The 455,435-nt window shown below is 67.1% G+C and carries 418 protein-coding genes, 4 tRNA genes, 1 rRNA gene, 1 other RNA gene, 1 pseudogene and 1 riboswitch (1 of these 426 cut by a window edge); of the genes and pseudogenes, 191 read left to right on the top strand and 234 right to left on the bottom strand.

Going from position 1 to position 455,435, the window contains the following annotated elements; genetic code table 11:
• From IBX22_RS32065 to IBX22_RS32050, 4 genes are all read right to left on the bottom strand, one after another.
• A 16S ribosomal RNA gene (locus IBX22_RS32065) occupies positions 1-388 on the bottom strand; the annotation flags it as partial.
• Positions 389-832: 444 nt separating this feature from the next.
• Positions 833-1,522, bottom strand: coding sequence for a dethiobiotin synthase (gene bioD, locus IBX22_RS32060; RefSeq protein WP_194819478.1), 690 nt, complete (start codon positions 1,520-1,522; stop codon positions 833-835).
• A complete protein-coding gene (locus IBX22_RS32055) occupies positions 1,519-2,673 on the bottom strand; it encodes an 8-amino-7-oxononanoate synthase (RefSeq protein WP_194819477.1) in 1,155 nt (384 codons plus the stop codon). Before IBX22_RS32055 ends, bioD begins: the two co-directional genes overlap by 4 nt.
• Positions 2,674-3,354: 681 nt before the next feature.
• Positions 3,355-4,632, bottom strand: a complete 1,278-nt coding sequence (locus tag IBX22_RS32050; RefSeq protein WP_194819476.1) for an adenosylmethionine--8-amino-7-oxononanoate transaminase — start codon at positions 4,630-4,632, stop codon at positions 3,355-3,357.
• 220 nt (positions 4,633-4,852) lie between these two features.
• Here IBX22_RS32050 and IBX22_RS32045 point away from each other — a divergent pair, with 220 nt between their 5' ends.
• The 3 genes from IBX22_RS32045 to treY all read left to right on the top strand — a co-directional run bounded on the left by IBX22_RS32045 (position 4,853) and on the right by treY (position 10,441).
• The gene (locus IBX22_RS32045; RefSeq protein WP_194819475.1) at positions 4,853-5,806 is read left to right on the top strand and encodes a helix-turn-helix domain-containing GNAT family N-acetyltransferase; all 954 of its coding nucleotides are present in this window, start codon (positions 4,853-4,855) and stop codon (positions 5,804-5,806) included.
• Positions 5,807-5,899: 93 nt separating this feature from the next.
• A complete protein-coding gene (gene glgX / locus IBX22_RS32040) occupies positions 5,900-8,020 on the top strand; it encodes a glycogen debranching protein GlgX (RefSeq protein ID WP_194819474.1) in 2,121 nt (706 codons plus the stop codon).
• A 6-nt stretch (positions 8,021-8,026) separates the two neighbouring features.
• Entirely contained in the window at positions 8,027-10,441 is a 2,415-nt protein-coding gene (treY, locus tag IBX22_RS32035; protein WP_194819473.1) for a malto-oligosyltrehalose synthase, read from the top strand.
• Here treY and IBX22_RS32030 read toward each other — a convergent pair.
• Complete coding sequence (locus IBX22_RS32030; protein WP_194819472.1) at positions 10,331-11,650, bottom strand: DUF2235 domain-containing protein; 1,320 nt, start codon at positions 11,648-11,650, stop codon at positions 10,331-10,333. The two genes, treY and IBX22_RS32030, sit on opposite strands and share 111 nt — an antisense overlap.
• Before the next feature lie 145 nt (positions 11,651-11,795).
• The gene (locus IBX22_RS32025; protein WP_228539803.1) at positions 11,796-12,350 is read right to left on the bottom strand and encodes an MspA family porin; all 555 of its coding nucleotides are present in this window, start codon (positions 12,348-12,350) and stop codon (positions 11,796-11,798) included.
• A 171-nt stretch (positions 12,351-12,521) separates the two neighbouring features.
• On the opposite strand from IBX22_RS32025, the gene IBX22_RS32020 reads away from it, so the two are divergent.
• The gene (locus IBX22_RS32020) at positions 12,522-15,230 is read left to right on the top strand and encodes an AAA family ATPase (RefSeq protein WP_194819470.1); all 2,709 of its coding nucleotides are present in this window, start codon (positions 12,522-12,524) and stop codon (positions 15,228-15,230) included.
• A 4-nt stretch (positions 15,231-15,234) separates the two neighbouring features.
• Here IBX22_RS32020 and IBX22_RS32015 read toward each other — a convergent pair whose 3' ends face one another.
• Positions 15,235-15,474, bottom strand: coding sequence for a hypothetical protein (locus IBX22_RS32015; RefSeq protein WP_194819469.1), 240 nt, complete (start codon positions 15,472-15,474; stop codon positions 15,235-15,237).
• A 107-nt stretch (positions 15,475-15,581) separates the two neighbouring features.
• On the opposite strand from IBX22_RS32015, the gene IBX22_RS32010 reads away from it, so the two are divergent.
• Complete coding sequence (locus tag IBX22_RS32010) at positions 15,582-16,016, top strand: nitroreductase family deazaflavin-dependent oxidoreductase (protein ID WP_194819468.1); 435 nt, start codon at positions 15,582-15,584, stop codon at positions 16,014-16,016.
• Between the two features lie 65 nt (positions 16,017-16,081).
• Positions 16,082-17,437, top strand: a complete 1,356-nt coding sequence (gene ilvA / locus IBX22_RS32005) for a threonine ammonia-lyase IlvA (RefSeq protein ID WP_194819467.1) — start codon at positions 16,082-16,084, stop codon at positions 17,435-17,437.
• 118 nt (positions 17,438-17,555) lie between these two features.
• Here the strand turns inward: ilvA and IBX22_RS32000 are convergent, their stop codons facing one another.
• A complete protein-coding gene (locus IBX22_RS32000; protein WP_194819466.1) occupies positions 17,556-18,806 on the bottom strand; it encodes a serine hydrolase domain-containing protein in 1,251 nt (416 codons plus the stop codon).
• 74 nt (positions 18,807-18,880) lie between these two features.
• The gene (gene treZ, locus IBX22_RS31995; RefSeq protein WP_194819465.1) at positions 18,881-20,611 is read right to left on the bottom strand and encodes a malto-oligosyltrehalose trehalohydrolase; all 1,731 of its coding nucleotides are present in this window, start codon (positions 20,609-20,611) and stop codon (positions 18,881-18,883) included.
• Positions 20,612-20,823: 212 nt separating this feature from the next.
• Between treZ and IBX22_RS31990 the strand changes: the two genes are divergently transcribed.
• Both IBX22_RS31990 and IBX22_RS31985 read left to right on the top strand, forming a co-directional pair.
• A complete protein-coding gene (locus tag IBX22_RS31990; RefSeq protein ID WP_194819464.1) occupies positions 20,824-21,441 on the top strand; it encodes a class I SAM-dependent methyltransferase in 618 nt (205 codons plus the stop codon).
• Positions 21,442-21,555: 114 nt separating this feature from the next.
• On the top strand, positions 21,556-22,566 hold the full coding sequence (locus IBX22_RS31985) for a tetratricopeptide repeat protein (protein WP_194819463.1): 1,011 nt from the start codon (positions 21,556-21,558) through the stop codon (positions 22,564-22,566).
• A 21-nt stretch (positions 22,567-22,587) separates the two neighbouring features.
• Here IBX22_RS31985 and dnaE read toward each other — a convergent pair whose 3' ends face one another.
• On the bottom strand, positions 22,588-26,139 hold the full coding sequence (gene dnaE, locus IBX22_RS31980) for a DNA polymerase III subunit alpha (protein WP_194819462.1): 3,552 nt from the start codon (positions 26,137-26,139) through the stop codon (positions 22,588-22,590).
• A 393-nt stretch (positions 26,140-26,532) separates the two neighbouring features.
• Between dnaE and IBX22_RS31975 the strand changes: the two genes are divergently transcribed.
• Entirely contained in the window at positions 26,533-27,732 is a 1,200-nt protein-coding gene (locus IBX22_RS31975; protein WP_194819461.1) for a sensor histidine kinase, read from the top strand.
• 12 nt (positions 27,733-27,744) lie between these two features.
• Here IBX22_RS31975 and IBX22_RS31970 read toward each other — a convergent pair whose 3' ends face one another.
• Positions 27,745-28,101, bottom strand: coding sequence for a hypothetical protein (locus tag IBX22_RS31970; RefSeq protein ID WP_194819460.1), 357 nt, complete (start codon positions 28,099-28,101; stop codon positions 27,745-27,747).
• 25 nt (positions 28,102-28,126) lie between these two features.
• Between IBX22_RS31970 and IBX22_RS31965 the strand changes: the two genes are divergently transcribed.
• The 6 genes from IBX22_RS31965 (at position 28,127) to acs (ending at position 35,486) form a co-directional block, all read left to right on the top strand.
• Complete coding sequence (locus IBX22_RS31965; protein ID WP_194819459.1) at positions 28,127-28,936, top strand: LytTR family DNA-binding domain-containing protein; 810 nt, start codon at positions 28,127-28,129, stop codon at positions 28,934-28,936.
• Positions 28,933-29,298 (top strand): hypothetical protein, encoded by a 366-nt coding sequence (locus IBX22_RS31960; RefSeq protein WP_194819458.1) that lies wholly within the window; start codon positions 28,933-28,935, stop codon positions 29,296-29,298. Before IBX22_RS31965 ends, IBX22_RS31960 begins: the two co-directional genes overlap by 4 nt.
• 261 nt (positions 29,299-29,559) lie before the next feature.
• Positions 29,560-31,308, top strand: a complete 1,749-nt coding sequence (locus IBX22_RS31955; RefSeq protein ID WP_194819457.1) for a cation acetate symporter — start codon at positions 29,560-29,562, stop codon at positions 31,306-31,308.
• Positions 31,309-31,452: 144 nt separating this feature from the next.
• Positions 31,453-31,812 carry a DUF485 domain-containing protein gene (locus IBX22_RS31950; protein ID WP_194819456.1) on the top strand — a complete coding sequence of 120 codons (360 nt, stop codon included), beginning with the start codon at positions 31,453-31,455 and terminating at the stop codon, positions 31,810-31,812.
• On the top strand, positions 31,809-33,452 hold the full coding sequence (locus IBX22_RS31945) for a cation acetate symporter (protein ID WP_194819455.1): 1,644 nt from the start codon (positions 31,809-31,811) through the stop codon (positions 33,450-33,452). Before IBX22_RS31950 ends, IBX22_RS31945 begins: the two co-directional genes overlap by 4 nt.
• Before the next feature lie 132 nt (positions 33,453-33,584).
• Positions 33,585-35,486 (top strand): acetate--CoA ligase, encoded by a 1,902-nt coding sequence (gene acs / locus IBX22_RS31940; protein ID WP_194819559.1) that lies wholly within the window; start codon positions 33,585-33,587, stop codon positions 35,484-35,486.
• 62 nt (positions 35,487-35,548) lie between these two features.
• On the opposite strand, the gene IBX22_RS31935 is transcribed toward acs, so the two are convergent.
• From IBX22_RS31935 to IBX22_RS31905, 7 genes are all read right to left on the bottom strand, one after another.
• A complete protein-coding gene (locus IBX22_RS31935; RefSeq protein ID WP_228539801.1) occupies positions 35,549-36,919 on the bottom strand; it encodes an amino acid permease in 1,371 nt (456 codons plus the stop codon).
• A gap of 106 nt (positions 36,920-37,025) precedes the next feature.
• On the bottom strand, positions 37,026-38,027 hold the full coding sequence (locus IBX22_RS31930; protein WP_194819453.1) for a proline racemase family protein: 1,002 nt from the start codon (positions 38,025-38,027) through the stop codon (positions 37,026-37,028).
• A complete protein-coding gene (locus IBX22_RS38175; RefSeq protein WP_194819452.1) occupies positions 38,027-39,457 on the bottom strand; it encodes an NAD(P)/FAD-dependent oxidoreductase in 1,431 nt (476 codons plus the stop codon). The genes IBX22_RS31930 and IBX22_RS38175 overlap by 1 nt, the downstream gene beginning before the upstream one ends.
• Entirely contained in the window at positions 39,454-39,768 is a 315-nt protein-coding gene (locus IBX22_RS31920; protein WP_194819451.1) for a (2Fe-2S)-binding protein, read from the bottom strand. Before IBX22_RS31920 ends, IBX22_RS38175 begins: the two co-directional genes overlap by 4 nt.
• 49 nt (positions 39,769-39,817) lie before the next feature.
• Complete coding sequence (locus IBX22_RS31915; protein ID WP_194819450.1) at positions 39,818-41,050, bottom strand: FAD-binding oxidoreductase; 1,233 nt, start codon at positions 41,048-41,050, stop codon at positions 39,818-39,820.
• Complete coding sequence (locus tag IBX22_RS31910; RefSeq protein WP_194819449.1) at positions 41,047-42,507, bottom strand: aldehyde dehydrogenase (NADP(+)); 1,461 nt, start codon at positions 42,505-42,507, stop codon at positions 41,047-41,049. Before IBX22_RS31910 ends, IBX22_RS31915 begins: the two co-directional genes overlap by 4 nt.
• A 32-nt stretch (positions 42,508-42,539) precedes the next feature.
• Positions 42,540-43,451 (bottom strand): dihydrodipicolinate synthase family protein, encoded by a 912-nt coding sequence (locus IBX22_RS31905; RefSeq protein WP_194819448.1) that lies wholly within the window; start codon positions 43,449-43,451, stop codon positions 42,540-42,542.
• Between the two features lie 183 nt (positions 43,452-43,634).
• On the opposite strand from IBX22_RS31905, the gene abaF reads away from it, so the two are divergent.
• Positions 43,635-45,002 (top strand): fosfomycin efflux MFS transporter AbaF, encoded by a 1,368-nt coding sequence (gene abaF, locus IBX22_RS31900; RefSeq protein WP_194819447.1) that lies wholly within the window; start codon positions 43,635-43,637, stop codon positions 45,000-45,002.
• An 80-nt stretch (positions 45,003-45,082) separates the two neighbouring features.
• Positions 45,083-45,745 carry a GntR family transcriptional regulator gene (locus IBX22_RS31895; RefSeq protein WP_309234870.1) on the top strand — a complete coding sequence of 221 codons (663 nt, stop codon included), beginning with the start codon at positions 45,083-45,085 and terminating at the stop codon, positions 45,743-45,745.
• A 5-nt stretch (positions 45,746-45,750) separates the two neighbouring features.
• On the opposite strand, the gene IBX22_RS31890 is transcribed toward IBX22_RS31895, so the two are convergent.
• Both IBX22_RS31890 and IBX22_RS31885 read right to left on the bottom strand, forming a co-directional pair.
• Positions 45,751-46,335, bottom strand: coding sequence for an NAD(P)H-dependent oxidoreductase (locus IBX22_RS31890; protein WP_309234869.1), 585 nt, complete (start codon positions 46,333-46,335; stop codon positions 45,751-45,753).
• Positions 46,332-47,246: an alpha/beta fold hydrolase gene (locus IBX22_RS31885; RefSeq protein WP_194819446.1), complete on the bottom strand. Its 915-nt coding sequence runs from the start codon at positions 47,244-47,246 to the stop codon at positions 46,332-46,334. The genes IBX22_RS31890 and IBX22_RS31885 overlap by 4 nt, the downstream gene beginning before the upstream one ends.
• A 127-nt stretch (positions 47,247-47,373) precedes the next feature.
• Here IBX22_RS31885 and IBX22_RS31880 point away from each other — a divergent pair, with 127 nt between their 5' ends.
• A complete protein-coding gene (locus IBX22_RS31880; protein ID WP_228539800.1) occupies positions 47,374-50,790 on the top strand; it encodes a BTAD domain-containing putative transcriptional regulator in 3,417 nt (1,138 codons plus the stop codon).
• On the opposite strand, the gene IBX22_RS31875 is transcribed toward IBX22_RS31880, so the two are convergent.
• Positions 50,735-52,210: an MFS transporter gene (locus IBX22_RS31875; protein WP_194819445.1), complete on the bottom strand. Its 1,476-nt coding sequence runs from the start codon at positions 52,208-52,210 to the stop codon at positions 50,735-50,737. The genes IBX22_RS31880 and IBX22_RS31875 overlap by 56 nt on opposite strands.
• Before the next feature lie 372 nt (positions 52,211-52,582).
• Between IBX22_RS31875 and IBX22_RS31870 the strand changes: the two genes are divergently transcribed.
• The 4 genes from IBX22_RS31870 to IBX22_RS31855 all read left to right on the top strand — a co-directional run bounded on the left by IBX22_RS31870 (position 52,583) and on the right by IBX22_RS31855 (position 55,974).
• Entirely contained in the window at positions 52,583-54,058 is a 1,476-nt protein-coding gene (locus tag IBX22_RS31870; RefSeq protein ID WP_194819444.1) for an MDR family MFS transporter, read from the top strand.
• A gap of 251 nt (positions 54,059-54,309) precedes the next feature.
• Positions 54,310-54,957, top strand: coding sequence for a hypothetical protein (locus IBX22_RS31865; protein ID WP_194819443.1), 648 nt, complete (start codon positions 54,310-54,312; stop codon positions 54,955-54,957).
• Entirely contained in the window at positions 54,947-55,522 is a 576-nt protein-coding gene (locus IBX22_RS31860; protein WP_194819556.1) for a DUF6529 family protein, read from the top strand. The genes IBX22_RS31865 and IBX22_RS31860 overlap by 11 nt, the downstream gene beginning before the upstream one ends.
• A gap of 14 nt (positions 55,523-55,536) precedes the next feature.
• Complete coding sequence (locus tag IBX22_RS31855) at positions 55,537-55,974, top strand: Rieske (2Fe-2S) protein (RefSeq protein ID WP_194819442.1); 438 nt, start codon at positions 55,537-55,539, stop codon at positions 55,972-55,974.
• Here IBX22_RS31855 and IBX22_RS31850 read toward each other — a convergent pair.
• From IBX22_RS31850 to IBX22_RS31840, 3 genes are all read right to left on the bottom strand, one after another.
• Positions 55,971-56,438 (bottom strand): VOC family protein, encoded by a 468-nt coding sequence (locus IBX22_RS31850; protein ID WP_194819441.1) that lies wholly within the window; start codon positions 56,436-56,438, stop codon positions 55,971-55,973. The genes IBX22_RS31855 and IBX22_RS31850 overlap by 4 nt on opposite strands.
• A 105-nt stretch (positions 56,439-56,543) precedes the next feature.
• On the bottom strand, positions 56,544-57,254 hold the full coding sequence (locus tag IBX22_RS31845; RefSeq protein WP_194819440.1) for a hypothetical protein: 711 nt from the start codon (positions 57,252-57,254) through the stop codon (positions 56,544-56,546).
• A complete protein-coding gene (locus IBX22_RS31840; protein ID WP_309234876.1) occupies positions 57,251-58,204 on the bottom strand; it encodes a hypothetical protein in 954 nt (317 codons plus the stop codon). Before IBX22_RS31840 ends, IBX22_RS31845 begins: the two co-directional genes overlap by 4 nt.
• Positions 58,205-58,321: 117 nt before the next feature.
• Here IBX22_RS31840 and lspA point away from each other — a divergent pair, with 117 nt between their 5' ends.
• Genes lspA through IBX22_RS31825 form a run of 3 tightly spaced genes read left to right on the top strand, consistent with a single transcriptional unit; the run spans position 58,322 to position 60,601 of the window.
• A complete protein-coding gene (lspA, locus tag IBX22_RS31835; RefSeq protein WP_228539942.1) occupies positions 58,322-58,978 on the top strand; it encodes a signal peptidase II in 657 nt (218 codons plus the stop codon).
• Positions 58,975-59,901 (top strand): RluA family pseudouridine synthase, encoded by a 927-nt coding sequence (locus tag IBX22_RS31830; RefSeq protein ID WP_194819438.1) that lies wholly within the window; start codon positions 58,975-58,977, stop codon positions 59,899-59,901. The genes lspA and IBX22_RS31830 overlap by 4 nt, the downstream gene beginning before the upstream one ends.
• A complete protein-coding gene (locus IBX22_RS31825; protein ID WP_228539799.1) occupies positions 59,894-60,601 on the top strand; it encodes a hypothetical protein in 708 nt (235 codons plus the stop codon). Before IBX22_RS31830 ends, IBX22_RS31825 begins: the two co-directional genes overlap by 8 nt.
• A gap of 599 nt (positions 60,602-61,200) precedes the next feature.
• Here IBX22_RS31825 and IBX22_RS31820 read toward each other — a convergent pair.
• Positions 61,201-63,261, bottom strand: a complete 2,061-nt coding sequence (locus IBX22_RS31820) for an MMPL family transporter (protein WP_194819437.1) — start codon at positions 63,259-63,261, stop codon at positions 61,201-61,203.
• Positions 63,262-63,394: 133 nt separating this feature from the next.
• On the opposite strand from IBX22_RS31820, the gene IBX22_RS31815 reads away from it, so the two are divergent.
• Together IBX22_RS31815 and IBX22_RS31810 are read left to right on the top strand one after the other, a co-directional pair.
• Complete coding sequence (locus IBX22_RS31815; RefSeq protein WP_194819436.1) at positions 63,395-64,648, top strand: sensor histidine kinase; 1,254 nt, start codon at positions 63,395-63,397, stop codon at positions 64,646-64,648.
• 168 nt (positions 64,649-64,816) lie between these two features.
• On the top strand, positions 64,817-65,473 hold the full coding sequence (locus tag IBX22_RS31810; protein ID WP_194819435.1) for a response regulator transcription factor: 657 nt from the start codon (positions 64,817-64,819) through the stop codon (positions 65,471-65,473).
• Positions 65,474-65,556: 83 nt separating this feature from the next.
• On the opposite strand, the gene IBX22_RS31805 is transcribed toward IBX22_RS31810, so the two are convergent.
• Together IBX22_RS31805 and IBX22_RS31800 are read right to left on the bottom strand one after the other, a co-directional pair.
• A complete protein-coding gene (locus IBX22_RS31805) occupies positions 65,557-66,375 on the bottom strand; it encodes a PhzF family phenazine biosynthesis protein (protein ID WP_194819434.1) in 819 nt (272 codons plus the stop codon).
• Between the two features lie 84 nt (positions 66,376-66,459).
• Positions 66,460-68,886: a cation-translocating P-type ATPase gene (locus IBX22_RS31800; protein ID WP_194819433.1), complete on the bottom strand. Its 2,427-nt coding sequence runs from the start codon at positions 68,884-68,886 to the stop codon at positions 66,460-66,462.
• 107 nt (positions 68,887-68,993) lie between these two features.
• On the opposite strand from IBX22_RS31800, the gene rarD reads away from it, so the two are divergent.
• From rarD to IBX22_RS31785, 3 genes are all read left to right on the top strand, one after another.
• Positions 68,994-69,902 carry an EamA family transporter RarD gene (rarD, locus tag IBX22_RS31795; protein WP_194819432.1) on the top strand — a complete coding sequence of 303 codons (909 nt, stop codon included), beginning with the start codon at positions 68,994-68,996 and terminating at the stop codon, positions 69,900-69,902.
• A gap of 290 nt (positions 69,903-70,192) precedes the next feature.
• Complete coding sequence (locus IBX22_RS31790; RefSeq protein WP_194819431.1) at positions 70,193-71,740, top strand: glycosyltransferase family 39 protein; 1,548 nt, start codon at positions 70,193-70,195, stop codon at positions 71,738-71,740.
• A gap of 173 nt (positions 71,741-71,913) precedes the next feature.
• Positions 71,914-72,750, top strand: a complete 837-nt coding sequence (locus tag IBX22_RS31785) for a HEAT repeat domain-containing protein (RefSeq protein WP_194819430.1) — start codon at positions 71,914-71,916, stop codon at positions 72,748-72,750.
• On the opposite strand, the gene IBX22_RS31780 is transcribed toward IBX22_RS31785, so the two are convergent.
• The 3 genes from IBX22_RS31780 to IBX22_RS31770 all read right to left on the bottom strand — a co-directional run bounded on the left by IBX22_RS31780 (position 72,740) and on the right by IBX22_RS31770 (position 78,239).
• On the bottom strand, positions 72,740-76,003 hold the full coding sequence (locus tag IBX22_RS31780) for an arabinosyltransferase domain-containing protein (protein ID WP_194819553.1): 3,264 nt from the start codon (positions 76,001-76,003) through the stop codon (positions 72,740-72,742). The genes IBX22_RS31785 and IBX22_RS31780 overlap by 11 nt on opposite strands.
• A 354-nt stretch (positions 76,004-76,357) precedes the next feature.
• The gene (locus tag IBX22_RS31775; RefSeq protein ID WP_194819429.1) at positions 76,358-76,864 is read right to left on the bottom strand and encodes a hypothetical protein; all 507 of its coding nucleotides are present in this window, start codon (positions 76,862-76,864) and stop codon (positions 76,358-76,360) included.
• Between the two features lie 64 nt (positions 76,865-76,928).
• On the bottom strand, positions 76,929-78,239 hold the full coding sequence (locus IBX22_RS31770) for a DNA polymerase IV (protein WP_194819552.1): 1,311 nt from the start codon (positions 78,237-78,239) through the stop codon (positions 76,929-76,931).
• 254 nt (positions 78,240-78,493) lie between these two features.
• Between IBX22_RS31770 and IBX22_RS31765 the strand changes: the two genes are divergently transcribed.
• A complete protein-coding gene (locus IBX22_RS31765; protein ID WP_194819428.1) occupies positions 78,494-79,378 on the top strand; it encodes a UTP--glucose-1-phosphate uridylyltransferase in 885 nt (294 codons plus the stop codon).
• 1 nt (position 79,379) lies between these two features.
• Here the strand turns inward: IBX22_RS31765 and IBX22_RS31760 are convergent, their stop codons facing one another.
• From IBX22_RS31760 to IBX22_RS31650, 23 genes are all read right to left on the bottom strand, one after another.
• Positions 79,380-79,829, bottom strand: a complete 450-nt coding sequence (locus tag IBX22_RS31760; RefSeq protein ID WP_194819551.1) for a C40 family peptidase — start codon at positions 79,827-79,829, stop codon at positions 79,380-79,382.
• A gap of 395 nt (positions 79,830-80,224) precedes the next feature.
• On the bottom strand, positions 80,225-83,356 hold the full coding sequence (ileS, locus tag IBX22_RS31755; protein ID WP_194819427.1) for an isoleucine--tRNA ligase: 3,132 nt from the start codon (positions 83,354-83,356) through the stop codon (positions 80,225-80,227).
• 333 nt (positions 83,357-83,689) lie between these two features.
• Entirely contained in the window at positions 83,690-83,890 is a 201-nt protein-coding gene (locus tag IBX22_RS31750) for a hypothetical protein (RefSeq protein ID WP_194819426.1), read from the bottom strand.
• 50 nt (positions 83,891-83,940) lie between these two features.
• On the bottom strand, positions 83,941-84,789 hold the full coding sequence (locus IBX22_RS31745) for a DivIVA domain-containing protein (protein WP_194819425.1): 849 nt from the start codon (positions 84,787-84,789) through the stop codon (positions 83,941-83,943).
• A gap of 111 nt (positions 84,790-84,900) precedes the next feature.
• Entirely contained in the window at positions 84,901-85,188 is a 288-nt protein-coding gene (locus IBX22_RS31740; protein ID WP_194819424.1) for a YggT family protein, read from the bottom strand.
• Between the two features lie 89 nt (positions 85,189-85,277).
• A complete protein-coding gene (sepF, locus tag IBX22_RS31735) occupies positions 85,278-86,105 on the bottom strand; it encodes a cell division protein SepF (protein WP_194819423.1) in 828 nt (275 codons plus the stop codon).
• Between the two features lie 129 nt (positions 86,106-86,234).
• Positions 86,235-86,990, bottom strand: a complete 756-nt coding sequence (locus tag IBX22_RS31730; protein WP_309234866.1) for a YggS family pyridoxal phosphate-dependent enzyme — start codon at positions 86,988-86,990, stop codon at positions 86,235-86,237.
• Complete coding sequence (pgeF, locus tag IBX22_RS31725; protein WP_375540300.1) at positions 86,987-87,715, bottom strand: peptidoglycan editing factor PgeF; 729 nt, start codon at positions 87,713-87,715, stop codon at positions 86,987-86,989. Before pgeF ends, IBX22_RS31730 begins: the two co-directional genes overlap by 4 nt.
• A 130-nt stretch (positions 87,716-87,845) precedes the next feature.
• Positions 87,846-89,084, bottom strand: coding sequence for a cell division protein FtsZ (gene ftsZ, locus IBX22_RS31720; protein WP_194819422.1), 1,239 nt, complete (start codon positions 89,082-89,084; stop codon positions 87,846-87,848).
• Between the two features lie 262 nt (positions 89,085-89,346).
• Positions 89,347-90,033, bottom strand: a complete 687-nt coding sequence (locus IBX22_RS31715; RefSeq protein ID WP_309234865.1) for an FtsQ-type POTRA domain-containing protein — start codon at positions 90,031-90,033, stop codon at positions 89,347-89,349.
• 4 nt (positions 90,034-90,037) lie between these two features.
• Positions 90,038-91,477, bottom strand: a complete 1,440-nt coding sequence (gene murC, locus IBX22_RS31710; protein WP_228539933.1) for a UDP-N-acetylmuramate--L-alanine ligase — start codon at positions 91,475-91,477, stop codon at positions 90,038-90,040.
• A 44-nt stretch (positions 91,478-91,521) separates the two neighbouring features.
• On the bottom strand, positions 91,522-92,643 hold the full coding sequence (gene murG, locus IBX22_RS31705; protein ID WP_309234864.1) for an undecaprenyldiphospho-muramoylpentapeptide beta-N-acetylglucosaminyltransferase: 1,122 nt from the start codon (positions 92,641-92,643) through the stop codon (positions 91,522-91,524).
• Positions 92,640-94,094 (bottom strand): putative lipid II flippase FtsW, encoded by a 1,455-nt coding sequence (ftsW, locus tag IBX22_RS31700; protein ID WP_228539798.1) that lies wholly within the window; start codon positions 94,092-94,094, stop codon positions 92,640-92,642. Before ftsW ends, murG begins: the two co-directional genes overlap by 4 nt.
• Positions 94,091-95,530 carry a UDP-N-acetylmuramoyl-L-alanine--D-glutamate ligase gene (murD, locus tag IBX22_RS31695; RefSeq protein WP_194819420.1) on the bottom strand — a complete coding sequence of 480 codons (1,440 nt, stop codon included), beginning with the start codon at positions 95,528-95,530 and terminating at the stop codon, positions 94,091-94,093. The genes ftsW and murD overlap by 4 nt, the downstream gene beginning before the upstream one ends.
• 49 nt (positions 95,531-95,579) lie before the next feature.
• Complete coding sequence (mraY, locus tag IBX22_RS31690; RefSeq protein WP_194819419.1) at positions 95,580-96,656, bottom strand: phospho-N-acetylmuramoyl-pentapeptide-transferase; 1,077 nt, start codon at positions 96,654-96,656, stop codon at positions 95,580-95,582.
• Entirely contained in the window at positions 96,653-98,170 is a 1,518-nt protein-coding gene (gene murF, locus IBX22_RS31685) for a UDP-N-acetylmuramoyl-tripeptide--D-alanyl-D-alanine ligase (protein ID WP_194819418.1), read from the bottom strand. Before murF ends, mraY begins: the two co-directional genes overlap by 4 nt.
• Complete coding sequence (locus IBX22_RS31680) at positions 98,167-99,789, bottom strand: UDP-N-acetylmuramoyl-L-alanyl-D-glutamate--2,6-diaminopimelate ligase (protein WP_194819417.1); 1,623 nt, start codon at positions 99,787-99,789, stop codon at positions 98,167-98,169. Before IBX22_RS31680 ends, murF begins: the two co-directional genes overlap by 4 nt.
• Before the next feature lie 81 nt (positions 99,790-99,870).
• Complete coding sequence (locus IBX22_RS31675) at positions 99,871-101,784, bottom strand: penicillin-binding protein 2 (protein ID WP_194819416.1); 1,914 nt, start codon at positions 101,782-101,784, stop codon at positions 99,871-99,873.
• Complete coding sequence (locus IBX22_RS31670; protein WP_228539797.1) at positions 101,781-102,584, bottom strand: hypothetical protein; 804 nt, start codon at positions 102,582-102,584, stop codon at positions 101,781-101,783. The genes IBX22_RS31675 and IBX22_RS31670 overlap by 4 nt, the downstream gene beginning before the upstream one ends.
• The gene (rsmH, locus tag IBX22_RS31665; RefSeq protein WP_194819415.1) at positions 102,581-103,564 is read right to left on the bottom strand and encodes a 16S rRNA (cytosine(1402)-N(4))-methyltransferase RsmH; all 984 of its coding nucleotides are present in this window, start codon (positions 103,562-103,564) and stop codon (positions 102,581-102,583) included. The genes IBX22_RS31670 and rsmH overlap by 4 nt, the downstream gene beginning before the upstream one ends.
• 183 nt (positions 103,565-103,747) lie before the next feature.
• Entirely contained in the window at positions 103,748-104,179 is a 432-nt protein-coding gene (gene mraZ / locus IBX22_RS31660; protein WP_194819414.1) for a division/cell wall cluster transcriptional repressor MraZ, read from the bottom strand.
• A 395-nt stretch (positions 104,180-104,574) separates the two neighbouring features.
• On the bottom strand, positions 104,575-104,988 hold the full coding sequence (locus IBX22_RS31655; RefSeq protein ID WP_194819413.1) for a DUF3040 domain-containing protein: 414 nt from the start codon (positions 104,986-104,988) through the stop codon (positions 104,575-104,577).
• A 147-nt stretch (positions 104,989-105,135) separates the two neighbouring features.
• On the bottom strand, positions 105,136-105,576 hold the full coding sequence (locus IBX22_RS31650; protein ID WP_228539795.1) for an SAV_6107 family HEPN domain-containing protein: 441 nt from the start codon (positions 105,574-105,576) through the stop codon (positions 105,136-105,138).
• Between the two features lie 137 nt (positions 105,577-105,713).
• On the opposite strand from IBX22_RS31650, the gene IBX22_RS31645 reads away from it, so the two are divergent.
• The 6 genes from IBX22_RS31645 to IBX22_RS31620 are packed head-to-tail and all read left to right on the top strand — an operon-like array spanning position 105,714 to position 111,466.
• Entirely contained in the window at positions 105,714-106,331 is a 618-nt protein-coding gene (locus tag IBX22_RS31645) for an N-acetyltransferase (protein WP_194819412.1), read from the top strand.
• Positions 106,328-107,893 (top strand): NAD(P)/FAD-dependent oxidoreductase, encoded by a 1,566-nt coding sequence (locus IBX22_RS31640; RefSeq protein ID WP_194819411.1) that lies wholly within the window; start codon positions 106,328-106,330, stop codon positions 107,891-107,893. Before IBX22_RS31645 ends, IBX22_RS31640 begins: the two co-directional genes overlap by 4 nt.
• A complete protein-coding gene (locus IBX22_RS31635) occupies positions 107,890-108,729 on the top strand; it encodes a hypothetical protein (protein ID WP_194819410.1) in 840 nt (279 codons plus the stop codon). The genes IBX22_RS31640 and IBX22_RS31635 overlap by 4 nt, the downstream gene beginning before the upstream one ends.
• Before the next feature lie 14 nt (positions 108,730-108,743).
• The gene (locus IBX22_RS31630; protein WP_194819409.1) at positions 108,744-109,559 is read left to right on the top strand and encodes a carotenoid biosynthesis protein; all 816 of its coding nucleotides are present in this window, start codon (positions 108,744-108,746) and stop codon (positions 109,557-109,559) included.
• An 18-nt stretch (positions 109,560-109,577) separates the two neighbouring features.
• On the top strand, positions 109,578-110,327 hold the full coding sequence (locus IBX22_RS31625) for an LppM family (lipo)protein (protein WP_375540299.1): 750 nt from the start codon (positions 109,578-109,580) through the stop codon (positions 110,325-110,327).
• Positions 110,297-111,466, top strand: a complete 1,170-nt coding sequence (locus IBX22_RS31620) for a glycosyltransferase (RefSeq protein ID WP_309234863.1) — start codon at positions 110,297-110,299, stop codon at positions 111,464-111,466. Before IBX22_RS31625 ends, IBX22_RS31620 begins: the two co-directional genes overlap by 31 nt.
• Before the next feature lie 1,228 nt (positions 111,467-112,694).
• Here IBX22_RS31620 and IBX22_RS31615 read toward each other — a convergent pair.
• The gene (locus tag IBX22_RS31615) at positions 112,695-113,705 is read right to left on the bottom strand and encodes a hypothetical protein (protein ID WP_194819407.1); all 1,011 of its coding nucleotides are present in this window, start codon (positions 113,703-113,705) and stop codon (positions 112,695-112,697) included.
• Between the two features lie 215 nt (positions 113,706-113,920).
• Positions 113,921-114,015, top strand: a riboswitch (SAM riboswitch).
• A 181-nt stretch (positions 114,016-114,196) separates the two neighbouring features.
• On the opposite strand from IBX22_RS31615, the gene IBX22_RS31610 reads away from it, so the two are divergent.
• The 12 genes from IBX22_RS31610 (at position 114,197) to IBX22_RS31555 (ending at position 127,971) form a co-directional block, all read left to right on the top strand.
• A complete protein-coding gene (locus IBX22_RS31610) occupies positions 114,197-114,775 on the top strand; it encodes a GNAT family N-acetyltransferase (protein ID WP_194819406.1) in 579 nt (192 codons plus the stop codon).
• The gene (locus IBX22_RS31605) at positions 114,772-115,857 is read left to right on the top strand and encodes an LLM class flavin-dependent oxidoreductase (RefSeq protein WP_194819405.1); all 1,086 of its coding nucleotides are present in this window, start codon (positions 114,772-114,774) and stop codon (positions 115,855-115,857) included. Before IBX22_RS31610 ends, IBX22_RS31605 begins: the two co-directional genes overlap by 4 nt.
• Positions 115,854-117,473, top strand: a complete 1,620-nt coding sequence (locus IBX22_RS31600; RefSeq protein WP_194819404.1) for an ABC transporter substrate-binding protein — start codon at positions 115,854-115,856, stop codon at positions 117,471-117,473. The genes IBX22_RS31605 and IBX22_RS31600 overlap by 4 nt, the downstream gene beginning before the upstream one ends.
• 2 nt (positions 117,474-117,475) lie before the next feature.
• Complete coding sequence (locus IBX22_RS31595; RefSeq protein ID WP_194819403.1) at positions 117,476-118,492, top strand: ABC transporter permease; 1,017 nt, start codon at positions 117,476-117,478, stop codon at positions 118,490-118,492.
• On the top strand, positions 118,485-118,697 hold the full coding sequence (locus IBX22_RS31590) for a hypothetical protein (protein WP_194819402.1): 213 nt from the start codon (positions 118,485-118,487) through the stop codon (positions 118,695-118,697). The genes IBX22_RS31595 and IBX22_RS31590 overlap by 8 nt, the downstream gene beginning before the upstream one ends.
• A complete protein-coding gene (locus IBX22_RS31585) occupies positions 118,690-119,559 on the top strand; it encodes an ABC transporter permease (protein WP_194819401.1) in 870 nt (289 codons plus the stop codon). Before IBX22_RS31590 ends, IBX22_RS31585 begins: the two co-directional genes overlap by 8 nt.
• A complete protein-coding gene (locus IBX22_RS31580; protein ID WP_194819400.1) occupies positions 119,556-121,307 on the top strand; it encodes an ABC transporter ATP-binding protein in 1,752 nt (583 codons plus the stop codon). The genes IBX22_RS31585 and IBX22_RS31580 overlap by 4 nt, the downstream gene beginning before the upstream one ends.
• The gene (locus IBX22_RS31575) at positions 121,300-122,430 is read left to right on the top strand and encodes an LLM class flavin-dependent oxidoreductase (RefSeq protein ID WP_194819399.1); all 1,131 of its coding nucleotides are present in this window, start codon (positions 121,300-121,302) and stop codon (positions 122,428-122,430) included. The genes IBX22_RS31580 and IBX22_RS31575 overlap by 8 nt, the downstream gene beginning before the upstream one ends.
• A gap of 8 nt (positions 122,431-122,438) precedes the next feature.
• Positions 122,439-123,809, top strand: a complete 1,371-nt coding sequence (locus tag IBX22_RS31570; protein ID WP_194819398.1) for an NtaA/DmoA family FMN-dependent monooxygenase — start codon at positions 122,439-122,441, stop codon at positions 123,807-123,809.
• Positions 123,806-124,618: a DUF1684 domain-containing protein gene (locus tag IBX22_RS31565; RefSeq protein WP_194819397.1), complete on the top strand. Its 813-nt coding sequence runs from the start codon at positions 123,806-123,808 to the stop codon at positions 124,616-124,618. The genes IBX22_RS31570 and IBX22_RS31565 overlap by 4 nt, the downstream gene beginning before the upstream one ends.
• Complete coding sequence (locus IBX22_RS31560) at positions 124,615-125,766, top strand: LLM class flavin-dependent oxidoreductase (RefSeq protein WP_194819396.1); 1,152 nt, start codon at positions 124,615-124,617, stop codon at positions 125,764-125,766. The genes IBX22_RS31565 and IBX22_RS31560 overlap by 4 nt, the downstream gene beginning before the upstream one ends.
• A gap of 177 nt (positions 125,767-125,943) precedes the next feature.
• Positions 125,944-127,971: a CocE/NonD family hydrolase gene (locus IBX22_RS31555; RefSeq protein WP_194819395.1), complete on the top strand. Its 2,028-nt coding sequence runs from the start codon at positions 125,944-125,946 to the stop codon at positions 127,969-127,971.
• Positions 127,972-128,016: 45 nt separating this feature from the next.
• Here the strand turns inward: IBX22_RS31555 and IBX22_RS31550 are convergent, their stop codons facing one another.
• On the bottom strand, positions 128,017-128,988 hold the full coding sequence (locus IBX22_RS31550) for a methylenetetrahydrofolate reductase (RefSeq protein WP_194819394.1): 972 nt from the start codon (positions 128,986-128,988) through the stop codon (positions 128,017-128,019).
• 210 nt (positions 128,989-129,198) lie between these two features.
• Here IBX22_RS31550 and IBX22_RS31545 point away from each other — a divergent pair, with 210 nt between their 5' ends.
• The 5 genes from IBX22_RS31545 to IBX22_RS31525 all read left to right on the top strand — a co-directional run bounded on the left by IBX22_RS31545 (position 129,199) and on the right by IBX22_RS31525 (position 134,892).
• Positions 129,199-130,377 (top strand): polyprenyl synthetase family protein, encoded by a 1,179-nt coding sequence (locus IBX22_RS31545; RefSeq protein ID WP_194819393.1) that lies wholly within the window; start codon positions 129,199-129,201, stop codon positions 130,375-130,377.
• The gene (locus tag IBX22_RS31540; protein WP_194819392.1) at positions 130,374-130,580 is read left to right on the top strand and encodes a hypothetical protein; all 207 of its coding nucleotides are present in this window, start codon (positions 130,374-130,376) and stop codon (positions 130,578-130,580) included. Before IBX22_RS31545 ends, IBX22_RS31540 begins: the two co-directional genes overlap by 4 nt.
• A gap of 70 nt (positions 130,581-130,650) precedes the next feature.
• A complete protein-coding gene (gene crtI / locus IBX22_RS31535; protein ID WP_194819391.1) occupies positions 130,651-132,222 on the top strand; it encodes a phytoene desaturase family protein in 1,572 nt (523 codons plus the stop codon).
• A gap of 79 nt (positions 132,223-132,301) precedes the next feature.
• Positions 132,302-133,990, top strand: coding sequence for an alpha-(1->6)-mannopyranosyltransferase A (locus IBX22_RS31530; protein WP_194819542.1), 1,689 nt, complete (start codon positions 132,302-132,304; stop codon positions 133,988-133,990).
• Positions 133,987-134,892 (top strand): phytoene/squalene synthase family protein, encoded by a 906-nt coding sequence (locus IBX22_RS31525; protein ID WP_194819390.1) that lies wholly within the window; start codon positions 133,987-133,989, stop codon positions 134,890-134,892. The genes IBX22_RS31530 and IBX22_RS31525 overlap by 4 nt, the downstream gene beginning before the upstream one ends.
• A 45-nt stretch (positions 134,893-134,937) precedes the next feature.
• On the opposite strand, the gene IBX22_RS31520 is transcribed toward IBX22_RS31525, so the two are convergent.
• Positions 134,938-135,306, bottom strand: a complete 369-nt coding sequence (locus tag IBX22_RS31520) for an Rv2175c family DNA-binding protein (protein WP_194819389.1) — start codon at positions 135,304-135,306, stop codon at positions 134,938-134,940.
• 150 nt (positions 135,307-135,456) lie between these two features.
• Here IBX22_RS31520 and pknB point away from each other — a divergent pair, with 150 nt between their 5' ends.
• Positions 135,457-137,466, top strand: a complete 2,010-nt coding sequence (pknB, locus tag IBX22_RS31515; RefSeq protein WP_228539793.1) for a Stk1 family PASTA domain-containing Ser/Thr kinase — start codon at positions 135,457-135,459, stop codon at positions 137,464-137,466.
• On the opposite strand, the gene IBX22_RS31510 is transcribed toward pknB, so the two are convergent.
• Positions 137,444-138,052, bottom strand: a complete 609-nt coding sequence (locus tag IBX22_RS31510) for a TetR/AcrR family transcriptional regulator (protein ID WP_194819387.1) — start codon at positions 138,050-138,052, stop codon at positions 137,444-137,446. The genes pknB and IBX22_RS31510 overlap by 23 nt on opposite strands.
• Before the next feature lie 70 nt (positions 138,053-138,122).
• On the opposite strand from IBX22_RS31510, the gene asnB (IBX22_RS31505) reads away from it, so the two are divergent.
• The gene (gene asnB / locus IBX22_RS31505) at positions 138,123-139,961 is read left to right on the top strand and encodes an asparagine synthase (glutamine-hydrolyzing) (protein WP_194819386.1); all 1,839 of its coding nucleotides are present in this window, start codon (positions 138,123-138,125) and stop codon (positions 139,959-139,961) included.
• Positions 139,962-140,019: 58 nt separating this feature from the next.
• On the opposite strand, the gene IBX22_RS31500 is transcribed toward asnB (IBX22_RS31505), so the two are convergent.
• Entirely contained in the window at positions 140,020-141,408 is a 1,389-nt protein-coding gene (locus IBX22_RS31500; protein ID WP_194819385.1) for a class II 3-deoxy-7-phosphoheptulonate synthase, read from the bottom strand.
• A gap of 171 nt (positions 141,409-141,579) precedes the next feature.
• On the opposite strand from IBX22_RS31500, the gene IBX22_RS31495 reads away from it, so the two are divergent.
• Positions 141,580-142,074, top strand: a complete 495-nt coding sequence (locus tag IBX22_RS31495; RefSeq protein WP_194819541.1) for a polyadenylate-specific 3'-exoribonuclease AS — start codon at positions 141,580-141,582, stop codon at positions 142,072-142,074.
• Positions 142,075-142,132: 58 nt separating this feature from the next.
• On the opposite strand, the gene IBX22_RS31490 is transcribed toward IBX22_RS31495, so the two are convergent.
• From IBX22_RS31490 to IBX22_RS31475, 4 genes are read right to left on the bottom strand one after another with little or no spacing between them, the layout of a single operon-like run.
• On the bottom strand, positions 142,133-143,752 hold the full coding sequence (locus IBX22_RS31490; protein WP_194819384.1) for a ubiquinol-cytochrome c reductase cytochrome b subunit: 1,620 nt from the start codon (positions 143,750-143,752) through the stop codon (positions 142,133-142,135).
• A complete protein-coding gene (locus IBX22_RS31485) occupies positions 143,749-144,924 on the bottom strand; it encodes a ubiquinol-cytochrome c reductase iron-sulfur subunit (RefSeq protein WP_194819383.1) in 1,176 nt (391 codons plus the stop codon). The genes IBX22_RS31490 and IBX22_RS31485 overlap by 4 nt, the downstream gene beginning before the upstream one ends.
• Before the next feature lie 20 nt (positions 144,925-144,944).
• On the bottom strand, positions 144,945-145,811 hold the full coding sequence (locus IBX22_RS31480) for a c-type cytochrome (protein WP_194819382.1): 867 nt from the start codon (positions 145,809-145,811) through the stop codon (positions 144,945-144,947).
• 55 nt (positions 145,812-145,866) lie between these two features.
• The gene (locus tag IBX22_RS31475; RefSeq protein WP_194819381.1) at positions 145,867-146,478 is read right to left on the bottom strand and encodes a heme-copper oxidase subunit III; all 612 of its coding nucleotides are present in this window, start codon (positions 146,476-146,478) and stop codon (positions 145,867-145,869) included.
• A gap of 191 nt (positions 146,479-146,669) precedes the next feature.
• Here IBX22_RS31475 and IBX22_RS31470 point away from each other — a divergent pair, with 191 nt between their 5' ends.
• Together IBX22_RS31470 and trpD are read left to right on the top strand one after the other, a co-directional pair.
• Positions 146,670-147,092 (top strand): hypothetical protein, encoded by a 423-nt coding sequence (locus tag IBX22_RS31470; protein ID WP_194819380.1) that lies wholly within the window; start codon positions 146,670-146,672, stop codon positions 147,090-147,092.
• A gap of 64 nt (positions 147,093-147,156) precedes the next feature.
• On the top strand, positions 147,157-148,212 hold the full coding sequence (gene trpD, locus IBX22_RS31465; RefSeq protein WP_194819379.1) for an anthranilate phosphoribosyltransferase: 1,056 nt from the start codon (positions 147,157-147,159) through the stop codon (positions 148,210-148,212).
• A 1-nt stretch (position 148,213) separates the two neighbouring features.
• Here trpD and IBX22_RS31460 read toward each other — a convergent pair whose 3' ends face one another.
• Genes IBX22_RS31460 through IBX22_RS31450 form a run of 3 tightly spaced genes read right to left on the bottom strand, consistent with a single transcriptional unit; the run spans position 148,214 to position 150,515 of the window.
• Positions 148,214-148,459 carry a hypothetical protein gene (locus IBX22_RS31460; RefSeq protein ID WP_228539792.1) on the bottom strand — a complete coding sequence of 82 codons (246 nt, stop codon included), beginning with the start codon at positions 148,457-148,459 and terminating at the stop codon, positions 148,214-148,216.
• Entirely contained in the window at positions 148,456-148,731 is a 276-nt protein-coding gene (locus IBX22_RS31455) for an Lrp/AsnC family transcriptional regulator (RefSeq protein ID WP_194819378.1), read from the bottom strand. Before IBX22_RS31455 ends, IBX22_RS31460 begins: the two co-directional genes overlap by 4 nt.
• Positions 148,732-148,736: 5 nt before the next feature.
• Positions 148,737-150,515, bottom strand: a complete 1,779-nt coding sequence (locus tag IBX22_RS31450) for a DEDD exonuclease domain-containing protein (RefSeq protein WP_309234861.1) — start codon at positions 150,513-150,515, stop codon at positions 148,737-148,739.
• 632 nt (positions 150,516-151,147) lie between these two features.
• Between IBX22_RS31450 and IBX22_RS31445 the strand changes: the two genes are divergently transcribed.
• The 11 genes from IBX22_RS31445 to IBX22_RS31395 all read left to right on the top strand — a co-directional run bounded on the left by IBX22_RS31445 (position 151,148) and on the right by IBX22_RS31395 (position 161,020).
• The gene (locus IBX22_RS31445; protein WP_194819377.1) at positions 151,148-151,726 is read left to right on the top strand and encodes a C40 family peptidase; all 579 of its coding nucleotides are present in this window, start codon (positions 151,148-151,150) and stop codon (positions 151,724-151,726) included.
• A gap of 241 nt (positions 151,727-151,967) precedes the next feature.
• A complete protein-coding gene (locus tag IBX22_RS31440) occupies positions 151,968-153,026 on the top strand; it encodes an NlpC/P60 family protein (RefSeq protein WP_309234860.1) in 1,059 nt (352 codons plus the stop codon).
• Between the two features lie 6 nt (positions 153,027-153,032).
• Positions 153,033-154,025, top strand: a complete 993-nt coding sequence (locus IBX22_RS31435) for a hypothetical protein (RefSeq protein WP_194819375.1) — start codon at positions 153,033-153,035, stop codon at positions 154,023-154,025.
• Between the two features lie 177 nt (positions 154,026-154,202).
• Positions 154,203-155,330: a glycosyltransferase family 4 protein gene (locus tag IBX22_RS31430; RefSeq protein WP_194819374.1), complete on the top strand. Its 1,128-nt coding sequence runs from the start codon at positions 154,203-154,205 to the stop codon at positions 155,328-155,330.
• A 34-nt stretch (positions 155,331-155,364) separates the two neighbouring features.
• A complete protein-coding gene (locus IBX22_RS31425) occupies positions 155,365-155,742 on the top strand; it encodes a polyketide cyclase / dehydrase and lipid transport (protein WP_194819373.1) in 378 nt (125 codons plus the stop codon).
• Complete coding sequence (locus tag IBX22_RS31420) at positions 155,742-156,179, top strand: SRPBCC family protein (protein WP_194819372.1); 438 nt, start codon at positions 155,742-155,744, stop codon at positions 156,177-156,179. The genes IBX22_RS31425 and IBX22_RS31420 overlap by 1 nt, the downstream gene beginning before the upstream one ends.
• Positions 156,180-156,184: 5 nt before the next feature.
• On the top strand, positions 156,185-157,426 hold the full coding sequence (locus IBX22_RS31415; protein ID WP_309234859.1) for an ArsA family ATPase: 1,242 nt from the start codon (positions 156,185-156,187) through the stop codon (positions 157,424-157,426).
• Entirely contained in the window at positions 157,423-157,878 is a 456-nt protein-coding gene (locus IBX22_RS31410; protein ID WP_228539789.1) for a hypothetical protein, read from the top strand. The genes IBX22_RS31415 and IBX22_RS31410 overlap by 4 nt, the downstream gene beginning before the upstream one ends.
• On the top strand, positions 157,875-158,876 hold the full coding sequence (locus tag IBX22_RS31405) for an ROK family protein (RefSeq protein WP_194819371.1): 1,002 nt from the start codon (positions 157,875-157,877) through the stop codon (positions 158,874-158,876). Before IBX22_RS31410 ends, IBX22_RS31405 begins: the two co-directional genes overlap by 4 nt.
• 56 nt (positions 158,877-158,932) lie before the next feature.
• Entirely contained in the window at positions 158,933-160,072 is a 1,140-nt protein-coding gene (locus tag IBX22_RS31400) for a Fic family protein (RefSeq protein ID WP_194819370.1), read from the top strand.
• Positions 160,073-160,294: 222 nt separating this feature from the next.
• On the top strand, positions 160,295-161,020 hold the full coding sequence (locus IBX22_RS31395; protein WP_194819369.1) for a 1-acyl-sn-glycerol-3-phosphate acyltransferase: 726 nt from the start codon (positions 160,295-160,297) through the stop codon (positions 161,018-161,020).
• Between the two features lie 71 nt (positions 161,021-161,091).
• Here IBX22_RS31395 and IBX22_RS31390 read toward each other — a convergent pair whose 3' ends face one another.
• Entirely contained in the window at positions 161,092-161,784 is a 693-nt protein-coding gene (locus tag IBX22_RS31390; RefSeq protein ID WP_194819368.1) for a DUF4189 domain-containing protein, read from the bottom strand.
• Between the two features lie 199 nt (positions 161,785-161,983).
• Between IBX22_RS31390 and IBX22_RS31385 the strand changes: the two genes are divergently transcribed.
• From IBX22_RS31385 to IBX22_RS31370, 4 genes are all read left to right on the top strand, one after another.
• Positions 161,984-162,754 (top strand): sporulation protein, encoded by a 771-nt coding sequence (locus IBX22_RS31385; RefSeq protein ID WP_194819367.1) that lies wholly within the window; start codon positions 161,984-161,986, stop codon positions 162,752-162,754.
• 165 nt (positions 162,755-162,919) lie between these two features.
• Positions 162,920-164,314: an AarF/ABC1/UbiB kinase family protein gene (locus tag IBX22_RS31380; protein WP_194819366.1), complete on the top strand. Its 1,395-nt coding sequence runs from the start codon at positions 162,920-162,922 to the stop codon at positions 164,312-164,314.
• Positions 164,315-164,742: 428 nt separating this feature from the next.
• The gene (locus IBX22_RS31375; protein ID WP_194819365.1) at positions 164,743-166,020 is read left to right on the top strand and encodes an FAD-binding oxidoreductase; all 1,278 of its coding nucleotides are present in this window, start codon (positions 164,743-164,745) and stop codon (positions 166,018-166,020) included.
• Between the two features lie 135 nt (positions 166,021-166,155).
• Positions 166,156-166,935, top strand: coding sequence for an SDR family NAD(P)-dependent oxidoreductase (locus IBX22_RS31370; RefSeq protein WP_194819364.1), 780 nt, complete (start codon positions 166,156-166,158; stop codon positions 166,933-166,935).
• 1 nt (position 166,936) lies between these two features.
• On the opposite strand, the gene IBX22_RS31365 is transcribed toward IBX22_RS31370, so the two are convergent.
• Positions 166,937-167,353, bottom strand: a complete 417-nt coding sequence (locus IBX22_RS31365) for a cytochrome c oxidase subunit 4 (RefSeq protein WP_194819363.1) — start codon at positions 167,351-167,353, stop codon at positions 166,937-166,939.
• A 13-nt stretch (positions 167,354-167,366) separates the two neighbouring features.
• Entirely contained in the window at positions 167,367-168,350 is a 984-nt protein-coding gene (locus IBX22_RS31360) for a cytochrome c oxidase subunit II (RefSeq protein WP_228539916.1), read from the bottom strand.
• 468 nt (positions 168,351-168,818) lie between these two features.
• Between IBX22_RS31360 and asnB (IBX22_RS31355) the strand changes: the two genes are divergently transcribed.
• A complete protein-coding gene (asnB, locus tag IBX22_RS31355; protein WP_194819361.1) occupies positions 168,819-170,762 on the top strand; it encodes an asparagine synthase (glutamine-hydrolyzing) in 1,944 nt (647 codons plus the stop codon).
• Between the two features lie 63 nt (positions 170,763-170,825).
• Here asnB (IBX22_RS31355) and IBX22_RS31350 read toward each other — a convergent pair whose 3' ends face one another.
• Positions 170,826-171,794, bottom strand: a complete 969-nt coding sequence (locus tag IBX22_RS31350; RefSeq protein WP_194819360.1) for a carbohydrate kinase family protein — start codon at positions 171,792-171,794, stop codon at positions 170,826-170,828.
• 83 nt (positions 171,795-171,877) lie between these two features.
• On the bottom strand, positions 171,878-172,228 hold the full coding sequence (locus tag IBX22_RS31345) for an iron-sulfur cluster assembly accessory protein (RefSeq protein ID WP_194819359.1): 351 nt from the start codon (positions 172,226-172,228) through the stop codon (positions 171,878-171,880).
• A 185-nt stretch (positions 172,229-172,413) separates the two neighbouring features.
• On the opposite strand from IBX22_RS31345, the gene IBX22_RS31340 reads away from it, so the two are divergent.
• Positions 172,414-173,082: a DUF3043 domain-containing protein gene (locus IBX22_RS31340; RefSeq protein ID WP_194819358.1), complete on the top strand. Its 669-nt coding sequence runs from the start codon at positions 172,414-172,416 to the stop codon at positions 173,080-173,082.
• An 83-nt stretch (positions 173,083-173,165) separates the two neighbouring features.
• Here IBX22_RS31340 and IBX22_RS31335 read toward each other — a convergent pair whose 3' ends face one another.
• Positions 173,166-173,327 (bottom strand): hypothetical protein, encoded by a 162-nt coding sequence (locus tag IBX22_RS31335; protein ID WP_194819357.1) that lies wholly within the window; start codon positions 173,325-173,327, stop codon positions 173,166-173,168.
• A complete protein-coding gene (locus IBX22_RS31330; RefSeq protein ID WP_194819356.1) occupies positions 173,324-173,485 on the bottom strand; it encodes a hypothetical protein in 162 nt (53 codons plus the stop codon). Before IBX22_RS31330 ends, IBX22_RS31335 begins: the two co-directional genes overlap by 4 nt.
• Positions 173,486-173,571: 86 nt before the next feature.
• On the opposite strand from IBX22_RS31330, the gene IBX22_RS31325 reads away from it, so the two are divergent.
• The 5 genes from IBX22_RS31325 to IBX22_RS31305 all read left to right on the top strand — a co-directional run bounded on the left by IBX22_RS31325 (position 173,572) and on the right by IBX22_RS31305 (position 179,364).
• Entirely contained in the window at positions 173,572-174,546 is a 975-nt protein-coding gene (locus IBX22_RS31325) for a helix-turn-helix domain-containing protein (protein WP_194819355.1), read from the top strand.
• A gap of 1,043 nt (positions 174,547-175,589) precedes the next feature.
• On the top strand, positions 175,590-176,141 hold the full coding sequence (locus tag IBX22_RS31320) for a bifunctional adenosylcobinamide kinase/adenosylcobinamide-phosphate guanylyltransferase (protein ID WP_309234858.1): 552 nt from the start codon (positions 175,590-175,592) through the stop codon (positions 176,139-176,141).
• 70 nt (positions 176,142-176,211) lie between these two features.
• Complete coding sequence (gene cobT / locus IBX22_RS31315; protein ID WP_309234857.1) at positions 176,212-177,303, top strand: nicotinate-nucleotide--dimethylbenzimidazole phosphoribosyltransferase; 1,092 nt, start codon at positions 176,212-176,214, stop codon at positions 177,301-177,303.
• Between the two features lie 361 nt (positions 177,304-177,664).
• Positions 177,665-178,414 (top strand): adenosylcobinamide-GDP ribazoletransferase, encoded by a 750-nt coding sequence (locus tag IBX22_RS31310; protein ID WP_194819353.1) that lies wholly within the window; start codon positions 177,665-177,667, stop codon positions 178,412-178,414.
• 236 nt (positions 178,415-178,650) lie between these two features.
• The gene (locus tag IBX22_RS31305; RefSeq protein ID WP_194819352.1) at positions 178,651-179,364 is read left to right on the top strand and encodes an MBL fold metallo-hydrolase; all 714 of its coding nucleotides are present in this window, start codon (positions 178,651-178,653) and stop codon (positions 179,362-179,364) included.
• 398 nt (positions 179,365-179,762) lie between these two features.
• Here IBX22_RS31305 and IBX22_RS31300 read toward each other — a convergent pair whose 3' ends face one another.
• Both IBX22_RS31300 and gcvT read right to left on the bottom strand, forming a co-directional pair.
• On the bottom strand, positions 179,763-180,878 hold the full coding sequence (locus IBX22_RS31300) for a branched-chain amino acid aminotransferase (protein ID WP_194819351.1): 1,116 nt from the start codon (positions 180,876-180,878) through the stop codon (positions 179,763-179,765).
• 193 nt (positions 180,879-181,071) lie between these two features.
• Positions 181,072-182,172: a glycine cleavage system aminomethyltransferase GcvT gene (gcvT, locus tag IBX22_RS31295; protein ID WP_194819350.1), complete on the bottom strand. Its 1,101-nt coding sequence runs from the start codon at positions 182,170-182,172 to the stop codon at positions 181,072-181,074.
• Positions 182,173-182,444: 272 nt separating this feature from the next.
• Between gcvT and IBX22_RS31290 the strand changes: the two genes are divergently transcribed.
• Together IBX22_RS31290 and IBX22_RS31285 are read left to right on the top strand one after the other, a co-directional pair.
• On the top strand, positions 182,445-183,959 hold the full coding sequence (locus IBX22_RS31290) for a leucyl aminopeptidase (protein WP_194819349.1): 1,515 nt from the start codon (positions 182,445-182,447) through the stop codon (positions 183,957-183,959).
• Positions 183,960-184,207: 248 nt separating this feature from the next.
• On the top strand, positions 184,208-185,284 hold the full coding sequence (locus tag IBX22_RS31285; RefSeq protein WP_194819348.1) for a CSLREA domain-containing protein: 1,077 nt from the start codon (positions 184,208-184,210) through the stop codon (positions 185,282-185,284).
• Between the two features lie 101 nt (positions 185,285-185,385).
• Here IBX22_RS31285 and IBX22_RS31280 read toward each other — a convergent pair whose 3' ends face one another.
• Positions 185,386-185,748, bottom strand: coding sequence for an oxidoreductase (locus IBX22_RS31280; protein ID WP_194819347.1), 363 nt, complete (start codon positions 185,746-185,748; stop codon positions 185,386-185,388).
• Between the two features lie 260 nt (positions 185,749-186,008).
• Here IBX22_RS31280 and sucB point away from each other — a divergent pair, with 260 nt between their 5' ends.
• Both sucB and IBX22_RS31270 read left to right on the top strand, forming a co-directional pair.
• Positions 186,009-187,772, top strand: a complete 1,764-nt coding sequence (gene sucB, locus IBX22_RS31275) for a 2-oxoglutarate dehydrogenase, E2 component, dihydrolipoamide succinyltransferase (RefSeq protein WP_194819346.1) — start codon at positions 186,009-186,011, stop codon at positions 187,770-187,772.
• 7 nt (positions 187,773-187,779) lie between these two features.
• Complete coding sequence (locus IBX22_RS31270) at positions 187,780-188,685, top strand: TIGR01777 family oxidoreductase (protein WP_194819345.1); 906 nt, start codon at positions 187,780-187,782, stop codon at positions 188,683-188,685.
• On the opposite strand, the gene IBX22_RS31265 is transcribed toward IBX22_RS31270, so the two are convergent.
• Positions 188,682-189,116: a VOC family protein gene (locus IBX22_RS31265; RefSeq protein ID WP_194819344.1), complete on the bottom strand. Its 435-nt coding sequence runs from the start codon at positions 189,114-189,116 to the stop codon at positions 188,682-188,684. The genes IBX22_RS31270 and IBX22_RS31265 overlap by 4 nt on opposite strands.
• An 887-nt stretch (positions 189,117-190,003) precedes the next feature.
• Here IBX22_RS31265 and IBX22_RS31260 point away from each other — a divergent pair.
• The 4 genes from IBX22_RS31260 to IBX22_RS31245 all read left to right on the top strand — a co-directional run bounded on the left by IBX22_RS31260 (position 190,004) and on the right by IBX22_RS31245 (position 192,865).
• A complete protein-coding gene (locus tag IBX22_RS31260) occupies positions 190,004-190,537 on the top strand; it encodes a GNAT family N-acetyltransferase (protein ID WP_194819343.1) in 534 nt (177 codons plus the stop codon).
• Between the two features lie 163 nt (positions 190,538-190,700).
• On the top strand, positions 190,701-191,453 hold the full coding sequence (gene lipB / locus IBX22_RS31255; RefSeq protein ID WP_194819342.1) for a lipoyl(octanoyl) transferase LipB: 753 nt from the start codon (positions 190,701-190,703) through the stop codon (positions 191,451-191,453).
• Between the two features lie 10 nt (positions 191,454-191,463).
• On the top strand, positions 191,464-192,480 hold the full coding sequence (gene lipA / locus IBX22_RS31250; RefSeq protein WP_194819341.1) for a lipoyl synthase: 1,017 nt from the start codon (positions 191,464-191,466) through the stop codon (positions 192,478-192,480).
• A gap of 49 nt (positions 192,481-192,529) precedes the next feature.
• Positions 192,530-192,865 (top strand): hypothetical protein, encoded by a 336-nt coding sequence (locus IBX22_RS31245; protein WP_194819340.1) that lies wholly within the window; start codon positions 192,530-192,532, stop codon positions 192,863-192,865.
• Here the strand turns inward: IBX22_RS31245 and IBX22_RS31240 are convergent.
• The 6 genes from IBX22_RS31240 to IBX22_RS31215 all read right to left on the bottom strand — a co-directional run bounded on the left by IBX22_RS31240 (position 192,862) and on the right by IBX22_RS31215 (position 197,665).
• The gene (locus IBX22_RS31240) at positions 192,862-193,236 is read right to left on the bottom strand and encodes an iron chaperone (RefSeq protein ID WP_194819339.1); all 375 of its coding nucleotides are present in this window, start codon (positions 193,234-193,236) and stop codon (positions 192,862-192,864) included. The two genes, IBX22_RS31245 and IBX22_RS31240, sit on opposite strands and share 4 nt — an antisense overlap.
• Positions 193,237-193,261: 25 nt before the next feature.
• The gene (locus IBX22_RS31235) at positions 193,262-193,561 is read right to left on the bottom strand and encodes an Rv3235 family protein (protein WP_194819338.1); all 300 of its coding nucleotides are present in this window, start codon (positions 193,559-193,561) and stop codon (positions 193,262-193,264) included.
• Between the two features lie 296 nt (positions 193,562-193,857).
• Positions 193,858-195,456 carry a TROVE domain-containing protein gene (locus IBX22_RS31230; protein WP_194819536.1) on the bottom strand — a complete coding sequence of 533 codons (1,599 nt, stop codon included), beginning with the start codon at positions 195,454-195,456 and terminating at the stop codon, positions 193,858-193,860.
• A 324-nt stretch (positions 195,457-195,780) separates the two neighbouring features.
• A tRNA-Ser gene (locus IBX22_RS31225) sits at positions 195,781-195,845 on the bottom strand.
• A gap of 101 nt (positions 195,846-195,946) precedes the next feature.
• The gene (locus IBX22_RS31220) at positions 195,947-196,693 is read right to left on the bottom strand and encodes a DJ-1/PfpI family protein (RefSeq protein WP_194819337.1); all 747 of its coding nucleotides are present in this window, start codon (positions 196,691-196,693) and stop codon (positions 195,947-195,949) included.
• A gap of 15 nt (positions 196,694-196,708) precedes the next feature.
• A complete protein-coding gene (locus tag IBX22_RS31215) occupies positions 196,709-197,665 on the bottom strand; it encodes a GlxA family transcriptional regulator (RefSeq protein ID WP_194819336.1) in 957 nt (318 codons plus the stop codon).
• 119 nt (positions 197,666-197,784) lie between these two features.
• On the opposite strand from IBX22_RS31215, the gene IBX22_RS31210 reads away from it, so the two are divergent.
• Both IBX22_RS31210 and IBX22_RS31205 read left to right on the top strand, forming a co-directional pair.
• Entirely contained in the window at positions 197,785-197,943 is a 159-nt protein-coding gene (locus IBX22_RS31210) for a hypothetical protein (protein WP_194819335.1), read from the top strand.
• A 93-nt stretch (positions 197,944-198,036) separates the two neighbouring features.
• A complete protein-coding gene (locus IBX22_RS31205) occupies positions 198,037-198,948 on the top strand; it encodes a hypothetical protein (protein ID WP_194819334.1) in 912 nt (303 codons plus the stop codon).
• Between the two features lie 289 nt (positions 198,949-199,237).
• Here IBX22_RS31205 and IBX22_RS31200 read toward each other — a convergent pair whose 3' ends face one another.
• The 3 genes from IBX22_RS31200 to IBX22_RS31190 form a co-directional block, all read right to left on the bottom strand.
• A complete protein-coding gene (locus tag IBX22_RS31200; RefSeq protein WP_194819333.1) occupies positions 199,238-199,786 on the bottom strand; it encodes an RNA polymerase sigma factor in 549 nt (182 codons plus the stop codon).
• A 153-nt stretch (positions 199,787-199,939) separates the two neighbouring features.
• Complete coding sequence (locus IBX22_RS31195) at positions 199,940-200,185, bottom strand: hypothetical protein (protein ID WP_194819332.1); 246 nt, start codon at positions 200,183-200,185, stop codon at positions 199,940-199,942.
• Between the two features lie 128 nt (positions 200,186-200,313).
• Positions 200,314-200,727: a potassium channel family protein gene (locus IBX22_RS31190; protein WP_194819331.1), complete on the bottom strand. Its 414-nt coding sequence runs from the start codon at positions 200,725-200,727 to the stop codon at positions 200,314-200,316.
• 409 nt (positions 200,728-201,136) lie between these two features.
• Here IBX22_RS31190 and IBX22_RS31185 point away from each other — a divergent pair, with 409 nt between their 5' ends.
• The 4 genes from IBX22_RS31185 (at position 201,137) to IBX22_RS31170 (ending at position 206,372) form a co-directional block, all read left to right on the top strand.
• Positions 201,137-202,213, top strand: a complete 1,077-nt coding sequence (locus tag IBX22_RS31185; RefSeq protein WP_194819330.1) for an alpha/beta hydrolase — start codon at positions 201,137-201,139, stop codon at positions 202,211-202,213.
• An 84-nt stretch (positions 202,214-202,297) separates the two neighbouring features.
• Positions 202,298-204,499, top strand: coding sequence for an elongation factor G-like protein EF-G2 (locus IBX22_RS31180; protein ID WP_194819329.1), 2,202 nt, complete (start codon positions 202,298-202,300; stop codon positions 204,497-204,499).
• A gap of 56 nt (positions 204,500-204,555) precedes the next feature.
• Positions 204,556-205,299: a DUF4191 domain-containing protein gene (locus tag IBX22_RS31175; RefSeq protein WP_194819328.1), complete on the top strand. Its 744-nt coding sequence runs from the start codon at positions 204,556-204,558 to the stop codon at positions 205,297-205,299.
• Positions 205,300-205,505: 206 nt separating this feature from the next.
• Entirely contained in the window at positions 205,506-206,372 is an 867-nt protein-coding gene (locus IBX22_RS31170; protein WP_194819327.1) for an alpha/beta fold hydrolase, read from the top strand.
• A 108-nt stretch (positions 206,373-206,480) separates the two neighbouring features.
• On the opposite strand, the gene IBX22_RS31165 is transcribed toward IBX22_RS31170, so the two are convergent.
• Positions 206,481-207,011 carry an RDD family protein gene (locus IBX22_RS31165; protein WP_194819326.1) on the bottom strand — a complete coding sequence of 177 codons (531 nt, stop codon included), beginning with the start codon at positions 207,009-207,011 and terminating at the stop codon, positions 206,481-206,483.
• Positions 207,012-207,240: 229 nt separating this feature from the next.
• Between IBX22_RS31165 and glnA the strand changes: the two genes are divergently transcribed.
• The gene (glnA, locus tag IBX22_RS31160) at positions 207,241-208,677 is read left to right on the top strand and encodes a type I glutamate--ammonia ligase (protein ID WP_194819325.1); all 1,437 of its coding nucleotides are present in this window, start codon (positions 207,241-207,243) and stop codon (positions 208,675-208,677) included.
• Positions 208,678-208,692: 15 nt separating this feature from the next.
• On the opposite strand, the gene IBX22_RS31155 is transcribed toward glnA, so the two are convergent.
• The 19 genes from IBX22_RS31155 to IBX22_RS31065 all read right to left on the bottom strand — a co-directional run bounded on the left by IBX22_RS31155 (position 208,693) and on the right by IBX22_RS31065 (position 223,304).
• Complete coding sequence (locus IBX22_RS31155) at positions 208,693-209,877, bottom strand: site-specific integrase (protein WP_194819324.1); 1,185 nt, start codon at positions 209,875-209,877, stop codon at positions 208,693-208,695.
• Positions 209,878-209,879: 2 nt separating this feature from the next.
• Positions 209,880-210,080 (bottom strand): AlpA family transcriptional regulator, encoded by a 201-nt coding sequence (locus IBX22_RS31150; protein WP_194819323.1) that lies wholly within the window; start codon positions 210,078-210,080, stop codon positions 209,880-209,882.
• Positions 210,077-210,994: a sigma-70 region 4 domain-containing protein gene (locus IBX22_RS37695; protein WP_228539784.1), complete on the bottom strand. Its 918-nt coding sequence runs from the start codon at positions 210,992-210,994 to the stop codon at positions 210,077-210,079. Before IBX22_RS37695 ends, IBX22_RS31150 begins: the two co-directional genes overlap by 4 nt.
• The gene (locus IBX22_RS31140) at positions 210,991-211,398 is read right to left on the bottom strand and encodes a hypothetical protein (protein WP_194819322.1); all 408 of its coding nucleotides are present in this window, start codon (positions 211,396-211,398) and stop codon (positions 210,991-210,993) included. The genes IBX22_RS37695 and IBX22_RS31140 overlap by 4 nt, the downstream gene beginning before the upstream one ends.
• Before the next feature lie 40 nt (positions 211,399-211,438).
• Positions 211,439-212,872, bottom strand: coding sequence for an SLOG family protein (locus IBX22_RS31135; protein WP_194819321.1), 1,434 nt, complete (start codon positions 212,870-212,872; stop codon positions 211,439-211,441).
• Positions 212,873-212,878: 6 nt separating this feature from the next.
• The gene (locus IBX22_RS31130; protein ID WP_228539782.1) at positions 212,879-213,223 is read right to left on the bottom strand and encodes a hypothetical protein; all 345 of its coding nucleotides are present in this window, start codon (positions 213,221-213,223) and stop codon (positions 212,879-212,881) included.
• A gap of 23 nt (positions 213,224-213,246) precedes the next feature.
• A complete protein-coding gene (locus IBX22_RS31125; RefSeq protein WP_194819319.1) occupies positions 213,247-213,495 on the bottom strand; it encodes a hypothetical protein in 249 nt (82 codons plus the stop codon).
• A gap of 1 nt (position 213,496) precedes the next feature.
• Positions 213,497-215,308 (bottom strand): hypothetical protein, encoded by a 1,812-nt coding sequence (locus tag IBX22_RS31120; RefSeq protein WP_194819318.1) that lies wholly within the window; start codon positions 215,306-215,308, stop codon positions 213,497-213,499.
• Between the two features lie 40 nt (positions 215,309-215,348).
• A complete protein-coding gene (locus IBX22_RS31115) occupies positions 215,349-215,786 on the bottom strand; it encodes a hypothetical protein (protein ID WP_194819317.1) in 438 nt (145 codons plus the stop codon).
• A 23-nt stretch (positions 215,787-215,809) separates the two neighbouring features.
• Positions 215,810-216,400 (bottom strand): hypothetical protein, encoded by a 591-nt coding sequence (locus IBX22_RS31110; protein WP_194819316.1) that lies wholly within the window; start codon positions 216,398-216,400, stop codon positions 215,810-215,812.
• 28 nt (positions 216,401-216,428) lie between these two features.
• Complete coding sequence (locus tag IBX22_RS31105) at positions 216,429-218,441, bottom strand: hypothetical protein (RefSeq protein WP_194819315.1); 2,013 nt, start codon at positions 218,439-218,441, stop codon at positions 216,429-216,431.
• Positions 218,438-219,499, bottom strand: a complete 1,062-nt coding sequence (locus IBX22_RS31100) for a hypothetical protein (protein WP_194819314.1) — start codon at positions 219,497-219,499, stop codon at positions 218,438-218,440. Before IBX22_RS31100 ends, IBX22_RS31105 begins: the two co-directional genes overlap by 4 nt.
• The gene (locus IBX22_RS31095) at positions 219,496-220,467 is read right to left on the bottom strand and encodes a hypothetical protein (RefSeq protein ID WP_194819313.1); all 972 of its coding nucleotides are present in this window, start codon (positions 220,465-220,467) and stop codon (positions 219,496-219,498) included. Before IBX22_RS31095 ends, IBX22_RS31100 begins: the two co-directional genes overlap by 4 nt.
• A complete protein-coding gene (locus tag IBX22_RS31090) occupies positions 220,464-220,841 on the bottom strand; it encodes a hypothetical protein (RefSeq protein WP_194819312.1) in 378 nt (125 codons plus the stop codon). The genes IBX22_RS31095 and IBX22_RS31090 overlap by 4 nt, the downstream gene beginning before the upstream one ends.
• Entirely contained in the window at positions 220,838-221,863 is a 1,026-nt protein-coding gene (locus IBX22_RS31085) for a DNA cytosine methyltransferase (protein ID WP_194819311.1), read from the bottom strand. The genes IBX22_RS31090 and IBX22_RS31085 overlap by 4 nt, the downstream gene beginning before the upstream one ends.
• Positions 221,860-222,198: a hypothetical protein gene (locus tag IBX22_RS31080; RefSeq protein ID WP_194819310.1), complete on the bottom strand. Its 339-nt coding sequence runs from the start codon at positions 222,196-222,198 to the stop codon at positions 221,860-221,862. The genes IBX22_RS31085 and IBX22_RS31080 overlap by 4 nt, the downstream gene beginning before the upstream one ends.
• Positions 222,195-222,539, bottom strand: coding sequence for a hypothetical protein (locus IBX22_RS31075; RefSeq protein WP_194819309.1), 345 nt, complete (start codon positions 222,537-222,539; stop codon positions 222,195-222,197). The genes IBX22_RS31080 and IBX22_RS31075 overlap by 4 nt, the downstream gene beginning before the upstream one ends.
• Positions 222,536-222,934, bottom strand: coding sequence for a hypothetical protein (locus IBX22_RS31070; RefSeq protein WP_194819308.1), 399 nt, complete (start codon positions 222,932-222,934; stop codon positions 222,536-222,538). The genes IBX22_RS31075 and IBX22_RS31070 overlap by 4 nt, the downstream gene beginning before the upstream one ends.
• A 145-nt stretch (positions 222,935-223,079) precedes the next feature.
• A complete protein-coding gene (locus tag IBX22_RS31065) occupies positions 223,080-223,304 on the bottom strand; it encodes a helix-turn-helix domain-containing protein (protein ID WP_194819307.1) in 225 nt (74 codons plus the stop codon).
• A gap of 531 nt (positions 223,305-223,835) precedes the next feature.
• Between IBX22_RS31065 and IBX22_RS31060 the strand changes: the two genes are divergently transcribed.
• Positions 223,836-224,741, top strand: coding sequence for a hypothetical protein (locus tag IBX22_RS31060; protein ID WP_228539780.1), 906 nt, complete (start codon positions 223,836-223,838; stop codon positions 224,739-224,741).
• Here IBX22_RS31060 and IBX22_RS31055 read toward each other — a convergent pair.
• The gene (locus IBX22_RS31055; RefSeq protein ID WP_194819305.1) at positions 224,738-225,394 is read right to left on the bottom strand and encodes an HAD family hydrolase; all 657 of its coding nucleotides are present in this window, start codon (positions 225,392-225,394) and stop codon (positions 224,738-224,740) included. The two genes, IBX22_RS31060 and IBX22_RS31055, sit on opposite strands and share 4 nt — an antisense overlap.
• Before the next feature lie 1,215 nt (positions 225,395-226,609).
• Here IBX22_RS31055 and IBX22_RS31050 point away from each other — a divergent pair.
• Entirely contained in the window at positions 226,610-227,161 is a 552-nt protein-coding gene (locus IBX22_RS31050) for a hypothetical protein (protein WP_194819304.1), read from the top strand.
• Positions 227,162-227,278: 117 nt separating this feature from the next.
• On the opposite strand, the gene IBX22_RS31045 is transcribed toward IBX22_RS31050, so the two are convergent.
• Positions 227,279-227,422, bottom strand: a complete 144-nt coding sequence (locus tag IBX22_RS31045; protein ID WP_194819303.1) for a hypothetical protein — start codon at positions 227,420-227,422, stop codon at positions 227,279-227,281.
• 393 nt (positions 227,423-227,815) lie between these two features.
• Here IBX22_RS31045 and IBX22_RS31040 point away from each other — a divergent pair, with 393 nt between their 5' ends.
• Positions 227,816-229,279 carry a PIN domain-containing protein gene (locus IBX22_RS31040; RefSeq protein WP_194819302.1) on the top strand — a complete coding sequence of 488 codons (1,464 nt, stop codon included), beginning with the start codon at positions 227,816-227,818 and terminating at the stop codon, positions 229,277-229,279.
• A 107-nt stretch (positions 229,280-229,386) separates the two neighbouring features.
• Here the strand turns inward: IBX22_RS31040 and IBX22_RS31035 are convergent, their stop codons facing one another.
• Complete coding sequence (locus IBX22_RS31035) at positions 229,387-230,064, bottom strand: hypothetical protein (RefSeq protein ID WP_194819301.1); 678 nt, start codon at positions 230,062-230,064, stop codon at positions 229,387-229,389.
• Positions 230,065-230,415: 351 nt separating this feature from the next.
• Between IBX22_RS31035 and IBX22_RS31030 the strand changes: the two genes are divergently transcribed.
• Complete coding sequence (locus IBX22_RS31030; RefSeq protein WP_194819300.1) at positions 230,416-231,711, top strand: hypothetical protein; 1,296 nt, start codon at positions 230,416-230,418, stop codon at positions 231,709-231,711.
• Positions 231,712-232,418: 707 nt separating this feature from the next.
• Positions 232,419-233,300 (top strand): tyrosine-protein phosphatase, encoded by an 882-nt coding sequence (locus IBX22_RS31025; protein WP_194819299.1) that lies wholly within the window; start codon positions 232,419-232,421, stop codon positions 233,298-233,300.
• Positions 233,301-233,363: 63 nt separating this feature from the next.
• Here IBX22_RS31025 and IBX22_RS31020 read toward each other — a convergent pair whose 3' ends face one another.
• Positions 233,364-235,823 carry a serine/threonine-protein kinase gene (locus tag IBX22_RS31020; RefSeq protein WP_194819298.1) on the bottom strand — a complete coding sequence of 820 codons (2,460 nt, stop codon included), beginning with the start codon at positions 235,821-235,823 and terminating at the stop codon, positions 233,364-233,366.
• Between the two features lie 57 nt (positions 235,824-235,880).
• Positions 235,881-236,318, bottom strand: coding sequence for a hypothetical protein (locus IBX22_RS31015; protein WP_194819297.1), 438 nt, complete (start codon positions 236,316-236,318; stop codon positions 235,881-235,883).
• A 474-nt stretch (positions 236,319-236,792) separates the two neighbouring features.
• Here IBX22_RS31015 and IBX22_RS31010 point away from each other — a divergent pair, with 474 nt between their 5' ends.
• From IBX22_RS31010 to IBX22_RS30985, 7 genes are all read left to right on the top strand, one after another.
• A complete protein-coding gene (locus tag IBX22_RS31010) occupies positions 236,793-237,323 on the top strand; it encodes a DUF6886 family protein (protein ID WP_194819296.1) in 531 nt (176 codons plus the stop codon).
• An 869-nt stretch (positions 237,324-238,192) separates the two neighbouring features.
• Positions 238,193-239,839 (top strand): CocE/NonD family hydrolase, encoded by a 1,647-nt coding sequence (locus IBX22_RS31005; protein ID WP_194819535.1) that lies wholly within the window; start codon positions 238,193-238,195, stop codon positions 239,837-239,839.
• Positions 239,840-240,337: 498 nt separating this feature from the next.
• The gene (locus tag IBX22_RS31000; RefSeq protein WP_228539776.1) at positions 240,338-242,296 is read left to right on the top strand and encodes a M20/M25/M40 family metallo-hydrolase; all 1,959 of its coding nucleotides are present in this window, start codon (positions 240,338-240,340) and stop codon (positions 242,294-242,296) included.
• A gap of 548 nt (positions 242,297-242,844) precedes the next feature.
• A complete protein-coding gene (locus IBX22_RS38045) occupies positions 242,845-242,979 on the top strand; it encodes a hypothetical protein (protein ID WP_255526519.1) in 135 nt (44 codons plus the stop codon).
• A gap of 249 nt (positions 242,980-243,228) precedes the next feature.
• Entirely contained in the window at positions 243,229-244,068 is an 840-nt protein-coding gene (locus tag IBX22_RS30995; protein WP_194819295.1) for an alpha/beta hydrolase, read from the top strand.
• A gap of 9 nt (positions 244,069-244,077) precedes the next feature.
• Positions 244,078-244,533 carry a 6,7-dimethyl-8-ribityllumazine synthase gene (locus IBX22_RS30990; protein ID WP_194819294.1) on the top strand — a complete coding sequence of 152 codons (456 nt, stop codon included), beginning with the start codon at positions 244,078-244,080 and terminating at the stop codon, positions 244,531-244,533.
• Positions 244,526-244,987 (top strand): hypothetical protein, encoded by a 462-nt coding sequence (locus IBX22_RS30985; protein WP_194819293.1) that lies wholly within the window; start codon positions 244,526-244,528, stop codon positions 244,985-244,987. The genes IBX22_RS30990 and IBX22_RS30985 overlap by 8 nt, the downstream gene beginning before the upstream one ends.
• Before the next feature lies 1 nt (position 244,988).
• On the opposite strand, the gene IBX22_RS30980 is transcribed toward IBX22_RS30985, so the two are convergent.
• The 7 genes from IBX22_RS30980 to IBX22_RS30950 form a co-directional block, all read right to left on the bottom strand.
• Positions 244,989-246,428, bottom strand: a complete 1,440-nt coding sequence (locus tag IBX22_RS30980; RefSeq protein ID WP_194819292.1) for a metallopeptidase — start codon at positions 246,426-246,428, stop codon at positions 244,989-244,991.
• Between the two features lie 184 nt (positions 246,429-246,612).
• On the bottom strand, positions 246,613-247,557 hold the full coding sequence (locus tag IBX22_RS30975) for an endonuclease/exonuclease/phosphatase family protein (RefSeq protein WP_194819291.1): 945 nt from the start codon (positions 247,555-247,557) through the stop codon (positions 246,613-246,615).
• A gap of 67 nt (positions 247,558-247,624) precedes the next feature.
• Complete coding sequence (locus tag IBX22_RS30970) at positions 247,625-248,233, bottom strand: uridine kinase (protein WP_194819290.1); 609 nt, start codon at positions 248,231-248,233, stop codon at positions 247,625-247,627.
• A 521-nt stretch (positions 248,234-248,754) separates the two neighbouring features.
• The gene (locus tag IBX22_RS30965; RefSeq protein WP_194819289.1) at positions 248,755-251,769 is read right to left on the bottom strand and encodes a bifunctional [glutamine synthetase] adenylyltransferase/[glutamine synthetase]-adenylyl-L-tyrosine phosphorylase; all 3,015 of its coding nucleotides are present in this window, start codon (positions 251,767-251,769) and stop codon (positions 248,755-248,757) included.
• Between the two features lie 250 nt (positions 251,770-252,019).
• The gene (locus IBX22_RS30960; protein ID WP_194819288.1) at positions 252,020-253,360 is read right to left on the bottom strand and encodes a glutamine synthetase family protein; all 1,341 of its coding nucleotides are present in this window, start codon (positions 253,358-253,360) and stop codon (positions 252,020-252,022) included.
• Positions 253,361-253,471: 111 nt separating this feature from the next.
• Positions 253,472-254,347 carry a PHB depolymerase family esterase gene (locus tag IBX22_RS30955; RefSeq protein ID WP_194819287.1) on the bottom strand — a complete coding sequence of 292 codons (876 nt, stop codon included), beginning with the start codon at positions 254,345-254,347 and terminating at the stop codon, positions 253,472-253,474.
• 201 nt (positions 254,348-254,548) lie between these two features.
• Entirely contained in the window at positions 254,549-256,084 is a 1,536-nt protein-coding gene (locus IBX22_RS30950) for an alpha/beta hydrolase (RefSeq protein ID WP_194819286.1), read from the bottom strand.
• A 186-nt stretch (positions 256,085-256,270) separates the two neighbouring features.
• On the opposite strand from IBX22_RS30950, the gene panB reads away from it, so the two are divergent.
• The 4 genes from panB (at position 256,271) to IBX22_RS30930 (ending at position 259,859) form a co-directional block, all read left to right on the top strand.
• Positions 256,271-257,125, top strand: coding sequence for a 3-methyl-2-oxobutanoate hydroxymethyltransferase (gene panB / locus IBX22_RS30945; protein ID WP_194819533.1), 855 nt, complete (start codon positions 256,271-256,273; stop codon positions 257,123-257,125).
• A gap of 134 nt (positions 257,126-257,259) precedes the next feature.
• Positions 257,260-257,700 (top strand): hypothetical protein, encoded by a 441-nt coding sequence (locus IBX22_RS30940; protein ID WP_194819285.1) that lies wholly within the window; start codon positions 257,260-257,262, stop codon positions 257,698-257,700.
• Positions 257,700-258,665: a prolyl aminopeptidase gene (gene pip / locus IBX22_RS30935; protein WP_194819284.1), complete on the top strand. Its 966-nt coding sequence runs from the start codon at positions 257,700-257,702 to the stop codon at positions 258,663-258,665. The genes IBX22_RS30940 and pip overlap by 1 nt, the downstream gene beginning before the upstream one ends.
• 9 nt (positions 258,666-258,674) lie before the next feature.
• Complete coding sequence (locus IBX22_RS30930; protein ID WP_194819283.1) at positions 258,675-259,859, top strand: CHAD domain-containing protein; 1,185 nt, start codon at positions 258,675-258,677, stop codon at positions 259,857-259,859.
• Positions 259,860-260,097: 238 nt separating this feature from the next.
• On the opposite strand, the gene IBX22_RS30925 is transcribed toward IBX22_RS30930, so the two are convergent.
• The gene (locus tag IBX22_RS30925) at positions 260,098-261,597 is read right to left on the bottom strand and encodes an RNB domain-containing ribonuclease (protein WP_194819282.1); all 1,500 of its coding nucleotides are present in this window, start codon (positions 261,595-261,597) and stop codon (positions 260,098-260,100) included.
• Positions 261,598-261,617: 20 nt separating this feature from the next.
• Positions 261,618-261,950, bottom strand: a complete 333-nt coding sequence (locus tag IBX22_RS30920) for a hypothetical protein (protein WP_194819281.1) — start codon at positions 261,948-261,950, stop codon at positions 261,618-261,620.
• Between the two features lie 425 nt (positions 261,951-262,375).
• Here IBX22_RS30920 and IBX22_RS30915 point away from each other — a divergent pair, with 425 nt between their 5' ends.
• On the top strand, positions 262,376-262,762 hold the full coding sequence (locus IBX22_RS30915) for a hypothetical protein (protein ID WP_194819280.1): 387 nt from the start codon (positions 262,376-262,378) through the stop codon (positions 262,760-262,762).
• 547 nt (positions 262,763-263,309) lie between these two features.
• Here the strand turns inward: IBX22_RS30915 and rnpB are convergent.
• Positions 263,310-263,733, bottom strand: an RNA gene (rnpB, locus tag IBX22_RS30910) — RNase P RNA component class A.
• 85 nt (positions 263,734-263,818) lie between these two features.
• Here rnpB and IBX22_RS30905 point away from each other — a divergent pair.
• Both IBX22_RS30905 and IBX22_RS30900 read left to right on the top strand, forming a co-directional pair.
• Positions 263,819-264,706, top strand: coding sequence for an alpha/beta hydrolase (locus IBX22_RS30905; protein ID WP_194819279.1), 888 nt, complete (start codon positions 263,819-263,821; stop codon positions 264,704-264,706).
• Between the two features lie 144 nt (positions 264,707-264,850).
• Positions 264,851-265,369, top strand: coding sequence for a TrmH family RNA methyltransferase (locus IBX22_RS30900; RefSeq protein WP_194819278.1), 519 nt, complete (start codon positions 264,851-264,853; stop codon positions 265,367-265,369).
• On the opposite strand, the gene IBX22_RS30895 is transcribed toward IBX22_RS30900, so the two are convergent.
• The 7 genes from IBX22_RS30895 to IBX22_RS30865 form a co-directional block, all read right to left on the bottom strand.
• A complete protein-coding gene (locus IBX22_RS30895) occupies positions 265,366-266,067 on the bottom strand; it encodes a hypothetical protein (protein ID WP_309234856.1) in 702 nt (233 codons plus the stop codon). The genes IBX22_RS30900 and IBX22_RS30895 overlap by 4 nt on opposite strands.
• Before the next feature lie 187 nt (positions 266,068-266,254).
• Complete coding sequence (locus IBX22_RS30890; protein WP_194819277.1) at positions 266,255-266,512, bottom strand: DUF4235 domain-containing protein; 258 nt, start codon at positions 266,510-266,512, stop codon at positions 266,255-266,257.
• The gene (locus tag IBX22_RS30885) at positions 266,512-266,796 is read right to left on the bottom strand and encodes a hypothetical protein (RefSeq protein ID WP_194819276.1); all 285 of its coding nucleotides are present in this window, start codon (positions 266,794-266,796) and stop codon (positions 266,512-266,514) included. Before IBX22_RS30885 ends, IBX22_RS30890 begins: the two co-directional genes overlap by 1 nt.
• The gene (locus IBX22_RS30880; RefSeq protein WP_194819275.1) at positions 266,753-267,835 is read right to left on the bottom strand and encodes a YihY/virulence factor BrkB family protein; all 1,083 of its coding nucleotides are present in this window, start codon (positions 267,833-267,835) and stop codon (positions 266,753-266,755) included. Before IBX22_RS30880 ends, IBX22_RS30885 begins: the two co-directional genes overlap by 44 nt.
• A 174-nt stretch (positions 267,836-268,009) precedes the next feature.
• The gene (locus IBX22_RS30875) at positions 268,010-268,714 is read right to left on the bottom strand and encodes a hypothetical protein (protein WP_309234855.1); all 705 of its coding nucleotides are present in this window, start codon (positions 268,712-268,714) and stop codon (positions 268,010-268,012) included.
• Between the two features lie 206 nt (positions 268,715-268,920).
• Complete coding sequence (locus tag IBX22_RS30870; RefSeq protein ID WP_309234854.1) at positions 268,921-270,228, bottom strand: bifunctional RNase H/acid phosphatase; 1,308 nt, start codon at positions 270,226-270,228, stop codon at positions 268,921-268,923.
• A gap of 719 nt (positions 270,229-270,947) precedes the next feature.
• Positions 270,948-271,685, bottom strand: coding sequence for a zinc ribbon domain-containing protein (locus IBX22_RS30865; RefSeq protein WP_194819530.1), 738 nt, complete (start codon positions 271,683-271,685; stop codon positions 270,948-270,950).
• Between the two features lie 384 nt (positions 271,686-272,069).
• Here IBX22_RS30865 and IBX22_RS30860 point away from each other — a divergent pair, with 384 nt between their 5' ends.
• Genes IBX22_RS30860 through IBX22_RS30845 form a run of 4 tightly spaced genes read left to right on the top strand, consistent with a single transcriptional unit; the run spans position 272,070 to position 275,195 of the window.
• On the top strand, positions 272,070-272,621 hold the full coding sequence (locus IBX22_RS30860) for a DUF3558 domain-containing protein (protein WP_194819273.1): 552 nt from the start codon (positions 272,070-272,072) through the stop codon (positions 272,619-272,621).
• 47 nt (positions 272,622-272,668) lie between these two features.
• Positions 272,669-273,049: a hypothetical protein gene (locus IBX22_RS30855; RefSeq protein WP_194819272.1), complete on the top strand. Its 381-nt coding sequence runs from the start codon at positions 272,669-272,671 to the stop codon at positions 273,047-273,049.
• The gene (locus IBX22_RS30850; protein WP_194819271.1) at positions 273,049-274,398 is read left to right on the top strand and encodes a hypothetical protein; all 1,350 of its coding nucleotides are present in this window, start codon (positions 273,049-273,051) and stop codon (positions 274,396-274,398) included. Before IBX22_RS30855 ends, IBX22_RS30850 begins: the two co-directional genes overlap by 1 nt.
• Positions 274,399-274,430: 32 nt before the next feature.
• A complete protein-coding gene (locus IBX22_RS30845) occupies positions 274,431-275,195 on the top strand; it encodes an ESX secretion-associated protein EspG (protein ID WP_194819270.1) in 765 nt (254 codons plus the stop codon).
• A gap of 42 nt (positions 275,196-275,237) precedes the next feature.
• Here the strand turns inward: IBX22_RS30845 and IBX22_RS30840 are convergent, their stop codons facing one another.
• A complete protein-coding gene (locus IBX22_RS30840) occupies positions 275,238-275,882 on the bottom strand; it encodes a hypothetical protein (protein WP_194819269.1) in 645 nt (214 codons plus the stop codon).
• 132 nt (positions 275,883-276,014) lie between these two features.
• Between IBX22_RS30840 and IBX22_RS30835 the strand changes: the two genes are divergently transcribed.
• Positions 276,015-276,905 carry an alpha/beta fold hydrolase gene (locus IBX22_RS30835; protein ID WP_194819268.1) on the top strand — a complete coding sequence of 297 codons (891 nt, stop codon included), beginning with the start codon at positions 276,015-276,017 and terminating at the stop codon, positions 276,903-276,905.
• Between the two features lie 149 nt (positions 276,906-277,054).
• On the top strand, positions 277,055-277,582 hold the full coding sequence (locus IBX22_RS30830) for a hypothetical protein (RefSeq protein WP_194819267.1): 528 nt from the start codon (positions 277,055-277,057) through the stop codon (positions 277,580-277,582).
• Here the strand turns inward: IBX22_RS30830 and IBX22_RS30825 are convergent, their stop codons facing one another.
• Together IBX22_RS30825 and cobC are read right to left on the bottom strand one after the other, a co-directional pair.
• Positions 277,583-278,704, bottom strand: coding sequence for a Nif3-like dinuclear metal center hexameric protein (locus tag IBX22_RS30825; RefSeq protein ID WP_194819266.1), 1,122 nt, complete (start codon positions 278,702-278,704; stop codon positions 277,583-277,585).
• An 85-nt stretch (positions 278,705-278,789) separates the two neighbouring features.
• Positions 278,790-279,827 (bottom strand): Rv2231c family pyridoxal phosphate-dependent protein CobC, encoded by a 1,038-nt coding sequence (gene cobC, locus IBX22_RS30820; RefSeq protein WP_309234853.1) that lies wholly within the window; start codon positions 279,825-279,827, stop codon positions 278,790-278,792.
• Positions 279,828-280,255: 428 nt separating this feature from the next.
• Here cobC and IBX22_RS30815 point away from each other — a divergent pair, with 428 nt between their 5' ends.
• The 3 genes from IBX22_RS30815 to IBX22_RS30805 all read left to right on the top strand — a co-directional run bounded on the left by IBX22_RS30815 (position 280,256) and on the right by IBX22_RS30805 (position 282,745).
• Positions 280,256-280,744 carry a low molecular weight protein-tyrosine-phosphatase gene (locus tag IBX22_RS30815; RefSeq protein WP_194819264.1) on the top strand — a complete coding sequence of 163 codons (489 nt, stop codon included), beginning with the start codon at positions 280,256-280,258 and terminating at the stop codon, positions 280,742-280,744.
• On the top strand, positions 280,744-281,619 hold the full coding sequence (locus IBX22_RS30810) for an SURF1 family protein (RefSeq protein ID WP_194819263.1): 876 nt from the start codon (positions 280,744-280,746) through the stop codon (positions 281,617-281,619). Before IBX22_RS30815 ends, IBX22_RS30810 begins: the two co-directional genes overlap by 1 nt.
• Positions 281,620-282,250: 631 nt before the next feature.
• Positions 282,251-282,745: an AAA family ATPase gene (locus tag IBX22_RS30805; protein ID WP_375540298.1), complete on the top strand. Its 495-nt coding sequence runs from the start codon at positions 282,251-282,253 to the stop codon at positions 282,743-282,745.
• Positions 282,746-282,864: 119 nt separating this feature from the next.
• Here IBX22_RS30805 and IBX22_RS30800 read toward each other — a convergent pair whose 3' ends face one another.
• On the bottom strand, positions 282,865-283,794 hold the full coding sequence (locus tag IBX22_RS30800) for a cobalamin biosynthesis protein (RefSeq protein WP_194819262.1): 930 nt from the start codon (positions 283,792-283,794) through the stop codon (positions 282,865-282,867).
• 256 nt (positions 283,795-284,050) lie between these two features.
• On the opposite strand from IBX22_RS30800, the gene IBX22_RS30795 reads away from it, so the two are divergent.
• The 3 genes from IBX22_RS30795 (at position 284,051) to IBX22_RS30785 (ending at position 286,226) form a co-directional block, all read left to right on the top strand.
• A complete protein-coding gene (locus IBX22_RS30795) occupies positions 284,051-284,437 on the top strand; it encodes a RidA family protein (protein ID WP_194819261.1) in 387 nt (128 codons plus the stop codon).
• A 96-nt stretch (positions 284,438-284,533) separates the two neighbouring features.
• Entirely contained in the window at positions 284,534-285,478 is a 945-nt protein-coding gene (sigJ, locus tag IBX22_RS30790) for an RNA polymerase sigma factor SigJ (protein WP_194819260.1), read from the top strand.
• Positions 285,479-285,617: 139 nt separating this feature from the next.
• Positions 285,618-286,226: a hypothetical protein gene (locus tag IBX22_RS30785; RefSeq protein WP_194819259.1), complete on the top strand. Its 609-nt coding sequence runs from the start codon at positions 285,618-285,620 to the stop codon at positions 286,224-286,226.
• Between the two features lie 2 nt (positions 286,227-286,228).
• On the opposite strand, the gene IBX22_RS30780 is transcribed toward IBX22_RS30785, so the two are convergent.
• Both IBX22_RS30780 and IBX22_RS30775 read right to left on the bottom strand, forming a co-directional pair.
• Complete coding sequence (locus IBX22_RS30780) at positions 286,229-287,155, bottom strand: saccharopine dehydrogenase NADP-binding domain-containing protein (RefSeq protein ID WP_194819258.1); 927 nt, start codon at positions 287,153-287,155, stop codon at positions 286,229-286,231.
• On the bottom strand, positions 287,155-288,549 hold the full coding sequence (locus IBX22_RS30775) for an MFS transporter (RefSeq protein WP_194819257.1): 1,395 nt from the start codon (positions 288,547-288,549) through the stop codon (positions 287,155-287,157). The genes IBX22_RS30780 and IBX22_RS30775 overlap by 1 nt, the downstream gene beginning before the upstream one ends.
• 77 nt (positions 288,550-288,626) lie before the next feature.
• On the opposite strand from IBX22_RS30775, the gene IBX22_RS30770 reads away from it, so the two are divergent.
• Positions 288,627-289,244 (top strand): TetR/AcrR family transcriptional regulator, encoded by a 618-nt coding sequence (locus IBX22_RS30770; protein ID WP_194819256.1) that lies wholly within the window; start codon positions 288,627-288,629, stop codon positions 289,242-289,244.
• A gap of 3 nt (positions 289,245-289,247) precedes the next feature.
• On the opposite strand, the gene IBX22_RS30765 is transcribed toward IBX22_RS30770, so the two are convergent.
• Positions 289,248-289,631 carry a hypothetical protein gene (locus IBX22_RS30765; protein ID WP_194819255.1) on the bottom strand — a complete coding sequence of 128 codons (384 nt, stop codon included), beginning with the start codon at positions 289,629-289,631 and terminating at the stop codon, positions 289,248-289,250.
• 87 nt (positions 289,632-289,718) lie between these two features.
• Entirely contained in the window at positions 289,719-290,486 is a 768-nt protein-coding gene (locus tag IBX22_RS30760; protein ID WP_194819254.1) for an MBL fold metallo-hydrolase, read from the bottom strand.
• Between the two features lie 71 nt (positions 290,487-290,557).
• Between IBX22_RS30760 and IBX22_RS30755 the strand changes: the two genes are divergently transcribed.
• The 4 genes from IBX22_RS30755 (at position 290,558) to IBX22_RS30740 (ending at position 293,167) form a co-directional block, all read left to right on the top strand.
• Positions 290,558-291,517 (top strand): GlxA family transcriptional regulator, encoded by a 960-nt coding sequence (locus IBX22_RS30755; RefSeq protein WP_194819253.1) that lies wholly within the window; start codon positions 290,558-290,560, stop codon positions 291,515-291,517.
• A 31-nt stretch (positions 291,518-291,548) separates the two neighbouring features.
• Positions 291,549-292,064, top strand: a complete 516-nt coding sequence (locus IBX22_RS30750) for a gamma carbonic anhydrase family protein (RefSeq protein WP_194819252.1) — start codon at positions 291,549-291,551, stop codon at positions 292,062-292,064.
• A 181-nt stretch (positions 292,065-292,245) separates the two neighbouring features.
• Positions 292,246-292,446, top strand: a complete 201-nt coding sequence (locus IBX22_RS30745; protein ID WP_228539773.1) for a hypothetical protein — start codon at positions 292,246-292,248, stop codon at positions 292,444-292,446.
• 100 nt (positions 292,447-292,546) lie between these two features.
• Entirely contained in the window at positions 292,547-293,167 is a 621-nt protein-coding gene (locus IBX22_RS30740) for a TetR/AcrR family transcriptional regulator (protein WP_194819250.1), read from the top strand.
• Here IBX22_RS30740 and IBX22_RS30735 read toward each other — a convergent pair.
• The 4 genes from IBX22_RS30735 to IBX22_RS30720 all read right to left on the bottom strand — a co-directional run bounded on the left by IBX22_RS30735 (position 293,157) and on the right by IBX22_RS30720 (position 300,944).
• On the bottom strand, positions 293,157-294,974 hold the full coding sequence (locus IBX22_RS30735; RefSeq protein ID WP_194819249.1) for an Eco57I restriction-modification methylase domain-containing protein: 1,818 nt from the start codon (positions 294,972-294,974) through the stop codon (positions 293,157-293,159). The genes IBX22_RS30740 and IBX22_RS30735 overlap by 11 nt on opposite strands.
• A gap of 98 nt (positions 294,975-295,072) precedes the next feature.
• Positions 295,073-295,339, bottom strand: a complete 267-nt coding sequence (locus IBX22_RS30730) for a hypothetical protein (protein WP_194819248.1) — start codon at positions 295,337-295,339, stop codon at positions 295,073-295,075.
• Between the two features lie 30 nt (positions 295,340-295,369).
• Positions 295,370-296,626: an LGFP repeat-containing protein gene (locus tag IBX22_RS30725; protein WP_194819247.1), complete on the bottom strand. Its 1,257-nt coding sequence runs from the start codon at positions 296,624-296,626 to the stop codon at positions 295,370-295,372.
• A 58-nt stretch (positions 296,627-296,684) separates the two neighbouring features.
• On the bottom strand, positions 296,685-300,944 hold the full coding sequence (locus tag IBX22_RS30720) for a hypothetical protein (RefSeq protein ID WP_194819246.1): 4,260 nt from the start codon (positions 300,942-300,944) through the stop codon (positions 296,685-296,687).
• 582 nt (positions 300,945-301,526) lie between these two features.
• Here IBX22_RS30720 and IBX22_RS30715 point away from each other — a divergent pair.
• A complete protein-coding gene (locus IBX22_RS30715; protein WP_194819528.1) occupies positions 301,527-302,219 on the top strand; it encodes a nitroreductase in 693 nt (230 codons plus the stop codon).
• Here the strand turns inward: IBX22_RS30715 and IBX22_RS30710 are convergent.
• The 7 genes from IBX22_RS30710 to aceE all read right to left on the bottom strand — a co-directional run bounded on the left by IBX22_RS30710 (position 302,216) and on the right by aceE (position 311,186).
• Complete coding sequence (locus tag IBX22_RS30710) at positions 302,216-302,674, bottom strand: helix-turn-helix domain-containing protein (RefSeq protein ID WP_194819245.1); 459 nt, start codon at positions 302,672-302,674, stop codon at positions 302,216-302,218. The two genes, IBX22_RS30715 and IBX22_RS30710, sit on opposite strands and share 4 nt — an antisense overlap.
• Before the next feature lie 89 nt (positions 302,675-302,763).
• The gene (locus IBX22_RS30705; RefSeq protein ID WP_194819244.1) at positions 302,764-304,197 is read right to left on the bottom strand and encodes an acyl-CoA carboxylase subunit beta; all 1,434 of its coding nucleotides are present in this window, start codon (positions 304,195-304,197) and stop codon (positions 302,764-302,766) included.
• Between the two features lie 125 nt (positions 304,198-304,322).
• Positions 304,323-305,573, bottom strand: coding sequence for a KasA/KasB family beta-ketoacyl-ACP synthase (locus IBX22_RS30700; RefSeq protein ID WP_194819243.1), 1,251 nt, complete (start codon positions 305,571-305,573; stop codon positions 304,323-304,325).
• 10 nt (positions 305,574-305,583) lie between these two features.
• Positions 305,584-305,883: a meromycolate extension acyl carrier protein AcpM gene (gene acpM / locus IBX22_RS30695; protein WP_194819242.1), complete on the bottom strand. Its 300-nt coding sequence runs from the start codon at positions 305,881-305,883 to the stop codon at positions 305,584-305,586.
• A gap of 115 nt (positions 305,884-305,998) precedes the next feature.
• Positions 305,999-306,913 (bottom strand): ACP S-malonyltransferase, encoded by a 915-nt coding sequence (locus IBX22_RS30690; protein WP_194819241.1) that lies wholly within the window; start codon positions 306,911-306,913, stop codon positions 305,999-306,001.
• Positions 306,914-307,041: 128 nt separating this feature from the next.
• Positions 307,042-308,343 carry a PucR family transcriptional regulator gene (locus IBX22_RS30685; protein ID WP_375540303.1) on the bottom strand — a complete coding sequence of 434 codons (1,302 nt, stop codon included), beginning with the start codon at positions 308,341-308,343 and terminating at the stop codon, positions 307,042-307,044.
• Positions 308,344-308,387: 44 nt separating this feature from the next.
• A complete protein-coding gene (gene aceE, locus IBX22_RS30680; RefSeq protein WP_309234874.1) occupies positions 308,388-311,186 on the bottom strand; it encodes a pyruvate dehydrogenase (acetyl-transferring), homodimeric type in 2,799 nt (932 codons plus the stop codon).
• Between the two features lie 361 nt (positions 311,187-311,547).
• Here aceE and IBX22_RS30675 point away from each other — a divergent pair, with 361 nt between their 5' ends.
• The 6 genes from IBX22_RS30675 to IBX22_RS30650 all read left to right on the top strand — a co-directional run bounded on the left by IBX22_RS30675 (position 311,548) and on the right by IBX22_RS30650 (position 317,477).
• Positions 311,548-312,108, top strand: coding sequence for a hypothetical protein (locus tag IBX22_RS30675; RefSeq protein ID WP_194819239.1), 561 nt, complete (start codon positions 311,548-311,550; stop codon positions 312,106-312,108).
• A 129-nt stretch (positions 312,109-312,237) separates the two neighbouring features.
• Positions 312,238-312,660, top strand: coding sequence for a DUF3052 domain-containing protein (locus IBX22_RS30670; RefSeq protein ID WP_194819238.1), 423 nt, complete (start codon positions 312,238-312,240; stop codon positions 312,658-312,660).
• An 89-nt stretch (positions 312,661-312,749) separates the two neighbouring features.
• Positions 312,750-313,226, top strand: coding sequence for a peroxiredoxin (locus IBX22_RS30665; RefSeq protein WP_194819237.1), 477 nt, complete (start codon positions 312,750-312,752; stop codon positions 313,224-313,226).
• 30 nt (positions 313,227-313,256) lie between these two features.
• A tRNA-Val gene (locus IBX22_RS30660) sits at positions 313,257-313,328 on the top strand.
• A gap of 91 nt (positions 313,329-313,419) precedes the next feature.
• Entirely contained in the window at positions 313,420-315,345 is a 1,926-nt protein-coding gene (locus IBX22_RS30655; RefSeq protein WP_194819236.1) for a DUF2075 domain-containing protein, read from the top strand.
• A gap of 119 nt (positions 315,346-315,464) precedes the next feature.
• Complete coding sequence (locus IBX22_RS30650; protein WP_194819235.1) at positions 315,465-317,477, top strand: hypothetical protein; 2,013 nt, start codon at positions 315,465-315,467, stop codon at positions 317,475-317,477.
• 32 nt (positions 317,478-317,509) lie between these two features.
• Here the strand turns inward: IBX22_RS30650 and IBX22_RS30645 are convergent, their stop codons facing one another.
• Positions 317,510-318,403: a hypothetical protein gene (locus tag IBX22_RS30645; RefSeq protein ID WP_194819234.1), complete on the bottom strand. Its 894-nt coding sequence runs from the start codon at positions 318,401-318,403 to the stop codon at positions 317,510-317,512.
• Between the two features lie 867 nt (positions 318,404-319,270).
• On the opposite strand from IBX22_RS30645, the gene gndA reads away from it, so the two are divergent.
• Positions 319,271-320,713 carry an NADP-dependent phosphogluconate dehydrogenase gene (gene gndA, locus IBX22_RS30640; RefSeq protein WP_194819233.1) on the top strand — a complete coding sequence of 481 codons (1,443 nt, stop codon included), beginning with the start codon at positions 319,271-319,273 and terminating at the stop codon, positions 320,711-320,713.
• A gap of 117 nt (positions 320,714-320,830) precedes the next feature.
• Positions 320,831-321,781 carry a LysR substrate-binding domain-containing protein gene (locus IBX22_RS30635; RefSeq protein ID WP_194819232.1) on the top strand — a complete coding sequence of 317 codons (951 nt, stop codon included), beginning with the start codon at positions 320,831-320,833 and terminating at the stop codon, positions 321,779-321,781.
• On the opposite strand, the gene IBX22_RS30630 is transcribed toward IBX22_RS30635, so the two are convergent.
• The 11 genes from IBX22_RS30630 to IBX22_RS30580 all read right to left on the bottom strand — a co-directional run bounded on the left by IBX22_RS30630 (position 321,716) and on the right by IBX22_RS30580 (position 332,811).
• A complete protein-coding gene (locus IBX22_RS30630) occupies positions 321,716-322,525 on the bottom strand; it encodes a carbohydrate ABC transporter permease (protein ID WP_194819231.1) in 810 nt (269 codons plus the stop codon). The two genes, IBX22_RS30635 and IBX22_RS30630, sit on opposite strands and share 66 nt — an antisense overlap.
• Entirely contained in the window at positions 322,518-323,468 is a 951-nt protein-coding gene (locus IBX22_RS30625; RefSeq protein ID WP_194819230.1) for a carbohydrate ABC transporter permease, read from the bottom strand. The genes IBX22_RS30630 and IBX22_RS30625 overlap by 8 nt, the downstream gene beginning before the upstream one ends.
• Before the next feature lie 265 nt (positions 323,469-323,733).
• Complete coding sequence (locus IBX22_RS30620) at positions 323,734-324,591, bottom strand: metallophosphoesterase (protein WP_194819229.1); 858 nt, start codon at positions 324,589-324,591, stop codon at positions 323,734-323,736.
• Between the two features lie 11 nt (positions 324,592-324,602).
• A complete protein-coding gene (locus tag IBX22_RS30615) occupies positions 324,603-325,970 on the bottom strand; it encodes an ABC transporter substrate-binding protein (RefSeq protein WP_194819228.1) in 1,368 nt (455 codons plus the stop codon).
• Positions 325,971-326,001: 31 nt separating this feature from the next.
• Positions 326,002-327,135, bottom strand: coding sequence for an ABC transporter ATP-binding protein (locus tag IBX22_RS30610; protein ID WP_194819227.1), 1,134 nt, complete (start codon positions 327,133-327,135; stop codon positions 326,002-326,004).
• A gap of 170 nt (positions 327,136-327,305) precedes the next feature.
• Positions 327,306-328,331: a branched-chain amino acid ABC transporter permease gene (locus IBX22_RS30605; protein ID WP_194819226.1), complete on the bottom strand. Its 1,026-nt coding sequence runs from the start codon at positions 328,329-328,331 to the stop codon at positions 327,306-327,308.
• Entirely contained in the window at positions 328,328-329,215 is an 888-nt protein-coding gene (locus tag IBX22_RS30600) for a branched-chain amino acid ABC transporter permease (RefSeq protein ID WP_309234852.1), read from the bottom strand. The genes IBX22_RS30605 and IBX22_RS30600 overlap by 4 nt, the downstream gene beginning before the upstream one ends.
• Positions 329,212-329,934: an ABC transporter ATP-binding protein gene (locus IBX22_RS30595; RefSeq protein WP_194819225.1), complete on the bottom strand. Its 723-nt coding sequence runs from the start codon at positions 329,932-329,934 to the stop codon at positions 329,212-329,214. The genes IBX22_RS30600 and IBX22_RS30595 overlap by 4 nt, the downstream gene beginning before the upstream one ends.
• Positions 329,931-330,689, bottom strand: a complete 759-nt coding sequence (locus tag IBX22_RS30590; RefSeq protein WP_194819224.1) for an ABC transporter ATP-binding protein — start codon at positions 330,687-330,689, stop codon at positions 329,931-329,933. Before IBX22_RS30590 ends, IBX22_RS30595 begins: the two co-directional genes overlap by 4 nt.
• Positions 330,690-330,896: 207 nt before the next feature.
• Positions 330,897-331,646, bottom strand: coding sequence for a 3-oxoacyl-ACP reductase FabG (gene fabG / locus IBX22_RS30585; RefSeq protein ID WP_194819223.1), 750 nt, complete (start codon positions 331,644-331,646; stop codon positions 330,897-330,899).
• Between the two features lie 13 nt (positions 331,647-331,659).
• Positions 331,660-332,811 (bottom strand): acyl-CoA dehydrogenase family protein, encoded by a 1,152-nt coding sequence (locus tag IBX22_RS30580; protein WP_194819222.1) that lies wholly within the window; start codon positions 332,809-332,811, stop codon positions 331,660-331,662.
• A 128-nt stretch (positions 332,812-332,939) separates the two neighbouring features.
• On the opposite strand from IBX22_RS30580, the gene IBX22_RS30575 reads away from it, so the two are divergent.
• Positions 332,940-333,590 carry a TetR family transcriptional regulator gene (locus IBX22_RS30575; RefSeq protein WP_194819221.1) on the top strand — a complete coding sequence of 217 codons (651 nt, stop codon included), beginning with the start codon at positions 332,940-332,942 and terminating at the stop codon, positions 333,588-333,590.
• Here IBX22_RS30575 and IBX22_RS30570 read toward each other — a convergent pair.
• Both IBX22_RS30570 and IBX22_RS30565 read right to left on the bottom strand, forming a co-directional pair.
• The gene (locus tag IBX22_RS30570) at positions 333,562-334,098 is read right to left on the bottom strand and encodes a DUF3145 domain-containing protein (protein ID WP_194819220.1); all 537 of its coding nucleotides are present in this window, start codon (positions 334,096-334,098) and stop codon (positions 333,562-333,564) included. The genes IBX22_RS30575 and IBX22_RS30570 overlap by 29 nt on opposite strands.
• A 187-nt stretch (positions 334,099-334,285) precedes the next feature.
• Entirely contained in the window at positions 334,286-335,110 is an 825-nt protein-coding gene (locus IBX22_RS30565; protein WP_194819219.1) for a serine hydrolase, read from the bottom strand.
• 95 nt (positions 335,111-335,205) lie between these two features.
• Between IBX22_RS30565 and IBX22_RS30560 the strand changes: the two genes are divergently transcribed.
• Positions 335,206-336,399, top strand: coding sequence for a serine hydrolase domain-containing protein (locus tag IBX22_RS30560; RefSeq protein WP_194819218.1), 1,194 nt, complete (start codon positions 335,206-335,208; stop codon positions 336,397-336,399).
• A gap of 72 nt (positions 336,400-336,471) precedes the next feature.
• Here the strand turns inward: IBX22_RS30560 and IBX22_RS30555 are convergent, their stop codons facing one another.
• The 11 genes from IBX22_RS30555 to IBX22_RS30505 form a co-directional block, all read right to left on the bottom strand.
• Positions 336,472-337,602, bottom strand: a complete 1,131-nt coding sequence (locus tag IBX22_RS30555; protein ID WP_194819217.1) for an NDMA-dependent alcohol dehydrogenase — start codon at positions 337,600-337,602, stop codon at positions 336,472-336,474.
• A 118-nt stretch (positions 337,603-337,720) separates the two neighbouring features.
• Complete coding sequence (locus IBX22_RS30550) at positions 337,721-338,293, bottom strand: DinB family protein (RefSeq protein ID WP_194819216.1); 573 nt, start codon at positions 338,291-338,293, stop codon at positions 337,721-337,723.
• Between the two features lie 65 nt (positions 338,294-338,358).
• Positions 338,359-340,083 (bottom strand): ABC transporter ATP-binding protein, encoded by a 1,725-nt coding sequence (locus IBX22_RS30545; protein WP_194819215.1) that lies wholly within the window; start codon positions 340,081-340,083, stop codon positions 338,359-338,361.
• Positions 340,083-341,852, bottom strand: a complete 1,770-nt coding sequence (locus IBX22_RS30540; RefSeq protein WP_194819214.1) for an ABC transporter ATP-binding protein — start codon at positions 341,850-341,852, stop codon at positions 340,083-340,085. The genes IBX22_RS30545 and IBX22_RS30540 overlap by 1 nt, the downstream gene beginning before the upstream one ends.
• An 89-nt stretch (positions 341,853-341,941) precedes the next feature.
• Positions 341,942-342,589, bottom strand: coding sequence for a TetR/AcrR family transcriptional regulator (locus IBX22_RS30535; protein ID WP_194819213.1), 648 nt, complete (start codon positions 342,587-342,589; stop codon positions 341,942-341,944).
• Positions 342,590-342,663: 74 nt separating this feature from the next.
• On the bottom strand, positions 342,664-342,801 hold the full coding sequence (locus tag IBX22_RS30530) for a hypothetical protein (RefSeq protein ID WP_194819212.1): 138 nt from the start codon (positions 342,799-342,801) through the stop codon (positions 342,664-342,666).
• An 80-nt stretch (positions 342,802-342,881) separates the two neighbouring features.
• Entirely contained in the window at positions 342,882-344,252 is a 1,371-nt protein-coding gene (locus IBX22_RS30525) for a serine hydrolase (RefSeq protein WP_228539769.1), read from the bottom strand.
• A 7-nt stretch (positions 344,253-344,259) separates the two neighbouring features.
• Positions 344,260-344,517 carry a hypothetical protein gene (locus tag IBX22_RS30520; RefSeq protein ID WP_194819211.1) on the bottom strand — a complete coding sequence of 86 codons (258 nt, stop codon included), beginning with the start codon at positions 344,515-344,517 and terminating at the stop codon, positions 344,260-344,262.
• An 11-nt stretch (positions 344,518-344,528) separates the two neighbouring features.
• The gene (locus tag IBX22_RS30515) at positions 344,529-345,002 is read right to left on the bottom strand and encodes a Clp protease N-terminal domain-containing protein (protein ID WP_194819210.1); all 474 of its coding nucleotides are present in this window, start codon (positions 345,000-345,002) and stop codon (positions 344,529-344,531) included.
• 3 nt (positions 345,003-345,005) lie between these two features.
• Positions 345,006-345,236, bottom strand: a complete 231-nt coding sequence (locus IBX22_RS30510; protein WP_194819209.1) for a hypothetical protein — start codon at positions 345,234-345,236, stop codon at positions 345,006-345,008.
• Between the two features lie 69 nt (positions 345,237-345,305).
• Entirely contained in the window at positions 345,306-346,361 is a 1,056-nt protein-coding gene (locus IBX22_RS30505) for a phosphotransferase family protein (RefSeq protein ID WP_375540297.1), read from the bottom strand.
• Between the two features lie 89 nt (positions 346,362-346,450).
• Here IBX22_RS30505 and pabB point away from each other — a divergent pair, with 89 nt between their 5' ends.
• Positions 346,451-349,144 carry an aminodeoxychorismate synthase component I gene (gene pabB / locus IBX22_RS37690; RefSeq protein ID WP_228539767.1) on the top strand — a complete coding sequence of 898 codons (2,694 nt, stop codon included), beginning with the start codon at positions 346,451-346,453 and terminating at the stop codon, positions 349,142-349,144.
• A 161-nt stretch (positions 349,145-349,305) separates the two neighbouring features.
• Here the strand turns inward: pabB and IBX22_RS30490 are convergent, their stop codons facing one another.
• Entirely contained in the window at positions 349,306-350,154 is an 849-nt protein-coding gene (locus tag IBX22_RS30490) for a lysophospholipid acyltransferase family protein (RefSeq protein ID WP_194819207.1), read from the bottom strand.
• Positions 350,155-350,696: 542 nt separating this feature from the next.
• Positions 350,697-351,197 carry a hypothetical protein gene (locus IBX22_RS30485; RefSeq protein ID WP_194819206.1) on the bottom strand — a complete coding sequence of 167 codons (501 nt, stop codon included), beginning with the start codon at positions 351,195-351,197 and terminating at the stop codon, positions 350,697-350,699.
• A 97-nt stretch (positions 351,198-351,294) separates the two neighbouring features.
• On the opposite strand from IBX22_RS30485, the gene IBX22_RS30480 reads away from it, so the two are divergent.
• Both IBX22_RS30480 and IBX22_RS30475 read left to right on the top strand, forming a co-directional pair.
• Positions 351,295-353,253 (top strand): TerD family protein, encoded by a 1,959-nt coding sequence (locus tag IBX22_RS30480; protein ID WP_194819205.1) that lies wholly within the window; start codon positions 351,295-351,297, stop codon positions 353,251-353,253.
• Between the two features lie 378 nt (positions 353,254-353,631).
• Complete coding sequence (locus tag IBX22_RS30475) at positions 353,632-354,387, top strand: SDR family oxidoreductase (protein ID WP_194819204.1); 756 nt, start codon at positions 353,632-353,634, stop codon at positions 354,385-354,387.
• 3 nt (positions 354,388-354,390) lie between these two features.
• Here IBX22_RS30475 and IBX22_RS30470 read toward each other — a convergent pair whose 3' ends face one another.
• The 3 genes from IBX22_RS30470 to IBX22_RS30460 form a co-directional block, all read right to left on the bottom strand.
• Positions 354,391-355,116 (bottom strand): TetR/AcrR family transcriptional regulator, encoded by a 726-nt coding sequence (locus IBX22_RS30470; RefSeq protein ID WP_194819203.1) that lies wholly within the window; start codon positions 355,114-355,116, stop codon positions 354,391-354,393.
• A gap of 46 nt (positions 355,117-355,162) precedes the next feature.
• Positions 355,163-356,395 carry a cytochrome P450 gene (locus tag IBX22_RS30465; protein WP_194819202.1) on the bottom strand — a complete coding sequence of 411 codons (1,233 nt, stop codon included), beginning with the start codon at positions 356,393-356,395 and terminating at the stop codon, positions 355,163-355,165.
• Between the two features lie 130 nt (positions 356,396-356,525).
• Positions 356,526-356,804 carry a hypothetical protein gene (locus tag IBX22_RS30460; RefSeq protein ID WP_194819201.1) on the bottom strand — a complete coding sequence of 93 codons (279 nt, stop codon included), beginning with the start codon at positions 356,802-356,804 and terminating at the stop codon, positions 356,526-356,528.
• A gap of 214 nt (positions 356,805-357,018) precedes the next feature.
• On the opposite strand from IBX22_RS30460, the gene IBX22_RS30455 reads away from it, so the two are divergent.
• On the top strand, positions 357,019-357,294 hold the full coding sequence (locus IBX22_RS30455) for a hypothetical protein (protein WP_194819200.1): 276 nt from the start codon (positions 357,019-357,021) through the stop codon (positions 357,292-357,294).
• On the opposite strand, the gene IBX22_RS30450 is transcribed toward IBX22_RS30455, so the two are convergent.
• From IBX22_RS30450 to IBX22_RS30440, 3 genes are all read right to left on the bottom strand, one after another.
• Positions 357,291-357,749 (bottom strand): SRPBCC family protein, encoded by a 459-nt coding sequence (locus IBX22_RS30450; protein ID WP_194819199.1) that lies wholly within the window; start codon positions 357,747-357,749, stop codon positions 357,291-357,293. The genes IBX22_RS30455 and IBX22_RS30450 overlap by 4 nt on opposite strands.
• Positions 357,750-357,827: 78 nt before the next feature.
• Positions 357,828-359,123 carry a carotenoid oxygenase family protein gene (locus IBX22_RS30445; RefSeq protein WP_194819198.1) on the bottom strand — a complete coding sequence of 432 codons (1,296 nt, stop codon included), beginning with the start codon at positions 359,121-359,123 and terminating at the stop codon, positions 357,828-357,830.
• Between the two features lie 19 nt (positions 359,124-359,142).
• Positions 359,143-359,697, bottom strand: a complete 555-nt coding sequence (locus tag IBX22_RS30440) for a hypothetical protein (protein ID WP_194819197.1) — start codon at positions 359,695-359,697, stop codon at positions 359,143-359,145.
• A 91-nt stretch (positions 359,698-359,788) separates the two neighbouring features.
• Here IBX22_RS30440 and IBX22_RS30435 point away from each other — a divergent pair, with 91 nt between their 5' ends.
• Together IBX22_RS30435 and IBX22_RS30430 are read left to right on the top strand one after the other, a co-directional pair.
• A complete protein-coding gene (locus tag IBX22_RS30435) occupies positions 359,789-360,313 on the top strand; it encodes a PadR family transcriptional regulator (RefSeq protein ID WP_194819196.1) in 525 nt (174 codons plus the stop codon).
• A gap of 88 nt (positions 360,314-360,401) precedes the next feature.
• The gene (locus IBX22_RS30430; RefSeq protein WP_194819195.1) at positions 360,402-360,599 is read left to right on the top strand and encodes a general stress protein; all 198 of its coding nucleotides are present in this window, start codon (positions 360,402-360,404) and stop codon (positions 360,597-360,599) included.
• 52 nt (positions 360,600-360,651) lie between these two features.
• On the opposite strand, the gene IBX22_RS30425 is transcribed toward IBX22_RS30430, so the two are convergent.
• The 3 genes from IBX22_RS30425 to IBX22_RS30415 form a co-directional block, all read right to left on the bottom strand.
• Positions 360,652-361,338: a hypothetical protein gene (locus IBX22_RS30425; RefSeq protein ID WP_228539765.1), complete on the bottom strand. Its 687-nt coding sequence runs from the start codon at positions 361,336-361,338 to the stop codon at positions 360,652-360,654.
• 119 nt (positions 361,339-361,457) lie between these two features.
• Positions 361,458-361,829: a DUF4189 domain-containing protein gene (locus tag IBX22_RS30420; RefSeq protein WP_194819194.1), complete on the bottom strand. Its 372-nt coding sequence runs from the start codon at positions 361,827-361,829 to the stop codon at positions 361,458-361,460.
• 144 nt (positions 361,830-361,973) lie between these two features.
• A tRNA-Ile gene (locus IBX22_RS30415) sits at positions 361,974-362,047 on the bottom strand.
• Between the two features lie 119 nt (positions 362,048-362,166).
• On the opposite strand from IBX22_RS30415, the gene IBX22_RS30410 reads away from it, so the two are divergent.
• Entirely contained in the window at positions 362,167-362,598 is a 432-nt protein-coding gene (locus tag IBX22_RS30410; RefSeq protein WP_194819193.1) for a nitroreductase family deazaflavin-dependent oxidoreductase, read from the top strand.
• 3 nt (positions 362,599-362,601) lie between these two features.
• On the opposite strand, the gene IBX22_RS30405 is transcribed toward IBX22_RS30410, so the two are convergent.
• Together IBX22_RS30405 and IBX22_RS30400 are read right to left on the bottom strand one after the other, a co-directional pair.
• On the bottom strand, positions 362,602-362,751 hold the full coding sequence (locus IBX22_RS30405; protein WP_194819192.1) for a hypothetical protein: 150 nt from the start codon (positions 362,749-362,751) through the stop codon (positions 362,602-362,604).
• 55 nt (positions 362,752-362,806) lie between these two features.
• A complete protein-coding gene (locus IBX22_RS30400; RefSeq protein ID WP_194819191.1) occupies positions 362,807-363,802 on the bottom strand; it encodes a zinc-binding dehydrogenase in 996 nt (331 codons plus the stop codon).
• Between the two features lie 280 nt (positions 363,803-364,082).
• Between IBX22_RS30400 and IBX22_RS30395 the strand changes: the two genes are divergently transcribed.
• On the top strand, positions 364,083-364,943 hold the full coding sequence (locus IBX22_RS30395; RefSeq protein WP_194819190.1) for a DUF5995 family protein: 861 nt from the start codon (positions 364,083-364,085) through the stop codon (positions 364,941-364,943).
• A gap of 500 nt (positions 364,944-365,443) precedes the next feature.
• A complete protein-coding gene (locus tag IBX22_RS30390; protein ID WP_375540296.1) occupies positions 365,444-365,971 on the top strand; it encodes a hypothetical protein in 528 nt (175 codons plus the stop codon).
• Here IBX22_RS30390 and IBX22_RS30385 read toward each other — a convergent pair.
• The 3 genes from IBX22_RS30385 to IBX22_RS30375 are packed head-to-tail and all read right to left on the bottom strand — an operon-like array spanning position 365,968 to position 369,772.
• The gene (locus tag IBX22_RS30385; protein WP_194819188.1) at positions 365,968-367,743 is read right to left on the bottom strand and encodes an SDR family oxidoreductase; all 1,776 of its coding nucleotides are present in this window, start codon (positions 367,741-367,743) and stop codon (positions 365,968-365,970) included. The genes IBX22_RS30390 and IBX22_RS30385 overlap by 4 nt on opposite strands.
• 23 nt (positions 367,744-367,766) lie before the next feature.
• Positions 367,767-368,873, bottom strand: coding sequence for a PDR/VanB family oxidoreductase (locus IBX22_RS30380; protein WP_194819187.1), 1,107 nt, complete (start codon positions 368,871-368,873; stop codon positions 367,767-367,769).
• Positions 368,870-369,772 carry a metal-dependent hydrolase gene (locus IBX22_RS30375; protein WP_194819186.1) on the bottom strand — a complete coding sequence of 301 codons (903 nt, stop codon included), beginning with the start codon at positions 369,770-369,772 and terminating at the stop codon, positions 368,870-368,872. Before IBX22_RS30375 ends, IBX22_RS30380 begins: the two co-directional genes overlap by 4 nt.
• Before the next feature lie 289 nt (positions 369,773-370,061).
• Here IBX22_RS30375 and IBX22_RS30370 point away from each other — a divergent pair, with 289 nt between their 5' ends.
• Positions 370,062-371,453: a wax ester/triacylglycerol synthase family O-acyltransferase gene (locus IBX22_RS30370; RefSeq protein ID WP_194819185.1), complete on the top strand. Its 1,392-nt coding sequence runs from the start codon at positions 370,062-370,064 to the stop codon at positions 371,451-371,453.
• Positions 371,454-371,492: 39 nt separating this feature from the next.
• Here the strand turns inward: IBX22_RS30370 and IBX22_RS30365 are convergent, their stop codons facing one another.
• Complete coding sequence (locus tag IBX22_RS30365) at positions 371,493-372,425, bottom strand: alpha/beta fold hydrolase (protein WP_194819184.1); 933 nt, start codon at positions 372,423-372,425, stop codon at positions 371,493-371,495.
• Positions 372,426-372,594: 169 nt separating this feature from the next.
• Between IBX22_RS30365 and IBX22_RS30360 the strand changes: the two genes are divergently transcribed.
• Positions 372,595-373,335: a glucose 1-dehydrogenase gene (locus IBX22_RS30360; protein ID WP_194819183.1), complete on the top strand. Its 741-nt coding sequence runs from the start codon at positions 372,595-372,597 to the stop codon at positions 373,333-373,335.
• Here IBX22_RS30360 and IBX22_RS30355 read toward each other — a convergent pair.
• Positions 373,332-374,339, bottom strand: coding sequence for a YdcF family protein (locus tag IBX22_RS30355; protein WP_194819182.1), 1,008 nt, complete (start codon positions 374,337-374,339; stop codon positions 373,332-373,334). The genes IBX22_RS30360 and IBX22_RS30355 overlap by 4 nt on opposite strands.
• A gap of 201 nt (positions 374,340-374,540) precedes the next feature.
• Complete coding sequence (locus IBX22_RS30350; protein WP_309234851.1) at positions 374,541-375,164, bottom strand: LysE/ArgO family amino acid transporter; 624 nt, start codon at positions 375,162-375,164, stop codon at positions 374,541-374,543.
• Positions 375,165-375,235: 71 nt separating this feature from the next.
• Here IBX22_RS30350 and IBX22_RS30345 point away from each other — a divergent pair, with 71 nt between their 5' ends.
• Complete coding sequence (locus tag IBX22_RS30345; protein WP_194819181.1) at positions 375,236-376,117, top strand: LysR family transcriptional regulator ArgP; 882 nt, start codon at positions 375,236-375,238, stop codon at positions 376,115-376,117.
• A gap of 17 nt (positions 376,118-376,134) precedes the next feature.
• Positions 376,135-376,659 carry an AAA family ATPase gene (locus IBX22_RS30340; RefSeq protein ID WP_194819180.1) on the top strand — a complete coding sequence of 175 codons (525 nt, stop codon included), beginning with the start codon at positions 376,135-376,137 and terminating at the stop codon, positions 376,657-376,659.
• 54 nt (positions 376,660-376,713) lie between these two features.
• On the opposite strand, the gene IBX22_RS30335 is transcribed toward IBX22_RS30340, so the two are convergent.
• Positions 376,714-376,896, bottom strand: a complete 183-nt coding sequence (locus tag IBX22_RS30335; protein WP_194819179.1) for a hypothetical protein — start codon at positions 376,894-376,896, stop codon at positions 376,714-376,716.
• Positions 376,897-377,195: 299 nt separating this feature from the next.
• Positions 377,196-377,684: an FBP domain-containing protein gene (locus IBX22_RS30330; protein ID WP_194819178.1), complete on the bottom strand. Its 489-nt coding sequence runs from the start codon at positions 377,682-377,684 to the stop codon at positions 377,196-377,198.
• 142 nt (positions 377,685-377,826) lie between these two features.
• Here IBX22_RS30330 and IBX22_RS30325 point away from each other — a divergent pair, with 142 nt between their 5' ends.
• A complete protein-coding gene (locus IBX22_RS30325) occupies positions 377,827-378,705 on the top strand; it encodes an ABC transporter ATP-binding protein (RefSeq protein WP_194819177.1) in 879 nt (292 codons plus the stop codon).
• Positions 378,702-379,883, top strand: coding sequence for an ABC transporter permease (locus tag IBX22_RS30320; protein ID WP_194819176.1), 1,182 nt, complete (start codon positions 378,702-378,704; stop codon positions 379,881-379,883). The genes IBX22_RS30325 and IBX22_RS30320 overlap by 4 nt, the downstream gene beginning before the upstream one ends.
• A gap of 78 nt (positions 379,884-379,961) precedes the next feature.
• On the opposite strand, the gene IBX22_RS30315 is transcribed toward IBX22_RS30320, so the two are convergent.
• Positions 379,962-380,471 carry a helix-turn-helix domain-containing protein gene (locus IBX22_RS30315; protein WP_194819175.1) on the bottom strand — a complete coding sequence of 170 codons (510 nt, stop codon included), beginning with the start codon at positions 380,469-380,471 and terminating at the stop codon, positions 379,962-379,964.
• Positions 380,472-380,940: 469 nt separating this feature from the next.
• On the opposite strand from IBX22_RS30315, the gene IBX22_RS30310 reads away from it, so the two are divergent.
• Positions 380,941-382,500, top strand: coding sequence for a lipase family protein (locus IBX22_RS30310; protein WP_194819174.1), 1,560 nt, complete (start codon positions 380,941-380,943; stop codon positions 382,498-382,500).
• Between the two features lie 5 nt (positions 382,501-382,505).
• Here the strand turns inward: IBX22_RS30310 and IBX22_RS30305 are convergent, their stop codons facing one another.
• Positions 382,506-383,744, bottom strand: coding sequence for a PucR family transcriptional regulator (locus tag IBX22_RS30305; protein WP_375540295.1), 1,239 nt, complete (start codon positions 383,742-383,744; stop codon positions 382,506-382,508).
• Positions 383,745-383,950: 206 nt separating this feature from the next.
• On the opposite strand from IBX22_RS30305, the gene IBX22_RS30300 reads away from it, so the two are divergent.
• A complete protein-coding gene (locus IBX22_RS30300) occupies positions 383,951-384,247 on the top strand; it encodes a hypothetical protein (protein ID WP_194819173.1) in 297 nt (98 codons plus the stop codon).
• A gap of 87 nt (positions 384,248-384,334) precedes the next feature.
• Positions 384,335-385,786 carry a molybdopterin-dependent oxidoreductase gene (locus IBX22_RS38395; protein WP_194819172.1) on the top strand — a complete coding sequence of 484 codons (1,452 nt, stop codon included), beginning with the start codon at positions 384,335-384,337 and terminating at the stop codon, positions 385,784-385,786.
• 401 nt (positions 385,787-386,187) lie between these two features.
• On the opposite strand, the gene IBX22_RS30290 is transcribed toward IBX22_RS38395, so the two are convergent.
• Positions 386,188-388,209: a TPM domain-containing protein gene (locus IBX22_RS30290; RefSeq protein WP_194819171.1), complete on the bottom strand. Its 2,022-nt coding sequence runs from the start codon at positions 388,207-388,209 to the stop codon at positions 386,188-386,190.
• 30 nt (positions 388,210-388,239) lie between these two features.
• Here IBX22_RS30290 and IBX22_RS30285 point away from each other — a divergent pair, with 30 nt between their 5' ends.
• From IBX22_RS30285 to dnaG, 5 genes are all read left to right on the top strand, one after another.
• The gene (locus IBX22_RS30285; protein WP_194819170.1) at positions 388,240-388,914 is read left to right on the top strand and encodes an MBL fold metallo-hydrolase; all 675 of its coding nucleotides are present in this window, start codon (positions 388,240-388,242) and stop codon (positions 388,912-388,914) included.
• Entirely contained in the window at positions 388,898-389,302 is a 405-nt protein-coding gene (locus IBX22_RS30280) for a hypothetical protein (RefSeq protein ID WP_194819169.1), read from the top strand. The genes IBX22_RS30285 and IBX22_RS30280 overlap by 17 nt, the downstream gene beginning before the upstream one ends.
• A gap of 265 nt (positions 389,303-389,567) precedes the next feature.
• Positions 389,568-390,146, top strand: a complete 579-nt coding sequence (locus tag IBX22_RS30275) for a YdcF family protein (protein WP_194819520.1) — start codon at positions 389,568-389,570, stop codon at positions 390,144-390,146.
• Between the two features lie 6 nt (positions 390,147-390,152).
• Positions 390,153-391,403: a deoxyguanosinetriphosphate triphosphohydrolase gene (locus IBX22_RS30270; protein WP_194819168.1), complete on the top strand. Its 1,251-nt coding sequence runs from the start codon at positions 390,153-390,155 to the stop codon at positions 391,401-391,403.
• 242 nt (positions 391,404-391,645) lie between these two features.
• On the top strand, positions 391,646-393,568 hold the full coding sequence (dnaG, locus tag IBX22_RS30265; protein WP_194819167.1) for a DNA primase: 1,923 nt from the start codon (positions 391,646-391,648) through the stop codon (positions 393,566-393,568).
• A gap of 507 nt (positions 393,569-394,075) precedes the next feature.
• On the opposite strand, the gene IBX22_RS30260 is transcribed toward dnaG, so the two are convergent.
• The gene (locus tag IBX22_RS30260) at positions 394,076-394,321 is read right to left on the bottom strand and encodes a hypothetical protein (protein WP_194819166.1); all 246 of its coding nucleotides are present in this window, start codon (positions 394,319-394,321) and stop codon (positions 394,076-394,078) included.
• A gap of 327 nt (positions 394,322-394,648) precedes the next feature.
• Between IBX22_RS30260 and IBX22_RS30255 the strand changes: the two genes are divergently transcribed.
• Together IBX22_RS30255 and IBX22_RS37680 are read left to right on the top strand one after the other, a co-directional pair.
• A tRNA-Asn gene (locus IBX22_RS30255) sits at positions 394,649-394,721 on the top strand.
• A 110-nt stretch (positions 394,722-394,831) separates the two neighbouring features.
• A pseudogene (locus tag IBX22_RS37680) lies at positions 394,832-395,032 on the top strand (DDE-type integrase/transposase/recombinase); the annotation flags it as partial.
• Positions 395,033-395,071: 39 nt separating this feature from the next.
• Here the strand turns inward: IBX22_RS37680 and IBX22_RS30250 are convergent.
• On the bottom strand, positions 395,072-395,746 hold the full coding sequence (locus IBX22_RS30250; protein ID WP_228539763.1) for an SgcJ/EcaC family oxidoreductase: 675 nt from the start codon (positions 395,744-395,746) through the stop codon (positions 395,072-395,074).
• 90 nt (positions 395,747-395,836) lie between these two features.
• Here IBX22_RS30250 and IBX22_RS38170 point away from each other — a divergent pair, with 90 nt between their 5' ends.
• Positions 395,837-396,361, top strand: a complete 525-nt coding sequence (locus IBX22_RS38170; RefSeq protein WP_194819165.1) for a MarR family winged helix-turn-helix transcriptional regulator — start codon at positions 395,837-395,839, stop codon at positions 396,359-396,361.
• Between the two features lie 227 nt (positions 396,362-396,588).
• Complete coding sequence (locus IBX22_RS30240; RefSeq protein ID WP_309234850.1) at positions 396,589-396,981, top strand: hypothetical protein; 393 nt, start codon at positions 396,589-396,591, stop codon at positions 396,979-396,981.
• A 39-nt stretch (positions 396,982-397,020) separates the two neighbouring features.
• On the opposite strand, the gene IBX22_RS30235 is transcribed toward IBX22_RS30240, so the two are convergent.
• Together IBX22_RS30235 and IBX22_RS30230 are read right to left on the bottom strand one after the other, a co-directional pair.
• Positions 397,021-397,902 carry a hypothetical protein gene (locus IBX22_RS30235; RefSeq protein WP_194819164.1) on the bottom strand — a complete coding sequence of 294 codons (882 nt, stop codon included), beginning with the start codon at positions 397,900-397,902 and terminating at the stop codon, positions 397,021-397,023.
• Between the two features lie 72 nt (positions 397,903-397,974).
• On the bottom strand, positions 397,975-399,204 hold the full coding sequence (locus IBX22_RS30230) for an acyltransferase (protein ID WP_309234873.1): 1,230 nt from the start codon (positions 399,202-399,204) through the stop codon (positions 397,975-397,977).
• An 86-nt stretch (positions 399,205-399,290) separates the two neighbouring features.
• On the opposite strand from IBX22_RS30230, the gene IBX22_RS30225 reads away from it, so the two are divergent.
• Genes IBX22_RS30225 through IBX22_RS30210 form a run of 4 tightly spaced genes read left to right on the top strand, consistent with a single transcriptional unit; the run spans position 399,291 to position 401,859 of the window.
• Positions 399,291-399,899 (top strand): TenA family protein, encoded by a 609-nt coding sequence (locus IBX22_RS30225; protein ID WP_194819163.1) that lies wholly within the window; start codon positions 399,291-399,293, stop codon positions 399,897-399,899.
• 51 nt (positions 399,900-399,950) lie between these two features.
• Positions 399,951-400,613: a DUF998 domain-containing protein gene (locus IBX22_RS30220; protein ID WP_194819162.1), complete on the top strand. Its 663-nt coding sequence runs from the start codon at positions 399,951-399,953 to the stop codon at positions 400,611-400,613.
• A gap of 60 nt (positions 400,614-400,673) precedes the next feature.
• Positions 400,674-401,399, top strand: coding sequence for a DUF899 domain-containing protein (locus tag IBX22_RS30215; RefSeq protein WP_194819161.1), 726 nt, complete (start codon positions 400,674-400,676; stop codon positions 401,397-401,399).
• 55 nt (positions 401,400-401,454) lie between these two features.
• A complete protein-coding gene (locus tag IBX22_RS30210; protein ID WP_309234849.1) occupies positions 401,455-401,859 on the top strand; it encodes a DUF1707 domain-containing protein in 405 nt (134 codons plus the stop codon).
• A 52-nt stretch (positions 401,860-401,911) separates the two neighbouring features.
• On the opposite strand, the gene IBX22_RS30205 is transcribed toward IBX22_RS30210, so the two are convergent.
• Complete coding sequence (locus IBX22_RS30205; RefSeq protein WP_194819516.1) at positions 401,912-403,312, bottom strand: glycine--tRNA ligase; 1,401 nt, start codon at positions 403,310-403,312, stop codon at positions 401,912-401,914.
• A 192-nt stretch (positions 403,313-403,504) separates the two neighbouring features.
• Between IBX22_RS30205 and IBX22_RS30200 the strand changes: the two genes are divergently transcribed.
• The 5 genes from IBX22_RS30200 to IBX22_RS30180 are packed head-to-tail and all read left to right on the top strand — an operon-like array spanning position 403,505 to position 406,405.
• On the top strand, positions 403,505-403,852 hold the full coding sequence (locus tag IBX22_RS30200) for a helix-turn-helix transcriptional regulator (RefSeq protein ID WP_194819159.1): 348 nt from the start codon (positions 403,505-403,507) through the stop codon (positions 403,850-403,852).
• A gap of 3 nt (positions 403,853-403,855) precedes the next feature.
• Positions 403,856-404,308 carry a Fur family transcriptional regulator gene (locus IBX22_RS30195; RefSeq protein ID WP_194819158.1) on the top strand — a complete coding sequence of 151 codons (453 nt, stop codon included), beginning with the start codon at positions 403,856-403,858 and terminating at the stop codon, positions 404,306-404,308.
• A gap of 48 nt (positions 404,309-404,356) precedes the next feature.
• Positions 404,357-405,100, top strand: a complete 744-nt coding sequence (recO, locus tag IBX22_RS30190) for a DNA repair protein RecO (RefSeq protein ID WP_194819157.1) — start codon at positions 404,357-404,359, stop codon at positions 405,098-405,100.
• A gap of 34 nt (positions 405,101-405,134) precedes the next feature.
• On the top strand, positions 405,135-405,956 hold the full coding sequence (locus tag IBX22_RS30185) for an isoprenyl transferase (protein WP_194819156.1): 822 nt from the start codon (positions 405,135-405,137) through the stop codon (positions 405,954-405,956).
• Between the two features lie 35 nt (positions 405,957-405,991).
• Positions 405,992-406,405: a YbjN domain-containing protein gene (locus IBX22_RS30180; protein ID WP_194819155.1), complete on the top strand. Its 414-nt coding sequence runs from the start codon at positions 405,992-405,994 to the stop codon at positions 406,403-406,405.
• A gap of 10 nt (positions 406,406-406,415) precedes the next feature.
• Here the strand turns inward: IBX22_RS30180 and IBX22_RS30175 are convergent, their stop codons facing one another.
• Positions 406,416-407,024, bottom strand: a complete 609-nt coding sequence (locus IBX22_RS30175) for a TetR/AcrR family transcriptional regulator (RefSeq protein ID WP_194819154.1) — start codon at positions 407,022-407,024, stop codon at positions 406,416-406,418.
• A gap of 102 nt (positions 407,025-407,126) precedes the next feature.
• Between IBX22_RS30175 and IBX22_RS30170 the strand changes: the two genes are divergently transcribed.
• The gene (locus tag IBX22_RS30170) at positions 407,127-408,110 is read left to right on the top strand and encodes a hypothetical protein (RefSeq protein WP_194819153.1); all 984 of its coding nucleotides are present in this window, start codon (positions 407,127-407,129) and stop codon (positions 408,108-408,110) included.
• 64 nt (positions 408,111-408,174) lie between these two features.
• Here IBX22_RS30170 and IBX22_RS30165 read toward each other — a convergent pair whose 3' ends face one another.
• From IBX22_RS30165 to IBX22_RS30155, 3 genes are all read right to left on the bottom strand, one after another.
• On the bottom strand, positions 408,175-408,372 hold the full coding sequence (locus IBX22_RS30165) for a hypothetical protein (RefSeq protein WP_194819152.1): 198 nt from the start codon (positions 408,370-408,372) through the stop codon (positions 408,175-408,177).
• A gap of 88 nt (positions 408,373-408,460) precedes the next feature.
• The gene (locus IBX22_RS30160) at positions 408,461-409,063 is read right to left on the bottom strand and encodes a TetR/AcrR family transcriptional regulator (RefSeq protein WP_194819151.1); all 603 of its coding nucleotides are present in this window, start codon (positions 409,061-409,063) and stop codon (positions 408,461-408,463) included.
• On the bottom strand, positions 409,050-409,916 hold the full coding sequence (locus IBX22_RS30155; RefSeq protein ID WP_194819150.1) for an alpha/beta fold hydrolase: 867 nt from the start codon (positions 409,914-409,916) through the stop codon (positions 409,050-409,052). The genes IBX22_RS30160 and IBX22_RS30155 overlap by 14 nt, the downstream gene beginning before the upstream one ends.
• A gap of 156 nt (positions 409,917-410,072) precedes the next feature.
• On the opposite strand from IBX22_RS30155, the gene IBX22_RS30150 reads away from it, so the two are divergent.
• On the top strand, positions 410,073-411,524 hold the full coding sequence (locus tag IBX22_RS30150) for an amidase (protein ID WP_194819149.1): 1,452 nt from the start codon (positions 410,073-410,075) through the stop codon (positions 411,522-411,524).
• Between the two features lie 8 nt (positions 411,525-411,532).
• On the opposite strand, the gene IBX22_RS30145 is transcribed toward IBX22_RS30150, so the two are convergent.
• From IBX22_RS30145 to IBX22_RS30060, 18 genes are all read right to left on the bottom strand, one after another.
• Positions 411,533-414,409, bottom strand: a complete 2,877-nt coding sequence (locus IBX22_RS30145) for an ABC transporter substrate-binding protein (protein WP_194819148.1) — start codon at positions 414,407-414,409, stop codon at positions 411,533-411,535.
• Between the two features lie 60 nt (positions 414,410-414,469).
• Positions 414,470-415,954, bottom strand: a complete 1,485-nt coding sequence (locus IBX22_RS30140) for a serine/threonine-protein kinase (protein ID WP_309234847.1) — start codon at positions 415,952-415,954, stop codon at positions 414,470-414,472.
• Positions 415,947-417,176: a hypothetical protein gene (locus IBX22_RS30135; protein WP_194819147.1), complete on the bottom strand. Its 1,230-nt coding sequence runs from the start codon at positions 417,174-417,176 to the stop codon at positions 415,947-415,949. The genes IBX22_RS30140 and IBX22_RS30135 overlap by 8 nt, the downstream gene beginning before the upstream one ends.
• A gap of 12 nt (positions 417,177-417,188) precedes the next feature.
• Complete coding sequence (locus tag IBX22_RS30130; RefSeq protein WP_194819146.1) at positions 417,189-418,649, bottom strand: serine/threonine-protein kinase; 1,461 nt, start codon at positions 418,647-418,649, stop codon at positions 417,189-417,191.
• Complete coding sequence (locus IBX22_RS30125; protein WP_194819145.1) at positions 418,636-420,153, bottom strand: serine/threonine-protein kinase; 1,518 nt, start codon at positions 420,151-420,153, stop codon at positions 418,636-418,638. The genes IBX22_RS30130 and IBX22_RS30125 overlap by 14 nt, the downstream gene beginning before the upstream one ends.
• A gap of 4 nt (positions 420,154-420,157) precedes the next feature.
• Positions 420,158-421,348: a hypothetical protein gene (locus IBX22_RS30120; protein ID WP_194819144.1), complete on the bottom strand. Its 1,191-nt coding sequence runs from the start codon at positions 421,346-421,348 to the stop codon at positions 420,158-420,160.
• A 20-nt stretch (positions 421,349-421,368) separates the two neighbouring features.
• Positions 421,369-422,832 (bottom strand): serine/threonine-protein kinase, encoded by a 1,464-nt coding sequence (locus IBX22_RS30115; RefSeq protein ID WP_309234846.1) that lies wholly within the window; start codon positions 422,830-422,832, stop codon positions 421,369-421,371.
• Between the two features lie 91 nt (positions 422,833-422,923).
• Positions 422,924-423,856, bottom strand: coding sequence for a GTPase Era (gene era, locus IBX22_RS30110; RefSeq protein WP_194819142.1), 933 nt, complete (start codon positions 423,854-423,856; stop codon positions 422,924-422,926).
• Positions 423,849-424,202 carry a cytidine deaminase gene (locus IBX22_RS30105; RefSeq protein ID WP_194819141.1) on the bottom strand — a complete coding sequence of 118 codons (354 nt, stop codon included), beginning with the start codon at positions 424,200-424,202 and terminating at the stop codon, positions 423,849-423,851. The genes era and IBX22_RS30105 overlap by 8 nt, the downstream gene beginning before the upstream one ends.
• Positions 424,195-425,517, bottom strand: a complete 1,323-nt coding sequence (locus IBX22_RS30100) for a hemolysin family protein (protein WP_194819140.1) — start codon at positions 425,515-425,517, stop codon at positions 424,195-424,197. The genes IBX22_RS30105 and IBX22_RS30100 overlap by 8 nt, the downstream gene beginning before the upstream one ends.
• Positions 425,514-426,068 (bottom strand): rRNA maturation RNase YbeY, encoded by a 555-nt coding sequence (gene ybeY, locus IBX22_RS30095; protein ID WP_194819139.1) that lies wholly within the window; start codon positions 426,066-426,068, stop codon positions 425,514-425,516. Before ybeY ends, IBX22_RS30100 begins: the two co-directional genes overlap by 4 nt.
• 68 nt (positions 426,069-426,136) lie before the next feature.
• Positions 426,137-427,198, bottom strand: a complete 1,062-nt coding sequence (locus tag IBX22_RS30090) for a PhoH family protein (protein ID WP_194819514.1) — start codon at positions 427,196-427,198, stop codon at positions 426,137-426,139.
• A gap of 303 nt (positions 427,199-427,501) precedes the next feature.
• Complete coding sequence (locus IBX22_RS30085) at positions 427,502-428,242, bottom strand: 16S rRNA (uracil(1498)-N(3))-methyltransferase (protein WP_194819138.1); 741 nt, start codon at positions 428,240-428,242, stop codon at positions 427,502-427,504.
• A gap of 4 nt (positions 428,243-428,246) precedes the next feature.
• Positions 428,247-429,398 carry a molecular chaperone DnaJ gene (dnaJ, locus tag IBX22_RS30080; RefSeq protein ID WP_194819137.1) on the bottom strand — a complete coding sequence of 384 codons (1,152 nt, stop codon included), beginning with the start codon at positions 429,396-429,398 and terminating at the stop codon, positions 428,247-428,249.
• 177 nt (positions 429,399-429,575) lie between these two features.
• Positions 429,576-430,607 carry a heat-inducible transcriptional repressor HrcA gene (gene hrcA, locus IBX22_RS30075; protein ID WP_194819136.1) on the bottom strand — a complete coding sequence of 344 codons (1,032 nt, stop codon included), beginning with the start codon at positions 430,605-430,607 and terminating at the stop codon, positions 429,576-429,578.
• Between the two features lie 142 nt (positions 430,608-430,749).
• Positions 430,750-430,965, bottom strand: coding sequence for a hypothetical protein (locus IBX22_RS30070; RefSeq protein ID WP_194819135.1), 216 nt, complete (start codon positions 430,963-430,965; stop codon positions 430,750-430,752).
• A gap of 283 nt (positions 430,966-431,248) precedes the next feature.
• Positions 431,249-432,451, bottom strand: coding sequence for a radical SAM family heme chaperone HemW (gene hemW / locus IBX22_RS30065; RefSeq protein ID WP_194819134.1), 1,203 nt, complete (start codon positions 432,449-432,451; stop codon positions 431,249-431,251).
• A 78-nt stretch (positions 432,452-432,529) separates the two neighbouring features.
• Positions 432,530-432,952, bottom strand: a complete 423-nt coding sequence (locus IBX22_RS30060) for an SgcJ/EcaC family oxidoreductase (protein ID WP_194819133.1) — start codon at positions 432,950-432,952, stop codon at positions 432,530-432,532.
• A 53-nt stretch (positions 432,953-433,005) separates the two neighbouring features.
• Between IBX22_RS30060 and IBX22_RS38605 the strand changes: the two genes are divergently transcribed.
• The 6 genes from IBX22_RS38605 to IBX22_RS30035 all read left to right on the top strand — a co-directional run bounded on the left by IBX22_RS38605 (position 433,006) and on the right by IBX22_RS30035 (position 438,757).
• The gene (locus IBX22_RS38605; RefSeq protein ID WP_375540294.1) at positions 433,006-433,206 is read left to right on the top strand and encodes an Ms4527A family Cys-rich leader peptide; all 201 of its coding nucleotides are present in this window, start codon (positions 433,006-433,008) and stop codon (positions 433,204-433,206) included.
• A 132-nt stretch (positions 433,207-433,338) separates the two neighbouring features.
• A complete protein-coding gene (locus tag IBX22_RS30055) occupies positions 433,339-435,063 on the top strand; it encodes a nitrite/sulfite reductase (RefSeq protein ID WP_194819132.1) in 1,725 nt (574 codons plus the stop codon).
• A 10-nt stretch (positions 435,064-435,073) separates the two neighbouring features.
• Positions 435,074-435,793, top strand: a complete 720-nt coding sequence (locus IBX22_RS30050) for a phosphoadenylyl-sulfate reductase (RefSeq protein WP_194819131.1) — start codon at positions 435,074-435,076, stop codon at positions 435,791-435,793.
• Positions 435,790-436,719: a sulfate adenylyltransferase subunit CysD gene (cysD, locus tag IBX22_RS30045; protein WP_375540293.1), complete on the top strand. Its 930-nt coding sequence runs from the start codon at positions 435,790-435,792 to the stop codon at positions 436,717-436,719. The genes IBX22_RS30050 and cysD overlap by 4 nt, the downstream gene beginning before the upstream one ends.
• Positions 436,719-438,005, top strand: a complete 1,287-nt coding sequence (locus IBX22_RS30040; protein ID WP_194819129.1) for a sulfate adenylyltransferase subunit 1 — start codon at positions 436,719-436,721, stop codon at positions 438,003-438,005. The genes cysD and IBX22_RS30040 overlap by 1 nt, the downstream gene beginning before the upstream one ends.
• Positions 438,005-438,757: a sirohydrochlorin chelatase gene (locus IBX22_RS30035; RefSeq protein WP_194819128.1), complete on the top strand. Its 753-nt coding sequence runs from the start codon at positions 438,005-438,007 to the stop codon at positions 438,755-438,757. The genes IBX22_RS30040 and IBX22_RS30035 overlap by 1 nt, the downstream gene beginning before the upstream one ends.
• Before the next feature lie 69 nt (positions 438,758-438,826).
• On the opposite strand, the gene IBX22_RS30030 is transcribed toward IBX22_RS30035, so the two are convergent.
• Together IBX22_RS30030 and IBX22_RS30025 are read right to left on the bottom strand one after the other, a co-directional pair.
• On the bottom strand, positions 438,827-439,204 hold the full coding sequence (locus IBX22_RS30030; RefSeq protein WP_194819127.1) for a hypothetical protein: 378 nt from the start codon (positions 439,202-439,204) through the stop codon (positions 438,827-438,829).
• A 30-nt stretch (positions 439,205-439,234) separates the two neighbouring features.
• On the bottom strand, positions 439,235-439,858 hold the full coding sequence (locus IBX22_RS30025; protein ID WP_194819126.1) for a TetR/AcrR family transcriptional regulator: 624 nt from the start codon (positions 439,856-439,858) through the stop codon (positions 439,235-439,237).
• Positions 439,859-439,962: 104 nt separating this feature from the next.
• On the opposite strand from IBX22_RS30025, the gene IBX22_RS30020 reads away from it, so the two are divergent.
• On the top strand, positions 439,963-441,387 hold the full coding sequence (locus IBX22_RS30020) for an MFS transporter (protein WP_194819125.1): 1,425 nt from the start codon (positions 439,963-439,965) through the stop codon (positions 441,385-441,387).
• Entirely contained in the window at positions 441,387-442,076 is a 690-nt protein-coding gene (locus IBX22_RS30015) for an SGNH/GDSL hydrolase family protein (RefSeq protein WP_194819124.1), read from the top strand. Before IBX22_RS30020 ends, IBX22_RS30015 begins: the two co-directional genes overlap by 1 nt.
• 143 nt (positions 442,077-442,219) lie before the next feature.
• Here IBX22_RS30015 and IBX22_RS30010 read toward each other — a convergent pair whose 3' ends face one another.
• Both IBX22_RS30010 and IBX22_RS30005 read right to left on the bottom strand, forming a co-directional pair.
• The gene (locus IBX22_RS30010) at positions 442,220-442,660 is read right to left on the bottom strand and encodes a hypothetical protein (protein ID WP_194819123.1); all 441 of its coding nucleotides are present in this window, start codon (positions 442,658-442,660) and stop codon (positions 442,220-442,222) included.
• A gap of 274 nt (positions 442,661-442,934) precedes the next feature.
• Positions 442,935-443,876, bottom strand: a complete 942-nt coding sequence (locus tag IBX22_RS30005) for a YafY family protein (protein ID WP_194819122.1) — start codon at positions 443,874-443,876, stop codon at positions 442,935-442,937.
• 96 nt (positions 443,877-443,972) lie between these two features.
• On the opposite strand from IBX22_RS30005, the gene IBX22_RS30000 reads away from it, so the two are divergent.
• Entirely contained in the window at positions 443,973-444,389 is a 417-nt protein-coding gene (locus IBX22_RS30000) for a VOC family protein (protein WP_194819121.1), read from the top strand.
• Here IBX22_RS30000 and IBX22_RS29995 read toward each other — a convergent pair.
• Entirely contained in the window at positions 444,386-445,186 is an 801-nt protein-coding gene (locus IBX22_RS29995; protein WP_309234845.1) for an HAD family hydrolase, read from the bottom strand. The two genes, IBX22_RS30000 and IBX22_RS29995, sit on opposite strands and share 4 nt — an antisense overlap.
• A 69-nt stretch (positions 445,187-445,255) precedes the next feature.
• Positions 445,256-447,166 carry an Hsp70 family protein gene (locus IBX22_RS29990; RefSeq protein WP_194819120.1) on the bottom strand — a complete coding sequence of 637 codons (1,911 nt, stop codon included), beginning with the start codon at positions 447,164-447,166 and terminating at the stop codon, positions 445,256-445,258.
• 547 nt (positions 447,167-447,713) lie between these two features.
• Here IBX22_RS29990 and IBX22_RS29985 point away from each other — a divergent pair.
• Positions 447,714-448,490, top strand: a complete 777-nt coding sequence (locus IBX22_RS29985; RefSeq protein ID WP_194819119.1) for an SDR family NAD(P)-dependent oxidoreductase — start codon at positions 447,714-447,716, stop codon at positions 448,488-448,490.
• A gap of 61 nt (positions 448,491-448,551) precedes the next feature.
• Here IBX22_RS29985 and IBX22_RS29980 read toward each other — a convergent pair whose 3' ends face one another.
• From IBX22_RS29980 to cysW, 6 genes are all read right to left on the bottom strand, one after another.
• Entirely contained in the window at positions 448,552-450,135 is a 1,584-nt protein-coding gene (locus IBX22_RS29980) for an FAD-dependent oxidoreductase (protein WP_194819118.1), read from the bottom strand.
• Between the two features lie 3 nt (positions 450,136-450,138).
• Positions 450,139-451,143 carry a diiron oxygenase gene (locus tag IBX22_RS29975; protein WP_228539757.1) on the bottom strand — a complete coding sequence of 335 codons (1,005 nt, stop codon included), beginning with the start codon at positions 451,141-451,143 and terminating at the stop codon, positions 450,139-450,141.
• A gap of 105 nt (positions 451,144-451,248) precedes the next feature.
• The gene (locus IBX22_RS29970) at positions 451,249-452,451 is read right to left on the bottom strand and encodes an Hsp70 family protein (protein WP_194819116.1); all 1,203 of its coding nucleotides are present in this window, start codon (positions 452,449-452,451) and stop codon (positions 451,249-451,251) included.
• A 362-nt stretch (positions 452,452-452,813) separates the two neighbouring features.
• The gene (locus tag IBX22_RS29965; RefSeq protein ID WP_194819115.1) at positions 452,814-453,494 is read right to left on the bottom strand and encodes a hypothetical protein; all 681 of its coding nucleotides are present in this window, start codon (positions 453,492-453,494) and stop codon (positions 452,814-452,816) included.
• 166 nt (positions 453,495-453,660) lie between these two features.
• Positions 453,661-454,656 (bottom strand): sulfate/molybdate ABC transporter ATP-binding protein, encoded by a 996-nt coding sequence (locus IBX22_RS29960; protein ID WP_194819114.1) that lies wholly within the window; start codon positions 454,654-454,656, stop codon positions 453,661-453,663.
• Positions 454,653-455,435, bottom strand: partial view of a sulfate ABC transporter permease subunit CysW gene (gene cysW, locus IBX22_RS29955; protein ID WP_194819113.1) — the 3' portion only. It continues 24 nt past the right edge of the window; only the last 783 of its 807 coding nucleotides appear in the window; its start codon lies off the right edge, out of view; the stop codon is at positions 454,653-454,655. The genes IBX22_RS29960 and cysW overlap by 4 nt, the downstream gene beginning before the upstream one ends.

Raw genomic sequence — 455,435 nt, 5'->3', positions numbered from 1 at the left:
CGCTGCATCAGGCTTTCGCCCATTGTGCAATATTCCCCACTGCTGCCTCCCGTAGGAGTCTGGGCCGTGTCTCAGTCCCAGTGTGGCCGGTCACCCTCTCAGGTCGGCTACCCGTCGTCGCCTTGGTGAGCCGTTACCTCACCAACAAGCTGATAGGCCGCGGGCCCATCTCGCACCGATAAATCTTTCCACCACCGACCATGCGATCGGAGGTCATATCCGGTATTAGACCCAGTTTCCCAGGCTTATCCCGAAGTGCAAGGCAGATCACCCACGTGTTACTCACCCGTTCGCCGCTCGTGTACCCCGAAAGGCCTTACCGCTCGACTTGCATGTGTTAAGCACGCCGCTAGCGTTCGTCCTGAGCCAGAATCAAACTCTCCGTTGAAGACTCTCAACCAACCCCCGAAAGGGCTAATCAGAAGTAAAAACTAGAGTCCGAAAACCTAGCAAAGCCAAACACCAGCAAAAGATTGCTGATATTTCAATGTCCAACCATTCCAACCGGGGGGTATGAAATGGCTGGCACCAATAAAATTATTGGCACTGACATTCATCGACACACTATTGAGTTCTCAAAGAACACACGCACACACATCCGCCACTCGATCTCTCGGGGGTTTCAGCGAGGCAACTTAAACAGCTTAGCCCAGCCAAGCACCCAGAACCTAATCCGGGGTCTCAGTCGAGCTAGTGTGATCAGCCAAGCGCTCCTCGTACTACCTCGTTTCCCAGGCCGTTAGGCTCCGGGTCGGTGTCCGTGTCGCTCTGACTCGATAAAAGTTACGTGCCGGTGGACGGGAAGTCAAATCCGCTGGTCAGGGGGCCTGACTCAGTGCGAAACGGCGAACGCCCGGTCCGCGAAGCCCGGCTGGAACCATCCCGGAGCCGTCGCAGTGAAACGCGGCCTGTCCCATTTGCCCGCTCCCGCCGGAATCGAGCCCACGAGATCGACACCGGTGAGCCGCGGCAGATCGGTCCGATTGCATTCGGCGGCCAGATCCGGCTCGTCGGGCCAGGACCCGATGACCAACCCCGCGCAGGAAACCCCCGCGGTCGCCAGCATCCGAGTGGTCAACTCACTGTGGTTCAACGTGCCGAGGCCGGCGGCCGCCACCAACAGCACCGGCGCATCGAGGGCGCGGGCCATATCGAGCAGCGTGAAGTCGCCGATCCGAACCAGCAGTCCCCCGGCGCCTTCGAGCAGGGTGAGGTCGGCATCGCCGAGCGTTTTCACGGCGGCGACCGTCTCCTCCAGCGTCAGCAGCGGCTGACCGCAGCGACGAGCGGCGGTGTCCGGCGCGAGCGGGTCGGGGTATCGAGCCAGCTCGAGCGAACGTGTCACACCACTGAGCCGTGCGATCTCGGCCAGATCGCCGGGTTCCCCTGGCGCGACGCCGGTCTGCGCTGGTTTGCAGACGGCGACGGACAGACCGGCGGCCGTCGCGGTAGCCGCGAGGGCCGCGGTCACGACCGTCTTGCCGACATCGGTCGAAGTTCCCGTGACCAGCAGAACCGTCATGCGGGCACCACCGCGAGACCGCGAGCTTCGGCCAGCGCCTCGCCTAGAACGGTGGCGATGGTGTCGAGCTCGGCCGCGGTGAGGTTGGCGCGAGCAGTGAGGCGCAACCGCGACGTGCCCTCGGGAACCGAAGGCGGACGGAAACATCCGACATCGAGCCCGCGAGCCCGACAGGCCTGCGCCGCATCGAACGCCACCTGCGCCTTACCGAGCACGACCGACACCACCGCCGACGGCGGCGCGGGCACGCCGGCGATCCGCGCGATATCGGCCGCGCGCTCCAGTACTCGCGCGGCCATCTCCGGTTCCCGGCGCAGCAGACCCAATGCCGCGCGCGCCGCACCGACCGCGGCGGGAGCCAGCCCGGTGTCGAAGATGAAGGTGCGCGCCGCGTCGATCAGATGTGCCCGAACTCGCTCGCTGGCCAGCACCACCCCACCTTGGGCGGCGAACGCCTTCGACAGCGTGGCGGTTACGACCAAGTCGGGCTCTCCGGCCAGACCCACTTCTTGCACGAGTCCGCGGCCACCGGCACCGCGCACACCGATGCCATGCGCTTCATCGACGATCAACACCGCGCCATTCGCCCGGGTGACGCGATGCAGCTCGGCCAGCGGCGCAAGATCACCGTCGGCACTGAACACCGAGTCGGTGAGGACGAGCGCGCGTTCCTCGGCACGAGTAGCCAACAGCCGATCAACCGCGTCGACGTCACAGTGCGCGGCGATTTCGACGCGAGCCCGAGACAGTCGGCACGCGTCCACCAGCGAGGCATGGCTGCCGGCATCGGAAACAACCAGCGCACCGCGCCCGGCCAGCGCGGTCACGACACCGAGATTCGCGGTGTACCCGGAGGAGAAGGCAAGACCAGCCTCAGCACCGACGAACTCAGCCAGTTCGGCTTCGAGCTGCTCATGCTCAGCCGTGGTGCCGGTAACCAACCGGGAACCGGTAGACCCCGTCCCCCAACGCCGCACCGACTCGATCGACCCCGCGATCACTTCGGGGTGCCGCACCAGACCCAGATAGTCATTGGAGGCCAGGTCAATCGACGCCGACTGCACCGCTCGGGGCCGCAGCGCCCGACGCAATCCCGCGCCGACCCGCGCCTCCGCCCGCTCGTCCAACCAACTCAAAGGATCGGTAGTCACAGGTACGCACCTTACTTGAACGCCGTTCAGGTTGGTATCCCCAAAAGCGCCCCATCCCCACCAGCCAACAAACCCCGTGTGCCCACCACCCACCCCGCCGACATCAAGATCACCAGGCCCTCACGGCGGGCGCGATTCGAACAATGCCGCCCTCAGAGCCTGGTGATCTTGAAGGCGACCACCTCGACCCTGGCGTCCAAGATCAGCCAGCCAAGACGCACGGCGAGACCCACACGGCATTGCCGCCCACAGAGCCTGGTGATCTTGAAGGCGACCCGCCTCGACCCTCGCGTCCAAAATCAGCAGGCACTCACGGCGGGACCCACACGGGCGATGCCGCCCACACAGCCTGGTGATCTTGAAGGCGACCACCTCAACCCTGGCGTCCAAGATCAGCCGGGGCTCACGGCCCCACACGGGCGATGCTGCCCACAGAGCCTGATGATCTTGAAGGTGCTCGCCTCAACCCTCGCGTCCAAGATCAGCAGGCACTCACGGCGGGACCCATACGGGCGATGCCGCCCGCAGAGCCTGGTGATCTTGATTGCGGCCCGCCTAGACCCTGGGGTCCAAGATCATTGGGACTCATGGAGACCCACACGGGTGATGCCGCCGAACTCGCCAGCGAGGGCGACGAAGCGCTGCGGGACATCGAAACCTTGCCGCTGATCCAACGCCCGGTTATGTCGGCTGGGCTTTGGTGGCGGCGAGCATTCCGGCGGTGATGGTGGCGATGTCCGCCGTGGTGCTGATGAAAGGGGGCATCGCGTAGATGTTGTTGCGGAAGGGACGGAGCCAGACGCCGGCGGTGACGGCCGCGGTGGTGGCGGTGCGCATGTCGACCGGGTGGTCGAGTTCGATTACGCCGATGGCGCCGAGGACACGGACTTCGCGGACGCCGGGGAGGTTGCGGGCGGGGGCGAGGCCGGTGCGGAGTTCGGATTCGATGCGGCGGACCTCGGTGCGCCAATCCCGTTGCAGGAGAAGTTCGATCGAGGCGATCGCGACGGCGCAGGCGAGGGGGTTGCCCATGAAGGTGGGGCCGTGCATGAGGCCGCCGTGGCCGGCGCTGATGGTTTCGGCGATGTGCGAGGTGCACAGGGCGGCGGCCAGGGTGAGGTAGCCGCCGGTGATCGCTTTGCCGACGCACATGACGTCCGGGCTGACGGCGACGTGGTCGGCGGCGAAGAATTCGCCGGTGCGGCCGAAGCCGGTGGCGATCTCGTCGAAGATCAGCAGGACGCCGTGGGCGTCGCAGAGCCGGCGCAGGTCGGTGAGGTAGCGCGGGTCGTGCCAGCGCATGCCGCCGGCGCCCTGCACCACCGGTTCGACGATCACGGCGGCGAGTTCGTCGGCGTGCTCGGCGAGCGCGCGTTCCAGTTCGGCGACGTAGGCGGGCTGGTAGTCGGTGGGGGGCATCGGCACGAAGACCTGTTCCACCAGGACGTCGGTCCACAGCGCGTGCATGCCGCCGTCGGGGTCGCAGACGCTCATCGGGCTGAAGGTGTCGCCGTGGTAGCCGCCGCGCCAGGTGAGCAGGCGGCGCTTGCCGGGTTTTCCGAGGGCGCGCCAATACTGCAGGCACATCTTGACGGCGACCTCGACCGAGACCGAACCCGAATCGCAGAGGAACACCTTGTCCAGACCGGCGGGCGAGAGTTCGACGAGGAGTTCGGACAGCCGCGCGGCCGGTTCGTGGGTGAGGCCGCCGAACATCACGTGACTCATCCGCTGCGACTGCTCGATGAGCGCCGCGTCGAGAACCGGGTGCCGGTAACCGTGCACGGCCGCCCACCAGGAGCTCATGCCGTCGACGAGCTCGCGGCCATCAGCCAGGGTGAGCCGGGTGCCGGAAGCGCTTGCGACCACCAAAGGTTCGGTCGTCGCAGGGAAACCGCCGTACGGATGCCAGACATGTTTGGCGTCGATAGCGGTGATCTCATCAGGGGTCAGTGCCACAGGAATCCTCGCGGTGCAGTGACCCGCCCCGGCCTCGCCGAGACGGCTTGAACGCCGTTCAAGTTACCACCGGAGCACCACCAATACGAGCGAGTCCGGAGGGCGGGCCGGCACCGCGTGGTGCAACCGCGAGGCGGATCTGTGGATTCCGCACTATCCCAGCGACGGCCGACCTATTCTTTGACTCAGTCAAACATCTCGGTCGACCATTGGAGCCGTCATGACCGCTGTCGTTACCGGGGCTTCCGCCGCCGAAATCGCTGCTGTCCGTGCGTTCAACCGCCGCTATACCGAAGTGATCGGTGTGCTGCGGGAGGGGCTCGTCGACACCGAGTACTCGCTGACCGAGGCGCGAATTCTGTTCGAGCTGGCCACTTCTGGATCCACCGAGGCGATTCGGTTGCGTAAGACGCTGGGGCTCGACCCGGGATATTTGAGCCGGATCCTGACCCGGTTCAAGAATCGGGGGTTGATCGAGAGCAGTCGCTCCAGCAGTGATGGGCGGCGGCAAGAGGTGCGGCTGACCGATCGTGGCCGGGCGGAGTTCGCGGTGCTGAATCAGCGCTCCGGGGTCGATGTTCGCAGGCTGCTGGAGCCGCACCACCCGGCGGAGCGGGCGAAATTGATTCGTGCCATGACGACCATTCAGCAGATCCTGGAGCGGCCCGAGGCGGCCGCCGACAGTCCACCGGTGACGATCCGGGCGCCGAAGCCGGGTGACTACGGGTGGGTGATCCAGCGCAATGCGGCTCTGTACGCGGCCGAGTACGGCTGGGATGCGAGCTACGAGGCGCTGGTCACGAAGATCGTCGCGGATTTCCTCGAATCCCATGACGACAGCCGGGAACGCGCGTGGATCGCCGAGGCCGGCGGGACTCCAGTGGGCGCTGTGTTCTGCGTGGCCGACAGTAAGACCACCGCGCGGCTGCGGTTGCTGCTGGTCGAGCCGTCGGCGCGCGGACTGGGCGTGGGCTCGGCGCTGGTCGGCCACTGTCTGCGGTTCGCGACCGATGCCGGATACACCGACATGGTGTTGTGGACCAACGATGTGCTGGCGGCAGCGCGGCACATCTATCAGCGCGCCGGATTCGAACTGGTGGAATCGGCTCCGCACCACAGCTTCGGGCACGACCTGATCGGGCAAACCTGGCGTCGCGCCCTCCGCCCGGAGTGACGGCCGCCACCCCGCGCAACGCAGGCTACCGATGACGCTGTGTTTACCCACCCCGTCGACTCCGTCGGCTCCCATCCGCCTAGGGTCGGAGACATGCCCCAGCCCGACCCAGCGCCCGGCGAGCTGACACCGCTCGGTGTCTGGCCGGGCACCGCGTACCCGCTGGGCGCCACCTATGACGGTGCGGGCACCAATTTCTCGGTGTTCTCCGAAGTCGCCGACGCGGTCGACCTGTGCTTGATCGCCAAGGACGGCACCGAGACCCGGGTGGCGCTGGACGAGGTCGATACTTACGTCTGGCATGCCTATCTGCCGACCATCGGTCCCGGTCAGCGGTATGGGTACCGGGTGCACGGGCCCTTCGATCCGGAGCGCGGATTGCGTTGCGATCCAAGCAAATTGCTGCTCGACCCGTACGGCAAGGCGTTCGACGGCGAATTCGGCAACGATCCGTCGCTGTACACCTTCGGCCTGGATTCCCTGGGGCACACCATGACCGGGGTGGTGATCAACCCGTTCTTCGACTGGGGCGCCGACCGTCCGCCGAATCGGCCATATCACGAGACGGTGATCTACGAGGCGCACGTCAAGGGCATGACGATGACGCACCCGAAGATCCCCGAGGAACTGCGCGGCACCTACGCGGGCATCGCGCATCCGGCGATCGTGGCGCACTTGAAAGCGCTGGGCGTCACCGCGATCGAGCTGATGCCGGTGCACCAGTTCCTGCACGACCGGATCCTGCTCGATCAGGGCCTGCGAAACTATTGGGGCTACAACAGTTTCGGTTACCTGGCGCCGCACAACGAGTACGCGGCCAGCCCGCGCGGCGGCGCGGCGGTCACCGAATTCAAGGCGATGGTGCGTGCGTTGCACGCCGAGGGCATCGAGGTGATCCTCGACGTGGTCTACAACCACACCGCCGAGGGCAACCATTTCGGGCCGACCATCGGTTTCCGCGGCATCGACAATGCCGCGTATTACCGGCTGGACGAACAGAATCCCGCACACTACGTCGACTACACCGGCACCGGAAACAGCCTCAACGTGCGGCATCCGCACACCTTGCAGCTGATCATGGATTCGCTGCGCTACTGGGTGCTGGACATGCATGTCGACGGATTCCGCTTCGACCTGGCCGCGACACTCGCCCGCGAGCTACACGACGTCGACCGCTTGTCGACCTTCTTCGATCTGGTGCAACAGGATCCGGTGGTCAGTCAGGTGAAGCTGATCGCCGAGCCGTGGGATGTCGGTGAGGGCGGCTACCAGGTCGGCAACTTCCCGGGCCAGTGGACCGAATGGAACGGCAAGTACCGCGACACCGTCCGCGACTATTGGCGCGGCGAACCGGCGACGTTGGGCGAGTTCGCCTCCCGCCTGACCGGCTCCTCGGATCTCTACGAGGCGACCGGCCGCCGCCCCAGCGCCAGCATCAACTTCATCACCGCGCACGACGGCTTCACCCTGCGGGACCTGGTGTCCTACAACGAGAAACACAACGAAGCCAACGGCGAGGACAACCGCGACGGCGAAAGCTACAACCGGTCCTGGAACTGCGGGGTCGAGGGCCCGGCCGATGATCCGGAGATTCTCGCGTTGCGCGCCAAGCAGTCCCGCAATCTGCTGGCCACGCTGGTCCTCAGCCAGGGCACGCCGATGCTGGCCCACGGCGACGAGATGGGCCGCACCCAGCACGGCAACAACAACGTCTACTGCCAGGACTCGGAACTGTCCTGGATGGATTGGTCGCTGGCGGAGACGAATTCGGAGCTGCTGGACTTCACCCGGCGCGTGATCGCCTTGCGGACAGCGCATCCGATATTCCGCCGGCGCCGCTTCCTGGCCGGCCGGCCGGTCCGCCACGCCGGTGATGTCCACGACATCGTCTGGCTCACCCCGACCGGCGTGGAGATGACCGACGCGGACTGGGACAGCGGGTTCGGCAAAGCCCTGGCCGTGTATCTCGACGGCCACGGCATTCCGGAGCCGGGCCCGCGCGGCGAACGGATCACCGACGACTCGTTCCTGCTGTGCTTCAACGCTCACGACCACGCCGTCGATTTCGTCATTCCGGGCATCGATTACGGTGCCGAATGGTCTGTCGCGCTGGATTGTTCGGTGCCCGGCGGACACGCCGAGGCCACCTATCCGGCGGCCGCCACGCTCGCTGTTCCTGCCCGTTGTCTGCTCGTCCTCCGCTGTGCCGAGTAACCGCCTATGACTCATGACACCGATCCACTGAAAAGGCCCCGCATCCGGGCCCGTTCGACTCCGGTCCGCAGCACCTACCGGTTGCAGCTCCGGCCGGACGCCCTGACCTTCGCCGATGCCCGCGCCATCGCGGAATACCTACAGCAGCTGGGTATTTCGCACCTATACCTATCCCCCATCCTGACCGCGGCGCCGGGCTCGACGCACGGCTACGACGTCACCGACCCCACCACCGTCTCGGCGGCACTCGGCGGTCCGCTCGGCTTCAAAGCGCTCGCCGACGAAGTCCGCAGCCGCGGTATGGGTTTGATCGTGGATCTGGTGCCCAACCATGTCGGCGTCGCCGATCCGCGACAGAACCCGTGGTGGTGGAACGTCTTACGCAACGGCCCCGAGTCGAAGTTCGCACACTTCTTCGACATCGACTGGAGCCCCGCCAACGGTGCGGGCGGACGGCTGGCGCTGCCGGTGCTGCAGAGCGAGAACGATCCGGCCAAGCTGACCGTGGACCGTTCCGGACCGGAACCCATGCTGGCCCTGCATGATCTGCGCTTCCCGATCGCCCCGGACACCGACGGCGACAACGCGCTGCGCATTCACGACAAGCAGCATTACCGCCTGGTGAGCTGGAAAGCGGGGTTGTGCACCTATCGCCGGTTCTTCGCGATCAGCAGCCTGGCCGCGCTCCGCCAGGAGGATCCGGAGGTCTTCGAGGCCACCCATCGGGAGCTGGCCGCCTGGTGCGACCACGGCCTCATCGACGGCGTGCGAGTCGACCATCCGGACGGATTGTCCTATCCCAGCGCGTATCTGGCGAAGCTGCGGCAGCTGATCGGCCCGCACCGGTTGCTGCTGGTGGAGAAGATCCTGGCCAACCGGGAGCCGCTGGATCCGACCCTGCCGGTCGACGGCACCACCGGCTACGACGCGCTGGCCGGGCTCGGCGGCGTACTCATCGACCCGGCGGGTGAGCAGGCGCTGACCGACCTGTCCCGCCGCGTCGCCGGCCACGGCAGCGACCGCGCCTGGTTCGGCGAAACCGAGCATCGCATCAAACGCGCGGTGGCGGAGACGATTCTCGCGCCGGAGATCCGCCGGCTCGTCGAGGCGATCAAACGCGATGCGGGAGTGCCGGATTCGGACACCCTGGCGCTGACCAACGCCACCATCGAGGTACTGGCTTTCATGCCGGTGTATCGCGTGGAGTACGCGCCGCTGGCAGGCATGACGGGGGCGATCATCGCCGAGGTGGAGCGGCGCAACACCGAACTCACCCCGCCCCTTTCGGTGCTGGTGGCAGCACTGGCCGCCGACGGCGAGGCGGCGGTGCGGTTCGGTCAGGTGTGCGGCGCGATGACCGCCAAGGCCGTCGAGGACACCATGTTCTACCGGGCCGCCCGGCTGGTGTCGCTGCAGGAGGTGGGCGGCAACCCGGCCCGATTCGGCCACTCGCTCAACGAGTTCCACCTTGCCAATATCGATCGCGCGCAGCGCTGGCCGGCCACCATGACCACGCTGTCCACGCACGACACCAAGCGCGGTGAGGATGTGCGGGCGCGGATCGGGGTGCTCTCGCAGGTGGCGAGCACCTGGTCGCGCTCGGTCGACTCCTGGCTGGAGCTGACGCCGGCGCCGGACGGTCCGACCGCACTGTTCCTGCTGCAGAACATGTTCGGGGTCTGGCCCGCCGACGGCCGCCCGGCCTCCTCGGTGCCGGGCCTGCGCGAGCGGCTGCATCTGTTCGCGGAGAAGGCCGTTCGCGAGGCGGGCACCCGATCCTGCTGGGAGGACCCGGATGCCGAGTTCGAGGCCGCGGTGCACGGCTGGATCGACGCGGTCATCGACGGCCCGGTCGGCGCCGAACTCAGCGACCTGACCCACGACCTGGCCCCGCACGCGTGGTCGGATTCGCTGGCGCAGAAGCTGCTACAGCTGTGCGGCCCTGGCATACCGGACCTCTACCAGGGCTGCGAACTGTGGGAGGACTCGCTCGTCGACCCGGACAACCGGCGCCCGGTGGACTTCTCCGCCCGCACCGGCATGCTGCAATCGCTGACCGGCACACCGGCATTGGATCCCAGCGGCGCGGCGAAGATGTGGATCGTCGCCTACGCGCTGTGGCTGCGCCGGGAACGGCCCGACTGCTTCGTCGGCGGCACCTATCAACCGCTGTTCGCCACCGGGGAGCAGGCGCGCCGGCTGGTGGCCTTTACCCGCGGGCGGGTGGGTGAGGCCGCGGAAGTGCTGGTGGCGGCCACCCGGCATTCGGTCGGGCTCGCCGAAAACGGCTGGACCGATACGACTTTGGAGCTACCGCAGGGCACCTGGACCGACCGGCTCACCGGTCACACGTTCTCCGGCCGAACTCGGCTGGAGAAAATGTTCGCCCGGCTGCCAGTCGCTCTGCTCGTGCGAGCCTGAGGAGTCACAGGTGTCCGGCGTGACCGTGGTCGCGTCGAGGGCCGGGATCTTCTCGATCAGTTCCGCCGGGAACGCGCCGCCGAGATCTTCCTGCCAGTGCCGCAGGTTGTAGGGCTCGTAGCCGGAGGTTTCGTCCACGGTCGAGGCCAGCAGGACGCCGTGATCGTTGTTCACGCGCAGCCGGCGCCAGGAGTTCCAGTAGAACCGGGCCGGAATCGGCCCGCGCGGACCGAGTTGGCTGATCGCGCCGCGCAAAGTGCGCAATGCGTTGAGCACTACGTAAACCGGGCCGAGCGAATTGTGCCGCAGCAGGTGCTTCTCCTTGCCCGCGCAACCCTCCGACAGGTTGTCGAGGCGTACGCGGTCGAAGGCCAGGCCCTCGGCTTCGGCCTCGCCGACCATCCAGCGCAGGGTGATGTCGGACAGACCGCATTCGGCGTATCCGCCACCGATGTCGCTGTGCACGCCCTCGAACCAGACCTGCTTGACCCGGTCGTTCCCGCGGCGCTTGATGCGGCGGTACTTGCGCTCCAGTTCGACCGGCACCTGCCACAGGCACGGCTCGAAATTGCGCCGCCGCTCATCGATGGCCAGCGCCTGGCGCGCGCACAGCACCCGCTCGGACAGATCGGTGTTGTGGAAGCGGTGCCGCCACGCGGTCAACCCGGGCACGCCGAGCGCGCCGACGGTGTCGAATACGCCGATGAAATCGATGTCGAAGCGCGGATAGCTGTGGTCGGCGCGGAATTTCTGCCAGTCCGTCTCGGTCGGCGGTTTGCGCCACGGCAGTTTCTTGCCGCGTCGCCGATACATCGTGAATGCCTTCGGATAGAAACCGCCGATCATCGATTCGGGGGTCATGATCCCGATTCGATCGATGAGCCCGATCAAGCTGCGGGCGGTGTAGGCGCCGCGGCTGAAGCCGAAGACGAAAATCTCGTCGCCCGGCTCCCAATTGACCGCGACCTGCCAGTACGCGGCCGACAAATTGGCTTCCAGACCCAGCCCGAACGCGCCACCGAACAAGCGGTCCGCGGTGAATCCCCTTGCGCCGGGACCGGATACGTAGATGACGTGCTGACGCACCGGCTGCCCATCCGGACCGGGCGCGTGCGGCCGGACCGATTGCGCGATCTTGATGATATTCGAGACCGTATCGCTGTTCTCGGCTTTCCAGGTGCCGTCACAGCAAACCACCAGGCGTTTCATAGGTAAATCGTCCCCTCTGATCCCCGTCGAAACCTGCGTACCCGACTACCCGAATCATCGGGATCGGCGCAGCGTTCGTTAGTTGCATACCGAAAAAGCCCCGGCTATGCCAGGGTTTTACGAATTCGGATCGAGTAGGGGTGCGCTACATCCAGGTGGGTTCGCCGAAAACGGCACCGGAATCGTCGGTGTCCTCGGATTCCAGCAACACGTAGGTGAACTGCCGCAGCGTCACGGGGCCGGTGCAGGAATTGACCACGATGTGAAAATCGCGCACACCCAGGTAGATGACCTTGCCCGCGACCATCTTCTTCTCCCGGATCACGACTTCCTTCACTTCCCCGGCGCTGAGGTTGATCGTGGCGACCGGATTGGGGTTGAAGGTTCCGAGTGGGCTTTCCGAAAAGGGGAGGTCGTCGGGGGTGACGCCGACGAGGGCGGAACCGAGGTCCACGGCGCATCCGACGTGGTATCCGACCTGAATCTTGCCGGTGCTCGCACCCTCGAGCCGGCCGTAGGCGACGCCACTGACCAGCACCTCGCGGGTGGTGCCGATCATGTTGAGCGGGGGGATCCGGTTGATCGTCTCGTCGCGGCTGCCCACCATGAAAGTGAGCCCGTTGGGCGCGAGATAGGACCGTTCGTGCGGGGGCATACTGACGGCTTCCCCGTCTGCCGACGGCGCCACGAGCGACGTCATGCCAACCATGACTAGTGACCCGGCAAACGCCAGGCACGCTCTGCTGAGATACGACGGCATGTGAAGTGACTGTAGTAGCAGATCGCTATGTGAAACGGGTGTGACACGGCTACAGCTCGGCCACGGACGGAACTGATGATCGCCTGTCCGGCCGCCGGATACGGTGTGGGCATGCTCCATGGACGAGAAGCCGAACAAGCGGAGATCGATCGGCTGCTCGCCCAGGCGCGCGAGGGCCGCAGCGGCGCGCTGATCCTGCGCGGTGAGCCCGGAATCGGCAAGACATCGTTGCTGGATTACGCCGCCGCCCAAGGCATTCCGACGGTGCGCAGCGCCGGTATCGAATCCGAGGCGGAGTTGCCGTTCGCGGCGCTGCATCTGCTGCTGCGCCCGGGCCTCGCCCTGACCGAAACCCTGCCCGCGCGGCAGCGCGCCGCCTTGCACGCCGCGTTCGGCCTGGGCGACGGCGAACCCGCCGACCGCATGCTGGTCGGGCTCGCGGTGCTGTCGCTGCTGGCCGAGGAGTCCACGGAAGGGCCGCTGCTGTGCCTGATCGATGACGCGCACTGGCTGGACCGGGCGTCCGCGGAAACGCTGCTGTTCGTCGCGCGCCGGCTCGAGGCCGAGGGGGTGGCGGTCATCTTCGCGACCCGCGCGGGTGCGCGCGATTTCCCCGCGCCGGGCCTGCCGGAGCTGACCCTGACCGGCCTGCGCCAGGAAGCGGCGGCGGCGCTGGTGGACAGCCGGGCTCCCGACCTCTCCCCCGCCGTGCGGTACCGCCTGCTGACCGAGGCCTATGGCAACCCGCTGGCGTTGCTGGAGCTGCCGGCCGTGCTGGCCACCGAGGCGCCGGGTTCGGGACCGAATCCGCTGCCGCTGACCCAGCGCCTCCAGGTCGCCTTTCACGGCCAGGTGAGCCGGATGCCGGCCGCGACCCGGACGCTGCTGGTAGCCGCCGCGGCGGCCGGAACCGATGACCTCGCGACGATCCTGCGGGCCGCGACGGCGCTCGGCGCCCAGCTGGCCGACCTGCAACCGGCACAGGATGCCGGGCTGGTGCACAGCGACGGGCGGTCGCTGGGATTCCGGCACCCGCTGCTGCGGTCGGCGGTCTACCAGGGCACACCGCTGGCGCAGCGCCTGGCCGCCCATGCCGCGCTGGCCGCGGCGCTCGTCGCGCCGGAGGAAGCCGATCTGCGCGCCTGGCACCTCGCCTCCGCCGCCACCGGTCCCGATGAAAACACCGCGGCCGCACTGGAAGACAGCGCGGAGCGGGCCCGGCGCCGCAGCGGGTACTCCGGCGCGGTCGCCGCCTACGAGCGGGCCGCCGGATTGAGCACCGACCCGGCCGCCCGGGTCCGCCGGCTGGTGGCGGCGGCCGAAACCGCGGGTGAGGCCGGGCAATTGGATCGCGCGGGCGACCTCGCCGAACGCGCGGCCGCCATGATCGGACCGGAACACGGCGACGACGAACCGGCAACGCTACTGCGCGCTCGACTCGACCTGGTGCGCGCGACATCGGAATTCGGTGCGGGCAAACCCTTTTCGGCGCACCACCGGCTGCTCACCGGCGCGGAGGCAGTGCGCACCCAGGATCCGGTGCGCGCGGCCCGCATGCTCGCCCAAGCGGTACACGCCGCCTGGTACCTCGGCGCCGGAGAACTCGCGCAGGTCGCCGCCCATCTGACCACCCTGGCCCTGCCGGACACCGAACCGCTGGCACACATCACCCGCTACACCGTGGCCGCGATCGAGGGCCGCTACACCGTCGACCTGCGCGCCGCCGCTGCCGGCGCCCGCCGCACCGGCGCGGACAGCCCACGCGATCTGGTGCAGATGTGTGGCGCGGGTTTGGTTGTGGGACAAGATGATCAGGTCACCGATCTGGCGCGTGAGCTGATCGCCGAATGCCGCGAGCAGGGTCGTCTCGCGCTGCTGCCCACCCTGCTGTTCTTCCGCGCCGAAGCCGAAACCTTTCTGGGTCGTCCCACCGAGGCGCGGCTCGCGGCGACCGAGGGATTGCGCATCGCCGCGGACATCGGGCAGTCGCATTGGGTCAGTCAGCAATCGGCGTGCCTGGGGTATCTGGCCGCGCTGGAAGGCCGCGAGCAGGACTGCCGCGACCTGGTCGGCCAGGCACTGGCCGCGCCTCTCGGCGGCGCCGACGCCCCGGGCGCCACCTGGGCACATGCGGCGCTCGGCCTGCTCGAGCTGGGCCAGGGCAAGGTCGACAGCGCACTGACCCGGTTCGAACTACTGGCGGAGGAGCCCGCCGCCCACCATGTGATCGGGTTGCGCACCCTGCCGGATCTGATCGAAGCCGCTGTCCGCCTGGGCAATTCGAAGCGCGCGGAGGAGGCGCTTCAGCGCCTCGAAGCATGGGCCGAACGATCGGGCCGGTCCTGGGTCGCCGCGCTCGCGCACCGCTGCCGGGCACTGGCCGGGCCGGATGCCGAGGCGGAGCACAACTTTCAGGCAGCGCTGGAGGTGGGCGGCAGACCTTTCGAGCAGGCTCGCACGCAGCTGCTCTACGGCGAATGGCTCCGGCGCACCCGGCGAAAGGTCGACGCCCGCAACCAATTACAACCGGCCCTGGAAACGTTCGACCGGCTCGACGCCACACCTTGGGCCGACCGCGCCCGCACCGAACTCGCCGCCCTCGGCGTCGGCGCCACGGCCCGCCCGGCCGCCGGGGTCCTGGCGGCCCTCACCCCGCAGGAACTCCAGATCGTCCGGCTGGCGGCGCAGGGCATGTCGAACCGGGACATCGCGGCGCAGCTGTTCCTGAGTCCGCGCACGGTGGGGCATCACCTGTACAAGGCGTATCCGAAGCTGGGGGTGGTGTCGCGGGGCGAACTCGCGGCGCTGCCGCTGGAGTGAGCGCTCAGTGCGCGGCGAGAACCTGATGGGTGCGGCGAGGCGGGCTCGAACGCCGCGCTCCGGCGGACCCGAGAGCCCAGCGCCCGGCGGCGACAGCCGCGCCGACCAGCACCGCTACCTGCAACGAGCCGATGACCAGGGCCAGGATGAGACCGGCCAGCAAGCCCGCGGCGAGCGCCTCGAGCTTGAACACCGGCCACGCGGAACCCGCGATATCGACCGTGTGGGGGTAGACCGTCTTCATATCGTCAGGATATACGGATAGCGAAGTTCGGTCTACCAAACTTTCGGCTGTGTGGGGAACCTGACAGCTCCGGGAACACGATCGGTCCGGCGGGCGTTTTCCTGGTTATGCCACTTACAGGAGAATACGCACCGAGCACCTCCGATTGGGCCCGTGAGCAGGCCGAAACGTATGAGAACTCCGGCGGCACCGAGGGCACGATCCTGCAGGGCAAACCGGTTGTCCTGCTGACCACCAAGGGCGCCAAGACCGGCCTGCTGCGCAAGACACCGCTGATGCGGGTCGAGCACGACGGCGAGTACGCCGTAGTCGCCTCGCTGGGTGGCGCGCCCAAGCACCCGGTCTGGTACCACAACATCAAGGCCAACCCGCAGGTCGAGCTGCGCGACGGCACCGTCACCAAGGACTACACCGCGCGCGAGGTCACCGGCGACGAGAAGGCGCTGTGGTGGGAGCGGGCCGTGGCGGTCTGGCCGGAATACGCCAATTATCAGACGAAGACCACCCGTGAAATTCCGGTTTTCGTGCTTTCACCCGTGTAACCGATAAACCGGTTCTCCCCCACCCGCCGCGTCTGCTCGACGCGGCGGGTGGCAGCATATTTCGGGTGTCCAATCCGCTTGATGTGATCGACGATCTGTCCAATACCCGTCCGGCGCTCAGCGCGGACGAGATCGACGCCGCCGCCAAGCGAATTTCCGACATTATCGAGCCGACTCCGCTGCAGTTCAGCCCCCGGTTATCCGCCCTGTCGGGCGCGCAGGTCTACCTCAAGCGAGAAGACCTGACCGCGGTGCGCTCCTACAAGCTGCGCGGCGCCTACAACCTGATCGTCCAGCTCACCGCCGACGAACGCGCCGCCGGTGTGGTGGCGGCCAGCGCCGGCAACCATGCGCAGGGTGTGGCATACGCCTGTAAGGCGATGGGGATCAAGGGCCGGATCTACGTGCCGACCACCACGCCGAAGCAGAAGCGCGACCGCATCCGGGTGCACGGCGGGGAGTTCGTCGAGCTCATCGCGATCGGCGAGACCTACGACGCCGCGGCCGCGGCGGCCGTCGACGATGTGGCCCGTACCGGCGCGACCATGGTGCCCCCGTTCGACGATCCGCGCACCGCAGCCGGGCAGGGCACCATCGCCGCCGAAGTGCTCGAACAGCTCGGTGTCGCACCGGATTTGATGGTGGTGCCGGTGGGTGGCGGTGGTTGCCTGGCCGGTATCGGCACCTATCTGCGCGAACGCGCGCCGCACACCGCGATTCTGGCCGCCGAGCCCGGTGGCGCGGCCTCGATGACCGCGGCGCTGGTCGCGGGCGGGCCGGTGACGCTGCCGGAGATCGATCCGTTCGTCGACGGTGCCGCGGTGCGCCGCATCGGCGAGCTGCCGTACGCGGCGGCCGCCAGTTTCGGCGGCCGGGCCCGCTCGCACGCGTCCCTACCGCTACTAACGTCGACCGAATCCCCCAGCGGCGCAGGCTCTTTCCGCGTAATGCAGGTCGACGAGGGCGCGATCTGCACCGCCATGCTGGAGCTGTATCAGAACGAGGGCATCATCGCCGAGCCGGCCGGTGCGCTGGCGGTCTCGGCGCTGGCCGAGGTCGAGGTGACGCCGGGTTCCACGGTCGTGTGCCTGGTGTCCGGCGGCAACAACGATGTGTCCCGCTACGGCGAGATCATCGAACGTTCGCTGGTGCACCGGGGCCTCAAGCACTACTTCCTGGTGGACTTCCCGCAGGAGCCGGGCGCGCTGCGGCGCTTCCTCAACGAGGTGCTCGGCCCGGACGACGACATCACCATGTTCGAGTACGTCAAGCGCAACAACCGGGAAACCGGTGCGGCGCTGGTCGGTATCGAACTCGGCGCGCCGGACGGGCTGGAGTCCCTGCTGGAGCGCATGCGGGAATCGCCGATCCAGTGTGAGCGGCTGGAACCGGGTTCCCCGGCTTACCGCTATCTGACGTAAGTACCGACTTCCGCCCGGTCCGCTGCCACTCGGACCGGGCGGGGTCGTAGCGACTGCTTGCAGGTCGCTCGAAAGGGCCTGCAGCGACTGCTTGCAGGTCGCTCGGAAAGGGTCGGTTCTACGCCGCGGCCTCGCGTGGCGGCTCGACGGCGACACGCTTGCTCGCGCGCAGGCAATTCATGGTCAACGGCAGCAGCCACATGGCCGACATCTGGTCCAAACCCATCTGCGGCAGGGTCAGCCGGTTGTGCACGAAGCCGACCGACAGGCCCAGGCGTGGTTCCACCCAGCCGAACGAGCCGCCGAGACCGATGTGGCCGAAGCCGCCGCGAGCGCCCGCGGTGGGCAGCGAGTGGTAGCCGAGGTGCCACATCATCGGGATGTAGAACAGGGTGCGGTCGACCTTGTAGCTGCGGATCCGGCGGATCGCCTTGACCGTGTGTGGCGAAAGGTATTGCTGCCCATCGGGAGTGCGGCCCTCGACCAGTGACCCGTAGAGGGTGGCCAGGCCGGACGCGGTGCAGACGCCGTTGCCCGCGGCGAGTTCGGTGGCCAGGATCGGCGGGAATTCGCCCTCCAGAATGCCTTCCATGCCGGGCATGAACAGGGCGCGTGCCGCGGCGCCCGCGGCGCCGGGGAAGCCGTAGGAGCGACCCAGGATGAGTGCGCCGAGCGGTCTGCCGAGCATTTTCAGCTGATTGCCGGCCAGCGGCGCGTAGGTCGTCGGGGCGGCGGCGGGCGGGCGGCCGAGATGGATGCCGTCGGTGCCGAGCGGTTCGGCGACTTCGGTGCGGAACAGGGTGGCCATGCTCTGCCCGGTGACCGCGCGGGCCAGACCGGCCAGCAGCCAGCCCAGGGTGAGCGCGTGATAAGCCGGAAAGCCCAGGAGGTGATCGGGTTTCGCGGCCGCGAGCCGCTGCTCCATCAGCTGGTGGTCGAGAACCTCGGTGGCTTGTGTGGCTAGGTTGCTGATCCCCGATAGGCCGGCGCTGTGCGTCAGCACCTGCGCCACGGTGATGGAACCCTTACCGTTGGCGGCGAATTCGGGCCAGTATTCGGCGACCGGGGCGTGGTAATCGATGAGCCCGCGGTCGGCCAGGCGGTGGATGACCGTCGCCGCGATGCCCTTGGTCGCGGAGAAGATGATCGCGCCGGTGTCCTCGGTCCAGGGCTTCCCGGCGGCCGAGCCGGTGGCGATGTCGACCAGGGTCTCGCCGTGGCGGCGCACCACCAATCCCGCGCCCGCGCCGCGGCGTTGCCCGAAGGTGCGGGCGAAGGCCTTGACCAGCGGTCCGAACTCGACTGCCGCGCTACCACCCACCCCCTCCGGAAGTGCGAGTAGGTCCCCGGACGAAGCCACGTTGCTCATTACTCCACGGTAATGGCGGAGATCACACCCGGCAATGTCCGTCTCGGACAGTTATTGCCTTGGGCGATAACGATTTACGCACGTGCCAGCTGGTCGGTTTCGCCGATGGTGAAGGAGTGAGCAGGGAGAACAGTGTGTCCGGAGCGTTGTTCCGTCGGCGCCCAGGACAGGAGTTCGGTTCCGGTCACCGGGATTTCGACCGGGTCGGCCGAGAGGTTGCAGAGCAGGCGCAGGGGGCCGCGGTGCACGACCAACCAGCGGGCGGCCTCGTCGTAATCGACCCGGACCTGCGCGAGCCAGGGGTCGGTGATCTCGGATCTGGTGCGGCGCAGGGCGATCAGGTCGCGGTAGCAGGCCAAGAGCCGGGAGTTCTCGGACTCCTTCCAGTCGAGTTTCGACCGCAGGAAGGTCTGCGGGTCCTGCGGATCCGGCACGTCGCCGGTGGACCAGCCGTGTTCGGCGAACTCGGCTTTGCGACCGGACGCCGTCGCCGCGCCGAGCACCGGATCGGTGTGGGAAGTGAAGAACTGGAACGGGGTTCGCGCACCCCACTCCTCCCCCATGAACAGCATCGGGGTGTACGGGGAGAACAACACCAGCGCCGCTTTGATGGCGAGCTGACCGTCGGTGAGGTAGGCGCTGGGGCGATCACCGAGCGCGCGGTTGCCGATCTGATCGTGGGTGCAGGTGTAGGCCAGTAAGGCGCTGGCGGGAATCAGGTTTCGGTCGATCGGGCGGCCATGGGTGCGGCCGCGGAAGCTGGAATGCGTTCCGGCGTGGAAGAACCCGTGGGTGTAGGTCTGCGCGAACGTCGCCAGGGAGCCGAAATCGGCGTAGTAGCCCTGCCTTTCGCCGGAGACAGCGGTGTGGATGGCATGGTGCAGGTCGTCGTTCCACTGGCCCGCCAGCCCGTAACCGCCCGCCGCACGCGGAGTGACCAAACGCGGATCGTTGAGGTCGCTTTCGGCGATCAAAGTGAGCGGCCGCCGCAGGTGTGCTGCGAGAGTTTCCGTCTCGGTGGCCAATTCGGCGAGCAGGTGGCTGGCGGTGCGGTCGACGAGGGCATGGACCGCGTCGAGACGGAGTGCGTCGATGTGGAAGTCACGGAACCAGCGCAGCGCGTTGTCGATGATGAAGCGGCGCACCGTATCCGAGCCCGGGCCGTCCAGGTTCAGGCTCTGGCCCCAGGTATTACGGCCGTCGGTCAGATACGGGCCGAAGCGGGGCAGGTAATTGCCGGACGGCCCGAGATGGTTGTGGACGACATCGAGCGCGACCGCCAGTCCCTTTGCGTGACAGGCATTCACGAATCGCTGCAAGCCGTCCGGACCGCCGTAGGGTTCGTGCACCGCATACCAGAGCACGCCGTCGTAACCCCAGTTGTGGATGCCGTCGAACGCGTTGACCGGCATGAGCTCGACCACGGTGACACCGAGGTCGACCAGGTGATCGAGACGCTCGATGGCCGCATCGAAGGTGCCGTCCGGGGTGAACGTTCCGATATGCAGCTCGTAGAAGACCGCACCCGGCAGCGGACGACCGGTCCAGTCGGCGTCGGTCCACGCCTCGGGATCGAGAGCGTGCACCGCCGAGCACTCGTGCACCCCGTCGGGCTGTCGAGCCGAGCGCGGATCCGGCAACACAGTGGGGTCGTCGTCGAGCAGGAAGCCGTATCGAGCGCCGGGCTCAGCGGACACTGCCGCCCGCCACCATCCGTCAGCGGATCGCAGCATCGGATGAACGGCGCCTGCCAGTTGCAGCCGCACCGACTCCGCCCGCGGAGCCCATACCTCGAACCCGGTCACCGCGCCAGCATCGCACGTAGGGCTGCGCCGCCGCCCTGCGACCTGGCAGTCTCGCGTTGCCGGCAGATCGGGCAGGCGCAGGCCGGGCAGGCGGCGCAAGCTGGGAAGACGCGCGCAGCGCAGGCCGGGTAGCAGCGCAGGCTTGGTAGCGGCTCGAGATTTCCGGGTGATCACCTATGGTGTGGGACCGGCCGGGGCGGCACAGTGGTGGGGTGGGAATCTACGGTGATCAGATCGTGCCGCGGCTTGTCGATGTCGCCTGCGGGATGGGGATCAATGATCCGCAACGCAAGCGGGCCTGCGCCGGGCTGCACGGACGCGTGGTGGAGATCGGGTTCGGATCGGGCCTGAACGTGCCCTTCTATCCGGACACTGTCACCTCGATCAGCGCGGTGGAACCCGCCGACCTCGGCTGGAAGCTCGCGGGAAAACGGCTGGCCAAAGCGACGGTGCCGATCGAGCGGGCCGGGCTGGACGGCCAGGCGCTGCCGTTCGCCGACAATAGCTTCGATTCCGCGCTGTCGACCTGGACGCTGTGCACCATCCCCGATGTTATGACCGCGCTGAGCGAAGTGCGCCGAGTCCTGGTGCCCGGCGGCACTTTCCATTTCGTCGAGCACGGCCTCGCGCCGCACCCGAGCGTGCAGAAATGGCAGCACCGCCTGAACCCGATTCAGAAGGCCTGCGCCGGTGGCTGCCACCTGAACCGCAACATCCGCGGACTGGTCGAGACAGCGGGCCTCGAGATCCGCGAGGTCGAGGAGTTCTATGGCGAGGGGCCGAAAGCTGTTGCCGCCCTGACTCTCGGGGTCGCGACCTCGCCGGATTAGACGCCGTCGAGTGCCCCGGCCGCGAACCGGGCCGTGTTACGGTGCCTGCCGGAAAGTGGTTGAGCAACTTGGGTTCTCGGCCTCGGGTTGCGCACAACACGGGAGGATCGGCCGATGCGGCGAAATGTGCACACCGTGTTCGCGGCACTCACGGCAGGCGCGGTCGCGAGTGGAATGGAGCCGCTGCGGGAGGTCGTCTCCGAGGAGTTCGAGGTGCTCCGGAACCTGCTCACCGCCCGCTACGTGGACATCTCCGAACTCCCGCCGGCGGAATCAGATCCGAGGATGGCTCATTGGGACTGGCCCGAGGAAATCTGGCAGTCCGAAATCGACTTCGACAAACAGGTGCTGATCGCCGCGAAGCAGCTGCTGGCGCTGGCGCGGTGTGCGCTTGTCGAGCATGCCGAAACCACTGGCGACACCGCGGTCATGATCCGCCTCGGCGCGGTCTCCGAAGAGCTGGGTGAGCTCACCCAGGCCGAGGAGTGGTACACCAAGGCCGCGGAACTCGGTGACCCCGAGGCGATCGATCCCCTTGTCGCTCTTTTGAAGCAATGGGATCGGGCCGACGAAGCCGAGGAGTGCCTGCGCCGTGCCACCGATGCGGGTAACACGGCTGCGATGATTTCCCTGGCGATGCTACTCAAAGAGCGGGACTCGATTTTCGAGGCCGATATGTGGATCCGCAATGCCGCCGAACTCGGTGACAGCAGCGCGCCGAACCTGCTGATGATGCTGCACCATGGAAAGAACGCGCTCCGCACTTCCAGTTGGTACCTGGAAAACTCCGAAGCCGGTGACCCGAGACCGATGCGCTTTCGCGGGGATGAACTCCGCGACCAGGGGGCGGTCGCCGCAGCCGAGGAGTGGTACCGCAAGGCGATCGACGCAGGTGACGCCATCGCGATGTTCAACCTGGCGCTACTCCACTTCGGCCAAGGCAAAGTGGACTCGGCCGAGGACTGGTGCCGCAAGTCCGCCGAAGCCGGCTACCCGGCGGCCATCACCGGTCTCGGGAATCTGCTGTGCGGACAAGGCCGCGGAGCTGAAGCCCGCGGTTGGTACCACGCGGCCGTCGCACTCGGCTGCCTGACCGCCGAGAAGCAGCTCGCCCACCTGGAGTAGTGCGCGAACTGCAACCCGCTCCTAGACCCCCAGGCAGTTCGGGCCGAGTAGCGCCTTCAGATCGCCCATCAGTGCCGAGGACGGCGAAACGCGCAGGTTGTCACCCAGTTTCATCAGGGTGGTCCGCTCGCGGGCGCCGACGTGGCGGACGTGGACGTCGGAGGTGCCGGGGTGCCTGGTGAGCACCCGCTTGAGTTCGCCGATCTTGTCGGGCGTGCACATGCGGGTGGTCAGGATGACCGAGAGCGGTTTGGCGACCCCGATCGAGGACAGGTCGGGGACGACGAGATCGTTGGCGATCAGCGAGATCCGGTCGTCGCGGACCGAGACCCTGGCCTTCACCAGCACGACCGCGTCCTCGACCACGTCCATGCCGAACACCGAGTACGACTGCGGGAAGAACAGCACCTCGACGCCACCGGTCAGATCTTCCAGCTGCGCCGAGGCCCAGGCCAGACCGTTCTTGTTGATCCGGCGGTTCACCGAGGCGAGGATGCCGCCGATGGTGACCTGGGCTCCGTCGGAGACATCGCCTTCCAGGATCGCCGGGATCTGGGTATCCACCTGCGCGGCCAGCACATGTTCGACACCGTTGAGCGGATGGCCGGAGACGTAGAGGCCGAGCATTTCCCGCTCCAGGGCGAGCTTGTGCTTGGTTTCCCATTCGTCGTCGGGGACGGCGACATTGAACACCGAGCTGATCGAGTCGTCGGCGTCCACGCCGCCGAACAGATCGAACTGGCCGATCGCCTCGGCCTTCTTGGTGGTCATCACCGCGTCGATGGCGTCGGAGTGGATCAGCAGCAGGCCCTTGCGGGGATGCCCGAGCGAATCGAAAGCGCCCGCCTTGATCAGGGATTCGGTGACCTTCTTCGTGCAGGCCACCGCGTCGATCTTGTTCAGATAGTCGGAGAAGTCGGTGAACTTCGACTTCTCCTTGCGCGCGGTGATGATCGAGGACACCACGTTGGCGCCGACATTGCGGACCGCGCCCAGGCCGAAGCGGATGTCGGTGCCGACCGAGGCGAAGTTCATCTCGGATTCGTTGACGTCGGGCGGGAGCACCGTGATGCCGAGGCGGCGGCAGTCCGACAGGTAGACCGCGGCCTTGTCCTTGTCGTCACCGACGGAGGTGAGCAGGCCGGCCATGTATTCGGCCGGATAGTTGGCCTTGAGATAGGCGGTCCAGAAGGAGACGAGACCGTAGCCGGCGGCGTGCGACTTGTTGAACGCGTACCCGGCGAACGGAAGGATGGTGTCCCACAGGGCCTTCACCGCGGCCTCGGAGAAGCCGTTGTTCATCATGCCCTCGCGGAAGCCCTTGTACTCGGCCTCCAGCACCTCGAGCTTCTTCTTACCCATGGCCTTACGCAGCGCGTCGGCCTTACCCATGGAGTAGGAGGCGACCTTCTGCGCGATGAACATGATCTGTTCCTGATAAACGATCAGACCATAGGTTTCGGCGAGGATGTCGGCGAGCGGCTCCTCCAGCTCCGGGTGGATCGGGGAGATGGGCTGGCGGCCGTTCTTGCGATCGGCGTAGTCGTTGTGCGCGTTCATGCCCATCGGGCCGGGGCGATACAGCGCGAGCACGGCGACGATGTCGTTGAAGCCGGTCGGCTGCATGCGGCGCAGCAGATCGCGCATGGGGCCGCCGTCGAGCTGGAAGACGCCCAGAGTGTCACCGCGGGACAGCAATTCGTAAGTCGCGGGATCATCCAGGGGCAGGTTGTCCATGTCGAGGTCGAGGCCTCGATTGTTCTTGATGTTCTCCAGGGCGTCACCGATGACGGTGAGGTTGCGCAGACCCAGGAAGTCCATCTTCAGCAGGCCGATGGCCTCGCACGACGGGTAATCCCAGCCGGTGATGATGGCGCCGTCCTGGGCGCGCTTCCAGATCGGGATCGTGTCCAGCAGCGGCTCGGAGGACATGATGACCGCGCAGGCGTGCACGCCCGCGTTGCGGATCAGGCCCTCCAGGCCACGCGCGGTCTCGTAGATCTTGGCGACATCGGGGTTGGAGCCGATGAGTTCACGGACCTCGGCGGCTTCCTTGTAGCGCTCGTGATCCGGATCGGTGATGCCGGCGACCGAGATGTCCTTGGCCATGATCGGCGGCGGCAGCGCCTTGGAGATCTGGTCGGCGATCGCGAAGCCGGGCTGGCCGAACAGGACTCGCGCGGAGTCCTTGATCGCGGCTTTGGTCTTGATGGTGCCGAAGGTGATCACCTGGGCGACGCGGTCGCTGCCCCACTTCTCGGTGGCGTAGCGGACCATCTCACCGCGGCGGCGATCGTCGAAGTCGATATCGATATCGGGGGCGGACGGGCGTTCCGGGTTCAGGAACCGTTCGAACAGCAGGCCGTGCGGGATCGGATCGATATTGGTGATGCCCAGCGCGTAGGCGACCAGCGAACCGGCGGCCGAACCACGGCCCGGTCCGACGCGGATGCCGACCTCTTTGGCGTGCTCGACGAGGTCGCCGACGACGAGGAAGTAGGCCGGGAAGCCCTTCTGCTTGATGACGTCGAGTTCGAAGTAGGCGCGGGAGTAGTACTCCTCGGGAACCGTGCCCCCGGCGAACCGGCGCGCCAGGCCGCGGTCGACTTCCTTGCGCAGCCAGGAATCCTGGTCCTCGCCCTCGGGGACGGGGAACACCGGCATGCGGTCCTTGAAGGCCCACACGTCGTCGTAGGGCTGGATGCGTTCGCCGATCAGCACCGTGTTGTCGCAGGCGTCGGGTACTTCGGCGTCCCAGATCGCCCGCATCTCCTCGGCGGACTTCAGGTAGTAGCCGTCGCCGTCGAATTTGAAGCGGGTGGGATCCGAAAGCGTCTTGCCGGTCTGAATACACAGCAGCGCTTCGTGGTTGGTGGACTGATCCTTGGTGACGTAGTGGCAGTCGTTGGTGGCCAGCGCCGGAATGCCCAGCTGCTTACCGACATTGATCAAGCCCTCGCGGACCCGGCGCTCGATGGACAGGCCGTGGTCCATCACCTCGAGGAAGAAGTTGTCCTTGCCGAAGATCTCCTGCCACTTCGCGGCGGCCTCGAGGGCTTCGCGGTCGTGGCCCAGGCGCAGGCGGGTCTGCACCTCGCCGGAGGGGCAGCCGGTGGTGGCGATGATGCCCTCGGCGTACTGGGCGATGATCTCCTCGTCCATACGGGCCCACTTGCCCAGTTGACCCTCGAGGGAGGCCAAGCTCGACAGTTTGAACAGGTTGCGCAAACCGGTCGCGTTCTCGGCGACCATGGTCATATGGGTGTAGGCGCCGGAGCCGGAGACGTCGTCGCCCTTCTGGCTCGGATCGCCCCACAGCACGCGCTTGGTGTCGAAGCGGGAGGCCGGCGCGATGTAGGCCTCGATGCCGATGATCGGGGTGATGCCGGCGCTCTTCGCGGAGTTGTAGAACTCCGAGGCGCCGTACATATTTCCGTGGTCGGTCATGCCGACCGCCGTCATCCCGAGCCGTTTCGCCTCCGCGAACAGTGGAGAAATCTTGGCGGCACCGTCGAGCATGGAGTACTCGGTGTGGTTGTGCAGGTGAACGAACGATCCGGACGAGGCAGCCAAGACGGTCCTTCCCTCCTTAGTCTCAACGGGGGTTGGCGGTTGGGGAACAATGGCGGGCGGTGGGTAACAAGGGCGGGCGGTTGGGGCTCCAACGGCCGGTAGCGACCGTTGGAGTCTATGCAAATTTCCGAGGGTCTGAAACGACCAGAGCGCCGGGCCTGGACGATCTTTGGCAAGCTTCCAGGCAAGGTGCCGCAAATCACCTGCGCACCACCCATACTCGACGAAAATCCGCCAGGCAGTGTCGTAAGACACACGTGTCGCAATAGCTGATGGCCGGGCGAGGCGAGCGCGCCGTGACACCCCGGGTTCGGTCTGCGCCCATAATCAGCGCATGGATTCGCTGTTGTATCGCCGCCCAGGTGAGCACCCGCCGAGCTCCTCTGGTCCGCGGTGACGACCGCGGTTGTGGCGGTGACGGTTTCGGCCGTGCTGCTGGCCCTGGCGCTGCTGGTGTGGTCGCGCACCCGGCGGGTGGTGACGACACCCGCCGAGCGTGCGGTGTATTCGGCGTTGCACACCGCCTCGCTGGCGGCGCGGCCGTTGCGCGGCGGGCTCACCGATCGGTCGGCGCAGGAGGCGGCGCCGCATCTGCGGGAACTCACCGGCGGTGAGGCGCTGGGGGTCGCCGACGCGGATGGCACGCTGCTGGCCTGGGACGGGGCGCACGCCGAGCTGGCCGAGTACTTCACCGATGCGGCCAAACGCGCCGTCGCCACCGAGCGGCCGGTGCTGGTGCCGGGTCCGGGGCGGGCCGAGCACACCGGGCGGACGTTGATCGCGCAGCCGCTGTTGATCGAGAATGCGGGCGTGGCGGGGGCTTTGGGGGTGGTGACGACCGGCCAGCCCGGTCCCGGGCGGCTCGGAGCGGTCGCGGAGGTAGCTCGATATGCCTGCGGGCAGCTGGAATTGGCGGAGCTGGACGCGTCGCGGGCGCGGCTGGACCGGGCGGAAGTACGAGCGCTGCGCGCACAGATCAGCCCGCACTTCATCTACAACGCGCTGAATACCATCGCCTCGTTCGTGCGCACCGACCCCGATCGGGCGCGCGAGCTGATCCTGGAATTCGCCGACTTCACCCGGTACTCCTTCCGCACGGCGGGCGAATTCACGGTGCTGGCCGACGAACTGCGCAATATCGAGCGGTATCTGGAGCTGGAACGCGCCCGGTTCGGGGACGCGCTGCAGGTGCGGTTGCAGATCGCGCCCGAGGTGCTGGGTGTGGTGCTGCCGTTCCTGGCGCTGCAACCGCTGGTCGAGAACGCGGTGCGGCACGGGCTGGGTGGGTCGGGTGGACGCGGGACCATCAGCATCGTCGCCGCCGACGCGGGCACCGACTGTGTGATCAGTGTGGAGGACGACGGTGCCGGAATGGATCCGGATCTGCTGCGGTCCGGGGCGCTGGATGCCGTCGAAACCGGTTCGGGGCCAGCGCGTTCCGGGGAATCAGCACATGTCGGCCTGGCGAATGTGGATGACCGGCTGCGGGCGGCATTCGGTAACGACTACGGGCTGGTGGTCGACACCGCGCCCGGCGCCGGCACCAAGGTCAGCATGCGGGTGCCGAAATTCCGTGCGGGTATCAGCGCCTGAATCGGCCTGGTCTCACTTCGGGAGCGGCGGGCCGGGGTCGAGGCCCATGGCTTGGCGGGCCTTCCGGATGAAGTACATGCCCCCGCGCGCGGTTTCCTTCGCGACCCGGACCTGACCGAGGGTTGTCGACGAGGCCAGTTGTTCGCGCGCGGTGTTCAGGCGATCGACCGCCTCGGCCATGGCCGCGAGTGCGGCGCCGTCGTCGGGATCGAGCCGGGCCAGTTCCCCGCTCATCCGATCCAGATCCCGATTGACCGCGGCTTTGGCGCCGGCGACACGTTCGACGTTTCCGGACCACTCGCGCGAGATCCACCACGCCACCAGTGCCAGCACGGCGAGGATCAGCAGCAGGAATACGAAACGGCCCACACTCTCAGCTTACGATAGAGCGATTGTGACACCGACCACGGAGAGTGCGGCGGGCACCTTGCGCGTGCTGGCCGTGGATGACGAGAAACCCGCTCTGGACGAGCTGGTCTACCTGCTGCGCGCGCAACCCGGCGTCGGCGAGATCCACGAGGCGGCCGACGCGACCTCGGCGCTGCGGGAACTGCGGGCCCATCCGGTCGACGCGGTGTTCCTCGATATCAATATGCCCGGACTGGACGGGATGGAGCTGGCCGGGATCCTCTCGGAGTTCGCCAACCCGCCCGCGGTGGTCTTCGTGACCGCGCACGACGACCGCGCCGTGGCCGCCTTCGACCTGGGTGCGACGGACTATCTGCTCAAGCCGTTGCGGGAGGCGCGGCTGGCGGAGGCGGTGCGCCGGATCGCCGGGACCCGCGGTATGACGGCCGAGTCGAGCACACCCCTCCCGGAACTGCCGCGGACCGACCCGAACGAGGTCATCCCGGTGGAGCTCGGCGGGGTGACCACGCTGGTACCGCGGTCCAGCGTCAGCTGGGTGGAAGCCGACGGCGATTACGCCCGGCTGCACACCAGTGACGGCTCGCACCTGGTGCGGATTCCGCTGTCGGCGCTCGAATCCCGCTGGGAGGACGCGGGTTTCCTGCGTGTCCACCGGTCCTATCTGGTGGCGCTGCGACTGGTGACAGGGCTGCGCACCGTCGGCACCGGCACAGTGGTGTGCCTGCGCGCCGAGGGAAATGCTGCCGCAGTGGAACTTCCGGTCAGCCGCCGCCAAGTACGTGAACTGAAGCAGCGACTGATCAACGGCCCCCGGCAGAACTGGACCAATCGGTGACGGGCCCGCAGCGGCCGGTACGCCAGCGCGTCGTCCTGGCCGAACGCCGCGGCGCCCGACGCATCCACACCCGCCTCGAAGTCGAGGAGCAGACGGAGATCGGCGAGGCACTGATCGGCGGCCTGATCCGCGCCCAGCTCGGTCTCGCCCTCCGCATGGCCTTGGTCACGGTGCTCGTATTGTGCTCCCTGCCTTTACTTTTCCGCGTTGAATCGATCGGCTCCCTGGTCGTACTCGGCATCCGCCTGCCATGGCTCCTGCTGGGCCTCTTGGTCTACCCCGCGCTGTACGCCGTCGGCTGGCTCTACCGCCACCTGGCCGAACGCAACGAACACGACTTCCTCGAACTGGCCGAGGACTGACCGTGCCCCCTCCCACCCAAGCTTCACAACCCTTGGCGATGCTTCACAGCCCCACCGACCTGCGGCAAGGGCTGCGAAGCATCAACCCGGTCTGTGAAGCATCCGAGGGAAGGGCACGGTGATGAGGGCCGCACCTGTGCGCACTGCGGCCTCCGCGCTGTCCGCGGGCTGCGCGTTAGTGGCAGTGGGGGTTGATGGCACGCGGATGGCGCGCATTACCTCCGACTTCCTCGTGGCCTCGCACAGGGTTGGGCGGCGGTGATGGGGACCGCGCCGGTGCTCACCGTTTGCGCGTTGCTGTTTGCGGCGCTCGCGACGGTGGCGATCGGGGCCTATGGCGTGCGGATGGCGCGGACCACGTCCGACTTCCTGGTGGCGTCGCGCAGTGTGGGGCCGCGATGGAATGCTGCCGCGATTTCCGGTGAATATCTCTCGGCCGCTTCGTTTCTCGGGGTCGCGGGGCTGATCGCGAAGTATGGGGCTGATGCGTTGTGGTACCCGGTCGGGTTTACGGCCGGGTATCTGGGGTTGCTGTTGTTCGTGGCCGCGCCGCTGCGGCGGTCGGGGGCCTACACGGTGCCGGATTTCGCGGAGTTCCGGTTGGGGTCGGTGCGGTTGCGCAGGCTGGCGGCTGTGGTTGTGGTGCTGGTGTGCGGGGTGTATCTGATTCCCCAATTCCAAGGTGCTGGACTGACTTTGCGGATTCTGCTCGGGGTGCCGAGTTGGGTGGGGGCGTTGGCGGTGGGGGCGATTGTGATCGCGAATGTGGCCGGGGGTGGGATGCGGTCGATCACGTTGGTGCAGGCGTTCCAGTACTGGTTGAAGTTGACGGCGGTGGCGTTGCCGGCGCTGGTGCTGCTCGGGCATTTTCTGAGTGAGGATCGGCCGCTGGGGTCGCCCGCTCCCCCGGTCGTCACCGTGCGGACGACGGTGGATGTGAGTACCGATGTGGTGGTGCAAGTGGCGGCGCCGCAGCGGGTTTCGATCGACGGGCGGCTCGACGGGCGGCCGCTGGATGCGACGGTGATACTGGCCGCCGGGGAGCACGAGTTGGGGGCCGGGACCAAGTTGGTGCTGGCGGCCGGGTCGGCGGTGCCGGTGGTGAGTGGGGCACCGGCCGATGGTGCGACGTGGTTGACGCCGGGGGGCGGGTTCGGCGGGCAGCACCCGACCTATCAGGTGTATTCGCTGATCATCGCGACGTTTCTGGGGACCATGGGGTTGCCGCACGTGCTGGTGCGGTTCTATACCAATCCGGATGGGCGGGCCGCGCGGGCGACGGCGCTGACGGTGATCGGGTTGGTGGGGGTGTTCTATTTGAGCCCGATTCTGCTGGGAGTGTTTGCGCGGCTTTATGTTCCGGAGCTGTTGATCACGGGAACTTCGGATGCGGCGGTGGTGCTGTTGCCGAGTTCGGTGCTGAGCGGATTACCCGGGCAACTGCTGGCCGCGCTGGCCGCCGCCGGTGCGATCGCGGCGTTCCTGTCCACCTCTTCGGGGCTGCTGGTCAGTATCGCGGGCGTGCTCAGTACCGACATGCTGCGCGGGCGGATCCGGGATTTCCGGATCGCGGCGCTGGCGGCGGGCCTTGTGCCGCTGGTGCTTTCGGTCACCGTCACCTCGCTGGACCTGTCCCGCACGGTGGCGCTGGCGTTCTCGGTGGCGGCTTCGACGCTGTGCCCGCTGCTGATCCTGGGGATCTGGTGGCGCGGGCTGACCGCGACCGGCGCGGCGGCCGGGTTGGTCGCGGGCGGACTGACCTCGGGCGGCGCCACCGTGGTTTCGGTGACGGGCGGGATTTCCGGCGCGGTAGCCGGAGGGTGGCCCGCCGCGATCCTCGGCTATCCGGCAGCAATCAGCGTGCCGTTGGCGTTCGTGACGATGGTCCTGGTCAGCAAGGTGACCCGGGGGCTCGCACCGCGCAGCGTCGGCCGCATCTTCGTCCGTATGCACGCACCGGAGCGGCTGGGCATGGGCGCTGATCGGGAGCGCCGGCTGCACAGCGGCTAGCCGCGACCGTTCGTCGCGGCGCGCCGACCGTTCGGCGCACAATCGCGCACCTTCGCGGAGTGAGCTGGGCCACATCATCGAATCCTCATGATGCTCCGGTTACCGTTCAGCGCAGTAAGCCACGTCACAGCGAGGACCAACCTGATGAGTATCGATCTCGACAAGGGCGGCTCGGAGCCGCCCCGCGTCCCGAGCGCCGAAGATTTCGCCGAGGTGCAATCGAGTCCGCAGTTCCAGGAACTGCGAAGCCGCCTGCGGCGCTTCGTGTTCCCGATGACCGCGTTGTTCCTGCTCTGGTACGTGAGCTACGTGCTGCTCGGCGCCTACGCGCACGACTTCATGGCGACCAAGGTGTTCGGCAACATCAACACCGGTCTGCTGCTCGGGCTCGGACAGTTCGTGTCCACCTTCGTGATCACCGGGCTCTACGTCCGGTTCGCCAACAAGGAACTGGATCCGCGCGCCGCCGCCATCCGCAACTACATGGAGGGCGATAAGGCATGAGTCTCGCCACTACGCAGTACCTGGCCGCCGAGACCGTCGGTGAGCCGCTGGCCAATATCGCCATCTTCGGCCTGTTCGTCGTGATCACCATGGTCGTGGTGATCCGGGCCAGCCGCAACACCCGCACCGCCGCCGACTACTTCACCGGTGGCCGCGGCTTCACCGGCCCGCAGAACGGCATCGCCATCGCGGGCGACTATCTCTCGGCCGCAAGCTTTCTCGGCATCGCCGGCGCCATCGCGGTATACGGCTACGACGGATTCCTGTACTCCATCGGCTTCCTGGTGGCGTGGCTGGTAGCGCTGCTGCTGGTCGCCGAAATGCTCCGGAACACCGGCAAATTCACCATGGCCGACGTACTGAGCTTCCGGCTCAAGCAAGGGCCGGTACGCACCGCGGCCGCGCTCACCACGCTGACGGTGTCGCTGTTCTACCTGCTCGCCCAGATGGCGGGCGCCGGTGGTCTGGTGGCGCTGCTGCTCGATATCTCCAGCAAGTCCGGTCAGGCCGTGGTGATCGCGGTCGTCGGCGTGCTGATGATCGTGTACGTGCTGGTCGGCGGCATGAAGGGCACCACCTGGGTGCAGATCATCAAGGCGGTGCTGCTGATCGCGGGCGCTGGGCTCATGACGATCATGGTGTTCGCCAAGTTCGGCTTCAACCTTTCCGAGATCCTCGGCTCGGCCCAGAACATGGTCTCGGATTCGACGAACAAGGCCGTCGCCTCCCGTGACGTGCTCGCCCCCGGCGCGCAGTACGGCGGCAGCTCGATGTCCAAGCTGAACTTCCTGTCGCTGGGTCTGGCGCTGGTGCTGGGCACCGCGGGTCTGCCGCACGTGCTGATGCGCTTCTACACGGTGCCGACCGCGAAAGAGGCACGGCGCTCGGTGGTTTGGGCGATCGCGCTGATCGGCGCCTTCTACCTGTTCACCCTGGTGCTGGGCTACGGTGCGGCCGCGATCGTCGGACCGGACCGGATCCTGGCCGCCGCGGGCGGACAGAACTCGGCGGCTCCGCTGCTGGCCTTCGAACTCGGCGGCGTGATCCTGCTCGGCGTGATCTCCGCGGTCGCCTTCGCCACCATCCTCGCGGTGGTCGCCGGTCTGACCATCACCGCGTCGGCGTCCTTCGCCCATGACATCTACGCCAGTGTCATCAAGAAGGGCGAAGTCGACGAGAACAAGCAGGTGCGGGTCTCCCGGATCACCGCGGTAGTGATCGGCGTCCTGGCCATCGGCCTGGGCATCCTGGCCAACGGTCAGAACATCGCGTTCCTGGTGGCGCTGGCCTTCGCGGTCGCGGCGGCGGCGAACCTGCCGACCATCCTGTACTCGCTGTTCTGGAAGCGGTTCAACACCACCGGCGCGCTGTTCAGCATGTACGGCGGCCTGATCTCCACCATCGTGCTGATCGTCTTCTCGCCCGCGGTGTCGGGCAACAAGACCGCGATGCTCAAGGACATGGACTTCGACTACTTCCCGCTGTCGAATCCCGGAATCGTCTCCATCCCATTGGCTTTCGCGCTCGGCGTGATCGGCACCTTTATCGGTGCCCGACGCCAGGAGAGCCAGGCCCTGGCCGCGGAGATGGAAGTTCGTTCGCTCACCGGTGTCGGTGCTGAAAAGGCGATCGCGCACTGATCGCCGGTAGCGAATAGCCGCAACGGCGCGGCGCTCAGTTGGGCCCCGGCGGAGGCCGGGGCCCAACTTCCGTGCCTCCCTTGATCTTTGATTGGAGTTTCCCCAGTGACCAGCGCAACCGACCACGCCACCATGGCCTTCGAGCCCGACGCGGAGTTCGCCGCGGCCGCCAATGCCGGTGTGGCCCTGTATGATTCGGCCACCGCCGACCGGCTCGAGTTCTGGGCCGAGCAGGCGCGGCGGTTGCACTGGGAGCAGCCGTGGTCGCAGGTGCTGGACTGGTCGGACGCGCCGGTCGCGAAGTGGTTCGTCGACGGCAAGCTCAACGTGGCCTACAACTGCGTCGATCGGCATGTGCTGGACGGGTACGGCGATCAGGTCGCCATCCACTGGGAGGGTGAGCCGGGTGATTCCCGGGACCTGACCTACAGCGAGCTGCTGGCCGAAGTATCCAGGGCCGCGAACTATTTCACCGAGCTCGGCCTGCGGGCCGGTGACCGGGTCGCGATTTATATGCCGATGGTGCCCGAAGCCATCATCTCGATGCTGGCCTGCGCGCGGCTCGGACTCACCCACTCGGTGGTGTTCGCCGGTTTCTCCCCCACCGCGCTGCGGCAGCGCTGCGACGATGCCGGTGCGCGCCTGGTCATCACGACCGACGGCCAGTGGCGGCGGGGTACCGCGGCGCCGCTGAAAGCCGCGGTCGACGAGGCGCTCGGCGGTACGCCTTCGTCGGTCGAGCATGTACTCGTGGTGCGCCGCACCGGAATCGACGTGCCGTGGACCGAGGGCCGCGACCTCTGGTGGCATGACACCGTCACCGACGCGTCCCCGGATCACCAGGCGCAGGCCTTCGACGCCGAGCACCCACTATTCATCCTCTACACCTCCGGCACCACCGGAAAACCCAAGGGCATCCTGCACACCACCGGCGGATACCTCACCCAGGCCTCCTACACCCACCACAACGTCTTCGATCACAAAGCCGGACAAGACGTCTACTGGTGCACCGCCGACATCGGCTGGGTCACCGGACACAGCTACATCGTGTACGGGCCGCTCTCCAACCGGACCACCCAGGTGGTCTACGAGGGCACCCCGAACTCCCCCGACGAGCACCGCCACTTCCAGATCATCGAAAAGTACGGCGTCACCATCTATTACACCGCGCCCACGCTGGTGCGGACATTCATGAAGTGGGGCAAGGAGATTCCCGCCGCCCACGATCTGTCCTCGCTGCGCCTGCTGGGTTCGGTCGGCGAGCCGATCAACCCGGAGGCTTGGCGCTGGTACCGGGAAGTCATCGGCGGCAACCGGACTCCGATCGTGGACACCTGGTGGCAGACCGAAACCGGCGCCATCATGATCTCCCCGCTGCCCGGCGTCACCGCTACCAAGCCGGGCGCCGCCATGGCCGCCCTGCCGGGCATCAGCGCCAAGGTCGTCGACGACGACGGCGCCGTGCTGGACAACGGTTCCGGCCTGCTGGTCCTCGACGAGCCGTGGCCGTCGATGCTGCGCGGCATCTGGGGCGACATGGACCGCTTCCGCGAAACCTACTGGGACCGTTTCGCTTCGCAAGGCTGGTACTTCGCCGGTGACGGCGCCAAGCTCGACGAGGACGGCGACCTGTGGGTCCTCGGTCGCGTCGACGACGTCATGAACGTCTCCGGCCACCGGATCTCCACCGCCGAAGTCGAATCCGCCCTCGTCGGCCACTCCGGTGTCGCCGAAGCCGCCGTCGTCGGCGCCACCGACGCCACCACCGGCCAGGCCATCGTCGCCTTCGTCATCCTCACCGCCGAGGCGACGAATACCGGCGAGCAACTCGTCGCGGAACTGAAAGCCGAAGTTTCCCGCGCGATCAGCCCGATCGCCCGCCCCCGCGAGATCCATGTCGTCCCGGAGCTCCCGAAAACCCGCAGCGGCAAGATCATGCGCCGCCTGCTCCGCGACGTGGCCGAAGGCCGCGAACTGGGCGACACCTCGACCCTGGTGGACCCCAAGGTTTTCGAGGCCATCGCCAAGAGCTGACACACGAGAAAGGACCCGGCCCGCATGAGGGGGGCCGGGTCCTTCGTGTCAGGGCTGGATTCTCAGCTCGCTGTCTCGTTCAATTTCGAATTCCGGTACCCGAAGCCGACGTACAGCGCCAACCCCAGCAGCAGCCACGCGATGAAGCGCAGCCAGGTGACCACGTCCAGGTGGCTGATCAGCCAGAGGGAGAAACCGATGCCGATCAGTGGGACGACCGGAACCCAGGGGGTGCGGAACGCGCGTTCGGCGTCCGGCCGGGTGCGGCGCAGCTGCATCACGCCCACCGCGACCACGATGAACGCCATCAGGATTCCGACGTTGGTGAGTTCGGCGGCTTCCCGGATAGGCAGGAAGCCGGCGATGACGGCGGACAGGATGCCGACCGGCCAGATCACGCGGGTGGGCACCTTGCGGCGTGCGCTGTTCTTGCCGAAGTAAGAGGGCAGCAGGCCGTCGCGGCTCATGGCGAAGCCCACGCGGGTGACGGCGAGCATGTTGGCGAAGGCCGAGGTGGTGACGCCGACGACCGCGCCGACCGCGATCACGAGGCCGAGGATGCCCATGCCGACCGTGTCGAAGGCGCTGGAAAACGGTGAGGCCACGGTGATTTCGGTGTAGTTGACCATGCCGACGATGACGAGACAGACCAGCAGGTACACCACCGAGGCGATGCCGAGGCTGATCAGGATCGCCTTCGGCAGCAGCTTCTTGCCGTCCTTGGATTCCTCGGCGGCCGCGCTCATGGCGTCGTAGCCGTAGACCGCGAAGAAGGCCAGGGCCGCACCGGAAACCGCGCTGCCGACGCCGAACGGGAAGAACGGGGTGTAGTTGCCCGCCTTGATGTGGAAGGCGCCCGCGATGACGACTACCGCGACGATCACCATCTTCAGTATGACGAGTCCGGTTTGCACCCGGGCGGATTCGCGTGTGCCCCGCGACAGCAGGAAGGCGAGCAGCAGGCAGAGCACCATCGCGAACAGGTCGACCTTGTGACCGGCACCGGTGCCTGGAGCGCCGAGAGCCCAAGTGGGCAAGTCGAATCCGATGTAGTGGGTGATGTAGTTCAGGTACCCGGAGACCGCGATCGCGACGACGGAGACGATCGCGGTGTACTCGAGCAGCAGATCCCACCCGATCATGAAGCCGATGATCTCGCCGAGCGCGACATAGGAATAGGTGTAGGCCGACCCGGCTTTCGGGACCATGCCGGCGAATTCGGCGTAGCACAGGCCCGCCGCACCGGAGGCGATGATGGCGATCAGGAACGAGATCAGCACGGCCGGTCCCGACACCTCGTTGGCCACGACGCCGGCGAGCGAGAAGACGCCGGCGCCGACCAGTCCGCCCAGGCTCAGCGCCACTAGTTGCCATAGGCCCATGCTCTTCTTGAAATCGCCGGTGTCCTCGGTGGTGACGGGCATGCGCCGCATCACCCCGCTTCTGGTCATGGGCAGGCGTGGGCGCCGAGTTACGACAGTCATTGTCGTGGCCTTTCAGGTGGTGATAGGTGAACAGTTGGGACGGGAGGAGGCCGCGCTAGAAGACGAAGCCCTCGGGGAACGGGTCCGACGGGTCGAGCAGATAGTTCGCCGTCCCGGTCAGCCAGGCTCGCCCGGCGATGGCGGGCACGATGGCGGGATGACCGCCGACCGTGCCGGTGTCGAGAGCGCGCGCGTAGAAGGTGGTGCCGATGAAGGAGTCGTTGCGCAGCACCTGGTCACCGGAGATCAGCCCGCGGGCGTGCTGGCGGGCCAGCAGCGCGGAAGTGCCGGTGCCGCAGGGGGAACGGTCGAACCAGCCGGGGTGGATGGCCATGGCGTTGCGGGTGTGCGCGGGCTCGGAAGCGGGATCCAGGAACAGGACGTGTTTACATCCGGAGATCCGCTGGTCTTCCAGGTGCACGGGGCGGCGGGACTCGTTGATGGACTCCATGATTCGCAATCCGGCGTCGAGAATCCGATCCTGGTGCCCGCGATCGAAAGGTAGACCGAGCTTGCCGAGATCGACGATGGCGTAGAAGTTCCCGCCGTAGGCCATGTCGTAGCGCACCGTCCCCAGACCGGGCACCTCGACATCGTTGTCCAGGCTGTCGCAGTAGGCGGGCACATTGCGCAGAGTGACCGAATCCGCATGCCCTGCACTGACATTCACCGTGGCCACGACTCGTCCGGCCGGTGTGTCGAGCCGAATCTCGGTGATCGGCTCGGTGACCGGAACCATGCCCGCCTCGACCAGGGCGGTCGCGACCCCGATGGTGCCGTGCCCGCACATCGGCAGCAGCCCACTGACTTCGATGAACAGCACCCCGTAGTGGCCGTCGGGGGTGGTGGCGGGCTGCAGAATCGCCCCGCTCATCGACGCGTGTCCGCGCGGCTCGTTGACGAGCAGTTTGCGTAGGCCATCGAGGTTTTCGAGGAAGTAGGTGCGCCGCTGCGCCATCGTGTCGCCGGGAATCGTGCCGATTCCGCCGGTGATCACCCGGGTGGGCATGCCCTCGGTGTGGGTATCGATGGCGGAGATGATCATGCTGCTGTGCATCAGGGCTGTCCTTCGGTATCGAGATCGGCGAGTTCGCGCAGTCGGATCGGGTCGGCGAGTGGGCGCCAAGCGGGGGTGGCGGCCGCGAGCCCGGGCACGGCCGCGGCGCCGTCCGGGCATTCCGCACCGCGCAGCGCGCCGATATTCGCGGCACAGATCCGGCCCTGGCACGGCCCGAGTCCGGCGCGGGTGGCGAGTTTGGCGGGCCGGTAGCCCGTGCCCGCGGCGCGGTGCCAGGCGTCGGCCAGTTCGCCGCGGGTGGTGCCCTCGCATCGGCAGACGACGGTGTCGGGCCGCGACCAGGTCAGCACGCCGGGCCGGATCGGATGCGCGGCCGCGAGCCGGGCCACGAATTGTTCGGCCGTGCGATGCCTGGCCCGCAGCGCACGGTCGGAGCCGGGATCTGCTCCGGCCGCGCTCATTCCGGCGACCCAGCCCTCCACGGCAGCGACCTGGGCGCCGCCGATTCCGGTGATTTCACCTGCCGCCCAGACGGATTCGGCGGTAGTCCGCTGCGTGTCGCCGACCTGCACGAAGCCGTCCGCGGTCAATCCCGCTCCGGCGGCAACCGCGAGTTCGTGCTGCGGGGTGAACCCGTGCGAGACCGCGACGGCATCCACCGGCACGGTGGTGTGGCTGCCGGGTATCGGCGTCCAGTTCTCGTCGAGGCGGGCGACGGTGGCTTCCTCGACCCGACCGGCACCGGCCACGGCGACGACGGCGCTCGCGGTGCGCAGTGGAATACGGTGCCGCACACCGGAACCGATGTACTCGGCCAACTCCGCGGCCTTGCCGAGACTGTGCCGCAGCTCCCATGGTCTGGCTGCCCACTGCCGCATGATCCGGCGGCCGGGATTGGCTTCGAGCACCGCGCGAACATCGGCGCCACCCTGCGCGAGGGACTGCGCGACAGGGAGCAGGAACGGGCCGGTGCCCGACAGCAAGACCTTCTGCCCGACCAGGACTCGTTGCGTCTTCGCGAGAGTCTGTGCGGCGCCGGCGGTGTAGACACCGGGCAGATCCCAGCCCGGGAACGGGCACACCCGGTCGTAGGCGCCGGTCGCGAGCACCAGCGCGTCACCCTGCACGACGCGATGCACCCGCTGGTCGCCTTCGACGCCGAGTAGCAATCGCACGGCGGGGCAGCCGCTTTCGGCGTGCCGTTCGATCTGATAGACCGAGGCCCAAGGCAGGTATTCGCAGCGCGGGTGCTCCCGCAACCACCGCGCACGCCGCTCGGACGCGCGGTAGCCGTGTCCGATGGCGAGCGGGCGGCGAACTCCGTAGGCAGCGGGGATCCGCCGGTTGTACTGCCCGCCGAGCGCCTCGTTCGAATCGATCAAGGTCACCGTCGCACCGTGCCGCAGCGCGGATTCCGCTGCGGCGGCACCGGCGGGTCCGCCGCCGACCACGACCACGTGCCTGCTCATCGCTCACCCCCGGGCACCCGGGACTGCGTGACGATCGCGTCGCCGTCGCGCGCGGGGCGCCGGCAGAGTCGAATATCGGGCACCCCGTTGACGGTGGCGACGCAGTCGAAGCAGATACCGATCCCGCAGAACACGCCGCGCCGTGCGCCATTCGGCGCGGTGCGCCAGTGCGAGCGGTCGGCGGCCAGCAGGACCGCGGCAAGGGTCTGACCGTGCACACCGGGTACCTCGGCACCATCGACCACGATTGTCAGCGGCCGATCCGCGCGGCCGATCGGATCTGACTTGGAGGGAATCAATCTGGGGCTCATACAGATACGTGCTCCATGCTTGCTGCGTGGGCGGTCGCGGCCTTGCTGATCACCGCGACGTCTCCGGGGTCGGTTCGAGCGATAGGGAGTCGATGACAGCCGGGCGGTCCACGGCGAAGGAGGCGATGTCGATCGCGCCAGGCACGCCGGCGAGCGCGGCGGCGAGCAGCTGCGCGGTGCCGACCGAGAGACCGATACCGGCGCCCTCGTGCCCGGTCGCATGCCAGAGTCCGGGCAGTCGCGGGTCGGGGCCAAGGACCGGCAGGTGGTCGTCGACGTAGGGGCGAAACCCGCCGTAGGCGCGCATGATCGCCACGTCGGAGAGCACCGGGTACAGGCGTAGCGCTTTGCGCGCGATGGCGGCCAGGCTGTCCGGCCGCAGCCGGTCGTCGAAACCGCATTGGCGGCGCGAGGATCCGAGCAGTAGTGGTCCGCCGCGCGTCGATTCGACCACGGCCGAGGATTGCAAGGCGGCGTCTGAACTGCCGACCGCGCCAACGTAATCCGCGTCGTAGACCTTGTGGAAAACGGTCGGCGGCAGCGGCGCGGTGATCAGTACGTCGCCGCGGCGGGGTTTGACCGCGATCGGAGCGCCGAGCAGTGCGGAGACCGGACCCGACCACGGTCCGGCCGCATTGATCACGACCTCCGCGTAGCGCGGCCCTCGGCTGGTCAGCACGCCGATGAGCCGACCAGCCGAGAGAATGGGACCGGTTACCGCACATCGTGTTTCGACTACGGCTCCGGCTGCGACGGCGGACCCGATCAGGGCCGCCGCCGCGCCGACGGGTTGCACCTGGGCGTCGTCGGGGTAGTAGACGCCCGCGGTCACCTCCCGGGTCAACGCGGGCTCGGCTGTCGCCAGCTGATCCGCGTCGAGGTTCTCGCACCGCACCCCGGCTGCCCGCTGGCTCCGGGCGAACTCGTCCAGCGCGACGGCTCCGGCCTCGGTGGTGGCAACGACGATGCCGCCCTTGGCTTCCCATTCGACGGCCGCGGCCTCCTCGGGTGCCCGTTCGGCAAGGCGGTCGAGGACGCCGGGCCACAGCTCACGGGAGTACTGCGCAAGCGCCAGTTCCGGGCCGGGACCCTTGTCCGAGACGAGCACATTGCCCTCACCGTGCGCGGTGGTCCCGGAAGCGAGACCGCCCGCTTCGCAGACCCGCACCGACGCACCGTCGAGGGCGAGCCGGTCCGCGAGCGCGCATCCGATCATGCCGCCGCCGATGATCAGCACGTCGGTCCCGGCTGGGGCCGCCGCGCCGGACGAGTCGAGAATCATTGCGGGCGTGCCCCGTTCACCGAGCGCGGTACATCGAGCGGGTTCGCGGTCCGCAATGGCGGCGGCAGCAGATCCTCTGGTACCGACTGGAAAGCCACCGGACGCAGGAATCGCGTCATCGCCGCGGTACCCACCGAGGTCGTCGCCGGGGCGGTGGTGGCCGGGTAGGGGCCGCCGTGCTGCTGGGCGTAGGTCACCGAAACCCCGGTGGGCCAGGCGTTCCAGAGCACCCGGCCGGCCACACCGGACGCGGCGGCGAGCAGCGCCCGGGTGGTGTCGTCGGCTTGCTCGGCGAATACCGAGACCGTCAACTCGCCGTGCAGCGACCGGGCCAGCTCCAGCAGCTCCGCGGTGTCCTGATAGGTCACCACTAATGTTGCGGGACCGAACATCTCGCGCATGAGTCCATCGCGATCACCCAGAACCGCCCGTGCGGTGGTCGTCAGCAGCAAGGCCTGCCCAGCGCTACCACCGGCGAGCACCCGCACATCCGGATGCGCCCGCATGTGCTCGACAGCTCCGGCGAACCCGGCGGCGATCTGTTCGTTGAGCAGCTCCCCGGTCGGCACCGGGGCGGCACCGATCAGCTCGGCCAGCACCGGAGCCCCCTCGGGCACCGCTACCAGCCCGGGCTTCGTACACAACTGCCCCGCACTGGAACTCACCGCTGTGAGCAGTCCCGAGGCGATGTCCCCCGCCCGCGAGCGCGCCGCGTCGGCCGTCACGAATACCGGATTGATCGACCCCAATTCGCCATAGAACGGAATCGGCACCGGTCGTGCACAAGCAAGATCGTACAGTGCACGCCCACCCGCAGTGGAACCGGTGAAGGCTACGGCGGCGACCCCCGGATGGGTAAGCGCCCGGACCCCGGCGGCACGACCGAAGATCAGACCGAAAGTGCCTTGCGGAGCATCGCATTCGGCAATCGCCTCCGCGACGAGTGCGCCCACTGCCCGCGACAGCGCCGGATGCCCCGGATTGGCCTTCACGATGACCGGGCACCCAGCAGCCAACGCCGAGGCCGTGTCGCCGCCGGCGACGGAGAACGCGAACGGAAAGTTGCTCGCCGCGAAGTTGAGCACCGGGCCGAGCGGAATGTTCATGCGCCGCAAGTCCGGTCGCGGCGCACCCATCGGCCACTCGGCATCCGCGCCATCGATGCGGACATCGAGAAAACCACCGTCGCGCACCTGTTGCGCGAACAACCGCAGCTGGAAGCTGGTGCGCTTCAGCTCACCCGTCAACCGCGGCTGCGGCAGGTGGGTCTCCCGCATGGCCAGCGGAACAAGCTCCCCGGCATGCGCGTCGAGCCGGTCGGCAATACCGTCCAGGACCCGAGCCCGGTCAGCCAATTCCCTTGCCGCCCAGGCTCCGGCAGCGCTTGCGGCGGCATCGACGGTGGCATCGACCTCGGCGGCCGTCGTATCGGCGAAGTCTTCGACCATGAAGGTCATCGCGTTCCCACTTCCTTTGTGCACGTGGAGATTTACCGGTAGCCCTTGGCCAGCACCTCGCGGGTGTCGGCGGTGATCTTCGCGGCCAGTTCGGGTGCGAGCGGCACCCGCGGCGGACGGCATGCGCCACCCGGCCGCCCGGCCAGATCCATCGACAACTTGATGGCGTGCACGAACTCGGTCTTCGAATCCCAGCGCAGCAGCTTGTGCAGATCGCGGTACATCGGCAGCGCCTTGTCCAGGTCGCGGTTCACCGAGGCGTTGTAGAGCTCCATCGTCGCCTGCGGAATCGCGTTCGGGTATCCCGCGACCCAGCCGACCGCACCCGCGATCCCCAGCTCCAGCACCACGTCGTCGGAGCCGATGAGCACATCGAGTTCCGGTGCCAGCTCCTTGATTTCGTAGAAGCGGCGCACGTCGCCGGTGAACTCCTTGACACCGACAATCAGGCCCTCGGCATGCAGCTCGGCCAGAATGCCGGGGGTCAGGTCGATGCGCGTATCGATCGGGTTGTTGTAGGCCACGATCGGCAGACCGACCTGCGCGACGGTGCGGTAGTGATCGAGGATCGAGTCCCGGCCGCCGCGATAGGTGTTGGGCGGCAACAGCATTACCGCCTGCGCGCCGGCCTCGGCAGCCTGTTCGGCCCAGCGGCGCGCCTGGAGCGCTCCGTAGGCGGCGATACCCGGCATCACCGTGAATCCCGCCGGTGCGGCGGCAATGGCCGTGGTCACCACCCGAGCCCGCTCGTCGTCGTCGAGGGTCTGGTATTCGCCGAGCGAGCCGTTCGGGCTCACGCCGTGGCAGCCGTTGGCCGCCAGCCACGCCACGTGTGCGGCGTAGGCGTCGTAGTCGACCGAGAGGTCCGCGGTGAACGGCAGGGTCGTCGCGACCAGTACCCCGTGCCAGGGCTTGTGCACAGTCGACGCGGTCGTTTCGGACATTGAGGGCCTCCATCGAATCGAGAGTCCGGGGAAGTGCGCCCGGCCGCCGCTGTCACCGCAGTGCCGTGTGACATTGCACTGAAGCTAGCCGGTGTGGCCGGTGTCACGCAACCACTTGCGTGAGCGCGGTCACTTCTCTACGGTGCAATGTCACACAGCACCAAGCGATGAGGGCGGAGCACCATGACGGCTGTCGACGACACCCCGGCGACCACACAGCAACTCGACGGACGGAAAGCCGGGGCACCCGCCGGACTACGCCGCATCGTGGCCGCGGCCATGGCCGGCGCCGTCGCCGAGTGGTACGAGTTCTTCCTCTACGGCACCGCTTCGGCGCTCGTCTTCGGTGAGGTGTTCTTCCGATCCAGCGGCAATGCCGTCGACGGCATCATCGCCGCGTTCGCGCTGTACGCGGTCGGTTTCCTGGCTCGGCCCTTCGGCGGCTTGCTGTTCGGCCACTTCGGCGACCGGATCGGGCGCAAGGCGCTGTTGCAGCTCAGCCTGGTGGTCGTCGGAATCACCACCTTTCTTATGGGCTGCCTGCCCGGATTCGACAGCATCGGATACTGGGCGCCGATCCTGTTGGTGACCCTGCGCTTGATCCAGGGTTTCGCCTTCGGCGGCGAATGGGGCGGCGCGGTGCTTCTCGTCAGCGAACACAGCCCGGACAACCGCCGCGGCTTCTGGGCCAGCTGGCCGCAGGCGGGTGTGCCGCTCGGCAACGTCCTCGCGACCGTCGTGATGCTGGTCCTGTCCGCGAATCTGTCCGACGACCAGTTCCTGTCCTGGGGCTGGCGGATCGGATTCTGGCTGTCGGCCATCGTCGTCCTAGTCGGGTACTGGGTGCGCTCCAGCGTCGACGACGCACCGATCTTCCTCGAGGCGCAGGCCAAAGCCGAAGCGGAGCAGCATCGTTCGCTCGGCATCGTCGAGGTGCTGCGCCACCATCGGCGCGAGGTCCTGATCGGTATCGGCGCACGCTTCGCCGAGAACATCCTCTACTACATCGTGGTGACCTTCTCGATCACCTATCTCAAGCTGGTGGTGCACGTGGACACCGCGCCGATCCTGGCCTTGATGCTCGTGGCCCATCTCCTGCACATCGGCATGATCCCGGCCGCGGGCCTGCTCTCGGATCTGATCGGTCGCCGGCCGGTCTATCTCACCGGTGCGGTGCTCACCGCGGGCTGGGGTTTCGCGGCGTTCCCGATGATGGACACCGGCAATTACGCGCTCATCATCATCGCCATCACGCTGGGCCTGGCCATCGAATCTCTCACCTACGCACCGTATTCCGCTCTGATGACGGAGATGTTCCCGACGCACGTCCGCTATACGGCGCTGTCGTTCTGCTATCAGGTCGCCCCGATTCTCGCGGGTTCACTGGCACCGCTGATCGCCATCAGCCTGCTCAACAGTTTCCACAGCTCGGTGCCGATCTCCCTGTATCTTGTTGCGGCGGCGTTGATCTCGGTGCTCGCGGTCGGCCTGGCGAAGGAGACCTCCGGGAAGTCACTGCGGGCCGTCGACGCGGAGGCCGCCGAGCGATGAGCGCCCTGTATGCAACGTGACATGGCATAGAATGCTGGCGACCGATCGAATCAGCGGATCACGGCAGGGGAAACGATCAGGTGAGTATCGAACACTTCGCGCAGATGGAGAAGACCAACCTCCGCGACAAGGTGTCGCGGGCGCTGCGCGCGGCGATCATCGCGGGGGAAATGGAGCCGGGCGCGGTGTATTCGGCTCCGGCGCTCGGCGCCCGGTTCGGCGTCTCCGCCACTCCGGTCCGGGAGGCGATGCAGGATCTGGCGCGCGAGAACCTCATCACGATCGTGCCCAACAAGGGTTTTCGCGTCATCGAGGTCGCCGAGAAGGATCTCGATGACATCACCCAGCTCCGGCTCCTGCTCGAACCGCCCACCGTCCGCGATGTCACCCCGCTGATCCCCGCCGAAGACCTCCCCCGCCTGCGTGAACTCGCGGCCCGGATCGTCACGGGAGCCGAGCAAGGCGACCTGGTCGAATACACCGCTGCCGATCAGGTCTTCCACCTGACGCTGCTCGGTTACGCCGGCAATCCGCGCCTGTCCGCGCTCGTCTCCGACCTGCGCGACCACACCCGCCTGTTCGGCCTGGCATCCCTGGCGAAGAAGGGCGCGCTGGTCGAGGTGGCGCGGGAGCATTTCACCATCGTCGACCTGATCGAATCCAGGGATCAGGAAGCCGTCGAGAAATTCCTGCGCGAGCACGTCAGCCAGGCTCGCGGCCGCTGGGCCAAACCCGAGGAGTAGCGGGGTCACAGCACGAACGGGGTCTTGCCGCGGGCTTCGCGCAAAGCGGTTGCCCACCAGGTCAGTTGGTCGAGCATGCCCCGGGCCGCGTCCTCGAGTTCGGGGTCGCGGCCGGGCCAGCTGCCGTCCGGGGCGAAACGCTGCCAGGCCCTGGCGATTCCGACGGTGCGGCGGATCGGGACGGCGTCCAGTTCGGCGAAGACCTGGCGCAGTTGGGCGGTGGCGTGGCTGCCGTCGGAGTCGCCGCCGTAGCTGATGACGGTGACAGGCTTGGCGGCCCATTCGCTGCCGAACCAGTCGATGGCGTTCTTCACCGCGGCCGGGAAGCTGCGGTTGTACTCCGGAGTGACCAGGACGAAAGCGTCGGCGGCGGCCAGCCGCGCCCCCAGCTCCCGCACCGCGGCGGGAGCCGGTTCGTCGTGGTCGGTGAGCTGGTCGGGTAGTCCGGCGGTGGCGAGATCGATACGGTCCAGGGTGATGGCGCGCCGGGCCACCCGGGTGGTGAACCAGTCGGCGACGGTCGGGCCGAAGCGCCCGGAGCGGGTGGAGCCGATGATCAGCGCCACCCGCAGTCGGTCCGATGTCGTCACTTCGCGTCCTTGATCGGGGCGTCGAGGAAGGCCGGGATCATCGGCAGCAGCAGTTCCGGGCGGTGCACCAGGGTGACGTGCGAGGTGCCGGGCAGGATGGCGAGTTGCGCGTTGGGCAGGCCCGCCGGGGTGTCACCCATGATGCCGCCGCCGAACAGGCGGAACATCTCCACGGCGTGTTCGGGCCGGACGATATCGGAGTCGCCGATCACCGTCAGCGTCGGCGACTTGATCTGACGCGCGGCCTCGGGCGCGACATCGGGCAGATCGTTCTGGTCGTACTCCTTGACCCGCCCGACCAGTCGCGGGAAGTCCTCGGGGCGGGGCGCGTTCTTCAGGTAGTCGCTGTGGAAGGGCGACCCGTGCAGCTGCTCCGGCTGCAGCTCCGCCAAGCCCTCCAGCAGTCCGGGGTGCATCGCGCCCGCGTTCAGTCCGCCGGCGGCCAGGATTTGCTTGCGTACCAGGTCCGGGTGCTTCAGCGTGATCTCCAGTGCCACACCGGCGCCCATGCTGTAGCCGAAGAGGTCCACCCGCTGGATTCCGATCTGGCGCAGTAGTGTGACGGTGTCCTCGGCCATCTGGGCGGTGCGCAGCGGGCGGTCGATATCGGCGGTACGGCCGTGCGCCTGCTGCTCGACCGCGATGACCTGGCGCGTCTTGGACAGTTCCGGAATCAGCTGGCCGAAATCGGTGCCGATGCCCGACAAAGCACCGTGCAGCAGGACCAGCGGCGGCTGGGCCGAGGGGGTGCCGTGCACCTCGTAGTACATGCGCAGTCCATTGACGTCGGCGGAAGCGCCGGGCGTCGCGGGGGCCGGTGCGTTGTCGTTCTGGGTTCCGCAACCGGTGAGCGCGGTCGCGGCGAATCCCGCGGCGATGACGACAGTGGCGAAAGTGGTCTTGAGCTTCATGTTCGTGGCTTCCTTCGGTAGTTGCTTCCGTGTTGACACCAACATTGGCGGGGCCACCTTCCGGTTTGTTTACGGTCCGATTCCGCCGCACCGGAATGCCGGCGTCACCGTTCACTAGGCTGCGGCCATGCGTTTCGGTGTGCTCGGTCCGTTGACGGTGTGGACGGACGCCGGCGCCGTCGTGCCGATTCCGGGCGCGAAAGTGCGTGCGCTGCTCGCGGATCTGCTGGTGCACGCCGGTCAGCCGGTCTCGGGTGACCGGCTGGTGGACGACATCTGGGCCGAGGATCCACCAGGCAATCCGGCAGGCACCCTCGCCGCGAAGGCGTCCCAGCTGCGCCGGGCGCTGGAGGACGCCGAACCGGGTGGCCGCGATCTGGTGGTTTCACCGCCGCCCGGCTACCGCCTGGGTAGCGACCAGGTCGACGCACTGCGCTTCCGCGGCCTGCTGGCAGCTGCCCGCGAAGCCACCGACAGTGGCGGCCGGGTCCGCGCGCTCACCGACGCACTCGGCCTGTGGCGGGGGCCCGCGTTCGCCGACTTCCGGGATACGTCGTTCGCGCAGCCCGCCATCGCCCAGTTGGAGGAGCAGCGGCTGGTCGCGGTCGAGGAATTGGCGGAGGCGCGACTCGCGCTGGGCGAATACCGCGAGGTGGCAGGCGATCTCGCGGGATTCGTCCGCGAACACCCACTGCGTGAGCGGCTTCGGGCCGCGCAGTTGCGCGCGCTCTACGGGGCGGGTCGGCAAGCCGAAGCCCTGGACAGTTACGAAGACCTGCGCCGGCACCTCGACGACGAACTCGGCCTGGATCCGAGCCCGGAACTCGTTGCGCTGCAACGCGCTATCCTCGGACAGGAACTCGAGCTGGTCGCGTCCCAGCGGAAGGACATCGCCGCGCCCACACCGATCCGTCGTCGCACCACCAACATTCCCGCCCAGCGCACCGCGCTGATCGGCCGCGACAGCGAACTCGACGAGCTGCGCCGCGCGGTCGGCGACGCCCGGCTGGTCACCCTCACCGGACCGGGTGGCGTCGGCAAGACCCGGCTCGCGGCGGCCGTCGCGGCCGAGCTGGCCGGTCCATTTCCGCACGGCGCCTGGATGATCGAGTTCGCGCCGCTGCCACCGGCCGAAGGGGCGACCGTGCTGGCCGACACAGTGGCACAGGCGCTCGGCCTCCGCGCCGCCGAGGGCACACCGGCCGATCCGGTGGAGCTGCTCTGCCGAACCCTGGCCGACCAGGAACTGCTGCTGGTGCTCGACAATTGCGAGCACGTGGTCGACGCCGCGGCCGAGCTGGCCGAAACCCTGCTCGGTGCGGCGCCGCGACTGCACATTCTCGCGACCAGCCAAGAACAGCTGCGCCTACCCGGTGAGGACATCGTCCCCGTGCGGCCGCTCACCGTTCCCGATCGGGAGGCGACGCTGTCGGAGCTCGAAAACTCGAGTGCGGCCCAGCTTTTCGTCGCTCGCGCGCGGGCGGGCGCGCGAGATTTCGTGTTGGACGCCGACACCGCCGCGCCCGTTGCCACGCTGTGCCGGCGCCTCGACGGCATTCCCCTGGCCTTGGAACTCGCGGCCACCCGCGTCCGCGCGCTCGGTGTGCACGAGATGGTGGCGCGGCTGGACGATCGATTCCGCCTGCTCGCCACCGGTCATCGTGGTGCGCCGCCTCGTCAGCAGACACTGACCGCGATGATCGACTGGAGCTGGAGCCTGCTCGACGACACCGAGCGCGCCGTACTGCGCCGCCTGTCCGTGCACGCCGGCGGCTGCACCCTGGATGCCGCCGAGACCGTTTGCAGCACAGCCGTTCTCGATGACGTTGTGGCGCAGTGCGTTGTGGCGCAGCACGATGTGGCACAGCACAATGCGGCACAGCACGATGCGGCACAGCACGATGCGGCGCAGCACGATGCGGCACAGCACAATGCGGCACAGCACAATGCGGCACAGCACAATGCGGCACAGCACGACGTGGCACAGGAAGATGTGGCGGATACGGTCGCGCGGCTGGTGGATCGCTCGCTGGTCCAGCTGATCGGACGACGGTACCGGTTGCTGGAGTCAGTGGCTGCCTTCAGCTCGGATCAGCTGCGCAAGGCCGATGAGTCCGATGCGGCACATGCGGCGCACCACCGCTACTACCTCCAACTGGCCGAGCGGGCCGCGCCGGAACTCTATGGCGCCGATCAACAACGATGGCTGGAGCGGCTCGACGCGGAGGCCGCGAATCTGCGGACCGCGCTGGACGGTTTCCTCCGGGAACGCGATGCGGAGCGCGCCCTGCGGATGACCCGCGCGCTGGCCTGGTACTGGCAGCTGCGCGGCCGGTTCGGCGAGGCGCGGCGCAACCTCGCCGCGGCGCTCGCGTTGGGTGGTCCGGCCCACTTGCGCGCACCCGCACTGGCGTGGGATCTCGGATTCGCTTGCCAGCAGGGCGAATCCGCCGACGCCGCGGTCAAGCGCGCCGAGGTGCTGGCCCTGTACGACACCGTCGACGATCCGGCGGGACGAGCTCGGGCGGAATTGCTGCTCGCCCTGTTCACGATGGACACCGGGGACCTGCGGGACCTGGAGGCGCTGGTCGGCCGGGCGCTACCGGCGTGCGAACAAGTCGGCGACCGCTGGGGTATGGCGGCGGCGCACGTGGCGCTGGCCAAAACCGCGCACAGCCGGGCCGAGGTAACCGCCCTGGAACAGCACGCCCGCAGCGCCGCACGGATTTTCACCGAGCTCGGTGACCGCTGGGGCCGCCTGCAAGCCGCCGAATGGCTCGGCGGTCTCGCCGAACTCACCGGCGACCTGACCGGCGCCGCCGAAATCCACCGTGAGGCACTGGAATTGGCGCAGGAGCTGCGGTGGTGGAGCCAGGCATGCAGTCACCTGTGCTGGCTGGGCTGGATCAGCATGCAGCACAGCGCGTTCGACCGAGCCACCGCACTCGCCGAGCAAGGACTGCGGTTGGCCACCGAACACGGATCGGCGCCGGGCCGTACCTTCGCCGCCATCGTGCTGGCCTTCACCGCCCGCCGCGACGGCCGGCCGGAGGAGGCCGAAAAACTTCTGCGCGAACTGATCGCACTGGCCGACGGCCCGGACACCCCGCTGTTCCTGCCCATGCTCCAGGTCGAACTCGGCTACCTGCACGAACAGCAGGGCGACCCGGCCACCGCACTGGCCCTGCACCTGACCGCCCTCGACGGCGCGCAGCGCATCGCCGCGCCCCGCGACACCGCCTTCGCCCTGGCCGGCCTGGCTTCGGCCAGCACCGCCCTGGGCGAATTCACCACGGCCGCACACCTCCTCGGCACTGCGGCCGCCCTGCGCGCCACCACCCACACTCCCCTGCTGCCGGCCGAAATCCCTGACATCGAACGCCCCACCGCGGCGCTCCGCACGGCGCTCGGCGAGCAGGCATTCGCCGCCGCGTACGACGCGGGCACCGGCCTGGATCTCGCCGGTGCCCGTGCGCTGGTAACCGCCGTCAGCCCGCGAGCACCGGCTCACCTTCAGCAGGAACCGGGACCGAGTTGGGCATGATGATCGCCATCAGGATGGCACCGGCCAGCAGGAAGCCGGCCGCCCACCAGAAGCTGACGATGTAGCTGTGGACTTGAGCTTCGGCGAAGGTCAGGGGGCCCGGATTCTTGCCGGCGATGTAGTTGGTGGCGGCGGTAGCGGCGAAGGTCGACAGCAGGGCGGTGCCGATGGAGCCGCCGACCTGCTGGGAGGTGTTCACCATGGCGGAGGCCACGCCCGCGTCGGTGTGGTGCACGTTGGAGGTGGCGCACGCGAAGGCCGCCGACATCGAGGCACCGAGGCCGAGACCCATCAGGAGCAGGCCGGGCAGGACGTGGCTGGCGTAGTTGCTGTGCAGGTCGATGCCGGTCAGCATGACCATGGCCAGCGCGCCGACGAGAAACCCGGCGACCGAGACGACCTTCGGCCCGAAGCGAGGTAGCAGCAGGGTCGGGCCGGTGGTGGAGGACAAGATCATGCCCACCACCATCGGCATGTAGGCGACGCCGGTGACGATCGGCGTGTACTCCAGGATCAGCTGCATGTAATAGGTGAGGAACAGGAACACCGCGAACATGCCGATACCGGCGACGAAGACCGAGAGGTAGGCGCCGCCGCGGTGGCGGTCCAGCACGATGCGCATCGGCAGCAGTGGTTGCGCGACGCGGGTCTCGATGATCACGAACAGCACCAGCAGGATCAGGCCGATGATCAGGCACCACACGGTGGTCGCACTGCTCCAGCCGTGGTCGGCCGCGTGCGAGAAGCCGTAGACGATGGCGAACAGACCGGCGGTCGCGGTGATCGTGCCCGGCAGGTCGAGCGAGGCCTTCCCGTGTGCGACGTGCCGGGCCAGCAGCAGCAGCGCGCCGACCAGGGCCACACCGGCGAAGGCGAGGTTCACGAACAGCGCCCAGCGCCAGGACGCCCACTCGGTCAGCGCGCCGCCGAGCAGCAGGCCGATCGCGGCGCCCGCGCCGGCGACGGCGCTGAAGATGCCGAACGCCTTGGCCTTCTCCTTGGGTTCGGTGAAGGTGACGGTCAGCAGGGCCAGGGCGGCGGGGGCCAGCATGGCGCCGAAGACACCCTGAGCGACGCGCGCCCCGACGAGCATGTGGAAGTTCGTCGCCGCCCCGCCGACCGCGGAGGCGACCGCGAAGCCGATCAGGCCGGTGATGAACATCAGCCGTCGTCCGACCAGGTCGCTGAGGCGGCCGCCGAGCAACAGCAGACTGCCGAAGGCGAGGGTGTAGCCGGTGATCACCCACTGCCGGCTGGAATCGGAGAAGCCGAGATCTTTTTGCGCGTCCGGCAGGGCGATGTTCACCACCGTCGCGTCGAGCACCACCATGAGCTGTGCGATAGCCAGCACCGCCAGCACCCACCACCGCTTGTCGTGCGCACGTTGCGCGGCGGTTGTTTCCTCGACAATGCTCGCCATGGCCACCTCACGGGTCGACGCCGGATGATGCGCGGAAAAGCGAAAGCCTGGGACAGTACCGTTCGGTATGTTATCTGCCTGATTGCCGCATCGAAAGACCGCGCCGGCTGTCAGGGGGACGTGACGGGGCTCACCATCCAGTCGGCAGGTTGGTGAAAACCACAGGTGAGCGGGCCGTCCGGCGTGCTTTTGCGGTGCTGAGCGGCGAAAATTCGGATGAACCTGTCGGTCCTCATCGGAATACTTACCCGCGACCGATGAGTTGTCCGATCTGTTCCCGTCTGATCTCGTGTGGCGTCCGGAACGTGGTTTGTCCAGCTCGGCATCGGCCCACCCCTCGTTTCCGCTCACGTACACCCCGGAGGTAGCCGCATGCGCGCCGACATATCCGCCCCGTCGACCGGGGGGAAAACGCCGACAGTCATCCGGCTGTTGGTGCTCGCGACTTTCGTGGTGATCCTCAACGAGACCATCATGATCAACGCGATCCCGAGTCTGATGCACGACTTGGAGGTCGACGAGCAGGCGGCGCAGTGGGTATCCACCGCGTTCATGCTGACCATGGCGGCGATCATTCCGATCACCGGCTGGTTCCTGCAGCGGGTCACCACTCGCAAGGCCTACGCGCTCGCCATGGGCATCTTCCTGGCCGGCACCGCGTTGTCCGCGGTCGCGCCGACCTTCGAAGTGCTGCTGCTCGGCCGGGTCATCCAGGCCGGCGGTACCGCGGTCATGATGCCGCTGCTGATGACCACGCTGATGACGGTGGTCCCCGAAGCGGATCGTGGCAAGGTGATGGGCAATGTCACCCTGGCCATCTCGGTGGCCCCGGCGATGGGCCCGGTCATCTCCGGCCTGGTGCTGAACTGGGCTTCGTGGCGATGGCTTTTCGTGCTGGTGCTGCCGATCGCCGGTGCGGTCACCTACCTGGGCTACCGCAAGCTCGAAGATATCGGCGAACCGCAGACCGGTGATATCGACTGGGCCAGTGTGGCACTCGCGGCGCTGGGCTTCGGCGGCCTCATCTACGGCCTGAGCAAGTTCTCGCCCGACAATGTCGCCTCGCCGGTGCTGCTGGTGGTCTCCGGTATCGCGCTGGTCGCGGTGTTCGCGGTCCGTCAGCTGAAGCTGCAGCGAGTCGGTGCGCCGCTGATGGATCTGCGAGTCCTGCTGGCCGGCACCTACACCAAGGGCCTGATCCTGATGTCGATCGCCTTCCTGGCGATGCTCGGCTCGATGATGCTGCTGCCGCTGTACCTGCAGAATCTGCGGCATCTGTCGGCCTTCGAGACGGGTCTGCTGGTCATGCCCGGTGGCCTGGCCATGGGTCTGCTCGGCCCGAGCGTCGGCAAGATCTTCGACCGCTTCGGCGGACGTGTCCTGGTGATCCCCGGTTCGATCGGCATCACCGCCGCACTGGCCGGTTTCACCCAGATCTCGATGTCCATGCCGTACTGGCAGCTGCTGGCGCTGCACATCGTGCTGATGATCTCGCTGGCCGCGGTGTTCACCCCGGTGTTCACGCTGGGGCTCGGCGCGCTGCCGCCGAATCTGTACTCGCACGGCAGCTCCATGCTGGGCACCCTGCAGCAGGTTTCCGCGGCCTTCGGCACGGCGCTGGTGATCACGGTCATGGCGACCCGTACCAAGTCGCTGGTCGAGGGCGGCACCGAACCGGTCGCGGCGCAGCTCGACGGGATGCGGCTGGCGTTCGGAATCTCCGCCGCGCTGTCGGTGGTCGTGATCGTCATGGCGGTGCTGCTCCCGGCACGTGCCGCCGACCACGGTCACGGCGCGCCGGTCGACGACGAGGACGAAGTGCCCACACCGGAATTGGTCAAAGACTGAGCCGCCGGTTGGTCCGATAACCGGGAAGCCCCGCACCCATTCGGTGCGGGGCTTCCCCGTTTTTCGAGCAGGTGTGCGACGCGCCCTCGGGAATGGCAACACGCCGGAGCAGCCCGGTCGCGAATGCCGGTTTGAACCACCGGCACCCACTGCCACGTACACAATGCGAAACAGGTGGATTCAGCGCGCTGACATCATGTCGCGGACGAGCGGGCCGAATGCAGCTGTCCGGCAACGACAGTGGAGCTCCTATGCGGAAACGTCTCGGCCCGTGGCTGACCTTGGCGGCGGTAGCCGTGCTCGGTCTGGTCCTGCTGGTCGTCAATCTGTCCAAGGACACCGAACCGACTACCGCACAACCGAATTCAGGTCCGTCGGCCAGCGAGACCGCCGCGCCCACCACCGAACCGAAGGCGACGCCGTTTCCCGCGAACGCCGACTATGTCGCCACGATTCCGCTGGATGCGGGCGGCACCATGACGCTGGAGATCACCGTCGAGGGGGACAAGGCCATCGCCTACGCCTGCGACGGCAAGACCATCGAGTCGTGGCTACAGGGCCCCGCGACCAACGGCGCCCTCAAGTTGACCGGCAAGAACGATGCCACCCTGACCGGCACGCACGACGGCACAGCGGTCAACGGCAATCTCTCGATCGGCGGAAAGCAGTGGGAATTCTCGGCTTCGCCGGTCACGCCGCCCGCCGGGCTCTACGTCTACAACGAGGGCGGGGTGCGGCAGAGCTGGATCGTCGACGAGAACGGCGGCGTCACCGGCGTGCAGCGTGCCGCGAACGGCGCCACCTCCCCGGCCGCGCCCTTGAACTCCGACGCGACGGCGGTCGTGAACGGCAAGAAGATAACCGCGACCAAGGTAAGTGGTGGTGACAGTGTCGGCTGATCCGAACGCACCCACAGTCCGGCGGGTGCAGCCCGCGCGTCCGGCGGCCATCGTGCTCCCATTGCTGGCGGGCGCGGCGGTCGCGGTGCTGCTCGGGGTGTACGCGAAAGTCCATGACCCGCGGTTCTTCTCGGTGAACGTGGCCGGGTTCTCCAGCCCGACCGCGGTGAAGACCTGGCTGGCCACGCTGGCGTTCGTGCTGGCGCTGTTCCAGCTGTTCTCGGCGGCGGCGCTGTACGGCAAGATCCGCCCGCTGGCCCAGGCCTCGTGGACCGGGCCCGCGCACGTCTGGTCGGGGCGGCTGGCGGTGCTGGCCACCGTCCCGGTCGCGGTGCACTGCCTGTACGCGCTGGGATACCAGGATTCGACGACCCGGGTCCTGCTGCATTCGCTGTTCGGTTGCTTCTTCTACGGCGCGTTCGTGGCGAAGATGCTGCTACTCACCCGCAAGGGCCTGCCCGGATGGGTCATCCCGATCGCGGGCGGGGTCGTGTTCAGCGGACTAACGTTCGTCTGGCTGACCTCAGCGCTCTGGTTCTTCCTCAACAACGGCCTGACCTTCTAACCGAAAGCTGAGCTATGACCATTCCTGATCTGAACCGCCGCACGGTCGTGGCCGGAGCGGGCGCCCTGGCCGCCGCCGCGACACTGACCGCCTGCTCCACCTACGGCAAGGACGACTCCCCCGACCCGGCGAAAACCGAACCGGCGCAACCGGGTACCACCGGAACGACCGGAACCGGCGGCCTCGCCAAGACCGCCGACATCCCGGTCGGTGGTGGCAAGATCGTCGGCAGCACCGTGGTGACGCAGCCGACCGCGGGCCAGTTCGTCGGGCTGGACAGCACCTGCACGCATGCCGGCTGCAAGGTCAACGAGATCGCCGGCGGCACCATCAACTGCCCGTGCCACGGCAGCAAATTCAACCTGGACGGTTCGGTGGCGACCGGCCCGGCCACCCGGCCACTGAAGTCGAAAAGCGTTCGGGTGGAGGGTGATTCGATCGTAGAGGGCTAGCCGTTGTCGAACATTTCGGCCATGCGCTTGTCCATCTCCGCCGGCGGCACGTCTTCGACGTGGGTGGCCACGGTCCACCGATGGCCCCACGGGTCTTCGAACGACCCGCTGCGGTCGCCGTAGAACTGGGTCGCCATGGGGGTGAGTTCCCGGGCCCCGGCCTGCAGGGCGGCGGTGAACGCGGCGTCGGAGTCCTCGACGTAGACATGGAGGTTGACGGGCGTGCCGCCGACAGTCTTCGGGTCGAGGAACTCCATCTCCGGCGCCGGGTCACCCAGCATGATCAGCGAATTGCCCAGCACCAGCTCGCAGTGCGCGATCTTGCCGTCGGGTCGGGGCATGCGCATCCGCTCCGATGCGCCGAACACATGTTTGTAGAAGTCGATCGCGGCGGCGGCGCCGTCGACCGCCAAACCCGGCGAGACCACCGGATACCCGTCGGGAATGGGCTTGACATCAGACATGAGAGACCTCCGGTCGAGTCAATTGTGGTAACAATCCGAGCCTATTCCCGGGTCCGGAGGAAAAGGCCTGTTCGACCGAATGATCTACATTTTGGCGGGTGTGGCCTAGGGGCCGGCGACGCCCTGCAGGCGGCGCACCTGGGCGGCGGTTACGGCGGTGAGCACGCCGGGGTCGACCGCGTCCGGGGCGGTCACCGCCACCTGGGTGAGGGTGTTGCCGACTTGAACGAGGGAGACCAGGGTGACCAGGGTGATGCCGTCGCTGGTGGTGCGTAGTTGGAACGCGGTGGCGGCGTCGCCGGCGGGCGGTTGCTCGAGACCGCCGAGACGGAAGTCGATGGCGGTTTCGTCCGCGTCGGCGCCGCTGTAGGTGGTGCAGCCGCGCAAGGTCTGCTGTATCGCGGTGAAAGCGGGGGCGAGCTGGTCGGACGGGTAGGTCGCGGCGTCGATGTCGATGCTGGAGAAGTTGGGGCCGCTGTAACCGATGAAGTTCCAGGCGCGGGCTTCCGGGCGCTGTTCGCCGATCGGGGTCATGACCTTCTCGCAGCCCGCCGGTTTCGTCGGCGGCGGGTCACCGAGCGGGAAGTCGGCGGAGCGGGACGCCCCGGAAGGCGTGAATCCGGAGGGTAGATCGGCGGGATCGAGCAGGCGGGCGAGCAGCACATCGGAGTCGGTGATCGGCGCGCCGCCGGCCGGCGCCGCGGTGGCGACCGGGCCGAACGCGGGCGGGGCGGGCTTGTCATCCGGACTGTCGGACGAGCAGGCGGTCAACGCCGCACCCATCCCGGCCAGAACCAGGCCGAGCCCCCTCGTCACTCGGTCCACGAGACCTGCGTGTTGATCGTCTGTTGCAGATTGCTCTGGCTGGTCGGATCACGGTAGGCCTGATGCCCGCCGACGGTGATCGTTCCCGACACCGGCAGCGGCAACCCGAGGTCGACGGTGATGGTGCCCTGGCCCTGCATCACATAGTCCTGGATATCGAGGGTGCCCGCGTTGTTGGGCAGCGACCACACCTTCGACTTGGGGATCTGGGTGACGTTCAGATCGATGGTGAGCCGGTTGCCTTCGCGGTGGGTGAGCGTCGCGGTGGTCACCTGGTCGAGGGTGACGCCACCGTCGACCTCCTGGTGCACCGTCCACACCGCGCCCTCCCCGACGGCTTCGTCGGGGAACATGATGGAGCGGTAGACCGCTTGATAGAAGGCCTGTTCCAGGGCGGCGCGCGCGGCATTGGAGGTGTCGGGCGACGGGGCCAGGCGCAGCGCGGTGATGGCGCCGTCGTCGCTGAATTCGAAACCGGCGTGCGAACCGCCCGCGGCGGTGAGCGCCTTGGCCAGCGCCGGATCGGTGCTGGTGACCGCGCCCAGAGTGAGGTCGCACCCGTCGGCGTTGGTCTGCGCCGTCATCGGGATGGTCAGCGGCGCGGTCGAGAAGTCGCGCACCGGTTGATCATTGATCTGCTGCTGGATCCGGTGCTCGGTGCGCAGCGTCACCTGCTGCGTGGTGCCCGCCGCATAGCTGGGACGCAGCACGGCATGCGGCTCCGCACCGGCGGAGACCAGCTGGGCCGCCGCTTCGGAGATCGGCACGGTGACTTCCTTACCGATACCGAGGGGTTCGGTGCCGTCGGAGACCGCGGCCGTGTCGGAGTCGTCGGCGCAACCGACACTGAACGCCGAAAGCCCGAGCGCGAGCACGACCAGCAGCACGCCGGAACGCACACCAGGACGCGCGATCCTGGGGGCGTGGGGGGAAGACAACACCGTCACAACCGACAGCGTACGACCGCTTCCTGAGTGGGGGCTTTGAGCAACGTGTTTCCGCAGCCGAACACGCCCGCGCGGAGGCGCGGTGCATAGGGTTCGCGGGACTAGGAGATGATGATCGTCGTGAGTGATGACCGCCCGCCCGAGGACAATCCGCCACCGACAGATTCTGACGGGCATTCCGCCGTGTCCCCGGAACCTCGGGACGCGGCTTCTGGTGTGGTCGAGACGGCGCCTGCTGTGCCCGACTCCGACCCGCCGCGGCGGTTGCGCACCCTCCTGCTCATCGCGGTGGTGCTACTGGGGCTGGATCTGCTCACCAAGATCATCGCGGTCGCGAACCTCACCCCCGGCGATCCGGTCTATCTGATCGGCGATTGGGCTCGATTCTCGCTGGTGCGCAACCCGGGCGCGGCGTTCTCCATGGCCACCGGCATGACCTGGCTGCTGACCCTGGTCGCGGCGGGCGTCGTGGTGGGGGTCATCCGGATCGGGCGCACGCTGCGCTCACTGTGGTGGGCGATCGGGCTGGGCATGGTGCTCGGCGGCGCACTCGGCAACCTGATCGACCGCCTGTTCCGGGCGCCGGGACCGCTACAGGGGCATGTCGTCGACTTCGTGGCGATCGGCTGGTGGCCGGTGTTCAACGTGGCCGACTCGGCGATCGTGTGCGGTGCGATTCTGCTGGTGGCGTTGACGGTGTTCGGTTTCGAACCGGATGGGACGCGGCACGGACACGACGACAATGAGAAGACTGAGGAGACGGTTTGAGGGAGACAAGGTCTATGCCCGTGCCGGACGGGCTCGACGGCATGCGAGTGGACGCGGGACTATCGCGGTTGCTGGGGTTGTCCCGCACCGCGGTGGTGGCGCTCACGACGGACGGCTCGGTACAGCTCGACGGCGTCGCCGCGGGTAAATCGGATCGCCTGGTCGGGGGTGCTTGGCTGGAGGTCGAATTCCCGGAACCCAAGCGGGAGTTGACGATCGAAGCCGCACCGGTGGAGGGGATGAAGATCCTCTACGCCGACGACGACATCGTGGCGGTGGACAAGCCGGTCGGCGTGGCCGCGCACACCGGTGTCGGCTGGACCGGGCCGACCGTGGTGGGCGGGCTGGTGGCGGCCGGATATCGGATCTCCACCTCCGGCGCCCACGAGCGCCAGGGGATCGTGCACCGGCTCGACGTCGGCACCTCCGGTGTGATGGTGGTCGCGCAATCCGAGCGCGCGTACACGGTGATGAAGCGGGCGTTCAAGGAGCGCACCGTGGAAAAGCGGTATCACGCCCTGGTGCAAGGACATCCAGATCCGTCCAGCGGCACCATCGACGCGCCGATCGGCCGGGCGCGCGGCAACGACTGGAAGTTCGCGGTCACCTCGGACGGGCGGCCGAGCGTCACCCACTACGACACCATCGAGGCGTTCCAGGCGGCGAGCTTGCTCGACATCCATCTGGAAACCGGTCGGACACACCAGATTCGAGTGCATTTCTCGGCGATCCGGCACCCATGCTGCGGTGATCTCACCTATGGTGCGGATCCGCGCCTGGCCGAACGGCTCGGGCTGGAACGGCAGTGGCTGCACGCGAAGACGCTGGGCTTCAATCATCCGGCCGACGGGCGTTGGCTGGAGATCGAGTCCGAGTACCCGGATGACCTGAAGAACGCGCTGGGTGTTTTGCGTAATGCCTGAAACACCCCGTACGGCAGGCCCTTCCGCTATCAAGCGGGGGCTGCTGTCCGGGGCGGTCGCCGTCGGGGTGGCGGCGCTGATGTTCACACTCGGCGCGTTGAATCCGCCGCGACCGCTCGGCGTCGGCACCGATCGGCTGGGCCCTGAGCAGGGCGAGACGGTCGCGGATTACCTTGCCCGGGCCCAGGATTCACTCAACGGTGCGGATTCCGACGAGCACTGGGCGCTGGTGTCGTTCACCACAGAACTCGCCCCAGCCGCCATCCCCGCCCACAGCGGCGGAATTCGCATCGGCCAAGTGCTGCACCGGGTCCCGATCCCCCGCGTGCAAACACCGATCGTCACGGTCGGAGTACCGGCAGGCGACGCCGTCGCCATCGCCTCGGCAACCAACGCGGCCTGGCAACTCCAAACCCAACTCGATCGCGACGAGGCCCTGGGCATCCTCGACGACCGCACCCTCCGCGCCACCTCCGTCACCATCTCCCGCCTCCGCGCCGGCTGCCCCTGCACCGTAGGCCTCGTCATCCGAGGCACCCTCCCCCAACTACGAACCCTCGCCGCCACCACCAACATCCGCGCCGTCGAAGCCCTCCCCGCCGACGCCGTCGACGGCCACTTCGCCGTCACCCCCCTCCTCCCCGAACACACCGACACCATCACCCCCACCCCCGACGACGGCCCCGTCCCCACCCAATAACAAGATCACCAGGCCCTCACGGCGCACGCTCTCGACGAACGCCGCCACCAAGTCCTGATGATCTTGCAATCCACGCACCTCGGGCAGATCCTTCCCGCGGCCCTACGTGAATGGTCAAGTGAGCCCCGGGGTTCAAGATCACCAGGCATTCATGGCGCAGGCTCTCGATAAACGCCGCCACCAAGTCCTGATGATCTTGTTGGCGACTGCCATGGTGGATCGCTGCTGGCGGGCGTCCAGTCCGATACGCGGCGCGTTCAAGATCACCAGGCACTGGTGGTGGTCGCTTCTTGCGCGATGCCGCCACCAGGTCCTGATGATCTTGAAATCTCTCGTGCATGGGTGGTTTTTCTCAGCTCGCTCGCGTTGGCGAATTCCACGCCAGTGCAAGCTTTCAAGATCACCAGGCGCTGGTGGCGGGGTCTCTCGGAGATTGCCGCCATCAAGTCCTGATGATCTTGTTGGCGACTGCGGTGGTGGGTCGCTGTTGGCGGGGGGGTCAAGCCCGATATGCGGCGCGTTCAAGATCACCAGGCGCTGGTGGTGGTCGCTTCTTGCGCGATGCCGCCGTGAGGGCCTGGTGATCTTGGTAGTTGTGGTTATAAGGGGAGTAGTTCCGGATCTCGGGTGGCTGGGTGGGGTTGGGTGGGTTCGGGCATTTGGGAGGGCCACCAGACTCGGGGGCCTGCGATGAGGGTGAGGGCGGGGACGAGGATCGAGCGGACCAGGAGGGTGTCGAGGAGGACGCCGAAGGCGACTGTGAAGCCGATTTGGGCGAGGGAGACCAGGGGGAGGGTGACCAGGACTGCGAAGGTGGCGGCGAGGACTATGCCCGCGGAGGTGATGACGCCGCCGGTGACCGAGAGGCTGCGGAGGATGCCGGCTCGGGTGCCGTGTCGTTGGGCTTCTTCGCGGGCTCGGCTGACCAGGAAGATGTTGTAGTCGACGCCGAGGGCGACCAGGAACAGGAACGCCAGCAGGATCAGGCCGGAGTCCAGGCCTTCGAAGCCGAAGAGGTGCTCGAAGAGGAAAACGCTTGCGCCCAAAGCAGATCCGAAGGACAGCACGACCGTGAGAACCAGGCCGATCGGGGCGGCGATGGAGCGCAGCAGCAGGCCCAGGACGATCGTGACCACCAGCAGCACCAAGGGGATGACGACCCAGCGGTCGCGTTCGGAGGAGGTGGCGATGTCGAGATTCGATGCGCTGGGGCCGCCGACCACCGTGCCCGGTGCGAGGTCGGGCAGTGCTGAACGGAGTCGTTCGATGGTCGCGTATTCGGCCGGGGAGTCCGCCGGATCCCTTGGGATCGCCGTGATTTCGGAGAATTCCGGCCCGGTACGCCCCGCTTCGGCCGCGCCGATGCCCGGGTCGGTTTCGGCGGCCCGCAGTACGGCGTCACGGGAACCGTTGGGGGTCATGATGAGTAGCGGCGTCCCGGCGCGGTCCGGGAAGTGGGCGGCGAGGGTCTTCGTGCCTTCCACCGATTCCGGTGTCTGTACGAACTGGTCCGCCCGTGACAGGGCGTCGGTGTTGCCCAGCAGTCCGAGGCTCAGCAGGCCGAGCACGGCGACCGAGGCGAGCGCCGAAACCACCGGCCTGCGCGCGATATTCGTGCCGATCCGGTCCCACAGCGTCGCCTTCGACTGGATGTTGTTCTGCACGTGCGGAATGCGCGGCCAGAAGATCCACCGTCCACACACCACCAGCAGCGCCGGGAACAGCGTCACCATCACCAGCAGGGTGCACACGATGCCGGCCGCGCCGACCGGGCCCATCCCGGCGGCACTGTTCATATCGGCGGCCAGCAGGCACAGCAGACCGAGACTGACGGTGGCCGCCGACGCGGCGATCGCGGGCACCGAGGTGCGCAGCGCGGACAGCATGGCGCCTGCAACATCCGAACGGTGGTGCAGCTCTTCGCGATACCGGGCGACGATGAGCAGCGCGTAGTCGGTGCCGACACCGAACACCAGAATCGTCAGCACCGCCGCGCTCTGATCGTTGACCGTGACGTCGAAGACCTTCGCCAGCCCGTACACGGCCGCCATCGAGGCAATGTTCGCTGCGGCCACCGAGATCAAGGGCACCAGCCACAGCAGTGGGCTGCGGTAGGTGAGCAACAGGATCACCGTCACCACCAAAGCCGTGACCAGCAGCAGACGTTCATCGATACCCTCGAACGCACCCTCGAAATCCGCGCCCAGCGCGCCAGGTCCGGTGACCTGCACGGTGAGGCCTTGCGGATGCTCGGCCACCATCGCGCGGAATTCCTCGATGTACTCCGCGGATTCACCGTGCGACTGGTCCACGATCACCGGATACATCAGGGCCTGACCATCATTAGCGGTCAGCGGCTGGGGCGGCCCACTCTCGGTCCCGTACTTCGCCCGCAATGCCGCGTAATGCGCTGTGGCCGTGGCGCGGTCGGCGTCGGTGACGCCGGTGTCCCGCTGATACACCACCAGCAGGACATTCGAGGTCCCGCCGGGCAGCGTCGCCTCCAGCTCGGCCGCCAGGGTGGACTGCGCGGCGGCGGGCAGATAGTCGGTTTCCTTGTCGGACTTGACATCGTCGAGGCTGCCGGCGAACGGCGTCAGCGCGGCCAGCACCGCGATCCACAAACCGATGAGCAGCCACGCTCGGGTCTTCATCCCCATCACTGTCTCCTTGCTACGGACATAGGAGCAGCGTCGCGGGAACGCGGCGGGAAAACGTCCGCCCGGGGAGGGCTGTTGCGAATACTCCGCGCGGAGTACGCGGCGAATGCCGTGCTGGCGGAGAATGTCTGAAATGGAGACCGAGCAGGGCACGGCGGAGGTGACGGTCCGGAGACCGGTCAGCCACTGGTGGACCGACGGCCTGCTCGCAGCCGCACTGCTGATCGCTGAACTGATCGCAGCGACGCTGATTCCGAGCTCGCGGCCGCTGGACGGATTCGGCGCGCTGCTGCTGATCCTGGCCACGGCGCCGCTGGCGGCCCGTACCTACGCACCGGTGCCCGTGTTGATCGCACACCTGGCGACGGCGATCCCCTACCACGCCAACGAGTTTCCGCACGAGGCGATCATCCCGGCGACCATCGTCGCGCTCTATACCGCCGCCCGGCACGGCAATCGGCGGCGCACCGCCGTCATGGTCGCCGCGGTCCTGACCTTCGGTCTCGGCGGCATCCTGATGTCGGGCGAGGACAGCGAGAACATCGCGTTGCAGGCCTTCGGCGCGATCGGCTGGATCGTGCTCGCCTGCGTAGCGGGCGAAGCGGTACGACTGCATCGCGCATATATCGCCGAGGTGCTGGACCGGGCCGAACGCGCGGAACGCTCCCGCGACGAGGAGGCCCGCCGCCAGGTAGCCGAGGAGCGACTCCGTATCGCCCGCGACCTGCACGATCTGCTGGCGCACACGATCACCGTCATCCAGGTCCAGGCCGGTGTCGCCGCGCATCTGCTCACCGAGCGCCAAGCCGAACCGGCGACGGTGCTCGGCGCCCTGGACACCATCTCCGGCGCCTGCGCCGACGCGCGCGCCGAACTCTCCGCAACCGTGGGCGTGCTGCGCACTCCCGGCAGCGAGGCGCGGGGTCCGCTTCCTGCCCTGGCACAGGTGCATTCACTGGCGGCACTGGCCGAAGCGGCCGGTGTCACCGTCGAATTCGAGACCACCGGTCCCGCCCGCCGACTGACGCCGACGGTGGAAATGGTCGGCTACCGGATTGTCCAAGAGGCACTGACCAATGTGGCCAAGCACGGCTGCGCGGACCACACCACCGTGCGCCTCGAGTACCACCCGGATCGACTGGTAATCCGGGTGTCCGACGACGGCCGCGGAAGTAGCAACGCGACACCAGGTTTCGGCATCCGCGGGATGATGGAACGCGCCGAGGCCATCGGCGGGACTGTGCTCGCGGAAGGCTCCGCAAAAGGTTTCACCGTCACCGCCGACCTCCCCGTAGCCGCTGACCCCACTGCCGGTCCGCCTGCCGAGGCATCGGGCTCCGATCTTCTCGACACTGACGGAGCCGAAATCACCAGCGGCACCAGGTGATCGAAGTCGGGGTAGCGCGGATCGGCAACCGACCATTATTTGCGTCGGGCCTTCGCCCGGGCTGCGGCCGCCGGCATCCCTCACGGGTACCAGGCCCGCACCGAAAACGGCCACCCGCCCGAACCTGTCGAGCGGCATCGATGGCCGCGAAATCCATGGAGGTATCTCATGATTCGGGTGGTGTTGGCGGACGACCAGGCGCTGGTTCGTGGCGCGTTCGCCATGTTGGTCGCCTCCGCGCCGGATATGGAGGTGGTGGGTGAGGCCGGGACTGGGCGTGAGGCAGTGGAATTGGCGCGCAGCGAGCGGGCTGATGTGGTGGTGATGGATATTCGGATGCCGGATCTCGACGGGATTGCCGCGACCACGCTCATCGCCGCCGATGAGAACCTGGCGGGCGTCAGGGTATTGGTGCTCACCACCTACGACACCGATGACAACGTGCTTGCCGCGTTGCGTGCCGGGGCCAGTGGTTTTCTCATCAAGGACACCAAGCCCGCGGCGCTGCTGGACGCCATTCGCACCGTTGCCGCCGGTGAGGCGCTGCTCTCCCCCAGCGCGACCGCCACGGTGATCGCCCGGGTTCGCTCGGTCCCCGATCCGGCTCCGCGCCCAAGCCTCGGTGCGCTCACCGAGCGCGAACTCGACGTGCTCGTGCTCATCGCCAAGGGGATGACGAACGCCGAGATCGCGGAAACCCTTGTCGTGAGCCCGCTTACCGTGAAGACGCACGTCAGTCGAATCCTCGCGAAGGCGCTTGCCCGCGACCGCGTCCAACTAGTAATCGCCGCCTATGAAGCAGGCCTGGTCACTCCGACGACCTGATTGCCCTGCAACCATCGCCCCAAAGGGCTTGTCGCACACCCGGTCGGTACAACGGCAGAACGACTAGGTGTGCGACAGCCGGGTCAGTCGGGCAAGGTGACGACGCCGTCGAGGTAGCGGCGGCAGCGGCCGTACAAGAAGACGCGGTCGCCGTCGAGTTCGCCGCGCAAGCTACCGCCGCGACGGGAGAGCTGGCGGGCGGTGATGCGGCTGCGGCCGAGTTCCCGGCACCACAGCGGGATCAGTTGGGCGTGAGCGGATCCGGTGACCGGATCCTCGGCGACTCCCAGCGCGGGACCGAAGACGCGGGAGACGATGTCGGAAGTGTCGCCGAGTGCGGTGATGACCGCGTCGAAACGCAAGGGCGGGAAAGCGGCGAAATCCGGCGTGGCGTCGCGGACTTCCTGTTCGGAGCCGAGGACGAGGATTTCGTCGAAGCCGGTGTAGGCGCGCACCGGGCGCACACCGAGGGCGGCGACCAGGGCCGGGTCCGGTTCGGTTTCGGTGGACGCCAGGGCGGGGAGGTCGAGAACGTATTCGTCGTCGTCGGTGCGGTCCACGCGCAGCCAGCCGCTACGGGTGTAAAAGTTCACCTGGTCGACACCGGGGTAGACGTCTTCCAGGATCTGGGCGGCGCTGGCCAGGGTCGCGTGCCCACACAGTTCGACCTCCACGGTGGGGGTGAACCAGCGCAGGTGGAAAGCCGGTCCGGCGCCCGGCGGCGGGCCCGCGTCCGGGGGTAATTGCGACGTGTAGAAGGCGGTTTCGGCCAGGTTGTTCTCCTGCGCCAAGTCCAGCAGCAACTGATCGGGCAACCAACCCGGCAGCGGCATGACCGCGGCCGGGTTGCCCGAGAACGGTGCGTCCGTGAACGCGTCGATCTGGTGCAGCAATACCTCCATAGTCGCTGAAGGTACTCCAACACCCAATCACCCTTGCGCACAAGGCTTCTCGTTGGCGCGCCGGGTCGAATGTCCAGTAGGGGGTCAGGCGGTCGACGGGATCGGATGTGTTTGCCCGCCGCGCAGTTTCGCGGTGATCCACCAGGCCGCCTCCACCAGCACGATGCCGACCGCACCGAGCACCAGCGCGGCCGTGGTGAGCCGCACGTTCGACGGGTCGAGTTTGAAGAACTCGCGGGTGAACGGCATCGAGAACAGGAAGATGTAGGCCGCCACCGACGCGCCGATCAACACGATCTTCCACCACACGTAGGGCCGCGCCACCAGGGCCAGCACCCACACCGCGATCATGATCAGGGTGATGAGCGCCGTCGTACTCGCCTGCACGCGTTCGGTTTCGGACGCATCGGGGCCTTCATAGGCGATCAGGTAGGCGATGAATGTCGACACGCCGATCACCGCACCGGACGGGATCGCCAGCCGCATCACCCGCGAAACGAACCCGGTGCGGGCGCGTTCGTTGTTCGGCGCCAGCGACAGGATGAACGCGGGGATACCGATGGTGAACCAGGCGGCGATCGTGACATGCCGTGGCAGGAACGGATATCCGAGCGGTTCGTACCCGAAGATCTGCGAACCGACACCGGCCACGCCGACCAGGAACGCCAGCAGCACCGAGTAAACGGTCTTGGTGAGGAACAGGTTCGAGACGCGCTCGATATTGCCGATCACGCGCCGGCCCTCGCCGACCACGTAGGGCAGGGTGGCGAACTTGTTGTCCAGCAACACGATCTGCGCCACCGCGCGGGTCGCCGGGCTGCCCGCGCCCATCGCCACGCCGATGTCGGCGTCCTTGAGCGCCAGTACGTCGTTCACGCCGTCGCCGGTCATCGCGACGGTGTGGCCGCGAGACTGCAAGGCGCCCACCATGGCTCGCTTCTGGTCCGGACGGACCCGGCCGAAGGTGGTGTGCTCCTCCAGCGCGTCGGCCAAGGGCTCCTGCTCGTCCGGCAATTTGCGGGCGTCGACGGCGTTGTCGCCGCCGGGCAGATCCAGTGAGGCCGCGACCGCGCCCACCGAGACGGCGTTGTCGCCGGAGATCACCTTCACCGTAACGTTCTGGGAGGCAAAGTATTCGAGGGTTTCGCGGGCGTCGGGGCGGACCTTCTGCTCCAGCACCACCAGCGCGGCGGGCTGCACGGTGCCCGGCGCGTCCGGGGCGTCGACCGGACGGTCGCTGCGGCCGAGCAGCAGGATGCGCAAGCCGGAGGAGCCGAGTTGCTCTGCGAGACGGGCATCTTCGGAGCCCGAGTCGAGCAGCACGTCGGGCGCGCCGAGCAGCCAGTCACCGTGCTCGCCGTAGGACTGGCCGCTCCACTTCTTCGCCGAGGAGAACGGGGCGACGGCGGTCTGGGTCCAGCCCGGACCCTCGGGCAGCGCTTCGGCGATCGCCTGCACGCTGGCATTCGGGCGCGGATCACCGGCGGCCATGGCGGCCAACGCGTTTCGCACCTCGGCCTCGTCGATCTTGCCGTCACCGTCGGCGTCGAGCACCTTGATGTCGGACAGGCGCATGCCGTTCTCGGTGAGCGTGCCGGTCTTGTCCGCGCACACCACGTCGACGCGGGCCAGGCCCTCGATCGCGGGCAATTCCTGCACCAGGCACTGCCGCCGGCCCAGCCGCACCACGCCGACGGCGAAGGCGATGGAGGTCATCAGCACCAAGCCCTCGGGCACCATCGGCACCAGCGCCGCGACCATGCCGGTGACCGCGGGCCGCCAGGACTCGCCACTCGAGAACAGCTGGTTGTAGATGATCAGCACACCGGCCGGGATCAGCAGGTAGGTGATGAACTTCAGGATCTTGTCGATACCGCTGCGCAGTTCGGAGTGCACGAGGGTGAACTTGCTGGCCTCCTCGGCGAGTTTGGCCGCGTAGGCGTCCTTGCCGACCTTGGTGGCGCGGTAGGCGCCGCTGCCGGAGACGACGTAGCTGCCCGACATGACCGAGGTGCCCAGCGGCTTGTCCACCGGGTCCGCCTCACCGGTGAGCAGCGACTCGTCGACCTCCAGCGCCGCTGACTCCTCGACCTCGCCGTCGACCACGATCTGATCGCCGGGGCCGAGCTCGATCAGGTCGTCCAGCACGACCTCACGCGGCGGGATCTCGGTGGCCTTCCCGTCGCGGCGCACCGTCGGCTTGGCCTGGCTGACGATCGCCAGCTGGTCCAGGGTGCGCTTGGCCCGCACCTCCTGAATGATGCCGACCGCGCTGTTGGCGACGATGAGCAGGCCGAACATGCCGTCGATCAGCGAACCGGTGGCCAGCACCAGCAGGAACAGCACACCGAGAATCGCGTTGATGCGGGTGAAGACATTCGCGCGCACGATCTCGCGCACCGAGCGACTGGCCCGGTCGGGCACGTCGTTGGTGCGCCCGTCGCGGCGACGTTCCTCCACCTCCGCCGCGGTGAGTCCGGTGGCGGCATCGGCCTGCACGGTGATCGACATGCACGCCAGCCTAAAGCGTGTCGGACTTCGACCCGGTTCGTGCCGCGCGGGGCAGTCGACGGATTATGGGATGACCGCGTGCCACCCGCACTAGTAGCGTGCATCGCGTGCGGCGAATCGGATCGGCTCCCGGTGTGGTGTTCGGGACAGGCGCGTACCTGATCTGGGGCCTGTTCCCGGCCTTCTTCGGTCTGCTCGCCTTCGCCGACTCGGTCGAGGTGGTGGCGCAACGCATCGTCTGGACGCTGGTGATGGTCCTGATCGTGCTGGCGTTCAGCGGGCGGCTACGTGAGCTGATCGGCATCGATGCCAAGACCTGGCGGCTGGCGGCGGTGGCGTCGTTCGCGCTGTCGCTGAACTGGGGTGTGTACGTCTATGGCGTGCTCAGCGGGCACGTGGTCGAGTGCGCGCTGGGGTACTTCATCAACCCGCTGGTCACCGTCGCGTTCGGTGTGGTGATCTTCCGGGAGAAGCTGGCCAAGGCGCAGTGGGTGGCGCTGGGGCTCGGCGCGCTCGCCGTGGCGGTGCTCACCGTCGACTACGGCAGACCGCCCTACATCGCGCTGGTCCTCGCCTGCTCGTTCGCCACCTATGGGCTCGTCAAGAAGGTCATCCGCCTGGACGCGTTGCGTGGAATCGCCGCCGAAGGCATCGTCGCCGCCCCTTTCGCCCTGGCCTTCATCGCCTACCTGGTGTTCTCCGGACGCACCGAGTTCGCCTCCAGCCCGGCCCATACCGGCCTGCTGCTCGCCACCGGCCCCGTCACCCTGGTCCCCCTGCTGCTGTTCGCTGTCGCCGCCCAGCGTGTCCCCCTCTCCACCATGGGACTGCTCCAATACCTCACCCCCGCACTGCAAATGGCGTGGGGCGTCGCCGTCATGCACGAACCCATGCCGGCCTCCCGCTGGGCCGGATTCGCCCTGATCTGGGCCGCCCTGGCGATCTTCACGACCGATGCCCTGCGCCGCGCCCGCGCCCGGCGCAACAGTCAGCCGGTCGTCGCGGAACCCACCTAGACCGCGAACCGTTCCTCGAACGCTGTGCGGTTCGGGGTGACCGGCTCCCGCCCCCACACCGCGAACACCACCCGTTCGAACGCCGCGCCGTGCGCTCGCAACGCCGCCGCCGGTCACCGCGATGCAGGCCGGACTGTGGGGACCACCAACCGCGGGGTGAGGTGGCTGTGAGATGGGTGGATGGGGAGGGGGAAGAGGGGATTGCTTGGCTAGCATCGCGTTTCGTCAGCTTGTGTGCGGTGGGGCGGGGCCCGGTCGCATCGTTCGAACCGTTGGTACGGAGGGCCGCGATGCGCGCCGCCGAGGACATCCAGACCACAGCGCCGACGGCGTTGCCGACCTTCGCGTGGCGCGAATTGTCGATCCTGAGCGGACTTCTCGCTGTTCTGCTGAGCGCGCGGGTGGGGCGATATCCGCTGTGGGGCGACGAGCTGTATCTCGTCCCGGTCGGGCGGCGACCGTCCTGGGGCTTCGCCGACCAGGGGCCGCTGGTTCCGTTGCAGGCCTATCTCTCGGACTTGATCGCACCGGGTTCCGCTGTGCTGCTTCGGCTTCCGGTCGTCGTCCTGACGGTGGCGACTGTCGGCCTGGCCGCGCTGATCGCCCGCGAGCTCGGTGGCGGGCGGGCCGCTCAGCTGGTCGCCGCGTTGAGCTACATTTGCACGCCGTTCGCCGTGCAGCAGTCCGCGGCACTCAGCACCTTCGCCTACGACGCGGCACTGATCTCGCTGGTGTGCTGGCTGCTGATCCGCTGGGTTCGCACCCGCCAGGACCTACTGCTGATCGCGGCGGGTGTGGTTGCGGCGGTGGACTTTCAAGTGAAATGGATGGTGCTGGGTATCTGGGGCGTGCTCGGGATCAGCGTGCTGCTGTGCGGGCCACGGGAGGTGTTCCGCCGCCCGGCGTTGTGGGCCGGTACCGCGATCCTGGCGCTGTCGACGATTCCGGCGCTGCTGTGGCAGGCCCGCCACGAATGGCCGCAGATCGCGATGGGCGCGGTGATCCGTTCGGAGCAGACCGCCATGTCCGACGGACAACTCGCCTCGGCGATCCGGGAACTGATCCTGACCACCGGCCCGAGCGGAATTCTGCTGCTGCTCGGGATCTGGGCGGTCGCCCGAGCACCGCGACTGCGCCCCTACCGTTTCCTGCTTCCGCTGGGTGTCATACCGCTGCTCGCGGTGTTTCTCGCCGGCCTACGCCCCTACTACCTGGGCGACGGGTTCGCGGTCTTCTACGCGACAGCCGCGGTCTACCTCGTCGGCGACGAGCTGCGCGACCGCACCAAGAAGCTGCTGACCGCCTATTTCGTCATCGGGGTGACGACCGTCGTGGCCGCAGTCTGCCTACTCCCCCTGCCACACTCCTGGCTGCACACACCCGCGATCCGCAACGGCGACATGGCAATCCGCGCCCAATTCTTCGGCCTGCACGGCTGGCCGCAACTCGTCGACACCGTCGAACGCGCCGTCGCGGCCCTGCCGGACACCGAACGATCCGACACCATCATCATGACCCAGAACTACTGGCAGGCCAGCGCACTCGACGTCCTGTCCACCAAGGACCTCCCCCCGATCTACAGCCCGAGCCGCGGCTACGGCTACTTCGGCCCACCACCCGACACCGCGACCCGCGTCCTCTACCTCGGCGGCGACAGCCTCGCCCCCACCCTCACCACCCAATTCACCTCCGTGACTCCACTAGCCCGCCTCGACAACCCCACCGGCTACCAAGGCGTGAACCACGGGATCCGCCTCTGGCACTGCACCACCCCGGTGCGCCCCTGGTCCCAAACCTGGCCCGAACTGATGACACTGCGCCTCGAACACGGAGACTGACCCGGCGAGCTCCGCCACGGCACCTCGCAGGCACCGAATCCGCCGGGTCCCGCCCGCCGACAACAAGCGGTGGTCTATCGTGTTGCGGCGCAACACGCCGTTGCGGTGTGGGGTGAGGGTGTTGGCAGGGGTGGCGCGGGGAGAATGCTGGGCATGACGTGGATGCGATGGCTATGAGTGATAGGGCCGGTAGCGACCTCGCGGGGGTGGGTTCTGCGGAGTTGCTGGAGCGGGCGTTGGTGGTGGGGGATCCGGAGGACGATCGGTGGTGGCGGACGGTGACGGAGTTACAGCACCGGACCGATCGGGGGACCTTCGATGCTGTTGCGGCACTGGTGGATTCGGCGGATGCGACGACCCGGTTGCTGGCCGTCGATGTGCTGAGTCAGTACGGGTACGCGCACGAGAAGCCATTCTTGGAGGAGGCGTTGCCGTTGTTCGCGGCGGCGTGCGGGGATTCGGATCCGCGGGTGGTCGCGTCGGCGATCGGCGGGTTCGGGCATCACTACGATCCGCGGGGGCTGCCGTTCGTGCTGCCGCACGCCGGCTCCGAAGACCGGGGTATCCGGTTCTCGGCCGCGGTCGCGCTGGCCACGATCGCCGGGGAGCCGCCCGCGGGCGAGGCGGTGGACGCGCTGGTCCGGTTGAGTACCGATCCTGAAGACATGGTGCGGGATTGGGCGGTGTTCGGGCTGGGCACCCAGCTCGACATCGATACGCCCGCGGTGCGGGACGCGCTCTCCGCCCGCCTGGACGACCACGATCCGGAAACCGCCGCCGAGGCCGCCATGGGCCTCGCGCGACGCGGTGACGTGCGCGCGGTGGCCGCGCTGCACACCATGCTCGCCGACGACCCGAGCACGCTGGCCATCGAGGCCGCGACCGTGCTCGGCTCGCCGGAATTCCTTCCGGCGCTGCGGGCGCTGCGCGACGACGCCGGCGCGGCCGAGTCGTGGTACATCGCCACGCTCGACGACGCCATCAGCGCCTGCACCCCCGCTACCAGCTGACGTTGATCGGGCCCGGCGTCCAGGTGCCCCAGCGGTGCACCGGTTCGACCTGAACCTGAGCGCGAACGGCGTTGGGGTCCAACGGGATGTACTGCTCGAGCGAACCCCAGTCACCGGGCCGATCCCAATCGTGGTTCAGATAGGCCGGGACGGTGCGGGTGGTGTACAGCAGCTGGGTCCAGCCGAGCGGTCCGCCGCCGACGTGGTCCTGCCACATGTTGGTGATGGAGGCGCCGGTGCGGTCCGGCAGGATCCGGTATTCGGGCAGCGCGGAGACGCCGACCCGGGTGGGCAGGTGGTTCTGGCAGGGAAAGTTCAGGCCGACAGCCCAGTCCATCAGCACCGGCGTCCGCGAACCGAGCAGGGCGTTCAAGGTTTTCGTCTGCGGGACCCGCGGCGGGGTGACCGCCAGCCACTGGTCCTTGCCGAGATCCTTGTCCTCGGCGACCAGGCGGACCACGTCGGCGTCGCCGGGCAGCTGATCGAGCGGGACGCGCACGTTGCGCCACAGCGGCGCGGGGCCGATGTCGATCGGCAGGATCCGCCCACCCGCGGCGACATTGCCGTCGGAACCCGTTGTGCCGTATTCGAGTTCGAGATGCTGCCCGGGATGCACGACACCATCGGAGTCGATAGAGCGGATCCGGCCCGCCACCGCGATGGCGATGATGTCACCGCGACTTCCGTCGACCGCACTGGGTAGTCGGAACCAGCCGGTGTTCAGCGCGGCCGGAGTCTGCGCGCCCTCGCGGTAGCTGCCGAGCACCGGGGTGGTGGCTGGATCCAGCCCGAAGGGCAGCGCGACGGTGCTGCCGCTCGTCGTATCCGATTCCGAGTCCGCCGATTCCGCGGCGTCCTGGAGTTCCTCCGGGTCGCTGGAGACCGTGTTCGCTCGACCGGTTTCGGATTCCACCTCGTCCGAGACCAGCACGGGGGCAACGCCGTTCGGGCCGAAGCCGCCGGATTCGGTCCCCGCAAGTGTGGTAGCCGTGTCCCCGGTCAGCGGCGCGAGCATGGACGCGTTCGGATTCGTTTCCACCAGAACGTCATCGGCGAGACCACAACCACCGGCGAACGCGGCGGAGACATTGGATTTCCCGAGCGAATACGCGGGGTATTGCGACACAGTGGCTTTGGCGAACGAGCCCACCAGGAACAGCACCATGAACGCGGCGACCAGCGCCAGCACCGGCACCCGGGTGACCTTCTCCGCCCACGGTCTCAGGCGAGTATCCGGGCGGATATGCCACCACCCCGCCACCACCAGCGCCAGCACCGACAGACCGGCCGCGACGGACGAGAGCCCCTTGCCCGCGATCTCGGGCGCCTTGTCCCACCACGGGATACCCCACGACGACACATACCAGTACCCGTTGGCCGCCACGAAAGTCATTGCGAGGGTGAAGAACACCGCCGCCGCGAACAACGCACGGTTACGCACCGAGCGCAGCACCCCGTGCCCGACCGCCACCGCGGTGAGCGCCGCGACGCACCCCGCCAGCCCCGCGAACACACCGAACTGGTGATTCCACTTGGTGGGCGAGAACATCATCAGCACCATCGCGGCGAACGTGATGCCCACCAGCCGCCGCGTCGGCCCGACAGCCGTCCCGGGCAGCTGCCCACCGCGGCGCAGCATGCTCACCACGCACACGATCAGTCCGAGCAGCAGCATGAACATGCCGAACCGCCGGGTCAGCCAGCCGTCACCACTCGGGGTGATCAGATACTGGTAGCGCAGATACTCGAAGAACCACGACTCCCCCGGCTTGATCAGGTCATGCACCCGCAGCATCTCGAGCACCGCGGCCAGCGTCCGGTCGGCGAAGACCACGGTCAGCACCAGCACACCGGCCGCGAACAGCGGAGTGAGCAACGACAGATACCCAGCCGTCTTCGCCCGCCGCACAACGACTTCCGTCATCCCCCGCGCACCGGCGGCCAGCGCCCCGATACAGATCAACCCCGACGGAGCAGCGGTCAGGGTGAACGCCGCAATGATGATCGCGCACGCATACGGCAGCAGCCGCCGAGTGGCCAGCGCCCGCTCCACCGACACCCAGGTGAGCAGCACTCCCGTCGCCACCACGAATTCGGCCCGCAGCCCGTTGTTGTAGGGCAGCCAGAACGCCAGGAACATCAACGCCGAGGTCCACACCGCGACCCCACCCCGCAACGCGGCCCCCAGCCGCGGCAACACCTCACGACTGATCACCCACCAGCAGATCACCGCGGAAGCCAAGGTAGGCAACCGAACCCACGGACTGACCGTGGAAATCTGCGCCAGCCAGCCGATCACATCGGTGTAGGGCGTGTAGAAGGGCCCCTCATCGACGCTGAACCACCGGTAGTAGTTCGACATGTACCCGGAGCTCTGCGCACCCCGCGCCATACCGAGGATGTAACCGTCATCAGAAGTGTTGGCACCTATGAAATGCCAGACACCGAGCGTCGCGAACACCACCCCGTCGACCGGCCGCAACCGCCACCATCGCGTCGGCAGGAACCGCCGCGTCGCCCGGCCGTCCAGACAGTCGAGTCGATGCAGAGCCACCAGCGCGACCAACGTCGCGAGCACACACAAGATGATCGCCGCGAGCTTCAACGCCGTCGGCGAGGTGGAGAACCGCGAATCGACCGCGATATCCACACCCAAACCCGCTGGCGGAGCGCCCTTTACCTCACTGAAAACCCCAACCACTTGCGGCCGTAGATCTTTGGCAGCGAGGTCACCAGAACTGATCGGCCCAGCACCACTGACAGCCACCGAGTTCTTCCCAGCAGCCAATTCAACTGCCACCGAACAGTTCTGCCCCCGCACCGCCTCCAACGGCGCCGACCACAGCAGCGTATTCCGCGAGACAACATCCACCCGCCCGGGTCTGTCAGCGGCATCAGCCACCACCTTGACAACGAACCCGTACCGCTCCATATCCGCCGACTGCCGCGGGATGGTCGACATGACCACCCCACCGGTCTCCGCGAGCGCCGTCATCGCGGTACACGGCACCTGCGCCGACAACCCGATCGGCGCATATGCGGTCAACGGCGCTTGAACACTGGTAACCGACCCGGCTTGCGGCCACGAGATAGTGGCGACATCCATCCGCACCGGCAGAAAGGGAATCGCGACCGCACACAGCGCACCGATCAACGCCGCGATCAACGCGACGGGACGAGCCCACCCGCGATACTTCTCCGAACGCGCGGTCTCAGTCCCGGATTCGTCGACGGACTGCCCCGCCCACACCATTGTGTCAGCCACGGAGCCTGATAATAGCGGCGATTCCGAAAACTGAAACCCGTTGCCACCCAGACAGTCCCACGCCACAACAGCATCCCCGCACGTCAAGGGACTATTCCAGGGCAGCCGCCAACCACCCACACCAACCCTGCACCAATGCTTTTCAGCACCTCAGGGCGAACGCCGAGCGAAGCGAGGCAAGCCCGAAGCAGTGCGGCACCGGGGAAGCGAAGCGCCCCCGGTGCCCCTCCGAACTCGTAGGCGGGACGAAAGCCGAGCGTCAGCGAGGCTTCGTCCCGACTACGCACTCAGTAGGCGGGACGAAAACCGGGCGGCAGCGAGGCGTCGCCCGACCCGCGAAAACTAGGCCGTGCAAGCAACCGATTGCACATTGGCCAACTGCAGCATCTGGCAGGCCCAGGTCTTCTGCACCTTCCACTTACCGTCTTCCGCAACAAACGGCACGTCAGCGATGTTCTCCTGGCCGTTGATCGTGATCTTCGCCTTGGCGTTGATGGTGTCACCGAACGCCGTAACCTCAGTAACCTCGGCCTTCGCACCCGACTGCTCGACGGCCTGCGCGAGACGCCCCGGCAGTTCCGGATCAGCCTGCGCACCCTGCACCATGTCCAGCTTGTCAGCATTCGGCACACTCGGGTCGAGCGCCTTCTGCAGCTGGGCGTTCAGCTCCGCCACGGTCGGGACCGGCGGCACGTTCGCCGCGCTGGTGGCCGTCGCCATGGCACTGGTCGTCGAACTCTTCGCCGTCGAAGTGTCCTTCTTGTCGTCGCTGCCACAGGCGGTCATGCTCAGTGCGGCGGCGAGTGCCAAGCCGGCGATCGCGATACGTCCAGTCTTACGAAGCTTCAACTGCTCGTCCTTTGCGTTCGAGTAGGTTCCGTGGATTCTGAAAATTTACAGCCGGTGCTTCAGGCTAGTGGAGGCTGTCGAGCGGATCCGCACGGGACAGACTGATGTCGTCGGCGCTGAAGGTACGCGCTGGGCCCGGCCCTGTCGAACTGGTCTCGAAACGTACTGTGACCACTCCCAATCCGGCCCCCTGCACCCAGCCGTGCCCGAATTCCGGGTGGGTGACATCCATTCCGGGATACCAGAAGGTTGCTCGGGGCTCTGGCGTGTCGTCCGCGGCGGCGGGGGCGGGCGTTTCGGGCACCCAGGCGGCCGCGCTGTCCTCGATCGGATCCTGATCCAGCTCCGGGAACAGCGACTCCTGCCGCACGGTGGACAGGCCACCGAAACCAACCCCCACCAACCGGATCGGGCCCAACTCGGCCGGATCGATCGCGGACCGCTGCGCGGCGGTGGACAGGGTTGCCAGATCCGTTGTCGCGTACGGCAAGGTGAACGAGCGGGTGACCACACTCATGTCGGACTTCTTCAGTTTCAGCACCACGGTGCGCGCCGCCCGGCCGTCCTTCTCCAGCCGGCGGTGCGCGGACGCGGCCATCACCTCGATCGCGGGCCGCAGCTGAGCGAGGGTGACGATGTCGGTCTCGTAGGTGTTCTCGGCGCTGATCTGTTTGGCCTCGGCGCGTTCGGCGACCGGGCGATCGTCGATGCCGCGGGCCAGCCGGTGCAGCGCGAGGCCCAGGCTGCCGCCGAGAATCGAAGCGGCCTCGGACTCGGGCAGCGCGGCGAACGCGCCGACGGTCTCGATACCCAGTGAGCGCAGCCTGCTTTCGGCGACGGGCCCGATCCCCCAGAGTTTGCGGACCGGCAGCGCGGCCAGTAGCCGCTGCTGTTCGGCGGGCGAAACCACCCGGATACCATCGGGTTTGGCCAAACCGGACGCGATCTTCGCCAACTGTTTGCCGGTCCCCGCGCCGACCGAGGCGACCAGACCGGTCCGCTCCCGGACCACCGCGCGCAGTTCGGTGCTGAACTCGTGCACCTGCGCCACCGTCGCACCGGCCAATTCCGCGGGCTCGCCGAAGGCCTCGTCGAACGACAGCGTCTCCAGCACCGGGATCCGGCTGCGCAGCGCCTCGAACACCCGGCCGCTCAGCTCGCCGTAGACCACACCGCGCGGCGGCACCACCACCGCCGTGACCCCGACCAGCCGCCGCGCCTGATGCATCGGCATCGCCGAGCGTGCGCCGTAGACCCGGGCCTCATAGCTCGCCCCGGCGACCACACCGCGCCCGCCGGTGCCGCCGACGAGCACCGGTCGCCCACGCAGGGTGGGACGGGTCAGTTGCTCGACGGATGCGAAGAAGGCATCCATGTCGATGTGCAGGACCCAGCGCCGGGCGGGGCGTTCCGCATCCTCCGGCGGGTATGGCGGCTGGGTACTCACCGCGCCCGCCGCGGGTTCAGGGTCCTCACGGCCAGGAATCTACGCGGCCGCACCGACAGATTCACCGACCGGCGGGCCGGCCGTTGACTGCGTGATAGCTGCCGCCCCTGAGTCCCGGTCTACCCGTCTTGACCTGCCCCGATCGGACTTGGCACCCCCGTGGGTGTGTGATGATCGGGGGTATGAAGATCCGCAAGGCCGTCATCCCGGCCGCTGGAATCGGCTCTCGGCTCCTCCCGCTCACCAAGGCCATCCCGAAGGAGATGCTGCCGGTCGGTGACAAGCCGGTCATCGAGCACACCGTGCGCGAGCTCGTCGCGTCCGGCATCACCGACATCACCATCGTCGTCAGCGGTGGAAAGTCGTTGATCCAGGATCACTTCCGCCCCAACCCCGCCCTGGTCGCGCAGCTGCGCTCGGACGGCAAGGACGCCTACGCCGACGCTGTCGCGGAGGTCGGCGAGCTGTCCCGGCTCGGCCACATCACCTACCTCGACCAGCACGGCCCCTACGGCAACGGCACGCCGGTCCTGAACGCGGCCCGCAACGCCGGTGACGAGCCGATGCTGGTGCTGTGGCCGGACGACGTGTTCGTCGCCGAGGTACCGCGCGCCCAGCAACTGGTCGACGCCTACGAGGCCACCGGCGCGCCCGTCCTCGCGCTGATGCCGATGGATCCGGCCGAATCGAGCCGGTACGGCGTACCGGTCGTCGCCGACGATCAGGGCAACGGCCTGCTGCGCATCACCGGACTGCGGGAGAAGCCCAAGCCCGCCGACGCCCCGTCGGCCTACGCCGCGATCGGGGGCTACGTGGTAACTCCAGGCATCATCGAGGAGCTGCAACGGCAGACCGACGCCTGGTACGAACATCGCAGCGGCGAGGTGTATCTCACCGATGCGATCAATGTGTTCGCGGCCGGCCACCCGGTCTACGGCCAGGTCATCCGGGGTCGCTGGTACGACACCGGCAACCCGGCCGATTACCTCGTCGCCCAATTCGCTTCCGCGCTGGCGCATCCCGAGTACGGCCCGCTGTTGCGCGGGCTGGTGACCGGGGAAAGCTAGCTCAGAAGAACCGGCGGATGGCGTAGATGTTGAATTCGCGCAGCGGGGTCAGCCCGACCGGGACGCCCCAGTCGTAGGCGTTGAGAATCTGGCCCATCCCGGCGTAGATGCCCACATGCGAGCCGTCTCGGTTCAGGACCACCACATCGCCCGGCGCCAAACCGATGAACGCCACCGGGATGCCCACCTTCGCCTGTTCCCAGGTGGTGCGCGGCAGCTTGATCCCCACCTGGCGATAGGCCCACTGGACCAGACCCGAGCAGTCCCAGGCGTGCGGCCCGTTGCCACCCCACTGGTAGGGCTTGCCCACCTGCGTGGTGGCGAGCGCGAGCGCGGCGAGCCCGCGGGGGCTGGCGATGGGCAGCGGGAATTCGGCGGAGCCGCTGCTGCTTCCGACCTCGTTGAGGGTTTCGGCCAGGTTCACACCGGCCGTGGCGAGAAACTCGGCCATACGCACGGTCTGTTCCAGGTAGGTGGTCTCCTGGGCGGTCTCGGCGGTGTTGCCGAGGGTGGCCGCGCCGGGGTCGGCCGCGGCGGTGCAGGGGGTCAGCAGAGCCGCGCAGACCGCGGGTGCGGCCAGTAGCAGGCCCAAACTAGTCCACTTACCGGGTCTTTCCGATGTCTTCGGCACGGCACGCATCTCCTCAGCTATCACGGAGGTATCTCTGTGTCCCAGTAGCAACACCGAATTCTGCGCCCGAGCGACTTGCGGAACAAGCTTCTAGCTAACTTTCAGCATTGCATCTCGGTCACGGTCGAGATGCGGGGGCGTAAAGAAAAACGGGGCCGGCTCCTGGGTAGGAGCTGGCCCCGGGTAGATCTTCGCCTCGCTCAGGAGGACAAGGCTCAGGCCTTGCCGAGCGAAACCTTGACGCCGCCCACGATCTCGGCCGCATTCGCGCCCGCGTCACCGAAAGTCAGTGCGGTGGCGAGGATTTCGCCCGCGATCAGATCGCGATGCGTCTCGGCCCAGCCCAGCCGCTCGGCGGGCACCTCCAGCACCACGGCGATCCGGTCCGAGACGTCCAGGCCCGCGGACTTGCGGCTTTCCTGCAGGTCACGGATGAGGTCGCGGGCCCAGCCCTCGGCCTCCAGTTCCTCGGTCACCACCGAATCGAGCACCACCAGCCCGGCATTGCCGGGCAGCGCGGCGGTGGACTCGGGCTCGGCGGCGACCAGGCGCTGGGTGTATTCCTCGGGCAGCAACTTGATGCCGGCCGCGGTGACGACACCGTCGGCGCTCTCGGACCAGTCACCGGCCTTGACCGCCTTGATCACCGTCTGCACGTCCTTGCCCAGACGCGGACCCGCGGCGCGCGCGTTCACGACCAGCTCGAAGCGGCCGTGCACGGCGACATCGGTGGTCAGGTCCACCTTCTTGACGTTCACCTCGTCGGCGATGATATCGGCGTAGGGCCGCATCCGCTCGGCGTCGGCGGCCGCGATGGTGACCTCGGCCAGCGGCAGCCGCACCCGCAGGTTCTGCGCCTTACGCAGGCTCAGCACCGTGGAGCAGACCATCCGCACCTCGTCCATGGCGGCGACCAGATCCGGATCCTGCGGGAGCTCACCCTCCTTGGGCCAATCGGCCAGGTGCACCGAGCGCTCGCCGGTGAGCCCGCGCCAGATCACCTCGGCGACCAGCGGCAGCAGCGGCGCGGCCAGCCGGGTGACCACCTCGAGCACCGTGTGCAGGGTGTCCACGGCGTCGCGGTCCTCGGACCAGAAGCGCGAACGCGACCGGCGCACATACCAATTGGTGAGCGCGTCGGCGAACTGGCGCAGCTCGTCGCAGGCGCCGGCGATGTCGTAGGTCTCCAGCGCCTCGGTCATCACGTCCCGCGTCGCGGCCAGCTTGGCCAGGATGTACCGGTCCAGGACGTGCGGCGAATCCGTGCGCCACACACCGGCTTCCGAGGTGTAGAGCTGCAGGAAGGTCCACGCGTTCCAGAGCGGGCGCAGCGCATGGCTGACCCCCTCGCGGATGCCGCGCTCGGTGACGATGAGGTTGCCGCCCCGCAGGATCGGCGAGCTCATCAGGAACCAGCGCATGGCGTCGGAGCCGTCCCGGTTGAACACCTCGTTCACATCCGGGTAGTTGCCCTTGGACTTGGACATCTTCAGGCCGTCGTCACCGAGCACGATGCCGTGTGCGGCAACGGTTTTGAACGCCGGGCTGTCGAAGAGCGCGGTGGACAGTACGTGCAGGGTGTAGAACCAGCCGCGGGTCTGCCCGTTGTACTCGACGATGAAATCACCCGGGAAGTGGCTGTCGAACCACTCCTTGTTCTCGAACGGGTAGTGCACCTGCGCGTAGGGCATGGAGCCCGACTCGAACCAGCAGTCCAGCACCTCGGGCACGCGCCGCATCATCGACTTGCCGGTCGGGTCATCGGGATTCGGCCGGACCAGGTCGTCGATCATCGGGCGGTGCAGATCGTCCGGGCGCACGCCGAAGTCGCGCTCCAGCTCGTCCAGCGAGCCGTACACGTCCAGGCGCGGGTAGGCCGGGTCGTCGGACACCCACACCGGGATCGGACTGCCCCAGTAGCGGTTACGGCTGATGTTCCAGTCCCGCGCGCCTTCGAGCCACTTGCCGAACTGACCGTCGCGGATATGCTCGGGCACCCAGCTGATCTGCTGGTTCAGCTCCACCATGCGATCGCGGAACTTGGTCACCGCGACGAACCAGGACGGCACCGCCATGTAGATCAGCGGCTGACCGGAACGCCAGCTGTGCGGGTAGGAGTGCTCGATCGTCTCGTGCCGCAACAGCTTTCCGGCGGCCTTGAGGTCCTTGATGATCGCCGGGTTGGCGTCGAAGACCATCAGGCCCTCGTACGGCGGCACCATCGAGGTGAACTTGCCGCCCGGATCCAGCGGCTGCACGATCTCGATCCCGTTGGCCGCGGCGACATCCATGTCCTCCTCACCGAATGCCGGTGCGAGGTGCACGATTCCGGTGCCGGAGTCGGTGGTCACGTAGTCGGCCGCGAGCACCCGGTGCGAGTTCGGGTGCCCGGCAAAGAAATCGAACGGCGGAGCGTAGCTCAGGCCCACCAGCGCCGCGCCCAGGTGCTCGGACAGCACCTCGGGCTCCTCGCCGAACTCCCGGACGTAATGCGAAACCCGCTCGGCGGCCAGCACATAGCGCTTGCCGTCGGCGGCGCGCAGGTGCACGTACCGCACCTCGGGGTGCACCGCGATCGCGAGGTTCGAGGGCAAGGTCCACGGCGTGGTGGTCCAGATGAGCGCGTTCGCGCCGTCCAGCTCGTGTAGCGGATGGTCGCTCGGCACGCTCAGCACCATGTCGACGGTGACCGCCGGATCCTGGCGCATCTTGTAGGCGTCGTCGAGGCGGGTTTCCTGATTGGACAGCGGCGTCTGCTCGTACCAGCTGTAGGGCAGCACCCGGAAGCCCTGATAGATCAGGCCCTTGTCGTACAACGACTTGAACGCCCACATCACCGACTCCATGAAGTCGAGATCCAGCGTCTTGTAGTCGTTGTCGAAGTCCACCCAGCGTGCCTGACGCGTCACATAGTCGCGCCATTCACCGGTATACCGCAGCACCGAGGATTTGCAGGCGGCATTGAATTCCGCCAAACCCATCGCATCGATCTGTGATTTGTCCGTGATACCGAGCTGCTTTTCCGCTTCGATTTCCGCGGGCAATCCGTGGCAGTCCCAGCCGAATCGCCGGTCGACCTTGTTGCCCCGCATCGTCTGAAACCTCGGAATGAGGTCCTTCACATATCCGGTGAGCAGATGTCCGTAGTGCGGCAAACCGTTGGCGAACGGCGGCCCGTCGTAGAAGACGAACTCGCCCGCGCCGGACCGGTTCTCGATGCTGGCCTGGAACGTGTCGTCGGCAGCCCACGCGTCGAGGACCTTGCGCTCCAGATCCGGGAAGGACCCGCCGCTACCGGCGCCGAGATCGACGCGAGGGTATGCGGCCTTGCCAGTCTGCTCCGCCATCGCGGGTACGTCTCCTCGTGCCACCGCGCCCGAGAGCGCGTATCTGTTAGGCACGGGGACGATGCCGGCGCCGGTGCGCCGTAACCGCGGTACCACCCCGTTTGTCCGTGCCGAACCGCACGGACCTCTCGTTGTGAGCTGTGACGGGCTCAACCCGCTCGGTTCTAGTAAGCGCTGGTCGCGCCGTTCTTCCGAAGGCTCCCCGGTGATGGCCGGATCGACGCCGTGTTTCTCTCGATTCTAACCAGTACTGTCCAGCAGGTTTCCGTAGCCCTGAGCTCGGGTACAAGCAAGTAGCTCATGATCACGAAGGTGCAAGGTGCTGACAGGTTCTCATCGTTTCGCGTGCCGCCCCGGCGGCGGCACTGCCTCGCCGTCCGGCTTGCGCATGGACAGCGCGCTGACCAGCAGCAGCACCGCACCGAGCACGCACACCAGGATGCAACCCCAGGCCCACAGCACCGACCCGGTGGTCAGTGCTGTCACGAGCAGGGCGAACCCGATCGCAGCGAGAACGAGCGTCAAGACGAGCATGGTGACCCCCTGGGGGGATGGCAGGACGCGCAGCCGACGGGGGGCAGGGTTTACTTAGAGCCCTTGGCGAACTGTGCGGGCGCGAGGTTGTTCCCGGCGCCGGCATCGGCGAAGGCTTCGCCGCCGTCCACCGGAACCGCCGACCCACGGTTCTCCAACTCCTCCAGCTGCGATTCCAGGTACGACTTGAGCCGCACGCGGTATTCGCGCTCGAAGGTCTTCAGCTGCTCGATCCGGCTCTCCAGCACGCTGCGCTGCTGGGTGATGGTCGCCATGATCTCGGTGTGCTTGCGCTCGGCGTCGGCCTGCAGGGCGTCGGCCTTTTCCTTGGCCTGGCGCAACTGGTTGTCCGAGCGGTTCTGCGCGTCGGTCAGCATGGCCTCGGACTTCTGCCGGGCGTCGCCGATCATCGCCTCGGAGCGTGTTCTGGCGTCGCCCACTAGGCGCTCGGAGTTGGCGCGCGCGTTCGAGAGCAAATTCTCAGCTTCGACCTTCGCGTCGCTCGTCAGCCGGTCCGCCATCTCCTGGGCGAGGCTGAGGACCTTGGCGGCCTGCAGATTGGCATCGGCGCCGGGGGCTTCCTTCGGCGCGGCCGCGACGGGCATCGGCGGCGGCGGAGCCTGCACCGGCGGCTTGATCGGCTCCGGCGGCGGGGGCGCCTGCTGCACAGGGGCTTTCACCGGTGCGGGCGCGGCCGGGCGGTTCTTCTTGGCATCGGCCAGTTCGGCATCGAGCTCGGCAACCCGCTGGCGCAGGTCGGCGTTCTCCTCGATCAGCCGTGAAAGTTCCTGCTCCACAAGGTCAAGGAAGGCATCGACTTCATCCTCGTTGTAGCCGCGCTTCCCGATCGGCGGTTTGCTGAACGCGACGTTGTGCACATCGGCTGGAGTCAGCGGCATGGAAGGATCCCTTCACGCGTCTTTTGGAGATGTAGCAGATCTAGCAAGGTATCTCGGACCATTCTGTCACACCGGAGCTACCGGTTGGCTGTGCCTGCGAACGATTGGTCGTCACGACACGCGCGCTTCGGCAAACGACATCGCGATAAACACCGCGAACAGCAGGACCATGATCGACAGATCGAGTCGAATTCCTCCCAATGACACCGTGGGTATCAAACGCCTCAGCAGTTTCACCGGCGGGTCGGTGATCGTGAAGATCACCTCCAGGAGGACAACAACGAACCCGGTCGGTCGCCAGTCACGGGCGAAGCTACGGATGAACTCGACAATCACCCGGCTGATCAACAACAGCCAGAAGATGAACAGCACGAGGTAGAGCACCGCGAACAAGGCCACGACCTCACTCTGCCGCAAAATCCGCGCCGCGCAAAATGACCACACCGCCCCCGGCGCAACGGATCTGCTGAAACCCCCTGATCACAACCCTATTTCTGGTTGTAGAAGCCGGTTTCGGCGATCCGGCGCCGCTCCTCGGCGGAGACGTCGACATCGGCCGGCGAGAGCAGGAACACCTTCGTGGCCACCTTGTCGAACGAACCCCGCAGCGCGAACGCGAGTCCGGCCGCGAAATCCACGAGCCGCTTGGCGTCGGCGTTGCTCAGGTCGACCAGGTCCATGATCACCGGGTTACCTTCGCGGAACCGCTCGCCGATGATCCGGGCCTCGCTGTAATCGCGCGGGCGCAGTGTCGTGATCTTGGACAAGGGACCTCCGTCCTCGAAGATCCCGGGCCGGCGCGCGGGGGCCGGTTCGGGGCGCACGCGCTCCTCCAGCCGGCGCTCCTCGGCGTCGGGATCGACAGCGAGCGCACCGCGGGTCGCTCCGCGCATCATCGGCGCGCCGCCACCAGCGGTGAAGCGACGGCCCGACGACGGAGCCGACTCGATCCGGGTGGGGCGCCGGGGCGCCTCGTAGCGATCGTCGCCGTAGGACTCCTCGGCATAGTCGTCGCGGCGCGCTACCGGGTATCCGGCCTTGTACGGCTTGTAGACCGGCGCGGGTTCGGCGTAGTCCGGCTCGTCGTCGAACCGGTCGGCCGGAGCGTAACGCTCGGCGCCGTAAGGGTCTTCGGCGTAGCGGTCGGCGGGGTAGCCGCCCGCGTAGGGGCTCCGACCACGCGCACCCCGCGGCTCGCTCCCACCGCGCGGGGCGGGTGCGGCGGTTCCGCGCAGATCGTCGGCGACGTAGTCGTCTTCGTAATCCTCGAGCGGAACCATGCCGAAGTAAGCCTTGAACTTGTGCAGCGTACTCATTACCGCACCTCGTGTTCGCTCATGTGGTCGACCTTCCTTCGGCCCCGGTGGCGGCCGGGTATTGAAGTTTTGCTCAGCCCTCTTCCGTCCCAAGCATATGTGTCGAATGTGACTGATGAGGTTTCTTTGCTACGCCGAGGTTATCGGTCGAGCGCCCATCAAGGCGGTACCGACACGCACGCAAGTCGAACCGTGTTCGACTGCGACTTCCAAATCCGAGGACATTCCGGCAGAAAGTTCGGTCGCACCGGGGTGTCGGGTCAGCAGCAGGGTGTGCAAGGTCGCAAGTCGTGCAAACGCGCTATCGGTGTCGGCTTGCAGTGGTGGAATCGCCATCAGGCCCCCTAGCTGCAGTCCTTCCGATTCCGCGATCAGGTCGGCGAGGGTCTCGAGTTCGGCCGGCGGGAGGCCGCCGCGGGACGGGTCTTCATCCAGGCTGACCTGCAGAAGTACCCGCACCGGCGTGTCTCGCTCCCCCGCCTCCAGCGCGTCGCGTGCCGCTTTGTCAAGAGCCATTGCCAGCCGTTCGCTGTCCACCGAGTGCACGGTGTGTGCCCAGCGCGCGACAACCCGCGTTTTGTTGCGCTGCAGCCGCCCGATCATGTGCCACTGCACGTCGCTGAGGTCTCGCTCACCCAAGAGCTCCGGCAGCGCCGCAACTTTTGCGGTTGCCTCCTGCTCCCGGGATTCACCGAACTCGCGACGGCCCAGCCGGTAGAGGATTTCCACATCCGAGGCCGGGAAGAATTTCGTCACGGGCAGCAGACGCACCGACCCGGCCGCCCGCCCGGCGGCCTGGCAGGCCGCATCGATGCGCGCCGTCAAGGTGGACAGGTTCGCCGACAGCTCCGCACTACGAGCGTCGAGCCGCGTTTCGGTGTTCACGCAGGAGTCTCCATCCAGATCACCCCGGCGATCCGTCCGGTCGGAGCCCCCCGCCGATGGCTGAACAAGGTCTTGTCCTCGATGGTGCAGCGCGGATCCATCGCAACCGCACCGATTCCGGCCTCGGTGAGCTGCCTGCGAATACCGGCGCGCAGATCCAGCGACGGCGTACCGCGCACGGTCGTCGCGGCACTGCCGGGCAGATGCTTCTCCACATCGGCGCGCATCGCGGCCGGAACCTCATACTGGCGGCCGGAAGCGGCCGGCCCGAGAAACGCACCGATCCGGTCCACCCGTGCACCCACGGACACCATCGCCTCGAGCACCTTCGGCACAATGCCGATCCGGGCACCGATCCGCCCGGCATGCACCGCCGCGATCACGCCGGCTTCGTCATCGGACAGCAGGATCGGCACACAGTCGGCGCTGAGGGTAACCAGCGCGAGATTCGGCACGGTAGTGACAATCGCGTCGGTGGCGGGCACCGCTTCGGCCCGCGGCCCGTCGACGATCTCGACATTGCGTCCGTGGATCTGCTCCATCCACACCATCCGATCCGGCGTCAGCCCAATACCTTCGGCCAGCCGCTCCCGATTACGCCGCACCGCACTAGGTTCATCACCGACATGATCCCCGAGATTGAACGTGTCGTACGGCGGCGCCGAAAACCCACCTGTCCTCGTCGTAGTCACCCGTCGGACAGTCATAGTCGGCGCAACAGTCATACCGCCGAGCGTAGTAGCCCAGCACAGGCCCCGACGAATGCCGCGCACCGCCCGAGACCACCATCACCCAGACACAAAACAGCGGACCATCCAAGAGCTTTGGATGGTCCGCTGTGTGACTGAGATCGAGTTATCGCCTCATGAAGGAAGGCACATCGACGTCGTCGTCATCGTCGTCGGCGTCGGGGGGCTGGATGTGTGCGCGCGGGTTGTGCGTCACCGTGGGTTCGGCGAGGCGCGCCCGCTCACTCTCCGCATAGCTCGGGACCGGGCCTCGCGTCGGCGTACTCGGCGTAGCCGCAGGGGATTCGGTCCGTGCAGTCACCGCGGGCTCGCTGCTGGTCCGCGACGAGCCGATCTCTCCGGCGCGCGCGGCGCCGATGGCGGTGCTGCGGGTGTTCTCGAAGCTGCGCCGGGCCGGGCCGCCGCCGTCGAAACCGGCGGCGATGACCGTGACACGGACCTCGTCGCCGAGGGAATCGTCGATCACCGTGCCGAAGATAATGTTGGCCTCGATGTGCGCGGCTTCCTGCACCAGCGAGGCGGCCTCGTTGATCTCGAACAGGCCTAGATCGGAGCCGCCCGCGATCGAGAGCAGCACGCCGTGCGCGCCGTCCATGGAGGCCTCGAGCAGTGGCGAATTTATCGCCGACTCGGCGGCCTTCACCGAACGGCCCTCGCCACGGGCGGAGCCGATGCCCATCAGAGCGCTGCCGGCGCCGGACATCACGGACTTCACGTCCGCGAAGTCGACGTTGATCAGGCCCGGGGTGGTGATCAGGTCGGTAATGCCCTGAACACCGTTGAGCAGCACCTCGTCCGCGGAGCGGAACGCGTCCATCAGGCTCACCGCCGCGTCGCCCAGCTGGAGCAGCCGGTCGTTCGGGATGACGATGAGCGTGTCGCAGGACTCGCGCAGCAGGTTGATGCCGACCTCGGCCTGGTTGCCGCGGCGCTTGCCCTCGAACGAGAACGGCCGGGTGACAACGCCGATGGTGAGCGCGCCCAGCTTGCGGGCGATGCTGGCCACCACGGGCGCGCCACCGGTACCGGTGCCACCGCCCTCACCGGCGGTGACGAAGACCATGTCGGCGCCCTTGAGCACCTCTTCGATCTCGTCTTTGTGGTCTTCGGCGGCCTTGCGGCCGACCTCGGGGTCGGCACCGGCGCCGAGGCCGCGGGTGAGCTCACGGCCGACGTCGAGCTTGACGTCGGCGTCACTCATCAGCAGCGCCTGCGCGTCGGTGTTGACCGCGATGAACTCGACTCCCTTGAGTCCCTGTTCGATCATCCGGTTGACGGCATTCACGCCGCCGCCGCCGATTCCGACGACCTTGATCACAGCAAGGTAGTTGTGCGGGGGCGTCATGGGCTCTCGCCTTCCTTCGATCTAAAGCCGTCGTTGCGGACGGGCAAACCCTGAACCTCAACCATAGGGTTGGCGTTATGTCAAGTATCCGACTGCTGCGGAACGCTATTCGCAGCCGCCGCGATACGCTCGCAGGCGCGCCGAGGTGAGTACCAGAATCTTGGTTGATCCCGCTCGCCTTGCCGCGCCACACGTCATATCGTGGACGATTGCCCCCTGAACCCGACCTTTCTGAAAGATCGCTGGGCGCAATAGGTGTCGCTCACTTTACCGTGACCAGATTAGGACTCGAAACGTCGAACACCGTGCCCTCGCGGGTCAGCAGTGGCAACACGACCTGCGCCTTACGTTCGGCGTCGTTCGCTCCGCCCCACACTACCGTGCGTCCATCGGTCAGGTTCAGGGAGATATCCGAAATCGACCGTGCGACAACCTCACCCACCTGAACGACCAGCGCCGGAGGCAGAACCCGCAGGACACCGACCGCGGCGACGGTCACCGGGTCGCTGCCGCCGGGACGCTCGGTGAGCAGTTTGGGCACACCGATCGGTGTGGGTTCGACGGCGAATTCGATGCCCTCGCCGTCCACCAGGTGCGCGCCGTCAGGGCCGTCGAAGTACAGCACCGGGACGCGTTCGGACACCGTGACTTTGATCGTGGACGGAAACATGCGCTGCACCCGGGCGGTGTGCACCTTCGGAATCCCCGCGACGCGCCGCGCCATGGCGGTGGTGTCCATGCGCAGCATGGAGCGTCCCTCCGGGATCTGCAGCTGCTCGCGCACCGCCTGCTCGGACACCGCGGTGAGCCCCTCGATCCGCACGGTCCGCACCGATAACGTGGGCGTGAACCAGGCCAGCACCATCACAGCGGCGAGAACGCACACGCCCAGCAAACTGAACAACCAGAGCCGGCGATCCAGCCGCCACCGCGCAAGACCGGGTCGCACCGGCTCACCGCCCGTACGGCGGACGCGCACGCAAGCCGTCGAGGATCTGGCTGCCGAGCATCGTCACATCGCCCGCGCCCATGGTGATCACCACGTCGCCGGGAAGTGCCAGCCCGGCGGCCTGCCGGCCCACCCGGGAGATATCCGGCTGGTAGTGCACCGGTTTGGTCACGGCCTGGGCGACCAGCGCGCCGTTCACTCCGGGGAGCGGCTCCTCACGCGCACCGAAGACATCGAGCACGACCACCTCGTCGGCCAGGCTCAGCGCGGCGCCGAACTCGGTCGCGAAGGTCGCGGTCCGGCTGTAGAGATGCGGCTGGAAGACCACGATGACCCGGCCCTGCCGCGAGCGGGCGCCATCACGGGCCTCCTGCTGCACCAGTTCGGCGGCGGCGCCGAGCACCGCACGCACCTCGGTGGGGTGATGGGCGTAGTCGTCGAAGACGCGGACACCGTTCTCCCGGCCCACGAACTGGAACCGGCGGTGCACACCCCCGAAACCCTCCAGCCCCTGGATGATCTCGTCGATATCCGCGCCGGTGGCCTTGGCGGCCAGCAGTGCGGCCAGCGCGTTGAGGGCCATGTGGCGACCGGGCACCGACAGGCGCAGGGTGCGCGGCGCGGCCTCGTCGGACAGCTGGAACTGGGCGACGCCGCCGACATCGCGCGGCTCCCAGTGGTGCAGGCGCACGCCGACGGGGACGGGCGCGTCCTCCAGTTCGCCGGAGCCGTAACCCAGTACCCGCACGCCTTTGGCGGCGAGCTTGTCGCTGACCCGGGCGGCCAGCTCCCGCGAACCGGGATCGTCCAGGCACACCACCAGCAGGCCGCCGTCGGCGATCCGGTCGCTGAAGTCGTCGAACACCTGGGCGTAGGCCTCGGGCGTGCCGAAGAAATCCAGGTGGTCGGCCTCGATATTGGTGACCACCGCGACATCCGGGGAGTACTGCAGCAGCGAGCCGTCGCTCTCGTCGGCCTCGGCGACGAAGCTGTCGCCGGTGCCGTGGTGGGCGTTGGTGCCGGCCTCGTTGAGTTCGCCGCCGACCGCGAAGGACGGGTCGAACCCGCAGTGCTGCAGCGCGACGATGAGCATCGAGGTGGTCGAGGTCTTGCCGTGCGTGCCCGAGACCAGCAGCGTGCGGTGCCCCTGCATGAGCGAGGCCAGCACGGCCGGGCGCAGCAGCACCGGGATGTCGCGCCGGTTGGCTTCCATCAGTTCGGGATTGGTCTTGGGGATGGCCGCGTAGGTGGTGACCACCACGGTGGGGCCGCCGGGCAGCAGATCCAGGGCGCTGGCGTCGTGGCCGATGCGCACCTGCGCGCCGCGGGCCCGCAGCGCGAGCACCCCGCGGCTCTCCTTGGCGTCCGAACCCGACACCTCACCGCCCCGGGACAGCAGGATCCGGGCGATGCCGGACATGCCGGCACCACCGATGCCGACCATATGCACCCGCTGCAGCGCGGGTGGGAGAGCCGATCGCTCGTTACTCACTGTGCGCGCCTCTCTCGTCCGATCGCCGCTACGATGCGCGCCACCTCGTCGGCGGCGTCGCGGTGTCCCGCGCCCGCCGCGGCGCGGCCCATCTCGGTCAGCCGCGCGGGATCGCGCAGCAGCGGTATCACCTCGTTGATCACATAGCCCGGGGTCAAGTCCTGGTCGGCGACAATTCTGCCACCACCCTGCGCCACCACCGGTCGTGCGTTGAGTTCCTGTTCACCGTTGCCGTGCGGCAGCGGCACGTAGACGGCGGGCAGTCCGACCGCGGACACCTCGGCGACGGTCATCGCGCCGGAGCGGCATACCACCGCGTCGGCGGCGGCGTAGGCCAGATCCATCCGGGACAGATACGGCACCGCGACATAGCGCGCGGCCGAACCGTTGCTGTCCGCGAGGGTCAGGGTGTTCTTCGGGCCGTGCGCGTGCAGGACCGAGATTCCGGCGGCGGTCAATTCCCGCGCCGCCCCGGACACGCCCTCGTTCAATGTGCGCGCGCCCTGCGAACCGCCGAACACGAGCAGCACCGGTCCCTCTGTGGGCAGGCCGAAATGCGCGCGTGCCTCGGCACGCAACGCGGTCCGGTCGAGGGTGGTTATGGCGGCGCGCACGGGGATTCCGACGACCTCGGCACCGGCCAGTCCCGAATCCGGGACGGCGGCAAGCACTCTGGTCGCGAACCGGGCGCCGACCTTGTTCGCGATACCCGCCTTGGCGTTGGCCTCGTGCACCACGACCGGCACTGCGCGCCTGCGCCCGAGCAGGCCGCCGCGAGCGGCCAGATACGCGGGCAGTGCGACGTAACCGCCGAAACCGACGATGACGTCGGCGTCGACCTTGTCGATCACGGCACGGGTCGCGTTGACGGACGCGCGTACCCGTCCGGGCAGACGCAGCAGGTCGGCGGAGAGCTTGCGCGGCAACGGCACCGGCGGGATTAGTTCGAGCGGATACCCGCGGGCGGGCACCAGGTCCTTCTCCAGGCCGCGCTCGGTACCGAGGGCGGTCACGCGGATCGACTCGTCGAGTCGCCGCAGCGCGTCGGCGACGGCGAGCGCCGGTTCGATATGTCCCGCGGTGCCACCGCCGGCCACGATCACCGAAATGGCGCTCACCTGTCTCTACCTCGTTCTCTCGCGTGGGGCATCGGATAGTTCGGTTCCCAGGCCCGGGTGGAGCGCAGGGAGCTGGTGCCGCGCCGGGGTGCGGCACCCGGTTGCGGACGGCGCGCCGGCGGCTGTTGCTGCCGGCCGCGCTGAGGTTGGGGCGGGGGGCGTTTGCGTTGCTGCGGCTGGCCTTTGGCTTTGGCGGCGTTGCGGGCCCGGGCCGAGGAGGCGGCCTTGGCGGGCGAGTACACCTCGGGCTTGGGCAGGCGCAGCAGCCGGCTGAACCGTCCGTCCGCACCGCCGTGCAGCGCGGCGACCGCCTCGGGTTCGTGCCGGGCCGCGTTGGCGATGATGCCGAACATGAACAGGGTGATCGCCAGCGACGAGCCACCCGCCGAGACCAGCGGCAGCTGCAGACCGGTCACCGGCAGCAACCCCACCACGTACCCGATATTGATCAGTGCCTGCGCGGTGATCCAGGTGGTCGCGGTGGCGGTGAGCAGCCGCAGGAACGGGTCGGCCGAGCGGGCGGCGATGCGCAGGCCGGTGTAGACGAACAGCGCGAACAGTCCGAGTACCAGTGCGCAGCCGAGGAAGCCGAGTTCCTCGCCGATGATGGCGAAGATGAAGTCGTTGTGCGAGTTCGGCAGATAACTCCACTTGGCGCGGCTCTGGCCCAGGCCGCGGCCCCAGATTCCGCCGTCTGCCAGCGAGTACTGCGCTTGGCGCGCCTGGTAGTTGGCGCCCAGCGGGTCGGCGCCCGGATTGAAGAACGACCGCACTCGGTCGGACCGGTAACCGGCCGATACCGCCAGCACGCCCGCCGCGATCACACCGGAGATGGCGATGGTGATGAACAACCGCACCGGCAGCCCGCCGAACCACAGCAGCGCGGCCAGCACCACGCCGAGCGCGATGGTGGTCGACAGGTTGGGCTGCAACACGACCAGCAGACAAACCAGCAGACCGGCCGGAACCAGCGGCACCAGAATGTCTTTCAGGCCCGCCCGCTCCGAGCGCCGCGAGGCGAGCAGATGCGCACCCCACACCACCAGCGTCACCTTGACGATCTCCGAGGGCTGTATCGAGATCGGGCCGAGCACGAACCAGCGCCGCGCGCCCTGCACCTCCGAGCCGATACCGGGGACCAGCACCAGCGCCAGCGCGAGCACCGACAGCGCGAACATCGGAAACGACCACTGCCGCAGGCGTTTCAGCGGCAGCCGCAGCGCCAGATAGAACAGTCCGCAGCCGATCGAGGCGAACATGGCCTGCTGGATGAACAGCCCATACGCGGACCGGTCGTTTGCGTAGGCCTCGACGGAGGAGGCCGAGAGGACCATGACCAGGCCCAGCACGGTGAGCAGGGTGGCGATGGTGACGACCAGGTGGAACGACGCGAGCGGACGCGCCAGCCAGGCACCGGCCCAGCGGACGCGCTTGGTCGCCATCGTCGTCATAGCTGCCGCCCGATATCCCCGTCCTCCAAAGTGTTCACGGCCTCCGCGAAACTCCGGCCGCGATGGGTGTAGTCGGCGAACATGTCCAGCGACGCGGCCGCGGGGGCGAGGAGCACGGTATCTCCGGGATTGGCCATACCGGCCGCCGCCCGAACCGCTTGCGCCATAACCGCGTCGGCCTTGTCCATCCGCACCGACTCGTCCATCAGTGCATCGTCTCCCGCCCACACCTCGATGACCGGGACATCGGGTGCGTGTCGCGCCAACGCGGAGGCGATCACCGGCGCGTCGGACCCGATCAGCACCGCACCGACCAACCGGTCGGCGACCTCCTCGATCAGATCCTCGACGTGCGCGCCCTTCAGCTGCCCGCCCGCGACCCAAACCACTTGGGGGTGCGCCAGAATCGAGGACCGCGCCGCATGCGGATTGGTGGCCTTGGAGTCGTCGATGAAGTTGACGCCCGCGACTTCGCGCACGAACGCGGCGCGGTGCGGTCCCACCTTGTGCTCGATCAGGCCCTCGCGCACGAACTGCGGGGCCACATCGATCGCGCGGGTCAGTGCGGCGGCGGCCAGCGCGTCGGCGACACCGGCGGGTCCGGGCGGGCTGATGTCGCCGACCTCGGCGAGGATCGCGGCCTTGGTGAAGGCGCGATCCAGCAGCTTGCCGTCGACCACGCCGAGTTCCCCGTCGGCGGGCACGCCGATGCGGAACCCGACGGTGCGGCGCGCCTTGGACTTGCGGGCCAGCGCGGCCGCGACCGCGTCGTCCAGGCCGACCACGCCGACCCGGCCGTACAGCGCGCGGGCCTTCGCGGCGGCGTAGGCGTCCAGGCCGCCGTGCCAATCCAGGTGATCCTCGGCCACATTCAGCACCACGCCGGCCTCGGGCCGGACCGACGGCGCCCAATGCAGCTGGAACGAGGACAGTTCCACCGCGAGCACCTGCGGGCCCGGGTTGCGGCGCAGCGCGTCCAGGATGGGCAGGCCGATATTGCCGCAGGCCACGCTGGCGATGCCGGCGGCGCGCAGGATGGAATGCGTCATCTGGGTGGTGGTGGTCTTGCCGTTGGTGCCGGTCACCACCAGCCACTTGCGGGCCGGACCGTAGATCCGGGCCTGGTCCACCCACCAGGCGAATTCCACGTCACCCCAGACCGGGATGCCCTCGGTGACCGCCGAGACCAGCACCGGCGAGTCCGGCCGCCAGCCGGGGCTGGTGATGACGAGTGCGAACCGGCTCAGATCCGTGTTTTCCAGATCTGCGCTGGGGGCGACTTCGAGCCCGAGTTCGGCGGCCTCGGCGAGCGCTTTCGCGCCGCCGTCGGTGACCACCGGGTGCGCGCCGATATCGCGCAGCGGTTCGATCAGCGAACGTCCGGAAACACCCCAGCCCGCGACGAGAACGTCACGGCCACGCAGGAATTCCAGCATAGGCCCCGGTGAACGCAGGGCCCGCGGAGAATGGTCGACCACGCTTGTTTCACCCGACCTTGGAGAGATATTCGCTGTAGAACAAGCCGAGCCCGACCGCCGAGGCCATAGCGGCCAGCAACCAGAACCGGATGATCACTGTTGTCTCGGCCCATTTACTGAGTTCGAAATGGTGATGGAAGGGCGCCATCTTGAACAATCGATTACGCGTGGTGCGGTACACCGCCACCTGCAACACCACCGAGAGCGCCTCGGCCACGAACAGCGCGCCGATGACGACCATCAGCAGCTCGGTGCGGGTGGTGATGGACAGACCGGCCAGCATGCCGCCGAGCGCGAGGGAGCCGGTGTCACCCATGAAGATCTTGGCGGGCGCGGCATTCCACCACAGGAAGCCGATACACGCGGCCGCGCCGGAAGCACAGACCAGCGCCAGGTCCAAGGGGTCGCGCACGTCGTAGCAGCCACGCTCCACCTCGAACGAGCAGGAGTGGTAGTACTGCCAGAAGGTGATGATCACGTAACCGCCCAGCACCAGGCTCATCGAGCCCGCCGCCAGGCCGTCCAGACCGTCGGTCAGGTTGACCGCGTTGGACCAGGCGATGACCAGGATCGACACCCACACCAGGAAGATGATCGCGCCCATCGAGACGGTCGCGATATCGCGCACATACGACAGGTGCCGGCTGGCCGGGGTGATGCCGTGGTCGTTGCGGAATTGCAGTGCGAGCACACCGAATACGACGGCGGCGGTGAGCTGGCCGATGTACTTGCCGGCCGCGGTCAGCCCGAGGTTGCGCTGCTTGCGGATCTTGATGAAATCGTCGACGAAGCCGACCGCACCGAGCGCGGTGGCCAAGCCCAGCACCAGCAGCGCCGAAGCGGACGGGCCGTCGGCGTTGTACATGATGCCGATCAGGTGCGAGCCGAGGTAACCGGCCCACATGCCGATCAGGATGGCGACACCGCCCATCGTGGGCGTGCCGCGCTTGGCCTGATGGCTGGCCGGGCCGTCGACCCGGATCTCCTGGCCGAAGCCCTGCTTGGCGAACATCTTGATCAGCAAGGGCGTCAACATGATCGACACCGCGAGCGCGATCGCCGCCGCGAATAGAATTTGCCTCAAGACTGTTTGGCCTCCGTGCTACCCCTGCGTGTGCTGGCACGTTCCGCGCTGATCAAGTGTTCGGCGACGGCCCAGAGACCGACCGACTTCGAAGCCTTGACCAACACCACATCGCCCGCTTCGACTTCTTCGTCGAGCAGCGCGATGGCCGCGCCGATGTCGGGCACGAGAATCGACTCCTCGCCCCATGAGCCTTCCATCACCGCTCCCTGATGCATCGCGCGGGACGGTCGTCCGGTGCCGACCACGATGAGCCGGTCCACATCCAGGCGCACCGCGAGCCGGCCGATGGCGTCGTGTTCGATCACCGATTCCGGGCCCAGTTCGCCCATTTCGCCGAGCACCGCCCAGCTGCGACGTGCGGTTTTCTCGGCCTTGGACATGGTGACCAGGGCCTTGAGCGCCGCCTTCACCGAATCCGGATTGGCGTTGTAGGAGTCGTTGACGACGGTGATGCCGTCCGCGGTGGTCTGTACGTCCATGCGGCGGGCCGAGGCGGCACGCGCGCCGGAGAGGGCGGCGGCGACAGTCTCCAGGTCGGCGCCGCAGTGCAAAGCGACGGCGGCGGCCGAAAGGGCGTTGCCCACCTGGTGTTCGCCGTGCACGGCCAGCTGGATGGCGATGCTGCCCTGGGGGGCGTGCAGGGTGAAACCCGCGCGCGCCTGGGCGTCCATGTGGATGTCGGTGGCGCGGATGCCGGCGCCGGTGGATTGGCCGACGGTCACCACCGGGGCGACGGTGCGCGCCGCCATCGCGGCGACGTTCGGGTCGTCGGCGTTCAGGATCGCGACGCCCGTGGCCGGAAGTGCTTCCACCAGTTCGCCTTTGGTCTGGGCGATGGCTTCGCGGCTGCCGAACTCACCCAGGTGCGCGGTACCGACATTGAGCACGACGCCGATGGTCGGCGGTGCGACGCGCGCGAGGGCGGCGATGTGGCCGGGACCGCGGGCGGACATTTCGAGCACCAGGAAGCGGGTGTTCTCGTCGGCGCGCAGGGCAGTCCACGGGTGGCCCAGTTCGTTGTTGAACGATCCGGGCGGTGCGACCACGGAGCCCAGCGGGGCCAGGACCGCCGCGATCAGATCCTTGGTCGAAGTCTTCCCGGACGAGCCGGTGACGCCGACGACGGTGAGTCCGCTGGTGGCGGTGAGCTTTTCGACGCTCGCCCGGGCGAGTGCGGCCAGCGCGTTCAGTACCGCCGCGCCCGAGCCGTCCGAATCCGCGGTCAGCGCAACCGACCTCGACCGCGCCGCATCGGAATCCGGGGTCACCACGATCGCGGGCACGCCGACCGGCCGGGCGGCGAGCACCGCGACAGCGCCCGACGCGACGGCGGCGGCCGCGAAATCGTGGCCGTCCGAACGCTCCCCCGGCAGGGCCAGGAACAGGTCACCGGAACCGATTGCGCGGGAATCGAACTCCACCGAACCCGTCACCCGCGCCTCGGGATCGGGCACATCGTGCAGCGTCCCGCCGACGATGTCAGCGATCTCCCGCAGTGTCATCTCGATCATCGAACCGTCAAGTCCTCCGCGTCTGTTCCGTTCTGCGGCCGGTGGCGCACCGCGTCGGCGAGCACCTCCCGGTCGTCGAACGGATGCTTCTGGCCGTTGATCTCCTGGCCGACCTCATGTCCCTTGCCCGCGACCAGCACCGCGTCGCCGGGACGGGCCCATTCGACCGCGGCCGCGATCGCCTTTGCGCGGTCCCCGATTTCGCACACCTCGCCACGTTCGTCCGCCGGAACCTCTTGTGCGCCACTGAGCATGGCCGCTCGGATGGCGGCGGGGTCCTCGCTGCGCGGGTTGTCGTCGGTGATGATCAGCAGATCTGCGCCGCGTGCCCCGGCCGCCCCCATCAGCGGGCGTTTCCCGGCGTCGCGATCGCCGCCCGCACCGACGACGACGGCCAAACGTCCTTTGGCACCGAGGGATTCGAGGTGACCGCGCAGGGTAGCGATGACCGACTCCACCGCGGCGGGCTTGTGCGCGTAGTCCACGACAGCCAGGAAATCCTGCCCCTCGTCCACGCGCTGCATCCGGCCCGGCACGTCGACGGTGCCGAGTGCGGCCGCGGCCACCGCGGGGTCGACACCGGCGGCCGCGCATACCGCAATGGCCAGCAGGCCGTTGGCCACGTTGTAACGACCTGGAAGCCGCAGGCGCACCGGGTAATTCCCGCGCCGGTTGGCGGCGGTGAACTCCTGCTCGCCGCCGCGGGCGACGATGTCACCGGCCAGTCCCCAGTCCGTGGAACCCATTTGGATGCCGCCCGTCGATACGGTGATCGGCGCGTCGAGCTCGGCGGACAGGCGCCGCCCCCACTCGTCGTCGATGCAGATCACCGGGATCTCCGCGGCCACCGGCGAATCCGGCTCGAACAGCCGGCGTTTCGCGGCGAAGTAGTCCTCGAAGTCGGCGTGGAAATCCAGGTGGTCCTGCGACAGGTTGGTGAACGCGCCCACCGCGAACCGGACGCCGTCGACCCGGCCCAGCGCCAGTGCGTGACTGGACACCTCCATCACCACCGCGTCCACGCCCTGCTCGACCATCAGCGCGAACATGGCGTGCAACTGCGGCGCCTCGGGCGTGGTCAGCGCGCTCGGCACCCGCTGCCCGCCGATGCGGGTCTCGATGGTGCCGATCAGCGCGGTGGACAGTCCGGCGGCCGCCAGGCCCGCCTCCACCAGATAGGACGTCGTGGTCTTGCCGGAGGTGCCGGTGATCCCGATGACGCGCAAACGCTGCGACGGATCGCCGTACAGGGCGGCCGACAACTCGCCGAGCACCGTGCGCGGTTGTTCGCGCACCAGCACCGGGACGTCGATCTCACCGATCAGTTCGGCACCCGCCGCATCGGTGAACACCGCGACCGCGCCGCGCTCGACCGCGTCATGGGCGAACCGCGCGCCGTGCGCCTGCGAGCCGGGTAACCCTGCGAACAGGTCCCCTGGGCGCACCGCGTTCGAGCGCTGCTCGATGCCGGTGACCACCAGATCCGCCGGCTCCGAGCCGGACAGCCGGGCCCCGGTCAGCTCCTGCACAACGGACAGCGGTGTCGACAGCGCGACGGCCGGCCGCAATACAGGCGGGAGGGACTGCGCGGGCACCTTGCTCCTCTCGGATTCGGACATCTCGGATCTTGCACGGATTGCGACGAGTCAGGTTACCGACGCGCGCACGCCACCGAACAACGCGCCTCGGTGTTGGGGCGGTCAGGCATCAGCGCGCAGGATGAAACGCTTCGCCGGTGCGGCCGAAGGTGGTACGCGGTCGCGCTGCAGCGCCCAGGAGGCGATGCTGTGGAACAGCGGCGCCGCGGACTGCCCGCCGCCGCCGTCGGAGCTGCGCACCGGGTTGTCGAGCATCATGCCGACCACATAGCGCGGGTTGTCGGCGGGGGCGATACCGGCGAAGGTGATCCAGTAGCTGGAGCTGGAATAGCAGCCGCAGCGCTGGTCGATCTTCTGCGCGGTACCGGTCTTGCCCGCGATCTGGTAGCCCTCGATGGCGGCCGGTGCGCCGGTGCCGTTCTGCTCGGCGCTCATCGGATCCTTCTGCACCACCGCTTGGAACATGGTGCGCAGGGTGGCCGCGGTCTGCGGGCTCACCACGCGCACGCCCTCGGGAGCGGGCTCCTCGGTGCGGGTTTCGTCCGGCGCCACCGTCGCCTTGACCATGCGCGGCGGGATCCGCAGGCCGTCATTGGCGATGGCCTGATACATGCCCGTCATCTGCAGCGTGGACATCGAAAGACCCTGCCCGATGGGCAGGTTGGCGAAGGTGCCGCCGGACCACTGGTCGCGCGAGGGCACCAGGCCGGCCGTCTCGCCGGGCAGGCCGACGCCGGTGCGCTGGCCCAGCCCGAACCGGTGCACCATGTCCGCGAAGCGGTCCTCGCCGACCCGCTGGGCCAGCATCAGCGTGCCCACGTTGGAGGACTTTCCGAAGATGCCGGTGGTGGTATAGGGCACGGTGCCGTGCTCCCAGGCGTCGCCGACGGTGACCCCGGCCATCCGGATCGAGCCCGGAACCTGCAGCACCTCATCGGGATCGGTGAGCCCGTACTCGATGGCGGCGGCCGCGGTGATGATCTTGTTCACCGAACCGGGTTCGAACGGGTCGCTCACCGAGGGGTTGCTCTTCTTGGCGGCGTCCCAGGTCTCCGGGCGCAGTGCGGGATTGAAGGTGCTGTCGTTGGCCATGGCCAGCACCTGACCGGTCTTGGCGTCCAGCACGACCGCGGAAGCGCCTTGCGCGCCGGACATCTCGCGGGCCTGCTGCACCTGCTGCTGCACGTAGTACTGCAGATCCTGGTCCAGGGTCAGCTCGACGCTGTTGCCGTTCACCGCGGGCTGCTTGTCGCGCCAGCTGCCGGGGATGACGGCGCCGTCGGAGCCGCGGTCATACGTCTGCGAGCCGTCGGTGCCGGCGAGTACCGCGTCCAGCGACGATTCCAGCCCGATCAGGCCGTGCCCGTCCCAGCCGGTCGCGCCGATGACATTGGCCGCCAGCGAGCCGCCGGGATACTCCCGCAGCGACTGCTGTTCGGCGCCCACCTCGGGGTATTGCGCGGTGATCTCGCTGGCGACGCGGGCGTCGACATTGCGCGCCAGATACACGAAGGTCTCTTCGCTACGCAGCTTTTCCAGCAGTGCGGCGACCGTGGGCGCCTGCTTGCCGAGCTTGTCGTGGATGGTCTTGGCGATCTCTTCCAGGCGCTTGCCCGGATCGGGGGCCGTGTCTTTCGACGACCCAGCGCTCTTGGCCTTCTTCGCTTCCAGCTCCTTGCGCACCTGCACGGGCTGGAAGGTCAGCGCCTTCGCGGTGATGGTGAAGGCCAGCTTGTTGCCGAAGCGGTCGGTGATGGTGCCGCGGGTGGCGTGGTCGATCTCGCGGGCGGTGCGCTGGCTTGCGGCCTGCGCGGACAGCCCGGGCGCGGCGATGCTCTGGACCCACAGCAGTTGCAGCGCCACGACAGCCAGCGCGATCAGCATGACGATCCGGCCGACCCCGATGCGCAGCCGCACCGGATTGTCCTTGCCCCCCGTGCTCGCCTTACGTGGCCTCGTGCCGCCGGGCGGCTGCGGCCCGCGGCGCTGACGCGGCGCGGGCCTGGTCTGAGTCACCGAGCGACCTCCTGCGGTGCTGCGAGGGGTACCGACTCAGGCTGCGGTACCGGCGATTCCGTGATCAGTCGCGGGGTTTCGACCGGCGCCGCGATCGGCGAGGGCACGGGGCTCGGCGTCGACTGCGGGCTCGGCGCGGCCTGCTGGGCCGCGGGAGCGGGGCTCGGCGTGGCGGTGTGCGCCGTGGCGCCTTGCGCCTGATCGGTATTCGCCTCGCCGGGCTTACGCGGCGGCTGCACCGGAATAGGCTGCTCACCGTGCGCTTGCGCGTGCGGTTGCGGGGCGGGCTGAGCGGGCGGGGTGTTCAACGGCGGCGCCGGCGCGCCCTGAGCGGGCGTCGGGTCACCGATCACCGAGATGGTGCCGTCCGGCTCGATGATCAGCCGGGCCGGATCCTTGGCCGGGATCATGCCGAGTTCACGTGCGCGCGCGGCGAGTTCGGGCGCCGAGTCGGCGGCCTCCACATCACGCCGCAGGCCGGCCAGTTCCTCGGACAGCTTGCGATTGTGCGAGCGCGCGTCACTGAGCTGGTAGCTGTCCTCGGCGGCGCGCGTGGTGAGCAGCAGGGTGAGCGCGAGACCACACCCGAGCAGCGCGATGATCGCCGCCACGAACGGAATCCGCGTGGCCATGACCGAGCTACGCCGCCGCGGCAGCTTCGGCGAAGCCTGCTCCTTTGTTTCGGCCCGCAGCTTGCGCTTGGCGTAAGCCTTCTCCGCCGCATCGGATTTCGCCCGTCCGGCGGCCTGCACTCGCCGGGCGACCCGACCCGGCTGTGCGACACGTTCTTTGATTGTCATGCTCTCCCCTCCGTCTCTTGGATCCGCTCGGCGGCCCGCATTCGTACCGGAGCCGCCCGCGGGTTCTCCTCGATCTCCTGCTCGGTCGCCTTCTCCGCGCCCCGGGTGAGCATCCGGAATTCCGGACCCATCCCGGGCAGTTCGACCGGCAGGTCGACCGGCGTGCGCGAGGTGATGCGCGGCGCCAGTTCCTGTTTCACGACCCGGTCTTCCAGCGACTGATACGACATGATCACGATGCGGCCACCCACCCGCAGCGAGTTCAGCGCGGCCGGCAACGCGGCGCGCAGCGAGTCGAGCTCGCTGTTCACCTCGATGCGCAAAGCCTGGAAGGTCCGCTTGGCGGGGTGTCCTCCGGTCCGCCGCGTCGCCGCGGGGATGGTCGCGTACAGCAGTTCGACCAGCTCGGCGCTTGTCTCGAACGGTTGCCGTTCGCGGCGCTTGAGGACCGCGGAGGCGATCTTGCCCGCGAACCGTTCCTCGCCATAGGTTTTCAGCACCCGCGCGATGTCGCCGTGGCTGTAGGTATTGAGTACGTCGGCGGCGGTGAGCCCGGCGGTCGGATCCATCCGCATGTCCAGCGGCGCGTCCACGGAGTAAGCGAAGCCGCGATCGGCCTCGTCCAGCTGCATCGAGGAGACACCGAGGTCCATCAGGATCGCGCTCACCGAGGCGGTCGCGTCCAGGCCGGCCTGCTTCAAGGCGTCGGCAATGCCGTCATACCGGGTGTGTACCAGCGTGATCCGGTCCTCGTACGGCTTCAGCCGGGCACCCGCGAGCTCCAGCGCGTTGGTGTCCCGGTCGAGTCCGACCAGGCGGGATTCGGGATAGGTGCGCAGGAAATGCTCTGCGTGCCCGCCCAATCCGAGCGTGGCATCGATATAGACGGCGCCGGGTTCGGCCAACGCTGGGCCGAGTAAGTCATCTGCGCGTCTGAGCAGGACCGGAACATGGCGGGGGCCGGGCTGTTCTGGGTTCACCTCGACCTCCCGGATCTGCCTCGCATCGTTGCGCACCGCCTACGGCTCGGCGGCGTGGGTTGAGAAAGCTGCTTTTCGAAAACGAATGCCGCGTGGTCTCTGACCGAACTGGCACCTGGCGTCGGGGAAGTACGTCAGGGTCCGTGTCCGGGCAGAGGCCGCGTGGCACTCGTTGTTTCGGGGCTAGAAGATTCCGCCCAGCGACTCGTCTCTCGCTTGCGCGTAATCCTCCTCGTTCTCGGCGAGGTAGGACTCCCACGCCTGCTTATCCCATATTTCGAGGAAGTCGACCGAGCCGATGACCACGCAATCCTTATCCAGGTTCGCGTAGCGACGATGCTCGGCTGACAACACGATCCGGCCCTGCGCATCCAGACGTTGTTCATCCGTTCCGGCGGCGAGTGCCCGGACGAACGCGCGAGCCTGCGGATTGCTTCGAGACGCCGCCGCGGCCCGGCGAGCGAGCGCGGTGAATTCATCTTTGGGATACACGGCAAGGCTATGGTCCTGACCTTTCGTGACCATCAACCCTCCCGCCAGATCGTCTCGAAACTTCGCAGGCAACGTGAGTCGCCCCTTGTCGTCCAACCGAGGTGTGTAGGTACCGAGAAACAACCCCGATACCTCCCTACTGGATCACCTCGCCTGGATGGCCTCTCCTGTAGTGCGCGCTCCACATTACCCCACTTTCCCCCACTTTCAATCGAATACCGGGGTGATCTCCCTCCCCGGTTTCGGGATTCCGCAGGTCATCACAGCTATCACGGTGGTACAGAGCTTTCGCGTGTTCCGCCGACACGCGGTGTGGCCGTGGCTGATCGCCCGGAAACACCCAGCAACCGCATCAGGCGTGGGTCGGAGTGGGGGAATCCGGTGGGGCGGTGTGGAGAAAGATGGGAGGGCCCGGGTCGGGCCGGGCGGGTGCAGACATGAGACGACGACGTCGCACCCGATCGGTGCGACGTCGCCGCTGCGGTAGAGATATTCAGGATGGGCCCGAAGGCGCATACCTACTCTTGTTCGAAGCGCCTCCGGAAGCGGTCCTCCATACGTTCGGAGAACCCACCGGACTTCTTACCTCGGCCGGATCCGCTCGCACCGCCGCCACCCGAGCCACCCGAGGACGTTTCGGCCGAGACCGCGCCACCCTTCGAGCTGCCGAGCAACAGCAGGACGCCGGCTCCGAACATGACGATGAAACCGATCAAGCTGATGATCGGGAAGCCGCCGAGCTTCGGCAAAGCGATGCCGGCGACAAGCAGAACCAGGCCGAGGACAAACAAAGCCGCGGCCTGGAGTCTGCGGCGACTCGAGGTCGAGCGAAGACGTCCGCCGCGGACGGACGAGGCGAACTTCGGATCCTCAGCATAGAGCGCGCTCTCGATCTGTTCGAGCATGCGCTGCTCGTGCTCGGAGAGTGGCACGGTACCTCCCCCGGCACTAGACGTGGGCTGCCGCTTCCGGGTAAGCGACAAACAGCCGACCTTGGCGGCTATCTAACCCCAATGATACGAGTTCGATCAGGGGCGTACCACCTACTCGCGCATAACTAACTGGTCATGGCGTGGCGTCTATGCGGTCAAGCCCCCGTTCAGTCCTGGTGCGGGCCGCAAACGCGAGGCTGTGGTCAGCATGTCTTCGACGTCGTGCAGGAATGCTCCTACCCGCGAATAGAACTCGTCGGCCTCGTGATCATCGACATCCCGGTCCAGCCCGGCCTCCAGGGCGGCCCGCAATTCCGAGCGGGCGCTGAAATAATCCGCCCACATGACGAACTCGGGCGCGGCGCGCTGCAACAGCACCCAGGCATTGCGGGATCGGGCCCTGGGGGCGGCGTCAGCCCCGGTAAACGCGAGCACCGCGCCGGCGCCGCGCAAGGCGGCCAAATAGGCGGTCCGGAAGCGTTCCCGCGGATCCTCCTCCCCCGCCGCTTCCATGAGCAGTCCGTCCGCCCTTTTCAGCAGCTTGCCTGCCCTGCCGGGCTGCCCCGGCTGCTCCATACGAGAAGACATTTCCCCAGTCCTCCGCTCCTCGACACCCGGAGTCCTGGAGTGCTCTTCACCCACCGCACGGACCGAACAGGCATTCGAACGTTTGAATTACGCTTGAATATAGGGACACCCACCGACAACTTTTTCGTCCGAGAGCCATGACTGCAGTCAAGCCCGCACACAAATCCGCCGCCGCACCCGTCGTCGTCGACCTCTCGGTCGCCGAGCTGCGCTACCGACTGCACGACGCGCTGTCGGTGTACGTCGCCGCGATGGGTTATCCGCACGGCACCGAGAACCATCGGGCCCCGATGTGGACCGAGCACACCACCCGCCCGGGCTGGCAGGCCGTGGCCGCGTTCCTGCCCGACGACGACGGGCGCATCGATCTGCGCAAGGCGCCGATGCTGGCCATCGCCTACGGGTACAGCGGCGCGTCGCACCAGTGGTGGCATCAGCAGGTACACAGCGGGATGCGGCGCAACGGGTGGCCGGAGCATTCGGCGCGTGAATTGCTGTCGGACTACTTCGAATTGACCGAGTTGCATGTGCATCCGGCAGCGCAGGGGCAGGGGCTGGGGAATATTCTGCTGACCCGGTTGCTGCGGAATCGTCCCGAGGGCGCGGTGCTTTTGTCCACGCCGGAGGTGGAAGGCGAGGACAATCGGGCTTGGCGGTTGTATCGACGCGAAGGGTTCAGCGACGTGGTCCGGAATTTCGTGTTCGCAGGTGACACTCGGCCGTTCGCGATTCTGGGACGGCGGCTCCCCCTATGACGACGCTGGTGCTCGGTTCGGGGCACAACGCGCTGGTCGCGGCCTGTTATCTGGCGCGGGCCGGGGAGCAGGTCGAGGTGCTCGAGCGCGACGAGGTGCTCGGCGGGGCGGTGTCGACCGTCGAGCGGTTTCCGGGGCATCAGGTCGATCGCGGGTCCTCGGCGCACATAATGGTGCGCCATACCGGAATCATCGAGGAGCTCCAGCTCGGGAAGTTCGGGCTGCGCTATATCGATTGCGATCCCTGGGGCTTCACCCCGGGGGTGGACGGTGCGCCGCCGATCGTCTTCCATCGCGCCCTGGATCGCACCTGCGCGTCCATCGCCGCGGCCTGCGGTGCGCACGACGCGATCGCGTATCGGCGCTTCGTCGATGTCTGGGGTGAGCGCAGCGATCGGGTGATGCGCGCGTTCGGCGGGCGATCCACGCCGGGGCGGCTACTGCGGTCGTTCTGGGGGCTCGATGCCAGTGACGGCGGGAGCGCGCTGTCGCGCGAGTTCCTGCAGCCCGGAGACGCGCTGCTGGACAGTTACTTTCGCGACGAACGACTCAAGGCGTCGCTGGCTTGGTTCGGTGCGCAATCCGGGCCGCCGATGTCGGAGCCCGGGACCGCGCCGATGGTCGGGTTCGCCGCGCTCATGCACAAGTTGCCGCCCGGGCGGGCGGTCGGCGGAAGTGGTGCGCTGACAAAGGCTTTGGTGGCGCGTCTGGAGTCCGACGGTGGGGTGGTCTCCGCGGGTGACGAGGTCACCTCGGTGCAGCGCGAGGGCGCGGGCTGGCGAGTGCTTACCGCCTCGGGCCGAAACCTCCAGGCCGACACCGTGATCGCGGGCACGCACGTTCTGACCACGCTGGATCTGTTGCGCGCTGGCGGTTTCGACAGCGAACTGCTCGACGACTGGCAGTCGCGCATCCGGGTGGGTCCCGGCATCGGCATGGTGGTCCGGCTGGCCACCAGTGCGCTGCCGCACTATCCGGGGGCCTCTCTCGCGGAGTCGTCGCACGGTTTGCAGTTCCTGGTGTCCGACCGCAGGCAGCTGCGGCGCGCGCACGGCGCTGCGCTGGCCGGTGATCTGCCCCCGCGGCCGGTGGTGCTGGCCATGAGCTTCAGTGCGCTGGACCCGAGTATCGCTCCGGACGGAGAGCACCAGCTGTCGCTGTGGGCGCAATGGCATCCGTATGAGCTGGCCGACGGCAGTGACTGGGCCACCCACGCCGAGCAGGAAGCCGACCGGATCATCGCCGAAGTCGACTCCTACGCACCAGGATTCGCTGGCACCATCCTGCAGCGCCATGTGCAGACGCCGGTGGATCTGGAACGCGAGATGGGGTTGCGGGGCGGCAACGTCATGCACGTCGAGATGTCGCTGGATCAGATGATGATGTGGCGGCCGATCCCGGAGTTGTCCCATCAGCGGGTGCCGGGTGCGCCGGGGCTGTACCTGACCGGGGCGTCAACGCATCCCGGTGGTGGAGTCTCGGGCGCGAGCGGCCGGAGCGCAGCCCAGCTGCTCCTGCGCGATTCTCGGCGAAACCGGTTTGCCTTGCCGCGCAAGCGATGACGGACGCACGCAGCCCGAGCCACGTCGACGAAACGAGTGCGCGGCGTAAGCAGGTCGACGAAACGGGCACGCAGCGCAAGCCACTCGACCAAACAGGCACGCAGCGTGTGCCGCTCGACGAAACAGGCCAACAGCGCAAGCCACTCGACCAAACAGGCACGCAGCGCAAGCCGCTCGACCAAACAGGCCAGCAACGCAAACCACTCGACCAAACAGGCCAGCAACGCAAGCCACTCGACCAAACAGGCACGCAGCGCAAGCCGCTCGACCAAACAGGCCAGCAACGCAAACCACTCGACCAAACAGGCCAGCAACGACCGGAGCCCGGCCGCGATGCTGGACACCTACCGTCCGGGTCGGCAGTTCGCCGCCGGTGTGGCGATCGTCGGAGCCCTGGTCGTAAGCAGGTCGATCAACCAGGCACGCAACGTAACCAGGTCGACCAAACAGGCGCGCGGCGAATACAGGGCGACGAGACGGGCGCGCAGCGCATGCAGCTCGACGAGACGGGCGCGCGGCGTACGCAGGGCGATGAGACGAGCGCGCGGTGTATGCAGGGCGATGAGACGAGCGCGCGGTGTATGCAGGGCGATGAGGCGGGCGCGCGGCGTATGCAGGGCGCGCAAAATCTGCTCGGGAATGGCGGGTACCGCCCTGAATCACCGAGAAGTGCACGATTTGCATACATCGACCGTTGGTTACGGGGCAGCGGAAGCTCGGTGGACGACGGCACGCGCGGCACGCCAAGGGTGGAGGCGCATGAGTCGCGGCCGCTGGCGTGGCGGGGCCGCGGGGATGTCGGCTGTGACGCGGCGGAGAAGTCGGTCGTGGGGTGAGCGTTAGGCGATGGTTGCCTGGCACTTCAGAACTCGTGCCGGTGGCGTTTGCGCTGTTGCTTGTTGTGGTGCAGATCAGTTATCCGCTCACCGAAGGAGTGGTCCGCGATCGGGTGACTGTGGCTGTGGTGCTGTTGTCGGCGGGGACGGCGTTGGCGCATGCGGTTGTGACGCGTGGGTGGCGGTATGCCGCTGGGTTTTTGGTGATCGTGTCGGGGTTGGGGCTGCTGGCCGAGGTGGTGGGGACGGCGACCGGGGTTCCGTTCGGGTGCTATGAGTACGCGGTTGATCGGATCGGGCCCGCGGTTGCCGGGGTGCCGTTGATCGTGCCGTTGGCGTGGACGGGTGGGTTGTATCCGGTGTGGGTGGTGGCCGGGTTGCTGGTGCGGGGGGCGGTGGCGCGGATCGGGCTGACAGCGGTCGGTGGGGTCGGGTGGGATTTGTTTTTGGATCCGCAGATGGTGGCCGATGGTCAGTGGCGCTGGTGTGACACCGAGTCCGGGTTGCCTGGGCTGGCGCAGATTCCGTTGACGAATTATGCGGGGTGGCTCGGGGTCGGGTTGGTGATGGCGAGCCTTCTCGTGATGTGGGAGCGGGTCAGCGGTCGGTGGGTTGATCCGGGGCGGCCTGCGGCGGTTGCGGTGCCGGTCGGGGTGTTTTTGTGGACTTGGCTGGGGTCGGCGCTGGCGCATGCGGTGTTTCTCGGATTGCCTGCGTCGGCGGGATACGGGGCGGTCGGTATGGGGCTGCTCGGAATCCCGTTGCTGGGGTTGCTCGTCCGCTCTGGCTTGTCGCGTGGCTATTGCGGGGCCGGGCCTGGCACGATGTGAGCCGTGCAACCTAGTCCGATGACCACGAAGCCCGATGCCCCGGTTCTGGCACCGCCGCGCCGCACCGGCGTGCGGATAGCAGGGGCGGTGCTGCTCGCGGCGCTGCTGGTGCCGATGCTCGCGGCCTGCCTGCGGGTCCAGGTGTCGATGGGTGTGTCGTCCAACGACCGGGTGTCGGGGCGGATCGTGGCCGCGGTGGTGCCGGCCGACGCCAACGACAAAGGGCCGCAGCTGAAGGCGCCCGACTCGCTGGCGGGAAAGGTGCGGGTGGAGCCCTACACCCAGGACGGGTACGTGGGCAGCAAGGTGTTCTTCGAGGACCTGTCCTTCGGTGAGGTGTCCCAGCTCGGCTCGCTGTCGGAGCAGAGCCAGGGCATGTTCCAGCTGAGCTTCCAGCGCACCGGTGATCTGGTCAGCCTCGAGGGGCGGGCCGATCTGAAGTCGGTGCCGCCACACGGCTCCGACGTGCAGTTCACAGTCGCGTTCCCTTCGCGAGTCGCCAAGACCAACGGCAACCGTGAGGACGACTCCACCGTCTCCTGGAAACTGTCGCCCGGTGAGGTGTCCACGATTCGAGCCGAGGTCAGTTACGCGGACCCGAACACTCGCTCGTTCGCGGGCTGGGCGGGCATCGTCGGCGGCATCACCCTGGCGGTCGCGGCGATCGTCGCCGCGATGGCCTACATGGATCGCAATCCCCCGGCTCCGGGTACCCCCGGGCGGTTCTCGCTCAGCGAGTGGTGGCGCATGGTGAAGGAACACCGCTGATCGGTCCGGCCGAGCGGATCGTGCGGGCCGGCACGGCGATCGCGGTTACCGGTTGTGTTGTCGCGCTGTACAACCGGTTGACGGTGCGGCGGTTGCCGTCCTCCGGCACGGTAGCGGAGCCGGTGACGGTGGGTATCCCGGCCCGCGACGAGGTCGACCGGCTGCCCGCATTGATCGCCGATCTGCGGGCCCAGACCGGGGTTCCGGATCTCCGGGTGCTGATCCTGGACGACGCCTCCTCCGATGGGACGGGTGCCGCGGCGGCGCAGGCGATCGGGTCCGACGAACGTTTTCTGGTGATCCGCTCCGAGGACGAACCCGCCCCCGGCTGGACCGGTAAAGCGGCTGCCTGCGCTCGCCTCGCCGAACTGGCGGACACCGCCGTTCTGGTATTCCTCGACGCCGATGTGCGACTCGCGCCAGGCGCGATCGCCGCCGCGGTATCCGAATTGCGCAGCCGCGACGTGGCATTGGTGTCGCCGTGGCCCGCGCAGCAGGTGGGTTCGGCGGCCGAGGCACTAGTGCAGCCACTGCTGTGCTGGTCGTGGGCGTCGACGCTGCCGATCACCGTCGGCAACCACAGTCATAGGCCGTCGATGGCGGTGGCGTGCGGACAGTTTCTGGTATTCGACACCGCCGCTTACCGGGCAATCGGCGGCCATCGCGCGGTATCCGCCAGCGCGACCGAGGATCTGGACATCGCACGAGCACTCCGCCGCAGTGGCAGACGCACAGCCCTGATCGCGGCAGGCAAGCAGGCCAGCACCCGAATGTACAGTGGCACAACCGAACTCGATGCGGGCTACACCCGGTGGCTGTGGTCGGCCTACGGTGCTTCACCTTTGGCCGCCGGGGCGGTGGGAGCCATTGCCGCACTGGGTTATTGGGTTCCCCCATTGGCCGCAATCGGCGGCCGAGACCGCCTACGCCGGACAGCGATCACCGGCTACCTCGCCGCCGTCACCGGCCGCCTACTCGCCCGGTCCACCGAAACTGCCGCGCCTCTGAACCGCACGGATATCCTTGCCGCCCTGGCACATCCGCTATCGGTCGGCGCCTACGCCACCCTCTCCGTCCGCTCACACCTTGCCCACCGCAGCGGTACACTGACCTGGAAGCACCGCCCGATGAGCAGTTAACTTTCAGATACCGCACTGCCGTTATCCGGTAGGGGTGTTAGTCCTCCAACTCTGAGCGACAACTCCACCCTGCACCGCCGATTGTCGCTCAAAGTTAGACGAAGAGGAGTACCCACCCTCGACGAAATCGCCCGTTCGCCAGCCACTCCTGAGATTCAGCACGATGCCAGCTACTTCTCGCCCACTCGCGGCAGCACACTGACATGGAAGCGCCACTCGGCGAATAGTTAAGTTTCAGATACCGCACTCTCGCTATCCGGCAGCAGTGTTGGTCCTCCAACTCTGAGCGACAACTCCAACCTGCATCGCCGATTGTCGCTCAAAGTTAGACGAAGAGGTGTATCCACCCCCGGCGAAATCGCCCTTTTGACAGCCGCTTCCGTAATGCAGCAATGCATTAGCTACTCCTCACACATCGCGCGCTGAGGTGAGGTGAGCGCGGGGGCCCGGAGGGCGAGGTGGGGGCGGTGGGGCGGGGGCGGAGGGTGCGGAGAGTGCGTGGAGGGCGACGTGCGTGCGCGAAGAGCGAGGAGAGACGACGTGTGTGCGGCGAGCGCGGTCAGCGAGGTCAGCAAGGCGAGCAAGGTGGGGGCGCGCTGAGGCGAGGTGAGTGCCGGGCGCGGAGGGTGCGGCGAAGCGGGTGCAGGGGCGGGGGTGGGGTGCGGAGTGCGTGGAGGGCGAGGTGCGCACGAAAGCGAGGAAAGGCAAGGGCGGGTGCGGTGAGGCGGGCGGGTGCAGGGGTGCGTTTCTGAGGCCGTATGTGCGCCGCGCCCAATGCGCTCGCAGAAGGGCCAGGGGACCGTGGCGATTCCGGCTGTCGGCAGGTAGAAGCAGGTTTCAGTGCCGTTGACCATCGTGCCGAAGACTGCGGCCAGTACTGTGGCCCGGCCGGTGTCTACCGGAACCGCGCGGATGCCACCGACCGGGACGACGGTGCGGAAGAAGTCGCGGGCGCGTCTGTGCCCGCACGTGCACCCAACGCGCTCGCGGCAGGGTCAGGGTCAGGGTCAGGGTCAGGGTCAGGGTCAGGGGACCGTGGTGATGCCGACTGTCGGCAGGTAGAAGCAGGTTTCGGTGCCGTTGACCATCGTGCCGAAGACTGCGGCCAGTACTGTGCCCCGGCCGATGTCGACCGGAACCGCACGGATGCCGCCGACCGGGACAACGGCGCGGACGAAGTCGCGGGCGCGTCTGCGGCCGTACGTGCGCCCAGTGCGCTCGCGGAGGGTCAGGGGACCGTGGTGATGCCGACTGTCGGCAGGTAGAAGCAGGTTTCGGTGCCGTTGACCATCGTGCCGAAGACTGCGGCCAGTACTGTGCCCCGGCCGGTGTCGACCGGGACCGCGCGGATGCCGCCTACTGGGATGGCGGTGCGGAAGAAGTCGCGGACGGCTTGTTCGGCGAGGGGGCGGAGGGCGGCGGGGACCTCGGGGGGCACCATGCGGCCGAAGACCTCGTTCAGCGGGCCCATGGCGGCGACTCCGCCGCGTCCGTTGTCGACGTTCAGCCAGGCGACGCGCATGCCCGAGCTGTCGGATCGGCTGGGGCCCGACGGCACGAAGGTGAACATGGTCTGGCCGGATTTCACGGCGGTCAGGTCGAGGCCGGGGATCGCGATGCTGTGCACGGGCCAAGGACCAGGGACCGCGCCCGCCACTGCGGGACTGGTGAGGGTGGCGCCCGCACCGGTACACAGCGCTGCCGTGGGGTACAGGAACGGCGTCACACCTAGGGCCTGCAAGGCAGCGAGAGCGGATTGCCCAGCACCTGGCGCCGCGGCGGTGTACGCATGGTCGGTGGGTGCCTCAGCGGTGGGCGCGGGATCGACGAAGCCCGCAGCAGCGGACGCATGATCGGCGGGTGCCACAGCAGCGGGGACGTGATCGACGGGTGCCCCAGCCACGGACGCATGATCGACGATGGCTGCGGACGCATGATCGACGAGGGCCGCAGCGGTGGAGGAGTGATTGACGGGGACCACAGCCACAGACGCGTGATCGACCGGGACCACAGCCACGGACGCATGATCGACCGGGACCACAGCCACGGACGCATGATCGGCAAGGACCGTTGCCGCGGGGACGTGATCGACGGCGGCTGGGGTTTCGGGCAGCGCGATGGCAGGGGCTGGGATGCCGAGGGCGAGGCTGCCCAGGGACAGGGTGGCCACGGTGGCGAGGCGTCGCGGGATGGACGCCCGGGTGCGCCGGGTGTCCGAGTCGAGGGGGCGGATATGCACTGGGAACCTCCTCATCGGCGGAACGATCGAGGTTCAACGGTAAGCCCGCAAACCCGGAAAGCCGGTGATTTGCGGGTCGGCGGGCGGGCGGCGCGGGACGAGCCGCAGTCAGGGGGCGCGACGATAATCCGCCATCTAGCCCCTGGTGACCAGGGCTGCGCTCACCGTGATTTCTACTCTTGTCGCCGAGTTCGCTTGTTCCCCATGATGTTCGAGCACCATCCAGAGCGATTGAGAGACCTGGCTCGCCGACGTCGCAGCAACCCCCCGGTACACCGGGTGCGGGTGCTTCCGCCAGGAACGATGGAGGACCCGATATGAGCACCACACACCGCACCACCTGCTGGGGACGCCGGCACATCGATCAGTGCCGCGGCACCTCGACGGCTTGTCGCCGCTGACGCTGCCAGACCCGCACCCGACGCTGGCCGGGTGGTGCGACCGACGCCGAAGGCTTGGTCGCGTTCATTCTTCTGCCGAGGACCATCGATATGAGTGCGTCGATCGCACCCGCAGCCGGGGCGCTGCCCGGAACACCGGGGAGTCCGGTGCCCCAACGCCTTACCGACCGCAGCCTGCGGGTGCACCGGGTCGCCCAGGACGACCCGCTGGCCACGCCGCTCCTGGCCGAACTCGCCGTCGAATACAGCAGCCGCTACGGCCGCTCCGCCGGTCAGATGCACCACGAACTCCGCAACTACCCGCCCACCCGTTTCGCGGCGCCGCACGGTGGCCTGCTCGTGGTGACCCAGGACTCCGAAGCGGTGGCGGGCGGTGCGTTCCAGCGCTACGACGACGACAGCGCCGAGCTCAAGCGGATCTGGACCTCGAAGGAACACCGCCGGCAAGGGCTGGGCCGCTTCGTGGTGCGGCAGCTGGAGCTCGAGGTCTCCCGGCGCGGCTACCGGCGCATCTACCTCACCACCGGCTGGCGCCAGCCCGAAGCGGTCGCGCTCTACCTGGCTGTGGGGTACACCGCGCTCTTCGACCCGGCGCTCCCGGCCGAGCAGATCGGCGCGCACGCGTTCGAAAAGGTCCTGCCCGCAGCCGATCTGGAGGCGACCGCATGAAGTTCCTGCTGTTCACGCTGGTCGCCCGGACACCCGATCCGCATACCGGCGTGCTGCCCGAGACGCACGAGCGGCTGCGCTCGGTGGTCGACCAGGCCCGGCTCGCCGAGGAACTCGGCTATGACGGTTTCGCGGTCGGCGAGCGGCACGAGGATCCGTTCCTGTCCGCCGCACCCCCGGTGCTGCTCAGTCATATCGCCGCGGTCACCTCGCGGATCACGCTGTTCACCGCCGTGACGACGCTGAGCCTGCTCGATCCGGTGCGGGCCTTCGAGGACTACTCGACACTGGACAACCTGTCCGGCGGACGCCTGGAACTGATCATCGGCAAGGGCAACGGCGCCGCGCAGGCGGAGCTGTTCCACGTCACCACCGACGATCAGTGGGACCGCAACCGGGAAGGGTACGAACTGTTCCGCGCGCTGTGGGCCAGCGACAAGGTGACCTGGACCGGCCGGTTCCGCCCGGAACTGGTTGCGGCCAAAGCCCTTCCGCGCCCCTACCAGCCGTTGCTCCGGATCTGGCACGGCAGCGCCACCAGCCGGGATTCGGTGGAACTGGCCGCGCGCCACGGTGATCCGCTGTTCTCGGCCAATGTCACCAACCCCATCGAGCCTTACGCCGAACTGGTGCGGCACTACCGCGAGCGGTGGGCGCATTACGGGCACGATCCGGCCGACGCGCTGGTCGGGGCGGGCACCGCGGGCTTCCACGTGGCGCCCACCTCGCAGGAGGCGCTCGAGGCGTATCGCCCGATCTTCCGGGCCCGGCTGGGGTTGTCGCGCACGCTCGGCCTGCCCATCGTGTTCGAGACCCTCGAAGACTTCGCCGCCCGCTCCTCGGCGCTGATCGGCAGCCCGGAGCAGGTGCTCGACAAGGTCGGTCGCCAGCACGAGCAGTTCGGCCACGAAGTGATCCATCTGTCCTCCGAACGCGACGGACGCACCGAAGCCCAGCACCGCGGCAGCCTCGAATTGTTCCAGCAGGCCGTGGCGCCCGAGCTGCGCCGCCGCATTCCCAGCCGTCCCCTGGCCGCCGGCCGAACCATCCCCCGGACCGAATTATCTGGAGTTACACCGTGATCCGCACCCGTCATCGCATCGCCACGCTCGCCGGCGCGCTCGCCGCGGCCAGTACCCTGGCCGCCTGCGGCAGCGACACCGGCGGCGCCGGTGGCGACGCCGGACCGCCACAGCCCGGGGGCACGCTGCGCTACGGCCTGTCGTCGGCGCCGACCTGCTCGGACCCGGCGCAGGCGAGCAGCAACCAGACGCTCTACGTCACCCGCCAGATCGTCGACTCGCTGACCGATCAGGATCCCGAGACCGGCGAGATCAGGCCGTGGCTGGCGCGCAGCTGGGAGGCCGGCCCGGACGCGAAGGTGTTCACCTTCCACCTGGCCGACAACGTCACCTTCTCCGACGGCTCGCCGCTCACCGCGGATTCGGTGCGCAAGACCTTCGATTCGATCACCAAACTCGGTGCGGCCAAGGCCCCCCTGGCCAACGGCTTTCTCATCAACTACGTCGGCACCACCGCGGTGGACAAGCTGACCGCGCGGGTCGAGTTCAGCAAGCCCAATGCGCAGTTCCTGCAGGCTTCGGCGAGTACTCAGCTCGGCATCCAGGGCGAGGCGACCACCGCCAAGCCCGCCGAGCAGCGGTGCGACGGCAGCAATGTCGGCTCCGGACCGTTCGTCTACACCGCCTACCGCCAGGACGTGTCGGCCACGCTGACCAAGCGCCCGGGATACGCCTGGGGCTCGGATGTCTTCGGCCACAAGGGCGAGGCCTACCTGGACCGCATCGACTTCACGGTGGTGCCCGAATCCGGGGTGCGCACCGGCAGCCTGACCTCCGGGCAACTGGACGCGGTCAGCGACGCCCTGCCCCAGGACCTGCCGCTGCTGGAGGCGGCGAACGCCCGCCTGCTGACCACGCCCAACCCCGGCGTGCCGTTCGGCTTCCAGCCCAACGTGACCCGCGGCCCGCTCCGCGACGCCGCGGTGCGTCAAGCACTGCTGCCCGCCATCGATCGCCGGCAGCTGGTCGACACCGTGCTCGGGCCGCAGTTCAAGCCCGCCAGCAGCACCCTGGCCAGCACCACCCCCGGTTACCAGGATCTCTCGACGAAGCTGGCTTATGACCCGGCCAAGGCGCGCACCCTGCTCGATCAGGCGGGCTGGGTACCCGGCGGTGACGGCATCCGGGTGAAGAACGGTGAGCGGCTGAGTTTCAACGTGGTGTTCAGCCAGGTGTTCGCGGGCAACAAGGCGATCATCGAGTTGGTGCAGCAGCAGTTGCGCAAGGTCGGCGTCGACCTGCGCCTGGACCTGGTGTCGGTGCCCGAGAGCACCGCCCGGCAGAACGCCAAGGACTACGACAGCTACTACTACAACACCACCCGCGCCGACGGCGACATCCTGCGCAACTCTTTCACCGTCGAGGGCCGTAATCTCAATGTCCGCGAACGCATTCCAGCGCTGGACGAGGTGCTGGAGAACCAGCTGAGCGCCGCCGACACCACCGCGCGGCTGGCTCTGATCCGGACCGCGCAGGAGCGCATTCTGGATAACGGGCTGTGGATCCCGACGGTCGAGCTGTCGCAGGCCATCGGCGCCGCGGGCACCGTGCAGGACCTGAAGTTCGAGGCCTCGGCCCGCCTGCAGTTCTTCGACGCCTGGCTGAGCGGGCGCTGATCATGGTCCGGTATCTGACACTGCGGGTAGCGCAGGCGATCTGGGTGCTGTGGGCGGCGTTCACCGTCTCCTTCGTAGTGCTCTATCTGTTGCCCGCCGATCCGGTCTCGATCGCGGCCGGGGGCGCCGAAACAGGCTCTCCGGCGGATCCGGCGGCGATCGCCGAGCTGCAGGCCAGGTATGGGCTGGATCAGCCGCTGTGGCAGCAGTATTGGACGGCGCTCGGGCACGCGCTGCGCGGTGACCTCGGATATTCCATCGTCACCGGGCAGACGGTGACGCAGGCGATCGGCGAGACGCTGCCCTCGACCCTCGGATTGGCCGCGCTCACCCTGCTTTTCGCAGCAGTGGGGGGTGTCGGGCTGGCCTTCGCCGCGACCGCTACCCGGCGGCCGTGGCTGCGCAACACCCTGGCGGCGCTGCCCTCGATCGGGGTCGCGGTGCCGACCTTCTTCACCGGACTCCTACTACTGCAGCTGTTTTCGTTCCACTGGCGGCTCGCGCCCGCTTTCGGCGGTCACGGCTTCAGCGGCACGGTGCTGCCCGCGCTCACCCTGGCGCTGCCGATCGGCGCAGTCATCGCGCAGGTACTGACCTCCGGACTGGAAAACACCTGGCGGCAACCGTTTGTGGATGTCGCACTGGCCAAGGGTGGTTCGCGCTGGTGGGTGCGGCGCAAACATGTGCTGCGCCCCGCCAGCATTCCGACCTTCACTATCGCCGGTGTGCTGGTGGGCCACATCCTCGCCGGAGCCGTGGTGGTGGAAGCCGTGTTCGCGCGACCCGGGGTCGGGCGGCTCACCCAGACCGCGGTGCTGGCCCAGGACATTCCGATCGTGCAGGGGATCGTGCTGCTCAGCGCGGTGATCTTCGTGACAGTGAATCTCGTGGTCGACCTGATTTACCCGCTGCTCGACCCACGCATCGCCGCCCGCCACCGGTCCGTCCGAACCGGCACCGAACAGGGCTCTCCCGCAAACACTCTCGACATCACTGAGGAGGTGGCACTCCGTGCGTGACAACGCGAAATCCCATGCTGAGCTCGGGCCAGGCGCCGCCCGCCCCCAGCCACTCACCGCCGGGTTCGGCTTCGCACCGTGGCTGCTGGCCGAACCTGTCCCCGCTTCAGGTCGCACCGGCGGCTGGCGGGAATGGTTGCGCGCCAATCTTTCCTCCCCGTGGGCATTCGCCGCCATTACCGAGGTGGCGCGAACCCATGGTTGATCTTCTGGAAGGCCGCAACCGCGCAGCGCTCCGGTGGCGGCGACCTGCCGTCAGCTGGACCTGGTTGCGCACCAACGCCTTTGCGCTGCTCGCCGGCGCGGTGGCTCTGCTCGCCCTCGGATGGGCGCTGTTCCCTTCGTTTTTCGCCAGTGGCGATCCGCTGATCGGTATACCCGCGCAGAAGTTCCAGGCACCGAGCGCCGAACACTGGTTCGGCACCGACAATCTCGGACGCGATCTGTACACCCGCATGGTGCACGGGGCGGGGTTGTCGTTGTCGGCAACGCTCACGGCCGTCGCCATCGCGCTGCTGGTCGGCTCGCTGCTCGGCTTGCTCTCAGGTGCGGTCGGCGGCATCGTGGACGCCGCCATCATGCGTGTGGTCGACGTGCTGCTCGCCATCCCCTCGCTGCTGCTGTCGCTGGCCTTGGTCACCGCGCTCGGCTTCGGCACCCGCAATGTGGCCATCGCCGTGGGTGTTTCGCTGATCGCCAACTTCGCCCGGGTGATGCGCTCGGAAGTGCTGCGGGTGCGCGGTGAGGTCTACGTCGAGGCGGCTCACGCCAGTGGCGTCCGCTGGTACGCCGTGCTGACCCGGCACATCCTGCCGAACTCCGCACAGCCAGTGCTCGCGCTCGCCGCGGTCGAATTCGGGATGGCGGTGTTGTCGGTCTCCGCGCTCAGTTTCCTTGGCTACGGCGCGAAACCACCTACGCCGGAATGGGGTTCGCTCATTTCAGAGGGCCGCAACTACCTCGCCATCGCGTGGTGGCTGACCACACTGCCGGGGCTGGTCATCATCGCGGTCGTGGTCGCCGCGCAGCACCTCGGCCGCGTCGCCGGGAAAGAGGGACACCGATGACCGCCGACACCTTTACCCGCGGCACGTCCGCCCGCGACACCTCCACCCGCGGCACGTCCGCATCGCTGGATGTGGTTGCGCCGCGAGGGGGCGCAACCACCGATCAGATCGCTGCGGATTCGAACGAGACTGCTTTGCTCCAGGTCGCGGACCTCAGAGTGCAGTACCGATCCGCACAGGGCGCTGTTGCCGCCCTAGCCGGAGTGTCCCTGACGCTGGCGCGTGGCGAAGTGGTGGCGCTCGTCGGTGAATCCGGTTCGGGGAAGTCGACTCTCGGGCATGCGGTGCTCGGGCTGCTCGGGTCGCCAGCGGAAATCACCGGCGGGACCATCACTTTCGACGGGCAGCAAGCCGGTGACGAGCGGGCGTGGCGGCGCCTGCGCGGAGCGCGGATCGGTTTCGTACCGCAGGACCCAGGCCTGTCGCTGAATCCGGTGCGGCGCGTGGGTGATCAGGTCGCCGAGACCCTGCTGGTGCACGGTCTGGCTGAACGCCGGGAAGCACGCGAGCGCGCGGTGCGCTTGCTCGCGGACGCCGGGCTGGATCGGCCGGAACTGCGGGCGTCGCAGTATCCGCACGAACTGTCCGGCGGCCAGCGGCAGCGGGTGTTGATCGCGGCGGCGCTGATCGCGGAACCGGATCTGGTGATCGCCGACGAACCGACCAGCGCGCTGGACGCGACCGTTGCGCGGCGGGTACTCGATCAGCTCACCGCGCAGACCACCGCCCGTGGCACGGCGGTACTGCTGATCACCCACGATCTGGCGGTGGCGGCCGAGCGGGCGGATCGTCTGATCGTCCTCAACGGCGGTGAGATCGTCGAGACCGGCGCTACCGCCGAGATCCTGGCACGCCCGCAGCACCCGTACACCCAGCGGCTGCTCGCGGCCTCGCCGAGTCTCGCGCCGTTCGAGGGCTTCCGGCCCGCACCCGCGCAGAGCGGTCCCCCGCTGCTCAGGGTGCGCGGGGTGCACAAGACGTTCCGGGCCCGGTCCGGCGGATCGATCGCGGCCGTCGCGGATGTCGGCTTCGAGTTGCGGCGCGGTGAAACCCTGTCGCTGGTAGGAGAATCCGGTTCCGGCAAGTCGACCACCGCGCGAATCGCGTTGCGGCTCACCGATGCCGACAGCGGCGCGGTCACCTTCGACGGACAGGATCTGATCCGGTTGCGCGGGTCGCGGCTACGCGCGCTGCGGCAGCGGTTCCAGGTCGTGTACCAGAACCCGTACGCCTCACTGGATCCGCGCTGGCGGGTGGCCCAAATCGTGGAAGAACCGTTGCGCGCCTACGGCATCGGCGACCGGGCCGCCCGTCGCGACCGGGTCCGGGAGCTGCTCGACCAGGTCGCGCTCCCGGAACGGTTTGCGCAGCGCCGCCCGGCCGAACTGTCCGGTGGGCAGCGGCAACGCGTCGCGATCGCCCGCGCGCTGGCGCTACATCCGGAACTGCTGGTGCTCGACGAGCCGGTTTCCGCGCTCGACGCCTCCATCCAGGCCCAGATTCTGGAGCTGCTGGGCCGGCTGCAGTCCGAGCTCGGGCTGAGCTACCTGTTCATCTCGCACGACCTCGCCGTGGTGCGCCGCATCAGCGACCGGGTCGCGGTCATGCGGCACGGCCGGATCGTCGAAACCGGCAGTACCGCCGAGATTTTCGGTCACCCGCAGCACGAGTACACCCGCGAGTTGCTGTCGGCGATACCGGCGGTCCGCACGGACAACCAACTGGAAAGGATTGCCGCACATGGCTGATTCGACACTCTTTGTCGCGGTCGAGCTCGCCGGCACCGGCGTGCACCCGGCCTCGTGGCGGCGGGCGGACTCCCGGGCCGAGGACCTGTTCACCGGCGGGTACTGGGTGGACGCGGTCACCACCGCCGAGCACGCCGGTGTGGACGCGGCCTTCCTGCCGGATTCGTTCGCGTTGCAGCCGGGCGGGCCGGGCGTCACCCGCGGCCGCCTCGACGCGGTGGCGGTCGCGGCCCGCGTGGCCGCGGCCACGCACGGGATCGGGCTGTTGCCGCAAGCAGCGGTAACCCACACCGAGCCGTTCCATCTGTCGAAGGCGATCGCCAGCCTGGACTTCGCCTCGCTGGGCCGGGCGGGCTGGGAGGTGACCGTCTCCGAATCCACTGCGGCGGCGAAGGCATTCGGGCGCAAGGATGTTCAGGACCCCGAGTCGCTGTGGCACGAGGCCGACGAGGCGATCGAGGTGGTGTCCCGGCTATGGGACAGCTGGGAGGACGACGCCGAGATCCGCGACGTACCCACCGGCCGCTTCATCGATCGGGACAAGCTGCACTACATCGACTTCGCCGGGGACAACTTCTCGGTGAAGGGCCCGTCGATCACCCCGCGCTCGCCGCAGGGGCAGCCGATCGTCGCGGTGCGGGCCACGGACCCGGCGAGTACGGCCGTGGCGGTGCGACGTGCCGACCTTATCCGGATCAGCGCGGCATCGCCCGCGGCAGCCCGCGCCCGGCGCGAGGACCTACGGACCGCGCTCCGAGCGGCCGATCGTGACCCCGACACCGTGCGGGTGCTGCTCGACCTCGACATTCATCTGGCCGATTCCGTCGCGGCCGCCGCCACCGAAGTGCTCGAGCTCGACCAATGGGCGGCGCCCGCGTCCGCACCGAGAGCCGGCACCGCGCCGCTGCGGCACCTCGGCACGACATCGGGCCTGTGGCGACTGCTCGACGAGATCGCGGCGGACCGCATCGCGGACGGGGTCGTCCTCCGCCCCCTCGCCGCTCAGCCCGCACTCGCCCGCCTCGCCGAACTGGGCCGCAATCCGTTGACCGCCAGCACCTTCCGCCATCGCCTCGGCCTCCCCCGCCCGCTCAGCCGGTACGCCACCGCGCCGTCGAACTGAGAGACCCCATGACCCCACGCAAGCAAGTCCACCTCGCCGCGCATTTCCCCGGCGTCAACAACACCACTGTCTGGGCTGACCCGGACTCCAAGAGCCAGATCGACTTCTCCTCGTTCGCGCATCTGGCCCGCACCGCCGAGCGCGGACTGTTCGACTTCTTCTTCCTGGCCGAGGGATTGCGGCTGCGTGAGCACCGCGACCGCATCCACGACCTCGACGTGGTGGGCCGCCCGGACACCTTCACCGTGCTGAACGCGCTCGCCGGGGTCACCGAGAAGCTGGGCCTGGCGGGCACCATCAACACCACGTTCAACGAACCCTTCGAACTGGCAAAGCAATTCGCCTCGCTCGATCACCTCTCGGGTGGGCGGGCCGCGTGGAACGCCGTCACTTCCTCCGACGCGTTCACCGGCGAGAACTTCCGCCGCGGCGGGTATCTGGAGCACAGTCAGCGCTACCAGCGCGCCGCCGAGGTCGTGCAGGCGACCCGGGCGCTGTGGGACAGCTGGCCCGACGACGCCCTGGTCGTGGACCGCGCAGCTGGCGTCTTCGCACACGACGTTCCCGAAACTCAGGTCCGCACTTCGCAATTCGACATCACCGGCCGATTCGTCCTGCCGCCGAGCCCACAGGGTTACCCGGTGCAGTTGCAGGCCGGTGATTCCGACGACGGCCGCGAATTCGGCGCCGCCACAGCCGATGCCATCTTCACCGGCCACGGCACCCTCGAAGCCGGCCAGCGCTTCTACGCCGACCTCAAGGGGCGGCTCGCGAAATACGGTCGCACGCCCGACGAACTGAAGATTCTGCCCGCCGCCACCTTCGTACTCGGCGACACCGAGGCCGACGCCCACGACCGGGCCCGCCACATCCGGCTGCAACAGGTGGGGCCGCAGACCGCCATCGCGTTCCTCGAACAGGTCTGGGGCCGTGACCTTTCCGGCTACGACCCGGACGGCCCGCTACCCGAGGTGGAACCGGCCGACAACGTCGACATCACCCGCGGCCGGGTCCGGCACGCCAAGGACCCGCGCGCGGTGGCCCAGGCCTGGCGCGCCAAAGCCGAGGCGGAGAATCTAACAATCCGCGAGCTGATCATCGAGGTGACCGCACGCCAGCAGTTCGTCGGCACACCCGCGCAGGTCGCCGCGCAGATCGACGAGCACGTCCAGGCCGATGCCGCCGACGGCTTCATCCTCGTCCCGCACCTCACCCCCGGCGGTCTCGACGAATTCGTCGACCGCGTCGTCCCGGAGCTGCAGGAACGCGGCAGCTTCCGCACCGAGTACACCGGCTCGACCCTGCGCGACCACCTCGGTCTGCGCCCGCCCCGCACCGCCCACCGCAGCACCGCCCACGAAGGAGCACGAGCGTCATGACCACAAGCACCGCAACCGAATTCGACACCACCTGGGCACTGTGGCACCACGCCCGGGAAGATCAGCTGCGCGATCCGCTCGGCTTCCTCAGCCTCACGGCGCTGCACTGGCTGACCGACCAGCCCGAGCGACTGGCGGACGTGCCGGGCACCTGGTGGGTCACCGAGGACAAGGTCTTCATCACCGCCCAGCCCGGTGACCGGCTCGAGTTCCAAGGCACCGGGATCGCCGGCGTCCAGATCCTCACCCCCGCCGAGGGCGCTCCGGGACTGGAAGTGCGGCACGGGGATCGGATCCTGGAGGTGATCCGCCGCACCGGCCGGTACGCGGTGCGCGTGCACGATCCGAAGTCCCCGGCCCTGCTCGCCTTCGAGGGCATCCCCGCTTACGCACCGGATCCGCGCTGGGTGGTGACCGGTCACTACCGGCCCTTCGACGTACCCCGCACCCTCACCACCGGCGCGGTCGTCGACGGCCTGGAACACCACCACACCGCCACGGGCACCATCGAATTCACGATCGGCGCGGTGACCGAGCAGGTCGTGGCCTTCGGCAACGGCGACGATCTGCGCGTGCTGTTCACCGATGCGACCAGCGGCGTGACCACCTATCCGGCGGCCCGCGCGGTCGCGGTCGGCGCACCCGATCCCGACGGCACGGTCCACCTCGATTTCAACCGGTCGGCGAATCTGCCGTGCGCCTTCACCGATTTCGCGACCTGCCCGATCGCGCCCGAGCAGAACCGCTTGCGCGTGGCCGTCGAAGCGGGCGAACAGCATCCGAAGCTGGGCCTGGGTGATCGGCTATGAGCGTGCCCCTGTCGATCCTCGACCTGTCCCCCATCAGTACCGGTTCCACCGCGCAGCAGGCGCTGCGCAACACCATCGATCTGGCCCAGCACGCCGAACAGTGGGGCTACCACCGGTATTGGCTCGCCGAACACCATTTCGTCGCGGTCGCGAGCTCGTCCTCGACGACTCTGATCGGGCTGGTCGCCGCGGCCACCTCCCGGATCCGGGTCGGGTCGGCGGCCGTGCAGGTCGGTCACCACACCTCGGCGTCGATCGTGGAGGCGTTCGGCACCATCGACGCGCTCTACCCGGGCCGGCTCGATCTCGGCCTCGGGCGTTCCGGTCACCGGAAGGCCCAATACGGTTCGGAGCCAACCCATCCCAAGCGGGCGCGTCCGGTGGTCGACACCGCCACCGGACGCACCGAAGTGCGCGACGGCGTGGTGATACCGCCGCCGTTCGATCCGGGCCGGGTCGCCGATCGCTCCAAATATCTCGCGGGACTGCATCTCCTGCATCAGGAGGGTGCGCAGCCGCAGGACTTCACCGAGCAGGTGGACGACATCCGCGCGCTGCTGGCGGGGACTTACACGACACCGGACGGCTTTGCGCTGCACGCGGTTCCGGGCGAGGGCGCGCAGGTCGAGGTATGGCTGTTCGGCAGTTCGGGCGGAGCGAGCGCGGAACTCGCCGGGCGCCTGGGTCTTCCGTTCGCGGCGGCCTATCACGTCGCGCCGGGCACCGCTCTGGACGCGGTCGATTCCTACCGGGCGGCCTTCCGCCCGTCGGCGCAATTGCCCGAACCGTACGTGGTGCTGTCCGCGGACGTCGTGGTAGCCGAAACCGACTCGACGGCAAAGCATCTGGCCGCCACCTACGGCCACTGGGTGCACGGCATCCGGAGCGGGGCGGGCGCGCCGGAATACCCCGATCCGGACACCAGCGGCCCGCTCACCGCCGATCAGGAACGATTGGTGGCGGACCGGACGTCCACCCAGTTCGTCGGCTCGCCTGCCACGGTGACCGAACGCCTCGCCGCCTTGCAGCGCGTGAGCGGCGCGGACGAACTGCTGATCACCAGCGTCACCCACGACCACGCCGACCGCCTGGAATCGCATCGGCTGCTCGCCGAGGCCTGGGGTACCCGCGCCGCCCGGGCGGCCTGACAGCTGAGCTCAATGCCCAGGCCCGCAGCACCGGGCCTGGGCATTTTGCATGCAGCTGGGCGTGCATATATCTGCCTGTCGACATGCACAAGCCACCTTGTGCATGGTGCCGATCCGGTAAAAAACATTCACATGTGCATGTAATGTTTCACGGGTTCGGACGACGGAGAGAGATCAATGACGACAACTCCCCCAAGCCGCGGCGCCCGCTGGTTGATCGCCGGGCTCACCGCGCTGGTCACCGCCGCCCTGGCCGGCGCGCCGCCCGCCCAGGCCACGCCGGCCGGTGAACCGCAATGGGCGGCGCTGCACGACGGGCCGCAGCAGTATCCGTCGATTCACATCGACTGGGATGTTCCGATCACTATGAGCGACGGCACCGTCCTGAAGGCGAACGTCTACCGCCCCGCCGACGCGAACGGGCCGGTCACCACGCCGCTGCCGACGATCGTCAACCTCACGCCGTACACCAAGCTGCTCTCGATGATCGCGCAGACAGCGCTGTCGGTCCCCGTGCTCTCGGACGCGGTGACCGGCGTCTTCCGCGACTTCAGCCTGAACGGCACCCCGCTGGAAGGCCTGACCGACCAGACCCGCACCCTCGGTGGCGGTTTCGGACGCGCCTTCGCCGCGGATCCGAACCTGATCCGCAGCGGTTACGTCCAGGTCGTCGCCGACGTGCGGGGAACTGGTTTCTCCCAAGGTATTTGGGAGCCGTGGGGCCCGAAGGACCAGGCCGACACCCCGGAGGTGATCGCCTGGGCCGCCGCACAACAGTGGTCCGACGGCAAGATCGGCATGACCGGAGCCTCCTACTCCGGCATCAACCAGGTGCAGGCCGCGGCGAAGCAACCGCCCGCGCTGAAAGCCATTGTCCCCCTGGTGCCCGGCAACGATCTGGTGCACGACATGATCGCCCCGGGCGGCGGCGCCATCGGCATCCTCGCGCCCTACCTGCTCGCGGTGAACCTGCTCAAACTCACCCCCGATATGGTGTCCATCGCCCTGGGTAAGTTCGACACCCAGTGGCTGGCCGACCGGCTGCGCAGCCCGATGTCGTTCCTGGACATCGCGATCGCGACCCTGACCACCACCTCCTTCGACGCCGTCCCACCGGAACTGGAGCTGGTGCTCGACCCCGCCAGCCCGATCCGGCAGGCCTGGCTCGGGCATCCAGACCGAATCACGGTGCCGACCATGGTGATCGGCGGCTGGCACGACAACTTCGCCAACGGCGAGCCCCGCATCTATCAGGACATCCCGCTACCGCCCGGGCAGAAGCAGCTGGTGATGGGCAACAGCTACCACGTGAGCGCCGGCTTCGACATGCGCGGCCGCGACGGCGAACCGCCGCGCATCGATGTGCTGACGCGGGCCTGGTTCGACAAGTGGCTCAAGGGCATCGACAACGGCATCGACCGCTACGGCCCGGTCACCATGTGGCAGCAAGGCACGGGCTGGACCACCGCGGCGGACTTCCCGCGCCCGGGCCACACGCACCAGCGGATGTACCTGTCGGCGGCGGCGAGCGGCACCACGAACACCAGCGTGCACGACGGAAGCCTCAGTGCCGGAGCGCCTTCGGACACCAGACGGCTCACGGTCGCGCCCGGCCTGGCGAGCCTGTGCTCCGCGGATGCCGCGCAAGGCACCGCGGGCATCCTGGTGTTCACCGGCTGCGGTAAGGACGCCAGAGTACAAGAGCTACAAGGGCTCACGTTCACCAGCGCGCCGGTCGCGGAACCGACCACGATCTCCGGACCGATCGCGGTACACCTCAACACGATCCACGACGCGACCGATGGATTCTGGACGGTGACCGTCAACGATGTCGCGCCCGACGGACGTTCGACCACGTTGAGCACCGGACAGCTGATGGCCTCGCTGCGCACCCTGGACGAAAACCGCAGCGCCCGTTCGGCGAACGGCGACTACTCCGACCCCTACCCGATAATGTCGCTGCCCGAGCGGTTGCCGATCGTGCCGGGTCAAGCCACCCAGCTCGATATCGGCCTGGCGCCTACCGACGCCATCCTGAAGCCAGGGCATCGGCTGCGGGTGGACATCTTCGCGAGCAACTACCCCAAGGGTCTGCCGATCCGGCCGTTCCTGGATGCGACGGAGTTGAAGCCGCAGCATCTGCAACTGGACCCGGCCGCACCGAGCTACGTCAACGTGCCGATCGCCGGAAACCCCGGCTGGTGAGCGCATAGAAAAGGGGCCGGATGTACCCGGCCCCTTTTCGTGCATTTATGCGCTGAGCGGCGTCGCCTTCACCCCGTAGCCGAGGTTGGTGAGCACCTCACTGGTCGCCTTCGCGAAGTTCAGCGTGATGAAGTGCAGACAGGGCGCGCCCTCGGCGATCAGACGCTGCCCCATCTCGGTGGCGATCTCGATACCGACCTCGCGCACCGCGGCCCGGTTCTCGTCCGCGCCGTCACCGGCGGCCTTGTGCAACCGCTCCAGTACGTGCGCGGGCAGCGACCGCCCGCACAGCTCCTCGGCGCGCGCGACCGTGCGCAACGAGGTGACCGGCATCAACTCCGGAATGATCGGCTTCTCCGCCTCGATCGGGTCGAACGCGGCGAGCCGATCCCGCAGCCGCAGATAGTGTTCGACGTCGAAGAACATCTGGGTGATCGAATACTCCGCGCCCGCTCGCAGTTTCGCGGCCAGGTGCTCGGTGTCGTGGTCCAGGCTCGGCGACCGATGGTGGCCCTGCGGGAACGAGGCGACACCGACGTGGAAGTCGCCGAGATCGCGCACGATGCGCACCAGTTCCTCGGCGTAGGCCACGCCCTGCGGGTGTTTTTCCCACTCGCCGAGCGGATCGCCCGGCGGGTCGCCGCGCAGCACCAGAATGTTCTTGATTCCGGAGTCGGCGTAAGCGCCGACCAGTGACCGCAATTCGGCAACGCTGTGCCCGACGGCGGTCAGGTGGGCCACCGGCAGCAGGATCGTCTCCTGCGCCAGCTGACCGGTGACTCGCACGGTGCGGTCGCGGGTGGAGCCGCCCGCGCCGTAGGTCATGGACACGAAGGCCGGGTGCATGCGCTCGAATTCGCGCACCGCGCGCCACAGCCGGGCCTCGGCGGCGGCGTCACGGGGCGGATTGAATTCCACCGAGAAGGGCACGGCGCGGCCGCCGTGCGATCGCAAGCTCTGTACAACCGAAGGTGTTCCAGAGACGTTCGGTGGCCGCCGCAAGTCATCGAAAGTCACCGGTCCAGTGTAGGGGGACCTGCACGTTCGACCTATTTCCTCCCAAATGGCGGGAAAAAGGGCTAGCCCGGGCGACGCCGGTCACAGGGGGCGCGCGTATGATTTTACTGGGCAGTACCCTCGCGGTGACCTGGTTGATATCCCGCCTAGGCCCCGAGCCCAAAACACAAACTTCCGCCGTGCTGGCCCCAGTGCGGCCCGTGATCCACCTTGGAGGATGCCCTGTCCGCCGGACCAGGTACCCCGACCCGAACCCTGTCGTCGGCGACCAACGGATCCGCCGAGGTGAACGGGGCGGCCTCCGCTACTCCCCGGCTGGGCGCACCCGGCTTCGTCACCGCGGTGGAGAAGGCGCTCACCGAATTCTTCGCCGCCAAGCGCACCACCGTCGAGCCGCTGGGCCTCCCGTTCGTCGAATCCGCCGAAGCGCTCGAACTGTTCGTGCTGCGCGGCGGCAAACGCACCCGCCCGGCCTTCGCCTGGACCGGTTGGCTGGGCGCGGGCGGCAACCCGGACGCCCCCGAAGCCGCCGCTGTGCTCAGCGCCTGCGCCGCACTGGAACTGGTGCAGGCCTGCGCGCTCATCCACGACGACATCATCGACTCCTCGCGCACCCGGCGCCGTTTCCCGACCGTGCACGTCGACTTCGAACAGCGCCATCGCGAGCGCGGCTGGACCGGCGACTCCGCGCACTTCGGCACCAGCGTCGCCATCCTCATCGGGGATCTGGCCCTGGCCTGGGCCGACGACATGGTCCATGCCTCCGGCCTGGACGACGCCGCAATCTCCCGCTTCGCCCCGGTCTGGGCGCTGATGCGCACCGAGGTGCTGGGCGGGCAGCTGCTCGACATCAACGGTGAAGCCGGCGGCGACGACTCGGTCGAGGCCGCGCTGCGCATCAACCGGTACAAGACCGCCGCCTACACCGTGGAGCGCCCGCTGCACCTGGGCGCCGCCATCGCCGACGCCGACGCCGGGCTGTTCGAGGCCTACCGCGAGTTCGGCACCGATATCGGCATCGCCTTCCAGCTGCGCGACGACCTGCTCGGTGTCTTCGGCGACCCGGCCGTCACGGGCAAACCCTCCGGCGACGATCTGCGCGAAGGCAAGCGCACCGTGCTGCTCGCCGAGGCCCTGCGCCGCGCCGACGCCACCGACGTCGCCGCCGCGAAACTGTTGCGCACCAGCATCGGCACCGATTTGAGCGCCGACGACGTGGAGCGCCTGCGCGCCGTGCTCACCGAGCTCGGCGCGGTCGACGATGTGGAAGTCCGCATCGCCGACCTCACCGAACGCGGCCTCGCCGCCATCGAAACCTCATCCGCCACCGAATCCGCGAAACAGTCATTGCGCGCGATGGCACTCGCCGCAACCAGGAGGACCGCATGAAAGCCATTGTGGGACCAGCCGATCGAGTAATCACCGTCGGTGCGGGTCCCGCCCCGCGTACGACCGCCAAGCGCCGTGGCAAGAGTTTCGTGCTCACCGAGCGCCGGATCATGATGGGTGCGGCGCTGCCCGCCCGCCGTGCTATCCGACTGCCGAGGTCCTGCGCCGCGACGGCAACCGCCGACGAGCAGACCGGCGAATAACACTCTGTAGTTCGACACCTCCGGCCATCCGTAGTGGTCGGAGGTATCGGCATGCGCTTAGGAGAGTTCCATGAAAACCGTTGCGGGACCGACTGATCGGGTTGTCGTAGTGGGCGCCGGTCTGTCCGGGCTCGCCGCGGCGCTCCATCTCACGGGCGCCGGGCGCACCGTGACCCTGCTGGAGCGCGCCGATCACGTCGGCGGACGGGTCGGCGTCTATCGCGGGCCCGACTACGAGATCGATTCCGGTGCAACGGTTTTGACCCTGCCCGAGCTGGTGACCGAGGCGCTGGCCGCGGTCGAGCGGACACCCGAGTCCTGCTCGCTGCGCATTCATCAGCTCGCACCGAGCTATCACGCGCGGTTCGCCGACGGCGCCGACATCCGGGTGTTCGCCGACGCCGACGCCATGGCCGCGGAGGTCGCCCGGGTCTGCGGGCCGGTCGAGGCGCGGCGCTATCGGCGGCTGCGGGACTGGCTGGCGCGGATCTACGCCGCCGAGTTCACCGAGTTCATGGACACCAACTTCGATTCGCCGCTGGACATGGTGCGGCTGCCGAAGAAGCGTGCCGCGCTGCTGGAACTGGTGCGGCTCGGCGGTTTCGGCAGGCTCGGCGCCCGGGTGCGACGCATCCTGCGGGACCAGCGGCTGGCGCGACTGTTCACCTTCCAGGCGCTCTACGCGGGCATGCCCCCGGCCGAGGCGCTCGCGGTGTACGGGGCGATTCCCCACATGGACACCTCGCTCGGCGTGTACTTCCCGGAAGGCGGCATGCGGGCGGTCGCCGCGGCCATGGCGGAGGCGTTCACCGGCGCGGGCGGCACCCTGGAACTGAACACCGAGGTGGTCGGGATCGACTATGCGGGTGGACGGGCCCGGCGGGTCTGCACCGCCGACGGCCGGGCCATCGACTGCGACGCCGTCGTGCTCACCGCCGACCTCGGTTCGATCGAACGTTTCGGCGTGCACCGCCGGCGGTGGCTGCGCGCCTCGCCCTCAGCGGTTGTCGCGCACGGCACCGTCCCGGCCGAGATCGCCGCGAGCTGGCCGGTGCAGGCGCACCACACCATCGACTTCGGCGCGGCCTGGGACTCCACCTTCGCCGAGCTCACCGCGCGCCGCGGCCGGCTGATGAGCGACCCGTCGCTACTGCTCACCCGTCCCGCGCTGACCGACCCCGGCCTCTACATCACTCGCCCGGACGGCAGGCACGAACCCTTCTCGCTGCTGGCGCCCTGCCCGAATCTGGATGCCGCGCCGCTGGATTGGGATCGGATCGGGCCGTCCTATCTGCGTGAACTCCTCGAAGTGCTGGAGCAGCGCGGGTACACCGGCATCGCCGCGCACTTCACCGTCGACCACCTCGACACCCCGCGGACCTGGCAGGCCCAGGGCATGCTGGCGGGCACCCCGTTCTCCGCCGCGCACGTCTTCCGGCAGACCGGTCCGTTCCGTTCGCGCAACTTGCCGAGCTCCAGCGACAATGTGGTTATCGCAGGTTGCGGCACCACACCGGGCGTAGGCGTACCCACGGTGCTGCTGTCCGGAAAACTGGCGGCAACCCGTATTACCGGCGACGTGTCGCCTGCTTCGGATGAAACCGCACCTACCATGGCGCTAGGGTTCCCAGCGAAGCATTAAACTGATCGCCGACCTATTCGCTCGCGGTTGCGACCGCTGACCTTGCCGGGGGGACCGACACCACATGGCATCCCCGGACATGCGCGTCACCCCCGGCAATCCGAGCACCGCCGGCGATCACTCGCCAGGCCGCTCGAACGGATCAGCCCCGAGCACCGGCGAGCCCGCGGCACCGCAACCCGCACGGTCCCGCCTGCAGACCTACGCCGATTTCATCCGCAGCCCCGAGGGGCACGCCGCCCTCATGGGTTTCGTCGGCGCCATCATGATCACCTTCGGCGGCTTCGGCGCGGGCAGCGTTCGCAAGACCGACCCGCTGCTGGAGTCCTGGCATCTCTCGTGGCTGCGGTTCGGGCACGGTCTGGTGCTGTCGAGCATGGTCGTCTGGATCGGCGTGCTGCTCATGATCACCGCGTGGGTCCGGCTGGGGCGGACCACCATCGGTACCGGCGACCGCGCCGGCGCCGAGGTCACCCTGAACGAGCTGCGCGCCATCGTCGGCATCTGGGTCCTGCCGCTGCTGTTCGCGGCGCCCATGTTCAGCCGCGACGCCTACTCCTATCTGGCCCAGGGCGCGCTGCTGCGCGACGGGTTCGACCCCTACGCGGTCGGCCCGGTCGCCAATCCCGGTGTGCTGCTGGACAATGTGAGCCCGGTCTGGACCACCACCACCGCGCCCTACGGGCCGATCTTCCTGCTGCTGGCCCGCGGCATCACCGCCATCACCGGCGACAACGTCGTCGCGGGCACCATCGGGCTGCGCCTGGTGATGCTGCCCGGGCTGGCGCTGATGATGTGGGCGGTGCCGTATCTGACCAAGCACCTCGGCGGCAAGCCGACGGTGGCGCTGTGGCTGGCGGTGCTCAACCCGCTGGTGCTGATCCACCTGATCGGCGGCGTGCACAACGAAATGCTGATGGTCGGCCTGATGTGTGCCGGCATCGCGCTGGTGCTGGAACGGCACCATGTGGCGGGCATCGTGGTAGTCGCCATCGGTGTCGCGATCAAGGCGACCGCCGGTATCGCACTGCCCTTCCTGGTGTGGATCTGGATGCTGCACGAGAAGGAGAAACGCGCCGCCGAGCGGCTGGGCAAGCCGACCGACGACCCCGCGGTCGTCGATACCGACGCGGCCCGGCCCTCACGTGACATGCCGCATCCGGCCTTCGTCTTCGCCAAGATCGCGGGTCTGGGCCTGCTCGTCTTCGCCGCCGTGTTCGCGGCCGCTTCGCTGATCGCGGGTGTCGGCATCGGCTGGTTGCAGGCGCTACAGGGCTCCAACAAGATCATCAACTGGCTCTCGCTGCCGACCATCCTCGCGGAACTGTCCGCCTTGGTCACCCCGCTGGGCCGGGATCCCGTGCTCGAAGTGACTCGCATGATGTGTGCGGTGGCGCTGGCACTGGCACTGGTGCTGACCTGGTGGCGGTTCCGGCACAGCGAACGCGAAGCCGTCCTCGGCATCATGATCGCGTTCGTCGCCATCGTCATCCTGTCCCCCGCCGCGCTGCCCTGGTACTACTCCTGGCCGCTGGCGCTGGCCGCGGGCTTCGCGCTTTCCACAACGACGCTGATGGTGCTGGTCGGCCTGTGTACCTGGCTGATGCTGGTGTTCCAGCCGGACGGCTCGATCGGGCTCTACAACTTCCCGCACGTGGCCGCTGCGATCTTCGCCGCCGTAGTGGCGGCGATGTCGCTGCGCAAGGTGGACCCGCTGCGGTTGCGCGCCACCCCGCCGCCCGCGGAAGTCCCCGCCGTCCGGCCGTGAGTTCCGCGCAGCTCGAAACCGCCTATCGGGAATGCAGGCGGATCGCCGCCGAACACGGGCGCACCTATTTCCTGGCGACCAGGTTGCTGGCCGCACCGCGACGACCGGCCGTGCACGCGCTGTACGCGTTCGCGCGGATGGTGGACGACATCGTCGACCACGCGCAGCACGCCCCGTCCGAACACGGACCCGCGGGCGACGTCGATCTGATCGAAAAGCAGCTGCGCACGGCGCTGGAACAGGGGCCGGACACGGTCGCCGACGCTCCCGTACTGCTCGCCCTGACCGACACCATCACGCGGTACGACATTGCGCCACAGCACTTCTGGACGTTCCTGGATTCCATGCGCATGGACATCCCGGGTACCGTCCATTACCGCGACCGCTACGCCACCATGGCCGAACTCCGCGACTACATGCGCGGCTCGGCCGCCGCCATCGGCCTGCAACTACTCCCGGTTCTCGGCACCGTCGTCCCCCGCGCGGAAGCCGAACCGGCCGCCGCGGCCCTCGGCGAAGCCTTCCAGCTCACCAACTTCCTGCGTGATGTCGGCGAAGACCTGGACCGCGGCCGGGTCTACCTACCGGCCGACGATCTCACCGCCTTCGGCGTCGACCACGACCTGCTGCTGCACTGCCGGCGCACCGGCCGGACCGACCAGCGAGTCCGCCGCGCGCTAGCCCACCTGATCGCCGTCAACCGCGACCTGTACCGCCGCGCCGACCCCGGCATCGACCTGCTCGACCCGCGCGTACGCCCCGCCATCCGCACCGCCAGCACCCTTTACGCGGCCATCCTGACCGAAATCGAGCACCGCGACTACGCCATCTTCGAATCGCGCGCGGCAGTCGGTGTGCCCAAGCGCCTGCGGGTCGCGGCGACCCACCTCGTCCTACGCTGAAGCCACGGTGGCGCCACGCAGGCACCACCGTGCGTCAGACGATGTTCAGAAGGGATCGGCGGCCGCGCGGCGGATCACTTCACGGGCCAGCGGGCCGTGTAGCGCCTCGATCGGCTTACCGGGCAGGGTGTCGTCGTCGGTGAAGATCCATTCCAGGATCTCCTTGTCGGTGTATTTTGCGTCCTTCATCACGGTGATCAACCCCGGCAGGTGCTTGGTCACGCCGCCGTGCGGGTCGAAGAAGATCTCGGGGACGCTGGCGACGCCGGCACGGCGCAGCGCGAGCAGTTGATGGTCGCGCAGCATCTGATGCACTCGGGTTACCGAGATCCCGAGCTTGTCGGCCACTTCTGGCAGTGGCAGCAGGGCTACCGACTCCGGAAGAACATCATCACTGCAGGGAAATGCACTCACCCCGATAACGGTAGACGGTGTCCCCGCGCAGGTCGCAAGGGACACCCGGCGGATCCTGGAAAACCGTCGCGGCAGGCCGGGATACCGGCTCGAACACAGTTACCATCGTGGGGGCCGCACGGAGCGGACGACTGTTTTGGAGGACATCACTTGATCGGGCAGATCCTGGAGGGGCGCTACCGGATAGACGCGCCAATCGCGCGGGGCGGGATGTCGATGGTCTTTCGCGGGGTGGATACCCGGCTGGACCGTCCGGTAGCGATCAAGGTGATGGATCCCAAATTCGCCGGTGATCCGCAGTTCCTGTCGCGTTTCGAGTTCGAAGCCCGCGCGGTGGCCAAGCTGAAGCATCCGTCGCTGGTCGGGGTGTACGACCAGGGCGTGGACGGCGATTACCCGTTCCTGATCATGGAACTGGTCGAGGGCGGCACGCTGCGCGAGCTGCTGCGCGAACGCGGCCCGATGCCGCCGCACGCCGTGCGCGCGGTCGCCGAGCCCGTGCTCGAAGCGATCGGTGTCGCGCACGCGGCGGGGCTGGTGCACCGCGACATCAAACCGGAGAACGTGCTGATCTCCGACAGCGGTGACGTGAAGATCGCCGACTTCGGGCTGGTCCGGGCGGTCGCGGCGGCCAACACCACCTCGGCCAGCGTGATCCTGGGTACCGCGGCGTATCTGTCGCCGGAACAGGTGACGTCCGGGTCCGCGGATTCGCGCAGTGACGTCTATTCGTTCGGTGTGCTGATCTTCGAGCTGCTGACCGGCCGGGTCCCCTTCACCGGGGACACCTCGATCTCGGTGGCATACCAGCGCATCGAGAACGACGTGCCGAGTCCGAGCGAGTTCATCGCGGGCGTGCCGCCGGAGTTCGATGATCTGGTCGCCCGGGCCACCGCCCGCGACCCCCTGCACCGGTTCGCCGACGCGGGCGAAATGGCGGCGGCGTTGAGCGCCATCGCCAACGATTTGGAATTGCCGCCGTACCGGGTGCCCGCGCCGCAGGAGTCGGCCGAACATCTCAGCGCCGGGTTCACCGCTGTCACCGACCTGAGTGGCCGCGACGCGACCCCGCAGCCGGTGGCCCAGCCGCAGTACACGCCGGAACCGCAGCACACCAAGGTGGTCACCGCCGCGCGTCCGCGCGTGCCCGATTACGGGCCGGACCCTTACGACAACCCCTACGACAACGGCTATGCCCCTGACAACAGCTACGGCGCCATCGAGGTGCACGAGTACGCGCCACAGCGCCGCCCGGCCCCGGCCCAGCCCTACGCCGATCCGGTGAAGTCGCGGCGCACGGCGCTGGTGTGGGCCGCGATCGTGGTGGCCATGACCCTGCTCGTCGGCATCGGCGGCTGGTGGCTCGGGGTCGGCCGCTATTCGCCGATCCCGCCCGTCGCCGGGATGAGCGCCGAGCAGGCGACTGCGGCGCTACAGGACGCCGGATTCACCAGCGAGACAAGGCAGAAGGCCTCCGACACCATTCCGGTCGGTGGCGTCGTCGGCACCGATCCGTCCGCCGGGTCCAAGGTGACCAAGGGCTCCACGGTCGCGGTGCTGATCTCCAGCGGCAAGCCGCGGGTGCCGGACGTGCAGCCGGGCGCCGAAGTCAAGAAGGTCAACCAGCTGATCCGCGACGCCGGACTGCAACCCATCGACGCGGGTGAGGTCGGCAGTCAGCTGCCCAAGGGCAGTCTCGCGCGGGTCGAGCCCGGCGTCGGCACGGTGCTGCCGATGGGCGCGCAGGTGAAGGTGTACCGCAGCAACGGCGCGCCGCCGGTGAAACTGCCCGATGTGCGCGGCAAGACCGTCGAAGAGGCGACCACGGTGCTGACCAAGGCCGGTATCAAGGTGAAGGGTCAGCAGACCGAGTTCGACAAGGCCATCGAGTCGGGTCAGGTGGTCGGCACCGATCCGGCGGCGGGAACGACTGTGAATTCCGGTGATTCGGTGACGCTGATTGTCTCCGACGCGGTGAAGATCCCGTTCGTGGTCGGGTCCAGCGTCGGCGAGGCACGTCAGAAAATGGTGGCGCTCGGCTTCAAGGTGCAGGTGCAGTCGCTCACCGATTCCGACAGCTCGGTGGTCATCGGCCAGGCTCCCGGTGCGGGCAGCCGGGTCGAGCCGGGCACCACGATCACGCTGACCGCACTCCCCTGAATCGGCGCGCCATCTCGCTGATCGCCTTGCGCACCGCCGGTTCCAGGGGTTCCTCGGCCGCGATGGCGGCGCGCATCGCCGCCATCCCGGCGCCGGCGAAGGCGCCCACCAGGATCGCGGCGTGCAGGTCGTCGAGTTCGCCGGGAAACGTCGCGCGCAGCCGCTCCGCCATCTGGTGCTGAACGTCGAACAGCCGGCGTAGCGAGGTGGCGTACAGGGATGGCACGGTGACGATCAAACGGGCCCGGTGCTTTTCGAGTCCGTCCGGATCGCTCTGGTGTTCGGCGGCGAGCATGCCCTCGAAGGCTCGCGCCACCAGGTCGGCGGGGGTGTCTTCCGGCTGACGCCGAGTCAGCTCGTCGATACCCGCTTGGGCGATGTGGGATCGATCGCCGAAGACGAGATCCTCTTTCGTGCCGAAGTAGTTGAAGAACGTGCCCGGCGAAACCTCTGCGGCGCGGGCGATCTCGGTGACCGTGGTCGCGTCATAGCCCTTCTCGTCGAAGAGTTCGTACGCCGCCAGTAGCAGGCTGCGGCGCGTGCGCTCTTTCTTGGTTTCCCGTAATCCGGCCTCCACCTTGCTCACTCGCTCAGGTTACTACATCGGCTACAAATTTGTAGTTGCTTTATTTTTGAAGTCACTTCATATTTGAGTCATGTGCGGAATCACCGGATGGGTGTCATACGAACAAGATCTGACCGGAGCACGCGATGTCGTGGCGGCGATGACCGCGACGATGGCCGCGCGCGGGCCGGACGCCGACGGCATGTGGGTCGAAGGCCACGCGGCTCTCGGGCACCGGCGACTCGCGATCATCGATATCGAAGGCGGAGCGCAACCGATGACGGCCGAGACTCCGGACGGCCCGGTGGCGCTGGTGTACTCGGGCGAGACCTACAACTTCACCGAACTGCGCGCCGAACTTCAGGCCCGCGGCCACCGCTTCCGCGGCCGCTCCGACACCGAGGTCGTGCTGCACGGCTATCTGGAATGGGGCGCGGCCGTCGCCGAGCGGCTGATCGGCATGTTCGCGTTCGCGATCTGGGACGCGCGGGTGCAGCGGCTGGTGTTGATCCGGGACCAGCTCGGCATCAAGCCGCTCTATCTGCTGCCGACCCGCGACGGCGTGCTGTTCGGCTCCGAACCGAAGGCGATACTGGCGAATCCGGGCGCGAACGCCATCGTCGGAATGGACGGTCTGCGTGAGCTGTTCACGCTGATCACCGATCCCGCCACCGCGGTCTGGCACGGCATGCGGCAAGTCGAGCCGGGCACCGTCGTCACCGTGGACCGGGACGGCTTGCGGGAGTCGCGCTATTGGACGCTGCGCACCGCCGAACACACCGACGACCTCGGCCGCACTATCGCGACGGTCCGGGATCTGCTGGACGACAGCGTCCGCCGCCAGCTCGTCGCGGACGTACCGCTGTGCACGCTGCTCTCCGGCGGCTTGGATTCCTCGGCGGTCACCGCGCTGGCCGCCCGGCAGCTGCGTTCGAGCGGCGCGTCCGTCCGCAGCTTCACCGTGGAATTCTCGGACCAGAAGGCGAACTTCGTAGCCGACGAATGGCGCGGCACCCTGGATTCGCCGTTCGCGGACGAGGCAGCCCGCCATGTCGGCGCGCGCCATCACACCATCGAGATCGACACCGCCGAGCTGGCCGCTCCCCCGGTCCGCGCGGCGGTGGTCGCCGCACGGGATCTGCCGCTCGGTCTCGGCGATTCGGATGCCTCGCTGTACCTGCTGTCCCGAGCCGTCCGGGAACGGTCGACGGTCGCGCTGTCCGGTGAGTCCGCGGACGAAGTCTTCGCCGGATACCGCTGGTTCCACGAACCCGCGCTGCGCGATGCCGACACCTTCCCCTGGATGGCCGCGATGCCGACAGCGATGACCCGGCGCACCGCGCTGCTGCGGCCGGACCTGGCGCGCGCCCTCGACCTGGACAACTACGTCCGGGACCAGTACCGAACCGCGCTGGCCCGCGTCGAGCCGCTGCCCGGCGAGGGACCGCTCGACGCGCGGATGCGACAGATCTCCTATCTGCACATCACCCGGTTCTTGCGCGCGATGCTCGACCGTAAGGACCGGATGAGCATGGCGGTAGGCCTCGAGGTGCGCGTACCGCTCTGCGACCACCGGCTCGTCGACTACCTGCACAACGTCCCGTGGGCGTTCAAAGCCCACGACGGCCGGGAGAAGAGCCTGCTGCGGTCCGCCACGGCCGAGCTGCTGCCCCGCTCCGTGGTCGACCGGAAGAAATCGCACTACCCGATCGCCCAGGACGCGCCCTATGTCGGCGCGCTGCAACGCCAGGCCGCCGAGCTGCTCGCGGCCGAACACCCGGTGCTGGAAATCATGGACGCGGCAGCGGTCCGGAAAGTCGCCCAGCGGGACGTCGGCGGCGTCGACCTGCCCGACCGGCTCGGGCTGGAACAGTTCCTCGATCTGGCCGTCTGGCTCGATCAGCACCGGCCACAGCTGCGGACCGCCTGAACCGGACGAAACGGGGCGCCGGGTCGAAACCCGGCGCCCCGTCTCGTGAATCTTGTTGTCAGCGCAGCATTTCGGCGACCAGGAACGCGAGCTCCAGCGACTGCTGGGTGTTCAGGCGCGGGTCGCACGCTGTCTCGTAGCGGTCGTTGAGATCCAGATCCGAGATGTCCTGCGCGCCACCGAGGCATTCGGTGACGTCCTCACCGGTCAGCTCGATGTGCAGGCCGCCCGGATGCGTACCCAGCGCGTGGTGCACCTCGAAGAAGCCCTGCACCTCGTCGACGATGCGGTCGAAGTGGCGGGTCTTGAAACCGGTGGACGCCTCGTGGGTGTTGCCGTGCATCGGGTCGCACTGCCAGATGACCTGATGGCCGGTCGCCTGCACCTTCTCGATGATCGGCGGCAGCGCGTCACGCACCTTGCCGTTGCCCATCCGCGAGACGATGGTCAACCGGCCCGGCTCGTTCTTCGGGTCCAGGCGCTCCACGTACTCCACCGCCTGCTCCGGGGTGGTGGTCGGGCCGATCTTCAGGCCGATCGGGTTCGCCAGCAGCTCCGCGAACGCGATGTGCGCGCCGTCGAGCTGACGGGTGCGCTCACCGATCCACAGGAAGTGCGCCGACAGGTCGTAGAGCGCGGGCTCCCCGGTGGCCGGGTTCTCGCCCAGGCGCAGCATGGCGCGCTCGTAGTCGAGCACCAGCGCCTCGTGGCTGGCGTAGATGCGCGCGGACTGCAAGCTGGGGTCGTTGACCCGGCAGGCGTTCATGAAAGCCAGGCCGCGGTCGATCTCCTCGGCCAGGGCCTCATAGCGCGCTCCGGCCGGCGACTGGGCGACGAAGTCGCGGTTCCAGTCGTGCACCTTGTGCAGGTCGGCCATGCCGGCGCTGGTCAGCGCGCGCACCAGGTTCATCGCGGCGCTGGCGTTGGCATAGGCGCGGACCAGACGGGACGGGTCGTGCACGCGCAGCTTCTCGTCGGCGACCAGCGAGTTGACCATGTCGCCGCGGTAGGAGGTGAGGCCCAGCGAATCGGTGTCCGAGGAACGCGGCTTGGCGTACTGACCGGCGATCCGGGCGACCTTCACCACGGGCAGGCTGGCGCCGTAGGTCAGCACCACCGCCATCTGGAGCAGCGTGCGGATATTGCCGCGGATGTGCGGCTCGGTGTTGTCGGCGAAGGTTTCCGCGCAGTCACCGCCCTGCATCAGGAACGCCTCACCGCGCGCCACCTCGGCGAGCCGCTCGCGCAGCTCCTCCACCTCGGCGGGCACACAGATCGGCGGCACGCTCTCCAGCACGGTGCGCATCTTCGCCGCCTGCTCCGGGTCCCACGAGGGCTGCTGCAGCGCGGGACGGGCCAGCGCCGCGTCCAGACGTCTGCGCAGCTCGGTGGGCAGCGGCGGCAGTTCCGGCAAGCGGTCGATGGGTACGTCGACGGTCCAGTTCACGAGATTCAGAATACGGTCACCGCCGAAGGGCAGATACCCAGAGGTAGTAGGAAACCATCGCAACCTTGGTGTCGGGAAAATCCACCTAGGTGGGGCTTGCGGCAAACGCCTCGCATCCCGGGCTTAGGGTTGACCCAACTGGCCCATGCCACCCGACGACCGAAAGAGGCGATCTCGTCGCGTTACTTTTATGATTGCGAGTTCATCGAGGACGGGTTGACGATCGACCTCGTATCGATCGGGGTCGTCTGCGAGGACGGCCGCGAATACTACGCGGTATCAACCGAATTCGATCCCGAGCGGGCCGGTCCCTGGGTGCGCAAATACGTGCTCCCGCAGCTGCCGCAGCCCGCCTCACCGCTGTGGCGCAGCCGCGAGCAGATCCGCGAAGACCTCTACAAATTCCTCGTCCCCCGCCCCACCGTGCAGCCGGAACTGTGGGCCTGGGTAGCCGCCTACGACCACGTGGCGCTGTGCCAGCTGTGGGGTTCGATGGTCGACCTCCCCAACACCCTCCCCCGCTACACCAACGAACTGCGCCAGCACTGGGAGGCACACGGCCGCCCCGACCTCCCCCCGGTCCCGCCGGACGCCCACGACGCCCTCGCCGACGCCCGCCACAACCTGGCCAAGTTCGAGGCCATCGAAGCCCACCGCCGCCGCTGACGGCGCAAAAGCAAAGGCCCCGAGTCGTTTCCGACTCGGGGCCTTGCGCTGTACCGGCCTAGTGGCCGGACTTGTCTTCAAGGGCCTTCTGCTGGGCCTTCGCGAGGGCGGCGAGCTGCTTGTGCTCTTCGGCCTCCTCGGCTTCGAAGTGGGCTTCGCTCTCCTGCCAGGGATCCGGGCGGAGGAACGAACCGGTGCCCGGCTTGCCGGCCAGGCCGAGCTTGTTCATCTTCTTGGGCACGTGCGCGCCCTGGTACTCCAGCGGGAGCGGGTGGCCGTGGTCGTCGACCGGGCCCAGCGGCTGGTGCACCTCGATGTACTCGCCGTGCGGCAGGCGCTTGATCACGCCGGTCTCGATGCCGTGCTCGAGCACCGCGCGGTCGCTGCGCTGCAGACCCAGGCAGAACCGGTAGGTGATGTAGTACGCCACCGGCGGCAGCACCAGCAGGCCGATGCGGCCGGCCCAGGTGGTCGCGTTCAGCGAGATGTCGAACTTCAACGCCAGGATGTCGTTGACGCAGGACAGGGTCAGCACCAGGTAGAACGCGATCGCCATGGCACCGATCGCGGTCCGCACCGGCACGTCACGCGGACGCTGCAGCAGGTTGTGCGGTGCGTCATCGCCGGTGAGGCGCTTCTCGATCCACGGGTAGGCGATCAGCAGCGTGAACACCAAGCCCATGATGAGCGCGACCCAGAACACGGCCGGAACCGTGTAGTTGCCGATGTAGATCTCCCACGGCGGCATCAAGCGCGCCATGCCGTCGGTCCACATCATGTAGAAGTCGGGCTGCGATCCCGCCGAGACCTGAGAGGGGTTGTACGGACCCAGGTTCCAGATCGGGTTGATCTGCAGCACGCCGCCCATGATGCCGATGATGCCGAGGGTGAAGGCGAAGAACGCGCCCTGGTCGGCGGCGAACACCGGGATGATGCGGGCGCCGACCACGTTGTTCTCGGTGCGGCCCGGTCCGGGGAACTGGGTGTGCTTCTGGTACCACACCAGCGCCACGTGCGCGGCGATCAGCGCGAGGATGATGCCGGGCAGCAGCAGCACGTGCGCGATGTAGAGGCGCGGGATGATGATGGTGCCGGGGAAGTCGCCACCGAAGATCAGCCAGTGCATCCAGGTGCCGGCGATCGGGATACCCATGGTGATACCGCCGAACGCGGCGCGCAGGCCGGTACCCGAGAGCAGATCGTCGGGCAGCGAGTAGCCGAAGAAGCCTTCGAACATCGCCAGGATCAGCAGCAGCGAGCCGATCACCCAGTTCGCCTCACGCGGCTTGCGGAACGCGCCGGTGAAGAAGATGCGGAACAGGTGCACGATGATCGACGCCGCGAACAGCAGTGCGGCCCAGTGGTGCACCTGGCGGACGAACAGACCACCGCGCACCTCGAAGGAGATCTCCAGCGAGGTCTCGTAGGCGCGCGACATGGTGACACCACGCAGCGGCTGGTAGGCGCCGTTGTACACGACCTCGCTCATCGACGGATCGAAGAACAGGGTCAGGTACACACCCGACAGCAGCAGGATGATGAAGCAGTACAGCGCGATCTCACCGAGCAGGAACGACCAGTGGGTCGGGAAGACCTTGTTGATCGACCGCTTCGCGAACGCAGCGGCGCGATACCGCTCGTCCATCGCATTGGCTTGGGCTCCAGCAGCAGGACTCATGAACGACGCTCCCAGAAGGCCGGTCCGAGCGGCTCGATGAAGTCGCCTGCGGCGACCAGGTAGCCCTCGGAGTTGACGGTGATCGGCAGCTGCGGCAGCGCGCGAGCGGCGGGACCGAAGACCGGCTTACCCCATTCGGTCGCCAGGAACTGCGACTGGTGGCAGGGGCACAGGATCCGGTTGGTCTGCTGCTCGAACAGCGAGGTGGGGCAGCCGAGGTGGGTGCAGATCTTCGAGTAGGCGAAGTAGTCGCCGTAGTTGAAGCTCTCCTGGCCCTTGCGCTTGATCGCCTTCTCCGCGTCCGCGGTGCGCAGGCGAATCAGCATGACCGAGTTGCGGATACCGCGCAGCGACTGCAGGGTGGCGTGCTCGTCACCACGCCACTTCTCCTTCCACGGGAACACCGTCTCCATGGAACCCGCGTCCAGATCCTCCGGGCGCACCAGGACGATGTCGTCGGGGCGGCCGGTGTCGCGGCGGATGTAGATGGTCTCGCCCTCGTGGTCCGGGGTCCAGCCCGAGACCCACAGCGGCGACTTGTCGCCCTTGGCCCACGGGTTCTTGACCAGGCCACCGGCGAACACCATCAGCGCGCCGAGACCGAAGACGCCGAGACCGGCGCCCGCGGTGCGGGTGATCATCTTGCGGCGGGCCAGGGTGGAGGTGTCGAGCGCGTCGCCGAGCTGAGCGGCCAGGGTACGGCGCTCGACCTCGGGCGAGGGACCGTCGTGGCGATCCTGGATCGACAGTTCGGCCGGGATGAACTTCTTGCGGATCAGCACGACCGCGACGCCGACGACCAGAATGGAGATGCCGAAGGTGAGACCGATCAGCGGGGTGAACAACGAGTAGGCCTGGTGGCCCTCCTCGTTCTTGCCCTTGAATTCCCAGGGCCAGAACAGGAACACGCCGATCAGGGCGGCCGCGGACAGCGCGGACACGGCGAACCAGAAGCTCACCTCACGCTCGGCGCGCTTCTCGGCCCGGGTGCCCGGGATCGGGAAACGCTCGCGGCGGTAGGCGACGTCGACGCCGTCGCGCATGGTGCCGAGCTTGACCAGCTCGTCCCGCGACATCGCGTCGAGTTCGGCCTCGGTGTAGTCGCGGTTGACGTCGACCTCGTGCGTCACTTTCGACAGCTCGCTGTCTTGGCCCTCATCCGGCCGACCCATGTCGTTTGGCTCCTTGTCCGTCATGACCTTGATCCGATCCACATCGCGGCACCGACGATCGCGACGATGCCGATCACCCAGGCGGCCAGACCCTCGGTCGCGGGGCCGAAACCACCCAGATCCCAGCCACCCGGCGCGGATTCCTCGTCGGCGTTGCGGACGTAGGCGACGATGTCGCGCTTCTCTTCCGGCGTCAGCTGCCGGTCGGAGAACTTAGGCATGTTCTCCGGGCCGGTGAGCATGGCGGCGTAGATCTGCTGTTCGTTCGCCTCGTTCAACGGCGGCGCGTACTTACCGGAGGACAGCGCGCCGCCCCGGCCGGTGAAGTTGTGGCAGGACGCGCAGTTCATCCGGAACAGCTCCGAACCGCGGGCGACGTCGGCGCCACGCAGCGATTCCTGCGCGATCTCACCGTTGGCGTCACGCACGACGGTGGGGCCGCCACCGTTTGCCTGGATGTAGGCCATCAGCGCGTCGGTCTGCGCGGCGTCGAACTTGACGGGCTTGCGCGCGGCCTGAGCCTGATTGGCGGCCAGCGGCATACGGCCCGTGGACACCTGGAAGTACACCGCCGCGTCGCCGACGCCGACAAGGCTCGGACCGCGGTCGGTGATGCCCTGCAGGTTGGCACCGTGGCAGGTGATGCAGGAGGTGTCGTAGAGCTGCTTACCCTCGCGGATCAGCGCGGTCTGGTCCTGGTTGGCCGTGGCGACCTGCGGCTCCGGGGTGAGGGCCGTGGCCAGGAAACCGGCTCCGACGAGACCAACCAGCAGCGCGAGTCCGCCAGCGATGCGCCTGCGCAGGCGGCGCTGCTTACGAACCTTGGTGGCCTGGCCATTCCCGACGCTGGCGGCGGGCTCTGGCGCTGACGGGGGAGATGAACTCATCTGTGTCCCTTTGGAGTAGACGGAACCGACTTGTACGTAGCTGGGTGTCGCCCGGTTAACGGACGAAGTAGATCGTGGCGAACAGCCCGATCCAGACGATGTCGACGAAGTGCCAGTAGTACGAGACCACGATCGCGGCGGTCGCCTGCGCGGGCGTGAACTTACTGACCTTGGTGCGGATCAGCAGGAACACGAACGCGATCAGGCCGCCGATCACGTGCAGGCCGTGGAAGCCGGTGGTCATGTAGAACACCGAGCCGTAGGCGCTGCTGGAGATCGAGGTGCCCTCGTGGACCAGGTGGTAGTACTCGTAGGCCTGACCGCCGACGAAGAACGCACCCATGGCCAGGGTGATGACATACCAGCGGCGCAGTCCGAACACATCGCCGCGCTCCGCCGCGAACACACCCATCTGGCAGGTGAACGAGGAGGCGACGAGCACGGCCGTGACCGGTACGGCGAGGGTGAGGTTCAGCTCGGTCGGTTCCGGCGGCCAGTTGCCGTGGGCCTGTGCGCGCGCGACGAAATACATGGCGAAGAGCCCGGCGAAGAACATCAACTCGCTCGACAGCCAGATGATGGTACCGACGCTGACCATGTTGGGCCGGTTCAGCGAATGCACACGCTGAGTAATGGCCGATCCTGGGGTGCCTACTGCGGTCGTCACGCCGGTAAGTATGACTCGTCGTAGTACGACACAAGTACCCGGGTGCGAAACTTGTCCGGCCGTGTCGGAAAACGCACGGACAGAGCGGGTCTCGCACCGGCGTCGGCGTGTCTGTGTTTGTGCAGGACGCGTGGGTATTTGCGCAGGATGACCGGGCCTAGCATGGCAGGCGGCGCTGAGGAATTGCTGAGATGGAGGTCTCTGTGAAGGGTTTGTTGCGACGCCTGTTCGGGCGTGGCGCACCGGCGCCGCTGGATCCCGACCGGTCGGATCTGGTCGTGGTCGCCGCGAGTTTCGAGGACGCGGAGGCCTGTTCGGCGGCACTCGCGCGCGCGACCACATGGGTTACCGACGCCCCCGCGGTGCTCCGCCATCATCTCCGGATTCCCGCTGCGCAGGTCGGGCGTGTCTGCGAGATCGCCGCGCAGGACGGATACGCCCCCGAGCCCGCCGAAGCGACTGCCGACGAGCTCCAAACCCTCGTCCTGCGACGAGTACAGGTGCTCGACGCCCTGCACTGCTCACAGGAACGGTCCCGGATGGCCGGGCTCGCGCAGCGCCACGACGGATTCGCCGACGGGTGGGACGCTCTGCAACCGAGTCCCGGGGAATAACGTCTGGCCCGATAGGCTGCATCGCGACAGACTGGTGGTGAACCAGTAATAGGGAGAAGGACACATGCGTAGCTGGCCACAGGTATTGGGGACTCTCGCCGATGGCGGCGACCTGGCGGCGGACGACACCACCTGGGCGATGAACGAGATCATGTCCGACAACGCGACCTCGGCGCAGATCGCCGCGTTCGGCGTCGCGATGAAGATCAAGGGCCCGACGCCCGCGGAACTCGGCGGCCTCGCCGCCGGCATGCTCTCCCACGCCCGCCTGGTGCACGTCGACGGTGACGCCGTCGACATCGTCGGCACCGGCGGCGACCGTTCCGGCTCGGTGAACATCTCCACCATGTCTTCGATCGTGGTCGCCTCGGCCGGAGTGCCCGTGGTCAAGCACGGCAACCGCGCCGCCTCGTCCAAGAGTGGCGGCGCCGACGTCCTCGAAGCGCTGGGCGTGAAGCTCAATCTCGGTCCGGACGCGGTCGCGCAGTGTGTCCGCGAAGCGGGGATCGGCTTCTGTTTCGCCCCCGTCTTCCATCCGGCGCTGCGCTTCGCGGGCGCGGCCCGTAAAGAAATAGGCATCCCCACCGTCTTCAACATCCTCGGCCCGCTCACGAATCCGGCCCAGCCCCGCGCGGGCTTGGTCGGCTGCGCCTTCACCGACCTGGTGCCGGTGGTCGCGGGCGTCTTCGCCGAACGCGGCGCCAGTGCCCTGGTGGTCCGCGGCAACGACGGCCTCGACGAGATCACCACCTCCGACACCACCGCCGCCTGGATCGTCTCCGGCGGCCGCCTCCGCGAAACCGTCATCGACCCGACCCGCCTCGGCATCCCCCGCGTCCACCTCGACGCCCTGCGCGGCGGCGACGCCGACACCAACGCGGGCATCGCCCGCGCGGTATTCGCCGGTGAATCGGGCCCGGTCCGCGACGCGGTACTGGTCAACTCGGCCGCCGCGATCGTCGCCTACGACTGGTCCCGCGGCGAAGGCGACCCCGACATCGACGTCCACGACGCCTTGGCCGCCGGCATCGAACGCGCCGCCGCCGCCATCGACAGCGGCAAATCCGCTGCGCTGCTGGACAACTGGGCCAAGCTCACCAACACCCTCGGCGAGAACTGACCTACTCCCAGCCGAGTTCGGCGTAGGTCTTGTGGTCGTACTCGGGTTGGGGCGTCGTGTAGATGCCCCAACCCTGATACCGGTAGTACTCGGTCATCGCCCCGAAGTGGCTGGCTGCCTCGAGCTTCCACACCAGCCGCGCGCCCGGTTCGAGTCGTGCGCGGGCGGCGTCGCCACGTGGGCCCGCAAGACAGAAGGTCCAGCAGCCCGCACCTTCGTCCCACAGCTCGTGCAGCACGCGGGTCACTCCCCCAGTGAGAATCCGGCCTCGACGTCGGCGCTCGAGTAGGACTTGAAGGCGATGTGGGTGGTGGTGCGCAGGACGCCCGGGACCTTGTCGATGCCCGCGGTGACCACTTCGGCGATCTTTTCGTGGTCGCGGACGCGGACGATCGCGATCAGGTCGACATCGCCGGCGCAGGAGTAGACCTCGGTGACGCCTGCGGTGTCGGCGACGGCCTGGGCGGTCTCCGGGATGCGGCCGTTTTCGGCGTGGATGAGCACGATCGCGTTAATCATGGTGGTCAGCCTAGTTGGCCGAGGTACTCCGCTCCCGCGAGTTCGGTGCGCGCGGCGGCCTCGGCCTGGTCGGCCCATGTCAGCCAGCGGGCGGCGCCGTAAAGCGGTTCCCAATAACCCGCGGTGCTGCGCACGATGCGGACGCCGGGGCGGGCGAGCCAGCGGACGACGAGGCCTATCTCTTCTGGGGAGCCGCCGAGCAAGGGTGGGCCCTCGATGGACGGCGGTGCGAGGTCAGCGGGTGGGGCGATTCCCTCAGGGAGAACGGTTTCAGCGGAGGCTACGAGGTGCTCGACGACCGGCATGGGTGCGACGCCGCGCCGGGCATTGCCTGCGCCCGCGAGGCGCCCGTATCTGATGACGGAGAATTCCCAGCCGCCCGCACCGTCGGGGTGGGCGGCGACGAGTTCGGGGATGCGGGCGATGGCGGCGAGGCGCTGGGTTCGGGCGATAGCCCGCACAACGGTGACCGCGCGATCGCGCAGGCGGGCGGCGGCTTCGAAATGTTCGGCGCGGGAGTGGGTTTCGAGCTGGGCGAGGATCGCCCGGACCGGGGTGTCGGAGCGGCCGGAGAAAAGGTCCCGGACCGCTGCGGCGATGGGCGCGTATTCCTTTGTATTCATAGGGATTTCGGAGAGACGAGCCGCGGGGCAGCCGCCGACTACCGCGGGCGGGCAATCGTGGACGCCGGTGCGCGGCAGCCGGGTGGTGCAGGTGCGCAGTCCGATGTGTTCGGCGACGGTCGCCGCGATGTCGGTGGCGTCGAGGCGAGAGTTGAAGGGGCCCAGCGCATCTCGAGTCGGGGTGCGCACCACCGCGAAGCGCGGGAAAGGCTCGTCGGTCAGCGTCAGCCACCACGCCTTCTTGGGAAATTTCGAGCGCCGGTTGTACGGCGGCGCGTGCGCGACGAGCAGGCGCAGTTCCCGTACACCGGCTTCCAGCGCGTGCGCGCACACCACGTGGTCGACGCGCGTTGCCAGCGAGACCATTTCCTTCATCCGCCCGCGAGTTTCCGAGCCGGTGAAGTAATTCCGGACACGGCGGCGCAGATTCACCGCGGTGCCTATATAGAGGACTTCGTCTGAGGGCCCGCGGAACAGGTACACCCCGGGACTGGCGGGCAGATCGGTGGCGAGCACCCGCTTGGCGCGCTGGCCGGTCGTCACATTGGGGAGGTAGTCCAGCAGCTCGGTAAGACTGTGCACCCCTTGGTTGCCCACCCGGGCGATGAGCGCGTGCAGCACGTCGACGGTGGCGCGGGCGTCGTCGAGGGCGCGGTGCGTCGGCTGGGTGCTCGCACCGAGGACGTGCGCCAGCACCCCGAGCCGTACCGAAGGCGCTTCGTCGCGCGTCAGTACCCGGCGTGCCAGCTTCACCGTGCACAGCACGGGCGGATTCGGCCAGGCGGTGTCACAGCGCGCCGCGGCGGCCTTCAGGAACGCGGTGTCGAAGCGCGCGTTGTGCGCGACCAGCACCGCGCCCTTGGCGAATTCGAGAAACCCGGGCAGCACCAGCTCGATTCGCGGCGCGTCGTAAACCATGGCGTGCGTGATTCCGGTGATGTGCACGACCTGCGGCGGGATCTCGCGGCCCGGGTTGACCAGGGTGGCGAACTCGCCGAGCACCTCGCCGCCGCGCACCTTCACCGCGCCGATCTCGGTGATCGCGTCGCCATCCGGGCTGGTCCCAGTCGTTTCCAGGTCCACGATGACGAAAGTTGTGTCGTACAGCGGGGTATCGAGCTCATCGAAGGCCAGCTGCTTTGCGGCGCGCGGGTCGGGCACGGCGTGCAGCGTAGAGGCAGGCACCGACAAGTTGGCCAGCGCGAGAAAGCCCAGGACAACAGGTTGAGCCGACAACAAAACTCACGAAGAAACTGTCGAATTCCGCGCGAGGTTTTCGTTTCGATCCCCGCAATTCGATCTAGTTAACCAAAATGTGATGCAGGTCACATTCAACACTGGTCTAAATAAACGGCCCGGGCGTGTCCGACTCTGCCGCGGTAGCAACCCGGCGTGTCACCCGAGTTTTGGACACTCGACCGATCCAGGGCCTCGCCGACGATCTTCAGCATCTCGACTACCTGGGCGAACATGCCCATATCGGCTCCCTATCGTAGCCGGTACAGGGCCTGCGACGCGCCGGGTGACCATCTGAGAAATCCCTGATAACGGTCGGTCTTTATTGTTTCGTGATCCGTGTGAGATATCTCGCAGATATGCATGCGCAAATTGGTGGTGCACCCCCAATTCCGACCGGTACGGCTTTACAAAGCCCCGTGATGTGTTCGTAACCTTTTCGAGACCTCACGGAGTCCGCCGCACCAGACCCGTTCACGGAGACGGTGCGGACGGCACGCAGTCCGCCGCACCAGACCGGGTGCAGCGTCGTGGGGCAGATTGGAAGAAACCGCATCATGGCGACTAACTCCGTCAAGCGAGGGGCGCGGCGTGCCGTTGCCGTCGGCGCCGTCGGCGCTGCCACCATCGGCGCGATCCTCCTGCCCGCGGCCCCCGCGTCGGCACAGCCGGTGACCATCCCCGGTGTGGGTACCTTCGAGGTGCCCAACGAGATCCCGATCCCGGCGGGCATTCCGGGCATCGAGGTGCCCAATCCGGCCCCCGGCCCGTTCGTTCCGCCCGCCCCGGTGAAGACCGCCGGCGAAATCGCCCTGGAGGCGGCCCAATCCAAGGTCGGCGCCCCGTACGTCTACGGCGCCGCCGGCCCGAACGCCTTCGACTGCTCGGGTCTGGTCCAGTGGGCCTACCGTCAGGCCGGCATGGAGCTCCCCCGCACCAGCGGCGCCCAGCTGTCCGCGGGCACCCCGGTCTCGGCCGACGCGCTGCAGCCCGGCGACGTGGTGTCGTTCTACGGCGGCGGCCACTCCGGCCTGTACGCGGGCGACGGCCAGGTCATCCACGCTTCCACCTCCGGTGTCCCGGTGAAGGTCGCCTCGATGTCCGAGATGCCGTTCGCGGGCGCGCGCCGCTACTGAACGCCGAACTCGGCTGGGCTCCAAGCGCTTTGATGCCGTCGGGTCGCCACGCGCGATCCGGCGGCATCGGCAACATACCCAGCCGGGGTGTGACCAGTTCGTTCCCTACTGGACACAGACCTACGCCGTTCCGTAACCTAATCGAGACCTACCCGGGTTGCGCCGTTGTCAAACCTCGACCGCGCCGCTCGGGACAACTGCAACGCATCGCTCAATGACAGAGAACGGGGCAAGGCAGGCCGTGGCCGCACACAGAACACTTCGCACCAATCGTGTTGTGGGAGGGGTACTTGCGGCGGGAATCCTGGCCGCGACCGTCTGCATCGGACCGGCCGGCGCCGACCCGGTAGCGATGCCCGCCACCGCCGGTGAAGCGGTGCAGAAGATGATCGAGCTATCCCGTGAGTCCGAGAAGCTCAACGAGGAAGCGCTCAACGCGCAGTCCGATCTCGACGCCAAGCTCGCCCTCCAGCGCGACGCCGACGCCACTCTCGCGACCAAGCGCGGCTCGCTCAACGCCGCTCGCGACGAGGTCCGTAAATTCCAGCCGGTCATCGACCGCACCGCGATCGCGACCTATCAGGGCGCGAAGACCAATCGCATGTTCGCGGTACTGACCAGTGACTCGCCGCAGCAGCTGCTCGACCAGATGTCGGTGCTGGACGTGATGACCGCGCAGACCACCGATCAGCTCAAGCAGTTCAAGAAGGCCACCGACGCCGCCTCGGCCGCCGAGTCCGCCGCCCGCGCCGCCTCCGACGCCGCGCACGACGCCGCCGCGAAGTCCGACAAGGTGCGCGCCGATCTGCAGAGCAAGCAGAACGAACTCGGCACCGCCACCGCCCAGGTCGTGGAGGCGTGGACCGCGCTGTCCACCAAAGACAAAGCCGCCTGGGCGGGTTCGCCGTTCCCGCCCGGATTCGACCGGGACACGCTGCTGAAGGGCCTGGTGCCCGGCAGCGGCACCAGCGCGCTCGCCGCGGGCCTGACCCGGGTCGGCGATCCGTATGTGTGGGGCGCGACCGGGCCGAACCAGTTCGACTGCTCGGGCCTGGTGCAGTGGGCGTTCAAGCAGGTCGGCAAGAACGTGCCGCGCACCAGTTCGCAGCAGGCCGCCTACGGCACGCCGGTGTCCAAGGACAATATGCAGCCGGGTGACGTGGTGTTCTTCTATCCCGAGATCTCCCATGTGGGCATCTACGCGGGCAACGGACTCATGTTGCACGCCTCCACCTTCGGCGTCCCGGTCGCGGTCGCACCCATCTCCTCGACGCCCTACCACTCCGCTCGGCGATACTAATTCGCTATGCAGGGATTGCGCCGGTTTCGGCGCTGGTGCGGTGCGCGCCGACGCGGTCAGTTCGCGCTCACCGTCGGCATGGTGACGATGCTGACCGGCACCTGCGGTGCGGTGCTCGTCGCGCCGAACTGGGCGATGCCGAAAATCCGCGCCGACCAGCTCGCTTCGGCGCAGCAGGTGGCCGCCGACGATCCGCGGCTGGCAGCCGTGCGCGGCATCATGGAGCCGTTCGGCCCGCTCACCGCGGTGCGGGTCGCGACCGGTGACGGGCAGGAATCCCTGGTCGTAGGCCATTCCGGCCAGCGCGTCGAAATGGATGTCCTGGCTGGCGAACTCGCGCCGGCCACCGCTTCGGTCAACGAGCTGTGGGGCACCGGGTGGGCACAGTCCGCGCTGGTCGTCGTCGCCTCGAATGCTTCGGAGTTCGCCGCGCTGCTGCGTTCGGGCAGCCTGCTCTCCCGGGAGGTCGCCGCCGCCTCGGTCGCCGACCCGTTCACGCACGGCACCCAACCCACCGGGCAGCGCGTGGTTTTCAGTCCCGATGCCGGGCGCCGCCTCTCCCCCGACGGCCTGCGCACCGTGCTGCGCCACGAACTCACCCATATCGCCACCCGCGGCGACACCGTCGACGGCGCACCGCAATGGATGCTCGAAGGGTTCGCCGAATACGCCGCGCACCGCGCGCAGAACCACCACTTCGCCGACATCGCCCCGACCCTGAGCACCCGTCTGCGCACCGGTGCGGCGCCCACCGACCTGCCCGCCGACAGCGCTTTCACCGGCCCGGACGCTGCCGCGGCCTACGAAGCGGCTTGGTCTGCCTGCGCTTTCGTCGCCGAAACCTATGACGAACCCCGGCTCGTCGAGCTCTACCGCGGCCTCGCGGCGAGCAAGCAAGTCGCCGCCACCGAGGACGCCCTCCTGCGCGAAGTCCTAGGCTCCAGCCGCGCGGACTTCACCACCGCCTGGCGCACCTGGCTCGAGACGAAAACCCCCTAGACCAGTCAGCCCTCAATCCTGACCCGCTGCCCTCCAAGATCAACAGGCGCTGGCGGCGCGGCTACTCGACCGATGCCGCCACCAGTGCCTGATGATCATGAAGACCCGTAGCGAGGGCCCACGATTCGATCAGTGGCGGGCGGCGGCGTGCGGATCGGACGCAGTAGGTTGTCATTCATGGCCCGAACTCTGCTGGTTACCAATGATTTCCCGCCTCGGCCGGGCGGTATCCAGTCGTATCTGCAGGCGCTGGCCGGTCAGTTGCCGCCCGATGACCTGGTCGTCTACGCCCCGCGCTGGAAAGGCGACAGCCATCTGAAGTTCGACGCCAAACAGAAGTTCCAGGTGGTCCGCCATCCCACCACGCTGATGCTGCCGACCCCGCTGGTGTTGCGCCGCGCCGCGCGCCTGTTGCGCAGCGAGAAGTGCGACACCGTCTGGTTCGGCGCGGCCGCGCCGCTGGCGATGCTGTCGCCGATGCTGCGCCGCGCGGGCGCGGAACGGATCCTGGCGAGCACGCACGGGCACGAGGTCGGCTGGTCGATGCTGCCGGGCGCGCGGCAGTCGCTGCGGACCATCGGCGAGCACACCGACGTGGTCACCTACGTCAGCCGCTACACCCGCCAGCGTTTCGCGTCGGCGTTCGGCCCGAACGCCGCGCTGGAGTATCTGCCGCCCGGTGTCGACACCGAGGTCTTCCGGCCGGATCCGGCCGCGCGCGCGGAACTGCGCGAGCGTTATGGGCTCGGTGACCGGCCGACGATCCTGTGCCTGTCGCGGCTGGTGCCGCGCAAAGGCCAGGACGCGCTGATCGTGGCCATGCGCGAGATCCGCGAAAAGGTCGACGGCGCAGTCTTGGTGATCGCCGGCGGCGGACCCTACGAGGACAAGCTGCGTGGCCTCGCGTCCGCGCTCGGGGTGGCGGAGGACGTGGTGTTCACCGGCCGTGTCGCCTCCGACGAGCTCGCCGCGCACCACACCCTCGCCGACGTCTTCGCCATGCCCTGCCGCACGCGCGGCGCGGGCCTGGACGTGGAGGGGCTCGGCATCGTCTTCCTGGAGGCCTCCGCCTCCGGAGTCCCGGTGGTGGCGGGCAATTCCGGCGGCGCGCCGGAGACCGTGATCGAGGGCAAGACCGGCCGCGTCGTCGACGGCCGCAAGACCGACTCCATCGCCAAAGCCATCATCGGCATCCTCGCCGACCGGGACGCGGCGGTCCGGATGGGCGCCGAGGGCCGGGCCTGGGTGGAACAGCAGTGGCGCTGGGACAGCCTGGGCGACCGGCTGAAGCACCTACTGCACTGAACCGGGCTGTGTCCTAATCCACTACTCTTCTTTTGTGAGCAGTATTCAGGTCGCGGATCAGACATTCGTCGCCGCTTCGGGCGCCGCGGTCGCCGAGATCCTCGGCGGGCCGACGAACTGGCGCAAGTGGTGGCCGGATCTCAGCCTCGAGGTGCGGGAAGACCGGGGCGACAAAGGCATTCGCTGGACCGTGAGCGGCGCGCTGGAGGGCACCATGGAGGTGTGGCTGCAGGACATGCTCGACGGCGTGATCCTGCATTACTTCCTGCACGCCGAACCGCGGGACGCGATCCCCGCCAAGCGGCTCCTCGCCGCCAACCGGGCCCGCCGGGTGGCAGGCCGGGAGATGGCGTTCGAGATCAAAGCGCGGCTGGAGGCGGGGCGCCCCGCGGGCGTGGCCCCGGCCTGCTGATGGCCGACCGGACAGAGAGGTCCATCCTCATCGAGGCGCCCGCGCAGCGGGTGATGGCTGTTATCGCCGATCTGGAGTCCTATCCCGAGTGGGTGTCGGCGGCGAAATCGGTGGAGGTGCTGGAGAAGGGGCCCGACGGCCGCGCTCGCACCGCCCGTTTCGTGCTCGACGCCGGTGTCGTCAAGGACACCTACGTGCTGACCTACAACTGGCGCTCCGACGACCGCGCGGTCAGCTGGCAGCTGATCAGCGGTGACCTGCAGAAGGCACAGGACGGCACCTACGAACTCCGCGATACCCCCGACGGCGGCACCGAGGTGATCTACCAGCTCACCGTCGACCTGAACATCCCGATGATCGGCATGTTCAAGCGCAAGGCCGAGAAGGTGATCACCGATACCGCGCTCAAGGAATTGAAGAAACGGGTGGAAGGCTGACCGCCGTGACCCGGGTGGAGCTGTTCGTCGGCAAGGGCGGGGTCGGTAAGACGACACTGGCGTGCGCTACCGCGATGTCGTACGCGCGGGCCGGACAGCGGGTGCTGATCGCGTCGCTGGATCAGGCGCATTCGCTCGGGGACGCGCTCGGGGTGCGTTTCCCGCACGACCCGGGCACCGTCACCGGAATCGCCCGGGTCGCACCGAACCTCGACGCCATCGAGGTCGATTCCCTTGCGCTGCTGGAGGATCGGTTCCGCGATGTACTGCGGATGCTGTCCACCGGCGGCAACCACCAGCACGGCATCGATCTGGCCGCACTGGATCCGGCCGAGCTGACCGGACTGCCGGGCGTGCAGGAACTGCTGATGCTGGTGGAGCTGGCCCAGTTCGCCGACGAGGACGACTGGGATGTGCTGGTCGTGGACTGCCCGCCCTCGGCGGACATGCTGCGCATCGTCACCGCGCCCGACACCCTGCTCGGCTATCTGGAGCGGGTCTGGCCGCCGCACGCGCGGGCCATGAGCGCCGGCGGTATCGACCTGCGGCGCGCGGTACTCGCCGCGACCGTGAACAAAATCGTCGCCGCCGTCACCGAGGTGCGTGACCTGCTGGCCGACCACGCCCGCACCGGCGCGAAACTGGTGACCGTCCCCGAACGCGTCGCGATCGCCGAGACCGAACGGGTCCGTTCCGCGGCCGCCCTGCTCGGTTTGCGCCTGGACGCGGTGCTGGTCAACAAAGTTCTCCCCGCGGTCCCGGCCGCGGACTCCGCGCATCCGGCGATCGACTGGTACCTGACCCGCCGCGCCGAGCAGCTCCAGGTCATCGAGCAGCTGCACCAGCGCCTCGACGGCGACCTCCCAGTGCTGATCGCCCAGCACAGCGGGCCCCAACCGGTGGGTCTCACCGCGCTGTCGATGCTCGCCGCTGTGGTGGACTCGAGACCTCCGTTGGGCGACAATCCGGCGGAGGTTCGCACAAGTTCCGGTGAACCGGTGGTTCGATGGGAGTCGGGCACCGGTCTGCATTCGGTCTACACGTTGCGGATGCACCTGCCCGTCGTCGATCCGGCGACGCTGCAACTGGGACGAGTGGAGGACGATGTGATCGTGGGAGCGGACGGGGTCCGGCGCCGGGTGCGCCTGGCGCCGGTGTTGCGGCGGTGCACAGTCGACGGCGCCGAACTCGACGGAAGTCACCTGGTGCTGCGTTTCGTCCCGGACCCGGAGCTCTGGCCGCGATGACCGAGAAGCAGGAGCCGGGCGCCGCGCACGACGCGCACGCCGACGGATTCGGGGAATTCGCCGAGGAATTGAAGTTGCTGGCCGAAGCCGTGCTGGAGCGGGTCGAGCCGGTGCTGCGCCGCACCGCCACCGACGGGCAGGCGCAATGGTCCAGTTGCAGCTGGTGCCCGGTGTGCGCGGCGGCGGCGCTGGTGCGCGGGGAACACCACGACGTGGTCGCCGCGATCGCCGAGCACGGCACCTCGATCGTGACCGTGCTGCGCGAGGCGCTGGCCGGGATCCCGGTGGAGCCGGTGCTGCCCGATCCCGAGGAGACCCAGCCGGAAGACGCTCCTCCGCAAGACGATTCGGCTGCCGAGGAGGCGAGCCCACCCCCGTCCGCCGAGGCGGATCCGCGTGCCGGTCGCAAACGTTCCCGGTACATCAAAATCCCCGTGACGTTCAAGGCATGACCCGCCAGATCGCCGGTGCCCACCCCCTGACCGTCGGAATCGACGTCGGCGGCACCAACATTCGCGCCTCCGTGGTCGACGCGGAAGGTCAGGTGCTCGACACCGTCGTGGCGCCGACGCCGCATTCGGCGCGCGCCCTGGAGGACGCGCTGGCCCGTTCGGTCCGCGAGCTGTGCGAGCGCCATCAGATCGGCGCGGTCGGTCTCGCGGTGGCCGGGTTCATCACCAGCGACCGCACCACCGTCCGCTTCGCGCCGCACCTGCCGTGGCAGGACACCCCCGTCGCGAAGCGGCTGACCGAACGCCTGGAGTTGCCGGTCATCCTGGAGCACGACGCCAACGCCGCCGCCTGGGCCGAGTACCGCTTCGGCGCGGCCGCGGGCGGCCACAATGTGGTGCTCGTCGCCATCGGCACCGGGATCGGCGCGGCGCTGCTGATCGAGGGCAAGCTGTATCGCGGAACGCACGGCGTCGCACCGGAACTCGGTCATCTGCAGGTGGTTCCCCAGGGCCGGGCCTGCCCGTGCGGCAAGCACGGCTGCTGGGAAAGGTATTGCAGCGGAACGGCCTTGGCCGACACCGCGATCGAACTGCTGGCCACCGACCCGGTCAGCTCCACCGTCCTGGCCCGCGAGGTCTACCGCGACCCCGGCTCCCTCACCGGCCGCCGCGTCGCCGGCGCCGCCCAGGACGGCGACCCGATCGCCGTCGCCGCGATGGCCGACTTCGCCCGCTGGCTCGGCCTCGGCCTGGCCTTCGTCAGCGACATCTTCGACCCGGACCTGGTAGTGATCGCGGGCGGCGTAAGCAGCTCCTCCGCCCTCTTCCTGGACGACGCCCGAGAGGAGTACGCCCGCGCCGTCACCGGCGCGGGCCATCGCCCCCTGGCCCGCATCCGCACCACCCAACTGGGTGAGGCGGCCGGCATGATCGGCGCCGCCGAACTGGCCCGAGCGGTCTTGGTCGACACCAACCACCGCCCTTCCCGCGTCAGCTGACAACAGATGGGCGAGCCTCTTTGACGTAATGATTACGTCATCATATTATTGGCCCTGTGTTGTTTCCGACGCCCGAACTGACCGCCGCCGATGCCCGCGTCCTCGCCGATGTGGATCGGATGCGCGCGGAATTGCGCCATGAGCTCCAGGCCAAACCCGGCAAATGGACAGGCGGGCTCCGCAAGTTCCTGACTGCGGACGCAGTCGCCGCGTCGAACTCCATCGAAGGCTTCAAAGTCTCCACCATCGACGTAGAAGATCTGATCGCAGGCGAACGGGATGTCGAGGTTTCAGAGGAGAACAAGGCCGAGACACTCGCCTACGAGCGAACGATGACCTACATCCAAACCCTGCACGACGTAGACGATTTCACGTACAGCAAGGGCTTCCTCAATGCACTGCATTGGCTGCTTCAAGGACATCGGCACACCGAACGTCGCCCAGCGGGGCAGTGGCGCCGCGGCCCGGTTTATGTGACCGATGCCCGCGACCCCAGTATCGCCGCCTACACAGCCCCGGACGCCGATCAAGTGTCGACACTGATGGAAGAGCTCGTGGATTGGCTGAACACCGACGATGGGCAGCACCCGCTTGTCCGTGCCGCGATGGCACACCTGCATCTCGTGTCGATCCACCCGTGGGCGGACGGCAACGGCCGCATGTCACGATCACTGCAAACATTGGTGATCGCCAGGGAAGGCGTGCTGGCGCCCGAGTTCTCGTCTGTCGAAGCATGGCTCGGCCGCCCGGGAAACACCTGGGAGTACTACCAGGTGCTAGGGCGGCGAGGTAGCACCTACCGGCCGGATCAAGACGTGTCCGAATGGCTTCGCTTCAGCTTGACGGCTTACCACCAGCAAGCCCAAACCGTCCATGCCCGTTGGGTGCGGTCCGGCACCGTATGGGCGAGGCTGGCCAAATATGTCGCGGGAATCCGATTGGATGACCGAGTCGTCAGCGCGTTGCATGATGCCGCCATGTCCGGAAGGGTCCGCCGTACGCGCTACGAACAAGCCGAGGGACTCAGTGTCCAACAGGCACAACGGGATCTACGTGACCTGGTCGCACTGGAGGTACTCGAGCCGGTCGGACGGACCCGTGCCCGTTTCTACAAGCCCGGGCCCGCTTTTCCGGAAGCGGCACTCGACGCTGCAAGCACCCCGACTGCCCTCGACGACCCTTACGCCGGGTTGTAGTCGCCTCGAGCCCCGGCCAGCACGGCATTCCCCTCCGCGTCGAATGGGAACATATGTTCGATTGAACTCCCGTCGACCCAGCAGAGTAATCCCCTGTTCACAACCACTCCTACGAATGTGGTGAGATACCTCGCTGCGCTTGGATGTGATCTGCGACCAGCGGTAAAGTCGGCACCTGACGCAGGTGCCCGCAAGTTATCCCGCCCGTGGGGGAAGGACGTCATGCTCTACTGGCTGCTGAAGTTCGTGTTTCCTGGACCTTTCATGCATGTCTTCAATAAACCCACGGTCGAGGGAGTCGAACACATTCCGGCGGACGGTCCGGCGATCATGGCGGGCAACCACCTCTCCTTCGCGGACTGGCTGTTCGGCCCGCTGATGAGCCCGCGGCGGATCACCTACCTGGCCAAGGCCGAATACTTCACCACCCCCGGCCTCAAGGGCCGCCTGCAGAAGTGGTTCTTCTCCGGCGCCGGTCAGTACCCGATCGACCGCACCGGCGCCGACGCCGCCGAGGACGCGCTCAACACCGCCAAGAAGCTGCTCGCCGAGGGCCGTCTCGTCGGCCTGTACCCGGAGGGCACCCGCTCCCCCGACGGCCGCCTGTACAAGGGCAAGACCGGCCTGGCCCGCCTCGCGCTCGACACCGGCGTCCCGGTCATCCCGGTCGCTGTCATCGGCACCGACAAGGTCAGCCCGCCCGGACCCTTCCGCTGGCGCTTCGCGAAGGTCACCGTCAAGTTCGGCAAGCCGATCGACTTCTCCCGCTACGAGGGCATGGGCGGCAACCGCTTCGTCGAGCGCGCCGTCACCGACGAGGTCATGTACGAGCTCATGCAGCTCACCGGCCAGGAGTACGTGGACGTCTACGCGCACAGCCTGAAGAAGGGCGTGCCGAGCGGCTCCCGCCCCGACGCCGCGCGCATCCCGGACACCGCAGCCAGCTAGCCGCACCGCACAGCAAACGAAAGGCCCCGAATCCCAACGGATTCGGGGCCTTTCGCGTCATCCTGCGCGCACTACTCGAAAGCGCACTTCGACCAGAGCTCGAACGGCCCGGACACGTTGTACACACCGGTCGCGGTCTTGATCGCCTTGGACTCGGCTTCCTCGGTAGTGGAGCCCCAGTCCGAACCCCAGCCACCGTTCTGCCCGAACGCCAGCGCGATGCAGCCGTTGCGGGACCAGATCGGATTCGGGCATCCCCCACCACAGTCGGTCTGCACCTGATTGGTGGCGGAGTCCTGGCTGATGGTGGAGCGCACCCAGACGACCTGGTTGGTGTCCTCCTTGTAGGTCGCCGCGATCCAGGTGACGGGCTTCGCCGAGGTGGTCGGCGTCGGCGACTCCGTGGTCGTGGTCTCCGACGTCGACGCGGCGCTGCTCGACGAGGAGGACGTCGAGGTGGTTGTCGCCGCGACGGTGTCGGGATCGTCCTTGTTGCTGCGGATCACCAGCACGCCGACCACGCCGACGATGGCGACCACACCGATCAGGATCGCCACGATGATCGCGGCCATCTTGCCGCCGCCACCGCCACCCGAGGGCCCGCCCGGGCCGTACGGCGGCGGCTGGTAGGGCGGCCCCGGCGGGTACTGGCCGTGCTGCTGGTACTGCGGACCCGACTGGTACGGATCACCCTGGTAGGGCTGGGTCGGCTGGTAGGGCTGACCCGGTTGCTCGCCGGGATACTGCCCGTGCGGGTATGACATTGCGGTCCCCGGTTCGTTTTTCGACATCAAGAGCGGCACTACACTATCTGTCGCTATATCGACTGGCGAGCGCGCGACGTATCACCAGTATCCAGCGCAACCCCGCCGCGGTGCACGCCCTTCGGGACCGCAAATGACCTCTGTCACATGCCAAGCGAACGGTAAGCCGGTTTTATGGTGTGGCGGCGAGGATTTGATCATGTTCAAGAAATTGCTGGCCGCGGCGGGAGTCGGCGGCGCCGAGGTCGAGACCGAACTGTTCACCCCCGGTGTGCAGCCCGGCGGCGTCGCCGAAGGTGTGATCCGGTTGCGGGGCGGCAAGATCGCCCAGGACATCGCCGAGGTCGAGGTGGAGTTCGTGACCCGGGTGGAGCACGAGCGCGACGACCATGAGGGCGTGCGGGACATGGGATTCGGGCGCACCTGGGTGCAGGGTCCGTTCCGGCTGGAGGCAGGCGCGTTCGCCGAGTTCCGTTTCGGCGCCCGGGCACCGATGGAAACCCCGATCACCTTCTACAACGGGCGCGTGCTGCCTGGTACCTGGGTGGCCCTGCGCACCATCGTCGACGTGCACGGCGCGGTCGACGCCACCGACACCGACCCGATCGGAATCGGCGCCCTGCCCGCCCAGCATGTGCTGCTGGAGGCCGTCGAACGCCTGGGCTTCGGATTGCGCAGCGCCGACGTGGAATACGGGCGCATCCGCAACAGCACCCAGACCCTGCCGTTCTATCAGGAGATCGAATTCGCCGGCTCGCCCCGGTATCCGCAGCTCACCCAGCTCGAGGTCACCTTCATGCCGAACGATCAGGGCATGAGCGTGGTGCTCGAGGCGGACAAGCGCGGCGGCCTGTGGTCGGAGAGCCGCGACGTACTCGACGCGCTCTGGGTCGATTACGCCACGCTGGGTCAACGGGATTGGGCCGCCGAACTGCACCACCGGCTCGCTGGGCTGGCCGCACGCCGCTGATAGCGCGGCGACGCCCTCCCCGTCATCCCGGCGAACGCCGGGATCCATCGCGTGGGCCCCGGCGTCCGCCGGGGTGACGGAGGGGTGGGTTGATAGCGTGGACCGAACGCCGGGCGGAATTCACGGTAGGGGTGGCTTCGGCGCCGGCGTGCGAGTGAGGTGAGCATGGTCCGCCGCGACACCGGTGGTCGAATAGTGCAGCTGCCCAAGCGGACCCCGGCAGACGGGGGCGGGGTCCCACCGGCGGGCAAGCTGGTGCGCAGCGCGAAGCTGGCGGGGGTGCCGGTGGCGTTCGCGGGCCGGCGGATGGCCGGGGTCGGCAAACGGGCAATGGGCCGATCGGTCGACGAGGTCGATCGCGAGATCCGGTTGCGCACCGCCCAGCACATGTTCGAGGTGCTCGGCGAGTTGAAGGGATGCATCGCCAAACTCGGCCAGCTGCTCGCGGTGTACGAGTTCGTACTGCCCGACGAGGTAGCCGCGCCGTATCGGGAAGCACTGGGCCGACTACAGGATTCGGCCCCGGCGATGCTCCCGGCGACGGTGCACGGTGTGCTCGCGACACATATCGGAGCCGGCTGGCGCTCCAGGTTCCAGGAATTCGACGACCGGCGACCCGCGGCCGCTTCGGTGGGCCAAGTACATCGCGCGGTCTGGCACGACGGACGACCGGTCGCGGTCAAGGTCATGTACCCCGGCGCCCGCCAAGCGATCTACGACGACCTGCAATCCCTACGCCGCATCGGCCCGCTCTTCTCGGCGCTGCTCCCCGGCGCCGACACCAAGGCCGTCATCGAAGCCCTGTGCTCCTACATCCGCGAGGAACTCGACTACTCCCTGGAAGCAACCCACCAACGAGCCTTCGCCGCCGCCTACGCCGACGACCCGGATTTCGTTGTCCCCCAGGTCATCGCCCAATACGGCGACGTCCTGATCACCGAATGGCTGGACGGCATCTCCCTATCCCGCCTCATCGCCCTCGGCTCGAGGCCCGACGGCCCCCTCCGTCCCGAACGCAACCGCATCGGCCTACTGATCCTACGTTTCCTCCTATCCGGCCCAGCCCGCGCCGGCCTCCTCTACGGCGACCCCCACCCCGGCAACTTCCGCGTCATGCCCGACGGCCGCCTAGGCGTAGTCGACTTCGGCGCCTGCGCCCCCTGGCCCCACGGCTACCTGGACATGGCCAAAGACTTCGCCCCCGCCCTATTCTCCTGCACCCCGGCCGAATTAGAGTCCGCAATCCGCCGCCACGGCTACATCGAACCCGGCCGCGACCTCGACATCGAAACCGTCATCGCCCGCCTAACCCCCATCCGCGACGCCGTCACCGCCCCCACCATCGCCCTAACCCCCAACTGGCTCCGCACCCACCTCCGCGCCGTCACCGACCTCCGCGTCACCAACGTAATCCGCCAACTAACCATGCCCTCCCAACACACCCCCGTCGCCCGCACCGCCCTAGCCGGCCTAGGCGTCCTAGGCCAACTCCGCGCCGAACTCCCCCTCCGCGCCGAATTCACCCGCTGGTTCCCCGAAATCGTCGACACCCTCGACTAGGACCACGACGTCGGTGACGTCACACGGGACGTGAGCTGAGCGGCGGATCTTTCAGCGGCAAGTGGACCATGACATTGGTGATGTCACACGGGACGTGCGCTAAGGGGCCAGGTCTGTCACCGACAGGATGAAAAGCCCCAGCCCCTTATCCGCGCAAATCCCCAGCACCCTCCCAAATCCCCGCACCATTTTCTGAGTCCCCCCACCATTCTGAATCCCTCACCGTCCTAAGCACAGCCGTCCCCCATCGCAATCCATCCAATGCATTACGCAGGGTGAACGCCGAGCGAAGCGAAGGCAAGCCCGAAGCAGTGCGGCACCGGGGAAGCGAAGCGCCCCCGGTGCCAACCCCACTCAGGTCGGCAGCGCGAAAGCCGAGCGAAGCGAGGTGTCGCGCTGACGACCCCCCTATGGTTAGCTTTCGATCCATGAGCACGCCGCGTCTTGTTTCCGCCGCCGAATTTCTACCTCGCGACACCGCGGATGTGGTTCGCACGGTGCGGGATTCACGAGATCGCGCCGAGCAACTCATGGTGCGCGGCGGCGAACAACTCGACGACGGCCTCTCCTTACCCGACCAAAGAACCGTTGTCTCCCTGCGCCGGATGAACTCGGTCCTCGACATCAACCTGGGCAGACGCACCGTGCGGGTCCAAGCCGGAGCCAAACTCTCCGATATCGATCGCCGCCTCGGGGCACACGGGCTGGGCCTGCCGATCGTCGGCGACCACCGCGACATCACCGCGGGCGGTTTCGCCTCGGTCGGCGGCGTGAGCAGCGCCTCGCACAAGTACGGCCTGTTCATCGACCAGATCGTGGATCTGGAGTACGTCGATCCGGACGGGCGCATCGGCACCTGCGGGCGCACTCATCACACCGAGCGTTTCCATCGGATCCTCGGTGCGGGCGGGCGTGCGGGCATCATCACCGCGCTCACCCTGGATGCCGTCGATATCGACAAGGACCACACCTGGCTCACCACCGACGCCGGCCGGTTCCTCGATTTCGATTCCTTCATCGAGCACGCCTACGCCGAGATCATCAAGCCCGGCAACGCCGCCTTGCAGGTGGGCCGCTGGGTCGACACCGCGCCGCTGAAGGTTTCGCGGCCGGTGGGCACCGGCCAGGTGCAGCTGGGTACCGTGCGCTTCGGCCAGTGGTCCAGCCTCTACCCCACCACTCCGACCCGGTCGCTGCGTGCTCGCCGCGAGGTCGGCACCCGCACCCGGAAGTCGTTGGGCGCCATCGCTTCTGCCGCCAGCGGCAAGGCCGGTATGCCGGTGCGCAACGCCGCGGCGGGCGCGCTCATGTTCGCCCCGAAGGTGCTGACCCTGCGCGACGCGGAGTATCTGGCGGACACCGTCATCAGTTCCTCCGAGCGCGGACCCGCCTACCGCGTCGGGATTTTCGCGCCGCTGGCCAACTACACCTCGGTGTTCTACCGGCTGCACGACCTGTTCGCCGGGCACCGCGAACGCACCGGCTGCTTCACCGTCATCTCGGCCATGACCTACGGGGTGCGTTCGAAATACCTGCAGGCCCAGGCCGCGACGCGGAACCTGCCCACCGACGACCACGCGCTGATCACCTTCACCTGCCGGTTGCGCCCCTCGGCGCTGCCATCGGAGTTGTTGCGCGACATCGTCTCCGGAATCGATGAGATCTGCACCTCCGAACACGCCCTGCGATACGAGTCGGCGGATTAGACTCCACTCACGCCGCGATTAGTCGCCGAGGGGTTGCTCCACCGCCCCTGATGGTCGCGAGCAAACTTCGGCACCGTCGGCGGGGTGTCGATGCGTTAGATCAGCGTTCCACCTGATGCGAAGGTTGCTGCTCCGATGCTCGAATTCCGCCCCGCCCCGGTTCCGTCGTTCCTTGAGCTACTCCGCAGGTCCGACCGCGACCAAGAGTGTCCCGCCGATTCCCTTGCGGGCCTGCGGATCCTGATCACCGACGCGTGTTCGGAGGTCGGGCGGGCCACCGCGGCCCGGCTCGCTGCTCGCGGCGCGCACCTGGTGCTGGTCGCCCCGCACGGGGATCAGCTCGTCTCCGTGTGCAGTGAGATCATCGGTACCGGCGGGTTCGCCCGCTGGTACCGATGTGACCTCTCCGCACTCGGGGACGTCGACCAGCTCGTGCGGTGGGTGCTCACCGAGTTCCGGACCATCGACGTGCTGGTCAACAATGCCGGCCGCCCGCCGCGCAGGCCGCTCGCCCAGTCCAGCAATCGGTTCCGTGACTATCAGCGCATGATGGCCGCCAACTACTTCGGCCCCCTGCGCCTGACCCTCGGCCTCTTACCGGCCATGTTGCAGTCCGGCTCCGGGCAGGTAATCAACGTGGGCCCCGGGAGCGCCGCGACACCGCATTTGGCCTCCTACGCCGCCGCCCAGGCCGCCTGGACCACCTTCGGTGAATGCACCGACACCGAACTCGCCCCGCACGGCATTCAGGTCAGCACCGTCCAGAGCCCGGCCGCCGAAGCAGCCCGGTCCATCGAAACCGCCATCCGCGCCCACCCGGACCGTATCGAACCCCGATTGGCCCGGACCTTGCGCGGCCGGATAAAGCGAAGCACCCCACCGGAATCCCGATGGGGTGCCTCCAAGAGCGTCTAGCTCAGTGCTTTTCCGGGCCGAGGTAGTACTCGAACACCAGGCCCGCCGCGGCGACCAGCACGGCCACCACACCGATCGCGATCAGCCAGTACTGCCAGAACGCCAGGCCCAGGGCCGCGGTCGAACCGGCGGCGGCCAGCGAGATGGGCCAGAAGCTGCCGGGCGAGAAGAAGCCCAGATCGCCCGCGCCGTCGACGATCTCGGCGTCCTCGTAGTCCTCGGGACGCAGGTCCAGACGACGGGCCACGAACCGGAAGTAGGTGCCGATGATCAACGACAGACCCGCGGTCAGCACGATCGCGGTGGTGCCCGCCCACTCGATGCCGGTGCGGGACTGCGCGGTGAAGAACCCGTAGATCACACCGGTGATCACGAAGAAAATCGTGAGGAGTTCGAAAATGCGCGCTTCGATCTTCATGTCAGCTCAATCCTCACTTGGCTTCGGAGGCGCTCTTGACCGTGCGGTCAGTATTGAACGGCTGCGTGGACGTCGCGACCGGCGACTCGCCGATGGACTCCAGCGCCTGGGCGTTGGTCATGCCCGCCTGGCGCCCCTCCATGTACTTGACGAACTTCTCCGGCGAGACCGCGCGGACCTCGAAGTTCATCATCGAGTGGAAGGTGCCGCACATTTCCGCACAGCGGCCGACGAAGGCGCCTTCCTTCTCGATCTTGGAGATCTGGAAGACGTTGTCCGACTGGTTTTCCTTCGGGTTCGGGATCACGTCGCGCTTGAACAGGAACTCCGGCACCCAGAAGGCGTGGATGACGTCCATGGCGGCGAGCTCGAACTCGATGACCCGATTGGTCGGCAGCACCAGGACCGGGATCTCCTGCGAGTTACCGATCGTCTCGATCTTGTTGTAGTGCAGGTAGGACAGGATGTCGTTGGCCGGCTTGCCGTGCACCGGGCCCGGCTGCGGGTGACCCTTGTCGTTCTTCAGCTCTTTGTAGCCCTCGAGCTGTTCCTGCGCCCTGGCCTGGCTCGCGGTGTCGACGCCGTCGTACTTGAAGCCGTCCTTGAAGTCCACCTCGCGGTAGCCGAACTTCCAGTTCCACTGGAACGCCGTCACATCGATGGTGACGTCGGGATCGGCCACCTTCTCGTGCACGTAGTTCTGCACCACGACGGTGAAGTAGAACAGCACCGCGATGATGACGAACGGGATCGCCGTGTAGGTGAGCTCCAGCGGCACGTTGTAGCCGGTCTGGCGCGGGAACTCCGGGGAGTCCTTCTTCTTACGGTGGAAGGCGACCGTCCAGAAGGTCAGGCCCCACACCAGCACACCCATCGCGAGCGCGGCCAGGACCGACCAGGTCCACAGCTCCCGCATCCGGGTGGCCTGCGGCGTGACACCCGAAGGCCAGCCGAACCGCAGCCAAACATTGTCGATCGAGCAGCCCGAGACGAGCATCGCGGTGATCCCGAGGGACACCGCCAGCCCGGCCCGTCGAAGGACGCGGCCCCGCCGACCCTCCGCGGGTCCGGCCCCGATCTCTTCGCTCGCCTTGTGCGCCACGCTCACGCCTTCCTGGTCGCCACACATTCCGACATCTGCGCCGACGGGGTGCGATCTCCCGGCGGCACTTCCTAAGCACGTTTCAGGGCCTCCGTGCGGACATGCACTGTCGAGCACACGCCAGCTGAGAAGGACCTGAGTACTACGCAGCGTAGACCAAACCGGCGCACAGTTTTGCGTCGGGTCGCGTTCGACACTCCGCCGATACTGAACCGGTAGCGCCGCACCGCCGGGCCTTGCGGCAAAAGCGCTGGACACAGGGTTGGGGTGACCCGTCAGCCGCAGGCGGACACAACATTTCGGTTCGCGGTACGGCATACTCGGTGCCAACAATCCCCCGTTACGAAAGAGGTTGCCGACGCCGTGTGTGGACTGCTCGGATATCTGAGTTCTGATGCGGCAACCGACGAAGTCGTGCAGCAGGTGTACGACGCCTTGCACTGCGTGCGCCATCGTGGGCCGGACGAACGCGGCACCTGGCACGACGACCACATCATCTTCGGGTTCAACCGCCTGTCGATCATCGACATCGAGCACTCGCACCAGCCGCTGCGCTGGGGCCCGCCGGAGAACCGGCAGCGGTACGCGCTCACCTTCAACGGCGAGATCTACAACTACATCGAGCTGCGCGCGGAACTGACCAAGGCGCACGGCGCGGAGTTCCCGGACGGTCAGATGTTCCTGACCGAGGGCGACAGCGAGACCATCGTCGCGGCCTTCCACTACTGGGGCCCCGAGGCGGTCCGGAAGCTGCGCGGCATGTTCGCGTTCGCGATCTGGGACACCGAGACTCAGGATCTGTTCGTCGCGCGCGACCCGTTCGGCATCAAGCCGCTGTTCCTGGCGACCGGGCCCGGCGGCACCGCGTTCGGCAGCGAGAAGAAGAGCCTGCTGCAGTTACTGCCTACGCTCGGGCTGAGCGACGCGCTGGATCCGCGGGCGCTCGAGCACTACACGGTGCTGCAGTACGTGCCCGAGCCCGAGACGCTGCACAAGGATATTCGCCGGCTGGAGTCCGGCAGCTATGCCACGATTCGGCCGGGTCAGGAGCCGAAGGTCAGCCGGTACTTCCATCCCGGCTTCAAGATCCGCCCCTTCGCGGCTGGTTCGGAGCAGGCCCGCTACCGCGAAATCGCGCAGGCGCTGGAGGATTCCGTCGCCAAGCACATGCGCGCGGATGTCACCGTCGGCTCGTTCCTGTCCGGCGGCATCGACTCCACCGCCATCGCGGCGCTGGCCATCCGGCACAACCCGAAACTCATCACCTTCACCGCGGCATTCGAACGCGAGGGCTACTCCGAGGCCGACGTGGCCGCCGAGAGCGCCGAGGCGATCGGCGCGCGTCATATCGTGCGGACCGTCTCCCCCGCCGAGTTCGCCGCCGCCATCCCCGAGATCGTCTGGTACCTGGACGATCCGGTGGCCGACCCGGCGCTGGTGCCGCTGTACTTCGTGGCCAAGGAGGCCCGCAAGCACGTCAAGGTGGTGCTTTCCGGCGAGGGCGCCGACGAGCTGTTCGGTGGCTACACCATCTACCGGGAGCCGTTGTCGCTCAAGCCGTTCGAGTACCTGCCGCGCGGTGTGCGTAAGCTCGCGGGCCGGCTCTCGGATCGGATCCCGGACGGCACCCGCGGCAAGAGCCTGCTGCACCGCGGTTCGCTGACGCTGGAAGAGCGCTACTACGGCAACGCGCGCAGCTTCAACGACGCGCAGCTGCGTGCCGTGCTGCGCGAGTTCCGGCCGGAATGGACCCACCAGGACGTCACCGCCCCGATCTACGCGCAGTCGCGCGGCTGGGACCCGGTGGTGCGGATGCAGCACCTGGACCTGTTCACCTGGCTGCGCGGCGACATCCTGGTCAAGGCCGACAAGATGACCATGGCGAACTCCCTGGAACTGCGCGTGCCGTTCCTGGATTCGGCGGTCTTCGAGGTCGCCGAGCAGCTGCCGTTCGAGCAGAAGATCACCAAGGACACCACCAAATACGCGCTGCGCCAAGCCCTCGAGGGCATCGTGCCCGGGCATGTGCTGCATCGCGCCAAGCTCGGTTTCCCGGTCCCGATGCGGCATTGGCTGCGCGGCACCGAACTCTATGACTGGGCCCAGCAGACCATCGCCGACTCGCAGACCGACCACCTGCTGGACAAGGCCGCGATCAAGGGCATGCTCGACGACCATCGCGCCGGGCGCTCGGACCACAGCCGCCGGTTGTGGACGCTGCTGGTGTTCATGGTGTGGCACGGCATCTTCGTCGAGGACCGGATCAAGCCCGATATCCAGGAGCCGGTGTACCCGGTTTCGCTCTGAGCTCTACGAACAGCGAAGCGCCCCTCAGCCTTTCGGGCCGAGGGGCGCTTCGCATTCGGTAGCTCAGAGCAGCGGCTTGAGGTCGGCCGCGGCTTCGGCGCCGTAGGCCTGGGTCAGGCGCTCCAGTGCGTCGTCCTTGTTCAGGGTCCATTCCTGGGTGCCCATGGTCTCCAGTACCAGCACCGCGATCAGCGAACCGAGCTGCGCGGAACGCTCCAAGCTCAAGCCCGCGGTGTGGCCGGTGAGGAACCCGGCGCGGAACGCGTCGCCGACACCGGTCGGCTCCACCCGCCCGCGATCCGGCACCACGCCGACGTGCACCTCGGTGCCGTCGCGATCCACGATCTTCACGCCCTCGGCGCCCAGGGTGGTCACGCGGATGCCGACCTTGGCCGCGACCTCTTCCTCGCTCAGCCCGGTCTTCTGCAGCAGCAGCGCCCACTCGTACTTGTTGGTGAAAAGGTATGCGGCGTCTTCGATCAGGCGCACCGCCTGATCACCGTCGAGGCGGGCCAGCTGCTGCGAGGGGTCGGCGGCGAACGGGATACCCGCCTCGCGGCTCTCCTCGGTGTGCTTGAGCATGGCCTCGGGATCGTTGGCGCCGACCAGCACCAGATCCAGCGAATGGTTTTCGGCCAGTTCGGTGATCGAGATGTCGCGGGCCTCGCTCATCGCACCCGGGTAGAACGAGGCGATCTGCGCCATGTCCTCATCGGTGGTGCAGACGAAACGCGCGGTGTGCGCCTTCTCCGAGACGAGCACGGTCGAGCAGTCGACGCCGTTGCTCTCCAGCCAGGCCCGGTATTCGGCGAAGTCCGCGCCGACCGCGCCCACCAGCAGCGGGCGCTGGTTCAGCAGGCCCATCGCGTAGGCGATGTTGCCCGCGACGCCACCGCGGCGCAGCTGCAGGTCATCGACTAGGAAGCTCAGCGAGACATGGTCGAGCTGATCGGCCAACAGCGCGTCGGCGAACCGCCCGGGAAAGCGCATGAGATGGTCGGTCGCGATGGACGCGGACACGGCGATAGACACGAGCTGAGGCCCTTCGAACGGTGGGTGGACGCGCGATGAGTGAGGACGGGGGCAGTCCCCGTCCTCACGGTATCAATCTCAGCTCAGTTGAAGGAGTCGCCGCAGGCGCACGAACCCGTGGCGTTGGGGTTGTCGATGGTGAAGCCCTGCTTCTCGATGGTGTCGACGAAGTCGATCGAGGCACCCTGGACGTACGGGGCGCTCATCCGGTCGATGGCCAGCTTGACGCCGTTGAAGTCGGCGACGAGGTCGCCGTCGAGCGAACGGTCGTCGAAGAAGAGCTGGTAGCGCAGGCCGGCGCAACCGCCCGGCTGCACAGCGATGCGCAGCGCCAGGTCGTCGCGGCCTTCCTGCTCCAGCAGCGCCTTCGCCTTGATGGCGGCGGCCTCGGTCAGGATCGCGCCGTGAGTTTCGGTCTCGTTCTGCACAGTCATGAACTCTCCTAAAGGGACAGCTGTGGTCAACCCGTGAACAGCGCACGGCTCGTGGTCCTCAACACCACTCAGCGGGCTGCTATTCCCTATCTTGCCACCACCGTACTCACACAGAACATCCGCTCCTGGACTTTCCGGGACCCGCGCGTTTCCGACTGCGCCCCGCATCGAATAGCCTGGTCGCTGTGAAATTGTTCCGTCGCGGCGAGTCCAGCACCACCGACGCGACCGCCGACACCACGGCGGACGCGAACGGTGGCGTGGCCTCCGACACCCGCAACTCATCCACTGTCACCCTCGGCAAAGGCCGTCCGACGCCGAAACGTCGTGACGCACAAGGGAAGCGGCGCGGCCCGGTCGCGCCCGCACCCCTCACCTCCAAGGAAGCGCGGGCCCGGCGCAAGGCCACCCGCGGCAACAAGGCGGACCGGAAAGCAGCCTCGGCCGAACGCCGTCTGGCCGCCCAGGACCGGCGCCAGCGCATGCTCGCCGGTGAGGACAAGTACCTGCTGCCGCGCGATCAGGGCCCGGTTCGCGCCTTCACACGTGACGTAGTCGACGCCCGGCGCAACCTGGTCGGACTGTTCATGCCGATGGCGCTGGTGCTGATCCTGACCACCTTCGTGCTGCCCGCCTACCAGGGCTACGTGACCTTGGTCATGCTCGGCATGATGCTCTTCATGATGGTCGAGGGCGTCATCCTCGGGCGCACGGTCAACAACCGGGTGCGGGAGCGGTTCCCCGAGACCACCGACGGCGGCGTCAAGCTGGGCTGGTACGCGTTCGTGCGGGCCTCGCAGATCCGCAAGATGCGCGCCCCGAAGCCGCGCGTCAGCCCCGGCGACGCGATCTAGACCTCCTCGAACAGCGAACAGGCCCTTCCGGATTCGGAAGGGCCTGTTTTCGTTTATGGGGGTTGCCGGCACCGGGCGGCGGCTCAGTGATGATCCGCCGCACGACCGAAGATCGCATTCAGTTCGCACTGCAGGCGCTGGGCGTCGCGGTCGTCCACGTTGGACGAACCGGTCAGCCCGCGACCGCGGATCGCGATGATCGCGAAAACCGCGATCAGTACCAGGGTGAGGATCAGCGCAATCATGACAGGAGGGCCCCTCCGGAATAGGCGCGCATCGCGGCCAGTTCGTTCTGGACACGCTGTGCGTCGCGATCGGCGGGCGCGGATCCGGTCCGGTCCCGGCCGGCGGTGACGACCCCGAGGGCGACGATGACGGTGGCGATAAAGAGGAAAGTAAGCATGGCAGTAATTTTGCGCTCGATTAATTACCGCCGAAAGTGGCGGTTCTGTCATTGTGCGCAAAGATTCAGCCAGGTAGTCTGAACGCATGTTGTCGAAGGTCGCCGTGGTGCTCGCCACGAGAGTCGCCATGTTCGAATTCGGTGTCATCTGCGAGGTTTTCGGTCTGGACCGCACCGCTGACGGCATTCCGCCCTTCGACTTCAAGGTGTGCGGTGTCGAACCCGGCGTCGGCCTGCCCTCCTCCACGCCCGGCGTCACCATCACCCCGGCCTTCGGCCTCGAAGAAGTCGCGACAGCCGATCTAGTCGCGCTCCCGGCCTTCCCCGCCTCCGCCATCGACAACATCGATCCGGCCATCCTCGACGCGATCCGCGCCGCCGACGCCGCGGGCGCGACCATCCTCACCGTCTGTTCCGGCGCCTTCCTGGCCGGCGCCGCCGGCCTGCTCGATGGCCGCAAATGCACCACCCACTGGCGCTATGTCGACGAACTGGCCGAACGCTTCCCGGAAGCCACCGTCGACCCCGACGTCCTGTTCGTCGACGCGGGCAACCTCATCACCAGCGCCGGCACCGCCGCCGGCATCGACGCCTGCCTGCACCTGGTCCGCCGCGAAATCGGCAGCGCCGCAGCCAACTCCATCGCCCGCCGCATGGTCGTCCCCCCGCAACGCGACGGCGGCCAGCGTCAATTCATCGAACGCCCCGTCCCCGCCTGCACCACCGACAGCCTCCGCAGCACCCTGCAATGGCTCAACGAAAACCTCGACCACCCCCACACCATCGATGACCTCGCCGCCCGCTCGATGATGTCCACCCGCACCTTCGCCCGCCGTTTCGCCGCCGAAACCGGCACCACCCCGGTCAAATGGCTGACCAACCAACGCGTCCTCTACGCCAAGCACCTCCTCGAGGAAACCGACCACAGCCTCGAATACATCGCCACCCGAGCCGGTTTCGGCTCCGGCGCCCTCCTCCGCCACCACTTCCAACGCCTCGTAGGCATCGCCCCCACCGAATACCGCCGCCGCTTCGGGCCTGTCACCTCCGTCCCGGACTAACCACCCTCCGCACCACCGCCCGCTCCAGTCCGCCCGCCACGCCTCATCAACCGGGACATGACCGAGGCAAACAGCGAGTGCGCCCCCCGCTGACGTCCCACTTATCGTCAGCTCCAACTGGTCTGGTCGGCGTTGGTCCAAGATCACCAGGACTTGGTGGCGGCATCGGCCGAGTATCTCCACCGCCAGGTCCTGTTGATCTTGCAGAAGCTGGTCACGCGCGGCCGGGGCGGGTTTGTTGGGACATGACCGAGGCAGACAGCGAGTGCGCTCCACGGTGGCGTCCCACTTATCGCCAGGATGCAGTGGGCCCCCGTACCGGCCAGGTCGCCGGCGCTCGGAGGTGGAAGTTGCCGCCCCATGGAACCGCGGGGCCCGCGTGAAATGCATCAACTTTCAAGATCATCAGGACCTGATGGCGCGCCCACTCGGCCAATGCCGCCACGAGGTCCTGTTGATCTTGAAGGCGGTGGAAATCTCGTCGAACTCGGAAGACGCCTTGATCCTGACGGCGGCATAGGGCGAGTAGCTTCCACCACCCGGTCCTGTTGATCTCGAGCGAGCTGGCAGGCAGGCCGGTCTCCGGGTGGGAGGAAACGCAGACAGGCCAGGGGGAGAATGCGCCTTGCATGCAACGGGACTGCCGCTGTCCCCGTTGGTCCAAGATCACCAGGACTTGTTGGCGCAGCCACTCGGCCGATGCCGCCATCAGGTCCTGTTGATCTTGACGGCGGTGGCGATCTCGCCGAACTCGGAAGGCACCTCGATCCTGACGGCGGCATCGGGCGAGTCGCTTCCACCAGTTGTTTTCGAGCGAGCTGGCCGACGTCCGGCAGGGAGCAATACGCAGGCGGACGGGGCGAATGTGCGTTGCACACAACGGGACTGCCGCTGTCACTGCCTGGTTGGTCCAAGATCATCAGGACCTGGTGGCGGCTTCGGTCGAGTGGATCCCGCCATGAGGGCCTGGTGATCTTGAAAGAGCTGGTAGGTCACGTGCGGCCGGGGCGGGTTTGTGCGGGGCTGGTTGATAGCGTGCAGGCGTGTCGAATCCTGCCGAAACTGCCCGTCCGCTGCGGACGCTCGTGCTCGGTGGGGCTCGGTCGGGGAAGTCGGCGTTTGCGGAGCGGCTCGCGGCTGATGCGGGGGCGGTGCGGTATTTGGCTACTTCGGTGCCGGATCCGGCGGATCTCGACTTCGCGGAGCGGATCGCGGGGCATCGGGAGCGGCGGCCGGGGAGCTGGGCGGTGGTCGAAAGTGCTGATCCGGCAAACGTTCTCATCGAGGCGCCGTTCGTGGGGGCGACACTTGTCGATGACATCGGGACCTGGTTGACCGCGCGGATCGATGCGCGCGGGGCGTGGGAGGAGCCGCGCGGCACCGTCACTCCGGACGCTGATGCGCTGGTCGAGGCGGTCGCGGCGTACCCGCAGCGGCTGGTGATCGTGACACCCGAGGTGGGGATGGGGGTTATCCCGGCCACGCGGGCGGGGCGGTTGTTCCGCGACGAGATCGGCACGCTCAATCAGCGGCTCGCCGCGGTCTGTGATGAAGCGTTTCTCGTCGTCGCGGGCCTCCCCCTCCGCCTCAAATAGTCAGCAGGCAAGATTGGGCGGCGAAGTCAGTGCGGCGACGGCCGCGCGCCCCGACCCGAGAGGCTCGACAGTGACACACGGATTCGGACCGGTTGCGCCCCCGGACGCACAGATTCGCGGGGCGGCCGAACAGCGGCAGACGCAGCTGACGAAACCCGGTGGGGCGCTGGGCCGGCTCGAGGAACTCGGCAACTGGGTCGCGGCCTGTCAGGGGGTGTGCCCGCCGAAGCAGTTCGAACAGGCGCGGGTCGTGGTGTTCGCCGGTGATCACGGGGTGTCGCGGCACGGGGTGTCGGCTTACCCGAGTGAGGTGACCGCGCAGATGGTCGCCAACTTCCTCGGCGGCGGCGCGGCGGTCAACGCGCTGGCGGCGGTGGCCGGGGCGACGGTGCGGGTCGTCGACATCTCCGTCGACGCCGACACCGATCCGTCGATCAGCAAGCACAAGGTGCGCCGCTCCAGCGGATCCATCGATCGCGAGGACGCACTCACCCTCGAAGAGGTCGCCGCCGCCCTGGCCGCGGGCAAGGCGATCGCCGACGAGGAAATCGACGCGGGCGCCGACCTGCTCATCGCCGGCGACATGGGCATCGGCAACACCACCCCCGCCACCGTCCTCATCGCCACCCTCACCGACAAGGAACCGGTCGCCGCCGTCGGCCGCGGCACCGGCGTCGACGACGAAGGCTGGGCCCGCAAGGTCGCCGCCATCCGCGACGGCATGCGCCGCGCCCGCCCCGTCGCCAAAGATCCGGTCGACCTGCTCCGCGTCGCCGGCGGCGCCGACTTCGCCGCCCTCACCGGCTTCCTCGCCCAGGCCGCCACCCGCCGCACCCCCGTCATCCTCGACGGCGTCGTCATCACCGCCGCCGCCCTGGTCGCCGAAGACCTCGCCGCCGGCGCCTCCGCCTGGTGGCTCGCCGGCCACCGCTCCACCGAACCCGCCCACACCCTCGCCCTGACCCACCTCCGCCTCGACCCCCTCATCGACATGGACATGCGCCTAGGCGAAGGCTCCGGCGCCCTCACCGCCCTCCCCCTCCTCCGCGCCGCCGTAGCCACCCTCGCCGAAATGTCCACCTTCACCGAAGCCGGCGTAAGCACCAACGAAACCCCCACCCCCACAGACCTTCCCGACGAAAAGCCGAACCTCCAGAAGTGACCCCCACCCGTCTCCCCACCGAGCGGCACACGGCTGCGGCAAACAGCGAGTGGACCCTCCGTGATGCGGCGCTAGCACGGAGTTCAGGGCTGTTCGGCCTCCCCCCTCTTCGCCGTCGCGTCATTGCTACGGAACCTCCTCGGCCGCAACTCCTTCCGCTGGATCGAGTTCTTCTGCCGACTCGGCAGTCTCTCGGTCGTGCCCAACGCCTCGTCACCCGACTCGGTCATTCCGTCGACGCTGAGTTGCACACGGCGACGGCCATTGCGCTTCGTGGGATGCCTCCGGCGCGGAGTTCGGGGCGGAACATGGCTGTCGAGGGCGGACGCCATGGTGCGCCGCTTGTGCTTGGGGGTGTGCGGTGACGGGTGTGCGGTTGGCGTTTTCGTGGCTGACAGTGTTGCCGGTGCGGGGGCCGGAGCAGGTTGATCGGGTGGCGGCGGGGTGGGCTATTGCGTTGGCGCCGTTGGTCGGAGTGACGCTCGGGGTGGGGGTGGCTGGGCTGTTGTGGGGGTTGGTGGCGGTGGGGGCGAGTGCGTTGCTGGCGGGGTTTGTGGTGGTGGCGGGGCTGGCGTTGGTTACGCGGGGGATGCATTTGGATGGGTTGGCCGATACGTTCGATGGGCTCGGGAGTTATGGGCCGCCGGAGCGGGCCAGACAGATCATGAAGAGTGGTGGGGCGGGGCCGTTCGGGGTGGCGGCGATGTTGTTTGCCGTTGCTGTGCAGGCGGTTTCGTTTGCGGCGCTGGCTGATGCCGGGCGGTGGGTCGCGGTGGTGCTGGCGGTGGCGGTCGGGCGGGCGGTTGTGGTGCTCGCTTGTCGGCGTGGGGTCGAGGCGGCGCCGGACACCGGGTTCGGGGCGTTGGTTGCGTCGACGCAGTCGTTGTGGACCGGGATTGCGTGGACAGGTTTCGCGGTGCTGGCCGCGGTGTTTGCTGTGCCGGGCGACGCGTGGCTCGGGCCGCTGGTGGTGGTGAGCGCGGTCGGGCTGTCGGCGCTGCTCGTGCGGCATACCGTGCGACGGTTCGGTGGATTGTCGGGAGATGTGCTCGGCGCCGCGCTGGAGGTATCCGTGGCGGTCACGGCTGCCGGATTCTCGCTGAGCGTTTGAGGTTCGGCGCGCGGCACCGGGTGGGGTGTCAGTAGCTCTCGTGCGGGCGGCCCGGAGCTCTCGTATGCGGGCGGCAGGAGCTCTCGTCGGCATGCTTGTCGAGGGGTCTCGCACGGTCCGCCGACGGTGCGGCGGTCGTCGTCTGGGGAAGAGGCGAGTCGGTGCACAGGCAGGTTTGCCAGCGATTTCCGCCGCTGCCGCGCTGACCGTCTGGGCCGGGACCTAAGGTGGTCACCATGTCTTCCGAGCGCCTCTATTTTCGACAGCTGCTGTCCGGGCGGGATTACGCCGTGGGCGACCCGATCGCGACGCAGATGCGCAATTTCGCCTATCTGATCGGCGACCGGGAGACCGGCGAATGCGTGGTGGTCGATCCCGCTTACGCCGCAGGGGATCTGGTCGATATCGCCGAGGGTGACGGCCTGCGTTTGACCGGAGTGCTTGCTACACACCACCATCCGGATCATGTCGGCGGGACCATGCTCGGATTCACCCTGCGCGGGGTCCGGGAGTTACTCGAAAAGACCAGCGTCCCAGTACATGTCAACAACCAGGAACTGGGTTGGGTTGCGAACGTCACCGGCATCGCACAGAGTGAACTGACCGGACACGAACACGGCGACAAGATCACCGTCGGCACTTTCGACATCGAGTTACTGCACACCCCCGGCCACACTCCGGGCAGCCAATGCTTCCTGTTCGACAACCGCCTCATCGCCGGCGACACCCTCTTCGTCGACGGCTGCGGCCGCACCGACTTCCCCGGCGGCGACTCCGACGAAATGTTCCGCAGCCTGCGCTACCTCGCAGACCTGAAGACCAACCCAGTCGTCTACCCCGGCCACTGGTACTCCCAAGAGCCCAGCGCCCCCCTGTCCCACATCAAGGACAACAACTACGTCATGCGCCCCCAAACCTTGGACCAGTGGCAGATGCTCATGCCAGGCTGACCCGACCACGCCTCATCAACCCCCAGCACCTCAATCGGTGCCGAGCGCCGGGGAGATCGGCTCTTCGCGTAGCAGCAGCGACCCCGCGGTCACCGCCCGTACCGAATCCCGGGGCAGCCACACCGAGCACGCCGACGCGAGGGCCGGTCCCGAGTCACGCGGAGAGCGAGCGCGCCAGCGCAAACCCGGCAGTCCCAGCGCGAACGGCCAACGCCCCGGCGCAAACAGGCAGCACCCCGGCAGCGCCCAGCGCGAACCGGCAGCGCGTCAATCGAACCGGCAGTACCTCAGGGCGAACGCCGAGCGCAGCGAGGCAAGCCCGAAGCAGTGCGGCACCGGGGAAGCGAAGCGCCCCCGGTGCCCATCCGGCCAACAATCGGCAGGACGAAAGCCGAGCGTCAGCGAGGTGTCGTCCTGCCGATTGGGTTCATCCACCCATGGATATCGGCGAAGGTGCCGCGCTGAATACCGGTCAACGTGTCGCGCAGCGCCATCGTGACCTCACCGGGCTGCCCGCCCCCGATGGTGAAGTCACCTTCGGCGGAATGCACCGACCCAACAGGCGTAATGACAGCAGCGGTACCGCAACCGAAAACCTCGGTGATCTCACCGGATTCAGCACCCTTGCGCCACTCCTCAACCGAGACCAGCCGCTCTTCGACCTTGAATCCGGAGTCGGCCGCGAGCGTAAGCAGCGAATCGCGAGTGATACCGGGCAGCAGCGACCCGGACAGTTCCGGGGTAACCAGCCGAGCCTGCGAACCGGATCCGTAGACGAAGAACAGGTTATTGGTCCCCATCTCCTCGACGTAGCGGCGCTCGCAAGCGTCCAGCCACACCACCTGGTCACAGCCCTTCTCCGAGGCCTGCGCCTGCGCGAGCAGCGACGCCGCGTAATTGCCCGCGACCTTCGCCTCGCCGGTACCGCCCGGAGCCGCGCGCACGAATTCACTCGACAGCCACACCTTGACCGGCTTGACCCCACCCTTGAAGTACGCGCCCGCCGGCGAACCGAGTAGCAGGTACTTGTAGGAGTCGGCGGGCTTCACACCCACCCCGACCTCGGTCGCGAACATGAACGGCCGCAGGTACAGCGAGTCCTCGCCGCCGGCCGCGGGCACCCAGCGCTCGTCGACCTCGAGCAGCTGCCGCACCGACTCGATGAACAGCTCCTCGGGCAGTTCGGCCATCGCCATGCGGCGGGCCGAACGCTGGAAGCGGGCGGCGTTGGCGTCGATGCGGAAACAGGACAGGCTGCCGTCGCCCTGCCGGTAGGCCTTCAGTCCTTCGAAGATGGCCTGGCCGTAGTGGAACACCATGGTTGCCGGGTCCATGAGCAGTGGACCGTACGGCTCGACCCGGGCGTCGCCCCACTGCCCGTCGGTGTAATCGATCGACACCATGTGGTCGGTGAAGTACCGGCCGAACCCGGGAGCCGCCAGTATCTCCTGTACCCGCTGCGCCGGGGCGGGCGCAGGATGAGGAATACGGGTGAACTGTGCGGCAACGGTCATGACGCTGATCCTAACTCTGTCCGATTTCCCACGGTGCGCCCTGCTGGGCCGTCCGCTCGAGCCGAGGTTGGCCTACTCGATGTGGCTCCCGCAACTCGCCCCCCGCGTCCTGGCATCCCGGCCAGCAACACCGCACCTCGCCCGGGTCCTACTGCACAAATAGCAATGCTCCGGCCGCTGATCGTGACCAGCCTTAGGCGGTACGCACCTCGACGAACGGCGGCTTGACGACCTCGCAGCGCAAACGGCGGCCGCGCACGTCCACTTCGACCTCGTCGCCGGGGTTCAGGTTGGCGTCGGTGTCGAGCAGGGCGAGGGCGATGCCGATCTTCAAGGACGGGGAGAAGGTACCGGAGGTCGTCTCGCCGACGGGCTCACCATCGCGCAGCACATTCTGGCCTTGCCGGAGCACCCCGCGGTCGAGCGCCTTGAGACCCATCAGCAGTCGACGGGGTCCGTCGGCCTTCTCCTGGGCCAGCGCATCCTTGCCCCAGAACTCCGGCTTCTTCCAGCCGACGGCCCAACCGGCGCGGGCCTGGACCGGCGAAATCTCCAGCGACAGTTCGTGTCCGTGCAGCGGGTAGCCCATCTCGGTGCGCAGGGTGTCGCGGGCGCCGAGTCCGGCGGGCTGGCCGCCGGCGGCCTCCACCTGCTCGGTCAGCGCGCGGAACAGGTCAGCGCCGTCGGCCCAGCGGGGCAGCAGTTCGTAGCCGTGTTCGCCGGTGTAGCCGGTACGGCACACCCGAACGGGACGCCCGTCCCATTCAGCGTCGGCGTAGGCCATGTACTCCAACTCGGTGGGCAGACCCAGGGCGGTCAGCACCTCCGCCGACTTCGGTCCCTGCACCGCGAAGACCGCGTACTCGCGGTGCTCGTCGGTCACGGTGATACCCGCCGGCGCCACCTTCTGCAGCTCGGCGACCACGGCCGCGGTGTTCGCGGCGTTGGGCACGAGGAAGATCTCGTCATCGCTGACGTAGTAGGCGATCAGGTCATCGATGACACCGCCGTCGGCCTGGCAGCACAGCGTGTACTGCGCCTTGCCCGGCCGAATCCGGCCCAAGTCGTTGGTGAGCGCCGAGTTCACGAAATCCTTCGCACCCGCGCCCCGCACGGTCGCCTTGCCCAGATGACTCACATCGAACAGCCCGACCGTGCTGCGCACCGCCTGATGCTCGGCGACCGTGCCCGCATACGAGACCGGCATCTCCCAACCACCGAACGGCGCGAAAGTAGCTCCGAGCTCGACGTGGACGGCGTGGATGGGGCCCTGCAGCAGCTTCGTATCGGTCACCCCGCGCAGCTTAGTCGCTCCACCCGGCCGTGCGGCGCTGCACTGAGCACCTCGGCGCCGCACCGTACGCACCTCCGGCAACCCCATCCGGAGGGAGTCTTACGACCGACCCGTTCGCGGCCGTCTCGCGTCCGAGTAGCCGAAGCGCATGCGCCGCAGGCGCGAGTCTCGGCTGCTCGGACACGAGACATCCCGGGCCGCGAACACGCGGCGCCCGCGCCGCCAACAACACAGTCGCGAACAAGATCGGAGCGGACAGTAACCTGAGCCGCATGACCGCTGTTGCAGATCGCTCACTCGGACCGGAACTGGCACGCACCCAGACCATCAACCCCGACACCGATGTCCTGGTGATCGGGTTGACGTCGTCGGAGAACGGCCCGTCGATCGTCCCCGAGGACTTGTTCGGCGATGTGCTGTCCGCGGACATCCGCGCGGAACTGCTGGATCAGCTCGGCGCTGTGGGCGCGAAAGGCAAGCCGGAGGAGCTGACTCGGGTCCCCGCGCCCGCCGGCCTCGACGATGTGACCAGCGTGCTCGCGGTCGGCCTGGGCCCGGCCGACAAGATCGACGAGGAGCAGGTGCGCAAGTCGGCCGGTGTGGCCGCGCGTTCGCTGTCGGGCACCGAACTGGTCGCGACCACGCTGGGCGGCGTCGATCTCGGTGCGGCCGCGGAAGGTTTCTACCTCGGCGCCTACACCTTCACCCCGTTCAAGTCGTCGAAGTCCGCGCCGAAGCCGGACGAGCAGCCGCTGGCCCGCGTCGAATTCCTGGTTCCCGAACCGGATTTCGGCGAGAACGCGCTGTTGCGCGCCCAGCTCACCGCCGAAGCAGTCGCCACCGCACGGGATTTCGTCAATACCCCGCCGAGCCACCTCTACCCCGCCGAGTTCGCCAACCGCGCCCAGCAGCTCGCGGAGGCGGCCGGTCTCGAGGTCGAGATCCTCGACGAACACGCTTTGGCCGCAGGCGGTTTCGGCGGCATCCTCGGCGTCGGCAAGGGTTCCTCGCGCCCGCCGCGGCTGGTCCGGCTCACCTACGCGGGCGGCCCGAAGAAGGTCGCGCTGGTCGGTAAGGGCATCACCTTCGACACCGGCGGCATCTCCATCAAGCCCGCGCAGAACATGGAGAACATGACCTCGGACATGGCCGGCGCCGCCGCGGTCGTGGCCACCACGCTGCTCGCCGCCCGCCTGGGCGTCCCGATCACGGTCACCGCGACCGTGCCGATGGCCGAGAACATGCCGTCTTCCACCGCCCAGCGTCCCGGCGACGTGCTCACCCAGTACGGCGGCACCACCGTCGAGGTGCTCAACACCGACGCCGAGGGCCGCCTCATCCTGGCCGACGCGATGGTCCGGGCCTTGGAGGACAACCCCGACTACCTCATCGACGTCGCCACCCTGACCGGCGCGCAGATGGTCGCCCTGGGCACCCGCACCCCGGGTGTCATGGGTACCGACGAGTTCCGCGACCGCGTCGCCTTCATCTCCCGCGCGGTCGGCGAAAATGGCTGGGCCATGCCGCTTCCCGCCGAGCTCCGCGCCGACCTGAACTCCAAGATCGCCGACCTCGCCAACGTCGCCCCGCACCGCTGGGGCGGCATGCTCTCGGCCGGCCTGTTCCTCAAGGAGTTCGTGCCCGAGGGCGTCGAGTGGGCCCACGTCGACATCGCCGGCCCGGCCTACAACACCGGCGGCCCGTTCGGCTACATCGGCAAGGGCGGCACCGGCGTCCCGGTCCGCACCCTGATCGCCGTCATCGAGGACATCGCCGCAGCGGAGTAATCCGGTTCGCCGGGAATGGCGAAGACACACGGCCCGACCGGAACCCGGTCGGGCCGTTCGCTATTCGCCACGGCCGAAAACCCGGCCAGCTGTCCAGCACCGGGACCGCACCCGTCTGCGGCGACTGACATTTCGAGCCAGTTCCTTGTTACCGACACCAATTCCTGTTCATAACAAGGCTTCTTTCTGGTAGACCGAGAGCACTCGCGTCAACGCACTGCGCGCCAACACCTTCCGGGAGCCCGCCGATGAGGACAACCATCATCGCTTCGGCCATCGTCCTGTTCTGTTGCACGGCAACGGGTTCCGGAATGGCCGACACCGGTTCCGCCGGATCGATGGCCCCGCAGACGATTACGGTCACCACCACCGCCGACGGCGCAGCGGCCCGCCCGCTCAGCGGCGAATGCCGTACAGCCGCAGGCGAATGCACACTGCGCGCGGCGATCCAGGCGGCGAACGTGCGACCCGGCAGCACCATCGTGGTGCCCGCTGGACGCTACCTGCTCACCATCCCGCCGAACCCGCTACACATCAACGCGCCGTTCGTCGACCCGACCAACGGCGATCTCGACATCACCGCGCACACCACCGTCCGGGGCGCCGGCCGGGACGAAACCATCATCGACGCCAACCGCATCGACCGCGTGCTGCTCACCACCGCGAACGTCTCGCTCGCGGATCTGACCCTCACCGGCGGCGCGACGGCGCAACGTGAGATCCCGTTCTACGACACCGGCGGCGGCGGAATCGCCAACGGCGGCAACCTGGTTCTCGACCGGGTCACCGTCACCGGCAACGCCGCGCACTACGGCGGCGGCATCTTCAACGTCCCGCAGGCGGACATGAAGATGACCGACAGCCTCGTCACCGGAAACTTCGCCGAGGAGGCGGGCGGGGTGCGCTGCGACAACACCTGCACCTTCACCAACTCCCAGATCGTCGGCAATCACGTGGTGAACCCCGGGAAGTGGTATCGCCCCGGCGGTTTCGCCGGACGCGGCGGCGGCCTCGACATCCGCGGCATCGGCCCGGTGACGCTGATCAGCACGGTGGTCGAGGGCAACAGCGCCAGCGACGGGGGCGGCGGCATCAATATCGCCCCGGCCTATCTCGACACCATCCCCGACCCGGTCACCGATCTCCTGGACCCGGGCGCCGGCATCCTGATCCTGACCGGCTCGCGAATCCAGAACAACCGCGTCGGCCCGGGCATTCAGAACTGCAAATCCGTTTTCGCGCAGATCGTTTCGACCGGCGGCAACGTCAGCGACGACACGTCCTGCGCGCTCACCGCCCGCGGCGACGAGATCCGCCCCAGCTAGGAGTCCACATGGGTTCGTTCAACATGGGCGGGTGGGCGACCACCTTCACCCAGATCTACACCTGGATCGTCTCGGTGCTCATCTCCGGATCGTCCGCCGGTTCATAGGTCCCGCAGTTCTTGCTCGAACGCGCGCTGGCGTTCGATCTTCTTGCGCGCGTCATAGTCGCGCATGCGCTGCGGGTAGCCCGTCTTGCCGACGTCGTACACGGGAATGTGCAAATCTCCGGCTAGCCGGGCCGCGCCCCGCTCGCCGACGATCCGCCGGGTCCATTCCCCGTCCGCGGCGATCAACACGACTGTGACATCGGTCACTGTGGTCTTGGGCTCCACGTAACCCTCCACGCCGACATGCGTGCGGACCCATTCGCGCAAGTAGCGCAGGTCCTCCTTGGCGGAGGTCCCCGCACGTGGCGCGGTACCCCCACCTCTACCGGTGCCCTTGAACCGATCAAGTAAACCCATCAGCGCCGACCTCCTAACGACCCCGGAGACGCCAACCCCCATCTTGCCAGCTCGTTAAGATTTCCCGGGTTTGTTAGCTGCCCTGTGCTACACACCACGCGGACGAGTGCAAGGATGGATCGCGGTACAAGGAACCACCCAGATCTCCGGTGCCACCAGAACGATCGGTGGCTTTCGGGCATTCGTCGCGACCTGCGGCGGCGGCCTGCCGAAGATCAACTGTTGCAAAATCCGTCGAGCAGTCAGAGGAGTCAACGGACATGGCCTTCTCCGTCCAGATGCCGGCTCTTGGTGAGAGCGTCACCGAGGGAACGGTGACCAGGTGGCTGAAGCAGGAAGGAGACACGGTCGAGGTCGACGAGCCACTGCTCGAGGTCTCCACCGACAAGGTCGACACCGAGATCCCGTCCCCCGTCGCAGGCGTGCTGTCGAAGATCGTCGCCAATGAGGACGATGTGGTCGAGGTCGGTGGCGAGCTGGGAGTCATCAGCGATGCCGGCGAATCGGCCGAATCCGCACCTGCACCCGCACCTGAAGCATCCGAGCCCGAGGCCGCAGCGCCCGAGCCGGAACCCGAACCTGAGCCTGAGCCTGAACCCGAGCCCCAGCCCGCCGCCCAGGAAGCCCCCGCGGCCTCCGGGAACGGCAACGGCAACGGCGGCTCCGGCACCCCGGTGAAGATGCCCGAGCTGGGCGAATCCGTCACCGAGGGCACCGTCACCCGCTGGCTCAAGGCCGTCGGTGACGAGATTGCCGTCGACGAGCCGCTGCTCGAGGTCTCCACCGACAAGGTTGACACCGAGATCCCGTCGCCCGTCGCGGGCACCCTGCTGGAGATCACCGCGCAGGAAGACGACGTCGTCGCTGTCGGCGGCCAGCTCGGTGTGGTCGGCAGTGGTCAGCCCGCCGCCAAGGCCCCGGAGCCCAAGCCCGAGCCGAAGCCGGAACCGAAGCCCGAGCCCAAGCCGGAACCCAAGCCCGAGCCCGCCCCCGCGGCGAAGGCCCCGGCTCCCGCTCCGAAGGCTCCTGCCCCGCAGCCGCCGGCTCAGGCCCCGGCCGCCTCCGCATCGTCCTCGGGTAATGGCGCGACCCCGTACGTCACTCCGCTGGTCCGCAAGCTGGCCGACGAGAACGGCGTCGACCTGTCCGCGCTCACCGGTTCCGGTGTCGGCGGCCGCATCCGCAAGCAGGATGTACTCGCCGCGGCCGAGGCCAAGAAGGCGCCGGCAGCCGCTACCGCGACCGCCGCCGCTCCCGCTGCCAAGGCGCCGTCCGCGGCCGCTAGCCCGCAGCTGGCGCATCTGCGTGGCACCACGCAGAAGGCCAACCGCATCCGCCAGATCACGGCCACCAAGACCCGGGAATCACTGCAGACCACCGCGCAGCTGACCCAGGTGCACGAGGCCGACGTCACCAAGATCGCGGCGCTGCGCGCACAGGCCAAGGCGTCGTTCAAGGAGCGCGAGGGCGTCAACCTGACGTTCCTGCCGTTCTTCGCCAAGGCCGTCATCGAGGCCCTGGGTGTGCACCCGAACGTCAACGCGTCCTACGACGAGTCGACCAAGGAGATCACCTACCACGCGGCCGTCCACCTGGGCATCGCCGTGGATACCGATCAGGGTCTGCTGTCCCCGGTCATCCACAACGCGAGCGATCTGTCGCTGGCCGGCCTGGCCCGCGCCATCGCCGATATCGCCAACCGGGCCCGCAACAAGGGCCTCAAGCCGGACGAGTTGTCCGGTGGCACCTTCACCATCACCAATATCGGTTCGCAGGGCGCGCTCTTCGACACCCCGATCCTGGTTCCGCCGCAGGCGGGCATGCTCGGCACCGGCGCGATCGTCAAGCGCCCGGTGGTGGTGACCGACGAGACCGGCAACGAGTCGATCGGCGTCCGGTCCATGTGCTACCTGCCGCTCACCTACGATCACCGTCTCATCGACGGCGCCGACGCGGGTCGCTTCCTGACCACGATCCGGCACCGGCTCGAGGAAGCGGCGTTCGAGGCCGATCTGGGTCTGTAAGTACGCGATGAAGGTTGTGATCGCCGGGTCCTCCGGGTTGATCGGGACAGCGCTCGTCGCGGCCCTGCGCCGCGACGGGCACGAGGTGGCCCGGCTCGTACGCCGAAATGCCGCCGCTCCCGACGAATTCACCTGGGACCCAGTCCGCGCCGAACTGGACGCACGCGCCCTGCGCGGCGCGGACGCGGTCGTCAACCTTTGTGGCGCTTCGATCGGCGGGCGGCGCTGGAACGGCAGCTACAAGCAGGAGCTGCGCGACAGCCGCCTCACGCCGACCGACGTACTGGCTTCGTCGGTGGTCGCCGCAGGGGTGCCGGTGCTGGTCAACGCCAGCGGCGTGCACTACTACGGCGGCGCGACCGGCGACCGGGTCGTCGACGAATCCTCCCCTGCCGGAACAGGTTTCCTGGCCACACTGTGCCGGGACTGGGAAGCCGCCACCGCCCCGGCCGCCGCGGCCGGCATCCGCACCGTCCTGCTCCGCAGCGCTCCCGTGTTCACCCGGCACGGCGGCATCCTCGGCCCACTGAAGCCGCTGTATTCACTCGGTTTGGGTGGCCGCCTCGGCAACGGCCGCCAGTACACGCCATGGATCTCGGAGGACGACGAGATCGGCGCGATCATCTTCGCGCTGACCCACGACACCATCTCCGGCCCGATCAACGTCGTCGGCCCCGCCCCCGTCACCAACGCCGAATTCAACCGCGCCCTGGGCAAGGCCCTGCACCGCCCCGCCCCCTTCGTGGTCCCCGCCTTCGCCCTGCGCGCCATGGTCGGCGAATTCGCCGACGAGGCCATCCTGCACGGCCCCCGCGCCATCCCCACCGCGCTGGAATCCGCCGGCTACCAGTTCCGCCACCCCACCATCGGCGCAGCCCTCGCCGCCACCGTCGGACGCGACGACGACCGCTAGAGACTCCCGAAGTCGGGAAGGGTCAGCGAACCATCCTCGGCGAGCGGGAATGTGGGGTTGTGCGCGACCTCCCAAGCATGGCCATCCGGATCCACGAACGCACCGGAGTAGAAACCGACGGCGTTGACAACCGCAGGCTTGGTGATGGTCCCCCCGGCCTCCGCTACAACTGCGAGCAGTGCGTCGACCTCCGCGTCGGACCGGACGTTGTGCGCCAGAGCGATGCCACCGAACCCACTCGATAACCCAGGCGCCACACCACAATCCTGCGCCAGCTTGTCACGATCCCACAGGACAAGTCCAAGCCCGCCCGCCTGGAAGAAAACCGTCTCCTCGACCTCTTGCCCTCGCCACCCCAGCGCCTCGTAGAACCTCTTGGCGCGAGCAAGATCGGAAACCCCCAGCGTGACCAAAGTGATGCGCTGCTCCATACAGCCACGCTACGCAAATCCCCTCCCCGCCCCCAGCCCGCCGCCCCCGCATCCGCGGAACCCCGAGCGCCTACAGCGACCCCCAGCACACCATTCAAGATCAACAGGCACTCATGGCGGAGGCTTCTCGACAAACGCCGCCACCAATGCCTGGTGACCTTGCAGGACCCGTCGGGCCAGGCCGACACGGGACTTACGCGCCTTTCCATGATCAACAGGCACTGGCGGCGGGGGCTTCCCGGCGAACGCCGCCACCAGTGCCCGGTGATCTTGCAGGACCTGTCGGGGTGGGCCGACACGGGATTTACGGGCCCCTTTGCGATCACCAGGACCTGAGGGCAAACGCGCCTCTCCCCGCCCGCCGCCCGGTGTCTGATGGTCTGATGGTCTGATGAGATTCGGACTGCCCGCGCTGCGCACAGCGTCAAGATCACCAGGCACTGGTGGCGGAGGCTTCTCGACAAACGCCGCCACCAATGCCTGGTGATCTTGCAAAACCCGTCGGGCCAGGCCGACACGGGACTTACGCGCCTTTCCACGATCACAGGCACTGGCGGCGGGGGCTTCCCGGCGAACGCCGCCACCAGTGCCCGGTGATCTTGCAGGACCCGTCGGGGCTGGACCGACACGGGACTTACGGGCCCAATCACGATCCTGAGGGCAGACGCGCCTCTCCCCCGCCCGCCGCCCGGAGTCTGTCGAGATTCGGACTGCCCGTCGGCCGGCGCCGCGCGCAGCGTCAAGATCACCAGGCACTAGTGGCGGAGGCTGCTCGACGAATGCCGCCACCAGTGCCTGGTGATCTTGGTCTGACGGGACGTGGTGACGAACCGCGCGCGGGTATCGGCGACAATCGTGTGGTCCAGCACCTACGACAGAGGCGATCGATGACCGACACCGAGCTACGTCCTGCCACCGTCATCCGGGATGCGCGGGAGGAGGACCTCTTGGCGATCCTGGACATTCACAACGCGAATATCGCTGCGTCCACCGCCATTTGGGACACCGATCTTGTCGGGTTGGACGAGCGGCAGCGTTGGTTCCGGGACCGGACGGCTGCGGGCATGCCGATTCTGGTCGCCGAGATCGACGGCGAAGTGGCCGGTTACGCCTCGTATGGACAGTGGCGGCCGAAGTCCGGTTACCGCTTCTCCGTGGAGAACTCGGTCTACATCGCCGATCGCTTCCACCGCCGCGGCCTGGCCACCGCGCTGCTCACCGAGCTGATCTCCCGCGCCGCCGACTCCGGGCGGGTACACGCGATGATCGCCGCCATCGAGTCCTCCAACGCCGCGTCCATCACGCTGCACGAACGCTTCGGCTTCGTAACTGTCGGCCAACTGCCCGAGGTCGGCCACAAGTTCGGCCGCTGGATGGATCTGACCCTCATGCAGCTGACGCTCCCGGTCGACCAGCTGTAGTCCGGGCATGTGCGATCACACGTGCGTCGTCACCGCCCGCGGTGCGCGGTTCACCCGATGCCACAGGTAGGCGCCATCCACGCCCGCAATCGCAGCAATCCAGTGGCTTGAAGCACACCGGCCCCCTGTACCCGACGCCAGATCTGGGCGTAGCGTCACAAAGGTGAACGACACGCGTACCACTTGGTCCGCCAGATTCGATACGACCCCGATCGTGGTCGAGGATCTCGGGCTCATCGACTATCACAGTGCTTGGGACCTGCAGCGCACCATCGCCGCGGAACGCGCTGAGGGCGCCGGCTCCGATCGCCTGCTGCTGCTGGAACACCCGTCGGTGTACACCGCGGGCAGACGCACCGAAGCCGAGGACATGCCCATCGACGGCAGCCCTGTGGTGCAGGTCGACCGCGGCGGCAAGATCACCTGGCACGGCCCCGGGCAGCTGGTCGGCTACCCGATCGTGCGCCTGGCCGAGCCGGTCGATGTCGTCCACTATGTACGCCGCCTGGAGGAGGCGCTGATCTCGGTCGTCGCCGGTTTCGGCCTCACCTGCGGCCGAATCGAGGGCCGCTCCGGCGTCTGGCTGCCCGCCACCGAGGTATTCACCGAGCGCAAGATCGCCGCCATCGGTGTGCGCGTGCAACGTGGGGTTGCGCTGCACGGCATTTCGCTCAACTGCACCGCCATGGACGGCTTCGGAGCCATCATCCCGTGCGGCATCCGCGACGCCGGCGTCACCACGCTGTCGCGTGAGCTGGGCCGCGAGGTCACCGTCGCGGAGCTGAAGCCCTTGGTCGCCGCCGCCATCGTGCGCGCGCTCGACGGCGAGTTGCCAGTTACCGAGCACGATATTCCCCGTGTCGGAAATGCCACAGCCGCCGACACAGCTCGTTCCGCCGTTTCGGCCCAGGCGTAAGGTCGATCACGTGACCTCAGCTCAAGCCCCGGCAGGACGCAAACTGCTGCGGATCGAAGCGCGCAACTCGGAGACCCCGATCGAGCGCAAGCCCAAGTGGATTCGTACCCGCGCCACCATGGGCCCCGAGTACTCCGAACTCAAGGGTCTGGTCAAACGCGAAGGCCTGCACACCGTCTGCGAAGAAGCCGGCTGTCCCAACATCTTCGAATGCTGGGAAGACCGCGAAGCTACCTTCCTGATCGGTGGCGAACAGTGCACCCGCCGCTGCGACTTCTGTCAGATCGACACCGGCAAACCCGCCGCACTCGACCGCGACGAGCCCCGCCGCGTCGCCGAGAGCGTCCAGGCCATGGGCCTGCGCTACTCCACGATCACCGGCGTCGCCCGCGACGACCTGGAAGACGGCGGCGCCTGGCTCTACGCCGAAACGGTCCGCGCCATCAAGGCCCTGAACCCGTCGACCGGCGTCGAACTGCTCATCCCCGACTTCAACGCCGAGCCTGCTCAGCTGGCCGAGGTCTTCTCCTCGCGCCCCGAGGTCTTGGCGCACAACCTGGAAACCGTGCCGCGCATCTTCAAGCGCATCCGCCCGGCCTTCCGCTACGAGCGCTCGCTGGCCGTGCTCACCGCGGCGCGCGAGGCGGGCTTGGTCACCAAGTCCAACCTGATCCTCGGCATGGGCGAAACCCCCGATGAGGTCACCCAGGCTATGCGCGACCTGCACGAGGCCGGCTGCGACATCCTCACCATCACCCAGTACCTCCGCCCGTCGCCCCGCCACCACCCGGTGGACCGCTGGGTGAAGCCGGAGGAGTTCGTCGAGCACTCGAAGATGGCCGAGGAAATCGGTTTCGCCGGTGTCATGGCCGGACCGCTGGTCCGCTCGTCCTACCGCGCGGGCCGCTTGTACGCCCAGGCGATGGCCCACCACGGCCGCGAAATCCCGTCCGACATGGCGCATTTGGCTCAGGAAGGCACTGCCTCCCAAGAAGCCAGCGCTGTTCTGGCGCGGTTCGGAAGCTAGGTTTCGAGGAGCCCCGCGCGATGGCGTGCGGGGTTTCCCGGTAATCCCGATGAGCAGAAACAGAATCAACAACCCCGTCGCGACCGGCCGCCTGCAATGGATCCCCGGCGCGCACCCCTTCGGCCTGCCGACCGCCCCGGTCTACACGCCGACCGCACTTCCCGGCCTCGGCGGCAACATCCGGCTACACGACGTTCTGCTCACCATCCTGATCGAACGCACCGGCCAGCTCTCGGATGAGGGCGAACTCGTGAAGATCGGCTTCGTCGTCCCGACCCTCGCCGACCCGCACCTCTACCCCGGCGCCCAGTGGACCATCCTGGAGCGATCCCGTCCGGTAGCGGAACTGTCGATCAAGGCAGTCCTGATCAAGACCTCCAACTAGACCGGCCCGCACACCTCGCCCGGCCCGGCGGCGGTAGCCACGATCAGCTCGCGCAGCAACTCGAAGTCGACATCGGCAGCCTTGCGAAACCGCAAACAGCTCTTCCCCATATCGAACCCGGCAAGCCGCTCGTCGAACGCCTTCCGCACATCACTGCGCACCACATACACCGAGATGTACTGCTTTTGACTGGCGAACCCGAACTCCGCCACCCCGTCCCGCACATACCCCGGCATGCCGAACTGCATGGCCTCGTCGAACCCCACCAGCTCCTGGCGGCACAACTCCCGAAGCCGGCTGAGCACCTCCCGCCGCTCCTCGGGAAGCTCAGCGAGATACTCGTCCACGGTCGCCGCCTTGCTTTGCACCATGCCCGCAGATCCTAGCTAGCAAGGCCTAGAACAGCCGGAACGCCGTCAAACGCCAGTCTTTCGATCGACCACACTCCATACGAGCCGCCAGCGCGAAGAGACGCGGACCGCGCTGGTAGCGGGCACACAGTTCGGCGGTGGCGGGGTCGAGCATGGTCACCTCGACACGCAGGAGCACCGCGACTCCCAGCGCGCGATGCGGCGCCGACCCCTCCGTGACGATCGTGCGGATTCGTTGCAGCACAGCGTCGTTCGCAGGCAAGTGGCGCAAGGGACGATGGTGGTCGACGATTTCCAAGGCAAGTCGCAAAGACTGCCGTGCCACAGTTTCTACTGTGCTGGAAGACGGGACGGACGGCTCCACGGCCCGCTTGACGCTCCGGGACACAGCCATCCGCGGGCGTCTGCCCCGACTCGACGTGGACGAACAGAAAGGCTGCTGCACCGGTGTGCACTTCGAAACATCAGACTCGAGCATGGCAAGTCCCTGCTTTCGGCCGTATCGACGGCGGTTGGCTCCGCCGCCTTCTGTACTTCCTCTGACGCGCGGACCCACCGATCGGTTCCACCTGACCCGGAACCGCGGTTGCCGGCCTCACTGAGGAGACCGGCAACCGACTCTCACACTCCGCGAGCGAAGTCCGACAGCAGAGCCGGGACCGCCGAGTCGAAGCCGGCGACGTCCAGCATGCCCGCGTCCGACGGATCCGCGATCGTGAAATTCGTTGCGGTCATGCCGACTACGACCAGCTTCGCGTCCGGGTTGATCTGCTCCCGGTACTGCCGCAGCGCCTGGTGCGGGTGGATTTCGCCCGCCCAGGTCTCGTTGTCGGTGTACACGGTGAACACATCCACCTCGAGCTTCCGCTCCAGCGCGTACCGCATCGGCAGCGAGCAGTCGGTGCCGCCGAACGGCAGGTTGCTGACGGCGTTGATCGCGTCGTCGAGCCGCTGCCGCAGGCCGATCGCCAACGGGATCAGCGCGCTTTCACGCCAGTTGCTGGACGAGGCCGAGGTGAAGCCGACAATCTCGTGCGCCGGTTCCGTGCTCGCGGTCACCAAAGCCAGTGCGGCAGAGGCTTCCCGCGCGGAAATCGGCAGCCCGGAGATACCCGCCGTCATCGAACCCGAGACGTCCAGCGCCAGCAGGTGCCGCTTGCCGGTGGGCTCGACCGCGCCGAACGCGGCGTAGAACGCCGAGTCGAGCGCGTCGACGATCGGACGCGACGGGTCCCAGGTGCTGTCGCCGCGCGCCGAACGCCCGGAGGCGTAGGTGCGCAGCGCGACGAGCACCGACACCGGATGCACCCGCGCCTTGCGCAACCGCGCCGGGTCGGCGAGCTGCTGCGCGATCGCGCCGGTCCGCGCACCGAGCGGCGACAGCAGCCCGAGCCGGGTCAGGCGCGGCAGCTGGCGCAGGAGCGCGGTTTGCGGAAGTCCGTTGTCCAGCAACGCTTCCCAAACAGCCGCCTCGGTGAGTGCCGCGTCGGGCAGCATCTCCCACGACAGCCGGTACTCACGGACCAACGCGGGAATCTGGGACACCGGTGCGGCCTGAGCGCGCTGGAATCCCTCGACGAACCGCAGCCCGTCCAGCGAGCCGCCCCGACCACAGATCCAGTCGAACAGCCGGACGCGCGCGTCCTCACCGGTCGCCGGGTGCGACAGCCGCAGCAGGTCGCGATGTGACCAGCCTTCACGCTGCCGGTACTTCACGACCTGATACGCCAGATCGTCGACCGACTTCGCGGTGTACCAGGCGCCGACCGCGCGCCGCAGTCCACGACCCCAGCCCCGGAACTGCTCGATGTAGCGGGCGAACAGGAACAGGTGGGTGCCCGTCCGGGCGACCAGCGGCAGCGCCTCGAGCGCGGTGCGCCTGCCGTCCTCGTCACCGAGGGCGGCTGCGGCCGCGAGCGCGAACAGTGCGGGGTTCTGCTTCGGCGCACGACCGGAGGTGGAGATCTCCACCACCTCACGCACCAGCTCGGCCGTCCGGTTACGCGCGAAATCCATTACGACAGCGGCGTTTTCCTTCGCCAGATCTTGCGACTGCACGTAATAGGTGCCGCCGTCGACACCGAGAACCAGGAATCTGCGCAGCCGGACCTCGGGCGTCACCTCGAAGGTGAATCCGCCCGCGTTGTTGCGGACCTGCCGCGGGTCTGCCTGGGTGTGCTGCGGGGTCGCGCGGGCGTTGATGCCTGCCAGTGCGTCCATGTCGTCCTCGATTCCGGCCCCTTCCAGGGGCATTGGGTTTCAAGGGAGGCAGGCATATTTGTGCCTACCGGGGCTTCTTCGACAGAGATAAACGACAGGCTCCGGCCCGCCTCCCCCGTGTAAAACGGTTGGGCGAGAAGGACGGTCGTGGTGTGCCGACCGGACAGGCACCGGTTTTCACCGGCACCAGCAGGATTCGAACCTGTAGATACCAGATAACCGATCAGCTCCGGCCCGTCCTTCTCGTCCGGGCAAACCGAGGGTGGGCGGGCATGTTAGCGCCGACCGACTGTACCGCTCTGCCAATTGAGCTACGACAGCTTGCGCCGCCGGCGGGACTCGAACCCGCAACCTGTCCATTAGAAGTGGATAACCGACCGATCTTCGGCCCGCCCACCTCGGTTTGCCGTACTCGAAAACTGTAGATCGTTCCGGCTCGGAGCGGCCACTGAATTAATTCCCCTGCCCGAAGGGCGGATTTCGGACGCTGTCAGCGTGCGGCGCTACGTGCCCGCTTCGCCGCCCGATCCCGAACCCGATTCAGCGTGAGACGCCAGAGCGCGGTAGCGACATCGAGCGGAACCCGCGGCGTCGCAGCACGTTTCGTCATCTCCAGCCGCGCCTTCCGCAACACCGCCGCGGGCGCCTTGTCCGGATGCCCACTGTCGAACGGCGGCTGCGGATCGTATTCGATCCCCAGCTGCACCATCTGCGCAGCCTCCTCCCCGGCGATCTCCCCCACTAACCACAAACCCAAATCGATCCCCGCGGAAACCCCTGCGGCAGTGACGATTTTGCCGCTGCGCACAATCCGATCGTGCGGCCGCGACTCCGCCCCGAATGCCGCCAACGCCGACTGCACCGACCAATGCGTGGTAGCCGGATGCCCACGCAGAATATCCGCCGCCGCCAGCACCAACGCTCCACTGCATACCGACGTCGTCCACTGCGTACTCGAATGCACGCGCCGCAGCCACTCGATCAGTTCCTTGTTGGCCATCGCCTCGGTCGTCGCAGCCTCGGACCCGGGCACCAGCACCAGATCCGGCGCCGGTGTCTCCTCGAACGTATGCGTCGCCCCGAGTACCAGCACCCCGCTATCGGACACAATCGGCCCGACTTCATTGGACACGAACCGTATTTCGCTCTCCGGCAGCCCTCGCAGCACCTCGTAGGGCCCGATCGCATCGAGCACTGTCAGCCCCGGATACAACACAATTGCGATCTGAAATGTCATGGCGCACTCCCTCTTTCAGCGATCAGCGAACCGAGCGCGATACTCACCCGGCGGTATTCCCAAGTGACGATGAAAAATCCGATACAGCGTGTCCGGACTACCGAGCCCCACAGTCGATGCCACCCGATCCATCGGCTGATCAGTGGTCTCCAGCAGCCGCCGCGCCGCCCCCACCCGAACTCGCTCGACGTAACGCGCAGGCGTAGTCCCGATCTCCGCCGCGAAAACTCGGGAGAAATGCCGGGTACTCATTCCCGCCTGATCCGCGAGCCCGGCCAGCGAAAGATCGCGCATCAAATTCTCCTCTATCCACACCTGAAGTGCCCGAAGCGAATTCCGCTGCGGCGGGTCGGCTGCGATAGGCGTACTGAACTGACTCTGCCCACCCGGCCGATGCAGATACACCACCAACCACCGCGCCACCTCCCGGGCAAGTCCGGCGCCATGATCATCAGCAACCATCGCCAGCGCCAAATCGATCCCCGCGGTCACCCCCGCCGACGTCCAGACCGGCCCGTCCCGCACATAGATCCGATCCGGCTCCGTCGTCACCGCAGGAAACCGGCTCGCCAACAACTCGCCACCCGCCCAATGCGTAGTCGCCCGGCGCCCGTCCAATAGTCCCGCCTGAGCCAACAGATAAGCCCCCGAACAAATCGAACCAACCCGCTCGGCATACCCTGCGCCCCGCCGCACGCTCTCCACCAGCGCCGCCTCCTCACTCGCCTCCCACGCGGTGAGCCCACCGGCAACCATCAGCGTGTGCACCGGCCCCGACCAGCTCCCCAGCTCATGCCGCGCCGTCACCTCGATGCCGGACGACGACCGCACCGGTCCCGCCTTCGTCGACGCGATCTCCACGCGATACCCGGGCCGCGCCCCTAGCAGCGCGGCCGAGCTGAAGACATCCGCGGGCCCAGCCAGGTCCAAGAGCTGAAACCCGTCGAACACCACGATCAGCACGACCCTCATGGATTCAGCCTGGAGGACAGGGGTGGTGGCGTCAACGACACAACTACCGCAGATCCGGCCATCACACTCACCAACGCCGCCATGCCGAGGTCGCACACGGGGGACGAGCCGGTCACCACGTGAGCGAACCACCGGACCTGCGGCGGCCGGGGGAATTATCGGGCTTCGAGCGGGAGCAGACCGAGCTGTGGGACCGGCAGGCGATGGTCGCGATTACCCTGGCGCGGGACTACGTCTGGGTGGGGTTGCTTTCCGCCTTCGGCGCGACACTCGCATAGGTTGAAGGCGTGAAATGGGTGAGGGTGGTAGTTGCCGTGTCGGCCTTGGCATTCGCGGCCAGCTGTGCGGGGGCTGAATCGGAGAGCTCTGCCGTGGACCGGGCGTATCGCGACCTGGTCCCGGACGCGCGGGAGCAACTCGAATACTTGGACACGATTCGCCCGCTCGATCCGTGCGGGTTCGTCGACGATGCCGCCGTGCAGCGCCTCGGCAAGCCTCGATACTTCGGTGCGGGCAGCGAATTGAACAGTTGCGAGATCGACTACGAGCCCGGTTCGAATCCGGTGACGCTTGTGGTCGTGGAGATGACGAGTCTGGCCCGGTCGAGTCTCGGCGTGCCCGCCGAAGTCAATGGCAAGACCATTACGACCAGCGAGCACAGCGATATCAGCGACCATTGCAATGCCTACGCCCCCTACGACGACAAATTGGCCGTCAACTACCGCGTGTATGGAACCGGCAATCGGTGTCCCGACGCGACCGCCTTGGCCACGGCCGCCATCCCGACTCTGGCAACTCGCCCGCTCCGCACCGAGTCTCGGCATTCCAATACCGCCACGAAGCTGAGCAAGATGGATCCGTGTCAGCCGCTGGGTGTGACCGGAAAGGGGCAACCCCGGGTGTCGGTCGGCAAGGCCTGGGATCCCTCGAAGTGCACATTCTATGTGGGCGACGTTTCCGGCAGTCCCCTCGATGAAGCCTCTGGTAAAGCACGCCACCACATCGAGTTCGATTTCCTCGACGAGATGTACGCGACGAAAGCCTATGAAGGCCAGTCGCGCAAAGATATCGGCGACGTGCCGGTCGTGGAAATGCCCGATGCCCTCGGCGCGGGCAGTTGCCGGCTGTGGGTCGGCGTCGGCCACGCGACACCGTTCGTCATCGTGCGGGATCGCGAAGAGAAACTGTTCGACACCATCGAGGTTGCGGTCGGCAGCGGCGGGTGCGGCGCCGCCCGCACCAGCGCCGAGGAACTCGTCCGCATCTATCAAGCCATCGAATAGCGGGCTCCTACTCACCTCCACTACGGCACAGCGTCTTCCGTGATTGTCAGCGAGCAGTGCCCGTCGGTACAGGATCGCTGGAGCCGCCCGCGCGAGAGCGTCTGAACGAGACCGATCGCCCAGCACATGGGGCAGCCGCGCAACGCCACGAGTCCGAGCGGTGCGAATAGCAGGCTCAGTGGCCCGGTTACGGGAAGCAGAGCGAATGACGCGATCAGCGCACCGAAGCCGAGGAATCCCCGGGCCAGGTGGCGCGGCACGGACGTGCTGGCGAAAGTGCCTTCCCCGGTCAGCATTTCGCATCCCACGACGGGTCGCGCAGCTCATTCTGGAGGGCGGTCCTGGCTCGGTGCAGGCGGGACTTCATCGCCGCGGTACTGAGCCCGAGCAGGTCGGCGACCATCCGGCCGCTGTAGCCCTGGATGTCGCGCATGATCAATACCTGGCGTTGATCAAGCGGAAGCGCTGCGATGGCTTCGGCGACCCGCTCGGCCTCGAGCCGACGCAGCATCTCCTCTTCGGCCGAGGCTACGTCCCGTTCCGGCAGCGGGTCGAAATGCCTTGTCCGTAAACGCAATTGGCGCAGGCATTCGTTGCGCACGATCCGGAACATCCACGACACCAGCGCACCTGAGGCACGCAGGGTCCCGATCTTCCGGTACAGGATGATCAGCGCTTCCTGAGCCGCGTCCTCGGCGTCCTCCGGCGTCGCGCACAGCGAGTACGCGAACCGCCGGACATGCGGATGGGAACCGGAGATCAGCGCGGCGACCGACTCCACGTGGCCCGACCGGGCCGCTAGCACTACGGCCTCATCGGGCCAGATCGACTCAGCCACGACGACCACTCCACCGGCGGAAAGCAACGACACTGCAGGTACAGACAAGCACAGCGCCGACGATGATCGCGGTGAGAACCATGACAACCTCCTGATCGCGTACCGGCGTGGTTGCCGGTACGCAGATTAGAGGGTCCTGCTGGGTGAAAGGATTCAGCAGTTGCTGGCGAGCAGTTGACGTTCCAGTCTGCGGATGCGGGTTTCGAGGACGGATCGCTGGCTCGTGTTGTTGGACTGGCTCAGTTCGCGTTCGGCGCGGTTGAGGGCGAGGCGGAGGTCGAGGCAGCTCTGCGACTGGGTCTGGGTGGGGGTCGGTGCGGCGGTGGCGGGAATTGCGATGGTGAGGGCGGTTGCGGCCGCGAAAGCTCCGGTGAGGATACGGATTGCGATGACAGACATGGGGTCTCCTGACATTTCGAGGGGGGTTACCTTCGATGATGTCGTTGGACCGGAGGCGCCACTACCCACCCTGGGGGTGCGGGAACGCCACCTGCCCTCGCGCCGAGGACCCTGCCTAACAACCGATCTCACTCGGACTTCGCGTCATGGGGCCTCTCCACTGTCGATGACCGCTCCTCCAAGATCGCGCGGATTGCCCGCAGCTGCGACTTGATCTCCTCCTGCTCCTCGTGTTTGAACGCATCGTTGTCCACGATGAGTTTGCTCGCGAAGTGGGCGGTGATCAGCGGGATGACGAGCAGCACCATGATGGAGATGAGACCGCCGGCCAGGAACCTGCCCGCCGCGGAATTGGGATACAGATCGCCGTAGCCGACGGTCGACGCGGTCACCACCGCCCACCAGATCGCGTCACCGAAGGATTTGTTTTCCTCGAACGACCAGAACAGCAGGGCGCTGACGAAGATCAGGGTCAGATAGGTGCCCAGCAATGCTTTGGGTGAGTTGGTGGCCGTAAGCAGGACCTGCTTCAACAATTTCATCGCTACATGGTGCCCTCAGTGAGATAAGAAAGAAATACGCGAGCCCGGCGAGCCCAATCCGCTGGTAGCGGCAGACCGAACGTGCTCGGTATCTACCCATGAGAATTCCTATGAAGCAGTTACGAACTGTCAATGTGGAATTCGCGGGATCGCCGCCGACGAGAGTCTTCTCGTCAGGCCCCACTACAGCCCCTGCGATTATCAAGGCCGCGAACAAACCCACGATCAGCCAGTTGAGCGCATCCCGCCCTGGAAGTACTGCAGGCCCGGCGATCGGTAGTAGACCGGGGGTTGCCCGCCGGGTACACCGGGAGCTCGGCAATCGCGATCCCATCGAATTCCCGCCCGCCCAGCCAGCTCAGGGAACTCCCGGATGCGCCACCCACCAAGATCGCACAGACTCGACTACATGCGACTCCTCCGATTCCTCGCTGCCGCAGCGATTCTCATCGCCGCACTCGCCGCCGCCGGCCCGGCTTCCGCCACCCCCCGGCAGCCGCTTCCCGCCCCCACCGGCCCGTTCGCCGTCGGCGTCCAGGAGTTCCACCTGATCGACGGCCGCCCAGACATCTGGGTCCCCGAACGCAACCGCGAGCTGATGGTTTCCGCCTGGTACCCCGCCCTCGCACCGGTCGGCAAGCGGGATCCATATGCGACCCCGCAAGAGTCCGCCCTGATCCTCGCCTCGCAGAAGGTCGACGGCCTCGTGCCCGAGGCGCTGAGCGAGGTGGCGACCCATGCATACGTCGACGCACCCCAGCTGGGCATCCCGCTGCCCACCGTCGTGCTCTCCCCCGGCTTCGGCATGCCTCGCTTCTCCCTCACCACGCTGGCCGAGGACCTGGCCAGCCGCGGCTATCTCGTCCTGGGCATCGATCACACCTACGAGGCCGCGGCGATCACCTTCCCGGACGGACGCATCACCGAATGCGTTGCCTGCCAAGGACGTCCGGACGCCGAGAAGTTTTCCGTGAACCGCGCGCAGGATGCGTCCTTCGTGCTGGATCAGCTGATCCCTCGCCTGCCCGTGGACCGGACCCGCATCGCCATAGGCGGCCACTCCGCGGGCGGTTTCGCCGCGCCGTACGCACTCGCGGAGGACGCCCGCATCCGCGCGGGGTTCAACCTGGACGGCGGCTTCCCCGCACTGCCCTACGGCCGGGCGGTCGGCCTGCCGTTCCTGATGATGGGCGCGCCGCACCACGCACCGACCGGGGAGTACGGCCCGAAGTGGGCTGGGGTCTACGACGCGTTCAACGGCTGGAAACGCTGGTTGATTGTCGACGGTTCCACGCACGGATCGTTCACCGACTACGGCCCGATCGCCGACTACCTGGGCATCGAGCTGCCGGGCAATACGTTGAACGGCACTCGCGGGATCGAACTGACCCGCAAGTATGTGGGCGCTTTCCTGGATCACCACCTGCGCGGCGTCCCGGCGCCGATCCTGGACACCGCCGGCGACCCCGAGGTCCGCATCGTCTGACGTCTCGTTTCCGACGAACCGTGGACGTGACCCAGGTCACGGTGGGAAGCTCGAAGGAACGTGTCGACGCAAGGAATCAAGACCATGGCGGACAAGACGGGTGGCTCTACGGGGGGCAACGGCAGAGTATTCAGTGTGGACCGGCCGGAACGGATCCGGAATGTGGTGCTGGTCGGGCACAGCGGTTCGGGGAAGACGACGTTGGTGGAGGCGATGGCGCTGACCGCGGGGGCGGTCAACCGGGCGGGGCGGGTGGAGGACGGGACGTCGCTGTCGGACTACGACGAGATCGAGCATCGGCAGCATCGATCGGTGCAGTTGTCGGTGGTGCCGATGGCCTGGGAAAACATGAAGGTCAACCTGGTGGACACACCGGGTTACGCGGACTTCGTCGGCGAACTCCGGGCGGGACTCAGGGCGGCGGATGCCGCCCTGTTTGTTTTGTCGGCGGCGGAGGGTCCGGAGGGGGTCAGCGGTACGACGCGCGCGTTGTGGGAGGAGTGCGCTGCGGTCGGGATGCCGCGGGCCATCGTCATCACCCATTTGGACACCGCGCGTGGAGATTTCGACGAGATGGTGGAGACCTGTCAGGCGGTGCTGGGTGCGGGGTCCTCGGAAAACATTCTGCCGCTGCATCTTCCGGTGTACGGCCCGAAGAGTCCGGACGGTCACCGCCCGGTGACGGGGCTGATCGAACTGCTGCCGAACTGCGTCGTCGACTATTCTTCCGGCGCGGGCGTGAAGAACGAACCGTCCACGGAGCAGCGGGAATTGCTGGAGGAAGCCAGGAACCGCCTGATCGAGGGCATCATCGCCGAAAGCGAAGACGAATCGCTGATGGACCGCTACCTCGGCGGCGAGGACATCGAACTGTCCACCCTGGTAATCGATTTGGAGCGTGCCGTGGCGCGCGGCAGTTTCCACCCGGTGCTGTTCGGCGCACCCGCGCCCGAGGGCGCCCGGCAAGGGCTGGGCACGGTGGAGCTGCTGGACTTGATCACCGGAGGCTTCCCGACCCCCGCCGAGCACGTCGTCTCCGCGGCAGCGCTGGGAACGGGCGCGAAAACCCGTCCGCTGCCCTGTGATCCGGAGGCCACGCTCGCCGCCGAAGTCATCCGGACCGCCTCCGACCCGTACGTCGGACGGGTCTCGCTGGTGCGGGTCTTCTCCGGAACCCTGCGCGCGGACGACACCGTGCACGTCTGCGGACACGGACTGGCCGAACGCGGCCGCCCCGACCACGACGCCGACGAACGAGTCGGCGGCGTGACCGCTCCGTTCGGCAAACAGCAACGCCCGCAAGGGCAAGTCATCGCGGGCGACATCGCCTACGTCACCAAACTGAGTCACGCGGAAACCGGCGACACACTCTCCGGCACCGACACTCCCCTGATCATCGATCCGTGGCCGATGCCGGACCCGTTGCTGCCCATCGCGGTTCGCGCCCACAGCAAAGCCGACGAAGACAAACTCTCCCAGGGCCTCAGCAGATTGGCCGCCGAGGATCCCGCCGTCCGGGTCGAGCACAACGCCCAAACCCATCAGCTGGTGTTGTGGTGCCTGGGCGAAGCCCACCGCGACGTCGCTCTGGAACGGCTGCGCACCCGATTCGGCGTGCAAGTCGACGTGATCGATCACAAGGTCGCCCTGCGAGAAACCTTCGCGGGCAAGGCGAAAGCGCGCGGCCGGCATGTGAAGCAGTCCGGCGGTCACGGCCAGTACGCGGTCTGCGAGATCGAGGTGGAACCGCTGCCCGGCGGTTCCGGAATCGAGTTCGTCGACAAGGTGGTGGGCGGTGTGGTGCCCCGGCAGTTCATCCCCTCCGTGGAGAAAGGCGTTCGCGCCCAATCGTTGAAAGGCGTGGCGGCCGGCTATCCCCTGGTCGACATCCGGGTCACGCTCTTCGACGGGAAGGCGCACTCCGTCGACTCCTCCGACGCCGCGTTCCAGACCGCCGGCGCGCTCGCCCTCCGCGAAGCCGCGAGCACCGCGGGCATCGATCTGCTGGAACCGATCGCCGATGTCTGGGTCGTGGTCACCGACGACTACGTCGGCCCGGTGCTGTCCGATCTGTCCAGCCGCCGCGGCCGCGTCCTCGGCACCGAACCGCACGGCATCGGCCGCACCCGCATCCACGCCGAGGTCCCGGAACTGGAACTGAGCCGCTACGCCATCGACCTGCGCTCGGTCTCGCACGGCACCGGCGACTTCAGCCGCACCTACACCCGGCACGAACCGATGCCCGCCCAGCTCGCGGCCACCGTCCGGGCCGGGGCGAAGGACTGAGACACGGATCTGATCCGCTGCCCAGTCGCAGTTACTCAGCCACTATCCTGAGACGCATGGCACCAGGTAAGGGCGGCACGCCGTCGAAGGAAGCGAAGGCCGCGGCGAAAGCGGCCCGCAAGCAGGCCTCGAAAGAGCGTCGCCAGCAGCTGTGGCAGGCGTTCCAGATGCAGCGCAAGGAAGACAAGTGGCTGCTGCCGCTGATGATCGGCGCGCTGCTCGGCCTGACCGCGATCGCCCTGGTGATCGGCCTGCTCACGGGCCTGCAGTGGTTCCTGCTGCCGCTGGGCATTCTGCTCGGCGTGCTGGCCGCGTTCATCATCTTCGGCCGCCGGGTGCAGAAGAACGTGTTCGCCAAGGCCGAGGGCCAGGCCGGCGCGGGCGCCTGGGTGCTGGACAACCTGCAGGGCAAGTGGCGGGTCAAGCAAGGTATCGCCGCCACGACTCAGCTGGACGCGGTGCATCGGGTGATCGGCCTGCCGGGCGTCATCCTGGTCGGTGAGGGCAACCCGCAGCGGTTGAAGAGCCTGATCGCGCAGGAGAAGAAGCGCACCGCCCGCCTCATCGGCGATACCCCGATCTATGACGTCACCATCGGCAACGACGAGGGTCAGATCGCGCTGAAGGATCTGCAGCGCTGGCTCACCAAGCTGCCCCGCAATATCGACACGAAGCGGATGGACAACATCGAGGGCCGGTTGGCCGCGCTCAGCGCGCGTACCGGTCCGGCGCTGCCGAAGGGCCCGATGCCCGCCGGCGCCAAGATGAAAGGCGTGCAGCGCACTATCCGTCGCCGCTGATCCTGTTCTGACGAAGGCCCGCGTCCCATTGATTGGGACGCGGGCCTTTGCGTATCTGCCATAGCCGCAGCACATTTCGCCAGCTCCGAGCCGTCGCGCTGACAGGCAGTGAAAATGTTTCCGCCACTCGGGAACACAACGCCAGTTTCTAACCTTTAAACACTGCATGAGCGGTTATTCGATCGCTCGACCAAGGAGTGGAGACTATGACCGCCGTGCAGCATCACACCGTCCAGATCCAGGGCCACACCGTCTTCTACCGCGAGGCGGGCGACCCGGCGAACCCGACCATCGTTCTGTTGCACGGCTTTCCGAGCAGCTCCGCGATGTTCCGCAACCTGCTGCGCGACCTGAGCGACAGCTACCACCTGATCGCGCCGGACCATCTCGGCTTCGGGCAGTCGGAAATGCCGCCGGTCAGCGAATTCGAGTACAGCTTCGACAAACTCACCGAGATCACCGCCGAACTCCTCGACACCCTCGGCATCGAGAAGTTCGCCCTCTACATTCAGGACTACGGCGCACCCATCGGCCTGCGCATCGCGAGCGAGAACCCGGAGAAGGTCACCGCGATCATCACCCAGAGCGGCAATGCCTACCTCGAGGGCTTCACCCCGTTCTGGGACCTCTTGTTCGCGCACGCCAAGGACCGCGCGGCGAACGAGGCCGAAGTTCGTAAGCTGCTCGACCTCGAGGCCACCATCTGGCAGTACCGGCACGGCGCCCCGGAGGACCGGCTCGCACTCATCAGTCCGGACACGTGGACCCTGGACCAGGCTTACCTGGATCAGCCGGGCAACAAAGAGATTCAGCTACAGCTGTTCTGGGACTACCAATTCAACCTCGATGGCTACCCCGTCTTCCAGAAGTACTTCGCCGAGCACCGCCCGCCGCTGCTGATCGCCTGGGGCGAGCACGACGAGATCTTCGGTGCCGACGGGGCTCGGGCCTACCTGCGCGATCTGCCCGACGCGGAACTGCACCTACTGGACGCCGGCCACTTCGCGCTGGAGACGCACGGCCCCGAAATCGCGGAGCTCATCCGAGACTTCCTCAGCCGCGTGCTGCGCTGAGCAAGGCGCGCGTCCGATAGCGGTCTTCATGTATGCGAATCGTGCAGAATTCAGCCGAAAGTGGCCGAAATCAACCGTGCAGGCCGAATTTTGCACGGTCTGCATACATCAACGAGCTCGCGCCAACCCCGTGCCTGTCGCGCGGTCGTGCATGCCGCGACCATCCCCGTCGGTGAACAGCGCGGGCACCACGAACACCAGCAGCACCTGCCGGAACAGCGCCCGCAGGAACCCGACCGCCACCGGCGCATCCACGCGAATCACCCGGATCTTCAAGAAGTACTGCCCCGGCGTGAACCCGAACAGCGTCACCGCGAGCACCCCGACCACGAACCACACGCCCCAGGTCGGGGTGCTCAGCGCGTTCATCACCGCTTCCAGCTCCGACGGCGGCGTCTTCCCGGCCGGAATGTTCATCTCCGACACGAGCTGCGCGCCGTTCGGCCGCAGGAGCACCGCGGCGATACCGATCGACAGGATCCAGTCCACGAACAGCGCCGCGATTCGCCGCCCCATCCCCACCAGCGACCCGACGCCCTCCTTCGGCAGACCCAGATGCTCTCCCGGATACTCCGGAGTAGCCGGGTCGCCCGGCTCGGGGGTCGGTCCGGACAGCCAAGAGCCGGTCATGCGTGCCATGCCCCCACAATAAGGGGCCGTCGAGCCCCCTCCGACGCCGGAGCCAACAGGGCAGATGGGAGAATTGTCCTGCTGGTCTAGCCCGGGTGGCGATCCTCACCCGTTCAGCCGCACGTGTAACACTGGCGAAACACAGCCTTGACTGCCGGGAAACTTCGCATCCATAGCGTCTGGCGCGACGAACCCATGCAATCGACACAGGCTGGGAACCGATCCGTAAGGAGAACAAGTGACGTTCAGCACGGCCGACGAGGTCATCAAGCACATCAAGGAAGAGGATGTCGAATACGTCGACATCCGCTTCACCGATCTTCCCGGTGTGCAGCAGCACTTCTCCATCCCGGCCAAGGCGTTCACCGCCGACCTCGCCGAGGAAGGGCTCGCGTTCGACGGTTCCTCCGTCCGTGGCTTCCAGTCCATCGACGAGTCGGACATGCTGCTGCTCCCCGACTTCAGCACCGCGCGCATCGACCCGTTCCGCGCCGCCAAGACGCTGAACCTGAACTTCTTCGTGCACGACCCGCTGACCCGCGAGGCCTACTCCCGCGACCCGCGCAACATCGCGCGTAAGGCGGAGGAGTACCTGCGGTCGACCGGCATCGCCGACACCTGCTACTTCGGTGCCGAGGCGGAGTTCTACATCTTCGACTCGATCCGCTACGACTCGGCCATGAACGGCGCCTTCTACGAGATCGATTCGGTCTCGGGCTCCTGGAACACCGGTGCCGATCGCAACCCGGACGGCTCCCCCAACCTGGGCTACAAGGTCCGCAACAAGGGTGGCTACTTCCCCGTCGCACCGTACGACCACTACGTCGACCTGCGCGACAAGATCTCGACCAACCTGCAGAACGCGGGCTTCGAGCTGGAGCGCGGCCATCACGAGGTCGGCACCGCCGGTCAGGCCGAGATCAACTACCGCTTCAACACCCTGCTGGGCGCCGCTGACGACCTGCAGCTGTTCAAGTACATCGTGAAGAACACCGCGTGGCAGGAAGGCAAGTCTGTCACCTTCATGCCGAAGCCGCTCTTCGGCGACAACGGCTCGGGCATGCACGCCCACCAGTCGCTGTGGAAGGACGGCAAGCCGCTGTTCCACGACGAGGCCGGCTACGGTGGCCTGTCGGATCTGGCGCGTCACTACATCGGCGGCATCCTGCACCACGCCCCGTCGCTGCTGGCGTTCACCAACCCGACCGTCAATTCGTACCACCGTCTGGTGCCGGGCTACGAGGCCCCCATCAACCTGGTGTACTCGCAGCGCAACCGTTCGGCTGCCGTGCGTATCCCGATCACGGGCTCCAACCCGAAGGCCAAGCGCATCGAGTTCCGCGCGCCGGACTCCTCGGGCAACCCGTACCTGGCCTTCGCCGCCATGATGATGGCCGGCATCGACGGCATCAAGAAGAAGATCGAGCCGCTGGCTCCGGTCGACAAGGACCTCTACGAGCTCCCGCCGGAGGAGGCCAAGAACATCCCGCAGGCCCCCACCTCGCTGGCGTCGGTCATCGACAAGCTCGAGGAAGACCACGACTACCTCACCGAGGGTGGCGTGTTCACCGAGGACCTGATCGAGACCTGGATCGACATCAAGCGCACCCAGGAGATCGCCCCGATCAACCTGCGTCCGCACCCGTACGAGTTCGAGCTCTACTACGACGTGTAAGCCTGACCTGCGCGTTTACGCCTGATTCGGGCGTTCGGTACGCAGTAGGTACGCAGTAGACGGCAGCGAGTCCATCCGCTTCGTGATCACATCAGCGATCACCTTGCGGGTGGACTCGTCTGTATCCGGCCACAGGTGGCCGTAGGTGTCCAGGGTGGTCTTCGCGTTCGCGTGCCGCATCCGCGCCTGGACCACTTTGATGTTCGCGCCGTTCGCGATGAGCAGGGACGCCAGGTAGTGCCGCAGATCCTGGAATGTGAATTCCTCCGGCAACCCGTCTATTTTCGGCCTGACCGCGCGGAGTGCGCGATCGATCTGCCATGGGGGCACTGGCTTTCCGAATTCATCGGTGACGACATTCTTCCCTGGCCAGGACTGCACCGCGGCCGACAACATCAATGCCAGCTCACGAGCGATGGGGACCGGTGCATCCGAACCCGGGGTCTTCAGGTCTCGCGCTGGCCACTGTTGTTTCGGATGAACGACCCCCCGAATGAAATCAACATCGGTCACACGCAGGCCGGCCGCCTCTGAGATCCGCAAGCCCGCAAATGCGCCCAAAAGGATCGCGGATTGGAGGTGTTTGGGCATCGCGTCGTGTAGGGCCCAAACCTGTTCGGTGGTCGCGCAATACACTTTTTGCTTGCCCATGGGCGGTGCGGTGCGCTTCGAACATGGATTGCGTGCCAGAATGCCGTCCAACACAGCGTCTTCCATGATTTGAGACAAACGGCCATGGAGCGCGTAGACGTAACTTTGCTCGTGCCCAGCGGTTTTCAGCTTGGCTGTCCATGCCTTGATCGCGGATGGACGGACCGCGGACAACTGCATGGCGCCGAATTCAGCGTTGATCTGCGCGATGTGAACCTTTGCTTGTCGAATCGTCGTGTCGCGATGGATTGCGTAGCCCTCGATCCATTCTTCGCACCATTGCTTCACCGTGCGCTTTGCGTCGCGGGGTGCAACGTGGGTGCCCTGGACCAGAGCCGCAACCTGATCATCCAACCATTTTTGTGCGTCGGTCTTGCGGGCGAAGCGTTTGGTGTGTTCGCCGTCGGCGTCGTCGACGTAGCGGGCGCGCCAGCGTTTGCCCTTGCCGTGCAGCTTGGACGGAACTCGGCGGACCGTACCTTCTTCGTCTCGGACTTCCTTGGTCCAGAGGTCTTCGACACCGGCCCGCCGGTTCCGTCTCGCTGTCATCGCTATGCCGCTCCTCCACGTCCGGTTTGGGCTTCTTGCTGTTCGATCCAGGCTTCGACGACGCTCTGCCGCCATACGCGCCGGCGCCCGAGCTTGAAACTGGGCGGCCCGGCACCGATGTGCGCCCAGTATCGCCATGTGGCCGCAGGGATGCCGGTGAGTTCTTCACAGTCTTGGGCCTGCATATAGCGATCGTGGTTCATGAGATTCCTCCTACTTCGGCGGTGTATTCCTGTGCGGCGGTAAGGGTTCGGGTGACGGTAGATGAGCTGAGTTCGACGCGTTCGGCGATGCGGGCGTGGGCCCAGCCTTCGTCGTGGCGAAGGTGCAGGATTTCGGCAACCTTGTCGGGGTTTCGGCGGCCTGCGGGATCCGCACTGCACAGTTGCTCAGCGATCGCGGCCCAGCGGTCGGTCGGTGCAGTGGCTTCGATTTCGATGCGTTGGCCCGGTTCCAGCTCGGGCGGGGTGAGGGATTCGATCCGGTTCGTTGCGGTCGAGCGGGTCTCGGTGTGGACCTCACGCACCGAGACGGTGCGTACCGTTTCCGGGGTGTGCACCGGGTCCGGGTCGGTGTGCATTGGTGGTGTGGAGTGGTGATCACCGACGATCATGTGCGCGAGGGCGGCGCCCATACCGAGAACCACAACAGGAAGACAGGCAACCAGGACGGTCACCGGCCATGGCGCGATGGTCACGCCAGCGGCTTGCATGAGGTGGTAGGCGACTTGCCCGGTGGCGCCGAGGGTGAGGCTGCCGATGGCGGAATATTTGGCGTAGCTGCGGGTTCGGTCGGATCGGATGCGTCCGGACAGCCACACATACAGCGCGTAAGAGGCGTAGGTTTCCATCCCGATCGGCAGGGTGATTGCGGTATTGATGGTGAAGTTGTCGGCGATCCCCGGCAGCGGGTGCACGGGCCCGAAACCGGTAAGTTCACCGAGGCCGACCCAGCCAGACCAGATCGCGACGAACGCCGGCAACGCGAGCAGCAGCACCGGCCACGGCCGCAAACGGCCCGCAGGCTGCTGCGCACCGTTGTGTGCATCGTCTGGTGCGTGGTGGTGCGCAGCATCATCGCTGCGCACCGTGTCCGCACCGGAGGGGTTTCCGGTCACGCTCCACCTGCTTTGCTGGGTGGGGTGTAGACCGCGGTGTAGAGCTTGGCGCGGTCGTCGGCGGGGTCGGGTCCGGCGTAGGTGACCGACAGGACCGCACCGACCTCGAACGCTCCAGCACCAGCCTTTTCCATCGCGGCGCCGATTGCCTGTTCCATGCGAAAGGTCGGGTAGAGGTTACGCAGGCCTGCCGGGGTGTCGACGGTGATGAACAGCTGCTGGACGACGTTGCCCTTGCGGTCCTTGTCGACTTCTCCGGGGGCGCCGCCGATTTTCAGTTTCGGCTGTTCGCCGATGTCGGTGACCTTGCCGTAGACGGTGGTGCCGGGTTGGGCGTTCTTGCCGAATGCACTCGGTGGTTTGGCGGCGGCCTGCTTGAAACGCTGGCTGAAATCGATGCTCATGATGAAGGTGTTCCTTTCGGGGCTATTTGTTGAAATCTGTTCAGCGGCTTCGTGTTCGGCCCGAGGACCGCTGAAATCGCTGGTGTTGGGAGTGGTAGTGGTGATCGAGGTAGGGGACGGGTTCGAGGTCTTCGATGAGGTGGCCGGCGGCGAAGTGGTCGGTGAGGTCTTTGCCGTCGCGGGCTTGCACGATCCGGATGTCGCCGACGGTGCGGTGCAGGGTGTCAGCGACCTTGGCGGCGTGGCGGTAGCCGGGGCGGTCCCGGTCAGCGACCACGACCACGCGGGAGGCTCCGCGTAGCCATTTCGCGTGTTCTTGGGTCCAGGACCCGGCGCCCATGGCATTGCAGGTGGCGGTCAACCCGGCCCGCTCGGCGGCCTGGACGTCCTTCTCGCCTTCGCAGATGAAGATGTCGTGGCCGTGCTCGCGGGCTTCCTGGATGCGGTCCAGCTGCCATGGGATCGGTGCGAATCTGCCTTTCTCCCAGTCGGTTCCGTTCCATCGGGCCTGCCAGAACGACTTCGCGTGGCCGTGCTCGTGTGGGGTTTCGACACGGGCGACCGCGCCTTCGGGTCGGCCGTCGGGCCAGCAGTAGACGTAGGTGTCGACGGTCTCTCCTGGCCCGGTGCGGACACCGAGGTCGGGTTTGGACAGGATCGGGAACCGCGCTGCAGCGATGGCCTGCTCCACTGGGGTCGGAGCCTTGTCGTCCTGGCGGTGTTGCTCCGGCCGGCGCGTAGCTTGCTGCTGTTGCGGTTGGTTGCGGGGTGGGAGCCGGTCGAACATGTCCCGTACTTCCAGTTGCCGCTCCTCGGTCGGATGCCGGAGGGCTGCAAGAACTTTCACGTCGTCGCAGGTGGCCCAGCAGCGCACGATGGTTTTGGCTTGCTCCGGGTCGTAGCGGATCCCGAGGCTGGGGGTGTGGTGGTTACCGTCGGCCTCGTGTACCGGGCACAGGTAGTTCGTCCACTTCAGCGGGTTCCCGCTGCCGCGCCCCGGCCCCATCTTCTGGTCCAGGGCAGTGGTGATGATCTTCCACGAGTTCTGCTGTGGTGCAGCAGTTTCCGTGCGGCCGGCGGCGCTGTGCGGGGTGGTGGGTCGTACCGGTGGGGTGTAGTCGTGGCTGACGGTGCGGATGCCGGCGGCGGTGCTGAGGTTGACGGTGTGGGTCGCGCCTGGGGAGTGGTCGCGGATGAAAGCCAGGCAGATATCGGCGCCGAATCGCACCATCTGTTCGTTGCGGCGATAGCCTGCGGCTTTGCCGTGGGCGTCCCAGTTGGCGGGGTGGGCTTCGACCTGCCCGCCCCACGTCGTCCAGATCTTCGCCGCGAGCCGGTCCGCGCCTGGGGCGTCACCGTGCACCAGGACCGCGCCGCGGGTCCGGTAGGGCTGCAACGCTTCCCGGATAGTGACCGCGTTGTCCCAGGAACGCGACCCTGTCACCAGGATCCGGAACTCGGGTGGAGTGCTCATCGCCGATCACCTGCCCCGCTCCGGCCGCGGCTGCTGGCGCTGCGGCTCGGTCAGATCGCGGGCCTGCGCCTGGCTGCGCAGCTGGATATCGGTGACTCCGGAGGCGTCACCGTTGTCGATACAGTCATAGACGACCCCGTGCAGGAATCGCTCCATCGTCTTCGGGGCCTGCTGCCAGTCGTGGTGAGCGTCGGAGAGGTATTCCCAATGCTGGGCATGCGGGCCGATCTTCCACCGCTGGGAGATCGCCGCCTGCTGGGCGAAGTATTGGTCCATCTCGGTGTCGCTTACGGTGGGCCGCAACGCCTGTCGCTGCAGCGCGACGTACTCGGTGAAATCGGTGCGCATCATTTCTTCGTGTTCGCTGTGCATGGCTATCGGGTCCGTTCGATTCGCTTGTGCCGCAGGCTGTTCACCGCGGCTGCCTGCTCGTTGAGTTGTCGGGTGCGGTCTGCGGCGAAGGCACCACTGACCGGGATCGGCGCACTGGCGCGGATGGATGCGGCATTGGGCCACAACCGTTCCCCGCGCTCGGTGAGCTGCACAGTTTCTTCGGCGGCGTTCCCGTACCGGTTTCGGTAGACGAGTTCGGCAGCCCGCTGCTGCTGGTGGTGGTCGCTCATGTCAACGGCTCCGCTCGCGGCCGTTGCGCTGCGGACGGTCCGGTGCGGGCTTGTCGTTAGTGGCTTCGTGCACGTCCTGAGACCGCCACGGCTGAGTGGTCTCCGGCTCACTGGCGTAGATCGGCTGCCCGGACTTTTCGCGTGCTTCGTGCTCAGCCCAGTATTTCTCGGCCCCACCGTTGGCCCACCAGCGAGCAACCTCGTCGGCGTGGTCACCGCCGTTGGTGAAGCGCTGCCAATCGACATCTCCGAGCTGACGTTTCGCGATCGGCGGCACATCGGCCACGTTGTCCAGGGCCTCGGCCATGTTCTGGCCGACCAGCTTGTTCCAGTCCCGCAGCGCCTCGCTCGGAGCCTCGGGCGACTTCTGCTGCGGAGTCCCTGGCTGCCCCGACCCGGTCGGGGCGCCGGCGCGGTTGCCGTAGCGCTGACGTTCGGGGGTCGCGCGGACCAGCTTGGCGACGGCTTCGTCACGTTCGCGCTTGTACCGATCACGCTCTGCGGCAACTTGATCCACGTTCGGGCGGTCTCGGAGTTCGCCGATCTCGTTGGCCATGCGCAGGTTCCGGTTCTTCAACTCATCGATGCGCCCGTTCGCCACCGCCAGCAGCCGCTTCATCTCGTCGCGGTCGGCGGTAACCGAATCCAGGCCACGCTGCAGCATCCCGACCCGGGACTCCAACTGGTCGCGGTCGGCGGTGATATCGGACAGGTGCCGCTCGATCTGCGCCAACCGGTCCTCACCGGAATCGACGGTGGGTTTCACCGATCGGGCCGGCACGCCTTGGGCGCCTTCCAGGTCGACGGCGCGGGAGTCCCTTCCGGGTCCGCGCTGCTGCGCGGCGGCGGACGGGTGTTCGCGGTCGGGACGGGCGATGGTGCCGCGATACCAGTCGCGGACCTCGTCGGCGGCCATGTTGGCAGGGCCGTCGACGCTGAGCACCGGGTCTTCGGCGCCACCGCGATCGAGGTCCTTGACGCGTACCCGCACCGTCGTGCCGGGGCTGGCCTGGATCTTCTCCAGCTGGCTCTGTGTCCAGGACGCGATATCGGATTCGGTGTCGTGCGCGCCGTAGAGGGTGCGGGCTCCTGGCTCTCCTTCCGGGAAGTAGCTGATGGAGCTGTGGAACCGGTCCCATACGAAGCCCCGCGCCGGTGGATCGGGCTGCGTGGTGTCGGGGGAATGCATTTCGAGTTCGCTGATCCGCCTGCGCAATTCGGTGTTCTCCGCGCGCAGGACCTCCGGGTTCGCGCGGCGTTCGGCGGCGACACGCTGCTCGGCGAGGACCCGGTCGTTGCGATCGCGCTGCAGGTGGATCCGGCGTTCGGAGTCGACCGCGGCCGCCCGCGCGGTGAGGGCGTCGTGGGCGTTGATCGGCGGGAACAGGTTGTCGACCTCGACGTGTGGGTGGCGTTCGAGGATGTTGAGGGCTTGGACCACCTGGCCGCGGTGTTCGAGTCGCAGCGCGGTGTTGTGGACGGTGGACTCGATGCCGTATCGGATGCCGGACAGGCGTTGCTGTTGGGCGGCGACCCATTCCGGATCGGCGCCGTGCCGCATTCGGGACTGCACGGCGTTGGCCTCGTGCTGGTAGTCGCTGACGCGTTTGGTGAACCAGGCCGCGGCGATGCGCTGCTCTCCGACCTGGATCCGCAACGCTTCGGCCAGGTCCCGCTTTTCGCGGCGGGTGAGCTTGCGGACGCCGGTGTAGTTGTTGCGGTGGCGGTGGGCTTGGATCCACCCGCGGGCAGTGGTGATGACCTCACGCAGGGTGCGGGAAGTGTCGCGGCCGATGTCGTCCATCTCAGACATTTCGGTGTGTTCCTTTCAGAGATAAGGGAATTGCGGGGGGCTATCGGGTGCGACGCCGGCCACGGCTGCGGTCGTCACGGGCCTGCTGCAGGTCGTTGTCGAAGAGCGGGAAATCGGGTTCGTGTTCGCCGCGCTCTTGCCGTTCGAGCTGCTGGTCGCGGTGCTCTGCTGCAGCGTCGGTGAGCTTCAACCGGCTGGCATGCTCGTGGGCGACGTCGACCGCGGATTGGACCCGGTAGAGCCGCTGCTCGGCAGCCTCGAGAGCCGACAGCACCGCGTCATTGGCGTCGATCGGAGTGATCGGCGCACCAAGGTTGTCGACAGCCAATGACTCTGGGGAGTGCGCGAGATCGGCGTATTCGCCGGTGAGTCGCCCTAGTTCATCGCGCATCTGATCGATGTGGTTGTAGAACTTCGCCATCCGCCGGTACAGGTCCGAAGGCGCTGGCAGGATCGGTTCGTTCTCGTTGGGGTTCATGGTGTTTCGGTTCCTCTCGTGGGTTATAGCGCCGGCGGGACGGGGCCGGTGCGGGTGGTTTCGTGGCGGTCCCGGGCGGTTTCGAGGTGGCCGATCCCGGCCCGGAATTTGTGGGTGATGGCGCTGCAGGCTGCGGCGATCCCGGCGGCGGTTGCGCCGGTGACGGCGATGACGGCTTGGGTCAGCGGCGGCCGCAGCGCGGCGTTCCAGCACAGGTAGGTGATCCAGCCGAGGCCGTAGACCGCGAGTGGGCCGCCCACGATCAGCGGTTCACCCCAGCCCGCGACCACCACCAGGGCGGTGATGAGGAGCGAGCCGCCGATCCCGGCCCGCAGCAGCTGCGGGCGCACACCTCGCCGGCGCGCGGCGGGCGCCGCGGGTTCGAGGGTCGCGGTATCGGGTTTGACCAGCCGCAGAGCCGGTTTCGCCGGTGCTGGTTCCGCCGGCGGGGGTGGTGCGTCCTGTCCGATGTGGAACGGTGCACTGCTCGCGGCGGCGGCGAGGAAGTCCGAGGCTTCGTTGGCCAGGATTTCGCCCATGAGCTGCGGGTCGGTGGGTCCGTCGAAGTCCTCGGGATCGTCGTCGTTGTGGTCGTTATTGCGGATGATGCGCATTGCTGTTGCCTTCCAATCGGATTCGGTTTCAGGCCGCGACAGGGCGAGTGGTCGCTGTGCGGGCAGCGTTGTCAGCGAGCCGGGTCCCGGGCAGCGGGGTGAGCTGGCTGGTGTGGACGGGCACGATCTGTCCGTATTGGGCGTGTCCGGCTTTGGCGTAGACGAATTGGCCGGTCTGGAATTTGCGGACCCGGTCCGGGTCGACCAGCCACTGCTCACCGACGGAAACTTGGCCTTCGTCGCCGTGGCGTTGGCCCTTGATCAGGTGTCGGGTGGGCAGCATGTGCCGGATCGAGCCGAAGTGCTTGCACAGCTCGCCGGCGTTCTCGATGTAGCCGAGCAGGATCCCGCCCGCGCACGCCTTCAAGAGCCGCGCCAACTTCCAGGCACTGAGCGCGACACCTTCGGGCGATTGAGCCGACAGCCCGATCGAAACACCTTGCGAGCGTCCACGTTCGAGCACATCCTCCAACGCGAGGGCGCCTTGGCTTGTGGTCAGTGCGCTGGTCTCATCGAGCAGCAGCGACACACTGCGACGCTGGGTCTTGGCGGTACGGCCCGCGGTTTGCATGATCATCCGCAGGATCGCCGAGACCTGGGCGCGGGCCGCGTCCTTGTCCAGTCCAGGGACGGTCACATACAGCATGTCCAGGTCGGCCAGGTCGCGGCCGCCGTCGAACACCATCTGCCCGTTCGGGTCCTGGAGCAGGTCGAACAGGTTGGAGCAGCGGATCAGCGCGTCATCGATCTGCGGAACCTTCTCGTCCTGCAGCGCGTCGACTTGCCGCACCACATCCGGGGCGCCACCCCAGAGGTCCTTGATCTTGTCCGGGTTCAGCCGGTCCAGGAACTCCGCCGAGGACCGCGGCGGTCCGCAAGGTGCACCGACGACCAGCGACACGATGCGCCGGCGCATCTCGTCGAAGTGCTGGCCTTCGCTGGTGGTGGCCTCTCCGACACCGAGCAGGTCGATTACGACGGCCTGCATTTCCCGGGCGGTCATGGTCTGCCACAGTTCCAGCCGGTCACCGAAGGGCACCAACGCGATCCGGTCGGCTTCGATACCCATCGCGAGCCCGTGCGCTCGCAGCTCGATACCGAGGTCGACGTCGTCTTGGCCGCCCTTGCAGGAGATCACCACCAGCAGCGGGCGCGGATGACGGCCCGACATTCCGGGCACGTCCTTCCACCGCTGCCAGGCCCGCCACTCGTAGTCCAACGTGCCCAGTGCGCAGCGCTTTTGCAGCTCGGTTTTGCCGCCACCGGTGGTTGCGAAGATGGCGTAGTGGCGGCGGGCTTCCTTGTGGGGCAGGGTCATCCACGACTGATGCCGCGCGGTCAGCTCGGTCCACAGCCCCAGCGGGTTTGCCGATTTCCGTTCCGCCAGCGGTCCCAGCACGATCGACTCGCCCACGCTGAACGGCGCCCCGTTGCTCGCGGCACGGACCGCGGCGGCGAAGCGACGCTCGGCGCTGCGGTTGCGGACCCGTTCGGTGCGATCGAGGGACTTCAACCCGACCGTGTTGGTCTTGTGGAGGAACTTCGCCCACGCGTAGGTGGCGGCGAACCCCGACAGCGGCAGCCCGAGGGCCAGCATCATCCGCACCCCGGACCACTCCCCATCCGTGAGACGGGAAGCCCCGGTCCAGAACAGCACCGCCGGCACCGACCAGGACCCGCCCGCGATCGCGGACGCTGCGGGCAGCAGCAGGGATCCGGTGGCGAAGTTCCGCAACCGATGCGGCGCCAACGGAACCCGGGAAGCGACGGCGACGATCATCACCAGCATCGCGACAATGACCACCCCGCATACCGTGGCTGTCATCGCCGCGTCGCCGACCGTGGACATGTCCGGCATATCCCAGCCGTCGACGTGTGGGATCGGTGGTGGCTTGGGCTGAATCACACCGGGTGGCAGCGGGTCCTGAATCTGTCCCGGAGGACCCGGCGCATGCTGTGGTGACGCCGGCGGGGCGGTCTTGGTGCCGAGCGGATCGCAATCGTTCCACGTGATCAGCGGTTTGCAGTTCGGGTTGGTCATGACGCGTCCTTGGCGATGTGGAGTCGGTTGCGGGTCAGGCGTTTCGTCGCGCGTTCGCGGTCGCGCCGGGAGAGGTAGGTCGACCATTCGTCGTCGAAATCCAGTGCCTTGAAAGCGATGTCGATGGCCTTGATCTCGGCCGGCAGCCGATTGACGGCGGCCCACACCCCGTCCTGGACGGTGGCGGTGCGGCACAGATACAGCAGGCCGACGAGCTGGTCGGCGGCACCGAGCTGCGCGGCGTCGCGGACCGCGCGGATCGCGCCCTGCAGCGCGATGTCCATGGCTTGGGGCATTTTTCGGGTCAGCTCGACCTCGACCGCCCACCACTGCAACTCCCGCCCGACCCGTTGCAGGAACCAGCCATCGTGGATGTGGAAGCGGCCTTGGCGCGGTTCCCGACCCGTGCTGAACAGCGCCGGCTGCCGTGACATCGCCGCGGCTTGCGTCGCCAGATGCCGCAGCCTGCGCTCGGACACCCACCGCTGCGGGTCGGAGCCGACCAGCATGGCGCGGGCCTGCGCGACCGCTCGGTAGTGGTTGGCGTGCGTCAGCGGAGGTGTCCAGTCCTTCGCCTGCCAACCCAGATAGCGGGACGCAGTCCGGGGAGTCGGATACACCCAGGCCCGCCCAGGCTGGACCCTCGTCAGGGGGTGCAGCTGACCCTGCTCGATCAGCAGCGTCGCGAACTCGTAGATGGTGCTCAGCTCTGCCCGCATGAGTTCGGCAAGAACGTCGACCTGAACCCCGTGCATGTCCGAGACCACCGATAGCAGCAGGTCCTGGCGGCCGGAAAGTCCGCGTCGGTGAGCGGCAGGCAGCAGTCTGCCCACCGATCCGTAAGGGATGCCCAGCTCGGCCGCGATCTCCTTCTTCGTCAGCCCCTGGCAGCGCAGCTCGGCTGCCTCACCAAGGCACTTCTCGACCTTGCTTAGGGAGATCCCCAGTGCCCGCGCGATCTCCCTATAGGCCATGCCGGTGGTGCGGAGCCCGTCGACAATCTGTGCCCGATGTGTGCGTTCCAATGCGGCGTAGCGGAGTTTGGCCTTGTGATTCATCGGGTTCGCTCCAGTCCTCGTGTGCGGGCTGGTGATCGGCGGCCGGCGATGTCGCGGCGAGCCTGCTCGATCACCGCCCGCGTACCGGTGGTGTCGGCTGGCCTCGACTGGCGCGGACTGCCCGCGTTGTCGCCGGCCTGCCGAAGTGCGGCGGCCCCGCCAAGTTCGGAGATGATGCGATCGACGACCGCGGGCGCCAGCTTGTGGCGGTCTGCGATCAGGTGACCGGTGGCGCCCTGACGGACCTCGGTGGCGATCAGTTCACGCCGCTCGACCTGACGGGCTTCGCGGTCCGTTTTCGGGGTCCGTTGCGCGCGAATAGGTTTGGCGTCGGGATGATCGATGCTTTCCTCGTCCCATTCGAACGGCAGCGCCCATCCGTGCTTCTTGCCGAGTTCGCGGGCCCCCTGCGACGGTCCAGGGGTCATCTGAAGTTGGTTGAACAACTTCTCGATCTGGCGATGCCGGCCCGCGGTGATCTCTTGCCCAGCCGACTTGTTGCCCGGGACGGGGCGGCCGGTCAACGCCCGCATGCTGGCGACCTGGATGCCCAGCTCACGGGACAGCTGAGCTTGCGGGTATCCGAACGCCACCAATGCTTGGATGCGGCGTACCGACCCGGTGATCGGCACCAGCGACTTGTCCGGTGCGATCTCGGCACAGTGTTCGGGGACCGGGATCGCCAGCAGTGCCTGTTCGGTGCGGCGGGTGATGAACGCGACCTCGGGAAGCCGCGACAGCACGGTGTGGTGGACCCCGGCTAGTCGTGCCACCTGGTTTTGGTTCAAACCGGCTGCCCGAAGTTGTTCGAGGTGCGCGCGGGCGGCGGCAGGGTCGAGACGGTCGGGATCCCAGGACCCGAGGATCTGTTGCTTGTAGCGGGTCGAGGTGTAGCAGTGCGAGCACATCCCGCGCGAGAAATCCCCGGGGGCGCCACATCCGCAGGTACGGAACTGGGGTGCGTTCATCGGGTTCGCTCCCGTCGCTGACGCCGCGGCTCCCGGCGGGCGGCGATATCGTGGCGGGCCTTCTTGATGAGCTCCCACATGTCCGTCGCGTCGACACCCCGCCGCTCTGCGGCGTCGGCCGAGCGGGTCCACCGCGCCAGCTGCAACGCCTCCCGTTGCGCCGGGGAGGCTTCCCGCTTCGCCCGCGTCTGGTGGGAGTCGTAGAGATACGCCTGACGACGGCCGGTTCCACGAACTTGTGCCTCGTACTCACTGACCGGGCGCTTGTTCTCCGCGTCCAGCTGTCGCCACGTCCGCAGATGCTGCGGTGCCATCCGCCAAGGCCACGTCGGGATCCCGTGCTGGCGGCCTTCCGGATCCAGGTACTTGCTCATGACGACGCCCCCAAAGATTGGGCGACGCGGTCACCGAGCCAGCGGGCGACGTTGACGCTGACGGCGTTGCCGATCTGGGTGCGGACCTCATCGATCGACCGGTTGCCGACCTTGACGGTCTTGCCGTGGAAGACGTAGTTGTCCGGGAAACCTTGTGCGCGTGCGCGTTCCCGGCGGGTCAGGAACCGATGCGTCGGACCGTCGCCGGTGAGGGTGGCGATCGCGTGGTGGTTCCCGCCGGCGGTCACGGTCGCCAGTGGGTGCCGGTCGGCGCGCATCGCTTTCGCGTGCTTGCGGTAGGTGACCAGATGCGGCACACCGTGCTCGGTGATCTGCTCGATCTGCGGAGTCACATACAACCGCCGCGTCACCAAAGGTCCGAGGTCCGGGTCCAGGATCGCGGTGGCCGGTGTCCGCTCGACCGGCGGCACGGTCAGGTCGACGTCACCACGGCGGGTGAACACGGCGTAGAAGCGTTTCCGGTTCTGCGACACCGGGTTCGGACCGATGTCGGCGGAGTTGAGGACAACGACCTGGTGCCTGTAGCCCAAAGCGGTCATCAGATCGAGCCATCCCCGGTAGAGCACCCAGCCCATGAACTCGGTGACGTTCTCCACGATCACCGCGTCGTAGGAGTGCACCTCGGTGGCGGCGATCACCGCGAACGCCGTGGCCCGGTCGATACTGCCGTCGTCGGCGCGCTGCCTCTCGACCTCGACGGTGGGCTTCTTGCGACCACCCGAGCGGGCAAACCACACACACGAGGGCGATGCCCACAGGACATCCGTGCGCAGGAACGACCGGAAATCGGTCTCCGACAGGTTCGCCTGCCGGTGATCGGTGTCGGGATGGTTGGCCTGATGCGTGGCGATGGCTGTGGCCCAATGGTTGGCCGCGGTCACAATCCGATAGCCGGCCTGCCGCAGCCCCTCGGAACTACCCCCACCACCACTGAACAGATCAGTAGCGGTCAGACCGCTCCCGGACCGCGCGCCCGCCACTTGCGCATAGGAGGTACTCATCGCGACCGCTCGATCCCGCGCCGCTTGGCAGGTCGCACGGCTTCGGTGATGCGCGCCGCGGTTCTCGCTCGAATCTCGTCGGCCTTCTGTTTGCCCCACTCCACATCGAGAGCCCGGTTACTGACGACCTTCCTCTCCGCCCACACCTCGATGTGGACCGAATCCCAGTGCGCGAGCTTCTCGTTCTCGCCAGCGCAGTTCTGGTAGTCCTTGGCTTGCCTGGAGTCGGTGGCAGCATCCAACATGTCTGAGAGCACCGAGTCGACAACATTGAGCCGCCGCTTCTCAGCTTCCAATGCCACCAACTCGGCCCGATCAGGTCTATGAGCGGTCATTGCCGCACCTCCGGCACCTGCGACGAGGGGACGCACGATCCCGGCCGCTCGGGCGGAACCCCCGCGGTCGCGGAGCGGCAGATGTTCGGTGATGGCGTGTAGTCCTGGTAATCGATCCACGCAGCAGTGCACCCGGCCATCCCAACCAGCAGCAGCAACGCGAAGGCTGCCAACCGCATACCGAGCGGCAGCACACCCAGCGGGGCGTAGACCGCGCCGACCCCGGTGAACTCCGGGCCCGCCATCGACTGCAGGGCGTGATGGCCGGTCCCTGGGCTCCGATCGAAGCGGGTGACCGTATACCCCTGCGGGGCAGGGTCTTTGCGCCACTGCCCGCTCATCGCGACCGCCGCCGATCCACTGCCATGGCCAGCTTGTGCTGCTCGCCGGCCGATGCCGTTCGACGGTTCGCCTGATCACACGCGACGTCGTGCACGATCTGGTGCGGGTTCAGCCCGATCTCATCGGCCCACTGCTCAATCCACTTCCACTCCTGGCCATAGCCGTTCGCGCGGACCGAGGCCGGTTGGTCCAGCGATGTACCCCCCGGGAACCGTTGTGACTCAACCTTGGACACCGTTTCCGCGATCACCATGGCCGTCGTCGCCTGATTCCGGGTCAACAATCGCGACGGCAGCCACGACACACCCCACTCATCCATCGCGGCGTACATGCGCACCGCCTGATGTGGTGTCGTCTCCGACCACATCCGGTTGCGGTTCACCTTGATACTCATCGCCGGACACCCCGCCTCCGACTCGAACGCCACAGCGCGAAAGCGCCAAGCAGCATCAGCGAAAAGCCAAGAACGTCAGGAGCTGTCAGGGCCAGGTAGCCGACCGAAATGGCCGCGATGGCAAGCAGGAAGGTTCGAGCGCGCATCACGCTTCACCGCCGCTCGGGACACCGGGGGCCGCAGGCCGGACGAGTGCGATTACTGCGTCACGTTCGACGCGCCACATGCGCCCGTTCAGCAGCCAGCCTTGGAGCTGGCCAGCCTTGATCCAGTTCTTGATGGTGTTGGAGTCGACCCCGAGCAGGGTTGCAGCGGTCTTGACGCTGATTAGGTCTTCGGGCGCAATGGTCGGCGGTGGATTCGTCGTCAACTGGATCACTCCTCAGTGGGCAAAAGTCGGAAACTTCGTTCACCTGAGGATCTCTCGGTAAATGTCCGCTAAAAAGGCCAGTTATGAGGACGCGAGTAGGACATATCTGCCGGGTCGGGTACGGCTACGTCCCTATGTGGGACTAGACTCTTACCCATGGCAACGTCAGGAAACGCTGCATTGCGGGCGGCGCGACAGGCACAGGGATACCGATCTCAGACGGCACTCGCAGAGGCCGTGACCGAGACGGCGCGACAGATTGGGCTACGGATCGAGGTCGCTGCACGGACCGTGCGCCGGTGGGAGTCGGCGGAGCCGCCCTGGCCGCACCCTGACCATGCTCGAGCGCTAGAGGTCCTGTTCAAGCGGCCAGTAACTGAACTTGGCTTCACGCCGCCTTGGTCGGAAGAGTCCAACAACCCAGCAGGTCCGGGACCCGGACGGCAGGCGGGACGCGATTCACGGTCAACGGTGAGTCATCGCCTCGTCGCCGGATCGACAATGCTCCCGCCTTCGGTTGCCAATGACTACATGTCGGTCACGGTGTCTCACCGGCACCTGTACTGGCTGCTTCCGGCCGCTCTCCTCCACCGCTCCGTCGCTGAGCATGCCCAGCTGGGCGTAGAGCTTCTTCCACAGGTCTCAGGGCCAGCGAAAGAGGTTCTTGCCAAGGCGGTTTCGGAGTCCAGCTTGCTAGCGGGCCGACTTGAGTTTTTTGATCTCCAGCAGCCCGAGCTGTCTCAGTCAAGTTTCGTTCTCGCCCTCCAGGCTGCCCATGAGGCAAACGATCTGCTGTTGGGGTCAGCGGTGCTCGCACATATGGCCTTTGCTCCGGCGTTCTCCGGGGATGCAACGCGCGCGGAAGAGGCACGCGATCGAATGCGGGCGGCGCGCGCGTTCGCCCGCCGCGGTGGGTCGAATGCGGAGATGACTGCCTGGCTTGATGCAGTGGAAGCGGAGGTAGAGACACGGTTCGGAGATACCCGGCGTGCGCTGAGTCTGATACACCACGCTGAGGATGCCTACCGGGAGCACGACGGTGAGGCCAATCCTTCACCGGCCTGGATGGATTGGTTCTCGCCAATTCGGTTGGCCGGCTTCAAGGGCAACACGCTCATGGTCGCGGGTCGCGGGCGGGAAGCGCGCGAAACCTTGGAGCAAGTGCTGCGGGATCTTCCCGAGGATGCGATCAAACAGCGCGCCGTGTACCTGGCCGACCTCGCCGCCGCGGCAGTGCTGGAAAGCAACCCCGATCAGGCGTGCCAACACCTGGAGGAGGCGCTCGATATCCTCGGCAAGAACTGGTACGCCACCGCGATGGATCGAATCAAGGTGGTGCGCCAGAGTCTGCGGCAGTGGGACTCACTGCCTGCGGTGCGGACGCTCGACGAGCGGCTCTACGACTGGCATACCATGGTGAATTCGCTCGTCGGCTAGACCAGATCGCCTTCGGCGCCAACGATTCCCGGAAGCTCGTTGAGGTCGCGGATCTGCCAATCGGACAGCTCCGCGACCTCCGGCGCATCCCGGAGGATCCAGCCCCACGGCCCCCGCTGGATATAGGCGGTTCGGAGTCCGGCCCGTTTCGCAGGTGCCACGTCATTGTCGATACGGTCACCGACGTAGATGATTTCCGAAGCCGGTACGCCTGCCGCCTCAACTACTTTGTCGAAGAATCCGAGATCGGGCTTCTGAACGCCCCAGTCGTCGGATGTGGCGATGAAGTCAGCGGGAAGGTTGAGATCACGCAGGATCCTGCCCGCTCGTAAGGTCTGGTTCCCCGCGATGCCGACCAAGACTCCCATCTCGCGGAGTTCGGTCAGCGCCGGCCGGACATCTGCGTAGAGGTCGTCCTCAGCGAACCATTCGGGCTTCCCTGCATCCGCGCGGGCCTGCCGCTCACGGTCGAGGTCGAACCCCGGCCGGAACACTTGGAACGTCTCCCGATAGTCGCGGCCTGTCGCGATAACCGCGCCGAAGACCGATACGAACGTGTGCCGGGGCACCCCGAGCCAGTCCGCCCACGTGCCATACTCGCGGGTCTCGTCGACCAGCGTCTCCCCTACGTCGAAGACCACCGCAGAAATCACGGCACCAACCGTACCCGGCCAGGCTGGGCCCTTTCCCTTGTGGTCAATCTGCAGGCTACTGACACCTCCTGGAGCGACTCCCGCCCTGAACGAGCTCTACGCGCGAACACGCCGCCCTGGCGGCGTAGCTCTAAACGGAACCTTTGCCACCTAGCCCAACCCCCGCACGCCCTCTGTTGTGGTCCCACTGTTGTGGTCCTAGTTGTGGTCTCCCCTTTCCCTCTGTTGTGGTTCTTCTTTCTTTCGCTTCCTTCATCTTGATCTTTGTTTCTTGTTGTTGCCCTGCCCGTCCCAAACTCTCTGTGAACAGCGAAGCCGCAGAGAGTTTGGGACGGGCAGGGCAACAACCGGCGGCGAAGCCGCCGGTCACGGCGTTGATTGATCGGATTTTGATCGGATTCTGAATCCGCATCAGGTCCGCATCGCGTCCGCATCAGGTCCGCATCAGCAATGGCGAAAACAACCTGCGGCAATCTTCGCCAACGCGGCGGAGTGGCTCGTCGCTGTGCGTGTTACCCCGAGGGCAGCGTTCGGCCTCTATATGGTGCCGCGCATATCTTGCCGACCGCTGTACACATGGGCGCTGTGGGCCGGCGAGGACCTCGGGCCGAATGGGCGTGGTCGGCAAGGTATGCGCGCTGCGAACCGCGCACCTACTGGCTAAGTCGGCCCCACTTGCAATGCGTGGACGCTGCTGCGGCAGTGGCTGGCCTCTGATGGTGCCACGCATATCTTGCCGACCTCCCGTCGGAGATCCAGAACCACGCATATCTTGCCGACCGTTCTATGCATGGGCGCTGTGGGCCGGCGAGGACCTCGTCCCGAATGGGCGTGGTCGGCAAGATATGCGCTGCAAACCGCCCGCACACCTGCTGGCCAGTTTGTCAGCAGCCCCGATCCGTGCACGCTGCTGAGGCGACAGTGGCTGCGGGATTCGGCACGCATATCTTGCCGACCCACCTATCGGAGCCCCCGAACCGGGCATACATGGCCGACCAAGAGAGGATCGGGACAATTCTCGATCGCCCCGCCATGGCCTCGGTGCGGCAAAAGTACCTCGACATCAAACCTGAGCAACCTCCGAGCCGTTGCCTATCCGTAGCTGAGTCCTCCCGATGCCAACCTATCACCCGTGCGAAGCTCTGACCTGTGACTTCCTGGCTTCCGCTGATCAGCGCTCTCGTCATTGCTGCCGTGACGTACAGGGGCATCCGGATGAGCATCGCCGCCTCGAATCGCTTGGAACACACCAAATGGCAGCGAGAGACCATCATGAGTCTGAGCCGTGAAGCACTGGAGATTGCTCACGCAGTGAACGCTGAGCTTGCTCGACTGTATGCGGGTCGAGAGATTACATCTCTGATGGACCTCCATAGTTCCGTATCCAGCATCCGGGCCCATGGCCGTCAACTTGCATTGAATGGCCAAATGATCGAGATGCTCGACGCCGAGACGGTCGCACTCGCATGCCGCGAACTGCAGGCCAGCGTCTTCGCAGACGGTCTAATTGGCGCAGCTACGCAACTCGGCGCCGTCGAGTACGACGATCACCCCGTCCACCGGGGGCGTAGGACACGGCCACCCAGCGAGAAAAGAGTCGAGATGTGGTCGAAGACATACGACGCTGGTCTAGAGAAGATCGGCGACAGCATGTCCAAACTGATTCTTGCCAGCAAGATCGAGCTGCGAAAAATCGACGGCGCGCGCCATTCTGACGGCACTTCGATGCGAGGACGTTTGTGGGACTGCATCCGGGCGCGGGCGTGAGCACCCTCCGCTAGTTGTTGCGTCGCACCTCCAGGCCGGGCGGACGGACATCGCGGATTGGTTCGTGTCGATAGTCCGGCCGCAGGGTGTATGGTCCCAGCCCACAACCGCCGCAGGTCATTGGTCGTCCCAGTTCATCAACCAGATGCCATGACAGATCAACAAATCTTGAATCCAGCGCTGTCCAGCCCAAACCTGGGGGTCGTCGGCATCCAAGCCGGCTTCGCGGAGGGCCTGGCGGTCGATCGGATCGTCATCCATATCGATTCCGACGAGACCTGCCGGCTGGGGGTTCCCGAGGCGATCCGAGTCGCCGCTGGTTGTCCTACTGGTTTGGCGGCAGCCCGCAGGTCCGACACGCCCTCAAGGTGGGCTCCGGCCACTGTGCACCCGGACTTCGTCTTCCGCTCGAAAGCCCCGCGCTTCTCAGTCATTGGGAGAGGTAGCCAGCCGGATGGGCCATGAGCGAGGCCGAGCGCGGGTGTGCTGCCGACCCGCCGACGCGACGTTCGTTTGGATCCGCGGTGCGCTTCGTCAGCGCCTGTATGACTGGACTTGGCAACGAGATCAAAAAGAGCTAGCGGCAGGGTGAGCCGAAGTGCCAGACTTAGCCATGACAGTGCGCAGCGTGAAACTGAAACAGGAGGCGGATCGTTGAAAGCGATTCTCCCTGAATGGTATGACCCGGACGAAGACGAAATTCGCGACTTTGTTGTGAATGCAACGATCGCATTGGATGCCAATGTCCTCCTCGCAATGTATCGCGTCAGCGATAGTCAGCGAAAGCAGATTCTTCATGTCTTGGATCAGGTATCGAACCGGCTCTGGATACCCTTTCAAGTAGCTCTTGAATATCAAAGAAACCGGTTAGGTGTTGCTGCGACCCAACATAATGCGTATGACGCGTTGCGGAGCATCGGCACCGAGAAGTATAAAGAGACTATACAAGCTGCGGTTGATTCATTGCGAGACCTTCGCAACCAGGCGATGAACGGATTGCGCGACAAACAGTTGCGTCGGACAATCGAGAATGGTTTCGATAAAACCATTCTCGAAATCGAAACGGTCGCTGAGCGTCGCCGGGAAGAAATGACCGAAGAGTTCGAGAATCTCCGTAAAGCCCATTCAATAGATTTCTCGACAGCGAGAACCAATGATCCCATCCGGGCGGCGCTTGATCGAATTCTGACTAAGGATCGCGTTGGCGTTCGGCCCGATCCGTCGATCGAAGAACAGCGCCGAATCGATGCGTGCGCGAGAATCGAGGCCAAGTTGCCACCCGGGTACAAGGACTCCGGCAAAGATGATCCCGTGGGTGATTGCATGATCTGGTTCGAACTCCTTGAGCATGCCGAAAGTTCTCAGCGTAAAATCCTTTTCATTACGAATGATGTCAAAGAAGATTACTATCGTCGGATCAATGGCCAGACCGTCGGTCCACGCGTGGAGATGCGCGCAGAGATGCTGGAAAGATCGGGGCAGTCCTTTCATCAAACAACCCTCGACCAATTCTTACGCTATGCGAATAACTTCTTGAAGGCCCAGATCTCAGAAGAGACTATCAACACGCTGGAGTCGAATCGGAAGACCGCGCAGACGAGGCGGGTCTATGGCGTAGAAAAAGCGATTGTCGATGATTTGCTAAGCATCAGATCGCGATTGGAATCTATCGACATTGAGCAAGATAGTATTGCGAGCAGGCGGTCTGTGGCAGCTCAAGACCTGTCCGATGCAGAGTCAGCCATCCATCGTCTGACCCTTGACATCTTGGACCAGGGGAGGATTCTCTCGACAACCAAGAGGGAACAGCTTAGATCTGAGCTGCATAGACTGGAGTGCAGAGGCCTCGAACTACGATCTTTGCTGGCGGATATTGAGCACCAAAACTCAGAACTGCTTCGTAGTCGAAAGTTCGCTGTTGCGGCTCTCCGCTTCCTCGAAGGTCTACATGCAGACACTCCTGTCGATATGTCGGATCTGCTGGATATTAAGCTCCTTTCCGCTGCGGAACATAAGATGCAGCAACGAATTATCAATCACTATCGTGCACGTGGTCGCCCATTCGATTATGTCTCGCTTAGGCCGCCCACGGATGAGCGCGACCGTGACGAGAGTTAGACGGTCACATTGCCTGCGCGGCCAGCGGCACCAACCTCATGAGATGGCGTACCAGATGGGGACCGACGTGTGCGGCGAGCAGGGTCGGTGCAGGCGCTGACGGGGGGTCAGAAGTCCGCGAGCACTGCGGCAATGAACTTCTCGTAGTAGCGCTCAGCAAACCGCGTGAATGTATTCGCAGCATACTCAGGCGTCACCAATACATTGCCGACTCTGAATGTTGTTCGGCCAGGCGCGGCCCCAACCATGGATGTGCTCCCGATGTGGCGGTGCACGACCTGGTGCCGCACCGCCTCAATCTCTGAGTAGTCGGGATCCGCGAGTACCCGTTTGACCCATGCATCCAGATTCGGCGGAAGCGCAATGGGACTCCTGCCGCGGCATTGAGCCTGTTCGAGGCTCCGCAAATCCAGCTCATGCCCCCTGTTTGGAGCCCCGACACACAGTCTGTACGTCGCAGCGGCACAGACGTCCAGGCAACTCATCGCAGCGGCCGCTGCATAGCTGATAGGAGCCAAGGACATGGTATCGAACTGCTGGTTGGCCAGGCGGGTCTGCATCTCTGCATGTCCCGTGGGTTCCGCACCCCATTCGGCCAATCCCACTGCGATCAAGGCAAAACCAACGTGATGGGCGCCCGTGGCGATCAATTCGGAAGCAGCCTGGCCTTGAGGGCAGGCTCGCACCGGTGGGTGGTTGGCCACCGTGTTGGACAGATCGAGGTACCTCGTGTTGATGGCGATTGCTACCTCCTCAGTCTCCTCGCGGAGAACCGCGAGCTGCACTCGGATCATTCTGCTGGCCAACCCAGCCGCAAGCGGTCGGCCGGCCCTCGCGGCCGAGTGTTTGGGACCAAGTTGGGACCACACGCGATGCACTCCGCTGACGATCCCAGTTCGTGCGATCGCAGCACGACCATGCCTACTGCGCACGACGTGCGGAAATGCCTGGGGGTGAGTCCTGGGGGACCAAGCAGACAGCACCTCGAAAACCCTCATGAGATAGCGCAGCTAGCGCATCCCGATGTCTGCTCTGCTGGTTTATTCGCCGGCGATTCTGGAACCGTACGACTAGGATTTACGCAACGTGGTGCTCAGTTCAGAGCTAGTATGGGATAGATTAATGAGGAGATCGGATTGACGGAGAACGACAAAACGAAAGCGATCACGGCGGATCCATTCATTGCGGAAATCGAGGGCCGTGGATTCGTCGCCGGTCCGTCCCATGATGAGATCCTCTTCGTTCGCCGCCAGGTGGATATCGACAGCAGAATACGACGCCGGTATATCGGACTACCAATTTCAGGAATTCCCGTTCTCCGCCGACAGTTGAGCTCGAACCCTACGCCTTTGAATGAATACTGCGGATACATCAATGCCGATGGTCTCGCAGAGATAGTCATTAGACCCCTGAGGAACACTCCGCCTTCAGTTCTGTTCTCGACTGAACATACCGAAGAGCCGTGGGATTGCATTCATGACGATTCTCCGCTGGAGGTATTTGCCACTGACGATGGCATGGTGCCCCACCCCATCCATGTCGGAGATCCAGAGTCCGGTATCTGCCTGGAAATCTCACCACCGTCTCCGTGTGGCATACTTTTCGGTATCGCTAGTGCGACCATCCCTCGAATAACACACTATTCCGGATTTGGGGTTACCCTGAAGATTGATGGCCTGGCAGAGGAGGAGTCTCAGCAGAGACAAGCACAGATCAGAGCGCTAGCGGATTCCTTCCTGTATGAATTGTCCGTGCGGAATGGGATATACCTAGAGCCCGTACCTGCACTCAAGCTTACAAGTACACGAAGACGTGAATTCGGTGGAACTGTCGGAGAAGTCCGATTTCCTAAGACTCGGATAGACCCACAAGTTGCTCAAATATATTCATCTGCAGAGAGGGCCGTAAGCAATCCTTCACTAGCATACTTGTCCTACTATCAAGTGCTCGAATTCTACTTCCCCTACGCTGTCCGCCGGCATGCTATTCGGAGCATCAGAAGAGAACTGAGGGATCCTCAATTCCAAGACTCAGATAAGGGAATCATGCGGATAATTTCGGCTGCGGAAGGTGGCTCGCGCGCCACCGAGGGCGAGCAAATATCAACGCTATTAGAAGACGCAGTGCGTGAGGGCAACCTAGTTGAATTCTTCCAACGCGAAGGATATGAGCACCATTTCAGCAAGCGAGGCCCTATAAGCGGCGTGGAGCACATTATTTTGAAAAATGCGAGTAAGCCTTTAGTGCGCCAAGTGGCAGATCGCGTCTATCAGCTACGCAACCGTATCGTCCACGCTAAGGACGATCCCAAGTATGACAACTTAAAATTTCTGCTGCCCAGAGGCCTTGAATCTGACTCGCTTGGCCCTGACCTTGATTTGGTGAGAACATTAGCAACTGAGGTTATTACTGATTCGCAGCTGCAATCATAGTTCGAGCTCCCAACCACCCGATGTTTCAACCCTTGAGGCGCCTCCCTGGTACCAAACAGGAGCACGATCCGATCTCATCGGCGTCTCAACATGGTAGGTCCGGACCAATCTAAGATCACACGTACTGAGCCGCACCGAACGCGGCCTGGTCGTCCACTCGCCGTAAGCCACTGAATATCGGGGGCGGCGTGTGGGAATGCCGCACCCGAGACCTGGGGTCAGGTTGGTCGGCAGTGCGCTCCCCGACGATGTGCCGCGGGCTTCCAGCGACGAGTACGCAGCGAGTACGCAGCAGTACCGATCCCGGCCGTGACTGGCACACCACCGCCAACACCGTTTCCGCCGGTAGATGCGTCGTGCCAACCTGGTCCACGCTGACAAACAGCCAGGTCGTAGTCCGAGCTCTACTACGACGTCTAAGTCGTAGGGCTGCTTCGCGGTTCGTCACCGGAGGCCCATCCGCATTGCGCGGGTGGGCCTTCGGGCGTTTTCGGGCCCGCAATCGTTGTGATTACTGCCGATCCGACATATTCCGATATGGTCTAATCAAGCCTGGAATTTCTGTCCAGTAGCCCAAACGCGCGAATCTCGTTGAGCGGCAACGGCATCCCGGTGACCGGCTGGTCGGTTCCGGTGAGCGGGGCTACGGCGGCGTAATAGTGAGAACCCCTGGCAGGCGAGTCTTTGGGCTCCTAACGTCCCGCGCCATGAAGATTTCTCTAATTTCTTTGCTAGCCGCTCCGCTCACCGCATTAGCGCTCTTGTCGGCGCCGACCGCCACCGCCGACGAGGAGGTGACGACGCTGGCCAAGATCGAACTGCAAGGTGCGGTCAATGTTCGTGACATCGGCGGGTATCGGACCTACGACGGTGCGCGAGTGAAGTCCAAGAAGGCTATTCGGGCGGACTCGCTGGAGAAGCTGACAGACTCCGACATCCAAGTGCTGGCCGGGTACAACCTGAAGCAGGTCACCGATTTCCGGACCCAAGGCGAGATCCAGTTCAGCGGACCGGACAAGTTGCCGAGCGGGGTGCCGCTGGTGGCGCGGCCGATCGACGACACCGGAATGTTCGTCACCATGCTGCAACTCATCCAGTCGCGGGACCCCGTGAAGCAGGAGGCGGCGCTCGGCGGCGGCAAGGCCGAGCAGATCATGGCGGGGATGTACAAGAGCTTCATCAACAGCGACACTTCGCGGGCCGCGTTCGGTCAGACCATCCGCGATCTGGCAAACACCGACCGTCCGACGCTCTACCACTGCACCGCGGGCAAGGACCGCACCGGCTGGCTCACCTACGTGCTGCTGCGCGCGGTCGGCGTCCCGGAACGCACTGCGCGCCAGGACTATCTGCTGTCCAACCAGTACCGTGCCGCCGCTGACGCCAAACTCCGCGAGCAGGTGAAACAGGCCGGATACATGCAGAACCCGGACCTGCTCATCCCGCTGCAGGAAGTCCGCGACGCCTACCTCGACACCGCCGTCCGCGAAATGGAAACCAAGTACGGCGATCTCGGCAAGTTCCTCACCCAAGGCCTGGGCCTGGACCCCGGCACCATCCTCAAGCTGCGCCGTAACCTCGTCAGCTGACAACTCCCGCAACCCAACTCGGCCCCTCCAACCCCTCGGGAGGGGCCGAGCCCTGTGTCCGGACTACCCGAAGATGACGATCAGTACGAGCAGAAGTGCGGCGAGCGCCATCAGGATGTAGCCCAGGCGCGCCTTGTCAGCCGTCACCGGGCGGCGATGCGACGACGGCCGCGGAGCCTCCGCATGTGGGATCTCTTCGGAGAGGAACACATTCGGCGCGATTTCCATCCAGGTGGCTCTGACGCCCACCGGTTTCCGCTCCTCCAGAAGCGACAACTTTGGTTCGAGGGGCGTAACTCCCGGCAGGCTGCTGTCGAGCTGAGCCGCAGGATTTGGGACCTCAGATTGCCCTTCCGGCGCTCCCTGGGATTCCAGCTCGTCCACAGATGCCAGATCATCTGCAGTTAGCGGAGACTCAGCTGTGGGTGACTGCGAACCGTCTACGGGACGCGACGCATCGAGCGACCGCCCCTGCCTATCCAGCAGGCCGAGAGAATCCGGCTCCTGGTCCTCGGAGGCAAAAGACTCCGCAGGGCACGTCAGGTACGCGGCGGGCGGGACTTTGTAGGCGGGCGACATCTCGGCGGGCGTCGGCCCGGCGGGCGACATCTCGGCGGGCGTCGGCCCGGCAGGCGACATCTCGGCGGGCGTCGGCCCGGCAGGCGACATCTCGGCAGGCGTCGGCCCGGCAGCCGACATCTCGGCAGGCGTCGGCCCGGCAGGCGTCGGCCCGGCGGAGAGAGACTCCGCCAGCAGAGGCGAATCTTCTGCAGGGTGCCTCAGGGCTTCCTGCTGCTCGGTCGGCGTCGGCGTGACCGAAGCCGGCGGACCGGAATCGTCGGCATCGAATGGATGCTCCGCGCTGGGCAAGTCGTCACCGATGTGAGAGTTTTGCAGTTGCTGGCCGTCGCCTGGCAGGCACGGTTCCGCAGCGGTCAGCTGTTCCTCATCGGACACCGGCGTAGACGCAGACTGTTCGACCGCGATCGGGATTCTCGTGGTAGGTGACTCGTCCCCCATATGCGAATCCACCACCGGGACTGAGTTTTCCGCTGAAGAATCCTCCTCGAACAGCAGCTCGGCTGGCTGGCTCGGCTCCGCTGTCGTCTGCTGTTCCGCAGTGGGCCGCAACGTCGTGTCGTCGGTCAGAAACGTGGCGCGAACTGAGGTTTCGGCGTCAGACGTCGGCTCCGCTGTAAGCACCTCCCCTATCGGGGAGTCTTCTGCTTGCTGTCCCATGGCCAAGTGCTGCTCGATCGGCATCGGGATGACTGCGAAAACCGGCTGGTTAGCGACAATCGGGATTCTTGTCGTGGGCGATTCGTCCCCGAAGCGCGGATCCGCTACTGAGACTGGAGCTTTCGCTGAACGAATCTCATCGACCGGCGGTGGCTCGTCCGGATGGCTCGACTTCGTCGTCTGCTGTGGCTCAGGTGGCGACTTCGCGGGACGGGTCAGATATGCGGCGAGGGCTGGGATTCTCGTCGTCGGCGACTCGTCATCGAATTGCGGGTCCTGCGCTGGGCCTGGCTCTTTCGCAGAGCCCCGGTTCTGCGGGCTGAGGGGCAGTTTCCCGAGGCGTGAATGCTGGCTGGGTGATTCGCCCCGGGCGGGGGAAGAGGCTGCGGGATCCGGGGTGCGGGGCCGGTGGTCGGGACGAGTTGTGCGCGAGGCGAATACGTGGGTCGTGGGGCCGGTGAAGGCTTGGCGGACGGCGTCGATGAATTCGGTGCAGGTGGGGTAGCGGTCGGCGGGGTCTTTGGCCAAGGCGCGGATCATGACCTTGTCCAAGGTGTTCGGGAGTTCGGGGCGGAGGGTGGCGACGGGTTGGGGTGGGTCGTGGAGGTGGCCTTTGATCATGGCGGCGGGGTTGGTGGCGGCGTGCGGGAGGGTGCCGGTGAGCATGCGGAAGAGGCTGCAGGCCAAGGAATATTGGTCCGAGCGGTGGTCGAGAGGGAGGCCGCGGAGTTGTTCGGGTGCGGCGTAGGCGAGGGTGGCGAGGATGGTTCCGGTGTGGGTGGGCTGGCCGGGTTCCTCGCGGAGGCGGGCGATGCCGAAGTCGGTGAGCAGGGCGGCTTCGCGGCGGGCGCGGGTGGGGCGAGCCAGGAGGATGTTTGCGGGTTTCACGTCGCGGTGCAGGACACCGGCGTTGTGGGCGTAGTCGAGGGCGTCGGCGGTGGTGCCGACCAAGGCGATGACGCGGTCCGGGGGCAGGCTGTGCGGGGAGACGACGGTGGCGTCGCGGCCGTCGACGTACTGCATCGCCATCCACAGTCTGGCGTCGTCGATACCGCTGTCATAGACCGCGACGATTCCCGGATGGTGCAGGTGCGCAACGACTTCCGCCTCATCTTCGAAACGGGCGCGGATTTCCGGATCGGCGGAGACGTCGGAGTTGAGCAGCTTGAGCGCGACGGGCCGGGGCATGCCTGAGCGTCGGGCGAGGTAGACGGCACCCATGCCGCCGCGCCCGAGTGTGCCTTCGATCCGGTAGCCGGCGAAGACATCTCCCCTGTCCAGCATCAGACCTCCCGATCGTCTGCCGAATGATAGCTACGATCGGCGAGGGTACGGGCCGGTTCAGTTGCTGTTGCGGCGGGCCATGGAACCGAGGACGGTGAGATCCAGATCACCGGAGGCTTCGGTCCAGCCCATGGCGCGCAGGTCGTCCGGGGTGTTGACGCCGAGCGCGTCGTGCAAGCCGAAGGCGACCGAGCGAGCGAATTCGACCAGCCCGTTCCAGGACAGCGGCCAGAACAGGATGCGCTGCCAGTTGTCGATCTCGCGGCGCTGGATGGGCTCCTGCCAGCCCATGTCGCGCAGCGTTTCGGCGGCGTCGAGCGAAATAGGCTGGGCCAGATACTGATTGCCCGCCAGCTCGGCGGAGAGTTTGATGTCGTACTGCACGAACTGGACGTAACGGTTGCCAGGCGCCGCGATGATCAACGTGGCTCGCGACGGCAGCTCGGAAAGACATTGCGCCAGTGCCTGCACGAATTCTTCCCAATCCGTGGTCACCGGCTCACTCATTCTTCCCCCGGGTATCCGCACTGGCCCGATCATACGCCGACGTGCCTGAGACACCAGTCCAATCTTGTTGGGAGACCGGTCCGTTCGCGACAGTTATACCGGTGGGCAATCACTCCTGGTGCACGACCTCCAGATGCTGGAGCACTTCCGGGTCGGCGGGCAGATCGATGGTGATATTGCGGCCGTACCGGACGGTGAAATCGAATACCACCCTGGGCGTTTCGTCGACCCGCGGTGAATATCTGGGCCACAGCTCGCAGGCCCGCAGCACTGTCCGCGCCCGACGCCACAGCCCGGTGCGCCCACTCGGAGGACCACTTCGGGGTCGAGCAGTTTCAGCAGTTCCTCGAACTCGCAGCGGAGGCCGAGAGGGAACTGCGGGCGGCATTTGCCGAACAGCCCGGGCATCAGTGCCTGATGACCTCGAGTCGACCCTCTTTCGCGCGCTGGTAGGACGAGGACATGTATCCAGAACCGGGCCAAGTGCTGCATTTCTCTGAGGATCCGTCGATCGAACGCTTTGTTCCGCAAAAGAATGCAGGTAGGCCCGGGCCATATGTCTGGGCCGTCGACGTGCGAAACGCACCGAGCTACTGGTTTCCGCGCAACTGCCCTCGGGCGATGGCCTGGAGTACGCCCACGACGGTGCCGGGTGATCGCGAGCGAATCCTGGGGCCAGGCGGCGGGGATCGGGTGCACGCGATCGAATACTCCGGGCTGGACGCACTCCAGTCGGTTGCGTTGTTCGCGTATCGCCTGCCCGCCCACGGCTTTCAGCCGATCGGCGAACCGGAGCCGTACGCCATGGTGTCGACCGATCCTGTCGATCCACTCGGACCACCCGAACCCGTCGGCGATCTAGTTCACCTGCACGAACAAGCAGGAATCCAACTCCGAGTTCTCCCCAACCTGTGGCCGTTCTGGGACGCCGTGACCGCAAGTTCCCTCGGTTTCAGCGGGATCCGTATGCGCCAAGCACGGCCCCGGCCGTAACCAGGCCGAGAGCTCCCAGGAGGCGAGGGCGTATCAGGCGCTAAGCCCCACGCTAACCCCTGATGAACCTCGGAACTTGCGCTCTTGGCCAGCGCTAGATCACGAACTGCGGCCCCGAAGATCATCAGGAGTTGTCGGCGGAATCGGCCAGGAAGTCGGCGCCAGCAGTGCCTGATGATCTTGAAGATCCGGTTCGGCCTCAGCGGGGCTCAGCTGCCGAGGTACTGCGCCCCGGAACGGCGGCCCAAGATCGACATGAGCTCAGGACGGCATCCGCCGAGCAGAGGCCGACGCGGCTCGGCCGGGTGCACAATCGCGGATCGTTCGCGTCCCGCTGCGCGACGGGTAACAGGCCTGTGTTTCCAACGCCCGACTGACCGCCGCCGATGCCCGCGTCCTAGCCGATGTGGATCGGATGCGCGCGGCATTGCGCCATGAACTCCAGGCCAGACCTGGCAAATGGACGGGCTCCCAACACCCCTGGTTGCAGAGGTTAGGCGCGTGCCGGGGTGATGTGGGCGGCGCATACTCACCAGTGCCCGGTGATCTCGAATGCTGGTGCGCGGGTTCACTGCGGAACGCACGTCCGTGTCCCAGACAAGGTTGGCGGAGTCTGCAAGGTCATCAGGAATTTGCGGTGACTTCCGGCGACAAGCCGCCGTGACCTGGCCGGCACTCTTGAAGGGCTGGCGGTCGGCGAGTGCCGGAACGGTTCATGACCGGGCGAAACCGCAGTCGGGATCGGCGTGTGCTGTGTGCCACCAGTCACGGGCGATCTTCGCGCTCCCTCATTCCGGGTGATCTTCGTATCCCCTGGTTCCGGGGGCTGTACCAGGTGGGGGTGTACAGGCGATAGTCCTGGGGTGAGCATGGTGGTTCGGGTTTTGGCCGGGGTGGCGTTGGTGTTGGGGGTGCTCGCGCCGGTGACGGTGGCGGAGCCGTTGGGGGTGGGGTATCAGTGGCGGCAGACCTATATCGATGCGCCGGATGGGACTCGGCTGCATGCGGATATTTTGCGGCCTGAGGGGATCGCAGATGATGTTCGGACGCCGGTGATTTTGACGGTCAGTCCGTATCGGTCGCATACCGCGTTCATCAGTGCGCCGCGGTTCGAAGGGGGGCCGTCGACCGATAATTTGCCGGTGGAGCTGGCGCTGCGGGCGGGCTACACGTATGTGATCGTGGATTTGCGCGGGTTCGGTGGGTCGAATGGGTGCCCGGATTACGGCGGGCCGGGGGAACGATCGGATGTGGTGACGGCGGTCGAGTGGGTGGCGAACCAGCCTTGGTCGACCGGCAAGGTCGGGATGGCCGGGGTTTCCTATGAGGCGTGGACCGGGCTGCTCGGGTTGACCGCGAAGCCGAAGGGGCTAGCGGCGGTGCTGGCGTTCGCGCCGGTGGTGGATCCCTATTCGTACCTGTACATGCAGGGTGTGTCGTGGAAGTTCTCCGGAAAACCGGTGACCGAGAGCGGGATTCGGCCCGCCGATCAGGTCGGCGAGGAGCATCTGCTGATCGCCTCCACGCCCGGGCGGCCGGACGACTCCCCCGAATACCAGGCCAATGCCGTCGCGATGACGGTGCCGTGCAGCGAGCAGTACCTGGCGCTGACCGGTGATCACAATGCCGCCAACCCGGACTGGCGGGCCCGCGACCTCGTGGAAGGCGTGCGGGGCAACACAATTCCGCTGTTCCTCGGGCAAGGGTTCCTCGACTACAACACCCGGGCCGACCGCGTCTTCGACCTGTGGAACGGGCTCGGATCCGGTGATCACCGCGCCTGGTTCGGGCAGTGGGGACACAGCGACTGCCATACCAAGTGCGGGACACCGCAATTCGATGCGGAAATGATCGCGTTCTTCGACAAGCATGTAGCCGGGCGGGACGTGCAGATTCCCGGGCCGCGAGTGACGGTCGGGCAATTCGACGGAGGATGGCGATCCGAAACAGCTTGGCCGCCAGTGGATTCCCGCAAGTTCGCGGTGAACCTACGCACCGGCAGTTACACCGATCGCGGGTTCATTCCCGGCGCTGATCGTGAAATCTGGTCCATCTCAGAACCTTTCACCCAGACGACACATCTGTCCGGCGTCGCCACCGCATCGCTGCGCCTGACCGGCCCCGCGTCGGCCACTGCCGCGGTCGAGCTCTTCGACATCGGGCCGGACAATCGCGCCACCGTCATCACCCGCGGAATCGCTCCGGTCGCCGAGACCACCGACATCCGTCTGCTCGGGCAGGACTGGCCGCTGCTGGCCGGACATCGCCTCGGCGTGCGGATCACCGACGTGGTGGACGACGTGTGGTCGCATGCGCCCTCGAACGCCCAGGTCACGGTGACAGCCGCCCGTCTCGACGTGCCGCTGTTGACCCAACCGCGGCAGCCGGATCTGACGGGTGGGGGAAGCGAAGCTCACGGGAAGTGGCGCAACGAAAAGGTCATCGGCCTCACGCCCGAGCAGGTGGGCCGAGCCACGATGCACATGAATCTGCCGAACGAAACTGCCGTGCGCTGAGCGACTTCCGCGACGCCGTGGTCTCCGCGACTACGGCGATCATGAGATCTCGCACTGGATGCCTGCCCACGGCCGTGTCAGCCTCGGGCCGTTATGACGAGGTGAAGATCTGGCTGCGCGGGTCGGCCCGCAGTCATCCGCCGCAGCGGACGGTGATCGCGGGCGCCGCGGCACCATTCGTGGTAACCGACTCGGGTTAATGCAGTCGTCCACAGCAATATCCCTATCGGAGGTTGGTGCCCGTTGGCGGCAGGACGGCCGATGTGCCGTTGGCGGCCATGCCTCAGGGTGGCCTGGGTCCACGGCCGACAGGGTGGCCACGACCCAGGCCAGACACAGTGCCCACCACCCACGGCACGCGGGGTGGCCTCGGCCTGAGACGCACAGGGCGGCCTCGGCCCGAGGCGGACAGGGTGATGTTCGGCGGAATGTGCTCGACGGGACTCGGGTGTTGAAGAATGCAGGGATGTCTGTGACGCTGCCAGGAATGGGTCCGCGATGATCAGCCGGCCCAGGATCGAGCCGGCGCTGGTCCACCCGGTGACGCCGGTCGACGACGTGGTCGCGGAGCGGCTCGCCGTCGCGATACGGTGCGTCACTATTTCCAGCGACGGGATTGGGTCCAGCTCCAATCTCACCGACGACATCGGCGCAGGTTGGAGTGGAAGCGGATTCAGCACCGCCCCGGCGGGAGCAGATTCGACGGACAATTCCAGCGCTGTCATCGGCCCCGGCTCGGGCGGCAGCATCGAACCGCGCGGGGTCGGCGAGGATGTAGCCGATCCGACATCGCTCGTCGCCGAAGCGGCCGAGGGGACCATCGCGGGCAGCAACGCCACTCTTGATGGCAGTGCGGACGAGGCCGCCCCGACATCGACCGTTGCCGCAGTGCCCGCCGATACCCGGGATCCCGGCGAGACTGGGGCGAGCAGCGAGACCAGCCAGACCGGGACGAGCAGCCAGACCAGCGAAACCGGGACGAGCAGCCAGACCAGCCAGACCGGCACAACCAGCCAGACCAGAGAAACCGGCACGAGCAGCCAGACCAGCCAGACCGGCACAACCAGCCAGACCAGCGAAACCGGCACAACCAGCCAGACCAGCCAGACCGGCGCGACCAGCCAGACCGGGGCGACCAGGGCCACCCTTGATATCGGTAGCGTCACCGGAACGTCCGACACCGCTGGATCCGACGCCGAATTCGTGAAGCTCGCTGAACATTTGGAGCGGTCGTTTCCGCGCGTGCACGCCGAGCTGGAGCTGGAGCGGTTCGGACGCAGCAGGCTCTATCGATGGGTGGGGGCGGAACCCGAGAAGGTCGCGGCGGTTCTGTTGGCGCATCAAGATGTGGTGCCGGTGGATGATGCGGAGCGGTGGACTCATCCCCCGTTCGCCGGTGTTGTCGACGACGAATTCGTTTGGGGCCGTGGGGCTATCGATGACAAGAGCCGGGTGATGGCGATCCTGGAGGGGGTGGAGGCGGCGCTGACCGCGGGCGTGCGGCCGAAGCACACCATCTACTTGGCTTTCGGGCATGACGAGGAAGTGTTCGGCGATCGCGGAGCGGTGCTGATGGCACAGCACTTGCGCGATCGGAAAGTTCGCGCCGCTCTGTTGCTCGACGAGGGCGGGGTGATCACCCAGGGTGTGGCCGATGGCGTGGACGTCCCCGTGGCGACGATCATGGTTGGCGAGAAAGGCTATGCCACCGTTCGGCTTTCGGTGCAGGAGATAGGTGGGCATTCCTCGATGCCGGGACGCCAGACCGCAGTGGGCCGCCTGGCCCGTGCGGTGGCCCGATTGCAGGATCATCCGATGCCGATGCGCCTGATCCCGGTGATCGCCGACATGCTGGATCGTTTGCGGCACACGATGGCAGAACCACGCCGCAGCCTGCTCAAACTGTCCGGGAAAAGTGTTGTCGCGCCGTTGATCACTCGGATCATGGCCGCCAGCCCCACGACCGAAGCACTGGTGCGCACCACCACCGCACCGACCGTCATCCGCGGCGGCGTCAAAGCGAATGTCCTGCCGCAGCGGGCCGAGGCGCTGGTGAATTTCCGCATCCTGCCAGGGGATTCGGTCGCCAAGGTACTGGAACATTGCCGGAAAGTAGTGCGCGACAAGGGCGTTCACATCGAGATAATCGGCACCGCCTCCGAACCCTCACCCAACCCTCACGTCGGCCCCGCCTTCGACCTCATCGCCCGAATCGCACAAACCGTCGTCCCAGGCATCGCGGTCACCACCGGCCTCGTCCCCGGCGCCACCGACTCCCGCCACTACGACGATCTCGCCGTCACCCGCTGCAACTTCGCCCCGATCATGCTCACCCAGGCGGATATCGAGTCAATCCACGGCACCGACGAGCGCATCTCCCGGCTGAACTACGCCCGCCTCATCGAGTTCAACCGCCTCCTCATCACCGAACTCGCCCGGGGCACCAGCGCGCCGTAAGACTTCGACCGAACGCGCTTCGCGATCATCCGGAACTGGCGGCGGCGGCCTCTCGATCGATATCGCCACCAGTTCCGGACAACTTTGTGCACTGGCCAGCCCTACCGGCATCGAGCGAAAGTGGTTGGCCCGAGCACGACCCGAGGAGCACCGCGGCCTACAAGATCACCAGGCATTCATGGCGATCCCACTCGGCCGATACCGCCAGCACCGCCTGATGATCTTGTGGAACCAGCCAATTCAACCAGCGGTGACCATGAATGCGGGTGGAAGTGGTTGGTGCGGGTGTGGCCCAGGGGCACAGCGACTTTCTAGATCACTAGGAGTTGGCGGCGGGGCGACCCGGCGATGCAGCCGGCAATTCCAGGTGATCTGGAGATCGCGGCACAGGTCGACCTCTGACGCGGATGTCACCTCGGCGGTTGACCCACGCGTCCTGAACAAGATCATCAGGCACTGAGGGCGGAGGCCTCTCGATCGATGCCGCCATAAACTCCTGATGATCTTGTGGAACCAGCCAGCTCGACCAGCGGTGACCATGAATGCGAATGGAAGTGGATGGTGCGGGTGTGGCCCAGGGGCACTGCGACTTTCTGGATCACTGGGCGTTCGCGGCGGGCGACCCGGCGATGCAGCCGGCAATTCCAGGTGATCTGGAGATCGCGGCACAGGTTGATCTCTGACGCGGATGTCACCTCGGCGGTGGACCCACGCGTTCTGAACAAGATCATCAGGCACCCAGGGCGGAGGCCTCTCGGCCGATGCCGCCACCAGGTCCTGTTGATCTTGTGGCGGCGGGTGCGGGGGGATGGGCGGGCGGGTAGGTTCCGTGTCGAGTGCCAGTTTTGCGGCAGCGACCTGGGCTGAGCCGCTAGTTTGGTGGGCAGGGTGCAGGGCAGGCACCCGTTGAGGACTTTCTGTAAGGAGCGCATGTGACCCGCACCGAGGATGGCAGTTTCGAGGGCGTTGGCAGTCGGATTGCTTGGCGCGCTTGGCTTCCGGATGGGGAGACGCGGGCGGTGGTCGTGCTGGTGCACGGGATCGCGGAGCATTCGGGGCGGTATGTCCATGTCGGGACGCGGCTGGCGGATGCCGGGTTCGCGGTGTATGCGCTGGACCATGTGGGGCATGGGAAGTCCGAGGGTGGGAAGGCGAATATCGGGTCGATGTCGGGGTCGGCCGACAATGTCGAGGGCATGCTCGAGCTCGCGAGCCGGGAACAGCCGGGGGTGCCGCGGTTTCTGCTCGGGCATTCGATGGGCAGCCTGATCGTGCTGTACCTGGCGACTCGCGCGCCGTTGAAGGTGGACGGGATCGTGGTGTCGGCGCCGCCGCTGGACATTCCGGTCGGCAACCCGCTGCAGAAGCTGGTCGCCCCGGTGTTGAGCAGGTTGACGCCGAATCTCGGTGTGCTGACGCTGGATTCGTCGATGATCAGCCGCGATCCGGCCGTGGTCGCGGCTTATGACGCCGACCCGCTGGTGTATCGCGGCAAGCTTCCGGCCCGCACGGCCACGGAAATTCTGCAGGCCACCGACATCGTCAAGGCCCGCCTGGACAAGCTGACCGTGCCGATGCTGGTGCTGCACGGCACCGCCGACGCTTTGGCCGCACCGTCGAGTTCGGACCTGATCGAGCGCGGCGCCGCCACCAAGGACCTGACGGTGCTGCGCTACGACGGCCTCTACCACGAGGTGTTCAACGAGCCCGAGCAGGACAAGGTGCTCGGCGATGTCGTGGAGTGGCTGCAGGCTCATGTTACTCAGCAGTAGACTCCGGTCATGAACAACAAGGTCGCCTTCATCCGCGCCATGTGGCACAGCTCCATCGTCGGCAAAGCTGTCGAGGGCTTCACCGCCGAATACCGCGATCTCGGCTTCGACCCGGCCACCATCGACGTGTTCGAGGTGCCGGGGGCCTTCGAGATCCCGCTGCATGCCAAGCGGCTGGCGCAGTCCGGCCGCTACTCGGCGATCGTGGCTTCGGCGCTGGTCGTCGACGGCGGCATCTACCGGCACGATTTCGTCGCGACCGCGGTGATCGATGGTCTGATGCGGGTGCAGCTCGACTCCGATGTGCCGGTGTTCTCGGTGGTGCTCACGCCGCACCACTTCCACGAGCACAGCGAGCACGTGAACTACTACACCGAGCATTTCGTGACGAAGGGCGCAGAAGCGGCTCGCGCACTGGCGACCACCCTGAACTCGTTGCGCAGCTTGCCCGCCGCGGTTGACTGACACCGAGCCCGATCGGAGTTCCGAACATCGGGCGAGGTCAGCACCACCGGACACCGGTTGGCGCAGGATCGCGGTCCTGACAGCGCTGGGGGTGTTCTGCGCCGGCATGTGGGCGGTCTGGCTCGGCTGGGACCAGGAGTATTACGAGGTCGACGGCGTCGCCCAGGGCCCATACCGCCCCGAGCAGGTAATCGGTTGCGGCGCTTGCATTGTCGTCGCCAGCATCGTGGCGTTCCTGTACTTGCGGCGCCCCACGACCATCCCGGTGGTGGCGGCGGTCGCGGTGGTCGGCTTCGCCGTGCCATGGGCAAGCGACGCATCACAAGACTCCACCGGGCTGTGGGCCGTCGGGCTGATGTTTCTGCTCATCGGCGGCGGGCTGGGCCTGGTTTCGGTATTGACGGTGGTCCACTTGCTTCGGACCCTGCTGCGGTCGGTACGAAACCGGCGGTAGCTTATTTGAACTTCGTCAGACAGGCCTGCTCCCCGTCGAGCACCCCGTGCCGGAAGGCCTCCAGCCGCTGGTAGCCACTCTTGACGATCTTGCCGTCCACATCGGCCGCCGCGAGCCCGTCGGCCAGCAGGCCCGACACCGCTTCGTCGAGATCCTTGGCCGACAGGCGCGGATTACTGTTCGGCGCACTGAGTTTCGTGGTGAATGCGCCGCTCAGACAGACGGTGCGGAGGCCGGCGGTTTCCGCACCGGCGAGGGTGAGCTTCCGATCCTGTTGCACGGCAAGCATGTAGCGCGAGATGAAGACGATGAAGGCGTTGTAGTCGCCGTCCACGTCTGCGGACAATACGTCCTCCTCGTACTCCGTCTCACCACGTTCGGCCAACGCGGTGACATTCGTTCCGATCTTGTTCGAACTCGGGCAGTACGAAACCGGCTCCGTGGCAGTGACATTCGCGCAGTCGCGTACCACGCCCTGGTAATCGAAGGTCGGCGCCTGCGCCACCGGGAAGGCCTTGGACAGGGCCTGCGCGACACTGGCCAGCGACTCCTTGTCGATCGGAAGTTGCCGCTGCTCTTCGTCTTCGCTCTCGAAGGTGGTGGGCAGGTTGCCGCGCCGCTTGTTCAGCTCGAACCGGTTGATCTGCTTGCACGCGCTCGCGCCGTCGGTGTAACCGAGCTGCACCGCGGTCACCCGCTCGAACGCGGACCCGTGCACGTTCTTCTTGTTGCTCGGATCGGTGTCGCGCACCGCGATGGTGGCGCCGAGCACGCCGTCGAGCCCGTCCGTCAGGTTCATCGTGAAATGCGGCGAATCCCCTTCGGCCACATGGCGCAGGAAGACACCGGCCAGGCAGTCGGCCTGCTGTTCCTGCACCAGGGCGTCGGTGAAGAAGCCCGCGATCTTGGCTTGCCCCTGAATGGCGTGCCCGTACTCGTGCGCCAGCACCATGACCACGGCCAACGAGTTGTACCGCTTCTCCAGCAGCGGGAACAGCACGCCGCGGTCCCAGCCGATGGTGTGGTCGAGGCTGCAGTAGGCCGCGTTCACCAACTGATAGGTGGAGGATTTACAGAAGCTGACCGAACTTTCCCTGCCGGTCCGGGCATCCCAGGAAATGTATTTGCTGACCGGTTCGAAGGCACCCGGAAATGTCTTGCTGTATTCGGTTTTCCAGAAAACCTCGATATCGGCGATGGCGTTGAGGGCGAGTTTGTCGACCGCTCCCCCGTCACCGTTCTCCGCTGTCAGCGGCGTGTCCGGCACACTCTTGCGCGGGCCGCTCGGACCCTCCGCCTTCGCCGCTCCGGCCAGCACCCACGGATTGTCCGGGTCTGTAACCGGCTTCCCCGCAGTACTATTCGCTATCTCCGCGCACCCGGACAGTGCGGCCCCCACCGCGAGCACCACCGCGACCACGCCGAAACGCCATCGTCTCATTCTGAAGTTCCTCCCCGGTTACACCGCAGAGCCATTTCCCGGGCCACCCGCCGAGCGTTCTCATCGTAATCGCCGGAACCTCAACGCGCGTATCACAATTCACCCCAGCCCGAATTCAAGATCAACAGGCCCTGAGGGCGGCATCGGCCGACAAGCCGCCGCCCTCAGGTCCTGTTGATCTTGGTTAGGAGTTCATGCGGAGGTGGGCCAGGAGGGCGCGGTGGTCGGAGCCCGGGATGGAGAGGGATTGGAGGTCTTCGGCGGTGCCGTCGGCGACCAGGATGTGGTCGATGCCCAGGACCGGGCCCCAGCTTCTGCTGTCCGGCCAGGTGAGCATCGGGCCCGCGCCGACCAGGTCGGCGGCCGAGTCGAACCGGCCGGCGATCAGGTCACGGAAGGCCGCGTGGTCGCGGGTGGCGTTGAAATCCGCGCCGACGATCGCGGGACCTGTTTGGGCGTCCAGGATTTCGCGGATGCGCGGCATCTCCCAGCTCCATGCGGCGAAGTTCAGGTTCGGCGGGATCGGGTGCAGGGCGAACACCGCGATGTCGCCGCGCTCCGGATGCTCCATGGTCGCGCCGAGATTGTTGATCTGGAATCCGTCGAACCTTTTGGTGTCCCGCAGCGGATACCGGCTGTAGATACCGGTGCCGCCCCCGCCGAGGCCGGGAATCAGGAACTGGTGCGGCAGTTCCGCGCTGATCCCCGCCGCCGCGAACCGATCGATCGACTCCTGGGTCAGCTCGTCGACGGTCAGCAAGTCCACGTTTTCTTCGCGGACGGTCCGCACCACCGCGCCCACATCTGCGCCACCGAACAGAATATTCGACTGCAGCACAGTCACTTTCGGTCCGGTGGCGGCATGCCCGTTCGGCACGAAGATCGGCAACTGCGTCCACAACGCCACCGCCACAACAACTCCCGCGAACGCCGCACTGCGCCACCCCCGCGCGATCAACACCAGCACCAGACCCACCAGCGCGCCGATCATCAGATACGACGCCCCCGAAGCACCGAGCACGAACAGCTCCCACTGCCACGTCCCCAAATGCAGCACGACCCCGGCGATCCCTGCGAGCACAGCGGCCCACCCCAACCCGAGCAGTGCCCGGTCCAACCATTTACGCATGTACTGACCCTATGCGGCCCGTATGGACCCGACGCGAGCCGCTTGTGAAGATTCGGTGTAGACGCTCTCAGGACGCGGTCGTCCGCGGGCCCGGCACCACGGAATAGCCTGAGGGCTGTTGCAGCACAAGCAGATCCGCGTGTGGACGCGAAGGATCCTCCGCGAAGTGCGCACGCTCCTCGGCCGTCCACTCATCCCAGAAGGACGACAGCGCGGCTCCATCCCGCTGACGCCCACGCTCCCAGGCTTCCTCGGCCTCGCACTCCATCCACAACAGCCGCGCAAGGTGCGGCCGCACTGTCCGCCGCCCCGCCCCGACCCCCTCGAGCAGCACCACCGGCTCCGCCAGCAACGCCCGCTCACCTCCGAACTCACAACGCTCCCAGTCATAAGCCCGGTAGAAAGCCGTGTGTCCCCACCTGAACGGCACCAGGATCTGCTCCCGCAGCCGGTCGGTCCACTGGAAGAACTCGCTGTGGGTAGCCAGGTCATCCAGCTTCAACACCGGCGCACCCCCGAGCGCCTCGGACAGCTGCCCGGCGAAAGTGCTCTTCCCCGAGCCCGCATGCCCGTCCACCCCAACCAATCTGACGCGCCCACACGACGGCGGCAGCGCCCGCAACGTCTGCGCGAGCTCACTCAGATCGGCATTTTCCTTGGGTAGGAGGGGATCCATACCGGCCACTCTAAGTGCGCCGATCCGAATGACGGAACCACGACGCGACCCAATCCCACCGAAACCGCCCGCACCCGGGAGCCCCTGCCGCACACCCCTGCGTGTCGCTGCGCACCCCACCAGCCTCCCGACCGAAGTGCGAACCACCAACCCGGGCTTGGGGCACCGCGCTGTCGGCCTGAGCCATGCATGAGGACCAAATCACCGGTGGAATCCGCCGCCATCGGCCGCCGCATCGCCGAAATCGAATACGACCTACCCGCCCCGCTGGACCGGGAATCCGCGGCCTGAGGTCACCCGCCATTCTCGTGCGACGCGGCCCCCGCCGACCCCGCTGAGTCAGCGGTCACCACCGCAGCCGAGACCGGCCATGTTCGTCTATCCATCGGTGTTCGCGCCGCCATCGGGTCGGCAAAGGCGAAGGTGGGCTGTGAAGCCGGGCACCGCACAGGCTCGGCCTCGCACATCGTTCAGGCGATTGCCTGGCGTCCACAACAGCCGCGTCGAAAGAGCAACGCCCGCTAGTTACCACCGAAGACGCGCTCCACCACCGCTTTCGCGCGGCGCGTGATGCGCATGTAGTTGTCGAGGAATTCGCTGCCGTCGTCATTGGGCCAGCCGGCAACGCGCGCGACAGCGGAGAGCAGGCGGCCCGGGCCCGGGAGTTGGTCGGTTGGCTTGCCGCGAACCAATACCAAGGCGTTGCGGGCCTTGGTGGCAGTCAGCCAGGCGTCGCGCAGCAGCGCCACATCCGTGGGCTCCAGAAGTTTGGCTTCCTCGATGACGTCGAGACATTCCAGCGTGGACGTGTTGTGCAGGCCCGGAATCTCGTGGGCATGCCGGAGTTGCAGCAGCTGCACGGTCCACTCGATGTCGGCGAGGCCGCCGCGGCCGAGTTTGGTGTGCGTGGCCGGGTTCGCGCCGCGCGGGAGTCGTTCGGAGTCGACCCGGGCCTTGATGCGGCGGATTTCGCGGACCGCTTCCGGGGAGACACCGCCCGCCGGGTAGCGGGTCTTGTCGATGGTGCGCAGGAACCGCACGCCGAGCGCTTCGTCACCGGCGACCTGATGGGCGCGCAGCAGGGCCTGCATCTCCCACGGCTGCGCCCACTGTTCGTAGTAGGCCGCGTAGGCGGCGAGAGTGCGAACCAGGGCGCCGTTTCGGCCTTCCGGGCGCAGGCCCGCGTCGACCTGCAGCGGCGGGTCGGTGCTCGGCGCGCCGAGCAGGCGCTGCACCTTCTCGGCCACCGAGATGGACCACTTCACCGCTTTGGTCTCGTCGATACCGGGACGCGGTTCGCAGACGAACAGCACGTCGGCGTCGGAGCCGTAGCCGAGTTCCATGCCGCCGAGGCGGCCCATGCCGATCACCGCGAGGTCGGCTGGTGCGGGTTCGCCGCGTTCGGCTTCGCTGGCCCGGACGACCGCCAGCAGTGCGGCTTCCAGCGTCGCGACCCACACCGCCGACAGTGCCCGGCACACCTGCTGCACGTCGAGCATGCCGAGCAGATCGGCCGAGGCGACGCGCGCCAGTTCATGCCGGCGCAGCGAACGGGCCGCTGCGACAGCGCGTTTCGCATCGTCGTAGCGGGCGGCGGCGGTCAGGATGCCGCGCGCGACGTCTTCGGGCTGCTGGCTCAGCAGCAGTGGTCCGCTCGGTCCGTCGGCGTACATGCGGATCGTGTCGGGCGCGTTGATCAGCAGGTCGGGCAGGTACTCCGAGGAACCGAGCACGATCATCAGCCGCTGCGCGATCGCACCTTCGTCACGCAGTTCGCGCAGGAACCAGATCTGGTCGTCCAGCCCTTCCGACACCCGGCGGTAGGCGAGCAGACCCGCGTCGGGATTCGGTGTCTCCCCAAGCCATTCGAGCAGCGTCGGCAACAGCAGCGCCTGGATGCGGCCTTTACGCGACACCCCGCCGGTGAGCGCTTTCAGATGTCCGAGAGCATGTTCCGGTGAGGTGTAGCCGAGCGCTTTGAGCTGACGGATAGCCGCGCTCGGACTCAACCGCAGGGCGTCCGATTCCAGTCGCACCACCGATTCCAGCAGCGGGCGGTAGAACAACTTGGCGTGTAATCGCCTGACCCGCACCGCGTTCCGGCGAATCTCGGCGCCGAGCACGCCGACCGCGTCCTGCCTGCCATCCGGCCGGATATGCGCGGAACGCGCCAGCCAGCGCATGCCTTCCTCGTCGTCGGCGGCGGGCAGCGTGTGCGTGCGCTTCAAGCGCTGCAACTGCAGCCGGTGCTCGAGCAGCCGCAAGAACTCATAGGAGGCAGTGAGATTCGCGGCATCGTCGCGGCCGACGTATCCACCGGCCGCCAGCGCCGTCAACGCCTCGACGGTCCCCTGCACGTGCAGCGTGTCGTCGACCCGCCCGTGCACCAATTGCAGGAGCTGAACCGCGAATTCGACGTCGCGCAGACTGCCGTGCCCGAGTTTGAGTTCCCGCTCCCGCAGATCCGCGGGCACCAGATCTTCCACCCGCCGGCGCATCGCCTGCACGTCGGCGACGAAATCCTCACGCTCGGAAGCGGTCCAGACCATCGGCATCAGCGCGTCGCGGTAGGCCTGCCCGAGCTCCAGGTCGCCGGTCATCGGCCGGTTCTTCAGCAGCGCCTGGAATTCCCAGGTCCGCGCCCAGCGCTTGTAATACGCGATATGCGATTCCAGCGTCCGAACCAGCGCGCCCGCTTTGCCTTCCGGCCGCAGCGCCGCGTCGACCTCGAAGAAGGCCTGACTGCCGACACTCATCATCTCCGCGGCCAGCCGGGTGGCGGTGGCGTCGGCGGGTTCGGCGACGAACACGACGTCGACATCGCTGACATAGTTGAGTTCGCAGGCGCCGCTCTTGCCCATGGCGATCACGGCCAGCCGCACCGGGCACGGCCCGTCCTTGCAGACTCGCGCCACCGCGACCGACAGCGCCGCGGTCAACGCCGCGTCGGCCAGCGCCGTGAGGTGTTTGCCCACCACCTGATACGGCAGCACCCGCTCGTTCTCCACGGTGGCCGCGAGGTCCAGCGCGGCGAGGAACATGAGCTGATCGCGATAGCGCCGGCGCAGCAGCGACACCGTCTCCGGCCCGGAAATCCCGGCCCGATACAGCATCGGGCTCGCGTTGGGGCCCGCTTCGGGCACCGCCTGCACCGCGTCGAGCAGATCCGCGATCAGCTCGGCCCGATCCGGCAAGTCCTTGCGCTGCAACAACTTCCACGCCAACGGCTCGGCCACCAGATGATCGGCGAACGCGCTCGACGACCCGATCAGCGCGAACAGCCTGCCACGCAACGACGCATCGGCCCGCAGCACCGAATCCAGTTCGCCCCAAGCCGCACCGAGGGCCTCCCGCAACCGGATCAGCGTGCTCAGCGCCAGATCCGCGTCGGGCGCCCGCGACAGCGCCCACAGCACCGGAATGCTGTCGACATTGTCCCAAGCCAGCTCGCGCAACGACTGGGCGGCGTTCGGCTCGAGCAACCCGAGCCGGCCGACACCGGGAACAGCTGAGCGCGCAGTTGGGGGCCGAACCATAGCTCCCAACTTAGTTGCCTGAACAACGCTTTCCCGCACAGGGCACGGAAAGACACGCAAACGGTACGTACCTAGGACCGAGCTTCCGGCGCACAACTCGGCCCCGACGGAGGGAGTCTTGCGACCGACCGTTCGCGGCCCGTCTCGCTTCCGAGCGGCCGAAGCGCATGCGCCGCAGGCGCGAGTCTCGGCCGTTCGGAAGCGAGACATAATGGGCCGCGAACACGCAGCGCCGCAGGCGCTGCCAAAATTACAGCCCGAGGTATTCCTGAAGCTCGTAGGGCGTGACCTGGCTGCGGTAGTCGGCCCATTCGCGGCGCTTGTTGCGCAGGAAGAAGTCGAACACGTGCTCGCCCAAGGTCTCCGCGACCAGCTCGGAGCGCTCCATCGCCTGCAGGGCTTCGTCCAGGGTGCCCGGCAGTTCCCGGAAGCCCATGGCGCGGCGCTCGGCGGTGGTCAGCGACCACACGTCGTCCTCGGCCTCCGGCGGCAGCGTGTAGCCCTTCTCGATGCCGCGCAGACCGGCCGCGAGCAGCACGGCGAAGGTCAGGTACGGGTTGCAGGCCGAATCAGGGCTGCGGATCTCGACGCGGCGCGAGGAGGACTTGTTCGGGGTGTACATCGGCACCCGCACCAGCGCGGAACGGTTCGAGCGGCCCCACGAGGCGGCGGTCGGGGCCTCGCCACCGTGGATCAGGCGCTTGTAGGAGTTCACCCACTGGTTGGTGATCGCCGAGATCTCCGGCGCGTGCTCCAGGATGCCCGCGATGAACGCGCGCGCCGTGCCGGAGAGGTTGTCCGGATCGTCGGGGTCGGCGAAGGCATTGGCCTCCCCTTCGAACAGGCTCATGTGCGTGTGCATGGCCGAGCCCGGGTACTCCGCGAAGGGCTTGGGCATGAACGTGGCGCGCACGCCCTCGTCGATCGCCACTTCCTTGATCAGGTAGCGGAAGGTCATGACGTTGTCGGCCATGGACAGCGCGTCGGCGTAGCGCAGGTCGATCTCCTGCTGGCCCGGGGCGCCCTCGTGGTGGCTGAACTCCACCGAGATGCCCATGGACTCCAGCGCGTCGATGGCGTGCCGGCGGAAGTTCGGCGCGGAATCGTGCACGGCCTGGTCGAAGAAGCCGCCGCTGTCGGCCGGGGTCGGCTTGGAGCCGTCCTGCGGGCCGTTCTTCAGCAGGAAGAATTCGATCTCCGGGTGCACGTAGCAGCTGAACCCGACATCGGCGGCCTTGTTCAGCTGCCGCCGCAGCACGTGGCGCGGGTCGGCCCAGGACGGCGAACCGTCGGGCATGGTGATATCGCAGAACATGCGCGCGGAATGCTGGTGACCCTTGGAGGTCGCCCAGGGCAGCACCTGGAACGTCGAGGGATCCGGCCGGGCGACCATGTCGGCCTCCGAGACGCGGGCGAAGCCCTCGATGGCCGAGCCGTCGAAGCCGATGCCCTCCTCGAACGCGCCCTCGAGCTCGGCGGGAGCGATCGCGACGGACTTCAGATAACCCAAGACGTCGGTGAACCAGAGCCGCACGAAGCGGATGTCCCGTTCTTCGAGCGTCCGCAGCACGAATTCCTTCTGGCGATCCATGTCCGCGAGCGTAGGCACCTGGCGTTAAATCCGTGTTACGTCGGGACTGAAGATTGGGTTCCGGGGCAAAAAGCGAGATCCTTCGCCGGCACGAAGGATCTCGCCGGGGCCTTACGGCAGCGGGCTGCCCTGGAACAACGCCCACATGCGGTTCATCACTTCGGTGCGGCGTGCGCCGGTGGGCCAGTCATGGTTGCCGCCGTGGTAGGTGCGCCACACGACCGAGGTCCCCGCGTCGCAACTCCAGCGCTTGGATTCGAAAGTGTTGGTCCCGCCGTCCGGCGTGTCGTTGTTGCAGGGGCGGTTCTCCCACATCCAGTACATGACGTGGCTGTAGGCCATCTCGTGCCACACCGTGCCGTCACCACGCTGGTGGAACACGCCCCACGAGATCGCGCGCGCCGGATTGCATCCCGTGGGCGGCGGGGCGGGTGCGTACACCGCGCCCGAGGCGAAGTAGGTCGAGGCCAGGCAGCCGGCGCGGGAGGCCATCTGCCCGCCGTTGGAGTGCCCGGTGAGATGGATGCGCTTGGGGTTCACGCACCATTTCGTCCGGACCTCGTTCACCACCGACTTGATGTAGTCGACGTCCGTGGAGGTGGCGTGCCACGCCCAGGTGCTGGGATTGCTGTCGCCTTCGTCCTTGTTCCCACGCGGCGCGACGAGGATGAACTTCTTGTCGTTGGCGAAGTCCTCCCAGCCAGACTGGTCGAGGTGCTGGCGCGGATTGCTGTAGCCGCCGTGCAGGGCCACGACCAGCGGAGCGTTGCCGGAGAGCCCGGCGGGCACCTTCACCAGGTACCTGCGTCCGTCGGGACCCCTTTCCTCGGTGCCGTTGGTCGGTGTTGTCGTGCAGGCGGCGGCGTTGACCTCCGGCTCCACTTCTTCGTCGGCGTAGACGGGTGCGGCCGCGGTGACCGCTAGTGACAGCGCCGCACAGGCCGCGCCGAACAGCGCCGCCAAGCGGGTGGTAAGTGAGGACGCCACAGAAACTCCTTGTGTGCGAACAGATTTGAGAATCCGCACGCTACCCAGCCGGTGGTACCACCCGGAAGGGACTTTCGATTTCGCTAGGCGACGGAACAGTTCCCCGAGCCCAACTCGGCGTCCTGCGCACCGGAGCTTGTGACTTCACAACGTATCTGCGAGCGCTCTGGTATGCCAGAGCATAATCCGCTATGCGGTAGTTCAGCTCGCCTGTCCGCAGGTGAGCTGCGAGCCCGGTTCCGTCAGATCCGTCAGGTAGGCGACCACGGCGCTGTCCAGGCATTCGTCCCCGGCCACCAGGGCGGCGGTGTGGCGCGTGCCCTGAAAGGTGATCAGCGACGCGCCCAGTTGCCGAGACAGGTCGACACCCGCCTGGTACGGGGTGGCGGGGTCCTCGGTGGTGGAGACGACGACCACCTTCGGCAGACCCTGGACCGAGATCTTGTGCGGCTCGGAGCTGTTCGGGACCGGCCAGAACGCGCACAGTTCCAACGCGGCCGTCCCGGTGCCCTTGCCGTCGTCGAGAAACGGTGCGGCCTTGCGGTATTCGGCGTCCTGGCGGGAGGCGATGGCGGGGTCGGTGATACGCGGGTCGTCGACGCAGCGAATGGCGTTGAAGGCGTCCTGCGTGTTCACGTAGGAGCCGTCGTCGTTGCGGCCGTCGTACATGTCGGCCAGTTGCAGGAGAGTGTCGCCGCGGCCCTGCTGCAGCTCGGCCAAGCCGGTGAACAGCACGCGCCACAGCGAGTCGGAATACAGCGCCTGCTGGACGCCGGTGATGGCGTCGCCGTAGGACAGGCCGCGAGCGTCGGTGGTGGCAGCAGGCTTGTCGCGCAACGGATTCACCAGGTCGCGGAACCGGGCGACGGACTGAGCGGGGTCGGATCCCAGGGCGCAGTCGGGCTGCTTGGCGCAGTCGGCGCTGAAAGCATCGAAGGCCTTCTGGAAACCGGCGGCCTGGCGCAGTGATTCGTCGACCGGATCCTGCGAGGAATCGATGGCCCCGTCCAGCACCAGCGCGCGCACCCGGTCCGGATACTTCTCGGCGTAAGCCGAACCCAGCTTGGTGCCGTAGGAGTAGCCGAGGTAGCTGAGTTTCGGGTCGCCGAGCACCGCGCGGATGACATCCATGTCCTGCACCACTTCCCGGGTGCCGACATGCGAAAGGATGTCCGCCCCGGTCCGTTCGACGCACTTGCCGACGTATTCCTTGTTCTCCGCCTCTTGCTCGGCGATCCCCTCGGGCGTGTTGTCCACGGGCCGCTCGGCGCGTTCGGCGTCCGCTTCTTGGGGATTCAGGCAGGTGATCGACGGTGTCGACGAACCGACACCGCGCGGATCGAACCCGACCCGATCGAACCGCTCGGCCAGCGGCGAACCCCCGGCCAGGCTCACGATCGACAAGCCGGACACCCCGGGACCGCCCGGATTCAGCAGCAGCGACCCGATCTTCTTGCCGGAAGCCGGAATCCGGGACAGCGCGAGCTGCGCGGTCGGCCCGTCCGGTTTCGCGTAGTCGACCGGCACGGTGACCTTGGCGCACTCCGCGGCGGGCGGCAGCCGATCGCTGGTGACGTTCTCGCAGGACCCCCACTGCACGGTCTGCGCGTAGAACTTGTCGAGCGACACCGGCGTGGCCGGCATCGGCGCGCTGGGCTTTTCGTCCTCCTGCGCCGCGCATCCGCCCGCGATCAACGCCAGCACCGCCACACCCAGCACGCCCCGTCGCAAGCCCATGGGCACGATCCTGCCAGTACCGCCGCACCCAGCCGCTCCCGGGCAAACCGACCGACACCGGCCGGTGTGACCGATCGCACCGGGGAGGGCCCTTATTCAGGGCCCGACGACGGTGGCAGACTGGAGGAGTCAGAAGACCCGGGGACCCGACAGGGCCTCGAGGCGACACTCAATGAAGGGACGATGATGTCCGGATCCGATTCAGAGACCACTGCCTACGGCGCTGCCCCGGCCGAACCGAAGAAGCGGCGCAAGACCCGCGTCACCCATCTGCAGCAGATGAAGGCCGACGGCGAGAAGTGGGCCATGCTCACCGCCTACGACTACTCCTCGGCTGTCCTCTTCGAAGAAGCCGGTATCCCCGTGCTGCTGGTCGGCGACTCGGCCGCCAACGTCGTGTACGGCTACGACACCACCGTGCCGATCACCGTCGACGAGCTGATTCCGCTGGTCCGCGGCGTGGTCCGGGGCGCACCGAATGCCCTGGTGGTGGCCGACCTGCCGTTCGGCACCTACGAATCCTCCCCCGAGCAGGCACTCGCCACCGCGACCCGGTTCATGAAGGAGGGCCAGGCGCACGCGGTGAAGCTGGAGGGTGGTGAGCGGGTCGCCGAACAGATCGCGCTGATCACCGCGGCCGGCATCCCCGTCATGGCGCACATCGGCTTCACCCCGCAGAGCGTCAACACGCTCGGCGGTTTCCGCGTGCAGGGCCGTGGCGACGCCGCCGAACAGCTGGTCCACGACGCCATGGCCGTCCAGGAGGCGGGCGCGTTCGCCGTGGTGATGGAGATGGTTCCGGCCGAAATCGCCGGTCAGGTCACGCACAAGCTGACCATTCCGACCGTCGGCATCGGCGCCGGCCCGGATTGCGACGCCCAGGTGCTGGTCTGGCAGGACATGGCCGGCTACACCAGCGGCAAAACCGCCAAGTTCGTCAAGCGTTTCGCCAGCATCGGCCTGGACCTGCGCACCGCCGCCGCCAACTACGCCGACGAAGTCCGCCGCGGCACCTTCCCCGGCCCGGAGCACAGCTTCTGAACTAGCCGATAAGTGGGACATGACCGCGGCGTCTACGCGACGTTCGCCCCGGTCATGTCCCACTTTTCATGGAGCCCACAGGGGAGGGTGGCAGACTCGGGGGCGATCAGCCGACACGAGTTACGAGGTATCGAATGCCGCAGAGCCGTTGGATTTCATGCAGCACCCTGGTGGTGGCGGGGGTGTGTACCGTTGCGGCGCTGGCCGCGTGTACTACTTCGAGCGATCCGCAACCGGCGGGGACCTCCGCGCCGAGCACCTCCTCGGCGCAGGGTTCGAAGACGACGGCCGCGCCGACCACCACGCTGGAGATCTCCGACGCGAGCGCCACGCAGCTGTGTGAGCTGATCAAGCCGGAACTGTCGAGCTGGCGGGTGCAGGGCCCGACGATCGGCAAGATCGGGCTGAACGCGCTGGTGCACCAGTGGGGTATTCAGCAGGGCGGCATCAACGGCCATATCCTGCACGACAAGTCGATCATCGACACGGTCACCACCAAGTCCTGTGCCGATGTGCGCCAGCAGGCCATCGAAGCCCTGGAGCTCCCGAATCTCGCTGCGGGGATTGCCTTCTGATGACTCGACGCACCCTCTACCCCGCCATCGAACCGTTCGACAGCGGCATGCTCGACGTCGGCGACGGCCAATCCATGTACTGGGAAGTCAGCGGTAACCCCGACGGGAAGCCGGTGGTGTTCCTGCACGGCGGGCCCGGCGGCGGCACCGATCCGGTGTACCGGCGCTTCTTCGACCCGGCCGCCTACCGCATCGTGCTGCTCGATCAGCGCGGATGTGGGCGCAGCACACCGCATATCGCCGACGGCGCCGGCCTGGAGACCAACACCACGCCGCACCTGATCGCCGATATCGAAGCGCTGCGCGCACATTTGGGCATCGAACGCTGGCAGGTGTTCGGCGGCTCGTGGGGCTCCACTCTCGCCCTGGCCTACGCGCAGCAGCATTCCGAGCGGGTCACCGAACTGGTGCTGCGCGGCATTTTCCTGTTGCGGCGCAAGGAAATCGACTGGTACTACAACGGGGCCGCGGGCAACATGTACCCGGACCTGTGGGAGAAGTTCCTCGCCCCGGTGCCGGTCGACGAGCGCGACAGCGACCTGGTCGAGGCCTATCACCGGCTGCTGCACTCCCCCGACCCGGAGGTCGCCGCCGCCGCGGCCATCGCCTGGACCACCTGGGAAGGTGCGACCGCCTCCCTGCTGCCGAACCCGGACCGGGTCGCCGAATTCGGCGACCCCCGCTTCGCACTCGCCTTCGCCCGCATCGAGAACCACTACTTCCGCCACGGTGGTTTCCTCGAGGAAGGGCAGCTGTTGCGCGACCTCGCTAAGATCACCCATATTCCCGCGGTGATCGTGCAGGGCCGCTACGACGTCGTCTGCCCGCCGGTCAGCGCATGGGACCTGCACCGCGCCTGGCCCGGATCGGTGCTGCACATCGTCGACGACGCAGGGCACGCCTCGAGCGAACCCGGCATCGTCGACCGATTGGTCGAAGCGACAGACAGCTTCGCCCGAAAGTGAGTTGATCCCATGGAGGTCAGCGCCGGTACGGCACTCATCGCAGCCCTGTCCAGCGATATCGACCGGCTGCTGGCCGCCGAACCCGAAGTCCGTTCCGACGCGGACGATTCGGTGCACCAGATGCGGGTCGCCACCCGCCGCCTGCGCAGCGTGCTGCGCTCCTACCGCATGCTGCTGCAACGAGACCGGGCCGCTGAGATCAGCGCGGAACTCAAGTGGCTCGCGGGCCTGCTCGGCGTCGCCCGCGACGCCGAGGTCCGCGCCGACCGGTTCGAGAAGCTGATGTCCAAGCACCTGGACGCCGCCACGGAGGTCGCCGAAATCGACACGGTCACAGGGAAACCCGTGGACGCGTCGGGCGATGCGCCGAGGGAGGCCAAGTCGGATGGCGCCGCAACCAGCGCTGCCGCTCCCCAAGATGCCGCGCCCAGCGATGCCAGGCCCGGCGATGCCGCGCCCAACGGTGGCACGGCCAATGGTGACGCAACCAGGGATGCCACGCCCGGCGATGCCGCAACCAGCGATGCCCTGCCCGGAGATTGCGCGCCTGGCGGTGGTGTCACCGCGGGCGAGACGCGCGTCAACGCCCCCATCGCCACCGCTGACGATGTCGACAAGACCACTGCGCGCTTGGTGACCGCCGAGCGCGCCCGTTATGACGGCGCGCACGCGCAGATCCTCGCCGCCCTCGACAGCGACCGCTATCTCGCGTTGCGAAATACCTTGTCCCGCTGGAAGTCCGAGCCCCCGTTGCGCCCCTCCCGCGCCGCCGTCCCAGCCCCCGATTTCTTCCGGGTGGTCCTGCAGCGCGACCACGAACGCATCGAAGCTTTCATCCGCGCTGAACCCAGCACCGCACCGGCCGACCGCATCGAAATGCTGCACGACATCCGCAAGAGCGCCAAGCGCCTGCGCTACTCCTGCGAGGCGGCCGCCGACATCCTGGGCGAGGAGGCCACCGACCTCGGTAAGCACGCCAAACACCTGCAATCAGTCCTCGGCGACCACCGCGACGCCATCGAGTCGCACGAAGCCATCGTTGCTCGCGCCGCCGAAGCCGAAGCCGCGGGCGAGAACCCGGCCCTCTACCACCTGCTGGCGTCCGCCGAAGACGAAGCGGCCCACGACGAGCTGGAGAATTACCCGGCCGCCGCAGAAGCCCTCACCACCCACGCACCCCAACCAGCCCCGTAGAACAGCGTCACGCCCGCACGCCAGCCGCCGCGACCAGTAGAGCCGTCGCACATCAAACGGGAGTGTCGCACCGGCAGAGCGCGCTGACACTCGCGGCCGTCGGGTTCACCGGCGCCGGCAAGTTCTCCCTCGACGCCGGTCGTCCGTGGGAACGCAAGGGTTTCGTTTGGGGCGCGGGCGCACTAGCACTGCTGCAAACCCCCTGCGCACAGCGAGTTTGTGCGCGGGACAGAGCCGGTCAGGCCGGGTATGTGAACACGATCTTGCGGGTAGTGGGATCGGCGGAGGTGAGTTGGACGCGGACGGTGCTGCCCTCTGGCGGTTCGCCGTTGCACGGGCCGAGCACCGGTGGGTCGGCGATGAAGATTTCAGCGGCGCGGTTGCCGTTGGCTTCGCGGATCACCACGGCGTCGAAGGCCTGGCCGACGCGTTCGGACAATAGCGTTGATTCGGTGAGGTCGATGCAGGCGCGTTCGATTTTGTTCGCCATGGCGTCGGTGCGGCGCAGGGTGCTGACGACTTCGGTGAGGCCATCGCGGACCCATTGCGGCACTTCGGTTTTCGCATGCCGAGCCAGGCAGATTTCGGTGGCGAAGCGGTCGCCCAGGCGGCGCAGCGGGGCCGTGACATGGGCATAGGGAGCACCGATTGCGCTGTGTTGCAGCAGGTTTGGTCGGCGTTCCGCAGCGGCAGACGTGTTCTCGGCGCTCTCCTGGCCGGTTGCTTCCGTGGCGGCATCCGGGTCCCCGTTCAGCACGGTGTACCCGGCCCCCCGCAGTAAGCCCGTCGCCTCGGACATCAGGACAAGTGCCGCAGGCGTATTCGGGTCCAGCAGAGCCAGCATCTGCCCGACGGGCTGGTCGGCGGGCCAGTCCACGCCCAGGGCGGCGGCGGTGCGGCGCATGGCGGCGATGGCGGATTCGGCGGGCGGGGGCATGGTGCGCAGCAGGGCGATGACATCGCCGGAGCTGTCGCCCTGCAACATGATTCGGGCGGCGACCATTCCGGTGAGCAGGGAGACCTGTTCGTTCCAGTCGTCGGCGGCGGTGCGGGGTTCCACTACGAGCTGCCAGTGCCCATCAGCGCCGTCGTCGCGGATGATGCTCTGCGACGGCAGCCGCAGTCCGATCGCCCCGCGCGCCAGCCCGGCCTCGATGCGCCGCTGACCGAATTCCGGCAGGGCTGCGATCGAGGGGTGCAGGCGGCCCGCGTCGGCGTCGGCTTGGACGCCCGCGTAGTCCAGCCGGGCGCGGGAGCGGACCAGGGCCCGCTCGACCGCGTATTCCAAAGGTTCTCCGGCGGAGTCACATTCGATGGTCCACAGCACGGCGGGCCGGGTCTGTTCCGGCAGCAGGCTGGCGGAATCCTCCGACAGCTCCGGCGGATGCAGCGGCACGGTGCCATCGGGTAAGTAGAAAGTTTGCCCCCGTGAACCCGATTCGCGCGCGAGCGCGCCGTCGGGGTTGATCACCGCGGCTACGTCGGCGATCGCGTAGTGCACGGTGAAACCGGTTTCCGTGCGTTCCAGATGAACCGCTTGATCGAGGTCCATGGCGCCCGGCGGGTCGATCGTCACGAACTCGAGGTCGGTGCGATCGATCCGAAAACCCGCGAACGCGTCGGACGCGTCGCGGGCTTCCGCGGTGGCCTCGGCGGGATACGCCGAGGCCAAACCGAATTCGGATCTGATGGCTCCGAAATCAACCGGAGCCGAGACAATCCGCTGGTGCAGTTCCACAGTGTGAGAGCCGCCCGCTACTACTGCAGCGCCAGCATGGTGCCGTTCAGCTCATTGAGCGGACCGAACACGGTGAAGGTCACCCGGCCGTTCGGCACCGCCGACGAAACCTCGGCCGCGGCGTCGAGCGCCTGACCGAAGGAAGCCGCCGACGGATGCGGCAGACCGGCAAGCGCCAGACCGATATTGGACTGACTGACCCACCGGGTATCGCCGGGGCTGAGGTCGACCTGCAACCCGCCCGGCAGCGGAGTCACCGCGACCGCGTTGGCGGACCCAGCACCCAGCACCGCGAAAACCGATGCGGCCCCGGCGATAAGCGCGCCGGCGACCAGTGAACGAACTACCCGCATATGTTTTGAGACCTGCTTCCTGCACTCGGAGATGAAAAGCACCCGTCAGACCGCCCCGCAAACGGGTCTTACCAACGGCGCCCACTCTATGACGTCGATCACTCCGAAGCCAGTTACCAGCGAAACGCCGTGCCGGGCCAGGCAAACCGCCCTCGGCTGTTAGGGTTCCCCGGCGATGCGGGCGGCCAGAATCCCGCATCGCTCGCAAAGTGTCCGTGTACGTCGACAATTGGGAGAAACGCAGTCATGTCAACGATCCTCTTCGATTACCTGATGCCGGTGCTCGGTCCGGACCAGGCCGCGTACTGGGCTTCGGTCTTCATGATCAACCCGACCTGACCTCACGGTTTCCGTCCACGCGGTGGTCGCCTTCCGTTAACCAGACGGGAGGCGACTTTCGCCGGTTGCCGCTAGCATCCCGCAGCGTGACCAGAACTACCGCCGCCATCGCGGCCAGCTCCACCGTCTTCGCCGCTCTGCTGCTCGCCGGCTGCGGCGGCGAGGACAAGGCGGCCGCGCCCGCCGCCTCGGCCTCCAGCGCCGCCGCGGCCTCCGCCGCTTCGATCATCGACAGTGCCCGCGCCGGCACCTTCGTGGTCAGCTACAAGTCCGCGTTCCCGAAGCTGGCCGCGGGCCGCACCGACGCCCAGATCGCCGGAATTCTCACCGAGACCTGCACGAACGTGAAGGGCGGCAAGTCCGAGGACGCGATCGTCACCGACATCATCAAACTGGCCAAGAACGGCACCGTCGAGGCCTCCAAGGAAGAGGCGCAGTCGGTCTACCAGATGGCCAAGATCATGTGCGCTTAGTCCTTGGGTGCGAGGAACCGGGGCAGGTACCGCAACAGGTAGGCGACTCCGATCATGACGAGGATCGCTACCAGCGGAATCAACATGGACATGGTTGCCTCACTTACCTTGGGGCTGCTGCGGTTCCGGCGCCTCGGCGGCGCCGGTGCACCGTTCCAGGAAGCGCGCGGCGAGGATTTCCCTGGCCGCTGCCTCCTACGCCCAGCTCCATCATGCACCCAGGAGGGTCGGTTGAGCTGGGAAATTTCGCTCCAGTAATCCCCGCGATTCGCTAACATCTGGCTACCATTTACCAGGCGCACCGGGCCCGTCCCGGAGCGAGCTCGTCCGCTAGGCCAGCAGTACTCGTCCAGATCACGGCGTTCCGCGAGGTTCGCCACAACTCGAAGGAGTTCAGATGAGCAGCATGTTGCCCGGAAGTTCGGAAGAGAAGAGCAGCGCCAACATCGTCGCCAACATCCTCACCTTCCTCGCGGGGCTGGCCGTCTAGTTCGAGCCTGAAACGCCGGTGCTGTATCTACAGCACCGGCGTTTCGTGGGTTCTGGGCGGACGAGTCGGCCTCTAAGCCGGATCCTGTCCCCGGCTCGCGCCGGGTGACGACCATCCATCTGGACACACCGTTGCCGGGTGCCTCGAGCGGCCCACCCGCAGGCTCGGGCGAGCAGCCCTCGAACGCCTGCGCAGCCGCACCGCGAGGTGCGACCTTCGACCTTGCTCCGGGCGGGGTTTACCTAGCCGCCCCGGTCACCCGGGGCGCTGGTGCGCTCTTACCGCACCGTTTCACCCTTACCGGCCCACACCCTCTTTCGAAGGCAATGCGCCGGCGGTCTGTTTTCTGTGGCACTGTCCCGCGGGTCACCCCGGGTTGCCGTTAGCAACCGCCCTGCTCTGTGGAGTCCGGACTTTCCTCGGCGACGGGCGGCGGCACAGCGGTGCCCGTTCCCTTCGCCGCGGTCGCCCGGCCAACTCGTCCGCGTGCCCAGCGTAGCTGGTGCTTAGCAGCCCACCCAACCACGCCGCGAAAGCGGGAGCCGAACACAGTACGGTAATGGCCCATGGAACGTCTCGAGGTCAGTTTCCCGTCGGGTAACGAGCATTGCGCCGGCTGGCTGTACCCTCCCGCAGGCGTCCCCAAGCCCCGCCCGCTCGTGGTGATGGGGCACGGCCTGGGGGGCACACGGGATATGGGTCTGGATCGCTACGCCCGGCGGTTCGCCGCCGCGGGGATGGCGGTGCTGATATTCGACTACCGGCATTTCGGCGCCAGCGCCGGTGCGCCCCGGCAGGTGATCAACATTTCCAAGCAGCGCGAGGACTGGCGCAATGCCATCGCCTACGCGCGCACCCTGCGCGGTATCGACAAGACGCGAATCGCGTTGTGGGGCACGTCCTTCGGGGGCGGGCACGTGCTGTCGGTGGCGCCCGAGGACGACTATCTGGCCGCGGTCGTGGCGCAGGTGCCGTTCACCAGCGGGCTGGCCTCGGGGCTGGCGAAGGGACCGATCAGCCTGACCAAGGTCGCCACCCTCGCCACCACCGACCTGCTGCTCGGGCCGATCCGCCGCAAGCCGATCCGGGTGAAACTGGCGGGGCGCAAACGATCGGCGGCGTTGATGTCGGCCTCGGACGTGCCCGAGGGTTACGGCAGACTGGCCGAGGAGAGCCTGACCTACGAGCCGAAAGTCGCAGCGCGCTTCGCGTTTTCGGCGCTGTTCGATTCACCGGGGCGGCGCGCCAAGGGTTTGAAGGTGCCGGTGTTCTACGCCGTGGCCGACAACGATTCGATCGCGCCCGTCAAGCCGACGCTGAAGGCGGCCGAGCGGACGAAACACGCAGTGGTGAAACGGTATCCGGTGGGGCACTTCGACGTGTACTTCGATGATGTCTTCGAGCAGGCGGTGTACGACCAGACCGAATTCCTGGTCTCGGTACTGCGCCCCTGATCATCGGCGCAGCGGCGTGCGGTATCGTGAATCGACGGTTTCTACCGGGTGATCGCTCACCCCTGTCGATGGCCCCGATGTGCCGCGAAGCATCGCTGATATGAATTCTGTTCTCTCCCTGGGGAAGGGCTTCCCCATTCCGCTGTGACGGCCGCGCGGATTCGCAGCCGCCCCGAACTGCGCCGCCAACGCCGCCAGCGCTCACACGGCTGCTGGAATCACATTCTCGCCGCGCCACTGTGGCCCAAACACGGGGTGAATCTCGGCACGCTGCTGCGTACCTGCGACGCGGTCGGCGCATGCCTGGTGGTGCCGCGCAAGCCATGGGTGCCCGATGCGCTCGACCACGGCAACACACTGCGCAAGCCGCAGTGCGTGCATTGGGTCGACGGACGGGTGGACCGCTGGCTGGCACGGCAGAAAGCGGGCGGCTCGGCGATTGTCGGTGTCGAGCTCACCGACGAATCCATCCGCCTCGCCGATCTGCCACCGGCCCGCAAACGCACGATCATGGTGCTCGGCCACGAAGCCGACGGGATTCCGCCGGAAGGGCTCGAACACCTCGATCTCGCAGTGGAAATCCCGATGGTCGGCACCGGCCACAGCCTCAATGTCGCAGTGGCCGGTTCGCTCGTGCTCTACAAACTCGCGGGGCTGTGCTAAATGGGCTGGAATCCGGCGCCGACGCCGCCCATCCGGTTGACCTCGCCCAGGATCAGATCGATGGAGGTGAAGTAGGCCGGCGAGTGGATGGGGTCATTGGGTGCGGAGCACGGGACGTCGAATCGGATACCCGCGATGCTGATGAACCGGCCTTGATTCATCCCGACCAGGCGATCATCGACGGTCACCGGGCCGCCGGAATCGCCTGGCAGGGAACAGGATTGGTTCAGGGTGTTGTAGTCGAGGTTGCCCCAGACGACGCCGCAGTCGGAACCGGTGGTGCGGCCGTTGGAGCACACGACAGCGCCGAAGCCAGGAGCTGGTGCGGTGCCGGCGATGGTGGTGGCGCCGACGGTGCGCAGCGGAATGACCTTGTCGGTGTCGAATTCGATCACCGCGAAATCCAAGCCCTGACCCTCGTCGGAGAAGGCGACTCTGCCGATCACCCCGGCGCCCGGCTGATGCTCGGCCTTGACCAGGGCTCCGGCGCCGGTGCAGTGACCGGCGGTCAAACCCACCAGGCGGCCTGCGCCGTCGTGTCCGATCGTCGTCACCGAGCACACCGCTTCGTCGTCCAGGATGATGCCCGAGCCGCCGCCCATCGCGACGGTTGGTTCTGCTTGCAGCTCACCCGCAAACAGTGTTCCGATACCGGCGAGGACCAGGATCGCCGCCGCCAAACGCCGAGATGCCAGCACAGTTACCTCTTCCAAAAGGGGAGAAAGGGACTTGTCGGACAATCTTCAGCAACATTAGTGGCAGAGTCGCCAACCTTGATCTCAACACGCACAACGCAATCCGCGTGGCGTTCGCCAGAGCTGTCGTCCCGGCATGCTTTTGGCCGGGACCCAGGTCAAACCGTGGGTCCCGGCCGAAGACGGAAAGTTAGTCGGGCCAGGTACCCGTCACCGATTGATAGCCGGTGGCACTAGCGCGGTTCAGCGCCGCCCGGACCAATCCGAAGATGGCCCCCTGCAATGCCGCCGCGGCCAGAATCTCTTGCCAGCCATGGTCTTTCGCGGTGGCGTCCGGCGCCTCGTCCTCGCCCGTCAGCAACCCCCACACCTTGCTGAACACCGCGCCCGCGAGCAGCCCGCCCAGCACGCTGATCAGCATTTCCAGCGGCTTGTACAAAGTACGCATCAGTTCCTCCGCAGTAGACGCCAAAGCACCGCGGCCGCAGCGACGACCGCGATCGTAAGTACCGGTACGGCTTTGCTCTTCTTCCCGGCCGGAGCGTTCGCTTCCGCGCGCTCGACCAGATCCCGGGCCTTGGTGCGCACCCGGTCCACCGCGTCGGTCGCCGTATACGCGGCCTGGGCCGTGCCATCGTCCGCGCGGTGCTTCATATCGGCCGCCTTTCCCTTGGCGGCTCCGGCGATCTCATGTAGCCGGTCGATTTCGGAGGTGGCTTTTCGTGGGTTCATGCACGTCTCCTTTCGTCATCGATTCTTTGGGGGCGTCTGCCGAACCTCTTGGCTCGGCCAAGGATTCTTTTGGGGCGCCGGAATCTTCATCCGCCTCCTGCCGTGGGGGCAGGAACGGCTCCTGCTCGGGTGGCATCCCTTCCTCGATCCGGCGCCCGCGCGCCAGTTCCGCGTCGAATTCCGCGCCCAGTAGCACGGCGATATTCGAAATCCACAGCCAGACAAGGAACACCGCGACACCGCCGAGGGATCCGTAGGTCTTGTTGTAGGACCCGAAATTGGCGACGTAGAAGGCGAATCCGGCCGAGGCAGCGACCCACAGCAGCACGGCGAGCGCGCTGCCCGGGCTGAGCCAGCGGACCCCTGGCTGTTTCGCGTTCGGCGCCACCCAATACAGCAGGGCGAACGCCAGGTTGATCAGGATCGCCAGGACCGGCCACTTGAGGATGTCCCAGGCCGTCACCCCGGCCGACCCGACACCGATCCATTGACCCACCCGGTCCGCGATGCCGCCGGTGGCGACCACCCCGACGGCGCACACCGCCAGCAACACCACCATGAGGGCGGTCAGGCCGACCCGCACCGGGATCGTCTTCCACATCGGGCGGCCCTCGTCGACGTCGTACACCGCGTTCGCGGCCCGCATGAACGCCCCGATGTATCCGGACGCCGTCCACAGCGCCGTCAGCAGGCCGATGATGGCCAGCGGGCCCGCGATCTGCTGGGACCCTTGCAATTCCTTGATCGCGTCGACCAGCAACGCGGTGCCGCTACCGGCCCCGATGTCCTCGACCGTCTGGATCAACGTCTGGGTCTGCGAGTCGCCCATCAACCCGAGCAGCGCGGTACACACGATGATCGCGGGGAAGATCGACAACATCGAGTAGTAGGTGAGGGCCGCTGCCCAGTCCATCAGGTTGTCGTCCTGGAATTCGGCGACCGTCCGCTTCAATACTCCCCACCAGGACCGCCATTTCAACTGTGTCGGGCCTACCGACCAATCCGTCTTGTGCTCATCCTTGTGCCCAACACCGCGCATCGCGTCACCTCCCGATCGAAGGCCGCAATACCCGCCCCTACCAGCCCCAAACTCTCAGGGAGATCACCCCTTTGGCCCGGCGGGACGACGCCGTCTTCGGGGTGCGGCGTGCGAAAACGACTTCACCGCCGCGCCTTTCGTGGCCACGGCGGTGAATCGCGATTCGTGCAGCGGTTAGACCGGGCGGAAACCCGCGCCCGCGCCGCCCATTTCGTCGAGGGCCATGAGGATCTCGTCGATCGGCGCGAAATACGCCGGCGAGTGGATCGGGTTGGCCGCGGTGGTGCACGGGATATCGAAGCCGATGCCCGCCAGGCCGGTGAGGCGGCCCAGGTTCATGCCGACCAGCCGGTCGCCCACGGTGACCGGGCCGCCGGAATCGCCCGGCTTGGAGCAGGCCTGGTTGAGCGTGGTGATCGGGTCGAGGTTGCCCCAGACCAGACCGCAGCCCGGGCCGCTGCTGCGGCCGTTGGAGCAGACGGTGCTACCGGGCGTCGGGCGCGCGCCGATGCCGTTGATGGTGGTGGCGCCGACGGTGCGCACCGGAGTGACACGCTCCTTGTCGAAGACGAGCACCCCGAAATCCAGCCCCTCCCCGTCGTCGGAGTAGGCGACGATGCCGACCGCGCCCGCGCGCAGCTGCGTCTCCGAGCCGACCAGCGAGCCGGTGGGCGCGCAGTGACCGGCGGTCAGGCCGACCAGTCGTCCCGCGTTGTCGTAGCCGATGGCGGCCAGCGAACACGCGTGATTGTTTTCGAAGACCAGCCCCGAGCTCCCGCCCAGCACAACACTCCCCGGATCGGCCTGCGCGGTACCTGCCAGGGCAGCACCCACACCCGCGATGACGGCAGCAATGGCCGCCACGCCTCTGAACTTCACGTAGAACTCTTTCTCTCGAAACATTGGCCGGCACCCGGTTTCCCGGGCCGCCGGCCACACCCACACATCATGGAGCACCACCCCGACAGGGTTCTCCCCCGCACTGTCTATCGATCGAATACGGGGTTAACACTCGGCTACTACTCCGCCTGTGGATCGGCTTTACACACCTGGTTGTTACTTCGGTGCGCGCGGATCCGTCGCTGTCAGGCGAGGTAGGAGGTGTCGTTGACGAGGCGGACGGAGGAGCCGCCGTCTGGGTAGAACTCGGCGATGGAGAGTGACGCGAGATCCAGGTGCAGGCGGTAGAGCAGGGACGGGCCGACACCGAGGGCCAGTTGGAGGAGAGTCTTGATCGGGGTGACGTGGCTGACGACCACGACGTTCTCCTCCGCGTACATCGCGACCAGATCCCGGCGCACAGCCTCGATGCGTTCCCGGACCGCGTCGAAGCTCTCGCCGCCCGGTGGGGTCACCGAGGTATCGCCGAGCCAGCGCGAGTGCAGCTCCGGATCCTGTTGCGACGCTTCGGAAAACGTCAGACCTTCCCAGTCACCGAAGTCGGTTTCGATGAGTCCGTCGAGCACGCGCACCGGGACATCCAGCGCACCGGCTACGGCCTCGGCGGTTTCGCGAGCACGTCCGAGGGGCGAGCTGACGACGGCGGCGATACCGCCTTTCGCCGCAAGCATTTTCGCGGCTCGCGCGGCCTGCTCCCGGCCCAGGGCGGTGAGCGGCGGATTACCCCGGCCCGAATACCTACGCTGCACAGAGAGTTCCGTCTGCCCGTGGCGCAACAGCAGCATGCGGGTCGGGCGGCCGACTGCCCCCGTCCAGCCCGGGCTGGATGTGGCCACCGACTCGCGCGCGGCTCCGGAGTTCGGCGTACTCCCCTCATCCGTTGCTGGGTCCGGCACCAAATCGAGATCATCCGGAACTGATGGGGGCGCGCTCTGGGGTGATGCCGCCGCGGATTCCGGCTCATCGATCCACGGCGGCGGACTCGCCTCGGCGGCACGGGCGCTCTCGGACGCACCGACTCGGTACTCGCCGACCGAATCACTATGTCCCGCAGCGCGTGCCGCACGCACCTCATCGATCAGCGGCGCGTCATCCATGGCCTCATTGGCCAAACGGTCCGCGTACGCGTTCTCGGCCCGCGGTATCCAGTCGAAACTCACCCGCTCGAAACCGGCCACCAGCCGACGGGCCCGATCAGCGAGCGGAATCATGGCCGCGTGCTTGATCTTCCACCGCCCCGACATCTGCTCGACAACCAGCTTGGAATCCATCCGCACCTCAACGGTGCGCGCCCCGAGCTCCGCCGCCGCCTCCAGCCCTGCGATCAACCCCCGATACTCCGCGACGTTATTCGTTGCGACGCCCACACTTTCGCGCCGCTCGGCAAGCACAGTCACATGATCGGCGGCAAAGACGACAGCCCCATACCCCGCAGGCCCAGGATTACCCCGCGACCCACCGTCAGCCTCCACGATCACATGCGCGTTCTTCACCAAGCCTCCTCGCCTGACCCAACCAATGCCGACCTCCGATAGAGCCAACCACATCCCGCCCCGACATCCTGGCACCACACATCGTCAGCCGAGCCAGCCATCCACTCGCCGAGCATCGCCTACAGATGGTGCTCACCAGCAAAGGCGTTGCACGCAGGGCAGCGATGACATCGGTTCGGTGCGGATGCGCACCGTGATCCGGGCCAGCGTCTCGGTCTCGGCCTCCCCACAGAGACGGTGCCGACCAGTTCGCAGATGCGAACGGCCGGTCCGGTACCCGGCATATGTCGGGCGGCTCGATGGCGGCCGGCGATCGGATCGGTGCGGAAACCCACCGCGATCCGGGGCAGCGTCGCAATATCGGCCTCGGCGTACAGACTGCCAGCCAGTCCTGCGACGGGTCGACACTGATCCCGGCATAGTTGAGCTGCTTCGATATCGGCCGGGCTTACGTCGAGTCGATAGAGGAACACACCATGACGAGTCAATGCCGCGATATCAGGCTGGCGTAGAAGCGGTGCCGGATCGCTCCTCCGGCGGACCGGTCCGGCACCCGGCGTATGTCGGGCGGCCTCGATGTCGGGCGAGAACACGTCGGATCGGTGCGGAAACACACCGTGGTCCCGGCATTTTCGGCCGGGACCACGGGGTTGTCTCGATTGCAGTTGTCATCGCGTGGATGCGACCGTCGTGGTCGCACCAGGGCGAAGGGGCCGTGGTTACAGGCCGGATTCCTTGGTGCGCACCATGATTGCGCCGCATTCCGGGCAGCGGACGACGGAATCGGGGGCGGCCTTGGCGATGCGGGCGATTTCGCCGCGGTCCAGTTCGATGCGGCAGGCGCCGCATCGGCGGGCCTGGAGCAGGGCTGCGCCTACGCCGTTCCGGGTGCGCTGCTTGTCGTAGATGGTGAGGAGTTCGGCTGGGAACAGTTCCACCAGTTTGGTGCGGTCCTGGTCGCAACGGCCTTGTGCCACATCTAGATCCGCGATCGCTTCGTCGCGCAGGCGCTGGGCGTCGGAGAGTTCCTCTTCGGTCTTGCTGAGGCGGGCGCCGGCATGATCGTGGTCGGAAGCCGAGGCTTCGCGGCGTTCCATCACCTCGAGCAGTTCGTCCTCCAGCACCGAGCGGCGGCGCTCCAGGCTGCCCAGCTCGTGCTGGATCTCCGAAAGCTGTTTGGCGGCAACGCTTCCCGAGGTCAGCATGCCGCGGTCCCGCTCTTCACGCTTGCGGACGGCGTCGACCTCGCCCTCCAGCTTGCGGATGTCCCGATCGAGATCGTCGATCTGGATCTCCACCGCCACCGCGGCGTCCTTGTGCTTGTTGCGCTCCGCCTCCAGCCGCGCCACCTCCTGCTGCTCGGGCAGCACGGTGCGCCGATGCGAGATCCGCGTCAGCTCGGCGTCGACAGCGGCGAGCTGGAGCAGCTTGGCCTGGACCGGTGGTTCGACATTCAACGCGGGGAAACTCCTGAACGCTATGGACGGATGGGTGGCAGCCGTGCCGCCGAAGGCGGCGAATGCCAAGGCTCCACGGTACCCCGGTGCGGAAGGGTTGACGGCCATTGCCCGCGCGCTACCCGGCCGTCCCCGCCCGCGACCGGGCGGCGGTCAGCTGCGGGAATACGTCCGTCGCCGGTCAGCGGCCGGATTTGGGTTTACGATCAGCGCTAGATCGAACTTCTAGGGGGTTACCGTGCCCGGCTTGGATTGCTCCGGCCGCACGACGTGGCGCAGCTGAGGGTTCTGCGCCCTGATCGGGGAAAAGGCTGGAACCGCGAGTGGGTCCGGTGCGTCATATAGTTACGGAGGGGAAAAATCAACGCCTACGCCAGGAGAGACATGCGTATCGCCTACGTTCTACGGACCGTGATGGCTGGAGCCGCTGTGGTGGGGCTGGCCGCTGGGTGCGGGACGGGGAAGTCTGTGGAGGGGACGGCCAAGCCGACTACCCGGAATCCTGACGCGATCCAAGTGTGGGATCCGTGCACACAGTTGGGCGACGAGGCGTTGCGGAAGACACGGGTCGACCCGGCGACGAAGGACGTCACCACCAATCCAGCACACGGCCCGGCGTCATGGCGGGTTTGCTCGTGGAATTCCACTGAGCTCCCTTACTTCCTGATGGTCCTATCGACTAGCCACACGCAGGACGAATCTCGGGCCAACACGAAGCTCACTGGCTTCAAAGACGTCACGATCGGTTCTCGAAAAGGCATGACCTACCAGGACAAATCGGACACCCGTGGTGATGTCTGCTACGTCAGCTTGCCTGCCGAGCAGGGCATGGTCGAGGTGGCGGTGAGCTGGCGGGCATCGAAACCTATTACAGCTGATCGATGTGAACGGGCCATCGCCCACGCGCAAGAACTCGAACCATACCTGCCGAAGTGAGACGCGCGTGTACTTCATTTCGAACTTGAACACTGGGAGGGAACCCGATGGCGGTCGAGGGCCAGAAGAACACCTGGCAGACATTTAAAACTCAAGCTCTCGCAGGCGAGCTGAAGATGGACACCGACATCGGTGAGGCGCTTCGCAAGCGCTGCGAGACCTTCATTGACGCACTCGACGTCATGAAGAAGGACGCCCAAGCTCTTGACCACCTGTCGGGTTACGGCACCCTTCCTTCCGCCCTGGCGTTGCAGAAGAAATTCGAGCAGAAGGCGTCCGGTGACGGCTCCGCGGCGAAAGTGATCGAACAGCACATCGAGGTCGTCAAGCTGATGCATGACACCTACGCCGCAGCGATCGGCAAAATCACACAAGCCGATCAGTCCGCCGCGTTGTCCACGAAGCAGCAGACCGAAGAGGTGAAGTAATGGTCGTCCCCCTCATTGCCGCCGGCGCTGCGCTCATAGGCATCAGCGGCGTCGGAATTGATGGCCACCAGAAATCTGATCAACAGAACAACGACGAGCGAGGTGAACGGTCCAAGGCCAACCAAGAATGGGGTGGCGACCGAAACATCATCAACAACGAGTACAGCGGTCTCACCGACAAGTACAACGTGCCGGACAACGTCAAAGTGCTTGTAGGTGACGCGAACGAGGCTTTCAAGACTTGGGATCATCAGAAGATCTGGGACGCGCTCAACAACGAAAAAGGCGTCACATCGGGCGATATCAACTCAGGTGCTGACGGCTGGCGCAACCTGGTCAGAAAGACCAACGAGGCGATCACTGCGTTCAGGGATGGCGTTACCAACGACATCAATGAAAAGTGGAAGGGCGCGGCGGCGAACGCCGCGGCGCAGGGGACACAGGCCTACATCACAGAGACCGAAAAGCTTTCGACTGCTTTCCAGCAGGTTGCCAACAGCATTGATCTCTTCCAGGGCTACATCGTCCAAGCCAAGGATTCGATCACTGAGCCGAAAGAAGTGTCCACCGTAGGCGAGATCGTCGGCCACATCCCCGGCAACGGCGTGCTGAAGCTCGAGAAGCACCGCGCCAACGAGGCCGCCGCGAACGCCCAGGACATCATGGAGTCCATCTACAAGCCGGGCGCGCAGAAGGTCGACGGGCAGACTCCGAAGCTTCCGGAGCCGTACAGCACTGTCACTCAGAGCACCAATCAAGGACCCTCCGCTGGTCCTACCGGTGGCCCGACCAGCGGACCCACGGGTGGCCCCACCGCAGGCCCGACCGGCGGACCCACCGGCTCTCCGGTCAGCAGCCCTACCGGCGCTCCCACCACCCCGGCCACCACCGACGCCCCGACGAGCGCCCAATCGACCGGCACTCCGGCGACCGGCGTTCCCACCACCGCTGTCCCGACATCCGGCGTCCCCACGACCCCGGCCACCACCAACGTGCCCAGCTCGAACGTCCCCACCACCGCGGTCCCCAAGACAGGCACCCCGGGCTCGGGCACCCCGAAGCTCGGCAGCGGTACTCCGGCGGCGAGCGCGACCCCGGGCACGCCCAAAACCGTTTCCGCCGTCCCCGGCACCAACACCGCCACTGGTACCGGCGCCAACAGCAAGGGCACCGGTTCCGGCGCCGGCCGCAATGGCATGCCGGGTATGGGTGGCATGGGAAGCCGCGGCGGTCAGGGACAGGATGACGACGAGCACAAGATCCCGGACTATCTGATCCAGGACCGCGAGACCGAGCTGCTCGGCATTCAGCCGCGCGTGCTCCCGCCCGGCGGGGTCATCGGCGGCTGAGTCAGATCACTTCGAAGGTTCGAGAACTACACATGAGTGAATTACGTTGGCAGCTGGACGGACTCGCGTTCGACGTGCTGCTGGAGGCGGTGGGTCGCGACCGCTGGCCGTACCCGTTGAGTTTCCTGCCGCCGTTCATGGAATGCCACGACGACTGGGAGTACGCGCGCAAGCTGGCGGCCGAGCGGGTGCAGGGCGTGTTCGACGAACGCCTGTATCGGGCGATGGTCGTGTTGCTGGAACCGCAGGTGCGCATCGAGATCCACGGGTTCCACGGTCCGCAGCTGTCGCAGGTGGTGCGTATCCATGCGGGCATCGTGGATCGGGATGCCGTGGTGGCCGTGCAGCAGCCGGGGCCCGATCCGCAGCACGGTCGTGATGTCGTGCTCACGATGGGCAGCGCGCGCCTGCTGCCTTCGGAGATCGTCGCGAAACTGCCGCGCTGCCAAGGAGGTTCGCATCCGCCGTTCGGCGCCCGCCGCTCTGATCTGGCGGAGACCGATTACACCGGCTATTCGATGCGGCCGTCTCCCGGGCAGCAGTTGAACCGGTTCTTCCGGCGGCCGCGCACCAGTCTGGGTGAGATCACCGTCTATCCGAGCATCGCCTACGACGCCCGGCCCACCAAGGACGGTCAGGCTTTTCACTGGCTGGACTACCCGGATGACGGCCGGTATCTGCTGGTCAACCACAACGACGACGACCTCAGTGTGACGCCGGGCGCGACGGATGAGCTGCTGCGGCAACTGCAGTACCGCATCGAAGCCTGTCAGCGGTCGCGCACCAATGCCTGGTAATCCCAGCGCTTTTGCGGAATCCGCCGTCGCCCGGGCGGGGGATCAGTCGGGTTTGCGGACCTTGATGGCGTCGCGGGAGATGTAGACGTCCCATTCACCCGGGACCGCGATGACCGCGTTTCCGTATGCCGAACGCACGAAAGGCTTTGTCCACCATTCGCCTTCGCGCATGTCGTCGTAGAAGTCCTTGTCGCTGCCGTTGAGGAAGATGTGGCGCTGGGTGGTCGGTTCGCCGTCGGTGCGCTGGCCGTACAGGCGGCTCACCTTGTATCCGGAGTGGAAGCCGAGAGCGTTCACCCAGGGTTCCAGTTCCACGATGTTGGCCTGCATCGCCCACTGGTCACCCTGGACCAGGTGCTTCTCCCGCCGGTCCGGTTCGCCGTCCTGGCCGAAGAGGGTGAGGTCGACTTCGAGCTGATGGTCTTGCCCGGGAACCTCGTTCACCACGACGTGCGCGGCTTTGATCTCGCCGCTCAGCCCGAGGTAGGTCTGCATGAGGGTGGCGAACCACAGCAGCACCACCGCGACCACGAGCAGCACCAAGCCTGCCGACCCGCGCCCGAGCAGGATCCGGATACCGCCGACTCGGCGCACCTTGATCAGCGCCGAGATCAGCAGTGCCAGCCCCAGCACGATGAGCAGGATCATCGCGATCTGCACGACCCCGAAGTCCACAGAGAAGTTCATGCGCTGGTTATACCCCCGATCGGCCCGTCAATTCGCACGATCGCGGCAACCTGAACTGCCTAGCGCCACTTGATACTTCATGTGGCTAACGGTCGAGGGTTTCGAAGCCGGTGAGCGGGACACTCGATGATCGTGTTCGACACTTTCACGTTGGAACAAGTCACGGTCGGCGAGGTCACGCTGCGGATTCGGCACGGCGGGCGGGGCTCGCCGCTGCTGCTTCTGCACGGGCATCCGCGCACGCACACGACCTGGCATCGCGTGGCCCCGCTGCTCGCGCGGCACCACACGGTAATCTGCCCGGATCTGCGCGGTTATGGCGAATCCACTGTCGTCCCAACCACACCCGACCACGCGCCCTACTCCAAACGGGCGATGGCGGCGGACATGCTCGCCCTCATGCGGCACCTCGGACACGAGCAGTTCGCCGTCGCGGGCCATGATCGCGGCAGCTACGTCGCGTTCCGCCTGGCCCTCGACCATCCGGACGCGGTAACCGCCCTGACCGTGATGGACTCCGTTCCGATCGGCGAAGCGCTGGCCCGCTGCGATGCCAGGTTCGCCGAGGCTTGGTATCACTGGTTCTTCTTCGCGCAGCCCGAAACCCCTGAACGCGTCATCAACGCCGACCCGGACGCCTGGTATGCCGCACCACACAACAGCCCGGAAGCGATGGGCGCCAGCAACTTCGCCGACTTCCACCACGCCATCCACAACCCGCGCACCGTCTACGCCATGCTCGAGGATTACCGCGCAGGCCTCTCCGTGGACCGCACCCACGATGACGCCGACCGTGCTACCGGCCGCCGCGTCGCCTGCCCCACCCAGGTGTTGTGGAGCACCAAGGACGATCTCGAATACCTCTACGGGGACGTCCTCGACGTGTGGCGTCCCTGGACCACCGCACTTCAGGGTGGTCCCATCCCCTCCGCCCACCACATGGCCGAAGAAGCGCCCACCGAAGTTGCCGACGCCCTCACCACCTTCCTGGCCTCGGTCGCGTCCACGCCGCGGAATCCATAACCAGCAAAGCCTCAGGCGGCGATGACTTTTCGCGCAGCCGCGCCATAAGCGACGTGACTCCGGCCATCCCGCCGCCGCGAGCTTCGCCATGGTTCGCGGCAAGAAAATTCGACTGGCCCGATCCGGCGACGCCGTGTCAATCTGACCGGATGGCTGAGCAGGCAGAACCGGGTAGACCTCTGGGCTCGGTCCAAGCGGCTCCAGTGTCCCAGCGCACGATGGAGTGCCTGCCGCGGGACCCGGCCTGGGCCACGGGGGTGGCGCTGGCACCGATCCTGTTCCTCTTCGTATCGTTGGCCGCGGAACGCGTCGTGGACAAAAGCACGATGATCGGCGAGGTGTTTGCCCTCTGGACTTTCATCGGTATCGCCGGGCAATTGATGTTCGGGCCGCTGACTGTGGTGCTGCTGATCGGCGCGTTCGCGTTGGGACGGCGCGAATTTCGTGTCGGGCGTTGGTTCGCGTCGGTCGGCTGTTCGGCCATGGTTCTTCTTTGCACCATCATCACCTTGGGCATTCTCGGCCAAGCGTTCGGACCTGACCCGCGGCGTGATCCGAGCGAGCGGAGCCCGCTGGAATCACTCGGCGGGGCGTCGCTCGTCGGCTTGCCGTTCCTAGCTCTCGGGGTGGCGAACGCGTACGTGGTCATGCGTCTCAGGAAACGACCCGCCAGCTAGTCAGTCGCCCGCGCTGACCGTCCACGGGTCGGTGCGCAGCGTGCTGACTCGGGTTTCCAAGCCGGGCAGTGCATTTCGAACGATCGCCTCCGCCTGACCGCACCACGGGAACTCGGTGGCCCAGTGTGCTGCGTCGACCAGGGCGGGGCCGCCCGCGCGCAGGTGTTCGTCGGCGGGGTGATGGCGCAGGTCGGAGGTGACGTAGGCGTCGACGCCGAGGGCCGAGACTTTGCCCAGGTAGGAGTCGCCCGCGCCGCCGCACACGGCGACCGTCTGGATCATCCGATCCGGGTCGCCGGCGGAACGGACGCCCCACACGGTCTGCGGCAGGGCCGCGCCGACACGAGCGGTGAAGTCGCGCAACGTTTCCGGCTCCGGAAGGGTGCCGACCCGGCCGATACCGAGCCCCGACGGCAGCGCGGCCCGTTCGGTGACGTGATACGCGGGCTCCTCGTACGGGTGCGCGGCGCGCAGGGCGGCCAATACGGAAGTGCGGGCCGAAGGCGGCGCGATGACTTCGACGCGGTCCTCCTCCACATGCTCCAGGTCACCGATCGAGCCGATCGCCGGGTTCGCCCCCGTCATCGGCCGGAACTGCCCCAGACTCGCGGTGCGCGAGGCGCATTCGTGGTACGCGCCCTGACCACCGGCACCCGCGGCGAACAGTGCCGTCAGGACCTGATCGGTGTGCGTGCGGGGCACCTGGATCACCCAGCTGTCGACAGCCGCAGTGGGTTTCGGATCGAGCGGTCCGGTCACGGTGAGGCCGATCGCCGCCGCGAGCGCGTCGGAAACGCCCGGATCGGCGGAGTCCGCGTTGGTATGCGCCGAGAACAACGCGCACCCCGATCGGATAAGCCGGTGCAGCAGCGCGCCTTTCGGGGTGTCCGCCGCCACCGAATCCACCCCGCGCAGCAACAGAGGATGGTGCACGACCAAAGCCTGTGCCCGCCAGTCGATGGCCTCGTCGACAACTCCGGCCGTGGCGTCCACCGCGAACAGGACCCGGGTCACCTCGTCCTCGGGATCCCCGCACACCAGCCCCACCGAATCCCACGACTCCGCCAGCTTCGGCGGGTACGCCGCGTCCAGCACTCCGATGAGTTCCGCCAGCGTCGTCACGATCCACCTTCCATCGATTTACTTACTTCCAACAACTCCGGACGATCACTGCGCTTCCGGCCGGACCATGCGAGCTCAGCGCATGTCACAAACCTGACGCACGGATCGCCGCAACCAGCCGATCGACCTCGGCAGCGCCGCGCACCGCCACTCGCAAGTGGTCCGGACCGAGGCCGGGGAAGGTGTCGGCGCGCCGGACGGCGATACCTTGGTCGGCCAGGTGCTTTCGGAGCAGTTCACCATCGGTGACGCGCAAGAGCAGAAAAGGCCCCTGGGCGGGGGTGTGGATCTGGACCCCGACTTCGGTCAGTCGCGCGATCATCGAATCACGGTCGGCGGCAATCACTTCTGCCCGGTGCTGCGCTTCGGCCACCGCGCGGGGTTCGGCGGTGGCGATGATCGCCTCCAATTGCAGTGTCCCCAGCGGCCAATGCGCGCGGCCGTGGTTCAACCGGGCCAAAACCTCAGGCGCACCGAGGAAATACCCGCAGCGCAGCCCCGCCAGGGCCCAGGTCTTGGTCAGGCTACGCAGCACCAGAATGTCGGGAGCGCGCAAGCTGGCCAGCGATTCCGGTTCTCCCGCAACCGCATCGGCGAATGCCTCGTCGACGACCACGATCCGGCCCGGACGGCGCAGTGCGTGAATCGCCGCCGTGGGATGCAGGACGGAGGTCGGGTTGGTGGGGTTGCCCAGCACCACGAGGTCGGCGTCGTCGGGAACGACCGCCGACTCCAGCCGGTACGGCGGCTCCAGCGGCACCCGATGCACCGGCACCCCGGCCTCGCGCAACGCCAGTTCCGGCTCGGTGAACGACGGATGCACCACCGCCGCCGAACGCGGCGCCAGTTTCGGCAGCATCGCGAATCCTTCGGCGGCCCCGGCCAGCAGCAGCACCTCGCCCGGATCCCGGCCGTGCCGAGCCGCCACCGCGGCCCGCGCGTCAGCGTCCTCGGCGGCGCTCGGATAGCGGCCCAGCGCGTCCAGCCGCGCGGCCAGCCGCGCCCGCAACCACTCCGGCGGCGCGCTGCCCTGCACGTTCACCGCGAAGTCGAGCATGCCCGGCACCGCATCCACATCACCGTGGTGACGTAGTTTCGCGTGGTCGACACTCTCCTCGGGCACCAGATCACCGTAGTAGGTCACTCCTCGGGGAGCGGAATCAATTCGAGGTGCTCGGGTGCGGTGATGCAGCCACGGCCGGCCATCAAGCTCACCGAATCGCCGCGTGCGATCAGCCATTCGCCGCACACACAGCGGAGGTAGCGAACGGAACGGTGCGAGGACACCTGCATCGGGGAGGGCCAGGAGCAGGCCGGGCACGCGGGGGACATGGGTGTCAAGACTGGGTAACCCCCGCTCCTAATGCAATCATCGCGGCGGCGTGGCGGAGCTCCGATCTGCCCGGACCCGCCCAATCGCTGCGACACGCGGTGACACACCGAAGAATCGGTGCGCCGGTCCGGCTCGATCGGCCCGAGGTCGCGTCCGGCGGTGGCGGGCGGCACAACTCGGCACCCCGGGGTAGGCGCGACGTACCCGGACCCGACACAATGGCTGTCGTGGGTGAGCTGCACATATCGTTCGTTTGCACGGGGAATATTTGTCGTTCGCCGATGGCGGAGAAGATGTTCGCGCACCATCTGCGCTTGGCCGGGCTCGACGACCGGGTGCGGGTGAGCAGCGCGGGCACCGGATCCTGGCATGTCGGGGACGACGCCGACCCGCGCACCACCGCCACGCTGCGCCGCCACGGCTACCCCGTCGGACATGCCGCCGCGGTGCTCGGTCCCGATCATCTGACGGCCGATCTGCTGGTCGCGCTCGACCGCACCCACGAGCGCGCACTCGCCCATCTCGGTGTCCCGTCCGAGCAGCGCGCACTCCTGCGCAGCTTCGACCCCGACGCCGACGGACCCGACGTGCCCGACCCCTATTACGGCGACACCTCCGATTTCGAACTGGTCCGCGACCAGATCGAAGCCGCCATCCCCGGCCTGCTCGACTGGGTGCGCGCCGAACTCCCCGACGGACCCCGCTGATGCGCAAACTCACCTTCCTCCTGCGTCCCAGCTGGGTGATCCTGGCCGTGGTCGTCGTGGCCTTCGCCTACATGTGCTTCACCGTGCTCGCCCCGTGGCAGCTCGGCAAGAACACCGCCACCGAACACCGCAACGAGTTGATCGCCGACTCGGTGCGCGCCGACCCGGTCGACGTCACCAGCCTGTTCGCCCAGGCGGACGGGCACACCGAATGGCGGCGAGTCACCGCGGAAGGCAGCTACGTCCCCGACTCCACCGTGCTGGTGCGCCTGCGCCACCTCGACGGCGCCCCCGCCTACGGCGTCCTCGCCGCCTTCAAACTGACCGACGGACACATCCTGCTCGTCGACCGCGGCATGATCGCCGGCCTCGACGGCACCTCCGCCCCGCCCCCGATCCCCGCCGCCCCGGCCGGTCAGCAGCGCCTCGAAGGCCGCGTCCGCACCTCCGAGGGCGTCACCCCCGGCAAGGACCCGCTCACCCAAGACGGCTACCGCCAGGTCTACTCGATCGACATCACCCAGGAAGCCACCGTCCTCGCCCAGCCCATCACCCCCCTCCCCACCGGCGAAGACCGCGGCGGCTACCTCCAACTCTCCGAAAACCAGCCCGGCGCCTTCACCCCCACCCCCCTCCCCCAACTCGACGCCGGCCCCTACCTCTCCTACGGCCTCCAATGGCTCGCCTTCGGCCTGATGGCCCCCCTCGGCCTCGGCTACTTCGTCTACGCCGAACTCCGCGAACGCCGCAGAGAACGCCGCCCCACCCCCGAACCCACCTCCGCCCCACCCGATCCCACGGAATCCGGCCCTCCCCCAACCGACTCCGCTCCCGCCACCGAAGCCCGCCTAGCCGACCGCTACGGCCGCGGCTGACCCCGCAGAACCCCCTGGCCGCACCAACATTCGAGTAGCCACTGATGCCCACCGGACGCCTGGCCCATGGCTGCGCCAACCAACCTGCTCACCGAGCCGCCACCCAGCCACACGCGACAACCTCCAGTCGGCAATCCCTCTGACGGCCAACGGGACATGGCTGCGGCAACGTCTTAGTGGCCCCTCCACCATGTGCCACTCACCGCACGCGGGGCGGGTTTTCGTCAGTCGAAGCGGATGCTTCAGTACGAGGCGTTGCAGCGCATGCGATGTACCGAATGGCTTCCGAGGATGCGACCGAGAGTCGGCCCCGCCGTGGATGTTTCGGCATGATCGGCGTGGACGTCTGCGCTGGCGCGTCCGTGCCCACCGCTCTCGTCACATTGATCCTCCACGACGACCTGTGCCACCCGCCGGCTCACCTGGCCAAGTGACAATCCACGACCACCGAACAGGGACCCATCACCTCCTCCATTAACGACGCCCTGCCGAGCTGGCGGCGATTGGGACATGGCTGCGGCAACGGTCGAGTAGGCCCTCCACCATGTCCCACTCGCCGGCCCGATGATGGATGCGGCCGTCTAGCCCCGGCGATGTCTTTGTCGCGTGCGGGCCGTTTACTATCCGCTGGGTGGCGGTGATTTTGGTGACGGGGATGTCGGGTACGGGGAAGTCGACGGCGTTGATTGCGTTGGCGCAGCGCGGTTATCGGGTGGTCGATACCGATTACGGGGGCTGGATAGCGGACTTGCCGCGTCCGGACGGCACCGGGTCGGAGCGGCAGTGGCGCGAAGATCGGATCGAGGAGTTGATCGCAGATCATGAACGGTCTGGTGAATCGGTGTTCATCGGAGGGACTGTGTGGAACCAGGTCGGGTTCTATCCACGGTTCGATGAGATCGTGCTGCTCAGTGCTCCGGTGCCGGTGATCTTGGACCGTATTGCGCAACGCGACACCAACCCGTTCGGGAAGGCCGCCGGAGAACGCGAACGAATCATGGCTGATATTGCCGAAATCGAGCCGCTGTTGCGCTCGGCGGCGAGTGTGGAGATCGACACCCGGAAACCGCTGGGCGAGGTGGTGGATCAGCTGGCAGCCCTCGCGGGACCTCGGATCTCGCAATAGCCCCTAAGTGACATGGGCGTCCCTGCCCACGAATCCCGGCCGTCCCGGACATATGGCGCCGCACGTCCCGGCCGTCCCCGGACATATGGCGTCGCCCTAGCCAGAGTCGTCGTCGGGCTTCAATCCTTTCGGCGATTGCCCAATAGGGCGAACGCCGCGGTGGTGAGTGCCGCTGCGAGTTGCACTGCCTCGGACAGGCGGACGGCGCGGCGCAGGTCCGGGACCTCCGGGGGTGGGCCTTCGCCGAGGGTGGGGCGGAGTTCGGTGCCGTAGCGGTATTGGGTGCGGCCGCCGAGTTGGATGCCGAGGGCGCCGGCCATGGTGGCTTCGGCGACGCCGGCGTTGGGGCTGGGGTGTTTGGCGGCGTCGCGGCGCCAAGCGCGGATGGCGTTTCGGGGGCGGCCGCCGACCACGGGGGCCAAGGCGGCGGTGAGGGTTCCGGCTACGCGGGCGGGCAGGAGGTTGGCGACGTCGTCGGTGCGGGCGGCGGCCCAGCCGAAGTTGCGGTAGCGGTCGTTGCGGTAGCCGATCATGGCGTCGAGGGTGTTGACGGCGCGGTAGCCGAGCAGGCCCGGGACGCCGGCGAGAGCGCCCCAGACCAAGGGGGCGACGGTCGCGTCGGAGGTGTTCTCGGCGATGGATTCCAGTGCGGCGCGGGCCAATCCGTCGGCGTCGAGCACCGAGGGGTCGCGGCCGCACAGGGAGGGCAGCAGAGCGCGTGCACCGTCGATGTCGCCGGATTCGAGCCGTTCGGCCATCTCCCGGCCGGCCCGGGCGAGGCTGCGTCCGCCCAGCACGGTCCAGGTCGCCAGCGCTGTCGCCGCCACCCCACCACGCCGCAACCCATACCCGAGCCCGACCACAGCGCCGACCGCGACAACCTCGTGCACCACACCGTTGACCCGCCGATCGGCATAGGTCACCGACTCCAACGCGCTTGCCGCCGAACCGAACCCGGCCACCGGATGCCACCGCCGCGGATCCCCCAGCGCACGATCCAACGCGAACCCGAGCACCAACCCCGCCGCAGTCGCAGTTCCCGAACGCATCCGCCGAGGGTAACGACCACCCCGCCCCCGCCCCTCCCCCAACCCCCGATGATCCCGGAGACCGGAACCATCCCACCCGCCCGCGCCGCTGTCGCCCCTCGCACGCCCCGAGCAGAACCCGCGAGCCTGTTCCGACCAGCGGCCACCACCGCGAAGTACACCGGCTGGGCGAGAGGCCTCGGGCGAAATGACCACGAGGCACTGATCGCAGGCGTAATCCGTTGACGGGCATACAGGTTCGCAGCATGATCGGCCGATGGAGACGGTCGCGCACAGTCCGAATGAAGGTATCTATCCCGCTGCTTCTGACTATTTGCATGCGCTAGAGGTCCGGGGGCACGAGCGGTTGTTGTTTGTGGCGGGGACGATGGGGTTGGATCCGGCGGGAGTGGCCGGGGCGTCGGTGGCGGAGCAGCTCGAGCTGGTTTGGCAGAACATCCGGGTGATACTCGCCTCGGCGGGGATGACGGTGGACAACATCGTGCGGCTCACCAGTTATTTGCGGGATCCGGCGTATGCGGGGGCGAATGCGGAGGCCAGGGTGGCGGCGCTCGGGGGGCGGGCGGTGCCGACGACGGCGATTGTGGTGCAGTTGCTGGAGACCGACTGGTTGGTTGAGATCGAGGTGGTTGCGGCGGCCTGACGAGCCGATGTCACACTTTTGGGCCGTGCGTCGTCGTTGAGATGACGCGAACAGACGGTCCCCGCGGGGCCGACCGAATGAAACGGCGAGGAACCAGTGAGCACCGAGGCATCGACTCCCGAACCGATCGACGCCGCGCAGTGGGCGCGGCAGTTCGAGGAGCACCGCCCGTACCTGCGGCGGCTGGCCTACAGCACGCTGGGCAGCCTCACCGACGCCGATGACGTGGTGCAGGAGGCGTGGCTGCGGCTGCACCGCCAGCACGAGTCGGGCAAGGCGGGCGAGATCGACAACCTGCGGGCCTGGCTGACCACCGTGACCGGGCGGCTCGCCCTCGACTATCTCGGGTCGGCCCGCGCGCGCCGCGAGCAGTACGTGGGTGAGTGGCTGCCGGAGCCGGAGGTCACCACGTGGGACGATCCCGCCGACCGGATCTCCCAGGACGAGCGCGTCACCACCGCGCTGCTGGTAGTCCTGGAAGCCCTGTCGCCCGCCGAGCGCACCGCCTTCGTGCTGCAGGACGTGTTCGGCATGACCGGCCCGGAGGTCGCCGAGGTGGTGGGCCGCACCCCGGCCGCGGTGCGGCAGTTGGCATCTCGCGCCCGCAAGCATGTGGAGAGCGGCACGCCCCGCTTCCCGGCCTCACCCGACGAACAGGAGAAGGTGGTGTCGGCGTTCGCGCTGGCGTGGCGCTCCGGCGATCTGAGTGCCCTGCTGGGAGTACTGGATTCGAAGGTCAGCCTCACCGCCGACGGTGGCGGCAAGGTGCCCGCCATCCGCAAGCCGGTGCACGGCGCGGAACTGGTCGCGAAGATGCTGCTCGGCTGGTACCACGCGCCGTCCGCACAGGGTGCCTGGGGCCGCGCAGTCCTGGTCAACGGCCACCCGGGCCTGGTCGTCTTCGACGGAACCCACACGGGCGTCTTCTCTTTCACCGTCGACGCGGGCCGCATCGTCGCCATCGACGTCGTCCGCAACCCCGACAAGCTGCACGACCTCCCCACCGAAGGCGACCCCACCTTCTTCTTGCACGGCGAGTAACTCGCCAAGATCATCAGGCACTGCTGGCGGCGTTCCCCGAGGAGCGCCCGCCGCCAGTGCCTGATGATCTTGTTGATTCGACAGGTAGCGGCGGTTTGTCTACCATCGCGGCGAATCATCAACCAAGGATCGGGGATTCATGCAACAGCAGCAGCCGGTGGAGCAGCAGAGTTGCCCGAAGCTGTCTGCGCCGCAATCCGATACCGGGCTGTTGATCGAGGCCAGCTACATCTGTGACAGCACAACTGCCGTTCGCCTCAGTCGCGCTGCCGCGCTGATCGCTTGGCGGCTGCCGATGCGCTGGGGCATCCTGCTCGCCCTCCCGGTTTTCCTGTTGACCCGCAACACCCTTCAGTCCCTGGCCGACGGCGGCGGCAGCGAACCCGCCGAAGTATGCGGCGCGGCCTGCGCGGTGCTGGCTGTCGAACTGGTCCTGGCAGGCATCCTCACCGCCGTCCGGATGACCCGCCCGACCGCGAACATCAAGGCCTACAGCTATTCCGGCGCCCGCATGTCCGCGACCTACACCCCGGAGGCGATGGAGCTGAGCCTGGTCACCCAGCCGCTCACCCACCCCTACCGCGAAATCCGGAAGGTCATCACCACCGACGACGCGGTGTACCTGCAGCCCGCCGACACCAACGGCTATGTCCTGCCGCGCGAACTCGTCCCCGACGCCGCGCTCACCCTGCTCCGGAGTGCTCAGGACTGGTCGCCGGTCGGCCCGATGCGACCGTCCGGCACCTGATTTCAGACCTGCCCGAGTTCGAAGTTCTCCTCGGTCGCCAAATCCGACAGTGCCATCAACTGGTGCAGCGGACGCACGCCCGCAGCACAGTCTCGTGCCCGCCGGACCGCCGCCGCCGCAAGCAGCGCGGTAGCCCACGACTGATTTCGCCCCCGCACCCAGCGAGCCGGACCGGATCGCGGACGCGCCAGCACCAGCCACTGATCGGTTCCTGGAAAGTGCAGTCCGCGTGGCATTTTGGCTGCTCCGGGCAACCAGGTCAACGCGGCCAGACCTGCCGTGGCGACGCGGGAGTCGACCGCGAAGTAGGTGCGCACCGGTATCCCCAATTCACGGGTCAGCGTGTGCTGATCGGAGAAGTCGGCGCGGTACATCCGCCGCCGCCGCCCGTATCCAGGTAGCTGAAATGTGGTGGGGCGACTGAAGTTCCGAACGCTCCCGTCCTCGGCGTCGAAGTTGCGTCCGAGCAGTCCGTAGGTCCACGCGGTAGCGGCGACCCCGTGCTCCTCACCCGCACCGAGCAGCACCGCCAGATCGATCGGGCCGCTCCCCTCCGAATGCACCGCCATAGCAAGCAAATTCGTCACACCCGGTGCCAGCCCGACATCGACGATCACCGGCCCCGACGGCTCTATATCCCGCAGTCGCGCAACATATTCCGCATTCGCGGTGATATCGACGAACGCAGCGCCCACCTCCCCGGCCAGCCGCGCCAACCGTGCGTCCTCGGATCCGGCGGCATTGACGACAACGTCCACCTCCGCCAGGGCGGCCCGGTAGGACCGCAGCTCGTCCTCGCCCAAATCCAGGACGAGATCGGCACGTTCGGGATCCCGCCCCGCCACCAGCACGGTGTCCCCGTCCGCGCGCAACCGCGCGACCAGATGCCGCCCGACCGCTCCGTACCCACCCAGCACCAGCACTCTCATCACAGCACCACCTTCTCGGCCCGCACGGCACTCGTCCGCAACAGGACAACGGTCAACACGGCGCCCAGCGCGGCCAGCGCACCCGCCACCCCGAAAGCGATATTCAATCCGCTCCGATACGAGCTCGGCGCCAGTTCGGCGAGCAACAGCAGCGCGGTCACCCCGAGCCCCGACCCGACCCGCTGTGCCGTGTTGACGATACCCGCCGCGATGCCGGCATCGGCCTGCGCGACGGAGGTCACCGCGGGCGCGGTGACACCGACAAACGCAGCGGGCAAACCGATTCCGAGCAGCACCGCACCCGGCAGCACATCGAGCAGGTAGCTGCTGTGCTCCGGCAACCGCGCGAACCAGCCCATGGCCAAGGCCTGCAAAACGAGCCCCGCCGCCAGCACCCGCCATGCGCCGAGCCGATCGAGCGCGAACGGAATCAGGCTGCGGGAGATGACAATATTCACCACGGCCACCGGCAACACCGCCAAACCAGACTCGGTGGCGGTGTAGTGCTGGGTGTTCTGCAGATACAGCGCCAGCAGCGCGAAGGTCGGCACATGCGCCGCACCGACCAGCGCATTCACCACCGCCGACCCGCTCACCTGCCGAATTCTGAACAGCCGCAACGGCATCAGTGGATGCGGGCTGCGCGTCTCGATGAACACGAAGCAGCCGAGCAACGCCAGCCCCAGACCGAGCAGTGCGGCTGCCACGCCCCGCATCGTCGCATCCCCCAGCGCCCCGATGGCATAGCCGATGAGCAGTAACCCGGCGGTGCCCGTGATCGCGCCGGGCACGTCGAGCCGCGCGTCCCCGCTCCGCGCCGAATCAGGCGGCAGCAGACGGACGAAGGCCAGCGCGAGCACTCCCACCGGAAGATTGATCAGGAAGATCGACGGCCAGCCCAGCAGATCGGTGAGCGGCCCGCCGACCGCCGTGCCGAGCGCCGCACCCGCCGCACCCATCGCACTCCACACCCCGAAAGCCCGGTTGCGGGCGCCGGATTCGGTGAACGACGCGGTGAGCAACGCCAGCTGCGCCGGAATCAGCACGGCCGCACCGATTCCCTGCAAGGCCCGCGCTCCGATCAGCACCGTCGCGGTATCGGCGAACCCGGCCAGCGCGGACGCGACCGTGAACAGCACCAGCCCACCGGCGAACATCCGCCGCGGTCCGAGCACATCGGCCGCCCGCCCGCCGAGCAGCATGAACCCGCCGAAGGCCAGCAGGTACGCGTTGGTGACCCAGCCCAGCCCCGACTCCCTGAGCCCGAGATCGGCCCCGATGTCGGGCAACGCCACGTTCAGCACCGTCGTGTCCAAGAAGACCACGAGTTCGACGACCGTGATCAGGAGCAGGATCAGCCGTTCCCGTGCTCCGAAATTTTCTCTGCCACTCATGGTCAAGCCTTTCACTAGAGCGGTACTTTAGTGAGAGTTTCACTGGAGTAGCGCTCTAGTCAAGTACTATCTGCGGTATGACCGAGAAAGGCGCCCGCGCTGCCCGGACGATGGCCAACCGCGCCAAGATGCTGGCGGCGGCACGGGAACTGTTCACCACCCGCGGCTACACGGCGACGACGATGAAGGCCATCGCCGAGGAAGCGGGCATGGCGGTGCAGACTCTCTACTTCACTTTCGCGACCAAGCGCGCGATCCTGTCCGAGCTACTGGACACCGAGATCGCCGGCGACACCGAACCGATCGCGACCATGGACCGAGCCTGGTTCGCCACCGCGCTGACGGCCCCGCCCGCCGATCAACTGCGATTCCAAGTCGACGCCGCCGCAACGATTTTCGGCCGCGTCAGCCCCCTGCTCGAGGTGATCCGGTCGGCGGCGGCCACCGACCCCGAACTCGCCGAGCTCTGGCAGACCAACCTCGCTCAACGCCACCTCGTCCAGCGCCGCCTGGCCGAAGCGCTCGCCGGAAAAACCCCCCTGCGCGCCGGGCTCGATACCGCCCGCGCGGCAGACATCGCCCTCGCCGTGCTCTCCCCCGAGACCTACCACCTACTCGTCCGCGAACGCGGCTGGACACCCGCGGAGTGGACGTCGTGGGCGGCCGACGCGCTGACCTGTCAGTTGCTGCCGTGACGCCTACCCGGCGTCGAGCACGCTCGCGGGAACGCCGTAAGGAAGGAAGCGCAAGCGCCGCCGGTCATCGGTGTTGTCCCGATGTGCGCGCAGGGCTTCGAGCTCACTCGGGAAGACCTGATCGACCCGCGCCGTGCCGTCGTCCTCGAGGGTGTAGATCGCCCACACTCCGCTGCCGGTCTCGCCGGTGGTCGGCCCCTCCGGTTTCGGCGCGCTCGGGCGCTCCTGCTGGACGAACTGACCGAGCACCGAGGCCAGGGTATTGAAGCTGGTGCGATCAATGTACTGACTGGCCTGTCCGAGCTTGTCCCGGAATTCCACGCCCACCTCACGCAGCACGCGCTCGAAGTCTTCCGGATCAATCCCGAACGGTCCATTGTTTGCCATGCCCTCAGTGTCCTCGCGCATCCGGGATTTCGCCACGTCGCCCGCTCCCGCTCCTCGGCGCGAGCAGCGGCAATGAACCGGAGGGGGTCAGACTCCGATCTCCTGCCCCAAGGGCGGAATCCGCAATTGCTGTGCGCGACCCGCGTATTCGAAGGTGCGCGCCAGGTGGTCGAGGGTTTCGGTGAAGTGCGCCCAGCCCTCGCCGTGCACCGGCACGATGACGGCGTCGCCCAGCTTCGCCGCGGCCTGTACGGCGGTGCGCGCGTTCAGGGTGACATCGGTATCGCCGAAGGCGCCCGGATTCGCCGCGCCCACAAACAGAATCGCGACATCGATCCGGCCGACGCGCTCGGCGATCTCCCCGACCAGGTCCACCGAGGCATTGTCCCCGGACACGTACACCGTCGGCTCCCCCGCGGCCTGCAGCACGAACCCGGTGACGACACCCGTGACCGGTTCGCAGCCTTCGGGCCCGTGCAGCGCGGGAACGGCGGTGACGGTCACCGCGCCGACCACCGCCGTCTCCCAATTCGCCATGCCGCGAACACCATTCAGGCGCTCGGCCGCATCCGGCGTGGACAACACGGTCTCGACCGAGTCCAGGAATTCCCGCCCGGAGTGGTCGAGGTTGTCGGCGTGCTGGTCGTGCGAGAGCAGCACCACATCCACCGCCCCGACCTGCGCCACCGGCACCGCGGGTCCGGTGAGCTTGTGCAGCGTGACCGGGCCCGGGTAATCCCCCGGCTCGTCGAAGGTGGGGTCGGTGAGCCAGGTCAGACCGCCGTAGCGGAACCGCAGCGTGGGTCCGCCGATGTGCAGGGCTTGCAGGCTGGTGCGTTCGATCGTCTCGGTCATGGAAAAGATCCTGCGCGCCGCCGCACCGCACGACCAGTGGCCCGCGAGTCACCTTCCGCTAAGATCGGGCCATGCACTCCGTGGCCGTTCTCGCCTTCGACGGCATCAGCCCCTTCCACCTGTCCGTGCCCACCCTGGTGTTCGGCCGGATCGGCGCCGACGGCGATCCGAGCACCCCGTACGAAGTCGTGGTGTGCGCCGAGCAGCCCGGAATCCTCAGCACCCCATCCGGTTTCGACATCCACGTCAAACACGGTCTGGATGTGTTCGACAACGCGGGCACCATCGTCATCCCCAGCTGGATCCGCGGCACCGGCATCTCCCCCCGGCTGCACGCCGCCCTCTACCGCGCCCACGCCAACGGCGCCCGCATCGTCGGCTTATGCCTGGGCGCCTGGGCAGTCGCGGCCAGCGGCCTGGCCGACGGACGCGAGATCACCACGCACTGGGCCTCCGCCGACGACCTGGCCCGCGCCTACCCGGCGGTCCGGGTCCGCGCCGACACGCTCTGGTCCGATCTGGGCGACATCATCACCTCCGCGGGCGTGGCCGCCGCCCTGGACTGCTGCCTGCACCTGGTTCGCCACGACCTCGGCAGCCGCGCCGCCACCGATCTCGCACGCGCCCTGGTCACCGCGCCGCACCGCAGCGGCTCTCAGGCCCAGTACATTCCGGTCGCCGTCCCCGACGCCGCCGACGACGACCCGATCGAGCACGCGATGCTCTGGGCCCGAGCACATCTCGGCGATGCGATCGATCTGGACCGCTGGGCCGCCGTCGCGCTGATGTCGCGTCGCACCTTCACCCGCCGCTTCCGCGACCGCACCGGCACCAGCCCGCAGCAGTGGCTGCTGCTACAGCGCACCGACCGCGCCCGCCTGCTGCTCGAAACCACCGACGACACCATGGACCGCATCGCCGCCGACACCGGCTTCGGCACCGCCGTCAGCCTGCGCCACCATTTCCACCGCATCCTCGGCACCAGCCCCGCCGCCCACCGCGCCATGTTCCGCCGAGCCTCGGTGGCCTAGCTGTGTTCCAGGGCACGATAGGTTGCCAAGCATGATGATCGAGATCGGCGGAGTAGCGCCGGAGATTGACGACACCGCGTGGCTGGCCCCGAACGCGACCGTGATCGGGCGCGTGCGGCTGGCCGCCGAGGTGAGCATTTGGTACAACGCGGTGCTGCGCGGCGACCTGGAGGACATCAGCGTCGGAGCCAAGACCAACATCCAGGACGGCTGCGTGCTGCACGCCGATCCCGGCATGCCGCTGACGGTCGGCGCCGGAGTTTCGGTGGGGCACAACGCGATTCTGCACGGCTGCACCATCGGCGACGACGTCCTGGTCGGCATGGGCGCGACCGTGCTCAACGGCGCGGTGATCGGCGCGGGCAGCCTGATCGCGGCCAATGCCCTGATCCCGGAGGGCGCGCAGATTCCGCCGGGCTCGCTGGTGGCCGGTGTCCCCGGCAAGGTTCGCCGCGAGTTGACCGAACCCGAGCTGGATCGCATCCGCCTCAACTGCGCGGTCTACCTGCACAACATGTCGACCCATCGGGACGCAAAGGTCTTGTGAAGATTGGTGTGAGACAGCCCACACTGATCAAGCGTCCAGTAAGAACGACTGATAACATTTTGCCTGCGTGCCCGGCGTCCCGGGGGCTCTTGCCGAGACGTTCGAACCGTCCGCCCCGGGGACACTTTTGGGGCAGGCGTGTATGGCAGGAGGTATCACGGTGGCGTACGGGGAACCGGTAATGCACCGATCGAAGGGGCGGACCACGGGGCTGGCGGTCGCCGGCGGGGTGGGCAAGTTGAGCGTGGCCGATATCGCGGCGCAGCCGGGCGGGATCGAAGCCCTCCAGCGTCGCGTCCACGAATTACGCTCCAGCGGTATAGATTTCGCGGCCAATGCGATCGAGCAAGAGATGGCCGCCTTCGATTTACCGCGTAGTTAGGGCCATAGCGGACGCAAGATCGACGGTGCCGGTGAAATAATGAACACCCCGCACCAGCACCGTCGCTGCGGCGCACTATCCGGCCACCGACTGGAGCCTCATGCCGAACGTTCCGACCATCCTGCAGCGCATCCTCGAGAAGCCCGTCAGTGACGGTGAGAAACTCCTCGAAAGCGCCCTGTCGGCATTCCTGGACTTCGGCATCAAACGCACCAGCATGGGCGAGGTCGCGCGCCGGGCCGGCATCAGCCCCGCCACCCTGTATCGGCGCTTCGAATCGAAGAACGACCTGGTCGAAGCGGTCAGCGTGCGCGAGGCGCAGCGCTTCGTCGCCGAGATCGACAAGCGTGTGCAAGCCGTCGAGGGCGGACCTGACGAGCAACTGGTCGAGATCTTCGTCGCGTTCATCGCCGCCATCGCGGGCAACAAACTGCTGCGCCGCCTGGTGACCACCGAACCCGACCTCATCCTGCCCCGCCTCACCACCGAGGCCGGACCCATCCTCGCGGTCGGCCGCACCTATCTGGCGACGAAGCTGCGCGAATCGCGGCCCGCGGACGCGGATTTCGATGCCGACCTGGTTGCCGAGGTGATGGCCCGGCTCGCGCATTCGCTGGCCCTCACCCCCGATGGCCTGATCCCCCTTGCCGATCCCGCCGCCGGGCGCGAGTTCGCCCGGCGCACATTGCTTCCCATGATCGGCGTGCACGTCACCGCGTGAAGGCGAGATCGACGCGCTCGTCGAGAGTTCGCTGGGCGTCGCCGTCGAGGGGGCGGCCGTCCACGAATTCGCCTACCAGATCGATGATTTCGGACGCCGCGCGTGTCCCGGGGTCGGGCACCGGTAGTCGCGAGACGTACTGGGTGATCCAGCGCCGCCTGCCGGAATACAGGCGGTTACCGCACACCGCGTCGTAGAACCGCAGCCCCAGCCCCGAATTCGCCACCCCCATCAGCAGATACGCGATCCGTTCCGCGCCGATATCTGCCAGCGAGATCCAATAGCAGTCCCCGTTGACCACCGCACCCGATCTATCGAAGGCGAATCTCGGCCGCACACTGATATCCGGGAACACCAGCTTGGGCACCTGCCACAGATGCGGCCGCTGCGGCACCCAGATCTCGAACCACTCCCGCCCACCGTCGATCACATACTTGCGGCCGGCCAGGACTGCCCGATGACTCTGCAAATACCCTGCGGCCCCGGGGAACTCACGCAGATCCACCGGAATCCGCCGCGGCTGCGTGGTGTCGTAGGGGTAGAGCACCCTTGTATCCCGCGCCCGCGCAATCCGCCAGGGCTCCAGGTCATGATGCGTAATCAAGTCGAACAACAACTCCGGCTCCGGGCAAGGATCCGCCTGCCGCCACCGATCCGATATGAACACCCGATCCGCAGTCGTCTTGATCCCCACTCGAATCCGCGCCACCTCCCCGAACGTCTTCCAGGTAGCCGCCCCGACCCCCGCCAGCCATTCATCCAACGCAGGCCGCGACATCCGCCAAGCCCCATCGTCCTGCCTGCCGGACTTCCGCTCCGGAACAACCATCACCTCTAATCCCGTGCCAGCAACTGAATCCCGGCGTTCGCCGGAATGCCCAAGAGTCATGATGGGAAGACCAGCAGGCACATCGGGAATGCTGGGAGGGCCCTCAGGAGGACTGGGCTGCTTCCACTCGAGGTGTTCCCGCCGAGGCGCGGGGTCGGATGCGGGTGGAACCTTGCCTGTCGACAGTGTTCCCACCTCGACGGCGAAAGTGCGGCCGTTGTGCGTGATCAGGCTGCCGTCGTCCTGGGTCAGCGCTTCGAAAAGGTCTTGCTCGCTCGGGATTTCGGTGACCTCGACCTCGTACGCCGATGCATACCGGCACTCGGTCACCGCTACATCGCGCCTGGCGATGGTGATCGCGGGTAGGACTGCCGCCTCGAATAGCTTGGTATCCCCCAAGTCGTAGAGTTCCACCGGGGCTAGGTCACGTTGCAGTACCGCGCGGATGTTGGCCCCGGCCCTGGTGGTGAGAAAGCGGTTGGCACAAAGTAATCCGAGAACGCCGCCGTATCTCAGCAGGCGTGGCGCGACCGCGACGAACGGGTGGGTGAGGTCGATCCGGCCCGTCAGGCCGAACTGTCTGCTGAGCAGCTGCGCGGCGGCCCCGCCTAGCTGCTGGGTGCGCACATATGGCGGGTTGGTGATGATCGCGTCGAACGCGCCCGCCGGAAGTTTCCCGGCAGCGATCAGGAAATCTCCACTGTGCCAGTCAATTTCGTTCCCCGCCCGGGACCGTGCCAGCGCCACCGCGGATCCGTCGAGGTCGTATCCGGTCAACTCCAGCCGCACCCCGGGCAGCCGCACAGCCGCCTCGCGCCGCACGGCTAGCAGCAGCTCCCCGTCCCCACAGGCCGGATCCAGCACTCGCAGCACATCCCCCGGCGGCGCATGCGCCAGCAAGCGGTCCGCCAGGAAGCGCGCCAGCACGGGCGGCGTGTAATGCCGCCCGTGCCGTTTGCGCTCGCGCGCCGCACTCATGGCTGGGATTGTGCCCCAGTGGCGCGGCGATTCCGATAGGAAACGAGCATCGGCGCGCCCGTGCGATGTCACGGGCGCGCCGATGCCGTCAATGGTGATCAGCGAGTGTGGGTACCGGTACCACGACCGCGGGTGATCATCGCACCGACCGCGGTCACGATCGCACCGACCACACCACCACCGGCGACCTGGCCGAGTACCTGACCGAAGTCCAGGCCGCTGCTGGTGGCCGCTTGGATGATGGCACCGGTGATGCCACCGCCGACGGCGCCGAGGGCGCTGTTGCCGGCCATACCGAGGTTGCTCTTGGCGCCGGCGAGGTTACCGCCGACCAGTCCAGCTAGAAGTCCCAGGATCCATTCCATTGCTGTTCCCTCCTAATCGGATTGGTGAATCTAGCGGGTCGGATCGGAATCGCTCTTGTCTTCCCGGCTGCGCTGGTTGGCGCCGACCGCGTTGTTCTCGTAGGTGACCGTCATGTCGTCGGTGTTCTTGTCGTCGACGAACGCATGACGCCCGGTCGTCATCGGCGGCACATCGTGCTCGCGTTCCACCATGCGCGGCGGGGTCGCCGGCTTGGGGGCTTCGTAGGCCGGGCGGGCCGTGGTCCACGGCTGGGTCTTGGGCACGTCCACCCGCGGAGCCTTGTACTCCGGCCGCGGCGGCGCGTTGTACTTCGGCGGCTCGGGCGCCCGGGTCGTGGCGGTCCGGGTCTGCACGGGCCTGGTCGCGACCGGGCGATCCATGCGGGTCGTGGTGGCCGGTCGACGACCCATCAGGCCGAGCAGGGCACCGGCGACCGCGGTGATGGCCAGGCCGATCGGGACGCCCCACCACCTGTTGATGCCCGAGGACGTATCCGTGTTCGCGGTCGGCGCGGACATGTCGGGGATGGGGTCGGGCGCGTTGGGCATATTGGGCGCCGGCGGCACGGCCGGCGCCTCCATATTCGGCGCCCCGGCCTTGAACCCGGGCAGGGTCGCGGCCAGATCAGCGGGGACGGTGACGGTGCCGTTGGCCTCCGACCACTGGATCTCGGTTCCGGCCGGGCCGGCGAACATGCCGGTCATCACGCCGTTGGCGTCGGTCATGTCGGCGGTCGGGTAGCCGAACGGGCCGGCCACACCACCGCTGGCCCGCCAGGCATCGAGGACCTTGCCCTCTACGACGTGCGCACCATTGGTCGGGCTCCAATAGACGGCCGCGCCACCTTCCTTGGCGAAGTTGTTGAAGCGGCCGACACCGTCGCCGGTGCCGCTCTCGTCATTGGTCGGGAAGCCCAGCGAACCCTCCGGGCCGCCCATCGCCTGGTACTTCGCCAGGATGTCGCCGTACATCACCTTCGCCCCGGTATCGGCCGAGTAGTAGACGCTGCAGCCCTGGTAGGCGCGCATGGCGCCACCGGCGACCGCGGTGGCCGCACCGGTGGGCTGACCACAGAAGGAGCCGGCGCCACCGAAATCGGAGTAGCGAGCATCGATCTGCTGGTTGGCCTCCGCCGACACCTCTTGGGCTGAGGCGAACGGGGCCGCGCCGAGCAGCGCACCGGAACCGAGCAGGGCCATGGCGCCGAGTGCGACACCACGCGCACGCCAATCCTTGCGTTCACCGAGAACCGTTGCTGCGGGATAGAACTGCGTGCAATCGGACATCACCAAACTCCTTTGTAAAGGGTTGCGGATGTGTCTTCTGTCGGCCGTGCAGGGATCGTCAGTGACGCTGGCGATGATCCCGATCGGCGTCGTCACGATCGCGTCCCTTCTGCTCGGAACGCGGATCCTGGACGAGTTCCTCACCCGGCAGGACATCGGACGCCTTGCCGAGGATGCCGTCGACGGGGTGCTTGCCGGTGCGACGCTCGATGAACTTCTCGTCGCGCGGTTCGCCACCTTCACGAACCACAGCCCGCACCTCCCGCGCCGAGCCCTTGTCCTCGTGCACAACGGTGGTGACGGTCTCCTGGCCGTGTTCCACGACCCGCTCGACCGGCTTCTCCACGTATTTGTGCACCAGCACCGGCTTTTCGACGACAACCTCAACGATCTTTTCGACCGGCTTCTCGACGATCTTCTCGACCTCGACGTAGACCGGCCGCTCGACGATCTTCTCGACGATGGTCTCGACCGGCTTCTCGACGATCCGCTCGGCCAGGACGTCGACCTGCTTCTCGACGACCTTCTCGACCAGACGCGGGACCTGGATGGTCTTCTCGAGCACCTTCTCGACCGGCTTCTCGATGGTCTTCTCCACGATCTTGGGCCGCTCGACGATCTTCTCGACGACCTTGTCGACCGGGCGATCGATCACCTTCTCGATGATGTTCGGCTTCTCGACCATCCGTTCCACCACCTTGTCGACCGGGCGATCGATGGTCTTCTCGATGATGTTCGGCTGTTCCACAACCTTTTCCACCACCTGATCGACCTGACGATTCACCGTCTTCTCGACCACGTTGGGGTTGGTGACGACCTTCTCCACCACCTGATCGACGTTGCGGTTGACCACCTTCTCGATCACATTCGGGTTGGTGACAACGGTTTCCACGACCTGGTCGACGTTGCGGTTGACCGTCTTCTCGATGATGTTCGGGTTGGTGACAACGGTTTCGACCACCTGGTCGACGTTGCGGTTGACCGTCTTCTCGATGATGTTCGGGTTGGTGACAACCTTCTCCACCACCTGATCGGCCTGCCGGTTCACCACCTTCTCGATCACGTTCGGGTGGGTGACGACCTTCTCCACGATCTGGTCGGCCCGCCGGTCCACGATCTTCTCGATGATGTTCGGGGTCTCCACGACCCGTTCGACGATCTTGTCCACCGGACGGTCGATCGTCTTCTCGATGATGTTCGGCTTCTCGACGACCCGCTCCACCACCTTGTCCACCGGACGATCGATCGTCTTCTCGATGATGTTCGGCTTCTCGACCACCCGCTCGACAATCTTGTCGACCGGACGATCGATGGTCCTCTCGATGATGTTGGGCTTCTCCATCACCCGCTCGACGATCTTGTCGACGGGGCGATCGATGGTCTTCTCGATGATGTTCGGCTTCTCGACAACGCGCTCGACGATCTTGTCGACCGGGCGATCGATGGTGCGCTCGATGATGTTCGGCTTCTCGACGACCCGCTCCACCACCTTGTCCACCGGACGATCGATGGTCTTCTCGATGATGTTCGGCGTCTCGACAACCCGCTCCACCACCTGATCGACGTTGCGGTTGACCACCTTCTCCACCACGTTCGGGCTGGTGACAACCTTCTCCACCACCTGATCGACCTGACGGTTCACCGTCTTCTCGACGATGTTGGGTGTGGTGACGACCTTCTCCACGACGTGATCGACCGGGCGATCGATGGTCTTCTCGATGATGTTGGGCTTCTCCACCACCCGCTCGATCACCTTGTCGACCGGACGATCGACAACCTTCTCGATGATGTTTGGCTTCTCCACCATGCGCTCGACGACCTTGTCGACGGGACGCTCGACAGTCTTCTCGATGATGTTCGGCCGCTCCACAACTCGTTCGACGATGCGGTCGACGACCTTGTCGATGGTGCGCTCGATGATGTTCGGCTTCTCCACCACCCGCTCGACCACCTTGTCCACGGGCCGGTCGACAACCTTCTCCACCACGTTGAGCTTCTCGACGACCTTCTGCACCATGCGCTCGACGGGCCGGTCGATCACCTTCTCGATGATGTTCGGCTTCTCCACCATCCGCTCGACGACACGGTCGACTGGCTTCTCGACGAGCTTCTCGATGATGTGCGGCTTCTCCACGGTCCGCTCGACGACCTTGTCCACCGGACGCTCGATCGTCTTCTCGATGATGTTCGGCTTCTCGACCACGCTCTCGACGACACGGTCGACGACCTTCTCGACCGGGCGCTGGACGATGTTCTCGACCACGATCTCGCGCGGCACCTCGACGGTCTTGATCACCGGCTTCTCGACCATCAGCTCGACGGTCCGGGTGACCGGCTTCTCCACCGTCTTGTAGACGATGCGCTCGACCGGAACCTCGATGATCTTCTCGACCACCTTCTCGACCGGCTTCTCCACGACCCGCTCGATGATCTTCTCGACCGGCTTCTCGACGACCCGCTCCACGAACTTCTGCACGGGTACCTCGACCACCTTGTCGACCACGTTGACGACGGGCTTCTCCACCCGGCGTTCGATGGTGACCGGCTTGGTGACGACGTTGTCCTTGATGTCGACCATCAACTTCTCGACGAGGCGCTGCACCTCGACCGGGCGGTTCTGCACGTTGTCGACGATGTTGACGACCAGCTTCTCGACGAGGCGCTGCACCTCGACGGGCTTGTTGGAGATCTTGTCGACGATGCTGACCACCGGCTGTTCGATGCGGCGCTCGAGCTCGACCGCCTTGTTGGTGACCTTGTCGGTCATCGTGACGGTCGGCTTCTCGATGTGGCGGGTGATGTTGACCGGCTTGTCCACAACCTGATCGGTCATGGTGACGACCGGCTTCTCGATCCGGCGACCCACCGTCATCGGCTTCTCGACCACCTGATCGGTCACCGTGACAACCGGCTTCTCGATCCGGCGACCCACCGTCATCGGCTTCTCGACCACCTGATCGGTCACCGTCACTACCGGCTTCTCGATCCGGCGCGACACCGAAACCGGCTTGTCCACAACCTGATCGGTCACCGTGACCACCGGCTTCTCGATCCGGCGGGTGGCGGTCATCGGCTTCTCGACGACCTGATCCTGCACGGAGACGCGCGGCTGCTCGGTCGTGCGAGTTGCCTTGTACGGCTTATCGATTACCTGATCGGTCACCGTGACCACCGGCTTCTCGATCCGGCGCGACACCGAAACCGGCTTGTCCACAACCTGATCCGTCACCGTGACCACCGGCTTCTCGATCCGGCGACCCACCGTCATCGGCTTGTCCACCACCTGATCGGTGACGGTGACGCGCGGCTTCTCGATCTTCCGGTTGACGTTGACCGGCATCTCGACGACCTGATCGGTCATCGTCACGACGGGCTTCTCGATCCGGCGGCTCACCGTCATCGGCTTGTCGACGACCTGATCGGTCACCGTCACGTTCGGCTTCTCGATCCGGCGGGTCACGGTGACCGGCTTGTCCACCACCTGATCGCGGACGGTCACGACCGGCTTCTCGATCCGGCGGCCCACCGTCATCGGCTTCTCGACGACCTGATCGGTCACCGTCACGACCGGCTTCTCGATTCGGCGCGTGGCCCGAATCGGTTTGTCCACCACCTGATCGGTGACGGTCACGCGGGGCTGCTCGGTGGTGCGCGTGACGTTGTACGGCTTCTCGACAACCTGATCGGTGATGGTCACCCGCGGCTGCTCGGTCGTGCGGGTCGCCTTGATCGGCTTCTCGATGACCTGGTCGGTGACGGTGACGCGGGGCTTCTCGGTCGTGCGAGTCACGTTCACCGGGCGGTCGATCACCTTGTCGGTCACCGTCACAACCGGCTTCTCGGTCGTGCGGGTCACGGTGACCGGCTTCTCGATCACCTTGTCCGCCACCTTCACAACCGGCTTCTCGGTCGTGCGGGTCACGGTGACCGGCTTCTCGATGACCTGATCGGTCATCTTCACCACGGGCTTCTCGACTCGCCGGGTTACCGAAACCGGCTTGTCCACAACCTGATCGGTGACGGTGACGCGCGGCTTCTCCACCACCCGGCTGATCTTGACCTGCTTCTCGCGGACGTCGTCGGTCACGGTGACCACCGGGCGCTCCACCATGCGGCTGACGCGGGCCGGCTTGTCCACCACCTGATCGACGGTGTCGACGACCAACCGCTCGATCACCCGTTCCATCTGCACCGGCTTGTCGACGACCCGCTCGACCGGCTGCTCGACCAGTCGCTCCACGGTGTAGGGACGGTCCACCACCTTGTCGACTGCACGCATCGGTTCACTGGGCGGCTTACGACGTTCGCTGTTGGCCATGATGCCTCCATTGATCAGTTTGTCCCGGCCTTTGCCCGCATCCCCCATCGCTGGGCATTTGAGAAATTACTGAAAATCTGATTGCGCACTCGGCCATTCAAACACAGATAAAGTCCGTGTCCAGGAAACGTTTTGGCCAACATTCCGCAACCTGACGTTGTGTTTCGCTTATAGGAAGCACATAAGAATGCATCGAAACCCGCTGCAATGCGACGGTTTCCGGCAACTGGGGCGTGCACCATGCAGTGTCTGAACAGTCATGAATGTTGTCCTGAGCGGCTAATTATCCGGATAATGCGATTCATTCGTGCACCTCTGAATGACATTATTGATATTTGAAAGCCGGGCAGTTTAGACCGTGCTCAAACATCTGTCGATGGAATTACATCGATGCAACTCTTTGCATTAGACGGACGATTTCGCACACCTCCAGCTAATGTCTTTCCCCCGAACTGCATCGCTCCGAAAAACGCAGCCGGACAGACGAACTGGGGGTTCCGGAACGAGACCGGGACTGCTACGGTCAGTCTCGAAATGGAACCAGATCCCGGCCTGGCCGGGAAGACGCAGAGGGGTGGGCCCATGGCCGGCCACGACCAGACCGGCGACTTCGCCACCTTGGCCCGGATTCTCGACGATCGCTGGACCTGCCGGCAGTTCCGGCCCGAACCGGTCCCCCGCGCCACCATCGAACAGCTGCTGCGGCTGGCCCAGCGCTCCCCGTCCTGGTGCAACACCCAGCCCTGGCAGGTCGTGGTGACCGAGGGCGCCGGCACCGACCGATTCCGCAAGGAACTGCTCGAACACATCCAGACCGCCGGCGCGGAACCGGATTTCCCGTTCCCGGCGCAGTACACGGGCGCGTACCGGGACCGCCGGAAAGCGTGCGGGCTACAGCTGTACGAGAGCGTCGGCGTCGTCAAGGGCGATCAGGCCGGGACGATGCGGCAGATGGTGCGCAACTTCGAACTCTTCGACGCACCACACGTCGCGATCGTCACGACCGAGGACGACCTCGGCGTCTACGGGGCGGTGGACTGCGGGCTCTACATCGGAAACTTCCTGCTCGGCGCGCAAGCCCTGGGGCTCGGGGCCACGCCGCAGGCCGCGCTGGCGACCTACGCGCCGTTCCTGCGCAGCCACTTCGAGATTCCGGCGCATCGCAAGGTCGTCGCGGGAATCTCGTTCGGCTACCCCGACGGCGAGCATCCGGTCAACGGTTTCCGCACCGCTCGCGCGGAACTGGACGAGGTCGTCACCTGGCGGAACGACTAGAGATCGCGCGCTCCGAGTCCGGGCCCCGGCTCCGGGGTCACCTCGCGGGCAGTGATTTCCTTTGCGCAGCAGTCACATTCGAGTCTGATGTGGGCTTCGCCGGTGCATTCGCGGTGCCGGTAGTGCACCGGCGGGCCCTCGGGCGCCATATAGGTATCGCCCCAATCCCGGATGGCCATCAAGATCGGGTAGATGTCGTGGCCCTTCGGAGTGAGCCGATACTCCTCGTAGGCGCCGACCGCGGCCTTCTGCTTCACCAGGATGCCGTGCTCGAGCAGCCGATCCAGGCGGTCCTGCAGCCGCCCGCGCGAGATGCCGAGCGCACTCTGGAAAGCGTTGAAGCGCCGGATACCGGCGAAGGCGTATTTCAGGATCAGCAGCGTCCACCGGTCGCCGAAGATCACCAGCGGCCGTGTGATCGAGCACGGCTCCTCGGCAAGTTCTTCGTAGCGCACGCAGACGATGCTACTCAGCCCGGCGGAGGCGTGGCGTCGCAAAAAGATGGGCCCCTGAGATTCCCAGGGGCCCATCAATTCTTGTGCCGCTACAGCGGAATGTTCTTGTGGTGACTCTTGCGCGCGGGCGCGGCGGCCAGCGCGGCGGCGATGACACTGCGGGTCTTGGCCGGGTCGATGACCTCGTCCACCACCCCGATCGCGACAGCACGGTCGACGCCACCGGCGATCTGCTCGTGCTCGGCGGTCAGGCGCTCGTGCAACGCTTCCCGCTCGTCCTCGGGCGCGGCGGCCAGGGCCCTCTTGTGCAGGATGCCGACCGCGGCCTTGGCGCCCATCACGGCGACCTCGGATCCGGGCCAGGCGTACACCGCGGTCGCGCCCAGCGAGCGGGCGTTCATCGCGATGTAGGCGCCGCCGTAGATCTTGCGGGTCACCAGGGTGACGCGCGGGACACGGGCCTCGGCGAAGGCGTGCAGCAGCTTGGCGCCGCGGCGCACCACACCCTCCCACTCCTGACCGACACCCGGCAGGTAGCCGGGGACGTCGGTGACGACGACGAGCGGGATCCCGAAGGCATCGCACAAGCGCACGAAACGTGCTGCCTTCTCGGCACTTTCGGAGTTCAGGCAGCCGCCGAGCCGGATCGGGTTGTTGGCCAGGACACCGACGGTGCGGCCGCCGAGACGACCCAGACCGGTGACCATGCTGCGTGCGTAACCGCCCTGCAGTTCCTCGAAAGAACTCTCGCCGTCGACGTTGTCGAGCAGCTCGTGAATGATCGGCTTCACGTCGTAGGCGCGCTTGGCCGACTCCGGCATCATCGCCTTGAGATCGATATCGCCGTGTGCGGCCGCGGTCAGATCGAATTCGCCCTGTTCGGCGAACATCGAGACCAGGCGGCGGGCGCGGTGCATGGCATCGGACTCGTCGCCGGCGACGATGTGGGTGACGCCGGACTTCTTGCCGTGCGTCTCCGGGCCGCCGAGGGTGACCATGTCGACGTTCTCACCGGTCACCGAGCGCACCACGTCGGGTCCGGTCACGAAGATCCGGCCTTCGGGCGCCATGATGACGATGTCGGTCAGCGCGGGACCGTAGGCGGCGCCACCGGCGGCGAAGCCGACGACGACGGAAATCTGGGGTACCAGGCCGGACGCGCGGACCATGGCCTCGAAGACCAGGCCGACCGCGTGCAGGGCCTCGACGCCCTCGGCCAGGCGGGCGCCACCGGAATGCCAGATGCCGACCACGGGGCTCGCGGAATCGATGGCGGTGTCGATGGCGTCGACGATGTGCTTGCAGCCCTCCACGCCCATCGCGCCACCCATGACGGTCGCGTCCGAGCAGTAGGCCACGGTGCGGACACCGTCGACCTCACCGATCGCGGCGAGCACGCCGGACTTGTCGCGCGGGTGCAGCGGAAGAACAGTGCCGGGATCGAAGAAACGCTGGAGCCGGCCCATCGGATCGCGCGGGTCGGTGGCGGTATCTGGTTGAAACGCGGGTGCCATGATCGTCATCGCGTTTTCTCCTAAGTGATGAATGCGCCGCGGCCGCGGCTGCTCATGTCGATCCCCGGCGGGGTCGAGCCTCTAGCTGTGCTCGACCCCATCCGGGGATCGTTGTATGCAGTCCTGCGACAGCGCTATGCGCGACCGAAGGCGAGCGCGACATTGTGCCCACCGAAACCGAAGGAGTTGTTGATCGCGTACTCGATTTCCTGGCGACGGGCTTCCCCGTGCACCACATCGAGATCGATCTCCGGATCCTGGTTTTCCAGGTTCAGGGTCGGCGGAACGATGCCGTCCCGAATCGCGAGCACGGTGAGCACGGACTCGAGGGCGCCGACAGCGCCGATCGAGTGGCCCAGTGCGGACTTCGGCGCGTAGACCGAGGCGTGATTGCCCACGGCCTTGTTGATCGCGTTCGCTTCGGCGGTATCGCCGATCGGCGTCGCGGTCGCATGCGCGTTGACGTGAGCGATGTCCTTCTTGGTCAGACCAGCGGTCTGCATCGCCCGAGTCATTGCGCGTGCTGCTCCGTCGCCCGACGGATCGGGAGCGACCAGATGGAAACCATCGGAGGTGATGCCCGCGCCGAGCAGGCGCGCGTGGATGGTGGCGCCACGAGCCTTGGCGCTCTCCTCGGTCTCGACGACCATGAGCGCGCCGGCCTCACCGAAGACGAACCCGTCGCGATCCCGATCGAACGGACGCGAGGCGCCCTTCGGGTCGTCGTTGCGAGTGCTCATGGCACGCATCATGGAGAACGCCGCGATCGGAATCGAGTCGATGTAGCCCTCGACGCCGCCGGTGACGACCATGTCCGCGTCGCCCATGACGATCATGCGCCATGCGTTGGCGATGGCCTCGGAGCCGGACGAGCATGCCGAGACCGGAGTGACCACTCCTGCCCGGGCCTTCAGTTCGAGACCGACCACGGCCGAGGGGCCGTTCGGCATGACCATCTGAACAGCCAGCGGCGAAATCTTGCGGTAGCCACCGGTCTTCAGCTTGTCGACCGAATCGATGAGGGCATCGCCGCCACCGAGTCCGGTACCGATTGCCACACCCAGCCGCTCCGGATCGACCTCCGGGGAGCCCGCGTTGCGCCAGACCTCACGGCCCAGCACCAGCGCGAGACGTTCGACATACGCCATGCGACGGATCTCGACCCGTTCGAGCAGGGTGTCCGGGTTGACCTTCAGGTGACCGCCGATGCGGACCGGAAGGCCGTATTCCTCGACGAAGGAATCCTCGAGAACGTCGATTCCGCTCTCGCCGTTGAGGAGTCCCTTCCACGTCGCATCGACGTCGCCCGCGATCGACGTGGTCGCCGCCATGCTGGTGACGACAACGTTGGGGAAATTCCCGTTCAAGGTGGAAGGAGTGGTCACTGTTTCGGCCCTACTCGGCGTCGAACTTGGCCTTGAGCTCCGCGGCGGCTTCGCTGTTCTCCGCCTCGAGCTTCTGGATGTAGTTGACGGCGTCGCCAACGGTCTTCAGGCTGGCCAGATCCTCGTCCGGGATCTTCACGCCGTACTTGTCTTCGGTCTGGACGGCGATCTCCACCATGGACAGCGAATCGATGTCCAGGTCATCGACGAAGGACTTCTCGACGGTCACCTCGGAGGGTTCGATACCCGTAACCTCTTCGATGATCTTGCCGAGTTCCTCGACGATTTGTTCCTGGGTCAGAGCGGCCACTTGGTGGCTCCCTTCTTGTTTTCTCTTGCAGGGTCTTGGAGTGTTTCGTATCGAGTGCGGCGGTAGTTAGCACCGACTCGGTCACAACTGTGTGTAAACACAGTCGCGGGAAAAGCTAACCGGAGGTGGTGAACCCGGCCAACGCGGGGAGGTCTTGCGGGGTCTTCAGGGCCAGCGTGGGCGTGCCCTTCAGTTCCCGCTTCGCGATGCCGACCAGCGTGCCCGCCGGCGGCAGTTCCCACACCGCGGAAACGCCTGCGGTGCGGACAGTGTTGGTGCACAGGTCCCACCGGACGGGCCGGGTGACCTGCGCGGCGAGCTTGTCGATCGCGTCCTGACCGGAGCTGACCGGCTTGCCGTCGAAGTTCGACAGCAGAACCCGAGTCGGCTTCCTGGGCACGATTTTCGAGATCGCTTCGGCCACCGCGTCCTGGGCCGGAGCCATGAACGCGGTGTGGAAAGCACCCGCGACGGGCAGGGCGCGCACGCGCGCCTTTTCCGGCGGGTTGGCGGCCAGTTCGGCCAGGGCCTCGAGCTTGCCCGCGGCCACGATCTGACCGGCCGCGTTGCGGTTGGCCGGAACCAGATCGAGTTCGGCGAGCCGCCCGAGCACGGTGGCCTCGTCGCCACCGAGCACCGCCGACATGCCGGTCGGCTCGAGTGCGCACGCCTTGGCCATTTCCGCACCACGGAGCGCGGCCAAGGCTACAGCGTCATCGGCGGAGATGACTCCGGCGACCGCCGCGGCGGCGAGCTCGCCGACCGAATGTCCGGCGACGATGGTATCGGCCGGAATCACTTCCGGGTCGATGCGGGAGAACGCCAGCAGTGCGGCGGCAACCACCAATGGCTGAGTGACGGCAGTGTCGGTGATCTCCTCGGCCGTCGCGGTGGTGCCGAGACGGACCAGATCCAGGCCGGAAGCCATGGACCAGAGGGCGAGGCGATCATTCGCGCCAGGAAGGTCGAGCCAAGGCGCGAGCATGCCGGGTGTCTGGGACCCCTGTCCAGGGGCGAACAAAGCGATCACGTCTCTAAGAGAACACTGTGTGGCGCGTCTCGAGAGATGTCGACGCGAATGAAGGTTTGGAAAGGCTTTTGTAGGGGTCCCACAAAAGCCCTAGTGGGTTGTCCGGATCGAGCCATTCGCCGATTCTGTTACAGGCCCTCGTGACCGGCGGAGACATGGGAGGCCTCTGAGGCGGAAGTTGACGGTTCGTTACGAGTTCGTGTCAAACGACCCACTGTTGCCGCGATCCGGAGCACATAGGCATCACGCGGATTCATCGGATCGCGACCCGTAACCTCACCGATCCGCTTGAGGCGGTATCGCACCGTATTTGGATGGACGTACAGCTGACGGGCACACGTCTCGACAGCGCCACCGCAATCCAGATAGGCATCGAGGGTGTCCGCGAGCGACGATCCTGCTGCGGCCAACGGGAGCACAAGATACTCGTTCAACGCGTCCACCGCAGCCCTATCGCCCAACAAAGCGCGTTCGGGCAACAATTCCGCCGCGTGCACCGGGCGCGGCGCCCCACGCCAGCCGACGACGGCCTCCATTCCGGCCAGCGCTTCGACGGCCGAGGCGTGCGCGGCGCCGAGCGTGCGCATTGTCGGGCCGATGACGACGGGACCGTCGGAGAACACCTCGGCAAGCAGATCGGCGAGGAACGGAGTGGCATAACCGTTCTCGCCGAGATGACCGCTCACCACCATCACCAGCCGCGCACCCTGCACCACCGCCAGCGCGGAGCGACCGTGCCGGGCGGCGATGGTGTGCACCGAACCGACCATGCCGACGCCCTGGTCCCCCGGCGGGGTACCGACCAGCACCGTGGCCAGCGCGGTGGCATCCCAGTTCAACGTCGCGGCCCGCGACAGCATGTCGGGACCGGTGTCGCCGCGCACCACGGCGTCGACGACGAGCGCCTCCAGCCGGGTATCCCAGGCGCCGCGCGACTCCGCGGCGCTGGCATACACCGAGGCGGCCGCGAATCCGAGCTCACGCCCGTATCGCAGCACCGCCTCGGTCAACGCCACCAGCTGGCGGTCGTTACGCGCCAGCGCGGGCAGCCACTGCTCGAAGAACTCCATGGCCACCCGGACCATGTCCACCGTCTGGCGCAGCGTCAGCCGCCGCGCCAGATCCTGCGGAATCACCTGGAACGCATCCAGACTGAAGCGGATGTCGCTCTCCGGGTCCTGCAACCACTCCAGGAAGTTCACCACCGCGGTCTGCACCAGCATCTGGACGCCGGCCCGCTGGGCGGCGTCCAGATCGGCGAAGAACGGCAACCGATCCTGCATCGACCCGACCGCCTCGGTGGAGAGGCGCCCGGAGAACTGCTTCACGCGTTTTAGCAGCGTGTCCGGGAGCGGGTCGCGGTTTTGCCGGTTCGGGGAAAGCGCGCCCGTAGGCAGATACACCTCGTGCTCGGAAGAGCCCTCGGAGATCCGTCTCGGCCGCGGCGGTTTACGGTCCACGTTGCAATAGTCCGCTACGCGAGATCTTCTGCGGAATCCACGGCCGGTTTCGGCGCGGCGTCCACGTCGTGGATGCGGTACTTCTGCGCGGCTTCGACCACCTTGGCCGGGTCCAGCTTGCCAGTGCGGGCCAAACCGTCCAGCGCGGCGACAACGATCGACTGGGCGTCGACGTTGTACACCCGCCGGGCGGCGGGCCTGGTGTCGGAGAAACCGAAACCGTCGGTGCCGAGCACGGTGAAATCGCCCGGAACCCACTTGCGGACCTGGTCCGGCACCGCGCGCATCCAGTCGGTCGCGGCGATGTACGGGCCCTGCACGCGCGCGAGCGCCTCGGTCACATATGGCTGTTCGATATCGGCGCTCGGGTCCCGGAACTGGGCGATCTCCTTGGCCAGAGCTTCCTTTCGCAGCTCACCCCACGAGGTCACCGACCAGACATCGGCCTGCACGCCCCAGTCCGCGGCCAGGATCTCCTGCGCGCGCAGGCCGTCGGGCACCGTGACGCCCGAGACCATGATCTGGGCGCGCACGTCGCCCTCGCCACCACGCTTGTAGAGGTAGAGGCCCTTGAGCAGACCGTCGATATCGAGGCCCTCCGGCTCGGCCGGCTGCTGGTACGGCTCGTTGTAGAGGGTGATGTAGTAGAAGACGTCCTCGCCACCGAAGGTGTCGGTCTCGGGACGCTCCCGCAATTCGGTGCCCGGCACCGCGTACGGCAGAGCCGCGGGCTTGCCGCCGCCGTACATCCGGCGCAGGCCGTCGCGCACGATGTGGGCCAGCTCGAAGGAGAAGGCCGGATCGTAGGTGACGACAGCCGGATTGGTGGACGCCAGCAGCAGCGAGTGGCCGTCGTTGTGCTGCAGGCCCTCACCGGTCAGCGTGGTTCGCCCGGCGGTAGCTCCGAGCACGAAACCGCGCGCCAGCTGATCGGTGGCGGCCCACAGGCCGTCGCCGGTGCGCTGGAACCCGAACATCGAATAGAAGATGTAGAGCGGGATCATCGGCTCGCCGTGCGTGGCATAGGAAGTGCCCGCCGCGGTGAACGACGCGGTCGAACCGGCCTCGTTGATGCCCTCGTGCAGGATCTGCCCGACGGTGCTCTCTTTGTAGGCAAGCATCAATTCCGCGTCCACGGACGTATACAACTGCCCGTTGCGGTTGTAGATCTTCAACGAAGGGAACCACGAGTCCATACCGAAGGTCCGGGCCTCGTCGGGGATGATCGGCACAATGCGCTTGCCGATCTCCTTGTCCCGCAACAGCTCCTTCATCAAGCGCACCAGTGCCATCGTGGTGGCCACCTGCTGCTTGCCCGAGCCCTTGCGCACCGACTTGTAGGCCTCGTCGCCGGGGAGTTGCAGAGGCTTTGCCGCAGTGCGCCGTTCGGGCAGGTAGCCGCCCAGGGTCTTCCGCCGGTCCAGCATGTACTGGATCTCGCGGGCCTCCATACCGGGGTGGTAGTACGGGGGCAGGTACGGATCCTTCTCCAGCTCGGCGTCGGAGATCGGGATGCGCTGCAGATCGCGGAAGTCCTTGAGGTCCTGCAGCGTCAGCTTCTTCATCTGGTGCGTGGCGTTGCGGCCCTCGAAGTGCTTACCGAGGGTGTAGCCCTTGATGGTCTTGGCCAGGATCACCGTCGGCTGGCCCTTGTGCGCCATCGCCGCCGCGTAGGCCGCGTACACCTTGCGGTAGTCGTGGCCGCCGCGCTTGAGGTTCCAGATGCCCTCGTCGCTCAGGTCCTGGACCAGAGCCTTGGTGCGCGGGTCACGTCCGAAGAAGTGGTCGCGGACGTAGGCGCCGTCGTTGGCCTTGTAGGTCTGGAAATCGCCGTCGGGCGTGGTGTTCATCAGATTCACCAGCGCGCCGTCGCGGTCCGCGCCGAGCAGCGCGTCCCACTCCCGGCCCCAGATCACCTTGATGACATTCCAGCCGGCGCCGCGGAAGAACGACTCCAGCTCCTGAATGATCTTGCCGTTACCGCGAACCGGGCCGTCCAGGCGCTGCAGGTTGCAGTTGATGACGAAGGTCAGGTTGTCCAGGCCCTCGTTGGCAGCGACCTGGATCAGGCCACGCGACTCCGGCTCGTCCATCTCGCCGTCGCCGAGGAAGGCCCACACATGCTGATCGGTGGTGTCCTTGATGCCGCGATCGTTGAGGTAGTGGTTGAACCGCGCCTGGTAGATGGCGTTCATCGGGCCCAGGCCCATGGACACCGTCGGGAACTCCCAGAAGTTGTTCAGCAGCCGCGGATGCGGGTACGACGGCAAGCCGTGGCCCGGGCCGCCGTGGCTGTATTCCTGGCGGAAGCCGTCCATCTTGTCGGTGGACAGGCGGCCTTCCAGGAAGGCACGGGCATAGATGCCGGGCGAGGCGTGGCCCTGGATGAAGATGGAATCGCCACCCCCGGAATGGTCCTTGCCGCGGAAGAAGTGGTTGAAGCCCACCTCGTACAGCGCCGCCGAGGAAGCGTAGGTCGAGATGTGGCCGCCCACACCGATGCCCGGGCGCTGTGCCCGGTGCACCATGATCGCCGCGTTCCAGCGAATCCAGGCGCGGAAGCGCCGCTCCACCTCTTCGTCGCCGGGGAACCACGGCTCGTTCTCGGTGGGGATGGTGTTGACATAGTCGGTGGACGTCAGCGACGGGATAGCGACACGACGTTCGCCGGCCCGTTCCAACATGCGAAGCATCAGGTAGCGCGCACGCCCCGGACCTTCCCGGTCGAGCATCTCATCGAACGACTCGAGCCATTCGCTGGTTTCCTCCGGGTCGATGTCCGGTAGGTAGGACGCCACCCCTTCGCGGATCACCCGAACCCGGGCCGCCGCCTGATGCGACGCCTTGGGCGCGCTGTCAGCGGAGGCGGGGTCGGTATTAGGTGCAGCGGGTTGCGCTGCAGCGGAAGAGTGGATCAGGTCGGTCAAATCTGCTCCTCGTACAGGGGGTGGACAAGCTGTTGGCGTCTGTATCCCCGGGCGGGCCGCTGAGGTTGTGCGAACCACCCGTCTACGTAAGGTCCGGGCGCACCCTCCATCCTTGCTGAAGGCGCGTCCCAGGTCATCATGTCAGCAGGAAATCCAGTACGGTTTCCTCCGCAGCGGGTTACCCGGTAGTTTTCCGGCGCGCGCTTTTGCTGATCGACCGCCCAGACACCCAAGAGCGGGGAGAGTGATGAAGCTGCTGGATCCACGCCGATTCGGGCTCGTGTGCGCGGCCGTCGCCGTCACCGCGGGTTTGACCGTCGCGGGCTGCGCAAATCGGGTTGACGGAGTAGCCAATCCGAACGCCGCCGATCTGGCCGCGTACAAGTCCGACGCTGTCGCCTCGTCGGCCGCCGCGACGTCCTCCCGGAAGGCCGCCGCGCAGGCGCAGGCCATCAGTGAGAACTGCGCACAGTTCCCCACCACCACCGGGGTCGGTGTCAAGGCCTACAACGATTTCGTCGACGCGCACGATTCGAACGCCGCCGACTACGCGGCCAAGCGCGACGGCGCCGCGCAGACCCTCGACGATGCTGCCAACAAAGTGGAAGCCGGGATGAACAGTGTCGCCGGCGGCGCGCTGCCCGACGATCTTGCCAGTAAATTTTCCGCATACATTTCCGCGGCTCGTTTGCTCGCCGAAGAGACCCGGAAAATGACCTATACCGCACCCGTCGGCGGGCTCAACGAGGCAAGCAAGCAGGTCAACGACGCGCGCACCGCGGTGAAGGACGCTTGCCCGAAACGCTGAAAACCGACCGGAAACCCGAGATCCACCCGCGACATTCGGTGGCAATTCCACCGATCGGCTTGCGCTCGGGGCGATAACCATGTTCGCTTGCAACTATCTATTGTCTCGGGAGTTGAGGAGGACACCACCGTGGTCGCCGCGGCGGACGCGCAGAACTACGCTCAGAAGCTTGGCATTACACACGGCATGGTTGTCCAGGAACTGGGATGGGACGAGGACACCGACGACGACCTGCGGGCCGACGTCGAGGAAGCCATCGGCAGTGAAATGGTCGACGACGACACCGATGAGGTGGTCGATACCGTTTTGCTCTGGTGGCGCGAAGGAGACGGCGATCTGGCAGACGAGCTGATGGAAGTCATCAGCCCGCTTGCCGACGACGGCGTCATCTGGGTCCTCACCCCCAAGACCGGTAAACCTGGCCATGTCGATCCGAGCGAGATCGCCGAAGCCGCGCCCACGGCGGGCCTGACGCAGACGTCTGCGATCAGCCTGGGTTCGTGGACCGGAAGCCGCTTGGTACAGCCGAAGGCCCCTATCAAGCAGCGCTGAGTACAGGCAACGCTGACCCATTCGCTATGGTTTTCGCCGGGCGATGCTTTTGTCGCCCGGCGAAACCCGACACGATGGAGGACTCGCGGATGCCCCTGGATGGACCCTTGGGAATCGGTGCGCTCGCACCGGATTTCACGCTGAAGGATCAAAACAACCAGGACGTCACGCTTTCGTCTTTCCGCGGTGAGAAGAACGTGCTCATCGTGTTCTATCCGCTCGCCTTCACCGGCATCTGCCAGGGTGAGCTGTGCAAGGTGCGCGACGAGCTGCCCAAGTTCCAGAACGAGGACCACGAAATCCTCGCCATCTCCGTCGGCCCGCCGCCCACTCACAAGATCTGGGCCTCCGAACAGGGCTACGTCTTCCCCCTGCTCTCCGATTTCTGGCCGCACGGCGCCGTCGCCCAGGCGTACGGCGTCTTCAACGAGAAATCCGGCTACCCGAACCGCGGCACCTTCGTCGTCGACAAGACCGGTCACATCCGATTCTCCGAAATGAACGGCCCCGGAGAGCCCCGTGACCAGGCGGCTTGGGAGAAAGCGCTCGCCGCGCTAGATTCATAACCCGCACCGTCGGTTCACACCGGCGGTCCCGCACGTATAGCTCAGCGGTAGAGCACTGGTTTTACACACCAGCGGTCGGGGGTTCGATCCCCTCTGCGTGCACTCTCGAATCCTGTTCACCCGCCCTGCGGCAAATTTCCAGCCTCCACGGATATGATTCTCCCGCAACAGTTTTCGTACATCGGGGGTGGCTATGACGGACCAGGCCTATCGAACGACCGCACGGACCTTGCTGGACGTAGCAGCGGACCCGGAGCTCGAGCTGTCTGCGATTATCTCCGCACACCTGGGGCTGATCGCCGAACGGACCGCGGCGCGCAAGGCCAAGAAGTCGTCTCAGCAGCGGGCGTGGGAGAACAGCCTGCCGGTGCTCGCGCAGGACCTGGTCGAAGCGGGCTTGCCCGAAGTCGACATGCTGATCGAGTACCCCATGCCGGTCTCGGGCGGCAGAAAGGCGGATGTGGTGCTCGCCGGTGCCCATCCAGAAACCGGCGCCGACAACTACGTTGTCGTCGAGCTGAAGCAGTGGAGTGAGGCCGTCCTCGAATTCAACAGCGACCAGATCGTGTGGCTCGAGTCGATGGCCGGGACGCATTTGCATCCGATCGATCAGGTCCGCGGGTACTGTCAATACCTATCGCAGTACCTACAGGTCCTTCACAATCGCCCCGAGGCACTGCACGGAGTGGCCTACCTACACAACGCCGACCGAACGTCGGTGACGCAGCTGCTGCGCAGACCTGGCAACGATCAGGGCCGGCTGTTCACCGGCGACCGTCGGAACGACTTCCGCCAGTATCTGCGCCGGCAATTCGCACCGGTGTCGCACCCCGAGGCCGCCGATCGCCTCCTCAGCAGCGATCTGCGCCCGAGAATGTCCTTTCTGGACTTCGCCACCCAAGAGTTGCGCACACCCACCGGGACGACGCTGCTGGACAACCAGGCACTCGCCTACGAAACAGTGATGCAGGCGGTCCGGGAATCACGTCAGGGGAACAACAAGAGCGTCGTCATAGTCACCGGTGGGCCGGGTAGCGGAAAGAGCATGATCGCGCTGAAACTGCTCGCCGCCCTCGCTAGGGAACCCAACCAGAGGGTGCTCCATGCAACGGGGTCCAGCGCCATCACCGAGACGATGCGGAAGGTTCCGGGGAAGGGCTCGCTGAAACGACGCAAGCTCTTCTCCTACTACAGAAATCTGGCGAAAGCTGAGCAGAATTCGCTGGATGTGCTCATCTGCGACGAAGCGCATCGAATCCGAAAGACCTCGGAGCACCGGTTCACCCCCAAGGAAGTCCGAGCGTCCAAGCGCCCGCAGATTGACGAGTTGATGGCGGCGGCCCGCGTCCCGGTCTTCCTCCTGGACGCTCATCAGGTCGTCCGCCCTGAAGAGGTCGGCACGTTCGAGCTGATCAACGAGCACGCCAGACGATCCGGCTTCCCCGTGCACCGCATCGAGCTCGATGGACAGTTCCGTTGCGGCGGCAGTGCCGTGTACGAGGAGTGGGTTCTGAACCTTCTCCACCTACGCCCACTCGGGCCGACCAAATGGAACGGCGACGAGAACTTCGAGGTGCGCGTCGCGGAATCGCCGCAGGCGATGGAGGATTTCCTGCGCGCGGAGATCGATGCTGGGCATACCGCACGAATCGCGGCCGGCTACTGCTGGCCATGGACCAAGAAGCCGAATCCGGACGGCACACTGGTCCACGATGTTGTCATCGGCGACTGGACGAAGCCGTGGAATATGCACGGGCGCAACGAGAGCGAGGACATACCCAAGTCCGACTACTGGGCAACGGCCCCGGGCGGATTCGAGCAGGTTGGATGTATCTACACCGCTCAGGGATTCGAATACGACTGGGCCGGTGTGATTCTGGGACCGGACATTGTGGTCGACAACCAGCGCCTCGTTGTGTGCCGCGCGGCAAACAAGGACGACAAGGTCCAGGGCCCGAAAAGGAGCCCAGTCCCCGATGAAGACTTCGAAAAGCTTGTGCGGAACACCTACAAGGTGCTGCTGACGAGAGGGATGCGGGGAGTGGTCATCTACGCGGTGGATCCAGCCAAGCAGCAGTTCCTCGCCGAACTGATCGATGAGCGGGCTATGGCGGGATAGGTGTAAACCGCGCAGCACGTCTCGCGCCATATCTGGAGCGCCAGTACGCCGTGAAAGCGGCGTCGCGGCTGGGCCGCGGCGATACATTGGAAGCTGGCCCGCCAGGGATGGAGGCTCGGATGCAGCGCTCGATCGGCAAGAAGCTTGTGGCGGTTTGGGTTGCGGTGGTGCTGCTCGCTGCGCTGGGGTGCGGATCGGACAGCTCGGACGGCGGCGATAAGGCCTTCCGGTTTCAGGTTGCCGAAGGCGAGAACCTCAACTACATGCTGCGCGAGGGTGATACCGCGGCGCATCTGCTGTTGCGGTCTGGGGTGAATCCGCGGATTGTGGTGGCGTTTCCGGCTGGGAACAGTGGGGTCGGGGCGTGGTTCGAGCCATTGGGGGCGGCGGCGGAGTGGGAGTTGGAGGCAGAGCCGGAGGCCAAGGGGGACAAGGATTCTCGGGGGCGGGCGCGGACCGGGATCGAGTTCACCGCGTCGATCGGGACGCCGAAGCTGACGGTGCGGCAAGGTGTGCTGTCGAATGTGCGGGTGCTGCGAGATTACAACCAGAAAGGGGTTGCACCGGCGGAAGTGCTTGTCGCGCCGGTTGTTTCGGGGGATGCGATTACGTGGGAGCGAGATCGGGTGGACGGCGGGCCGGGGTATCGGCTCCGGATCGAGGTTATGGACGGGGCGGTGGCGGGTGGCGTGATCTCCGCGCCCGCGGACGGGCGGATTCGGCTGCGGGTGACGGCTTCCACCGGTGATACTCCGTTGACTCCGTTGGCCGGGGATGAGCTGTTGAACGGGAGCGAGGCGCGGCTCGAGGGTGCGAAGAACACGCTGACGTTTCTCAGTTATCGGGAGAAGTTCGTGGGTGGGTCTTGGCAGTACCTCACCTATTTCGGGCGGGATACGTTGATCTCGACGATGTTGCTGATGCCGGTGCTGGCGCCGGAGGCGACCGAGGCGGGTATTCGGGCGGTGCTGGCACGATTGGGGCCCGAGGGGGCGGTGGCGCATGAGGAATCGCTGTCGGAGTTCGCGTTGCTGACTCGGCAGAAGGAGGGCAAGCCGGCCAGTGCCGAGCCGATTCTCGACTACAACATGGTCGATGAGAGTTACTTGCTCGCGCCGGTAACCGCCGCCTATCTGCTCGACAACGCCGAGGGCGCGAAGCGCGGGACCGATTATCTGCGGGGCGAGAATGGATCGGCGCTGGTCCGGAATCTGCGGCTCGTGGTATCCAGCGCGGCGGCGTTCGCCGGGGAGCCGCGGTATCAGAACCTGATCGCGCTGCAGGCGGGGCGGGATTCCGGGCAGTGGCGGGACAGCGATATCGGGATCGGGAACGGTCGCTATCCGTATGACGTCAACGCCATCCTGGTGCCCGCCGCGCTGGAGGCGACCGCACGGCTGCTGGACGGCGGGCTGCTCACGCCGTACCTGACCGAGAGTGATCGGCTCGAACTGTCGTTCGCCGCCGCCCATGCGAAGGTCTGGCGGGCCGAGGCACCCCGGTTGTTCACCGTGACGCTAGATCAGCAGCAGGCGCAGGAGGCGATGAGCAGGTATGCCACGCAGATCGGGGTCCCAGCCGTGCCCCTCGGCGCCGATCCCCTCGTCTTCCCGGCAGTTTCACTCGCCGCGGACGGCAAACCGATCCCGATCCTGCACTCCGACGACGTCTTCGAGCTGCTGTTCGGCCGCCCCGACCCCGCCGACTTGGACCAGCAAGTCGCCACCCTGATCCGCCCATTCCCGCTCGGTCTGATGACTGGAGCCGGAATGGTCGTCGCCAACCCGGTTTTCGCCGATCCCGAGCTGCAAGCGCAATTCACCACCCACGACTACCACGGCACCGTGGTCTGGTCCTGGGTCCAGGCGGCCTTCGCCAGCGGCCTCGAACGCCAACTCCGCCGCCCCGACCTCCCCCAGCACACCCGCGACATCCTGACATCCGCACAACGCACCCTGTGGACCGCCATCAACACCGCCAAATCCATGCAGAACTCCGAACTCTGGACCTGGCGCGCCGACAACAACACCTTCCACGTCGTCCCCTTCGGCGCCCGCACCGCCGACGTCACCGAATCCAACGCCGCCCAACTCTGGAGCAGCGTGTACCTTGCCATCCACCCACCTCGCTGATTCCACGGGAGTCATATCGGGGCCTTTAAAGATCAGATGGCCCCGATATGACTCCCGTGGATTGCGTGGCGGATGGGCTCGGTGAAGTGGTGGGGGTGGTGGTACACGTCGGGGGCGGTGGCGTATTGGATGGTCCAGCCGGTGGTGGTGAGCCAGTTGTGGCGGGGGTTGTCGCGCAGGGCGGCCGCAGGGCCGGAATGCCAGGTAGCGCTGTCATATTCGAGGCCGAGACGCCAATCGGGCCAGCCGAGGTCGAGACGGCGGAGACCGGTGGGGGTCCAGACTTCGTATTGGGGTTCGGGGTGCGGCAGGCCGGCGTCGAGGCAACGGAGTCGCATGCGGGACTCCATGGGCGATTCGGCGCGGTCGTCGGACAGTCCGATCAGCTCCGCTGCCTGCCGGTAGCCGCGGCGGCCTCGATGGCGGGGCAGCTCGAGGTCCAGCATCGGGCGCGAAAGCCCGCCGCGTAGCGCGGCGTCGAGTGTGGCGATGGCGTCGAGGCGAGACAGCTTGCGCGCCAAGTCCACTGCGGTGCGCGCCGGGGTTGTCGCGAGCGTTCTGTAGACGACCGTCAGATCTGACGAGTCGATCCGATCCCGGTGCACAATCAGCTGCCCTGGACGTGATCGTTGGACACCCAGCACGTGGGTGACGTCCACATCCAGGACCGAAAACCCGTGCAGCTCTGCGGCGGTGCCGTAGCCCGCCGCCAGCAGCGGCAGCCGCATCGACAGTCGAGCTGCCTCGACCCGTAGCCCCGCCGTCGGTGGCGTCAATTCCTGGCGATAGACGGCGTGGAAGACCTGGACCCAGGAACCCCGATGCACCCGGGCGCGCAATTCATCCGGGGTGTATTCGCACAGCGCCTGAGCGTAGGTGAACACACCGGATTGGTTGTCCTGCAACTGTTTCAACTGCGGCCTCATTTGCACATGGTCGGATACCGCAGCACCGGCAAGATCGGCCCGACCAGCGAAAACACAAACGCTGTGGATAACCGGCAAACTGTGCACAACCCCGCCCCGGCACCCCTGCCCACCGCCACCCTGTCGGTGGCCACCTGTACTGCAACCACCCAGCTCCATCGACGGGAGTCATATCGGGGCATTTCAAGATCACATAACCCCGATATGACTCCCGTCGATGACCGCTCGAAGCTGGTGGCCCACCCCGCAGTCAGCGAGCGGCCCCGCCGGCGGCCAGTACGTGCCGACCACCACCGGGTGGACTGGGCGCGCTACCGGGTCCGGGGTCGGGAGCCAGCGCCCGATGTGACGAGTCGGCGCGCCACCTTGTCGGCCCAGACCGCGGCCTGAGTGCCGACCACCACCCGATGGACTGGGCGCGCTACCAGGCCCGGACTCCGGAGCCCGCGCCCGATGTGACGAGTCGGCGCGCCACCTTGTCGGCCCAGACCGCGGCCTGAGTGCCGACCACCACCCGATGGACCGTGCGCGCTACCAGGCCCGGACTCCGGAGCCCGCGCCCGATGTGACGAGTCGGCGCGCCACCTTGTCGGCCCAGACCGCGGCCTGAGTGCCGACCACCACCCGGTGTGCCGTGCGCGCTACCAGGTTCGGAGTCCGGAGCTCGTGACGAGTCCGCGCGGGCGAGATTGTCGGCGCAGCCCGCGGCGCGTAGGTCCCGACTGCCTCCCGGTGTGCCCTGCGCGCTGCCGGGTTGGGGTGCGGAGCTCGCGCCCGATGTCCTGAGCGCGGGCGCGACGGGGTAGAAAAGGGGTCGGGCGCGGTTCGCGCGGCCACGCTACGACATCTGAAGGAGAGAGGCTCTTCATGGCGACCTCTGAAGCGCGCGCACAGATCGGTGTGACCGGCCTGGCGGTCATGGGCAGCAATATCGCCCGGAACTTCGCCCGCAACGGGTACACCGTCGCGCTGCACAACCGCAGTGTCGGCAAGACCGACGCGCTGCTGGACGCGCACGGCGGCGACGGTGATTTCGTGCGCACCGAGACCATCGAGGAGTTCGTGGGCGCGCTGGAGAAGCCGCGCCGCGTGCTGATCATGGTGAAGGCGGGCGACGCCACCGACGCCGTGATCGAGGAGCTGGCGGCGGCGATGGAGCCGGGCGACATCATCATCGATGGTGGCAACGCGCTCTACACCGACACCATCCGGCGCGAGAAGGCCATGTCCGAGCGCGGCCTGAACTTCGTCGGCGCCGGTATCTCCGGTGGTGAGGAGGGCGCGCTGAACGGGCCGGCGATCATGCCGGGTGGCCCGAAGGAGTCCTACGAGTCGCTGGGGCCTTTGCTGGAGTCGGTGGCCGCCAAGGTCGACGGCGTCCCCTGCTGCACCCACATCGGCCCGGACGGCTCCGGTCACTTCGTGAAGATGGTGCACAACGGCATCGAGTACGCCGACATGCAGCTCATCGGCGAGGCCTACCACTTGTTCCGCGACGCCCTCGGTTTCGACGCCAAGCAGATCGCGGATGTGTTCACCGACTGGAATGCCGGTGACCTGGAGTCCTACCTGATCGAGATCACCGCCGAAGTGCTCAACCAGGTCGACGCGAAGACCGGCAAGCCGCTGGTCGATGTGATCGTGGACGCAGCCGAGCAGAAGGGCACCGGCCGCTGGACGGTCAAGTCGGCGCTGGATCTTGGCGTGCCGGTGACCGGTATCGCCGAGGCGGTGTTCGCGCGCGCCCTCTCCGGCTCCCGCGCGCAGCGCAAGGCCGCCGTCGGACTGGCGTCGGGCACGCTCGCCGACAAGCCCACGGACGTCGCGCAGTTCACCGAGGACATCCGCCAGGCGCTCTACGCCTCGAAGATCGTGGCCTACGCGCAGGGCTTCGACCAGATCGCCGCCGGTAGCGCCGAATACGACTGGGATCTGAAGCCGGGCGACCTGGCCACGATCTGGCGCGGCGGCTGCATCATCCGGGCGCGCTTCCTGAACCGCATCAAGGACGCCTACGCGGAGAACCCGGAGCTGCCGAGCCTGATCCTGGCCCCGTACTTCCGCGAGGCGATCGAGACGGCCATCGACAGCTGGCGGCGCGTGGTGTCCGCGGCCACCCTGCTGGGCATTCCGGTGCCGGCATTCGCGTCGTCGCTGTCGTACTACGACGCGCTGCGCGCCGAGCGTCTTCCGGCCGCCCTCACCCAGGGCCAGCGGGACTTCTTCGGTGCGCACACCTATGAGCGCATCGATGCCGAGGGCAAGTACCACACGCTGTGGAGTGGTGACCGCTCCGAAGTTCAGGCCTGAGCCGGTCGGTGGCGGGGCCGCGCGGCCCCGCCACCGACCCGCCAGCCGTTGTGCGTCGCGGATTCATCCGGTGTTACCTGCCGTAACTACCCTCACGGGTACTCGGAAGGAGGCGGCATGGAATTCCGGCATCTCGTTTCGTTCCTGGCGATCGCCGAAGAACTGCATTTCGGCCGGGCGGCGCAACGCTTACATCTGACCCAGCCGAGTCTCAGCGCGCAGCTGCGCAAGCTGGAGTCCGCGCTCGATGTGCTGCTGGTGGAACGCAATTCGCACGAGGTTCGGCTGACCGCGGCGGGGCGGGAGTTCGAACTGCAAGCCCGGCAGATCGTCGCGCAGATGGAGCGGGCCGCGCTGGCGGCGAAGGCCACCGCGGCGGGCCGGGCCGGCACGCTGAGCGTGGGTTACAACCTGCCCGCGAGCCGGCACGTGCTGCCGGACGCGCTGGCACGGATGACCGATCGGCATCCGGATATCGCGGTCTCGCTGTGGGAGAAGCGCACCGGGCCACAGTTGACGGCGCTGGCGGCGGGCTCGCTCGATATCGCCCTCGTCTACGGGCATCCCAGCACCTCGGACTTCCGGTATCGGCGGCTGCTGCATCGGGTGCCGCTGGTGGCGGTGGTGGGGCGGCGGCACCGATGGGCCGAACGTGCGAGTGTGCCGTTCGCGGAATTGCAGGGGCAGGAGTGTGTGCTGTTCTCGCGGGAGCAGTGCCCGGCCATGTATGACTCCATTTTCCTTGCGGCAGCACAGAATCGGATCTCGTTGACGGTGGCCAGCCATGCCGATGATCCGGGTGCGACCGCGCACATGGTGTCGGTGCGCCCGCTGGTCGGGTTCGCGTCGGTGACGCGGGCGATGTCGATGGGCCTGGGTGCGCATGGCGACGGTGCTGTAGCGGTGAAGCTTTCGAACCCGGTGCCGACGCTGGATCTGTACGCGGTGTGGCGGGCCGAGGAGACCAATCCCGCGACGACACTGTTTCTGGACTGCCTGGAATCACTTCAAACCCGAACGGACGAAAGCGTTCACGATGTGGCGCTGCAACACCAGGTAGAGCAGTAGCACCGGCAGACAGGCCAGGCTCGCCACCGCCATCAGCGGACCCCACTGGTCCCCCTCGGTGCCCATGAAGCTGCGCAGGCCCAACTGCAGCACACTGTTGGACTGCCGCAAAACGACTGCGGGCCAGAAGTATTCGTTCCAGGCGTTGATGAACAGCAGGATGCCGAGGGCGGCGAGCGCGGGGCGCAGGTTCGGCACCACCACGGTCCACAGGATCGACCACGAGGAGCGTCCGTCGATCTTGGCCGCGGCGATCAGCTCCTTCGGGAAGGCGCCCATGTGCTGGCGCAGCAGCAGGACGCCCAGCGCCGAGCACAGCGTCGGAAGGACCACGCCGATCAGGGAATTGATCAGCCCCAGGCGGGTGAGCAGGATGTAGTTGGGCAGCATGGTCACCTGGAACGGGACCAGCCAGGTGCCGACGAAGGCCAGGTACAGCACTCGTTGCAGCGGGAAGGTGTACATGGCGAAGGCGTAGGAGGCGAGCAAGGCGATGAGCAGCTGTCCCACGGCCGAAAGTACCGCTACGAAAAAGGTATTCGCGATCAGCCCGGTGATATCCACCTTGTGGGCCGCGTCGGCGTAGTTGGCGAGCGAGAGCGGCCACGGAAGGGGCGCGAGCGAGGTGACGTCCTCGGGACGGCGCAGCGCGGTGGCGAACAGCCAGTAGATGGGGAAGACGCACAGCAGCGAGGTGACTCCGAGCAGGAGATGACTCGCCGCGGTCCGCGCACGTTCAATCATCGTGGAAGGCAAACCTTTCCGAGATCCTGACCAGGATGCCCGCGATGGCGCCGAAGCCGAGGAACAGCAGCACGCCCGCCGCCGCGCTGAGCCCGGCGTCGAAGCTGTGGAAGGCGTAATCCCAGAGCAGGTAATAGATATTGGTGGTGGATTGCGCGGGCCCGCCCTGGGTCATCGCGTCGATGAGCGGGAAAGTCAGTGTGGGGCTGAGCAATACGGTGGTCAGCACCAGGAACATAAGGGTCGGTGCGAGCAGGGGCAGGGTGATCCAGCGCCGGATCTGACCAGGGCTGGCACCGTCCACCCGGGCCGCCTCGTCGTAATCGCCACTGATACCGGCCAATCCGGCCCACACCACCAGCACCGCGAAACCGAGCAGCTGCCATCCGGTGATCCCGATGATCACGCCGTGCGCGGTGGTGGCGTCGTACACCCAGTTGCGGTGCGAACCGAACGTCTGATCCACGAAACCGCTGCCGGGATGCAGCAGCCAGCGCCACACCGCCGCCGCCGCAACCGGGGCGACCAGGAACGGCGCGAAAACCATTGCGTGATAGACGGTCCGAGCCCGGCCGTGCACGCGCCGACTGGCCAGTGCGATGAGCACCGGCAGCAGCACCGTCAACGGCAGCAGGCCGACGATCATCACCGCAGTCCGTTCCAGCGAATCCCGAAATGCCGGAAGCTCTAGCAGCCGTTGGTAATTGGCGGTGCCCACCGAGGTCATTGGAGAGCTGGGCAGCAGATTCCAGGAGTACGTAGACAGCTGGAACGCCTGAGCTAACGGCTGATAGGTCCAGACCACGAGTAGGAACAGCGCCGGGGCCAAGTACAGATACGGAGCGCAACCACGCAGGATCCGCTGTGAGAACGACCGACGCGCGGGCACCGCTCTCCGCCCGATCTCCAGATCTACTTCCCGTTCCTCAACAACGACGAACATGCTGCCCCGGCCTCCCCGTCATTCCGAACCCCGCCGTCGTCCGGAGCCCGGGCCGATCCCGAACCCACCGCCAGCCCCGAGCCTCGCAACCATGCGGAGCCCCTGTCGCCAGCGCCGACCCCCGACGCCGTTCCGGGCTCCGTTGTCAGCCCGAGTAGTGTCGCCGCCCCGAGCCCCGTTTTCGGTACGCGGCTCGTCAGCACTGGCCCGGAACCGATCCGGAAATCCGTCGCCAGGCCGAGCAAAGCGGCGGATTTGGACGAGCTCACCGTGCCTCGGCTCGGTCGATGGCTCGCAGGTGGTCCAGCATCTCTCCCTCGTCCCGCTCGTAGACCTCGCCCGCCGGTGTCGCTTCCACCGCGGTGACCACGAAATCCATGCCGAGCACGTCGATTCGGCTGTAGCCGAAGCCTTGGATCGCGCGCATCCGGCCGAGTGGCGGCATCGCGTCGAAGCGGTACGCGACCGCCGGGCCGACCCACACCGGAATACCGGCCAGCGAACCGGCCGCGGTCATGTGGTTGTGGCCGCAGAGGATCATGCGCACATCGGTATTCGCCACCACCGCCGCCAGCCGGACCGCCTGGTCGAGGTTGAGCAGCTCCGACGCCGCCATGCTCGACGACAAGGGCGGATGGTGCAGGACGAGCAGCGTGCCGCGGGGCGCGGGGCGGCGTAGCTTCCGTCCGAGCCACACCAGCTGACCAGCCTCCAGTTTGCCCCCGTGCCGCCCGGGCGTGGTGCTGTCCAATGCGATGATGCGTAGGCCCGCGACCTCGAAGACCTGGTCGTGCGGCTTCTTGATCGATACCGCGCCCGGTGTGTGATCGAGCAGTTCGACGCCGAATGCGCTGCGCTCGTCGTGATTTCCCATGACGTAGACGACTTGGGCGCCGAGTTCGGCGGCCGCCGGTTCGACCGCCGCACGCAGTCTGCGGTAGCCCTCCGGGGAGCCGTTGTCGGTGAGATCGCCGGAGAGGACCAGGGCGTCGATCGGGCCGGAGGCACGCAGGCGGTCCAGCACGTGGGTCAGGTTGGCGTAGGTGTCGACCGTGTCGTAGAGCAGCTCACCGGCGGGGCGGATGTGGGTGTCGGTGAGCTGCACGATCCGTAGATCTCGCATTTTCGCGAACCTCATGCGGCTGGAAGGAGTTTCGCGCCCTCGGCGCGGGCGGCGGACAGGGTGGACTGCGGATCCCTGCCCTGGAACACGATCGACTCGACCGCGTCCATCATGCCGTCGCGGATCTGCAAGTAGTTGTTGCCGGGCATCGAGACCCACGACTCCATGCCGTTCAGCTGCGAAACATTCGGAGCCAGTAGCGGATTCGCCGCCGCCCAGGCACCTAACGAATCGGGCTCGTTCAGCAATCCGGTGCGCAGCGGCAGGTAGCCGATGTTCTGCGAGATCTTCACGTAGGACTCCTCGCTGGTGAGGAACTTGATCAGCTCCCAGGCCGCGCGCTGCTTGGCCGGGTCGTTGGACAGGATGTGCAGGCCCGCACCTGAATTGGTGGGGACGGTAGGCTTGTCGCCGAAGCGCGGCATGACGGTCGAGCGCAGGTCCCATTTGTCCTTGGCACCCGTGACGAAAGTGCCTTGAACGGCGCTGGATTCGAGGATCATGCCGATCTCGCCGCGGGCGAACGACTCATAGCCCTGCTTCTGCGCGAGTTTCGGCATGCCGCCGGTGTTGACGAGATCCTGTGCCATCCGGGTGACTTCGACGACCGGCGCCTCGGCGTAGGTGAGGGTCCGGCGATCGTCGGAGATGACGCGCCCGCCGTTGGAACGCACCAGTGACTGGAAACACCAGTCCTTCGCGGCCTTGGTCAGGCAGTCGATGTAGACGCCGCCCTTGCCGGTCTGGGCGTTGATGGCCCGAGCCGCGTCGGCGACCTGCTGCCAGGTGGCCGGCGGCTGGTTCGGATCGAGGCCCGCGGCGGCGAACAGGCTCGCGTTGAAATACAGCACCGGCGTGGAGAAGACGAACGGGACGCCGTAGGTGTGCCCGTCCCAGTCGTCGAGGGTGCGGGCGCGCGGGTGGTAGGGCAGGCGGCCGTCGAAGTTGTGCTGCACCGCGTCCTTGCCGAACAGCGCGTCCAGCGGCTTGGCGCGCAGCTGGTTGATCGTGAAATCGAGGTCGCTGAAGCCTAATTGGGCGACATCCGGCGGTGTTCCGGCGACGATCTGGTTCTGGATGCTGGAGATGGTGTCGGTGGCCGGGTTCGGGCTGTTGCCCTGCGGCTTCTGCGCGGTGACCTTGATGTTGGGGAACTTTCTGCCGAAATCGGCGATCAGGCCGTTGAAGGTGTCGGTCCACGCACCGGCCAAGCCGTAGTTGTAGGACTCGAACACGATCGAAACCTGCTGCCCCGGCTGGAGTTCGGGGACCTGCGCGGCGGACACGGGGTCGGTGGCGGTGGTGCCGCCGAGGCCGCAACTGCTCACGGCGATGGCGGCGGCGAACACCAGGCCCAGGAAGGGGGCGGTGCGTTTCACGAGATTCTCCTCATCAGGATGGTGGGACTGCTCACGACGAAACCGCCTGTGCCCCAGCAGGAAGTGCGCCGGGACGACGGGTGGATTGCTCTTGCCAAGTAAGGCGCAGGCCGGAATCGGGATGAAAAAGATGGATGTGCGCGGGGGCGACGCGGAAGCCCACATCCTCGCCCACGCGCACGCCGGCGGGCCGTGGCGCTCGGGCGCACAGGATGTGCTTTCCGACCGCGGCGTGCACGAGCTCCTCACTGCCGAGGTTTTCGACCATGGTCACCCGCCCGCGCAGCGCGGACGCGTCGCTGTCGATGCGCAGGTGCTCGGGGCGGATTCCGGCGAGGACAGCGCTGTCGTCACCGGAATCCGCCGTGATGTCCAGGGCGGCGTCGATGCCGTCGGACAACACCCGCAACCCGCCGGCACGCCAGGACACGACCGCGGGAAACAGGTTCATGGGCGGGGAACCGAGAAAGCCTGCGACGAAGGCGGTTCGAGGCCGGTCGTAGAGCTCCTCGGGGGTGCCGACCTGCTCGATGCGGCCCGCGTCGAGCAGCGCGATACGGGTGGCCATGGTCATCGCCTCCACCTGATCGTGGGTCACGTACAGGAAGGTGGCGCCGAGGCGGCGGTGCAGGGCGATGAGTTCGGCGCGGGTGGCGCTGCGCAGTTTGGCGTCGAGATTGGACAGCGGCTCGTCCATGAGGAACGCCCCGGGATCGCGAACCATGGCGCGCGCCAGTGCGACTCGCTGCCGTTGCCCGCCCGAGAGCGCGCCCGGGCGTCGGTCGAGCAGGGCCGAGAGTTCCAGGGTCTTCGCCACCGCGGCCACCCGTTCTGCGATGTGGGCGCGCGGCCGGCGGCGGGCCCGCAGCGGGAACCCGATGTTCTTCGCCACCGTCAGGTGCGGGTACAGCGCATAGCTCTGGAACACCATGGCCAGGTCCCGCCGCTGCGGGGCAACCTCGGTGATGTCGGTGCCGTCCAGCAGGATTCGGCCCGACGACGGCTCCTCCAAGCCCGCGATCATGCGCAGCAGCGTGGACTTGCCGCAGCCGCTCGGGCCGAGCAGCACCATGAATTCCCCGTCGGCGATGTCGAGGCTCACCTCGCGGACGGCGTAGTCCGCACCATAGGTCTTCGATATCGCATCGATCTGTAGCCGGGCCACCAGGGCTCCTCCGGTCGGGCTTGGGCTCGTACCACCGAAGTCTGGGGCCGCGCCCACCCGGAACACGGGGGCGATAGGCGATTCCGATCGGGCGATCGACGCGGGTATGCGGTGCACAGCGAACCGCCGCGGTACCGGACGGCACCGCGGCGGATTCGGGTGATCGCTGTTTACCGGATTCGGATCCAATTCGCGACACGGCCACCGAGACCGGCGAGACCGGTGGGCGCGAGGTACATGACCGCGATGATGAGCAGGCCGAAGACGGCTCCCGGCGCGGCTTGATTGATGTCCTGGGCGAGGCTCGGCACGAACAGGACGAACAGTCCCCCGAACAGCGGGCCCCACAGTGAGCCGAGGCCGCCGACCACCAGCCCGGCGAGCAGCGTGATGGACAGTCCGACCGCGAAGGAGTCCGGGGAGACGTAGGCGATCACCCAGGTGTAGACACAGCCCGCGACACCGGCGAGCATGGCACTCCAGGCGAACGCGAGGGTCTTGTAGAAGGCCGGGCGCACGCCCATGATCTCGGCGGCGGTCTCGTTGTCGCGAATCGCGTTGAGCGCGCGACCTACTCGGGAACGCTGCACGCCGGCGACCACCAGCAGACAGAGCACAGCCGTCGCGAGGCAGAGGAAGTACAGCCATTGGTCCTCGGCGAGCCCGGACCACACCGGCGGGACCGGCTTTTCGAGGGTGAGGCCCATCGAGCCGCCGGTGACGGATTCGAAGCGCTTGAGCAGCGGCACCACGAAGATCGCGATGGCGAGGGTGACCAGTGCCAGATACAGGCCGCGGAGTCGCAGCGCGGGTACGCCGAGACCGAGACCGAGTACGAAGCAGACCGCGGCGGCGACCGGGAGGGTCGCCAGATGCGGCACCTCCCAGCGATCGAGGAGAACCGCCGCGGTGTATGCACCTACCGCGAGGAAGGCCCCGTGCCCGAGGGAGATCTGACCTGCCTGTCCGACAAGAAGATTCAGGCCGAGCAGGGCGATGGCGTAGACCAGCGCCATGCTCAGCTGGAAGGTGTGAAACGGCATCAGCTGGAACGGCGCGTAGCACGCCGCTATGAAGAGAGCCGCGACTGCGATGACCCGGCGCTTCGCCAGAATCCGCGACGCCAGCGAATAGAACTGTGGTGCTGTGGTTTCCGGTGGATCCGCCACAGCGGGTGCGGTGTCTTTGATGCTCATACTCGTTCCACCGCCGCTTTCCCGAAGAGACCCTCGGGCCGCAGCAGCAGCACGCCGAGGATGATCGCCAGCGGCACACCGATTTTGAGCTCGGTACCGATGAAGTCGACGTAGGCGCCGGTGAGGGTTTCGGCGACACCGACGATCAACCCGCCCGCGACCGCGCCACCGGGACTATCGAATCCGCCGAGCGTCGCCGCGGCGAAGGCGTAGATCAGGACCCCGCCCATCATGTTCGGCTCCAGGAACAGCAGCGGCGCCGACAGCACGCCCGAGACCGCGCCGACCAGCGCGGCCAGGCCCCAGCCGAGCGAGAGCACCATGCCGACTCGGATACCGACCAATCGCGCCGAGGCCGGATTGCAGGCGACCGCGCGCATCGCCAACCCGATCCGGGTGTAGCGGAACATCAGGTAGAGCAATCCCATGACCACCGCGACCACGGCGATCACACCGAGGCTGCCGTAACCTGCGCTCACTCCGCCCGCGCGTAAATTGCCGTCCGGGAACGGATTCGGGAACGATTTGACCTGAAACGACCAGATCCAGCCGGCCGCCGCGTTGATGAAGAAGAACAGCCCGACGGTCACGATGACCAGAGTCAGTTCGGCTCCGCCTTCCACCGGCCGGATGATCACCCGCTCGATGAGCATGCCGCCCGCGAAGGACACCGCCAAGGTAATCGGCAGCGCCAGCCAGAACGGCATCCCGCTCTCGATGCACTGCCAGGCCAGGAACGCGGAGAACATGGCGAGCTCGCCCTGAGCAAAGTTCACGATCCCGGTGAACCGATAAATCAGCACGAGCGCCAGGGCCAGCCCGGCGTAAATCGCCCCCGCGCTGACGCCTTCGATGAGTTGTTGCAGAAATTGAACCACGGTCACACCCGGTATCCGAGATAGGACTGCACGACCGTCGCGTCCGCGCGGACCTCGGATGCCGTGCCGGACAACACGATCCGGCCGGTCTCCAGCACGTGGGCGTGGCTGGATATGCCCAGCGCGAGATGCGCGTTCTGTTCGACGACGAGCACGGTGATCCGCTCCTGTTCGTTGATGGTGGCGATGATGTGAAACAGCTCCTGGGTGACCAGGGGCGACAGACCGAGCGAGGGTTCGTCGAGCAGCAGCAGCTGCGGGCGCAGCATGAGTGCGCGGCCGATCGCCAGCATCTGCTGCTGGCCGCCGGACAGTGCGCCCGCGCCTTCGCGGCGCTTCTCCTTCAGCACCGGGAAGAAGCCGAAGATCCGCTCCAGGTCCGCCTCCACACCGAGGCGATCGCGGCGCGGGTAGGCGCCCAGGCGCAGGTTTTCCTCGACGGTCAGCGGAGCGAAGGTGCCACGTCCCTCGGGTACATGGGCGACGCGGCGGCGGGCGATGGTCTCGGGTCTGCGGCCCGCGATGTCGGCGCCGTCGAGGCGGATCGCCCCGGCGGTGCGGATCATGCCGGACAACGCGCGCAGCAGCGTGGTTTTCCCGGCGCCGTTGGGTCCGAGAATGGCGCAGACATCGCCCTTCTGCACCGTGAAGCTCAGGCCCTGCAGCACCCGCGCGGGGCCATAACCGGCGTGCAGGTCGGTGATGCTCAGAAATGGTTCGGTCATGCCGGGGTCCCCAGGTAGGCGGCGATGACGTCCGGATGCTGTTGCACCTGTTCGGGTTTGCCTTCGGCGATGACGCGGCCGAAGTCCAGGCAGACGACGCGGTCGCAGAGACCCATGACGAAGCCCATGTGGTGTTCGACGACGATGACGGTGAGGTCCAGTTCGGCGCGCAGGGCTCGCACCAGTTCGGCGAATTCGTCGACCTCGCCGTGACTGAGGCCGTTGACGGGTTCGTCGAGCAGCAGCAGCGCCGGGTGGATCGCGAGGGCACGCGCCAGCTCGATCCGCTTCAACGTGCCGAACGGGAGACCGGCGGCCGGATGGTCGGCCACCTTCCGCAGGTCGAGGCGCTCGAGCAAGGCGTCGGCTTCGGCGCGCAGCCGCTTCTCCTCCCCCCGCACCCTGGGCAGGTGCAGGCCCGCGGTGCCGAAACCGGCGCGGGCGCGATGGTGCGCGCCGACCAGGACGTTGTCCCGCACGGACATACGGGTGAACAAGCCCAGGTTCTGGAAGGTTCTGGCGATGCCGAGGCCGGCCAGGGTGTGCGGTTGCGCGGTCAGCAGATCGGCGCCCTGGTAGGTGATCGCGCCGCTGTCGGGGGTGTAGCGCCGAGTGAGGCAGTTGAACAGGCTGGTCTTGCCCGCCCCGTTCGGGCCGATCAGCCCCACCAGTTCCCCTGGTGCGACATGGAATCCGACGTCCGACAAGGCGGTGATGCCGCCGAAACGGAGCGTCAGCTGGGAAATTTCGAGCATATGTCCTCCAGCCCGCGTCTCAGAGGACGGACAGCGGGCGAGCAGTGAACCGGCGGCGTTGTTGGCGCGGGCGATTAGGTCTCACAAAGCGTAAAACCGCTGGTGGAGACGCACATCGGACGTGGAGGACCAACTTCGTCACGCCGATTTGTCCGCTGCGGACAGTCGCCCGCTCAGCTATCGTCCAGCATTCCCGGGCTATCGCCGCTAGAGGCGACGCCCGCCGTCGACGTACAGGGTTTGTCCGGTGACGAACGCACTGTCGTCGGAGGTGAGGAACGAGACGACGCCCGCGATGTCCCCGGGCCGCCCGACCCGGCGCAGTGGGGTGATCGCGGCGGTCTTGGCCTGCAATTCCGCTGCGGTGACGCCGATTCGAGCGGCGGTCTGCGCGGTCATCTCGGTAGCTATGAACCCGGGGGCGACCGCGTTGACGGTGATGCCGAACGGACCGAGCTCCATTGCCAAGGTGCGGGTGAAGCCTTGGATGCCCGCCTTGGCCGCGGCGTAGTTCGCCTGTCCGCGATTGCCGAGCGCGGACACGCTGGAGGTGTTGACGATCCGGCCGTAGCGCTGCTCCACCATGTACTGCTGCGCGGTCTTGCAGCACAGGAACGCACCGCGCAGATGCACGTCCATGACGGTGTCCCAATCGTCCACCGACATCTTGAACAGCATGTTGTCGCGCAGCACGCCCGCGTTGTTGACCAGGATGTTCGGCATCCCCAGTTCCGCGGCGGCGCGCGCGAACGCGCTCTGCACCTGCTGGTCGTCGGTGATGTCGCACCCGATCCCTACGGCGGTGCCACCGGTGGCGGTGATGTCCGCCGCGGTCGCCTGGCAGGCGGCCTCGTCCAGATCGAACACCGCGACCGCGGCCCCGTCGGCGGCCAGCCGGGCCGCGGTGGCGGCTCCGATCCCGCGCGCGGCGCCCGTCACCACTGCGACCTTGTACATCTGGAACTCCTTGTCAGACAATGGCGTTCACGCCCGTCAGGGCGCGGCCGATGAGCAGTTTCTGAATCTGGCTGGTGCCCTCGTAGAGGGTGAGGACGCGGGCATCCCGCAGGTACTTCGACACCGGGTACTCGTCGATGTAGCCGTAGCCGCCGAACACCTGGATCGCGTTGTTGGCGGCGCGCACCGCGGTCTCGCTGGCGTAGAGCTTGGCCATCGACGCCTCGGTACCGAACGGCTGTCCGCGGTCGATCAGATCGGCCACCCGCCAGGTGAGCAGCCGGGCCGCGTCGGTTTCCACCGCGATATCGGCCAGCATCTGCTGCACCAGCTGGTAGGAGGCGATCGGCTTGCCGAACTGCTCCCGCTCCCCCGCGTAACGCACCGAGGCCTCCAGGCAGGCCCGCGCGACGCCGACACAGCCCGCCGCCACACCCATCCGGCCTTTGTCCAAGGCGGACATGGCAATTCGGAACCCGGCGCCTTCGTCGCCGAGACGCAGCGCGTCGGGCACGCGTACCTGATCGAAGCTCAGCTCGGCGGTCGCCTGGCCACGCAGCCCCAGCTTGCCCTTGATCTCCGTGCGGGAGAAGCCCGGCGCATCGGTGGGAACCAGAAACGCGGTAATGCCTTTCGGCCCCGGGCCACCCGTGCGGGCGAAGATCAGCGCGATAGTGGCGCGAGTGCCGTTGGTGATGAACATCTTCGAGCCGGACAACACCCAGTCCTCGCCCACGCGTTCGGCTTTGGTCACCAGGCTCGCCGCATCGGAGCCGGTGCCCGGTTCGGTCAACCCGAAGCAGCCCAGCGTCCGGCCCGCGCACAGATCGGGCAGGAAGCGCCGCTTCTGCTCTTCGGTGCCGTAACCCGCGATGCTCTTGGCCACCAATCCCAGTGACACCGAGACGATTCCGCGCACCGCGCTGTCGCCGCGGCCGAGTTCCTCCAAGAGCAGGCAATAGTCGAGGGCGTCACCGCCGGAGCCGCCGTACTCCTCCGGCACCCCGATCCCGAGGAATCCCATCGCACCGAGCTTGCCCACTATCGCCGGATCCACCGCCTCGGCTCGATCCCACGCGGTGGCGTTGGGGACGACTTCCCGGTCCACCCAGGTGCGAGCCAGATCGCGCAGATCGCGATGGGTCTCGCTCAATTCCAGATTCATGCAGCACCCAGTCCTGAACCAAACGGTGTTAGGTTTACCGGCGGGACGTTATCCTAACGCCGTTAGGTAGACAAGGCCCGATTCCGCCGGATGCTAGGTTCGACGCACTGTTTCAGGAGGTGAAAGCCGTGGCGCGACCCCGCGTTCCGCTGTTGAGTCGCGACCGCATCCGCGAATCCGCGCTGACGCTGATCGACCGCGACGGCCTCGGCGAGCTCTCCATGCGCAAGCTGGCCGCCGACCTCGGTGTCCAGGCCGCCTCCCTCTACGGCCACTACCCCACCAAGGACGACCTGCTCGACGACATCGCCCACTCCATCATGAGCCACGTCGACGCCTCGGCCTTCGAACACGAAAGCTGGCGCAGCGCACTGGTTTCCTGGGCCCGCTCGTTCCGCGCCGCCCTCGCCCAGCACCCCAATTTCGTGCCCTACCTGGCGACTTCGGGCCCCGGCCGGCGCGACGAAGCGCTCCGCGCGGCCAATGCCGTGCACGGCGGTCTGGTCGAAGCCGGCTGGCCACCCCGCCAAGCCACCATGATCGGCGCCGCCGCCCGCTACCTGGTCCTCGGTTCGACGGTCGGCTCGTTCTCCCGCGGCTTCGTCGACGACATCCAGGTCTACCGAGACCGCTACCCCAACCTCGAACAAGCGCACCTGCTGCGCGACAAAGCCGAGGAGATCGACTCGGACAGTTTCGAATTGGCCCTCAGCGCATTCCTGGACGGGCTGGAGTTGAAGTTCGAAAAACTCAGCCCACGTCGCGGCGCAGCCAAGTAATTTCCGCGCCGAGGCCGTCCACGCCGATGCGATAGTCCTCGAGGTCGTCGTCCCAGGCGGTGCCGAGCGCGCGATCGATTTCGGCGGCGAGGTCGTAGCTGTTGTACTTGCCGAGCTCCTGGGCGGCTTGCAGCATGGCTCTCAGTCGCATTTCGCCCAGCGCCACATCGCCGTTGGCACTGGTGGAGCCATGCCAGAGGCCGAGGTGGGGTACGAAGCTGTAGCGCTCGCCGTCGACGCCTTCACTGGGTTCCTCGGTGACCTCGAAACGCAGGACCGGCCAGGCGCGCAAGGACTGGGCAATGCGCGCGGCGGTGCCGACGGGGCCGACCCAATCGCTGGTTGCGCGCAGTGAACCGTCGGCGGGCTGGGCAGTCCAGCGGAGTTTCGCCGGCGTGCCGAGGGCCGAGGTGAGCGCCCACTCGATGTGCGGGCACAACGCGGCTGGCGACGAGTGGATCCAGACCACACCCGCCGTCGCGTCCGCGAACTGACTTGATGCACGCACCACTACAACCTCCAGCGTCGACGAGGACCGTCTTCCCCAACGACCCGTTTCGGCTGGCTGATCATTCATAGCGACCGCAAGCAGTCGCTACGGTGCCCGAGTGTACTGGAGTGTCCGAAGTTACGGGTGTTACTTCGCGGCTGTGTTGCCGATTCCCGATTTATGACACTGGACAGTGCTGCTTGAATTACCCCCGCGATAGTTCTTCAATCACCCCGTCGCTGAAAACCGGCCAGGCGGCCCGCGCCCAATCTCCGAAATTCTCGTCGGCGAGCGCTACGCACGCCACCTCGATTTCCGGATCAACCCACAAGAATGTGCCCGATTGGCCGAAATGTCCATAAGTACGAGGCGAATTCACGCTCCCGGTCCAGTGCGGGGTTTTGCTGTCGCGAATCTCGAAACCCAGGCCCCAGTCATTGGGCCGCTGCGAACCGTAACCGGGCAGGACACCATTGCTTCCCGGGAATTGCACAGTGCTTGCTTCGGAATGCATGTCCGCGGAGATCAATTGCGGACTCAGCAACTCCGCGGCGAAAAGCAGAAGATCGTCGACAGTTGATCGTGCACCGTGCCCCGCGGAACCGGTGAGCACCGAGTGCTTCATACCCAGCGGCCCGAAGACCGCGTCGCGCAGATATTCGTCGAACGCGATCCCGGTCTGCTCGGTGACGAACTGCGCGAGCACCTCGAAACCGGCGCTGGAGTAGATCCTTTTAGCGCCGGGCTTGGCCAGAACATCGGTGGTGTCGAAAGCGATGCCGGAGGTGTGCGCGAGCAGGTGCCGCACGGTCGTGCCGGGCGGCGCGGAGTGACTGTCGACCGGCTGATCCAGCTCGATCGCGCCCTCTTCGACGGCGACCAGCACCGCATAGGCAACCAGCGGCTTGGTCACCGAGGCCAGGGGGAACACCCGATCGGTGTCACCCGCGGAGTTCGTGCCCGCCCGGGTCACAACGCCCGCGCCCGCATGCCGAACCGGCCAGTCCTTGATCTGCTCGAGTGATCGCACCGAACGAGCCTACGAGACCGCTGACCGGGCGGAGCACACCTAGCCGCAATTCCGGGTCATCGGCACGCGGTACCGCCGGTACCATCGACTGCACTATGAGTGCGCGACCCACGATCCACGGCGAAGTGGAGGCCGGATTCGGCCCCGTCGCCGACGCTTTCCGCCGGAACTTCGCCCAGCACGGTGAAATCGGCGCCGCCGTGGCCGTTTACGCGGGTGACCGGCCGGTGGTGGACCTGTGGGCGGGCCATCGCGACCGCAACCGGGCCCAGCCCTGGGAGCGGGACACGATCGTTCCGGTGTTCTCCTCGACGAAAGGCCTGGCCGCGTTCGTGGTGGCGGCCGCGGTGTCGAAGGGGCTGCTGGACTACGAGGAGAAGGTCGCCACGTACTGGCCCGAGTTCGCCGCCCAGGGTAAGGGCGAGATCACGGTGCGCCAGCTGATCGATCATCAGGCCGGGCTATCGGGTCTGGACACCGTCGTGAAGTTGGACCAACTGGCGGACTTCGACGGGCTGGCGCAGATCCTCGCGGCGCAGAAACCGGCGTGGCAGCCGGGCACCCGGCACGGCTATCACGCCATCACCCTCGGCCTGTATCAGGGCGAGCTGATCCGCCGCGTCGACCCGGAGCACCGCACCCTGGGCCGGGTTTTCGCCGAGGACATCGCGAAGCCGCTCGGCTTGGACTTCTTCATCGGCCTGCCCGCCGACGAACCGATGGAGCGCATCGCCAAGCTGTCGGCCACCAAGGGCCTGGATATCCTGCGCTACGAACGGGACCTGCCGTTGCGCATCGGCGTCGATGTCTACTCCAAGCGCGGATATGCCCATGCCTCACTGACCAATCCGCAGGTGGGAGCGCCCGCGCGGGCCACGCGCCGCGAATTCCTGGAGGTGGAGTTGCCCGCCTCCAACGGTGTCGGCAATGCCCGCTCGCTGGCCAAGGTCTACGGCGCGGCCGCGGGCCGGACCGGTGCGCTGCCGGTCGCCGAGACGGTGCTCGCGCAACTGGCGGCGGCCGACACCGCCGAGGATGTGCCCGCCGAGGATCTGGTGCTCTACACCAAGAGCCGGTACCACCTCGGATTCCGCAAGTCGCGCGGTTCGTTCCGGTTCGGGTCCGACAAACGGGCTTACGGCACAACGGGTTTGGGCGGGTCGTTCGGATTCGCCGATCCCGCAACGGGTCTCGGCTTCGGATACACAATGAACCGGCTCGGCATGGCCGTCCTGGACGACGTGCGCAGCCGCAACCTGCGCGAGGCGCTGCTGCGCTGCAAGGTCTGAGGCTCGAATAGCAAACGCCGGGACCCGATGCGATGCAATGGGTCCCGGCGTTCGCCGGGATGACGAGGGGGTTTACCAGTCGTTCTCGGTGTAGCGGATGATGCCGCGGATGTTCTTGCCGTCCAGCATGTCCTTGTAGCCCTGGTTGATCTCCTCCAGCGAGTACTGGCGGGTGACCATGTCGTCCAGGTTGAGCTGGCCGGACTTGTACAGCGCCAGCAGGCGCGGGGCGTCCTGGCGGGCGTTGCCGCCGCCGAAGATGCAGCCCTTGACCGTCTTCTGCAGCATGGACAGCAGGAAGCTGTTCATCTTGACGTCGCCGTCTTCCATCCGGCCCATGGAGGTGATCACCATGGTGCCGGCCTTGCCGGTGAGGATCAGGCCCTCTTCGACGTACTGGCCCTGCATCTCACCCATGGTGAGGATGACCTTCTCCGCCATCCGGCCCTCGGTGATCTCCATGATCGGCATGATCGCCTCGGCCATGCTGGGGTAGGTGTGCGTGGCGCCGAACTTCTGCGCCTGCTCCAACTTCCACGGATTCGGGTCGATGGCAACGACCTTGGTGGCGCCCGCGAGCACCGCGCCCTGCAGCGCGCTCATACCGACGCCGCCGATGCCGACGATCACCGCGGTCTCCCCCGGCTGCACCTGCGCCACATGGGTGGAGGAACCGAAGCCGGTGGGGACGCCACAGCCGACCAGGCAGGCCACCTCGAACGGGATGCTCGGGTCGATCTTCACCACCGAGGTGTGGTGCACCGTCATGTACGGCGCGAAGGTGCCGAGCAGGCACATCGGGATGACGTCCTCGCCGCGCGCCTGGATCCGGTAGGTGCCGTCGCTGATCGCCTGGCCCATCAGCAGGCCCGCGCCCAGATCGCACAGCGCCATGTTGCCCGACACACAGGACGGACAGCGGCCACAGGCCGGGATGAACGACAGGATGACGTGATCGCCGACCTGCAGGTCCGCGGGGCAGTTCGGGCCCAGCTTGGTGATCACGCCCGCGCCCTCGTGGCCGCCCATCACCGGGTAGTTCGGCATCGGTGTCGCACCGGTGACGATGTGATGATCCGAATGGCACATGCCGGCGGTTTCCATCCGGATCTGCACCTCGCCGGAGACCGGGTCACCGACCTCGATCTCCTCGACCGACCACTCCTGGTCGATCCCCCACAGGATCGCGCCCTTCGTCTTCATTCCTGCCGACCTCTCGCGTGCACGTGTGCTTATGTGACTGCACACACACTACGAGAAAAGTAGAACTCGTTCTAGTGCCGGGGTGGATTTTTCTGGGCAGCGGCTGGTCGGGCGCGTTTCAGGCCCGGACGTCGTGCACGTGGTGGACCACGTCGTGCAGGAAGTAGATCGCCAGTGACTCTACGGTGAAACCGGAGCCGTCGCTGCGCCGAACGGCCAATTCATGATCGGCGGCGGGCACGGATTCGATTGCGCGGGCGATGGATTCGGCCGCCTCGACGAGTTCGGTCGCGACCACGGCCGGATCCTGGGCGCCGTAGTTGTCGGCGATCGCGGTGACGTCCTGATCCCAGTTGGAGAACAGCGGCAGGCCGTCGGCGACGCCGGTCGTCGCGTCGAAGCCCGGGACCTGAGGATCGGTCGCCGCGCGACGAGCCGCGATATCGGTGCGGTAGGTGAAGATGCGGCACACGTCGCGGACGTGGGCAGCGTATTCCAGCGCCGACCAGGTGTTCTCGTCCGGACGAACGGTGGCGTCATCCTTGGTCAGCGCACCGGCCAGACGGGCCGCGTAGTCGCGCGTGAGTCCGGGCACTTTTTCGTACGCGGTCGCGGGTGCGTCGAAACCACATTCCGGACAGGTCTTTTCCAGCACCCAGGTCCAGTTCTTGTCATCGGGGACGATAGCCATGCGGAGTACTTTAGGTTGGCAGAATATATTTGACCATCAATATTCTGCCAACCCTCCGCAAAGATTCAGCCGACCAGACGCCAGCCCTGGGCACGTTCGCGCTCCCGCCAGAAGTCCTGGTAGCGACCGGGTTGGCCGATCAGGTCGGCGTGCGTGCCGCGCTGTGCGATACCGCCCTCGTCGAGGACGAGGATCTGGTCGGCGGCGGCGACGGTGTGCAGGCGGTGCGCGACCACGAGCAGGGTGCGCTGCTCGGCGAGGGTGCGCACGGCCGCGCCGACCGCCGCCTCGTTGTCCGGGTCCAGCGCCGCGGTGGCTTCGTCGAGGAGCACGATCGGGGCCTGTTTGATCAGTGCCCGGGCGATCGAAACCCGTTGGCGCTCACCGCCGGACAGGCTGACGCCGCCCTCGCCGACGCGGGTCTCCCAGCCGTCGGGGAGCCGGTCGACGATCTCGTCGACGCGGGCGAGCCGGGCCGCCTCGCGGATCTCCTCGGTGCTGGCTCCGGGCCGGCCGATGCGAATGTTGGCTTCGATCGTGTCGTCGAAGAGGTACACATCCTGGAACACCATGGCCAGCTGGTTCATCAGCGCCTCGGTGGACAGGTCGCGGACATCGACGCCGCCGACGCGGACCGTGCCGGTGTTCACCTCCCAGAATCTGGCGACCAGCCGCAGCAGCGTGGTCTTGCCCGCGCCCGACGGGCCGACGATCGCGGTCAGCGTGCCGGGTTTCGCTTCGAAGGTGATGTCGCGCAGTACCGTCCGGTCGTCGTAACCGAAGCCGACGTGCTCGAAGCTGACCTTGCCGGGGGCGATCGCGCAGTCTTGGCCGCCTTCGGGCAGCGGCTGAACGTCGAGGACCTCGTCGATGCGGTCGAGGTTTTCCGCGGCCATGCGCAGTGCGGCGGAGTGGTCGACCAGCTCGAGCAGCGGCCCGGCGAAGCGGGTGATCAGCACCAGCAGCGCGATCAATTCGGCGGCGTCCAACGAACCGCCCAGTGCCAGCGTCACTCCCACGGCCATGAGCGCGAGGAAGACGGCCTGCACCGCGACCGAGAAGGTGAGCAGCGCGGTCACCGCGTTGCGGTTCATCGCGCCGTAGGCGCGGCGCTGGCCGACGAGCGCGTCGTCGAGCAGACGGTTGCTCTCGCCGCGGCGGCCGAAGGCGCGCAGGATCGGCTGGTTCTGCGCGAATTCGACTATGCGTCCGGCCGATTCGACCGCAGTGTGATCGATGGCGCCGAAACTGCGTGCGATGGCATCCTGGGACCACCTGTGTGCCACCACGAGCACCGCTCCCGCGGCGAGCAGAGCCGCCCCCAGCCGCCAATCGAAGGCGAACATGCCGACGGCGACGACAATCGGCGTGACCGCACCGCTGATCACGGGTTGCATCAGGTGCGCGGGCACGGCACCGATGCTCATCGTGCCCTGCGAGACCGAATGCGTCAGGCGGCCGGTGCGATCGGTGCCGAACCAGCCCAGCGGCAGCCGCGAGAGGTGATCGCCGATGCGGTGGTGCATGCCGAGCAGCAGGTCGTTGGCGATCTGCTGGCCGTCCATCGCCTGGGCGTAGAACACGACGGCCGCCGCGGCCGTGGTCGCCGCCAGCACGGTCAGCCAGGTGATCGCGGCGTCCCGGTCGCCGTCCAGCAGCGAACGCAGGACGGGAACCACGAGCAGCACGCAGACGCCTTGGAGGACCGAGAAGGCGATGATCAGGCCGATCCAGCGCACGAAGCGCGGGCGATCGGCCGGATCGACGAGTCGGAACAGCTTGCGAATCATCAGGATTCCTTTACCGCGAGGGGCTGCGCCTGGGTGCGCCACATGTGGGCGTAGGCACCGTCGGCGGCCAGCAGGTCGTCGTGTTTGCCGGATTCGAGCACCTGGCCGCGAGACAGCACCACGATGCGGTCCGCGCCGCGAATGGTGTGCAGGCGGTGCGCGATCACCAGCAGGGTGCGGCCCGCCACCAGGCGCGAAAGCGCATCCTGCACGGCCGCTTCGGATTCCGGGTCGGCGAAGGCCGTGGCCTCGTCGAGTACCAGCACCGGGGTGTCGGCCAGCAGGGCGCGGGCGATCGAAATCCGTTGCGCCTCACCGCCGGACAGGTGCGCGTCGGTCCCGATTTCGCTGTCGTAGCCGCGCGGCAGGGCCATGATGCGGTCGTGGATCTGAGCGGTCCGGGCGGCGGATTCGATGTCCGCGCGGTCGGCTTCGGGGCGGCCGAGGGCAATGTTGTCGCGAATGCTGGTGCGCAACAACGAGGTTTCCTGGAAGACGAAACCCACGCGCCGGTAGAGATCGCGCTCTTCCATGTCCCGGACGTCGACGCCGCCGATGCGCACCGCCCCTTCGGTGACATCCCAGAACCGCGGCAACAGCCGTGCCAGCGTCGACTTGCCGGAACCGGAAGCGCCCACCAATGCCGTGACGGTGCCCGGTGCCAGATGGAGGTCGACGCCGTCGAGCACGGTGGCGCGTCCGTCGTAAGAGAAACGCACACTGTCGAATTCGACGCTCGCCCCCGCGGGAGTCTTCGTTGCCGCGACCCGGCGCAGTTCCGGGGTGGCCAGCAGCTCGCCGATCCGGCCCGCCGCTTCGGCCGCCGCCTGCATGGCCATGGCACCGAAACCCAGCGCCATGATCGGAGCGCCCAGCCCGACCGCCAGCATCACGAACGCGATGACCTCGACCGGATCCGCCCGCAGCCAGATGCCGCCGGCGAGTGCCACGAGCAGCAGCATCGGCGGCGCGATGAGGGTGTTCGCGATCGATTCCACCCGGCGCATCGGCCCTTGCCATTCGCCGAAGAACCGCGCCAGGTCATCGCCCGCGCGGCGATACCGGTCCTGCGCGCGTCCGGCCTGCCCGAAGGCTTTCACCACCGCGATACCGTCGACGAACTCGACGGCCGCGGCGTTGACCTTGTCGAATTCGGAGCTCAGCCGCTTCATACCCTCGCCGCCGTCGCGCAGCTCGAAGGCGGTGGCGGCGAACCAAAGCACCAGTGGCACAAGGCAGATCAACGCCAGCCGCCAGTCCAAGTAGAACAGGTAGCCGAGGGCCATCAACGGCGTGATGAGCGCCGCCACCAAGTCGTTGAGCGCATGCGCCACCGCGTGGTGGATCGCGCCCACGTCATCGGAAAGCACCCGCTTGACCCGCCCCGAGCTGCGGTCGGTGAACCAGCCCAGCGCCACGCCGCCCAGCCGATCGGCCATCCGCCGCCGGATCTGCAATCCGAGATCGGCGTCGGCGATGTGGCTGATCGTGTATGCGCTTGCGGCACAGATGGTTCGGATGACGAACCCGGCCACGGCTACGGCCACCCACAGCCACACCGCGCCGCGATCCGCGCCGCCGAGCATTTCCCGCGCGATCTCGACCACCGCGATGTAGGGCGCGAGCCCCGCCAGTGCACCCACCAGTTGCAGCACGGCCGCGCCCGCGAGCCGGCCGCGCACAGGTGCGAGCACCACCTTCAGCCCGCCGGGTTTCTCCTCCGGCTGTTCTTCCTCGACCGTTACCGGATCCAACACCGCAGTACTCATCGGGCTCCCAAGGCAAATTAGATCACTGTTCCAATTTGCAGTGTAGCGAGCACTCCGGCTGCGGTACAGCGCCTTTTATGAGACCGCCGCTACAGCGACGCTTTCCTGATCACTTCGAGCCGGGCGGCCATCCCGTCGAGCGTGCGCTCCAGCGCATACCGGCACTGCTCCCGGTGCGCGGCGTCCCGCTCCTCCGGGCTCCCCACGTACTGGCGCACCATCCGCAACATCTCCTGCGCCCCGGGGCCGGCGTCCGGATGCGACGCCAGCAGGCTTTGCAGCCCGGCCATCCCCTGCTCCCCCGCATCGCTCGCGCGCTGATCACCCAGCGCGATCATCCCGAGACAGGTATTGAACGCGACCGAGTACGCGATAGCCGCCTCGTCCCCCCACCCTGCTTCGAGCATCCGTGTCATCCCCGCATCCAGCGAGGGCAGCAATTCCTCGGTCTGCGGCCCATTCCGCAGCAACCACGTCGCGGTACCGCGATACCCCGAGAAATGCTCGATGATCTGAGACAAGATCCCCTGCAACAGTTTCCGCCAGTCAGCTTCACCGAGGTCCATGTCGATCTCGCCGAAAATTCGATCGATCACCGCCGCACACACCCGCTGCCGATCCCCCACATGGTGATAGATCACCGAAAGCGAAGTATCCAACCGCGCGGTGAGATCGCGCATGCTCCATCCATCGAGCCCCCGCTCAGCCGTCAGCGCCAGCGCGGCCTCGACGATCACCGCCCGCGAAAGACCGGTCCGATAAGCCCGCCGGGAACCCTTTGTCACGGTTCGACCCTAACGACCGGAAGTCGTCACTCGGTGCTGGACGCCTCGTGCTCGCCATTGCACCACTGCTCGGCCGGAACCATGACGCGCACGTCGTCGACGTGCTCGCCGCAGCCGTCCCACGTCGTCTTGCCGCAGCTAGGGCAGGTGACCGGATAGCACATCAGTCGTCCTCCAGACGGTTGTCGGTTGTCGCCGGGCCAGCGTACCGGCGGGCGATCAGCCGTCTCGATCCGAACCGCTGCTATCGGCCCGCACGGGGGTGTACTCGGCAGTTGGTGTGGAGGTAGCGGGCCGGGCCGTCGCGGAAGTCGTAGATCGCGACGGTTTGGGGGTCCTCGAGGGGATCGGTGGGCGGCATGAGGAAGTGGGTTTCGCTGATAGGAAGTAGTTCGTAGCGGAGATGGTCGGGTTTGCCGAGGAATTGGGCGTGCATCGGGTCGAGGGCGAGGGTGAGATGCAGACGGCCGGCTTCGGTGTGAACGACGTAGCGGGTGCCTGGGCGTTCGTAGACGCCTTCGTAGCGGGACAGGTCCAGGACCAGGTCGGGATCCGGTTTCGGCAGATCCGGGAGGATGGGAGCGTCGAGGGTGGTCAGGATTTCGTGGAAGACCTTCTGGTAGAAGGTTTCTCGGGGGCCACCGTTGGCGAGCAGGGCGATGGCGGTGCCGGTGCCGGGCAGGATGCGGAGGCGGGCGTTCTGGCCGACGGTGCTGCCGTCGGTGGCGTAGACGGTGTGGCCGGACCAGTCGCAGACGATCAGGCCGAGGGCCCATTCCGGGCCGAACATGTAGGGGTCGGGGACGGGAACTCGGGAGGTGGTCATTTCCTGGATGGCCGCCGGGGAAACGATTCGCGTGCCGTTGGGGGCTTCGCCGTTGTTCAGGAAGACGTGGGCGACGGCGAGTAGGTCGCGCAGGGTGGCGGCGAAATTGCCTGCGGGGCCGTAGGACCGGGGCAGGTGCGGGAGTGGGGTGTGGATCGGACCTTCGTCGAGGGAGCGGAGCAGGTGGCCGGTGGCGGCGCGATCCGGATCGACCTGTTCGTGCCGAGTGCTGGTGTCGGACAAACCCATCGGGGTCAGCAGGCGCTCGCGCACGAGGTCGTCCCAGGGGCGGCCGTCGAGGACTTCCATGAGGCGGGCGAGCAGGGCGTAGCCCAATGCCGTGCTGTAGCCGTGGGTTTCGCCCAGCGGAAAGACCTGGGGCGCGTCGGTGATGTTGGCGACCATGCGGGCGTACACGTCGGCGTCTTCACCGGGATCGCCGAAAGCTTCCTCGATGCCGTGGGTGTGATTGAGCAGGTGTCGCGCGGTGACCTCGGCCGTGACTTGCGGGTCGGCCACCGAGAAGTCGGGCAGGTAGTCGCGGATCGGGTCGTCCAGGCCGATCTTGCCCTCGTCGACGAACTGCATAAAGGCAAGGGCGGTAAAAGTTTTCGTGATGGATCCGAGTTGGTAGACGGTGTCTGTGGTTGCCGGTTCGCCGGTCGACACGTCTTTCACGCCGACCGCGAATTCGGTGATCCGCCCGTCGTGGAGCACGCCGATCGCGGCACTGGGAATTCCGTACTCCGACAGAAGTTCTCGAATCCGGGTCAGGTCGAGCTGCATCATGAGCGCCCTATCTCGGTAGGCCCACCGCATTGGCGGCGTCCGCTTCGAAGAATTCGGTCGTTGCGAACGGGCCCGCATGGGAGTCGAAAAAGGTTCGGACACTCTCGATCGAATCACCCACGAGCAGGTTGACCGCCCTTGCCCCATCCGTGCTCGCTACTGCAAGGGTCCACCTGGCGCCCTTGGGCATTCGCGTGTGCGCTTGCTTCAGCGCATTCCAGAAACCATCGTTGTCGGCCACCGCCGACACCGCCATGACGTGCATTGGTACTCCGTTCAATCCGTCAGCAACTCATGGACCTGGTTGACCAGCGCGACCCGATTCGCACCGGCGAGCGTGAGCGCCCGCGGCACCGTTCCGACCTCCGCCTGCAAGATCCCCAGCAGCAGATTCGCTTGGCGTAGTTCACGTTTGGGATACGTGGTGGTCATCCGTTCGAGCGCGAGCTTGCCCGTCGCGCCGACACTGGGCGCTTTCGTCGAATACCGGCTCGGCTCGGGCAGATTCGTGATCGAGACCCCGGCGATCGCCAGGCTCTGCTCGAACTCCCGGTCCAGCGCGTCGCGGATCGCCTGAGCGTCCAGACCGGCTTCGGCGAGCAGCCGCTGGGGTGCGGTGCCGTCCTGAGCGGCGATGGCCAGCAGCAGGTGTTGCGCTTCGATCGTCGCCGATCCGTCCTGTCGCGCTTCGTACCCGCCCCGCTCCATGACCGCATGCAGATACTTGTCGAATTCGTTGTTGCCGAACATGATTCAGCGCCTCCTCAGCCGGACGCCGGCGGCGATGAGCCGCTTGGCGTGTTTCTTGTGCACGGCCTGGCGGGTGACGCCGAGCGCCTCGGCCACCTGCGGCCAGCCCCAGCCGGACCGCATCGCCTCCTCGACGGCGAGATCCTCCAGCCGGTCGGCCAAGCGCCGCAGGGCGACAACCGCCGCTAGGCGACCGGCGGGATCGGTGGCGTCGGGGATTTCCAGGTCGGACATGAAAGCAACCTTAGTTGACAATTCGAATTAGTCAACCAAGGTTGCTACACCGGCTTGGCGCTCGGAGGTCTACTGCATTACGCGGAGCGCCCGTTCGAAGAGTTCGAGGGTGCACGCGTGCAGGAATTCACCGATCTGCTTGGGCGCCTTGCCGGCGAAGGCACGGGCGTAGGTGCCTTCCAGCACGATGCCGAGCTTGAAGCAGGCCAGCACGGTGTACCAGTCGACGGCGGTCAGATCGCGGTCGGAGAATTCGCCGTAGTGCGCGACCATCTCCGCCGGGGTGGGCAAACTGCCGACCGAACCGAGCTTGCCGGTCAGCGAGCCGATGGTGCTGCCGGGTTCGGGACGGGTGGCGATCTGCCAGCCGAGGTCCAGCAGCGGGTCGCCGATGGTGGACATCTCCCAGTCGACCATGGCCGCGACCTGCGGGCTGTCGAACTCGAACATCATGTTGGCGAGATGGCAGTCGCCGTGCAGGATGCCCGGACGCCACACGGCCGGGCGATTGCGCTCGAGCCAGTCGCCGACCTCCTGCACGCCGGGGATCTGCGGGCCGGGGTAACCCTCGTTGGACGAATAGGAATCGAGCTCGGCCAGCCAGCGCGGGACCTGGCGCTCCAGGAATCCCTCGGGCTTGCCGTAGTCGGCCAGGCCCAGCTTCTCGTAGTCGAGCATGCCGAGCCGGGCGATGGCCTCGACCGCGGACAGGCCCATCTGCCGCCGGACCTCCGGGTCACCGGCGTGCAGTTCGGGGAGTTCGTTCTGCGGGTTGAAGCCGGTGATCGGCTCCATCAGATAGAAGACCGCGCCGAGCACGGACTCGTCGGGGCAGGCGGCGATGACGCGCGGGGCGCGGATCCCGGTGCCGTCGAGGGCGCCGAGCAGGCGGGCCTCACGGCGGATCACCTCATTGCTCTTGGCGCGCAGGTGCTTCGGGCCGCGCCGCAGCACATAGTCGCCGCCGCCCCGGCTGAAACGCAGCATGATGTTCTGGGTGCCGCCGCCGAGCTCGCGCACCTCCTCGAACGTCCCGCCGGGCAGCCCCTGCTCGTCCATCCACTTCCCGACGACGGCGAAATCGACGACGTCAGGATCCACTCCGACCGGTTGCGCATCAGACATGCCCCACATTGTGCACCACGGATCCAGCGGAACTGACGGCAAGTGACAACAGTTTGCCCGCCCGGGCCCGGCGTAGGGTTTTGCACACCATGCGCACGCTGCTCATCGACAACTACGACTCGTTCACCTACAACCTGTATCAGCTGATCAGTGAGGTGAACGGGGTCGAACCGACGGTCGTGCGCAACGATGCCGCGGCGACCGTGGCGGAGCTGGGGCTTTCCGGTTTCGACAACGTTGTCGTCTCGCCCGGGCCCGGGCGGCCCGACATAGAACGGGATATCGGTATTTCCGCGGCCGTCATCCGGGAGACCGAGCTGCCGTTGCTCGGGGTTTGCCTGGGACATCAGGGCATTGTGGTCGCCGCGGGCGGGGAGGTCGGGCGCGCGCCGGCGGCCCGGCACGGATATCTGGATCGGGTCGGCCATGATCAGCGGGATCTATTCGCGGGGCTGCCGCAGGATTTCACTGTGGTGCGGTATCACTCGCTGTGCGCACTGGACCCACTTCCGGACAGTCTGGAAATCACCGCCACCACTCCGGACGGGGTGATCATGGGTGTCCGGCACCGGACCCGGCCGCAGTGGGGCGTGCAGTTCCACCCCGAGTCGATCGCCGGGGACTACGGCGCGACGCTGCTTCGCAATTTCGCCGAATTGTCTGCTGCGCATCGGGTTTCGCGGAGCGCCACTCGACTACCGGTCGGCGCTGCGTTGTCCGGCAGTGCGTCATCCCCCCGTGCTTCCGACTCCGGCTCGGCTGGGACCCGGGCACTGACACGCGGGGCCGATTCGACGGATGCTCGTGCACTGGACTCCGATCTTCGCCTGGAAGCCGGGGAGGTCCGCCGGCGCGCGGACGCGGCGGTACCTCATATCCGCGTCCCGATCGCGAGCGCTGTGCCTCCGCCCCGCCCTCAGCCACGAGTTGCCTCGACTCCACTTCGCACCAGCGATACCACCAGCCCGTCGGGCCGATCCGTACCGGGACGACTCGCGGCCGAGTTGAACTTCGCCGCCGATGACTCAGCGCATCGAGGGGAAGCGGGTGTGCCAGCAGGGAATTCAACAGACGCGGCTCCCCTTGGTATCGCCGGGACTGGGCAAGATTCCGCATCGGCAGGCATCGACTCCCGGGCAGAGACTGCTCCCCAGCCGGCCCGCCCCGCCACACCGGCCGCTCCCTCTGGCATCCCTGCGGCGGAGCGGGACTCCGCATCGGCAGGCACCGGCTCCGGGGCAGAGACTGCTCCCCAGCCCGCCGCCGCACCGGCGGTGGGACCGGGCACGGTGCCCGAGGTACGGCGTCCGGACCGGCCCGCAGACGAAACTCCCTACCGCCTAGGCGAACGGGGGCGGCCATGGCAGGTGCGGCATCTGGTGATCGAACGGGCGATCGATACCGAGGCGGCGTTCCTACGGCTCTACCGCGAGTCCCGTACCGCGTTCTGGCTCGACAGCGAACATGTGGAGCCGGGCTTGGATCGGTTCTCCTTCCTCGGCGATGCCAGCGGTCCGTACGCGGAAGTGGTGCGATATCGGGTCGGCGACGGAGCTGTCGTGGTGGAGACCGCCGACGGCGAGCGGCGTACCGAGCCGGGTGACGTGTTGAGTTATCTGGCAGGGCAGCTGCGCTGGCGTGAGGCCGAAATCCCGGATCTGCCTTTTGATTTCGCGTGCGGATACGTCGGATACCTCGGGTACGAGGTGAAAGCCGACTGCGGCGCGGAACTGGCGCACCGTTCCGCGGTGCCGGACGCGCAGTGGATCTTCGCCGACCGGCTCATCGTCGTCGATCATGTGACCGGACAGACGCATCTGCTGGCGCTCACCGATCCCGGCTCCGAGGTCGCACGCGACGCCACCGCGGACTGGCTGCGTGACACCCGCGAGGCGCTGGAAGCGCTGCCCACGTGGGCGAATCCGCCTGAGCTCGAGGTGGATTCCGATCTCGGCGCGGTCGAGGGGCTGCTGACCCGTGGGCGCGAGCAGTATCTCGCGGATATCGCCGTGTGCCTGGACAAGCTGCGGGCGGGCGAGTCCTACGAGATCTGCCTGACCGACGGCGTCACCGTGGCGGCGGCGGATTCCGACGGCCTGGACTTCTATCGCACCCTGCGCCGCTGCAACCCCGCACCGTACGCGGCGTACCTGCGCTTCGACGATCTCGACATCGCCTGCTCCTCACCGGAACGCTTCCTCAAGATCGACCGGGCGCGCACCGTGGAGAGCAAGCCGATCAAGGGCACCGCGCCGCGCGGCGCGACCCCCGCCGAGGACGAGCGCCTGCGCCGGGAACTGGCGTCCGACCCCAAGACGCGCGCCGAGAATCTGATGATCGTCGACCTGCTGCGCAACGACCTGGGCCGGGTCTGCCAGATCGGCAGCGTGCACGTGCCGAATCTGATGGCGACCGAGACGTATACGACACTGCACCAACTGGTTTCGACGGTGCGCGGCACGCTACGCGCCGACGTCGACGTGATCGATTGTGTGCGTGCGTGTTTCCCCGGCGGCTCGATGACGGGTGCGCCGAAGCTGCGCACCATGGAAATCATCGACGAACTGGAAACCGAAGCGCGCGGGGTCTATTCGGGCACCATCGGCTTCCTCGGGCTGGGTGGCACCGCGGATCTGAACATCGTCATCCGCACCGCCGTCCGGCACGACGGCCACTGGCGCATCGGCGCGGGCGGCGCGATCGTCCTGGATTCCGACCCCGACGCCGAGTACCACGAGGTGCTCCTCAAGGCCGCCGCCACCTACCGCGCGCTGCGCCCCTGACCCACAAGATCACTAGGACCTGATGGCGGGAGCTTCTCGACCGAACCCGCCGCCAAGTCCTGATGATCTTGAAGTGCGAGGCTTCAAGATCATCAGGCGCTGGTGGCGCGTGCTTCTGGGCGTATGCCGCCACCAGGTCCTGATGATCTTGAAGTGAGGGGTCAGACCAGGGTGGCGAGGGCGGAGAGGGGGCCCGGGAGGCCGGCGAGGTGGTTCTTGATGCCGGTGGCGACGGGGTTGGGGGTTTCGGTGCGGAGACGGTCGAGTTCGGTCTGCATGACGTCGACGGTTTCGGTGTAGAGGGTCTCGACCAAGTCGGCGTCTTCCGGGTCGCCGGGCTCGGTGGACCAGTTCAGGGCGGGCAGGAAACTCACGTCCACCGTGGCGGGCAGCGGGAGCTGCGGCAGGATCGGCGCGATGCCGAACGGGACGCCCACGGTGTAGGGAAAGACCTTCGCGCGGAACAACTTGTCGAGCTGCAGCAGTTTGGCGCTGCGTTCGCCGCGGCTGAGCACAAAGATGGAATCGTGGCCGCCGTTGGCGACGGCGGGGATCACGGGGACGCCCATTTCCAGCGCGAGGCGGATGAAGCCCTTCCGGCCCGCGAAGTCGATCTTGCCGCGATCGGTCCAGGGGCGGGCCGCTTCCCAATCACCGCCCGGGTAGACCATGACCGCGCCGCCGTCTTTCAGGCCCGCGGCCGCGGCGTCGCGGTTCGCCGGAATAACTCCGAACTGGCGGATAGCGTCACCGATGACCGGAACGCCCAAGATGACGTCGTGCGCCACACCGAAAGATGGTTCCCCCTTGCGGTGTTCCAGCATCGCCATGAAGGTGATCCACACCTCGGGCATCCAGTAGATCGACGAATGGTTGCCGATCACCAGCGCGGGGCCGGAAGTGGGTAGATTCTCCAAGCCGCGCACGGTGGGCGTGAAGTAATTCGTATAGGCCCGAGCCGCGACGAACAGCGGGTGGTCGAGGTCCTGAGTCTGCTTGATTTCGCTCATAGTGCCGTCCTTGATCTGTCACGATGCCGGAGAAACGGCGGCGGCACACGACGACACTGAAAGCTGAATTGTCCCCGGTCACATCCCCATTGACATCTCCGACGGTCACGCATCGACGCGGACCCGAACGGCGTGCGAGTCGCGGCCTCTCGACCGATCCCGGCACCTCCTCCTGCCCTTCCGACGTTACCAAGCCAAGCAATTGCTTGGTAGCGATTGTGCGATAGTCAACAATCCCCCGCGAATCCCGCAGGGCCCCAAAAGTTCCGGTATCGACCCCACTTCAAGATCACCAGGCACTGGGGGCGGACCCCTCTCGGCCGATGCCGCCCTCAAGCCCTGTTGATCTTGGTCTATCGCCGCGACCCGAATGCGGCTGCGCCACCTGGCTTTCGCGGGCCAGCCACAGCGCACTACCACGCCTCCGACGCGACGTCGGGTCGAGTGATCGCGACTTGGCTTACCCTCCCAAGATCATCAGGCACTGGTGGCGGAACTACTCGACCGATGCCGCCATGGAGGCCTGATGATCTTGATTGCGGTTACTTCTTGCGGCTTTTGCCTGGCTTCGGGTCCTGGGCGGGTTTTGCGGCGAAGCCGGTGACTTTGCCGAGGAGGGAGACGCCTGGGAGTTTGGCGAGGGCGCCGAAGACGTCTTCGCCCATGGCGATCATGGCTTCGAGGCGGGGCAGGAGGCGGTCGTAGGCGGCGAAGGCCGGGTCGGCGAGGGCGAGGGTGCGGTCCAGGCGGTCGATGGTGGTGTTGAGGCGCTCGATGGTGGTAGCGAGGTTCTCGATCAGGTCCGGGAGTTGGGCGGCCAGTTGGGCCGAGGCGGGTGGGAGGCGGACCGCCGCGTCGAAAGCGTGGCCGGCGGTGAGCTGGGCGGTTTCGAGGGCTTGGCCCGCGGCCGTCTGAGCGGCTTCGACGGCGGCCTGGGCGGCGGCCATGAGTTCGGCGGGGCCGGATCGGCGTCCGCCCGAGGTTGGCGGCGGTGACGCTTTCGGGGTCGGCTTCCGGCGGCGTGGTCCCAGCGGACTGGTCATACCTCCACTGTGCCGGACCGGCGGGCAGTCCGCAGCGCCGAGGGAAAGGGTCGGGGAATTCGGCGTGTCGGTGGGGCGTGGCAGTATTTCGAACACGATGAAACTCAGCAAAGGCGCCAACACGGCGGTACCGACATCCCTACTGGCCGTGGTCGTTTCATGGCGGTCGGCCCATGTCGTGGACGCGCATGCCTTGCTGCTCACCGGGGCGGGCACGGTGCGCACCGATCGGGACCTGGTGTTCTACAACGCCCCGCGCCACATATCCCAGGCCGTCACGCTCGACCAGGAGCCCGAACCAGGGACAGCACGGCTGAGTGTGTCACTACCGCGCACCGAGGCCGAAGTGGAGCGGATCGTGCTCAGCGGGTCGCTCGACGACGGAACCTTCGGGGCTGTCGCGGGGCTCACGGTTACCGTGTTCGACGCCGACGGGCCCGTGGCGGAGTACGAGGTCGCCGACGCGGGCGCGGTGTCCGCCATGATGTTTGGCGAGTTCTACCGGCGCGACGGACGCTGGAAGTTCCGCGCCATCGGTCAGGGGTGGGCCGAGGGGCTGGCGGGGCTGATCGGCGAATTCGGCGTGCAGGTCGACGATCCCGCAGCCGAGCCGGGGCGCACCAGCCCGGCGGGAGAACCTGTCGCCTCGCGTGATTCGCGCCCGCACGAATCCTCCGCTGCCGAAGCGGCCACACACCATGCGGCGACCACCGGCGCCACCACGCTGGCCGACTCCCCCGAACCCGTGGCCGAGCATGCCGCACCGGCACAGCACATGCCAGCCGGGATGCCCTACCGCCGTACACCCGAATCTGTGCCTCCTGCAACGGATTACGCCCCTGCACCGAGTACCGGCGTCGAGCATCCCACGGCACCCCTCCCAGCCGCCTCGGGTTACCCGCTCGAGGAAATGCACCGTGACCACGCCACCCGCCCGATAGATCTGAGCCGCCGCACCGTCCAAGCTCCCGAACCACCGCCCCCACCCCCGCCGAATCCGGAACGGGCGGACTGGCATCCGGACCCGGAGAACCCCGCCCGACTACGGTGGTGGGACGGCGTCGAGTGGACCTCCGCCCGGCGCGAACCGGTTCCGTCGAATCCCCGGCATTGCGATCGCTGCGGAAATCCGCGGCGGCGCAAGCTGTTCGGGCGACTCGCACCGTGCGTGTTCTGCGGGACCGAGATCGAGGAATTCCTCACCCACTGGCACACCCAGGCCTGGCGGGTGCTCACCACCTCCGGGCCGAGCGGACCGGAGTGGGAGGCGTTGTGGGCGTCCCTGCGATATCAGCGCATCGAGGAGGACGCGGGCCGGCTCGCGCTTCGAGACGCGGCGCTGAGCTATGTGGAACGGCTGGTGACCTTCGCCTTCGCCGACAACGAGATCGCGCAAGCCGAGTTCGAGGCGTTCGAGGAGGCCATCGTCGAACTGGACCTGACCGGTCCCCTCATCGATGACCTGCACCGGCGCATGGCCCGGGGCCGCCTGCTGTCCCGGCTGCGCGAAGGCGAGCTCCCCGCCATCCGCACTCCCGGCCTGCATCTGGATCCGGAAGAACGCGTACATCTCGACCTGCCCGCAACCCACGTCCGCCAACTGGCCCGCGGCCCCAAACTGAGCGAAGGCCGGCTGATCGCGAGCAACAAGAAGCTGCGTTTCGTCGGTACCTCCGCCGGCACCGAACTCCCCTGGAGCCGAGTAGTTTCCGTGGCCATCGAGGACGAACTCGTGGTGCTGTCAGCCACCTCCGCCCGCGGCGGCGCCAGCTTCGAGGTCGACGACCCCGACTACGTAGCCGCCGCCCTCGAAGGTGCCCTGCGCGTAGCCAAACGCCTAGTCCTCACCCCCGGCCAACGCGACTCCCGCAGCATCCCGCAAGAGGTGAAAGCCGAAGTCTGGCAACGCGACGGCGGCCGCTGCGTCGAATGCGGCAGCAGCCACTACCTCGAATTCGACCACATCATCCCCCTCTCCCGCGGCGGCGCCACCAGCGCCTCCAACCTCCAAATCCTCTGCCGCTCCTGCAACCGCGTCAAAGGCGCCCGCATCTAACAAGATCACCCGGAACTACTGGCAGCATCCGGACGGCTTTCATGATCATCAGGCCCTGATGGCGGCATCGGCCGACTAGCCCCCGCCCTCAAGTCCTGGTGATCTTGTTACTGGCCGAGCGACGGCGAAGCGCCCGCGTCCTGCGCCGTCGCGCCCGTACATCCTTCCTGAGCAAGATCATCAGGAGCTGGTGGCGGCATCGCGTGAGTAGGAAGCGCCGACAAGTCCTGATGATCTTGGAGGGGTTTTCTGACGACAAGGTGGGCGGGGAAGGGTACGTGGGGGATCCAACATATGGGATGGCGCACGTTGAGGGGTGGGGTGGCAGCGCCGTAACGTGCGGAGTACCGGACAGGGCTGTTTGGAGGGAGCGCGGAGATGCAGGTGGCGGTTTTCGGTGGGACCGGGGTGCTCGGTAGTTCCGTGGTGCGGGAGTTGGGCGCGCGGGGGCATGGGGTGCGGGTGGTGAGCCGGAGTGCTCCGAAGGACGGGGTGCATGAGCATCGGGCCGCTGATCTGAGTACCGGGGTTGGGGTGGCGGAGGCGCTCGAGGGGTGTGAGGTGGTGGTCAACGCCGCCAACACGCGGTCCAAATTCGACTCGGTGCTGGTGGATGGCGTGCGCACGCTGCTGGATGCCGAGCAGCAGGCCGGGGTCGGGCACCATGTCGAGATATCCATCGTGGGGTGTGATCTGGTGCCGCTGGGTTACTACAAGGCGAAGGTGGCGCAGGAGCGGGTTGTCGCCGCGGGGCCGGTGCCGTGGACCTTGTTGCGCGCCACCCAGTTCCATCATCTGATCGAGGAATTCGTCTCGATCCCTACGCGTTTCCGGATCGCACCGCGGGTGGCGGCGAAGATGCAGCCGATCGATGTCGACGAGGTCGCCGTGCGGCTGGTGGACGCGGTGGAAGCTGGTCCGGCCGGGCGCATTTCCGATATCGGCGGGCCCGAGGTCATCACCTTCACCGACGCGGCCCGGATCTATCGCAAGCACACCGGGCGGGCGGGTCTGCCTGTGCCCGTGCCGATTCCGGGTGCGCTCGGTCGCGAGTTGCGGGCGGGTGGGCTGTGCGTGGGTGCGGACGGCGCGGCGCTGGGTATCGGCTTCGAGGAGTGGCTGTCCAAGCGCTGACGGTCAGCCGGGGATGAGCCCGGCGTTGCGGCCCAGGTCCGTCAGCATCGCATCGAAAAGCACTTCGGGGTGTGACACCGGAATCGGATAGTTGCCGAACACCTCGAGGGTCACGTGCCCGTACAGCCGGGCCCAGATCTGGATCATCAGATAGGTGACACCCAGGTCGAGCTTTTCCGCCGGGAACTTCTGACCGGACTCGGAAAGTGTTGTCAGCAGCTCGGTTTGGAACTGCACGAGGTCTTCGCGCAGTTCCTCCGGAATGACATCCGTGGGCGGCGTGACGACGTCGTAGGTCGCGAGCAGCCGCCCGGCCGCCGCCAGGAAGATGCGCCCGAACGGTTCGTCGAAGCGGCGCATCATCGGCGCGGATCCGGCGCCGGGCGAGGCGAACACCAGGGTGAATTCCTTGGTGTGCGCCAGCGCCCAGCGCCGGAAACCCTTGCAGATGGCGAAGAATTGCTCCGCGCCGTCCTCGGGAAGTGGCGCGATCTCGTCGGCGAGTTCGGCTGCCAGCTCGGCGCAGTAGTCCAGCCGCATCCGTTCGAGCAGATCGTCGCGAGAGTTGTAGTGCCGGTACAGCGCCGGCGCGGTGATCCCGAGTTCGCGCGCGATCGCCCGCAACGTCACCGCGTCGACCCCCTCGGAGGTGAGCAACATCCGGGCGACCCGCCGAATATCGGCGTCGCTCACCACGGGCGCGCGTCCTCGCGACTTGGCCTCACTCATTCCGCCACCTCATCACGGGTGCGCCACCACGCCAAAAGCGTGATCGTCAGTTGTACTCGACCTGCCAGCTCTTGATGGCGTTCAGCCACCCGGACCGCAGCCGGACCGGCTCGGAGACCTGCTTGATGTTCGGCATCACGTCGGCGAGGACGTTGAACATCAGGTCGATTTCCAGGCGGGCCAGGTTGGCGCCGACACAGAAGTGGGTGCCGGTGCCGCCGAAGCCGACGTGCGGGTTCGGGTTGCGCAGCACGTTGAACTGGTAGGGGTTCTCGAAGTGCCGCTCGTCGAAATTGGCGGCGCTGTAGAACATGCCGACCCGCTGACCCTTCTTCATCTCCTGGCCGGACAGCACGGTGTCCTGCACCAGGGTGCGCTGGAAGGCGATGACCGGGGTGGCCCAGCGCACGATCTCGTCGGGCGCGGTGCGCGGACGCTCGGCCTGGTACAGCTCCCACTGCTCGGGGAAGTCGACGAACGCCTTCATGCCGTGGGTGATGGCGTTGCGGGTGGTCTCGTTGCCGGCGACCGCGAGCAGGATGACGAACCACGCGAATTCGTCCGAGGCCAGCGACTCGCCCTCGACGTCGGCGTTGAGCAGGGTGGACATGATGTCCTCGGCACCGCCCAGGTCGACCGGGCACTTGCGCTTCTCTTCGGCGAGATTCCAGGAGTAACCCATGACCTCGGCGGTGGCGACCTTGTGGTCACCCTCGAAGGACGGGTCGTCGTAGGAGATCATCTCGTTGGTCCACTTGAAGATCTTGCCGCGATCCTCCTGCGGGATGCCGATGAGTTCGGCGATGGCCTGCAGCGGCAGCTCACACGCGATCTGCTCGACGAAGTCGCCGCCGCCGGTCTTCTTGGCCTCCCACACGATTCGCTCGGCGCGTTCGCGCAGGGTCGCACGCAGCGATTCCACCGCGCGCGGGGTGAAACCCTTGGAGATGATGCGGCGCAGCTTGGTGTGGCGCGGCGGGTCCTGGTTCAGCAGCAGGTAGCGCTGGACCTCGATCTCCTCGCGCAGGATGTCACCGTAGAAGCGGATGACCGCGGTGTTCTCCTCGGAGGAGTAGACATCGGGCGTCTTCGAGATCTCCTTGATGTCCTCGAGTTGGGTGACTGCCCAATAACCGTCGTCCTGGAATCCGCTGCCGGCCTGGGGGACCCAGTGGATCGGCGCGGTGCGGCGGGCCTCGGCGAATTCCTCGACCGGCAGGCGCTGGGCGAGCAGGTCGGGGTCGGTGAAGTCGAATCCTGCGGGGATGGATGCGGTCACGGCTATCTCCTACCGGTCCGGGCTGCGGACCTCACAACGTTGTGTAGAACACGTTCCAGTGGAGAGTATGTAACCACAATCACTGCCCGTTGTGAACAGTGTTTAGTAAAACCCGTTTACTTTGCCCGAATCAGGCGCCCACTAGGGCATTCATGATGGTGCCCGCGCTGGTCGCGATCACGCCGCCAACCATGGCTCCCGCCACCATCTTCGGCGACTGCAGCGCGCTGCCCTGCCACTTCTCCCACGCGAACTTGCCGCCGGCGAAGATGATCGCGACGATGCCCGACAGGATGGCGAACCAAGTCAGCCAGCGGACCATCGTCATGATCTTGTCCGCCAGCGGCGGCGTCTCCGGGGTCGGGTTTCCGATCTGCGCGAGCAGGGTCTCCCCTATCGCTGTCAGCATGTTCACCACCTACTCCTCATCGCGACCCAATCCTTCATCATGACCAGGCATACCCAGTTCGGCCAAGAGATCACGGGCACCCCCATTGACAGTTCGCTTGCGCCACAGCGGAGGTCAGCCGATTCGTAACCGGGGAGGGCCTGCGTCGTGCGGGGGAACCCGATACCATCGTCGTGAAACCCCGTCGGCCCGAGCGGAATGAGCAGCACTGGCAATGATTCTGGTCACCGCGTTCGACACCCTGGCCCAGGTCGGCAATCCGGAGCCGCTGGCTCCGCCGATCGCCGACAAGTTCCAGCAGATGGTCAGCTACTTCACCTGGTTCGTGCTGCTGGCCGGCATCACCGCGATCATCTTCGCGGGCGGCAAGTTCGCCTGGGAGAAGTGGACCGGCGGTGGGCTGGATTCACCGAAGATGGTGGCGGGCGCCATGATCGGCGGCGTGATCGCGACCAGCGCCGGCACGATCATGAACGCCCTGATCGCCTAGGCGCTCTTCTTCTTGTAGCCGGATTCGATCTGCTGGCGCAGATGTTTTTCGGTGTACCGGATGGCGGGTCCGATGAACGCCTGGATCACCTTGTCCAGCGCGCGCCCGGCCAACCCGCCGGGGACCTTGTAGTCGCACACCACACTGATCTTGGTGGTGTCCGCGCCGAGCGCCTCGAAGTGCCAGCGCATCCGGCCCTCGATGCCCTTGACCGCACGCAACGCGATCACCGAATTCTCTTCCCACTCGATGACATCGCCGCGCACGTGCAGCGTCATGGGCCCGAGGTTGATCGCGGTGTCGAAAACCGCGCCGACACCGCTGGTCTGCTCCCCCACCGGCGTGAAGTGCTTGACCCCGAACATCCAGTTCGGCACATTGCGATAGTCGTTGACGTAGTCGAAGGAGTATTCCCGCGGTGCGTTCCCGACTGCGGCGTGTTCGACATGACCCATTGTTGATCTCCTTCCCGGCGGCATTTCCGAGAGTATTCGTACCCTGGTAATGCCGCCGGGCGAGAGATCGAAACCGGGTCAGTGATCGGCGAGCCAGCTGCCGTGGAAGCCGAACGGTACGCGTTGGGGCAGGTGGATGGCGGCCACCTGGGTGGTCAGGTCGTCGGCGTCCAGGATCACCAGGTCGCTGCGATCGGTGCTCGCGTCGTAGACGTAGGTCATGAGATAGCCTGCGCCGCCTGGGTTTTCGTCGGCGGGCGCGAACGCGGCTTCGGAGGGGATACGGCCGTGTCCGAATTCGTGCGCGGCGGCGGCTCCGGTTCGCAGGTCGTAGCGCACCAGCGCGTTTGTGCCGTTCCCCGACACCGTGGCGTGGCCGAAGTCGGCGCGCAGGCCGGTCAGCCGCTCATCGATGCGCGGGAATTCTGCTGGGCGATCATCGATTTGGCGCTCCTCGACGGTGCCCGCGGCGAGATCGATGGTCCAGCGCCACAGGGTCGCGTCGTCGATCTCGGAGGAGTTGGTACGCCACATCTCCGGATAACGCATGACCTCCAAGACGATTCGACCCGGCTCGTCATAGGCATTGAGGCTGTGGAAGACATAGCAGGGATCGATGGCGAACCAGCGGACCGCGCCGTACGGGTCGTCGCGCCGCAGAACACCGAGCCGGGCCTGGTAGTCGTCGCGCCAGCGGAACGGCATGCCGCCACCGTTCATCGCGATTTGCATGTCGAAACACACTGGGAGATCCATGAATACGACATGCTCGGCGGTGAGATTGAAGTCGTGCTGCATGGTCGCGGCGGGCACATCGATCGGGCGGCTCACGACGAGATTGCCGGCGGCGTCGGCGCGGTGGTAGGTCAGGTAGGGCGCCTCGATCACCTCGTAGCCGAAGAAATGCAGTTCACCCGTGGTGGGGCAGGTCTTCGGGTGCGCGGTCATCGCGGTGGTCAGTTTGCCGTCGAAGTCGTGCGGGCCGAGAGTGTCCAGCTCGCAGGTGATCTCGTACGGGAAGGACGATTCGACCAGCGCGAGCGTGCGGCCCGCATGCCGGATGACGTGCGTATTCGCAACTCCCGCAGTGAGATCACGGCCCTGAGGGCCGTAGGTTGCCGCGCCGTCGGTGAAGGTCGTGGTGCGTACCCAGCGATTCCGGTACGACACCGCCTTGCCGTTCTCGAGACGCACGCCGTGCACCATGCCGTCGCCGGCGAACCAGTGAATGGAATCGGCGGCGGGCGGGTTCGGGCCGTTGCGCAGATACCAGCCCGACAGCTCGTCGGGGATGCTGCCGGTGACAGCGAGGTCGACTGTGGTGACTTCTTCGGTGACGGGGGCGTAGTTGCCGGTCAGATGCGGAACAGCCATGGGATACAACCAATCTGAGTTACGCGGATGCTTCGGACGCTTCGGCCTGGGCTCGGACGTGGGCGACATAGCGGAGGGTGAACACCACCGGGATCACGAACACGGCCACCATGACCGCGAACCGGGGGCCGGGAGAATATGCAAGGAAGGCCAGCGCGACGGCGCCGACCACGAAGCAGATCGCCCAGGCCGTGGTGAGCACGTAGTTCAACCGGATGAACAACGGCTCCTCCCAGACTTCCTGCGGGGCAGTCTGTTTCGCGATGGCCAGGGTGAACGGCACCCGGATCGCCAGCGAGGTGCCCGCGATGATCGCGAGCATGCCGTTGGCCAGCGCCGGCACGTAGTCGTGCAGCGAAGTTTCCGGATTCGCGAAAGCGAGCACCGCGATGACGGCGAAGAACAGCGCCGTGCCGAGCTCGATAACGAGGGCTTCCGGCTTGCTGCCAGCCCGCACCCGGATGCCGAGCTCCAGCACCGACAGCACGACCGCGGTCAGCGCGGCCCATTGCCAGTACGCGTGCGGGACCACCGCGAAAACGATCCAGGGAACGAAGGTGCGCAGGTATGACATGTCCGGAGATCTCCTCGACATTCCAGTTTTGACATGTCGAATGTAGAGCCTGCTTTCTCGACATGTCAATAGTGGAATGTATGATCCGGGCATGAGTCTTCGATACGCCGTGCTCGGCATGCTCGCCGAGGGCCCGGCCAGCGGTTACGACCTGCTGCAGATGTTCAAGGACTCCCTGGCCAACGTCTGGCCCGCGACACAGAGTCAGATCTATACCGAGCTCGCGAAACTCGCCGAGACCGGTTTGATCGCGGTTTCCGACGAGGGGCCGCGCGGGCGCAAGGAGTACACGCTCAGCGCCGAGGGGCTGGCCGAGGTGCGGCGCTGGCTCACCGAAACCGAGCCGAAACCGGTGTCGCGCAATGACATGCTGCTGCGGGTGTTCTTCCTCGGGGTGCTCGAACGCGACCAAGCCCGCGACTACCTCGCTGATATCGAAAGCCGGATGACCAAGGCGGGCACCGAACTCGCGCAGCTCGAGGCCTCGATCGACTGGGACGACGACGCCTTCTCCGTCTACGGGCACATCGCGCTGGAATGGGGCAAGCGGTTCTACGCGATGAATCAAGAATGGGCGCAGTGGGCGCTCACCCAAATGCCCCCGCCGAAGCGCTGAAGGTTTGCCCCCGGGCAGGGCGGGTAGCTCCGAATTGGTGGTGCAGAACCAGCCGCCACCACTCCGCAACCTTCGAACGGAGGACTTAATGGCTGCTACGCCACGAGGTTTCGCGGCAATGGACCCGGAGCGGCAACGAAAAATCGCCAGCCAGGGCGGCAAAGCCAGCAGCGGCAGCTTCGACAACGACCCGAAGCGCGCCAGCGAAGCCGGCAAGAAGGGTGCCGCGGCACAGCCCGTCGAGGCCAAACGTCTAGGCGGCGCCCACAGCCACCAGAACCGCTGACCGAAGGAAAAACGGGAAGAGCGAGGCCCTCGGCCCCGCTCTTTCTTCGTTTCTAGCCGACGAACTCGCGGTCGCCGTACCGCAGGGCACTCGGCCAGCTCGCGCCCAGCCCGGCGACAAAATTCCGCGCCACTTCGAGATCCGCCAGCTCGGCGACCAGAATCAGCGTGTTCCCCTCCGTAATCGAGCCACCCACCAACCGCTCCCGCGCGACCTGATCGCCGACCAGTCCATCATGGAACCGGCGCACGTCGACCCCCGGAATCTCCGCGACGAACGCGTCCACATCCGGGTTATTCGCCGGTAAGGGTTCGAAAGTCAGCACTGACTCCTGCTGAAACAAGATCCGCACCTGGTCGGCAATCCGCTCCAGGTCTGGGGCGTCGACACACGCCAGCCGAAAAGCTCGCGAACGCTCATACGTCGCCATCTGCCGATCATCGGACCAGAACACCCCGCTCACCAACGTGGACCCCACGGGCAGCGCAACGTTCTGCACAGTTATGGCCCCGACCGCCAGCTCGAACCCTTCCAGCCGAGTCCGCAGGCGCTGATCTCCCGGATCTGTGATCGTCGCAGTGTTGTCGGTAGCGAACAGTTCGGCGGTGGGCTGCAACGGATTCCCCGGCGCGCACGCCGCCGGACTCGCCCCCACCGGCGCAGCCACAAGTAGCCCAGCCGCAGTGAGCAGCGCCGCGAAACCCCCAGTGATTCGTACCCGCATCAACTCGCCCGGCATCGCAGCTCCTTCGTCTCGGCGAAAGCTTTGTCTGGAACAGCCTGCCCAGCATACGTTTTCGCATTCGCTGCGAAGGGATCACCGTCGCATCGATGGCACCAGGGCGGAATTCGACCGCCTCAGTGACAGAGGCTGCCCTTGACCACAGTCGGCTTGGCGCCGTGATTCATCGCGGACTTACGCGCTCCCGCCTCGGTCCTGTCCCACCCGGTGTACCACTGACCGGCACGATCCCGCGCCACCGCAATGCAGTACTTACGGTCACTGATCAGAACCTTGCAATCGGAAACCCCACAGTACGACTCGGCCTTCTCCTCGGCCCTCGTCAACGAACTGTGCCAGCCATAGCCGACTTTCCCAGTGCTCTTCGAGACCGCAATAGCAATCCAGAAGTCGCTACCCGCCTCCGCCGGCCCCGCAACCCCGATCGACACCAGTCCCACAGCAACCGCGGTCACCGCCACCCGCCCCCACTTCGAACGCAGAATCATTGCCTCTCCCCTTCGGATCTCAGATACCGAAGACGCTAGAGACCGATCCCCTGCCCAACCCTTATCGAAGTCGTAAAGCAGCTGATCAGCGCGGCAAATCCGATGTCCGGTCCGGACAGCTACGAAACACGTTGCAGGGGTTTGTGGGGCGGGTGGGGCTCGAACCCACGACCAATGGATTATGAGTCCACGGCTCTAACCGACTGAGCTACCGCCCCAGTTGTGGGGTCAACCCACAGCGGTGGGCATGTTACCGGGCCGGTCGCGTCGAGCACCACTTGGTGGTGGGCGCGCCGTTAGGGTGGGGGCGTAGACCGGAGCCGAGGTGGAGGTCGGGATGGCGAATCTGTTCGCGAATGTGCTGAAGGTGCATCAGTGGGTTTATGAGAACAGTGGTGGGGTGGTGGGGCATCGGCTGTTGTTCGGGAATCCGACGTTGCTGTTGCGGACCACCGGGCGGAAGACGGGGCAGGTGCGGACTTCGGCGCTGACGTATGGGCGGGATGGGGGTGACTATCTGGTGACGGCGTCCAATGGTGGGTCGCCGCGGCCACCGGGGTGGTTGGCGAATGTGAAAGCCAAGGGGGAGTGTGAGATTCAGGTGGGGCGGAAGCGGGTGCCGGTGGTGGCGCGGGCGACGTATCCCGAAGATGCCGACTACGCACGACGGTGGGCGGTAGTCGACAAAGTCAATCGGGGTCGGTACAGCGATTATCAGAAGATGACGAAGCGGGCTATTGCCGTGGTTGTGCTCACGCCGGTGAGCTGAGGTTCACTCGTCGTCGACCCAGTCCCTGCTGTTCACGGGTTCCTTACTGTCCCAATAGCTTCGGACCTTCGGAGGCCTGCTGGCGAACTGGACAACTGCGAAGACGAGTACGAGGACGCCGACGACGACCCCCACGACGATCAGTGTTTGCACGCAGGCACCCTAGCGTTCAACCAGGGTGCCTGCAGAGTGTGAAACACGGATCACATCAGATGGTCAGCAGCGTGCGGCCCACGGCCGTGCGGCCGGCAATGGCAGCGTGCGCGTCGGCTGCCTGATCCAGCGGAAATGTTTGTCCGATAACGACTTCCACGTCGCCGTCGGCCACTGCGGTGAGCGCGCGTTCGGCCAGCGCCTGCCAGTCGGTGTCCGGCCCGGTCATGTCGAACAGACCGATCACTTCGACACCCCGCTCGGCCAATGCGTCCCGGTCGAGATCCGGGAAATCGCCTGCGGCGGAACCGTATCCGAGGAACCGGCCGTTCTGAACCAGTGCATCGGCAGCTGCTGCGCCCAATTCGCCTCCCGCACCGTCCAATACGGCGTTGACACCCGCTCCGCCGGTCGCGGCTCGCGCCTTGTCGACCCAGTCCGGTTCGGAGTAGTCCACGACGGCATCGGCACCGAGGCGGGTGGCCAGCTCCAGTTTGGTGCGTCCGCGGGCCGCGGCGACGACGTGCGCGCCTGCGGCGCGGGCGAATTGGGTCAGCAGCGTGCCCAGGCCGCCACCGGCCGCGGTGATCAGCACCCACTCCCCCGGCCGCAAAGCGACCCGGTCCAAGACCGCGAGCGAGGTCCGGCCGTCGTGAGTCAGCGCTACGGCCTGGTTCAACGTCACCTTTTCCGGCACCTCCACCAGGGCTTCCGCTTCGGCCAAAGCCTTTTCGGCGTAGCCACCGATGGGGAGCCCGCCGCCGATGCCGCTCGCGACGGTGCGGGTGCCGACGCGCTTGCCGAGCCAGGACTCGTCGACGCCGGGCCCGACCGCGGAGACCACTCCGGCGATCGCCCCACCGGGTACGTACGGCGGCTCGACTTTGAAATACTCCTTGCCCCAACCACTTCGGAGCCGGGTGTCGAGGAACATCACGTCGGCCGCGGCCACCTCGACGAGCACTTCGCCGGGGCCGGGTACCGGTTCCGGCGCCTCACGCACCTCGAGCACCTCGGGCCCGCCGAATTCCGCTGCCTGCACTACCCGCATCGTCTTCTCCTGCCACGTCTTGCGTCTTGGACAGCACCCACTCTTCAACCTGAACGATGGTTGAGGTCAAATGCCGGACCCAATGTCCGCTCGCAGCGAAATGCGGGATTCAGTTCACGCTTCTGAATTTTCGTTAAGCAAATTCTAAGCAATCGAACAAATGGCGCCAACAGTGACGCTGAACACTGATTAATGCCTGGTTGCTAACAGGTTTCCGTTGCATGTCGATAGTCCGGCATACTTCTAGCAAACATTCTGCATACCTTCTTGGAGTGAACTCTTGCGTAAGCTCTCCCGCTTTGCCATTGCCCTGACCGCGGTCGCCGCGGTAACCACCGCATCCCTCGGCGCCGCCGCCAGCGCCCTCGCCGCCCCCGCTGCCGTGACCGACGTCACCCCGCTGACCGGCGCCGAGCAGGCGGAGCTGATCCAGCTCTCCGACCCGTCCACCCTGCGTGACCTGCACGACGGCGAACAGCGCATGGAGCGCATCACGGAGATCTTCATCGGCCACCACGACCGGGCCGGCATCTTCGCGGTCTTCTACCGCAACATCCTGCGCGACGCGAACCCGCTCCTGGACGCCGGCGACTTCGACGACCCGACCTGGGCCCGCAATGTCAGCGCCGCGTTCTTCCACCGCTACCTGGAGAACCTGCACGGCCACCTGACCGGCGGCCCGGTCACCCCGCAGTGGCAGCGCTACTACGACATGGCCGGCGATCCGGCCATCTCGGCGGGCCGCGTGGCCGGCACCGGCCTCGACGCGCACCTGCTCATCGACTTCCCCGCCGCGATCGCCGAGACTCACACCACGGTCGCCAACACCCGCGACTTCTTCGCCATCGGCGACTCCCTGATCGGCACCACCAGCCGCATCACCGACGAACTGCGCACGCTCTACGGCGCGAAACTGGCGGAGTTCTTCCACCTCTACTTCGTGGGCAGCGCCGCCGACCTGGTGATCGGTCAGCACCAGACCACCTACATCCTGTTCCAGGGCATCCGTGGCACCAGTCTGGCCTCGGGTATCGCCATGGAGGATCCGATCACCGCGGGCCCGGCCGAGCTCTCGATGCTGGCGCTCTATGAGACCGCGGAGACGGTGTTCAACGGTCTGGCGGCCGCCGGCCAGATCTGACGGGTGCGAGCGGGGGTCCCCGGTTCTACGGCGCTACCGATCTCCCCTCGGCACAGCGCCGTTCGTTATTTGTTCAGGAACCCCCACCACAGCTACTGCTGCTGCCCCCGCCACCGCAGCTGCTACTGCTCCCGCCCGAGCAACTGCTGCTACTGCCTCCTGAGCAGCTGCTGCCGCTCCCGCCGGAACAGCCGCTGCTGCCGCCCGAGCAGCCCGATCCGCCACCGCCCGAGTCGCCCCCGCCCGCCGCCCACGGAGAGCGGCGCGGGTACGGCGGTCGCCGACGGGCCCTGTTCGAGGACTGGACGATGGCCACGATCAACGCGGCGATAAAGCCGACGAGCATGATGACGACGAGCAGCGCGATCAGCAGCACGAGAACAGTCATGACCGAATGCTAACGGCCTCGGACCATTCGAGACTGCGATCCATGACGGCCTCCCCAACCTGTCGATCCTTGCTCCCCAGAGTATTCCCAAAACCGCTTACAGTGAATCGTGGTGATTCTGCGTTACCGAAACCGCTCCCGCCGTGTCGATCTGCGTGAGGTCGACCGGGCCGTCGCGGCGCTCGAACTGCCGGAGGCGGTCTTCAAGACCTGCCCGTGGCAGCCGCGCGAACTGGTGGAGACCGGTCTGCGGCAGTGGCTGCGGTGCTGCGGGGCGGCGATGCGCGACGATCAGGTGATCGGGATGCCCTCGCACGCGGTGGACGAGGCATGGCATGGGCTGATCCTGTGCACGCAGCGGTACGCGGCGTTCTGCGATGCCGCCTACGGGCGGTTCCTGCATCACTTTCCCGACGGCGACAATTTCGCGGTAAAGCCTGCGCCGCAGGGTATTTCGCACGGCTCGATGACAGAACAGCTGGGACGCACGGTGGTGGCCTGGTCGATGGTGGCCCAGCCGGAGGAGACCTGTGTGCTCTGGGATCTGGACGCCACGGTGGGAGTCGAGCATCCCTGGGGTGTCGGCGCCGGGCGAGTCGCGGCCATCGAGGCCGAACTCGCCCGGCCGGCGAAGTCCTAGGTGAGCTTGACCCGGGCGGCGAAGAATCGCACCACCGCGGGCGCGAACCGATTGAACTGCAACTGCAGTCGCGCTTCCGGGGTGACCGGCACGATGTCGCGGTTGTTCTGCACGGCCCGCACGATCTGCTCGGCCACCCGGTCCGGGGTGTAGCGGCGCGCCTTGTAGAGCTTGTCGTACTGCTCCTGCTTGCGCTTCTCCTCGTCGGCGCTGACACCCGAGAACTTGGTGCTGGCAACGATATTGGTGTGCACGATGCCGGGGCAGACGGTGTGCACGGAGACACCGCGCCCGCTCAGTTCGGCGCGCAGGCAGTCGGAGAACATGTAGACCGCCGACTTGCTGGTGGAGTACGCGCTGAAGCCCTGCTGCGGGCTGTAAGCCGCCATGCTGGACAGGTTCACGATGTGCCCGCCCAGCCCGCGCTCGGCCATCGCGGCGCCGAATGCCCGGCAGCCGTTCACGACTCCGCCGAGGTTGATCCGCATGACCCGGTCGAATTCCGCCGACGGGGTGTCGAAGAATGCACCCGCCTGCCCGATGCCCGCGTTGTTGATCAGGATGTCGGGCACGCCGTGCGCGGCGATGACCTCTTGCGCGTGCGCCTGCACGGCGGCCTCGTCGGCGACGTCGAGCTGATAGGCATGCGCCACACCACCGTCGGCGGCGATCAGCTCGGCAGTCTCCTTCGCGGCGTCCAAATTGATGTCCGACAGCACGATTTCGGCGCCGCGGCGAGCGAACGCCAGCGCGGTCTCGCGCCCGATACCGCTACCACCGCCGGTGATCACCAGCAGCTGATCCTCGAACGGCTTTCTGGTGCGCCCGATTTCGGCCCGGCGCAACCCGCGCGGCACCGATCCGCCGCTGAGGCTGTCGATCAGCTCCGTGGTCGCGGTGGCCAGCAGTTCGGGATGCGAGAACGGCATCCAGTGCCCGGCGGGTACGTCGCGACGCCATAGTCGCTGGGTCCACTTGCGCTCGTCGTCGTATCCGGCGGGGCGCACCGCGACGTCGCGGCCGGCGACGATCAGCTGCACCGGCACCTCGGTGTGGCGTTCGCGCGGCGAGAGCATGCGCTGCACGATGTTGGCGCGGTAGATGAGCAGACCGTCCACGCTGTCGCGCCGGAAGGTCGGGCCCAGCTTCACATTCGACGGCGCGGTCTCGTTCATCAGTGACACCACCCGCTGCCACCGCTCCTCGGTCCCGAGCAGGCCGAACGCGGCCCGCGGCAGGCCCGGGGTCATGAAGAAGAACGTGTACGCCGAGGACATCAGCTGCGTGAACGGCTGCCACACATTGCGCGGGGTGGGCCGGGACAGCCGGTCCCGCATCCACTTTCCGATGTGATCGAGGTTCGGGCCGGACACCGAGGTGAACGAGGCGACGCGGGCCTTGGCCTGTGGTTCGCAGACCGCCTCCCAGACCTGCACCGAACCCCAGTCGTGCGCGAGCACGTGCACCGGACGGTCCGGGCTGACCGCGTCGGCGACGGCGTAGAAGTCGGCGGCCAGCGCGTCCAGTCGGTAGTCGGCGGTGCGCTGGGTGCGGGTGGACTGGCCGTGCCCGCGGGTGTCATAGGCGACCACGTGGAAACGCCCGGCCAGCAACGGAACCACGGAGTCCCACAGGTGGTGAGTATCGGGCCAGCCGTGCACCAGCACGATGGTTTCGGCGGCCGGGTCGCCGTATTCGTATACAGCGAGCTCGAATTCGCCGCTGCGGACGATCCGTTCCGTCGCGATCGAGTCGATATCGGTCGTCGTCATCGACAGTTCTCCTAATTTCGTGGTCAGAGATCGAGCACCAAACGGCCACCGGCACAGCGTGATACGCAGATCAGCATGGCTCCGGCGTCGTGTTCGGCGGGGGTGAGCACGGTCTCGCGATGCTCCGGTTCGCCCGCCAGCACCCGAACCTTGCAGGTGCGGCAGAAGCCTTGGCGGCACGAGTACGGGCGATCCGGGCGCTGCGCCAGGATGGCGTCGAGCGCGGATTTGTCCGCGGGCACCTCGACAACCTCTCCGGTGGAGGCGAATTCGATTTCGAACGACTTCCCGTTCACGATCGGCGGCGGCGAGAAGCGCTCGGAATGCAGTTCCACCCCGGACATTTCGCGGACGGCGGCGGCGATCGTGGTGATCATGGGGACCGGTCCGCAGCAGTAAACGGCGGTGCCGGTGCTGATTCCGGGCAGCAGCGCGGACGCGTCCGGCAGGCCGTGCTCGTCATCGGTGCGCACGGTGACCCGGTCGCCGAAGCTCGCGATCTCGTCGAGAAACGGGATGGTGTCGCGGCTGCGGCCGGTGTACACCATCGACCAGTCCAGCCCGAGGCGCACGGCCAGCCGCACCATCGGCAGGATCGGCGTGATCCCGATACCGCCGGCGACGAAATGCAAACGGGTGGCCGGCGATCCGTGGCCGGGGACGGCGAACGGAAAGGCGTTGCGCGGCCCGCGCACCACGAGCCTGCTGCCGACGGGCAGCTCGTCGTGCACCTCGTTGGAACCGCCGCCGCCGTCGGGGATGCGACGCACCGCGACCCGATAGGTCCGGGAGTCGGCCGGGTCACCGCACAGCGAGTACTGCCGCAACCGACCCGAGGGCAACTCCAGATCCAGGTGCGCGCCGGGCCGCCACGGCGGCAGCTCGCGCTGGTCCGGGGCCTGCAGCAGCAGGCTGACCACGTCTTGATCGTGTGCTTCGATCCGGCGTTCGGTCACCACCAGCGCCAGCCGGTGGTCGTCGGCGCGCGGGGCCAGATCCTTGCGATTGACGATCGTGGTCCAGCGGAACCGCGTCGAGGCGACCACGTCGAGGACCTTGATCGCGCGGTCCTGGCTGGGCTTGCCGAACAGGTCCGCGGGCAACTGCGCCGGGACAGGTCGCAGCGTCACGACGCGACAGCCTGTGCCGCAGGAGATTTCGCGAGGTAGGCGACGGCCTGCGCGGTCGACCCGACCGAGCCGGGGTTGTAGCCGGGCTTGAAGGTCGAGAGCGCGCTGATCAGCAACGAGGGCACGCCGGGCAGCGCACCGCGCCACATGGAACCGAACACCTTGGTGAGCAGGCGTGGGTAACCGTAGTCGGGCAGCTCCGGATCCTGATGCACCATGAATTTGGTGCCGCGCACCACCAGGGTGAGGAAGATGGGGAACGTCAGTGTCATGAGCGCCGCGCGCCGCACATAGCCCGCCCCGAAGTAGAGCGCCACGTCATGGGCGACATGCCGGTGTTCGACCTCTTCGGCGCCGTGCCAGCGGAACAGGTCCGCCATGCGCGGTTCGGCGCCGAACTTCTCCAGGTCGGCGTTGAGGATCCAGTCGCCCAGGTAGGCGAAGAAATGCTCCAGGCAGGCGATGAACGCGAGCCGCTCCACCAGCACCTGACGCTGGGCGACATCGTCACCCTCGCGCGGGCCGAGAGTCTTGCGGAACAGGTATTCGGCTTGGCGCACATACGGTTCCGGATCGATGCCGTTGGCGGCGAGCACCTCGTGCAGCACCTTGTCGTGCGTCTCGGCGTGCATCGATTCCTGGCCGATGAAGCCGAGCATGGCCTCGCGCAACTTCTCGTCCTTGACGAAAGGCAGCGCCTCGGCATACGCCTGGCAGAACATGCGCTCGCCCTCGGGCAGCAACAGGTTCAGCGCATTGATCAGGTGTGAGGCAATGGGTTCGGCGGGCATCCAGTGCAACGGTGTGTCGGCCCAGTCGAACTGCACATTGCGGGCATGCAGGGCAACCTCACCCGGATCGGTCTCCGGTCGCCGTTCCCACCAGCGAAGTAGCTTCATCGATACTCCTTCGATCCTGACGATCCACGCGACGGCCCGGACCCTGCCGCAACGCTGCGCACCTCTCCCGTTCAAGGCTGTGGTCCCGATCATACACATATGTAGGACTGCGAGTAACACACATAGTGCCGACCACAGTCACCCCGGCAGCAGGCCATCCGAACACATGGTCGACCGTCGCGACCGCAGCGCGAAATAGCGTTCATGACCTTGACATTTCCCGCCAGCCTGGGACTGATCTCGCCGCCAAGCGCCGAAGAAATAGAACACGTTTCAGTAGGCTTCGGCTATGGAGCGACTAACCGGATTGGATGCCAGCTTCCTGTATCTCGAGACCGGAACCCAGCACCTGCACGTGTGTGCGCTGCTGATCCTGGACCCCGCGACAGGCGGCTACTCATTCGAAGAACTCAAGGCCGAACTCGGCCGCCGACTACCCCTGATCCCGCAGATGCGACGGCGGATCCACGAGGTGCCGTTCAACCTCGACCACCCCGTCTGGGCCGAGGATCCCAACTTCGACCTGGACTATCACGTGCGCCGGATCGGCATCCCCGGTTCCGGCGGCCGCCGTGAGCTCGCCGAACTGATCGGCGACATCGCCAGTCGCCCCATGGATCGCGACCGCCCGCTGTGGGAGATGACAGTGGTCGAGGGCCTCGATGACGGCAAGGTCGCGGTGATCTCGAAGTACCACCACGCCGCGGTCGACGGCATCACCGGCACGAACATGATGATGCACCTGTGCGACATGGAACCGGGGCAGAACCGGGCTGAGGCCGTCGAGGAGCGCCGGGTCGAGTCGTCGCCCAACGACCTGAGGCTGCTGGCCGAAGCCGTCGTCCGGTTCCCCGGCAAGGCGGGCATGGTCGGCATGGTGCCGAAAACCCTCGGCATGCTGGCCGGTTTCGCGCAGCGCCGGCGAAACAACGAGGCGGGCATGGCTTTACCGCTGACCGCGCCGCGCACCCCGTTCAATATGGCGATCACGCCGCACCGTTCGGTCGCCTTCACCGAGACGGATCTGGCTGCGATCAAGGAGATCAAGGCCGCGTTCGGGGTGAAGGTCAACGACGTGGTGCTCACCGTCGTCGGCGGAATCCTGCGCGCCTACCTGGACAAACGCGGTGAGCTGCCGGACCGTTCGCTGATCGCCTCGGTACCGGTCTCCGTGCACGAGCAGTCCCGGCACACCGCGGGCATCAACAAGGTGTCGTCACTGTTCTCCGAGCTCGGGACCGATATCGCGGATCCGGTGCAGCGGCTGCGCAAGGTGGCCGAGGCCAATCAGAGCGCCAAGGACGAGCACGATCTGGTCGGTGCGGACTTCCTGCAGGACTGGTCGAAGTACGCTCCGCCCAACACTTTTCAGCTGGCCGCGCGGGTGTACTCGTCGCTGAAGCTGGCCGAGCACCATCCGGTGGTGCACAACCTGGTGGTGTCCAACGTGCCCGGGCCGCCGATGCCGCTGTACTTTCTCGGTATCAAGGTGGACGGCATGTATCCGTTCGGGCCGGTCTTCCACGGCGCGGGACTCACCATTACCGTGCTGTCCAACAACGGCGACCTCGACTTCGGGTTCATCGCCTGTAAGGAACTCGTACCCGATATCGCGGCACTCGCCGATGCCGTCCCCGGCGTGATCGACGAATTGCTCGGTGCGGCACGGGCATTGGGCTGACCGACCGCTCTGTTCGCCAGTGCCGCCGGACAGCGCCGCCTACTGATTCGCCGCGTGTGACTTCTGCGCCGACCTGGCGGCCACCGCCTCGCAAGCCTCCAGCAGCACCGGCACGAACTTGTCGGCCGCGAACGCGCACGCCGTGTGCCCGGCCTTCACCAGATGGATTGTGGCGCCGGGGATCATCGTCGCCATCTCCAGCTGCCGGTAGACCGGAATCGCCTTGTCCTTGGTGGTGATCACCACCGCGGTGGGCACGTCGATCTCGGAAAGCCATGCGCTGCTGTCGAATCGGCCGACCGCCGCGATGACCTGTGCGATCGCCCAGCCGCTGGTGCTACGCAGCTCGGTCATCGCCCAGCGCTGCATGCCGCCACGGGCCCACGTGTGTTCCGGCACTTCCGGCAAGCGTCCCAGGAGTTGCTGTGCGCGCCGCAGCGAGTACGGGCCGACCGCGCCGGCGAACGCACCCCAGGCCGCATGGAAGGCGCGCTCGCGCCACTTCTCCTGGAACCGATAGGGCGTGGCGCACAGGACGAGTCCGCGCACCCGGTCCGGATGCCGGTGTGCGGCAAGCTGAGCCACGACACCGCCGAGGGAGTAGCCGACGCAGAGCGGATCGGAGACGCCGAGCGCGTCGGCCACCGCGATCACGTCATCGGCGCAGTCCTCCACCGTGAACCGCTCCGATTGGATGCCGCGGCCGTGCCAGCGCTGATCGAACAGGACCACCCGGAACTTCTGCGCGAGCAGTTGGAGCGCCGGGAACCAGGTGAGGTACGCCGTGGACGCGGTGCCGTGCAGCAGGAACAGAGTGGGTGCGCCCGCGGGCCCCGGGATATCGACCACGTAGGTGCGGCCACGCCCCGGCAGCTCCATCAGCTGTCCGCCGGGAACCTCGGCGATATCGGGGACACCGGTTTTGCCGAACTTTCGCATCGGCACGGCGGCGGCATTTCGATCGGGGTCCATCGTTGGCCTCCTAGAACGCGTTCTACTCGATGATGCCACAGCTGATGACGGGGCGCGGTGGCCCTCAGTGCAGCCTGTCCCGGTGAGCGGTAACCGATCTCCGCGGATTTACACAAAGCTTCTGTAACGTGTCTCACCGAATCGGTTGCGACAGACGGAGGTAGCCCGCATGGGTCGGTTGACCGGCAAGGTGGCATTGATCAGCGGTGGCTCGCGAGGCATGGGCGCCGCCCACGCCCGGGCCATGGTGGCCGAGGACGCGCGGGTGGTGCTCGGTGACATCCTCGACGACGAAGGCGCCGCACTGGCAAAGGAACTCGGCGACAACGCCGCCTACGTTCCCCTCGATGTGCGCGAGCCCGAGCAGTGGCAGGCCGCCGTCGCCGAGGCGACCCAGCGGTTCGGGTCACTGAATGTGCTGGTCAACAATGCGGGCATCGCCAACGGCAACCTGATCGTCGACTTCGAGTTGTCGGAGTGGCAGCGCATACTCGACATCAACCTGACCGGCACCTTCCTCGGCATCCAGGCCGCCGTACCGGCGATGCGCACCGCCGGCGGCGGATCCATCATCAACATCTCCTCCGTCGAAGGCATGCGCGGCAGCCCCGGCCTGCACGGGTACACGGCAACCAAGTTCGCGGTGCGCGGGCTCACCAAGTCGACGGCACTCGAGTTGGCGCAGGACAACATTCGGGTCAACTCGGTGCATCCCGGCCTGATCAGCACCCCGATGACCGAGGGCATCCCCGCCGACTTCCTGCAGATCCCGATGAAGCGAGCAGCCGACCCGTCCGAGGTCTCGGCGCTGATCACCTATCTGGCAAGTGACGAGTCCTCCTACTCCACCGGAGCCGAGTTCATCATCGACGGCGGGCTCACGGTCGGAATCCCGCACAAGACGTTCTAGCTCGGCATCAGCTTTACGATCAGCAGCAGCGACGCGGGTAGCGCGGCGCACGCCAGGCAGGCCGCGGCGTGCGCCCACTTGTTCTCGAACACGACACCGGCGAATTCGCGCAGCGCCGCGCTCGGCAAGTAGTAGAACGCGGTCGGAGAGCCCACCACTTCGGCGTCGAAGCCGAGGCGGCGAGCCAGGATCGCCGTGCGCAGGATGTGAAAGTTACTGGTGACCAGCACCATCGGGCCGGTTACGCCGCGGGCATCCAGCAATTCCCTTGTGTACCGCAGGTTCTCGCGGGTGGTGGTCGAACGGTCCTCCAGCAGGAGCGCTTCGGCGGGCAGGCCCCGCTCGACCAGATAACGTGCCATGGCCGCGGCTTCCGACACGGCTTCGTCGGAGCCCTTGCCGCCGCTGGTCACCAGCAGCGGCTGCCGACCGGCGGCGACTTCGGCGCGATACACCTGCAGCGCCCGATCCAGCCGGCTCGCCAGCAACGGCGGCACCTGGTCCCCGATCAGTCCTGAGCCGTGCACCACGATCGCCGCCATGCCCGGCTGGTAAGCGGTCCGGCCGTAGACGAACGAGTACAGCAGGAAGGCGACCAGCAGGAAGCCGATATAGCTGGCGGCCGTCAGCACCGAGGCGACCGCGAACACGAACCACAGGTTCTCCGTCGCCAGCGCCACGAAGAACAACGCGTACGGCACGAGCAACGCGACACCGAGCCCGAACGACAGCAGGTTCGGGACCCGCAACCCTTCCCGCCGCACCAACTGCACCCCGTTGATGATCAGCAGACCCGCCAGCGCCAGCACGAGCAGCGGCGAAAGCACGATCAGCAAGAGTGCCAGCAACCCCACAGCGCTGTCCTGGTCGTCCCCCGCCAGCCCCACCCCGACGCAGATCAGCCCGAGCAACAAGAAGACCCCATTACCCAGCCGCCGCCGATCCCCCCGGAATCGCAACGCGAAGAAACCGAGCAACACCATTCCGATGATGAGCAGAATCACCCGGCCACGGTAACCGGGACAGCTTCGAGCAATCCCGGGCGGCACGCCGACCCGCGATCAAGATCACCAGGACTTACGGGCGGTGCCACTCGCGCGATGCCGCCACCAGTGCCTGTTGATCTTGGAGAGATGTGCCGTGGCGGGTGGCGAGAGCTTCGCGGTGAGCGACCAGCCGGAGAGTCGGCGCAGGCTGGAGTGTCATCAGGCCGAGACGATCAGGCCCACGGCCAGGACCAGCATGATCACCGCGATCGCCGAGTCGAGGACACGCCAGGCGGCGGGGCGGGCAAAGAAGGGGCCGAGGCGCCGCGCGCCGTAGCCGAGTGCGGTGAACCAGACGACGCTGGCCAGCATCGCGCCCGCGCCCAGGAACCATTTGTCGGGCGAGGCGTAGGTGTTGGCGAACGAGCCCAGTAGTACCAGGGTGTCCAGGTAGACGTGCGGGTTCAACCAGGTCAGCGCCAGGCAGGTGAGGACGGTGGCGCCCAGCGCCATGGAGGCGCCCGCGGTCTCCAGGATCAGCGCCTCGGAGGCGAAGACCCGCTTGGCGGCCAGGAAGGCGTAGCCGAACAAGAAGGCCGCGCCGAGGTAGCGCACCACCGTCAACAGGCCGGGCATCGACTCGACCAGCACGCCGAAGCCACCGACACCCGCGGCGATCAGCACCGCGTCCGAGATCGCGCAGACCGCGATCACCGGGAAGATGTGCTGTCCGCGCACCCCTTGGCGCAGCACGAAAGCGTTCTGCGCGCCGATCGCCACGATCAACGAGAGGCCGAAGCCCAGGCCTGAGATGGCGGCGGTGGCCGCGGATGAAACCGTCACAGTAATTCACGGTATGGCGACAACCACCCCCAGACCAGCTAAAGATTTTCAAGCATCATTACGATTTCTTAATGGACCTGCAGCTGGATCAGCTCCGCGCGCTCGACGCCGCGATCACCGAGGGCACCTTCGAGGCCGCCGCCCGCCGCCTGCTCATCACCCCCTCGGCGATCAGCCAGCGCATCAAGGCGCTGGAGGACGCGGCGGGCCGCATCCTGGTGCAGCGCACGAAACCGGTGCGTCCCACCGAATCCGGGATGGCGGTGCTGCGCCTGGCCCGGCAGATCGCCCTGCTGGCCGGAGACACCGCGCGCGAACTCGGAGATCCCGAGCAACCCGCCGACCGCCTGGTTCCGGTGCCGATCGCCGTGAACGCCGATTCGCTGGAGACCTGGGTGATGCCCGCGCTGAGCAAGGTCCCGCCGGGGATCAGCTTCGACATCCACCGCGAGGACGAGGACCACACCACCGAGTTGCTGCGCGACGGCACCGTGATGGCGGCAATCACCACGACCGCCCAGCCGGTGCAGGGCTGCAAGGTGACCAAGCTGGGCAATATGCGCTACCGGGCGATGGCCACTCCGGAATTCCTGCGGACCTGGTTCGGTGCCGGGGCCAGGGGCTACGCGCACGCCCCCGTGGTGATGTTCGACCGCAAGGACGACTTGCAGGATCGTCAAATCCGGCGTCGCACAAAGAAACCCGTCGACCCGCCGCGGCACTACGTGCCATCCTCGGCCGGGTTCGGCGCGGCGGTCCGGCTCGGCCTCGGCTGGGGCATGCTGCCCGACCTGCAAACCGAACAGGACCGCGCCACCGGCCGGCTGCTGTCCATCGACGGGGAGGCCGTCATTGATCAGCCGCTGTACTGGCAGCAGTGGCGCCTGGACTCCGCCGCCCTGAGCAGCGTCGCCGCCGCCATCGCCGCGGCGGCCGCCGACGCGCTGCGCTGACCTGCGATCATGGTCTGATGGCAGCCGCGGTTTATCTGATCACCGGTATCCAGGCGTCCGGAAAGTCCACGGTCGCACAGGCATTGGCGGAGCGGCTGCCGAGGTCGGCGCATGTGCGCGGCGACGCCTTCCGCCGGTTCGTCGTCGGCGGCCGAGTCGAAATGAGTCCCCACCCGGCGCCGGAAGCCCTCGATCAGCTGCGCCTGCGGCACCGGCTGGCCGCGCACACCGCCGACGGATACGCCGACGCCGGTTTCACCGCGGTCTTGCAGGACAACATCTTCGGCGAAATGCTCCCGTGGACCATCGAGCAAATCCGAACGCGCCCACTGTATGTCGTGGTGCTGACGCCGCAACCGGCCGCGGTCGCCGCACGCGAAGCGGGCCGGGGCAAGTCCGCCTACGGCGCGTTCACCGTCGAAGACCTCGACACGGGATTACGCGAGAACACGCCCCGCCTCGGCCTGTGGCTGGACACCACGGACCTGACCGTCGAGCAGACCGTCGACGAAATCCTTTCCCGCGCACAGCCGCTCCGATGATCCATGCGATTCGGTCCGGCACCCTCGCGGGTACCGGACCGAATCGCCGTGGCGTCACGCTGTCTTGGGCAGCTCCGAGGTCGGGGTGTACCGCGCCCACGGGCGCAGCTCTTCCTGGCTGGCCCGGTGCTCGTCGCACAGTTGCAGGTAGCCGCGGCGGACGTAGGCGGGATCGAGTCGCTGCTTGAAGGTCAGGTTGTCGCGGCGCCAGCAGTCGCCGCAGTGGAACTCTTTCATCTCGGCCTCCTTACACACCCTGAGGTGGTTGCCCAGGAGTTCCCAGTCTGCCGGGAATCGAAGCGCGCCAACACCGAATGTCGGCCGAATCGTTACGTCGACTCACAGACATTCCTCGCCGGATGACACGGTCCGGGCGGTGCCGGGCCGTCTCGACCGGCGAGGAATGCGGTGCACCCCGAGTTCCGGTGCGGGATCACGGAACTCGGGATGCTCGGCTATCGATCTGGAACGCGGCGCTGAATGTCGGCGCATCGCATCTACCTCCGTTTCTTATCGGTTTTCAGATTCAGGTGGGACTACGCGTACAGCCTGGAGATGAACGCGGTCAGGTTCACCCGGACCCGCTCGATCTTCGCCTCGTCGGAGAGGTCCTCGCGGTAGCGGCGACCCGCACCGGGGCTCTTCTTGTTGCGCGCGTAGAGCGAACAGGCCAGATCGGTGCACATGTAGGTGCCGATCGTGTTGCCCTTGCGCCCGGAGTCGCCGGCCTTGGCGGCCGTCAGCAGCGAGACGCCGCTGCCGGTGTGCGTGGTCTTGCAGATCGAGCACATCTGGGCCCGGCCGGATCCGCCGGTCTCATAGCGCATCGCGATGCCGACGAGGCGGTCGTCCTGCGGGAAGACCAGGTAGCAGCGGCCCGGATAGGACGGGTCGCTCCAGCCGAAGAAGTCCAGATCGTCCCAGGGTGGGGCGTCCAGGTTCTTCGGGACGGGCAGGCGTTTGGCGTCGCCTTTGGAACAGTTGACGAACGACGCCCTGATGTCGCGTTCGGTGACGGCTTGCATGACTGACTCTCCTTGGTCATTGCGTTGGACAAAGCCGAAGCGACGGTACGGACTGACCGTTAGCTGAGCAAACTATTTTTTCGCGGATACACGCGCGATCACCATCGGTAGGGTTGAAGCCACCACCAGTTAAGGGGGTTCGATGCTCGAGGTCGTTGATTTGGTGCGGCGGTTCGGGGACAACGTCGCCGTCGACGGTGTCACCTTCACGGTCCCCGCCGGCGCGCTGACCGGATTCGTCGGCGGCAACGGTGCGGGCAAGACCACCACCATGCGCATGATCATGGGTGTGCTGGCCATTCACGGCGGCGCGGTGCACTGGGACGGGCGGCCGGTGACGACCGCGGACCGCCGGTCGTTCGGGTACATGCCCGAGGAGCGCGGGCTCTATCCCAAGCAGCCCGTGCTCGATCAACTCGTGTATTTGGCGCGGTTACGCGGACTTTCCGCGGCCGCCGCCCGGGATCGCGGCGGGGAGTTGCTGGATCGTTTCCAGCTCGGCGACCGCGGCAAGGACAAGCTGGAGTCGCTCTCACTGGGCAATCAACAGCGGGTGCAGATCGCGGCGGCGGTGATCGCCGAACCGAAGGCACTGATCCTCGACGAACCGTTCTCCGGGCTCGACCCGCTCGCGGTCGACTCGATGGCGGAACTGTTGCGGGAGTACACCTCTCGCGGGGTGCCGGTGCTGTTCTCCTCGCATCAGCTGGATTTGGTGGAGCGGCTGTGCGATCAGCTGGTGATCCTGTCCCGCGGCAAGGTGGTCGGGGCGGGGTCCGCCGATGAACTGCGCGCCGGTGGGCACACCCGGCACCGGCTGGTGTTCGGCGGAGATCCGGGGTGGCTCAACGGTTTCGGGGGCGTGCGCGTCATCGAGACGAACGGGCAGGGCATCCTGCTGGAGCTCGACGGTGTCAGCACCGACGACCTGCTCGCCGAGGCGCTGCGACGGGGCTCGGTGCGCGAACTCGCCGCAGTACGGCCGACGGTTTCCGAGATTTATCGAGAGGTGACGGCATGAGCGCCAAGGAACCTGCCACCGGCGGACTATGGCGCATAGTGGCGCAGCGCGAGATCGTCGTGAAGCTGCGCGACCGGAACTTCCTGGTGTCCACGATCATCACCATCGTGGTGATTGTGGCGACCCTGGCCATCAGTGGATTCATGAACAACCGCACCGAGAAGCTCGAGGTCGCGATCAGCGGCGAGGGCACGGGCCAGGTCATCGAGATCGCCAACACCCTGGCCAAGGACAAGAAGATCGAGTTCACCGCGCACTCCGAACCCGATGTCGCCGCCGTCGAACAGCAGGTGCGCGACGACGACGCGGATGTCGGCCTGGTGCCGGATGATTCCGGCTGGCGGCTGATCGGCCGCGCCGCCGAGAACAGCGAAGCGAAGACCTATCTCACCGCGGCCGCACAGCAGATCGCCTTGCAGCGCAACGCCGCAGCGGCCGGCACATCGATGACCGACCTCACCCGCGGCGCGACCGTCGGCTACGACCTGATCGACCCCACCGGCATCGATCCCGGCCTGGCGAAGATCGTGTCGTTCGTTTTCGCGTTCCTGTTCTACATGGCCTCGACCATGTTCGGCATGACCATCGCGCAGAGCGTGCTGGAGGAGAAGCAGAACCGGATCGTGGAGATCCTGGCGAGCGCTATTCCATTGCGGCAGTTGCTGATCGGCAAGGTCGTCGGCAACGCCATCATGGCCTTCGCGCAGCTCGCGCTGTTCGTCACCGCCGGATTGATCGGCCTGTCGGCCATCGGCAAGGGTGATCAGATCACCCAGATCGGCAGCGCCGCAGGCTGGTTCATCGTCTTCTTCCTGGTCGGCTTCCTCGCCCTGGCCAGCCTCTGGGCAGTCGCGGGCGCGCTGTCGACCCGCGCCGAGGACCTGCAATCCACCGCCATGCCGGTCTCGATGTTCATCATGCTCGTGCTGTTCGCCGGGATCTTCCTGTCCGGCACCGCATTGACGATCGCCTCTTATGTGCCGATCGTCTCCATTGTCGGCATGCCCGGCCGCCTGGCCGCCGGCACCGCCGCCTGGTGGGAACCGTTCATCGCGCTCGCCCTGATGGCCGCCGCTACCTACGGGATCGTCCTGATCGCGGAAAAGATCTACCGCCGCGGCCTTATGCAGACCCAGGGGCGCTTGACGATTCGGCAGGCGCTGGAGGTCGAGGACTGATACCGGAGGCCCTGTCCGGCTGTGCCGCCGCGTGTTCCGCCCCTGACCAATAGCCTCGCCAGGGGCGGACGAACCGGGTTATGAGCGGGCGCCGGCCATTTCGCCGCGCAGGATCGCCTCGCAGGTATTCTCCGGCCACTCCAGGGCGGCGTCGAGCTTGGCCAGCGTGTCCGCGGCGGGCTCCTCGCTCAGGCAGCGTTCGATCTGGCTGATGGTGCCGGCCGAGGGGCCGCCGTTGCGGGCGACATCGGCTTGCGTCCAACCCTTTTCGCGGCGGCGGGTCTTCACCTGCTCGGCGAGGGCTTCGACGTCGAGGCGTTCCGGTGCACCCGTAACGGGTTCCGGAGCCTTCGCAGCGGGCTGGGCGGCCTTGCCAGCGGGCTGGGCGCCCTTGCCAGCGGGCTGAGCGGCCTTGGTCGCGGGCTGGGCGACCTTGGCACCGGTCGCCGCCGGCTCGGTCGCGGCTTGCTGCTTCTTCGTCGACGCTCCGGCGGGCGGTGCCGAAACCGTCTTCGTATGCACCTTGTCCGGAGCCAGGAGACCCGCCGTGATGAGCCTCGAGCGCTTCCGCCTACCCATTTTCGCCATACACACACCCCTCCTGCTGGACTGGCTCCGTCTGGAGCACAGGGAAGATTGCCATGCGTTCGCCGATATTGCCGACAGGTGGCATGACTCGGCGCGCCGCTCGCCGCCGTCACCGATGAATTCCGCTCGGCCGCACTATCTGTACCGGCATCCAACCCCGGCGAACTCGACGCACTCACTGCCCGCTATCGCGAAAGTGGCTGGCCTGCAGAACGTTCCGGCGACGCGGGCACCGCACCGTACAGCGCCCAGAGTGTGGGCCCGGCGCCCTGGCATCTCTACCGCTGCACCATCCACACGGCTGTCGGCGTCGCCACCGCCGCCCGCACGGCGCGACTCGCTGGCGGTTTGCTTAGCCCCCTATATACGACGGCGTGTCATCGATGGCGACGGTGGCCGGGCTTGAATAATCCGACCAATCCCGTCCGGAACCGCCCGCCACCGTCTTCCCAGAAGGGATCGACAGCCGATGAGGAGTCCCCAAGCACCCGGCACCGTTCTGCGCCGGACCGAACTGCCCCGAGAACTGTGGCCCGACAGCGCGACCGCCGCGTACCGGGTCTCGTATCGGGGCACCGACTACTCCGGTCGGCCACAGATCGTCACCGCGTCGGTATTCGTGCCACCGGGCAGCCCACCTTCGGACGGGTGGCCGGTGATCGGTTACGCGCACGGCACCACCGGGCTCGGGACGGCGGCGGCGCCCTCGCGCACCGGGTTCCTGCGCCTGGAACTCGACCACATCGACGGCTGGCTCACCGCGGGCAATGTGGTGGCCGCCACCGACTACGAGGGTTTGTCCGCGCCCGGCCCGCATCCGTATTTCAACGGTGAGGCAGTGGCCGACGATGTGGTGGACGCGGTGCGTGCGGCGCGCGGCATCGACCATCCGGTCAGTCCGCGCTGGATGGTCGTCGGCTTCTCCCAGGGCGGGCACGCGGCCTTGCATGTCGCGCTGATGGCCACCGGATATGCCCCGGAGCTGGATTTTCGTGGCGGGGTCGCGCTCTGCCCGCCGGTCTACCTGTCGGACATGATCGCTCAGCTGACCCGGGATCCGGCCGGACAGCTGAGTCCCATCGTGCCGATCCTGCTGGCCGGTTTGACCACCAGTCACCCGGCGTTCGACCCGGCCGCCCTGCTGTCCGGCACCGGCCGCGGCCTGCTCGACCGCGCCAAGGAAGCGACCTTCGTCGACATGATGCGGGCCTGCGCGGGCGTGACGAACGCCGCCGCGGGCGTCGTCGACCTCACCGCCGAACCGATCGTGCAGACCGTGCTGACGGCGGCGACCGTGCCGGCCGCGCGCCTGGACCGCCCGATGTTCCTCGCCGGCGCCGACCTCGACCTGATCGTGCCGGAAGCTCTGGTCGACCGCTACGCGACCGCCTCGGCTGGTTCCGGCTCAGCGGTCCACTACGTGCGCTGCGCCGACGCCGACCACGCCCAGGTGCTGGACCATAAACGCCACGACGCGGTCGACTGGGCGCGCACCCAGCTCACCGAGGACGCGATCGCCGAACCCGCCTACCGCGGCTTCCACGCCATGGACGCCACCAACGACGGCTACCTGCGCCGCGACGATTTCGAAGCCTTCGCCCTGCGCCTCATCCAGGCGCTGCGCCACTCCCCCGGCACTCCCACCGCCCGCGCCGTCCGGGACGGCTACCTTCGGCTGTGGCGCGGTCTGTCCGCGGCGGACACCAACGGCGACAACCGAATCAGCGCAGCGGAATACCGCCAGTGGATCCACGGCCGCACCGCCGCCGACTTCGACGACCTCCTGCGCCCCCTCGCCGAATCCGTTCTGGCACTGATCGATAGCAACGGTGACGGCGTCCTGAGCCGCGGCGAATTCAATACCCTGTGCTCCGCCTGCCGCATGCCCAAAGAGATCGCGGACCGCGAATTCGAGCTACTGGACACCGATCACAACGGAACCATCGATGTCGACGAGATCGTCGTGGGCCTGCGCGAGTTCTGCCGCGGAGCCGATGCGCCCGGGCAGTGGCTGTTCGGGCACTTCTGAGCGGCTCAACCCGCTCGCCCGGTGGGCTGGTTCTGGTAGCTGCGGGCCACTATCGCCGAGCGCAGGTACCACAGGCCCGCGGACTGCGTCGCGTCCAAGCCGGTCAGCTGGCTGATGCGTTTGAGGCGGTAGTCGATGGTGTTGGTGTGCACGTGCATCAGGCGCGCGGTGCGCTGGCGGTTGAGGTTGTTCGCGATGTGGCACTGCAGTGTTTCGAGCAGGTCGGGGTGTTCTTCGAGGGGGTCGAGCAACGTATGCAGGTAGTCCAGGGCCGGACCGGGACGGGTCAGCTGGTACTCCAAGGCCAGGTCGTCGAAGCGGTAGAGCTTGGGCGGGCATTGCAGGCGGGAGACCATGTCCAGGACCTGATGCGCGCGGTCGGCGGCCTCGGGGACCTCGGCGGCGGGTGCGAGGACGACGGCGGCGGTCAGCGGGGCTTGGGCGGCGCGGGCCAGGTCCTCGACGAGTTCGTCGAGGGCGGCGCCGGTGAGCAGCGACGAGGGCAGCAGCACGGTGCCGCCGTCGATGCTGAGCAGCGACAGCACCGCCTGGCCGAAGCGGGTGGCGAGTGCGGCTTGCACCCGGCGCAGTTTGCGGCGCTTGACGACTTCGCGGTCGAGAGCAGGGATCTTCTCGTCGGGGTGGGTACCCAGGGCCAAGGCGAAAACCTGGTATTCGTCGGCGATTTCGATGCCGCATTCGCGAGCCATGGTGGAGTTCGCGTGCCCACTCAGCAGCGCCGAGGTCAGCGTGTGCGCCGCGGTGTGATGCTCGCTGACGACCGTCCGCAGTTCCCGCACGTAGGCGCGAGCCACCGTGGAGGTGATGGTGTCGAGCACCTCCATGAGCCGGCGGCTGAGGATTTTCAGGCTGTCGAAGTCCTCGGCGGTCGCGTTCGTCAGGACGAGGTCGAAACCGAGTTTGAAGCCCTCGTGTACCGCGTGATGGATGGTGTCGATCGGGATGCCCTCCCGGGCCCAGGCGGCGGCGGTGTGCGCCAATTGCTGTGTCTTGCCGGGGATGTCGGAGCCGTCGAGCATGCTCACCGCGAGCTCCAGGCAGACCCGGGTAATGGCGGTCACATCGCCGTTCAGCGCCTCACCGGGCAGCGTCCGGCAGGGCACCACGGTTTCCAGGAAGTGGCCGACCATGCGCTTGGACACGGTCCGGACATCCTTCAGCGACGAGGTGACAGGTTGACCGGACATCGTCAGATCCGACGGATAAGAACTGGTAGCGGACACGGTGACTCCCTTCCCGCAAGCCCAGGGCAGCGGAAGTGCCCAAGCTAGCGCGGACGATCCGGCTATCCGGCGCAACGGCAGAACCCCGTGCAACCCAACACCGGGCGCGGATTTCGCTGTGACACCTCACCAAATGAGCTCCCCATAGCGAACGGACCTCATAAGGTCGTTCCTCAGGAAGGCGGGACCGTGACGGAGGGAGGCGCGTGCGTCCACCAGCAGATGACGAATGCGCCCGCCATGACGCGCTGTTGCAGGCGCGGCTCGGCCTGGCATTGGCGTTGGTCGAGGCGGTCGACTACGACAGTAACTCCACCTTGCGTTCGCTCGAGGCGCTCGCCTCCCGTTGCGCCGCCGTCGGCGTCCCTGCCGAAGCCGTGCACAGGATGGTCGACGACGGGGTGCTGGCGGCGGTCGCAGACGCCAGATCGGCTGATCAGCGCCCGGTGACGACAGTGGCCGGACTACTACACCGGACGGTGGCCCGCGCCTACCTGCGCTAGTGGTGAAAGGGGTTGGCCGGGGCCCGGATTGGTGGAGAATGCGGGGTAGCGATGCGAGGTCGATCAGCGGAAGCAGGTGTTCGGGCAGTGCGAACGGATGAGGATCGGAACAAGGGCGGGGTCCTGGGGGCGGCCGCGGTCGGCGTAGCGGCATTGGGGCTGGGCGAAGCGGTCGCCGCGGCGCGGGGCGGATCGCTGATCGACACCATCGGGCGGGTGCTGATCGATACGGTGCCGATTCCCGTGGTGGAAGCGACCGTGGTGATTTCGGGCAGGCACGACAAAGCCGCTACCCGGACCGGTGTCGGGGCCGGGGTGGTGGCGGCGACCGCCGGGATCGGTGCGTTGCCGCAACGGATCCGGGTGCCGGCAGCCGCGGCGGCCGGGATCGCGGCAGGGGCGCTGGCTACCCGGCAGCCCACGCGATCGGCTTCGACCGTGCTCGGTGCGGTGGCCGCGTCCGGGGTGCTCGCGGCCGGGCTGCGCAAGCGGCCGCGCGGCCTGCTCGGCACTTTGGGATGGTCGCTGGTGGGGGCCGGGCTGCTGGCGGCCGCGCAAACCTTGCAGAAGGATCATGATCGTAAGCAGGACAACGCGATTCGGCGGCTCGGGGCGATGGGGGCGCTCGGTGCGGTGCCCGAGGACGGGCTGGAGGGCGAAGCGGGGCTGTCGGCGCTGGTGACGCCCGCACACAAGATGTATGTCGCCGATATCAGTCTGCGAGCACCGCGGATCGATCCGAACCGGTGGCGGTTGTCCGTCAAAGGCATGGTGGCGCACACGCTTCGGCTGTCGATGGACGAATTGGTCGCGGACGCGGTGGAATTCGACGCGGTGATGGTGTGCGTGCACAACCGGGCCGGTGAAGGGCGAGCGGCCAACGCACGCTGGTTCGGGGTGCCGCTGACGGATCTGCTGAAGCACGCCATTCCGGACTCCGGCGCTACCCGGCTGGTGACGCGCGCGGTCGACGGTTACACGATTTCGCTGCCGCTGGAGGCATTGCGTTCCGGCGAGCTGCCCGGCTACCTGGTAATCGGCATGAACGGCGAACCCCTCACTCCCGCACACGGTTTCCCGGCGCGCGTGTTCGTCCCCGGGCTCTACGGTCAGTACACCGGCGCGAAGTGGCTCACCGAGCTGGAACTCACCGACGACAGCCACTCCGACTACTGGGTGAAGCGCGGCTGGACCCGCGAACTGCTGCGGGTGCACCCGCACGCGCGCATCGACAGCACCGTGCCCGGGCGCGAGATCGCCGGGACCACCTCGGTCGCGGGTGTCGCGTGGGCTCCCCCGCACGGCGTCGACGCAGTGGAAATTCGTGTGGGCCAAGAGGATTGGCAGCCGGTCGAACTCGGCTCCGAACTGTCATCGTCAGCGTGGCGGCGCTGGCGCACCACCCTGAAGTTGCCCGCGGGCGCCCACACCTTGCAAGTGCGTGCGATCAGCCGCTCGGGCCAGATCCAAGACGGGGTCGACCGCCCACCATTCCCCGTGGGCCCCACCGGTTTACACACGGTCACAGTCGACGTCTGACACCGACAAGGACGTGTGCGGCGGCCATTTACGGCCGCCGCCTCCCAATCGGCGCAGCCGTGTACCGCCCTGGGCAGACGTTGGAGCACGCCAGGACGGAGCGCACTACGGCGGGACGCGGGAGCCCGCGCGTCCGCCAGAGAAACCAGCGCCGCCCTCACCCGGTGGTGTCTCTGCCTACCGCCGGACAGCGACGTATTTGCCCGCACCGACAGCGACGTACTCGGCCTAGGCCGCGAGCCGCGCTCGTAGCGGCCGAACAGCCCGGCGTGACGGTGACGAATCGTCCGCCGCTGTTGCAATCGCGGTCAGTTCCAGCCACGAGAGGCTGAGGAGACGACCTGCCGAGGGGTCCTGCAGGCTGGGTGGGCAGAGGTGACCGGACGCGTGCCAGACGTGCGCTAGAAGCGTCCGCCCCGGCTGATCCTGCGGGAGCCCTGGGAGCCGCCGTAGGAGCCTGCGCTCCAGCCACCGGAACCGCTCGAACGGCGGGAGCCGCCCGCCCCACGGAGCAGGTCCTGGAGGAGGATGCCGCCGAGAACCGCTCCGCTGCCGCCGAATCCGCCGCCGAAGGGGCCGCGGCCGTAGGAACCGCTGTATTGGGTTTGGCTTGATTCCCAGGCCTGCACGCTGGCTTGTGCTTCCTGGAGCGCGCGGCCAGCCAGGTCGGCGGCGGACTGGGCGTTGCGCAGGGCGTCGGCCGGGTTGGTGGCGGTGAGTTGTTGTGCCGCGTCGAGGTTGCGCTGGGCCTCCGACAGCCGGGTGCGGGCGTTCGCGTCGACGCCGCCGCGGCGGGTGCTGATGTAGTCGCTGGCTTGCTGGACGCGGGAGCGGGCGTTGGTGAGGGCTTGGTCGAGGCGGCGGGCCAGGTCTTCGGCGGCCAGCTTGCGATCGGTGGCGGCGGCGATCGCCTTGTCCAAGTCGCCGTCGGCGGTGACCGCGTCGTGGAAGGAACCGAGCGGGTCTGTGTCGCCGGTGGATTCGGCTTTGGTCAAGGCCCGCTGCGCGGTGTTGACGGCGGCGGTCAGCTCGGGTCCGCCGTGGGCGGTGAGGCCGGACGCGTCGGCGAGGTCTTTACGCAATTCGGCGAGGGCTCCGGGTAATCCGGCGCGGGCCTGCTCGATGTTGGTGGAGGCATTGTCGACCGCGTCGAGCAGTGTGCGGGCCTGGCCGATGGCCCCCTCCGCCGACCGGATCGCCGGAACCGCGGCGCCCTGCTTACCGACCGGCTGGACGAGAGCGTCCCTGCCGATGTCGATGTTGTTTTCGGCGAAGGTGATTCGTTCGCGCGCCATGCCGACGTTGTCCCGGATCGGGGCCAGCACGCTCGTCGGCTGGGCTGCGGTGAGCCGGGTCAGTTCGGCCTCGGAGGCGGGGATTCGCCCGGTCAGGTCGACGATATCTTGGGTGAGGGTGTCCAGCCGGCTCGGAGCGTTGATGAGCAGGCTGCGCATCTGGTCGAATTCGGTTACGCGAGCGTCGAGTTCCTTGTCCGCCCGTCCGACCGTGTTCAGCAGCTCGACCAGCAGCGTGCGCTGTTCGTCTGGTGTCTCAGGGATTTCGTCGTCGAGTTGCTGGCGGATCGAGAAGGCTTTGGACGCGGCGGCTTTCGCGTTCTCCAGCGCGTTGGTGAACGGGCTGACCGCGGTGGCTCCGAATTCGCCGGTGGCGATTTCCAGTTCTTCGGCGCTGGTGCGGATCGCATTGTCGATGTCCACCAACGCTTCCCGGGAGCGCTCGTGCAGGATTTCGAGCGGCAGGGCGGCGAGGGCGGCGCTGTTGCCGAGATCCAGGTTTCGGGCGGCGTCGAGTTGTGCGCGGCTGAGGTCGCGGCGCTGCTTGCGGCGGAACAGCCAATACAGGCCGAACGCGATGACGCCCAGGATGATCAGCGCCCAGAGCACCAGCACCATGCGGCCACCACCGCTGCCGCTGCTCATCGCCGAACCCATCCCGTCGGCCATGGCGATTCCCGCGTCGGCCCATTGGCTGCGATGCAGGTCCGGCTCGACCTTGCCGGTCAGCAGGTCGTCGAGTTCACCGTCGGAGACCCCGTTCGGCAGGTCGCCGTAGAACCAGTAGTCGCGGGATTCGGTCGCGACGGCGAGCAGCAGATCCCTTCGGCCGAAACCGGATTCGGTCGCGGTGCGCTCGGCCCACGATTCCGCGCCGAGCCCGCCGAAATCGGGCACGTAATTGACCCACAGCCGCACCTGATGGTCGGTGTACAGCCGTTCGACCGCCGCGCGCACCCGATCCATGTCCCCTTGATCGAGCACCTTCGCCTCGTCGACCACATAGGACCCCATCCGGCCCGGCGGTGCGGCCGCAACCGGCGCGCTCAACAGCGCGACACCCGCCAGCATGACGCCGACGAGGAGTGAAGCAGACCAGCGGGCGAGGCGGCTCCATGGCAGCTGCATGTGTTGAATCTAACTGGATAGGCTGCGGGAATGACGACGATCGACCGTCCCTACACCGGCCACGTGTCGCCGGGCAGCAATCCACAGCAACGTGACCTCCCCGGCGCCCGGATCATCAAGATGTCCGTCGGGGCCATGGACAACAACTGCTACCTGGTGCAGTGCGTGTCCGGCCCCGCCCTCCTCATCGACGCCGCCAACGAACCCGAGCGGATCCTGGAACTGATCGAGCAGGAAGCAGCCGGCCGGGTCGCCCTGATCGTCACCACCCACCAGCACCCCGACCACTGGTGGGGCCTGAAAGACGTCGCCACCGCCCTCGACGTCCCCACCGCCGCCCACGAACTCGACGCCGGCCCCCTCCCCGTGCAACCGGACCGCCTGCTCGCCGACGGCGACACCATCGAAATCGGCGACCTGCGCTTCGAGATCTCCCACCTACGCGGCCACACCCCCGGCTCGATCGCCCTCGCCCTGACCGACGAATCCGGCCGCACCCACCTCTTCACCGGCGATTCCCTGTTCCCCGGCGGCCTCGGCAAAACCAAGACCCCCACCGATTTCGACTCCCTCTACAACGATGTGACATCGAAACTCTTCGACCGCTACCCCGACGAAACCGTCGTCCACCCCGGCCACGGCGACGACACCACCCTCGGCATCGAACGCCCCCACCTCGAGGAGTGGCGTGAACGTCGTTGGTAACCAGCCTGAATCGTCTGCGGATGGGCCGTTGATTCGGAAGGCTTATCGTGCGGCCGAGACGGTCGATGCTGCCGCAACTTCAGGTCAATCGGCGCCCTTCGCGATGGCTCGGGTCATCGCTTGGGGGGCAGCGGCCATGGCGGAGGGATTCCTGCGATTCAGGCTAGCGGCTGGAACCATTCTGCTCTCGGTAATCATTGGCGCGTTAGGGATCACGTCCGATAGGGCTGCTGGCCGGTACTTTTACCTCGCCTGTGGCCTTATCGGCGTTCTCTTGGTCATGACCATGTGGATGCGGAAGTGGCCTTTCGCACGACAGTGGGTAGTCGTCATCAGCGTTCTCGCCGCCGACCTCGGCCTGCTTGCCCTGGTGCCAGCCGTCCTCTGACCTCCAGGCTGGCGGGCCCGGGGCTGATGACATCCGGGACATGACCGAGTAGCTCACTCGACGTTTGCCACGGTCATGTCCCACTGGTCGGCGGGTTGGGGCCGCCGAGGTGGTCGGGAGGTCGGGGGGTACTGGCAGACTTGGATGCGTGAGTTCGCCAACCTTGCATCCTGGGGCCGATGTGGCTCCCGCTCCCGGTGTGCCGCGAGGATTCGGGGCCGGGCTAGTGCGGTGGCTACGGCGGTTGATTCTCGGGACGGTGCTGATGGGGCTGGTGCTGGTGGGCGGCACCGCGTTCCGGGTGTGGCAGGTCGCGCGGATCGAGGATTACAGCAAAGCCGACGCGATCGTGGTGCTGGGCGCGGCGCAGTATTCCGGGACGCCGTCGTCGGTGTTCGAGGCGCGGCTGGATCAGGCCGCGAAGCTGTACAAGCTGGGCGTCGCGCCGCGGGTGATCACCGTCGGCGGCAAACAGGAGGGTGACCTGTATACCGAAGCGGCGTCGGGCAAGAACTATCTCGAAACGCTGGGCGTGCCCGGGGACAAGATTGTCGCTGTGGAAACCGGTTCGGACACGTTGCGCAGCGTCGAAGCCGTCGCTGAGGCGATGCACGCACGCGAGCTGTCCTCGGCGGTATTGGTCAGCGACCCTTGGCATTCGCTGCGCACCCGCACCATGGCCCGCGACGCCGGACTGCACGCCTGGACCGCGCCCACCCGCACCGGGCCCGCCGTCTACACGCGCGAATCCCAGGCGCACGGCATCGCCCGGGAGACCGGCGCGCTGCTCTGGTACCAGCTGACGCATTTCTCCGCCGACTTCAAATACACAGCGGGGCAGTGATATTCGATGACCTACACTGCACACGACCGCGAGCGGATGGTCGCCGGAACCCCCAAGACCGCCGCCCTCTGGCCTTCCGAGCGAGAGGGCGGGCACCGCACCGAATTCGCCCGCGACCGCGCCCGCGTCCTGCACTCCGCCGCATTCCGCAGACTCGCCGACAAGACCCAGGTGATGGGTCCGCGCGACGGTGACACCCCGCGCACCCGGCTGACCCACTCGATCGAGGTCGCGCAGATCGGGCGCAGCATCGCCGCGGGCCTCGGCTGCGACCCCGATCTGGCCGACCTGGCCGGGCTCGCGCACGACATCGGCCACCCGCCCTACGGCCACAACGGGGAGAAGGCCCTCGACCAATTCGCCGACCAGCACGGCGGATTCGAAGGCAATGCCCAGAATCTGCGGATCCTCACCCGCCTCGAACCCAAGGTTCTCGCCCCCGACGGCACCAGCGCCGGATTGAACCTGACCCGCGCCGCCCTCGACTCGGCGATCAAATACCCGTGGGGCAGAACCGGTTCCGGCACCAAGTTCGGCGCCTATGACATCGATATGGACCGGCTGGCCTGGATTCGCGCCGGTGCGCCGGACCGCAAACAGAGCCTGGAATGCCAGGTCATGGACTGGTCCGACGACGTCGCCTACTCGGTGCACGACGTCGAGGACGGTGTGATCGCGGGCCGCATCGACCTACACGGCCTCAGCGATCCCGCGTTGCAGACCGAACTCGCGCGCCTCGGCCACGAACGCCATCCCTCCCTATCGGTGGACGAACTGATCGCCGCCGCGCACCGCCTCTCCGACCTCCCCGTCGTCGCCGCGGCCGCCGACTACGACGCCAGCTTCGCGAGTTCCGTCGCGCTGAAGCAGCTCACCAGCGAACTGGTCGGCCGCTTCGCCACCGCCGCCATCACCGCGACCCACACGGTCGCCGGGCCGGGGCCGCTGACCCGCTACGCCGCCGATCTCGAAGTCCCGGCAGTGGTCGCCGCCGAAGTCGCGATGCTCAAAACGGTGGCCCTGCACTACGTCATGTCCGATATCGCGCACCGCCGCCGCCAGGACCTGCAACGCGAACGCATCCTCGCCGTCGCCACCCACCTCCTCGACTCGGCGCCCGACAGCCTCGACCCGGTGCTCCTACCGTGGTGGAAAGCCGCGGACGACGACACCGCCCGGGTTCGCGTGGTCGTGGACCAGATCGCGTCGTACACGGAGAGCCGGCTGGAGCGGATCGCTGCCCAGCTCGACAGCTGATCGGCAAATCGTGCACTGTCTGCCGTTCGGCCGATGCCACCGTCGCAAAGTCCCGATGCACGAATTTGTCCTGCCTCCGCTCCGGAGTCGTTGCAGCGCAACAGCGGTGATGCGGGGTGGTTCGCACACCCCTCGAGACCAGCGGGAGGCGAACCACGCAACCGTGGCGAACGGCTCGCGCGGGTGTGGCTCTGGGCGCAGCCGATGGGCGTGTCGATGATCGATTGGCCTAGACTCTTGCCGTGACCGGACGAATCCCAGATCGCGATATCGCGGCTATACGCGAACGGGTTCGGATCGAGGAGGTCGTCGGAGAGTACGTCGCCCTGAAGCGTGCGGGCGCCGACTCGGAGAAGGGGTTGTGCCCCTTCCACGACGAGAAGTCGCCCTCCTTCCATGTGCGCCCCCACATCGGCGTTTTCCACTGCTTCGGCTGTGGTGAAGGCGGCGATGTCTACAAGTTCCTGCAGAAGATCGAACACATCGGGTTCGTCGAAGCAGTCGAGCAGATTGCCGATCGGGTCGGCTACCAGATCAACTACGAGGGTGGCGGCACCTCCGTGCAGCGCGACCGGGGCACCCGCTCCCGGCTGGTCGCCGCCAACGCCGCCGCACACGAGTACTACATGGCCAAGCTGCGTGAGCCCGAGGCCGAGACCGCGCGGAAGTTCCTGACCGACCGCAATTTCGACGGCAACGCGGCCCAGCAATTCGGCTGTGGCTACGCCCCCGACGGCTGGGACACCCTCACCAAGCATCTGCTGCGTAAGGGTTTCGAGTTCAAGGAACTGGAAGCGGCCGGCCTGTCCAAGCAGGGCAAGCGCGGCCCCATCGACCGCTTCCATCGCCGCCTGCTCTGGCCGATCCGCAACCTCGGCGGCGAGGTCATCGGCTTCGGCGCGCGCAAGCTGTTCGACGACGACACCATGCCCGGCAAGTACATCAACACCCCGGACACGATGCTGTACAAGAAGTCTCAGGTGCTCTTCGGCCTGGACCACGCCAAGCGCGATATCGCCAAGGGGCACCAGGCCGTTGTCGTCGAGGGTTACACCGACGTCATGGCCATGCACCTCGCCGGCGTGAAAACTGCCGTCGCCTCCTGCGGCACCGCGTTCGGTGACGAGCACATGGCGATCCTGCGCCGTCTGCTCATGGACGACAACTTCTGGCGCGGCGAGATCATCTACACCTTCGACGGTGACGCCGCAGGCCAAGCCGCGGCACTGAAAGCTTTCGGCGGCGACCAGCGGCTGGCCGGTCAGACCTACATCGCCATCGCCCCCGACGGCCAGGATCCCTGTGAGCTGCGCCAGCATTCCGGCGACGGCGCCATCCGCGACCTGATCGCCCGTCGAACCCCGCTGTACGAGTTCGTGATCCGCGGCCTGCTCGCCGACCACAACCTCGACCAGGTCGAGGGCCAGGTGGAGGCGCTGCGGCGCGCGATCCCCGTGGTCGCGCAGATCAAGGACAACGCGACCCGCAAGGCCTACGCCACGCGCCTGGCCGGCTGGGTCGGCTGGGACGACATCCAGTCCGTCGTCCGCCGCGTCGGCGACGAAGCCAAGCGTGGCCGCACCGGTGCGCCGTCTCGCACCCCGACCCGCGGCGCCGCCGCCCCGTCCTCCCCCACGGTCACCGAACATCCTGCGGCGCGGCCGAATCCGAACGACCCGGTCCTGCTCCCGCAACGCCAGGTCCTCGCTGCCGCCCTGCAGTACCCGGCGATCGCCGGCCCCGTCTTCGACTCTCTGGAAGCCGAAGCCTTCACCCACCCCGCCTTCGTCGCGGTCCGCGCCATGATCGCCGAAGCCGGCGGCGCGTCCTGCGGCCTGGGCGGCGCGGAATGGGTCAGCGCCGTCACCGACCACGCCGACGACCTCACCCTCCAGGCGTTCGTCTCCGAACTCGCCAACGAACCGCTCCCGGTGAAGTCGTCCAACGACATCCCCCGCTTCATCACCGGCGTTTTGGCGCGGGCCCAGGAAGCCTGGGTCGGCCGTCAGGTAGCCGAACTGAAGTCCCGCCTCCAACGCCTGTCCTCAACCGACCAGGCCGACACCTACATGGCCCTCTTCGGCGACCTCGTCGCCCTGGAGCAGTACCGCAAGAGCCTGCTCACCCAGGCCATGGGCAACTCCGACGACTTCGCGGCAGGCTGACGGGCCGCCATCAGAAACCCGAACCCGGACAGCACGAGATAGCCGAGGGCGTGCAAGATCAGCCCGACGGTCGTCAACGAGACCATCCGGACCACGTAGGCGCTATCCAGCGCTAGCACAGGTGGCGAAAGCTGCTTCGCCAACGCCGTCTGGATGAACATGGCGGTCTTACGGCGACGCCGCTTGTCGTAGGAGTATCCCCGCCCCCGCGATGTCCCCGCCGCATAGATCGCAGAAGCCTTCTGGCACTGATCATTTCGCCCGCAAACCGGGCAGTTCCCCGCGTACATGCGGTCAGCGCAGCGGCGACCGGCCCGGCCGTTGGTTGCAGATTCCTTGCACAGACCGCTCGGTCACTATGAACACCGCGCGGCCGCACCACGACCCGGTCGGCGATCACCCACCGCACGGGCCTCGGTTCGCACCTCACACGTCCGATAGGGGTTTCGAAGCGCAGAGTTCATCCGGCGACCGCCGAATTACCCTGTGGCTCAAGGAGAGCGGCGTTCAGCGCCGCAACTGATCGTGCGGGACCAGCACCGTGGTCCGCTCGTCCAAAGGCTCCATCGGCTCCAACTGCGGCCGCGTGCTGAGCTTGTCCGACAGCTTCTGCCGCCCGACCTGCACCAGCTTGCGCGTCACCGGACTTCCCGTGACCGCGCGCGTAGCCGCGCTGATCTGCTCATACCGGACCCGCCCAGCCTTGGTCCCGAGCACGTACCCGGCAGCGACGCCGATGATCAACCGCAGCATCTCGTAGAGCTCCTCCCAATTCGCCTGTGCGCGCCCCTATCCTGCCCGAAGCCACCGACAACTGTCGATCCGCCCAGGGCGCGTCGACAACTCCTTCCCCCGCGCGCCGCTCCACCCCCGACCACCACCCACCACCCGTCGGCGTAATGTTGCTCACAAGCCCACCCGCCGAGGCCCCGACGCGCGCCTGACCAGTGCCGGACGAGCCCCCGGCCAACCGCCCCAAACCACACATTCCCCCAGGTAAGACCGCGATTTGGGAACCGGCCCAACGGTGCGCTAAAGTTTCATCTCGGCCCGCCCAGCACGGACGAGCCCGCCAAGTAGTCCCCTATAGCTCAATTGGCAGAGCAGCCGACTGTTAATCGGCAGGTTTCTGGTTCGAGTCCAGATGGGGGAGCAAAAGAACCCCTGACCAGCCAATTCCGGTCAGGGGTTTCTTCATTCCGCACGATGGTCGGCCAATCACCAAAAATACGCCGAGAATTTGGCACCGAATGATTCGTCCTTCTTTTCTCCATCCGGATCATCGGCTCTTCGATCGACGGGCGTATGACCGCCTCGATGGCGGTGGCGGCTCTGCGAAACGCGGTTGGGATACGTTCAACGGCTGGCACCGTGGTCCGCTCCGACAACGGTCATCAGTTTCGGTCACGACGATTCGTTCATGCGTTGTCGGCCAACCGATTACGAGGTTCGATGGGTCGCGTTCACCTTGCTACTGCTCTACGGCCAGGTCGTGCCGCAGGGTCACTTCTCGGCTTCCGGCCTGGTGTCTGGGGAGAGGATGAACGAGAAGCGCTCCATCACGGACTTTCGCTGGGTGTTGTGGAAGGCGGCGACCCGCCATTGGCCGTCTGCCTGGCGTACGAGTGTGTAGGTCTGGACCTTGGACAGCTCGGCCGGCGCATCGCCGGTGTAGTCGTCGCCGCGGCCGGTGACGATAGCGGCGTCGGGCGACAGGAAGCGGATGCCGAGGTAGGAGTTGGCCAGTTTGCTGCCCTCGAGGAATTTCGCGAAGAGGGCCTTGTGGGAGTTGACGATGTCGGCGCGGCCCTCGTAGTAGCTGCCGACGTAGGTGGCGTAGGTGGCGTCCTCGGTGAACTGCGCGCCGTAGGCGTCGGCGTCGTTGCGGTCCCAGGCGTCGATCAGCGACTCCAGTACACCGCACACCGCCTCGCGGTCGCCGGGCGCGGCCTGGCCGGTCGGGGTGACACTCGCGCACTCGGCGTGTCCGGTGTTGTGCACGTCGGAAGTGGCGTCGAGCCACAGATATCCGCCGCCGACCGCAGCCACGACGGCGAGTAGGCCGATGCCGAGCACGCGCAGCAGTCGGCGGCGGCGCTTGGGCGACTTCCCGGAAGCCGGGCCTTTTGCCTCGGCCACCACCGCAGTGCTGGCCATCTTGTCGTCCTGGGTGGTCATGCCGTTCTCCTTGTCGTTAAGATGAAGCAGAATCTGCATTTCAACAATATCTGCATCAATGCAACTATCACAGTAGGGGCATCTGCACCAATGGCAAACACGCCATCACGCGACCAGCACCTGGTCTTCCGCGAGTACCTCGACGCGGTGGGCCTGCACGGCATGGCCGGCGCGGAAGCCGCCGGACTTCAGCCCACCGAGTGGTACGCGGTGAGCCTGATCAACTTGGCCGGGCAGATGACCTCGGGCGACCTGGCCGCCCGCGTAGGCCTGACCACCGGCGCGACGACCCGGCTCATCGACCGCATCGAGAAAGCGGGTTACCTACGCCGCACCACGGATCCAGCCGACCGGCGACGGGTCATCGTCGAAGCCGCAGCCGAGACCTTCCCCGATATCGAGGACGTGGTCGGTCCCGCCCGCCGACTGATCGCCGAGGTTCTGGACCGCTACACGGCCGAGCAGCGCGAGGTCCTCTTCGACTACTTCGCCCATGCGGCGCCCGCCTACCGGGCAGCCGCCGAAGAGATCCGCGCCCACGCCGCACGCAGCCGCCGCCCCGGCCCCAAACCCAAGGAAGCCGCCTCTCGCCCCACCCCTTCCGCGAGCGAGTGACCACCCGCGTTCCGCATCACAGGCCTCGATCGGTCCCGGATTTCGCCCGCCGAAAAAGGTGTGGCGCGTGCAGCCACCTCGGAGGCAGTCTGGCCGTATGCCGAGGACGCCCTCGGACACATGGGGGACATCGCCGAGGTATCCAGCTGTGCCGTAGGCGATCTCGTCCTTGCCGAGGTCCGGGAAGTGCAGCGGTGGCGCAACCTATAACGCTCAAAGGAGAACCAGTGAGTTACCTCAGAAAGTCCATGCCCCTGGTAGCGATAGCCCTCGCAGGCGGGATCGCGCTGTCGGGCTGCTCATCTGACGCAGATGTGGTGTCGGAGAACCTCAGTAAGGCCGCCGATCAGTTCGAGATCGCACGCCGCGTCGTGTTCGTGAACGGCATCACCGACAAGTACCTCCTCTCCATCGAGGGGCGATGCAACATCAAGGACGACGGCAACCAGCTCGAGGTCGTCTGCAAGACCGCCGGCGGCGAGTACAAAAAGCACTTCCTCGGCCTCAGTGACAACGTGACATACTTCGTGGAGCAGCTCGAGCCCGCGAATGTGAGCGCGGACCATTACCGGGTGATCTTCAAGCCCGAGGTGATCGTGCCCGACGTCGACCGGCCTTGAGATTCGCCCGGTAGTGGTCGATGGCGGTGAAACCTCTGTCTACCCCCGCTTTCGCAGGGTCAACTTTTGCGGTTCCTGGTAGCTGAAGGGCTTGAAAAGGTGCTTCAGGGCACCGTTTTCGAAGGGGGTCGGCTGGTCGAGCACGGAGTAGCGGAATTCGTGGTCGTGGAAGAGGGACTCGGTGAGATCGTCGAAGTTGTAGTCGAATTCTGACTTCGGCAGGTCGTTGAGCGACGGGGAGGTGAAGGCTTCGAAGCCGGCTCGTTCTTCTTCGATTTGTTCGGTGGCGCGTTCGAGCATGATCCACAGGGCGATTTCCTCGCCCATGGAGCGGGGTTCGGGCCAGGTGCCGGAGTCGAGGCATTCGAGGAGGTGGTCGAAGCAGGTGGCGAATTGCTTGAGGAAGGGGAGCTTTTGGCGTTGCAGTGCGGTGGGGAGTTCGTGGCGGAAGACTTCGGCGTCGCCGGCGATCAGGGCGTTGAGTTCCTCGACGTAGATTTCGCCGTGGTAGCGCAGGGTTTCGGCGGTGCGCGGGGTGATGATGGAGTCGTCCGGGTCGGCGGGGGCCAGGGGGAAGCGCATGACGCCGCAGATGGAGGGGCGGGACAGGGCGTCGAGGTAGTCGGTGGGGGAAGCCTCGGCGGCTACCTCGGATTCGATTTTGCGGGCGATCCGTTCCACCTGGGCGCGCACCGGGCGGGGCGCGGTTTCGAGGGCTTCGGCGACGAAGTCCGGCGCCAGGTCGGCGCCGGCGAGGAGTTCGTTGAGGGCGTCGGCGAGGCGGACGGCGGAGGCGCGGTCGTCGAAGGTGGCGACGGCCTTCAGTTCGTCCCAGCCCTGGTCCTGGTAGATCGCGAAGACGCGATGCATGGACGGCGTCGACTGCGGCAGGAACAGCTTGTAGGGCAGATTCGTACTCATAACACGCGGGTCATTCTCTGTGGGTAGATCTTTGGGGCATGACCCTACGGGCTCCGGACGGGATGTGTGCGACTAGACCGATTCGGCATACAGACCGGCCAGCTCACGCCGCACGGCCGCGGGCAGCCGCTCCGCCGCGACTCCCCCACCCAGCACGCCGATCGTCAACCGGCCCTGGAAGGTGTAGAGGAGGAAGGTGACGGCGGCCGAGGCACCGGTGGAGGGTCTGGGATGTGCGGAGAGGTAGACGATTTCGTAGTCGGCGAGGGTGAGCTCGGGTGGGGTGCGGAAGGCTGGGACACGGCCGGTGTTGGTGACGGCGACGTGGCCGGCCAGGGAGTGAATTCTGGTGGGGCCGTAGAAGTCCGGGAAGTGCAGGACCGACTGCTGGACGATGCCTTCGGAGAGGTCGTGGTGCAGACGGGACGAGATCTGGTGTGCCAGTAGGGAAATGTCGGCGGTCAGGTCGACTTCGGCGGCGAAGGACGCCAGCCCTGCCATGTTGGTGCCCGCGGCGCGGGCCACCGGCGGATCGAACCGGGTGCGCAGGTCGACCGGATACAGGCAACCTACCGAAGCTGTTGTAGTGGAGCCGGTTTCAGCGACATAGGCCCGTAACAGGGCGGCGGTGACGAGGCCGTTGACGGTCAGCCCCGGTCGATGGCCGAGTTCGACGATGCGGGCGGTTGCCACAGGGTCCAGCACCGCGCGCCGCGGTTGCGCGAGCGAGGGCGGTGCGGGGGTCGCCGGATCGGCAGGGGTTCGTGCGTCGGGTGGGAGCGGGCGGGTCACGTCCTCGAATCCGGACACGGCACTGCCGGTGATTCCCCGGTCCGCCGCGTACTCTTCCACCGGCTTCGGAAGCTCGTGCGGCACAACATCTTCTGGCGTCAAGCGATCGGTGTAGAAGCTCCACAGCCGCGACACCAACTCCACGCAGTGCCCGGCATCGGCCACGCTGTGATGCGCGAACAAGGTGACCCGCGCCGCCGAACCCCCGATCACCACATCCAAATACGCCAGCTGCACACCGGGATCCACCGGCTGGACCGGCAGTCGCACCTGATCGACAGCACCGTCACGCACCCACGCGCCGACCGTGGCCCCGCCGGATCGGAGCAGATAGCCGACCCCCTCGGAGTCCTCGCCGATCCGGCAGGTCAACACCGGGTAGGCGCGTTGCAGAGTCAGGAACGCGGTGCGCAGCGCGGCGACATCGAGCTCGCCCTCGACCCGCACCGTCCGCCCGGTGTACGTCCCATGCCGTACAAACCGCTGTTCCGATGGCGCCAGAACCCGCACCACTTCGCCCTCATCGCGCCACACATCGGACAGAGTGAGGCAACACCGCCCCCAACGCAATCCGGAGAGTAAGAGAGACTTCTCGCATGAGTCTTGCAGCACACCTGGAGCAGCTCGGCCGCCCACTGGTCGAGGAACAACTGGCGCACCCCACCGTGGTCGGCATCGCGAAGGGCGATCTCGACGAGCCGGTATTCCGCTCCTGGCTGGAGCAGGACTACCTGTTCCTGCTCGACTACGTCCGCGTCTTCTCCCGCCTGGCCTGGCAGGCGCCGGCCGCACACCTGGGCGACCTGGTCGACCTCGCGCACGCCACCTTCCACGAGGAACTCTCGCTGCACCGCTCGCTGGCCGCCGAGTTCGGCGCCGACCTGGACGGGGCGGTCAAGGGCGAACCCTGCGTGAACTACACCGCCTTCCTGCTGGATTCGGCCGCCACCTACGCCGACGGCCTGGCCGCCCTCTACCCGTGCATGTGGGGCTACTCGACGCTCGGCACCCGCCTCGCCGAGAACCCGCCCACCGAACCCCGCTACCGCCGCTGGGTCGACGCCTACGCCGACCCCGGCTTCGCGGCACTCACCGCCCGCTGCGCGCAGATGCTCGACGAATCCGGCGCCGACCCGGCCCGCGCGGAAGCGCTGTTCCTCGAAGGCATGCGGCACGAGATCGCGTTCTGGGACGTCCCGCGCTGACCATCGATTACCGCTTGTGCGGCATGCGGCGCGTCAACTAAAATTGACGGCATGGCCGAACCACGCACTCGGGCCTTGCTGATCTGTGGCGCGATCGCCGGCCCGCTGTTCCTCGCGGCCGTCGCGCTGGAAGGCGCCACACGCGCGGACTACGACCCGGTGCGCCACCCGATCAGTTCCCTGGCTCTCGGCCCGTACGGCTGGACTCAAACGGCGACCTTCCTGGTCTCCGGGATTCTCTCGCTTGCCTACGCCGTCGGCTTGCGCGCCGCGCTGACGCCGGGCCGGGGCCGGCTATGGGCGCCGATCTTGGTGGCTGCCTGGGGAATTGGGCTGGTCGGCTCGGGGGTGTTCGTGACCGACCCGGTCAGCGGCTACCCGCCCGGCACCCCCGGCAAACCTGCCGGGCCCACCACTACCGGCACTCTGCATGACCTCTTCGCCCTACCGGTGTTCCTGGGGTTCCCGGTGCTGTGCCTGGTCATCCTCGCCCGCTTCCTGGGCGAGCGGCGCCTCGGTTGGGCGGTCTACACGCTGCTCACCGCGGCCGGATTCACCGCGTGCTTCGTGCTGGCGAGCATGGGCTTCGAGCAAGACCCCGGCCTGATCGAAATCGCCGGGCTGCTGCAACGAATCACCATCGCCATCGCCTGGCTGTGGCTCACCCTGCTCGCAGTCCATCTGCTGCGATCCGGGCGCACCGATTCCCGATGATTTCCACACGGTCATCCGGTCTACATACCTGGACCCCTCTGACCGAAGGTAGGAGACATCATGACTCGTCCGGCTGTGGCATCCCACGACGAATGGCTGGCAGCACGCAAGCAATTGCTGACCGAGGAAAAGGAACTCACGCACCGGCTCGACGCGCTCTCGGCCAAGCGTCGCGAACTGCCGATGGTGCCGGTCGAGAAGAACTACGAATTCGAAGGCACCGCAGGCAAAGTCGCGCTGGCGGACCTGTTCGACGGTCGTAGACAGCTGATCATCTATCACATGATGTGGCGCTGGGATCTGGACGCGGGCTGCCCGAGCTGCGCGATGCTGCTGGACAACGTGGGCCACCTCGCGCATCTGCACGCCCAGGAGACCTCGTTCGCGGCGGTGTCGCGCGGACCGTGGGAGAATCTGAACAAGTACCGCGACCGCATGGGCTGGACGTTCCCCATGTTCTCCTCCTTCGGCAGCGCGTTCAACTACGACTTCCACGTCACCCAGGACGAATCCGTCGCACCGATCGAATACAACTACCGGACCAAGGCGGAACTGGAAGCCAAGGGCGAGAACTGGTTCATCGACGGGGAGCAGCCCGGCACCAGCGTGTTCTGGCGCGACGACGACGGCACCGTGTTCCACACCTATTCGCAGTACGCCCGCGGCGGCGACCTCCTCATCAACACCCACAACTTTCTCGACCTCACCCCGCTCGGGCGGCTGAAGCATGTCGGCGAGGCAAAACACCACGACAGCTACGACGCCGCCGAAACCCACTGCCACTGAGACGAATCCGGTAGTTTCCTGGCTCGCGCTCGTCCGCCGACCTAAGCTGGCTGACGTGGGCAAGGAAGAGCTGCGCGCCTCCGATGCGGACCGCCAGCAGATCGCGGACCAGTTGCGCAACGCGATGGACAAGGGCCGGTTGTCGCTGCACGAATACGACGACCGGCTGCAGCAGGCCTATGCCTCGAAGACCTACGGCGAGCTGGCCCCGCTGGTGTCCGACCTGCCCGCCGAGCGCGGCAAGCCCGGTCAGCTGGAGACGCCGCGGCGGATACCGCAGTGGGTCGTCATCATGTGGATCCCGTGGGCCGCGGTCAACCTGCTGATGCTGGTGATCTGGGCGGCCACCGGCGCCGGGTACTTCTGGCCGTTCTGGCTGGCGGTGCCGTGGGGCATCGCGCTGCTGATCCCCACCGGAATCGGCATCATCACCGGGACACCGCCCAAGAAGCACAGCTGACGCGAAACGACCCACAGCCCGGAAGGCCATGGGTCGCTTCGAGTTCGGTAGGTCAGGCGCCGATCAGGTGCTGGGCGAGGTAGCCCTCGACCTTGTCCAGCGCGATGCGCTCCTGCTGCATCGAATCCCGCTCGCGGATGGTGACCGCCTGATCCTCGAGGGTGTCGAAGTCGACGGTGATGCAGAACGGCGTGCCGATCTCGTCCTGGCGACGGTAGCGGCGGCCGATCGCGCCGGCATCGTCGAACTCCACGTTCCAGTGCTTACGCAGTTGCGCGGCAAGATCTTTCGCCTTCGGCGTCAGATCCGCGTTGCGCGACAGCGGGAGCACCGCGGCCTTGACCGGCGCGAGGCGGCGATCCAGGCGCAGGCTGATCCGCTCCTCCATGCCGCCCTTGGCATTCGGCGCCTGATCGACGGTGTAGGCGTCGACCAGGAACGCCATCAGCGAACGGGTCAGACCGGCCGCCGGTTCGATGACGTACGGCGTGTACTTCTCACCGGTGTTGGCGTCGGAGTAGCTCAGGTCGGTGCCGGAGTGCTCGGAGTGCGTCTTCAGGTCGTAATCGGTGCGGTTGGCGATGCCTTCCAGCTCGCCCCACTCGCTGCCCTGGAAGCGGAAGCGGTACTCGATGTCGGTGGTGCCGGCCGAGTAGTGCGACAGCTTTTCCTTCGGGTGCTCGAACAGGCGCAGGTTCTCCGGGTCGATGCCGAGGTCGGTGTACCAGGCCATCCGGGTATCGATCCAGTACTTGTGCCACTCCGCGTCTTCACCCGGCTTGACGAAGAACTCCATCTCCATCTGCTCGAACTCGCGCGTGCGGAAGATGAAGTTGCCCGGGGTGATCTCGTTGCGGAAGCTCTTGCCGATCTGCGCGATGCCGAACGGCGGCTTCTTGCGCGCGGTTTCCTTCACGTTCTTGAAGTTGACGAAGATGCCCTGCGCGGTTTCCGGGCGCAGGTAATGCAGGCCCTCTTCGTCGTCGACCGGGCCGAGGTAGGTCTTGAGCAGGCCGGAGAAGTTGCGGGGCTCGGTCCAGGAGCCGGGCTGGCCGGTCTCCGGGTCCTTGATGTCGGCCAGGCCGTTGGCCGGCGGGTGGCCGTGCTTCTCCTCGTAGGCCTCGATCAGGTGATCGGCGCGATACCGCTTGTGTGTGTGCAGCGATTCGACCAGCGGATCGGAGAAGGTGGCGACGTGGCCGGAGGCCTCCCAGACCTGGCGCGGCAGGATCACCGACGAGTCGAGGCCCACCACATCGTCGCGGCTGGTGACCATGGTGCGCCACCACTGCTTCTTGATGTTCTCCTTGAGCTCGACACCGAGCGGACCGTAGTCCCATGCCGACTTGGTGCCTCCGTAGATCTCACCGCACGGGTACACCAGACCCCGGCGCTTGGCGAGGTTGGCAACGGTGTCCACCTTCGACTTGGGTGCCACGCGAGAATTCTCCATCCACTGCGAGTTCGGATTGTTGTGGCGATAGGCCACCACTTAGCGATCCCCTTCAGACTATCGGCAGCGGCCAACTGGTTTTCCACCGCACGCCGCTTGCGGTCCAAGTTTCCGTCGTCGGCGCGTCACATTTGACATGCGCACCTTTGCATACGCAAAATGGGAATGCTTTCCATTAAGGAGAAGATCCCTATGGCCGCCGAGACCGCCACCCACACGCACAACCCGTACCGCTCCCCCGGCCCCGCGCCGGTCCCCTCCCGAGCCGTGCTGGAGGACGCGGGCGAACTGCTGCGCGCCCTGGCCGCACCGGTCCGCATCGCCATCGTGCTGCAGCTGCGGGAATCGCCGCGCTGTGTGCACGAACTCGTCGACGCGCTCGGGGTGACCCAGCCGCTGGTGAGTCAGCACCTGCGCATCCTGAAGTCCGCCGGCGTCGTCCACGGCGAACGGTCGGGCCGCGAGGTGCTCTACGAATTGGTCGACGATCACCTCGCGCATATCGTGGTCGATGCCGTCGCGCATGCCGAGGAAGGGTGATCCGTGCCTGAGAAGACGCAGCAGGATGCGCCTAAGTCGGTCGGCATCCGCAGCACCCGGCAACGCAGCGCGATCTCCGCGCTGCTCGGGGACATCGAGGAGTTCCGCTCCGCACAGGAATTGCACGACGAACTGCGTAAACGCGGTGAGGGCATCGGGCTGACCACGGTCTATCGCACGTTGCAGTCGCTGGCCGACGCCGGACTCGTGGACGTGCTGCGCACCGACTCGGGCGAGTCGGTCTACCGCCAGTGCTCCACCGGACATCACCATCACCTGGTCTGCCGCCACTGCGGGCACACCGTCGAGGTGGAGGGCCCGACCGTGGAGGCCTGGGCCGACGCGATCGCCGGCGACCACGGCTTCACCGAAGTCAGCCACACCCTGGAGATCTTCGGCACCTGCCGCACCTGCTCCAAGGCGGGGCGGGGCGCGAGCGTCAACCCACCGGCCTAGCGCCGCGTCCAGCGCCGCGGTGTCGGGTGGCCGTGGGAGGATGACGGCGTGCGTTTGTACCGGGATGAGGCGGTGGTGGTCCGCCAGCACAAGCTGGGCGAGGCCGACCGAATCGTCACCTTGCTGACCCGCCAGCACGGGCTGGTGCGGGCAGTGGCCAAGGGGGTGCGGCGCACCAAGTCCCGATTCGGAGCGCGGCTGGAGCCGTTCGCGTATGTCGATGTGCAGCTACATCCGGGGCGGACCCTGGACGTCGTCACGCAGGTGCACACCATGGAGGCCTTCGCCTCCGACATCGTCGACGACTACGGCCGCTACACCACCGCCTGCGCTGTCCTGGAAACCGCCGAACGGCTGGCCGGTGAGGAACGCGCGCCCGCGCCACGGTTGCACGCGCTGACCGCGAGCGCCCTGCGTGCGATCGCCGCCAAACAGCGTCCGCACGAACTGATCCTCGACGCATACCTGTTGCGCGCCATGGGTTTCGCCGGTTGGGCGCCCGCGCTCGACGAATGCGCCAAGTGCGCGACACCGGGTCCGCATCGTGCGTTCCACGTCGCCGCCGGTGGCGCCGTCTGCGTGCACTGCCGCCCGCCCGGCTCGGCCACCCCGCAGCAAGGGGTGCTCGACATGCTGGTCGCGCTGCTCAAAGGCGAATGGCAGGACGTCGAGTCCGTGCCCGAGGGCGTGCGCCGGCAGGCCAGCGGTTTGGTGGCCGCGCACCTGCAGTGGCACCTCGAACGCCAACTCCGCACCCTCCCCCTGATCGAGCGCTCCACCTTCTCCGCCTGATCGCCGCGCAGCGTCTCCACAACCATCAGGCAGGATGGACGCCGTGATCCTCCGCCGTGACTCCGCAACGACCACTGCGCGCTCGACCGGTCAGCGCACTGTCCGCCCGCCGTCGCCGCACCCGTCCGGGGCGACGCCGCCGGAAATTCCCGCGGAACTGGTACCCAACCACGTCGCGCTGGTGATGGACGGCAACGGCCGCTGGGCGCAGGAGCGCGGACTGCCCCGCACGGCCGGGCATGAGCGCGGCGAAGCGGTGCTCATGGACGCCGTCGAGGGTTGTATCGAGATCGGTGTGAAGTGGCTGTCGGCGTACGCGTTCTCCACCGAGAACTGGCGCCGCAGCCCCGACGAGGTGCGCTTCCTCATGGGCTTCAACCGCGACGTGATCCGCCGTCGTCGTGACGAGATGAACGAGATGGGCGTGCGGGTGCGCTGGGCCGGGCGGCGGCCGCGGCTGTGGCGCAGCGTGATCAAGGAACTCGAGGTCGCCGAGGAGCTGACCAAGGACAACACCGTGATGACGCTGACCATGTGCGTCAACTACGGTGGGCGCGCCGAAATCGCCGATGCGGCACGGGAAATCGCGCGGCGGGTGGCGGCGGGCGAGCTCGACCCGGAGCGGGTCACCGAGGCGACCGTGGCCAAGTACCTGGACGAACCGGATATGCCGGATGTGGATCTGTTCCTGCGTCCGTCCGGTGAGTTCCGCAGCTCGAACTTCCTGATCTGGCAGTCGGCGTACGCGGAGTTCGTCTATCAGTCCACGCTGTTCCCCGACTTCGACCGGCGCAACCTGTGGGATGCCTGCCTCGAGTACGCTAAGCGCGACCGGCGCTTCGGCGGCACCAAGTGAAGCCTGACGGCGACTCGCGACAGGAAAGCACCGAGATGGACGCACCAGCTACTTCCGACGAGGAACTTCAGGCCCGGGCGGGGGCGTGCCTGTCGCTCTACGACGTGGACGTGCGCGTCGACCCGGAGGGCTCGCTCGGGTTCGAATACGAGGGCGCACTGTGCTCGCTGCGCGCTGTCAACCTCGCGCCCGGCCTAGACGTGCTCACCCTCACCTGCGTACTGGCCTGGGATCGTCCACTGAAGCCGCAGCTGCACAAGCGAGTTGCCGAGCGCAACAACGCTTTACAGTTCGGCTCGGTCACCCTGATCAGCCACGAGAAGCTGGCCGACGTGATGCTCCGCTACACCTTCCCGGCCGCGGGCCTCGACGACCAAGCGCTTGCGACCATGCTCCTGCTGGTCCTCTCCGGCGCGGGCCGCGCCCGCCAGGGCTTGGTTCTCCCCTGATCTCGGCGTTTCAGGGGACGGTGGGCTCACCGTAGGGCATCAACGTACGCACACCTTTGGCCAAGGTTTCCGGTGAGACGTCGCCGATGATCAGGTGCTGCAGGATGAAACCTGGGAGGAGCCCGAGGATCACCGCCGCCACCGCATCGGGGTCGGCATCGCCGGGGAGCCAGCCCGCATCACGCATCCGCACGGCGTATTCCACCCAGCAGCCGCGCAATCCGCTCATGGCCTCTTTGACGTAGCGGCCGGCATCGGGGTCGACCAGCGCCAGCGCCCAGGCTTGTGGCGCGAGCCGGACTGTCCCGCCCGGACCACCGTTCTCGACCACATGCTGGGCGACCGCCCCGAGCACCTCCGCCGGAGTGGGCAGCGGATCGAGGTGGATCTGCTCGGCCATCAAGGCCCGCAACGGAACTGCCGTATGGTTTGCCAGCGCCGCGATGATGTCGTTCTTGGACTTGAAGTACCGGTAGACCGCACCGGCTGACAGCCCGGATTCAGCGAATACATCCTGCATCGAGGTCTCGTGGAACCCTTTGCGGACAAAGCAGGTGCGGGCGGCGCTCAAAATTTGCTGGCGGCGACGTTCCAGATGTTCTTCGCTGACTCGGGGCATGTGTCCAAACTAAAACGAATATTCGTTCTTGACAAGGTGATTGGGCCGCGCGACGATATCCCCATCGAAAGAGAACGAACATTCGATTTACGGGAGAACCCCATGAACACCCTCCAGCGGGCCATCGCCCTCGGCTTCGGCGCAGCCCTCATCCAAGCCCTCATGTTGATCGCATTCGCTTGGCCCGCAGCGAATATGGCGCCCCGCGACCTGCCGCTGGCCGTCACCGGGCCGCAGGCCCCCATGGTCACCGAGAAGCTGAACCAGTTCAGCCCAGGCGGTTTCGAGATCACCAGCCCCGCCGACGAGGCGGCCGCTCGCCAGGCGATCAAGGACCGCGAGGTCTACGGCGCCATCCTCACCGGCGGTGGCGCACCCCGCGTCTTGATCGCTTCCGGCGCGAGTCCCGCTGTCGCCCAGCAGCTCTCGGCTATGGCACAGCAGCTGTCCGGCGCCCCGGCCGCCGCCGCGGTCGAAGACGTGGTCGCCGCCGACCCGGACGACCCGCGCGGCGGTGCCTACGGCGCCATGGTGCTCCCCCTGGTGATGTCCGGCATCGCCGGAGGTGTCTTGCTCAGCCTCTTGGTCTCGACGGTCACCGGCCGCCTGGTCGGACTGGTCACCTTCGGCATCGCCGGTGGCCTGCTGAGCATGCTGATCATCCAGGGCTGGATGTCCATCGTCCCCGGCCCCTACCTGGCGCTCGCCGCGGTAGCCGGGCTCGTCTCCTTCGCGGTCGCGGGCACTCTCGCCGGCCTCGCCACGGTGATCGGCCAACCCGGCATCGGCCTCGGTGCTCTCACCATGCTGCTGATCGGCAACCCCTTCTCCGCCGCCACCTCCGCCCCGGAGATGCTCCCCCAGCCCTGGGGCGCCATCGGCCAGCTCCTCCCACCCGGCGCCGCCGCCAACCTGCTCCGCTCCGTCGCCTTCTTCGACAACGCGGGCGCCACGAAACCGCTTGTGGTCCTAGTGATCTGGGCAGCGCTTGCCCTGACCCTGCTCGCCCTCGGCTTCCTGAAGTCCCGAGGAGCAACACCCGCCGAACCGGCCTCCTCCCCGAAGTCGGATCCGGTACCCGCCTGATAAGCCCGCCAAGGGGCCACCATCCCAGAGATGGTGGCCCCTTGGCCGTTTCAAGCCCTTCGCGCTATCCGTCGAGCTTATGAAGGAACGCCAGTAGTTCACCGCGACCCATAGAGGTGCTCGCCTTCGCGGAAACCAGTGCCCGCCACTCGGTCTCGGCTTGCGCGAACGCCTCCTCCAACGGCACCCCATTGGCTCGCCGCAACGCGGTCAACCCGGTCAAAAACGCGACGGCCTCGCCGCCGAAGTAAGGCTCAGACATTCCGCCACAGTAGCCGCGCGACGGCGTAGTCGAATTGCTGTCGGCTACGCCGAAACCACAGCGATATAACTACGTTCACGCCGCGCGACTACTGCGGCAGCAGCAAACCGCCGACGAGCAGCATCAGGGACTGCTGGGCTTCCAGACGGGCAGCGTCCTTGTCCGCCGCGTGGGCGACAATGTGGCCCGCTTCGGTGATCGCGGCCAGCAGTAGATGGGCCACGGTGTGGATGGGGATGTCGGGGATCAGCCCCGCTTCCCGGGCGGCTTCGAGTTGGCGCATGGTCATGCCGAGGCCGTGGCGGATCTCGAGTTCGCGAAAGGCCTGCCAGCCGAGGACGGCCGGGGCGTCGTAGAGGGCGATCCGGATCATCTCCGGGCGCTGGCAGATCTCCAGGAAGGTGTTGAGGCCGATGGCCATTGCGGCGAGCAGGTCGTCGGTGCCGGAGGCGGCGATGGCATTCTCGATCTCCGCCATGTTGCCCACCTCCAACTGTTCGAGCACCGCGACGAAGAGGCCGCGTTTGTCGCCGTAATGGTGGTGCAGGGCGCCACGGGTGACGCCGGCCTCGGCGACGAGTTGCTCGGCCGAGGTGCCCGCGAAGCCGCGCTCGCCGAACAGGCGGCGGCCTGCTTGTTCGAGCGCGGCTTTGGTGGTGCGGGAGCGGTCCTCCTGGCTACGACGTGGCATGCAGCCGAGTGAACTCCAGGATCCGTTCGGTGAGCAACTCGGGCTGGTCTTCGGAGAGGAAAGCGTAGGAGTCGTCGATGTAGGTCACCGTCGCGTTGGGCAGGTCGGCGGCCAGACGCTCGGCGTCGGCGGGCGGGAAGAGCTTGTCTTCACGCGCCCAGGCCAGCAGCACCGGCTGGCGCACCTCGCCGAAATGAGTGGCGGCCTCCTCGGTATAGCGGCGATCGATCCCTTTCAGGAAGAGCCGCAGGTCTTTCCGAATCGCACCGGAGTTGCGGCTGGGCAGGAGATAGGAGTCCGCGATCTCGGGCGGGACGGGACGCTTGGTCACCGCGCCGAAGATCAGCGGCAGGCGGTGCAGCGCCCGGATGCGTGCGAGTTCCGTGGCGGGCCGAATGCATCCGGGGATGCGGGCCAGCCGCGGCAGCAGCGTGAACGGCGGCGGCAGGAAATTGTCGTAGGCGTCGCAGGAGGTGAGCACCACGCGGCCGATGCGCTCCGGACGCCTGGTCAGCAGGATCTGCGTGAGCGCACCGCCGGTGTCGTTGGCGACCAGGGTGACATCGGTGAGGCCGAGTTGCTCCAGGAAGGTCGCGATCAGATCGGCGACGCCGGTCGGGGTGAGATCCAGGCCGGGGACCGGAATCGAGTGCGCGCCGAGCGGCCAGTCCGGAGTGATGCAGCGATAGCCCGCCGCGGCGATCCCGGGCACCAACTTGCGCCAGAGGTCGGCATTGACCAGCACACCGTGCACGAAGACGACCGGGGGCCCCTCCCCGGTTTCGTGGTAGCGGATGCGCCCGCCGGGCAGGGCGATTTCCGTGCTGTGGCCGAGCTCGGTGCTGATTCCCATGATCGTTCCCCTCTTCCCAATTCCGCTGTCGCGTAGGTGATTGTAAACATACATACGGGATGTATGTCTATAGAAAAGCGGTCGCCGTCAAGGTGGACGGTTGACCAGAAGGGGGGTTACCGTTCAGTATCATCGGGACAAAGAGAGGGAGCTCACATGACAGCGCCGAGCCGCCGCCGACTCTCGGCGGTCCCCGACCGGGCCCCCGAGCCCACCGACCTGGGACTGGCCGACACCGCGGCCGCCCTCTCGCACGGCGCGCTGAGCTCCACCGCCGCCGTCACCGCCGCGCTGGACCGGATCGACGCCAGCCAGCCCGGACTCAACGCCTTCCGTCTCGTGCGCCGCGAACGCGCCCTCGCCGAAGCCGCCGCAGCGGACAAACGCCTCGCCGCGGGTGAACGACTACCGCTGCTCGGGGTCCCGATCGCCGTCAAGGACGACACCGATATCGCCGGTGAGCCAACAGCTTTCGGCTGCGGCGGCGAGTTCGAGCCGAAGATCGAGGATGCCGAATCGGTGCGCCGACTACGCGCGGCGGGCGCGGTGATCGTCGGCAAGACCAACACCTGCGAACTCGGTCAGCTGCCGTTCACCAGCGGCGCGGCCTTCGGCCACACCCGCAACCCGTGGGCGGCCGAGCACACCCCCGGCGGCTCCTCGGGCGGCTCCGCCGCCGCCGTCGCCGCCGGATTGGTCCCGGCCGCACTGGGTTCCGACGGCGCGGGCTCGGTCCGCATTCCCGCCGCGTGGACCAACCTGGTCGGCATCAAACCGCAGCGCGGCCGGATCTCCACCTGGCCGGAAGCCGAAGCGTTCCATGGCCTCACTGTGAACGGCCCGCTCGCGCGCACCGTCGCCGACGCCGCGCTGCTGCTCGACGTGGCCGCGGGCCCGCACGCCGGTGACCGGCACACTCCCGAACCGATCAGCGCCGTCGACGCCGTCGGCCGCGATCCGGGCCGCCTGCGCATCGCGTTGTCACTGCGAATCCCGTTCACCGCCACCAAGACCGCGCTCGACCCCGAAGTCGAGTCCGCCACCCGCCGGCTGGCCGCGACCCTGCGCAAGCTCGGCCACTCGGTCACCATCGCCGACCTGCACTACGGCCTGATGATCGGCGCGTCCTTCCTGCCGCGCTCGATGAGTGGCATTCGCGCGCGGTACGGCCAAATGCCCGGCGCCGCGGTCGATCCCCGCACCCGCACCAACGTGCTGCTCGGCCGGGTACTGGACGGGCCGGCGCTGTTCGCAGCCCGGCAGGCGGAACCGTTGCTGCACAAGCGAATCGGTGGCTTCTTCGACGACTACGACCTGGTGCTCGCGCCGACCACCGCCACTCCCCCGCCGCGCGCGGAGGACATCGACGGAATCGGCTTCAACGCCACCAACAACCTCATCACCGCCGCCTGCCCCTACACCTGGCCCTGGAACGTCCTCGGCTGGCCGAGCGTGAACGTCCCGGCCGGGTTCACCGAAGCCGGTCTGCCGGTCGGCGCCCAGCTCATGGGCACCGCGAACACCGAACCGCTGCTGATTTCGGTTGCGGCGCAACTGGAATCGGAACTGCACTGGGAGCGCCACCGGCCCGAACCCTGGTGGGGTTGAGTAGTCGCTCATCGTGTGGGCGGTGTCCAAGTCTCGATGGTGCTCTTGGTGCCTTTCGGGCAACCGTCTGGTCCGCGACCCGCGACGGCGCCTGGCGGGTACATCAGCAGGCACTGTTGCGGCTGACCGGCTTTCCGGACGCCGGTCGCGACCAGGACGCCGATGGTCGACCCGTCGGCGACTCGGCTGGTGGAAAAGTGCAGCACGCCCGTGACGCCCTTGTAGTCGGCGCCGCGCAATTGCAGTGCGATCGCAGCGCGGTTGATTCCGTCGCCGGTGCGCTCCGGGCGGGAGCGATTGGTCCGGACTGCCTGTAAAACGACCCCGGCGACGTCGTAGGCCAGCCCGGTGCGGTCGCCCGGCCACGCCGGTTGGTAGGCCGCCAGGTCAGGGTAGCCGGCGAGATCCTCGACGAGTCGTGCCAATTCGCCGCACAGCTCCTGGAAGTCCAGGCTGCCGGATTCCTCGCCGTAGTTGCCGTTGCCGCGCACGCATTCCGCGCCGCCGAGAATCACCGGAACGGCCTTGGCGACGTAGCGCACGGTGAGGCTCGCCGGTAGCGCCGCCATCGCTTTCGGGTCGGCGATCAGACGGGTCACCGTGTCGGCGCCGAGGATCGCGGGCGGTTCCGTGCAGCCCCGGGTGACGGCGTTGCCGAAGGTGGCGAAATCGTCGTTGCGCCCGGCGAAGAACAGGAGCGTGTCCGGATCGAATCCCGGTGTCTCGCAAGGCGCGGGGAAGCTGTAGAGCTCGCGCTGCGCGTTCCAGCTCCGGCTGTCGCGCGGCACGCCGCGCCGGTCGAGCTCTGCGTTCAGGTCGTCGACCAGCGTGGTGACGTAGATGTCGTCGGTGGCCTTCGGGTGGTAGACCTGCACCCGGTTGTACCGCCGCTGACCGGCTTTCGGTGTGCCGTCCGGATAGCGTGATCCCTCGACGTAATCCGCTACGAGCCGAGCCTGGGTCCGGTTGCTCGGCACCGCCTGGAAGTACATCGGCGAGTTGGTTTCCAGGCCGTCCGCGGACAGCGTGGTCGCGACGACGGGCACCCCGAGATCGCCGAGTTTGCCGATGGCGCGGGCAGTTTCGGCGGTGCTGCGGTCCATACCGACCACCCCGAGGACCCCCGGATCCTTGCGCACCAGATCGGCCAGCATGGTGTCGACCACCCAGGACGCGTGCCGCATCTCCGACCCGCCGTTGGCGATGATGATGCGCAGCAACGGTTCCGACTCGTCGGGTGCGAGTATCGCGCGCCGCTGCCGCACCGCCAATCCGGCCAGCTCCTGCATTTGCGCGTGCGGATAGCGAATATTGCTGTCCGCGTAGCTGATCCCCGCGAAGTAGACCAGCGAAACCAGCGGCCGGCGTGGATTGTCGCGACGGATACCCGCGGCAATCTTGTTCTGCCGGAACACTTCGTGCTGCATCGCCGCCAGTTCCTTGTCGTCGGCGAAGAGTTGCCGGTCGTTGTCGCTGTAACCGACGCACTCACCGGCACGCTCGGCCACCGCGATCCCCGAGGTCCACGGCCAATGCGAGCAGGGTGCGCCACGCAGCGGCGGCACATACACCAGCGCGGCCGCGACCAGCAGCGCTACCGGGATCAGCACGCAACTCGCGACGAACCATTTACGGGCCGCCAGCGGTGGCGCGGGCGGCACGGCCAGATGCGTTCGGTGCGAATCGCTGAACCGGCCCTGCACCGGATCGGGTAGCTCCAACGGCAGGAACCAGGCGTCGGCGGAACGGTTGGTCCGGCTGTTGTCGATGCCGCGCACCCACTGCCGCAGCGGATCGGCATCCGACCCGGAAGCCGTTCTGTCAGCGAGGCTTTCCAGCTCGTCGCCCCTGCGCAGATCACCGATGCTGGCCAGGGTGTGGACCGGCTCGGGGGGCGTCAGTTCCCGGGGGTTGTAGTCCAGGACGGCGATGACCACCAGCGGATCGAAAATTCCGGTCTCGTTGCGGATGTCGTTGATGCGGCGCAGCAGATCGGCGCCCTTGCCGCTGCGGCCGACGGAATCCAGCAGTGCCACCGGGAAGGCCGTGCGGCGCCAGCTCGAAGGCCGCCAGATCCGCTTGGTGTACGCGTCGCGCAGATCCTCCAGGAACGCGTGCACCAGCAGCTTCGCGACCTGGTCCGCGTTCTCGTCGCCGCGCAGCGGCACGGTCAGCCGGGTCGCGAAACCCAGGAAGCTGTCCGACAATTCGGGTGCCATGTAGCGCTGGTGCATGAACCAGCGCGTCTCTTTCGACAGACCGGGGACGCGGCCGCTGACCCACATCCACAGCCGCAGGATCGGCCACAACGCGAAGACGCCGAACACCAGCCGCGTGATCCAGTCGCCGCCTTCGGAATTGCCGCCATCGAAATCGCGGGAACCCAGCCGCAGCAGCCTGGGCAGCCGGGTCCGCAGCTCGACCGCCGCCTGGGTCTCCTCGGTGGGAATGCGCTGCCGGGTCAGCCAATCCGCGGTGCGATAGCGCGGGAACGCGATCGGACCCATCGCGGTGTCGTCCCGGGAGAAACTCTCGACCAACCGCTGCAGAATCGGCAGGCAGTGCTCGGGCACCTCGGAGCCGGCGGCCTCCGGGGCGGCGTTCGGTCCGGTCGTATTGCGCCCGGGGATGATCGAATCCTCGCCCAGCTGATGCAATTCGGCGCGCGCCCGCGGCACGGCACGACGGCCGCCCGACTCGCCGAACCACTGGTGGATCTCCTTCATGAGATCGCTGTTCGCCGCGGGACCGGCGAGTAGCACCAGCGGGCGCGGCAACCGACGCCGGCCGCCCAGCATGGTCCGCAGCACCCGGGGCTTCTCCGAGGGCACGTACAGCGCCCGCAAGAGCTTCTGGAGTCTGCCGATATCGTCCGAACCCGGCACCGTGGCCTCCTCCCCTGGGCAGAGCGTCGCGAACCCCTGACGTTACAAGAACATTCGGGGTTACAAGGGTGCGTCGAGCCACCAGCGGTCGTAGAGATCCCGGCCGGAGTTGCCGCCGAGGACGGCGATATCGCAGTACTTGCGGGTTTCATCGAAGAACTGGATCTTCAACTGCCCGCTGAGCTCACGGCGATCGTCCGAGGCGGGAACATCCTGCCCGATAACCCGCCCGTTCCCCGAAGGACGCTGCCAGCGCTCGTCGACGGTCACCGGGCGGTCGGCCGCCGGGCCGAAATTCTCGTTCACGCTGACCGTGCTGCAGACCACGACGAGTCGCCACACTGGATCGAGGTCTCCGTTGCAGGACAACCGGTTCAGCGAGTCCCGCGATTGATTCACATCGATCGGCTGCAGATTGCCGTCCACGGCGGTGCATCGCAGACCCCGGTAACCGCTGTCGGTCTGGGTTTTGGGCAGCAGCTGAGGAAAGGCTTTCACCATGTACTCGTGCGCTCCCCAGGAGTTCGGCGCGGCAACCGTCGTCGAAGACAGCGCGCTTTCGGCGGGTTCCCGATCTCGAAATTGGAAGACGTAGGCGGCCGCACCGAGCAGGGCCGCGACCATGGCCGCCGCACCGAGCGCGATCGCACGCCTGCGCGGCGACCGCCGCACCCGAACCTCCGGAGCCGGCGCGATGCCCAGAGCCGCCCCGGCGGCCGCAGCGAGTGCGCCCGCGGATTGGTGGCGCCGCGCCGGGTCCTTGGACAGCGCCTTGGCGATCACGCCGTCGATCGCGCCGGGCAGGTGGACCACGCTGGTCGGGCGGGGCGGGCGATCGTGGAGGTGAGCGTGGATCGTCGCCTCGACGGTGGGGCGCGGAAACGGTTTCGCCCCCGTCAGCAATTCGTAGAGCGTGCAACCCAGCGCGTACACATCGGCGCGGTGATCGACGGTCCCCGCGGTGAGCTGTTCGGGCGCCGCGTAACCGACGGTCGCGAGCACCGTGCCCACCTGTGTCAGTGCGGTCGTCGCGGCGGCGGTACGCGCGATGCCGAAGTCTGTGATCGAAACCCGATCGGGTTGTCCCGGAATAGATTCGAGCAGGATGTTCGCCGGTTTGACATCCCGGTGGACCATGCCGGCGCGATGCGCGTGGTCCAAGCCACGGGCCGCCGCGCTGATGATGTGCACGGCGCGTTCGGGCGGCACCTCCTCGAGGCCCCGGCGAATCAGCGCGGCGGCATCGATGCCGTCGACGAACCGCATCGCGATCCACAATCGTCCGTGCTCGATGCCGCGGTCGTGGACACCGACGATATTCGGATGATCCAGCCGCGCCGCCAGTTCCGCTTCCCGGATGAAGCGGGCCCGGAATTCGGCGTCCGAACTGTGTTGCGCCGACAGTACTTTCAGGGCGTCATGGCGCGGCAAGCGCGGATGGGCTGCCACATACACCGTGCCCATACCGCCACGGCCGATTACCCGATCGATTCGGTAGCCGGCGAACAGCGTTCCTGGAGATAAGATTTCGGCAGCGTCAGGCACTGTTCACCAGCAGCAGATATTGGGCGGCGGCACGCTGCTGCGCCTCGGTGAGATTGCGGCCGACGATCGTGGCGGAGTATCGCCCGAACAGCACGTGACAACCGAACTGGACCGGCCACTCGGGCGCCGAGACGTTGTACTTGTGACAATAGGCGTCGGATAACCCCTTGGGCGCGGCCGCCGACCGGGAATCCGCTTCTGCCCGCTGTCTTTCCGCGGTGACGACCCGCCGCGCGGTGACCGCGTCCGGGAATCTTTCGAGAACGTTGAAGCCGTTCATGGCGAGCATTTCGACCGATTCGCTGATCCCCATCGTTCGCAGCAGCCGAGTGCCACGAGGTCCGTAGACCACGCCGCTGGTGCTGATCGTCGCGCCGAGGCCGGCTTGGTCGTCGAGATCGACGACCACCACACTCGGCACGGGCCACTGCCCGTTGCCGTAGGGCAGCAGACGCGACACCATCCCGTCCGGGTCCAGCGGAAGATCGGCAAAACGCTCCCGCGGCGTGGCTCGAAACTCACGCAACCGCGGTAGCTGAACATCGAAGGCCTTGCGGACGAGCCCGCTCAGCACCGCATAGTCCGGCGTGGTGTGACCGGCCAGCACGCTGATGACGAACGATCCGTGCGCCAACGTCGCCGCCATCGTCGGGGCGGTCGGACGCCAATGCCCGTACGCTCCGGGATAATCCGCGATCCGGACCGCCACGTTGTCCGGATTCACCGCGGCATCGGTGGCATCTATCTGCCGGGCCGCCAACTGAGCGGCCGACGCATCGGGGAAACGCAGGAGAAGCACGGTCAATAGCCGCACGGTGCCGACCGCCCGCTCTTGGATCTCGACCTCACTTCCGGTGACCACGTATCCGGCCAGCATCGTGTGGGATTCGAGCACCTTTTGCACCGGCACGGCCAGCACGCCCACTGCTTTCTGCGGATTCGGCAGTGGCCCAGTTCGTTTGGCCACCCCTTTGCTCAGTGCCGCATCCACCTCGGCCGGGTCGAGGAGGGCCTCGGCCATCCGCACCGATTCCAGCACCCGCCCATACTGTTCATTGCCCGCCGGCGCCGACAGCGGCTGCACCTCATTGGCACCGATATCCAGCGCCGACGGGGCGGTTACGGCGGGGACCGGCTCCCCCGTCCGGACACAGCCGCTCGCCACCGTCAGCGCCGCGGTGAGCAGCACAGCGGCACGCAACAGTGCCGTGCGCGAAATCATTGGTACCCCTTGTCATATCGGTGCATCGAGCCACCATCGTTCCCGGAGTTCGGAACCGGACTCGGCGCCACTGACCCGAAGTCGACAGAAGTTCCGATCAGGCCCGTCGAAGTGCACTTCGAGTTTGCCGATGATCCTGCCGTCGGTACCGGCGTTGCCGCCCCAGCGCATCACGCCGGTACCCGAAGGCCTGGTCCACCGTTCCTCGCCTTCCAACTGTGTCATCACCAGCGACTCCGTCACCGGGGTGCGGTCGCTATTGCAGGTAATCGTCAGCACCGCCACGGGATCGGCGTCGCCGCCGCAACTCACCGACGCCCTCGGCACCACCTCGTCGAAGCTGATGTACTTCTGGCTTTCTCTGGCATCCAGGTGCAGACAGGAGTGCAGGTCTTTGTACCCGGTCGCGGTCGGTGCGACCGGCAGCAGCTCCGGAAAGGTCCGCGCGATCAAGGCGGCCGTGCCCCAGGCGTCGGCATTGACGCGCACCGGAGCAGCGCCCGAGGCCGGAGTCTCGTCGGAGCCATGCCGAACGGCCAGCGAAATCGCCACGGCCACCGCGATACTCGCGACAAGCGCGGCACCGGCGAGCAGACGTCGCCGCCGACCCGCGCTCGGGACGACGTGCTCACCTCGCGACGCCGACCAGGCCGCCCGCGCGGCGGCCGCCAGTCCACCGCAGCTCTGATAGCGGTCCGCCGGATCCTTGGCCAGGGCTGTCGTGATGACCGCGTCCAATTCTGTTGGCACCCGGGGGTTTTCCAGCGAAGGCTGCGGTGGCGTCTCCAGCAGGTGGGCGTACATCACCGCGGCCGGGCTGCCGCGCAGGTAGGGCACCGAACCGGTGAGCAGGTGATAGAAGGTGCAGCCCAGCGCGTACACATCGGCACGGTGATCGATGGTTTCGGCACTGATCTGTTCGGGCGCCGCGTAGGCCAGCGTCGCGGTGAAACCGCCTGCCTCGGTGTCATTTTCGTCCTGATCAGCGGTGCGGGAGATACCGAAATCGGTGACCAGCACCCGTTCGGGCTCCTCGGCGCCCGCGGCCAGCAGGATATTGGCCGGTTTGACATCGAGGTGGAGCAGTCCGACCCGGTGAATCTCATCGAGGCCGTTGGCGGCCTCGGTCAGGATCCGCAGGGCACGCTCGACGGGCAGCCCACCCGGGTCCTGGCCGATCAATTCGGCCACATCCATCCCGTCGACGTACTGCATCGCGATCCACAACCGGCCGTCGTGCTCACCGCGATCGCGCACCGCGACGACATTGGGATGGTGCAGCCGGACGGCGATCTCCGCTTCACGCAGGAACCGGGCCCGGAACTCCGCGTTGGCGGCGTGCTTGTCGGACAGGATCTTCAGTGCGTCATGACGTGGCAGGCGCGGATGCCGGGCCAAGTACACCTCGCCCATGCCACCCGCGCCGAGCCGGCGTTCGACGTGATACCCGGCGAAATCCTCAGAAAGGCGCATCAGGCCACCACCGATCGTAGAGATCCTTTCCCGAGGCCCCGCCCATCACCGCGACTTGGCAGAAGTTGCGCGCGGTGTCGTCGAATTCGAGGCCCACGGCGCCGGAGCGGCGACCAGCCAAGTCGATGTCCATCCAGGTCACGCGGCCGCGGCCGGTGCGCCGCTCCCAGCGCAGGTCGCCGAGCGGATGCGCATCGGCCAGGTAGAACGGGGTTCGGTTCGTGGCGCACTGGATATCCACATCCGTCACCGGGTTGTGGTTTCCGCTACAGCTCAGGCGAGCGATGGTGCGCGGTACCTTGCCCAGGTCAGCCGGATTGTCCTGCTCATCGACCGCGGCACAGCGGATTCCCTGATATCCGGTGGTCACCGGCCGGGCCGGCAGCAGTTGTGGCAGCGCATCGACCACGAACTGATATTTCCCCCAGGTGACGCCGCTGGGAGTGCCGGTGGGCAGCACCGGCGCAGCCGCCGGTCCCGGCGAATCTCGTTGCAGCACAACGATACCGGTCGCCGCAATCAGCACAGCGAGGACACCGGCGGCAACAGCCGCATACCGGAGCCGCCGCGGCTGCTCGGGCGGGGGTACCGGCCGCGCACGGACAGTCGGCTGGGACGGAATGCTCGGTGGCCGGACCACCAGCATCGTCGGCTCGACCGCCTGGCCGAAAGCTCCGGCCACCGCCGCCGCGAGCGCCCCGCAGGAGGAGTAGCGATCCTCCGGATTCTTCGCCATGGCCCGCGCGATCACCGCATCGATTCCGGGCGGCAGACTCGGCCGCGCCTGGCGGGCGCGGGGCGGCGGCTCGCCCAGATGCGCGCGCATGACCGCGACCACCGAAGCACGCGGGAAGGGTTTGCTGCCGGTCAGCAACTCGAAAACAGTGCAGCCCAACGCATACACGTCCGCACGGTGATCGACTTGCCGTTCGGAAAGCACTTCCGGGGCGGTGTAAGCCAGGGTCCCCACTACCGTGCCGACCTCGGTCAGCGCGGTGCCGTCACCGGCGGCCCGGGCGATCCCGAAATCCGCGACCAGTACTCGCCCGGCGTCGCCGTCGACGGGTTCGATCAGGATGTTCGCCGGCTTCACGTCCCGGTGCAGCATGCCGGATCGGTGCGCTTCGTCCAGGCCTTGGGCGACCTCAGCGACAAGACCGACCACCCGCTCGACCGGCAAAGCGCCCTCGCGAAGCAGCAGTTCGGCGGCATCGAAGCCGTCGACGTACTCCATCGCGATCCAGAGCCGGCCCTCGAATTCCCCGCGGTCGTGCACGGCCACGATATTGCGGTGGTCCAGCCGGGCGGCCATTTCGGCTTCGCGCAGAAAGCGGGCACGGAACTCCGCTGACGCGCTGAAGTTCTGCGGCAGGATCTTCACCGCTTCCCGTCGGGGCAGGCGCGGATGCCACGCCGCGTACACCGCGCCCATACCGCCGACCCCGAGTAGCCGTTCGATCGTGTATCCCGCGAATTCTGTTCCAGGACTGAGTGTTTCGACCATTCTCCTACTCGCTGTTCACCAGTAGCGCGTACTGTGCCGCAGCGCGTTGCCGGACATCGGTGTAGTCCCGGCTGAACACCGCGGCGAGATATCGGCCGTAGCGGAGCAGGCAACTGAACCGCGTCATCGTCGCGATGGCCTTCGGACGCTCGCGACAGTCGATCTCCATCAGCCCGGCAGGCGCCGGAATCCGCACCAGCTCGGTATCGTCCGCCGGACGCTGCACCGTGGCGAAGTGCTTGCGCGCCGCGGCGGCGTCGGCGAATCGGACCAGCCGATCGAAACGGTTCAGCGCCAGCGACTCGAAGCGCTGTTCGGCCGGGCCGGAGGTCAATTCGGCGCCGCGCGATCCATACACCACCCCCCGCGCGTTCAGCAGTGTGTCCCATCCGGCGTTCGCGTCGAGATCACCGAGGATCACCTGGGGAAACGGCCATCGGCCCGGCGCCTCGGGGACCATCCGACCCAGCATGGCGTCGGGGTCGAGGGGGAGTTCGGTGAACCGGCCCGCAGGTGTCGGCGCGAAGGTCTTCAGCAGCGCTATCTGGGTATCGAATGCCTTGCTCGCCAGGGCGGACAGTGCGGCCAAGTCCGGAGTACGGTCACCGGCGAGCACGCTGATCACGAAGGATTCGTGGGCCACGGTGGCTGCCAGCGTCGGCACGGTGGGACGCCAATGACTGCGCGCCGCCGGGTATCCGGCGACCGGCACCGCGACATTGTCCGGGCTGACCGCGAAGTCGACCGCATCGATCTCCTGCGCGGCCTGTTGTGCCGCGCCGGCCTCGGCGAAGCGCAGCACCACGATCTGCAGCAGGCGAGCGGACCCGATCGTTCCTCGCATGCCCTCGACGGCATCGGTGGCACCCACCGTGTAGCCGGCCAGCATCCCGTGCCGCTCCAGCACGGCCCGAGTCGGATTCGCCAGCAGGCCGGAGGCTTTGGCCGGCGTCGGCAGCGGCACCGCGCGCGGACCCCGGAGGGGCACGCGCAGTGCCGGATCCACCGCCACCGGGTCCGCCATGGCCTCTGCCATGCGGATCGACTCCAGTACCTGCCCCTGGTAATCGCTCACAACGGCCGGCGCGATCATCGGATTCCGGCTGTACGGGCCGACATCGAGCGCGGCCGGATCCGGTCCGGAGACGGGGCGACCCACCACCGTGCACCCGCAAACCGCCAACACCGTCGACACGAGGAGTATCCGCAGCACCCTCACAGCGGCGCACCCGTCCACCAGCGCGACCGTAGTTCGGCGCCGGACGCACCGCCGGTCACGACGAGGTAGCAGAAGTTGCGATCGGCATCGTCGAAGTAGACGCGCAGATAGCCGGCGACGACGCTCTCGAGACCCATGTAGGTCCCCCAGTGCAGATTTCCGGCACCCGAGCCCCGAGTCCAGCTCTCGTCGCCCTCGGCCCAATCGAAGATCCGCGGTGGCGCGATGGGCGAACGATCCGCGTTGCAGACGACGTCCAGGCTGACCGCGGGCTCCCGGTTACCCAGGCAATGAACTCGGCCGACGGGTACGTAGACGTCGACGGAGAGTTCCCGCCGATCCTCGTTCACCGGGCGGCAGGCATACAGTTCCTGATAGCCGGCACCGAACTGCGAGGCCGGCATCAACTCCGGAAATGCCTGCGCGACATAGGTGTACGCGCCCCAGGACACTGTATCCACGGCGGTCTGCGGGCCGATGGTGGTGGCTGTCGACCCGCGCGGCACGGTCTCCTCCCGGCCCAGCGCCACCGCCGTCGTCACACCGGTCAGCACGATCGCGAGCAGCGCCGCGCCGATCAGCAGGCGGCGACGCGCGGTGCGACGACGCGGCGCCGGAGTCGCGTCGAGCCGCACGGTCGACTCGGCCGCCACCTCCGCCGCGGCCGCCAGCGCACCGCAGCTGGCGAACCGGTCCTCCGGGCGTTTGGCCAGCGCGGTGGCGATCACCTCGTCGAATCCCGGTGCGGCCCCGGCATTCGACGGTTTCGGCGGTGTGTCATTCAGGTGCGCGTAGACCAGCGCGGCCGGGTCGTCACGCGCGAAAGGCACTGTCCCCGTGAGTAACTCGTAGAGCACACAACCCAGCGCGTAGATGTCGGCGCGCTGATCGACCGGGCCGCCGCTGATCTGCTCCGGCGCGGCGTAGGCCAGGGTGGCCGTGAGACCACCGGCCAGCGTCGCCGTATCGTCGGCCGGGCGGGCGATACCGAAATCGGTGACCAGTACCCGATCAGGCCGCCCGGGCTGCTCCTCGACCAAAATGTTGGCCGGCTTCACATCCCGATGCAGTAGCCCCGCCCGGTGGATCGCGTCCAGCCCCTTGGCGACCTCGCTGATGATCCGCAGAACCCGCTCGATCGGCAACCGCCCGCGCCGGATCAGCTCGGCGAGGTCGACGCCGTCGATGTACTGCATCGCGATCCACAACCGGCCGTCGTGCTGACCACGGTCGCGCACCGCCACCAGGTTCGGGTGATGCAGCCGCGCGGCGACCTCGGCCTCGCGCAGGAATCTGGCACGGAACCTGGAATCTCCGGAATGCTCCTCGGCCAGGATTTTCAGCGCGTCCTTACGCGGCAGCCGCGGATGCTGCGCGAGGAACACCGTGCCCATGCCCCCGGCACCGAGATGACCTTCTAATCGATACCCGGCAAAGTCCATGCCTTCGGCGACAGCCACCCGCACTGTCCTCTCGTACCCGCAGCGCGCCGGGACCCTTCCGGCGCGACAGGACTGACGGTACTTGATGGGCCGTGCGGAACGCGAGGTATTAGAAACCGAGCTTGCGCAACTGCTTCGGGTCGCGCTGCCAATCCTTGGCTACCTTCACATGCAGGTGCAGATAGATCCGAGTGCCGAAGATGCTCTCGATCTGCTTGCGGGCGTTTGTGCCGACCTCCTTGAGGCGGGCACCGCCCTTGCCGATGACGATGGCCTTCTGGCTGGGGCGTTCGACATAGAGGTTGGCGTGCACGTCGAGGAGTTCTTTGACCTGCTTGTCGCGCTCCTCTTCCTCGCGCTCACGCGGGACGATCTCCTCGATGACCACGGCCAGCGAGTGCGGGAGTTCATCGCGCACGCCCTCCAGCGCGGCCTCGCGGATGAGCTCGGCCATGAGGGTTTCCTCGGGCTCGTCGGTGAGTTCGCCGTCGGGGTAGAAGGCCGGGCCCTCCGGCATTTTCGAGGCGATGACCTCGGCCAGGACATCGACCTGCTCGCCCCGCACCGCCGACACCGGCACCACATCGGAGTTCTCACCGAGCAGCTTGGAGACCGCCATCAACTGTCCGGCGACCTCGTCCCGAGACACCTTGTCGATCTTGGTGACCACACCGAGCAACGTCGTCTTCGGTGCCACCTGCCGGATCTGCTCGACGATCCAGCGGTCGCCCGGGCCGATCTTCTCGTCCGCCGGAATGCACAGCGCGACCACGTCGACTTCCGAATACGTATCGCGCACAAGATCGTTCAAACGCTGACCGAGCAGCGTGCGGGGACGGTGCAGGCCGGGGGTGTCGACCAGGATCAGCTGGAAGTTCGAACGATGCACGATGCCGCGGATGGTGTGGCGGGTGGTCTGCGGGCGCGAGGAGGTGATCGCGATCTTCGCGCCGACCATCGCGTTGGTCAGCGTCGACTTGCCGGTATTCGGCCGGCCCACGAAACAGACGAAGCCGGAACGGAATTCGGGTGCGTCAGCCATGGGACACCTCGGCGGCGTCGTCGACGATCTCGAACACCGCGCCGTCCTTGTCGGTGAACACGATCCGGGCCTCGGAGGACACCTCGCGCACCGCGGCGACCCCACCGTCGGAGAGTCGTCCGCCGACCACCACGGCGGCCTCGAAACCCTCTGCGCCACTGGAGATCGCGGCCGCGACGGCGGCCTGCAAGGCGGTCAGCCGCAGCGCCTGCAGCCCGACCTCACCGGCGGCATAGGTGCGGCCGTCGGTGTCGCGCACCGCGGCACCGCTCGCACCGCCGGTGCGGGCCAGCGCACCACGAGCCAGGACCACCAGTTTGGTGTCCTCGTCGTCCAATTCAGTCATCGGTGTCTCCATCCTCGTCATGTTCGGGCGTCTCGCCATTCGGCTCCTCGCCCCTGGTTTTCCGCGGCGCCTGGCGCACCTCGACCGTGTGCACCCGCATCCGCCCTCGCCCGTCCGCATGACCCTCGCCACGCAGCACCAGACCGTGCACCTCGACCTGGGAACCCGGCAGCGGCACCCGGCCCAGAGCGTGCGCGAGCAGGCCACCGACGGTGTCGACGTCCTCCTCCTCGATCTCCAGCCCGTACAGCTCGGCCAGATCGTCCACCGCGAGCCGGGCCGAGACTCGAAAACGGCCGTCGCCCAAGTCTTCTACCGGAGGGGTCTCATCGGTGTCGTATTCGTCGGCGATTTCCCCGACGATTTCCTCGAGCACGTCCTCGATGGTCACCAGGCCGGCGATGCCGCCGTATTCGTCGACCAGCAGCGCCATATGGTTCCGGCGGCGCTGCATTTCGTCGAGCAGGTCGTCCAGCGGTTTGGAGTCGGGCATGAACACCGCGGGTCGCATCACCTCGTCGACGCGCACCTGCCGACTCCGATCTGCGTACGGCACAAGGTCTTTCAGGTAGACGACACCCTGGATGTCGTCGACGTTCTCGCCGATCACCGGAATCCGGGAGTGGCCGCTGCGTACCGCCAGCGACATCGCCTGGGCCGCGGTCTTGTCCTGTTCGATCCAGACCATCTCGGTGCGCGGCACCATCACTTCGCGCGCGGAGGTGTCACCCAGCTCGAAGACCGACTGGATCATGCGGCGCTCGTCGTCGGCGACAACGCCGCGCTCGCTGGCCATTTCGACGACTTCGCGCAACTCGATCTCGGAGGCGAAGGGACCGTTGCGAAAACCTTTACCGGGGGTGACCGCATTACCGATGAGGATCAGCAAACGGCTGACCGGGCCGAGGATCATGCCGATGAACTGCAACGGCACCGCCGCCGCCAGCGCCAGGGTGTAGGCGTGCTGACGGCCCAGGGTGCGCGGGCCGACACCGATCACCACATAATCGACCAGCACCATCACCGTGGCGGTGATCAGCAGCGCCCAGCCTTGGCTGATCATGCCGATCAGCGCCGAGGCGAGCAGCACGGTGGCGCCGATCTCGCACAGGATGCGCAGCAGCACCATCAGGTTCACGTAGCGCGCCCGGTCGTCCACGATGCGGCGCAGCCGGATCGCTCCGGGGCGTTCGGCGCGCACCATGTCGTCGAGGCGGGCCGGGGAGATCGTGTTCAGCGCCGCGTCGACACCGGCGAACAGCCCGCCCAACGGGACGAGCAGCACCGCCAGAATTATTTGGGTGAGCGAACTCACGGAGCGCCTAGATCTTCACCCGGTGTGGTGAATCCGGCTTTACCCAGCAACTGCGCGTCGCGTTCGGCGAGCTCGGCCCGCACCCGCGCCTCCCGCAAGCTCTCGTACCACTCCTCGAGCAGCCGCGCCTGCAGCGCGAACATCTCTTTCTCTTCCTCGGGTTCGGCATGGTCGTACCCGAGCAGATGCAGCACACCGTGCACGGTCAGCAGCGCCAGCTCGTGATCCAGCGAATGCCCCGCCTTGCGCGCCTGCGCCGCCGCGAACTCCGGGCACAGCACGATGTCGCCGAGCATCGACGGCCCCGGCTCCGGGCTGTCCGGCCGCCCACCCGGCTCCAGCTCATCCATCGGGAACGACATCACATCGGTCGGCCCCGGCAGATCCATCCAGCGCATATGCAGATCCGCCATGGTGTCGAGATCGACCAGCACCATCGACAGCTCCGCCGCAGGATGCACGTCCATCCGCCCGATCACAAACCGCGCGACACTGACCAGCTCTTCTTCGGGAACGTCGACACCCGACTCATTGGCGATCTCAATGCTCACCTGAACAGGGTATTCGCTCCCTGCCCAGCCAGCTCCCCCGGCTCGCGGCATACCCCCGATCGGCGGCCTTACCGTCGGTCGGTGCGGCCGGCGGCGCGGCGCTGGGCGCGGTTGCCCGGGTAGTGCTGGCCGACGGCAGGGCGGGTCTCGGATTCGTGGCGGTCGTAGGCGTCGACGATGTCGGAGACCAGGCGGTGCCGGACGACGTCGCTGGAGGTGAGTTCGGCGAAGGCGATGTCGTCGATGTCGGTGAGGATTTCGCTGGCCGCGCGGAGGCCGGAGCGGGCGCCGCCCGGGAGGTCGACCTGGCTGATGTCGCCGGTGACAACCATTTTGGAGCCGAAGCCGAGACGGGTGAGGAACATCTTCATCTGCTCGGCGGTGGTGTTCTGGGCCTCGTCGAGGATGATGAAGGCGTCGTTGAGGCTGCGGCCGCGCATGTAGGCGAGGGGGGCGACCTCGATGACGCCGGCGGCCATCAGCTTCGGAATCGCTTCCGGATCCATCATGTCGTGCAGGGCGTCGTAGAGCGGGCGCAGGTACGGGTCGATCTTCTCGTTGAGGGTGCCGGGCAGGAAGCCCAGACGCTCGCCGGCCTCGACCGCGGGGCGGGTGAGGATGATCCGGGTGACCTGTTTGGCCTGCAGCGCCTGCACGGCCTTGGCCATCGCCAGGTAGGTCTTGCCGGTACCGGCGGGGCCGATGCCGAAGACGATGGTGTTGGCGTCGATCATGTCGACGTAGCGCTTCTGGTTCAGCGTCTTGGGCCGGATGGTCTTGCCGCGCCGGGACAGAATATCCAGGCTCAGCACCTCGGCCGGGGAATCCGAAGAGCCCTCGGTGAGCATCGATACCGTGTGCCGCACCGCTTCCGGCGTCACCACCCGGTTACGCCCGGTGAGCGCGACGAGCTGTTCGATGACCCGCTCGGCCAGGGCGACATCGGCCGCCTTGCCGGACAGGGTCACGGAGTTACCGCGGACGTGGATGTCCGCGTCGAGCAGCCGCTCGAGCTCACGCAGGTTCTGGTCAGCCGAACCAAGGAATGGGAACACGGATTCCGGAGCGAGCTCGATGCTGGAGCGCACGGTTCGCGGTGCGGGCCCCGTGCCGTTGTCTACGGATCCGATTCCGGCCGAAGGGGTGGTGGGGTCGCCGATCTCGCCTTGTGTACGCAAAAGTCGCTACAGCCTGCTTTCCGGTCTCGACAGCTGTTTCGTGTGAGGAAATTCTAACGCGGACCACCGACACGGCCCAGTGAATAAACCGCAACCTGTTCGCAGTATTCCCCGCCCTCCGCGGGCCCAACCCTCGCCGGAATCACGGAACAGCGGCGATCGCGAAGACCAGGCACTGCTGGAACGGCGCTGAGCGGGCGTCTGCGGAGGGTTCGCTACCGGCGAATCTCTGTGAGAACTTCCAACAGCGCGCAATTACCAGCGTGGGGTGAGAGCGCCCAGGGCACCGAGCGCGACCGCCGCGGCTGTCGAGGTACGGAGCACCGTCGGCCCCAGCAGTACTGCCTGGGCACCCGCCTCGGTCAAAGCCGCCAGCTCCGCATCGTCAAGTCCCCCTTCGGGGCCGACGATCAGAATCACCTCCGGCACACCGTCGAACGACAGCTCGGTGAAGCGGGCGGCGCCGGACTCGTGCAGGGCGGCGACGATGGCGCCGTCCGCTTTCGCCTTGCGGACCAGGTCCAGCAGGTCCCGAGTACGGTGCAGATCAGCGACTTCCGGAATATAGGGACGACGCGACTGCCGCGCGGCCGAGCGGGCCGCGGCCCGCCACTTGTCAACGGCCTTGGCCGCCTTGCCTTCCCACTTGCTGACGCAGCGCACCGCCTGCCACGGAATGATCGTGTCGGCGCCCGCCTCGGTCATCAACTCGACCGCCAGCTCGGAGCGATCCGATTTCGGCAACGCCTGCACCACGGTCACCCGCGGCGTCACCGGCTCGGCCAGGCGCCGCGCCAGGACCTGCAGCTCCAGCCGATCCTTCTGCGCCGCAACCACTTCCGACTCGGCGACCACACCCTGCCCGTCGGACAGGGTGATCGGCTCGCCGACCCCGATCCGGCGCACGGTCGCGGCATGCCGCCCCTCGGGGCCGTCGAGCACCGCGATCGCGCCCGCTTCCGGGATGTCGTCGAGATAGAAGACGGTGGCGGCCAACGCCTCAGCGCCCGCTGAACGACGCGCGCAGCCGGGCGAACAAGCCGCTGTTGTGCTCGGACTGGGCCGACATCACCTCGGCACGATCGCGCTCACGCATGCCCTTGTACTTGCGCAGCAGGTCGGTCTGCTTGGTGTCGAGCTTGGTCGGCACCACGATGTCCAAGTGCGCCAGCAGCTCGCCGCGCGTACCGGAGCGCAGCCGCGGCATGCCGTGGCCCCGCAGCACCGAGACCTCGCCGGGCTGCGTGCCGGCGGGGATGGTCAGTTCGACCGGGCCGTCGAGGATGGTGTCGATGACGACGGTGGTGCCCAGCGCCGCGTCGACCATCGGCACCCGGACGGTGCAGTGCAGGTCGTCGCCGTCGCGGACGAACACGTCGTGTGGCTGCTCGACGACCTCGACGTAGAGGTCACCCGCGTGACCGCCGCCGGGGCCGACCTCACCCTGCGCGGCCAGCCGCACGCGCATGCCGTTGGCGACACCCGCCGGGATCGGCGCGGCGATCTCGCGACGCGAACGCACCCGGCCGTCGCCACCACACTTGTGGCACGGATCGGGAATGGTCTCGCCCGCACCGCGGCAGGTCGGGCACGGACGCGAGGTCAGCACCTGGCCCAGGAACGAACGCTGCACCGACTGGACTTCGCCTGCGCCGCCACAGGTTTCGCAACGCACCGGCTTGGAGTTGCCGTTGGTGCCCGCACCGGTGCAGACGTCGCAGAGGATCGCGGTGTCGACGGTCAGATGCTTGGTCACGCCGACGGCGCACTCGGCCAGGCTGAGCCTGGTCCGGATCAGCGAATCGGCGCCCGGCTGCACCCGGCCGCGTGGCTTGCGCGAACCGCCGGAGGCGTTCATGCCGCCGAAGAATGCCTCGAAGACATCGCCGAGCCCGCCGAAACCGGCACCCGCGAAGCCACCGCCGGCGCCGCCGGATTCCAGCGGATCACCGCCCAGGTCGACAATGCGCCGCCGCTCCGGATCCGACAGCACCTCGTAGGCCGCCGAGACCTCTTTGAACTTGGCCTGCGCCGCTTCGTCGGGGTTGACGTCGGGATGCAGTTCGCGCGCCAGCTTGCGGTAGGCGCGTTTGATTTCCTGGTCGGTCGCGTTCTTCGCGACGCCGAGCAGTCCGTAGTAATCCCGTGCCACTTGTGTCTCTAGTCCTTGGTTTGCGTTCCCCGTACCTGTCCGCTCCAACCGAACGCCGATGCCACCGGACATTAGTCGGATGCACTCAACTTTATCCGGCCGCGGGTTCGAGGGTGGAAGCGGCTGCGAACGTAGCAGCGTCTACCGAGGGTAGCAGCGGCCCAGTGTCGCTATTGATCAGCGTTCGGCGAGAACTTCGCCGATGTAGCGGGCAACCGCCGCCACCGAGGCGATGGTGCCGGGGTAATCCATCCGGGTCGGTCCGAGCACGCCCATGCCGCCGAGCACGGCGCCCGAGGTGCCGTAGGCGGTGGACACCACCGAGGTGGTGCGCATCTGCTCGACCTGGGTTTCCTCGCCGATCCGCACAGTCACGGTGCCGGGCTGCTGGGTCGCGGCCAGCAACTTGAGGACGACGACTTGCTCCTCGAGCGCTTCCAGAACTTGGCGCAGCGAACCGGGCAGGCCGAAGTCGGCGGCGTTGCGAGTGAGATTGGCGGTGCCGCCCAGGACGAGACGTTCCTCGGGATGTTCGACGAGGGTCTCCACCAGCACGGTCGACACCCGGATCAGCACGTCCCGCAGCTTCGGCGGGGCCGTCTCGGGGAGTTCGGCGACAGCCGCGGAGGCCATCGCGAGGCGCTTGCCGTCCATGGCGTTGCCGAGCAGGCCGCGCAGCGCGGCCAGATCATCGTCGTCGACGAGTGCGCCGAGTTCGACCAGGCGCTGATCGACGCGGCCGGTGTCGGTGATCACCACGAGCAGCAGCCGGGCCGGGTTGAGCGCGACGACCTCGATGTGACGCACTGTCGACGCCGACACCGTGGGGTACTGGACGACGGCGACCTGCCTGGTCAGCTGGGCCAGCAAGCGCACGCCGCGGCGCAGCACGTCATCGAGATCGACGCCGGATTCGAGGAATTCCATGATGGCCCGGCGTTCGGCGCCGGACAGCGGCTTGACTTCGGAGATGCGGTCGACGAACTGGCGATAGCCCTTGTCGGTCGGGATGCGACCGGAGCTGGTGTGCGGCTGAGTGATGTAGCCCTCGGCCTCCAGCACTGCCATGTCATTGCGGACGGTCGCACTGGAAACACCCAGATTGTGCCGGTCCACCAGGGTTTTCGACCCGATGGGCTCCTTCGTCGAGACATAGTCCGCGACGATCGCCCGCAGGACTTCGAAGCGCCTGTCCTCGGTGCTCGACATCGTCCCACCTCCTCGCTGGTCTTCGATCGCGGGCCGCGTAGTGATCGCGGCCGACCTCGTTGTCCAGTCTAATAACTCGTGTGCCGCCCCAGAATGGGCGGCACACGAGCATTTACAGCGATATAACCGGCGCGAGCGCGCGCTAACGGGGCGCGAGGCTCCTGGCGTGCTTGCCCGCGAGGGCGTCCAGACCGAGCATCGCCAGCAAGGACTGGCAGTCGTCGGCGTTCTGGGAATGGCTGGCAACCGTGCGCGCCGCGACGGCGTTCTGCCGGGCTGTTTCGATCTTCTCGGCGGCCCGCGCATCGGCGAATTCGTTCGCCTCGTGGACCAGCGTGATGTGTCTTGCCTGGGGCATAGGACTCCTTGGGGTTGATTCGGAGCCTACGCGTATGCGTCCAGCGGCGATAGTAGAACCAGGGCCTATCAGGCAAGACCACGCAAACATGGGCGCTGAGAGGTTGTGAGATCACACAGCGAGGCCGGACAAGATCGCCGCCGGAAACCGCTCCGGCGCCGAGCAATTCGCCAGCAGCGGCGGGCAGTGACGGGATCAAGATCTTCCGCCGCGCCCGGATGACAAAGGGTCCTCGGGTGGCGAACAAACGCGAACAGCCCGGGTGCGCCGGACGGCGCGGAGCTCAGGTCAGCAAGTCGCGGACTACGCCGTCGGCGAGGAGGCGCCCGCGGGCGGTGAGGACGAGACGGCCGTCGACGAGTTCGGCCAGGCCATCGACGAGGACGCGCTCCGCAGCGGCGACGCCGGTCGGGTCCAGGTCGGTCAGCGGCAAGCCGGTGTGTAGGCGGACTGTGAGCATCACCCGTTCGGTGTAGCGCTCTTCCTCGGAGAGGGCTTCCCAGCCTGCGGCGGGGAGGCCGCCGAGGGCGACGCGATCGGCGTAGCGGGCCGGGTGTTTGACGTTCCACCAACGGACGCCGCCGACGTGACTGTGGGCGCCCGGGCCCGCGCCGAGCCAATCGCCGCCGTCCCAGTAGCCGAGATTGTGACGGCAGCGGGCGGAATCGTTTGCCGCCCAATTGGATACCTCGTACCAGGTGAGACCGGCGGCGGCGAGGCGGGAATCGATGCGTTCGTAGCGGGCGGCCAGGACGTCGTCATCGGGGGCGGGCAGTTCGCCGCGGCGGACCTTGCGAGCCATGGCGGTGCCGTCTTCGACGATCAGCGAATAGGCGGACACGTGGTCGACGCCGGCGTCGAGGACCGCGTCCAAACTGGCGTCGAGGTCGGCGTCGCGTTCGCCCGGGGTGCCGTAGATGAGGTCGAGGTTGACGTGCTCGAAACCGGCCGCGCGGGCTTCCTTCGCGGCGGCGACCGCACGGCCAGGAGTGTGGGTCCGGTCCAGGATCTTCAGCACATGCTGCGCCGCGGATTGCATGCCCAGCGACACTCTGGTGAACCCGCCCGCGAGCAACTGCTCGAAGAATTCGGGGGATGTCGATTCCGGGTTCGATTCTGTGGTGATCTCCGCGCCGGGGGCCAGGGTGAATTCCGCGCGCACCGCGTCCAGCACGTTCGCGAGACCGTCGCCGCCGAGCAGTGACGGCGTGCCGCCGCCGACGAAAATCGTTGCGACCTCAGGGGTATCGGCAGGCAGTTCCGCGAAGGCCGCGGCCGCCGTGCCCAGCTCGCCGCGCAGGGCTTCCAGCCAGGATTGCGGCGACGCCGAAGTGCCCAGCTCACCGGCGGTGTAGGTGTTGAAGTCGCAGTACCCGCACCGGGTCGCGCAGAACGGCACATGAATGTAGATGCCGAAGGGCCCGCCCCCGAAGTCGTGCAGCACAGGCGCGGTCGCTTCGGTTCCCGTGGGGGCGGAAGAACTCACCACACCAGTGTGACCGCCTCCGCCCGCGCCACCCGCACCCACCTGGGTGTTCCAGTTCACGCGGGCTGCCGGGAAAACTCAGCTCGCGACGATCGGGGTGTTCTGGTTGGCGGTGAGCAGCCAGCGGCCGTCTTCCTTGGCCATGACGTAGAGCGGAGCGCCTTCACCGATCAGGTTGCCGTCGGCGTCGAAGTAGCGCTGGTGCAGCTTGACGGCGGCGACGTCGGGGCGGATGAACATCGCGTATTCGAAGTCGTAGGTGGCGTGGCCGCCGTCTTTGGTGGCGCCGGGGAGAACCTGCGCGGTGAATTCGGCGATGGCGGCGCGGCCGAAGAGACGTTTGCCGTGCCCGGTGGTCCAAATCGCGTCTTCGCGGAACAGCGCGATGAACTCGTCGACGAGCTCGTTGCGCTGGGCGTGATCGACGGTGGCGATGACCTCGCGGATCGCGGCGAGTTCGGCTTCGGTATCGGCGGGGGCGTAGGTCGACTCGATGCTCATGGCAGTGAGCTTCCAACCTCGACCGGGCTCGAGGTCAAGCCCGGCGCCGATCTATGACGACTGTCACATCTACCCTCGGTCATCCTGCGGATTTCCCGCAAATTCGGGGGAAATATCGGACGGCGGTCGGAATGCCCCGTTTGACGTGGCACAATAGGCCCATGCGCGGATCTGGAGTACGACTGGTGGCACGTCGCCACGTCGACTTCAAGCGTGTCTGCAGCGCCTGTTGTCTGCCCGGTTCAGTCCGGTAGTTCAGCGGCGCGCATTTCCGGGTCTCCCCCGACTCTCTTCGAAATTCGCATCGGTTCGCTGCTATCGCGGGCGCGAGTCAGCCCCTCGCGTCCTCCCGCCGATGTATCCCCACCCCAGCAGGAGTGACCCCCATGACGTCGACTACCGACGCCGGTCCCAGCGATCAGCCCAAGCCCGCCGCCCGGCGCGAGCGCACCGGAAAGCCGGTACGCCGCAAGTCCGAAGGCCAGTGGGCGCTCGGATACCGCGAGCCGCTGAACGCCAACGAGCAGTCCAAGAAGGACGACAACCCGCTCAACGTGCGCGCGCGCATCGAGAACATCTACTCGAAGCAGGGTTTCGAGTCGATCGACAAGGCCGATCTGCGGGGCCGCATGCGCTGGTGGGGTCTCTACACCCAGCGTGAGCAGGGCTACGACGGCACCTTCACCGGCGACGAGAACATCGACATTCTCGAGGCCCCGTACTTCATGATGCGGGTGCGCTGCGACGCCGGCGCGCTGAACGTGAACCAGCTGCGGACCCTCGGCCAGATCTCCACCGAGTTCGGCCGCGACACCGCCGACCTGTCCGACCGCGAGAACGTCCAGTACCACTGGATCGAGATCGAGAACGTGCCGGAGATCTGGCGGCGCCTCGAAGAGGTCGGCCTGCACACCACCGAGGCGTGCGGCGACTGCCCGCGCGTGGTGCTCGGCTCGCCGCTCGCCGGTGAGTCGTTCGACGAGGTGCTGGATCCGACGCCCGCGATCGACGAGATCGTCCGGCGCTTCATCGGCGACAAGCAGTACTCGAACCTGCCGCGCAAGTTCAAGACCGCCATCTCCGGTCAGCAGGACGTGGTGCACGAGATCAACGACGTCGCCTTCGTCGGCGTCGAGCACCCGGAGCACGGTCCCGGCCTCGACGTCTGGGTCGGTGGCGGGCTGTCCACCAACCCGATGCTGGCGCAGCGGCTGGGCGCCTGGGTTCCGCTGGACGAGGTGCCCGATGTCTGGGAGGCCGTCGTCGCGCTCTACCGCGACTACGGCTACCGGCGGCTGCGCACCAAGGCGCGGATCAAGTTCCTGGTCAAGGACTGGGGCATCGAGAAGTTCCGCGAGGTGCTCGAAACCGAGTACCTGAAGCGCAAGCTGATCGACGGTCCCGCGCCCGAAAAGCCTTCGCGGCCTATCGATCACATCGGTGTGCAGAAGCTGCGCAACGGGCTCAACGCCGTCGGCTTCTCCCCCATCGCCGGTCGCGTCTCGGGCACCATCCTGCAGCAGGTGGCCGACGCGGTGGAAAAGATCGGCTCGGACCGGATCCGGTTCACCCCGTACCAGAAGCTCATCGTGCTCGACGTCGCCGACGACAAGGTCGAAGAGCTGATCGACGCGCTGCAGCCGCTGGGCTTGCAGGCGCGCCCGTCGCACTGGCGGCGAAACCTGCTGGCGTGCAGCGGTATCGAGTTCTGCAAGCTGTCGTTCGTGGAGACGCGCAAGCGTTCCCAGGTGCTCGCCCCCGAGCTGGAGCAGCGGCTGGCCGACATCAACGCCGACCTGGACGTGCCGATCACCGTCAACATCAACGGCTGCCCGAACTCCTGCGGCCGGTCCCAGATCGCCGACATCGGCTTCAAGGGCCAGCTGGTGGACGACGGCGACGGGAATCAGGTGGAGGGCTTCCAGGTTCACCTCGGTGGCAGCCTCGGCCTCGACAGTGCCTTCGGCCGCAAACTGCGCCAGCACAAGGTGACCAGCGAGGAGCTCGGTGACTACATCGAGCGGGTGGTGCGCAACTTCCTCAAGCACCGCGAAGACGGGGAACGGTTCGCCCAGTGGGCGGTTCGTGCCGACGAAGCAGACCTTCGGTAGGAGATCAACTGTGACAACGAAACTCGCGGAGAAGCTGTCCGAGGACGAGCTGCGGTCCCTCGCCGAGCAGGGTGCGGCCGAACTCGGTCCGGACGCCTCGGCGGTGCAGCTGCTGGAGTGGACCGAGAAGAACTTCGGCGGCAACTACATCGTCGCCTCGAACATGCAGGACGGCGTGCTGGTGCACCTGGCCGCGGAGATCCGCTCCGGCGTGGACGTGCTGTTCCTGGACACCGGCTATCACTTCGCCGAGACCATCGGCACCCGGGACGCGGTGGAAGCCGTGTACGGGGTGAACGTGGTCAACGTGCGCCCGGAAAACACTGTGGCCGAACAGGATCAGCTGCTGGGCAAGGATCTGTTCGCCCGCGATGCCGCGGAATGCTGCCGCCTCCGCAAGGTGGTGCCGCTGCAGAAGTCGTTGAGCGGCTACAACGCCTGGGTGACCGGCATCCGCCGCGTGGAGGCCCCGACCCGGGCCAACGCGCCGCTGATCTCCTACGACGAAGCTTTCGGCCTGGTGAAGATCAACCCGATCGCACCGTGGTCCGACGACGAGATGCAGGACTACATCAACACCCACGGCATCCTCGTCAATCCTCTGGTGGAAGAGGGATATCCGTCCATCGGCTGCGCTCCGTGCACACGGAAGCCGGAGCCGGGATCCGATCCGCGAAGCGGCCGCTGGGCCGGCCTCGCCAAGACCGAATGCGGGTTGCATCAGTCATGACCGAAACCATCAGTGAACGAGCCTTGGGCATCACCGATTTCGACACCCTCGCAGCGTTGGAGTCCGAGTCGATCCATATCTTCCGTGAGGTGGCCGGGGAATTCGAGCGGCCGGTGATCCTGTTCTCCGGCGGCAAGGACTCCACGGTGCTGCTGCACCTGGCGCTCAAGGCCTTCTGGCCGGCGCCGCTGCCCTTCGCGCTGCTGCACGTGGACACCGGGCACAACCTGCCCGAGGTGCTGGAGTTCCGCGACAAGATCGTCGAGAAGTACGGCCTGCGCCTGCATGTCGCGAAGGTCGAGGACTACCTCGCCGACGGTCGCCTGACCGAACGCCCCGACGGTATCCGCAACCCGTTGCAGACCGTTCCGCTGCTGGACGGCATCGCCGAGCATCGCTTCGACGCGGTCTTCGGCGGTGGCCGCCGCGACGAGGAGCGTTCGCGCGCCAAGGAGCGAATCTTCTCGCTGCGCAACGCCTTCGGGCAGTGGGATCCGAAGCGGCAGCGCCCCGAGCTGTGGAACCTGTACAACGGCAAGCACGCTCCCGGTGAGCATGTGCGGGTGTTCCCGCTGTCGAACTGGACCGAGCTCGATATCTGGCGCTACATCGCCCGCGAGGACATCGACCTGGCCAGCATCTACTACGCGCACCAGCGCCCGGTCTACCAGCGCGACGGCATGTGGATGACGCCGGGCGTGTGGGGCGGTCCGGCCGAAGGTGAAGAGCTGCGGACCCTTTCGGTGCGCTACCGCACCGTCGGCGACGGCTCCTCCACCGGCGCGATTCTTTCTGACGCTACCGACAACGAGGCGATCCTCGCCGAGGTCGCGGCGTCCCGTTTGACCGAGCGTGGCGCTACCCGTGGTGACGACCGGGTGTCCGAGGCCGCCATGGAAGACCGTAAGAGAGAGGGCTACTTCTGATGGCCGACCTATTGAGACTGGCCACCGCCGGTTCTGTCGACGACGGCAAGTCCACGCTGGTCGGACGGTTGCTCTACGACACGAAATCCGTACTGGCGGATCAGATCGACGCGGTCACCCGCGCCTCGGTCGACAAAGGTCTTGCCACGCCGGACCTTTCGCTGCTCGTCGACGGCTTGCGGGCGGAGCGGGAACAGGGCATCACCATCGATGTCGCCTACCGGTACTTCGCTACGCCGCAGCGGTCTTTCGTGCTCGCCGATACGCCGGGGCACGTGCAGTACACGCGCAACACGGTGTCCGGCGCGTCCACCGCGCAGCTGGTGATCCTGCTCGTGGACGCTCGCAAGGGTGTCATCGAGCAGACCCGCCGCCATGCCGCGGTGCTGGCGCTGCTGGGTGTGCCGAAGCTGGTGCTGGCGGTCAACAAGATCGACCTGGTCGATGATCCGGAGACCGTGTTCGCCGAGATCTCCGCCGAATTCAACACGCTGACCAAGACACTGGGCTGGGCGCCGGAGGATGTGCAGGAGATCCCGGTGTCGGCGCTGCACGGCGACAACATCGCCTCGCGCTCGGACAACACGCCCTACTACACCGGTCCGTCGCTGATCGAGCACCTGGAATCGGTGCCGGTCGACGCCGACAACACCGCGCTCGGGCTGCGGTTCCCGGTGCAGTACGTGATCCGGCCGCGCACCGCCGAGTACCCCGACTACCGCGGTTACGCGGGTCAGATCGCGGCCGGTTCGGTGTCACCCGGTGACGAGATCGTGGTGCTGCCCAGCGGGATTCGCACCACCGTCGAGCGTATCGACACCCCCGACGGTGAGCTGGCGGTCGCGCAGACCGGACGCAGCGTCACCCTGATCCTGGCCGATGAGGTCGACATCTCGCGTGGCGACATCATCGCCTCGGTCGCCGACGCGCCGGAGCCGCTCGACACCTTCGACGCCACCGTCTGCTGGCTCGGCGACAAGCCGCTGCGCCCCGGCGCCCGGCTGCTGCTCAAGCACGGCACCCGCACCTCCCAGGCCATCGTCGGCGCGCTCGTGGAGCGCTTCGACGAGCAGAACCTGGCCGCGGTGCCGAACCCGGAGTCGTTGGAGCTCAACGACATCGGCCGCATCTCGGTGCGCGTCGCCGAGCCGATCGCGGCCGACGACTACCGCGCCAACCGGCGCACCGGCAGCTTCCTGCTCATCGACCCCGCCGGCGGCAACACCCTCGCCGCGGGCCTCGTCGGTGACGTGCTGACCGCCGTCGAGGTCGGCGCACCAGCCTGATGTTCGGTACCCCGCCCGCGCTGATCGCGGTTGCCCACGGCAGCCGCGATCCGCGCTCGGCGGCCACCATGGCAGCGGTGGTCGCCGAGATCGCCGCTGCCCGGCCGGATCTCGACGTCCGCCTGGCTTTCCTCGACCTGAGTGCCCCCTCGGTAGAGCAGGTCGTGGACGCCGTTGCGGCACAGGGGCATACGCACGCCGTGGTCGCGCCGCTGTTGCTGGGCAGCGCCTTCCACGCCCGGGTGGACCTACCCGAGTTGCTGAACGCGGCGCGTGCGCGTCACCCGCAGTTGCAGCTCACCCAGGCTGACGTCCTCGGCCCGGATCCTCGGCTGATCGGTGCCCTCCGCGACCGCGTCCTGGACGCCGCGCCGAACGCCCTGCCCCGCAACCTCGGTCGCCGACTCGGCGTCGCAGTAGCCGCCGTCGGCTCGTCCTCCGCCGCCGCCAACGCCCGCACCGCCGACGTCGCGCGCCGCCTCGCCCTGCTGACCGGCTGGCACACCGAAGTCTGCTTCGCCACCACCGAACCCACAGTGACCGAGGCAATTTCCCGCCTCCGCACTCGCGGCGCCGACCAGGTCCTGGTGGCCCCCTGGTTCCTCGCCCCGGGCCTGCTCACCGACCGCCTGGTCGCCACCGCCCCAGAACTTGTGCACGCCAACGTGATCGGCCCCCATCGCGCCCTCACCGACATCGTCTGGGACCGCTACGACGCCGCCCGCACCACCACCCTCGCCCTCTCGGCCTGACGCGCCAGGCACCCGCTGCGCGCCCGCCACCTGCCGACGTTGCACGGTCAGGCAAGTGCCGACAGAAAGTCAGCTCTCGTCCCAGATGGTTACGAGCAGCCATTCGTCATCGTCGCATGCGTCCGCGACCTCGGGTTTGTAGATGGTCTTCCCCACCCAGCCTTTGTCCACGATGTCTTCGGCCCCTACGACCCATCGCCGGTTCTCATACGGCGGGCCGTTGCTAACGACGGGGATTACCGCACCTGCCCGAGCGGTCATCAAAGACGGGTAGCCGTCCCCGCCGAGATCGATCGCTGAGCCCGATGCCACAAGATCATGGAGCCAACGGGTAGCGCCTAAGCCGCCTTGCCAACAGGCAGCCAGCGTCCCACTCTCCGAGGTCCGAGTTGCCGGTTGCATGCGGTTATCCGCCTGCCGGTGCAGGTAGATCATCCAGCCGATCACGAGACTCCTTGCGACGCTGCGACACTCAGCCTAACTCGCGAGCAGGCGGGCGACGATGCTCTGAGCCATCGCGACCTTGGTGTCCTCGCCGAGTTGGCGAGCGGTGTTGGCGGCGCTGATGACGGCGTCGAGTTCGAAGGCGAGGGCGTCGGGGTCCAGGCCGGTGAGGGCGCCTTGGTCTTGGGCTTTGCGGATTTCTTTGGTCAGGAAGGTGAGCCAGGCGTCGTGGTCGGCGGCGAGGGCGTCGCGGACCGGGCCGGGCTTGCTGTCGAATTCGGTGAGGGCGGCGGTGCGGAAACAGCCGCCGGGAAAGACCGGCTCGGTGACGTGGGCGAACCAGCGGTCGACCAGGGCTCGGACGCGGGGTAGACCGCGTGGTTCGCTCAGGCTCGGGGTGATGATCTGCGCGACGAACACTTCGCGGCCCGCTTTCACCGCGGCCAGTTGCAGGGATTCCTTGCTGCCGAAAAGGGTGGCGATGCCGCTCTTGCTGATGCCGAGGTCGGTGGCGAGGCGGCCGATGGTGACGCCGTTGAGGCCCTCGACCGACGCGACATCGGCGGCGTGCCGGGCGATCGAAGCCCGGGACCGCGCGCCCTTGGCCAGCCGCTGATCGGAGCTCGGGGTCGCTACGGCGCTGCTCGGATCGCTCATGTTCACCATTCTTGCACCGAAGGCTTGCCAAGACGAACGGTCGGTCGTACTTTTATTGGACGAACGATCGTGCGTTTTGTTTGCACCTCTCGAAGGATTCCCTCATGACCGAAGTGTCCGCGCGGCCCGGCAGTCCGCCGGCCGCGAAAGCCGCCGGCCGCACCTTGCTGATCGCCTGCGGCGCCGCCTTCATCGCCTTCCTCGACCTGTCCGTGGTCAATATGGCCTTCCCCTCCATCGCCCGCGACTACCCGGGCACCGCGACCACCACGCTGACCTGGGTGGTCAGCGGCTACGCGGTCGCCTTCGCCGCATTCCTCACGCCCGCAGGGCGTTTCGCCGACACCCTCGGCAGGCGGCGCATGTTCCTGCTCGCGCTCGGCGGGTTCGCGCTGACCTCGCTGCTGTGCGGGCTCGCACCCACTGCGGGCTGGCTGATCGCCGGACGCCTGCTGCAAGGTGTGACGGCCGCGCTCATGGTGCCCGCCGCGCTCGGCCTGGTCCTCAGCGTCACGCCGCGCGAGAAGATCGGCGCCGCGATCGGGGCCTGGTCCGCCGCAGGCGGTTTCGCCGCCGTGGTCGGTCCGGCGCTGGGCGGCGGCCTGGTCGAGGCGTTCAGCTGGCGCGCGGTTTTCGTGATCAATGTGCCGGTGGCCCTTGTGCTCATCCTCGCCGTACTGCGGATCTCGGTGCCGGACAACAGAACCCCGGGTAGTGCGCTGCCCGATCCGATCGGCACCGCGGCGGTCGCGATCGGACTCGGCGGGCTGGTCGCCGGGGTGACCGAGGGACAGCGCTGGGGGTGGACCGATCCGGTCACCCTGGCCTGTCTCGGGGTGGGGGTACTGCTGTTGCTCGTGGCGCTGATTCGCTCACGCGCACAACACAATCCGGCGATCGCAGTCGAACTGTGGCGCAGCCGGCCCTACGCGCTGGCCAATGCGGGTTCGTTCGTGTTCGGCGCGGCCATGTTCGCCTGGCTGCTGGCGGGACCGCTGTTCCTGGACGCGATCTGGGGGTACTCGGTGCTCGCTTCGGCGGGCGCGATGACCGTCGGCGCGGTGGCGGCGATGATCACCGCGACCATCGCGGGCCGGATCACCACGGCCCCGGGCCGCCGTTGGGCCGGGGTGCTCGGTGCCCTCCTGTTCACCGCCACACTGCTGTGGATGAGTACCGACACGTTCGGGCCGGAGCCCGCGCTGTGGTCGGCCTGGTTCCCGGCAGGAATTCTCGGCGGTGGCGGGCTCGGGATCGTGGTGACGGTGCTGGGCACGGCGGCCGCGAGTTCCCTTCCACCGCAACAGTTCGCCGCCGGTATCGGCATGAATTTGACCGCCCGCCAGGTGGGCGGCGCACTCGGCGTCGCGCTACTGGCCGCGATCTTCGCCGCCAACCCGGACCAGCCGCTCACCGCCTTCCACACCTTGTTCGCCGTGTGCGCGGGCATCACCGTGCTGGCCGCGGGTGTGCTCGCCATTCCCGGTAGCGGAAACGCCAACCACACTCTCAGAAAGGAAACCTCCTGATGCAGAACACTATTCGCACCGAGGCCGACGACCCCTTGGTGCTGTCCCCCGAGCAAGCCCGGCAACGCCTCACCGGCGCACCGTGGCAGCGCTTCGCCGTCCTCGGCGACTCCATCGCCCAGGGCATCGGCGATCCGAGCCCCGGGTACGAGCCCAAGGGGTGGGCCGATCGGCTCGCCGCACTGCTCACCGAGGTGAATCCCGGTCTGGCCTACCTGAATACCGGCAAGATCGGCGCGACCAGCGGACAGGTGCTGACCGAACAGCTCCAGCAGGTGCTGGATTTCCAACCCGATCTGGTGCATCTGACCTGCGGCGGCAACGACCTGTTCCTGCCCGGCGGGAACATCGCGGAGTTGCGGGCGAATCTCGACACCCTGTTCGCGGCGCTGACCGAGACGGGTGCGCAGGTGACCACCTTCACCGTCTCGGATGTCTGGGAGGTGGAACGCCTGGCGCCGATGCGGCCCATGCGGGAGCGGATGGCGCAGCTCAACGACATCCTCCGGGAGGTCGCGGCGCGCTACGACGTGCTGCTGGTGGAGTTCTGGGAGCACCCGCTGCGCTTGCGCGAGGACCTGATGAGCGCCGACCTGATCCACTTCAGCACCAGCGGGCACGCGGTGGTCGCCACCGAGATGGTGCGCGCGCTCGTCGATCGGATACCGGCGGCGAATTCGCCACACTGAGAGCCACGCCCGTCCGCGACCGGGATTCCCGAACCGATTGCGGGCCAGCGTGTTCCGAGGACCGTGCAGAGTCCCGGAACGACGCTGGGCCGCGTCCAGGCGAGATGCCCGGACGCGGCCCAGCGGTTGTTACGAGCCCTGGATCAGGGCAGCATCTGCGGGATGGCCTGCGGCGCGACCGCGCCGATGATCAGGCCGATGACCGCACCGGTGATCGCGCCGTTGATGGCGGCCGGGAAGCAGCCGATGATCAGGGCGGGCAGACCCAGGATGCAACCGGCGATCGCGCCGGCCAAGGCACCGGCGGCCACACCGTTGGCCAGCGGATCCGGGTTCTGGGCGTTCGGGTTGGTGGCGATGTCCTGCAGCTCCACCTCGGCGACCGGCGCGACAGCGGCCGGGGCGGCGGGAGCGATCGGGGCGATCGCGATCGGCTCGGCGACCAGGTGCACGGCGGGCACCTGCGCGGGGGCGATCTGACCCGGGTCAGCCTGCGCGACACCGGCGAAGGTGGCGGCCACGACCAGCGGCAGCAGACCGGCCATCACCTTGCGACCGGCATTGTTGAAAGTCCGACGGACCATATGTAATTTCCTAACTCCCCTGATCCCATAACGGGATCGTCCGGATCCGATGATCCGGAGAGATCAATTGATATCGGAGCGGGATATCAAGATCAAAATGGGTGTCGGACATCACGTTTGAAGCGATTCGGTATCGCACGCGTTTTCGGTCACGTAGCTGGCCGTGAGGGTCCTACCGCGGCAAGCGGGTGCCACACCTACGATGTGCGGATTGAAATCCCCGATTCGCTTGCCTCATCGGATTCGGCGGATCAATACTGTGCCGCAATGGATTTCATTCTCCATACTGCCGTACCAGCGCGCCGCCCAGCGCCGCCAATTCCGCGCGCACCGACGCGGGCTCGAGTACCTCGACATCCGATCCCCAGCCCGCGAGCTGCCGGGCAACCATATTCGCGGTCGGTGCGGAAATGCGAACCTGGACCCGGCCGTCCGGAGCCGGGCCGTCCACTTCACAATGCCTGCCCTGCTGATCGCGCAGTACCGGAAGCAGTTCCGCGGAGATCAGCACGGTGGCGGAGACGGCGGCGCGGCGCTGCTCCATCTCCCCCACCACCTCGTCCCAGGCGGCGGTCAGGTCGAAATCCGCTGGGCGATCGGCTGTTTCATCGGTCAGCTCGGCCGACAGGATGCGGTCCACGCGAAAGGTCCGTTTCCCCGTGTCGGTGCCCGCGATGAGATACCAGGTGGAGTCCTTGTCGACCAGGCCCCAGGGCTCGACCAGCCGCTGCGTGCGTTTGCCTGCGCGCTCGTAATCCATTCTTACCCTGCGCCTTTCGACCACCGCACGCTGCAGTAGCGACACCACGCCGGGGCGGTTCTTGTCGTGCTGACCCCAGCGGGCGGGATCGATCACCACCGCGTCGGCGGCCGCCTGCGCATCGGCCCGGAAGGTCTGCGGCAAGGCGAGCACCAGTTTTCGCAAGGCCGACTTCACTTCCGGCTCCGCACCGGTCGAGGAACCGGCCAGCAGGAACAACGCCTGGGCCTCCGGCGCGGTCAGGCCGGTCAGGTCGGTGCGGGCACCGCCGACCAACTGCCAGCCGCCCCCGCGGCCCGGTTGCGGATAGACCGGGACACCGGCGGCGGACAGCGCTTCGAGGTCACGGCGCGCGGTCGCGACCGAGACCTCCAATTCCCCGGCGAGCTCCGCGGCCGTCACCCGGCCACGGGTCTGCATCAACAACAGGGTCGCCACCAACCGGTCCGCTCGCATAGGAAAATTCTCCCTCTAAAAGTGCTCATTCGGTGCGCACTTTGCGCGCGATGCTTACTACACAACCGGAACGAAGCACTCACCGAGGAGACAGACATGCTGCGCGGAATGGCCACCACCACCTACTTCGCCGACGACCTGGAAGCCGCCAAGGACTGGTACGCCGAACTCCTCGGCGTCCAGCCGTACTTCCACGTGCCCAACGGCTACTACGAGTTCCGCATCGGCGACTACCAGCATGAACTCGGCATCATCAACCGTGCCTACGCACTCGCCGGGGCACGCAACGAGCCGGGCGCGGGCGGGATCGTGCACTGGCACGTCGACGATCTCGAAGCCGCCTTCGCGCGCCTGCTCGCACTGGGCGCCAAGGAATACGAGCCGATCACCCCGCGCGGCAGCGCGGACTCGGGATTCGTCACCGCCTCGGTGATCGACCCGTTCGGCAACCTGCTGACCATCATGACCAACCCGCACTACCTGGAGGTGCTGGGGAAGACCGGCGGGGTTTAGGCCCGGAACCAGCGTTCGAGCACTTTCGCGACCCCGTCGTCGGCGACGTCATCGGTGACTTCGTCGGCGAGGTCGCGGATCGCGTCGACGGCATTGCCCATCGCCACCGCATACCCGGCCCAGGCCAGCATTTCGCGATCGTTGTGACCGTCGCCGATGGCCAGGGTGCGGTGGTGCGGAATACCCAGCGCGGCCCGGAGTCGTTCCAGCGCCCAGCCTTTCGTGACACCGCGGCGCGACACCGTCAGCCAGGGGCCGAACTCGCCGTGCACCCAGCTAGCTTCGGGCACGTGCAACTTCCGCAGCAGCCGCAGCATCTCCTCCTGCGTCCCCGAGGGCCACCAGCCGTTCAGGCGCGGGGTCGGTTCGCTGCTCAATGCGCCGTCGTCGACGAGCAGGTATTCGCCGATGGAGAATTCGCCCGGGCTCGAGCCGGTAGCCCAGGTGCCGATGCCGACCTTCTCCACGGCGAAGATCATCTCCGGGAACAGCGCTCGCAAGGCTCGCACCGCGGGGGCCGGGTCGAAGGTCTGCACCGCGACCGGCGCGCCCTTGGCCACGTCGATGTGCACCGCGCCGTTGGAGCACAGCGCGTGCCCGTCGACCAGGCCGAGTTCGGCCAGCACCGGGCGCGTCGTGAGCAGGGTGCGACCGGTCGTCACGACCACATGTACGCCCGCGGCCACCGCCGCGCGCACCGCATCGACCACCCGCTCGCTGATCGCCGACCCGGTTTCCAGCAATGTGCCGTCCACGTCCAGCGCCACCAACTGCGGACTGCCCCCGAGTGTTACCACCAGCCCATTGTGCATCGGCGCCTGCTCCGCGTCACCCATCCGGATTTCGGTGCAGTGGAAACCGGGCTGCTACTTGTCGGAGCTGTCCCCGCCGCCGGACCCGCCCGAGTCGCCCGAGGACGAAGTGTCACCGGACGAAGAGGTGCCCGACGACGTACCGCTCGACGACGTCCCCGAGGACGTGTTGTTCGACGACGTACCCGACGAAGTACCGCTGGACGAGGTCCCACTCGACGACGTACCCGACGATGTGTCGTTCGACGAGGTGCCGTTGGAAGTACCCGTGCTGGAGGACGAGTCGGTGTTCGTGCCGCCGGTAGACGTGTCGCCGGACGTGGCTCCGCCCGAGGACGGACCGGTCGAGGTGCCGGCTCCGCCGGAGGTATTGGCGCCGGTGCCGCTGCTCGGGTCGGACGCGGTGGTGTCCGGAGGTGTCGAGCCGCCGGCGGCCGGGGCGCTAGGGGCCGACGGTTGCGAAACATCCGGCGCGGTTGGGGTATTGGGGGCGGCCGGGGCGTTGGGAGCCGGTGCCGCAGGCACCTGATCGGGCGGCAGGCTGACGCTCGGGACCTGGTTGACCGGCGGAGCCGCCGGTGCCGGAGCGGGATTCGGGGCGGGCGCCGGAGCCGGAGCCGGGGCGGGCGCCGGAGCCGGAGCCGGGGCGGGCGCGGGCTTGGAGCGAACGAAGGGCAGCGGGTTGGTGAACCGGGCCGGGTTCGCATAGGTAGCACCCGTGAAATTTCCTGGGCTGCAACAGGTCTGCTGATCCAGCCTGGAGCGGGCCGACTCCGACCTGACCGGGCCCTGTGGTCTTTCTCGCGGCGGACTCGCCTGCGCGACCACCGATTCGGCCGGGAGCCCCTGGGCATAGCTGACCAGCGTTGCCTCCACCGCTCGCCGAGGTACCCCCGCCGCGAGACTCAGGTCGAGCACCACATCACCACTCGGCTCGTAGAGCAGGACGTCACTGGTGGTACCGAGCCCGGGAAAATGCTCGAGCAACGGCGACAGATCCGGATCGACACCCCCGCCGAACACTGTCGCCGCCGATAACGCTAACGCGGATGCCACTGCGGCACTCGAGAATACGGCGACTCGAGGCGGATGGTGCGGACCCTCGGCCGGTGCGAAGATGCGCACGGCGAACTGCGCGGCGCCCGCGGCGACGACCTGGCCCGGGTCGGCCGAGACCACCACCGGGCGGCCCAGTTCGGCCAGTGTGCGCGCGACCTCGCGCGGCCGTGCCGCGCCGCCGACCACCAGGATCCGGTCGATATCGGAGAGCGTGCGTCCGCTGCCGCGCACACACTGCCGGACCAGGTCGAAGGACTTCCGGATGTGCGTGGTGCGCAGCGCGTCGACGTCGCGGATCGACATCGACGACACCAGCCCGTCCGGCGTGCTGCCGCGGGCACAGCGGGCGATCCGCGCGCCCAGCGGGCGGCCACCGAACTCGTAGGAGCGCAGCGGTTTTCCGATGATCGGGTGGTTGTCCCAGTCCGGTCCGACCCGGACGACGGCCACATCGAGGCTGTTGCCGCCGAGGTCGTAGACGAGGACGAAGCCGGGTTCGAACGGGCCGTGCTCGGTTTCCAGCCACTCCGCGGCCGCGACCGGCTCCGGCACCAGCATGACCTCGCGGGCATCGGCGAGATCCAGGGCTTGGCGCAGCAGCGCCACCTGTTTATCGGAATATATTGCGGGATAGGTGGATACGGCGCCGGCGATCGGTTCCTCCGCGCCGGCCACCAGCCCGTTCACCACGGCCGCGACCATATTGGCGGGTGAGAACAGGCGGCCGCCGACGACCACCGATTCAGGATCTCGGGCGAGATCCGCGAAATCGCTGATGGCCGTACTGAATTGAGGTATCCCCCCGACCTGGGCGACGCCGACCCCGTCGAAGGTCACCGCGGTGCGGCGGGTACGGACCGATGGGCGCGGACGCGCACCGGTCACCGCGGCGGATACGGAGTTCACTGAACCGATGCTGAAACCCAGCACTGTAGTCATTTTGCTATCCCGTCAACGCACCGTGACCACGTCCATCACACAGTCGAGCCATGTGGCCGCGGTCGTCTTCCAAACAGCTCCCACAGGTTAACTGGTGATGTGTCGTTTCGGAATCCGAATGGGTATGAAACGTTCGGGTTCCGGCCGTTCTGAACCATACGTCCAGGTAAATCGGCCGAGAAGAAACAGTCCAGTCCCCTGTACGACCTGGAATTCACCTGGCGCACACCTGATTCCGCTATCGCTCAGCGATCAAAACATTATGGACGGTCGGGTTACATTCGGCACCCTGGCAACAATCTGGACAACCCCGGCATCGCACACCGACTAGTCGGTAACCAGGCCATTGCCATCGCCGAAATAGAGACTCGCTGGGACGCAGTTCCGATAAATACATGACGCGTCAAACGTGGGGTCCGATTCCCGCCAGCTTCGACTCGGCCGAGGCGGTTGACTGAGTTCAGCGACGAGCTCAACCGAGCCGGAATCGCAAGAAAGAGAAGGGAAATCGACTATGTCGACACGGTTCGCGAACAAGGTCGTGCTCATCACCGGCGCCAGCTCGGGCGTGGGCAAGGCGGTGGCGCTGCGGGTGGCGGCCGAGGGCGCGGCGGTGGCGCTGGGCGCCCGCGGCAAGGACGCCGGGGAGCAGGTGGCCGCCGAGATCCGCGCGGCCGGTGGCCGGGCCCTGTTCGTCCCCACCGATGTCACCGTCGAGGCCGACGCGGCCCGCCTGACGCAGGCAACGCTCACCGAATTCGGGCGCCTGGACTCGGCTTTCAACAACGCGGGTGCGGTGCTGGCCTATGGTCCGGTCTCGTCCGCCGCCGAGGGCGGGGTCGAAGAACAGGATTGGCGTGCCGACCTGGAACTCAACCTCACCAGCGTGTTCTTCGGTATGCGACACCAGGTTCCGGCGATCCTCGCCTCCGGCGGTGGCGCCATCCTGAACAACGCCTCGAACCTGGGCAAGGTCGGAATGGGTTCGGTGGCACCGTATGTCGCCGCCAAGCACGGCGTGGTGGGCCTGACCCGCGCGGTCGCACTGGAGAACGCCGAGCTGGGTGTGCGGGTGAACGCCATCGCCTCCGGCGCGATCGACACCCCGGCATTCCGCGCGTCGATGGGCGCAACGCCGGAGGGCGAGGCGGCCATCGCGGCACTGCATCCGATGGGCCGCATCAGCCAACCGGAGGAGATCGCGTCGTTCTGCGCGTACCTGCTCAGCGACGAAGCCAGCTTCATCACCGGCGCGGCCCTGTCCATCGACGGTGGCTTCACAGCCCGCTGAAAACACCCGGAAACACGTCGTCCCGGCATGGGCTCAGCATGCCGGGACGACGGAGGCGGGGTCAGGCGCGAGCGAGCAAGCGCCGCAACGGACCTTGGCGTTGTACGGTGCCGGTCGAGCGCACCGCGGGCTGCCGCTCGCGCACGAGACGGTCGAATTCCACTGCACTGCGGGCAGGTCGGCGCAGGCGACCGGCGTTGAAGTCGTCGGCCAGCTGTTGCACCGTCTGCTGGGCGCAGGATTTGTTGGTACCGATGAAGCCGGTGGGACCGCGTTTGATCCAGCCGGTGACGTACGCGCCCGGGAAGACGGTGCCGCCCGCCTGCTCCAGCACCCGGCCATCGAGATTCGGAATCACGTTGGCGCGCTCGTCGAACGGGAGACCGGCCAGCGGCACACCGCGGTAGCCCACGGAGGCGAGCACCAAACCCGCTTCGAGGTCTTCGGTCGCACCGGTGGCCTCGGCGCGCAGCACGCCCTCGGCGTCCGCGACGAGTTCGTTGCGGCCGACCCGCACCCCCGTCACCCGATCAGAGCCGAGGATTTCCGTGGGAGAGGCCAAGTACCGGAACACGATTCGCTTGCGCTTACCGGACGGCCGCGCCGCCACACTGTGCAGCAGCTTCAGCTTCTGCTCCACCTGGAAGGGGAGCTCCGCGCCGAGCTCCGGCAACGCGCCCTCGATCGCGATGTCGATGTCCGAGCCGAGCAAGCCGACGAATTCCGGCACGGTGAAGGCGGATTCGGCCGGACCGCGGCGGCCGAGGATGACAACTTCCTCGAACTTGCTCTCGCGCAACGCCTTCAGGGCGTACGGCGCGATGTCGGTGTCCGCCAGCGTTTCCGGATCGCTGGTCAGGATCCGGGCCACGTCGAGTGCCACATTGCCGTTGCCGACGATGACGGCCCGCCGCTGCGACAGGTCGATGCTGTCACCCGCGTGATCGGGATGCCCGTTGTACCAGGCCACGAAATCGGTGGCGGAGGTGCTGCCGGGCAGGCCCTCGCCGGGAATTCCCAGCTTGCGGTCCGCCGAAGCGCCGACCGCGTAGATCACCGCGTGGAAGTGGCCCAGCAGCTCGGCGTGCGAAACATGCTTGCCCACTTCGAGATTCAGGTACGAGTTGAAGCCGGGCTGGGCGGAGATGACGTCGAACAAGCGGCTCACCTGCCGGGTCCGGCCGTGATCCGGCGCGACTCCGTGGCGGGCCAGGCCGTAGGGCACCGGCAGCCGGTCGAAGACGGTCACCGACACCTCGGGCTGGGTCAGCAGTTCGTCGGCGGCGTACATCGCCGACGGCCCGGAGCCGACGATCGCGACCCGCAGCGGCTCCCGCTCGGTGTGAATCTCCGGCGCGGGCACCGGCCGCGCCAGCAGCGGCCGCGGCCGGGATTCCCGATAGAAGTCCGCGTTGATCTCGATGAACGGCAACTGCTCGTCGGTCAGCTTCTTCGACGAGGAGATCGCATCGACCGGGCAGGCCGAGGCGCAGGCACCGCAGTCGACGCAGGCCTTCGGGTCGACATACAGCATCTCCGCCGTCCGGAAATCCGGCTCATCGGGCGTGGGATGGATGCAGTTGACCGGGCAGGCGTAGACGCAGGACGCGTCGCTGCAACAAGATTGGGTGACGACGTAGGGCATTACTCAGCCGGCCTTGACCGAACGCAGCGGCTCGGAGCGGTAGCGGGTGGTGTGGCCGTCGATGCCGAGCAGCTTCCACACGCCCTTGGCGATCGGGTTCATCAGGCCGATGTCCTTGGCCAAAGTGCGCACGTCGCCGAAGAAGTCGCTGAACTCCTGCTTGGCTTCCTTGCTCCCGTAGAACAGTTCCTTGCGGACGTAGTCCGGGATGTCGAACTCGCGCCAGAACGAACGCGGCGGGGTGTAGATCGAGCGGCCCAGGATGAACATGACGATCGGCATGGCGATGGAGAGCACGAACTTGGTGGGCGCGTTCTTCTCCGGCACGTGGATCTTCAGGAATTCGTGCGCGAAGGAGATGTGGCGGGCCTCCTCGGCGACATGGATCGCCATCACGCCGCGCATGATCGGGTGCACGTCTTCGTCGGAGCGCAGGATCGCCTTCTGGATGTGGTCGATCGGCTCCTCACCGGCCAGCACGGCCATGAAGAACAGGTTCGGGAACAGCGCGGCCACCGGGGCGCCGATGTACTTGAACTTGCGCACCAGCGGGCCCATGCCGGGCACGTCGATGCCGATCCGGTTCACCATCTCCTGGAACATCAGGGTGTGGTTGTGCTCCTCGATCATCTCGTGGGAGCAGTAGCGGAACTCGGGGTCACCGTTGGGTAGCCCGAAGCTGTGCGTGACCATGCCGCTGATCAGGATGGACTCGAACTGCAGGCCGACCTTGGCGACGTTGGCCTGGCGGTACTTGCCGATGGCGATCTTCACGTCGTCGGGAAGCGCCTGGTACCAGGGGTGACGGCCGAGCGAGTCACCGGATTTGGGCAGGATCCAGCGCTCCTCGCCGGCGTCGGCGGCGAAATCGGGGTTGTCCCAATCGATATCCTCGAACGGGTCGAAGTGCTTGTTGACCGAACCTTCGGACAGCAGCAGCAGCTTCGCGGCGTATTCCTGCGCCTTCTCCAGATCGGGATCGACGGCGGGGGTCACGGATGCGGACATCGTCGTCACTGCCTTCCTCATGGGACCGATTTACGTGTATCCCATAGTTACACCTACGGCTGGTGACGTCAACCGCAGGTTTTCCGTTTTCCGGAAGATTTCCGGTCAGCCGAGGCCCAAACCCGCGATCACCGCGTCCGCGGGCAGCGCGAACGCGAGGGCGACACCGCCGGCGGACATACCCAGCGCGGTCGCAGCTCTGGTCAGCCTGCGCCGGGTGCGCCAGGACAACAGCAGCGCCCTGGTCGTACGGGATCGCCGGCCCGGCTGCGGCGCCGCCCGCATCCACGCGGGGACCAGCTCGCTTTCCTCGGCTCTGCGGTGCGCCCCGACCCGTCTGCGGGCGTGCGCCGGATCTTCCCCGGCGGCGGCCGCGCGGCGGGCGATGATGGCGGCGCCGTCGGCGATGGTGCGCTCGGGATCGGGGGCGATGATGACCGGCCGGGCCAGTTCATCGGAGAGCACCTGCGGTACCTCGCTGGGCCTGGCCGCTCCCCCGACGACGAGTACACAGTCCACATCCGCCATCGTCACATCGGCCATCCGGAGGCAGCGGTAGACCAACTCCAGCGACGCGCGCACATGATCGGTGCGCAGTTCGTCGGCGGTCGCCCCGCGTACCGCCCCGGATAGGTGGGCCGCACGACTGCTGTTGCCGGCCCGGGCGGCGACGAGCGAACCGAAGGCCCGCCCGCCGAAATCGGCGGAGCGCACAGGCACTCCGACAATCGGATTCTCCGGGCAGCCCGCGCCGACCCGCAGCAGCGTGACATCGAGACTGGACCCACCGAGGTCGTAGACCAGCGCCAGCCCCGGCATCAGCGGGCCGCGTTCGGCTTCCAGCCAGGCCGCGGCCGCGATCGGTTCGGCCACCAGCGCAACGCGATTCAGTCCGATGGCGTCCAAAGCCGCACGCAGATCGCCTACTTGGAGGTCGGTATAACCGACCGGATGGGTCAGCGTGATGCCCGCGGCGACTGCCCTGGGGTCCCGCCGCGCCTCGAGGATGAGGCAATCCGCCACTGTGGCAACGAGATCCGCGGCGGTGAGCGCGCGGTGCCCGACACGCGCCGACGCGGCGGTGCGCTGGCTCAGATCGGCGAACTCGGTGATCGCGCGGCCGTGCCTGGGAATCGCGCCGACCCGGGCCAGGCCGGTGCTGTCGAAGGTGAGCGTGGTGCGCCGGGTGATGGCGGGGGCGCGCTCGGCCGCGCGGCGGCGACCCGGCGGAGCTTTGGCCGTTCGGTCGTCGGCCAGCGCGGAAACCGTGTTGACCGTACCGATACTCAAACCGAGACCAACCGCCATCGCAATCACCCGATCGCCGAGCCGAGGTGCTTCGAACCTCACTCACGCAACCACTCCGCGACCCGCCTGCCAACCACCGGACATCCGGTTGTCCGCAATGCCACCGCACTGAAACCCGTTGCATGCCACCCGTTCGCACCGGCCCTGACCTGCACGGAACGTCAGGCCGACTGCCCGGTCGGTGGATCTTGGTCTGGCGCGCCGGATTTCGGCGACCGGCGCGGCCGAATTGCCGACAGCTCGCGCGGATTCGCAGCAACCGGGCGATACACGTTCTCGCACCCCGGATCTCCCCCCAACGCTCCCCCGCCGCTCCCGGTAAGCCGTCCGCACGACCAGGCCGGGAGCGACGGAGCGCTCCGCTACTCGACCAGAAGCTCCAGCGTCAGATGCGCGGCCTGCTCCTGCCATTTCGCGTACTCGTCCGGAAATGCCGAAGCCTGGGTGGCCTGCGCGGCCTCCCAGAGCGGCACCGCCGAATAATTCGGGACCTTCTCCTCCAGCGCATCCAGGAATGCCTCGGTCGCATAACCGGGATCGGTCAATTGTTCCGGCGTACCCCAGCCCGCCGAGGGCCGCTGCTGGAAAAGCCCGAGCGAATCGTAGTCTTCGGGCTCGGTGAGATTGCGCAGCGTCGATTCCTGCAACGCGGTGGCCAGCGCCACCACCGCCGCATAGGGCGGCATTCCGCGGCGCTCCACGACATCGACGATCCGGCGGGCATTGTGCAGCTGTTCGGCGTTCGGGTCGAAACGCTGCTGTTCACCCTCGATTCCGGTGAGCAGCAGCTGTGCCAGGGTGAGATCGGCGTACGGGTCCGGACAGGCGATAGCCACGGCCCGGACGGCTAATTCAAATGGCTGATCGGGATTCCGGAGCCCGGCACCAGGAATATCGGTGTCGGTGGCGGAATTGGCCGCGAAAACGGCTATAGCACAGCAGAGAGCAGTAGAAACAAACACGGGCATTCGTGTTGTCATGGTCTCCCATGCATTCTTTGCCTGCGCCTGGAGCCTTATTCCGCATACAGCTTCCCCGCGCACGCGAAAAGGCTACGGCGAACGAATTAGAATGGTATTCAATTGGTCGCAATATTCGACCACATACATTTAATGGGTACGGTTATTTAACCCGGCGTGTCGCCCTTGCCGAAAGCAGGTGTCACAACCCGGATTACTGCCCGTCCGGGCCGAAAATCCTTGCCCCGAACTAGCTAGCGGGCAGTTCGGGGATACGGGTGGCGCGGGCGTAGACGGTCTCACCGTCCGAAAGCCGCAGTGCCTCCGCGTCACCGCGAGTGACCTGGGCTGCGAACAGATCTCCGGTCGCGGCATTGCGCAACTCCACGCGCACTTCGAAACCCAGATGCACGACGCGTTCCACGGTCGCGCGAGTGACGCCCGCCGATTCCGCGGTGCCTTCGTCCGCGGCCAGCGCCATGCTCGGATCCCGGCCGACGCGAATATCGTGCGGGCGCACCAGATGTCCGTTGAGCCGGGCCACATCGCCGAGGAAGGACATGACGAATTCATTGGCGGGACGGTCGTACACGTCCTCCGGGCTGCCGACCTGCTCGATGCGGCCGGCGTTCATCACCGCGATCCGGTCGGCCACATCCAGGGCCTCTTCCTGGTCATGGGTGACCAGCACGGTGGTCACATGGACCTCCTCGTGCAGCCGGCGCAGCCACTTGCGCAGATCCGCACGCACTTTCGCGTCCAGCGCGCCGAACGGCTCGTCCAGCAGCAGCACCTGCGGGTCCACCGCGAGCGCGCGAGCCAGGGCCATGCGCTGGCGCTGACCGCCGGACAACTGCGCCGGATAGCGATGCTGGAAGCCGTCGAGCCCGACGATCTCGAGCAGCTCGTCGACCTTCTTCTTGATCTCGGCCTTGGGGCGCTTACGAATCTTCAGGCCGAAGGCCACATTGTCGCGCACCGTCATGTGCTTGAAGGCGGCGTAATGCTGGAAGACGAAACCGATATCGCGCTTCTGCGGCGGCACATGGGTGACGTCGTTACCGGCGATGCTGACGATGCCGCCGTCCAAGGACTCCAGGCCCGCGATGGACCGCAGCAGGGTCGACTTGCCGGAACCGGATGGCCCGAGCAGGGCGGTGAGCTCACCCGCCGGAATGTCGATGCTGACGTCGTTCAGGGCGGCGAAGGAACCGTAGTTCTTCCGCGCATTGGTCACGGTGATCACTTGGCGCCACGCTTACGTTCGAGGAGGGTCATGAACAGCAGGGTCACGAGGGCGATGCCCATCAACAGGGTCGCGGCGGCATAGGCGCCGAAGGTGTTGTGGTCGTTGATGTATCGGCCGTGCACCAGCAGGGTCAGGGTCTGGGACTTGCCCGGCAGCGCGGAGGACACCATGATCACCGCGCCGAATTCGCCGAGCGAGCGGGCCACGGTGAGCACCACGCCGTAGGTCAGGCCCCAGCGGATCGCGGGCAGGGTGATCCGCCAGAAGGTCTGCCAGCGTGAGGCGCCCAGCGTGGCTGCGGCCTGTTCCTGGTCGTCACCGATCTCGTGCAGCACGGGTTCGACCTCGCGCACCACGAACGGCAACGTCACGAAGATCGTCGCGAGCACCATGCCGGGCAGGCCGAAAATCACCTTGAAGCCGGCGGATTCGAGACCGCCGAACCAGCCGTTCGCACCCCACAGCAGGATCAGCGCGACGCCGACCACGACCGGAGACGTGGCGATCGGCAGATCGACGACGCCCTGCACCACGGTGCGGCCGGGGAACCGGCCGCGCACCAGCGCGATCGCGGTAACGATGCCGAAGATGACGTTCACCGGCACCACGATGGCCACGATGATCAACGACAGATTGAATGCCGAGATCGCCGCGGGCGTGCTGATCGAATCGATGAACGCGCCCACGCCGTCGCCGAAGGTGCGCCACAGAATGAGTCCCAGCGGCAGCACCAGCAGCACGGCCAGATAGCCGAGCGCCACGGTACGCAGCGAAAT

This window comes from Nocardia sp. XZ_19_385, assembly GCF_015355755.1.
Classification (GTDB): domain Bacteria; phylum Actinomycetota; class Actinomycetes; order Mycobacteriales; family Mycobacteriaceae; genus Nocardia.
Note: the sequence above shows the minus strand (reverse complement) of the source record. Positions and strands in the feature narration are given on the sequence as shown.

Bases quoted from the DNA above. Each gene is read 5' to 3' on its own strand.
- IBX22_RS30740 (WP_194819250.1), top strand. From the start codon at position 292,547: ATGCCGAACGTTCCGACCATCCTGCAGCGCATCCTCGAGAAGCCCGTC.
- IBX22_RS31750 (WP_194819426.1), bottom strand. From the start codon at position 83,890: ATGCTCGTCTTGACGCTCGTTCTCGCTGCGATCGGGTTCGCCCTGCTC.
- IBX22_RS30855 (WP_194819272.1), top strand. From the start codon at position 272,669: ATGGCGGTCGAGGGCCAGAAGAACACCTGGCAGACATTTAAAACTCAA.
- IBX22_RS31605 (WP_194819405.1), top strand. From the start codon at position 114,772: ATGAAGTTCCTGCTGTTCACGCTGGTCGCCCGGACACCCGATCCGCAT.
- IBX22_RS31365 (WP_194819363.1), bottom strand. From the start codon at position 167,353: ATGAAGATCGAAGCGCGCATTTTCGAACTCCTCACGATTTTCTTCGTG.
- IBX22_RS30550 (WP_194819216.1), bottom strand. From the start codon at position 338,293: ATGGCTATCGTCCCCGATGACAAGAACTGGACCTGGGTGCTGGAAAAG.
- IBX22_RS31330 (WP_194819356.1), bottom strand. From the start codon at position 173,485: ATGCTTACTTTCCTCTTTATCGCCACCGTCATCGTCGCCCTCGGGGTC.
- IBX22_RS30990 (WP_194819294.1), top strand. From the start codon at position 244,078: ATGAACAACAAGGTCGCCTTCATCCGCGCCATGTGGCACAGCTCCATC.
- IBX22_RS31560 (WP_194819396.1), top strand. From the start codon at position 124,615: ATGAGCGTGCCCCTGTCGATCCTCGACCTGTCCCCCATCAGTACCGGT.
- IBX22_RS30580 (WP_194819222.1), bottom strand. From the start codon at position 332,811: ATGAATCTGGAATTGAGCGAGACCCATCGCGATCTGCGCGATCTGGCT.
- IBX22_RS31120 (WP_194819318.1), bottom strand. From the start codon at position 215,308: ATGTCTGAGATGGACGACATCGGCCGCGACACTTCCCGCACCCTGCGT.
- IBX22_RS31855 (WP_194819442.1), top strand. From the start codon at position 55,537: ATGACCATTCCTGATCTGAACCGCCGCACGGTCGTGGCCGGAGCGGGC.
- IBX22_RS31785 (WP_194819430.1), top strand. From the start codon at position 71,914: ATGAGTGATAGGGCCGGTAGCGACCTCGCGGGGGTGGGTTCTGCGGAG.
- IBX22_RS31190 (WP_194819331.1), bottom strand. From the start codon at position 200,727: ATGAAATTGTTGAAGCAGGTCCTGCTTACGGCCACCAACTCACCCAAA.
- IBX22_RS31000 (WP_228539776.1), top strand. From the start codon at position 240,338: ATGATCAGCCGGCCCAGGATCGAGCCGGCGCTGGTCCACCCGGTGACG.
- IBX22_RS31410 (WP_228539789.1), top strand. From the start codon at position 157,423: ATGACCGAGAAGCAGGAGCCGGGCGCCGCGCACGACGCGCACGCCGAC.
- IBX22_RS30555 (WP_194819217.1), bottom strand. From the start codon at position 337,602: ATGAAGACGAAGGGCGCGATCCTGTGGGGGATCGACCAGGAGTGGTCG.
- IBX22_RS30980 (WP_194819292.1), bottom strand. From the start codon at position 246,428: ATGAGACGATGGCGTTTCGGCGTGGTCGCGGTGGTGCTCGCGGTGGGG.
- IBX22_RS30645 (WP_194819234.1), bottom strand. From the start codon at position 318,403: ATGAGGCCGCAGTTGAAACAGTTGCAGGACAACCAATCCGGTGTGTTC.
- IBX22_RS30275 (WP_194819520.1), top strand. From the start codon at position 389,568: ATGGGGCTGGTGCTGGTGGGCGGCACCGCGTTCCGGGTGTGGCAGGTC.
- IBX22_RS30730 (WP_194819248.1), bottom strand. From the start codon at position 295,339: ATGGAATGGATCCTGGGACTTCTAGCTGGACTGGTCGGCGGTAACCTC.
- IBX22_RS30975 (WP_194819291.1), bottom strand. From the start codon at position 247,557: ATGCGTAAATGGTTGGACCGGGCACTGCTCGGGTTGGGGTGGGCCGCT.
- lspA (WP_228539942.1), top strand. From the start codon at position 58,322: ATGATCGTCGTGAGTGATGACCGCCCGCCCGAGGACAATCCGCCACCG.
- IBX22_RS30135 (WP_194819147.1), bottom strand. From the start codon at position 417,176: ATGATTTCGCGCACGGCACTGTTGCGTGCCGCTGTGCTGCTCACCGCG.
- IBX22_RS30880 (WP_194819275.1), bottom strand. From the start codon at position 267,835: ATGCGCGGTGTTGGGCACAAGGATGAGCACAAGACGGATTGGTCGGTA.
- IBX22_RS31260 (WP_194819343.1), top strand. From the start codon at position 190,004: ATGACCGACACCGAGCTACGTCCTGCCACCGTCATCCGGGATGCGCGG.
- IBX22_RS31390 (WP_194819368.1), bottom strand. From the start codon at position 161,784: ATGTCATACCCGCACGGGCAGTATCCCGGCGAGCAACCGGGTCAGCCC.
- IBX22_RS30215 (WP_194819161.1), top strand. From the start codon at position 400,674: ATGACTCGTCCGGCTGTGGCATCCCACGACGAATGGCTGGCAGCACGC.
- IBX22_RS30970 (WP_194819290.1), bottom strand. From the start codon at position 248,233: ATGGATCCCCTCCTACCCAAGGAAAATGCCGATCTGAGTGAGCTCGCG.
- IBX22_RS31885 (WP_194819446.1), bottom strand. From the start codon at position 47,246: ATGAAGCTCAAGACCACTTTCGCCACTGTCGTCATCGCCGCGGGATTC.
- IBX22_RS30440 (WP_194819197.1), bottom strand. From the start codon at position 359,697: ATGTCATACCTGCGCACCTTCGTTCCCTGGATCGTTTTCGCGGTGGTC.
- bioD (WP_194819478.1), bottom strand. From the start codon at position 1,522: ATGACGGTTCTGCTGGTCACGGGAACTTCGACCGATGTCGGCAAGACG.
- IBX22_RS31180 (WP_194819329.1), top strand. From the start codon at position 202,298: ATGGCGGACAAGACGGGTGGCTCTACGGGGGGCAACGGCAGAGTATTC.
- IBX22_RS31085 (WP_194819311.1), bottom strand. From the start codon at position 221,863: ATGAGTACCTCCTATGCGCAAGTGGCGGGCGCGCGGTCCGGGAGCGGT.
- IBX22_RS30185 (WP_194819156.1), top strand. From the start codon at position 405,135: ATGGACGCCGTGATCCTCCGCCGTGACTCCGCAACGACCACTGCGCGC.
- IBX22_RS31095 (WP_194819313.1), bottom strand. From the start codon at position 220,467: ATGAACGCACCCCAGTTCCGTACCTGCGGATGTGGCGCCCCCGGGGAT.
- IBX22_RS31625 (WP_375540299.1), top strand. From the start codon at position 109,578: ATGACCACGAAGCCCGATGCCCCGGTTCTGGCACCGCCGCGCCGCACC.
- IBX22_RS31540 (WP_194819392.1), top strand. From the start codon at position 130,374: ATGAAAGCCATTGTGGGACCAGCCGATCGAGTAATCACCGTCGGTGCG.
- IBX22_RS31585 (WP_194819401.1), top strand. From the start codon at position 118,690: ATGGTTGATCTTCTGGAAGGCCGCAACCGCGCAGCGCTCCGGTGGCGG.
- IBX22_RS30165 (WP_194819152.1), bottom strand. From the start codon at position 408,372: ATGTCTGAGCCTTACTTCGGCGGCGAGGCCGTCGCGTTTTTGACCGGG.
- IBX22_RS31245 (WP_194819340.1), top strand. From the start codon at position 192,530: ATGAGCAGAAACAGAATCAACAACCCCGTCGCGACCGGCCGCCTGCAA.
- IBX22_RS32000 (WP_194819466.1), bottom strand. From the start codon at position 18,806: ATGAGCAACGTGGCTTCGTCCGGGGACCTACTCGCACTTCCGGAGGGG.
- IBX22_RS31640 (WP_194819411.1), top strand. From the start codon at position 106,328: ATGACGACGCTGGTGCTCGGTTCGGGGCACAACGCGCTGGTCGCGGCC.
- IBX22_RS31050 (WP_194819304.1), top strand. From the start codon at position 226,610: ATGAGCATCGCCGCCTCGAATCGCTTGGAACACACCAAATGGCAGCGA.
- IBX22_RS30950 (WP_194819286.1), bottom strand. From the start codon at position 256,084: ATGGGCTTGCGACGGGGCGTGCTGGGTGTGGCGGTGCTGGCGTTGATC.
- IBX22_RS31760 (WP_194819551.1), bottom strand. From the start codon at position 79,829: ATGGCCGAGTTTCTCGCCACGGCCGGTGTGAACCTGGCCGAAACCCTC.
- IBX22_RS30540 (WP_194819214.1), bottom strand. From the start codon at position 341,852: ATGAGTACTGCGGTGTTGGATCCGGTAACGGTCGAGGAAGAACAGCCG.
- IBX22_RS30620 (WP_194819229.1), bottom strand. From the start codon at position 324,591: ATGCGAGATCTACGGATCGTGCAGCTCACCGACACCCACATCCGCCCC.
- IBX22_RS30060 (WP_194819133.1), bottom strand. From the start codon at position 432,952: ATGAGCATCGAGTCGACCTACGCCCCCGCCGATACCGAAGCCGAACTC.
- IBX22_RS31565 (WP_194819397.1), top strand. From the start codon at position 123,806: ATGACCACAAGCACCGCAACCGAATTCGACACCACCTGGGCACTGTGG.
- IBX22_RS30180 (WP_194819155.1), top strand. From the start codon at position 405,992: ATGGACGCACCAGCTACTTCCGACGAGGAACTTCAGGCCCGGGCGGGG.
- IBX22_RS30960 (WP_194819288.1), bottom strand. From the start codon at position 253,360: ATGGATCGCCAGAAGGAATTCGTGCTGCGGACGCTCGAAGAACGGGAC.
- IBX22_RS31880 (WP_228539800.1), top strand. From the start codon at position 47,374: ATGCGTTTCGGTGTGCTCGGTCCGTTGACGGTGTGGACGGACGCCGGC.
- IBX22_RS30175 (WP_194819154.1), bottom strand. From the start codon at position 407,024: ATGCCCCGAGTCAGCGAAGAACATCTGGAACGTCGCCGCCAGCAAATT.
- IBX22_RS30015 (WP_194819124.1), top strand. From the start codon at position 441,387: ATGCAGAACACTATTCGCACCGAGGCCGACGACCCCTTGGTGCTGTCC.
- IBX22_RS31155 (WP_194819324.1), bottom strand. From the start codon at position 209,877: ATGACAGCGAGACGGAACCGGCGGGCCGGTGTCGAAGACCTCTGGACC.
- IBX22_RS31135 (WP_194819321.1), bottom strand. From the start codon at position 212,872: ATGAGCACTCCACCCGAGTTCCGGATCCTGGTGACAGGGTCGCGTTCC.
- ileS (WP_194819427.1), bottom strand. From the start codon at position 83,356: ATGGCGGAGCAGACTGGCAAGGCCGCATACCCTCGCGTCGATCTCGGC.
- IBX22_RS30250 (WP_228539763.1), bottom strand. From the start codon at position 395,746: ATGACCACCCAGGACGACAAGATGGCCAGCACTGCGGTGGTGGCCGAG.
- IBX22_RS30840 (WP_194819269.1), bottom strand. From the start codon at position 275,882: ATGAACTTCTCTGTGGACTTCGGGGTCGTGCAGATCGCGATGATCCTG.
- IBX22_RS30885 (WP_194819276.1), bottom strand. From the start codon at position 266,796: ATGAACCCACGAAAAGCCACCTCCGAAATCGACCGGCTACATGAGATC.
- IBX22_RS38605 (WP_375540294.1), top strand. From the start codon at position 433,006: ATGACGACTGTCACATCTACCCTCGGTCATCCTGCGGATTTCCCGCAA.
- IBX22_RS32020 (WP_194819470.1), top strand. From the start codon at position 12,522: ATGCTCCATGGACGAGAAGCCGAACAAGCGGAGATCGATCGGCTGCTC.
- IBX22_RS30850 (WP_194819271.1), top strand. From the start codon at position 273,049: ATGGTCGTCCCCCTCATTGCCGCCGGCGCTGCGCTCATAGGCATCAGC.
- IBX22_RS31430 (WP_194819374.1), top strand. From the start codon at position 154,203: ATGGCCCGAACTCTGCTGGTTACCAATGATTTCCCGCCTCGGCCGGGC.
- IBX22_RS31915 (WP_194819450.1), bottom strand. From the start codon at position 41,050: ATGATTCTCGACTCGTCCGGCGCGGCGGCCCCAGCCGGGACCGACGTG.
- IBX22_RS30545 (WP_194819215.1), bottom strand. From the start codon at position 340,083: ATGATTCGCAAGCTGTTCCGACTCGTCGATCCGGCCGATCGCCCGCGC.
- IBX22_RS31670 (WP_228539797.1), bottom strand. From the start codon at position 102,584: ATGACAATCAAAGAACGTGTCGCACAGCCGGGTCGGGTCGCCCGGCGA.
- IBX22_RS31470 (WP_194819380.1), top strand. From the start codon at position 146,670: ATGGAGGTCTCTGTGAAGGGTTTGTTGCGACGCCTGTTCGGGCGTGGC.
- IBX22_RS31300 (WP_194819351.1), bottom strand. From the start codon at position 180,878: ATGACCGTTGCCGCACAGTTCACCCGTATTCCTCATCCTGCGCCCGCC.
- IBX22_RS30375 (WP_194819186.1), bottom strand. From the start codon at position 369,772: ATGAAGCTACTTCGCTGGTGGGAACGGCGACCGGAGACCGATCCGGGT.
- IBX22_RS30530 (WP_194819212.1), bottom strand. From the start codon at position 342,801: ATGTGCTATCCGGTCACCTGCCCTAGCTGCGGCAAGACGACGTGGGAC.
- IBX22_RS30675 (WP_194819239.1), top strand. From the start codon at position 311,548: ATGAAGCTGCTGGATCCACGCCGATTCGGGCTCGTGTGCGCGGCCGTC.
- IBX22_RS30595 (WP_194819225.1), bottom strand. From the start codon at position 329,934: ATGACCGAACCATTTCTGAGCATCACCGACCTGCACGCCGGTTATGGC.
- IBX22_RS30040 (WP_194819129.1), top strand. From the start codon at position 436,719: ATGGCCGACCTATTGAGACTGGCCACCGCCGGTTCTGTCGACGACGGC.
- IBX22_RS31075 (WP_194819309.1), bottom strand. From the start codon at position 222,539: ATGAGCGGGCAGTGGCGCAAAGACCCTGCCCCGCAGGGGTATACGGTC.
- IBX22_RS30290 (WP_194819171.1), bottom strand. From the start codon at position 388,209: ATGCAGCTGCCATGGAGCCGCCTCGCCCGCTGGTCTGCTTCACTCCTC.
- IBX22_RS31555 (WP_194819395.1), top strand. From the start codon at position 125,944: ATGACGACAACTCCCCCAAGCCGCGGCGCCCGCTGGTTGATCGCCGGG.
- IBX22_RS30735 (WP_194819249.1), bottom strand. From the start codon at position 294,974: ATGAGTGCGGCGCGCGAGCGCAAACGGCACGGGCGGCATTACACGCCG.
- IBX22_RS30445 (WP_194819198.1), bottom strand. From the start codon at position 359,123: ATGGCTGTTCCGCATCTGACCGGCAACTACGCCCCCGTCACCGAAGAA.
- IBX22_RS30725 (WP_194819247.1), bottom strand. From the start codon at position 296,626: ATGTCCGATTGCACGCAGTTCTATCCCGCAGCAACGGTTCTCGGTGAA.
- IBX22_RS30745 (WP_228539773.1), top strand. From the start codon at position 292,246: ATGCACCGATCGAAGGGGCGGACCACGGGGCTGGCGGTCGCCGGCGGG.
- IBX22_RS31445 (WP_194819377.1), top strand. From the start codon at position 151,148: ATGGCGACTAACTCCGTCAAGCGAGGGGCGCGGCGTGCCGTTGCCGTC.
- IBX22_RS29970 (WP_194819116.1), bottom strand. From the start codon at position 452,451: ATGGCGGTTGGTCTCGGTTTGAGTATCGGTACGGTCAACACGGTTTCC.
- IBX22_RS30905 (WP_194819279.1), top strand. From the start codon at position 263,819: ATGGAACGTCTCGAGGTCAGTTTCCCGTCGGGTAACGAGCATTGCGCC.
- asnB (WP_194819386.1), top strand. From the start codon at position 138,123: ATGTGCGGAATCACCGGATGGGTGTCATACGAACAAGATCTGACCGGA.
- IBX22_RS30785 (WP_194819259.1), top strand. From the start codon at position 285,618: ATGCAACAGCAGCAGCCGGTGGAGCAGCAGAGTTGCCCGAAGCTGTCT.
- IBX22_RS31800 (WP_194819433.1), bottom strand. From the start codon at position 68,886: ATGTCGATCACCGTGCAGGCCGATGCCGCCACCGGACTCACCGCGGCG.
- IBX22_RS30830 (WP_194819267.1), top strand. From the start codon at position 277,055: ATGGCTGAGCAGGCAGAACCGGGTAGACCTCTGGGCTCGGTCCAAGCG.
- IBX22_RS31805 (WP_194819434.1), bottom strand. From the start codon at position 66,375: ATGGAGGTATTGCTGCACCAGATCGACGCGTTCACGGACGCACCGTTC.
- IBX22_RS30200 (WP_194819159.1), top strand. From the start codon at position 403,505: ATGGCCGCCGAGACCGCCACCCACACGCACAACCCGTACCGCTCCCCC.
- IBX22_RS30650 (WP_194819235.1), top strand. From the start codon at position 315,465: ATGCAGCGCTCGATCGGCAAGAAGCTTGTGGCGGTTTGGGTTGCGGTG.
- IBX22_RS31345 (WP_194819359.1), bottom strand. From the start codon at position 172,228: ATGACTGTGCAGAACGAGACCGAAACTCACGGCGCGATCCTGACCGAG.
- trpD (WP_194819379.1), top strand. From the start codon at position 147,157: ATGCGTAGCTGGCCACAGGTATTGGGGACTCTCGCCGATGGCGGCGAC.
- IBX22_RS31140 (WP_194819322.1), bottom strand. From the start codon at position 211,398: ATGAGCATCGATTTCAGCCAGCGTTTCAAGCAGGCCGCCGCCAAACCA.
- IBX22_RS31325 (WP_194819355.1), top strand. From the start codon at position 173,572: ATGTTGTCGAAGGTCGCCGTGGTGCTCGCCACGAGAGTCGCCATGTTC.
- IBX22_RS30560 (WP_194819218.1), top strand. From the start codon at position 335,206: ATGAGTGCGCGACCCACGATCCACGGCGAAGTGGAGGCCGGATTCGGC.
- IBX22_RS30205 (WP_194819516.1), bottom strand. From the start codon at position 403,312: ATGGAGAATTCTCGCGTGGCACCCAAGTCGAAGGTGGACACCGTTGCC.
- IBX22_RS30010 (WP_194819123.1), bottom strand. From the start codon at position 442,660: ATGGTCCGTCGGACTTTCAACAATGCCGGTCGCAAGGTGATGGCCGGT.
- IBX22_RS31395 (WP_194819369.1), top strand. From the start codon at position 160,295: ATGCTCTACTGGCTGCTGAAGTTCGTGTTTCCTGGACCTTTCATGCAT.
- IBX22_RS31790 (WP_194819431.1), top strand. From the start codon at position 70,193: ATGCGCGCCGCCGAGGACATCCAGACCACAGCGCCGACGGCGTTGCCG.
- IBX22_RS31745 (WP_194819425.1), bottom strand. From the start codon at position 84,789: ATGCCGCTGACTCCAGCCGATGTGCACAACGTCGCGTTCAGCAAACCG.
- IBX22_RS30435 (WP_194819196.1), top strand. From the start codon at position 359,789: ATGAGTCTTCGATACGCCGTGCTCGGCATGCTCGCCGAGGGCCCGGCC.
- IBX22_RS30105 (WP_194819141.1), bottom strand. From the start codon at position 424,202: ATGACTGAATTGGACGACGAGGACACCAAACTGGTGGTCCTGGCTCGT.
- IBX22_RS31125 (WP_194819319.1), bottom strand. From the start codon at position 213,495: ATGAGCGACCACCACCAGCAGCAGCGGGCTGCCGAACTCGTCTACCGA.
- IBX22_RS31985 (WP_194819463.1), top strand. From the start codon at position 21,556: ATGCGGCGAAATGTGCACACCGTGTTCGCGGCACTCACGGCAGGCGCG.
- IBX22_RS31765 (WP_194819428.1), top strand. From the start codon at position 78,494: ATGAAGATCCGCAAGGCCGTCATCCCGGCCGCTGGAATCGGCTCTCGG.
- IBX22_RS31105 (WP_194819315.1), bottom strand. From the start codon at position 218,441: ATGACCAACCCGAACTGCAAACCGCTGATCACGTGGAACGATTGCGAT.
- IBX22_RS30635 (WP_194819232.1), top strand. From the start codon at position 320,831: ATGGAATTCCGGCATCTCGTTTCGTTCCTGGCGATCGCCGAAGAACTG.
- gndA (WP_194819233.1), top strand. From the start codon at position 319,271: ATGGCGACCTCTGAAGCGCGCGCACAGATCGGTGTGACCGGCCTGGCG.
- IBX22_RS31680 (WP_194819417.1), bottom strand. From the start codon at position 99,789: ATGTCCGAATCCGAGAGGAGCAAGGTGCCCGCGCAGTCCCTCCCGCCT.
- sucB (WP_194819346.1), top strand. From the start codon at position 186,009: ATGGCCTTCTCCGTCCAGATGCCGGCTCTTGGTGAGAGCGTCACCGAG.
- IBX22_RS30520 (WP_194819211.1), bottom strand. From the start codon at position 344,517: ATGCACGTCATGGCGGTGTCGGCGGTGGCCGACAACGATGGTTTCTGG.
- IBX22_RS30505 (WP_375540297.1), bottom strand. From the start codon at position 346,361: ATGTCTGATGCGCAACCGGTCGGAGTGGATCCTGACGTCGTCGATTTC.
- IBX22_RS30860 (WP_194819273.1), top strand. From the start codon at position 272,070: ATGCGTATCGCCTACGTTCTACGGACCGTGATGGCTGGAGCCGCTGTG.
- IBX22_RS31080 (WP_194819310.1), bottom strand. From the start codon at position 222,198: ATGACCGCTCATAGACCTGATCGGGCCGAGTTGGTGGCATTGGAAGCT.
- IBX22_RS31595 (WP_194819403.1), top strand. From the start codon at position 117,476: ATGGTCCGGTATCTGACACTGCGGGTAGCGCAGGCGATCTGGGTGCTG.
- IBX22_RS30340 (WP_194819180.1), top strand. From the start codon at position 376,135: ATGGCAGCCGCGGTTTATCTGATCACCGGTATCCAGGCGTCCGGAAAG.
- IBX22_RS30605 (WP_194819226.1), bottom strand. From the start codon at position 328,331: ATGAGCATCAAAGACACCGCACCCGCTGTGGCGGATCCACCGGAAACC.
- IBX22_RS32010 (WP_194819468.1), top strand. From the start codon at position 15,582: ATGCCACTTACAGGAGAATACGCACCGAGCACCTCCGATTGGGCCCGT.
- IBX22_RS30765 (WP_194819255.1), bottom strand. From the start codon at position 289,631: ATGGCAAACAATGGACCGTTCGGGATTGATCCGGAAGACTTCGAGCGC.
- IBX22_RS31175 (WP_194819328.1), top strand. From the start codon at position 204,556: ATGGCACCAGGTAAGGGCGGCACGCCGTCGAAGGAAGCGAAGGCCGCG.
- IBX22_RS30320 (WP_194819176.1), top strand. From the start codon at position 378,702: ATGAGCGCCAAGGAACCTGCCACCGGCGGACTATGGCGCATAGTGGCG.
- IBX22_RS30420 (WP_194819194.1), bottom strand. From the start codon at position 361,829: ATGATTCTGCGTTCGAAGTGGGGGCGGGTGGCGGTGACCGCGGTTGCT.
- IBX22_RS30330 (WP_194819178.1), bottom strand. From the start codon at position 377,684: ATGCAAGCCGTCACCGAACGCGACATCAGGGCGTCGTTCGTCAACTGT.
- IBX22_RS30450 (WP_194819199.1), bottom strand. From the start codon at position 357,749: ATGGGTCATGTCGAACACGCCGCAGTCGGGAACGCACCGCGGGAATAC.
- murF (WP_194819418.1), bottom strand. From the start codon at position 98,170: ATGATCGAGATGACACTGCGGGAGATCGCTGACATCGTCGGCGGGACG.
- IBX22_RS31575 (WP_194819399.1), top strand. From the start codon at position 121,300: ATGGCTGATTCGACACTCTTTGTCGCGGTCGAGCTCGCCGGCACCGGC.
- IBX22_RS30130 (WP_194819146.1), bottom strand. From the start codon at position 418,649: ATGCGCCTTTCTGAGGATTTCGCCGGGTATCACGTCGAACGCCGGCTC.
- IBX22_RS30705 (WP_194819244.1), bottom strand. From the start codon at position 304,197: ATGACGATCATGGCACCCGCGTTTCAACCAGATACCGCCACCGACCCG.
- IBX22_RS31185 (WP_194819330.1), top strand. From the start codon at position 201,137: ATGCGACTCCTCCGATTCCTCGCTGCCGCAGCGATTCTCATCGCCGCA.
- IBX22_RS30920 (WP_194819281.1), bottom strand. From the start codon at position 261,950: ATGCGGGTAGTTCGTTCACTGGTCGCCGGCGCGCTTATCGCCGGGGCC.
- IBX22_RS30780 (WP_194819258.1), bottom strand. From the start codon at position 287,155: ATGAGAGTGCTGGTGCTGGGTGGGTACGGAGCGGTCGGGCGGCATCTG.
- IBX22_RS30225 (WP_194819163.1), top strand. From the start codon at position 399,291: ATGAGTCTTGCAGCACACCTGGAGCAGCTCGGCCGCCCACTGGTCGAG.
- IBX22_RS31280 (WP_194819347.1), bottom strand. From the start codon at position 185,748: ATGGGTTTACTTGATCGGTTCAAGGGCACCGGTAGAGGTGGGGGTACC.
- crtI (WP_194819391.1), top strand. From the start codon at position 130,651: ATGAAAACCGTTGCGGGACCGACTGATCGGGTTGTCGTAGTGGGCGCC.
- IBX22_RS30235 (WP_194819164.1), bottom strand. From the start codon at position 397,902: ATGAGTACGAATCTGCCCTACAAGCTGTTCCTGCCGCAGTCGACGCCG.
- IBX22_RS30480 (WP_194819205.1), top strand. From the start codon at position 351,295: ATGAAACTCAGCAAAGGCGCCAACACGGCGGTACCGACATCCCTACTG.
- cysD (WP_375540293.1), top strand. From the start codon at position 435,790: ATGACCGAAACCATCAGTGAACGAGCCTTGGGCATCACCGATTTCGAC.
- IBX22_RS30430 (WP_194819195.1), top strand. From the start codon at position 360,402: ATGGCTGCTACGCCACGAGGTTTCGCGGCAATGGACCCGGAGCGGCAA.
- IBX22_RS30890 (WP_194819277.1), bottom strand. From the start codon at position 266,512: ATGCGTACTTTGTACAAGCCGCTGGAAATGCTGATCAGCGTGCTGGGC.
- IBX22_RS31405 (WP_194819371.1), top strand. From the start codon at position 157,875: ATGACCCGCCAGATCGCCGGTGCCCACCCCCTGACCGTCGGAATCGAC.
- IBX22_RS30810 (WP_194819263.1), top strand. From the start codon at position 280,744: ATGCGCAAACTCACCTTCCTCCTGCGTCCCAGCTGGGTGATCCTGGCC.
- IBX22_RS31045 (WP_194819303.1), bottom strand. From the start codon at position 227,422: ATGGATGACGATCCGATCGACCGCCAGGCCCTCCGCGAAGCCGGCTTG.
- IBX22_RS30525 (WP_228539769.1), bottom strand. From the start codon at position 344,252: ATGATGCAGCTCGACCTGACCCGGATTCGAGAACTTCTGTCGGAGTAC.
- IBX22_RS32025 (WP_228539803.1), bottom strand. From the start codon at position 12,350: ATGACGTCGCTCGTGGCGCCGTCGGCAGACGGGGAAGCCGTCAGTATG.
- IBX22_RS30470 (WP_194819203.1), bottom strand. From the start codon at position 355,116: ATGAGTGAGGCCAAGTCGCGAGGACGCGCGCCCGTGGTGAGCGACGCC.
- IBX22_RS31215 (WP_194819336.1), bottom strand. From the start codon at position 197,665: ATGAGGGTCGTGCTGATCGTGGTGTTCGACGGGTTTCAGCTCTTGGAC.
- IBX22_RS31370 (WP_194819364.1), top strand. From the start codon at position 166,156: ATGCTCGAATTCCGCCCCGCCCCGGTTCCGTCGTTCCTTGAGCTACTC.
- IBX22_RS31360 (WP_228539916.1), bottom strand. From the start codon at position 168,350: ATGCTCGTCTCGGGCTGCTCGATCGACAATGTTTGGCTGCGGTTCGGC.
- IBX22_RS30055 (WP_194819132.1), top strand. From the start codon at position 433,339: ATGACGTCGACTACCGACGCCGGTCCCAGCGATCAGCCCAAGCCCGCC.
- IBX22_RS30365 (WP_194819184.1), bottom strand. From the start codon at position 372,425: ATGGACCCCGATCGAAATGCCGCCGCCGTGCCGATGCGAAAGTTCGGC.
- IBX22_RS31270 (WP_194819345.1), top strand. From the start codon at position 187,780: ATGAAGGTTGTGATCGCCGGGTCCTCCGGGTTGATCGGGACAGCGCTC.
- IBX22_RS38045 (WP_255526519.1), top strand. From the start codon at position 242,845: ATGGAAGTGGATGGTGCGGGTGTGGCCCAGGGGCACTGCGACTTTCTG.
- IBX22_RS30750 (WP_194819252.1), top strand. From the start codon at position 291,549: ATGATGATCGAGATCGGCGGAGTAGCGCCGGAGATTGACGACACCGCG.
- IBX22_RS31650 (WP_228539795.1), bottom strand. From the start codon at position 105,576: ATGTCTTCTCGTATGGAGCAGCCGGGGCAGCCCGGCAGGGCAGGCAAG.
- IBX22_RS30490 (WP_194819207.1), bottom strand. From the start codon at position 350,154: ATGAGCGAAATCAAGCAGACTCAGGACCTCGACCACCCGCTGTTCGTC.
- IBX22_RS31875 (WP_194819445.1), bottom strand. From the start codon at position 52,210: ATGGCGAGCATTGTCGAGGAAACAACCGCCGCGCAACGTGCGCACGAC.
- IBX22_RS30170 (WP_194819153.1), top strand. From the start codon at position 407,127: ATGAACACCCTCCAGCGGGCCATCGCCCTCGGCTTCGGCGCAGCCCTC.
- IBX22_RS31810 (WP_194819435.1), top strand. From the start codon at position 64,817: ATGATTCGGGTGGTGTTGGCGGACGACCAGGCGCTGGTTCGTGGCGCG.
- IBX22_RS30005 (WP_194819122.1), bottom strand. From the start codon at position 443,876: ATGCGAGCGGACCGGTTGGTGGCGACCCTGTTGTTGATGCAGACCCGT.
- IBX22_RS30125 (WP_194819145.1), bottom strand. From the start codon at position 420,153: ATGGTCGAAACACTCAGTCCTGGAACAGAATTCGCGGGATACACGATC.
- IBX22_RS29975 (WP_228539757.1), bottom strand. From the start codon at position 451,143: ATGTCCGCATCCGTGACCCCCGCCGTCGATCCCGATCTGGAGAAGGCG.
- IBX22_RS31305 (WP_194819352.1), top strand. From the start codon at position 178,651: ATGTCTTCCGAGCGCCTCTATTTTCGACAGCTGCTGTCCGGGCGGGAT.
- IBX22_RS30160 (WP_194819151.1), bottom strand. From the start codon at position 409,063: ATGCCACGTCGTAGCCAGGAGGACCGCTCCCGCACCACCAAAGCCGCG.
- IBX22_RS32015 (WP_194819469.1), bottom strand. From the start codon at position 15,474: ATGAAGACGGTCTACCCCCACACGGTCGATATCGCGGGTTCCGCGTGG.
- fabG (WP_194819223.1), bottom strand. From the start codon at position 331,646: ATGTACAAGGTCGCAGTGGTGACGGGCGCCGCGCGCGGGATCGGAGCC.
- IBX22_RS31945 (WP_194819455.1), top strand. From the start codon at position 31,809: ATGAGTCTCGCCACTACGCAGTACCTGGCCGCCGAGACCGTCGGTGAG.
- ftsZ (WP_194819422.1), bottom strand. From the start codon at position 89,084: ATGACGCCCCCGCACAACTACCTTGCTGTGATCAAGGTCGTCGGAATC.
- IBX22_RS30625 (WP_194819230.1), bottom strand. From the start codon at position 323,468: ATGTTCGTCGTTGTTGAGGAACGGGAAGTAGATCTGGAGATCGGGCGG.
- IBX22_RS30775 (WP_194819257.1), bottom strand. From the start codon at position 288,549: ATGAGTGGCAGAGAAAATTTCGGAGCACGGGAACGGCTGATCCTGCTC.
- abaF (WP_194819447.1), top strand. From the start codon at position 43,635: ATGACGGCTGTCGACGACACCCCGGCGACCACACAGCAACTCGACGGA.
- IBX22_RS30385 (WP_194819188.1), bottom strand. From the start codon at position 367,743: ATGACGACGACCGATATCGACTCGATCGCGACGGAACGGATCGTCCGC.
- IBX22_RS29985 (WP_194819119.1), top strand. From the start codon at position 447,714: ATGTCGACACGGTTCGCGAACAAGGTCGTGCTCATCACCGGCGCCAGC.
- IBX22_RS30155 (WP_194819150.1), bottom strand. From the start codon at position 409,916: ATGGGAATCAGCACCGAGCTCGGCCACAGCACGGAAATCGCCCTGCCC.
- pip (WP_194819284.1), top strand. From the start codon at position 257,700: ATGACTCGACGCACCCTCTACCCCGCCATCGAACCGTTCGACAGCGGC.
- ftsW (WP_228539798.1), bottom strand. From the start codon at position 94,094: ATGACGACGATGGCGACCAAGCGCGTCCGCTGGGCCGGTGCCTGGCTG.
- IBX22_RS30315 (WP_194819175.1), bottom strand. From the start codon at position 380,471: ATGGCGAAAATGGGTAGGCGGAAGCGCTCGAGGCTCATCACGGCGGGT.
- era (WP_194819142.1), bottom strand. From the start codon at position 423,856: ATGGCTGACGCACCCGAATTCCGTTCCGGCTTCGTCTGTTTCGTGGGC.
- IBX22_RS31335 (WP_194819357.1), bottom strand. From the start codon at position 173,327: ATGATTGCGCTGATCCTCACCCTGGTACTGATCGCGGTTTTCGCGATC.
- IBX22_RS31905 (WP_194819448.1), bottom strand. From the start codon at position 43,451: ATGTCCGAAACGACCGCGTCGACTGTGCACAAGCCCTGGCACGGGGTA.
- IBX22_RS31240 (WP_194819339.1), bottom strand. From the start codon at position 193,236: ATGGTGCAAAGCAAGGCGGCGACCGTGGACGAGTATCTCGCTGAGCTT.
- IBX22_RS31090 (WP_194819312.1), bottom strand. From the start codon at position 220,841: ATGAGCAAGTACCTGGATCCGGAAGGCCGCCAGCACGGGATCCCGACG.
- IBX22_RS31825 (WP_228539799.1), top strand. From the start codon at position 59,894: ATGCCTGAAACACCCCGTACGGCAGGCCCTTCCGCTATCAAGCGGGGG.
- IBX22_RS31150 (WP_194819323.1), bottom strand. From the start codon at position 210,080: ATGAACCACGATCGCTATATGCAGGCCCAAGACTGTGAAGAACTCACC.
- IBX22_RS30410 (WP_194819193.1), top strand. From the start codon at position 362,167: ATGGCGAATCTGTTCGCGAATGTGCTGAAGGTGCATCAGTGGGTTTAT.
- IBX22_RS31020 (WP_194819298.1), bottom strand. From the start codon at position 235,823: ATGCTGGACAGGGGAGATGTCTTCGCCGGCTACCGGATCGAAGGCACA.
- IBX22_RS30460 (WP_194819201.1), bottom strand. From the start codon at position 356,804: ATGCTGACAGCGATAGGGGAGACCCTGCTCGCGCAGATCGGAAACCCG.
- IBX22_RS31930 (WP_194819453.1), bottom strand. From the start codon at position 38,027: ATGCACAGCAGCATGATCATCTCCGCCATCGATACCCACACCGAGGGC.
- IBX22_RS32030 (WP_194819472.1), bottom strand. From the start codon at position 11,650: ATGAAACGCCTGGTGGTTTGCTGTGACGGCACCTGGAAAGCCGAGAAC.
- IBX22_RS31060 (WP_228539780.1), top strand. From the start codon at position 223,836: ATGTCGGTCACGGTGTCTCACCGGCACCTGTACTGGCTGCTTCCGGCC.
- acs (WP_194819559.1), top strand. From the start codon at position 33,585: ATGGCCTTCGAGCCCGACGCGGAGTTCGCCGCGGCCGCCAATGCCGGT.
- IBX22_RS31490 (WP_194819384.1), bottom strand. From the start codon at position 143,752: ATGAGTCCTGCTGCTGGAGCCCAAGCCAATGCGATGGACGAGCGGTAT.
- IBX22_RS31130 (WP_228539782.1), bottom strand. From the start codon at position 213,223: ATGATGCGCACCGATTTCACCGAGTACGTCGCGCTGCAGCGACAGGCG.
- IBX22_RS30590 (WP_194819224.1), bottom strand. From the start codon at position 330,689: ATGCTCGAAATTTCCCAGCTGACGCTCCGTTTCGGCGGCATCACCGCC.
- IBX22_RS30310 (WP_194819174.1), top strand. From the start codon at position 380,941: ATGAGGAGTCCCCAAGCACCCGGCACCGTTCTGCGCCGGACCGAACTG.
- murC (WP_228539933.1), bottom strand. From the start codon at position 91,477: ATGGTCGGCATCGGTGGTGCCGGCATGTCCGGCATCGCCCGGATCCTG.
- IBX22_RS38170 (WP_194819165.1), top strand. From the start codon at position 395,837: ATGGCAAACACGCCATCACGCGACCAGCACCTGGTCTTCCGCGAGTAC.
- panB (WP_194819533.1), top strand. From the start codon at position 256,271: ATGTCCGGATCCGATTCAGAGACCACTGCCTACGGCGCTGCCCCGGCC.
- IBX22_RS30150 (WP_194819149.1), top strand. From the start codon at position 410,073: ATGACAGCGCCGAGCCGCCGCCGACTCTCGGCGGTCCCCGACCGGGCC.
- IBX22_RS31170 (WP_194819327.1), top strand. From the start codon at position 205,506: ATGACCGCCGTGCAGCATCACACCGTCCAGATCCAGGGCCACACCGTC.
- IBX22_RS30370 (WP_194819185.1), top strand. From the start codon at position 370,062: ATGGAGCGACTAACCGGATTGGATGCCAGCTTCCTGTATCTCGAGACC.
- IBX22_RS30930 (WP_194819283.1), top strand. From the start codon at position 258,675: ATGGAGGTCAGCGCCGGTACGGCACTCATCGCAGCCCTGTCCAGCGAT.
- IBX22_RS30515 (WP_194819210.1), bottom strand. From the start codon at position 345,002: ATGTTCGGCAACAACGAATTCGACAAGTATCTGCATGCGGTCATGGAG.
- IBX22_RS31780 (WP_194819553.1), bottom strand. From the start codon at position 76,003: ATGGTGTGGGCGGGGCAGTCCGTCGACGAATCCGGGACTGAGACCGCG.
- IBX22_RS31570 (WP_194819398.1), top strand. From the start codon at position 122,439: ATGACCCCACGCAAGCAAGTCCACCTCGCCGCGCATTTCCCCGGCGTC.
- IBX22_RS31815 (WP_194819436.1), top strand. From the start codon at position 63,395: ATGGAGACCGAGCAGGGCACGGCGGAGGTGACGGTCCGGAGACCGGTC.
- IBX22_RS31285 (WP_194819348.1), top strand. From the start codon at position 184,208: ATGAGGACAACCATCATCGCTTCGGCCATCGTCCTGTTCTGTTGCACG.
- IBX22_RS30965 (WP_194819289.1), bottom strand. From the start codon at position 251,769: ATGGTTCGGCCCCCAACTGCGCGCTCAGCTGTTCCCGGTGTCGGCCGG.
- IBX22_RS30795 (WP_194819261.1), top strand. From the start codon at position 284,051: ATGGAGACGGTCGCGCACAGTCCGAATGAAGGTATCTATCCCGCTGCT.
- IBX22_RS30260 (WP_194819166.1), bottom strand. From the start codon at position 394,321: ATGCTGCGGTTGATCATCGGCGTCGCTGCCGGGTACGTGCTCGGGACC.
- IBX22_RS31005 (WP_194819535.1), top strand. From the start codon at position 238,193: ATGGTGGTTCGGGTTTTGGCCGGGGTGGCGTTGGTGTTGGGGGTGCTC.
- IBX22_RS31110 (WP_194819316.1), bottom strand. From the start codon at position 216,400: ATGCGCATCATCCGCAATAACGACCACAACGACGACGATCCCGAGGAC.
- IBX22_RS30325 (WP_194819177.1), top strand. From the start codon at position 377,827: ATGCTCGAGGTCGTTGATTTGGTGCGGCGGTTCGGGGACAACGTCGCC.
- IBX22_RS31420 (WP_194819372.1), top strand. From the start codon at position 155,742: ATGGCCGACCGGACAGAGAGGTCCATCCTCATCGAGGCGCCCGCGCAG.
- IBX22_RS31375 (WP_194819365.1), top strand. From the start codon at position 164,743: ATGAGCACGCCGCGTCTTGTTTCCGCCGCCGAATTTCTACCTCGCGAC.
- IBX22_RS31580 (WP_194819400.1), top strand. From the start codon at position 119,556: ATGACCGCCGACACCTTTACCCGCGGCACGTCCGCCCGCGACACCTCC.
- IBX22_RS30025 (WP_194819126.1), bottom strand. From the start codon at position 439,858: ATGAGCGATCCGAGCAGCGCCGTAGCGACCCCGAGCTCCGATCAGCGG.
- IBX22_RS29980 (WP_194819118.1), bottom strand. From the start codon at position 450,135: ATGCCCTACGTCGTCACCCAATCTTGTTGCAGCGACGCGTCCTGCGTC.
- IBX22_RS31385 (WP_194819367.1), top strand. From the start codon at position 161,984: ATGTTCAAGAAATTGCTGGCCGCGGCGGGAGTCGGCGGCGCCGAGGTC.
- IBX22_RS31820 (WP_194819437.1), bottom strand. From the start codon at position 63,261: ATGGGGATGAAGACCCGAGCGTGGCTGCTCATCGGTTTGTGGATCGCG.
- IBX22_RS31100 (WP_194819314.1), bottom strand. From the start codon at position 219,499: ATGAATCACAAGGCCAAACTCCGCTACGCCGCATTGGAACGCACACAT.
- IBX22_RS30665 (WP_194819237.1), top strand. From the start codon at position 312,750: ATGCCCCTGGATGGACCCTTGGGAATCGGTGCGCTCGCACCGGATTTC.
- IBX22_RS31220 (WP_194819337.1), bottom strand. From the start codon at position 196,693: ATGACATTTCAGATCGCAATTGTGTTGTATCCGGGGCTGACAGTGCTC.
- treY (WP_194819473.1), top strand. From the start codon at position 8,027: ATGACTCATGACACCGATCCACTGAAAAGGCCCCGCATCCGGGCCCGT.
- IBX22_RS31230 (WP_194819536.1), bottom strand. From the start codon at position 195,456: ATGGACGCACTGGCAGGCATCAACGCCCGCGCGACCCCGCAGCACACC.
- IBX22_RS30070 (WP_194819135.1), bottom strand. From the start codon at position 430,965: ATGCCCCAGGCAAGACACATCACGCTGGTCCACGAGGCGAACGAATTC.
- IBX22_RS31870 (WP_194819444.1), top strand. From the start codon at position 52,583: ATGCGCGCCGACATATCCGCCCCGTCGACCGGGGGGAAAACGCCGACA.
- IBX22_RS31455 (WP_194819378.1), bottom strand. From the start codon at position 148,731: ATGATTAACGCGATCGTGCTCATCCACGCCGAAAACGGCCGCATCCCG.
- IBX22_RS30655 (WP_194819236.1), top strand. From the start codon at position 313,420: ATGACGGACCAGGCCTATCGAACGACCGCACGGACCTTGCTGGACGTA.
- IBX22_RS30770 (WP_194819256.1), top strand. From the start codon at position 288,627: ATGACCGAGAAAGGCGCCCGCGCTGCCCGGACGATGGCCAACCGCGCC.
- murD (WP_194819420.1), bottom strand. From the start codon at position 95,530: ATGCTGGAATTCCTGCGTGGCCGTGACGTTCTCGTCGCGGGCTGGGGT.
- IBX22_RS30720 (WP_194819246.1), bottom strand. From the start codon at position 300,944: ATGGCCAACAGCGAACGTCGTAAGCCGCCCAGTGAACCGATGCGTGCA.
- IBX22_RS32045 (WP_194819475.1), top strand. From the start codon at position 4,853: ATGACCGCTGTCGTTACCGGGGCTTCCGCCGCCGAAATCGCTGCTGTC.
- IBX22_RS31950 (WP_194819456.1), top strand. From the start codon at position 31,453: ATGAGTATCGATCTCGACAAGGGCGGCTCGGAGCCGCCCCGCGTCCCG.
- IBX22_RS30270 (WP_194819168.1), top strand. From the start codon at position 390,153: ATGACCTACACTGCACACGACCGCGAGCGGATGGTCGCCGGAACCCCC.
- IBX22_RS31770 (WP_194819552.1), bottom strand. From the start codon at position 78,239: ATGGATGCCTTCTTCGCATCCGTCGAGCAACTGACCCGTCCCACCCTG.
- IBX22_RS30220 (WP_194819162.1), top strand. From the start codon at position 399,951: ATGGCCGAACCACGCACTCGGGCCTTGCTGATCTGTGGCGCGATCGCC.
- IBX22_RS31290 (WP_194819349.1), top strand. From the start codon at position 182,445: ATGACCGCTGTTGCAGATCGCTCACTCGGACCGGAACTGGCACGCACC.
- IBX22_RS31435 (WP_194819375.1), top strand. From the start codon at position 153,033: ATGCAGGGATTGCGCCGGTTTCGGCGCTGGTGCGGTGCGCGCCGACGC.
- IBX22_RS31010 (WP_194819296.1), top strand. From the start codon at position 236,793: ATGTATCCAGAACCGGGCCAAGTGCTGCATTTCTCTGAGGATCCGTCG.
- IBX22_RS31485 (WP_194819383.1), bottom strand. From the start codon at position 144,924: ATGGGTCGGCCGGATGAGGGCCAAGACAGCGAGCTGTCGAAAGTGACG.
- IBX22_RS31530 (WP_194819542.1), top strand. From the start codon at position 132,302: ATGCGCGTCACCCCCGGCAATCCGAGCACCGCCGGCGATCACTCGCCA.
- IBX22_RS30035 (WP_194819128.1), top strand. From the start codon at position 438,005: ATGTTCGGTACCCCGCCCGCGCTGATCGCGGTTGCCCACGGCAGCCGC.
- IBX22_RS31195 (WP_194819332.1), bottom strand. From the start codon at position 200,185: ATGTCTGTCATCGCAATCCGTATCCTCACCGGAGCTTTCGCGGCCGCA.
- IBX22_RS31910 (WP_194819449.1), bottom strand. From the start codon at position 42,507: ATGACCTTCATGGTCGAAGACTTCGCCGATACGACGGCCGCCGAGGTC.
- pabB (WP_228539767.1), top strand. From the start codon at position 346,451: ATGCGCACGCTGCTCATCGACAACTACGACTCGTTCACCTACAACCTG.
- IBX22_RS31070 (WP_194819308.1), bottom strand. From the start codon at position 222,934: ATGAGTATCAAGGTGAACCGCAACCGGATGTGGTCGGAGACGACACCA.
- IBX22_RS30485 (WP_194819206.1), bottom strand. From the start codon at position 351,197: ATGACCAGTCCGCTGGGACCACGCCGCCGGAAGCCGACCCCGAAAGCG.
- IBX22_RS30715 (WP_194819528.1), top strand. From the start codon at position 301,527: ATGGCCGGCCACGACCAGACCGGCGACTTCGCCACCTTGGCCCGGATT.
- IBX22_RS30800 (WP_194819262.1), bottom strand. From the start codon at position 283,794: ATGCGTTCGGGAACTGCGACTGCGGCGGGGTTGGTGCTCGGGTTCGCG.
- IBX22_RS31850 (WP_194819441.1), bottom strand. From the start codon at position 56,438: ATGTCTGATGTCAAGCCCATTCCCGACGGGTATCCGGTGGTCTCGCCG.
- IBX22_RS31025 (WP_194819299.1), top strand. From the start codon at position 232,419: ATGAAGATTTCTCTAATTTCTTTGCTAGCCGCTCCGCTCACCGCATTA.
- IBX22_RS30760 (WP_194819254.1), bottom strand. From the start codon at position 290,486: ATGACCGAGACGATCGAACGCACCAGCCTGCAAGCCCTGCACATCGGC.
- IBX22_RS30815 (WP_194819264.1), top strand. From the start codon at position 280,256: ATGGCTGTCGTGGGTGAGCTGCACATATCGTTCGTTTGCACGGGGAAT.
- IBX22_RS31380 (WP_194819366.1), top strand. From the start codon at position 162,920: ATGGTCCGCCGCGACACCGGTGGTCGAATAGTGCAGCTGCCCAAGCGG.
- IBX22_RS31165 (WP_194819326.1), bottom strand. From the start codon at position 207,011: ATGGCACGCATGACCGGCTCTTGGCTGTCCGGACCGACCCCCGAGCCG.
- IBX22_RS30335 (WP_194819179.1), bottom strand. From the start codon at position 376,896: ATGAAAGAGTTCCACTGCGGCGACTGCTGGCGCCGCGACAACCTGACC.
- IBX22_RS31935 (WP_228539801.1), bottom strand. From the start codon at position 36,919: ATGCGGCGCATGCCCGTCACCACCGAGGACACCGGCGATTTCAAGAAG.
- IBX22_RS30630 (WP_194819231.1), bottom strand. From the start codon at position 322,525: ATGATTGAACGTGCGCGGACCGCGGCGAGTCATCTCCTGCTCGGAGTC.
- IBX22_RS30345 (WP_194819181.1), top strand. From the start codon at position 375,236: ATGGACCTGCAGCTGGATCAGCTCCGCGCGCTCGACGCCGCGATCACC.
- IBX22_RS31635 (WP_194819410.1), top strand. From the start codon at position 107,890: ATGACGGACGCACGCAGCCCGAGCCACGTCGACGAAACGAGTGCGCGG.
- IBX22_RS31645 (WP_194819412.1), top strand. From the start codon at position 105,714: ATGACTGCAGTCAAGCCCGCACACAAATCCGCCGCCGCACCCGTCGTC.
- IBX22_RS30400 (WP_194819191.1), bottom strand. From the start codon at position 363,802: ATGCGGGTAGTGCAGGCAGCGGAATTCGGCGGGCCCGAGGTGCTCGAG.
- glgX (WP_194819474.1), top strand. From the start codon at position 5,900: ATGCCCCAGCCCGACCCAGCGCCCGGCGAGCTGACACCGCTCGGTGTC.
- IBX22_RS30475 (WP_194819204.1), top strand. From the start codon at position 353,632: ATGCAGGTGGCGGTTTTCGGTGGGACCGGGGTGCTCGGTAGTTCCGTG.
- IBX22_RS31955 (WP_194819457.1), top strand. From the start codon at position 29,560: ATGGGGACCGCGCCGGTGCTCACCGTTTGCGCGTTGCTGTTTGCGGCG.
- IBX22_RS30940 (WP_194819285.1), top strand. From the start codon at position 257,260: ATGCCGCAGAGCCGTTGGATTTCATGCAGCACCCTGGTGGTGGCGGGG.
- IBX22_RS30360 (WP_194819183.1), top strand. From the start codon at position 372,595: ATGGGTCGGTTGACCGGCAAGGTGGCATTGATCAGCGGTGGCTCGCGA.
- hrcA (WP_194819136.1), bottom strand. From the start codon at position 430,607: ATGTCGAGCACCGAGGACAGGCGCTTCGAAGTCCTGCGGGCGATCGTC.
- IBX22_RS30755 (WP_194819253.1), top strand. From the start codon at position 290,558: ATGCACTCCGTGGCCGTTCTCGCCTTCGACGGCATCAGCCCCTTCCAC.
- IBX22_RS30020 (WP_194819125.1), top strand. From the start codon at position 439,963: ATGACCGAAGTGTCCGCGCGGCCCGGCAGTCCGCCGGCCGCGAAAGCC.
- IBX22_RS31920 (WP_194819451.1), bottom strand. From the start codon at position 39,768: ATGAGCCCCAGATTGATTCCCTCCAAGTCAGATCCGATCGGCCGCGCG.
- IBX22_RS31115 (WP_194819317.1), bottom strand. From the start codon at position 215,786: ATGAACCCCAACGAGAACGAACCGATCCTGCCAGCGCCTTCGGACCTG.
- IBX22_RS30845 (WP_194819270.1), top strand. From the start codon at position 274,431: ATGAGTGAATTACGTTGGCAGCTGGACGGACTCGCGTTCGACGTGCTG.
- IBX22_RS30510 (WP_194819209.1), bottom strand. From the start codon at position 345,236: ATGTCCGACCTGGAAATCCCCGACGCCACCGATCCCGCCGGTCGCCTA.
- IBX22_RS31265 (WP_194819344.1), bottom strand. From the start codon at position 189,116: ATGGAGCAGCGCATCACTTTGGTCACGCTGGGGGTTTCCGATCTTGCT.
- IBX22_RS38175 (WP_194819452.1), bottom strand. From the start codon at position 39,457: ATGAGCAGGCACGTGGTCGTGGTCGGCGGCGGACCCGCCGGTGCCGCC.
- IBX22_RS30455 (WP_194819200.1), top strand. From the start codon at position 357,019: ATGATTCTGGTCACCGCGTTCGACACCCTGGCCCAGGTCGGCAATCCG.
- pgeF (WP_375540300.1), bottom strand. From the start codon at position 87,715: ATGACTGTTGCGCCGACTATGACTGTCCGACGGGTGACTACGACGAGG.
- IBX22_RS31610 (WP_194819406.1), top strand. From the start codon at position 114,197: ATGAGTGCGTCGATCGCACCCGCAGCCGGGGCGCTGCCCGGAACACCG.
- sepF (WP_194819423.1), bottom strand. From the start codon at position 86,105: ATGAGTACGCTGCACAAGTTCAAGGCTTACTTCGGCATGGTTCCGCTC.
- IBX22_RS31480 (WP_194819382.1), bottom strand. From the start codon at position 145,811: ATGAGTTCATCTCCCCCGTCAGCGCCAGAGCCCGCCGCCAGCGTCGGG.
- IBX22_RS30000 (WP_194819121.1), top strand. From the start codon at position 443,973: ATGCTGCGCGGAATGGCCACCACCACCTACTTCGCCGACGACCTGGAA.
- IBX22_RS30425 (WP_228539765.1), bottom strand. From the start codon at position 361,338: ATGCCGGGCGAGTTGATGCGGGTACGAATCACTGGGGGTTTCGCGGCG.
- IBX22_RS31865 (WP_194819443.1), top strand. From the start codon at position 54,310: ATGCGGAAACGTCTCGGCCCGTGGCTGACCTTGGCGGCGGTAGCCGTG.
- IBX22_RS30285 (WP_194819170.1), top strand. From the start codon at position 388,240: ATGACGACGATCGACCGTCCCTACACCGGCCACGTGTCGCCGGGCAGC.